Origin of the sequence: Mobiluncus mulieris (assembly GCF_014204735.1) — a bacterium.
Taxonomy (GTDB): domain Bacteria; phylum Actinomycetota; class Actinomycetes; order Actinomycetales; family Actinomycetaceae; genus Mobiluncus; species Mobiluncus mulieris.
The window spans coordinates 230,685-692,057 of sequence record NZ_JACHMA010000001.1 but is presented as its reverse complement, the minus strand read 5'-3'; the positions used below and the strand labels follow the sequence as shown (position 1 = coordinate 692,057).

At 54.1% G+C, this 461,373-nt stretch carries 405 protein-coding genes, 4 tRNA genes, 1 other RNA gene and 11 pseudogenes; 157 read left to right on the top strand and 264 right to left on the bottom strand.

Annotation, left to right across the window (positions count from 1 at the left end; translation table 11 throughout):
- Nucleotides 1-133: 133 nt before the first annotated feature.
- The 7 genes from F4555_RS03125 to F4555_RS03095 form a co-directional block, all read right to left on the bottom strand.
- Nucleotides 134-1,180 carry an aldose epimerase family protein gene (locus tag F4555_RS03125; RefSeq protein ID WP_211580343.1) on the bottom strand — a complete coding sequence of 349 codons (1,047 nt, stop codon included), beginning with the start codon at nt 1,178-1,180 and terminating at the stop codon, nt 134-136.
- A 127-nt stretch (nt 1,181-1,307) separates the two neighbouring features.
- Nucleotides 1,308-2,549, bottom strand: a complete 1,242-nt coding sequence (locus F4555_RS03120) for an AGE family epimerase/isomerase (protein WP_115325427.1) — start codon at nt 2,547-2,549, stop codon at nt 1,308-1,310.
- A gap of 14 nt (nt 2,550-2,563) precedes the next feature.
- Nucleotides 2,564-3,763: an ADP-dependent glucokinase/phosphofructokinase gene (locus F4555_RS03115; RefSeq protein WP_115325428.1), complete on the bottom strand. Its 1,200-nt coding sequence runs from the start codon at nt 3,761-3,763 to the stop codon at nt 2,564-2,566.
- Between the two features lie 13 nt (nt 3,764-3,776).
- Nucleotides 3,777-4,637, bottom strand: a complete 861-nt coding sequence (locus tag F4555_RS03110; protein ID WP_004012661.1) for a ketose-bisphosphate aldolase — start codon at nt 4,635-4,637, stop codon at nt 3,777-3,779.
- A gap of 35 nt (nt 4,638-4,672) precedes the next feature.
- Complete coding sequence (locus F4555_RS03105) at nt 4,673-5,518, bottom strand: carbohydrate ABC transporter permease (protein WP_004012662.1); 846 nt, start codon at nt 5,516-5,518, stop codon at nt 4,673-4,675.
- Nucleotides 5,519-5,521: 3 nt separating this feature from the next.
- Nucleotides 5,522-6,421: a carbohydrate ABC transporter permease gene (locus F4555_RS03100; RefSeq protein ID WP_231282729.1), complete on the bottom strand. Its 900-nt coding sequence runs from the start codon at nt 6,419-6,421 to the stop codon at nt 5,522-5,524.
- 71 nt (nt 6,422-6,492) lie between these two features.
- Complete coding sequence (locus F4555_RS03095) at nt 6,493-7,782, bottom strand: ABC transporter substrate-binding protein (RefSeq protein ID WP_004012664.1); 1,290 nt, start codon at nt 7,780-7,782, stop codon at nt 6,493-6,495.
- A gap of 165 nt (nt 7,783-7,947) precedes the next feature.
- Between F4555_RS03095 and F4555_RS03090 the strand changes: the two genes are divergently transcribed.
- Nucleotides 7,948-8,748, top strand: a complete 801-nt coding sequence (locus F4555_RS03090; protein WP_004012665.1) for a DeoR/GlpR family DNA-binding transcription regulator — start codon at nt 7,948-7,950, stop codon at nt 8,746-8,748.
- A gap of 89 nt (nt 8,749-8,837) precedes the next feature.
- Here F4555_RS03090 and ligA read toward each other — a convergent pair whose 3' ends face one another.
- Nucleotides 8,838-11,591: an NAD-dependent DNA ligase LigA gene (gene ligA, locus F4555_RS03085; RefSeq protein WP_115325429.1), complete on the bottom strand. Its 2,754-nt coding sequence runs from the start codon at nt 11,589-11,591 to the stop codon at nt 8,838-8,840.
- A gap of 152 nt (nt 11,592-11,743) precedes the next feature.
- Between ligA and F4555_RS03080 the strand changes: the two genes are divergently transcribed.
- Nucleotides 11,744-15,118 carry an FtsK/SpoIIIE domain-containing protein gene (locus F4555_RS03080; RefSeq protein WP_115325430.1) on the top strand — a complete coding sequence of 1,125 codons (3,375 nt, stop codon included), beginning with the start codon at nt 11,744-11,746 and terminating at the stop codon, nt 15,116-15,118.
- Nucleotides 15,119-15,254: 136 nt separating this feature from the next.
- On the top strand, nt 15,255-15,509 hold the full coding sequence (locus F4555_RS03075; RefSeq protein WP_004012668.1) for a WhiB family transcriptional regulator: 255 nt from the start codon (nt 15,255-15,257) through the stop codon (nt 15,507-15,509).
- Nucleotides 15,510-15,591: 82 nt separating this feature from the next.
- On the opposite strand, the gene F4555_RS03070 is transcribed toward F4555_RS03075, so the two are convergent.
- Nucleotides 15,592-17,052 (bottom strand): sensor histidine kinase, encoded by a 1,461-nt coding sequence (locus tag F4555_RS03070; RefSeq protein WP_004016979.1) that lies wholly within the window; start codon nt 17,050-17,052, stop codon nt 15,592-15,594.
- Nucleotides 17,053-17,235: 183 nt separating this feature from the next.
- Here F4555_RS03070 and F4555_RS03065 point away from each other — a divergent pair, with 183 nt between their 5' ends.
- From F4555_RS03065 to F4555_RS03055, 3 genes are read left to right on the top strand one after another with little or no spacing between them, the layout of a single operon-like run.
- Nucleotides 17,236-17,730: a DUF2505 domain-containing protein gene (locus F4555_RS03065; protein WP_004012670.1), complete on the top strand. Its 495-nt coding sequence runs from the start codon at nt 17,236-17,238 to the stop codon at nt 17,728-17,730.
- Nucleotides 17,731-17,780: 50 nt separating this feature from the next.
- Nucleotides 17,781-18,581, top strand: coding sequence for a thymidylate synthase (locus tag F4555_RS03060; RefSeq protein WP_004012671.1), 801 nt, complete (start codon nt 17,781-17,783; stop codon nt 18,579-18,581).
- A gap of 22 nt (nt 18,582-18,603) precedes the next feature.
- Nucleotides 18,604-19,299 (top strand): dihydrofolate reductase, encoded by a 696-nt coding sequence (locus F4555_RS03055; protein WP_114990266.1) that lies wholly within the window; start codon nt 18,604-18,606, stop codon nt 19,297-19,299.
- Between the two features lie 55 nt (nt 19,300-19,354).
- Here the strand turns inward: F4555_RS03055 and F4555_RS03050 are convergent, their stop codons facing one another.
- From F4555_RS03050 to F4555_RS02985, 13 genes are all read right to left on the bottom strand, one after another.
- Entirely contained in the window at nt 19,355-20,956 is a 1,602-nt protein-coding gene (locus F4555_RS03050; RefSeq protein ID WP_115325431.1) for a succinic semialdehyde dehydrogenase, read from the bottom strand.
- A gap of 14 nt (nt 20,957-20,970) precedes the next feature.
- Nucleotides 20,971-22,233, bottom strand: coding sequence for a tyrosine--tRNA ligase (gene tyrS / locus F4555_RS03045; protein WP_004012674.1), 1,263 nt, complete (start codon nt 22,231-22,233; stop codon nt 20,971-20,973).
- A gap of 42 nt (nt 22,234-22,275) precedes the next feature.
- Entirely contained in the window at nt 22,276-24,261 is a 1,986-nt protein-coding gene (locus F4555_RS03040; RefSeq protein ID WP_115325432.1) for an OPT family oligopeptide transporter, read from the bottom strand.
- Between the two features lie 536 nt (nt 24,262-24,797).
- Nucleotides 24,798-25,334: a (deoxy)nucleoside triphosphate pyrophosphohydrolase gene (locus F4555_RS03030; RefSeq protein WP_255312773.1), complete on the bottom strand. Its 537-nt coding sequence runs from the start codon at nt 25,332-25,334 to the stop codon at nt 24,798-24,800.
- Between the two features lies 1 nt (nt 25,335).
- A complete protein-coding gene (argH, locus tag F4555_RS03025) occupies nt 25,336-26,739 on the bottom strand; it encodes an argininosuccinate lyase (protein ID WP_115325434.1) in 1,404 nt (467 codons plus the stop codon).
- 366 nt (nt 26,740-27,105) lie between these two features.
- Nucleotides 27,106-28,341, bottom strand: a complete 1,236-nt coding sequence (locus F4555_RS03020) for an argininosuccinate synthase (protein ID WP_004016989.1) — start codon at nt 28,339-28,341, stop codon at nt 27,106-27,108.
- Between the two features lie 100 nt (nt 28,342-28,441).
- Nucleotides 28,442-28,939 carry an arginine repressor gene (gene argR, locus F4555_RS03015; protein WP_004014514.1) on the bottom strand — a complete coding sequence of 166 codons (498 nt, stop codon included), beginning with the start codon at nt 28,937-28,939 and terminating at the stop codon, nt 28,442-28,444.
- The gene (locus F4555_RS03010; protein WP_115325435.1) at nt 28,932-30,245 is read right to left on the bottom strand and encodes an acetylornithine transaminase; all 1,314 of its coding nucleotides are present in this window, start codon (nt 30,243-30,245) and stop codon (nt 28,932-28,934) included. Before F4555_RS03010 ends, argR begins: the two co-directional genes overlap by 8 nt.
- A 159-nt stretch (nt 30,246-30,404) precedes the next feature.
- Entirely contained in the window at nt 30,405-30,887 is a 483-nt protein-coding gene (locus F4555_RS03005) for a NifB/NifX family molybdenum-iron cluster-binding protein (protein ID WP_004012684.1), read from the bottom strand.
- Nucleotides 30,888-30,921: 34 nt separating this feature from the next.
- A complete protein-coding gene (locus F4555_RS03000) occupies nt 30,922-32,043 on the bottom strand; it encodes a 6-phosphofructokinase (protein ID WP_004012685.1) in 1,122 nt (373 codons plus the stop codon).
- Between the two features lie 103 nt (nt 32,044-32,146).
- Nucleotides 32,147-34,783: a phenylalanine--tRNA ligase subunit beta gene (gene pheT / locus F4555_RS02995; protein ID WP_115325436.1), complete on the bottom strand. Its 2,637-nt coding sequence runs from the start codon at nt 34,781-34,783 to the stop codon at nt 32,147-32,149.
- 2 nt (nt 34,784-34,785) lie between these two features.
- Nucleotides 34,786-35,865, bottom strand: coding sequence for a phenylalanine--tRNA ligase subunit alpha (gene pheS / locus F4555_RS02990; protein ID WP_004016992.1), 1,080 nt, complete (start codon nt 35,863-35,865; stop codon nt 34,786-34,788).
- 195 nt (nt 35,866-36,060) lie between these two features.
- Nucleotides 36,061-37,725, bottom strand: a complete 1,665-nt coding sequence (locus F4555_RS02985) for a C69 family dipeptidase (RefSeq protein WP_115325437.1) — start codon at nt 37,723-37,725, stop codon at nt 36,061-36,063.
- Between the two features lie 136 nt (nt 37,726-37,861).
- Here F4555_RS02985 and panB point away from each other — a divergent pair, with 136 nt between their 5' ends.
- The 3 genes from panB (at nt 37,862) to ppgK (ending at nt 40,468) form a co-directional block, all read left to right on the top strand.
- The gene (panB, locus tag F4555_RS02980) at nt 37,862-38,680 is read left to right on the top strand and encodes a 3-methyl-2-oxobutanoate hydroxymethyltransferase (RefSeq protein ID WP_115325438.1); all 819 of its coding nucleotides are present in this window, start codon (nt 37,862-37,864) and stop codon (nt 38,678-38,680) included.
- A gap of 58 nt (nt 38,681-38,738) precedes the next feature.
- Nucleotides 38,739-39,650: a type I methionyl aminopeptidase gene (map, locus tag F4555_RS02975; protein WP_004012690.1), complete on the top strand. Its 912-nt coding sequence runs from the start codon at nt 38,739-38,741 to the stop codon at nt 39,648-39,650.
- Between the two features lie 74 nt (nt 39,651-39,724).
- Nucleotides 39,725-40,468: a polyphosphate--glucose phosphotransferase gene (gene ppgK / locus F4555_RS02970; protein WP_004012691.1), complete on the top strand. Its 744-nt coding sequence runs from the start codon at nt 39,725-39,727 to the stop codon at nt 40,466-40,468.
- 118 nt (nt 40,469-40,586) lie between these two features.
- Here the strand turns inward: ppgK and rnpB are convergent.
- From rnpB to F4555_RS02935, 7 genes are all read right to left on the bottom strand, one after another.
- Nucleotides 40,587-40,966, bottom strand: an RNA gene (gene rnpB, locus F4555_RS02965) — RNase P RNA component class A.
- A 19-nt stretch (nt 40,967-40,985) separates the two neighbouring features.
- A complete protein-coding gene (locus F4555_RS02960; RefSeq protein ID WP_115325439.1) occupies nt 40,986-41,708 on the bottom strand; it encodes a zinc ribbon domain-containing protein in 723 nt (240 codons plus the stop codon).
- Between the two features lie 21 nt (nt 41,709-41,729).
- On the bottom strand, nt 41,730-42,593 hold the full coding sequence (locus F4555_RS02955; protein WP_115325440.1) for a Nif3-like dinuclear metal center hexameric protein: 864 nt from the start codon (nt 42,591-42,593) through the stop codon (nt 41,730-41,732).
- A gap of 140 nt (nt 42,594-42,733) precedes the next feature.
- Nucleotides 42,734-43,090, bottom strand: coding sequence for a hypothetical protein (locus F4555_RS02950; protein WP_115325441.1), 357 nt, complete (start codon nt 43,088-43,090; stop codon nt 42,734-42,736).
- 15 nt (nt 43,091-43,105) lie between these two features.
- Nucleotides 43,106-43,759: a hypothetical protein gene (locus F4555_RS02945; RefSeq protein ID WP_147286457.1), complete on the bottom strand. Its 654-nt coding sequence runs from the start codon at nt 43,757-43,759 to the stop codon at nt 43,106-43,108.
- A 391-nt stretch (nt 43,760-44,150) separates the two neighbouring features.
- Nucleotides 44,151-45,305 carry a sensor histidine kinase gene (locus F4555_RS02940; RefSeq protein ID WP_114990245.1) on the bottom strand — a complete coding sequence of 385 codons (1,155 nt, stop codon included), beginning with the start codon at nt 45,303-45,305 and terminating at the stop codon, nt 44,151-44,153.
- A complete protein-coding gene (locus F4555_RS02935) occupies nt 45,302-45,967 on the bottom strand; it encodes a response regulator (protein WP_255312776.1) in 666 nt (221 codons plus the stop codon). Before F4555_RS02935 ends, F4555_RS02940 begins: the two co-directional genes overlap by 4 nt.
- Before the next feature lie 263 nt (nt 45,968-46,230).
- On the opposite strand from F4555_RS02935, the gene F4555_RS02930 reads away from it, so the two are divergent.
- The 3 genes from F4555_RS02930 to F4555_RS02920 all read left to right on the top strand — a co-directional run bounded on the left by F4555_RS02930 (nt 46,231) and on the right by F4555_RS02920 (nt 49,802).
- Nucleotides 46,231-46,644: a hypothetical protein gene (locus tag F4555_RS02930; RefSeq protein WP_115325444.1), complete on the top strand. Its 414-nt coding sequence runs from the start codon at nt 46,231-46,233 to the stop codon at nt 46,642-46,644.
- Nucleotides 46,645-47,651: 1,007 nt separating this feature from the next.
- A complete protein-coding gene (locus F4555_RS02925; protein ID WP_114990239.1) occupies nt 47,652-48,035 on the top strand; it encodes a DUF2651 family protein in 384 nt (127 codons plus the stop codon).
- A 108-nt stretch (nt 48,036-48,143) separates the two neighbouring features.
- Nucleotides 48,144-49,802, top strand: coding sequence for a class I adenylate-forming enzyme family protein (locus F4555_RS02920; RefSeq protein ID WP_115325445.1), 1,659 nt, complete (start codon nt 48,144-48,146; stop codon nt 49,800-49,802).
- 36 nt (nt 49,803-49,838) lie between these two features.
- On the opposite strand, the gene lipA is transcribed toward F4555_RS02920, so the two are convergent.
- The 8 genes from lipA to F4555_RS02880 form a co-directional block, all read right to left on the bottom strand.
- Nucleotides 49,839-50,903 carry a lipoyl synthase gene (gene lipA, locus F4555_RS02915; RefSeq protein ID WP_115325446.1) on the bottom strand — a complete coding sequence of 355 codons (1,065 nt, stop codon included), beginning with the start codon at nt 50,901-50,903 and terminating at the stop codon, nt 49,839-49,841.
- A 116-nt stretch (nt 50,904-51,019) separates the two neighbouring features.
- Complete coding sequence (gene lipB / locus F4555_RS02910; RefSeq protein WP_115325447.1) at nt 51,020-51,703, bottom strand: lipoyl(octanoyl) transferase LipB; 684 nt, start codon at nt 51,701-51,703, stop codon at nt 51,020-51,022.
- Between the two features lie 69 nt (nt 51,704-51,772).
- Entirely contained in the window at nt 51,773-53,275 is a 1,503-nt protein-coding gene (locus tag F4555_RS02905; RefSeq protein WP_115325448.1) for a sensor histidine kinase, read from the bottom strand.
- The gene (locus F4555_RS02900; RefSeq protein WP_004012703.1) at nt 53,263-53,925 is read right to left on the bottom strand and encodes a response regulator transcription factor; all 663 of its coding nucleotides are present in this window, start codon (nt 53,923-53,925) and stop codon (nt 53,263-53,265) included. The genes F4555_RS02905 and F4555_RS02900 overlap by 13 nt, the downstream gene beginning before the upstream one ends.
- A 63-nt stretch (nt 53,926-53,988) precedes the next feature.
- The gene (locus tag F4555_RS02895; RefSeq protein WP_115325449.1) at nt 53,989-54,834 is read right to left on the bottom strand and encodes an ABC-2 family transporter permease; all 846 of its coding nucleotides are present in this window, start codon (nt 54,832-54,834) and stop codon (nt 53,989-53,991) included.
- Nucleotides 54,831-55,631, bottom strand: coding sequence for a lantibiotic immunity ABC transporter MutE/EpiE family permease subunit (locus F4555_RS02890; RefSeq protein ID WP_004012705.1), 801 nt, complete (start codon nt 55,629-55,631; stop codon nt 54,831-54,833). The genes F4555_RS02895 and F4555_RS02890 overlap by 4 nt, the downstream gene beginning before the upstream one ends.
- Nucleotides 55,628-56,413 carry a lantibiotic protection ABC transporter ATP-binding protein gene (locus F4555_RS02885; protein ID WP_004012706.1) on the bottom strand — a complete coding sequence of 262 codons (786 nt, stop codon included), beginning with the start codon at nt 56,411-56,413 and terminating at the stop codon, nt 55,628-55,630. The genes F4555_RS02890 and F4555_RS02885 overlap by 4 nt, the downstream gene beginning before the upstream one ends.
- A gap of 110 nt (nt 56,414-56,523) precedes the next feature.
- Nucleotides 56,524-56,597: transfer RNA gene (locus F4555_RS02880), tRNA-Val, on the bottom strand.
- Between the two features lie 208 nt (nt 56,598-56,805).
- Between F4555_RS02880 and F4555_RS11065 the strand changes: the two genes are divergently transcribed.
- From F4555_RS11065 to F4555_RS02835, 10 genes are all read left to right on the top strand, one after another.
- On the top strand, nt 56,806-56,934 hold the full coding sequence (locus F4555_RS11065; protein ID WP_004014503.1) for a hypothetical protein: 129 nt from the start codon (nt 56,806-56,808) through the stop codon (nt 56,932-56,934).
- A complete protein-coding gene (locus tag F4555_RS02875) occupies nt 56,924-58,186 on the top strand; it encodes a YibE/F family protein (protein WP_004012712.1) in 1,263 nt (420 codons plus the stop codon). Before F4555_RS11065 ends, F4555_RS02875 begins: the two co-directional genes overlap by 11 nt.
- A gap of 496 nt (nt 58,187-58,682) precedes the next feature.
- Complete coding sequence (locus F4555_RS02870) at nt 58,683-59,648, top strand: hypothetical protein (RefSeq protein WP_115325450.1); 966 nt, start codon at nt 58,683-58,685, stop codon at nt 59,646-59,648.
- Entirely contained in the window at nt 59,648-59,947 is a 300-nt protein-coding gene (locus F4555_RS02865; protein ID WP_115325451.1) for a hypothetical protein, read from the top strand. Before F4555_RS02870 ends, F4555_RS02865 begins: the two co-directional genes overlap by 1 nt.
- Entirely contained in the window at nt 59,937-60,623 is a 687-nt protein-coding gene (locus F4555_RS02860) for a hypothetical protein (RefSeq protein ID WP_115325452.1), read from the top strand. Before F4555_RS02865 ends, F4555_RS02860 begins: the two co-directional genes overlap by 11 nt.
- Nucleotides 60,620-60,946, top strand: a complete 327-nt coding sequence (locus tag F4555_RS02855; RefSeq protein ID WP_004014497.1) for a single-stranded DNA-binding protein — start codon at nt 60,620-60,622, stop codon at nt 60,944-60,946. The genes F4555_RS02860 and F4555_RS02855 overlap by 4 nt, the downstream gene beginning before the upstream one ends.
- Nucleotides 60,947-60,974: 28 nt before the next feature.
- Nucleotides 60,975-61,664, top strand: coding sequence for a hypothetical protein (locus F4555_RS02850; RefSeq protein ID WP_115325453.1), 690 nt, complete (start codon nt 60,975-60,977; stop codon nt 61,662-61,664).
- The gene (locus F4555_RS02845) at nt 61,661-61,951 is read left to right on the top strand and encodes a toxin-antitoxin system YwqK family antitoxin (RefSeq protein WP_115325454.1); all 291 of its coding nucleotides are present in this window, start codon (nt 61,661-61,663) and stop codon (nt 61,949-61,951) included. The genes F4555_RS02850 and F4555_RS02845 overlap by 4 nt, the downstream gene beginning before the upstream one ends.
- A 6-nt stretch (nt 61,952-61,957) precedes the next feature.
- Nucleotides 61,958-62,260, top strand: a complete 303-nt coding sequence (locus tag F4555_RS02840) for a glutaredoxin domain-containing protein (RefSeq protein WP_115325455.1) — start codon at nt 61,958-61,960, stop codon at nt 62,258-62,260.
- A 19-nt stretch (nt 62,261-62,279) separates the two neighbouring features.
- Nucleotides 62,280-62,783, top strand: coding sequence for a toxin-antitoxin system YwqK family antitoxin (locus F4555_RS02835; protein WP_115325456.1), 504 nt, complete (start codon nt 62,280-62,282; stop codon nt 62,781-62,783).
- Nucleotides 62,784-63,166: 383 nt separating this feature from the next.
- Here F4555_RS02835 and F4555_RS02830 read toward each other — a convergent pair whose 3' ends face one another.
- Nucleotides 63,167-64,750 (bottom strand): cell wall-binding repeat-containing protein, encoded by a 1,584-nt coding sequence (locus tag F4555_RS02830; protein WP_115325457.1) that lies wholly within the window; start codon nt 64,748-64,750, stop codon nt 63,167-63,169.
- Nucleotides 64,751-65,202: 452 nt separating this feature from the next.
- On the opposite strand from F4555_RS02830, the gene F4555_RS02825 reads away from it, so the two are divergent.
- From F4555_RS02825 to F4555_RS02740, 19 genes are all read left to right on the top strand, one after another.
- The gene (locus F4555_RS02825; RefSeq protein ID WP_147286458.1) at nt 65,203-70,536 is read left to right on the top strand and encodes a hypothetical protein; all 5,334 of its coding nucleotides are present in this window, start codon (nt 65,203-65,205) and stop codon (nt 70,534-70,536) included.
- Between the two features lie 177 nt (nt 70,537-70,713).
- A complete protein-coding gene (locus F4555_RS02820) occupies nt 70,714-71,532 on the top strand; it encodes a C40 family peptidase (RefSeq protein WP_115325459.1) in 819 nt (272 codons plus the stop codon).
- A gap of 85 nt (nt 71,533-71,617) precedes the next feature.
- Complete coding sequence (locus F4555_RS02815; protein ID WP_115325460.1) at nt 71,618-72,463, top strand: hypothetical protein; 846 nt, start codon at nt 71,618-71,620, stop codon at nt 72,461-72,463.
- A gap of 128 nt (nt 72,464-72,591) precedes the next feature.
- Entirely contained in the window at nt 72,592-74,118 is a 1,527-nt protein-coding gene (locus F4555_RS02810) for a TrbL/VirB6 family protein (RefSeq protein ID WP_147286459.1), read from the top strand.
- Nucleotides 74,118-74,411 (top strand): hypothetical protein, encoded by a 294-nt coding sequence (locus F4555_RS02805; protein WP_004015061.1) that lies wholly within the window; start codon nt 74,118-74,120, stop codon nt 74,409-74,411. Before F4555_RS02810 ends, F4555_RS02805 begins: the two co-directional genes overlap by 1 nt.
- 115 nt (nt 74,412-74,526) lie before the next feature.
- A complete protein-coding gene (locus tag F4555_RS02800; protein WP_004015062.1) occupies nt 74,527-74,925 on the top strand; it encodes a DUF6112 family protein in 399 nt (132 codons plus the stop codon).
- 3 nt (nt 74,926-74,928) lie between these two features.
- Nucleotides 74,929-76,398, top strand: coding sequence for an SCO6880 family protein (locus F4555_RS02795; RefSeq protein WP_115325462.1), 1,470 nt, complete (start codon nt 74,929-74,931; stop codon nt 76,396-76,398).
- Nucleotides 76,395-77,897: a putative type IV secretion/conjugal transfer ATPase gene (locus F4555_RS02790; protein WP_115325463.1), complete on the top strand. Its 1,503-nt coding sequence runs from the start codon at nt 76,395-76,397 to the stop codon at nt 77,895-77,897. Before F4555_RS02795 ends, F4555_RS02790 begins: the two co-directional genes overlap by 4 nt.
- A gap of 4 nt (nt 77,898-77,901) precedes the next feature.
- Nucleotides 77,902-79,647, top strand: a complete 1,746-nt coding sequence (locus F4555_RS02785) for a type IV secretory system conjugative DNA transfer family protein (protein WP_115325464.1) — start codon at nt 77,902-77,904, stop codon at nt 79,645-79,647.
- 120 nt (nt 79,648-79,767) lie between these two features.
- Nucleotides 79,768-80,880 carry a hypothetical protein gene (locus F4555_RS02780; RefSeq protein WP_115325465.1) on the top strand — a complete coding sequence of 371 codons (1,113 nt, stop codon included), beginning with the start codon at nt 79,768-79,770 and terminating at the stop codon, nt 80,878-80,880.
- Between the two features lie 4 nt (nt 80,881-80,884).
- A complete protein-coding gene (locus F4555_RS02775; protein ID WP_115325466.1) occupies nt 80,885-81,253 on the top strand; it encodes a hypothetical protein in 369 nt (122 codons plus the stop codon).
- A 111-nt stretch (nt 81,254-81,364) separates the two neighbouring features.
- On the top strand, nt 81,365-81,718 hold the full coding sequence (locus tag F4555_RS02770) for a single-stranded DNA-binding protein (protein WP_115325467.1): 354 nt from the start codon (nt 81,365-81,367) through the stop codon (nt 81,716-81,718).
- Entirely contained in the window at nt 81,715-82,440 is a 726-nt protein-coding gene (locus tag F4555_RS02765; RefSeq protein ID WP_115325468.1) for a hypothetical protein, read from the top strand. Before F4555_RS02770 ends, F4555_RS02765 begins: the two co-directional genes overlap by 4 nt.
- Nucleotides 82,441-82,634: 194 nt before the next feature.
- Nucleotides 82,635-85,820 (top strand): hypothetical protein, encoded by a 3,186-nt coding sequence (locus F4555_RS02760; RefSeq protein WP_115325469.1) that lies wholly within the window; start codon nt 82,635-82,637, stop codon nt 85,818-85,820.
- Entirely contained in the window at nt 85,820-86,140 is a 321-nt protein-coding gene (locus F4555_RS02755; protein ID WP_004015072.1) for a toxin-antitoxin system YwqK family antitoxin, read from the top strand. Before F4555_RS02760 ends, F4555_RS02755 begins: the two co-directional genes overlap by 1 nt.
- 109 nt (nt 86,141-86,249) lie before the next feature.
- The gene (locus tag F4555_RS02750) at nt 86,250-87,101 is read left to right on the top strand and encodes a bifunctional DNA primase/polymerase (RefSeq protein ID WP_004015073.1); all 852 of its coding nucleotides are present in this window, start codon (nt 86,250-86,252) and stop codon (nt 87,099-87,101) included.
- 203 nt (nt 87,102-87,304) lie between these two features.
- Nucleotides 87,305-87,433: a hypothetical protein gene (locus tag F4555_RS11060; RefSeq protein ID WP_004015074.1), complete on the top strand. Its 129-nt coding sequence runs from the start codon at nt 87,305-87,307 to the stop codon at nt 87,431-87,433.
- A 12-nt stretch (nt 87,434-87,445) separates the two neighbouring features.
- A complete protein-coding gene (locus F4555_RS02745) occupies nt 87,446-87,691 on the top strand; it encodes a hypothetical protein (RefSeq protein ID WP_115325470.1) in 246 nt (81 codons plus the stop codon).
- A gap of 37 nt (nt 87,692-87,728) precedes the next feature.
- Entirely contained in the window at nt 87,729-87,842 is a 114-nt protein-coding gene (locus F4555_RS02740; RefSeq protein WP_115325471.1) for an HNH endonuclease, read from the top strand.
- A 32-nt stretch (nt 87,843-87,874) separates the two neighbouring features.
- Here the strand turns inward: F4555_RS02740 and mobF are convergent, their stop codons facing one another.
- Both mobF and F4555_RS02730 read right to left on the bottom strand, forming a co-directional pair.
- Nucleotides 87,875-91,252 (bottom strand): MobF family relaxase, encoded by a 3,378-nt coding sequence (gene mobF, locus F4555_RS02735; RefSeq protein WP_115325472.1) that lies wholly within the window; start codon nt 91,250-91,252, stop codon nt 87,875-87,877.
- A complete protein-coding gene (locus F4555_RS02730) occupies nt 91,252-91,557 on the bottom strand; it encodes a hypothetical protein (RefSeq protein WP_147286460.1) in 306 nt (101 codons plus the stop codon). Before F4555_RS02730 ends, mobF begins: the two co-directional genes overlap by 1 nt.
- 873 nt (nt 91,558-92,430) lie before the next feature.
- Between F4555_RS02730 and F4555_RS02725 the strand changes: the two genes are divergently transcribed.
- The 3 genes from F4555_RS02725 to F4555_RS02715 are packed head-to-tail and all read left to right on the top strand — an operon-like array spanning nt 92,431 to nt 94,714.
- Complete coding sequence (locus tag F4555_RS02725; RefSeq protein WP_050773772.1) at nt 92,431-92,790, top strand: hypothetical protein; 360 nt, start codon at nt 92,431-92,433, stop codon at nt 92,788-92,790.
- Nucleotides 92,711-94,045 (top strand): AAA family ATPase, encoded by a 1,335-nt coding sequence (locus tag F4555_RS02720; RefSeq protein ID WP_081455748.1) that lies wholly within the window; start codon nt 92,711-92,713, stop codon nt 94,043-94,045. Before F4555_RS02725 ends, F4555_RS02720 begins: the two co-directional genes overlap by 80 nt.
- 6 nt (nt 94,046-94,051) lie before the next feature.
- Entirely contained in the window at nt 94,052-94,714 is a 663-nt protein-coding gene (locus F4555_RS02715; protein WP_115325475.1) for an RloB domain-containing protein, read from the top strand.
- A 65-nt stretch (nt 94,715-94,779) separates the two neighbouring features.
- On the opposite strand, the gene F4555_RS02710 is transcribed toward F4555_RS02715, so the two are convergent.
- From F4555_RS02710 to F4555_RS02680, 7 genes are all read right to left on the bottom strand, one after another.
- The gene (locus tag F4555_RS02710) at nt 94,780-94,989 is read right to left on the bottom strand and encodes a hypothetical protein (RefSeq protein ID WP_004015080.1); all 210 of its coding nucleotides are present in this window, start codon (nt 94,987-94,989) and stop codon (nt 94,780-94,782) included.
- 4 nt (nt 94,990-94,993) lie between these two features.
- Nucleotides 94,994-95,203, bottom strand: a complete 210-nt coding sequence (locus F4555_RS02705; protein WP_004015081.1) for a hypothetical protein — start codon at nt 95,201-95,203, stop codon at nt 94,994-94,996.
- A gap of 15 nt (nt 95,204-95,218) precedes the next feature.
- Entirely contained in the window at nt 95,219-96,514 is a 1,296-nt protein-coding gene (locus tag F4555_RS02700; protein WP_004015082.1) for a hypothetical protein, read from the bottom strand.
- Nucleotides 96,486-97,439 (bottom strand): DUF2637 domain-containing protein, encoded by a 954-nt coding sequence (locus F4555_RS02695; RefSeq protein WP_115325476.1) that lies wholly within the window; start codon nt 97,437-97,439, stop codon nt 96,486-96,488. The genes F4555_RS02700 and F4555_RS02695 overlap by 29 nt, the downstream gene beginning before the upstream one ends.
- A 102-nt stretch (nt 97,440-97,541) precedes the next feature.
- The gene (locus F4555_RS02690) at nt 97,542-98,369 is read right to left on the bottom strand and encodes a tyrosine-type recombinase/integrase (RefSeq protein WP_081455750.1); all 828 of its coding nucleotides are present in this window, start codon (nt 98,367-98,369) and stop codon (nt 97,542-97,544) included.
- Nucleotides 98,370-98,413: 44 nt separating this feature from the next.
- Nucleotides 98,414-98,490: transfer RNA gene (locus F4555_RS02685), tRNA-Met, on the bottom strand.
- Nucleotides 98,491-98,581: 91 nt separating this feature from the next.
- The gene (locus tag F4555_RS02680; protein WP_115326087.1) at nt 98,582-101,809 is read right to left on the bottom strand and encodes a UPF0182 family membrane protein; all 3,228 of its coding nucleotides are present in this window, start codon (nt 101,807-101,809) and stop codon (nt 98,582-98,584) included.
- 242 nt (nt 101,810-102,051) lie between these two features.
- On the opposite strand from F4555_RS02680, the gene F4555_RS02675 reads away from it, so the two are divergent.
- Nucleotides 102,052-102,759, top strand: coding sequence for a hypothetical protein (locus F4555_RS02675; protein WP_004012714.1), 708 nt, complete (start codon nt 102,052-102,054; stop codon nt 102,757-102,759).
- A gap of 12 nt (nt 102,760-102,771) precedes the next feature.
- Here the strand turns inward: F4555_RS02675 and F4555_RS02670 are convergent, their stop codons facing one another.
- A complete protein-coding gene (locus F4555_RS02670) occupies nt 102,772-104,481 on the bottom strand; it encodes an ATP-dependent helicase (protein ID WP_036369290.1) in 1,710 nt (569 codons plus the stop codon).
- Between F4555_RS02670 and F4555_RS02665 the strand changes: the two genes are divergently transcribed.
- Nucleotides 104,470-105,384, top strand: a complete 915-nt coding sequence (locus tag F4555_RS02665) for a hypothetical protein (protein ID WP_004015087.1) — start codon at nt 104,470-104,472, stop codon at nt 105,382-105,384. The two genes, F4555_RS02670 and F4555_RS02665, sit on opposite strands and share 12 nt — an antisense overlap.
- 5 nt (nt 105,385-105,389) lie before the next feature.
- Here the strand turns inward: F4555_RS02665 and F4555_RS02660 are convergent, their stop codons facing one another.
- Nucleotides 105,390-106,814 carry a zinc-dependent metalloprotease gene (locus F4555_RS02660; protein WP_004012717.1) on the bottom strand — a complete coding sequence of 475 codons (1,425 nt, stop codon included), beginning with the start codon at nt 106,812-106,814 and terminating at the stop codon, nt 105,390-105,392.
- Nucleotides 106,815-106,832: 18 nt separating this feature from the next.
- Here F4555_RS02660 and F4555_RS02655 point away from each other — a divergent pair, with 18 nt between their 5' ends.
- From F4555_RS02655 to F4555_RS02635, 5 genes are all read left to right on the top strand, one after another.
- Nucleotides 106,833-108,065: a YlbL family protein gene (locus F4555_RS02655; RefSeq protein WP_115325477.1), complete on the top strand. Its 1,233-nt coding sequence runs from the start codon at nt 106,833-106,835 to the stop codon at nt 108,063-108,065.
- Nucleotides 108,066-108,083: 18 nt separating this feature from the next.
- Nucleotides 108,084-108,842: a ribonuclease PH gene (rph, locus tag F4555_RS02650; protein ID WP_103758947.1), complete on the top strand. Its 759-nt coding sequence runs from the start codon at nt 108,084-108,086 to the stop codon at nt 108,840-108,842.
- A complete protein-coding gene (rdgB, locus tag F4555_RS02645; RefSeq protein WP_004012720.1) occupies nt 108,839-109,549 on the top strand; it encodes an RdgB/HAM1 family non-canonical purine NTP pyrophosphatase in 711 nt (236 codons plus the stop codon). Before rph ends, rdgB begins: the two co-directional genes overlap by 4 nt.
- Nucleotides 109,550-109,721: 172 nt before the next feature.
- Entirely contained in the window at nt 109,722-109,991 is a 270-nt protein-coding gene (locus F4555_RS02640) for a hypothetical protein (protein WP_004012721.1), read from the top strand.
- Nucleotides 109,992-110,028: 37 nt separating this feature from the next.
- Nucleotides 110,029-110,193: a hypothetical protein gene (locus F4555_RS02635; RefSeq protein ID WP_004017010.1), complete on the top strand. Its 165-nt coding sequence runs from the start codon at nt 110,029-110,031 to the stop codon at nt 110,191-110,193.
- A gap of 185 nt (nt 110,194-110,378) precedes the next feature.
- On the opposite strand, the gene murI is transcribed toward F4555_RS02635, so the two are convergent.
- The 3 genes from murI to clpS are packed head-to-tail and all read right to left on the bottom strand — an operon-like array spanning nt 110,379 to nt 112,449.
- On the bottom strand, nt 110,379-111,260 hold the full coding sequence (gene murI, locus F4555_RS02630) for a glutamate racemase (RefSeq protein WP_004012723.1): 882 nt from the start codon (nt 111,258-111,260) through the stop codon (nt 110,379-110,381).
- Nucleotides 111,253-112,140: a DUF2017 family protein gene (locus F4555_RS02625; RefSeq protein ID WP_004012724.1), complete on the bottom strand. Its 888-nt coding sequence runs from the start codon at nt 112,138-112,140 to the stop codon at nt 111,253-111,255. Before F4555_RS02625 ends, murI begins: the two co-directional genes overlap by 8 nt.
- 9 nt (nt 112,141-112,149) lie before the next feature.
- Nucleotides 112,150-112,449 carry an ATP-dependent Clp protease adapter ClpS gene (clpS, locus tag F4555_RS02620; protein ID WP_004017012.1) on the bottom strand — a complete coding sequence of 100 codons (300 nt, stop codon included), beginning with the start codon at nt 112,447-112,449 and terminating at the stop codon, nt 112,150-112,152.
- A gap of 124 nt (nt 112,450-112,573) precedes the next feature.
- Between clpS and F4555_RS02615 the strand changes: the two genes are divergently transcribed.
- Nucleotides 112,574-114,175 (top strand): amino acid permease, encoded by a 1,602-nt coding sequence (locus F4555_RS02615; protein WP_004017014.1) that lies wholly within the window; start codon nt 112,574-112,576, stop codon nt 114,173-114,175.
- Between the two features lie 46 nt (nt 114,176-114,221).
- On the top strand, nt 114,222-115,565 hold the full coding sequence (locus F4555_RS02610; protein ID WP_174222558.1) for a nicotinate phosphoribosyltransferase: 1,344 nt from the start codon (nt 114,222-114,224) through the stop codon (nt 115,563-115,565).
- A 102-nt stretch (nt 115,566-115,667) separates the two neighbouring features.
- On the opposite strand, the gene F4555_RS02605 is transcribed toward F4555_RS02610, so the two are convergent.
- From F4555_RS02605 to F4555_RS02595, 3 genes are all read right to left on the bottom strand, one after another.
- Nucleotides 115,668-115,964 (bottom strand): DUF3039 domain-containing protein, encoded by a 297-nt coding sequence (locus tag F4555_RS02605; RefSeq protein ID WP_036342505.1) that lies wholly within the window; start codon nt 115,962-115,964, stop codon nt 115,668-115,670.
- Nucleotides 115,965-116,164: 200 nt separating this feature from the next.
- Nucleotides 116,165-116,446, bottom strand: coding sequence for an HU family DNA-binding protein (locus F4555_RS02600; RefSeq protein ID WP_004012729.1), 282 nt, complete (start codon nt 116,444-116,446; stop codon nt 116,165-116,167).
- A gap of 586 nt (nt 116,447-117,032) precedes the next feature.
- Complete coding sequence (locus F4555_RS02595; RefSeq protein ID WP_036369298.1) at nt 117,033-117,242, bottom strand: hypothetical protein; 210 nt, start codon at nt 117,240-117,242, stop codon at nt 117,033-117,035.
- Nucleotides 117,243-117,696: 454 nt separating this feature from the next.
- On the opposite strand from F4555_RS02595, the gene F4555_RS02590 reads away from it, so the two are divergent.
- Nucleotides 117,697-117,921: a PLD nuclease N-terminal domain-containing protein gene (locus F4555_RS02590; RefSeq protein WP_004015100.1), complete on the top strand. Its 225-nt coding sequence runs from the start codon at nt 117,697-117,699 to the stop codon at nt 117,919-117,921.
- A 154-nt stretch (nt 117,922-118,075) separates the two neighbouring features.
- Here F4555_RS02590 and F4555_RS02585 read toward each other — a convergent pair whose 3' ends face one another.
- The 5 genes from F4555_RS02585 to F4555_RS02565 form a co-directional block, all read right to left on the bottom strand.
- The gene (locus F4555_RS02585) at nt 118,076-119,047 is read right to left on the bottom strand and encodes a diaminopimelate dehydrogenase (RefSeq protein ID WP_115325479.1); all 972 of its coding nucleotides are present in this window, start codon (nt 119,045-119,047) and stop codon (nt 118,076-118,078) included.
- Nucleotides 119,048-119,172: 125 nt separating this feature from the next.
- Nucleotides 119,173-119,820 carry an ABC-2 transporter permease gene (locus tag F4555_RS02580; protein WP_115325480.1) on the bottom strand — a complete coding sequence of 216 codons (648 nt, stop codon included), beginning with the start codon at nt 119,818-119,820 and terminating at the stop codon, nt 119,173-119,175.
- Nucleotides 119,817-120,203 carry a GntR family transcriptional regulator gene (locus F4555_RS02575; RefSeq protein ID WP_004015103.1) on the bottom strand — a complete coding sequence of 129 codons (387 nt, stop codon included), beginning with the start codon at nt 120,201-120,203 and terminating at the stop codon, nt 119,817-119,819. Before F4555_RS02575 ends, F4555_RS02580 begins: the two co-directional genes overlap by 4 nt.
- Before the next feature lie 70 nt (nt 120,204-120,273).
- Nucleotides 120,274-120,930, bottom strand: coding sequence for an ABC-2 transporter permease (locus F4555_RS02570; protein WP_115325481.1), 657 nt, complete (start codon nt 120,928-120,930; stop codon nt 120,274-120,276).
- Nucleotides 120,927-121,790 (bottom strand): ABC transporter ATP-binding protein, encoded by an 864-nt coding sequence (locus F4555_RS02565; protein ID WP_004017590.1) that lies wholly within the window; start codon nt 121,788-121,790, stop codon nt 120,927-120,929. Before F4555_RS02565 ends, F4555_RS02570 begins: the two co-directional genes overlap by 4 nt.
- 193 nt (nt 121,791-121,983) lie before the next feature.
- Between F4555_RS02565 and F4555_RS11615 the strand changes: the two are divergent.
- Nucleotides 121,984-122,383: pseudogene (locus F4555_RS11615) on the top strand (IS1634 family transposase); the annotation flags it as partial.
- On the opposite strand, the gene F4555_RS02560 reads toward F4555_RS11615, so the two are convergent.
- From F4555_RS02560 to F4555_RS02545, 4 genes are all read right to left on the bottom strand, one after another.
- Nucleotides 122,363-122,665, bottom strand: coding sequence for a hypothetical protein (locus F4555_RS02560; RefSeq protein WP_081455751.1), 303 nt, complete (start codon nt 122,663-122,665; stop codon nt 122,363-122,365). The pseudogene F4555_RS11615 and the gene F4555_RS02560 overlap by 21 nt on opposite strands.
- Nucleotides 122,666-122,700: 35 nt before the next feature.
- Nucleotides 122,701-123,024: a hypothetical protein gene (locus F4555_RS02555; RefSeq protein ID WP_147279549.1), complete on the bottom strand. Its 324-nt coding sequence runs from the start codon at nt 123,022-123,024 to the stop codon at nt 122,701-122,703.
- A 69-nt stretch (nt 123,025-123,093) separates the two neighbouring features.
- Complete coding sequence (locus F4555_RS02550) at nt 123,094-124,308, bottom strand: NADP-dependent isocitrate dehydrogenase (protein WP_115325482.1); 1,215 nt, start codon at nt 124,306-124,308, stop codon at nt 123,094-123,096.
- Between the two features lie 165 nt (nt 124,309-124,473).
- Entirely contained in the window at nt 124,474-124,971 is a 498-nt protein-coding gene (locus F4555_RS02545; RefSeq protein ID WP_004015118.1) for an ArsR/SmtB family transcription factor, read from the bottom strand.
- A 196-nt stretch (nt 124,972-125,167) separates the two neighbouring features.
- Here F4555_RS02545 and F4555_RS02540 point away from each other — a divergent pair, with 196 nt between their 5' ends.
- The 5 genes from F4555_RS02540 (at nt 125,168) to F4555_RS02520 (ending at nt 132,464) form a co-directional block, all read left to right on the top strand.
- Entirely contained in the window at nt 125,168-126,811 is a 1,644-nt protein-coding gene (locus tag F4555_RS02540; protein WP_115325483.1) for an ABC transporter substrate-binding protein, read from the top strand.
- Nucleotides 126,799-127,950, top strand: a complete 1,152-nt coding sequence (locus F4555_RS02535; RefSeq protein ID WP_115325484.1) for an ABC transporter permease — start codon at nt 126,799-126,801, stop codon at nt 127,948-127,950. The genes F4555_RS02540 and F4555_RS02535 overlap by 13 nt, the downstream gene beginning before the upstream one ends.
- Nucleotides 127,951-128,005: 55 nt before the next feature.
- Nucleotides 128,006-130,642: an ABC transporter ATP-binding protein/permease gene (locus tag F4555_RS02530; protein ID WP_255312780.1), complete on the top strand. Its 2,637-nt coding sequence runs from the start codon at nt 128,006-128,008 to the stop codon at nt 130,640-130,642.
- A 287-nt stretch (nt 130,643-130,929) separates the two neighbouring features.
- Nucleotides 130,930-131,646, top strand: coding sequence for a hypothetical protein (locus tag F4555_RS02525; protein WP_103758945.1), 717 nt, complete (start codon nt 130,930-130,932; stop codon nt 131,644-131,646).
- Between the two features lie 590 nt (nt 131,647-132,236).
- Nucleotides 132,237-132,464 (top strand): sigma factor-like helix-turn-helix DNA-binding protein, encoded by a 228-nt coding sequence (locus F4555_RS02520; RefSeq protein ID WP_160151191.1) that lies wholly within the window; start codon nt 132,237-132,239, stop codon nt 132,462-132,464.
- Nucleotides 132,465-132,703: 239 nt separating this feature from the next.
- Here the strand turns inward: F4555_RS02520 and F4555_RS02515 are convergent, their stop codons facing one another.
- Entirely contained in the window at nt 132,704-133,081 is a 378-nt protein-coding gene (locus tag F4555_RS02515; RefSeq protein ID WP_103758942.1) for an ArsR/SmtB family transcription factor, read from the bottom strand.
- Nucleotides 133,082-133,364: 283 nt separating this feature from the next.
- On the opposite strand from F4555_RS02515, the gene F4555_RS02510 reads away from it, so the two are divergent.
- Nucleotides 133,365-134,603, top strand: coding sequence for an ATP-binding protein (locus F4555_RS02510; protein ID WP_103758941.1), 1,239 nt, complete (start codon nt 133,365-133,367; stop codon nt 134,601-134,603).
- 357 nt (nt 134,604-134,960) lie between these two features.
- Here the strand turns inward: F4555_RS02510 and F4555_RS11510 are convergent, their stop codons facing one another.
- Nucleotides 134,961-135,449 carry a hypothetical protein gene (locus tag F4555_RS11510; protein ID WP_103758940.1) on the bottom strand — a complete coding sequence of 163 codons (489 nt, stop codon included), beginning with the start codon at nt 135,447-135,449 and terminating at the stop codon, nt 134,961-134,963.
- Between the two features lie 118 nt (nt 135,450-135,567).
- On the opposite strand from F4555_RS11510, the gene F4555_RS02500 reads away from it, so the two are divergent.
- The gene (locus F4555_RS02500; RefSeq protein ID WP_103758939.1) at nt 135,568-135,741 is read left to right on the top strand and encodes a restriction endonuclease; all 174 of its coding nucleotides are present in this window, start codon (nt 135,568-135,570) and stop codon (nt 135,739-135,741) included.
- Between the two features lie 30 nt (nt 135,742-135,771).
- Here the strand turns inward: F4555_RS02500 and F4555_RS02495 are convergent, their stop codons facing one another.
- The 5 genes from F4555_RS02495 to F4555_RS02475 form a co-directional block, all read right to left on the bottom strand.
- Entirely contained in the window at nt 135,772-136,683 is a 912-nt protein-coding gene (locus F4555_RS02495; RefSeq protein ID WP_004015127.1) for an exonuclease domain-containing protein, read from the bottom strand.
- A gap of 217 nt (nt 136,684-136,900) precedes the next feature.
- Nucleotides 136,901-137,194 (bottom strand): addiction module antidote protein, encoded by a 294-nt coding sequence (locus F4555_RS02490; protein ID WP_004015128.1) that lies wholly within the window; start codon nt 137,192-137,194, stop codon nt 136,901-136,903.
- A complete protein-coding gene (locus F4555_RS02485; protein ID WP_103759268.1) occupies nt 137,188-137,499 on the bottom strand; it encodes a type II toxin-antitoxin system RelE/ParE family toxin in 312 nt (103 codons plus the stop codon). The genes F4555_RS02490 and F4555_RS02485 overlap by 7 nt, the downstream gene beginning before the upstream one ends.
- A 123-nt stretch (nt 137,500-137,622) precedes the next feature.
- Entirely contained in the window at nt 137,623-138,225 is a 603-nt protein-coding gene (locus tag F4555_RS02480; RefSeq protein ID WP_004012763.1) for an alpha/beta fold hydrolase, read from the bottom strand.
- A gap of 214 nt (nt 138,226-138,439) precedes the next feature.
- On the bottom strand, nt 138,440-140,674 hold the full coding sequence (locus tag F4555_RS02475) for an AAA family ATPase (RefSeq protein ID WP_004015131.1): 2,235 nt from the start codon (nt 140,672-140,674) through the stop codon (nt 138,440-138,442).
- Nucleotides 140,675-140,953: 279 nt separating this feature from the next.
- Between F4555_RS02475 and F4555_RS02470 the strand changes: the two genes are divergently transcribed.
- The 5 genes from F4555_RS02470 to F4555_RS02450 all read left to right on the top strand — a co-directional run bounded on the left by F4555_RS02470 (nt 140,954) and on the right by F4555_RS02450 (nt 148,146).
- Nucleotides 140,954-142,525 (top strand): xylulokinase, encoded by a 1,572-nt coding sequence (locus tag F4555_RS02470; protein WP_103758937.1) that lies wholly within the window; start codon nt 140,954-140,956, stop codon nt 142,523-142,525.
- Nucleotides 142,526-142,555: 30 nt separating this feature from the next.
- Nucleotides 142,556-143,605, top strand: coding sequence for an NAD(P)H-dependent glycerol-3-phosphate dehydrogenase (locus F4555_RS02465; protein ID WP_004015133.1), 1,050 nt, complete (start codon nt 142,556-142,558; stop codon nt 143,603-143,605).
- Between the two features lie 44 nt (nt 143,606-143,649).
- Nucleotides 143,650-144,444, top strand: coding sequence for a DeoR/GlpR family DNA-binding transcription regulator (locus F4555_RS02460; protein WP_248613713.1), 795 nt, complete (start codon nt 143,650-143,652; stop codon nt 144,442-144,444).
- A 201-nt stretch (nt 144,445-144,645) separates the two neighbouring features.
- Nucleotides 144,646-145,545 carry an ABC transporter ATP-binding protein gene (locus F4555_RS02455; RefSeq protein ID WP_115325486.1) on the top strand — a complete coding sequence of 300 codons (900 nt, stop codon included), beginning with the start codon at nt 144,646-144,648 and terminating at the stop codon, nt 145,543-145,545.
- A complete protein-coding gene (locus tag F4555_RS02450) occupies nt 145,546-148,146 on the top strand; it encodes an FtsX-like permease family protein (protein WP_004012769.1) in 2,601 nt (866 codons plus the stop codon). It begins immediately after the preceding gene.
- A gap of 90 nt (nt 148,147-148,236) precedes the next feature.
- Here the strand turns inward: F4555_RS02450 and F4555_RS02445 are convergent, their stop codons facing one another.
- The 5 genes from F4555_RS02445 to sucC all read right to left on the bottom strand — a co-directional run bounded on the left by F4555_RS02445 (nt 148,237) and on the right by sucC (nt 154,290).
- The gene (locus F4555_RS02445; RefSeq protein WP_115325487.1) at nt 148,237-148,713 is read right to left on the bottom strand and encodes a penicillin-binding protein; all 477 of its coding nucleotides are present in this window, start codon (nt 148,711-148,713) and stop codon (nt 148,237-148,239) included.
- Nucleotides 148,714-148,742: 29 nt separating this feature from the next.
- Entirely contained in the window at nt 148,743-150,587 is a 1,845-nt protein-coding gene (locus F4555_RS02440) for a bifunctional phosphoribosylaminoimidazolecarboxamide formyltransferase/inosine monophosphate cyclohydrolase (protein WP_004012771.1), read from the bottom strand.
- 72 nt (nt 150,588-150,659) lie between these two features.
- The gene (locus tag F4555_RS02435) at nt 150,660-152,096 is read right to left on the bottom strand and encodes a cell division protein PerM (RefSeq protein WP_255312783.1); all 1,437 of its coding nucleotides are present in this window, start codon (nt 152,094-152,096) and stop codon (nt 150,660-150,662) included.
- Between the two features lie 92 nt (nt 152,097-152,188).
- Nucleotides 152,189-153,112, bottom strand: a complete 924-nt coding sequence (gene sucD, locus F4555_RS02430) for a succinate--CoA ligase subunit alpha (RefSeq protein WP_115325488.1) — start codon at nt 153,110-153,112, stop codon at nt 152,189-152,191.
- Between the two features lie 17 nt (nt 153,113-153,129).
- Nucleotides 153,130-154,290, bottom strand: a complete 1,161-nt coding sequence (gene sucC, locus F4555_RS02425) for an ADP-forming succinate--CoA ligase subunit beta (RefSeq protein ID WP_004017043.1) — start codon at nt 154,288-154,290, stop codon at nt 153,130-153,132.
- Nucleotides 154,291-154,455: 165 nt separating this feature from the next.
- On the opposite strand from sucC, the gene ppk2 reads away from it, so the two are divergent.
- Complete coding sequence (gene ppk2, locus F4555_RS02420) at nt 154,456-155,391, top strand: polyphosphate kinase 2 (protein ID WP_115325489.1); 936 nt, start codon at nt 154,456-154,458, stop codon at nt 155,389-155,391.
- A 3-nt stretch (nt 155,392-155,394) separates the two neighbouring features.
- Here the strand turns inward: ppk2 and F4555_RS02415 are convergent, their stop codons facing one another.
- From F4555_RS02415 to F4555_RS02405, 3 genes are all read right to left on the bottom strand, one after another.
- Complete coding sequence (locus F4555_RS02415) at nt 155,395-158,097, bottom strand: ATP-dependent helicase (RefSeq protein WP_115325490.1); 2,703 nt, start codon at nt 158,095-158,097, stop codon at nt 155,395-155,397.
- Between the two features lie 134 nt (nt 158,098-158,231).
- Nucleotides 158,232-158,921, bottom strand: coding sequence for a LuxR C-terminal-related transcriptional regulator (locus F4555_RS02410; RefSeq protein ID WP_004012777.1), 690 nt, complete (start codon nt 158,919-158,921; stop codon nt 158,232-158,234).
- Nucleotides 158,918-160,207 (bottom strand): ATP-binding protein, encoded by a 1,290-nt coding sequence (locus F4555_RS02405; protein ID WP_115325491.1) that lies wholly within the window; start codon nt 160,205-160,207, stop codon nt 158,918-158,920. The genes F4555_RS02410 and F4555_RS02405 overlap by 4 nt, the downstream gene beginning before the upstream one ends.
- Before the next feature lie 114 nt (nt 160,208-160,321).
- On the opposite strand from F4555_RS02405, the gene F4555_RS02400 reads away from it, so the two are divergent.
- Nucleotides 160,322-162,910 (top strand): PspC domain-containing protein, encoded by a 2,589-nt coding sequence (locus F4555_RS02400; RefSeq protein ID WP_255312784.1) that lies wholly within the window; start codon nt 160,322-160,324, stop codon nt 162,908-162,910.
- The gene (locus tag F4555_RS02395; protein ID WP_115325493.1) at nt 162,907-163,320 is read left to right on the top strand and encodes a hypothetical protein; all 414 of its coding nucleotides are present in this window, start codon (nt 162,907-162,909) and stop codon (nt 163,318-163,320) included. The genes F4555_RS02400 and F4555_RS02395 overlap by 4 nt, the downstream gene beginning before the upstream one ends.
- A gap of 41 nt (nt 163,321-163,361) precedes the next feature.
- Here the strand turns inward: F4555_RS02395 and cuyB are convergent, their stop codons facing one another.
- The gene (gene cuyB, locus F4555_RS02390) at nt 163,362-164,075 is read right to left on the bottom strand and encodes a cysteate racemase (protein ID WP_115325494.1); all 714 of its coding nucleotides are present in this window, start codon (nt 164,073-164,075) and stop codon (nt 163,362-163,364) included.
- 133 nt (nt 164,076-164,208) lie between these two features.
- Here cuyB and F4555_RS02385 point away from each other — a divergent pair, with 133 nt between their 5' ends.
- On the top strand, nt 164,209-165,453 hold the full coding sequence (locus F4555_RS02385; RefSeq protein ID WP_004012784.1) for a carboxylate--amine ligase: 1,245 nt from the start codon (nt 164,209-164,211) through the stop codon (nt 165,451-165,453).
- A gap of 184 nt (nt 165,454-165,637) precedes the next feature.
- Here F4555_RS02385 and F4555_RS02380 read toward each other — a convergent pair whose 3' ends face one another.
- Complete coding sequence (locus tag F4555_RS02380) at nt 165,638-168,022, bottom strand: polyribonucleotide nucleotidyltransferase (RefSeq protein WP_004015147.1); 2,385 nt, start codon at nt 168,020-168,022, stop codon at nt 165,638-165,640.
- A 226-nt stretch (nt 168,023-168,248) separates the two neighbouring features.
- Entirely contained in the window at nt 168,249-168,518 is a 270-nt protein-coding gene (gene rpsO / locus F4555_RS02375) for a 30S ribosomal protein S15 (RefSeq protein WP_004012786.1), read from the bottom strand.
- 216 nt (nt 168,519-168,734) lie between these two features.
- Here rpsO and F4555_RS02370 point away from each other — a divergent pair, with 216 nt between their 5' ends.
- Both F4555_RS02370 and F4555_RS02365 read left to right on the top strand, forming a co-directional pair.
- Nucleotides 168,735-169,733 (top strand): bifunctional riboflavin kinase/FAD synthetase, encoded by a 999-nt coding sequence (locus F4555_RS02370; RefSeq protein WP_004012787.1) that lies wholly within the window; start codon nt 168,735-168,737, stop codon nt 169,731-169,733.
- Nucleotides 169,734-169,768: 35 nt separating this feature from the next.
- A complete protein-coding gene (locus tag F4555_RS02365; protein WP_255312785.1) occupies nt 169,769-170,284 on the top strand; it encodes an ATP-binding protein in 516 nt (171 codons plus the stop codon).
- Here F4555_RS02365 and F4555_RS02360 read toward each other — a convergent pair.
- The 6 genes from F4555_RS02360 to rimP all read right to left on the bottom strand — a co-directional run bounded on the left by F4555_RS02360 (nt 170,209) and on the right by rimP (nt 178,396).
- Entirely contained in the window at nt 170,209-172,095 is a 1,887-nt protein-coding gene (locus F4555_RS02360) for a cell wall-binding repeat-containing protein (RefSeq protein ID WP_115325495.1), read from the bottom strand. The genes F4555_RS02365 and F4555_RS02360 overlap by 76 nt on opposite strands.
- Nucleotides 172,096-172,202: 107 nt before the next feature.
- Entirely contained in the window at nt 172,203-173,318 is a 1,116-nt protein-coding gene (gene truB, locus F4555_RS02355) for a tRNA pseudouridine(55) synthase TruB (RefSeq protein WP_004012790.1), read from the bottom strand.
- The gene (rbfA, locus tag F4555_RS02350; RefSeq protein WP_004012791.1) at nt 173,315-173,746 is read right to left on the bottom strand and encodes a 30S ribosome-binding factor RbfA; all 432 of its coding nucleotides are present in this window, start codon (nt 173,744-173,746) and stop codon (nt 173,315-173,317) included. The genes truB and rbfA overlap by 4 nt, the downstream gene beginning before the upstream one ends.
- A 19-nt stretch (nt 173,747-173,765) precedes the next feature.
- Nucleotides 173,766-176,525 (bottom strand): translation initiation factor IF-2, encoded by a 2,760-nt coding sequence (gene infB / locus F4555_RS02345; RefSeq protein ID WP_004012792.1) that lies wholly within the window; start codon nt 176,523-176,525, stop codon nt 173,766-173,768.
- 336 nt (nt 176,526-176,861) lie between these two features.
- Nucleotides 176,862-177,845, bottom strand: coding sequence for a transcription termination factor NusA (gene nusA / locus F4555_RS02340; protein ID WP_004012793.1), 984 nt, complete (start codon nt 177,843-177,845; stop codon nt 176,862-176,864).
- A 14-nt stretch (nt 177,846-177,859) separates the two neighbouring features.
- On the bottom strand, nt 177,860-178,396 hold the full coding sequence (gene rimP, locus F4555_RS02335) for a ribosome maturation factor RimP (protein WP_004012794.1): 537 nt from the start codon (nt 178,394-178,396) through the stop codon (nt 177,860-177,862).
- A 164-nt stretch (nt 178,397-178,560) separates the two neighbouring features.
- Between rimP and F4555_RS02330 the strand changes: the two genes are divergently transcribed.
- A complete protein-coding gene (locus F4555_RS02330; RefSeq protein WP_004012796.1) occupies nt 178,561-179,490 on the top strand; it encodes a hypothetical protein in 930 nt (309 codons plus the stop codon).
- Here the strand turns inward: F4555_RS02330 and F4555_RS02325 are convergent, their stop codons facing one another.
- The 7 genes from F4555_RS02325 to F4555_RS02295 form a co-directional block, all read right to left on the bottom strand.
- Nucleotides 179,491-179,970 carry a pilus assembly protein TadG-related protein gene (locus tag F4555_RS02325; RefSeq protein WP_231282821.1) on the bottom strand — a complete coding sequence of 160 codons (480 nt, stop codon included), beginning with the start codon at nt 179,968-179,970 and terminating at the stop codon, nt 179,491-179,493. It abuts the gene before it with no gap.
- Nucleotides 179,971-179,980: 10 nt separating this feature from the next.
- A complete protein-coding gene (locus tag F4555_RS02320; protein WP_004015157.1) occupies nt 179,981-180,430 on the bottom strand; it encodes a hypothetical protein in 450 nt (149 codons plus the stop codon).
- A 53-nt stretch (nt 180,431-180,483) separates the two neighbouring features.
- Entirely contained in the window at nt 180,484-180,936 is a 453-nt protein-coding gene (locus F4555_RS02315; RefSeq protein WP_004012799.1) for a TadE/TadG family type IV pilus assembly protein, read from the bottom strand.
- 7 nt (nt 180,937-180,943) lie between these two features.
- Complete coding sequence (locus F4555_RS02310) at nt 180,944-181,180, bottom strand: hypothetical protein (protein WP_004012800.1); 237 nt, start codon at nt 181,178-181,180, stop codon at nt 180,944-180,946.
- Nucleotides 181,181-181,279: 99 nt separating this feature from the next.
- Entirely contained in the window at nt 181,280-182,173 is an 894-nt protein-coding gene (locus F4555_RS02305; RefSeq protein ID WP_004012801.1) for a type II secretion system F family protein, read from the bottom strand.
- Nucleotides 182,174-182,182: 9 nt separating this feature from the next.
- A complete protein-coding gene (locus F4555_RS02300) occupies nt 182,183-183,100 on the bottom strand; it encodes a type II secretion system F family protein (protein ID WP_004012802.1) in 918 nt (305 codons plus the stop codon).
- Nucleotides 183,093-184,187: a TadA family conjugal transfer-associated ATPase gene (locus F4555_RS02295; protein ID WP_004012803.1), complete on the bottom strand. Its 1,095-nt coding sequence runs from the start codon at nt 184,185-184,187 to the stop codon at nt 183,093-183,095. The genes F4555_RS02300 and F4555_RS02295 overlap by 8 nt, the downstream gene beginning before the upstream one ends.
- Nucleotides 184,188-184,469: 282 nt before the next feature.
- Here F4555_RS02295 and F4555_RS02290 point away from each other — a divergent pair, with 282 nt between their 5' ends.
- Nucleotides 184,470-185,537 (top strand): phosphotransferase, encoded by a 1,068-nt coding sequence (locus F4555_RS02290; protein WP_004012804.1) that lies wholly within the window; start codon nt 184,470-184,472, stop codon nt 185,535-185,537.
- Here the strand turns inward: F4555_RS02290 and F4555_RS02285 are convergent.
- Together F4555_RS02285 and F4555_RS02280 are read right to left on the bottom strand one after the other, a co-directional pair.
- Nucleotides 185,506-189,147, bottom strand: a complete 3,642-nt coding sequence (locus F4555_RS02285) for an ATP-dependent helicase (protein ID WP_115325496.1) — start codon at nt 189,145-189,147, stop codon at nt 185,506-185,508. The genes F4555_RS02290 and F4555_RS02285 overlap by 32 nt on opposite strands.
- Nucleotides 189,140-192,673 (bottom strand): PD-(D/E)XK nuclease family protein, encoded by a 3,534-nt coding sequence (locus F4555_RS02280; RefSeq protein WP_115326090.1) that lies wholly within the window; start codon nt 192,671-192,673, stop codon nt 189,140-189,142. Before F4555_RS02280 ends, F4555_RS02285 begins: the two co-directional genes overlap by 8 nt.
- Before the next feature lie 122 nt (nt 192,674-192,795).
- Here F4555_RS02280 and F4555_RS02275 point away from each other — a divergent pair, with 122 nt between their 5' ends.
- Nucleotides 192,796-193,017 carry a DUF3107 domain-containing protein gene (locus tag F4555_RS02275; protein WP_004012807.1) on the top strand — a complete coding sequence of 74 codons (222 nt, stop codon included), beginning with the start codon at nt 192,796-192,798 and terminating at the stop codon, nt 193,015-193,017.
- 150 nt (nt 193,018-193,167) lie between these two features.
- Here the strand turns inward: F4555_RS02275 and F4555_RS02270 are convergent, their stop codons facing one another.
- Nucleotides 193,168-193,791: a ferritin-like fold-containing protein gene (locus F4555_RS02270; protein ID WP_004012808.1), complete on the bottom strand. Its 624-nt coding sequence runs from the start codon at nt 193,789-193,791 to the stop codon at nt 193,168-193,170.
- A 70-nt stretch (nt 193,792-193,861) separates the two neighbouring features.
- Between F4555_RS02270 and F4555_RS02265 the strand changes: the two genes are divergently transcribed.
- The 3 genes from F4555_RS02265 to F4555_RS02255 all read left to right on the top strand — a co-directional run bounded on the left by F4555_RS02265 (nt 193,862) and on the right by F4555_RS02255 (nt 198,229).
- Nucleotides 193,862-196,090 carry a cell wall-binding repeat-containing protein gene (locus F4555_RS02265; protein WP_004017455.1) on the top strand — a complete coding sequence of 743 codons (2,229 nt, stop codon included), beginning with the start codon at nt 193,862-193,864 and terminating at the stop codon, nt 196,088-196,090.
- An 84-nt stretch (nt 196,091-196,174) separates the two neighbouring features.
- Nucleotides 196,175-197,746 (top strand): DEAD/DEAH box helicase, encoded by a 1,572-nt coding sequence (locus F4555_RS02260; RefSeq protein ID WP_115325497.1) that lies wholly within the window; start codon nt 196,175-196,177, stop codon nt 197,744-197,746.
- Entirely contained in the window at nt 197,747-198,229 is a 483-nt protein-coding gene (locus F4555_RS02255) for a transglycosylase (RefSeq protein WP_004012811.1), read from the top strand.
- Between the two features lie 64 nt (nt 198,230-198,293).
- Here the strand turns inward: F4555_RS02255 and F4555_RS02250 are convergent, their stop codons facing one another.
- Nucleotides 198,294-199,175 (bottom strand): PHP domain-containing protein, encoded by an 882-nt coding sequence (locus tag F4555_RS02250; protein ID WP_004012812.1) that lies wholly within the window; start codon nt 199,173-199,175, stop codon nt 198,294-198,296.
- A 30-nt stretch (nt 199,176-199,205) separates the two neighbouring features.
- On the opposite strand from F4555_RS02250, the gene F4555_RS02245 reads away from it, so the two are divergent.
- On the top strand, nt 199,206-200,714 hold the full coding sequence (locus tag F4555_RS02245) for an aminopeptidase P family protein (RefSeq protein WP_004012813.1): 1,509 nt from the start codon (nt 199,206-199,208) through the stop codon (nt 200,712-200,714).
- A gap of 90 nt (nt 200,715-200,804) precedes the next feature.
- On the opposite strand, the gene F4555_RS02240 is transcribed toward F4555_RS02245, so the two are convergent.
- On the bottom strand, nt 200,805-202,811 hold the full coding sequence (locus tag F4555_RS02240; protein WP_004012814.1) for an acyltransferase family protein: 2,007 nt from the start codon (nt 202,809-202,811) through the stop codon (nt 200,805-200,807).
- 97 nt (nt 202,812-202,908) lie between these two features.
- On the opposite strand from F4555_RS02240, the gene F4555_RS02235 reads away from it, so the two are divergent.
- Nucleotides 202,909-204,042 carry an Mrp/NBP35 family ATP-binding protein gene (locus tag F4555_RS02235; RefSeq protein WP_004012815.1) on the top strand — a complete coding sequence of 378 codons (1,134 nt, stop codon included), beginning with the start codon at nt 202,909-202,911 and terminating at the stop codon, nt 204,040-204,042.
- 45 nt (nt 204,043-204,087) lie between these two features.
- Here the strand turns inward: F4555_RS02235 and F4555_RS02230 are convergent, their stop codons facing one another.
- The 4 genes from F4555_RS02230 to F4555_RS02215 all read right to left on the bottom strand — a co-directional run bounded on the left by F4555_RS02230 (nt 204,088) and on the right by F4555_RS02215 (nt 207,192).
- Nucleotides 204,088-204,654, bottom strand: coding sequence for an O-methyltransferase (locus tag F4555_RS02230; RefSeq protein ID WP_004015174.1), 567 nt, complete (start codon nt 204,652-204,654; stop codon nt 204,088-204,090).
- A gap of 105 nt (nt 204,655-204,759) precedes the next feature.
- On the bottom strand, nt 204,760-204,927 hold the full coding sequence (locus tag F4555_RS02225) for a DUF3117 domain-containing protein (protein WP_004012817.1): 168 nt from the start codon (nt 204,925-204,927) through the stop codon (nt 204,760-204,762).
- An 88-nt stretch (nt 204,928-205,015) separates the two neighbouring features.
- Nucleotides 205,016-205,741 carry an LOG family protein gene (locus F4555_RS02220; protein ID WP_004012818.1) on the bottom strand — a complete coding sequence of 242 codons (726 nt, stop codon included), beginning with the start codon at nt 205,739-205,741 and terminating at the stop codon, nt 205,016-205,018.
- Nucleotides 205,742-205,833: 92 nt separating this feature from the next.
- Nucleotides 205,834-207,192: a sugar phosphate nucleotidyltransferase gene (locus F4555_RS02215; protein WP_004017066.1), complete on the bottom strand. Its 1,359-nt coding sequence runs from the start codon at nt 207,190-207,192 to the stop codon at nt 205,834-205,836.
- A gap of 87 nt (nt 207,193-207,279) precedes the next feature.
- On the opposite strand from F4555_RS02215, the gene F4555_RS02210 reads away from it, so the two are divergent.
- The 4 genes from F4555_RS02210 (at nt 207,280) to F4555_RS02195 (ending at nt 211,067) form a co-directional block, all read left to right on the top strand.
- Nucleotides 207,280-207,930 (top strand): 2'-5' RNA ligase family protein, encoded by a 651-nt coding sequence (locus F4555_RS02210; protein WP_103758923.1) that lies wholly within the window; start codon nt 207,280-207,282, stop codon nt 207,928-207,930.
- 47 nt (nt 207,931-207,977) lie between these two features.
- Entirely contained in the window at nt 207,978-208,847 is an 870-nt protein-coding gene (locus F4555_RS02205; RefSeq protein ID WP_103758922.1) for an exodeoxyribonuclease III, read from the top strand.
- Between the two features lie 372 nt (nt 208,848-209,219).
- Nucleotides 209,220-209,783 carry a hypothetical protein gene (locus tag F4555_RS02200; RefSeq protein WP_103758921.1) on the top strand — a complete coding sequence of 188 codons (564 nt, stop codon included), beginning with the start codon at nt 209,220-209,222 and terminating at the stop codon, nt 209,781-209,783.
- Nucleotides 209,784-210,503: 720 nt separating this feature from the next.
- Nucleotides 210,504-211,067, top strand: coding sequence for a hypothetical protein (locus F4555_RS02195; RefSeq protein ID WP_115325498.1), 564 nt, complete (start codon nt 210,504-210,506; stop codon nt 211,065-211,067).
- A gap of 386 nt (nt 211,068-211,453) precedes the next feature.
- Here the strand turns inward: F4555_RS02195 and F4555_RS02190 are convergent, their stop codons facing one another.
- Nucleotides 211,454-211,594 (bottom strand): hypothetical protein, encoded by a 141-nt coding sequence (locus tag F4555_RS02190; protein ID WP_155812130.1) that lies wholly within the window; start codon nt 211,592-211,594, stop codon nt 211,454-211,456.
- Between the two features lie 196 nt (nt 211,595-211,790).
- Nucleotides 211,791-211,970, bottom strand: a complete 180-nt coding sequence (locus F4555_RS02185) for a hypothetical protein (RefSeq protein WP_004015178.1) — start codon at nt 211,968-211,970, stop codon at nt 211,791-211,793.
- A gap of 271 nt (nt 211,971-212,241) precedes the next feature.
- Between F4555_RS02185 and F4555_RS02180 the strand changes: the two genes are divergently transcribed.
- The 3 genes from F4555_RS02180 to F4555_RS02170 are packed head-to-tail and all read left to right on the top strand — an operon-like array spanning nt 212,242 to nt 215,579.
- Nucleotides 212,242-212,961: an ABC transporter ATP-binding protein gene (locus tag F4555_RS02180; protein ID WP_255312791.1), complete on the top strand. Its 720-nt coding sequence runs from the start codon at nt 212,242-212,244 to the stop codon at nt 212,959-212,961.
- Between the two features lie 2 nt (nt 212,962-212,963).
- Complete coding sequence (locus F4555_RS11050) at nt 212,964-213,839, top strand: ABC transporter permease (protein WP_252865111.1); 876 nt, start codon at nt 212,964-212,966, stop codon at nt 213,837-213,839.
- Nucleotides 213,840-213,878: 39 nt separating this feature from the next.
- On the top strand, nt 213,879-215,579 hold the full coding sequence (locus F4555_RS02170; protein WP_252865110.1) for a zinc metalloprotease: 1,701 nt from the start codon (nt 213,879-213,881) through the stop codon (nt 215,577-215,579).
- Here F4555_RS02170 and F4555_RS02165 read toward each other — a convergent pair.
- The 10 genes and pseudogenes from F4555_RS02165 to F4555_RS02125 form a co-directional block, all read right to left on the bottom strand.
- Nucleotides 215,576-215,800, bottom strand: a pseudogene (locus F4555_RS02165) (transposase); the annotation flags it as partial. The gene F4555_RS02170 and the pseudogene F4555_RS02165 sit on opposite strands and share 4 nt — an antisense overlap.
- 62 nt (nt 215,801-215,862) lie before the next feature.
- Nucleotides 215,863-216,528, bottom strand: a complete 666-nt coding sequence (locus F4555_RS02160; RefSeq protein ID WP_004012830.1) for a response regulator — start codon at nt 216,526-216,528, stop codon at nt 215,863-215,865.
- The gene (locus F4555_RS02155; protein ID WP_252865109.1) at nt 216,518-217,405 is read right to left on the bottom strand and encodes a sensor histidine kinase; all 888 of its coding nucleotides are present in this window, start codon (nt 217,403-217,405) and stop codon (nt 216,518-216,520) included. The genes F4555_RS02160 and F4555_RS02155 overlap by 11 nt, the downstream gene beginning before the upstream one ends.
- A gap of 266 nt (nt 217,406-217,671) precedes the next feature.
- Nucleotides 217,672-218,787, bottom strand: a complete 1,116-nt coding sequence (locus F4555_RS02150) for an iron-containing alcohol dehydrogenase (protein ID WP_004017074.1) — start codon at nt 218,785-218,787, stop codon at nt 217,672-217,674.
- Nucleotides 218,784-220,019 (bottom strand): aminotransferase class III-fold pyridoxal phosphate-dependent enzyme, encoded by a 1,236-nt coding sequence (locus F4555_RS02145; protein WP_004017075.1) that lies wholly within the window; start codon nt 220,017-220,019, stop codon nt 218,784-218,786. Before F4555_RS02145 ends, F4555_RS02150 begins: the two co-directional genes overlap by 4 nt.
- Nucleotide 220,020: 1 nt before the next feature.
- Complete coding sequence (locus tag F4555_RS02140) at nt 220,021-220,827, bottom strand: class I SAM-dependent methyltransferase (protein ID WP_004017076.1); 807 nt, start codon at nt 220,825-220,827, stop codon at nt 220,021-220,023.
- Complete coding sequence (locus F4555_RS02135) at nt 220,827-221,726, bottom strand: hypothetical protein (protein ID WP_252865108.1); 900 nt, start codon at nt 221,724-221,726, stop codon at nt 220,827-220,829. The genes F4555_RS02140 and F4555_RS02135 overlap by 1 nt, the downstream gene beginning before the upstream one ends.
- Nucleotides 221,727-222,201: 475 nt before the next feature.
- Nucleotides 222,202-222,330, bottom strand: coding sequence for a daptide-type RiPP (locus F4555_RS11045; RefSeq protein ID WP_004015326.1), 129 nt, complete (start codon nt 222,328-222,330; stop codon nt 222,202-222,204).
- A gap of 226 nt (nt 222,331-222,556) precedes the next feature.
- Nucleotides 222,557-223,411, bottom strand: a complete 855-nt coding sequence (locus tag F4555_RS02130) for an ABC transporter permease (protein ID WP_112664845.1) — start codon at nt 223,409-223,411, stop codon at nt 222,557-222,559.
- Nucleotides 223,412-223,413: 2 nt separating this feature from the next.
- The gene (locus F4555_RS02125; RefSeq protein ID WP_255312794.1) at nt 223,414-224,133 is read right to left on the bottom strand and encodes an ABC transporter ATP-binding protein; all 720 of its coding nucleotides are present in this window, start codon (nt 224,131-224,133) and stop codon (nt 223,414-223,416) included.
- A 341-nt stretch (nt 224,134-224,474) separates the two neighbouring features.
- On the opposite strand from F4555_RS02125, the gene F4555_RS02120 reads away from it, so the two are divergent.
- Nucleotides 224,475-224,948, top strand: a complete 474-nt coding sequence (locus F4555_RS02120; protein ID WP_004012843.1) for a peroxiredoxin — start codon at nt 224,475-224,477, stop codon at nt 224,946-224,948.
- Nucleotides 224,949-225,013: 65 nt separating this feature from the next.
- Here the strand turns inward: F4555_RS02120 and F4555_RS10935 are convergent, their stop codons facing one another.
- From F4555_RS10935 to F4555_RS02110, 3 genes are all read right to left on the bottom strand, one after another.
- Nucleotides 225,014-225,601, bottom strand: coding sequence for an arginine:ornithine antiporter (locus F4555_RS10935; RefSeq protein WP_255312795.1), 588 nt, complete (start codon nt 225,599-225,601; stop codon nt 225,014-225,016).
- Nucleotides 225,602-225,641: 40 nt separating this feature from the next.
- Complete coding sequence (locus F4555_RS10930) at nt 225,642-225,797, bottom strand: hypothetical protein (RefSeq protein ID WP_004017559.1); 156 nt, start codon at nt 225,795-225,797, stop codon at nt 225,642-225,644.
- 533 nt (nt 225,798-226,330) lie between these two features.
- Nucleotides 226,331-226,921 (bottom strand): sugar O-acetyltransferase, encoded by a 591-nt coding sequence (locus F4555_RS02110; RefSeq protein WP_004012848.1) that lies wholly within the window; start codon nt 226,919-226,921, stop codon nt 226,331-226,333.
- Nucleotides 226,922-227,019: 98 nt separating this feature from the next.
- Between F4555_RS02110 and F4555_RS11040 the strand changes: the two genes are divergently transcribed.
- The 5 genes from F4555_RS11040 (at nt 227,020) to F4555_RS02085 (ending at nt 229,867) form a co-directional block, all read left to right on the top strand.
- Nucleotides 227,020-227,481, top strand: a complete 462-nt coding sequence (locus tag F4555_RS11040; protein WP_004012849.1) for a hypothetical protein — start codon at nt 227,020-227,022, stop codon at nt 227,479-227,481.
- Nucleotides 227,482-227,483: 2 nt separating this feature from the next.
- Nucleotides 227,484-228,155 carry a hypothetical protein gene (locus F4555_RS02100; RefSeq protein WP_115325500.1) on the top strand — a complete coding sequence of 224 codons (672 nt, stop codon included), beginning with the start codon at nt 227,484-227,486 and terminating at the stop codon, nt 228,153-228,155.
- Nucleotides 228,156-228,398: 243 nt separating this feature from the next.
- The gene (locus F4555_RS02095; RefSeq protein WP_147286462.1) at nt 228,399-228,728 is read left to right on the top strand and encodes a hypothetical protein; all 330 of its coding nucleotides are present in this window, start codon (nt 228,399-228,401) and stop codon (nt 228,726-228,728) included.
- A 35-nt stretch (nt 228,729-228,763) separates the two neighbouring features.
- A complete protein-coding gene (locus tag F4555_RS02090; RefSeq protein WP_181816241.1) occupies nt 228,764-229,216 on the top strand; it encodes an alpha-amylase family glycosyl hydrolase in 453 nt (150 codons plus the stop codon).
- 108 nt (nt 229,217-229,324) lie between these two features.
- Entirely contained in the window at nt 229,325-229,867 is a 543-nt protein-coding gene (locus F4555_RS02085) for a carbohydrate binding domain-containing protein (protein WP_004012853.1), read from the top strand.
- A 35-nt stretch (nt 229,868-229,902) separates the two neighbouring features.
- Here the strand turns inward: F4555_RS02085 and argF are convergent, their stop codons facing one another.
- Both argF and F4555_RS02075 read right to left on the bottom strand, forming a co-directional pair.
- Complete coding sequence (argF, locus tag F4555_RS02080; RefSeq protein ID WP_115325502.1) at nt 229,903-230,925, bottom strand: ornithine carbamoyltransferase; 1,023 nt, start codon at nt 230,923-230,925, stop codon at nt 229,903-229,905.
- A gap of 454 nt (nt 230,926-231,379) precedes the next feature.
- Complete coding sequence (locus F4555_RS02075; RefSeq protein WP_115325503.1) at nt 231,380-233,209, bottom strand: glycoside hydrolase family 13 protein; 1,830 nt, start codon at nt 233,207-233,209, stop codon at nt 231,380-231,382.
- A gap of 371 nt (nt 233,210-233,580) precedes the next feature.
- Between F4555_RS02075 and F4555_RS02070 the strand changes: the two genes are divergently transcribed.
- Nucleotides 233,581-234,936, top strand: a complete 1,356-nt coding sequence (locus F4555_RS02070; protein ID WP_004017568.1) for an ATP-binding protein — start codon at nt 233,581-233,583, stop codon at nt 234,934-234,936.
- Nucleotides 234,937-235,081: 145 nt separating this feature from the next.
- Here the strand turns inward: F4555_RS02070 and F4555_RS02065 are convergent, their stop codons facing one another.
- The 13 genes from F4555_RS02065 to F4555_RS02005 all read right to left on the bottom strand — a co-directional run bounded on the left by F4555_RS02065 (nt 235,082) and on the right by F4555_RS02005 (nt 251,281).
- The gene (locus F4555_RS02065) at nt 235,082-235,210 is read right to left on the bottom strand and encodes a zeta toxin family protein (protein ID WP_004017544.1); all 129 of its coding nucleotides are present in this window, start codon (nt 235,208-235,210) and stop codon (nt 235,082-235,084) included.
- Nucleotides 235,211-235,352: 142 nt separating this feature from the next.
- Entirely contained in the window at nt 235,353-235,634 is a 282-nt protein-coding gene (locus F4555_RS02060) for a hypothetical protein (protein ID WP_004012860.1), read from the bottom strand.
- 239 nt (nt 235,635-235,873) lie between these two features.
- A complete protein-coding gene (locus F4555_RS02055; RefSeq protein ID WP_260399981.1) occupies nt 235,874-237,772 on the bottom strand; it encodes a glycoside hydrolase family 13 protein in 1,899 nt (632 codons plus the stop codon).
- A 76-nt stretch (nt 237,773-237,848) separates the two neighbouring features.
- On the bottom strand, nt 237,849-240,098 hold the full coding sequence (locus F4555_RS02050) for a glycoside hydrolase family 31 protein (RefSeq protein ID WP_103758910.1): 2,250 nt from the start codon (nt 240,096-240,098) through the stop codon (nt 237,849-237,851).
- Nucleotides 240,099-240,229: 131 nt separating this feature from the next.
- Nucleotides 240,230-241,468, bottom strand: a complete 1,239-nt coding sequence (locus F4555_RS02045) for an ABC transporter substrate-binding protein (protein WP_103758909.1) — start codon at nt 241,466-241,468, stop codon at nt 240,230-240,232.
- Nucleotides 241,469-241,537: 69 nt separating this feature from the next.
- Complete coding sequence (locus F4555_RS02040; protein ID WP_244854402.1) at nt 241,538-242,221, bottom strand: carbohydrate ABC transporter permease; 684 nt, start codon at nt 242,219-242,221, stop codon at nt 241,538-241,540.
- Between the two features lie 127 nt (nt 242,222-242,348).
- Entirely contained in the window at nt 242,349-243,299 is a 951-nt protein-coding gene (locus tag F4555_RS02035; RefSeq protein WP_004012865.1) for a carbohydrate ABC transporter permease, read from the bottom strand.
- 18 nt (nt 243,300-243,317) lie between these two features.
- Entirely contained in the window at nt 243,318-244,547 is a 1,230-nt protein-coding gene (locus F4555_RS02030; RefSeq protein ID WP_103758907.1) for an ROK family transcriptional regulator, read from the bottom strand.
- 417 nt (nt 244,548-244,964) lie between these two features.
- Nucleotides 244,965-245,621, bottom strand: a complete 657-nt coding sequence (locus F4555_RS02025; RefSeq protein ID WP_252865103.1) for a DUF8612 domain-containing protein — start codon at nt 245,619-245,621, stop codon at nt 244,965-244,967.
- Between the two features lie 653 nt (nt 245,622-246,274).
- Nucleotides 246,275-247,144, bottom strand: coding sequence for an anchored repeat-type ABC transporter permease subunit (locus tag F4555_RS02020; RefSeq protein ID WP_004012872.1), 870 nt, complete (start codon nt 247,142-247,144; stop codon nt 246,275-246,277).
- Entirely contained in the window at nt 247,141-248,061 is a 921-nt protein-coding gene (locus tag F4555_RS02015; RefSeq protein WP_115325505.1) for an anchored repeat-type ABC transporter ATP-binding subunit, read from the bottom strand. Before F4555_RS02015 ends, F4555_RS02020 begins: the two co-directional genes overlap by 4 nt.
- On the bottom strand, nt 248,054-249,187 hold the full coding sequence (locus tag F4555_RS02010; RefSeq protein ID WP_115325506.1) for a choice-of-anchor M domain-containing protein: 1,134 nt from the start codon (nt 249,185-249,187) through the stop codon (nt 248,054-248,056). The genes F4555_RS02015 and F4555_RS02010 overlap by 8 nt, the downstream gene beginning before the upstream one ends.
- A complete protein-coding gene (locus F4555_RS02005) occupies nt 249,188-251,281 on the bottom strand; it encodes a metal ABC transporter solute-binding protein, Zn/Mn family (RefSeq protein ID WP_115325507.1) in 2,094 nt (697 codons plus the stop codon).
- A 228-nt stretch (nt 251,282-251,509) separates the two neighbouring features.
- Here F4555_RS02005 and F4555_RS02000 point away from each other — a divergent pair, with 228 nt between their 5' ends.
- The gene (locus F4555_RS02000) at nt 251,510-252,022 is read left to right on the top strand and encodes a GNAT family N-acetyltransferase (RefSeq protein WP_004012877.1); all 513 of its coding nucleotides are present in this window, start codon (nt 251,510-251,512) and stop codon (nt 252,020-252,022) included.
- Between the two features lie 132 nt (nt 252,023-252,154).
- Here F4555_RS02000 and F4555_RS01995 read toward each other — a convergent pair whose 3' ends face one another.
- The 4 genes from F4555_RS01995 to glyA all read right to left on the bottom strand — a co-directional run bounded on the left by F4555_RS01995 (nt 252,155) and on the right by glyA (nt 255,052).
- The gene (locus F4555_RS01995; RefSeq protein ID WP_115325508.1) at nt 252,155-252,418 is read right to left on the bottom strand and encodes a type II toxin-antitoxin system RelE family toxin; all 264 of its coding nucleotides are present in this window, start codon (nt 252,416-252,418) and stop codon (nt 252,155-252,157) included.
- Complete coding sequence (gene relB, locus F4555_RS01990; protein ID WP_004012879.1) at nt 252,415-252,639, bottom strand: type II toxin-antitoxin system RelB family antitoxin; 225 nt, start codon at nt 252,637-252,639, stop codon at nt 252,415-252,417. The genes F4555_RS01995 and relB overlap by 4 nt, the downstream gene beginning before the upstream one ends.
- Nucleotides 252,640-252,854: 215 nt before the next feature.
- Nucleotides 252,855-253,760 carry a bifunctional methylenetetrahydrofolate dehydrogenase/methenyltetrahydrofolate cyclohydrolase gene (locus tag F4555_RS01985; RefSeq protein WP_115325509.1) on the bottom strand — a complete coding sequence of 302 codons (906 nt, stop codon included), beginning with the start codon at nt 253,758-253,760 and terminating at the stop codon, nt 252,855-252,857.
- Entirely contained in the window at nt 253,757-255,052 is a 1,296-nt protein-coding gene (gene glyA, locus F4555_RS01980; RefSeq protein WP_115325510.1) for a serine hydroxymethyltransferase, read from the bottom strand. The genes F4555_RS01985 and glyA overlap by 4 nt, the downstream gene beginning before the upstream one ends.
- 327 nt (nt 255,053-255,379) lie before the next feature.
- On the opposite strand from glyA, the gene F4555_RS01975 reads away from it, so the two are divergent.
- Nucleotides 255,380-255,925, top strand: a complete 546-nt coding sequence (locus F4555_RS01975) for a hypothetical protein (protein WP_004012883.1) — start codon at nt 255,380-255,382, stop codon at nt 255,923-255,925.
- Here the strand turns inward: F4555_RS01975 and ispG are convergent.
- The 10 genes from ispG to rpsB all read right to left on the bottom strand — a co-directional run bounded on the left by ispG (nt 255,922) and on the right by rpsB (nt 265,741).
- A complete protein-coding gene (ispG, locus tag F4555_RS01970; protein ID WP_004012884.1) occupies nt 255,922-257,094 on the bottom strand; it encodes a flavodoxin-dependent (E)-4-hydroxy-3-methylbut-2-enyl-diphosphate synthase in 1,173 nt (390 codons plus the stop codon). The genes F4555_RS01975 and ispG overlap by 4 nt on opposite strands.
- Before the next feature lie 74 nt (nt 257,095-257,168).
- Nucleotides 257,169-258,368, bottom strand: a complete 1,200-nt coding sequence (locus tag F4555_RS01965) for a M50 family metallopeptidase (protein ID WP_004012885.1) — start codon at nt 258,366-258,368, stop codon at nt 257,169-257,171.
- Nucleotides 258,365-259,582, bottom strand: a complete 1,218-nt coding sequence (gene dxr / locus F4555_RS01960) for a 1-deoxy-D-xylulose-5-phosphate reductoisomerase (RefSeq protein WP_004015521.1) — start codon at nt 259,580-259,582, stop codon at nt 258,365-258,367. The genes F4555_RS01965 and dxr overlap by 4 nt, the downstream gene beginning before the upstream one ends.
- An 89-nt stretch (nt 259,583-259,671) precedes the next feature.
- Nucleotides 259,672-260,217 carry a DivIVA domain-containing protein gene (locus F4555_RS01955; RefSeq protein WP_004015520.1) on the bottom strand — a complete coding sequence of 182 codons (546 nt, stop codon included), beginning with the start codon at nt 260,215-260,217 and terminating at the stop codon, nt 259,672-259,674.
- Between the two features lie 8 nt (nt 260,218-260,225).
- On the bottom strand, nt 260,226-261,431 hold the full coding sequence (gene rlmN, locus F4555_RS01950) for a dual-specificity RNA methyltransferase RlmN (protein WP_004012888.1): 1,206 nt from the start codon (nt 261,429-261,431) through the stop codon (nt 260,226-260,228).
- A 97-nt stretch (nt 261,432-261,528) separates the two neighbouring features.
- Nucleotides 261,529-262,470, bottom strand: a complete 942-nt coding sequence (locus F4555_RS01945) for a phosphatidate cytidylyltransferase (RefSeq protein ID WP_115325511.1) — start codon at nt 262,468-262,470, stop codon at nt 261,529-261,531.
- 38 nt (nt 262,471-262,508) lie between these two features.
- Complete coding sequence (gene frr, locus F4555_RS01940) at nt 262,509-263,066, bottom strand: ribosome recycling factor (RefSeq protein WP_004012890.1); 558 nt, start codon at nt 263,064-263,066, stop codon at nt 262,509-262,511.
- Nucleotides 263,067-263,124: 58 nt separating this feature from the next.
- Complete coding sequence (gene pyrH, locus F4555_RS01935; protein ID WP_004012891.1) at nt 263,125-263,856, bottom strand: UMP kinase; 732 nt, start codon at nt 263,854-263,856, stop codon at nt 263,125-263,127.
- Between the two features lie 180 nt (nt 263,857-264,036).
- Nucleotides 264,037-264,876 (bottom strand): translation elongation factor Ts, encoded by an 840-nt coding sequence (gene tsf, locus F4555_RS01930; RefSeq protein WP_004012892.1) that lies wholly within the window; start codon nt 264,874-264,876, stop codon nt 264,037-264,039.
- A 25-nt stretch (nt 264,877-264,901) separates the two neighbouring features.
- Nucleotides 264,902-265,741: a 30S ribosomal protein S2 gene (gene rpsB, locus F4555_RS01925; protein ID WP_004012893.1), complete on the bottom strand. Its 840-nt coding sequence runs from the start codon at nt 265,739-265,741 to the stop codon at nt 264,902-264,904.
- A gap of 546 nt (nt 265,742-266,287) precedes the next feature.
- Here rpsB and F4555_RS11035 point away from each other — a divergent pair.
- Entirely contained in the window at nt 266,288-266,620 is a 333-nt protein-coding gene (locus F4555_RS11035) for a M23 family metallopeptidase (protein ID WP_231282857.1), read from the top strand.
- Between the two features lie 29 nt (nt 266,621-266,649).
- Here the strand turns inward: F4555_RS11035 and F4555_RS01915 are convergent, their stop codons facing one another.
- The 13 genes from F4555_RS01915 to rpsP all read right to left on the bottom strand — a co-directional run bounded on the left by F4555_RS01915 (nt 266,650) and on the right by rpsP (nt 279,030).
- A complete protein-coding gene (locus tag F4555_RS01915) occupies nt 266,650-267,360 on the bottom strand; it encodes a hypothetical protein (RefSeq protein WP_004017089.1) in 711 nt (236 codons plus the stop codon).
- Between the two features lie 284 nt (nt 267,361-267,644).
- Entirely contained in the window at nt 267,645-268,730 is a 1,086-nt protein-coding gene (locus tag F4555_RS01910; protein ID WP_115325513.1) for a tyrosine recombinase XerC, read from the bottom strand.
- A gap of 145 nt (nt 268,731-268,875) precedes the next feature.
- Nucleotides 268,876-270,264 carry a DNA-processing protein DprA gene (dprA, locus tag F4555_RS01905; protein WP_115325514.1) on the bottom strand — a complete coding sequence of 463 codons (1,389 nt, stop codon included), beginning with the start codon at nt 270,262-270,264 and terminating at the stop codon, nt 268,876-268,878.
- Nucleotides 270,257-271,819, bottom strand: a complete 1,563-nt coding sequence (locus tag F4555_RS01900; protein WP_004017092.1) for a YifB family Mg chelatase-like AAA ATPase — start codon at nt 271,817-271,819, stop codon at nt 270,257-270,259. Before F4555_RS01900 ends, dprA begins: the two co-directional genes overlap by 8 nt.
- The gene (locus F4555_RS01895; protein ID WP_252865097.1) at nt 271,816-272,325 is read right to left on the bottom strand and encodes a YraN family protein; all 510 of its coding nucleotides are present in this window, start codon (nt 272,323-272,325) and stop codon (nt 271,816-271,818) included. The genes F4555_RS01900 and F4555_RS01895 overlap by 4 nt, the downstream gene beginning before the upstream one ends.
- A 216-nt stretch (nt 272,326-272,541) precedes the next feature.
- Entirely contained in the window at nt 272,542-272,853 is a 312-nt protein-coding gene (locus tag F4555_RS01890; RefSeq protein WP_004012903.1) for a DUF2469 domain-containing protein, read from the bottom strand.
- A gap of 72 nt (nt 272,854-272,925) precedes the next feature.
- The gene (gene rnhB, locus F4555_RS01885; protein ID WP_115326091.1) at nt 272,926-273,717 is read right to left on the bottom strand and encodes a ribonuclease HII; all 792 of its coding nucleotides are present in this window, start codon (nt 273,715-273,717) and stop codon (nt 272,926-272,928) included.
- Nucleotides 273,718-273,721: 4 nt separating this feature from the next.
- The gene (lepB, locus tag F4555_RS01880; RefSeq protein WP_115325515.1) at nt 273,722-275,170 is read right to left on the bottom strand and encodes a signal peptidase I; all 1,449 of its coding nucleotides are present in this window, start codon (nt 275,168-275,170) and stop codon (nt 273,722-273,724) included.
- 201 nt (nt 275,171-275,371) lie between these two features.
- On the bottom strand, nt 275,372-275,737 hold the full coding sequence (rplS, locus tag F4555_RS01875) for a 50S ribosomal protein L19 (RefSeq protein ID WP_004012906.1): 366 nt from the start codon (nt 275,735-275,737) through the stop codon (nt 275,372-275,374).
- 289 nt (nt 275,738-276,026) lie between these two features.
- A complete protein-coding gene (gene trmD, locus F4555_RS01870; RefSeq protein ID WP_115325516.1) occupies nt 276,027-277,535 on the bottom strand; it encodes a tRNA (guanosine(37)-N1)-methyltransferase TrmD in 1,509 nt (502 codons plus the stop codon).
- Between the two features lie 18 nt (nt 277,536-277,553).
- Nucleotides 277,554-278,144, bottom strand: coding sequence for a ribosome maturation factor RimM (gene rimM, locus F4555_RS01865; RefSeq protein WP_115325517.1), 591 nt, complete (start codon nt 278,142-278,144; stop codon nt 277,554-277,556).
- Between the two features lie 161 nt (nt 278,145-278,305).
- Entirely contained in the window at nt 278,306-278,545 is a 240-nt protein-coding gene (locus F4555_RS01860; RefSeq protein WP_036342646.1) for an RNA-binding protein, read from the bottom strand.
- A gap of 5 nt (nt 278,546-278,550) precedes the next feature.
- Complete coding sequence (gene rpsP / locus F4555_RS01855) at nt 278,551-279,030, bottom strand: 30S ribosomal protein S16 (protein WP_004015494.1); 480 nt, start codon at nt 279,028-279,030, stop codon at nt 278,551-278,553.
- A 580-nt stretch (nt 279,031-279,610) separates the two neighbouring features.
- Between rpsP and F4555_RS01850 the strand changes: the two genes are divergently transcribed.
- Complete coding sequence (locus F4555_RS01850) at nt 279,611-280,108, top strand: GtrA family protein (protein ID WP_004015492.1); 498 nt, start codon at nt 279,611-279,613, stop codon at nt 280,106-280,108.
- Nucleotides 280,109-280,158: 50 nt separating this feature from the next.
- Here F4555_RS01850 and F4555_RS01845 read toward each other — a convergent pair whose 3' ends face one another.
- The 19 genes from F4555_RS01845 to F4555_RS01755 all read right to left on the bottom strand — a co-directional run bounded on the left by F4555_RS01845 (nt 280,159) and on the right by F4555_RS01755 (nt 302,917).
- On the bottom strand, nt 280,159-281,379 hold the full coding sequence (locus tag F4555_RS01845; protein ID WP_115325518.1) for an ATP-binding protein: 1,221 nt from the start codon (nt 281,377-281,379) through the stop codon (nt 280,159-280,161).
- Nucleotides 281,380-281,768: 389 nt separating this feature from the next.
- Nucleotides 281,769-282,167, bottom strand: coding sequence for a hypothetical protein (locus F4555_RS01840; protein WP_081456789.1), 399 nt, complete (start codon nt 282,165-282,167; stop codon nt 281,769-281,771).
- A gap of 110 nt (nt 282,168-282,277) precedes the next feature.
- Complete coding sequence (locus tag F4555_RS01835) at nt 282,278-282,616, bottom strand: transposase (RefSeq protein ID WP_081456788.1); 339 nt, start codon at nt 282,614-282,616, stop codon at nt 282,278-282,280.
- Nucleotides 282,589-282,864 (bottom strand): TIR domain-containing protein, encoded by a 276-nt coding sequence (locus F4555_RS11505; protein ID WP_081456787.1) that lies wholly within the window; start codon nt 282,862-282,864, stop codon nt 282,589-282,591. Before F4555_RS11505 ends, F4555_RS01835 begins: the two co-directional genes overlap by 28 nt.
- A 777-nt stretch (nt 282,865-283,641) precedes the next feature.
- Nucleotides 283,642-284,127 (bottom strand): hypothetical protein, encoded by a 486-nt coding sequence (locus tag F4555_RS11030; protein ID WP_260399980.1) that lies wholly within the window; start codon nt 284,125-284,127, stop codon nt 283,642-283,644.
- Between the two features lie 146 nt (nt 284,128-284,273).
- Complete coding sequence (locus F4555_RS01820; RefSeq protein WP_248613727.1) at nt 284,274-284,630, bottom strand: hypothetical protein; 357 nt, start codon at nt 284,628-284,630, stop codon at nt 284,274-284,276.
- A 15-nt stretch (nt 284,631-284,645) separates the two neighbouring features.
- Nucleotides 284,646-285,119, bottom strand: coding sequence for a hypothetical protein (locus F4555_RS01815; RefSeq protein WP_004017504.1), 474 nt, complete (start codon nt 285,117-285,119; stop codon nt 284,646-284,648).
- Nucleotides 285,120-285,326: 207 nt separating this feature from the next.
- Nucleotides 285,327-285,599, bottom strand: a complete 273-nt coding sequence (locus tag F4555_RS01810) for a type II toxin-antitoxin system RelE family toxin (protein WP_004012919.1) — start codon at nt 285,597-285,599, stop codon at nt 285,327-285,329.
- Nucleotides 285,583-285,882, bottom strand: coding sequence for a type II toxin-antitoxin system RelB/DinJ family antitoxin (locus tag F4555_RS01805; protein WP_004017510.1), 300 nt, complete (start codon nt 285,880-285,882; stop codon nt 285,583-285,585). The genes F4555_RS01810 and F4555_RS01805 overlap by 17 nt, the downstream gene beginning before the upstream one ends.
- 530 nt (nt 285,883-286,412) lie before the next feature.
- Complete coding sequence (locus tag F4555_RS01800) at nt 286,413-287,582, bottom strand: Fpg/Nei family DNA glycosylase (RefSeq protein ID WP_004017500.1); 1,170 nt, start codon at nt 287,580-287,582, stop codon at nt 286,413-286,415.
- A gap of 308 nt (nt 287,583-287,890) precedes the next feature.
- Nucleotides 287,891-288,154, bottom strand: coding sequence for a hypothetical protein (locus F4555_RS01795; RefSeq protein WP_255312803.1), 264 nt, complete (start codon nt 288,152-288,154; stop codon nt 287,891-287,893).
- A gap of 113 nt (nt 288,155-288,267) precedes the next feature.
- On the bottom strand, nt 288,268-289,464 hold the full coding sequence (locus F4555_RS01790; RefSeq protein ID WP_004017505.1) for an amidohydrolase family protein: 1,197 nt from the start codon (nt 289,462-289,464) through the stop codon (nt 288,268-288,270).
- Nucleotides 289,465-289,502: 38 nt separating this feature from the next.
- Nucleotides 289,503-291,197, bottom strand: coding sequence for a signal recognition particle protein (ffh, locus tag F4555_RS01785; protein WP_004017112.1), 1,695 nt, complete (start codon nt 291,195-291,197; stop codon nt 289,503-289,505).
- Between the two features lie 91 nt (nt 291,198-291,288).
- Nucleotides 291,289-293,217 (bottom strand): signal recognition particle-docking protein FtsY, encoded by a 1,929-nt coding sequence (ftsY, locus tag F4555_RS11410; protein ID WP_004017501.1) that lies wholly within the window; start codon nt 293,215-293,217, stop codon nt 291,289-291,291.
- 172 nt (nt 293,218-293,389) lie between these two features.
- A complete protein-coding gene (gene smc / locus F4555_RS01775; protein ID WP_004012928.1) occupies nt 293,390-296,989 on the bottom strand; it encodes a chromosome segregation protein SMC in 3,600 nt (1,199 codons plus the stop codon).
- A 158-nt stretch (nt 296,990-297,147) separates the two neighbouring features.
- Nucleotides 297,148-298,308, bottom strand: a complete 1,161-nt coding sequence (dhaL, locus tag F4555_RS01770; protein ID WP_004017507.1) for a dihydroxyacetone kinase subunit DhaL — start codon at nt 298,306-298,308, stop codon at nt 297,148-297,150.
- Between the two features lie 129 nt (nt 298,309-298,437).
- On the bottom strand, nt 298,438-300,015 hold the full coding sequence (locus F4555_RS01765) for a bifunctional folylpolyglutamate synthase/dihydrofolate synthase (RefSeq protein ID WP_004012930.1): 1,578 nt from the start codon (nt 300,013-300,015) through the stop codon (nt 298,438-298,440).
- A gap of 98 nt (nt 300,016-300,113) precedes the next feature.
- The gene (locus tag F4555_RS01760; RefSeq protein ID WP_004012931.1) at nt 300,114-302,117 is read right to left on the bottom strand and encodes a M13 family metallopeptidase; all 2,004 of its coding nucleotides are present in this window, start codon (nt 302,115-302,117) and stop codon (nt 300,114-300,116) included.
- 107 nt (nt 302,118-302,224) lie between these two features.
- Nucleotides 302,225-302,917 (bottom strand): hypothetical protein, encoded by a 693-nt coding sequence (locus F4555_RS01755; protein ID WP_004017511.1) that lies wholly within the window; start codon nt 302,915-302,917, stop codon nt 302,225-302,227.
- A gap of 140 nt (nt 302,918-303,057) precedes the next feature.
- On the opposite strand from F4555_RS01755, the gene pepN reads away from it, so the two are divergent.
- Nucleotides 303,058-305,628: an aminopeptidase N gene (gene pepN, locus F4555_RS01750; RefSeq protein ID WP_004012933.1), complete on the top strand. Its 2,571-nt coding sequence runs from the start codon at nt 303,058-303,060 to the stop codon at nt 305,626-305,628.
- Nucleotides 305,629-305,693: 65 nt separating this feature from the next.
- Here the strand turns inward: pepN and F4555_RS01745 are convergent, their stop codons facing one another.
- From F4555_RS01745 to F4555_RS01730, 4 genes are all read right to left on the bottom strand, one after another.
- Nucleotides 305,694-307,736: a PTS glucose transporter subunit IIBC gene (locus F4555_RS01745; protein WP_036369170.1), complete on the bottom strand. Its 2,043-nt coding sequence runs from the start codon at nt 307,734-307,736 to the stop codon at nt 305,694-305,696.
- Nucleotides 307,737-307,923: 187 nt separating this feature from the next.
- Nucleotides 307,924-310,098 (bottom strand): 4-alpha-glucanotransferase, encoded by a 2,175-nt coding sequence (gene malQ, locus F4555_RS01740; protein WP_036369167.1) that lies wholly within the window; start codon nt 310,096-310,098, stop codon nt 307,924-307,926.
- 245 nt (nt 310,099-310,343) lie between these two features.
- Complete coding sequence (ettA, locus tag F4555_RS01735; RefSeq protein WP_004012937.1) at nt 310,344-312,026, bottom strand: energy-dependent translational throttle protein EttA; 1,683 nt, start codon at nt 312,024-312,026, stop codon at nt 310,344-310,346.
- Between the two features lie 101 nt (nt 312,027-312,127).
- Complete coding sequence (locus F4555_RS01730; protein ID WP_004012938.1) at nt 312,128-312,667, bottom strand: single-stranded DNA-binding protein; 540 nt, start codon at nt 312,665-312,667, stop codon at nt 312,128-312,130.
- A gap of 196 nt (nt 312,668-312,863) precedes the next feature.
- Between F4555_RS01730 and F4555_RS01725 the strand changes: the two genes are divergently transcribed.
- From F4555_RS01725 to F4555_RS01705, 5 genes are all read left to right on the top strand, one after another.
- A tRNA-Arg gene (locus F4555_RS01725) sits at nt 312,864-312,936 on the top strand.
- A 22-nt stretch (nt 312,937-312,958) separates the two neighbouring features.
- Nucleotides 312,959-314,158, top strand: a complete 1,200-nt coding sequence (locus tag F4555_RS01720; RefSeq protein ID WP_004014829.1) for an ROK family transcriptional regulator — start codon at nt 312,959-312,961, stop codon at nt 314,156-314,158.
- A gap of 145 nt (nt 314,159-314,303) precedes the next feature.
- Nucleotides 314,304-314,921 (top strand): oligoribonuclease, encoded by a 618-nt coding sequence (gene orn / locus F4555_RS01715; RefSeq protein WP_170315182.1) that lies wholly within the window; start codon nt 314,304-314,306, stop codon nt 314,919-314,921.
- A 140-nt stretch (nt 314,922-315,061) separates the two neighbouring features.
- A tRNA-His gene (locus tag F4555_RS01710) sits at nt 315,062-315,136 on the top strand.
- A gap of 701 nt (nt 315,137-315,837) precedes the next feature.
- Nucleotides 315,838-317,103 carry an alpha/beta fold hydrolase gene (locus tag F4555_RS01705; RefSeq protein ID WP_115325520.1) on the top strand — a complete coding sequence of 422 codons (1,266 nt, stop codon included), beginning with the start codon at nt 315,838-315,840 and terminating at the stop codon, nt 317,101-317,103.
- A 543-nt stretch (nt 317,104-317,646) separates the two neighbouring features.
- Here the strand turns inward: F4555_RS01705 and purT are convergent.
- The 5 genes from purT to F4555_RS01680 all read right to left on the bottom strand — a co-directional run bounded on the left by purT (nt 317,647) and on the right by F4555_RS01680 (nt 323,312).
- Nucleotides 317,647-318,996: a formate-dependent phosphoribosylglycinamide formyltransferase gene (purT, locus tag F4555_RS01700; RefSeq protein ID WP_115325521.1), complete on the bottom strand. Its 1,350-nt coding sequence runs from the start codon at nt 318,994-318,996 to the stop codon at nt 317,647-317,649.
- Nucleotides 318,997-319,036: 40 nt separating this feature from the next.
- Entirely contained in the window at nt 319,037-320,902 is a 1,866-nt protein-coding gene (locus F4555_RS01695) for an N-6 DNA methylase (protein ID WP_115325522.1), read from the bottom strand.
- Between the two features lie 137 nt (nt 320,903-321,039).
- Nucleotides 321,040-321,804, bottom strand: a complete 765-nt coding sequence (locus F4555_RS01690) for an ABC transporter permease (protein ID WP_115325523.1) — start codon at nt 321,802-321,804, stop codon at nt 321,040-321,042.
- A 12-nt stretch (nt 321,805-321,816) separates the two neighbouring features.
- The gene (locus F4555_RS01685) at nt 321,817-322,551 is read right to left on the bottom strand and encodes an ABC transporter permease (RefSeq protein ID WP_004014824.1); all 735 of its coding nucleotides are present in this window, start codon (nt 322,549-322,551) and stop codon (nt 321,817-321,819) included.
- Nucleotides 322,548-323,312, bottom strand: coding sequence for an ABC transporter ATP-binding protein (locus tag F4555_RS01680; RefSeq protein WP_004012947.1), 765 nt, complete (start codon nt 323,310-323,312; stop codon nt 322,548-322,550). Before F4555_RS01680 ends, F4555_RS01685 begins: the two co-directional genes overlap by 4 nt.
- A gap of 177 nt (nt 323,313-323,489) precedes the next feature.
- Here F4555_RS01680 and F4555_RS01675 point away from each other — a divergent pair, with 177 nt between their 5' ends.
- Both F4555_RS01675 and F4555_RS01670 read left to right on the top strand, forming a co-directional pair.
- Nucleotides 323,490-324,206, top strand: coding sequence for a response regulator transcription factor (locus F4555_RS01675; RefSeq protein ID WP_004012948.1), 717 nt, complete (start codon nt 323,490-323,492; stop codon nt 324,204-324,206).
- A 1-nt stretch (nt 324,207) separates the two neighbouring features.
- On the top strand, nt 324,208-325,590 hold the full coding sequence (locus tag F4555_RS01670; protein WP_004014822.1) for a sensor histidine kinase: 1,383 nt from the start codon (nt 324,208-324,210) through the stop codon (nt 325,588-325,590).
- A 30-nt stretch (nt 325,591-325,620) separates the two neighbouring features.
- On the opposite strand, the gene F4555_RS11020 is transcribed toward F4555_RS01670, so the two are convergent.
- Nucleotides 325,621-325,917: a hypothetical protein gene (locus F4555_RS11020; protein WP_255312805.1), complete on the bottom strand. Its 297-nt coding sequence runs from the start codon at nt 325,915-325,917 to the stop codon at nt 325,621-325,623.
- A gap of 798 nt (nt 325,918-326,715) precedes the next feature.
- Here F4555_RS11020 and F4555_RS01660 point away from each other — a divergent pair.
- On the top strand, nt 326,716-327,072 hold the full coding sequence (locus F4555_RS01660; RefSeq protein ID WP_255312806.1) for an SdpI family protein: 357 nt from the start codon (nt 326,716-326,718) through the stop codon (nt 327,070-327,072).
- Nucleotides 327,073-327,091: 19 nt separating this feature from the next.
- On the opposite strand, the gene F4555_RS01655 is transcribed toward F4555_RS01660, so the two are convergent.
- The 3 genes from F4555_RS01655 to F4555_RS01645 all read right to left on the bottom strand — a co-directional run bounded on the left by F4555_RS01655 (nt 327,092) and on the right by F4555_RS01645 (nt 330,677).
- Nucleotides 327,092-327,679 (bottom strand): AlbA family DNA-binding domain-containing protein, encoded by a 588-nt coding sequence (locus tag F4555_RS01655; RefSeq protein WP_115325525.1) that lies wholly within the window; start codon nt 327,677-327,679, stop codon nt 327,092-327,094.
- Between the two features lie 234 nt (nt 327,680-327,913).
- On the bottom strand, nt 327,914-329,179 hold the full coding sequence (locus tag F4555_RS01650) for an ATP-binding protein (RefSeq protein ID WP_004012953.1): 1,266 nt from the start codon (nt 329,177-329,179) through the stop codon (nt 327,914-327,916).
- A 505-nt stretch (nt 329,180-329,684) separates the two neighbouring features.
- Entirely contained in the window at nt 329,685-330,677 is a 993-nt protein-coding gene (locus tag F4555_RS01645) for a DUF5692 family protein (RefSeq protein ID WP_004012955.1), read from the bottom strand.
- A 303-nt stretch (nt 330,678-330,980) separates the two neighbouring features.
- Between F4555_RS01645 and F4555_RS01640 the strand changes: the two genes are divergently transcribed.
- Nucleotides 330,981-331,673, top strand: coding sequence for a low molecular weight protein-tyrosine-phosphatase (locus tag F4555_RS01640; RefSeq protein WP_103758887.1), 693 nt, complete (start codon nt 330,981-330,983; stop codon nt 331,671-331,673).
- Between the two features lie 8 nt (nt 331,674-331,681).
- Here the strand turns inward: F4555_RS01640 and F4555_RS11500 are convergent, their stop codons facing one another.
- From F4555_RS11500 to F4555_RS01625, 3 genes are all read right to left on the bottom strand, one after another.
- Nucleotides 331,682-332,113: an Abi family protein gene (locus F4555_RS11500; protein ID WP_350449061.1), complete on the bottom strand. Its 432-nt coding sequence runs from the start codon at nt 332,111-332,113 to the stop codon at nt 331,682-331,684.
- Nucleotides 332,114-332,155: 42 nt separating this feature from the next.
- On the bottom strand, nt 332,156-333,046 hold the full coding sequence (locus F4555_RS01630; RefSeq protein ID WP_115325526.1) for an Abi family protein: 891 nt from the start codon (nt 333,044-333,046) through the stop codon (nt 332,156-332,158).
- Nucleotides 333,047-333,167: 121 nt separating this feature from the next.
- Nucleotides 333,168-334,184 carry an IS1249 family transposase gene (locus F4555_RS01625; RefSeq protein WP_147286463.1) on the bottom strand — a complete coding sequence of 339 codons (1,017 nt, stop codon included), beginning with the start codon at nt 334,182-334,184 and terminating at the stop codon, nt 333,168-333,170.
- A gap of 336 nt (nt 334,185-334,520) precedes the next feature.
- Here F4555_RS01625 and F4555_RS01620 point away from each other — a divergent pair, with 336 nt between their 5' ends.
- Together F4555_RS01620 and F4555_RS01615 are read left to right on the top strand one after the other, a co-directional pair.
- Nucleotides 334,521-334,739, top strand: a complete 219-nt coding sequence (locus F4555_RS01620; RefSeq protein WP_036342551.1) for a low molecular weight phosphatase family protein — start codon at nt 334,521-334,523, stop codon at nt 334,737-334,739.
- A gap of 159 nt (nt 334,740-334,898) precedes the next feature.
- Entirely contained in the window at nt 334,899-336,245 is a 1,347-nt protein-coding gene (locus tag F4555_RS01615; protein WP_004017134.1) for a sodium-dependent transporter, read from the top strand.
- Nucleotides 336,246-336,496: 251 nt separating this feature from the next.
- On the opposite strand, the pseudogene F4555_RS01610 reads toward F4555_RS01615, so the two are convergent.
- The 6 genes and pseudogenes from F4555_RS01610 to F4555_RS01580 all read right to left on the bottom strand — a co-directional run bounded on the left by F4555_RS01610 (nt 336,497) and on the right by F4555_RS01580 (nt 346,998).
- Nucleotides 336,497-337,449 (bottom strand): annotated as a pseudogene (locus F4555_RS01610) (cation diffusion facilitator family transporter).
- Nucleotides 337,450-337,954: 505 nt separating this feature from the next.
- A complete protein-coding gene (locus F4555_RS01605) occupies nt 337,955-342,823 on the bottom strand; it encodes a GA module-containing protein (protein WP_147286464.1) in 4,869 nt (1,622 codons plus the stop codon).
- A 469-nt stretch (nt 342,824-343,292) separates the two neighbouring features.
- Nucleotides 343,293-343,890 (bottom strand): annotated as a pseudogene (locus tag F4555_RS11015) (IS3 family transposase); the annotation flags it as partial.
- Nucleotides 343,872-344,117: pseudogene (locus F4555_RS01590) on the bottom strand (transposase); the annotation flags it as partial. The pseudogenes F4555_RS11015 and F4555_RS01590, both read right to left, overlap by 19 nt.
- A 351-nt stretch (nt 344,118-344,468) precedes the next feature.
- Entirely contained in the window at nt 344,469-344,717 is a 249-nt protein-coding gene (locus F4555_RS01585) for a cation transporter dimerization domain-containing protein (protein ID WP_004012968.1), read from the bottom strand.
- A 61-nt stretch (nt 344,718-344,778) separates the two neighbouring features.
- The gene (locus F4555_RS01580; protein ID WP_115325530.1) at nt 344,779-346,998 is read right to left on the bottom strand and encodes a SagD/YcaO family ATP-dependent cyclodehydratase; all 2,220 of its coding nucleotides are present in this window, start codon (nt 346,996-346,998) and stop codon (nt 344,779-344,781) included.
- A 324-nt stretch (nt 346,999-347,322) separates the two neighbouring features.
- Here F4555_RS01580 and F4555_RS11010 point away from each other — a divergent pair, with 324 nt between their 5' ends.
- From F4555_RS11010 to F4555_RS01565, 3 genes are all read left to right on the top strand, one after another.
- Complete coding sequence (locus F4555_RS11010) at nt 347,323-348,477, top strand: prolyl oligopeptidase family serine peptidase (protein ID WP_249289393.1); 1,155 nt, start codon at nt 347,323-347,325, stop codon at nt 348,475-348,477.
- Nucleotides 348,478-348,805: 328 nt separating this feature from the next.
- A complete protein-coding gene (locus tag F4555_RS01570) occupies nt 348,806-349,819 on the top strand; it encodes an ABC transporter substrate-binding protein (RefSeq protein WP_115325531.1) in 1,014 nt (337 codons plus the stop codon).
- Between the two features lie 10 nt (nt 349,820-349,829).
- Nucleotides 349,830-350,603 (top strand): ABC transporter ATP-binding protein, encoded by a 774-nt coding sequence (locus tag F4555_RS01565; RefSeq protein ID WP_004014799.1) that lies wholly within the window; start codon nt 349,830-349,832, stop codon nt 350,601-350,603.
- A gap of 11 nt (nt 350,604-350,614) precedes the next feature.
- On the opposite strand, the gene F4555_RS01560 is transcribed toward F4555_RS01565, so the two are convergent.
- From F4555_RS01560 to F4555_RS01550, 3 genes are read right to left on the bottom strand one after another with little or no spacing between them, the layout of a single operon-like run.
- Nucleotides 350,615-351,361 (bottom strand): methyltransferase domain-containing protein, encoded by a 747-nt coding sequence (locus F4555_RS01560; protein ID WP_004017488.1) that lies wholly within the window; start codon nt 351,359-351,361, stop codon nt 350,615-350,617.
- A gap of 8 nt (nt 351,362-351,369) precedes the next feature.
- Nucleotides 351,370-352,128 (bottom strand): class I SAM-dependent methyltransferase, encoded by a 759-nt coding sequence (locus F4555_RS01555; RefSeq protein ID WP_004012975.1) that lies wholly within the window; start codon nt 352,126-352,128, stop codon nt 351,370-351,372.
- A gap of 12 nt (nt 352,129-352,140) precedes the next feature.
- The gene (locus F4555_RS01550; RefSeq protein ID WP_004014796.1) at nt 352,141-353,175 is read right to left on the bottom strand and encodes a FecCD family ABC transporter permease; all 1,035 of its coding nucleotides are present in this window, start codon (nt 353,173-353,175) and stop codon (nt 352,141-352,143) included.
- A gap of 160 nt (nt 353,176-353,335) precedes the next feature.
- Between F4555_RS01550 and F4555_RS01545 the strand changes: the two genes are divergently transcribed.
- Together F4555_RS01545 and F4555_RS01540 are read left to right on the top strand one after the other, a co-directional pair.
- Nucleotides 353,336-355,072: an ABC transporter ATP-binding protein/permease gene (locus F4555_RS01545; RefSeq protein ID WP_115325532.1), complete on the top strand. Its 1,737-nt coding sequence runs from the start codon at nt 353,336-353,338 to the stop codon at nt 355,070-355,072.
- A 4-nt stretch (nt 355,073-355,076) separates the two neighbouring features.
- Nucleotides 355,077-356,804, top strand: coding sequence for an ABC transporter ATP-binding protein (locus tag F4555_RS01540; RefSeq protein WP_115325533.1), 1,728 nt, complete (start codon nt 355,077-355,079; stop codon nt 356,802-356,804).
- Nucleotides 356,805-356,954: 150 nt separating this feature from the next.
- On the opposite strand, the gene F4555_RS01535 is transcribed toward F4555_RS01540, so the two are convergent.
- From F4555_RS01535 to F4555_RS01520, 4 genes are all read right to left on the bottom strand, one after another.
- Nucleotides 356,955-358,091 carry a cation diffusion facilitator family transporter gene (locus tag F4555_RS01535; protein WP_174222559.1) on the bottom strand — a complete coding sequence of 379 codons (1,137 nt, stop codon included), beginning with the start codon at nt 358,089-358,091 and terminating at the stop codon, nt 356,955-356,957.
- A gap of 179 nt (nt 358,092-358,270) precedes the next feature.
- On the bottom strand, nt 358,271-359,857 hold the full coding sequence (locus F4555_RS01530) for an ABC transporter ATP-binding protein (RefSeq protein ID WP_115325535.1): 1,587 nt from the start codon (nt 359,855-359,857) through the stop codon (nt 358,271-358,273).
- On the bottom strand, nt 359,854-360,576 hold the full coding sequence (locus tag F4555_RS01525) for an energy-coupling factor transporter transmembrane component T family protein (RefSeq protein ID WP_004012981.1): 723 nt from the start codon (nt 360,574-360,576) through the stop codon (nt 359,854-359,856). The genes F4555_RS01530 and F4555_RS01525 overlap by 4 nt, the downstream gene beginning before the upstream one ends.
- Nucleotides 360,577-361,143, bottom strand: coding sequence for an MptD family putative ECF transporter S component (locus F4555_RS01520; RefSeq protein ID WP_004014790.1), 567 nt, complete (start codon nt 361,141-361,143; stop codon nt 360,577-360,579). It abuts the gene before it with no gap.
- A gap of 467 nt (nt 361,144-361,610) precedes the next feature.
- Between F4555_RS01520 and F4555_RS01515 the strand changes: the two genes are divergently transcribed.
- Nucleotides 361,611-363,455, top strand: coding sequence for a phosphoenolpyruvate carboxykinase (GTP) (locus F4555_RS01515; protein ID WP_115325536.1), 1,845 nt, complete (start codon nt 361,611-361,613; stop codon nt 363,453-363,455).
- Nucleotides 363,456-363,580: 125 nt separating this feature from the next.
- On the opposite strand, the gene F4555_RS01510 is transcribed toward F4555_RS01515, so the two are convergent.
- The 5 genes from F4555_RS01510 to F4555_RS01490 all read right to left on the bottom strand — a co-directional run bounded on the left by F4555_RS01510 (nt 363,581) and on the right by F4555_RS01490 (nt 369,467).
- The gene (locus F4555_RS01510) at nt 363,581-364,807 is read right to left on the bottom strand and encodes a MalY/PatB family protein (RefSeq protein WP_004017485.1); all 1,227 of its coding nucleotides are present in this window, start codon (nt 364,805-364,807) and stop codon (nt 363,581-363,583) included.
- A gap of 170 nt (nt 364,808-364,977) precedes the next feature.
- The gene (locus F4555_RS01505; RefSeq protein ID WP_115325537.1) at nt 364,978-365,331 is read right to left on the bottom strand and encodes a hypothetical protein; all 354 of its coding nucleotides are present in this window, start codon (nt 365,329-365,331) and stop codon (nt 364,978-364,980) included.
- Nucleotides 365,332-365,378: 47 nt separating this feature from the next.
- Nucleotides 365,379-367,259, bottom strand: a complete 1,881-nt coding sequence (locus F4555_RS01500; protein WP_115325538.1) for a glycerol-3-phosphate dehydrogenase/oxidase — start codon at nt 367,257-367,259, stop codon at nt 365,379-365,381.
- Nucleotides 367,256-367,831, bottom strand: a complete 576-nt coding sequence (locus F4555_RS01495; RefSeq protein WP_004012988.1) for a TetR/AcrR family transcriptional regulator — start codon at nt 367,829-367,831, stop codon at nt 367,256-367,258. Before F4555_RS01495 ends, F4555_RS01500 begins: the two co-directional genes overlap by 4 nt.
- Nucleotides 367,832-367,862: 31 nt before the next feature.
- Nucleotides 367,863-369,467: an FAD-binding oxidoreductase gene (locus F4555_RS01490; RefSeq protein ID WP_244854417.1), complete on the bottom strand. Its 1,605-nt coding sequence runs from the start codon at nt 369,465-369,467 to the stop codon at nt 367,863-367,865.
- Nucleotides 369,468-369,637: 170 nt separating this feature from the next.
- Between F4555_RS01490 and F4555_RS01485 the strand changes: the two genes are divergently transcribed.
- Nucleotides 369,638-370,702 carry a diacylglycerol/lipid kinase family protein gene (locus F4555_RS01485; RefSeq protein WP_231282774.1) on the top strand — a complete coding sequence of 355 codons (1,065 nt, stop codon included), beginning with the start codon at nt 369,638-369,640 and terminating at the stop codon, nt 370,700-370,702.
- 243 nt (nt 370,703-370,945) lie between these two features.
- Nucleotides 370,946-371,986 carry a lipid II:glycine glycyltransferase FemX gene (locus F4555_RS01480; RefSeq protein WP_004014781.1) on the top strand — a complete coding sequence of 347 codons (1,041 nt, stop codon included), beginning with the start codon at nt 370,946-370,948 and terminating at the stop codon, nt 371,984-371,986.
- Between the two features lie 115 nt (nt 371,987-372,101).
- Here the strand turns inward: F4555_RS01480 and F4555_RS01475 are convergent, their stop codons facing one another.
- Both F4555_RS01475 and guaA read right to left on the bottom strand, forming a co-directional pair.
- Complete coding sequence (locus tag F4555_RS01475) at nt 372,102-373,667, bottom strand: L,D-transpeptidase family protein (protein ID WP_248613734.1); 1,566 nt, start codon at nt 373,665-373,667, stop codon at nt 372,102-372,104.
- Nucleotides 373,668-373,669: 2 nt separating this feature from the next.
- Entirely contained in the window at nt 373,670-375,256 is a 1,587-nt protein-coding gene (guaA, locus tag F4555_RS01470; protein ID WP_004012993.1) for a glutamine-hydrolyzing GMP synthase, read from the bottom strand.
- 176 nt (nt 375,257-375,432) lie between these two features.
- Here guaA and F4555_RS01465 point away from each other — a divergent pair, with 176 nt between their 5' ends.
- The 5 genes from F4555_RS01465 to F4555_RS01445 all read left to right on the top strand — a co-directional run bounded on the left by F4555_RS01465 (nt 375,433) and on the right by F4555_RS01445 (nt 380,839).
- Nucleotides 375,433-376,185, top strand: a complete 753-nt coding sequence (locus tag F4555_RS01465; RefSeq protein ID WP_004014777.1) for a GntR family transcriptional regulator — start codon at nt 375,433-375,435, stop codon at nt 376,183-376,185.
- Nucleotides 376,186-376,331: 146 nt separating this feature from the next.
- Nucleotides 376,332-377,321 (top strand): phosphate acetyltransferase, encoded by a 990-nt coding sequence (gene pta / locus F4555_RS01460; protein ID WP_004012995.1) that lies wholly within the window; start codon nt 376,332-376,334, stop codon nt 377,319-377,321.
- A 54-nt stretch (nt 377,322-377,375) separates the two neighbouring features.
- Complete coding sequence (locus tag F4555_RS01455; protein WP_004012996.1) at nt 377,376-378,563, top strand: acetate/propionate family kinase; 1,188 nt, start codon at nt 377,376-377,378, stop codon at nt 378,561-378,563.
- A gap of 141 nt (nt 378,564-378,704) precedes the next feature.
- Nucleotides 378,705-379,271, top strand: coding sequence for a MarR family winged helix-turn-helix transcriptional regulator (locus F4555_RS01450; RefSeq protein WP_114990069.1), 567 nt, complete (start codon nt 378,705-378,707; stop codon nt 379,269-379,271).
- Nucleotides 379,268-380,839 (top strand): MFS transporter, encoded by a 1,572-nt coding sequence (locus F4555_RS01445; protein WP_115325539.1) that lies wholly within the window; start codon nt 379,268-379,270, stop codon nt 380,837-380,839. Before F4555_RS01450 ends, F4555_RS01445 begins: the two co-directional genes overlap by 4 nt.
- Nucleotides 380,840-381,032: 193 nt before the next feature.
- Here F4555_RS01445 and F4555_RS01440 read toward each other — a convergent pair whose 3' ends face one another.
- Nucleotides 381,033-381,524, bottom strand: a complete 492-nt coding sequence (locus F4555_RS01440) for a transcriptional regulator (RefSeq protein WP_115325540.1) — start codon at nt 381,522-381,524, stop codon at nt 381,033-381,035.
- On the bottom strand, nt 381,524-382,255 hold the full coding sequence (locus F4555_RS01435) for a hypothetical protein (RefSeq protein ID WP_231282773.1): 732 nt from the start codon (nt 382,253-382,255) through the stop codon (nt 381,524-381,526). Before F4555_RS01435 ends, F4555_RS01440 begins: the two co-directional genes overlap by 1 nt.
- A gap of 234 nt (nt 382,256-382,489) precedes the next feature.
- On the opposite strand from F4555_RS01435, the gene F4555_RS01430 reads away from it, so the two are divergent.
- Nucleotides 382,490-382,711 (top strand): hypothetical protein, encoded by a 222-nt coding sequence (locus F4555_RS01430; protein WP_115325541.1) that lies wholly within the window; start codon nt 382,490-382,492, stop codon nt 382,709-382,711.
- 160 nt (nt 382,712-382,871) lie between these two features.
- Here F4555_RS01430 and F4555_RS01425 read toward each other — a convergent pair whose 3' ends face one another.
- The 11 genes from F4555_RS01425 to F4555_RS01375 all read right to left on the bottom strand — a co-directional run bounded on the left by F4555_RS01425 (nt 382,872) and on the right by F4555_RS01375 (nt 396,857).
- Complete coding sequence (locus tag F4555_RS01425; RefSeq protein WP_160151194.1) at nt 382,872-383,042, bottom strand: hypothetical protein; 171 nt, start codon at nt 383,040-383,042, stop codon at nt 382,872-382,874.
- A gap of 313 nt (nt 383,043-383,355) precedes the next feature.
- Nucleotides 383,356-384,219 (bottom strand): carbohydrate ABC transporter permease, encoded by an 864-nt coding sequence (locus F4555_RS01420; RefSeq protein WP_050750053.1) that lies wholly within the window; start codon nt 384,217-384,219, stop codon nt 383,356-383,358.
- A gap of 26 nt (nt 384,220-384,245) precedes the next feature.
- Nucleotides 384,246-385,211, bottom strand: coding sequence for a carbohydrate ABC transporter permease (locus tag F4555_RS01415; protein ID WP_004013003.1), 966 nt, complete (start codon nt 385,209-385,211; stop codon nt 384,246-384,248).
- 184 nt (nt 385,212-385,395) lie between these two features.
- Nucleotides 385,396-386,700, bottom strand: coding sequence for an ABC transporter substrate-binding protein (locus tag F4555_RS01410; protein ID WP_004013004.1), 1,305 nt, complete (start codon nt 386,698-386,700; stop codon nt 385,396-385,398).
- A 386-nt stretch (nt 386,701-387,086) separates the two neighbouring features.
- On the bottom strand, nt 387,087-390,059 hold the full coding sequence (locus tag F4555_RS01405; protein WP_115325542.1) for a type III restriction-modification system endonuclease: 2,973 nt from the start codon (nt 390,057-390,059) through the stop codon (nt 387,087-387,089).
- 3 nt (nt 390,060-390,062) lie between these two features.
- Nucleotides 390,063-391,910, bottom strand: coding sequence for a site-specific DNA-methyltransferase (locus F4555_RS01400; protein WP_255312807.1), 1,848 nt, complete (start codon nt 391,908-391,910; stop codon nt 390,063-390,065).
- 145 nt (nt 391,911-392,055) lie between these two features.
- Nucleotides 392,056-392,859 carry a TraX family protein gene (locus F4555_RS01395; RefSeq protein ID WP_115325544.1) on the bottom strand — a complete coding sequence of 268 codons (804 nt, stop codon included), beginning with the start codon at nt 392,857-392,859 and terminating at the stop codon, nt 392,056-392,058.
- Entirely contained in the window at nt 392,860-393,771 is a 912-nt protein-coding gene (locus F4555_RS01390; protein WP_004014770.1) for a sugar ABC transporter permease, read from the bottom strand.
- The gene (locus F4555_RS01385; RefSeq protein WP_114990062.1) at nt 393,768-395,171 is read right to left on the bottom strand and encodes a carbohydrate ABC transporter permease; all 1,404 of its coding nucleotides are present in this window, start codon (nt 395,169-395,171) and stop codon (nt 393,768-393,770) included. The genes F4555_RS01390 and F4555_RS01385 overlap by 4 nt, the downstream gene beginning before the upstream one ends.
- A gap of 112 nt (nt 395,172-395,283) precedes the next feature.
- The gene (locus tag F4555_RS01380) at nt 395,284-396,543 is read right to left on the bottom strand and encodes an extracellular solute-binding protein (protein WP_255312808.1); all 1,260 of its coding nucleotides are present in this window, start codon (nt 396,541-396,543) and stop codon (nt 395,284-395,286) included.
- Nucleotides 396,544-396,713: 170 nt separating this feature from the next.
- The gene (locus F4555_RS01375; RefSeq protein ID WP_255312809.1) at nt 396,714-396,857 is read right to left on the bottom strand and encodes a molybdenum ABC transporter; all 144 of its coding nucleotides are present in this window, start codon (nt 396,855-396,857) and stop codon (nt 396,714-396,716) included.
- Between the two features lie 37 nt (nt 396,858-396,894).
- Here F4555_RS01375 and F4555_RS01370 point away from each other — a divergent pair, with 37 nt between their 5' ends.
- From F4555_RS01370 to F4555_RS01300, 15 genes and pseudogenes are all read left to right on the top strand, one after another.
- Nucleotides 396,895-398,484, top strand: coding sequence for an alpha-amylase family glycosyl hydrolase (locus tag F4555_RS01370; protein ID WP_115325545.1), 1,590 nt, complete (start codon nt 396,895-396,897; stop codon nt 398,482-398,484).
- A gap of 130 nt (nt 398,485-398,614) precedes the next feature.
- Nucleotides 398,615-398,905: a hypothetical protein gene (locus F4555_RS01365; RefSeq protein ID WP_103759261.1), complete on the top strand. Its 291-nt coding sequence runs from the start codon at nt 398,615-398,617 to the stop codon at nt 398,903-398,905.
- Between the two features lie 909 nt (nt 398,906-399,814).
- Nucleotides 399,815-401,593, top strand: a complete 1,779-nt coding sequence (locus F4555_RS01360) for an L-fucose isomerase (RefSeq protein ID WP_115325546.1) — start codon at nt 399,815-399,817, stop codon at nt 401,591-401,593.
- Nucleotides 401,594-401,596: 3 nt separating this feature from the next.
- Nucleotides 401,597-403,027, top strand: coding sequence for a rhamnulokinase (locus F4555_RS01355; protein WP_115325547.1), 1,431 nt, complete (start codon nt 401,597-401,599; stop codon nt 403,025-403,027).
- Nucleotides 403,028-403,080: 53 nt separating this feature from the next.
- The gene (locus F4555_RS01350) at nt 403,081-403,734 is read left to right on the top strand and encodes a class II aldolase/adducin family protein (protein WP_004013014.1); all 654 of its coding nucleotides are present in this window, start codon (nt 403,081-403,083) and stop codon (nt 403,732-403,734) included.
- 16 nt (nt 403,735-403,750) lie between these two features.
- Entirely contained in the window at nt 403,751-404,176 is a 426-nt protein-coding gene (locus F4555_RS01345; protein ID WP_103758872.1) for an RbsD/FucU family protein, read from the top strand.
- A 208-nt stretch (nt 404,177-404,384) separates the two neighbouring features.
- Nucleotides 404,385-405,608, top strand: a complete 1,224-nt coding sequence (locus F4555_RS01340; protein ID WP_004014759.1) for an ABC transporter substrate-binding protein — start codon at nt 404,385-404,387, stop codon at nt 405,606-405,608.
- 50 nt (nt 405,609-405,658) lie between these two features.
- A complete protein-coding gene (locus F4555_RS01335) occupies nt 405,659-406,546 on the top strand; it encodes a carbohydrate ABC transporter permease (RefSeq protein ID WP_115325548.1) in 888 nt (295 codons plus the stop codon).
- The gene (locus tag F4555_RS01330) at nt 406,536-407,387 is read left to right on the top strand and encodes a carbohydrate ABC transporter permease (protein WP_103758870.1); all 852 of its coding nucleotides are present in this window, start codon (nt 406,536-406,538) and stop codon (nt 407,385-407,387) included. Before F4555_RS01335 ends, F4555_RS01330 begins: the two co-directional genes overlap by 11 nt.
- Nucleotides 407,388-407,427: 40 nt before the next feature.
- Entirely contained in the window at nt 407,428-408,762 is a 1,335-nt protein-coding gene (locus F4555_RS01325) for an alpha-L-fucosidase (RefSeq protein WP_004017481.1), read from the top strand.
- 206 nt (nt 408,763-408,968) lie between these two features.
- Complete coding sequence (locus tag F4555_RS01320) at nt 408,969-409,976, top strand: LacI family DNA-binding transcriptional regulator (RefSeq protein WP_311768803.1); 1,008 nt, start codon at nt 408,969-408,971, stop codon at nt 409,974-409,976.
- A gap of 239 nt (nt 409,977-410,215) precedes the next feature.
- Nucleotides 410,216-411,571: an ATP-binding protein gene (locus tag F4555_RS01315; protein ID WP_004014750.1), complete on the top strand. Its 1,356-nt coding sequence runs from the start codon at nt 410,216-410,218 to the stop codon at nt 411,569-411,571.
- Between the two features lie 345 nt (nt 411,572-411,916).
- Complete coding sequence (locus tag F4555_RS01310) at nt 411,917-412,507, top strand: type IV toxin-antitoxin system AbiEi family antitoxin domain-containing protein (protein WP_004013024.1); 591 nt, start codon at nt 411,917-411,919, stop codon at nt 412,505-412,507.
- Complete coding sequence (locus tag F4555_RS01305) at nt 412,504-413,352, top strand: nucleotidyl transferase AbiEii/AbiGii toxin family protein (protein WP_004013025.1); 849 nt, start codon at nt 412,504-412,506, stop codon at nt 413,350-413,352. The genes F4555_RS01310 and F4555_RS01305 overlap by 4 nt, the downstream gene beginning before the upstream one ends.
- 112 nt (nt 413,353-413,464) lie before the next feature.
- Nucleotides 413,465-413,584, top strand: a pseudogene (locus tag F4555_RS01300) (integrase); the annotation flags it as partial.
- A gap of 178 nt (nt 413,585-413,762) precedes the next feature.
- On the opposite strand, the gene F4555_RS01295 reads toward F4555_RS01300, so the two are convergent.
- The 4 genes from F4555_RS01295 to F4555_RS01280 all read right to left on the bottom strand — a co-directional run bounded on the left by F4555_RS01295 (nt 413,763) and on the right by F4555_RS01280 (nt 420,063).
- Nucleotides 413,763-414,533, bottom strand: coding sequence for a nucleoside/nucleotide kinase family protein (locus tag F4555_RS01295; RefSeq protein WP_115325550.1), 771 nt, complete (start codon nt 414,531-414,533; stop codon nt 413,763-413,765).
- Between the two features lie 226 nt (nt 414,534-414,759).
- Nucleotides 414,760-415,746 carry a malate dehydrogenase gene (locus tag F4555_RS01290; RefSeq protein WP_004014746.1) on the bottom strand — a complete coding sequence of 329 codons (987 nt, stop codon included), beginning with the start codon at nt 415,744-415,746 and terminating at the stop codon, nt 414,760-414,762.
- A 223-nt stretch (nt 415,747-415,969) separates the two neighbouring features.
- Nucleotides 415,970-417,649, bottom strand: a complete 1,680-nt coding sequence (gene pgi / locus F4555_RS01285; protein WP_115325551.1) for a glucose-6-phosphate isomerase — start codon at nt 417,647-417,649, stop codon at nt 415,970-415,972.
- A 113-nt stretch (nt 417,650-417,762) separates the two neighbouring features.
- Complete coding sequence (locus F4555_RS01280; protein WP_115325552.1) at nt 417,763-420,063, bottom strand: 6-phosphofructokinase; 2,301 nt, start codon at nt 420,061-420,063, stop codon at nt 417,763-417,765.
- 184 nt (nt 420,064-420,247) lie between these two features.
- Between F4555_RS01280 and F4555_RS01275 the strand changes: the two genes are divergently transcribed.
- Entirely contained in the window at nt 420,248-421,849 is a 1,602-nt protein-coding gene (locus F4555_RS01275) for an alanine/glycine:cation symporter family protein (protein WP_004014742.1), read from the top strand.
- A 144-nt stretch (nt 421,850-421,993) separates the two neighbouring features.
- On the opposite strand, the gene F4555_RS01270 is transcribed toward F4555_RS01275, so the two are convergent.
- From F4555_RS01270 to F4555_RS01220, 11 genes and pseudogenes are all read right to left on the bottom strand, one after another.
- Complete coding sequence (locus F4555_RS01270) at nt 421,994-422,323, bottom strand: type II toxin-antitoxin system RelE/ParE family toxin (RefSeq protein ID WP_115325553.1); 330 nt, start codon at nt 422,321-422,323, stop codon at nt 421,994-421,996.
- Nucleotides 422,320-422,526: a hypothetical protein gene (locus F4555_RS01265; RefSeq protein WP_004013035.1), complete on the bottom strand. Its 207-nt coding sequence runs from the start codon at nt 422,524-422,526 to the stop codon at nt 422,320-422,322. The genes F4555_RS01270 and F4555_RS01265 overlap by 4 nt, the downstream gene beginning before the upstream one ends.
- 218 nt (nt 422,527-422,744) lie before the next feature.
- Nucleotides 422,745-423,550 (bottom strand): annotated as a pseudogene (locus tag F4555_RS01260) (transposase).
- Nucleotides 423,551-423,839: 289 nt separating this feature from the next.
- Entirely contained in the window at nt 423,840-424,589 is a 750-nt protein-coding gene (locus tag F4555_RS01255) for a succinate dehydrogenase/fumarate reductase iron-sulfur subunit (protein ID WP_004013041.1), read from the bottom strand.
- Nucleotides 424,586-426,559: a fumarate reductase/succinate dehydrogenase flavoprotein subunit gene (locus F4555_RS01250; protein ID WP_004013042.1), complete on the bottom strand. Its 1,974-nt coding sequence runs from the start codon at nt 426,557-426,559 to the stop codon at nt 424,586-424,588. The genes F4555_RS01255 and F4555_RS01250 overlap by 4 nt, the downstream gene beginning before the upstream one ends.
- Before the next feature lie 20 nt (nt 426,560-426,579).
- Entirely contained in the window at nt 426,580-427,377 is a 798-nt protein-coding gene (locus tag F4555_RS01245; protein ID WP_004018382.1) for a succinate dehydrogenase cytochrome b subunit, read from the bottom strand.
- 223 nt (nt 427,378-427,600) lie between these two features.
- Entirely contained in the window at nt 427,601-428,356 is a 756-nt protein-coding gene (tsaB, locus tag F4555_RS01240) for a tRNA (adenosine(37)-N6)-threonylcarbamoyltransferase complex dimerization subunit type 1 TsaB (RefSeq protein ID WP_115325554.1), read from the bottom strand.
- Nucleotides 428,357-428,365: 9 nt separating this feature from the next.
- Nucleotides 428,366-429,436, bottom strand: a complete 1,071-nt coding sequence (locus F4555_RS01235; protein ID WP_115325555.1) for an auxin-repressed protein — start codon at nt 429,434-429,436, stop codon at nt 428,366-428,368.
- The gene (gene tsaE, locus F4555_RS01230; protein WP_004013046.1) at nt 429,433-429,999 is read right to left on the bottom strand and encodes a tRNA (adenosine(37)-N6)-threonylcarbamoyltransferase complex ATPase subunit type 1 TsaE; all 567 of its coding nucleotides are present in this window, start codon (nt 429,997-429,999) and stop codon (nt 429,433-429,435) included. The genes F4555_RS01235 and tsaE overlap by 4 nt, the downstream gene beginning before the upstream one ends.
- Entirely contained in the window at nt 429,996-431,369 is a 1,374-nt protein-coding gene (gene alr, locus F4555_RS01225; RefSeq protein WP_115325556.1) for an alanine racemase, read from the bottom strand. The genes tsaE and alr overlap by 4 nt, the downstream gene beginning before the upstream one ends.
- Before the next feature lie 98 nt (nt 431,370-431,467).
- On the bottom strand, nt 431,468-432,355 hold the full coding sequence (locus F4555_RS01220) for an ADP-dependent NAD(P)H-hydrate dehydratase (protein WP_004018362.1): 888 nt from the start codon (nt 432,353-432,355) through the stop codon (nt 431,468-431,470).
- Nucleotides 432,356-432,507: 152 nt separating this feature from the next.
- Between F4555_RS01220 and F4555_RS01215 the strand changes: the two genes are divergently transcribed.
- Nucleotides 432,508-433,680 (top strand): hypothetical protein, encoded by a 1,173-nt coding sequence (locus F4555_RS01215; protein ID WP_004013049.1) that lies wholly within the window; start codon nt 432,508-432,510, stop codon nt 433,678-433,680.
- A gap of 2 nt (nt 433,681-433,682) precedes the next feature.
- Nucleotides 433,683-434,897 (top strand): type I pantothenate kinase, encoded by a 1,215-nt coding sequence (coaA, locus tag F4555_RS01210; protein WP_115325557.1) that lies wholly within the window; start codon nt 433,683-433,685, stop codon nt 434,895-434,897.
- A 153-nt stretch (nt 434,898-435,050) separates the two neighbouring features.
- Here the strand turns inward: coaA and F4555_RS01205 are convergent, their stop codons facing one another.
- Nucleotides 435,051-435,866 carry a DedA family protein gene (locus tag F4555_RS01205; protein ID WP_115325558.1) on the bottom strand — a complete coding sequence of 272 codons (816 nt, stop codon included), beginning with the start codon at nt 435,864-435,866 and terminating at the stop codon, nt 435,051-435,053.
- A gap of 7 nt (nt 435,867-435,873) precedes the next feature.
- Nucleotides 435,874-437,877: a glutamine--fructose-6-phosphate transaminase (isomerizing) gene (gene glmS, locus F4555_RS01200; RefSeq protein WP_115325559.1), complete on the bottom strand. Its 2,004-nt coding sequence runs from the start codon at nt 437,875-437,877 to the stop codon at nt 435,874-435,876.
- Nucleotides 437,878-438,183: 306 nt separating this feature from the next.
- Between glmS and F4555_RS01195 the strand changes: the two genes are divergently transcribed.
- The 8 genes and pseudogenes from F4555_RS01195 to F4555_RS01160 all read left to right on the top strand — a co-directional run bounded on the left by F4555_RS01195 (nt 438,184) and on the right by F4555_RS01160 (nt 442,070).
- Nucleotides 438,184-438,615 carry a hypothetical protein gene (locus tag F4555_RS01195; RefSeq protein WP_004013054.1) on the top strand — a complete coding sequence of 144 codons (432 nt, stop codon included), beginning with the start codon at nt 438,184-438,186 and terminating at the stop codon, nt 438,613-438,615.
- A 356-nt stretch (nt 438,616-438,971) separates the two neighbouring features.
- Nucleotides 438,972-439,193 carry a hypothetical protein gene (locus F4555_RS01190; protein WP_127891463.1) on the top strand — a complete coding sequence of 74 codons (222 nt, stop codon included), beginning with the start codon at nt 438,972-438,974 and terminating at the stop codon, nt 439,191-439,193.
- 16 nt (nt 439,194-439,209) lie between these two features.
- Nucleotides 439,210-439,890 (top strand): antitoxin, encoded by a 681-nt coding sequence (locus F4555_RS01185; RefSeq protein ID WP_248613743.1) that lies wholly within the window; start codon nt 439,210-439,212, stop codon nt 439,888-439,890.
- Nucleotides 439,891-439,892: 2 nt separating this feature from the next.
- On the top strand, nt 439,893-440,222 hold the full coding sequence (locus F4555_RS01180; protein WP_004013057.1) for a PIN-like domain-containing protein: 330 nt from the start codon (nt 439,893-439,895) through the stop codon (nt 440,220-440,222).
- 479 nt (nt 440,223-440,701) lie between these two features.
- Nucleotides 440,702-440,986 (top strand): annotated as a pseudogene (locus F4555_RS01175) (transposase); the annotation flags it as partial.
- Nucleotides 440,987-440,992: 6 nt separating this feature from the next.
- A pseudogene (locus F4555_RS11495) lies at nt 440,993-441,257 on the top strand (integrase core domain-containing protein); the annotation flags it as partial.
- 211 nt (nt 441,258-441,468) lie between these two features.
- Nucleotides 441,469-441,768 carry a type II toxin-antitoxin system RelB/DinJ family antitoxin gene (locus F4555_RS01165; RefSeq protein ID WP_036384141.1) on the top strand — a complete coding sequence of 100 codons (300 nt, stop codon included), beginning with the start codon at nt 441,469-441,471 and terminating at the stop codon, nt 441,766-441,768.
- Entirely contained in the window at nt 441,765-442,070 is a 306-nt protein-coding gene (locus tag F4555_RS01160) for a type II toxin-antitoxin system RelE/ParE family toxin (protein ID WP_004017187.1), read from the top strand. The genes F4555_RS01165 and F4555_RS01160 overlap by 4 nt, the downstream gene beginning before the upstream one ends.
- 134 nt (nt 442,071-442,204) lie before the next feature.
- On the opposite strand, the gene F4555_RS01155 is transcribed toward F4555_RS01160, so the two are convergent.
- From F4555_RS01155 to F4555_RS01145, 3 genes are read right to left on the bottom strand one after another with little or no spacing between them, the layout of a single operon-like run.
- Entirely contained in the window at nt 442,205-442,309 is a 105-nt protein-coding gene (locus tag F4555_RS01155; RefSeq protein WP_244854428.1) for a plasmid mobilization protein, read from the bottom strand.
- A gap of 45 nt (nt 442,310-442,354) precedes the next feature.
- Entirely contained in the window at nt 442,355-443,098 is a 744-nt protein-coding gene (locus F4555_RS01150; protein ID WP_004017188.1) for an ABC transporter permease, read from the bottom strand.
- On the bottom strand, nt 443,095-443,856 hold the full coding sequence (locus tag F4555_RS01145) for an ABC transporter ATP-binding protein (RefSeq protein WP_004017189.1): 762 nt from the start codon (nt 443,854-443,856) through the stop codon (nt 443,095-443,097). The genes F4555_RS01150 and F4555_RS01145 overlap by 4 nt, the downstream gene beginning before the upstream one ends.
- 191 nt (nt 443,857-444,047) lie before the next feature.
- On the opposite strand from F4555_RS01145, the gene F4555_RS01140 reads away from it, so the two are divergent.
- Nucleotides 444,048-444,617 (top strand): TetR/AcrR family transcriptional regulator, encoded by a 570-nt coding sequence (locus tag F4555_RS01140; protein WP_004017190.1) that lies wholly within the window; start codon nt 444,048-444,050, stop codon nt 444,615-444,617.
- A gap of 348 nt (nt 444,618-444,965) precedes the next feature.
- Here F4555_RS01140 and F4555_RS01135 read toward each other — a convergent pair whose 3' ends face one another.
- The 5 genes from F4555_RS01135 to F4555_RS01115 all read right to left on the bottom strand — a co-directional run bounded on the left by F4555_RS01135 (nt 444,966) and on the right by F4555_RS01115 (nt 446,659).
- Nucleotides 444,966-445,223 (bottom strand): hypothetical protein, encoded by a 258-nt coding sequence (locus F4555_RS01135; protein WP_004017191.1) that lies wholly within the window; start codon nt 445,221-445,223, stop codon nt 444,966-444,968.
- A 67-nt stretch (nt 445,224-445,290) separates the two neighbouring features.
- Nucleotides 445,291-445,512: a type II toxin-antitoxin system YafQ family toxin gene (locus tag F4555_RS01130; protein WP_004018401.1), complete on the bottom strand. Its 222-nt coding sequence runs from the start codon at nt 445,510-445,512 to the stop codon at nt 445,291-445,293.
- A gap of 49 nt (nt 445,513-445,561) precedes the next feature.
- Nucleotides 445,562-445,837 carry a type II toxin-antitoxin system RelB/DinJ family antitoxin gene (locus F4555_RS01125; protein WP_004017192.1) on the bottom strand — a complete coding sequence of 92 codons (276 nt, stop codon included), beginning with the start codon at nt 445,835-445,837 and terminating at the stop codon, nt 445,562-445,564.
- A 217-nt stretch (nt 445,838-446,054) separates the two neighbouring features.
- A complete protein-coding gene (locus tag F4555_RS01120) occupies nt 446,055-446,417 on the bottom strand; it encodes a type II toxin-antitoxin system VapC family toxin (RefSeq protein WP_004014708.1) in 363 nt (120 codons plus the stop codon).
- Entirely contained in the window at nt 446,417-446,659 is a 243-nt protein-coding gene (locus tag F4555_RS01115) for an AbrB/MazE/SpoVT family DNA-binding domain-containing protein (protein WP_249262472.1), read from the bottom strand. The genes F4555_RS01120 and F4555_RS01115 overlap by 1 nt, the downstream gene beginning before the upstream one ends.
- 94 nt (nt 446,660-446,753) lie before the next feature.
- Here F4555_RS01115 and F4555_RS01110 point away from each other — a divergent pair, with 94 nt between their 5' ends.
- Nucleotides 446,754-447,320 (top strand): hypothetical protein, encoded by a 567-nt coding sequence (locus tag F4555_RS01110; RefSeq protein WP_115325561.1) that lies wholly within the window; start codon nt 446,754-446,756, stop codon nt 447,318-447,320.
- A gap of 266 nt (nt 447,321-447,586) precedes the next feature.
- On the opposite strand, the gene F4555_RS01105 is transcribed toward F4555_RS01110, so the two are convergent.
- The 4 genes and pseudogenes from F4555_RS01105 to F4555_RS01090 form a co-directional block, all read right to left on the bottom strand.
- Nucleotides 447,587-448,114, bottom strand: a complete 528-nt coding sequence (locus F4555_RS01105) for a DUF7010 family protein (RefSeq protein WP_115325562.1) — start codon at nt 448,112-448,114, stop codon at nt 447,587-447,589.
- 18 nt (nt 448,115-448,132) lie between these two features.
- Nucleotides 448,133-448,564, bottom strand: a complete 432-nt coding sequence (locus F4555_RS01100; protein ID WP_115325563.1) for an acyl-CoA thioester hydrolase/BAAT C-terminal domain-containing protein — start codon at nt 448,562-448,564, stop codon at nt 448,133-448,135.
- 277 nt (nt 448,565-448,841) lie between these two features.
- Nucleotides 448,842-449,027, bottom strand: a pseudogene (locus tag F4555_RS01095) (IS3 family transposase); the annotation flags it as partial.
- A gap of 50 nt (nt 449,028-449,077) precedes the next feature.
- Nucleotides 449,078-449,497, bottom strand: a complete 420-nt coding sequence (locus tag F4555_RS01090) for a TetR/AcrR family transcriptional regulator (RefSeq protein ID WP_114990025.1) — start codon at nt 449,495-449,497, stop codon at nt 449,078-449,080.
- A 91-nt stretch (nt 449,498-449,588) separates the two neighbouring features.
- Between F4555_RS01090 and F4555_RS01085 the strand changes: the two genes are divergently transcribed.
- Nucleotides 449,589-450,818 carry an MFS transporter gene (locus F4555_RS01085; protein WP_115325564.1) on the top strand — a complete coding sequence of 410 codons (1,230 nt, stop codon included), beginning with the start codon at nt 449,589-449,591 and terminating at the stop codon, nt 450,816-450,818.
- Here the strand turns inward: F4555_RS01085 and F4555_RS01080 are convergent, their stop codons facing one another.
- A complete protein-coding gene (locus F4555_RS01080) occupies nt 450,819-451,391 on the bottom strand; it encodes a terminase (protein ID WP_004018364.1) in 573 nt (190 codons plus the stop codon).
- 194 nt (nt 451,392-451,585) lie between these two features.
- Between F4555_RS01080 and F4555_RS01075 the strand changes: the two genes are divergently transcribed.
- The gene (locus tag F4555_RS01075) at nt 451,586-451,843 is read left to right on the top strand and encodes a hypothetical protein (RefSeq protein ID WP_036369917.1); all 258 of its coding nucleotides are present in this window, start codon (nt 451,586-451,588) and stop codon (nt 451,841-451,843) included.
- Here F4555_RS01075 and F4555_RS01070 read toward each other — a convergent pair.
- The gene (locus tag F4555_RS01070) at nt 451,840-451,974 is read right to left on the bottom strand and encodes an HNH endonuclease (protein WP_455709511.1); all 135 of its coding nucleotides are present in this window, start codon (nt 451,972-451,974) and stop codon (nt 451,840-451,842) included. The two genes, F4555_RS01075 and F4555_RS01070, sit on opposite strands and share 4 nt — an antisense overlap.
- 92 nt (nt 451,975-452,066) lie before the next feature.
- On the opposite strand from F4555_RS01070, the gene F4555_RS01065 reads away from it, so the two are divergent.
- A complete protein-coding gene (locus F4555_RS01065) occupies nt 452,067-452,192 on the top strand; it encodes a hypothetical protein (protein WP_004017197.1) in 126 nt (41 codons plus the stop codon).
- Here F4555_RS01065 and F4555_RS01060 read toward each other — a convergent pair.
- A pseudogene (locus tag F4555_RS01060) lies at nt 452,189-452,488 on the bottom strand (HNH endonuclease); the annotation flags it as partial. The gene F4555_RS01065 and the pseudogene F4555_RS01060 overlap by 4 nt on opposite strands.
- A 1,174-nt stretch (nt 452,489-453,662) precedes the next feature.
- Complete coding sequence (gene glmM / locus F4555_RS01055; RefSeq protein WP_004013082.1) at nt 453,663-455,117, bottom strand: phosphoglucosamine mutase; 1,455 nt, start codon at nt 455,115-455,117, stop codon at nt 453,663-453,665.
- Nucleotides 455,118-455,338: 221 nt separating this feature from the next.
- Between glmM and ptsP the strand changes: the two genes are divergently transcribed.
- The gene (gene ptsP, locus F4555_RS01050) at nt 455,339-457,009 is read left to right on the top strand and encodes a phosphoenolpyruvate--protein phosphotransferase (RefSeq protein WP_036383970.1); all 1,671 of its coding nucleotides are present in this window, start codon (nt 455,339-455,341) and stop codon (nt 457,007-457,009) included.
- Between the two features lie 431 nt (nt 457,010-457,440).
- Here the strand turns inward: ptsP and F4555_RS01045 are convergent, their stop codons facing one another.
- Both F4555_RS01045 and F4555_RS01040 read right to left on the bottom strand, forming a co-directional pair.
- Complete coding sequence (locus tag F4555_RS01045; protein ID WP_115325565.1) at nt 457,441-458,070, bottom strand: hypothetical protein; 630 nt, start codon at nt 458,068-458,070, stop codon at nt 457,441-457,443.
- A gap of 310 nt (nt 458,071-458,380) precedes the next feature.
- Nucleotides 458,381-461,125 carry a cell wall-binding repeat-containing protein gene (locus F4555_RS01040; protein WP_103758839.1) on the bottom strand — a complete coding sequence of 915 codons (2,745 nt, stop codon included), beginning with the start codon at nt 461,123-461,125 and terminating at the stop codon, nt 458,381-458,383.
- Nucleotides 461,126-461,373 lie beyond the last annotated feature (248 nt).

Sequence of the window (461,373 nt, the reverse complement as noted above, 5' to 3'; positions counted from 1 at the left end):
TTTTGGGATGGTTGTCTCGGCGAAAACAATTGGCGTTTTTGTTAGACTAGAGTTCGCTAATCTCTTGCATAAAATGAAAATCGTGGACGTCAAATAGTTTGCGCAGTGATTGCAATGTTTCAATCGTAGCATCTCATAGCGAAGCTTCAACTTCAAAGCGCCATTCTATGCGCGCCTGCCACTGTTGCCCGGGGCGTAAGGTAATGTCAGGCCACGTTGGATGGTGCGGGGAGTCGGGATAATACCCTGGTTCTATAGCAATGGCATCTCCCTGGCGCAGCCATTGTCCACCGACTCGCTGCATAGTAGCATCCAAAGAATTCCCGGTATAAACTTGGACGGCAGGCAAATCTGACCAGATTTCTAAGGCTCGACCGCTGTCTGAGTACACCAAGCGAGCACAGCGGCGCAATCCGGAGCCACGAATGCAGAAACTGTGGTCAATGCCGTGTGCCAGCCCAATCTGAGGGTGGGAATCGCGCACTATAGACCCGAGCAATCGAGATTTCCGCAGGTCAAAGGGAGTTCCTGCCACCGAGGCGATTTCTCCCACCGGAATGGATTGCGCATCAATAGGCAGATACTGCTCGGCTTCCACTAACAACTCGTGGTTATCTATACTGCCACCACCAGCCAGATTCCAATAGACATGGTTAGTTAATGACAGTACTGTGGGCGCGGTGGTGGTGGCAGTGAGGTTCAAGCTGAGAGTGCTCCCCTCTACCCGATATATAGCCGTGACATCCACTTCCCCCGGAAAGCCTTGATCACCATCGGGACTGGTTAGGGCAAGGGTCAGCGCACCCGGGTCTTTGTGGGTTACCCGCCAGATGCGCGAACAGAATCCCCCAGATCCACCATGGAGAGTGTTGCCGTATTCATTAGTGGCCACTTGGAAATCTTGACCGTCAATCGAAAAGTGGCCGTTTTTAATACGATTAGCAACCCGACCTATAATTGCTCCGAAGTAATCATCTTTTCGATTTTCTACAGTGTCGAACCCTACCGCTACTTCACTCGATGAATCATTTCCGCAAAGACGCACACTGTTTAGTGCCGCCCCCCAATCCAGGATTTCCGCAGTCAGACCACCCTTTGCCCTTATCGTGTAAGCGTGTACCGCTTGCTCGTCCAGTCGCCCGAAGTAACGACTGGACACACATGATTCCTCAGCATTCATAGATAAAATTCTACCATCTCATAATCATTTTAAACAAAATATAACATCGCAAATTAGAAAGCACTCTAATTTTGCTAATAGTCATATCACAGGTGTCACCTCTCTAATTAACTAGATATGTGCTTTACTAACGCTCAAAGATACCTCGCACTGCTAGCGCGAATGTTGGAGAAGCGGGAAGTTTATCAATCAACATTGCTTGGAGAGTATGGTAAATATCCGGTTTCCCACTCCATGTTGAAAAGGCAGGCTTGTTTGATTCATCAAGTTCATGAACATACCTACCTGGCTGGTCGCGGCAATACGTTTCAAGAAAATTCATAGCCTCACGCTCAAGATGCTCCCATTTCAAATGGTTTACTGTATCTAATTTTTGAGCTACACATGCTGCTACTACAGCCTCACAAGCTACCCAGTACATACGGCTGTGATTTACTGGAGTTCCATCAAAATCCACAGTGTAAACATAACCAGGAGCTCCATCACGGCACCATCCGTCTCTTTTACCAGCGTCAATTAGCCGCAAGGCATTCCCTAAGACTGATTCAGATATTTCAATCCCTAAATTCCTACACGTTACAACTGTCTGCAAAGCAAGACGCCCCCATTCGAAAGAATGACCCGGCGTAGCCCCGTAAGGCCTGAATGCATCCCCAGGTTTATCTTTATTGAAGTCATATAGGGGTTCATAACTTATCGAAAAATGCTCACAAAGTCTCCAATCAGAGGCAGATGCCATCTCTCCAACAACATGCTCTACCATATGTTTAGCTCTATTAAGATATTCGAGTTTTTCTAGCGCATCAAACGCAGCTAGATAGGCTTCAACAGTGTGCATTGCAGCATTTAAACCACGATAAGGCTCACACTCAGTAAAATCACGCGTATAGGATTCTTTCACCATACACGATTGCTTGTCCCACCATCGTTCAGTACTTACTTGAAGAGCATCCTCAAGAAGTATTTCAGCTTCATTTACTCCAGCAATTACAGCAGAAGATGCCGCAAGAATAACGAAAGCATGCGAATACGCCTCCTTTCTTTCACCCCTACCACTCGCCACACCAGTGGTAGATGAAATAGCGCTAAAATATCCACCATAGTCTACGTCATGAAAATAGTTACACAGACAGGAGATGCCATGAATAGCTAGCTCACGATATTGTGCACATTCGCTTTCTGGTAATAATTTATGAAGCATGGAGCCCAAAGCAAAGCAATGCGTCATTCTTGCCGTAATCCACAATTCAAGGTGTTTCTTGGTATCGATTCTACCCTCGTCATCTAACCACGCAAATCCGAATTTATGACGCGAGTTAACAGCAAATTTAAGTAAGTTCGAGATTTCTGATTCTCTGTCTAACATCATAATACACTCCTAGGTTAAATATCTTTCTCTAACAATTCTGACAATCCCCACACCAAACCTCCACAGAAACTATCACCAAGTCCAATAGTCGTAGGATAATTGGCGTTAATATCGATACTGGGAATACCAAAAATTTGACTTGAAGCAAGTTTATCCATAAGAATTTGAGCACGATAAACATAAGGCTGTTTCTTTATATATAAATATTTATTTACATCCAAATCATCACCATATAAAAAACGGGTTGACGCTAGATAAACACCTTTAGATAGAGCCTCTTTTATCTGATTAGCCGAAATTTTAGGACTAACCCCTGATGCAGCCACCCAATTTTGGGTATGAACTACTATCACCTCATTGGGGAAAAGTCGGCTGAGCCCCGTGAACATCTCGATAATTTCTTCAGGATTGTAGAGATTTATGCTCAGATTAAGGTATTTTTGCGCTTCATCTTCATTCATCGAACGAATATCAATAATACCACTTAAAGTAGAATTAATATCATACTTGAAACTATCAACATGAAACGCAGCTTCCTCATAGACGCAAATCATATTTGGATTAGCATTTCTTGAAAGTAGAGCAATTTCGTCACATTTTTTATCTATAATTACTTTATCGCGAATACCATTAATCCCTGAAATAAGAAAAATATCCGCAGAGCGAAGCGCATCTGATAATAGTGGAGATATGGTAACTAACGCATTTGGTTCGTCATTAACATAAATTAACCTATTTGGACGCTTCGATCTGATACATCCATCCGCTAACACGATTTCTACATCAGAGGGATACTGAATAATGAGGTGAGGATCCGCATAATTGGAATTCTCACAACACATAAGTTTGATATTATCCGGAATTAGATTATTAAACACCGGATTGCTGGATACTGCATGTACAATTGAGCCAACACCCATTTTTGCAAGTGCGATTCCAGCGCGAACCGCCGTTCCGCCTAGTGTTACCTTATAAGTAAAACAATCTGCAAATTCTAATAAATTATTTTTTGAAATGACGTATTCTTCGCCGCCTATACCATGCTCCATATACCAAAGTATACTAATCACTAAATCACGTATGGAGGAAATCGATGAGGGTCGTACTAGTTCGCCAACACGTAACTTCATATCTGTAACTAGACCTTGCAAAACAGTACTATCCCAACATATTTCATAATCTACGCATCCGGTTAGTCCCAGTACGATCCTCATCGAATTGCCTTTCTTAGTAAAGATTTGCCTTGCCTGCTGAGTTAAACAAATCAATTTTTTGCGAAGCGCACTCTTTTAACGCGGCCTCACAAGGAGGTTCAATAACATTAGGTTCCCTGAGACCTCGATCCTTCAACACTTCGCGCATCTTTGTAAAGTATACAGATTTAATATCAGAACTAATATTAATTTTGTTAATACCCTTCACAACGGCTTTAGCAATTTCGCTATCTGGATTATTCGAGCCTCCATGAAGCACCAATGGAACATTTACAGTTTTCTTAATTTCATGTAATAGGTCAATTTTTAGCTCAGGTTGCAAATCTGATGGATATAAACCGTGGCGTGTACCAATTGCTACTGCAAGAGAATCTGCCCCTGTAGCTTGCAAGAAATCTTTTGCTATCTGCGGGTCAGTGTAGATTATATCATTAGTGCCATTCTCTGCAAAGCCGTCAGTTTTACCGATAGTTCCCAACTCAGCTTCGACTTGAATTCCAACAGGGTGTGCTGCCTCTACTACTTTTTTCGTCAGAGCTACGTTTTCCTCGTAAGACAATAGCGATCCATCAATCATCACCGATGTAAATCCGCATTGGATAGCATGAATAACTTGTTCATAGCTAGCTCCGTGATCCAAGTGAATCATGGTAGGAACACTAGAGCGATATGCAGCTTGAATAACAGAAGGTATAAAATTATCCCCTATATGTTTCAACTCATCAGGATGTATTGCTATTATGTGAGGTGATTGCTTTTCCTCACATACTTGAATTATTGCATTAAGCATTGAATGACTCGAAATATTGAAAGCAGGTATTGCAAAGCCTTGTTCACTCGCAACATCTAACAGTTTGGTTCCTTTTAGTAACATTTCTGTCTCCTTCTTGTCTTATGTTGTTCGACCTTTTAGCTCTTTACTGAGCCAGAGGTCATTCCACCGATAAAATACCGTTGGAAGAAAATAAATAGAATGATTACAGGTATAGAGCCAAGAACGCTCATAGCCATCATTTCATTCCAATCGTATGAGTGCTGCCCCATTAAAAGTTGAATACCAATAGGAACTGTTCTCATATCATTCGTTCGTGTTAACGTCAAAGCAAATAGATATTCATTCCATGCAATCATAAAGGTATAAATTGCAACTGACAAAATACCTGGAATAGATATAGGCACAAGAATTCTCCATAGGGCTCCAAAACTAGTACTTCCATCCACCTTTGCAGCTTCATCGAGTTCTCGCGGTAAGGTATTGAAATATCCTGTTAGCATAATTATTGCATACGGAAGCGTCAGCACCATATAAGTAAAAATAAGCCCCTGGTAAGTATTGTAAAGTTTTAATGCCACCATCAATCCAAAATAGGGGATCAATAGAGTAATCGGGGGAATTGCTTGGACTGAAATTATGAAAATATTTATAATTTTCTTTCCCGGAAACTCGTAACGGCTGAATGCGTATGATGCCAAGATTGCCACTAAAAGAGTCAAGGTGGCCACCATCCCTGCAATAAAATAACTATTAGCAAAAAAACGTAGCTTTTCAGAATCCTTGAAAATGGAAATATAGGCATCGAAGGAAAAATTCTTGGTTATAATTTCAGGAGGAAATGCGAAAATTTCCGAGTTTAATTTGAATGAAGAACATATCATCCAGAATATTGGAAATCCCGCAAAAAAGGTACCCAATAGCAAACCAATAATTGCAATAAGCCTTCCAATTACGTCCTGTTGTTTACGACTTATCTTCATTTTTCACTCCGCTGCGTGTTGATGCCGTACGTAGAAAAAGGCTAGAATCATAGAAAGCGCTAGTATTATTACAGCGCTAGCTGCTGCTCCAGAAAAATCATAGTTAGAAAAAGCTAACTTATATGTAAATGTAGCTAGCATTTCGGTTCGGTTCATAGGTCCTCCACCTGTTGTCATCCAAATCAAAGCGAACTGCTGTGAAGTCCATATAAGATCCAACAAAGCCATCGAAATAATAATAGGACGCAACTGGGGAACAGTTATGGCAAAAAATGATCTAATCTTCCCGGCACCATCCACAGCAACAGCCTCGTATAAATCCCTCGGTATTCCCTGCAATCCTGCAAGTAGGCTTATCATAAAAAATGGGTAACCGGCCCAAATGTTAATAAACGTAACCACCCATAAAGCCACATCAGGATTGGATAGCCATTCCGGGTGACCATGAACCAAACCCAGGACATTCAATAAATAATTAATCACACCATTAGGATTTAAAAGTAACCTCCACAACACCGCAATGATTGCAACTGTTAGTAGCCACGGCAATACGAATATTGTTCTGAAGATGGCTTTAGTAATTCGTCCAAAATACTGCGTGTTCAGAAGCAAAGCAAAGCCTAATCCAATTAGCATATGAGCAATAACACTAATCACCGTAAAAAATAGCGTATTTTTTAGGGCGACATGAAATGTTGGATTTAGTAATACTTCATGATAGTTTTTGAATCCCACTAATGTCGAGTCTGGTGCTGTAATCACTCTATTCATAAAGGAATAACTGACTACTATGATTACAGGAATGAAGAGTAGGACAACCATAAAGACCAGCGTAGGCGTTAGATATGCATACGGAACTAATGTAATTTTCCGTTTGCCCCTCATTTGAGCTATTTCATCCATTGTTCTACAATCTTTCAATGAATGAGCCCTAGAAACAATCATATCAACCATCTCTAGGGCTCATACGCTCATCAGAATTTACTATTCCACTTAGACTCAACATCTTTGAGCACGGATGAAATATTAGCATTTTCAGAAAGTACTTGTTGTAAACCCTCATCAAATTCGCGCATCAGCTGTTCGGCAACGGGCAAACCAGTAAACTCGTTAGCAGGTACACCCGCATTCCAAATTTCAAACGCTTTTGCCAATATCTCATCCTTTTCAATGAAGCTTGGCTTCGCATCTTTATTCCCTGGAAACGCATTGGCAGCATCACACAATTTAGCATTAATATCTTTAGAAAGAAGAAATTCTACTAGTTTCCACGCCTGTTCTGGATGTTTTGTATTAGCTGAAATGCCTATCCCCCATGATGCGAACGGCATCCCTCGTTTACCGTCATAACCCGCTTTGGCCGGCAAAGGCGACAAATCAAATTTTAAATTTGGATTATTTTTACGGATTAGATTTACGTGCGCCAGCGAATCAATCATCATTGCCACCCGCCCATTGGTAAATTCTTCCACTTTGTCTTGCTCTTTCATGGTCAGCGCACCGGGTGCGATAACTTGATCATCCCACAGTTTTTTTATGTATGTTACAACATCTTCCACATCCTTATTTCCTTCTAGGAAAGGCTTCCCATCCTTTAGCATGGAACCTCCAGAAGCCCAAGCCCAAGGCATCACATCATTTTGAATACCGTTGGGTGCTTCCAGCGACAGAGGCAATGCCCATCCCTTTACATTGTCGTTGGTCACTGCTTTTGCCGCCTTAGCAAATTCTTCGCGCGTCTTGGGTGCCTCCTTAATTCCCGCCTTGTCCAGAATCTCCTGGTTCACGAACATTGGATACACGAAGTTAGTAACTGGAATCGAGTAAGTCTTGTCATCCACCTTCACCTGACTTACGAGCTTACTATCATCATACGATGCTTTTTTCATGACATCTGACAAATTGGCTATAGCACCTTGCTTCGCAAAATCATTTACCCAGGCTCCGTCAAGACCGACCACATCAGACATGGTGCCTGCTGCCGCACCCGCTACAATTTGTTCACGAGTTGAAGCGTACGGACCCGATAAAAGCTTAACCTTAATCCCAGGGTTATCCTTCTCGAACTCATCCATCAGACCACGTAGAGAGTTATCAGGTAGTTCAGGCTCCCACCATTGCGCAAATTCCAGTGTGATTGCATCACCATTCCCCTGTGCAGAAGAATTTTCAGAACTGCCTGCATCGCCGCACGCAGTAAGTGTAAGCGCCAGAGCCGCAACGCTCAAAGCACCCCAAGTTTTCGCTGATTTCCTGTTCATCATCAGTTCCTCCTAATCTTCACTGATTCACATAGTCAGTTGCTGACTTATGCTTGTAAATGCATTATAACGCATGTAAGCGCGTTTTGCAAGACCCGCAGCTGCAAGTTCTTGCTGGCTCACGCCTGTTCCTTATTTTTATGGACTACGCTGGTCTAACATGTAATCATGAGTGCTGAAAATAGTGACCTTCCAGCCCGTAGACGACGAAAGTTGCTCGAGTACATAGACAAGAACGGCCAGGGTACAGTCAACGATTTGTCAGAAAACTATGGTGTCTCCGTTGACACCATACGCCGCGACCTTGACCGACTCGCCGATGAGGGTTACGTAACCCGCACCCGAGGAGGCGCGGTAAGCACGCATAGCTCCACGCCTATAGAGTCAACGCTAACAGTACGAAGTAGGCTAAACACCCGTTCCAAGAATGCCATTGGGATGCTCGCAGCTAGCCTCATCAAGAATCAAGATGTAGTTCTGATGAATGCTGGATCCACAATCCTTTCCATGGTTCCTTACCTACGAGGGAAGCATGACCTTACTATCGGGACCAATAACCTATCGGTGGCGCAGGTGCTGCCTGAAAACTGTTGTCGTGACTTATACCTGTTTGGCGGAATTGTTCGCATTCACTCGCAGGCAACAATAGGGCCTATCCGACTCCCCTCTGCTGTCAATGGCTTAGACACACGCGTTCGGGCTGATATTGCTTTCATTTCTGTAGGAGGAGTTGAAGAGACTCTAGGCTACACAACTTCGTACCTTGCGGAGGCCAATATGATGGCTGAAATGGCAGATACCGCCCGCACAGTGGTTGTGTTGGCAGATTCTTCGAAGATTGGTCGCCAGCTGTTCTGTCAAATCGGTAGCCTGTCCATGGCAGATTACTTCATAACAGAGAAGCCTCTACCCGACTCAATCGCTCATCACTGGGAAAACGCCGGAGTCACTGTTCTTACACCGTCTTGACAGTCTCACTGTATCTGCATCCTCTGCTTGTTCGTAGGCTCATATACTTAAGGCGATGTGGAGCCCTAAATTAAGATTCCTAACCGGCATCACTGCACCCGGAATCCGCGCTCCAGCAAGGCGGGGAATTCCTCGGCGGGAATAACCGGGATGCCCAGAGCCTCGGCTTTGGCCAACTTTGATCCCGCCCCGGTGCCAGCCACCACCACGCTGGTTTTTTTTGATACCGAACCGGTCGCCTTTCCACCCCGATCCTCCACCGCGAGTTGCGCAGATTCCCGCGTGAAACCGGGGATATTCCCGGTGATAACAAGCGTCAATCCCGCCAGGGTTTGTTCCGGCTCCTCCCAGGCGCCGCTCTGGTTTTGCGCGGACATTCCGGGGGCACTCCCCTTTGCAGCAGGGAAGTTTTGCCCCCAGCTCGCCTCGATGCCGCCGGGATCTGCGGGTTCATGAGGGGCTTGCCCAGATTCAACGTCACCACCAGAGACATGACCTGTCCCGAAATCTGAAAACAAGTCTGGTTGAATTCCACCCGAATCCACCCCGGGGCTGGCACCTCGTGAAGCCGAAGCCAAACCTACCCCGAAATCACGCGCCCCCAGACCCAAACCGGCCTGAGTCCACGCCAAGACAATCTCTTGGTGCCACGGCACCCGAAACCAGTCCACAACCGAAGCGGCGATAACCGTCCCCACCCCCTCAACCTGTGATAAGTCCTCAACATCAGCCGCCGCTACCGCCGCCAAAGTCGGAAACTTCCGAGCCACCGCCCGGGCTGCCACCGGCCCCAAATGGCGAATCGAGAGCGCCACCAACACTCGCCAAGTTTCCTTAGAACGCGCGGCCGCCAACTGGTTGAAGAATGTTTCGACGGTTTTACCCGCCACCGGCTCGCCCAGCTCCCCCGCAACCAGGCCAAAAGTCGCTGCTTCCGCCGCCGTCACCCGTTTGGGCTTCGCCCAAAAAAAACGCACTTGCTGCCAGTCACGCCCCGCAGTTCCAGGAACCTCGCGCCACACGAAAACATCGCGCAAGTCCTTGGATTTCAGGTCAAATAACCCTGCCTCTGAACGCAACACTGGCTCCTGGGTCGGGGGCAACAGCGATTCTATTGCTCCAAGCTCCAACGGTTTCCCAGCGGGGACACGAATCTCGGTGCCATCCTCTAGCATACAACTGCCTCCCGCACTCAAGGCAGCCGCGACATCTGCCCGGCCGGCCTCCGGCTGAGTCAAAGCCAAAGCACCCTCTTCGCCCAGACCCTCTATATCCAAAGCGCCACGCGCCCCCACATGAATCAAACGCTCTGTGATTTGGGCGGGGCAACCGGCCTGGTTGGGACAGCGCAAATCGATATCGCCTTCTTTTTCCTGTCCTAAGCGTGTCCCGCAAGATGGACACATTTCGGGCATTACCCACTCTGGCAATCCCCTTGGACGCAAAGACAGCACGGGGCCGAGCACCTCCGGGATGATATCCCCCGCCTTGCACAACACCACCGTGTCCCCAGGACGCACGTCTTTACGCGCGACTTCCTTGGCGTTGTGCAAGGTGGCGCGCGACACATAGGATCCATCTACCAACACACGCTCCATCACCGCGAAAGGTGTGACCCGCCCAGTGCGCCCCACCTGGACTTCGATTCCCAATAGACGCGTGTGGACTTCTTCGGGGGGAAACTTATAGGCACAAGCCCAGCGCGGGGCACGCGCCGTGGATCCCAGTAGGGCGCGCGCGGCAAGATTGTCAACTTTCAACACCACGCCATCTATCTGATGGGAAAAATCGTGACGATGCTCGGTCATGGCTGCCAACACCGCGTGTACCTGCGTCAACGTCGTTAAACCTGCCATCCGCAACCCCAAAGACTGGGGGGTGCGCCGCACCGAAGGAATCCCCCACACCTCGAGCTGCCGATAGAAATCCTCTTGGGTTGCCATGGGTGATACGCCATCCGGCCACCCCTGTACCGCGCCCAGGCCATGCGCCAGAAATGCCAAAGGACGTTTCGCAGCTTCGATGGAATCCTTTTGTTTCAGTGAACCAGTCGCAGCGTTACGGGGATTGGCAAATAGCGGCATTTTCTTCAGCGTCTTTAGCTTTTCTTTGTCTCCAGCGGTTCGAGCCGCTTCCCAGGCGGCATTATTGGCTTCCCTTTCGGCGTTCATTTGGGCGAAATCCTCTAGGGGAAGATATACCTCTCCCCTGATTTCTACCAGGTGTGGAATAACCGTGCCACCCAAGGTCTGCGGTACGGTTTTGATGGTGCGCACATTCGCGGTCACGTCTTCACCGACGCGGCCATCCCCTCGGGTCGCCCCCGTCATGAGTTGCCCATCCACATACGTCAGGCTCATAGCCAAACCGTCGACTTTTACCTCGGCCGAAACCGTGAATGGCTTGCCTTCCAGGCCTTTTTCAACCCTTTCCCACCAAGCATCGACTTCTGCGGTCGAGAAAACATCATCAATGGATTGCATACGTTTCGCGTGAGTATGCGGAGGAAAGCCCTCTGTTGTTGCCACTGCAACCGTGTTCTCGGGAACATGCGCTGCTCCCACTGCTTCCGTTGTCGCTGCGGCCGCTCGTTTAACTCCCCCACCGCCCCCGGCTCCGCCCCCTACCGTCTGGGTGGGGGAATCCGGCGTGACCAGCGCGGGATAGCTTCCTTCTAAAAGTTGTAGGCGCACAAACAACGCGTCATAGTCCGCATCGGACAACCGGGTCACCCCGTGCTCATCAGGATTATCGTAATAATCGGCGCGAGCGGCCTCGATTTGCGCCACCAGTTCCTGGTGTTCGTTTTGTATCTGCGGGGGAATTTCGCGTTTCTTCCTCATGCATCTATCTTAATGGTGGGTCTTATCCAGCTAATCTTCTTTCACCCCTGCGTCTACCCGCACTACCGCATATCAACAGGCTCTCCCCAAAGTTTTCCACAGCCTGTGGAAACCCTTTGGGCAAATTTGCAAAAATCACTTAGCCTGAACTCATGGAAACGTTCTTAGAGCCACAAAATGCCTTGCGCACTCCCTGGATGTGGATTGTACAGTCAGGCCCCAACAGAGGTCAGGCTTTGCCAGTTACCCCAGGGATTTTCGGCCGCCTCAACGGGTTTGACGATCCGACAATTTCGCGGCGTAACCTGGAAATCCTCCCCCGTGGGAAAACGTTGCGAGCCGCCCCTCTACCGGACACTACCCCTGTGTATAGCATGTGGAAAACCTTGGGATTTAAGCGCAGAATCCGCCGCAGCGCGCGCTTGAAGCCGGGGCGTAAACTAAAAATTGGGCGCACTTTACTGGTGATTCGTCCCCGTCCCACTGACCTGCGGCTGGCACCCCCACCTCCCGTGAAACCGGGCTCATTGCGTTGGATGCTGTTCATGTTCCTGCCTTTGGTGTTTATGCTTGGCCTGGGAGTGTTTATTGGCTGGAGAGTGTTGGTGATTTTCGTACTATTAGCCGGGGTGGCGTTGTGGTGGTTCATGAGGCGCTTGTCTAATATTCCCAAACCAGAACACCTGTGGCTGGCTGCGGCTACTCCGATACGGTATCCGGCTCAAAAAACCGATGCACTGCGAGTATTCACGGGAAATCGGTGGTGCCGACGTTTCCTAGATTTGCCTGCCGGCGAGAATCTGTGTCTGACCGGACCAGGTTCCCAGGGCTACGCGTATTGGCTGGTAGCACAGGCTCTGGTTTTCGGGCAAGGATACCTCAGTCCAGATAACCCCGCCCCTTGGAAAGGCCAGAAACGACCGATTGCCGACAAGACTCGCGCAACAGAGGATTTGCTGGAAATCCGGGTGATGGCACCTAATGAAACCCCCAACTGTACCCAGCGACAGGTAGCCCTCACCATCACCCCCACGCCCCCCGCCTGGGCACAAAGAATCCTAGCGGTCAAAGCGAGACACGGTCGTCTGGGGGATTCTTGGTTCACCAGTCTCAAAGCCGCCTGGGAGCGAAACCCGCAAACTTGGCAGCTCGACCCACCCACCCCCGGGGAAACCCTGCCACGACAAGTCTCGCGCGAGATTCTGGGCGACACCGATACCGCCGGCATCATCGCCCAGTGGCGGGCGGAAAAAACCGGACTGACCACGCCCCTGGGTATCACCGACACGAATGTCACCTGGAATCTTGATTTGGTTAAGGAAGGACCGCATGCCTTGGTGGCCGGCACTACCGGGGCAGGGAAGTCGGAGCTGCTAACTTCCTGGCTGTTGGGACTGGCGCTGCGGTATTCCCCGGCTGAACTGCGTTTTATTTTGATTGATTACAAGGGCGGTGCAGCTTTTGGGGAGCTACAGCGACTGGCACATGTGCACGGAATGCTCACTGATTTGCAACCAGCGTTGACTCGGCGTGCTCTGTTGTCCCTGGAGGCATTCTTACGACGTCGTGAGGCGATTTTAGCCACGGTGGGGGCACGTGACATCGACCACTACCGGGATTTGACCGGCAAACGCCTAGCGCGGGTGATGATTGTGGTTGACGAGTTTCGCGCCTTGGCCACCGACCATGCCGACATGATGGAAAATCTGATTCGCTTAGCAACTCACGGACGTTCTCTGGGTTTGCACCTGGTGTTGGCCACCCAAAAGCCCGGCGGGATTGTCAACGCCCAGATTCTGGCCAATACTAACCTGCGTTTGGCCTTGCGGATGCGCACCGGTGCGGATTCCAGCGACATTCTGGGTGATGGGCGTGCCGCTCAGCTGCCGTCGATTCCCGGACGACTCTATTGGGAAGGGCAAAGCGAGGGACTGGCGCAAGCCGCATGGTGCGGAGCGGATTCCTGGGTGAGCGAGGTCACCGCCCAAATCGACACCGCTTGGCAGCAAATTTGCGCGGAGATGTCCAGTCCCAGCGTGTCCCTCGATGAAGTGTCCTCGCCCAGCAACGCTGACGACAGCACCGCCGACAAATCGCTTGACAATGACGCTATTTTGCCGGATAAGACAACTTCCGAGACTACCCTGCCCGCAATCTGGTTGCCGCCTCTGCCAGCCGCGATCCCCGCCCCGCCGCGAGCTTTCGCGCTCACTGACTGGCCTCGGCTCGCCACCCAAGAATGGCGCAGTCCCGAGTGCGCAGACGGACGGGATGTGTTCGGGATTTTCGGTAATCCCGGAACCGGGCGAAGCACTGCTGTGATGACCTTGGCCACTAATGAACTGAATCGCAAACCAGACGCTACCGTGCTGGTTGTAACCCCGACACCACAGCTTTTTACAGAGCTTGCCACCCAGGCGGGTCAACGAATCATAGTGTTCTCGCCCCGGGATTTGTGGCGCCTAAATAGACTCAGACACGAACTCGTCTCGGGTGGTTTCACGGATACCTTGGTATTGCTTGACCGCGCCGATTTGGTTGCTGAAGCGTTGGAACACATCAGTCCTGGCCAGGGGGTAAAGCAGCTCGAAGCGATGCTCAGCAGCACCGGGATAGGTGAGTATCGTTTGGCTTTCACCGCCCCGCTCGCGGCCGGTCGCTCGGCGTGGGGTACGCTCGCGTCGGGGCGTTTCGTGCTCGCTCCACGCGATACGGTTGATTTGCACACGGCTGGGATAGAGCCTCTCGGTTCCAAGGTCTCACTTCATGAGGTGCTTCCCGTAATTCCTAGCCCCGGTAGAGGGGTGTGGCTGGCCGGTGGTACTTGTGTCGAAGCACAGATTGGGCTGCCGCCCGCGTTAGTCCCCTCCCCGGAGCCCGCACATCCCGATAGTTTTGACCCCGGATTTACAGATGTCCCGAGCCCGGCTTCGGTTCTACCAGTCTTGCCGACACACCTGGAACCAGGGCAAATCCCCTGTTCAGAGGGATTAGTTGCCCTGGGCTGGGCTAGTGAGCGTCGCGAATGGGCGCGATTTACACCACATCGATATTGGCAAATTGAAGAGTCTAATGTAATGCGTGGGTTAGTTTCTCAAATAAAACGTGAATATCGCCGTCTAGGCTACAAAATCGTGGATTTAGAGAGTTTTGAACCTGAACAGAAGAACGAAAAAATCTTGGTTGTTGCGTCCGGAAATGAAGAAAACAGGATTAGATTGCAGAATGTCTGGGAAATGAGCAAAAAAGCCGAAAACTTTGACCTAACAATTCTGGAAATGCTATCACCAGGCACTTTTGTGCATAGTTTAGGTTCTATAGATAAAAAGTTTACCCATCAGACAACCACCATCCTAGCTTTTAACCAAAGTGTAGAATCGCGGCATCGCCTGGCGGGCAGCTTGGGTCTTGACCTAGAAACTCTCAGGAAGCTGCAGGTCACGACCGGTTATCCTACCATCTTGAAAGACGAAAATGGAATCACCCCACTACTACCACCATATGATAAAGTGAAACATCTCACGTAAAAATGTGTAATTTCCTGTTTACAACTCTTGAAAATTTGTCACGATAATGTCACCCTGGTTAAGTCGAATTTTTCTGAGTGAAGTTTTCCGAATTTCAACAAATAATCTCACTAGGTTTTAGGTAGAAGGAGCATATATGGATTGGCGCGATCAAGCAGCCTGCCTGACGGTTGACCCCGAACTTTTCTTTCCCGTAGGCAATACGGGACCGGCACTCGCCCAAATCGAGGAGGCCAAAGCAGTCTGCGCTACTTGTGCAGTTTTGGATGTCTGCCTCAAATGGGCTTTGGACAATAATCAAGATTCCGGGGTATGGGGTGGCACTTCTGAGGACGAGCGCCGCGCTTTGAAGCGGCGAAACGCCCGGCAACGCCGAGCCTCAAGCATTTAGTCTTTCGTTTTATTTCCTTTCTCAACACGAAACAGGTTTTGGCGGGTGAGCAATCTCACCCGTCAAAACCTTTAAAGCACTGCTACAAACGGGTGGCCACTAAGTGAACAACTGTCCCAACATCCGGAGCCACACGACGCTCCCACTGCACCGATCCCCCCAATTCGGTGCTGACCAAAGTCTTCACAATTTGGGTACCCAAACCGCCCCCAATGGATTCCTGGTCAGTGCCGATACCATCATCAGTTACCGTCACCACCAGCTCGTCCTCGCTACGCTTAGCATTAACCGTAACAGTGCCGGAACGCCCCTTTAACCCGTGTTCAATTGCATTGGTCACCAATTCGGAAAGCACCACCCCCAAGGCGGCGGCAGCATCGGCACCGAGCGTACCAAAACTGCCAGTAAACTTGGTTTCCACGAAGTGATCTTCGCTGGCAGCCGTAGCTACCAAGGCCAATAATTTCCCGAAAGTCTCGTCAAAAGCCACACTTTCGTCCACGGTTTGGGATAGCGACTCATGAACGGTGGCGATAATCGAAATGCGACGTTCCGCCTCCGCCAAAGCCTCCTTGACGGTATCATTGTCCGAACGTCGAGCCTGGAGTCGCAACACAGCGCTGACTGTCTGGAGGTTATTCTTGACCCGGTGGTGCACCTCGCGGATGGTGGCATCCTTAGACAACAGCTGCTTTTCACGCACCCGTTTTTCGGTAACATCGCGGGTCAACAGCAAGGCTCCAGTACGTTTTCCGTCACGTTTCAACGGCAAAGCCCGAATCGTCATCGACACGCCACGCACCTCTACCTCGGTTACCCACGAGGCGCGCCCCATCAACACCACCGCCAAGGTCTCGTCCACCGTCGACCCGGTAGCAACCAGCGGGGTGACAACCTCGGCCAAAATCTCGCCGTGCAAAGGGCGCGAAAACCCCAAGCGTTTGAAGGCCGAAATCGCGTTAGGAGAAGCATGTTCCACTCGCCCCTCGCTATCCAGCAGCAAAGCCCCATCCGCCACCCGGGGATTACCATGATTAGAAACCGTCGGCGTAGTTTCATAGGGAAACTCGCCAATCGCCATCATTTCGCGTAACTGGCGAGCCACCGGCTTAAACCAGCCCTCCCCACCAATTTCGCCCACTTGGAAGGCTAGATTAGTTTCTATCGCCACTACCCCCACCGGTTTGCCTTGGAAAGGAACAGGTACCAGAATCTCGGAAACCGTGTTCATTCCCGTCCAGCGGTGCACCGGGTTTTCAACGATTTTCCCACTGATTAAGGCCTCTTCCATCAAAGGTTGGCGGGTGGAAGGCAACGAAAAGCCGATAACGTCATCAAGGTGAACAGTAGGGCCGGTAGCGGGTCGACAGTGCGCCGCGCAAGAAAACCCGTCATAGCGATTTTCCAACCACAACAGTAAATCAGCCTGGGATAAATCCGAGATAATCTGCCAATCCCCTACCAAACGGTACAGATGTTCAACCGCCGCCTCGGGTAATGGTTTGAAAGGCGCCTCGCCTAACTCACGATTGAAGGTTGACACCCTTCTAGAATATGTGTTTCCTGGCGCACTAGGCAATTCCGGGGCACCACGCCTACGAGGATGCCCTATAAACTAAGCTGAGGCTTTACAATAAATGTCAGCTGGCTAGCGCCGATACTTCTTCAGAGGAGGCGCGAAAGCAGTCGCGAACCAGTTACCGCTTTCCAAGAGACAGGAGCATAGATGTTATTTTCCAAGACCGTAGAATGCCCCGGCTCTGTGAAATCCTTGACCGAAATGTTGAAAAATCCCCGCTATTACGCTCGACGGTGGCAAGACCTCGACCCGAAAGCCAGCGTGGATATCAATATGGGTGCCCGCCAACTGCGAGTGACCTCCGCCCTGGACATCTCCGAAACCACCGTGGCCTCCGTGTCGAACCTGGTCAATTCGGGGATTCAAGCTCGGGTCGTCGAAATCTGGGACTTGGACACCAATGGCCTGGCCACCAAAGGCTCCATCAGCGTATCCCTGGCGGGGGTACCGGCCAAGGCCAGTGCCGCTTTAAAGATTCCGGTTCATGAGGTGCCAGCCGAAAAAACGGCGATTCGTATAGAGGGCGAGGTTACCTGTACAATTCCCCTGATTGGCGCCGGATTGGAGCGTGCGGTTATCAGACGTCTTGACCAGGCTTTAACCCGAGAAATTAAGGTTATGAAAGAGTTTCTGGGCGGCTAGAAAACTAGAACTACGTTCACGCCCGGACTAACACCTCATGAAAGGAAAACATGAACGCGCCGGATCACCAATACGAAGACCTTTTGCGCGAGATACTGCGCGAGGGGGTGCCAAAAGACGACCGCACCGGCACCGGCACCCGTTCCCTGTTCGCCCGACAACTGCGCTATGACCTGAGCCAAGGTTTTCCCGCCATAACTACCAAAAGCCTGTATTGGCACGGGGTGGTCGGGGAACTGCTGTGGTTCCTTCAAGGCAACACCAATGCTACGTGGCTGCAAGAAAACAACATTCACATCTGGGACGAATGGGCGGATACGGATGGCAATCTCGGGCCGGTTTATGGACACCAGTGGCGCGCTTGGCCCACCGAGGCGGGCACGGTAGACCAGATAGCCGGTCTGATTGAAACCCTGAAAACCGACCCGAGTTCGCGGCGAATGGTGGTTTCGGCCTGGAACGTATCAGATTTGCCCCGTATGGCGTTGGCTCCCTGTCATATGTTCTTCCAATGCTGGGTGGGAGCCGGGCGGCTATCCCTGCAGATATACCAGCGGTCTTGCGACATGTTCCTAGGAGTGCCCTTTAATATTGCGTCCTATGCCTTGCTGACCCACATGCTCGCCCAGCAAAGCGGACTGGAGGTCGGGGAACTGGTGTGGACGGGAGGGGATTGCCACATCTATAACAACCACGTCAACCAGGTGCAAGAGCAGCTGAGCCGCGATCCCTATCCCTTCCCCACTTTAATCTTGGATCAGGCACAGTCGATTGACGACTACACCTTTGACATGATTCGCCTGGAAAACTACCAGCACCACCCCCGAATTTCGGCACCAGTGGCAGTGTAGGCTGCGAATAATAAGGATGAAAATGTCGCAATATTCAAAAAATCGCAAGGGAACCGGGCTGGCGCCTCATGCAGCCACAAACCCCGCCACCAACGTAACCGACAGAAACCATCCGGGCGGCGAAAATCCGTCCCGAAACGGAAGCTCCGGCGCACCCAGACCAGCGGTCTCTCGCGCCGGACACGACATCGGCCTGTTGGGAATGATTTGGGCACAAGACCACAAGCGAATCTTAGGAGCCAACGGCGGGATGCTGTGGCGGATTCCCGCCGATTTCCAGTTCTTTAAACGCACCACGCTGGGGTGGCCAGTAATCATGGGGCGCACCTCTTTCGAGGCTTTGGGACGACCTTTGCCGGGACGCCGCAATATTATCCTGACCCGCCGCCCCGATGCCCTCAAACCGTCCCTGCGTACCGGGGGGATAGAAATTGCCGCCAGTGTCTCGGCCGCACTAGAACTTTGCGCGGGAACCGAACAAGTGTGGATTACCGGAGGTGGACGAGTCTATCAAGAAGTAATGGATGCGGGAATAGCCGATTTACTGGTGGTTTCACAGCTGGATTTAGTAGCACCCGTACCTCCGGGCGCGAAAGTCACCGTGGCTCCGGTCATTGACCCACAGCGCTGGCAACTGGATGAGTCGCGCTCGGACGCAACATGGCGACCCGTATCCGGGGATGGTGCCTGGCGTGTGCAGTATTACGTGCCACGCTGAGGCGCGCTCGAATCCCCCACTGCCAGGTTTGCGCGTGCTGTAGCTAGGCTTGCCCTTATTTGATACCCATCCGACGCAAGGCTTGCAAGGCCAGTTTCATCACTCGCGCATACTGTTCCTGAGATAAACCCAAAATCGGGGCGATAGGCACAGCGCGGGACTGTACCGCGATGGTTTTGGCCTCCATATATTTGCGGATACCCTCGATACCGTGACGCCGGCCAATCCCAGATTTCTTCCAACCGCCCATTGGGGCATCAACCGAACCCCAAGCGGCGGTGAACCCTTCGTTGACATTCACGGTACCGGCTTCGATATGTCGCGCCACCGCGAAGGCATGGGCGGGTTTTCCCCACACAGAGGCGTTCAGCCCGTACTCGGTGTCATTAGCCCGAGAAATAGCCTCTGTATCCGTGTGAAAACGGTACAGGGATACCACCGGGCCAAAGGTTTCCTGGTTGTAAAGGGTCATTCCCGGCTTCACGCCTTCCAGAACTGTGGGCGCGTAAGCCGTTAGCGCAATCTGCGGGAGGCGATGCGCTCCCACCAGGGGGATCGCACCTTTGTCCAGAGCGTCTTTCACCTGGGTTTCGACCACTTCCAGATGCTCGGGTGAAATCAGCACTCCCATATCAACATCCCAATCACGCGAGGTGGCAATGCGCATCTTACGGATGTGTTTCATGAGGTGCTGTTTAAATTCCGCGTAGATGGAATCATGTACGTAGAGACGCTCAATCGAAACGCATAACTGCCCCGCGTTAGAGAATGCCCCCCTGATTAGCCCTTTCACGGCAGCATCAATGTTGGCGTCATCCAGGACAATCATGGGGTTTTTCCCCCCGAGTTCCGCGCTAAGTCCAATCAAATTTTCCCCGCACTGCGCCGCGATAGACCGCCCGGTGCGAGTGGAGCCGGTAAACATCAGGTAGTCGACCTGGTTGATAAGTGGGGTTCCCAACTCGGAGCCGCGACCGGGCACAATCGTGAACAGATCCGGGTGTAATCCTGCCTTCACCATCAAGGCTTTGGCCGCAATCACCGTCAAGGGAGTGCTCGAATCCGGTTTTGCTACCACCGCGTTACCGGCCGCGATAGCTGCTAGCGCATCGGAAATTCCCATTGCTAGTGGATAATTCCAGGGGGAAATCACACCCACCACGCCCTTCGGGGAATACGTCACCGTGGTTTGGGTCAGGATTGGTAGTGCCCCACGTCGTCGCTCGGCGCCAATTGCCCGTCGCAAGGTTCGTGCATAGTAGCGACAGTTAATCGCCACGTCTTGGATTTCATCAAAGGCGTGGTACCGAGATTTTCCAGTTTCCCATTGAATAATGTCCAGCAGAGCATCACTGTTTTTCCACAGCAGGTCGTGTAAACGTAGCAACCATTTTGTGCGCTGAATGGCGGGGGTTTTTGCCCAACGCTTTTGCGCTAGACGTGCCCGCGCCACGGCACGATTGAGGTCTTCTGGTGTTGCTTGGGGCACCCCCACGGTTTCTAGCCCCGTAAATGGGGACGTGACGTGGCGCAGGGGCGCGTCTGTCGGCAAACCTACAATTTCGTGGATATTTCTTACAAGGAGGTGAAAAACATCCGCGAACCACTCGGGGGTCATTTCCTTTCCAGCGACCCCATCAGCAGGAATATAAAGCATCTATACTCCCGCACCTAGTTTGTTCTTCCGACTCCCAGCAGGCGCTTTCCGCGACGGAACAACACCACCTTGCCAGGCAGGACATCGTCTTGGGTGACTACGCGACCTTCATCCGCGACCTTCTCGTTGTTGATATAGGCTCCGCCCGAAGCAATGGTACGTTTAGCGGCACCAACTCCCTTTTCCAGCCCGGAGGTAACCAGCAAATCCAGGATTGTGGTTTCCCCGATTTTAACTGGGGCATGGGGTAAGTCGGCAGTAGCGGCCACCAGGGTGTCTCCGTTCACCTCCCGCAAATCACCACTGCCAAACAACGCGGCCGAGGCAGCCTTTACTCGCGAAGTTTCTTCGGCTCCGTGCACCAGGGCAGTTACGGCTTCGGCCAGCGCCTTTTGGGCAGCGCGCGCGCCGGGATTCTCGGCGGTTTGACGCTCCAAATCCTCGATTTCCTCGCGACTCATGAACGTAAATACCTTTAGGAAATGAATCACATCAGCGTCTTCCACATTCAACCAGAACTGGTAGAAAGCGTAGGGGCTGAGCATCTCGGGGTCGAGCCATATCGCGCCACCCTCTGATTTGCCAAATTTGGTGCCATCAGACTTGGTAATCAGCGGGGTGGTCATCACATGGACGTCCGCGCCTTCAACCTTGCGAATCAAATCCATTCCACCCACCAAATTGCCCCACTGATCGTTGCCACCCGTTTCCAGAGTGGCACCGTATTTGCGATAGAGCTGAAGGAAATCGTTGGCTTGCAGAATTTGGTAGGAAAACTCGGTGTAAGAAATTCCTTCTTCGCTCTTGAGGCGACGCGCCACCGCGTCTTTGGCCAACATAGTGCCCATCCGAAAGTGCTTACCCAAATCACGAAGCAAATCAATAGCGGACAGCGGTTCGGTCCAATCCCGGTTATTCACCATACGAGCAGGATTGGCACCGTCAAAATCCAGGAATTTGCCAATCTGAATCTTGAGCTTCTCTACCCACTCGGACACCGTTTCCTTATCTTGCAGTTGTCGCTCCGCAGTCATCCGAGGGTCACCAATCAACCCGGTAGCCCCGCCTACCAAGGCAATCGGGTGGTGCCCCGCCAACTGCAGGTGACGCATCATAATCAGCTGCACCAAGTGTCCGTGATGCAAGGAAGCCGCCGTGGGGTCGAAACCACAATAGAAGGTCACCGAACCCTCATTCAAGGCCGCGCGTAGCGCCTCTAAGTCCGTGTGCTGCTTTACCAGTCCCCGCCATTGCAGTTCGTCTATCAGGTCACTCAACGTTTTACTCCCTATATTGTTGTCGTGAAGTTGCCACCAAGTTTATGATACCGGTTCAACGGTATTGCGGCTCTTGGCCTGAACCCAGCGGTAGCTAAGTGCGGTAATTCCGATGAATACCACCAGACCTACTATCTTGGTGATGTCTTCGAAGCCATCAGGTATCACGGCAAGCGCATCGGGATTACCGGTACCACCGATGATTCCAGCATTAAGGATACCGAACAAGGAATCCCCCACTATCAGACCGGTGGCCAGCAACACCCCAAGACGCTTGGAGCGTTCCGAATCAGCTTGTCTCTGCGCCCAACGGTCATAGTACATCCCAACGAAAGCGCCAATCACAATAATCAAGGTGGTGGTGATGTTCAGATACATGCCCATCCCCACGGCCAAAGGCGGCAGGTGGAAACGAGTGAAACGCCCCAGGATTTCGTCGATAATCACCACTACTACCCCGATAATCACACCCACGGCAAAGAGGTTCCACTTCATGTCCCCGCCAAAGATACCTTTCGCAATGGTGGACAACAGAATAGCTTGGGGAGCTTGCAAGGCAGTGTCTTCATCTACGCCTTCCATGCCGGCGAATCCGAAACTGGTCATGAGGAGCTGTAATACCGGCGGGATGATAAGAGAACCGAAGACTACGCCGATAATCAATGCCACCTGCTGACGCCACGGGGTAGCCTTGACCAGTTGACCGGTCTTCAAATCTTGGAGGTTGTCATTCGAAATCGTGGCGATACCGAAAACAATCGCCGTAGTGAACAGAGCATAAGCAGTGAGATGCATAGCCTCCGTCGCATCCTTAGACCCGCCGGTCACCAACAGAATCAACAGGGAAGCCGCGATAATCACCAGGATACCCACCCCAGAAATCGGCGAGTTAGAAGCCCCAATCAAACCGGCCATATAACCGCAAATACTGGCAATCAGCAAACCCAGCACCAACACAAACACGATACTCAAGGCAATCAATGTCCACAAGTGGTGTGAAATCTCGGAGCTTCGCAGGAAATTCCACAGCAAAAACCCGGTGGGAATCATGGAAACTAAGGTAATCAGAGCCACATATTTGAAAGGAATATCCTGTTCAGTCAAATCCAACGTCTGACCCGAAGCGCGCCGACGTGAGGAGACCAAGGATTCTTTCATGCCCCGGAAAATCGGACCGAGAATCTTAATCAAGGTCCAAATAGCCGCCACAGCCATCGCCCCGGCTCCAATCATGCGTACGTCTTGGGAAAAAACTGCACCAACAATATCGGGAATTTCCCCGCCCTCAGCCAGCTTATTCGGAGTCATTATCGGCAGTAACACCGCGTAGGATGTAAAGAATCCCACCGCCATGGCGATACCAACCATCGGTCCGACCAGATGCCCTACCCCCAACAGAGCTAACGACAGAGAACCGCCCACCATGGTGGCACCGCCCCCCACTCGGAAGTACGCTGTCAGCGTACCGGCCATGACTTTCATTGCCGCCAATAGCGAGACCAACGCAGAGGCTACGCCGCCCCAGATAATCACCAGCAAGCCACGTTTGTTTTCCTCAACCGACCCACTTTGGTCGCCAACTTTCAAGACTTCGGCGGCTGCCACACCTTCCGGATAAGGCAGGTCAGAGCCGGTAACCAGGGCGCGACGCAGCGGAATCGAGTACATAACACCCAAAATCCCACCAATCATGCACACGGCAGTGGTTTCCCAATAGGGGAAACCACTCCAGTAGCCGACCATCACCAAACCGGGAATCACAAAGATAATCGCCGAGAGTGTCCCGGCCGCCGAGGCTATCGTTTGCACGATGTTGTTTTCCACCACGGTGTGATTTTTGAAATAATGCAGCACCGCCATAGAAATGACCGCTGCCGGAATCGAAGTAGCAAAAGTCAAGCCGACTTTCAATCCTAGATAGGCATTCGCGGCGGTAAAAATCAAAGTTATCAACCCACCCAGGATGATACCCCGGATGGTTAGTTCCCTGACGGGATGCGTGTTTTCTTTGGGAGTTCCGATGCTCATAAGCGGTTTCTCCTAACTGGTAGTTTACTTACATTTTTTCTAGCCTCCCGCACCGCGAACACGTCGCCGTCAGAGACCTTCAACTCGAACACCCTACCACTTAATGGCGCAAATCCTTGCTTACTTCAGCGACTTCAACCTGCAAACACGCAAAATACGAGTGAAAAATTCCACCCAAGTTACACAGCCAAATGCTTGTCTCGGGGAACCGCGAAAAGCTAAAATGCCAAGGTTAAATACAAAAAAGCGGACATCCTCGTCCGCTCCGCGTTTGCTGTCGTCCCCCTTAGCGATTAGCAAACATTTCCTCGCGCATATTCGTGGCATAAGCATTAGCCAGCACCACGTCAGCGTAGATAGCCTCCGGTTGCTCGGTTAGCTTCTTCCACACCTTCTTAATTTTCATCTCTGTCACCCCCTTTCGGGCTTGTCCTACAACTTCGCCAGGCAACGCTCTAACTGACAACCAGTTTTTTACAACCAGCCACAACTTGTCTGACATCTACAGTTTAGCGTGTCATTCACGCTGGAGCAACTCATGCACCTGCTATTCCAAAGTAATCACGAATGGCAGTGAGGATGGGATAATCCGCCGGGAGCCAACGCAAGGAACTCGGAGCCGCCAAGTCCTCCCACTGCAAGGACAAATGCGCCGCACCGGGAGCCAACACCATGTCCAATCCCAGCCGCGCCAGATACACATACATGTCGTATCCCCCATGCGCTGGCCAAATCCCGGGCAATCGCGAACCCAGCTCCACCTCGAGGGACAGCTCCTCGCGTAACTCGCGGCGCAAAGCCTGTTCCGGGGTTTCACCAGGCTCGGTTTTTCCGCCCGGAAATTCAAAAAATCCCCGCCATTGTTCGGGATAAGAACGCTGCGCCCCCAACACCCGCGTCGGGGTATCCAGGTCATCTAGAATCGCGGCCGCGACCACTATCCGAGGTCTCCCCCGCACCGAAGCTCCCCCGCCAGATAAGCTCTCTCCAGGAACCAGCGATTCACACGAAGAAGCTCCCTCCGATTCGGATGGCACCTCATGAACCCGCGATACCCCCACAACGCACCTCACGTTAGGCACCCAGCCATTCCAAACGCACCCGCGCGGCCGAAATCTGTTCCGCGACCCGCACCGGAGCCGTACCCCCCGCGCCGCGCCGCGCCGAAACCGCGCTCGAAGCCGACAGCACGTCGCGCACCTCTGAGGTTAAAGCCGGATTCACCCCCGCAAAATCTGCATCGCTCAAATCCTCCAGGCCGCACCCCCGCGACTCGGCCAAAGCCACGCAAGCCCCAGAGACCTCGTGGGCACGTCGGAACGGCATCCCCTGTTTCACCAGCCATTCCGCCACGTCAGTCGCCAACGAGAACCCAGCCGTCGACAACGCTTCCATCCGGTCATAGTGCAGGCGCATCGTCTCGACCATGCCCGTCATGGCTGGCAGCAGCACCTCCAGGGTGTCTATCGCGTCAAACACCGGCTCCTTATCCTCTTGCAGGTCGCGGTCATAGGCCAGGGGTAAGCCCTTGAGCATCGCCAGCAGCCCCGTCAAATCCCCAATCAGGCGTCCTGCCTTGCCGCGCGCCAGTTCCGCCACATCCGGGTTCTTTTTCTGCGGCATGATACTCGACCCAGTGGAATAAGCATCATCCAAGGTCACATAGTCGAATTCGGCAGTGTTCCAGATGACGATTTCCTCGGCCAGACGCGACATATCCACTGCAATCTGGGTCAGAATATAGAGGAACTCGGCCACCCCGTCACGCGAAGCCGTGCCGTCAATCGAATTTTGGCAAACATTGGCAAACCCGAGTTCTCGCGCCACTAATTCCGGGTCGAGCCCCAGGGTGTTCCCCGCCAGTGCTCCCCCGCCATAAGGCGAGGCATCGTTGCGTTTGCGCCAATCCGCCAGGCGCTCCAAGTTGCGAATCTGGGGCCAACAATGCGCCATTAACTGGTGGGCAACCAGCACGGGTTGCGCGTGTTGCATATGGGTACGCCCGGGCATCAGGTGATTTTCGGCCGCCTCAGCTTGGTTGATGAGGGCATGTGCCAAGTTCATGAGTTGCTTGCTGAGATGGCTGGCCGCGTCGCGCAAATACATCCTTATCAGGGTGGCAATTTGATCATTTCGAGACCGCCCCGCCCGCAGCTTTCCACCCAGTTCCGCACCCGCGTACTTGTCTTCCAACAGACCACGTTCCAAGGCGGTGTGAACATCCTCGTCCTCGGGGGAATAGGTGAAGGCACCACTGGCTACGTCTTGACGCAGGTGTTCCAAGGCGGCCGTTAACGCTAGATATTCGTTGTCAGTCAACAGTTTCGCCTCATGCAAGGCCTTGGCATGAGCCAGAGAACCTTGCAAGTCATAGTCCGCCAGCCGCCAATCGAAATGCGTGGAAACAGACAAGGCTGCCAACGCCTCGGCGGGCGCTCCCTGGAAACGCCCGCCCCACAGTGCAATCTTTTCACTCATTACCCTTAAGTTTCCCTTCTTCGCTTAGTTTAAGGTTATATTTTATCATCTCATAGGTTCAGCTGTATCAGTAATAAACTTACGCCCAGCAGGTGAAAATTTATATTTGTCAAATAGTTGTTCTTCTATTTCGGATATTGATTTATTCCACTCAATGTTAGAAGTCGTCGAAAAATCTTCTAAAATGGCTCTTTGCTTTTCAAGGCTTATCGGTAATATCAGTGTTAAACACTAGCCTGTGACCAAACAAAATTGGGGTTGCGGCGGGATGACCGCCGCAACCCCCCCCTGGCACCTCATGAACCCGGAAAACGAACCGAGCAACCCGGAAAAGGAACTCGGAAAGCCAAGTCAGGAACTCGCCAATTACAAGTGGGAGGCCGCCAGCTCGATGCCCTTACCGAAACGCACATCCCGCGCGGCCGCCAGCCGAGACTGCATCCCATAGATTTCAATAAAACCTCGAGCAGCCGCTTGGTTGTAGGTATCCCCCGAATCGTAGGTAGCCAACTTAAAGTCATAGAGCGAAGCCTCGGAACGGCGCCCGTCGACAACCGCACGACCCGCATGCATCACCATGCGAATCTCGCCGGTGACATATTCCTGGGTAAAGTCCACAAAAGCATCCAAGGACTTCTTTAACGGGGAATTCCACTGCGCCTCATACACCAAATCCGACCAAGTCGGCTCCACCTGCTGACGCTTGTAACGCAACTGCAGCCGCTCCAAAGTCAGCTCCTCGAGCGCCTGGTGGGCAGTAATCAAAGCAATCGCTCCGGGCGCTTCATAGATTTCACGGGACTTAATCCCCACCAGACGGTCCTCCACCATGTCGATACGCCCGATACCCTGCGCCCCCGCCCGGCGGTTCATCTCTTGGATAACCTGCAGCGGGGTCATTTTTACGCCGTCAATCGCCACCGGAATACCTTTTTCGAAACTAATCACAACTTCGTCGGGAATGCCAGCAAAAGCCGGATCATCGGTGTAGTTGTACACGTCCTTAGTGGGAGCATTCCACAAGTCCTCCAGGAAACCGGTTTCAATCGCACGCCCCCACACGTTTTGGTCAATCGAGAAGGGATTATGTTTGGTGGTTTCAATCGGTAAGTGGTGTTCCTCGGCATAAGCAATCGACACGTCGCGTTGCAAAGACAAGTCACGAATTGGCGAAACACAATCCAAATCCGGAGCCAGTGAAGTGAAAGACACCTCGAAACGTACCTGATCATTGCCTTTACCGGTGCAACCATGCGCCATGGTGGTGGCACCGAACTGTTTCGCCGCCATCACGAGGTGCTTGGAAATCAACGGACGACTCAACGCCGAAACCAGGGGGTATTTCCCTTCGTAGAGGCCGTTGGTACGCAAAGCCGGCATACAGTAGTCATTGGCGAATTCATCCTTAGCGTCGGCTACATAGGCTTCTACCGCGCCACAATCTAGGGCACGCTGTCGGATAACCTGCAGATCTTCGCCACCCTGACCACAGTCAACGGAAACCGCGATTACTTCCACATCCAGCTTTTCCTTCATCCAGCCAATCGCCACCGAGGTATCCAAACCACCGGAATAAGCCAGTACAATGCGTTTCTTTGTCATGATTATTTCTCCTTTGTCTCTAATTACGAGGTCTCTAGGCGGGAATTCCCGCAACCCACACCGAGTTTCTTCACTCGCTGTAGAGCGCAACACTCCGGATTTAGCGGCTGGTCATGTTTTGCAAATCTGCACATAACTTTTCCGCTTCCTGTGGTGTGGCGCAAATTACCAGTACCGTGTCATCCCCGGCTACACAACCCAGCACCTCCGCCAGATTCTCTTTGTCGATGGCGGCAGCCAGTGCTGGGGCAGCAGCTGGTGGGGTACGCAGCACAATCTGATGAGTCACCGCCGTAGCGCGCACCAACAGTTGCGCACACCAGCGTTCCAGGGTTCCCGGCAATGGCAAGGGCGATTCAACCTGTTCCGGGGTAGCGCTAAGTGCATAGCGCTGGTTGCCGTCGCGATCACGCACCTTAACTGCGTGCAGCTCGTCGAGGTCGCGCGACAGTGTGGCCTGGGTCACAGCGAATCCCTCTGTTTCCAACAGTTCTCGCAGTTCTCCTTGAGAACGCACCACCCGTTCGGTCAATAACTGGGAAATCGCGGCGTGACGCGAGATTTTACTGGGCAGGCCTTTGACTGGATTCTCACTCAAGGCTCGCTCCCGGATGGTAGGGATTTTGAGTCGCATTTTGTCCTTGCGCAATCTGGTGGTCAATATTTTGAACCACCCGGTCGATAATCTCGGGCAGAGACTGGGTAAACATCCGGGTTTGCGGCGCGGAAATAATCAGCGGCGGAGCCAGACGCAAGGTAAAGGTATCTGGGGCATCAACCAGGAAGCCTTCGCGGAACAATTCAACGGCCAATGGTTTCGCCACCGGGTTTTTCAGCCCGATTCCCAACATCAAGCCGCGCCCGCGTACATCCGAAATCAGGGGGTGGTGCAGTCCCATCAGCTCCCGAGTCCAAATCTCGTTGACTTCCACGACATTGGTCAACAATTTTTCTTCCTCTATCGTGTTGATAGTGGCGAGGACGCTGGCCGCTGCCAACGGGTTTCCCCCGAAAGTAGAGGAATGCAGCCCGGGTGCCAAGGCCGTAGCGGTGGTGTCATTCAATGCCAGGCACGCCCCCACGGGGAATCCCGCACCGAGTCCTCCCCCCAAAGTTACGATGTCCGGGGTAACCCCGGCCAAGTGGTGCGCCATCCAGGTTCCGGTGCGACCCATACCACACTGAATCTCGTCGAAGACCAGCAGCGCACCGGCCTCGGCAGTTACATCACGAGCCAGGCGCAGGAAGTGTTCGGATAGCACCCGCACTCCCCCCACACCTTGGATGGGCTCGATAAACAAAGCGGCAATATTGCGACCACGTTCCCCCTCGAAGGCGCGTTCCAGCGCGGCCATCGCGTAGGGAATGAACTCGACCGCAGCCGGCAGCGGCAGAAAGGGCTCACGCAGGGCTTTCTTGGAAGCCAACGATAACGCTCCCATACTGGCACAGCCGTGGAAGCCGTTTTCCAAGGCCAGGATGCGAGTGCGCGGAGGGTCGTTGGGGTGTTCATGAGAGGCTTGCTCGGCATAGGCGCGTACGATTTTGAAAGCAGTCTCTATAGATTCTGAGCCCGAGTTGGTGAAAAACACGCGCGATTCGGGGGCAGCTCCACCCGGTTCCACGATGGACAGCAGTTTCTCGGCAGCCTCTATCTGTACCGAGGAAGCCACCGCATTCCCGACGTGCCCTAGGGTTTGTGCCTGAGCGGTCAGAGCTTTCACCACATTCGGGTGGGCATGCCCCAAGGAGTTCACTCCGATTCCCCCGGCCAAGTCGAGGTATTGGTGACCATATTCGTCCCACACGAAGCACCCCGCCCCGCGAGCCATCACAGTGAGCGGATGCCCACAGGCGTTCATCACCGCGTCTTCAAAGCGCTTAGTCCAGTTAGTGGCCTGCATCGATTCCCTCCCGTGCCTGGTGTCTCTCACCCCCAATTGTACATTATTATTCAAAGATTCGCATATTTATACTTTTGTTTGGATTTGAGGCCAGCACCTCATGAATCCACATTCCCAAACTCACCGTGGATGCCAGCCCGATACGGCCTTAACGAAACCTCAGCCAGCTGACTGAGCCAGCATCTCCCGGTATTCAGCGGCAGCACTGCGGGCGGCATCCTGAGCATCGCCACCCACCCCAAGGACTGGCAGGATTCCCAGTTTCAGCAAAGTACGCACCATGGGCGGACCGGCATGACCGGACACCACCACGGAAACCTGATTTTCCCGCATGAACGAAACGATTCGGCCGTGATGCGAGCCGTGTGGCCCCTGGTCGTGCCACACGTCCCAGCCCACGCCTTCGACTCGCCATTGCGAGAGTTTACCGTCCGGAGTAACGCTGGCCACGGCGATTTCTCGGGCACGCCCCAATCCTCCGCCAACTGTGGTGCCGTCGACGTTTACTGCCACCACCAGGGCTTGGGTGGGGGCGGGTGCATGAGGTGCCAATTGATTCCTTAGCCACTGTGCTTCCTCAGCGGCATTCATTAATTCTCCAGTCGCGACGTTGCGAGAACGAATATCTAGTTTCATGTCCATAGTCGTGCCTTGTATCCGTTTTGGTTGCAGTTAGCTAGTCGCCCAGTCCGGTTTCCACTTCCCGGGCGGTTTTGACCCACTCATGGTCGGTAGGTACAAACTTGACTTTACCCGCGATTTTCTCCAGGGGGACATTGACCGCATTTCCCCCTTTGGTAGCAATCATAACCCCGGTAATGCCGTCAGCCACAGCAGCTGCGCCCGCCGCCCCCAGGCGGGTTGCCAACAAACGGTCAGCGCCCACCGGGGTGCCACCACGCTGCACATAACCCAGAATGGTAACCCGGGATTCCAACCCGGTCATGGTTTCGAGTTTGCGTGCCAAATCGAAAGTAGCCTCGCGATGCGCATCGGTCAAGCGATCTTTGTTGTGTTTAGCCAGAGCTTTGGTTTCTGGGGAATCTGCATCCTTGATTAGCTGGTCGGCGATGCGAATACGCTGAGCATACTCCACGTCCATCGCGCCTTCGGCTACGGCTATAACCGAGAAGTGTTTTCCCAGTTTCTTGCGGTGTTCGATTTTCTCGACAACTTTTTCGATATTGTAAGGAATCTCGGGAATCAAAATAATGTCAGCCCCCCCAGCGATTCCGGCACCCAGCGCCAGCCACCCGGCACGGTGTCCCATGATTTCCACCAAAATAATGCGATGGTGGGAGTGAGCCGTGGAATGGAGCCGATCTACCGCCTCGGTAGCGATTTCCAGGGCGGTGGCAAAGCCAATAGAGTTATCGGTACCCCAGATGTCATTGTCAATGGTTTTCGGCAGGTGCACCACATTTATCCCGGCTTTTTGTAAGCGCAAAGCATTTTTCGCGGTTCCGCCCCCACCCAGGGTCACAATGGCATCGAGCTTGTTTTTCTCGTAGACCTTGAGGATTTTCTCGCTCATGTCTTTTTCAGATTCGCCCACCTGCATGCGATGCACCTTGTCACGAGAGGTACCCAGCACGGTACCCCCCTGAGTCAGAATCCCGGAAAGAGAAGAGGAATCCAAGGTAACAAAGCGATTTTCAGCCAAGCCCCTAATCCCGTCGAGAAACCCAATCAGTTCGATTCCATATTCACCGACAGCAGCTCGACCAAAACCGCGAATCGCTGCATTCAAACCGGGGGCATCCCCGCCCGCTGTCAAAATCCCAACTCGTTTTACCATTAATTCCCCTCACTTAGTGCTCTCCGCCCCATTCTATCCTCTGGTCAGGGAGAATATCCTGCGTTCGGCGGCAACACTGTAACAGAGTTCCAGGTCGATTCTCTCAAGCCCGCAAAGTAGCTCGACAGGTTTTTTGAACTTTCGCGATAACCCGCTGACGAATTTCACGGATATCCTGGGGGTTTAATGTGTGATCTGCCGCACGCAACCGCAATGCGAAAGCCAAGGACTTCTTGCCTTGCCCCAGTTGTTCACCTGTAAAGGAGTCGAAAAGATGCACGCTTTCCATGGCATCCCCTGCGGCCTTGGCGATGGCGTTTTGTACTTTCAAGGCCGCCACATCCGTGTCCACTACGAAGGCAAAGTCTTCTTTGGCGACAGGAAAGGTAGAGACCGCACGTAATTGGAAAGCGCCCTTAGGACGAGCTTTTTCGATGGCATCGAGGTCAATTTCAAAGGCACAGCTGCGTTCCGGCAAACCGAATTCACGACACACCTGGGGATGAAGTTCCCCGGCGTAGCCCAAAACCTTCCCGCCGGTTTCTGCCCCGACCCGGATTTGAGCCACTCGACCGGGGTGGAATGGTGCCACCGACTGGGTGGCTTTCCCGTCATTTCCGCCACACTTCACGTTGGGGGCTTCGGAGCGTACTGTCAGTCCTTGGCTGGTAGCTACCCGCATCGCTAGGGCTATCGCATCAGCCCAGTCCCAAGCACGTGCCGGTTGCCCAGGGTATGCCTCGGTAGCATTACTCGCCAACACTGCCGCAACGCGCCACGGCTGTTTCGGCATTCCGGCACGCAAAGCCTGCATTTCCTCGTCGCTAGGTCGGTGTTCCACTCCAGGAATCGCAGCGGGAACTACCCCGTGTGCCAAGGCCACCTGGTCAAGTTCGTAAATCGCGACGCGCTGGTTGCCGCGCGCCACGTTTCGAGAGGCCGTGTTCAGCAGTGTATCCAGAACCGAGGTGCGCAAAGCTGGGGCATCGTCTGCTAACGGATTGGCCAGTCTCACCGTAACGCGCCGGGGGTCGTCAACCGGAAAGCCCTGGCGGTCATGTTCGTCGCCAAGGAAAGGATAGGTCATAACCTCAGTCAGACCCGCTTCCGCCAAGGTATCACTAATTTCGCGGCGGGTGCACAAGACGGCTGGCAACCCTATAGCGGCTGGCCCCACGGGCACCAAGGAAGGAATCTGGTCAAAACCGTCGAGTCGGGCGATTTCTTCCACCAGGTGCGCCGCCCCCACTAAATCTGGTCTCCATGAGGGGGGGGTGACGGTAAAAGCTTTGGCGCTATCATCCCGGCAGGTTTGACATCCAATCGCTTTTAGTAGTTCTTCACAACGCTCCGCGCTGTATTCCACTCCTATCAACCTGCTGGCCGCGTCAAACCCCAGGGTAACCGAGGGCATCGGGGCACTATGGTTGACATCGGTAATTCCTTCGTCAATGACTCCCCCGCCGTATTCCACCAGCAGTTCCGCCGCGTATTGCGCTGCCACAGGGGGCAACTGGGGGTCAGTACCGCGTTCGAATCGCCGCGAGGACTCGGAGGGAATTTTATGTCTCCGAGCTGCGCGAGCCACTGAAACCGCGTCAAAGTGCGCGGCCTCCAGCAACACATTAGTGGTGGCGGCAGTGATTTCAGTTTCCGCGCCACCCATTACCCCGGCGATGCCAAGTACCCGGGCGGCGTGGCCGCCCTTACAGTCAGTAACCAGTAAATCTTCGGGATACAAGCTGCGTTCCACCTCATCCAAGGTGGTGTGTTTTTCGCCGTCTCGGGCACGCCGCACCACAATTGAGCCTTTAACCTTGTCTAAGTCATAGGCATGCATGGGTTGACCGAGGTCTAGCATCACGTAGTTAGTGACATCCACTGCCAGGGAAATCGAACGCATTCCCGCGCTTTCCAGGCGTGTCACCATCCATTCAGGGGTTTTCGCCTTCGGGTTGAAGCCGCGCACCATCCGGGTGACGAAGCGGTCACAGCCCACGTTGCCACGAATCGGGGCATCATCAGTAATCTCCACCGGAAAACCGGAATTGTTAGCCTCGGCCAAGGGATTCTTAAGATTCTCCGCTAAGCCCCAATCGGTAAAGGCAGCCCCGGTAGAATGGGAGTATTCACGTCCCACCCCGCGCATCGAGAAGCAATAACCCCGGTCGGGGGTGATATTAATTTCTAGCAGCTCATGATTAAGCCCTAGCATCCCCAACAGGTCAGTACCTACCGGGGGAACCTCCATCCCACGTTCGCCCAGGTATTCCTCCAGAACAATAATCCCGTTGTGATCTTCACCCAGACCAAGTTCCCGAGCGGAACAAATCATGCCATCGGAAATATGCCCATAAGTTTTGCGGGTAGCAATCCGAAAATCACCAGGCAGAACCGCACCTGGCAGGGAAACCACTACGTGGTCACCCTCTTTAAAGTTATGCGCCCCGCAGATAATCGAGCGTGAGGCCACATCGGAGGGTTCCTTGCCTGCGCCGGGGGCGTCATTAAATTCCGCCCCCACATCCACGCGGCAATAATTCACGGTTTTGCCATTAGAAGCAGTTTCCGGTTCCATTCGCAAGACTTTCCCACAAACCAAAGGCCCGGTTACTCCGGAGGTATGGATGGTTTCCTCTTCCAGACCGACCTTCACCAAGTCTTTCGCTAGTTGCGCAGCCGTCAAACCCGCCGGAACCTCACACCAGCGCTTTAACCATTCAATCGAAACAAAAGCCATTCCTAGCACCCCTTTCCGTTTAAACCGAATTGGTTGGAAAACCTCACGTCGCCTTCCACAATGTCGTGCATGTCCTCAATTCCGTGTCGCAGCATCAGGGTACGCTCAATACCCATACCGAAGGCGAAACCTTGATAAACCGCAGTGTCTATCCCGCAAGCACGCAGCACATTGGGATTCACCATGCCGCAGCCACCCCATTCAATCCAACCTGGTCCGCCTTTCTTTTGCGGGAACCACAAATCAACTTCGGCCGAAGGCTCCGTGAAGGGAAAGAAAGACGGACGGAACCGGGTCTTGGCTTCCGAGCCGAACATGTGACGCGCCAAGTGATCCAGCGTGCCCTTCAAGTGTGCCATTGTCAGACCCCGGTCAATGGCCAGGCCTTCTACCTGGTTGAACACCGGGGAGTGGGTGGCGTCGAGTTCATCGGCACGAAACACCTTGCCAGGAACCGCCACATAAACCGGCAGCTCGCGGGTGGTCAACACCCGAGCTTGCACCGGGGAAGTATGAGTGCGCATCACCAGGTTAGCCGGATTTTCTGCACTGCCCCCGACTGAGCTTGAATCCACATAGAGTGTGTCTTGCATTTGACGCGCCGGATGGTCGGCATCAAAGTTTAAGGCATCAAAGTTAAACCATTCATGCTCAATCTGGGGACCAGTCGCAATATCCCATCCTAGGGATACAAAGAAGTCCTCGATTTCCTCTTCTATCACCATCAAGGGGTGCCGCGCCCCTGCGGGTTGGCGTGAGGGAACCACACTGACATCAACCGTTTCGGCCGCCAGCCGTGCCTCGGCTGCCGCTGCTTCTAGTTCAGAAGTTTTCGCATCCAGTGCTGCCCGCACCCGCCCCTGTGCCGCACCAAGATTCTTGCCAGCAGTGGCTTTATCCGCCGGGGGAATGTTCTTCATTTCACGCTTCGCCATGCTTAACGGCGATTTATCCCCGTTAAACCTGGTTCGCGCGGATTTGAGTTCCTCGGGTGTGTTCGCCGCCGCTATCGCCGCCAGTGCTGCCGCAACTTCTTGTTCCAAACCCGCCGTATCTAGCGGGGATAAAATCCCTTCAGCCATGCTTCCCTCGTTTTCTGAGCCTAAGTCTTTCGACTAAACTCTAGTCGAAAGCCAAGACTGGCGGCTAATTCACGCGCGGCGGACAACCGAAACCGTATCAGCGGAACGCTACCCAACCCGCACGATTGCACCCCTAGCTCACCAGCTCGGCGACTGTTCTAAACAGCGAATCACGTCAGCAAAAAACCAGCAATTTTATGCGTCATCTTGCGAGAATGCATTGTGCATCTTCATGCTCGCGTCAAACAACACCTTGCCTAGGAGCTCGTCGGTTTCCTTTTGTAACAGTGCTGCGATTTTCTCGTTGGCGGCTTCCAGTATTTCTTGTACTTGGGGATTTTCCATGTTCTTCGCAGCAGCGCGTTTATTCTTTTGAGTGGCCAACAGTTTAGCTACTTCCTTATCTGTGGCAGCCACTATCGCCCGAGCTTTAGACACGACAGATTGCTGATAGCGCTGGATATGGGGATTCGTCTCGTGAAAGTGCGCATCGACCATCACCGCCAAAATCCGATTCTGCCAATAATGTGACTCGGTGGTAACCCGATTCGTAGTACCACCCAAATACTGGGGCACGGTGCGCACATTAGCATAGAACGGCACCATTGCATTGAAAGGCATCGCCCCGAAAGCAATCCAGTTCAGCCCCATAGCCGGGGCGGGAACATCGGGACGCAGTTGCAACGCGGCCGTGAAATTCGTACGGTTAATCCCGATGGGACGGTACATGCCTCGTTTATCTGCGCCACCCAAAGACCGCGCCTGATTTTCACGAGCATAAGGGTTAAAGCTCGTCCCCTGATAATGATAGGACAGAGCGTATTTCACGTCCTCCATGGTGATTTTGGACTTTGGAGATAAACACCATTCGAGGTCATCGGAATCGGGGGTGAAAGCATCTTGATCCTCGATAAAATCTTCGATTTCCGGGGTGAGATATCGCTGCAAAGCCCAGACTCGTGGCGTATTGTACACATGATCGGTATCGGAATGAGATCCGAAAGCCAAGCGTGGGTTGAAAGTATTTCGCAAGTACTCCGCCACGTCGGACAAATCGATTTCGTCATCCCGGTGTTCCGCATCATAGTCGAACGCCGCCTCCACCACTGGCACCGTGTCCTCGAAATCAGGAATTGAGTTCAAATTCAGGTGATTTTCATCGATAAATTCTCGCAAGTCCTTGGAACACAGGAAGTTCATCCCTTTACCAAAAGCATCCCTTAAATCAAAGAAAGAGATAGAGAATTGGTTGGCAATAACCGCATAGGCATCGTCGGGCAACCGCCTTGCTATCCAGTGGTGTCCCCCGATGGTTTCCAGCCACCATACTTCGTCGGCATCGGCGAATCCAATCCCGTTCATCTCGTAGGTGCCATATTTTTCCAACAGTTTCCCCAGTCGCAGCACCCCCTCACGGGCAGACTTAACATAGGGCAGCACCAAGACCACCATGTCTTCTTCACCAATTCCGCCAGGTTGTTCGGGGACATAGTCGGCCTCGCCTTCGTTGCCTTGAGCGGGCACCAGCTCCACCAGCGGATCAGCCGCCAGCACTCTTTCATTACTGGTCAGGGTTTCGGTTGCGGTCATGGATACCCGAGCTGAATTAATTCCGGCTCCTGCCCACAGACCTTTATCACCCGCTACATCGGGAAACCGGGTATAGCGCAGTCCCCCGGCAGGAAGTCCGATTTCGACGTGGGACACAACCGAGCGATAAGTGTAGGGTTCAGGTTGGGGCTCCACTACCTCAAATTTCTTGATTGAAAACGAGCCGGATCCGGCATCTTCCGTGCGCGCCATGATTGTTGAGCCGTCATTGCTGGCTTCTTTGCCTACCAGTATCGTTGTGCATCCCATTTGTCTCTCCTTAATCACTACGGTTTGATACAACCATTTTATAGTCTGGAAAGAATCAAAATAACAGTTACTTGAAGTGTGCGGTTCCGCTAGGCATAGGATAGAAGCACCAAATCCCGGACGATAAGGAGTGATAGTGACTGAACTAGGACCGAAACCCGGCCGTCCCTTCCGTGCCCAACACGTCGCACAGTATTTCCAGGCAGGCCGCCCGCTTACCATGCTCACAGCCTATGATGCGATGACCGCACGGATTATCGATGCCGCCGGTGTTGACATGATTTTGGTTGGCGATTCCTATGGAACCACCATGCTGGGAATGGACTCTACTGTCGGGGTGACCTTGGATGACATGGTTCGAGCCACGGGCGCGGTGACACGCGGGGCAAAACGCGCCCTGGTGGTGGGGGATTTGCCTTTCGGTACCTATGAATCCTCACGCGTGCAAGCCGTGGATTCCGCAGTCGCCCTGGTGCGGGCGGGGGCAGCCGCCGTGAAACTTGAGGGGGGACGGCGCATGGCTGCCCAGGTGAAAGCCATTGTGGACGCCGGTATCAACGTGATGGGGCACCTAGGTTTCACTCCTCAGTCCGAAAACCAGCTCGGCGGTAAAAGAATGCAGGGACGCGGGGATGCCGCTCATGAAATCCTAGAAGACGCCCTGGCCTTGCAGGAAGCGGGAGCTTTCGCCATAGTCTTCGAGATGGTGCCGGCCTCTACCACCGCGATGGCCGCCAAAAAGCTAAACATCCCGATTATCGGCATCGGGGCAGGGCCGGCAGCAGCCGGGCAAGTCCTGGTGTGGTGCGACATGGCGGGGATGCAAGATTGGAAGCCCTCTTTCGCCCACCAATTCGGAAATGTCGGTGCCGAACTATCCCGAGCCGTCCTTGCCTATCGTGACGCAGTGGTAAACGGAACTTTCCCCGCAACGGAAAACTTCCATCAAGATTGACATGTTTTCATGAGGTGCTTACTAAGATGGAAGCATCACTCACAGAAACGGGGATACCTTGATTCACAGAATTACTAAGCAGGACAAACTAGCCAAACGCGCTCCTTTAGGGAACCTGAAACCGGGGCGGGTGTCTGCCACGCTTCCGGTTCCCGCCCAGATTCCGCGCCCGGAATACATGTTTCACGACGGGCCGGAACACGTCACTGCCAGTGACACAAAAAGCCCGGAAACCGTCGAAAAGATTCGGATTGCGGGGCGAATCGCAGCCGATACAATTGTGGAGGTCAGCAAGCACATTGCCCCTGGGGTGACCACCGATGCCCTCGACCGGGTGGCACATGAGTTTATTTGTGACCACGGGGCATACCCGTCTTGTCTGGGATACATGGGGTTCCCCAAGTCAATTTGCACCTCTATCAACGAGTGTATCTGCCATGGTATTCCCGACGACCGTCCCCTGGAGGAAGGCGACATTATCAATCTTGATATCACTGCCTACAAAAACGGGGTTCATGGGGATACCTGCGCGATGTTTCCGGTGGGAGAGATTGACGAGGAATCCCGACTGTTGTGCGAGCGCACCAAGGAAGCCATGCTACGCGCCATCAAAGTGTGCAAGCCAGGGCGTTCCATTAACGTTATCGGCCGGGTGATTGAATCCTATGCGGCACGCTTCGAGTATGGGGTGGTACGCGATTTCACCGGACACGGGGTGGGCGAGGCCTTTCACTCCGGGTTGATTATCCCCCACTACGATTCCCCCATGTACAACACGGTGATGGAAGAAAACATGGTGTTCACGATTGAACCCATGCTGACCTTGGGCTCAATTGCCTGGAATCAGTGGTCGGATGACTGGACAGTTGTGACCAAAGACCGGGGTCGATCGGCTCAGTATGAGCATACTATTGTAGTAACCGAGAACGGCGGGGAAATCCTCACTTTACCAAGTAGTCAGACAAGTTAGGAATAGTTTTGGTGTTTCTGGGGGTTTCCCCTAGAGTTGTTTTTGCAACTGGACAGCTTTAGGAAGGGTAGAACATGGCTACAAGCTTTGGCATAGACATTGGTGGTTCTGGGATTAAAGGAGCCTACGTAGACCTTGAGACCGGTGATTTTTTCGGGGATCGACTGAAAATCAAAACCCCCAAAAACTCCACTCCCGAGGCGGTTGCTGATGTTTGTCGTGAAATCCTAGAGACTAAAGAGGTTCCCCCCCAGATGCCGGTTGGTATTACTATTCCCGGCCCGGTGAAGAACGATGTCTTGGGTTTCATGGCAAATCTGGATCAGGCCTGGGTCGGAGTGGATATGCGGGTGTTGATGCGCAAGCACACTGGCTACACGGTACGTTGCGTAAACGATGCCGACGCGGCCGGCTACGCGGAATCTTGTTTCGGTGCAGCCAAGGATGTGCCTGGTTTGGTGATTGTCACCACCTTGGGTACAGGAATTGGGACTACCTTGATTTATAACGGCGTGTTGGTACCGAACTGTGAGCTGGGGCACCTAGAGTTGGACGGCCACGATGCCGAAACTCGGGCTTCTTCCGGGGTGAAGACTGCCGAAGGGCTGTCCTTCAAGAAATGGGCCAAGCGTTTGCAAAAATATTATTCCCACCTGGAGATGTTGTTTAGCCCGGATTTATTCGTGGTTGGCGGCGGGGTCTCGCGGGAGCACGAAAAATTCTTGCCTCTGTTGGATTTGAAAACCCCCATTATTCCCGCCCAGCTTTTCAACCAGGCCGGAATCGTCGGCGCGGCAGCACTGGCCGCCGGGGTGTAGTCTCGTAGACATTTAGCAGGAATCCAGAAACACTCTTGCAGACAAAATCAGGGTTACAGCCTCAGGTGCGCGTCAAGGTTCCAGTTTCCCGACCGCTGATTGTCCGGGGTCTTTAGCGCGGAAAAGCCGGGCGTAAGCCGGATTCTGTAACGCGCTTTGTTGCCGCCGCGCGCTGGTAGCTATTCCTCTGGGATGCCGGTTACCCGGCACCTCTAGCAGCCTACCCGCAGGCCTTGGACGAGCCGCCCAGCCTGCTGCTTGGCCTTGCTCCGGGTGGGGTTTACCCTGCCGCTGCTGTCACCAGCAACGCGGTGAGCTCTTACCTCGCCTTTTCACCCTTACCCCTCGCGCGAATGCGTGAGGGGCGGTTTGTTTTCTGTGGCACTTTCCCGCGGGTCACCCCGGGTGGCCGTTAGCCATCACCCTGCCCTGTGGAGTCCGGACTTTCCTCGAATCGTTCGCCTTTCGGCCGCGACCCGCAGCTACCTGCCCGGCTTTTCCGCGTAACTATTCTATGCTACCGGCGCACCAGAATCACTTCGTGGTCTTCGCTGACAATCACTTCGTCGGGTGCGGCTGCTTCAATCCGCGAGATTTCGGCTACCGAGAACATTAGTTGGATGCCGATGGAGCGTCCGGCGTGTACTTCTGCTACACCAATCCCGCTAGAACGCCGGCAGGCCTCGTATTCGTCGACGAGTTCTGGGGGCAAGGATTCTGCCAGGGTGTCGCGTTCGTTTTGTGCCGCGTCCAGTTTGGCTTGGATTTCTTCAGTTTCATGAGTTGCCAGCCCGGCTGCCGAGGTTTTTTCCTCGGACAGTTGGGCTTGTTTAGTTTTTAGAGCCTCCAGCTGCTCTGCAGCTTGATCCACCGCATCCATAGCTTCCAGCGCGGCATCCTCTAAGACCCCCTGTCGAGTGGCGAGCTGGGCGAGTTCTTCTTGAATCCGTTCCATTTCTTTCGGGGATGACTGTCCCGAATCGAGGCGCTGCCGCTGCATTTTCGCCCGTTCCTGTACCTTGTCAACCTCGGCCTCGGCGTTTTTCTGGGCACGGGCAAGGTCGTTTTTCTTCGAGGTCGCTAGGACAATTTCATTTTGTAGCTCTGCGGCGATTGTAGTGATTTCCTTGAGCTTCTGAGCGGCGGGCAGGGTGGCGAGTTCGTGTTTCAGACCAGCGATGGTTTTGTCGAGGTCTTGCAAATCAAGAAGCTTGGCTTGATCTTCGGGCGCAGCTTTCATTCTTCCTCCAGGACGTTTCTGTTACAAGTTAAGACTATCGGATGTGAGGGTGGGAATGTAGGCATCCCACGGTTCAGATACAACTTTGCTGATTCTGGTTTCCACCGCAAAATTATGTTCCCCGGCCCACAGTTCCAGGGCAGTAGCAAGGCGTGGCAACCACAGCCATTCGCTAGCCCAGTGCGAGGGCACCAGCAATGCCGGTGCTCCGCTTTCCTCGCGGTAATCCAGGGCAGGGTGGTGGCGCAGGTCGGCGGTGACGAAGACCTCCGCACCGGACTCGCGGGCGGCCTCCAGTAGGGACTGTCCCGAGCCCCCGGAGACGGCCACGGTTTTCACTTCGCGGTCTAAATCCCCCGCAACCAGCAGTCCGGCAGGACTGTCGGGGAGTACCTCGGCCAAGCGGTTTGCCAAGTCACCCAGAATGCAAGGTTCGGGCAGTTCCCCGACGCGTCCTATCCCCAGTTCGGGGTGCGTCGGGTTTGGCTCTAGGGGTCGCCAGGTGGCGGCGGTGAGTCCCACTGCCTCGGCCAATGCCTCCGCGACTCCCCCGGCAGCGGCATCCGCATTGGTATGCGCATTAAACAATCCCGCGTGAGCGCGGATGAGACGATGCACCACGCGGCCTTTAGCCGTGTCGGTGGACACAAAAGACGTACCGCGCAGGAACAACGGGTGGTGAGTGATAACCAGTTGAGCCCCCCATTCCAGAGCTTCGTCCACCACGGCCTCGGTGGGGTCAACTGCCAGCAGTATCTTGGTGACCGGGTCTTGGCGGTCGCCGCAAATCAGCCCCACCCGGTCCCAATCTTCTCGCAGTTCCGGGGGGTACTTTTCGTCCATCCACGCGGCGACCTCGCCCAGCGTCAAAGTTTTCCTATTCATACCTCTAGCTTAGCAACACTTCCTAACGGCCACCCCGATACTTCACAACAACCTTCCGTAAACCAAAATAATGGTTCTCCCCGGCCTGTGAAACAAGTCGGGGAGAACCAATTGAATAAAAACTCCCTGATTTATGAATCTTAAGAGGGATTAAAATCCGACGCCTTGCTACGCTTTCTCTCATAATAGAAATACAAACTTGTTAGTATTCCTAAAACGGGAAGGGAATATATAGCCAGCTTGGGTGACGACGCAGCCATACCATAAACTCCAACAAGAATTACTAAATCACGAACACATCGCGACAGAGAAATTCCCAACGAGTTATGGTTATAAATCACTAAAGCAATGATTATGGTTATAAAGAAAGTGTGACAGGAATAAAAAATAGTAGCGTATTCCACATGAAATTTTTCATCAATCTCTACAGCTGCCGCCAAAGCCATACCAAACATTAGCACGTGCAGCGCGGCTTTGTCATACAATTCCTTTAGCATGAGAGTTTCCTATCGCTACTCTATTTCGATCCGAACCGGAGGAAACCCCCATTGCGGATAGAACGCTATACCCTTATTTTGAGCAACTGCACCAACAATCTTAGCTGCGAGATCGATAAAGAATCCTATTCCTAGAAGGGCTACGCCACCAGCTAATGCAGCTCCAACAGGACCACCAATGGCAGAGGATACAACGACAGCGGCAGCTGCCAACGCCTCAGGGCCAACTTGAGACGCTGTAAATAGTGTTGCAAATATCCCAAACTTTAAGTCGTCTGCCGAAATGTAGAATCTTGGGCCACTCCTTTCAACAATATTGTTCAATTGTGAGACTGGAGGAGTATATGTTCCTTGCAGAACCGAATGGAAGTCCTTCAGGTTATCTTCAGAGAAAGCATATTTTTGTATTAATTGAGTATCTGACAACGTCGTTTGCAGGTGTTTTCCATCTTTAGATGGTTTTATATGCCTTCCAACTTCAATGATTTTGCAGACAAGCTGCCCATCCACGCCTGCAGAATCTAGGGTTCTTGCTTGACAAGTACTCACGCTTTCTCCAAAAGCGTGAGAGTCACGCAGATCTCCAGAAGCAGCCGCTACCCCTGAAGTAGCTATGCACAATGATAAAGCTGCGGGAATGGTTACCAGTGTTTTTAGTTTGCTGTTCATTTTTCTCTCCTTCGAGCTTGCACTTGCAGTTCCCTTTTGGGAACCTAAGCTTGAGATTATCACCACGTTTTTACTTCTGTCTATGCTCCAAACGGCTATTTCCGACTATACTTTTGGCTACCTCTCTACCTATCCATTTGGAGTATTGACATGGAACAGGGGCTAGATACACTATAGCAGTATGAAGTATGTGGGCATTTTTCTACTCATGTTGCTAGGCACTCTTCCCAGCGGGCAGCTGGAGGCCAGTCGTCCTCCTGACCTGTCATCAAGTACCACCAGCACGGCAGGAACTACTACGGTGAGCCTCCACACCCAGAATCAGCCCAGAACGTTACCTTGTAAAGTGAAATACCCACCTCCATTGCACTTCCTCTGCCAGAAGTAATACCTATAACGTTAACGAAATAATCCAACTAGTGTCATCTATGTTGGTGGTCACGCTGCCACCGAGAGCTTCGACACGATGCCGGATACCAGCCAGTCCCCGGTTGGTGCTGGGGAAACCCGTGTCTTGCGGGCTGATTTGGTTGGCAGTGTACAAGTGCATTGCCCCAGAGGCAACACGCAGTAACAGTATCACGGGGTGGTTGGAGTCGGCATACTTCAGGATATTAGTAGACATTTCACGCAGACAGTCCCGTAAAACTAAAACCTTGGTAACCGAGATTTCTTCTAGCCTGCCCCGAATCTGCAAATCAAGTTTAAACCCAGAACGTTGCAGCACACCTGCAAAATCCTGCAGGGCATCCTCTAAATCGCCTCCGGAGTTCGACGCCAGGGTATAGTTCCAGGAGCTGTCCACCGGCATTTTTGGATTAGTAGGACTCTCTGATAACTGCCGGGATTGCAGTTGCAGTTCCTGTACCAAATCCCGTATCTCACGCAATCCCTTGGCAGACAACTCATGAATCTGCCGCAACTGCTCGTCACCCGCGACTTCGGTTTTGCCTGCATGAGGGCTGGACAGAATGCTGATTTGCACCAAGACATGGGAAACCGAATCATGCACCTTCGTGGAAAAAAACTGACTCTGTGCCGCTAACTGCAAACGACGATTCTCGCGCTCCACTTCGTAAAGACGACGATAACTTGCAATAGAAAAACCAATAGCGATAGGAATGACATCGAAAGCAGAAGTGTAGAACACCACAAAAAGTGGTTCACCGGCTAGCATCATGCCCCAAGCACTGAATACCCCTACTAGAACGCCTACGCTTGCCCCCAGAAAAGCCGGACTCGTGGCACACAAGTATCCCACCGCGAACCATATGAAATCCGAGCTAAAGGAGACAGGTGCAGGAGACGCTACTAAAACCGCATATACCCCGCAGGCTATTAGTAAACCCATATGTCTGAAACGGATAGAGAGCAGCGCCGGAACCAGAACCGCTACCCACATTGTCCATTGCATCACTGTGGTATCGGCGCGAAGCAGCCTGATGAACTGCATGAGTTCTATACCCACCACCACTAGCGGATACCAGTAGCGTTTCGCCCAGCGTTTTAACCAAGCCAGGCACCTAGACTGTTTCCGCTGCTTCACTGCAACAACCCCGCGCGAAAGGCTTCCGCCACAATCCCGGCACGATTCTTCGCACCGAGCTTGTTCATTATGGATTGCACGTGTTTCTTAACGGTGGCCACGCTGATGTCGAGCTCGCTAGCAATCTGCTTGTTCTCTAGCGCTTCGGCTACCAACCGCACTACCTGGAGTTCTCTTTCACTCAGAATTCCATGCGATTTTACGTCTTCTTCGCCTTCAGCCACGTCAGCCGCGAGTCCCGTAAGGCGTGCGACCACCACTTGAGAACACTTCGGGGAAAACACCAGCTCGCCACGTAAAGCCCGGCGCAAACTCTGGGCAATCAGCCCGGCATCATCTTCTTTCATGAAAAACCCTACTACCCCGGCTCGGAAGGCGGCTCGCACCTTGTCCAAGGTGGTCAGGGCGGAAACCACCACAATCAGCGGCGGCTCGTCTCGACGCTGGAACTCCGTAATCGTCTCGATGCCGTCCATCCCGGGCATCTGCAAATCCAGCAGCAGAATTTCTACCGGCCCAGACTTGAATGCTTCCAAGGCCGCCTCACCGGAATCCACGTCCCAGACAATATCTATATCCGGCTCCCGACCCAAGGTATCCACCAGCAACCGACGCACCATGCCATCGTCATCAACCAAACCAATCCGCAAAACGCCCACCACCTCTTGATTACCAACAATTTACCAAAAATCAACAAATAAGGGAGCTATTATTTTCAATTAGGTGCGCAGCATTACGTGGCACGCCCAAGGCGGGGCATCAAAAGTATCCGCTTCTCTCTGTCCAGGAAGATGTTGGGCTTCCATGAACCCGCTTGGGTAGGTAGGGTGGTAGCCAAAAGTATAGGTTCTACTATCCTTTTGAACCATAGACAGACACTCAAGGATGGCCTTAGACTGAAGAAAACAGCGAGTTCAGAAAAGAGATGCTTCAAATGGAGGAATCCACCAGTCCAGTCAAACTGCGGGTAGCACACGTGTTGGAGGTTTTAGCGTTTTGGGCGAGTGCCACAGCGGCGGCATTGCGGAGCTTTAATTTCCACTTTGCGATTTTCCTAGCGCTATCAGCGGCAGCAATAGCGGTTTATGGCACCACTTATTACATCGTGTTCCGAAAATTAGATATCGAAACAAAATCAAAGCATTGTTATTTCAACAATTTCTGCCTCACTATCGTGGCTCCATTATTCGCGTTATACCCGCCCTTTGGCCGAGGAGCGTACCTGGCCATGATTTTTGTTTCCCTGGTTATTATTTATCGATCCGTTACCCGCCCCGGGGGACATCCAGCACCCCTGTCCAAGAAATTCTGGAATCGCAAAATCTACGAAGGATTCTAAATAGCCCCTCATTCGTCTTTTATATGTGCTTGCTGTTGGCGTGGCGTAAACCCTGGTCTCATGTTTGGTTTTTCATGCTAGAGGTCATAATATAGTAAAACAATCAACGAAAAGGACAACATGAAATGGAAACTATTCAAAAAGACACTCTTTACTTAGGTGTTACGAACACTGTTGATAAGAAAAAACTGTTTATGCTATCAGCAATTTTTCGGCATAAAAATTACTCCAATGTTAACCTTGATTTTTCTAAGTTTAGGAATACTTTCTCTCCTTATGAGAGCAAACCTGCTTTTACTTTATGGAAATTTTTTCCCAGCTGTAGGTGTACGCATAACCCTGTCTGATTGGATAGCGGGAGCTGATAGGTTACAACGGTCGAAAACCCACTTTTATGGTAGATTTTTCTCTATTTTGGCCAGTATTCTAGGGGGTTGTAGCGGACTAGGCTTGGCACCGTGGCCAGTCACGCCGGGTGAAGTGCGGGTGAGGTGAATGAAAGCTTTTAGTTTGAAAGGAACCGTAAGATGGCTATCTTGGGTAAAATTGTTCCTGTGTGTCTGAGTATTGGTTCACGCCAATATCGGAAACTGGGTGTGCAACCGCTGACCCCAAATACCGGGACTAGTACTGTATTTTTCATTTGGGGGTACCGCTAGCAGCTTTCATGGGACTATGCTACCGGGGAAAGTCCTCACGCCTCACAAAGGAGCATAAAATGCGATTATTTAAGCCATTGATGTCCTAGCCGTTTTGCAGCCTTTTGTTTTGGAACAAATATGGAATCTTCGTGGAATTATTTGTTCAGATTAAATACTCCCACAAACAGAAAGTGCTTGCCCTGCGGAAAACCGATGCGGCGAGTGGCTCGTCGAGGAAACTTATCGCTGCGAGGTTCTCCCTGACGATATCCCGTCGTGGGCTAGTCCTAGCCAGGAATTGTCCAGATTCTAGATACCATCTTATGATACTATTAACACCAAACAGAGCGAGGAAAGGATAGCATCATGAAACCTAAACTGCCGGTAAGGGAAACCTGGGGGCGACTTGCCGCTCTATTGGTCTGCTATCTGTTGATTCCCCTGCTGTGGAGGCTGTCTACCCCAGAAACAGGAATAGTGTCCGCTATCACCACCCTCTTCCTAATTTTCCCCGCAATCGTGCTGGCGCTTTCAGCCTGGGACGGGGCGAAACGAGGATTCGGAATCCTGTGGATTATTTGCCCCTTTCTGTTTTGGCTACTACCAACCTTTATCTATATGAACGACTCCGCCTTGGCGTGGGGCGTGTTCTATACCGGACTCGCGGTACTGAGTAACTCCACCGCCGCCTTCCTGACCCGCGATACCCGCGACACCCGCGATACCCCAACCGCAGCTGATCCGAGGTAATCAGGCTTATCCGGCGCCCAATTCCCAATCAATGAGAAGACGGCAAAGGATTTCGACCGGATTTGGAATGGCACCTCATGAACCCACGCACCAGACTAAAGTGTTAGCGTGACCTTTGAGACAATTGACTATTCGCCCTTGCGCCTCTTGCAAGAAGCCGCGTTGCGACATCCCTCGCGACGTTCCCTGATTTGGGTGCGCCAGGACGGCACCAATCTAGAAAAGTGCGAGACTTGGAACGTGGCACAATCTTTTGCCCGCGTGGTGGCGTTAGCGAGACTGTTACGCGATTGGGGTGTTCAGCCGGGGGCACGTCTGGCGGTGATAGGCAAGAATTCCCCGTGGCACCTCGTGACCTTTGCCGCTGCGGCCGCACTGCCAGCGGTGACGGTACCGCTAAATTGGCAATACCCCGAGGCAGAACTGGCTGGAGTGTTGGCGCACTGCGAGCCGGAAGTGATTTTTGTGGACACGGATAACCACGCAAAAGTCGCCGCTGCCTTGAGCGCGTCGGGGGTAGAACCCCGAAAGGTCGTGGAGTTTGGGGAATTAGCGCGGTGGTGCGCCCCATCTGTCACGTTTCCAGGCACAACCAGCATGGCCGCTCGCGTTTCCGCCGATAGCTCCCCCACCTCCGGGTCGCCCGGGTCACCTTCCGCTTTGGACTTAGCGTTGTGCATGAGGCGCCAACTGGGGTCGTTGCCGATTTGCACGGACACCACGCCCGGCGCGATTATCTATACTTCCGGCACGGCAGCTAGCCCCAAGGCTGCCCTGTTGACCTATAAAAACCTGTGGTGGGGCTGCCAAAATTTCCGTGAAGTCTTTGAATATTCCCCGGATTGTGTCGAAGCCGTGGCCGCTCCCCTGTCGCATATCGGCGGGTTCAACGGCACCACCACGGATTTGTTTACCAACGGCGGCACGGTGGTGGTGTTCGAAAAATTCGACCCTGAGCTGGTATTGCGCGCCATCGAGCGTTTTCAGATTCAGATGATGTTCGGGGTGCCCACCATGTTTAGGCTCCTAGCCGACGCGGCCGAGACGGGGAATTACGACACCTCGAGTTTTACCCGTGCGCTGGTGGGCGGGGCGGCCTGGGATACGGAACTCGCGGCGCGGGTCATTGCCTTAGGTTGGGGGCCAATCAATATTTGGGGCATGACCGAGCAGAGCGCCTCCGGGGCGTGTCTGACCAGCGAGGTGATGACGGGGCGCGAAGTCGGGGTGGGTCGGGCCTTCCCCCACATCGAGCTGCGCGTCACCGGTAAGGACGGCCGGCCGGTGCCCCCGGGCGCCATCGGACAGTTAGAGTGTCGCGGGCCGAGTGTCACCGGTCAGTACTTTCGTGACCCCGAACTGAGCGCCGCTATGATAGACCCGGAAACCGGGTGGTTGAAAACCGGGGATTTAGGGGTATTCGACCAGGATGGTTTTCTGCGACTGAGGGGAAGACTCAGTGACACTATCAACACTGGCGGAGAAAAGGTCTTCGCCCTAAAGGTAGCCGAAGCGCTGGCAGCTCTACCCACGGTAGCCGAAGCGGCGGTAGTCGGAGTGCCAGATACCAAATGGGGCGAGGCTGTCGGCGCGGTGGTGGTGGCGAGGCATCCGGAAAACCCGCCCGCATTAGCAGAAATTCGTGAGGCGACGCGAATCCGACTGGCACCCTATGAACTGCCCCAACGCCTGGCAATCGTCCCAACCATTCCGCTTAATTCCAACGGGAAACCCGACCGGGAGCTCCTCCTCGCCTGCTTCCACTAGCGCCGGATTTCGGCTAGCGCCTCGTGAAAAGGAACTCTACGCACAGACGACAGACTTTGCCGAAGCACAACGCTGTTCGCGCTGCTGCTGGCGTTCCAGCACTTTTTCGGCCTCCTGCCAGGCGGGCTTATCGGAGCCGTCCTCCAGGTGCGCAAACTGCGGAGGAATTAGGCGTTCATAGTGGTGCATGGCGGCTACCCAGAGTTTCCCAGCACGATAACTTGACCGCACCAGCGGTCCAGACATGCAGGCCGCGAAACCCATCTCCAAAGCCAGATTCTTCAACTCCACGAACTCTTGGGGTTTCACCCAGCGTTCAATCGGCAAATAGCGCGGCGAGGGGCGCAAATACTGGGTAATAGTCAAAATGTCCACCCCGGCGTTCAGCATATCGCGCATCGTAGCCTCGACTTCGTGACGTTCCTCCCCCAGCCCCAACATCAGATTCGACTTGGTTATCAGCCCCCGCGAACGCGCCTGGGAAATAATGTCCAAAGTACGGTGGTAGTCGAAGGCCGGGCGCACCCGATGCATGAGGCGCGGCACGGTTTCCAGGTTGTGCCCAAAAACTTGTGGTTCGGCACTAAACACTTCCTCCACGGCGCGGCGCGCCCCACGAAAGTCGTCCACCAGCAGTTCCACCCCGGTTTCGGGGCAGGCGGCGTGAATCTGTCGGGTTGCCTCGGCGTAGAGCCAAGCCGCTGCCTCGGGTTGGTCATCGCGGGTCACGCCGGTGATAGTGACATACTTTAACCCCAAGTGTGACACGGTTTGCGCCAGTCGTTCCGGCTCCCCTGGGTCGATGGGCTCGGGCTTACCGGAGGCAATATCGCAAAAACCGCAACGTCGGGTACAAATTGCCCCGCCGACCAAAAATGTCGCCTCGCGGTCTTCCCAGCATTCGTGGATGTTGGGACATCCGGCCTCGGCGCACACGGTGTGCAGTTTCGCGCCTGACATCAGCTCGCGCATCGCCAAATACTCCGAACCGCTTTTCGCGGTGATACGCAACCACTGGGGGTGTTTTTCACGCGGAGTCTGGGCGTTTCGCACCTCTAGGCGCAGTGGTTTACGGGTGCGTTCCGTCTCCAGCGTTGACATTGCCCCTCCCCTGCTTTGTAACATTTTTTATTGTGGCATAATACCCGTTTCGGGGTCGCTTTGCGAATTTTCTTGTAGGTTCCGCGCGGCTTCGGTTGGTGGTTTGGTTTACCGGCTCATGAGGTGCCAGTCGCCAAGAGCGGCTGGAGTTTCTTCGCGAGCTGTCCGGTAATCACGGCGGCGGCCTGATTCATTGCCGGATATGCACCTTCCTCAAAAAGCGAAGTCACCCCCGCGTCCGCTAGACCACAGGGAATAATTCCGGTAAACGCGTTGGAAAAGTCAGGGTTAATATTCAGCGCTAAGCCATGCAATGTTGTTGCCTGCACTACTTTTAAGCCGATTGCGCACAGTTTCCGGTCTTGCCCCACCCCGCGTTGCACGGCAGTACGCCCGCCAGCATCACGATAGCGCATCCACACCCCGGCGCGGCCTTTAATGGTTTCCACCGGAACATCCCACGTATCGCGCACCGCGTCAACCACAGCGGCTTCTACGGCGCGAATATAGGCAATCAAATCCACCGGTTCGCGCAGTTTCACAAGCGGATAAATCACCAGCTGCCCCGGCCCGTGCCAGGTGAGAGACCCCGCCCGGTCGGTACGGATTACCGGTAGTTCTTTGTTCAGCAAATCGACTTCATGCGTGTTACGCCCCGCCGTATAGGTCGGCTCGAATTGCGCCACCAGAAGCGTGTGGTCTTGGATGCCGTCACGTACTGCCGCCCATATCTCGCGCTGCAGCTGGTCGACTTCCTCGTATTTCACCAGCCCGCGTTTCAAAAGATTCTCGATGCGCATTCTGTAATCTTACCGACTTACAGGATTTTTCTAGGGGCAATTACGCGCAATTGCACGTTTTCGCTTCTCTCAACCGACGTTCTTGTTAGGCTCAGCGGTTTCAGTCGGGTTCATGAGGGGCAGGCTAAGTTTCACGCGAGCTCCACGAATCTGACCTGGCCTATCTTCCCGGTTCGAAAGCGCTATTGTCCCGCCGTGTTTTGCAATCACATCCGAGGCTACTGCCAGCCCCAAACCGAAGTGCGCCGCGCCCCGAGTGGTACCTCGTGAAACGTCATCCCGGAAGAATCGCTCGCAGCCGCGCTGCAGCGCCAGAGCCGAAAAACCCACGCCGTCATCTTCCACGCAGATAACCAAAAACGCAGCCTCATTCGACACCGAGAATTTCAGCCTCACCTGCTGTCCACGCGAGTGCTCGCAGGCATTGTCCACCAGGTTTAATACCGCGCGTTGTAAGGCCAGGGCATCGCCTTTGAACTGGGGTTTATCCGTGTTGGTCGCTAGAAGTTTAGTTAGCACGGGGCAACGCGAAGTCTCCAGGGTGATTCCGCGAGTAGCGCTAAGGTTTTGCGCCTGGTGTTCCAGCTGTTCAAGCCACTTTCCCAACGCTATCGGCCGTATGTCTAGCCCCTGGGATTGTCCCAATGTGGTTTGTACAATCACGTTGACGAACTCGCTGATAGTCAAGGCGGAATCGCGAGCGGCCTGGAGGCATTGCACCTGTTCCGTGTCGAGTTTTCCGACTGCCGCGTCCTCGGCCAGTAACTCCAGGTTGCCCAAAACCACTGTCAGTGGAGTTTTGAGGTCATGCGCCAGAGCGGCCAGTTGTTCCCGGATTTGCCGTTCGGTTTCTTGTTGCCTAGTCAAACTAGTGTACAGAGAATCACGCATTTGTTCCATGGCACGTAGCACCCGATCGATTTCGACAACATTGCTGGTGGACACCGTTTGGGTGAAGTCTTGCCGTCCGACGGCTCGAGCCACTTCGGTGAGTGGCCGCATCTTTTTCCCCAGCACCAAGCCGGCTCGCCAGGCGGTGACCCCCACTATGGCCGTCAAGCCGGCTACAGTGGCAATCAGATACAGGTTTTGAGGGTTAGGCAGCCCATCGCGCAGATTTTTGTTTGCCCACTGGGGCATGAGGTGATAGCTCAAAACGCATTTATTTCCTTTTGCGAGGCTAAAGGAGACAAAATTCCCCCCTGGATAGCTCACGGTTTCTGGCGTTTTACGAGGTGAAAATACCAGGTAGCGAGCGATTTTTCGCTGCACCTCGTCCATATCAGCAGCCACCAAACTGCCATTTTCATCCCACAGAGCGTATCGGTAGGCAGAGGGGATTTCCTCCGCCTTGAAGCTCTCACGAATCGCCAGACGATTCTTCACTTCTGCTAAGTGTTTCTCGGCGTAGTTGGCCGGCAAAACTGCCCCGGTGTTCAGTTGCCAAGTAAAGACACTCCAGGGCACCGCCATCGCAAACAGCGCCCCAAGCAGCACATAGAGAAAATACCGCCCTATCACCAGGGAAAGAGGAAACTTTAGCCCCACGCGTGGCAATTTCACACTTCCCATTTGTATCCCACCCCACGCTTATTCTTGATGGGGTCAATCCCGTGTTGGCGCAGTTTGCCACGCGCATTACTCAGGTGCATCAAAATGGAGGTTTCCCCCGCCGCTTCGTTCCAGCCAAATACTTCGTCGTGAATTTGCTCTTTAGAGAACACTTGCCCATGATTCAGCGCCAGAAACTCACAGATTGAATATTCCGTGGGCGTCAAGTTTACGGCCTTGTTTCCGACTAGCACCTCATGAACCCCCATATCGAAACGTACCGACCCCAAAGAGAAAACCTGAATACGGCCGCGCTGGTCACGGCGCAGATGCGCCTTGACTTTGGCGCGAAGTTCCCCCAGGCTGAAAGGCTTGCGAATATAGTCATCGGCTCCGATTTCGAGCCCTTGGATAGCATCGGATTCGCCGACTTTCGCGGTGAGGAACACGATGGGGTAATCCACCCGGTTGCGGATTAGCTCCACCAGGGCAAAACCATCGAGCCCCGGCATCATTACATCGCACAGGATAAGGTCGTAGTAACGCAAATCGAGACGTAGCACCTGTTGCGGGTCGTTTACCGTCGAGACCGCCTGTCCATCACGGGACAGGGCTCGCGCCACCAAATCCGTAATCGCCACTTCGTCATCTATCACCAAGATTCGTGCCATTCCACACCTCCTTGTTTGCTGACTGTCACCATGTGCCAAGCGCCGTCCATTGTTTCGTATTCCCTAGGCGTCACTTTGGCGCGGCTCGAAACGGCGAATCCACCAAGCAGCTCCACCGTAGCAAATCACGAGACCAAAACCACAGATTCCCGTTGCCTGTTGCCACGTGCCCAAAACCACGCTAGCCATGTCCCCAGCCGCGTGCCACGCCACCGCTAATTCTATGGGTAAAGCCCCCAGCAGCGCCGGCCAGCTAGTGGGCAGAACCGAGAATACATTTAGTTCACTGGCCGTGAGTTTGCCGGTCACTAAACCGTGGGCTAAGCCGCCCATCGAAAAGAAGGCCAGCATCAGACCAACGGCACCCACCGCGATACTGGCATTTCGCCCCCATCTCAGGGCAAACACATAAAGAATCAGATACAGCGAAACACTGCCCAGACTTAGTCCCAGCCAGGTTCCTATCCAGGTGGTGGCCTCCAGGCTTTGTCTTCCTGTCAGCTGGAGGCTGCCCGCGAATACGCCCACCGCCAAGCCCAAAGCCAGCGCCCCCAGCATCCACAATGTAAATATCCTCGCCGTGAACACGCGCCACCTAGAAGCTTGCGCCACCAAGTTGGAAAACCTAGTGACCTCGCCTTCCAGATCCGCGTCTATGCCGCAAATAATTCCCACCATCAGCGGCATCATTGCTCCCAATAGCTGCACAAAAGCATCGGCTCCCAGGGTGGGATTCCAGGCCGCGAAAGCAAAATAAGCCCCGCCACCCCCGCCAGCCACTAATGCACACGCCAGATGTAGGGGCAACAGAAAAGAATGACGCAAACGCCGCGTTTCTGCTCGCACCGCCCGCCCGAAAGTGATTCGTGGGGAAAACATCGGGAGAGGATGCGTGTCCTTGCTGCTCATCGCAACTCCTCCGAGCGTGCAAACCACCTCAACCCCAGGACGGTCAACACCGCACTCCAAACTATGGCACAGACCAGCGCCAAGACCACCTGTCCACCACCCGTGAGGCTGGCCACCAAGGCTGGGTCGGCACTGGCTGGTTCGGCACTGGGTAAAACTGGCAGGAAACTGGTGGGGACAATCACGGTGGCGATTGGTGGGAACAGTGGCCAAAATGGCACCGCAAACCAAGCAAAGCCCAGGACTAACTGGATAATCAGGGGCACGAAGACTCCCGCCAGCACTCCCAACCGTGCCGTCAGGAAAATCGCCACTGGGACTATCCAAGAACTCAAAACCGTGATAGCTAGCGCCGCTGCCAGCATCGGGAGTATCCTCGCGGATTCACCCGGCACCAACAACGCACCCAACGCATAGATAGCAAAAACAATCAGGTTGGACACCGCCGCCAAAAACCAGCAACGGCAGTGTTTCGCCAGCCACAAGCGCCACCGGGGTGTCCCCAGCGAGAGTAAGGCGCGGTGCCCGAGGCGAGAATCAAGTCTAGCCGTGACTACTGACAGCAACACTAAAGCGACTGGAAACAGCAGGGTGTACCAATAATTCCATGGGAAGAACTGCAGTCCCAGGGGAGGAATAAACATGGCTATCCCCAGGGCTAGCAGCGGAAATGGCAGCGCCAACAATACAGCCAGTCGCAGGGGTGCCCCGTGGCGTGATTTCTTGGTTTCGGCACGCAGCAGGGCAAAAAACGAGACTGGATGGGGCGCGGTAGTGCAAAGCATTTCTGGATTCACCGGATGCCCCCTTTCCGGCACACGTCCAGGAACAGGGCTTCTAGGTCCTCGCCGTCTCGCAGCGCCTGTTCATAGGCGAGTTTCCCGCCAACGATAATCCCCACGGTATCCGCCGTGCGTTGCACCTCAGTAAGGATGTGACTGGAAAGCAGCACGGTTATGCCACGCTTGGGGAAACTGCGTATTATCCCCCGCAGTTCCTCGATTCCCACCGGATCAAGACCATTAGTGGGTTCATCCAGAATCAGCAGTCGCGGATTCCCGAGCAGTGCCAGAGCGATGCCGAGGCGTTGCTTCATGCCCATCGAGAATTTTCCGCAGCGTTTCTTGCCCGTGTCAGCCAGGCTGACTATTTCCAGTACCCGTTCGATTTCGCTTTTTGGCAGCCCCAGCAGGGTGGTGCGCACTTCCAGGTTTTCTCGGGCACTCAAGTTTGGGTACAGCGGGGCTTGTTCCACCAGTGCTCCCAGATGGTAGAGGTCACGACGCTCCCAAGGATGCCCCTGAAAACGAATCTCCCCAGCCGTGGGTCGCAACATTCCGGTAATCATCTTGAGAGTCGTGGATTTACCGGCACCGTTGGGTCCCAAAAGTCCATAGATTTTCCCGGTTTCCACGTGCAGGGACACTTGGTTTACCGCCGTCTGCTGGTTTTTGCCCCGCCCGAAGCGTTTCACCAGCTCCCTGGTTTCTAAAATATAATCTGTCATCGTTTTCCCCTTCGTGGCAGTTTCTTTTGATGGTTCATGAGGCGCTAGCCGGGAATCCGGGAGGCACCTCATGAACCCAGTATGAAAGGGAAAAATAAAGAATCAGTAAAGATGACCGCTACTGTACGGGTTGTATACACTGTACGGGTTGTGTGCCCTGTGAACCCAAAAGGACTCGAACGTGGACCCAGAGGGACTCGAACCCCCGACATCCACGGTGTAAACGTGGCGCTCTAGCCAACTGAGCTATGAGTCCTGGCATTGGTTTCGCCGGTGCGAAAACCGCGCTATTGAGGATAACATTTCTTGCCCCGTTGGGGCTAATTGACGCGCGCTTAGTACATCCATGGACACATAAGAGGTAAAAGTAACTATCTTGACATCAAGATAAGTCTGTGACCTGGGATTTTACTCAGCCCACAATTCTAGCAAAGGGCTTATGTGTCCAAGGCTATACTGAAAAGATGCCATACCTGGTGAAAGCCAGGAAAACTATTGCAACCCCCGCCAACCAGGTACCAACGGCTCGCTCGATATCAACTCACCCCACGGTATTGGCCTTCACTGCTATACTGGCCGGTTATGGGACATAGCCACGCCGCCGTCAAGATTTCGCGAACCCAAGAAGCCTCAACCACGTCACGAACGGCGCGTCTGGTGGTCACCATAGTGTTGGCAGCGCTGACCTTGCTAACGGTAGTGGGAATGGCCTGGTTGTGGCCAGATTGGAATCACCTGGCCGCGATTCGCCACCAACCGACCAGTTTTTCCACCGCTGCGGGGGTCTCTTTTGAAAACGCCAAGATTCTGGAGGTAACACCCCGCTGCATCGACACAACCGTGGCGGATACTCCCACCCCCAGCAGTTCCCGTCAAGCGTGCCTTCGCCTGAAAGTGCACCTGGACACCGGCCCGGAAAAAGGCCAGACCGTCACGGTGGAATCGGTGGGACCGGCGGCGGAATCGAACCTCTCGCCAGGCGACATGGTTCAGGTAATGCGATCGGCCAGTGCCTCGGGTTCCGGCAACAACTACAGTTTTTCAGGGGTACACCGCACCGGTCCAATAATGTTCTTCGCGTTGCTATTTGTGGTCGTGGTAGTGGCAGTCGCCCGCTGGAAGGGCGTGTTTTCGCTGTTGGGACTGGGTTTTGCCACAGCGATCATCGGGTTTTTCATGTTGCCGGCCTTGGCCAGCGGCCGGCCGGGAATCTGGGTTGGTTTGGTGGGTGCCAACGCAATTATGTTGGTGGTGATTCACGTGGCGCACGGGGTGTCGATGCGCACTGCGGCCGCGATGCTAGGCACCCTGTGCGGCTTGATATTGTCGGCTCTGTTCGGGACAGCTGCGGTGTGGCTGGGACATTTGTCGGGATATGTGGATGACATGTCTTTTGATTTGTCGGCGAATATCCCCCATCTGAACATGCGCCAATTGTTGATTGTAGCGATTATCTTGGCGGGTCTGGGGGTGTTGAATGACGTGACCATCACCCAGGCTTCCTCGGTGTGGGAGCTGCGTCTGGCCGCCCCGCACTACACCCGTTGGGAGGTGTATCGCTCCGCGATGCGGATTGGGTGTGACCACATTGCCTCGACGATTTATACGGTGGTCTTTGCTTACACGGGGGCAGCTTTGGCCACGGTAATGCTGATTGTCATGTTCTATGACCGTCCCTTCAGCGAATTGTTCGCTACCGAGAGTATCGCGGCAGAGCTACTCCAGATTCTCACTTCCGCTAGTGCTTTGATTTTGAGTTTGCCTCTGACTACGGCTATTGCGGCGCTGATGATTCGTAAAGCTAAAGTAGCCAACGCGGATGCGGTGGAAAATTCGGCTTCATGAGGTGCCATCCCGGATGGCGACCCAGAGGCGCCAATCTCACCTGCCGTATGTCAGGAGTAACGGCCTGGGGATACCGAAATCTAAAAAGGGCTATTTGCGGGTTTTTAACCCGGTATTCCGGGCAAAAAACAGCCCCCGAACCGGGTGTTTTGCCTGTTCAGGGGCTATTTGCTTGGTAGCGGGGGCAGGATTTGAACCTACGACCTCCGGGTTATGTACCATAGCATTTCAAAACCCCTGATTAAAGTAGAAATGAAAATGGGTAAGTACTATAGAGTGTAGTACATATTCCCCAGACCGGAAAGATGTAAGAGTCTGAAAGGTCTGGGAATATGTTTTTATCCAAAAACTGGTTCATGAGTTTCCCGGTTCACTCTGCCGGGTGCCGCGATTGGCCTTTCTCGCGGCGACAGGGGTGGCCCCGAGTGTGGTTCAAGCTCGGGGCTGCTCCTGTTTTTATTTCGTACTTTGATTCCTCTTCGGGAGGTTGCAGCAAGTGACGGAGCTGATCTTGGCGGAGCGCTCGGTGGATGCGGTGTTGTATAACCGCGCGGCGTTTGAGCGTGTTTTGGCTGATAGTGCGGATGTTTCAACAGATTTAGGGCTGGTGACTTGGCTTGAGGCGGTGGTTACCACACCGGGTGGTTGGGATTCGGTTGTGGGTGTGGCGGTTGGTGCTGCGTTACAGAAGGAGGCTTGGCGGCGGGTGGTGAAAATTGCGCGGGCTATGTGTCCCGCGTCGCAATCCGTATCTGAGGTTCGTTATGACTTGTCGGTGGTGGCGTGGGCTTGGCTGGTGGAAAACACTGAGAAATTCTTGGGGGTGAGTCGTCCTGGTTGGGGGTATGTGTTGTCGGTGTCGCGTAACAAGATGATTCGCGCGTGGCACATGGATTCTTCTAGCGGTCTGGGTGGGAGGAGGAACCTGCCGGGGGTGGTGCGTTACACGCCGGTAGGTGATTCTGCCGAGTTGGATATGTTGAATGTGGAGCCTTTGATTCCCCCGTCTGGGCGACGTGCGGATTTCAACCTGGTGGAGTTCGGTCCGGTTATCAGAGAGTTTATCCGCGCCTTGGTGAGGCAGGGTATTCCGCGCTTGGCGTGTGAGCGTAATGTTTCGTTGATATTGGCTTGCAACATGGTTTCTAACAACTATGGGGTGTGTAAAGCCGCGTGGGAGTTCGAGGCGGAGTGTCTGGGGATTGACCCAGCGGTGGCGTATTGCTGGTGGAAAATCACGGTTGGTTCCAGGGATCAGCCCACGGGTTCGTTGTTGTACACGATTATGCGTAACCAGGGCGTGTTTGACAGAAAGATGCTTACGAGGTCGTGGCCGGATCGGGCGGGTCTTCGCCGGTCGGCTTCTATCAAAACTATTGCCGGGGTTTATGAGCAAAAAGATTTGTTGGATTTGTTAGCGGAAATTATCGCAGAGGAATCACGAGTTAAGGAGGATGTGTAGTGATTTATGTTTCACCAGAAATCTGTACTTTACAGGTATTTAAGGATCTTTCAGGGCCTAGTTTTATGGGGCTGGTCAAGGTTCTGGGGTGGATTTCGGAAAACCGGACTAGGGATAAGATACCGGTCTCGGTGGTGGCCTCGGATTTGGGGTTAGATTCAGGGATTGTTGAAGAGCTTTGTAATACGGGTTGTTTACAGTTCATTCGTAGTAGCGCCGGTTGTTTTTATCGGGTGGCGGGTTTTATTACCGGGGTTATTACTCGGGTTCCGAAAGGCGCTGGTGTTCATGAGTTTTAGTGTGGAAACCCCGGTGTATGTGTTGTTTCGTTCCCTCGCGCGCGGCGGGTGGGGTGCCTTTGCGGGTGCCGAGTGGCAAGGCGTGCGTTCTACCTTGGGAGCGTTGGTGGCTCGTTCTGGCCGTACTGGTTTAGAGGTGACGGTGTGGCAGGTCGCCCAGGCGGCTGGCTTGTCGGAGAAGTGGACTTCACGGTGTATGGCGATTCTGGAAGGTCTTGGTGTTATCAGGTGGACGAGAGGTGAGATTCGGGATGGTAGACCCCTACCGGGATATGTCCAGATTATGAAACGGGTTTTACTGGATTTGATTTCTCAGGCGTGGAAGCAGAGGGATAAGGCTTGGGCTGCGCGGCGGGTGGCGACGGCGCGGCGATTGGCGCTTTTAAAAACAAAAACCGCGTGTATTCGCAGGTCACGCCGTGTGGAACTCAGTGGTGACCATAATAGTGCAATTCTCTCAACCCCTTCCAGGGTTGAGAGAGAATTGCACCGGTGTGACTCTCCAGGTTTCGTAAGTTCTGTGAAAAGTACTGTGGAAACCCCTGTAGAGGATTTAAGCATCGAAACACGTGCCTGGTTTGCTGCGCATCCCAAACCGAATGGAAAGAATCCGCAGGATACGTGGGCTTGGCTTCAGGCTTTAGCGCGGGTTAGTCAAGGTGGTGATTCGGTGTGAACCATCTGTTGATTACCGGGCGGGTTAGTGACACGCCAGACAGGCGGGTAACACCGGCGGGGGTGCCTGTTACTTCTTTCACGTTGGCTTCTAACCCGCCAGCGCCTAGCCGGATTCTGTATTTGAAGTGTGTGGCGTGGGGGGATTTAGCTATCCAGGCCGCTGGGTTATCCCGTGATATGCCGTTGGTGGTCACTGGGTATCTGTCATCCACGAAATGGGTTGATAAGCAAGGAGCTACTCATAACCGTGTCGAACTGATAACAGAAAATATCGGGGTTTCCTCAACCCGGAAACCGGGAGGCTCCCACAGTACTAGGTAAGAACATTTCTCTAGTGGAAGGAAAAATAATGCCTGAAAACACGCCTGAAATCCGTGAAGAATACGAAAGGCTACTCACTTACCCTGAGCGAGCCTATTTGAATCTAGAAGCCTGGCCGTGGCTTCCTGAACTGGAACAATACGAAGAAAGGCTTGCCCGGTTTCATGAGGCTTTCACCAGTGAGGATTCCACCCCGGAACAAGTCGAGGCTCTAGCAGCCTACGTTCGTGGTGACAATGACACCTGGCTGATTAAAAATCATATGAACAAGTTCATGGACAAGTTCATGGCTCTTGAAACTGACTACAGTGACTATTACGAAAACGAGGATATATACAAAGGCGAGGGGGAGCCTAAGTATCTCGATGAAGTGCTGGCTGATGCTCTGGATGTCGAGTACCGGCTCGACGCTGGTTTTAAAATGACTTCGGTACTAGTCACCCTGGAACTCGGCGGCCCGAACATGTATTTGGATACCAAGCGGCGTGAAATGATCTGCACCTGGGGTGATTCACGTGAAGTGCGTCTCGTACCCATGGAGCTAGTCGCTGAGGTAGATAACTATTTCAGGGAACAAGCCGCCATGGTGGGGCAGATTTCTTACGAATCCTGGCACCCACTAGCACCGACAAACCCACAGTGGACACCACAACAATCACCCGCCCCCGCCCCCTATCAGCCGGCAACACAGAGTGCCGCGTCGGGGGTGGTGTTATGAAAACCATTGACGGAAACCGGGAAGTGTCCTACTACGACACCGGTCAGGTGCAACACGAATCCTGGTGGTATTGCGGAAAACTCCACCGCATAGACGGCCCGGCGGTCATCAACTACGACCAAAACGGCCACGTCAGGAGCAAGCAATGGTACCGCTACGGGCTACTACATCGCGAGGATGGCCCGGCATTAACGCTGTATGACAAGGACGGGCAGGTCGCGTCGGAGGCGTGGTTTAAAAACGGGATACTCACCACCCCAACTCTCGACCCTACCTCCGTGAGGTGATAAAGAATGCAAACAAACTGTAGGATAAAAATTTTCACTCTAGAAAACTGTGTTCAATGTGAAGCCTCACGTAACTACATGACCCGGCATGGCATTTCTTTCGAGGAACACGACGCAGCCCGATACGCCCGGCGTTGGCAAGCTTTAGGGATTAAGCGCGCTCCGATAGTAGAAATCTGTGGCCCGCAAGGCCAAACCATCGACATGTGGACAGGTTTCCAGCCCTCCCGGATGAGCCAATACCAGCAAAACAACACACCCACGCTCGCCCCCGCCGCGTTAGCGGTGAGTGAGAACCTCAGCATGTAGAAACACGCCGCAAACAACTATGAGTACCCCAGTAATCTCCACTTTCACCGACGACTACGGCACTGAACACCGCTTATTCCACGACGCGGAAACCGGTACACAAACCGAGGTATGGAAATATGGTTCCACCAGTGAAACCGTAGTATCCTACCGTGATGGGACACTAAAATGGACTACCCGCAAAAACGGTCGCATAGCAAAAATTTCCTTCTACGACGCTGCCCGTGTCCTTCACTGTGTGGACGGCCCGGCAATAGTCGAATACGACGAGTCCGAGCATCCCCGCCGCTTCCGATACTACCAACACGGCCAGCTGGATCGCGATGATGGCCCGGCAATAGTCGAATACGACCAGGCTGGGCAGGTTCGCTGCGAGGAGTGGTACCAGAGTGGACGGCTGCACCGCATAGACGGCCCGGCGGTTATCAACTACGACCAGGCCGGAAACATTTCCTACGAGGGATGGTTCCAGCACGACAAACGAATCCCCCCGCAGGTTCCTCTCCCCCTGGTCAGGAGGTGACGGTGACACTACCAGAGAATCCGGGGGTGGAACTGTGAACCCTACCCTAGCGGCAACAAAAAACCACAACCCGAGGGGAATAGTAATAAAAAGAGTCACCATCCTACAGGTAAAGGAAATGTAATGTTTGCCGCACTCACCACGCTCCTCGCTATCCCCAGCCTCGTCGGTCTTGCTATCGGACTAATCCTTACATTCATCGACAACACCAACTCCGACTAGCCCCACCCCGGTAGACATGTGGTGGGGCTAGTTGATATTGATGTCGCTAAAGTGGCTCTTCACATTTGAGGGCGTGTTGTTACTGTTGGGGTAACGAAACCAGTCTTCTACTGGTTGCACCTGTTGCGGCTAGCAAGACTAAGTAGTTCCACTCAACGCCGCTACCGCGCAACAATTAGCGCGGCTGACAGGGCGTAGCCCTCCAACCACTCATAACCGTGTTCAATTTCCCTATAAAGAGCTAAACCTGCACGATGATTATTAGGTTGTAGCATTATTTCATTGTGGCCTGGTGAATTTTTCCAGCTTTCTAGTAGCTGTATTGCCGCATACCGTTTCCAACCTAGTGGATGTTTCCATAAATCGCAGCTAGCAAGGTTTTCTCCATTGAAGATACCATCAGGCATTCTATCTGTGTCTATATCGCGAAGATGCTCGTCAAAACCATTAGTGCTTCTCATAATACTCTGATGCACATCGAGTGCAAATCTACTAATTTCACTACTGTAGACTACGGGCGCTAATCCTGATTCTGCTCGGTATTGGTTTAGATATTCTATAAAATAATGTGCGATTTCTTCTTTATCTTGCTCTGTCACATCCTTTTCTTTTAATGCGTATTCTTTTTTTTCTTCTTCCTGTTGTTTTATCTTGTTGGCTTGTTCTATCTTGTTGGCTTCTTCTGGTGTGACTGTTGTGTTGTTTGGTAGTGCTTTTTCGCCTCCGAGTAGGGTGAGGGTGCTGGTTTTCCATTCTTTCAACAGGTTCAACACTGTTACTGGTGCTTGCTTGTCTGGGTAGGCTAACAGTAGTGGTCCGTCTTTGAGGTTGGAGGCGGCGAGCGCGTCAGCGGGCTGGTCCCCACGCGCTAAGTAGACCTTCTTGACTCCGCCAGGCCAGGCTTGTTTGGCGATTTGCGCGGCTGTCTCGTACCGGTCGGTTCCGGCTATCCGGCTGGTTGGTAGCGTGGTGAGTGCTTGTATCACACTGTCAGGGACAGCGCTTTGTCCTCCGAGCACGGTGACACTAGACGCGCCAAGAGTCTTGATAGCGTCACTAACCACAGTGGTGACACCGGGGTTGTCTAGGTTTGGTGGGGCAAGTAATAAGGCCCCGTCTTTGAGGTTGGAGGCGGCGAGCGCGTCAGCGGGATTGTCGCCACGCGCTAAGTAGACCTTCTTGACTCCGCTGGGATAGGCTTGTTTGGCGATTTGCGCGGCTGTCTCGTACCGGTTCGCCCCGTAGATACGGTTCACCGGTAGACTAACACCAGCGTTCCCTAAACTGTGCCTTACGACTCTGTCTTCTACAGCGCCTTGTCCCCCGAGCACAGTAACACTAGTGACACCAGGCTCAACGGCCAACCCTATATAAGTCGCTTGTTCCCAGGTTACGCCATGTTCGGGGCTCAGGCGTGGCGGGGCGAGTAATAAGGCTCCGTCTTTGAGGTTGGAGGCGGCGAGCGCGTCAGCGGGATTGTCGCCAGACGCGACATAAATCTTTTTCATCACCCGACCCTGCGGATTGAACTCATTCTTAAACACGGATCTGGCAATCTTCCACGCGGTATGATACCGGTCAGACCCGAATATGCGCGTTATCTGATACTTGCCGTCACTGTTTCCGGAATCTGGATTATGCACCGCGTTTGCGATACTAGGGGTGAGTGTCAGGGCGAGGGTGGTGGCGATAGTAGTGATGCTGGTTGCCCATTTCATTCTGGGTTTAAAGATTGCGTGTATCATGATATTTTCTCCGTTCTGGTTGGGTCACGCCAGTGTTGGGCGTGTTGTTACTGTTGGGGTAACGAAACCAGTCTTCTACTGGTTGCACCATGTACTCCGTTTGTTTAGCCTACTGGGAGCGTCTTCAGAGCCTGCCTCGTTAGTGGTGTAGGGCCTACATGGTGTTGGCTGACCAATACGGTTATCTACGGTTTTAATTGTATTTCATTTCGGTATGGAAAGCTAGCTGTTTACCTATCAACACCCCCTAGTTTCCGGTGATTCTTGTAACTGTATCATAGGTGGTTTTTTGTTGGTGTTACTGGGTTTGCTTGTTTTGTTGCTTGTTTTAGTGTGGTGCGTTGTTCGTGTGCGGGTGCTGGGGGTGGCGGAAATCGGGGGTGGTGGACAGTAAATAGTAGGCCGCCTCGTTCGGGGCGGGTGTTGGATACGAAAATGGAAGGATTCTTGTTTTGTTTACTAGGTTGTTGTTTTGGAGGAAGGCTTCGGGTTGTGACTCGGGTCGCAGTCCGGTAGTGAAGGCTGTTTCCCGCCGTGTTGGGCGTTTGGGGCGTGTCGATATTGTGGGGCGTTTGATGGCCGTGGCTGGTGTGGTTGGTTTGCTGGTTTCCGGTTTGGTGACTCCGGCGGTGTCTGCGCCTGGCGGGGTGGGTGCTGCTACCTGGTCTGAGGAAACTCATGTTCCGGTTGTTAGCTGGTGGTGGTATGACAATTATTCCACTGTGTCGGCTGGGCAGAAGTTTTACGGGTATTGTGCGATGCGTGATGATTTGCCTGGCCCGAAAGGTGGTGCGTATCATGCTCCTGTTCCGGCTTCTACCTGGCAGGGTAGGTATCTGGCTAAGGGAAATGTTTGGAAGAATTTCACTGGCACCCCGAGCATGGCGAAACGGATAGCTTTCTTGTTGTCTAAGTATGGCCGTTCTAGTGATCCGACTACAGTTTCGATAACGAAAATCGCTATGTACCGTATTGAGGGTGTTTGGGATGACCATATGGCGGAGACGGTGACGTACCGCCCCGCAGCGGACACGGCCGCAAAGTGGGCAAAGGAAGCTAATGATTTTGGTGAGGTGCCTTTGAAGGTTGCTGAGCCTAATATGGCTGGTGTTCCGGTTAAGGATGGCGTGGTTGGTCGGGTTGATAATCTGGGTGTCACGGCTGGTTCTTCTTGGTATCCGGGTGCGAAGATGAAGGTTACTATCACGTCTTCTAACGCGGTTTTCCCGGAGACTAATGGTAAGGTTCGTGAATTTGTTTCTGGTGCCCAGCCCGCAGCTGTGGCTATTAAGCGTAAAGGTGGCGGGGAAATCACCGTGAATGTTGAGGCTTTTGATTTGCCGGATAACCAGTTGTGGTATGTGCAACCAGTGTCGGGGCGTGCCCAGCCTCTATTCTTCGCTAACCCCACCAAATCAGCCAGTCAAGGCTCAAAACCATCAATACCGGATAAGAAAATAACCGAGAAGTCTACTGAGGTGGAGTTTACGACGACGCGGAATACGGAGATTGTGTCTGTGGGTTCGCCGCTTGTGGATGCGGTGACTTCCCGGGTGAAGGGTCCGAATGGTTGGCCGACTTGGGAGGAGGAGCTTACTGGTGATGATGGTAAGAAGAAGACTGTTACGCATAAGACGGTGTTGAAGGCTGAGGTTTCTTTGTGGGGGCCTTATGCTGCGCCGATTAGGCAGCAGCCTGGCGGGCCACCGGCGGGTGCTAATTTGGTGTCGCGGTTTACGCTTGAGTTTGATGGTGCTGGCCAGGTTAAGAACACGCCTAGTGTGGCGGCTCCGAAGGCTGGGTTTTATACGTGGACTGTGGAGATGCGGAAGGCGTGGCATCCGGCTCATACGGTTAAGAATCTTGATACTGAGGTGTTTCAGTCTGATTTTGGTGAGGCGCAGGAGTCTCATGTGGTGAAGTTCCGTCCCCAGGCGTATTCGCATGTGCAGTGGTATTTGACGAATCGTAATGATCCGCGTATTACGGGTAATGATCGTCATGTTACGAATTCGAATCAGGTTGAGGATATTCCTCTCCCTGATTATTATGATTATTCGACTGATACGGTGATTCGCCATTGGGGTGAGGTTGATTTGTCGGGTCGTCGTCAGCATAAGGATCCGGCTTATACGCATGAGGATTTGTTGGTTGATTCTATTGATGCGTATTCGGCTAATGGTTTGTGGTTGAAAGACGAGTCGGGTGAGTATGTGCCGGTGACGTTTACTGGGAAGCTGTATTATGTGGGTACCAGGCCGTTGCCGAAGGGTTCGTCTATGGCTGGTATGGAGTTGCAAGCGACTCGTCAGATTACGGCTTACGGGCCGGGGCGTTACACACTGTCGATGGATCAGGCGGTGCGGGTGCGTCATCTTGGTTTCTACACGTGGGTGTGGGAGGTTGGTCCGCAGTCTGGTCCGCATTCTGAGTGGATTGAGTCTGGTTGGCAAGACCAGCCGATGCAGTGTGAGGAGACTACGTCTAACCGGTTTGAGCCGCAGGTGTCTTCGGAGATTAAAGAGCGTAATGTGAATCGTAATGGGGCTGCGATTGATCGGATTACGATTGATGGGCTTCCTAGTGATCACCCTGAGTTTAAGGGTTTGAATCCTTGTTGGGGTGCGGATAACCCGTGGATGCATGTCACGTTGTATGGTCCGTATGATAATCCGGTTGGTGATGATTTGCGGTGGCGTTTGACTACGGATCCGTCTAAGAATAGTGAGCCGAAGGTGAATTCGGTGAAGATTCCGGCGCGTAATGGTGTGGTTGGCGAGCGTGTGTTGGCTGGTGGCCGTGAGGTCGAGGGTGTTGGCTGGGCTGATGAGACAGCTGGTATGGAAGGCGCTAAAGGTTTCCTTGATAGGCAGTTCCGTCCCCAGGATCCGGGTTATTACGTGTTCGTGGTGTCGTTTGAGGGTGATCACCGGGTGGCTCCGTTTATCTCTCGTACGGATGATATTTACGAATGGGTGATGGTAGATCGGGTTGAGCCCACGGTGGTTACCCGCGCGGATCACCGTGCGGAGGTGGGTAAACCATTCCGTGACACTGCGATAGTGACGGGACAGCCTCCGAGTTATTGGAAGGGCGCGGGTTTCGTGTTCGAGGCTTATGGCCCGTTCGAGCCGGGTGATACCCCTGTCGCGACTGAGAAGTATCTGTTTAAACGGGTACCTTCACGGGAAAAGTATAACGGGGTGGGTACTTATCCATCACGGGAAGTGGTGGCGGCCAGTCCGGGTTATTACTATTGGAAGGCGAAACTGGTGAAACCGCAAGATGATCCTTCGGCGTGTGCTGGGTTGGGGTTTGATCCGGAACCTGATAGTGCTAATCCGCCGGTGGCACCGGAGAAGGCCGAGCCACCCAAGATAGAGGTCGGGGTATTCCATACCGGGTTCGGGTGTCCGCGTGTGGGCGAGATGCTTGAGGTGAAGGTGAAACATTCGGGTGCTATTCCTGAGGGTTCCGTCTTTCAGGTGTCTATCCCGGATTCGGGTCAGATTATGCGCGTGAAAGTGGATAAAGAGCGTAATATTCAGACGGTTGGCGCGAAGATTCCTGCGCCTGGCGTTGGTTCTCACCAGATTCACTCCACGTTGTATGGGCCTGATAGTAAGGTGTTAGCGACTCACTCGGCGAGTTTCGATACTGTGCGGGGTAGTATCAACGTGGTTAATGGTGCGGATATTGTCGCGTCTCTCACTACTGAGGATGGTTTCGCTCCTGTGAAAGGCTCAAAAGTTAAAGGCCAGGCCACGGTGCGTTACGAGGCTACTCTGGCGGGTATCACTCCAGGTACTGTTCCCGGTGCTAACCGAGGCGGGACTAAACCCGGGGTTGGTGCTGGTGGTAGCACTACTGGTAGCGGCGCGTCGGGCGCGGCGAGTGGTGAAACTGCTGAGCGTTCTGCCCAACTGTTGAAGCCTAAACCTGAGTCTGTGACTTTAGGTAAGGACAAGGATAAAAACAGTGCTGGTGATACTGTTAGCGGGTCTAAGCCTGTAGTTCGGGCTGGTAGGGTCGATGAATCCGGTAACTCTGGGGTGTCGGGTAAGGTGGAGCGTGGGGTAACCCAGGCGAGGGTGACCGCCGGGGGTGTCCGGGCTGTTAAGAAGCCTCCCAAGATTGAGGTGGTATTCAAGCTGCGTCACAACATTTCGGGTAAAGAGATAAAGTCTGAACCGGTTTTGGTTACGGGCGCGTCTCCTGCTCACGTGGAGGGTCCTGAGTGGAGCCTTGACGAGGTGGGTGGCTACGAGTTATCTGCTGAGGTTTTAGTAGATGGCAAGCCGGTTAACTACGCTGAGTCTTGTTCTGCTATGGTAACGTTCGTGTCCGAGCCTGTGAAAGACTTGGATACTGGGTCTAAGCCTAAACCTGACGCGCAGCCTCCTGCTCCGGCTAAAGGCGTGTGTAACGTGTTGTGGGAAGGTGAGATTGGTGACGCGGGTGAGAACACTTGGGTGTATCCCCCGGGACACCCAGGGTTGAGGGTTCACACTAAAGCCCAGGCTCCGAATGGTAGGCATATTGGGGATCCGATTCATGATCTTCTGATTGTGGACGGTGAAATTCCTGAGGGTGCGTATGCGACAGTGGATTTGTTCTACAACCAATCTGGCGAAGCGAAGACTTGTAGTAAACCGGTGTGGACTTCCGCTAAGGTAATGCTTAATCGTGGCGCTGGGGAGTATGCTACCGGGTCTTTTACTACTAAGAAAGAGGGCTTGTATCATTTCCGTGAAAGCGTGTTTGACCGTCACGGGAAGCTGATTGCCCAGGGTAAGTGTGGTGAGGATTCAGAGACCGTGAAGGTTGAGAAGCCTGGTACCCCGCCTCCTCCTTCTACTCCTCCTACGCCGGGTACGCCTCCGGGGACTCCCCCACCGCCTCCTTCTACTCCTCCTACGCCGGGTACGCCTCCTTCTACGCCTCCCGCGCCGAAGTTGAAGGTGCGGACTGAGGCGCAAGCACTTGAGGGGAAGCTGGTGGGTAAACCGATTCATGATCTTCTGATTGTGGAAGGCACAGTACCTGAGGGTGCGTATGCGACAGTGGATTTGTTCTACAACCAATCTGGTGAGATGAAGACTTGTGGGAAGCCGATTTGGACTTCTAGCAATATTCTGCTCACTCGTTCTCCTTGGCGTTACGCCACGAATCCGTATGTAACCACTATGGATGGTCAGTATCATTTCCGTGAAAGCGTGTTTGACCGTCACGGGAAGCTGATTGCCCAGGGTAAGTGTGGTGAGGATTCAGAGACCGTGAAGGTTGAGAAGCCGCGCCGGGTGTGGACTGTTGCGCAAGCCCCGAAGGGTAAACATGTTGGGGATCCGATTCATGACTTGGTTTACTTGGAGGGCGCGTTCCCGAAGGATTCCTATGTGGTGGTGAAACTGTTCTACAACCAGGCTGGTGAGGCGAAAACCTGTCAGGTTCCGGTGTGGACTTCTGAGAAGTTGAAGGTTCCACCGTTTACCCCGGCTACGTTGAAGACTGGCGAGTTTAAAACCAGAATCTCGGGGCAGTATCACTTCCAGGAAACCGTGTATGACGGAGAAGGAAAGATACTTGCCCAGGGTGATTGCGGGGCTGATAGTGAAACCCTCGTAATCACGCCTGATGATTCCTCTTCGGGAGGCGCGGGGCGGGACGGTGGTCTAGCTAAGACGGGCGTGAGCCCGTGGGTAGGTCGCGTGTCAATGCTGTTTCTCGCTGCTGGTCTGGTGCTTATGGTTTTGAGTCGTAGGCAACACCATCATCTCGTGGGATAAACCCGTTAGGGGAACAATCTAGGGGTATCCCCACAAGACCTCCTGTGGGGATACCCCTATCTTTTTCCCGCCTGGTGCGAATCTCGTGATGTTCTAAGTTGAACAACACACAAAAAAGAGCTGCGTGTTTAACGCAAAAGAAAATGAAATGTACTGTTTTTGTGAAGGGTGTTTTTTATGCCTGTACCTGTGATAGTCGCGGCGGGCGCGGGGAAGGCCGCGAAAGTCGCGAAAGTGTTGAAAATACTTCGCCGGGTTCATCAGGTTCGTCAGTTACGGCGTAAACGTGACAAGCAACATAGAACGAATCGTCGCCTGGTGGGTTTTATAGTCGTGATGTTCATGCTACTGTTCGGGCCAGTAGCGGGCTGCTCGATGGTGGCTGCGCCGGTGACGTTGGCCTTATCCACGCCGCTGCTGGTCGGGGGGATGATGACCGCCGGGGGTGTAGGCGCGGCTGGCGCGGTGATGGATGTTTTACCTGCTGGTAGTGCTGCGAAAACCGCTTTCCTCGGTTTCGCGGCTTTGCTCCATCAGGGGACAGGCGCGCCGGGAAGCGGATCCCAATTTGATGTCGGCGCGCTCGGCGCGGAGGCGACAGGTGAAAACCCGAATAGCGCGGCGCTACTCGCAGCGGGTCACTCCCAGTTGGGTGTGCCGTATTTATGGGGTGGTACCAGGCCGGGGGTTGGCCTGGATTGTTCGGGTTTCACCCAGTATGTGTATTCCCAGGTGGGGATTCAGATTCCGCGTACTGCTGGTGCGCAATACCGGGCGGGGTTGAAGGTTAGTGATCCTCAGCCGGGGGATTTGATTTATTGGGGGTATGGGAATCCTAGTGATGAACATGTGGCGATGTATATCGGTGGTGGCAAAATGATTCACGCACCGTTCCCGGGCAAGCCTATCTCGGTCGCGGTGGTAGTTCAAAGGATGCATGGGACTGGCCCGCAGTATTTCCGTTTCGTACCGCCAGGCTACCATCCCCCGTCCTAGTCTTCGCCGGAGCCGACCGGGGAATCCGGTGGCGCGGAACAGTAAATAAATAACAAGAACTTCTCTAGTGGAAGGAAAAAGGCTGATGAAAAGTTTTCTCGTTAAACATAAAACCCTCCTGTTGATGGGTTTACTAACCATCGGGGCGGTGGGGTCGGTGGTGTTTTCTATGTTTTTCAACCAACAAGCCACGCCTAGCGTGTCTCTTACCGGGTCGGCTATCGGGGGGCGTATTCCCGCGACTAAAACCCCGATTCGTCCAGAGGCACCAACGCCTGGTGGGGGTGCTTCTGGGTTGGTGGAGCCACCAGCTGTGGGGATGAAAGGTGTCATTCCGGGTGATGAGGCGAAAACCCCCAAATCGTATTCCCGTAAAGCAGTGCTCCCACGCCGGGATACTACGGGCTTGTTTTATCCCCCAGATCAAGACGGGGTAGACACTTGTAAGGATGTTGCTCCGTGGGTGGTGGAGGCTATGTCTCTCGACCAGGACATGGTGGATTTGGGGCGCGACAGGATACGTAGCGAGTGGCTAAAACATCTCTCTACGTCTAAGTCTTCCCAGTGGGATAGCCCTTGGTTTGAAGGGATGCGCACTAATTTTTGGCAATACACCGGGCTTGATTCTAAAGACTGGGGTAAAGAAATCAAGGATAAAGGTTTGAAAGTGACTCAAAACGTGGTTGCGACTAAACCGATGGAATTAGACGATATTTCTGCTTTTTGGGGCGCACAGAAATACGATGCCATGTTTTGGCCTCAAACTGTTTTGGGGCTACAGGTGTGTGAGGTGACCACTAGTAAAAACATTACACAGTCAGGGCAAGCCCCTGAGGATGCGCAGCTGCAAGAACAACATTGGGGGGTTGCGATAAACACTAAAACCGGGAGTAAGAAAAACTGGGAGGTGGAAGGCATATGGCTAATGTGATACTACCTACGGTGATTGAGTTTCTTTCACTGGTGCCTTTTGACCCAGACTCACCCGCGCCCCCGGGAGGGATACCAAATGTTTTAGAGTTCCTAAAAAACCCGCTTTTAGCGATGTTTAATTTTATTATGGGGATTATACCTACCCTAGTCACGATGATAATAAAGTTTATTGCTAAGGCTATTCTCATGGGTATGACTTCGATGTTTATCAAGGTCATGGCGAGTCTCACGGTCTTCACCTCAGCGGATTTAACTAACCCAGGGATTTTGGAATGGTATTCCCGCATGTTTGGTTTGGGGGCGTTGTTATGTATTGCTTTTCTGGCGTTACAGCTGGTATCTACATCCATAAAAATGCAACAGATCACCGGCGTGGTGGAAGCGTGTAAGGCGTTTATCACAGCGATTGTGGGCACAGCATTATTGGTGCCTTTCGCTAACACGGCCGCCCTCGCGGTAGATTCACTGTCTGTGAAAACTTTAGGAATCGCTTTGAAGGATAATTCTAAAGCGGTTTCTAATCTTTTAGAGGTTTTCGATACGAACGGCCCGGCTTCTTGGTTCATAAAATTCACTGGGTCTGCTGGTTCCAGTTTGATTGTTATAACCGGGTTGATTATGACTATACTACTTGGGCTTTTCATGCTGTTCGCGATGACCGTACTAATAGCGGTGATAGTGCTACGTGACATGTTGTTGATACTGGTGTTGATTACCGGGCCGGTAGCTATCGCAGGGATGGTGTGGTCTCCTACCTCGGCGTGGCCGCGTAAGTGGGGTACTGTTTTTGTCGCGTTACTGTTTACCAAATTCGGTATAGCCTTGGTTTTCGCGGTGGGTTTATCAATGATGGCTAACGCGCATTGGGTAGGTGACATTAGAGGAATGTTCATTTTCATGATGGCGATAGTGATGATTGTGGTTGCCCTTGTGGTGCCTTTCATGGCTTTCCGGTTCTTCGATTTCCTCGGTGAGACCGCTATCGGCGGGCTGGATCAGCATCTGGTAAATAGTGGCCGCGCGGCGGTGGGTCGCGCGGTAGGGCGTACAAACACTGCTATCCACTCGGCGGGTAAAACACTTATTAAACCCGCCGCGCCCGGCGCGTCTGCCTCCACCCAGGGCGGTTCCCCGCCGGTAGTGAAGCAAACCACTAGTTCCTCTGGTGTGTCCAACACATCCGTAACGGGTGGGAACGCTAAAACACCAGGCGGGGTTTCTAGTAGTAGTGGCGTGTCGGGTAATACTCCACCGCGCGCTGGTGTTCTCCCGGTAGATTCTGCTGTCTCTACTTCCTCTACGGTTTCGTTTTCTGGTGGCGGAAATCGCGGTGGCGGGGTTCCTCCGCAGGTTCCCGTACCGGTTTCACTGTCTAATAGTGGGTCTGCGGTTGTGTCTAGCGTTTCTGCCGCGCCGTCTCCCCCGCCCCCGGTGGCGGCTCCCACCAGTAAACCACAGGGTGTTAGTGGTGTAGCGGGGCATACGGTGGTTTCTGTAAACCAGGTTAGCCCTAGCTCTGGCGCGTCTCCTGCCGCGTCGTCTCCACCGCCCCCGGTGGCGGCTGCCGGGTCTGTGGTGGCTAGTTCATCTCAGCTTCCTGTCTCGTCGTCACGTATCTCTGCTGTGTCTAGTGTCGGTAAAGGTGTCGAGTGATGGGTGGTGTCGTGTCAGTGTTGGTTCCCCTGGTGGGGCCGGATTTTTCGTGGCTTCCAGCTAAGTGGTTCAAAGTCGCTGGTGGGGTGATGAGTTTTGGGCTTCTGGGGTTAACGTGTGCGTTGATTATAGCCGCTGGGGTGTGGGCAGTATCGGCGCGTAATGGGCATTCTGAGTGGGCTGCTAAGGCTAAAGGCACGATTATCTCCGTGTTGGTGGCGGTGATAGTACTGGCTTCGGCTGGCGCGGTGACGGGGTTCCTAATCGGAAAATTCGCCCATATCACCCCCTGATTTGACTGGCTCCCGTTTCCGTCCGTGTTTTCCGGGGGTGGTGGACAGTAAATAGTGAGGGCACACAAAAGTGTGGTCTTGGTTTTCTAAGTTTTCTACCGGAAGGATAAAGATTATGTCTATTAGCGTTTTTGTTGCCACTGTGAGTGCGTTGTTTTTTTCTACCCTGGCGCGGTTTGATGGTTTTGATCCGGGGGTGTCTCCTAACATGTCAGGGGTTCCCGGATTGACTCAGTTGAAAAACCTGGTGGGTGGTGTGATGGCGGCGGTTATTGTCTTGTTAGTGTTGGCTGCTATCGCCTCGGCGGTGGTGTGGGCTATCGGCTCGATTTCTGGCCGGGCGGGTATGGGTTCCGGCGGGAAGACTGGGGTGTTGATCTCGATTATGGCGGCGATTGTGGTTGGCGCGTCAAGTTTCCTGATTAAGTGGGCTTCTGGTATCGGGCAACAGATTAAAAGTGATGGGCTGTGGGATGTTTACTCGACAGTTGGGCAGACTGTGGGCTGGTGCTAAGTCATGCCCGCTTCGCATGTTCAACCAGAGCAGATTCCGCGTTCCTCGACGCGGGGTTTGCTTCTGGGGCTGGGTGCTACCCCGGTGGCGGCTTTACTTGCCGGGGTGGTGTTATTTATTGTTCTCACGCTAGTTTTCGGTTTTAACCGAGCCTTGTGGGGGTTCCCGTTGTGGGGTGGTTTGATGCTATCGGGGCTAATACCGGTAGGCGACCGGAAGCTGGTGGAATGGCTACCGATAGGGATAGGGCTAATGGCAAGGAAACTAACACGTCAGGATAGGTATAAGTATCGGATATTGTCGCCGCGCCCGGATGGGACACTGGCGCTACCGGGTCGCGCGGCGGCTTTGCGCCTCGTGGAGGATGTGGGTACGGGGGCTGCGTTGATACATGACCCTAACGGTAAAACCCTAGTCGCGATAGGCCGTGTATCACATGGGGATTTCCTGCTACTCTCGGATGAGGCGAAACAGGAAAAGTCTGTGTTGTTTGCGCGTATGGTTTCCACGTTGGCGCTTTCGGACGGGATTTGGCGGATTCAGGTCCTCACCCGTTCTATCCCGGATTCGGGGTATTCCATCTCCCAGTATTGGGAACAGATGAAAGCCCAGTCGCTATCTGCGGTGGCTTCTGAGTCATATGAGGATTTGATTCAGGAGCTGGGTGGGGCTACAGAGCGGCATGAGACCCTGCTTGCGATTAGCCTGGATTTACGTAAATGTGAGGCTACTATCAAGGCTTATGGTGGTGGTATCACCGGCGCGGTAAAGGTAATGGCAGAGCGGATGGTGACCGCTGAGACGGCTACCCAGAGCGCACAGTTGAAGATTAGTGAATGGCTTACCCGCCCGGAGCTAGCGCATCTGATTCGCACGACGTACGACCCCGCAGCGGCAGTAGAGCTGGATCAGCATCCTTCTCTGGGACAGTATGTTCCCCACGCGGGGCCGATGGCGGTGCAGGAAAACTGGGCGACCTATGAGACTGACTCGGCTATACATAAAACAATGCTTATCTCGTGGCCGGGTATCCCGGCGTGGCCGGGGTTCCTCCGCCCGCTGGTGGTGCATCCGGGTATCCGGGTGGCGTTTAGCCTGATTTTCGAGCCTATCCCGAGGGATAAGGCTATGTCCTCAGCGAAACGTGAGGTGATTAACGAGGCTATCGCCGCTGCGGAGCGGCAACGCTCGGGTCAGATTTCCACGATTTTGAACGACCAAGACGAACAGGCCGCAACCCAGCATCTGGCTGATGTGGCGGCGGGGCACACGGACGTGTGGTATGCGGGTCTGGTCACTGTCTCGGCTAAAGGTAAAACGGAGCTGACCCAGGCGGTAGAGTCAGTGAAATCTTCAGCTATCGAGGCGGGCTGTGAACTACGTGTACTCTACGGTCAGCAAGCCACGTTGTTTCCCGCTGCGGCACTGCCGCTTTGCCAGGGGCTACCAAAATTCAAAGGAGTGGGGCTGTGACTACAGACTTCGGAACCCTGATTGTCGGGGAGGAAGACAAGAAGACTCGCCGCGCCCGGTTACGCCGTGAGAAGCAACTAGCGAGGGAAAACCGTAAACGGCGCGCCGGCGAGGGTAAACACCGCCGCGACCAGGAAAAACAACTGTGGGTTGGGGATTATCTACACCCGGAAGGTTTGCCTGGCCCGGAAGTAGGCAGGTCTTGGAGGCCTGGCGCTGTCCGCCCGTCACGGGCTACGATGCGGCCTTTGCGTGTGCTGTATCCGTTTCTGGCGGAGTCCGGGCTGGGTGCTAGGGGCATGTTTATCGGGCAGGATGCTTATAACTGCGGGGCGTTTTGTTTCGACCCGTGGGATTTGTATGAGCGGCGTTTGATAACGAACCCGAATATTTCCCTGGCGGGGATTATCGGACAGGGTAAGTCTTCGCTAATGAAATCGCTAACGATTCGCGGCGCGGCTATGGGCCGGAAATCTTATGTCCCTGGGGATATTAAAGGCGAGTGGTCCCCGGTTGCTGAGGCGCTGGGAGGCGCAGCAATCAGGCTGGGGGGAGCGTCACCACACCGGTTAAACCCTCTTGATGCTGGTGTCCGCCCGTCGCGTGATGTTCACGGCCAGGCGATTACAGACCGGGAATGGGATGTGATGGTACGCTCCAACCGGCTCGGGCTACTCATCGCCCTAGCATCGGTTATGTTGGGGCGCGGGTTGGCACCTCTTGAGTATACGGCTTTGACGTGTGCGCTAGACGAGGTGGCGGCTCGCCATGCCACGCCGCTTATCACCCAGGTGGTAGAAGAGCTGTTGAATCCTCAAGAAACGCAGTTGCCTACCGGGGTGGGATCCACCGTGGAGCTAGCTGAGATGGGGCGTGAGGTGGGGCATGTGTTGTTACGGCTGGTGCAAGGCGATTTACGCGGTACTTTCGACGGTCCTTCTACTGTGAAGTTCGACACGTCACTACCTATGGTGTCAGTGGATTTGTCGGCGTTTGGGCCTGGTGCTCCCGCTATTCCCTTGCTGATGACATGCACGGCGGCGTGGATGGAAGCCGCTTTACGTGACCCAGACGGGGGTAAGCGCTTCATTATCTATGATGAAGCGCATCGTTTGATGGGTGAATCCTCACTGTTGGAACGCATGAAAGACCAGTGGAAGCTTTCACGCGCCTGGGGCATCTCAAACGTTTTGGTGTTACACCGTTTCTCGGATTTGGAGGCGGTAGGTCCGCAAGGCTCGAAAGAACGCGCGCTTGCGGAGGGACTGTTGGCTGATACGTCTATCCGTATCGTGTATAAACAGGCACCTGACCAGTTGCCCGCCACTGCGCGGATTCTGGGTTTAAATAACACTGCTACTGAGCGTATCCCCGAGCTGACCCCGGGGCAGGGCTTGTGGATAGTAGGCCGGCGCATGTTCATAGTGAACCATCTTCGCAGTCGTAAAGAAATCGAGCTGACTAACACTGACGCGGCCATGATAGACCACGAGGAATGACCGGATGGAAGGTAAAGGCAACGCGGATTCCCTCACGAACGCCGGGCTGGCGCTACTGGGTGTGCTGATAGGCCTGTGGATACTGGTAAGTTTCCCAGCTGTGGTGGTAAACGGTTTTTCTCGCGGGGAGTGGGTTTGGCCTCCATCAGGTGCGTTGTTCACGCTCTTGACTCACCCAGTGGATATGAAGGCCGCATTCGGGATGGATATTCACCCGTTGGCGTATTGGGTGAGTTTCACTATAGAAATAGTGATAGTCCTTGCCTTGGCTGTGGCCGTGTTGCGCGTGTGGGCTAACCGGTCTGGTAGTGAGAAGCAGTGGAACCCGCACCTGCAACCCGGACTTGCAACCAGGCGTGATTTCCGGGCTTTGACCGGGCGGGAAATCGTTAAGGCCGGTAAATGGCTGCGTCCCACGCATCCTGATCCTCAGCCGCGTGATGTGGGTTATCTTCTTGGCACCTCGCGGGGTGAAAACGTTTGGCTGTCGATAGAAGATTCATGCATGTTGATAGGCCCCGCGCGGTCTGGTAAAGGCCAAAATTTCGTGTTACCCACTCTGATTGAGGCTCCCGGGGCGGTGGTTTCCACCTCAGTGAGAGCTGAGAACATGGAAAACACTCTGAAATGGCGGCGTTTGAAAGGACCTGTGGGGGTGTTTAGCCCCACAGGGCAAGCGAAATTCCCCGGAGGTGTGCAAGCCTTAAAATGGTCACTTACCCAGGGGTGTGAAGACCCGGCTGTAGCTATGCGCCGCGCTAGTGCCCTCACGGCGAATTCCGCTAAAGGCGTGGAAAATGCCTCGTTTTGGGAAACACAAGGGCAAAAAATCATTTCCCCGCTGCTGCACGCCGCCGCCCTAGCGGGGGGTGGTACCCGCCAGATATTCGAGTGGGGCGCGTCCCCAGGGCGCGCCGAAGACGCAATCCGTGTGTTGCAAACACACGAAAACGCGGCTGAAGGGTGGGCTGTCACCCTGGATGGTTCTCTACATGGCTCGGATCCGAAAACGCTGGCTAACATCTGGTCCCAAGTAGAAGCCGCTATTGTGAAACCCCTCATGTCCCCGGCCTTACTGGCGGCGCTGTCCCCCACAGAGGATGAGGTGTTGAACGTGGCGGAGTTCATTAAAGCTCGGGGTACCTTGTATGTGATTGATGATTCTGGTGGAATGGCGGCGGCGTTTATCGCCGCTCTAGTAGAAGACTTCTATTACACCGCGTCTCGGAACCTCGCAAACACATCTGAAGGTAACCGACTCGACCCCCCGCTGCTGCTGTCTCTCGATGAGTTGGCTAATATCGCGAAGCTCCCCGCCCTGCCGGACATGATCAGCGCGGGGGGCGGCTCTGGAGTAACCACCCTCGCGGTATTGCAGTCAATTTCCCAGGCTAGGGACAAGTGGGGACGTGAAACCGCTGAAGCCCTGTGGGGTGCAGCCACCTCCCGGATCATCCTTGGCGGCCTAACCGAGCAATCCGATTTAGAGGCGGTATCAAAAATCACAGGGCAACGCACCGTGTATAAAACCTCCATGTCGGATAATTTCAACGGCCCTAAAACCCGTAACATTTCCGAGCACCAAGAACAAGTGCTTACCCCAGCGCAAGTACGCGCCCTGCCACTCGGCACCGCTTTACTTATTTCCAGAGCTATCGCTCCGATTCTGCTAGACCTCATCCCCCACCGGGACAGGGACTATAACCCTTACTACGGACTCAAAACAGGTAAACACTCAAAACACAAATAGTTAAACCCGCGTCTACACCCCCGGCAGCGAATACTAGTGCTTCGGTGGGCATGTGAAAACCGGGAGCCTCCCATAGTACAAGGTGAGGCAAAATTTTTCCTTGGATAAGGAGGACTATTTATGAGTGATGTGGATGTTGAGAAGCCGGGTTGGCTTGCTGACCGTGAAGAGCAAGCCCGGACGTGGCGGGAATCTATGGACGCGGTGGTGGCGGGGTTAGTAGATACTGAAAAGCTACGCGGTTTCGTGGAAGGCGCGGTGGGGATGCCGGGGCGTAGTGTGGGAAACACGGCTCTGGTGTTATTCCAGTTCGCGCAACTCAAGGAGTCCGGGCTGGTTTCCGCTGACAGGCCGACAGCTTGCCTGGGTTTCCACGAGTGGAAAACCCGAGGACGGCATGTACAGACCGGGCAGCAGGGAATGAAGATTCTGCGTCCCGTTACGGGCCGGTTGATACCTTCCGGCGTGGTAGGGGCGGGTGGTAAACCGAAGATGCGTGTTTTACGCTCGGGAGAACAGCCCCCGGAGGGGGTTGTTCCCAAGGTTAAAGTCTTCGGTTTCCAAGCCTCAACAGTGTTTGATGTGTCCCAAACTGAGGGGTATCCCATCGTGTCGCGGGATAAAACCGCGCCAGCACCTGACCTGGTTAGAGACGCGGTGGCGGCAGAGTTAAGGAGGCTTGGATACGGGGTACGTCTCGGTGCTGGCCAGGAGATGGATGACCGTATGGTAAGCGCAAGCCTGGGTGCGCTTACGCTTCCGGGAGAGAACCTGGTGCTAATTCGCTCCGAAGATACTGTTACTCAAGTAGAGGCGCTTACTCATGAGCTTGGACATATCACTATGGGGCACGCCGGGCAGCATTCCACTAGGCGGGGACGGAAAGAAGTCGAGGCTGATGTGGTGGCGGGCATGTTAAACATGGCGTATGGGTTAAACACGTGGCCTATCCAAGAAGGCTATGATTCCGCCTGGGCGGGGGCGGAAAATGTTACGCAAATGGTGGGTAAAACCCTCGATAGTGCCCGGCGGCGGGCGGGTGAGCATTCCGCTAGTATCGCTGCGTCTGTGGGAGTGGCCGATCCACTCGCGCCGCTAGAAATACCACCAGTAGGAGCTGCGGCACAGGCTTTGAAAGAGACCGGTATTCAGTCATCTGCCATTGAGGTGGCACCTCATGAAACCGCAAACGTGCCACCCCCACTGGTGCGGATAGACCAGCCAGGGATGTAGCAAAATGCGGCAACGCTTCGGGGATAAACCCACTAACGTGAATCTCAAGCGGCGGGCATACTACGCGGCTTATATTAAAAGCCGCCGGTGGTATGCCCGCCGTGAGCGCTGGGAGCGTGAAGCTGTTGAAGTGGCGGGCGGCGTGCCGCTTTCCTGTTTAGGGTGTGGCGCTCCGTGGACGGCCCGGCGGGGGGATTTGCATCATTTAACCTATAATCGCATCGGCAACGAAGCCTACGATGATCTAATTCCACTGTGTCGAGGGTGTCACGCATTGCTACATTCCGTGATGGATCGGCTTCCTAAATCCGGCAAGACCCCCGTGCATCAACGGGATTTAGTAGCGAAAATGCGTTTGTGGCGCACCTCCTAAAACCAGCTTTTATAAACCATGATTCCACTGTTGGAATCGGGGGCGGGCGACAGTAAATAGTGAGGGCACACAAAAGTGTGGTCATTGAGATGTTCTAGGAAGGATGTTGTCATGTCTAAAGCAAGTTTCGATGTTGGTATCACGGGGAATCTCACTGCGGATCCGAAATTTTCTGAGGTGAAAAATGGGTGCCGGTGCTATTTCCGCATCGCGGCTAATGATTCGTATCGTGATGAGAATGGGGAATGGCAAACGGTTCGAACTGCTTTCTATCCTTGTGTGGCGTGGGGATGGCTAGCTAAGGAAATTCGGGATAACTACCACAAGGGTGATCCAGTTGTAGTCACCGGCAAGCTGGAGGTTTATCAGTATCTATCCGAAGCCGCTGCGGAGGAGCAACAGATTATCCAGATCCGCGCCGAGGCTATCGGTAAACGTATCGGCGCTGATGTGGACAAAGAATGAGCGTTGAGAATAGCGATAATGTTTTGCTTGCAGGTGAGCAAACAGTAGAGGTAGAGGACTGGACACGTGATGAACAGTTCATTACTGATGGGCGTGTGGGTGAGGCGAACCCGGAACTTACCAAGTTCATGGAGGTAATGTTGTGGGCGGCCAGCCCGGCTGAGGATCCGCCTCCCGCACCCAGCCCACACGCGCTCCAGGCTTTAGAAGAAACGGGGACGGCGGCGGAGGGTTCCGTCTCCGTGTTCGACGCTCCCCGCCGCCGGAGACACACCCCACGCGAGGGTAATCTCCCACGTCCCGAGTCGGGAGGTCCGCCGGATTCTGAGGGTGTAATGTTTCCCCCGGCTCTGGATTTAGCTGGGTTGGATGAAGAGAGCTATATCGGGCGGATTCAGGAAATCAGCCGGTATGTGCAAGAACTCACGCTACAGTTCGGGTTTAACGACAGGACTATACCCCCGTGTTGGGCCTCACACCTCTCACTGGTAGCGATTCTCTCGGGGCTGTATGGGTCGTACAAATGCTGCTTCGCGCCGGTTTCTCAAGGCGAACAGGTAATTACTTATATCCGAAATTTGGAAACCGCGCGGGTGTGTTTAGAACGGCTGGTACAAAACTCTTCATGTGCCACAGGAGAACACAAACCGTGGCAGTTGAACTATTGGGCCGGTGAACAGTTAGCAAACACTGATAAAGCCTGGTGGGCTAAATACCTATAAACCATGAAATGGAGAAATTTATGCGAAAAATAAGGACGGTTTCCAAACTAATTATGCTCGTCTTCCTCGCTGTCACATTAATAGTATCTACCGTTTATACTACCCACCCAACTTACGCGGCTGCGTTTGGGGAGGATAGTAACGTTGTTTTCAGGTTGGACGGGGCTACCAACACGTGCAATGGGGATTACTGCGTGGAAAAGCCTGGGCAGACACTGCGGATTAAACAACTGGTACAAGTATCTCCGTTTGTGTATTCTTCCGACTATGCGTCCGGCGCGGTGGGGGCAGTATTATTTGTGCCTAAGACTTTTAAGAATGTGAAGGTAACCCTGGATTCTATAGGATACTCTGACATGTCTTGGAGTGAGAATGGGGAAGCCTCCAGGCAGGTCAAAGGCTTCACCCAAGAAATCGGGGTCAGTGTTGAGAGAACCGAGGATGGCAAAGTCACAAACAATTGCGCAACCGTAAACCGAGATAGTTTAGGTTTCGCACCCGAAGCAGCGGTTGCGGCTGAGGAATACTTCAAGGCATTTTACGGAGGCAAAGACACTGTTAAACGCTTTGGCGGGGATTATTGGCAGAAGAAAATGCGCCAGTCCCGGTGGGAAGTTTTGGAAACGCTTTGCCCCTCGAAATGGGAATCTCCCCTCAAAACAGCTTTCCTTAAACCTGATGCTGAGGAGTATTCCACCTATAAAGACAGTAAAGCTTTAGACGAGAAGCGTATTGCCTGGGATACGGAGTACAAGAAAATACACCCAGAACCTGACTGGAATGACTTTGATAAATTCGAGCAATGGGAGCAAGCCTATGCCACAGCCCGCGAAAAATTCTTAGCAGAAAACAAAAGCCAGCTCTTAAATGCACGTCTCTACCAAGGAATCCGACTGGGTAAAATCTTTGCTGGGGTAGCGAATTACTACCTGGAAGCCGATGTAGTAGTGGATAAGGAGGCGTGGTTTCCTCTGGCGGTGGCCGGGGCTGCGGGAAAGTGTTCCTCGGAAGGCGCTGGCGCTCACGAAGAATTTTGCCAATCCATGAACGACTTCGAGGAGTTCTCGCTACCACGTCTCCCCGACTATCAAGACCCCAAAGACGTGGAAACCCTCAAGAAACAGGTAACCCCCAACGGCGTGAACTGGTTGGGAGTACGCGCCACCGTAGACGGAGATTTGACCCGGATACTAGGAGACGAACCCCACCTCAACTTCGAAAAGATGCCCAACCTGTTGAGAGTGGAAAACCCCACTAAAGGCAGAGTCGAAACGACGAATGCACCGTGTTTCGGGAAAGAAGAATGCAGTAAAAACCTAGACACGCAATTCTTGTCCCACTACGAAAAAGAAGCAGGTAAACCCTTCGACATAGTGAACCACCCCGAATTACAAGACGAGAAAACCCAAGAAGCTCTAAAACAGCAATGGCTCAAAGCGAGACTCCCCCGTAAAGACGAAGACCTCTATGGGATGAAAAACAAAGACGCACTATTAGGCGCAGATGAATCAAAGGTTTACCGAAACCTATTCCCTACAGCACGCCATACCCTCTACCAGAAGAAATTCAACCTGCAAGCCAACAAAAATGTACACCATATCATGTCTAGGCCTGACGAGGACGGGCGTGACATGGGGCTGATACACATCACACTATGCAAACACGAAACCCCGCCTCCTTCTACGCCTCCCGCGCCGAAGTTGAAGGTGCGGACTGAGGCGCAAGCACTTGAGGGGAAGCTGGTGGGTAAACCGATTCATGATCTTCTGATTGTGGACGGTGAAATTCCTGAGGGTGCGTATGCGACAGTGGATTTGTTCTACAACCAATCTGGCGAAGCGAAGACTTGTAGTAAACCGGTGTGGACTTCCGCTAAGGTAATGCTTAATCGTGGCGCTGGGGAGTATGCTACCGGGTCTTTTACTACTAAGAAAGAGGGCTTGTATCATTTCCGTGAAAACGTGTTTGACCGTCACGGGAAGCTGATTGCCCAGGGTAAGTGTGGTGAGGATTCAGAGACCGTGAAGGTTGAGAAGCCTGGTACCCCACCGCCTCCTTCTACGCCTCCCGCGCCGAAGTTGAAGGTGCGGACTGAGGCGCAAGCACTTGAGGGGAAGCTGGTAGGTAAACCGATTCATGATCTTCTGATCGTGGAAGGCACAGTACCTGAGGGTGCGTATGCGACAGTGGATTTGTTCTACAACCAATCTGGCGAAGCGAAGACTTGTAGTAAACCGGTGTGGACTTCCGCTAAGGTAATGCTTAATCGTGGCGCTGGGGAGTATGCTACCGGGTCTTTTACTACTAAGAAAGAGGGCTTGTATCATTTCCGTGAAAACGTGTTTGACCGTCACGGGAAGCTGATTGCCCAGGGTAAGTGTGGTGAGGATTCAGAGACCGTGAAGGTTGAGAAGCCTGGTACCCCGCCTCCTCCTTCTACTCCTCCTACGCCGGGTACGCCTCCGGGGACTCCCCCACCGCCTCCTTCTACTCCTCCTACGCCGGGTACGCCTCCTTCTACGCCTCCCGCGCCGAAGTTGAAGGTGCGGACTGAGGCGCAAGCACTTGAGGGGAAGCTGGTAGGTAAACCGATTCATGATCTTCTGATCGTGGAAGGCACAGTACCTGAGGGTGCGTATGCGACAGTGGATTTGTTCTACAACCAATCTGGTGAGATGAAGACTTGTGGGAAGCCGATTTGGACTTCTAGCAATATTCTGCTCACTCGTTCTCCTTGGCGTTACGCCACGAATCCGTATGTAACCACTATGGATGGTCAGTATCATTTCCGTGAAAGCGTGTTTGACCGTCACGGGAAGCTGATTGCCCAGGGTAAGTGTGGTGAGGATTCAGAGACCGTGAAGGTTGAGAAGCCGCGCCGGGTGTGGACTGTTGCGCAAGCCCCGAAGGGTAAACATGTTGGGGATCCGATTCATGACTTGGTTTACTTGGAGGGCGCGTTCCCGAAGGATTCCTATGTGGTGGTGAAACTGTTCTACAACCAGGCTGGTGAGGCGAAAACCTGTCAGGTTCCGGTGTGGACTTCTGAGAAGTTGAAGGTTCCACCGTTTACCCCGGCTACGTTGAAGACTGGCGAGTTTAAAACCAGAATCTCGGGGCAGTATCACTTCCAGGAAACCGTGTATGACGGAGAAGGAAAGATACTTGCCCAGGGTGATTGCGGGGCTGATAGTGAAACCCTCGTAATCACGCCTGATTATCCCCCGGTAGCGTCAAATGAAAATAAAGGCTTAGCCACAACGGGCATGAACCCGTATGTGGGATCACTGTCCTTGGTGTTACTAGCAGCTGGTGGGGTGACTATATGGCGAGTATCCAAAATCAAAACCCGGCATCCTAAACACAGGAAAGAAGACTGATGAGCAAGAAATGGCCGAATGGCACGCCGATAAAGAAAACAGTGAAAACAGTGGAAGGTACCCAGACCGCGTTTTTCTACCCCACTGGGAATGTGTGGCGCGAGGAATACCGCAATCGCGCCGGTGAACTCCACCGCGCGGGGGCACCTGCGATAGTAGCATGGCATCCCAATAACCAGGTGTGGCTACACAAGTATTACCGCCACGGCAACCTTCACCGCGAGAGCGGCCCGGCAATAGTCGAATACGACGAGCAAGGCAACTTGGAACACCTGGAATACTACACGCACGGCTCCCCAGTAGCCCCGCCACCACAATAAGAAAACATTGAACTGATCCAGGTTTTCCTTTCCCTTATTTCCAGGAAACACCCCACAGTACTAAGTGGGACAAAACCCATTTGAGACCCTCCAAGGGAAAGGAAAAATCATGAACAACGAATTTCAAGAGACTTGTTCGACTGTGAGTGATTCTATGCTGCTTGCTGCTATTGAACTAGCGGGTCGGGGTTGGCCGGTGTTTCCCTGCCAGGAAGCGGGGCGGGAACACCCGAAAGCACCCTACGTGCGTGGTGGGTTCAAATCGGCTACCACAGATTTAGGGATGATTCGCCGCTGGTGGAAAGAATACCCAAATGCGCTTATCGGCCTGGCGTTACCTAAAACCCTACTGGTGCTTGATGTAGATCCCCGCAACGGGGGTAGTCTAGAGGCTCTACAAGAGAAAATAGGGCGACTTCCAGAGACTCTCCGTGTCGAGTCTGGGCGTGGCGACGGTGGGACACACTACTATTTCCGCCACCCCGGTATTCCCTTGTATGGGCGGAACCTGCCTGAGGGGGTGGATTTGAAAGAAGGCGGTAAAGGATATGTTATCGCCCCGCCGTCTTTACACCCGGAAACGGGGATGCCATACAAGTGGATTCCCGGCGCGCTATCCTCCTTGACAGTCGGTAACGTCAAGAGACTAGCAGCTAAACCCGCCCCAAGTGTTGCCTCTCGACCGACCCGATTCATCGGATACAAGAACACGGATAAATGGCGCGGTGTTCTCCGCGTCGTGGAAACCGCAGCCGAGGGGCAACGCAACCGGACACTTTTTTGGGCGGCGTGCCGCATGGCAGAAAACAACGCAGACCAAAACGCCTGGGAAGCGTTAAACCTGGCCGGGTGTAGATGCGGCTTAGACCCCCTAGAAGTAGCCCGCACGATTCACTCAGCTCAGCAAATGCGACAAGAATCTCAACCCCCGACTGGGAGAAACGTGGTGTTACAAATGTGATTTTCATATGACGCGGGAAGAAAACCCCGCTTTATTCGATTGTATGCGTGAGGTGGCGGAAGCTCGCAACCGCGAGATAGGCGCGGCTTTCGAGGACGCAGAAGTGTAGGATACAGCCGATTTTTGTGATTCTCTAAAATAGGCAGTTTGGGGAAAAAGGGGGGGTGCTGCCCCTCTTTTTCCTTAGCGAAAGAAGGACATGTGTGGAAACAGAATTTATGGTGGCGGCGACCGTGACCGGGGTAACCCCGATGGTGCTGCAAGAGAAATTTGGGGTTGCCCGGCGGAGTGGGCGCCGGTGGATTGCCGGGCTCACATCGGCACCGCCGTAAATATATGAGTGGGTGACGGGGGTTTACCGGCGGTTTTGGGATAACGCCGAAGCGGCTATAGAGTATGCCGAACGGATGGAAGCCGAGCTGGGGGAAACCAAGGCGGTGCAGGTGTATTTATACCGGTTCGAGTCGGCGCTTGTGCCGGGGCGGCATTTCGAAACGCTGGATTTGCAGAACCGCTGTGGGGTGTTTACTGGCGAAATATTTCGTGGCCTGGGGTTCCGCGTGGAGTATGTGTGGGTGGGGGGTGAATAAAAAGGTTTGTATGTACATACGAGAGTAAAATTTGCTTATGTGTAAGTCTTATGCGGATTATGTTACCCCTTGGTCGAAAGGTGGCGCAAGCGACTTGAGTAACTGTGAAATGCTTTGCACCACTCACAACAAAGCCAAGGGCAACAGGTAGACATTTCCTAGGCGTACATGTGTGGACTGTTCTCACATTTCCAGTCCTGTTGTTTGGCTGGTGGTGGGTACCATGGTTGGTTGCCCGCCGCCAGCCATTTCGTTGAGCCGCTTGGCGGTTGCTAGTGCCTGTGTCGCCTGGAGGTATCCGGGCTGGGTTGAGGCATGTGGTAGAGCCTGGTTGGGGTTTTCCCATCCAGCAGCTAGCCGCCATTCTATGACCTGCATCATAGCCCGCTGCCAGGCTGGGTGTTGGCTGATGGGCGCACGCCCGCCAGTGTTAGCCCACCACGGAGCGCTAATCGCATCAGTGTACGCTTTTGTTTTTCTATCCCCTAGTTCTTGGCGGCGGGTGGCGAGAACTTGGCGGTCTGGTTCGCTGCATTCTTGGGGTATCGGGGATACGCCGGGGGCAGGGGGTAGAGCGTCGAGCCGCCGGATCCATTCTTGGGGTGTTTCCCCTCCCTTACGAGGTAGCAGTTCTTCTGGTTTCCGCCCTTCGGTAACGGCCTGATCCATAGCGGCGGTGCGCCAGGTCCACTCCGGGGTGGCGAGTATCCCGGTTAGTTTCCTGACATTCTCGGGACTGACCCCAGCGGGCGCGATAGTCTTAGCCCAGTATTTCGCGCGTTCAATAGCACACATTTTCTCGTATTCACCTAGCAGGATCCGGTAAGACTTGCCCTGATTCTCATTTTGGGTGAGTTCCATGATTTCGGTAGCGGACTTCTCCCCACCACTAGATGTAGCTACTGCAGTGAAAACGTCTAGCGTGTCGAGCTGCCCGGTGGGGTTACCGTCTATATCGGGGGCTTGAGTGACACACCAAGCGGTGTTATTCGCCCGTCCCCTGGTCATCGCGACGTAGAGTTGTTGGCGGGTCATTGTCTCAGTGACCATAGTGTGTACTGTGTCTACGGTACGCCCCTGGGCGCGGTGTACCGTCCCGGCGTATCCCAGCTCCACGTTCTTCTTGACATACTCGGCGGGTAGCCGGTGGGTAAAACCTTGCTGGTCGCGTGCGTCAATACCACCATCGCGGTTAATCCGGGTAACGGTAAAGACTTGCCCGTTGATAACCCCAAGGGTCTTGTCGTTAAGCCTGGTGACGATAGTATCCCCCGCCCCGGCTGCCTGGTCGCCACGTAGGGTGGTTTCTTTACTGGTGTCCACGATTCCGGCCTGGATCATGAGTTCGCGTGCCCCCTCGTTGAGCGTGTTAACACTGGTGTTGTCATGAGCCAACATGAGACTGGTTTTACCCGCAGTGTAATCCGCCCACCAGGCCTTAAGGATTGCCTGGGCGACCTGGCTAGTGTCTCCCCCACCTTTGATTCGGTCATTCAACAGGTAGTCTTTAACGGCTTCCTTTTTCCCTTCACGCAGTAAAAGGGATGCCCCGGCTTCCCAGGGTTGCCGGAAACGCCGCACACCTTCCAAAGTGGGTGGCGTTTTTTGAGTGATAACCCTACCGGTACCCCCATCCCGGATAGTGGTGGTGTTATGACGTACCAGCATGGAGAATGCTCCGCCCGCTTCGACCGCCGAGAGCTGGTGGTGGTCTCCCACCAACAGGAGCTTCGCTCCGGCTTCACGGGTAGCTTGTGCGAGAGCTGCCAAATCGAGAGTCGCAGACATCGCAGCTTCGTCCACGATAACTAGCTGCCCGGGCTGGAAAGCTTGCGGTTTCACCGTCCATGAGGCGATAGTAGCGGCCTGTCCGGTGGCTTCGGCCAAGACCTTCGCTGCCGCTGCCGAAGGGGCAAAACCAGCTACTGGTACTCCGGCGGTCTTCCACGCCGCAACCAGAGCGGAAAGGGTGGTGGTTTTACCTGCCCCCGCAGGTCCTACCAATATGTCTACTGCCCGCCCTGAGGTTACTATCTCGAAGGCCGCGCCGATTTGTTCACTATCGAGCTTGAATCCGTCTTCGGATACCCAGGCTTCGAGAGCCTGGTTAGCCTGGTCGTACTGTAGGGCTGGGCCTTGAGGGCTGTCGTTACCATTCAAGAGGAGACGTTCCGCGTCTAGTATCCGACGGGTGGTGTAGCGATCCGCCGCGCTGACGGCGGGCGCGGTGTTCTCCTGTTGGAAGGTCTCGGTTACTGGCCGAGTGTCACCACCCGTGATTTGTACGGTTAATTCACGGGCTTTATCCACAACTTGATCCACTACGGCCTGCCGCTGGTCGTAGTGGTAACGGTATTTACGCAGGAGCCGGTGTGCTTCGGCTTGCATATTCCAAATCCCCCACGTGGCGCGCTCCTTTTGTAGATTGTCGATAACCATTACTGCTATCTCGTCAATACTGGCCACGCCGGTTGCAGTGGCCTGGATGGGAGTGAATGCGGGGTTTTTACCGAGTATTCTCAAAGCTCGCTCCCGCCACTGCCGGGTGAGTTCGCCTAGCTGGTGGTGGTGTTTATCCTTACGTGTGTCTGACCAAGCTTTCTTGTCGTCTTCACGAGTAGCCCCGTCGCCACGCTCGCGTAGTATCTGCCCGCGCCTGGTGGAGAACTCTTTAACCAAATCACGGTTCAGCCCGTTGATCCCCCACACTGGTTTCCCGCTAACCGTGGTGGACACCTCAGTCCAGTCAAAACCTAGCCTTTCGGTGAGCCTGTCCATAATCGCTGAATCATAGGCTTCACTAAGCCCCACCACGGCGGGCATCAGGCCGTGGCGGGAATCAATAGTGCGCCACTTACCGTCTGGGCCTTGCACCCGGTTTACCACCACAACATGCGTATGCAAGTGTGGGTCGCCCTCGCGAGTGTCCCAGTGATTGAAACCAGCAGCTATAAGCCCACCTGTTTTAACCTGCTCCACACCGCCCTTGCCGCGCCTAGTAAACAGCGCCTTGTCTTCCAGCATGGCAAGAGTCTGTTCTATCGCCTCGCGGTGACATTGCTCCATCACCGCGCGGGTATCCTCATCGGATAAAGCCCAAAGAACCGATATGTCTTTACTGGGAGCGAAAGTTAAATCGAACCCATGAACCGCGCGGCTTTGCTTCTCTTTCGACTTCTCTACCTGTTGCGCCGCCCAGGCGCGTTTCATCTCCTCACCCCAGGAGGGGTCGAACTTTCGTGTCTCGGTATTGATTGCTTTCTGAGGTTTCCTGCCCAGCTGTTCACCAGTGAGGGGGTCTACCATGTCCCCGATAAGATCAAGTAGCTGGGTGGCTTCCACCTTGTCTCCCGCGCTGAGACTAACGCTGGCGTTACCAAGTCCCGCCAGGCCGCCACCCATCCAGCGTCCTGCCGGGGTGCCGCCCTCGGCGTAGTAGGCCGTAGCGCCTTTCATACCTTTCCCTCGCGCCTCATCATCACATACAGAGTCCATCAAATAATTAACGATTCCTGCCGCGCCTTCTTTCCCGGTGGCGTGTAACGCTATCACGCTCATCATCAGCTATCACCTCGCTCCCGGGTGATAGCCGCAAACATCAGGCGCGCCTCACGCGGAAAGTTGTCTGCCTGTTTCCGTCCGGAAAGAATTTCCGGAGTACCATCCGTTACAGAAATGACTGGACATTTCCGGGTTTCCGTTTTCCCGGAAAGTTTCTTGTTCAGAAATTTCCGCGCGGAAAAATCCCCCGGAAAAATTTCCGTTTCCGTCCCGACGGAAAGAAATCCGGAAACAGGAATATTACGTTTACGGAAAGCTGCCCGTCCGTTCCCGGAAAGATCTCCGTTACGGAAATGACTGGACATTTCCGGGTTTCCGTTTTCCCGGAAAGTTTCTTGTTCAGAAATTTCCGCACGGAAAAATCCCCCGGAAAGTTTCCGGCGGAGATACTTTGCTCGGTCTCGGCAAGTGACACTACAGTAGCGTTGGCGCGGCGGCATGACTGTCAGTTTCCCGCAGTAAAAACATGCCCGACACCGCAAGTGACGGGCGCGGGTTCTTCGTGTCGCACGAACACGTAAAGCCCGTTTGTCCTGACAAATGGAGCTGCATGTGAGCCGCGCGGAGGTAGCGCTCCTGAAGGATTTAGAGCACTCAGAGCAAACACACCAAGGCACCCGCTTCACCTCCTCCTGCGAGCCGCACCACGAATCACTAACCTGGTTAGTGCCAGATGTGCTTTGAACTTTTAACTTGAAATTAATACTATCATCTTGAGAGCTAAAACGACAACGAGGCAGTGCCAGGAAGTGACTTCCAGGGCAAGGGTGAGACGATTTAGAGAACTAGTGCCAAGGCCGGTAAGGAAACGAAGAGACGACTACGAAGGCTAGAGCGAGGCGCTGGGTGAAGATGCTTACCTTGCGGCTCCGATAGTCCCGACAGTCGGCAAATAGTCACCAGGACAGACTCAACCACAACACACCCAGAACAGTGCGCACCCCACCACCGGAAACACTATCCTCCTTCCCGCAACCACACCCAACACCGGGGCGGAAATTTTTCCGGGAACGGAAAGACGGAAATTTCCCGGGTGGAAACCAGCGGAAAGATTTCCGGGAAAACGCTCGGCGCGGAAATTCCGGAAATTTCCCGGACGGGAATCTACCCCGGAACCGGGAAACGGAAATTCCGCCGGAGGAAAAATTTCCGGGAACGGAAAGACGGAAATTTCCCGGGTGGAAACCAGCGGAAAGATTTCCGGGAAAACGCTCGGCGCGGAAATTGCGGAAATTTCCCGGACGGAAATTTTCCCGGAAACGGACAACCCGGAATTTCCGTCGGTGAAATCTTTCCCGGAACGGAAAGACGGAAATTTCCCAGGCGGAAATTTTTCCCGGCACAGGAAAATCGGAAATCCCCGCCGGGTCCTCTCTCAGTCAGGGTGTTGCATTCCCCACCACGCTTGGTTACAATTGATGCAGATAAATTGCGGCAAGTGTTTTGAAGGTGGTGGTGATGGTGCTACGCTCTTTCATGGTCTCGAACTGGAAATCTTATTACGACTCGGTAGAGATTACGATGATGGCGACTCGTGAACGTAAGCACGGTGAATGCCTCGCCCGCGTGGGGCGCGGGCGTATCTTGCCGGTTGGAGCGATTTACGGGGCTAATGCGGCGGGTAAATCAACGCTGGTTGAGGCGCTTTCGGCTTTGCGGAGTATTATCGTGGGGGCACGTCGTCCGGGTGCCGCGCTGCCGGTGATTCCGCATTTGCCGGAGGGGCGCGAGGAGCCATCTTCGTTTTCTATCGAATTCTTGGTCACTTTGGGAGGTGTGGGTAAAACTTCGCGAGAAGCGGTTTTAGTCTATGAGCTTGCCGCTGACCGCCGTCGGATTCATCGCGAGGCGTTGCTGGTGAGACACGGCTCCCGAGAGGTATTTCTCTTTGAACGAAAAGATAACACCGTAGAGGTCGATTCAGAGTTAGAAGAAAACCCGCGTATCCGTTCTCATGCGGCAGTGATTGCGCCTAATGAAACTTTGCTGGGGGCAGTAGGTTCTGACCCTTTGGCCGAGCAGCCGCATGTGCAAGCAGCTTACGGATGGTTTGCCAAGCAACTCAACATCATCTATCCTGACTCGGAATTTGTCTACCTTCCCAGTCGTTTTGATGCAGATGATTTATTTGCTGGCGCTATGAATGCCGGACTGACTCGCGCGGATACAGGTATTACGGGACTGGTGTTAGAGGAAGTAAAGCTAGAAGCGCTACCCTTGGAAGCGGAGCAAATCGAGCACCTGGTGGATCAACTCGCGGATAATGGAGGGTCGTTTATCATCGGCGGTGCAGCCAGTGACTACGCGGTACTTGACTATCACGACGGACAGCCCCGGGCACGCCGCCTAGCCGCGAAACACACATTTTCCACGTCACCCGAGACGGAACCTGTGGCTTTCAAGATTCCGTTGCGTGAGGAATCCAAAGGTACCCAGCGATTCATGAACCTTTTGCCGGTGCTGTTCCAGCTCCGAGAAGAGGATTCACGTAGCGTGTTTGTTATTGACGAGTTGGAAAATTCCATGCATCCTAAACTGACGGAGGATTTCATTAGGTGCTTCCTAGAAGATTTAGATGAGTCTAACCGCCGCCAGTTGATTTTCACTACCCATGAGGTACAACTGATGCGCTCTGATTTGCTGCGTCGTGATGAAATCTGGTTAGCCGAAAAGCAAGGGGGGCAGTCGCAACTGACCCGCGTCTCGGACTATTCCGGCATCGGGGTTCGCAAAGACGCGGATTTACTGTCTTTCTACATGTCAGGCCGTCTCGGCGGGGTTCCACGTATTTGAGGAAAAATGGCAGCTAAGAAACGTTCCCGCCCGATTCACGCCCGGCGTTCCATTTCGGCGGGCTTCCGCGCGCCGCGCGTCCCGATATACGTATGCGTTGAGGGAGCCACGGAAAGAGCTTACATCGAAGCGTTACTAGAGTTTCGTTACACAGGAACTTTCGTGCCCAGGTTTCTCGGTGGTAGCGGGCGGCGCTCTAACCCTCACAGTTCTCTAAAGAATCTGATAGAGCTGGCCAGGCGCGAAGAGAATCGGTGGAATCGACGAACGAAAAGCAGCAGTTGCATCTGGATAGTATGTGACGCTGATCAGAATGCTGTACATCAAGACATGTTGGAACACTGGATTTCCCAAGCTCCCTTGAATCACCGCGTAGCAATACAGTCGGCCTCGATAGAAGCCTGGTTTTTGCAGCACTTCGATAACCCCTCACGCCCCACCACTAACGAGGCCGCGCTAGGCGCACTCAAGGCAAAGTGGAAAACGTATTCTAAAGGCTGCGAGATTCCAAAATGGCTCATCGACCGGACAGACGAAGCCCTACACCGTGAAAAACAATTCGTGACGAACCGAGATACCCTGTTTCCAGCCGCAGGTTCTTCACAAATACCTTCCCTAATCGAATACCTCGACCAGATAGCCGCTAAACACCCAAACCACCAACAGTAGACGGAAAGTTTTGGCGGGGAACGGAAAGACGGAAATTTCTCTTGTCAGCTTCGCTCGAATCTGATTTAGATGTCGCTACCATCTTTCCAGATTTCGGAGGACTGCCACTCACGGGTTGTCCCGTCGGTTCCTCTCCCGGTCAGGGTGATGGTTTTACCGCTGATGTTAGACGTGGCGCGGCGCGCCCATTTGTGTTGCTCCCAATACCCCCGCAGTTTCCAACCCGCTGTGGTCAGGGTCGCGATAACGAATAGTGCGTTCAGTGTTGAATCCATGCTGTCACGCCTCGATGTAGTCGCAAAGATTATCGAGCTGCAAGGCAAGATACCAGGCTTCGAGGGATGGCCTACCTTCCATAACGAGACGTGTGTTTATTTCCCAGATTGACTGCCGCGCGATTTCGAGGTGGCTTGCTGCTGTGTCGGCGATTTGTTGCTCGTCTGGTGTAAGTGGCGTGTCCCCGATTTTCAGAATTGGTTTAATCTCCATAGTTCCCTCCTCCCTTTACGAGACGTTAATTGTTCCGGTGTTAGTTAGTGATCCGCACCTCGTGCTCCATGTGTACAGTCCGGGTTCTAGTCCCGAAATGCTTCCACTACCTTCGGATAGAGTGATGGTCTGTCCTCCGATACTGGCGGTCACCGGTGGTGGGTTCGCCCCGCTAGTAGTGGCGCTGAAAGAGACAGTCCCCGCCCGCGACGCAACATTGGTATGCAGACTGGTAACCGGAATCTCCTGCCTAGTAGCCGTTTGCACAGGAGCCAGTGCCGGAGCGCCGGACTGGTGGTTTTCTGCCCGCTGTGGCGGGGCTTGTTGCACCACGGTCACGGTCGGTTGCGGCGCAGCCGGGGCTGGCTGGGTCACCGTCACCGCCGGAGCCGGTGCCGGAGCAGCTGTCGGGGCACCCACTGCCGCACCTGGCGCGGGCGACGCGCCTTGTCCCGTCAGGGTCTCTGTAGGGTTATCACCCTGGGGCGCGGGCTGATCCCCCGGCGTGTCACTTTCCTTGGTTTTACGGTGCTTCGCGCCGCTTGGGCTAGTAGACGGGGTAGCACTGCTACTCGCGCTATAGGCTGGTGCTGGGCTGGGTGCTTCCAGCATTTTCACCAGCGCGACCGCGCCACCACCAACACCAGCGATAACAGTTACTCCCGCAGCGAAGCCGATAGCAAGATTCCGAACGATTATGCCCCGCCTCGGGTTGCGCCGCTCCCTCTTCCGAGGCATAACCGCTACCGGCGCGGGCTTAACCTCGGTTTTGACTCTGGGAAAGATCCTGGTCTGCCCAGCCTCGCTGTCCTCAGTCACCTTAGGTAGAGACAGGGTGAGTGTCACCGCCTCGTCGGTTGTTGGTTCTTCTACTACGGGTAGATTCACCAAAGTTTCCGCCACCACAGGGGCGGGACGCGCCGGACTGGTGGTTTTCTGCCCGCTGTAGATAACCCCAATCTGTTCCAATAGTTGGCGTTTCTTGCGTCCCAGACGGCGGCGCGCCAGTAACTTCGCTGCCCGCTCGTACAACACTGGGGTCTTAATCTGGAACACCCCACCCTCCACTGGCAGACGCAGCCACAGGTTCTCTCTTAGCTGAACGTTTACCGGCCTGGCCACGTTAGACTCGAACGATTCCATGTCCGGAGCGTCGAACAAGTGCTTACCGGTAATCGCGTCCAAAACCGCGACGCTATCCTTTTTCGGCTGCACTGTTAGACACTTCACGACCTTCAAGTTGTCTAAAAGGTCTACCTCCCGATGACTGACTATCGTTTTCCTAATTCTCTTGGTCTTCATGGTTTTCATGCTCGTCTTCCTCGCTTTCAAATGTTTGCGCCTCTCGCAGATACCGCCTCGCGGTGTCCCTAGAAACCCCTATCGCCTCGGCTAGTCCTTCCGGGGTCGCCGCGACCTGTTTCTCCCGGCACTCAGTCAAGAACTGTAGGGTCTTCAAAATCCGTTTCGGAATCTCCTCACCCTCCCCCGGCGTTTCATGCTTACCCCCATCGGTGCTCAGCGTAGGTACACTTTCAGGTAGTTCTTCCACCAGGGATACCTCTTCATCCGTCACCACTGGTGACTCTTCAATCTCCACTGGCACCTCTACCGGTTCTTCTTGTACTGGTGCTGCTGTCGAGAGTTCTTCTGGCGGGGTTGGCTCTACCTGTACTGGGGTCGTGGCGGTTTCCTGAGGTGCCATCCCCAACACGTCCACTTCTTCAACTACCGGCATCCCTGTTTCTATTGGCGGGATTGCCGCCGTTACCTCGGCACCCAAGGCCTCAATCTTGGGTGTCTTGGGGTGTGGGTCGGCGAGCATCACAGACATGTGCGTCATGAGTATCAACCCGATAGGCGGGATAGCCTTACCCACCGCCAGCACATAGATGTTAGAAACCTGGTAGGTGTGTAGCCCGAAAATCACCGTGGCGATATTCCCCGCTATCGACCCTATCGAAGCCAGAATGAGTACCATCCATACATACCAAAGCCGCGTGTCTTGGCGGCGGGAGAACGCCACCACCGCGATAGTGGCCGCGACAATCACCCCGTCAATCGTGAGCGGCCAAATCCACGCCAACCACGGGTGATACCCACAAGTCAACGAGAAATCATACAACCCTGAAAACGACAGGACAAAGCTACCCACGGCAAGCACAATCGTGAGGAACAACACGAACCTCGTTAGCCCACTCCACTTAGTACCCTCGCTCTGGCCGTTACTCACCATACACTCATCCCTTCCATCAATTTTTGGTACTTCTACACAAATTACTGTTGCCCGCCCCCGGAAAACCGGGGGCGGGCAACAATCTCCTAGATGATGCTGTGTTCAGGCGGCGAAGTTCACGGCCAGTCGAAGCCGCTGGTCATCCATCGCGACATAGCGTTGGGTAGTGGATACCTTGTCATGTCCTAACAACATCTGCACCGCACGTAGGTCTTTAGTCCGCAGATAGACAATAGTAGCGAAACGATGACGCAACTGATGCAAACACACCCCCGTTGGTAACACACGCTTCGCCAGCTTCGCTACCGTACCGCTGGTCAAGTGTCCCTCACGCGCGGTGAGACTCGGAAACACCCAGCCTCCAATCTCGCCAGCGCGGCGTAGCGGAAACACGAGACTATCCGGGATAGGCACCACCCTGGTTTTACCGCCCTTCCCATGAACCACCAGGGAATAACCCAACAAATCCTGTTGAATATCCCTGGCGTGAACCAAACATATCTCACTACGACGCAAGCCCATCTTCCCCGCCAACAGCAAAATCAGGCGGGTACGCTCATCGGCCTGATCCAACGCGGCCTCAAAATCCAACTCAGAAATAGGCCTGGGAGGCGGCACAAAGCGCTTAATCGCCGGAAGACCTGCCGCCGGATCCGTCTCCAAACGCCCCGTACGATACGCCCAAGCAAAAAACTGACGAAACGAACTAAAAGCTGAATGCCGAGTCTCCGGCATCCAATCATGACACGCCGAGAAATCCAACAAAACTTCCTCAGTCACCTCACCAGGCTCGACACCCGTTCTTGCCAGTCGTTGCAAGTAATTCAACCGAGTCTCAATAGTCCTCGGGCGGGTACCTTTGGCGAGAAGACACGCCGTAAAATCATCAAATAACGGTCGCCAAAGCGAGCCTTGTGGTAGTGTGCTCATAACAGCACTCCTTTCAGGGTTTGCCGTTAGAGCAGCCAAGGCTTTGGTAGCGGGGGCAGGATTTGAACCTACGACCTCCGGGTTATGAGCCCGGCGAGCTACCGAACTGCTCCACCCCGCGTCACTGACCCATATAGGTTACCAGGAAAAGGCTTGCCCCTCAACTTGAAGTTGAGGGGCAAGCCCATGATGGAGTTTTTTCGTGTAAAACTTCAGTTTCTAACAGCTGCATTCAGCTTTGCAGCCACGGAGGAAGCGGTTGGACTGGGGTGGCTGGTCTCGCCAGCAGCAGGTTTATTTTTATCCTTGGCGGCCTTTCCCCCGGAGGCTTCACTGCCAAGGAGAGCTTCGCCGGGGACAGTATCCGCGATACCCTGCAGTTCCACGGCCTTTTGCAGCTGGGTCTTCAACTCGGCTTGCGCTTTGCCATAGGCCGCCCAATCCCCAGCTTTCATGGCCTGGTCAGCGGATTCTATCGCCGCCTTGGCACCCCGGAGGGCTTGCTGCAGTTGTTGCTCACGGGTCAACTTCGGAGCTTCGGGAGTTTTACTGTCTTTTCCTCCGGTCTGGCCACCGGTGTCACCCGCATTCTCGGAAGTCACCGCCCCGGAATCACCCCCGAACAAGTCGTCGAGGGATTCTTTCAAGGTGGGAGCGAAGCCAATTTTATCCCCAAAAGAAGTCAACACGAAACGTAACAGCGGATAGGTGGTACCCGATTTACCTTGCACATAAACCGGTTGTACATAGAGCAATCCTCCCCCCACCGGCAAAGTCAGCAGATTCCCGCGTACCACCTCGGTGGACTGCTGAGACAACAGGTTCAAAGTTCGAGACACATTATCTGTGGTTTTGAACTTGTTAGAAACCTGACCCGGGCCGGGAACCGCCAAGTCTGACGGTAACGACAACAGTTTAATTTTGCCGTATTCCGGGCGCATTTTGCCTTTCTGATTGCCAGTTTCCGAGTCAACCGTCAAATAACCTGTCAACACGTTACGATCCGATTGCCCATAAGGGATATAGGTCGAGTACAGCGAGAACTCGGTGGATTTCTGGCCAGGCGCCTGCATCGTCAGATAGTACGGCGGTTGCAACGCAGAAAGCACCGTGGTTGATCCCTCGTGCGTTGGATCATCGGGTAGCTTCCAGAAATCCGAACCGGAATAGAAAGAGCGCGAATCGGTGGTGTGATAACGCGCGATTAAGTTGCGCTGCACTTTGAACATATCCTCGGGGTAGCGGAAGTGCGCCATCAAATCCCCCGGTGCCTCGCTCAGCGGTTTGAGTTGGCCGGGGAATACTTTCGACCAGGAATTCACCACCGGGTCTTTAGCATCCCACTGGTACAGGGTTACCGAACCGTCATAGGCATCCACTACAGCCTTCACCGAGTTACGCACGTAGTTCACCGCTGCAGGAGTCCCGATACTGAACTGAGAAGTGCGGGAATCCATAATCGAATTCGTGAAATCTACATGCGCGGAATATGGATATGAATCCGAGGTGGTGTAGCCGTCTACAATCCATACCACGCGTTTGGGGGTTTTCGGATCCCCGTCCATATCCACCACTGCCGGATAGGCTTTGGAATCCAAGGTCAGATAGGGCGCCACCTTGGATACGCGCACCTCTGGGGATCTATGGAACAGGATTTGCGAAGCCGGGTTTACCTGCTGGGAAAAGAAAATCTCTGAGGATTGGAACTTAATGGCATACATCAGTCGTTCCCACAGACTTCCCACGCTCGGTCCCCCATTACCGGTAAATGTGTTATTCACACCCTTATCTTTGGAAGTATCAGAGGGGTAGTCGAATTCCTGTTTCCCGCCGCCCTTGGGAGAACCCACAATAGAATATTCTGGTGAGTACTGGCCAAAATAGATTCGAGGCTCATATTCACCGAGCTCCCCAGTGGAAGGAATCCCGTGTTCCCAAAAGGCTGGGGATCCATCCGAGTTTACCTTGGAGCCATAAGCGGTTACCACCCCAAAACCATGGGTGAAAACAGTGTGCTGATTCACCCAAGATTTCTGGGAATCCCCTAGCTGGTTGGGATCTAATTCTCGAACCGCAATCACGGTGTCTTGAGCCTTGCCGTTAATCTTGTAACGATCCACCGACAGATTCGACGCGAACCGATAGTACTGACGGTTTTGCTCTAATTGTCCGAAGGTGCGGGAAACAACCGAGGGATCCAGCAGGCGAATAGAGGCCGTGGATTCACTGTCTTGACGCAGTTGTCCCGCCGTAGCTTCGGTTTTAGCCTTATAGGTCTCTTCTTTAACATCACTAATTCCAAAGGCATCCCGCGTAGCTTTGATGTTGTTGGAAATATAGGGTGCTTCCAGTTCCTGAGCCGAAGGGTCAACTTGGAAGCGTTGGATTAAGTAGGGATAGAGTCCCCCCACCAGCACCGAGGAGAGCACCATCACGCCCAATCCCGTGGCGGGAATAACCCAGGATTTACGGAAACCGCCCACCACGAAAAGTACCGCGATGACCAGGGAAATCCCTACCAAGATGTTCTTGGCCGGCAACACCGCATGGATATCCGTATAGGAAGCTCCCGAAAACTTGTCGTGGGTGCCCAGCAGCAGTTCGAAGCGTTGTAGATAGTAGCGCAAGGCATAAATTGCCGCCAGAATAGCCAGCAGAATCGAAATGTGAATCCGGGTACGGCTGGGAATCTCGGACATGGACGATGAAACATTCCCCTGCAAATAGTATCTGGCCAAGGTAAACAAACCCGCCATAACGAAGATATTAAAGATCAACGTGACCAACTGAGAATACACCGGCAAAGAAAACACAAAAAACGACGCATCCATCCCGAAAACCGGATCCTTAGTTCCAAAATCACTGCGCTGCCACCAGGCGGCAAAGTTCTGCCACTGGCTAGGCAGGGCTACGGACACAAAGAGTCCCCCCAAGATAGGAGCCAGGATGATAATCAGTTTGCGTCGCGGTTCCAGGGCGTCACGCAGGGAAGTCACTCCTGGGCGGGCTTCACGGCGCATGTCTCGGCGCAGTTCTTCTTCGAAGGCTTGGGAATCACTGGGTTCAAATGTTTTTTCAAACTCGAGCTTTAAATCCTCAATTTTCTCGGCTTCATCCTCAGTTTTGGCGGTTGCGCTGCTTTGGTCTCGCTGCGCCTTCCGTTTGGCTTCGTCCATCTTTTTTTCCGCATTGCGACGATTGGCTACTTTGGCGCGCTGCGACGCATAGGGGCTGGCTTTACTGGCAATCGCGAGATTAACCCAGGTAACCACGGCAGCCAACAGTGTCGCCACCAACACCAGGCCGATACGCCACCCCCAAGTGGTCAAAACTACCGAGAATCGCCCCAGCTGTTCGAACCACGCGAACTCCGCCCAAACTCGGGCAATGAATCCCAACAGAGGGATAATCAACGCTAAAATCCCCAGCACAATCCCCAAAGTTTTCCCACTTCCAGGGCGTTGACCACCAATTTTGCTGTGCGGCGGCTTGGAGACTCCACCCCCGCCTCGACCGTTGCCACGTCCTGGCGGGCCGCTAAAAAAAGAATCGAATACTGTTCGGTTGGAAGTGTTAGACCCCACCATTCACCTCTTTTTCTTGGTAGCTACAACGGTCACCATCTTTTCATATCTGGGCGCGTGGTTCCATTCCGGACGCATTTTTTGGGATAATAAACACTATGAGTGAATCCTTTGATCCCCTGTCCGCCGTGCCAAACAATTCTCTGCTGGGGATGTCCTTTACCCCGGATTCTGCAACTGACGAACCTCAAGCTGAGGCCTCCGAAGTGCCTATCCCTGAGGATATCCCCCAAATTATCCGCGTCACCTGGGAGCTTGACTCACAGATTCCACCCTTTGAAAATCGCCTGGAGGGTATGGTGTTTACTTTGCACCGCCTAGCGCAGCTGCCGGAAATTACCCAGGCCAACTTAGAATCCGAGGAACTTGACGCTTTGCGCCAGATTATTGACGAGAATCCCGATGCCTTGGTGGCTTTACCCTTTACCCTGCCCGATGATGGAGACGATTTCCTCCAGCAGCTCCCGCGCTTGGTGTGGAGCGAAAACATAGAAGGTGTCGCGGTGGTTTATGAAACGGATGCCATGTTGACTGCGGCCGAAATGCAAGCCGCACCTCATGAAGCCGAAGAACGGCAACACTACCTCGAAACTATCAAACAGGATCGAGAAAAATCCCGTTTCGTGGTGGCAGCCACCCGCGAGGAATCCTGGTCGGTGGTACATCCCAAGTTCGAATCCGACCCCGAGCATATCGAACAAGGCCCCGCTCTGGTTTTGGATTTATTACAGCTAATTACCAATGGGCGCGACGACAACACTGACGATGCCGGCGATACTAGCGCTGCCGGCGGGGACGATACCTAAGCCCGCCGAATCCTAAGCCCGGTGTCGTGCCGTCCCCGTCACATCCAGTTGGGGGCGCGCCCAGAAGGGTGCCAAGAACCGACAGGCTTCCCGCTCCCCACTGGCTCCAGGGCGTTTTCCCTTGGCATAGCTAATTGTCAAGAGGCTGCGCGCCCGGGTGATTCCCACATATGTCAGCCGCCGTTCCTCTTCGATTTGGGCATCCGTGGTGGACAGATTGATTGGTAACAGGCCTTCGCTCGCCCCCACCAGGAAAACGGCTTCCCATTCCAAGCCCTTCGCGGAGTGCAATGAAGCCAGGGTAATTGCTTCGCGCGGGATTGAATCTTTCGAAGCGCCGTCCGCTTCAAAACCACTCTTTACCTGGTCTTTTACCACATAAGGCAGACCCATCCGAGCCAGCTCCGTCCCAAATAATCCTGCTTGGGAATTTGTGCGGAACAGTATGGCGATGTCCTTGGGGTTTGTGCCCTGTTTCATGAGGTGCCAGGAACGTTTAGCCACTGTACTAGCTTCCGTCTGGTCATCTTCGGCGATAAACCACTGGACATCCGGGCCGTCTTCCCGTTGGGAAACTAGCTGTACTGTGCCCCCCAAAGGCCGTCCTGCCGCATCTTTAGCGTCAGCGAGCACTTGATTCGCCAATCCAACTACCTGAGGGGTGGAACGATAGTCACGGGTCAATTCCACCACCTTTGCCTCGGGATATCCCCTGGTGAAGTCGGTGAGGAAACTGGGGGTGGCGCCCGCAAAAGAATAAATAGTTTGGGCGGCATCCCCTACTACTGCCAGGTCGCGACGATGCCCCAACCAACGCAGCAGCAAGTAGTTTTGCAGGGGGGAAACGTCTTGGTATTCGTCGACCACAAAATACTGGTAACGGGCTTGCACCGCTCGTAACACGTCTTCGCGTTCATCGAGCATTCCCGCGCAAACCAACAGGATATCCTCGAAATCCAGGGCTTGCGCCTCAGCTTTGACTTCTTCGTAGGCCGCAGCTAAATCCGCGATGCGCTCTGGGTTCAAATTCGCCACGCCCATCCGGCCGGCCGCACGGGCTGCCTCCACGTATTCGTCGGGTGCTAACAGGGACACTTTGGCCCATTCAATCTCGCCGGCCAAATCACGCACCTGAGCGCGGGATGGATCCAAGCCCAGCCTAGCGGCGGCGGCAGTCACCAGCGAGGCCTTGCCGCTCATGACTCGTAGAATCTCTCCTCCCACCACCTGGGGCCAAAAGAAACGCGCCTGGGCGAGCGCGGCCGAGTGAAACGTGCGAGTTTCGACCCCCGGCACCCCGAGCCCAGTCAAACGCTCGCGCATTTCTCCGGCGGCCTTTTGGGTAAAAGACAAAGCCAGGATATTTTCGGCTGCCACTGCCCCGGTTCGTACCCCGTAGGCAATCCGGTAGGTTATTGCCCGGGTTTTCCCGGTTCCCGCCCCGGCCAAAACGCATAACGCCCCGTGCTGGTGTGTCGCGACTTCTCGCTGCGAGGGGTCGAGCTGTTCTAGCAGCATCTCAGGTTGGTCATTACGCGGTGTCTCCAACAGGTTCTTTCCTTTTGTGGGGTGTTTTATCGGGGTGAGTGTCTTTATCCTAAACGATAGCTCCATCCAGTCAAGAAGTTTTCCACAGGCTGTGGAAACCGACTTGTCAGGAATCCAATTCAGGGTGAACATGGACTCATAAACTACTAGCAAAGGAGAATCATGCGACTTCATGACGGTTTACACGTAGCCAGTTTCCCCGATGGAAAAACGGAAATCTGTGCAGGCATGGACACCTTGTTCAGTTTTCCGGCGTTGCCAGACAAACAGGTACGCTTGCTAAAGTCTTTGGTTTCGGGGATTTCCCGGTCAGATTTTTTCTGCCGAGCCAAAGATATGGGAGTAACTCGCAGCCAGGGCGAGCAACTTTTGGGTCAGCTGCAAGGTGCCGAGCTGATTTCTTTGCGTGCCTCACGTCATCCTCATGGCCCAGACGACTCCGCCTGGCGACGTATTGGAGGGGATGCGATGCGACGCAATTATCGGCATCGCTCGCGGCTGCGGGTAACCCTCAACCAACGAAATCCTTGGAGCCAGATGCTTTCTGAACAGCTTCACGCTGCTGGCATAGGGCAGGTTCGTTTCACCCCGAAGCTGACTCACAGCGATTTGGCGATTTTTCTAAGCTGGGGTTTCCCCAATCCCCTGGATCTTTCTGCGGCAATGCATCATAATCAGCCGTATTTGCCGATAGTGGCGGGTAATGACTATGTGGAGGTTGGTCCTTTAGTAAAGCCGGGTTTCACGCCTTGCGCCAATTGTGTTTCGAATGCGCGTGCGACCTTGGTTTCCCAGTTGCAAGAACGCGTTGCGAGCCTCTCCGGGGTGGATTTTCCGCGGATTGAAACGACTTTAGCCGCAATGGGTAGCTCTGTTGGCATCGCCACCGCCCTAGCTTTTCTTGACCGTCGTGCTATTTTCCCTGGTCGAGTGACCCGGATTGACGTGGATGGGGATATCGAGGTTATGACCTATGAAGCGCATGCGAATTGTGGCTGTACGGGTTTACCTCCCGAATTGGAGTTTCCTCCGGAACCGTCGTTTTCTCGGCAGCTGGGTGAAGGGTCGGTTTCATGAGGTGCTTACTGCAAACTGTCGCCCTCCGAGTCCGCTCCCGGTTTCAATCCCTTAGCATAACCCAGGGTGCCATCAAGCAGTGCTTCCAGGGACGATTCCAACTCATCAGGGGGTTCTTCGCCGCTGAGTCGTGCCACAAAACCATCCACATCATCGAAATCGCTTTCTTCGGGCAGGATATCGGGGTGATCCCACAGCCGTTCGGCTCCGGCTTCCCCCAGTTTCGCCACTAATTTTGTCCACAAGGCGCTGGCTTCCCGCAACCGTTTGGGACGCAGTTCCATACCGATAAGCGCTGCAAAGGTTTTTTCAGCCGGCCCACCGTTGGCGCGCCGCCGATTCATCATCTCGCGCAGCGGAGCGAGTTCCGGCAGCACCCCAGCCAGGCACCGGGTAGTAACGGTATCTACCCAACCTTCCATCACGGCCAAAATCATTTCGAGGCTTTGTTTGGCGGCAGTTTGTTTTCCGGTGGTTTGTGGGGTTAAGAATCCTTTACCCAACAGCTCATCGACAGAATGCAAATCGGTGGGATTAATTGAGTTCAAGGCTTCGTCCATAGCTTGTAAGTCGAAGGTGATGTCTTTGGCAAAGTCGGTAATAGCCTTGGTCACGAATACTCTTAGCCATGGCACCGCGTGGAAGAGTCTTATATAGGCAGCTTCACGAGTCGCTAGGAAATCCAGCACCGGTTGGGAATCGAGGCTACTGTCAGCGGCGAATTTCTCGATGTTTTCAAGAACCAAGGCGGCTTGGTCGGGTTTACCTACTGGCAAACCGATATCGCAAGCCCCAAAAGATTCGGTTGCGAGTGAAGCCCAGGCCTGGCCGAATTGCAAGCCAAACAGATTGGCTGCTAGTGACTTTAACAATCCATCCACCTGCAAGGACTCGGCATTGCCGTCTTTAGAAAACAATCCGAGCAAGTTACGCAGTTCGGCGGAACCATTAGAGATTTCGATACGTAAATCCCCATCCCCCAGGTGATTCTTTAGTGCCGCAGTCATAGCGGCAGCGGTAGATTCCGCTACCGGTGTTACCAAGACTTTCCATACTTCAGCCGAGGCTTCCAGCCATTTTGTCTCATTCCAAGCCTCGTAATCTGCCTGCGGCGGGCTCAGAGTTGTGACCGGGTCGAGCCGTAAATTCGCTTGAGATAGGCCTTCTCGCACTCGAATAGCCTCGGCATGTGTGACCGCACGTGGTTGGGTGCCGATTCTGCCCAGCGCAGTCATTCGAGCGAGTTCCCAGTTCACAGCCTCGCCAGAGTTAGACAACAGGGTTTGTAGTGGGAAAGCAAAAACGCCTTCTCCGCCTTCGAAGAGCGAGAATGGTTCGCCTTGACGGATTTTGTCCTCCATTTCTCGGGCTTTCTTTTCACCAAAGATTCGGCGCAGCATTTCCTGCCAGTCAGAACTATCGTCTTTCATGAGACTATAGTAACCGTGATGAACAAATTTTCACGGAACGGACTGTGCTTTTGGCGACAAGGATTGGAAGAAGTCGTCGTTAACAAGGAATTATGCGCACACAACCCCGACCCAGAAGCTCGGACGCAAAGCGATCCGACTTCCCCGTCAGTTTCCAGAAGCCAGACTCAGCATCGTTCTCGGGGGCTTAGCCAGTGGACGCTTTCCCTGGCGTTAATCCTGGTTGGCTTGTATTTCTTGCTATTTTTCCGCTATCCCGTGGTGATTAACTCTCCCGGACCGACATTTGACGTGCTGGGTAAAACCCGAGACGGGGTGCCGCTGATTGAGATTAAGGGTGCCAAAACCTACCCGGAGGGCAACGGGCAACTACGCATGACCACCGTGTCTTCCCTGGGCGGGCCGGGATCCATGGTGAATGGCTTGGACATTATTATGTCTATCTTAAACCCCGGTTCCGAGATTATCCCCGAAGAATCTATCTATCCACGACAACTAACCAGTAAACAGATTAAAACCATTGGTTTGCAACAGATGGATCAATCCCAACTGGCCGCCGAGTCAGTGGCTTTGAGCTCGCTGGGATACCAAGTTAACATCACTTGGACTGCGGCCGAGATCCCCAAGAAATCCCCGGCCTACGGGTCACTGAAATCTGGGGATACCCTGGTCAGTATCGCGGCACCGAACCACCCGGCAATGCCGATAAAGACGATTGAGGAACTGCATAAATTCCTAAGAGAGCTCCCACCCGGAACCCAGTTGAAGCTGGAGGTGACTCGCAAAGGAAATCCCGTATCCTTACAGTTCCCTTCAATGGCAGCCGCTACCGGGAAAGGCTCACAACTCGGGGTGTTGCTAAATTCCTCTATCGATGTGCCACTTGATATCAAATTCCATCTCAAGGACGTGGGCGGACCAAGCGCGGGAACCATGTTTGCTTTGGGGATTGTGGAACAGCTAACGGAACAGAGAATTACCAGTCGCCATAACGTGGCCGGAACCGGCACCATTAATTTGGCCGGTAAAGTCGGTCCTATCAGCGGCATTCCCCAGAAAATGGCGGGTGCTAAACAGGATGGAGCCGAGTTTTTTCTGGCTCCCAGCGAAAATTGCGCGGACACCGTGGGACATGTCCCGCAAGGCCTGAAAGTTACTCCTATCACTACTTTCAACGATGCGCTGCGCGCCCTGGAGTTAATCCGACAAGACCGAGGTAAAGATTTACCCACTTGCCCGCAATCCAAGTAAAGATATTAAGCTAAGAACATGAGAAAAGACGGCAGAAGAATCGACCAGCTTCGGAACATGGCTTTTCACCTCGATTGGGTGAGCACCCCCGAGGGAGCAGTCTTGATAGAGGCGGGCAATACTCGAGTCTTGTGTTGCGCCAGTCTCAGTGAGGGAGTACCCCGATGGCGCAAAGACACCGGTTTGGGCTGGGTTACAGCCGAGTATTCCATGCTGCCCCGAGCGACCGCAACCCGCTCCACCCGCGAATCTGTAAAGGGGAAACTGGGGGGACGCACCCAAGAAATTTCGCGCCTTATCGGCCGGTCATTGCGCGCTGGGGTGGACTACACCGCACTGGGGGAAAACACCATCGAGATTGACTGCGACGTTTTGCAAGCTGATGGCGGCACCCGCACGGCGGCTATTACAGGAGCGTGGATTGCCCTGCATCGCGCTATCGAGGAGGGCAAAACCAGTGGTTTCATTCCTGGCGAGCCTCTAAAAGACTCGGTGTGCGCCATTAGCGTGGGGATTATCGACAGCGAGGCTCGCCTAGATTTGCCCTACGAAGAGGATGTTCGCGCCGAAACAGACATGAACGTGGTAATGACTGGGACTGGTAAGCTGATAGAAGTTCAAGGCACTGCCGAGGGCGAGCCCTTCAGCCGCGAGGATTTGTCGAAGCTGTTGGATTTGGCTCAAGGGGGCTGCGCAGATTTGACGCGCGCCCAGAGCGCGGCCACGAAGGCCGCGAAAGGTGCCACCCTAACTTTGATTGATGGAGTTTTAGCATGAGCAGCCACGCAAGCACCGCCGCCAAAGCCCCAAAAAAGGCGAAGCCTATTGCTGTTCCTGATACGGCTCAGGTGGTGATGGCCACGGGTAATGCCCACAAGGTCAAGGAAGTTGCCGAGATTCTGCGTCCCTTGGTGCCGTCTTTGCAACCGGACGGGATTGTTGCCTCTGGCGAGTTGGGTATCCCCAGTCCAATCGAAAACGGGACTTCCTTTTCGGCTAATGCCCTGATTAAAGCCCGCGCCTTAGCCGAGTATGTAAAGTTGCCGATACTGGCAGATGATTCGGGTTTGACAGTAGAGATTTTGGGCGGTGCTCCAGGAATTTTCTCGGCTCGCTGGGCCGGGGCTCACGGTGATGACCAGGCTAATCTGCAATTGCTTTTAAATCAGCTCTCTGATGTACCTGACCCTCATCGCGGCGCGGCATTCGTATGCGTGGCAGTTTTGTTGCTGCCCAGCGGTAAAACTTATCTTGGCAACGGGGTTATGGGCGGGCGACTCACCACCAAACCCCGTGGAAAGAACGGCTTCGGCTACGACCCAATTTTCATACCTGATGCACAAATCGGGGAAGATAAACGCACAAACGCCCAGCTTTCCGCCAAGGATAAAAACGCAATCTCCCATCGCGCCAGCGCCTTTCGCCAGATCGCTCCCCAGCTGGAGGCTATCTTGGAACGAACCCCGCGCAACACCCTGTTCTAACCCGTTTTGGTAAAGTATTAATTATCACACTAATTATCGACTTTCCTACCCGACATTTCTCTCCTAACACTGGACTTACATCAGGTTTTAATGGCACAATGGTTCCAAGAGACGTGGAACGTCTCCCGGCTTCGGTAAAGAACCTAGCCGCACTTAGTTTCAGGAGGAAATCATGCTTGCTGTCGATGTAGCCGGGGCACTTAACCCGGCGCTAACTAACCAGGCTTTTACCCGTCCGGCTCCCGAGCCAAACGGGAGAGCTGAAAAACCGGAACCCGTCTCAAACACCACCAAAACCGAGGCGGCCGCTACTGGTTCACAAAGCGCACTGAGCGCTAATGTGGCAGAGTTTAAACCTGTGGTCGGGTCTTCGCAACCTACCCAACAGAATCTGCCCAATACCTACAAGTCCTCGAGTTCTAATCTCGACGTACTGCTATAAGTCTCCTCGATTTTTACGCTCACAGAAAGGCACAAACATGAATCCTATTTCCGGCGCAGCTCCCGTCATGGACGCTCAGACTATGAAGGAACTCATGGGGGTCGCGGTTGCGGCTCAAACCCAACAGGCAACTAAGACTGCGATTGCAGCAGCCGTACTGAAGGTTTCCAACCCTTCAACCGGTCTCGACGTGTGGGCTTAGGACGCCTTTCCTAAAGCACTATTTATCCTGAGCTTAAAACTCGACGCTGCGCCAATTGGTTTCAACTATTGGCGCAGCGTTTTCGGGTTAAACCTCCCCCTTCGCTCCCGGCCTCCGGTTTTACCGGACTTCCCACCGCATCGGTTTCATGAGGTGCCACCCCGCATAAAAGCGGATTCCCCCAGCTAAGCCTGGTTCACAACCCCTACTTCCGGACCGAGGAAACGCCGCGCTAAACGAGTAAAAACCTCGGTGTTCCCGGTGGCCAGAAACTGGTAGCGATTACTTTGTTTCAAGGCCACCGGCGAATCCGATTCCACAACAGCACCAGACTCGCCGCCATTTAGAGCCGAAAAGTTAATCTCTCCGGTGGCATCATCTTCATTTAGCCAGTCGTTTTCCAACAAGGTACGGTACACATCACGCGCGGTTTCCTCGGAAGAAGAAACCAAGGTTACCTCCGATCCCATCACATAGTTAATAACCCCGGTCAGTAAAGGATAGTGGGTACATCCTAAAACTAGGGTGTCTACTCCGCCAGCTTTGACCGGTTCCAAATATTCCCGAGCTTTCGCCAATAACTCCGAGCCGGAAGTGATACCACGCTCCACGAATTCCACGAAAGCCGGGCAGGCCTGAGCAGTGACTTCCACCTGTTGATAAGCACCCAAAGCTCGCTGGTAAGTTCCCGTAGCGATAGTGGTGCTGGTGGCGATAACTCCAATTTTCCCGTTATGCGTAGCAGAAACTGCGCGGTGTACCGCCGGGCTGATGACCTCTAGAACAGGAATTCCCAAACGATCATAGCGGGCTCGGGCATCAAACAACACCGCCGCCGAGGCCGTGTTACAAGCAATTACCAGTATCTTCACGCCGTGTTCAACCAGCTTATCCATCACGTTCAAAGCCAGGTGTTTCACGGTTTCCACCGGTTTAGTGCCATAGGGGCTATTAGCGGTGTCCCCGATGTATACCACGGACTCCCCCGGCAACTGGTCAATAATGGCTCGCGCCACGGTCAAACCGCCCAACCCGGAGTCAAAAATCCCTATGGGTGCATTATTCACGCCAAGTCTCCCCCGTTTCCAATCCGGGTTGCTCAACGGCATACATCAAGGTATCCAACCACCACGATAGGGCGTTGTACACACTAGCCAAGGTGATTTCATAGGCCGTATACACCCCGCTTTGCGAATCCGACTCCGCCATCAACTGAACTTCCTCGGCTCGCATCTCGTCCTCGATTCCCAGCGACCATCCCAAAGCCAAACGTACATCGTTGATGGCCGTCACCCAGGTTTTCAAAGCCTCAGGCTTCACCACAATCGGGGCGTGGTGTTCCGCAGCCCAGTACAGCCTGGCCGCCACAGTGCGCATCGCGGTGGTCTTCTTAGCGGCTAAATCCGGGGTAGTAAGAGCTCGCAATTCGGCGGCTTCCTCCAGGTCTTGACTCATGGGTCTTAAAATGGCAGCAATATAAGGATTGGCTGGGGCAGGACGGGTCGCCAGGGGGTCAAAGTCCAGTTCGGCCAGGCGCTGATTGTCCGTCATCCCTGTCGCATTGGACTCCTTTGAGACTCGCCGGGATTTCGAGTCTGGCTCAGAATCCGGGCTGGCACCTCGTGAATCCGAGTCCAAAGAGGCACCCGAGGCACCCCGGTCAGGGTCACCCGACGCGCAGTCAGGGGCGGATTCATGAGGTGCCAGTTCTTCTCGCGAGGCAATCCCCGAAACGGTGTCTACCCCCAACAAGTTTTCAAACATGAGCGGAAAATCCTTAGGCGCTCCCGCATCCAAATCCACCCCCATCATGTCCAAGACAGTGCGTTTTTCTTCGGCTTCCATAGCATTGGACAACTCCGAGAAAATCCCGGCCAACAAGCTAGCTTCATGATCCTCTAAATGCGAAGACCACCCGCTGGTCGGTAAGGCGTGAAATGCGTGCATCTTACCCCCCTAGTCGGCTTCCTGTTCCAAAGTAGCCCACAGGCCGTAACCACTCATCGCCAAAACATCGGCTTCCATCTGTTCTCGACTCCCGGCTGATACCACCGCGCGTCCCTGGTAGTGAACCTCTTTCATTAAAGTTTGCGCGCGGTCATGGGAATACCCAAAATACGTCTTGAACACCCAAGTCACATAGGACATCAGGTTAACCGCATCATTCCACACCACCGTGTTCCACTGGCCAGGCAGCACCCGGTCGAGCTCCGCAACGGAACTCGGGGTGTACTCGGTGCCGGGAATTGAATTCACAATTACAGGTTAAGGGTTTAAAGCGCATCTTGCAGGTTGAATCGCGGAAAAATGCCGCAGGTTTTGGTTAAGCCCAGTTCTGTCCCTAGACTACTTAAGTACTTAAACCCTAAAAGGAATTGCTATGTCTAAAGAATTAAACCCAACGCCCACTATCGAAACCGCGACCGGGGTGGGAGGGAACACCCAAACCATGACGATGCCCCAACACAATGTGAAGTTGAAACGCGGCATGCGCCAACGCCACTTGTCGATGATTGCTATCGGTGGATCTATCGGGACGGGACTGTTTGTGGCCAGTGGTGCCACCATCAACCAAGCCGGCCCCGGCGGGGCTTTACTAGCCTATGCCCTGATTGGCATTATGGTGTTCTTTTTGATGCAATCCCTGGGGGAAATGGCAACCTACCTGCCGATTGCCGGATCTTTCGGGGAATATGCCCGCCGTTTCGTCTCGCCTTCCTTCGGTTTCGCAATGGGGTGGAATTACTGGTACAACTGGGCGATTACGGTAGCAGCGGAACTGTCGGCCTCGGCCTTGGTGATGAAGTATTGGCTGCCCGAGACCCCCGGCTGGATTTGGTCGGGGTTATTCTTGACGATTTTGTTCGTAATCAACGCCCTGTCCGCCCGAGCCTATGGCGAAGGTGAGTTTTGGTTTGCGTTAATCAAGGTCATAACCGTGGTGGTATTCCTGGTGGTGGGTATCGCCATGATTCTGGGGATTTTGGGCGGACAGCACGCCAGTTTCGAGAATTGGACTACCGGGGATGCGCCTTTCGTCAACGGTGGAATGGGGATTTTGGCAGTGTTCATGATTGCCGGTTTCTCTTTCCAAGGCACGGAGATGGTAGGGGTCGCGGCGGGCGAAGCCGAAAACCCCGAACACAGCGTTCCCAAGGCCATAAACACTGTTTTCTGGCGGATTCTGCTGTTCTATATCCTGGCGATTGCGGTTATCGCCTTTTTGATTCCCTACACGGATTCACGCCTATTGAACCCCGACGAATCCATCGCCTTGTCCCCCTTCACCTTGGTGTTTGAAAAAGCCGGGGTTTTGGCGGCCGCGAGCGTCATGAACGCCGTGATTTTGACTTCGGTGCTTTCGGCGGGGAACTCCGGGCTTTACGCTTCGACCCGGATGCTGTATTCCTTGGCTTTACAGCATCAGGCGCCACGATTTTTTTCCTACACCACTAGGCGCGGGGTACCGATGAATGCCCTGATTGCCACCACTATTATCGGTTTCTTTGCCTTCTTGAGCTCCCTGATTGGCGACGGCGCAGCCTATACCTGGCTGGTGAATGCCTCGGGTTTGGCCGGATTCATTACCTGGGTGGGGATTGCCTGGTCACACTACAAGTTCCGCAAAGCCTTCCTGGCACAAGGACACCGGGTCGAAGACCTCCCCTTCAAAGCCTCCCTGTATCCCTTGGGGCCACTAATTGCCCTGTTCATGTGCGTATTTGTGATTGTCGGTCAGAACTACGAAGCCTTATTGGGGCGCGGGGATTTCTTGTCACTGTTGTCGTCATACCTGGGTCTGCCGCTGTTTCTTGGACTATGGATAGGACACAAGTTAGTTACGCGGGCACGCCCGGTGGCACCTCATGAAGCCGACTTTACCCGACCCACCGACTTCCAAAGCGCCGTCCTGGCCGGCTCTGTCCAAGATGTCAAGGCCCTGAAAGCGGCACGGAAAGCCAGTAAACAAGCCGATAAATAGCCAGACACAGTTCCGGGGGGCAAGGCAGGCGCGTATAGTGGTAGCTATGCATCAAGAAAAACATCTTTCCACAGCCCTGTTGACCGATATGTATGAACTGACCATGGTGGATTCCGCCCTGGAACACGCAATGGGGTCACGCCAATGCGTATTTGAGGTGTTCACGAGGCGCTTCCCACCATCCCGACGTTTCATGGTGATGGCGGGCGTGGCACGGATTCTAGAAGGACTGCAACGCTTCCATTTCAGCGAAGACCAGCTACGCTACCTGGCAGATAACCGGGTCGTCGGAGCGAAGACCGTGCGATTCTTGGAGAATTATCACTTTTCGGGAGATATTTTCGGCTATCCCGAAGGCGAGGTATTCATGGTGAACTCGCCGATTCTGACCGTGCGCGGATCTTTTGCCGAGGCCTGCCTGTTAGAGACGTATTTGCTGAGCGTGTTGAATTTTGACTGCGCGATTGCCTCGGCGGCCTCCCGGATGACGATTGCAGCACACGGGCGGCCGTGTCTGGACATGGGAGCGCGACGTACTCATGAGCGGGCGGCCGTGTCGGCAGCACGCGCCGCTCAGATTGGCGGATTCGTGGGTACTTCCGACTTGGAAGCCGGGATTCGCTACGGGGTGCGGGCAATAGGCACCGCCGCGCATGCGTTTACGCTGTTATTTGATTCGGAACAAGAGGCTTTCGAAGCACAGGTGAACTCGATGGGACCAGGAACCACCCTGTTGGTGGATACTTATGATGTCGAAACCGCCGTAAAAACCGCCGTAGAAACCGCGCGGGCGGCTGGCGGGGAACTGGGCGCGGTACGTCTGGATTCCGGCGACCTGGTGGCGGGGGCATTCCGGGTGCGCCAGCTCTTGGACGAACTGGGAGCAACCACCACCAAGATAACCGTCACAAATGACCTGGATGAATACGCTCTGGCCGCGCTGGGAGCCGCGCCGGTGGATTCCTACGGGGTCGGCACCAAACTGGTGACCGGATCAGGGGTTCCCACCGCTGCTTTAGTGTACAAACTGGTGGCGCGAGAGGATTCATCTGGGGTAATGCAGCCCGTCGCGAAACATTCCAAGGACAAATCCACCCACGGCGGCCTGAAATGGGCCGGAAGGGTACTGGAAAGCAAAACCGCGCAAAGCGAGCTGTTGGTAACCGGTTTGAGCCGTGAGCAAGCCCGGGATTACTTTGCAGAACACGGGGCGCGGGCTTTACAAGAATCTTTTGTGTCCTGTGGGGATGTTGATTTGTCCTGGACGGGTGCAGCGGCGTTGGAACGTGCCCAGCAACGCCACGAGGATTCCCGCAATGAACTGCCGTATCAGGCGTGGCGCCTGTCCGAAGGCGAGGTTGCGATTCCAACGAAGCTGGTGCAGTTGTAGTTTTCGGGAGCCCCGGATATCCCAGTGTTGAACCTGGGCTTTTACCATACCTTCATGCTATTATGTTGGTGGGGAATTATTACCGAGGCTGTCCCAAATATGCTAGTTCCCAGCGAATGGCCAACCGGGATTATCGGAACCCCCGCCGTGCATAGAGTTCATAATTTCCTTGCACACGGGGCAAATCGGGAAATTCTTGGGGTCGCGCATCGGCACCCAAACTTTCCCACACAACGCCACCACTGCCTGGCCAGTAACAGCCGAAGCCGTAATCCGGTCTTTGCGCACATAGTGGGCATAGCGTTCATTATCCCCCGGGTTCTTTTTCAGTTCGGTTTCGGTGCGTTCCAAAACCGCTGTTCCCCCCATGGGTTGCTTTTCCGTTGCTGATTCGCTCATATCCCCCATTATAGCCGTTAGAGGATGGCACCTCATGAACGGGAAAGCTCCGCACTCCAGCGAGCTGAACCGTAAACTGCGTCACCAAAGGCGACCGGGGCGAAGCACCGTCCCAGCGATTCGGGCGCCAGGAACCCTTGTGGGTGTAAGAAACCGGCCGACTCACACACGGAGGCGGCCGGTCAATGCTGGGAAGCAGACTACTGGGTAACAGCCTTCTTCAAAGTGGAACCAGCAGAAATCTTGACACCGAATCCAGCGGGAATCTTGATTTCTTCGCCGGTACGCGGATTGCGACCAGTACGAGCGGCGCGAGAGACGCGTTCCACGTTCATCAAGCCGGTAACCTTGACGGTTTCGCCCTTCTTCAGGGACTCAATCAAGATGTCCTGGAAAGCGGAAAGCGCGGCGTCGGCCTCGGTCTTGGACAGTGCGGCACGCTTGGCGATTTCAGCAACAAGTTCAGTACGATTCACGGACATTGGTTTCCTTTCGGATAGTTGAATCTAGGGTTCCACCCTGTGTGGAACCATCTCTATGAGACTACGCAAATTTAGCCCATTTGTCTCGTTTTTAGCAAAAAATTCGCGAATTTCCCGCGTGTTTTTTGGGAACAGCGTCACTTCTGTAACATTTTGGGGCGGTTTTCGGGTAATTTTGGGGTTGCTGTGACGGCGGGAATGTTGGCTGACAGCATCGTCGCTTCGAATCCTGCCACAAGTCAGGTTCAAATTCGCCTTGGAGAGTGGGCATGTGACTACTGGCCACATGCTCCCATCTGTAAGTGAAAGTGACTCGAGTCTTTGCAGTTAAACAGCACTCTGTTACGGCTTTTCCCTGAGTACCCTGACCCGGGATGGTTACAACGGTTGATTTTCGTGGCTTTGGCACTGCTTATCGCACTGCTGGAATTAATCGGCTCTTCGATTTTGAGGGTGTTTTGGGATGCGGCGTGGGGGTCGGGTTCCGGGGTGCGTTGGTATGTGCGCGTCGGGCGGGTGGGGTGCGGTGTCGTAGTAAAAATGTCGCTTCATGAGAGAGGTGCTGGTCGGCATCAATGTTCTTCGGCTAGGCGGATGGCTTGCGTTGGATTGCGAATCCCAAGAGCAAAAGAGAAACTCCCAGCAGCGCGGATGAATTTCCAAGTTTAGGTGCCCACCCTCTATCAAATTCAGGGATGAACAGGGACATGCCGAGCAGTACAAGTGCTCCAAAACAGAGCAATCCCGAGACAATAAACAAGGCCAAAGCGACCCCGGTTGGTTTTTTCCTGTCCATGATTTTCTCCTTGTCTGGTATCGCCTACACCAGGGATGAAGCAGCAAGACCGTCCGGTTGCCCGGATGAGAAACTGCACTGAGACCACTGAATTGATACCAGTGCCAACCGCCGCTTCCCTCGCCTGGTTGAGGAACCCCTTCAATACTATTTTCTCACAGTTTTCCCGCCACAGCACGCTTTAATCAAGGCTGATTTTTCAATTCTCGTAGGATTTTAGGAAAGCACCTCATGAACCCGACGAACTGACCAGCAGAGGTTCGGCGAACAGACCGACAGGGCGACGAATCTGCTTTTCGTCGGGGCATCACGAGCCAAGAGTACCAATGGGATGACATAGACCCCGTCGGGGGCGCTGGTAAGCAAAGTCGCCGACCCCGATAAAGCGAGCTAAAATTAAGCAGTCTCGGGGAGGAGCGAGCTAAAATTAAGCAGTCTCAGGGAGGAGTTTGAGATGAATCCGCTTTTACCAACAGGTTATGACTTACTGTGGGGCTTTGCAACGATTGGAATCTTAGTTTTAACTGTAGTTGCGTTTATTTCGTTGCTTAAATCTAGCCTCGCTTTCGGAAGGAAAATCACCTGGGTGCTCTTTGTGCTTTTCATACCGATACTGGGCTCACTGTTCTGGTTCGCCTTCCGTAGAACGATTAACGCGACTTCCAGTGCGGACATTTAGCGGGTGACAATCGAGATGCCGGAAAGGTCTCCACGACTGTGAACTGGGCGTTTGCTAGGAAGGGCTTCCAACGAATCGCACTAAATGTCCGCGGAATGTGACCAAGGTCACGTTCCAGGCTATCGCCAGCGATTTCGGCTCGCGCCTCATGAATTTAGAGGAAATCGTGGCGCAAGACTGCGGGGTCGCGCCACGAGAGCTCCGCCAAAGTCACGTCCAACATGGTGAAAGCCCCGCGCTCGCCGCGCGTGGCTTTCCGAACGCAAGCCCTGGCCACGCTCGCCAACACCGCGCCGGTGAACTCCGGGTTGGAATCCAATCGCAACTGGAAAATCATAGACTGGGACACCCCCGGCGAAGTTTCGCCGCTGCGGATTACCTCGCCCGCATGGGGTAAACCCGCGTGGTCGCGCTGCATTTCCTCGGCCGTGATAAACGTCACGTTCGTGTCATAGTCCGCGAAATAGTTCGGCATCGCCTTGATTTCGGCTTCAATCCGCGCCTTGTCCGCGTCCGGCGCCGCCACCACGTAGCATTCACGCCGATGCATTTGGCGGGCGGTGTATTTCTCTTGGCTACCGCCGCGCACCGCAGCCACCGTTTCCGCCACCGGCACCGTGTATTGCCGGGCATCGGCCACACCCTCAATCCTGCGAATCGCATCGGAATGCCCCTGAGACACTCCCCGCCCCCAAAAGGTCGTGGCCTGGCTGCGTGGCAAAATCGCATCGCCCAACACGCGCAGCATGGAAAACAGCCCCGGATCCCACCCGCAACTAATGAAAGCCACGTGTCCCGCTCGGCGTGCCGCCGCATCCACCGCATCGAAATGTTCGGGAATTCGCGCGTGGGTGTCAAAAGAATCGACCGTGTTGAACAGGCCAGACGTGAACACCCCCTGTTCCATCAAGTCGGTCGCGGAACCGCCGCAGTTCACGCACACATCCACCAAGTCGCGGTACTGCGCCATTTCAGACACGCTGACCACCGGGGTGCCTGCGGTTTTCACCGTGGCGGGATCCCGCCGAGTAAAGACCACCACCAGTTCCATATCCGGGGCGGCCGACACCGCTTTTTCCACCCCGCGTCCCAGATTGCCATAACCATTGATTGCGACTCGTATCATCGCACTTCCTTACCTTAGTTAGTTAGTTAATTAGATGCGGTTATTCTATAAAGCCCAGATTTTCCCCGCAAGTTTTCCCCGGTCACGCCGCTTTCCGGGTGGTTTTTCAAGCCACCCAGGTTGACCTAGTTCACTTTGTGCCGGTAAATGGCCAAAGACGCAAAGTAAGAGCCCACATTCAAGGCAATAGTCAACACTAGTAAACCCCCGGCAATCAGGTTGATTTTACCCGCCAAAACGGCCAGGAGTTGCGCTTTTCCCGCATCGCTTAGCGAGTTGGATCCTATTGACATACCAAATCCCAAAATCATAAAAATAATCATCAAGGGAATGAAGGCTTTTTCCGGTCCCAATAAATAGATACAGGGCGTCAGTAAAGTGGGGAAAAAGGTAGTCGCAAACAAGCAGCCAGCAGCCACTAGTGATACGGTCAACGTCGGTGCGCCCCCAAAATGTAGCGCCACGGAAATCAGTACACTTGCTATCACGCCGATAATCCAAAACCACAGGTAGCGTTCCAGCATCACCAGCGCTTTCTTTATGGGTGCGGATTGCAGATACCGATCTACCTGGAATCTCATATCGGTAATTTGCGTTCCAATCCCTGAAAAAATACCAGTGACGACCAGCACCACCGTGGGCATTCCCAAAATATACTCTAGTTTCCAGCCGACTCGTGGTACTAGCAGCGCAATCTGCAGGACTAGAAAGACTGGGACAATCAAAAATACCCACCGAAACACTATCCAATCCTTGTACAGTAGGGCTTTCATTCATTTCCTCCCGGTTCTTCATCTAGTAGGTCAATCATTTCTAACAGTTCGGCGCGGCTCAGCTGGGCTAATGCCGCGTATTTCAACGCGTCACGCAGCACGGCTTCAAGCTTGCGCAGGTATTCCTCGCGTAGCAGCTCGGAGTTTTGGGCAGCTACGAAACTTCCTTTGCCCACCACCGAGTTGGTAAAACCCTCTTTTTCTAACTCGTCATAGGCACGTTTAGTGGTGATAACACTGACGCGCAGTTCCTTGGCCAGCAGGCGGATTGAGGGAAGTTGCTCCCCCGCCGCCAGTTCGCCGGTAACGATGGCACGTTTTAGCTGGTTTTTGATTTGCAAATAAATCGGGTCATCACTGGAGTTACGGATTTGAATGTCCACTACTCACCTCCGGGGATACCGCAAAGTATTCTTTAACAATGACTTGCAAGCACATCATCACCGCCCTTACCTAGTTAGATTTATGCCGGTAGATAGCAAGAGAAGCATAATAAGAGATCACATTCAAGACAATAGCCCCAACTAACAGCACCCACGCGATTAGGTCAGCGTTATTGACCATACTCAGGATAAACAGTTTTGCGGCCTGTTCAATTTCCTTGCTATTTATGGTGCCAACAGCGAAGCCGGCACCCGTAGACGCCAAGAGCATTACCAGGATTATCAGAGGCACCAAGGCTTTTTCGGGGCCAAGTAGATGCGCAAAAGGAATAGTCAGCGCATTTATCTCGGCCACAGCAAAGAAAAACATGGCAGCTATCAACAACTTAGGTACTTTCAGTTCCGTGAAATACATAGAACCCGCCAGCAGCAAAGTAGCAGCCACTGACCAAATCCAACCGGATAAATAACGTTGAGTGATGATAGTGCTTTTCTTTACGGTTGCTGCCAAAATATAGCGGTCACTGTGTGTCTTTAGGTCGTAGAATTGTGCCCCTGCTCCCATCGTAACTCCGGCAATGAAGAACATGGCAGCTACTATTCTCATCACATAATCCACCCCAACCCCAACTGCGGGAAGCAGCAGCATCTCGAACATCGCCAGACCACCAAGAAAGAGATATGCCCAGCGGTAGCAAATCCAGTCTTTATACATCAGGGCTTTCATTTTTCCTCCCCTTTAATCAGATAAACCATGATGTCCTCAATGCTGGGGCGCTCCAGAGTGAAACCGGCGGGAACCCGGTCACGTTCAACCAGCACGGTGTCACCAAACTCGGTGTGACGCCGCCCCAAAATCGCACCAGGAGCAAGTGATGCTAGCTGCTCAGCGTTGGCTTGCAGCAGAGCGTATTTCTCGCTCAGTTCGTCTTTCGCTTCCATCATGAGTAGTTTCCCCTTGTGTATGAAAGCAACATAATCAGCGGCTTTTTGCAAATCCGAAATAATGTGCGAGGAAAACAGCACACTGTGGCTTTCATCCTGCATGAAATCCATAATGATGTCCAACACGTCGTCGCGCACCACCGGGTCAAGCCCCGAGGTGGGTTCGTCCAAGATTAGCAATTCCGCGTGGTGGGACAGGGCGCAAACCATTCCCAGTTTCATTTTCATACCCCGAGAGTATTTCTTTATCCATTTCTTAGGTGGCAGGTCAAAACGCTCGGCCAATCCCCAGAAGGTTTGCGGATGCCAAGCCTCGCCGTAAAGCAGATGGTTAAAGTGTTCCACGTGTTTGAGTTTGAAGTTTTCCGGCAGATACAGGTCGTCAAAAACGAATCCTACCCTTGCCTTGTAAGCTGGGTTGTCCGTGGCGGGGTTATTTCCCAACACCCGGATATTTCCCGCGCTGGGTTCCAAAATTCCGTGCAAAAGCTTCATCGTGGTGCTTTTGCCCGCGCCATTTTCCCCAATCAGCCCCACAAAGCATCCTCGGGGAATATTTAGGGTTAATGGTCCGAGTTCAAAAGTGCCAAGTTTTTTGACCAGCCCCTCAATCTCGATAGCGTTGGTCGTTGGCGTGTTCATAGCCTGACTCCTCTCTTAGTTCGTCTGGTTTTGTTCCTACCCGAAGTACACATACCGTTCATGGTGTACATATCTATTATGTACACCATGAACGCGGCTTGTCAAGCCCCTAATGAAAACCCCTAGAACTGGCTAAAAAACGCGCAAAACCACTTGCGCTACACTCGCAGAAAAAACCTGCACTTGACACCATGAGAAAGGCTTCCACCGCGCCGAGCAGTTAGCCAGGTTGAAGGGCCATGTCACCAACATCCCGGTTGCGCTCATGCCCGCTAGTGAGGCCATCGACAACCACGAACTACGGCACGTAGAACATTTGACGCACGTCCAAAACCGATTTACGCGCCCGCCCAATATTCCATCGGCAACACGAGGCCATAGAAACCCACCTGACCATCGTTATAACCGCCCCCGTTATAACCGCCCTCGCCGTATCTCGTTATTTGCACCAAAAGACTGGTATCACAGCAAAAACTCGTCCGCATGCTACGACCAACCCAGAAACAAACCATCCCCTACCAAAGCCACGAAATCCAATCTAGCGACCCCATCACCCCGCAAACCCAAAAAACCTAGACAAACTGGGTCACTAAGGCTGCACGAAACAGGTTGAAATAACTTACTGCATACGTGTCCAAAAATGAGGCCATTAACTCCCCTGGATAATCACCCATTTCTGAAGTTGCTTTTGCATATTGTGTCCAGTTTGATGAATTAATATCGTTTAGATTACCAAAATTTTTAACTGCTTGGGTAATATCAGGATGTTTTTTAACGAAGTCATTAAGAGCTATATTATTATCTTGGAATTCATCACCTCCATATAAAGTAATTACTGACTCTTCTAGCCTAATTTGAAACGAGGGTTTAATCAAGGAAGTCTTCGCCTCAGCAGCTTGATTATTTATTCTTATAGTTGAATCTTCCGCCCGTTTATGTATTCATATTTATCAGTAGAAGTTTTTGAAGGAAATCCACTTTCTAAAGAATAAGCACGAATTCCACCTGCCTGCACCGCTAGTAGCGCCGTTGCACCAGTACCTAGCAGGAATACGGCAACTTTTCCAGTAGTACGTTCGTATTCCATGAAATCTCCTTTGAACTCGGCTCGGTACTGCACGGCACCAGCAACGATTTTCGCCGCTCTTCTCAGTGAATCACACCCGCAACCGTCGGCGCTACCGTCAGGTGTCGGTATTTTTATACCGACTTTGAACACAGGTAAATCACGCAATAAATAAGTTTATTTTTGATATTTTCCCAGGCAAAGCACTTTATGTGTGCTTTAGGCGTCATCGTTGGTTTACAGGCGCACACGCAGGTTGTGGTCGAGTACGCTCATGAACTCATCCGTGGTCAGCCACGGCGTATCGTGGCCTACCAGCAGTGCCAAGTCCTTGGTCATCTGGCCGCCCTCCACGGTTTTCACGATCACGTCCTCCAGGGTGCTCGCGAACTCGACCACTTCCGGGGTGCCATCCAGTTTCCCACGGTGCGCCAGCCCTCGCGTCCAGGCGTAGATGGAGGCAATCGGGTTGGTAGAGGTTTTTTCCCCCCGCTGCCAAGCGCGAAAATGCCGGGTCACCGTGCCGTGAGCCGCCTCGGCCTCTACCGTGCGCCCATCCGGAGTCATCAACACCGAGGTCATCAAACCCAGGGAGCCGAAACCCTGAGCCACCGTGTCGGACTGCACGTCACCGTCGTAGTTCTTGCACGCCCAAATATAGCCGCCCTCCCACTTTAAAGAACTGGCCACCATGTCGTCTATCAGGCGGTGTTCATAGCTCAAGCCCGCAGCCGCGAAACGTTCGCGGAACTCACCGTCGAAAACCGCCGCGAAAATATCCTTAAACTGACCATCGTAGGCCTTTAAAATCGTGTTCTTCGTGGACAGATATACCGGATATCCCCGGTCGAGCCCGTAGGTGAAACATGCCCGGGCGAAATCGCGAATCGAATCATTGAAGTTGTACATTCCCAAAGCCACTCCCCCACCCTCGGGCATATGGATAAGCTCGTGGCGGATAGGTTCACCGCCGTCATCGGGAGTCCAAGAAATCATCACCGTGCCCGCCCCGGGAACCTTGAAATCCGTGGCCTTGTACTGATCGCCAAAAGCGTGGCGCGCCACGACAATCGGTTTATTCCATCCCGGCACCAGACGGGGCACGTTTTGCACAATAATCGGTTCGCGGAAAATCACGCCGCCCAGGATATTGCGAATCGTCCCGTTGGGGCTCTTCCACATATGTTTGAGTCCAAATTCCTTGACCCGCGCCTCGTCTGGGGTAATAGTCGCGCACTTTACCCCCACCCCGTATTCTTTGATGGCGTTCGCCGCGTCAACGGTAACTTGATCGTCAGTGGCATCGCGGTTTTCAATCCCCAGGTCGAAGTACTTCAAGTCCACGTCCACATAGGGCAAAATCAGTTTTTCACGAATCTCTCGCCAAATAATCCGGGTCATTTCGTCGCCGTCGAGCTCCACCACCGGGTTTTTCACCTTGATTTTCGCCATATTTTTGCTCCTTTTCGCACCGTTGCCCCCGTCAGGATTTTTCCAGGGTTCTTTCTTGAATGCGATTTTACTCGACATCAAGATAAATTGCGAAGTTTGGGGCTGGCACCTCATGAAAATGGCACCTCATGCAACCAAGCACCCCCGGCGAGACACCACTACCCGCTACACGTGAGTGTGCCCAATAAAATGCAGCATCTGGTGGGCGGCCGTGTCCTTCAAGGTGTAGCGCATCAAGCGTCCAGCGCGTTGCGCACTGACCCAACCTTCGTCACGTAACACCCGCAGGGCTTGCGAGGCCGCTGTCTGGGTAATACCCGCCGCCTTGGCTAAGTCTTGCACGCAAGAACCGGGGTAAATATGCATATAGGACAGCAGTTTCAGCCGGGTCAAGTCGGCCAGCAGCTCGAATCGCGGAGCCCAGGTGGTAGCGATTTGATCAATGTCCACCGGTTGCATCGGGGTTTTCGCGGGTCGCCCGTGGTGGGTGTGGTAGTCGTCGTGGTGGGTGGCGAGGGTGGCCTCGGGTTCATGAGGGGCTGGTTCGGATTCATGAGGCGTTATCTCGATATCCGCCGCGCATTGACGCCCCGACCCGGTTCCGTGTGGATGAGTTAAGGCTTCGCGCAGGGCACGAATCTCGGAGGCGGGCAGATTAGTCATGAAACCTTCCTTTCTGGCACCCTCCAATTGTGTCATTATTCACACAGTTTTGGCACGTTATGCCCAGAATTCAGTGCCGCTTGGATAATTGCCCCAATACTGACCGCATGGTAATATCTTTGCTAACTAACATATGTCCATTCAGACATTATTAGAAAAAGCACTAGAGACAATACGTTACACACAAGGAGCAGCTATGCCTCACCCCGGACACCCCGGAAAAAACACCCTAAAAACCCTCGCAGCCAGCGGTGCCGTCCTGGCGCTAGCGTTGAGCCTCACCGCCTGTCAAGAAGGAGCCCCCGCGAAAAAAACTGCCACCGATGCCGGCCAAACGACTGCTGCGGATGAAATCACCTTGGCGGATGCCTATGAACTTGGTGGATACAATCCCACCAACGGCTACGCGGAACTGGGCGTATCCCCCATGTATGAAGGCTTGCTGGGCTTGGAAAGCAAAGACCCGCATAAGCTGCCGCAACTGCGCCCGGTTTTGGCCACCGCTATGCCAACCTCTAATGCCGATAAGACCGAGTGGACTGTGGAAGTACGCAGCGGCGTGAAATTCTCGGACGGCAGCGACTTCGACGCTCAAGACGTGGTGGCAAACTACAAAGAAGTTATGAATCCCGCCACCGCCTCCGAGATCGGGGCTTCGTACGAGATGGTCAATCAGATCAACACGGACGGAAACAAAGTCACTTTCAAACTAAAGTACCCCTATCCGGATTTCCCTTCTCGCCTGCTGCTGGGACTGGCACCTAGTGAATACATGAAAGGCGGGCTGGCCAGTGAATCCCCGCTGAACACCAAACCCGTGGGCACCGGACCGTACGTCCTGGAAAAACTCGACAGCCAGAAAGCCGTGTGGGCAGCCAACCCCAATTATTGGGGAAAGGCACCGCAGGTCAAGAAACTGACCACGGTTTATGTGCCCGACGACGCCGCTCGCGTCTCTCGGATTCGCACCAAGGAATTCGCCGGGTCGATTATCCCCCCAGCCTTGGCGAACAGCTTGAAAAACCTGGAAGGATACAAAGTAGTGCACGCGGATTCAGCGGACTGGCGCGGGGTCAGCTTCCCCGGTTCCAATGCATTTTGCGCCGATCCGCAAGCCCGGATCGCCCTGAACGAAGCCGTAAACCGCAAAGAAATCATTGAAAAAGTCCTGTTCGGGGCGGGTAAACCGGCTTCCACCCCGGTTTCTGCAGTTTACGAGGCTTACGACCCCGAAGCCCAGTTCAAATTCGACCTGGAAGGCGCCAAGAAACGCCTGGATGCGGCCGGCTGGAAACCCGGCGCAGACGGGATTCGCGAAAAAGACGGCCAGCGTGCCGCTTTCACCCTGGCCTATACCTCTAACGACACGGTACGCCGCGATTTGTCGGTAGCTTTCGCCGCCGCGATGAAACCACTGGGCGTAGACGTGAAACTGGAAGGCACCACTTGGGATGCCCTAGAAGGACGCCTGGACAAAGTCGGCATCCTGCTGGGTGGCGGCGACAAGCCGTACTCCATCGACACCCAGGTATACTCGATTCTGCACACCCGCGAAGCAAACACCTCGCAATACGACAACCCCGGCAACTACGGCTCGCCGGAAATGGATAAAATCCTGGAACAGGCACGCCAATCCGGGGATGAATCCGAACGCGTGAAGCTCTACCAACAAGCCCAAAAGCAGTATTTGGCAGCCCCGAACCACGTATTCCTGGCATTCTTGCAGCACACCTATGTCACCCGTGACGATGGTTGGAAAACCGGGAATCTGACGGTAGAGCCGCACTCCCACGGCGTAAACTGGGGTCCGTGGTGGAACCTGGGACAATGGGAGAAATAAAACCAAGTTACAACGTGGCCGCTGCGTCCGAGTCGTACCACGATTCGGACGCGTCCCGCGTGTCGGAAACACCCAGGCAAGCCCCTCATGAACCGTCAAAAATAACCGACAAGGCCACCGAAGCAACCGAAGCCACCACCACCGGAGCCTCGCTGCGCCAGGCTCGCCGCCGGGAGCGCCGCCACCAGGTACTGGTTTTGGTGCGCAACCGCCTGCTGGTGCTGCCGGTGTTACTGGTAGCCATTTCATTAGGGGTTTTCCTGCTCGCCGCCGTTTCCCCCCTAAACCCACTGGTGGCGTACCTAGGCGATCACTACCAGTTCCTCAGCGCCACCCAACGGGAATCCATCGCGAAGGCCCTAAATCTGAATCAATCCTGGCACGGAGCCTGGCTGGCTTGGACGAGCGACCTGGTACACGGCAATTTGGGGTTTTCCCGCACCTATAACCAGCCGGTTGCCCAAGTTCTGGCCGAGCGTTTCGAAGCCACCCTGGTGCTGTCCGGCGTAGGGCTGGCCTTGGCTTTTGTGCTGAGTATCCTGCTGGGAATGCTGGGCTTGCGCTGGAACTGGCTGGGTCGCGTGTTCCAAATCCTTATGCTGTTTATCCAGGCCATCCCGCCATTTGTGCTGGCGCTCGGAGCCATGCTGTTCCTGGCTTTGGGCACCGGGTGGTTCCCCGCCGGGGGGCGCAGCGCCCCAGACGCGGCGACTCCCTGGGAGTGGTCGTATCTGATTTTGCCGGCCAGCGTGTTGGCGCTAAGCCAAATGCCGTGGATGTTGTTGACCTTGTGGGAACGCGCCCAAGAAAATCTGCATTCCGACTGGTGGAAGGCCGGGATTGGGCGCGGGATTCCCAAAGGCACTCTAATCCGCCGCTACGTCCTGCCCCTGTCGCTGGCTCCCACCATCACCATGGTGGGAATGCGCCTGCCGGAACTGATTGTCGGCGCGGTGCTGGTCGAAGAAGTGTTTTCTTGGGGTGGGCTGGCGGCAGCACTGGTGGCCTCCGCCAAGGGACTGGATTTACCGCTGTTGACCTTCCTGACTTTAGCCTCGGCGGCGCTGGTGATTATCGGCAACCTGGTGGCCGATGTCTTGTATCTCTATTTCGATCCGCGGGTGCGATATGTTTCATAAATCTTGGTTAAAAGCGTTTGTTCCCCACCGGCTAGCGCTTTATGGACTGGTAGTAATGGTGGTCTACGCAGTAGTGCTGCCATTTTTTGCCACTGCGGATTCCCACGAGGCCAATCTCGCCCAGGCGCGCCTGGCACCCAGTGCCTCTCACTGGTTTGGAACCGATGCCGCCGGGCATGATTTGTTGGTGCGCGTGGCACTGGGGCTTCGGGTAAGCCTGATTGTGGCGGCCGCTTGCGCCGTGATTTCCACTGTTATCGGAGTGCTGATAGGTGCCGTGGCGGCGGCGTGGGGCGGGAAAACCGACTCGCTCCTCATGCGCTTTACCGATACCATTAACGCCTTGCCCCAGCTGTTGCTAGGCATTGCAATTGTGGCGTTTTACCCCGGTTCTCTCGTGGCTATTATCGCCTCGATTGCCTTGGTGCATTGGTCGCCGGTGGCGCGTATTGTGCGCTCGATTGCGCTGTCTACCCGCGAATTGGAATATGTAGAGGCCGCGTATCTGGCGGGCGCGAGCCACTGGCAAGTGGCGCGGCGCCACCTGTTACCCTCGGTGTTCGGCCAGATGAAAGTCAGCGTCGTATTGCTGTTCCCCCACGCGATTTGGCATGAATCCACCCTGTCTTTCCTGGGGTTGGGGATTTCCCCCGACCAGCCTTCGCTGGGGACCCTGCTGGAGGTGGCGCGCACCGAAATCCTGATTGGGTGCTGGTGGGAGCTGGTGTTTCCGGCGGGAGCTTTAGTGTTGTTGAGCCTGCTGATTTTCGGGTGGGCTTCCGGTTTGGGCAAGCCCGCGCGGGGCAAGTCGGAACGCCCCACGCAGACCGCGCAGTTGCCGGGTGATTTGAGCGCTATCGTCACCGAGCCGCCGTTTCATGAGGTGCCAGCCGGGGATTCGGACGAAATCACAGCCCCGCCCGCCCTGGAATTCCGGGATTTGAGCGTGATTATCCCAAGCTCTGGTCGAAACTGCGACCAGCAAACTCATGAAACCCCAGCAGAGGCAGGCACCGATGAAACAGAACCGGGAGCCACCCCCGACACGCGGTGCGACCTGGTTTTAGAAAACCACGTGAACCTGCAGGTCAGCCCCGGCGAGCTGCACGTACTGCTGGGACAATCCGGGGCGGGGAAATCGATTCTGGCCAAGGCCGCCACGGGAATGTTGCCCGGAAGAATGCAGGTCAGCGGGGAAATCAGCGTGGCCGGGGTACGGCTGTATGGCAAAAACTGCCCGTGGCAACAAGTGCGCGGGCACCTGATTGCCGTGGCCGCTCAATCCAGTGCCACCGCTTTTGCCCCGAACCATACCATTGGCAACCAACTAGGGGAAGCCGTAAAGATATTGCGTCGCCGCGATGTGACGGGGGCGCTTCATGAGGTGCCAACCGCAGAACCGGGCTCAATGGTAGCAAGCGGCTCGTCTCTCCGAGGGGAACCCACGCTTTCTCAACCGGGGCAAGGCTCACTTACGGATGCTGCATCCGCATCCAAATCCGCGTCCAATACTGTGGCTGAATTGTGCGAAATGACGGGATTCCCCCCGGATTCTCTGTCGGCTTATCCCCACGAGTTATCCGGTGGCATGTTGACCCGCGCCAACTTGGCACTGGCCTTGGCGGGGAACCCCACAGTTTTAATTGCCGACGAGGTTACGGCTGGCCTGGACGAGGCACGCCGCAACCAGATTTGGCAGCTGTTACGTGTTTTGGCAGACCGGGGTATTGCGGTGCTGACCATCACCCACGATTTGGCGATGCTGCTGGATTTGCCGCTGGCAGACCAGATAACTGTGCTGGGCGCGGGTCGGGTTTTGGAGCAAGGCTCAGCCACGCAGGTGCTGGGCAGCCCGCGCCACGTTTATACCCAGGAGTTATTGGCGGCTTTGCCGAGGAATTTGGCGCGGGTCGGGGTTGCTGTTTCCGGGAAGACTCCGGATTCAGGCTCCCGGGGTGAATCCGGGCTGGCACCTCGTGAGCCCGACACGAACCGCGAAACCGTATTGGAAGTAAACGACCTGGCGGCCGGATACCACGGGGTTCCGGTGGTCAGTGGGTTCAACTTGCGCCTGCACCGGGGCGAAACCGTGGGGTGGTTCGGGGACTCGGGCTGCGGCAAGACCACGACGGCTCGGGCGATTGCCGGGCGCCTTGCTCCCCTGGCGGGACAGATTCGCTGGGGGACACGGACGGAAAATGCGGTGTCAGCGGCAGCGGGCGAAAATCCCGTGCCCGGAAAACGCACTCACACAGCGGCGCATCCCGAAGCGGCAAGGCATCCCGGAGTGGCGATGCTGTTCCAGTCGCCTCGACGCTCGGTGAATCCGCGTTGGACACTGCGCCAAATCATAGAGGAGCCGTTGCTTTACGCGGGTATTCCGCAAGACGTGCAGCATCGGCGTTGCGCAGAGATTTGTGGGGAACTGGGGATTCCGCCCGGATTCATGAGGCGCTTCCCGGCGGAAGTGTCCGAGGGTCAGTTGCAACGCATTGCCTTGGCCAGGTGTTTGTTGACCGAGCCAACGGTGCTGATTTGTGACGAAGCCACCGCCATGCTCGATGCCTTTAGTACCGCCAGCCTGGTGCGAGCGATTCAACGGCGCTCAGCGCGGGGACTCGCGGTTATCGCGATTAGCCACGACCGGGAACTGCTGGATTACTGGGCCGACCGCAGCCTAAACCTGGGTTGAACAGCTTGCGGGCAACCCCATACCGGCTCTTCGCATGTAAGTGTGAAGTCGGCGTTTCGGCATATTGTAAACATTGAATGTACTGGTATGTCGGTATCAAACGTCGAGCCATCACACAAAGTCAACATGTGCTAATGAGGTAAAAGTGCGGGTCATCCACGGTTACTGTCATGGGGTCCCAATTTTGGGACTGGTCGTTCCCTGTACAAACTGGATGAGCATTGTATAGAATTAAATTGCCGTATAGAACAGTTAATAAGCTATCCCAAATTTACAGAGGGATAAAAATGAGAAAGAAATTTGCTTTAACCTTGTTGTTTGCATCCATGCCACTCTGTTTCCCATGGCTGTCAGTAGCCTCGGACGCATCTGTGGCACCCGAAATCAAGGAGTTACAAGATAAGGATACAGGAGTGGTTCTTAAAGTTTGGAGCGAAGGGAACTGTGAAAAATTCGGAGTACAAGAATTTGTTCCAGGTAGTGACGAACATAGAATTAACGTAAAGTACGACATTAGTACAAAATGTGAGGTTTTGAATTTTAAGGTCCAGAAATTACCGAAATCACAGAGTGAGAATAACATAAAAGGTATCAGTAAAGTCTCTGATAGCTGCAAAACTGTTTACTCGGAACAAATGCTGAAAGACCCCGTCAATTTGGTGATATCTAAGCTGACAACATCTAGCGTTATGTGCTGGAACGGTCATACGTCTTATTTTAGCGCACCAAGAAGCGCTGAGGCAACTGCCCCACTGGCTTGGAACCACGTCATTGAAAAAGCGAAGTTCACATCGATAGGTGATTCGTACGGCGCGTTTGCAACTGTGACCGCACGAGCAAAGTTTAGAACAGATTTTGTTCCTTGTAAGAGCCCAAACAATACATATTACATGACAAATTCCATGTCCTCGTCACCAAACGGCCAGTACAGCACCGGATTTTCCAATGACTTAAGATGTGTCCCTTTCCTAGTACATGTGGATAGTAATCATGATTCATACTAAGAGAATTCGATTATTCCTGCTTTTTTTGAGTTTCTCGGAATAACTGCTGGATTCCTTGGATTAGGGAGCCAGTTCATTGGCTCCCTAGCCGCCACGGGAATGCATTTTTACCTATTGCTGAGCAGTTGCATCGTACTCCTCTTCACAGTAATACTACGCGTGTTACATTTCCCATCTGAACAGAAGGGAAAGTTCTACCGAATCGTTGTAGTAACGAGTACAATACCATTGCTAGCAATTGCTACACTAGAAGTCACACTCCCTTTATGGATCCCCTTCGTATACAAGCAAAAATGGGTTTCTTCCCTCCGGATAACAATGACAGACTTTATTCCAATAGCCCTAGGAGGAATTATCATTCTTATGTTAATCCTTCTAGCATGGAAGAAACACTCAGGTCGTTTAGTAGCTTTAAGCTACTTGATTTCAACCTTTGCTGTGTCAAGCATTGGATATCTTGTTTTGCTTTTTTGTTTTGTCGGACTCTGCATGTTGACTTTTGTTGCATTCAGGGATGTCCTAGAGCTCTATAGCATAAGGAGATCACAAGAGCTGCAGATGCAATGCATGACATCTTGATAAGGACTGCCATGGCTTCAGATATAGCTGCAAATAAGGCAAAATCTGCCAAAGTGCGTGATGCAAGTATCCATGCCTCACAACCACAAGAAAATCTGCCTGACCCAAACGATTTTGTCGCTAAAGTTGAGTCTCTTCCACCACGATACAGAAAGGTAATGCTTGGTATGGCTCAAGGTTCCACAAACCGTGAGATTGCACGACAGCTTGGCATTACCGAATCAAGCGCAGCCACCTAGGCCAAAGAGGTGATCAAAGTCATGGGACTTCGTCGCATTGAGCTTGCTGCAAACGCTACGAAGTTTGGATTGTTGTAGCTCTAAATAGTAGTTTGAGGGAACGGGACTGCGGTGGGATTCTTGGACTGGATTTGGACTGGGAAGGAGTATCGCATGTTTAGTGCCGAGCAGCGTCGTGTGGCTATCGAGTTGTTCATTAAGTATGATTACAGCGCTATGGCTATTATCCGGGAGTTGGGTTACCCTTCTCCGAACTCGCGGCGGGAGTGTGGACACCTGGGATGGGTGGGGATTTCTCCCATCATTCGACTGGCTTGAAATACTGCTAATGAAACCAATTCCCGAGCGTCTTCACTGGTCAGGCTATAGAAGACTTTGTTGCCTTCCTGGCGGGGACTCACGATTTTGCCCCACCGCAGTTTTGCCAGGTGCTGGAATACCGCTGTGGGGGTTTTATGCACCAGTTCTGCCAGGTCGTTTACCGATTTTTCGCCTTCCCGCAGTACCAAAATCAGCCGTACCCGGGTACTGTCGGACAGGAGCCGAAATACCTCGGCGGCGAATTCCACATAGTCGCTGTCTAGGCTAAAAGTAAATCTCTTAGTATCTTCATTCATACGAATGATACTAAGAGATCTGGAACCGCTTCTGTAAGAGAATTCCCGAAATTATTTCAAAACGCTACGTACAGAACTCCGGGAAAGGCGGCTGGTAAAAAGAAAAACGGGTACCGCAGTCGGGAGAAAATGCACCGGGAGGCTCGAAATCCAGGGTTTTTTGGGTAAAATCTCCCGACTTCGGTACACCTAGGCCGGTATACCCCACCAGAGCCCCGCCAGATAGCTATAATCTGTTTTAGGAAAGTGCCCAAAGTGGCAAAATTCTAAAATAGGAGGGCTTGTGGAGTTTCAGCGTAACGCATACTTGCGGCGGCTCATTGCCCGCCAACACAACGGCTTAGTCAAGGTAATAACCGGAGCTAGGCGCTGCGGCAAGTCCTACCTGCTGTTTAAACTGTTCCAGCGTCACCTGTTGGAATCGGGGGTGCAAGAATCCCAAATTATTCCCGTACAGTTGGACGATTTTCAAAACCGTGAACTGCGCGTCCCCGAGTCCTGCAACGACTACGTACGCCACCGGATCAAAGGCCAGAATCAGTATTACCTGCTGTTGGACGAGGTACAATTGATGGCGGATTTCGAGGACGTACTCAACGGGTTTTTACACATTCCGAATCTGGATGTCTATGTCACTGGTTCCAACTCGCGATTTCTTTCCACCGATGTGATTACCGAGTTTCGCGGACGCGGCGATGAAGTTCGCGTCCATCCGCTCTCGTTTAGTGAATACCACCAAACTCTGGGCGGAGACTGGGAAGATAACTGGAATGACTACATGACTTTCGGGGGAATGCCCTACGTGGCGACGCTGGTCGAAGAAAAAGAAAAAACGGCTTATCTGCAAAGATTATTTCAAGAAATCTATCTGCGCGATATTGTGGAACGATACCAGATTCGCAACGAAGCGGAGTTCTCTGAACTGGTGGATGTGGTGGCTTCCAGCGTGGGCTCACTGACGAATCCCGCCAAGTTGGCACGCACTTTCACCAGCGAAAAACATGTCGAGCTCAGCGCCCCCAGTATCAAGAAATACCTTGACTATCTGGAGGATGCTTTTATTATCACGCCCGCCAAACGCTATGATGTGAAGGGTCGTAAACATATTGGGTCTCCCCTGAAGTATTACTTCGAGGACGTGGGTTTGCGCAACGCCCGGCTTAACTTCCGTCAGCAAGAGCCCACTCATCTGATGGAAAACATTATCTATAACGAGCTGATTATCCGGGGTTTTTCCGTGGACGTAGGCATCGTGAAGATGCGCGAGAGTGGGACACATAAACAGGTGGAAATTGATTTCATAGCCAACGAAGGCAGCAAGCGCTACTACCTGCAATCTGCTTTCGCCTTGCCAGATGCAGCAAAACGCGAACAAGAAAAACGCCCCCTCGTGAACACCGATGATTCCTTCAAAAAAATCATCGTGGTGGGCGGCAACCCCCGCCTGACCCGCGACGAAAAAGGCATCGTCACTATCGGAATCAAAGAATTCCTGCTCAACCCAGGCAGCCTCGATCTCTAGCCCGGCTGGCTTTCTTTCGCGCGCGTTCATGAGGTGCCAGTCGGGATTTCCGATGTAAGCTTGAGTACTGTCCCAGCCAAAATCCCAGTCTTCATACTCAAACAAGCTGAGGCACCACACCCGTTTCACGCTCAATATATGTAAGGTACGCCGCCGGTTTGAAACACCATATTTTATGGTGTAAAACCAGGTCATTACGACCTTTCCGGAGCAGTCCAGGGTCGGTCTTCGCTTACCACCATCGCTCCCAGAGGTCACCCGTGGATTTGGGGTAACCGGCAGAATTATGTGTCTTTTCCCGGGCGCGTTGTTATCGGGGTTAAGTAACATTTTGTGTGTCTTTTCCCGGGCGTGTCGTTATTGTATGGTTCCTTTGCGGATGGAGATGTCGAGGTGGTAGTCGGTTTGGGTGAGGTTGATGCCGACATCCCATAGTGCGGGTCCGGGTTTAGGTTCTCTGGTTTGTGGTTTGGCCTGGGGGTTTAGGTGTTCGGGCTTGATGAGCAGGTGCGGGATAACGGGATTTTCACTGTGTAGGTAGCACCACCACTCGACGGCGCGTCTCATATGGTTTTCGGACAAGCCTCGGTGGCTGCGGATTAGCGCCTTGATTTGGGCGTTTATGCCGCCTTCCAGCGCGTTCGTAGTCGATGGCAGCGGCAGAGTGGCTTGGGCTTGCAGATGAGGGTTCAGGAAAGCTAACAGGGTGCCTCTACGGGTCTGGCTTGCTAAGAGGTTGTAGGCTTTACGGGCGTTTTGATGTGTATACCACCACTCCTGGTTTGATCTAACCCAGGAGTGGACATCATCAGGGAGTATTTCGCTGCGGCGTTTTCCCTTTGGCACACCACCGTATTCCCACGACTTTCCCGCGTGTTTGGGTTGTGAAATAAGCCTAAAAAGCTAACCAACCCCAACTTTACGTTGCAATACCAACCAAAAACCTCAAAATAAGACACGCAAAATGTTACTTAACCCCAAAAACGATGACTCCCGACGTAAACTACGCCTCGGCAAAACCTGGGCCAGCATGGCCAGAGACAGATTCCGCTACTACATGGTCTTCCAAGACAACGTAGACCCCCTAGAAGGAGCCCTCACCACCACGCAGTTCCTCAATATCCTCGCTCAACTCTAGTTATGGGTGTATGAATCACCAAGTATCCGGTTAGTCGCTTAGGCGGTTGAAGAATTCTTCTTCGCTGATTACTTCGATGGGCGAGCCGCTATCGCGCAGCTGAGAGGCTTTCATCAGCTTTCGAGAGGCGGATGTTCCTTCTTTCCAAGCACTGGGATTGGGGATACCCACGACAAGCAAGGTGGTCTGCTTGGTTAGGTTTTTATCGGTTGCCCCACCAGCAGCCAACACCAGTTGTTCCACATCGGCACGCCTGCCATGTTTCAACGTACCCGTAAATACCACACGTTCGCCTTCAAGCGTTCGAGTGTTTCCATAAATCTTAATCAGCTCCTCAGCCGCAAGCTGGTCAGAGCGCATTCCAGGGTGAATCGGCGGTTTATGGCTATTTTTCGTAGGCGGGCATAGTTCCGATAGCTTTTCAAAACCGAATTCATGTTGCATCCGGGCGAAAATCATTCCAGCGGCTTGCGCATCGGCGTCCGCGTGATGATGGTCAAAGACTTCACCCGGGAAATAATAGTCAAAAACCTCGTCAAGAGTCTTTCGCTCCAACTTGTCAGCCAGAATCTTTCTCGCCAGACGAACCGTACAGAAACGCCGATTAGGAATCTCCTCCGTGCCGTACAAACTAGCCAAGTCAGAGAGCACATAGCCATCAAAAGCCATGTTGTGAGCCACAATCGGCCTATCACCAATGAAAGTCATCACTTGGTCTGCGATGTCTGACCACTGCGGCGCATCTTGGACGTCCTCCGAAGTAATACCGTGTACCCACACATTAGCAGGATTGAAATAATCAACTTCTGGGTGAGGACGTAGCAATTTGTAGTAGCTGTCCGAAAGCTTCCCTTCACCATCAAAGGAAACCAATCCCACCGCACAGGCAGAACGACGCTGTTCATTGGCAGTCTCAAAATCGATAGCAACAAATTCACGCATAGGCATCCTCCAACTCTGGCAACAGCCAATTACTGTGGCAATTCTAAATGACCAACAATCCGAAAATAGGCGCTTCGCATCCAGAAAAGTCAAGATTCAATGTCGAAGGGGATCGAATCGTTACGGAACGTGGCTCGAATTCCCGGCTGGCACCTCATGAAATCGAAGCCTCGGGAGTCAGAGGAGGGTGCCCCAGCAGGAAAATCACCGGCGCGAGTCAGACCACGACCGGAGATTTGATTTCTAGCTGCAAGCCCATCGCGGCGAGTACTTTGGTGACGGTTCGCCAAGAAGGATTGCCATCCGCAGCCAGCGACTTATACAAGGACTCACGTCCTACACCTGCCTGGAGGGCAACCGCAGCCATCCCCCGCGCCTTCGCCACATCACCCAGCGCCGCTTGCAATACTGCGGGATTCCCGTCCTCAAGTGCCGCATTAAGATACGCCACGACATCAGCCTCGGTCTCTAAGTATTCACTGGCATCCCAGTCACTGATTTTCACTACCATGAATCCTCCCTAATAATTTCTGCCACCAAATCCTTGGCTTTATCGATATCACGCTGTTGTGTTGATTTGTCGCCACCCACTACCAGCAACATAATCTTGTTACCCTTGGTCACGTAATAAACCCGGTAACCCGGACCGACATGTATTCGCAGCTCAAAGATGCCGCTACCAACCGGCTTAGTGTCACCCACAACCTCGTCAGACAGCAGACACCGCTGCAAAGCAATGTTGATTCGTGCTCTAGCCTGGACATCCTTGAGACGACGGAACCAACGCTGATACACGTCAGTCTGTTTGATTTCCACCAAATTAGTGTATCCCAGAGGATACAAAATAGCAACGACGGGTGCACCTCAACCAATCTAGCCTAAACCACGCCCGGAAAAGGCGCGTTCGCCCACTAAAGAGGCCTGATGAAATCCCAAAACCTAAAGGGCAAGGTGCCTCTTTAGCCCGGCCGCAAAGCAACCGGGATTGTCTTGATGCCACTGGTGGCGGGCACCGGGGACTATCACCAGTCGCGCCCCCGGAATTGCCGCTGCAATATCCCGAGCGGCCGCCAGGTTCGCCCAATCTTTCGCCCCGCAAGCCACTGTGGTGGGAACCGCGATATTCCCCAGTCCAGCAGTCAAATCCAGGTTCGCAACCGTCCGTAACACAGCTAGTAGTTCTGCTTTACTGACCCCCGGTGGGCACACCGTTTTCGCCGGTAGTACCCGCATCAGTGCAGATTGCACCCGCATCAACACCTGCGGAGGTTTTGCTTGCGGAGCCGACACAAACAGCGAAGCAACTTTGTCGGGGTACTGACAAGTTAGGTTCAGCGCGACGATGGCACCCAGCGATAAACCCACCAGGTGAACAGGCCTCTCCAACGATGCAGCCACGCGCTGTGTGACTGCCTCCAGCGACCAGTCGGCAGTTTCCGCCCCCACGCCGAATACTGCCGCAGTTCGCCCTTCGATTTCAGGTAGTAGCTCAATCACAGGGCGCCAGGCGGCCTCGGTTTCACCCAGACCGGGCAAAAACATCACACGCGGCCTGCCGCCAGTATTACTAGACGCAAAGAATCCGTTGCGTTTCCCCCGTTTTCCATACATGCAATTTATCCTTCTATGGTCACTTCCCGTTGAGCTTCCACAACTCCGTTTAATGGATTCCTGATAGTTGCCAGTGTCATTCGTTAATTTTTGAATCTAAATGGTGGATTCTGTGACAGACTCGGAGCCGGAGGGTTGTGGCAACTTATCTGCCGTTTACAAAATGCAGGAAATCCTCGGCGCTAATTACGGGTTTTCCCCAGCGCGCCGCGTTCTTTGCCTTATTAGACATAGTCGCCACGTCAGCGGCCACCAAGCAGTCACAACGGGTTTTCGTGACATTATTCACGGGATGGAACCCGGCAGCCCACGCGATTTCTTCCATTTCTTCACGTTCATAAACCACGCCGTCCAGCATCGCCGTGCCAGTGAAACATATTCGCACCCCAGGGCTCAACACGGCTGCGGCCGGGGGCGCGTCACCGGCGCGAACTCGTTTCACACTCACCCCGTAAGCCCGCTCGAAATCGGCCAGCGCCGTCTCGGTTTCCGCGCAAACCGGGTGCCCCGCGAATTTTTCTTCCAACATCGCCGCCACGTCAGCAGCCTCGCCGTAAGGCATAATCATCAAATCATCCGTCATCTGATAGCCCGTATAAGACACTTCCAGCGGCTGATATTCCACCGCTGGTTGCGTCGTGCCGCCCTCCAGCGCCGCCGTAAGAGTCCACTGGGCTCGCTCTCCCGCGCGCATCCCGGCGCGAAACTCCCGCCCACCACTGGAACCATCGGCCGGGGTAACAATTTTTTCCAAACCACTGACCATTCCGTTGCGTTTCAGCTCGGTGTCCAAAATCCCCAGCATTGCCTCGGCATCACTGGAAACCAAGCCGTAGCCGCTGATGGCATCCTCTAAGAACGGCCACGCCTGTGCCAGGGTCGGAGCCGACTGCAGCTGGCTGGCTCCCAGACCGTAAACTGCGGCGGAATCCCCCACATCTCGGGTGGGGTTCACCAGGGTGCTGGTCACAGATCCATCGGGGAAAGCAACGGCGACCTCGATGGGACGCACAAATCCGTCGGATTGTCCCACCAACACGGCTTCTATCGCACACAGCCGGGTGGTCTCGCGACGAGTGGAACCACTCAAAAACTCCCTGACACGGTGGTCAATCTTCAGGTCTTTAGCGTAAATCCGCCGGTGTAACACCAGGCCTTCCAGCGAGGTGCAACGCGACAAGGCCACATAGAGTTGCCCCGTGGCGCGCGTCCCACCCGTCAGGTCAATCACGGCACGATCCAGGGTTTGACCTTGGGATTTGTGAATCGTCACCGCCCAGGCCAGTTTGAAGGGAAACTGGGTGAACGACCCCACCAGGTGATGTTGAATATCGCGACCAATCACTTCGGGACGGGTAATCTCCCAAGTGTAGGGCTCGACCGCAACCGTATTCCCGTTGCGCAGCCGCACGTAGACGCATCCCCCCAGGCCACCAGGATCGGCGGGGTCAATGTCGATATCCACAATCACGCCCATTGACCCGTTGACCCAACGCCCGGCCGCATCGTTGTTCAACAGCATGATTTGTGCCCCGATTTTGAAATACAGGGTTTCTTCAGTGGCGCGGGCACTGCGGTCTATTTCGCCACTAATTTCCGCATTGGCCACAAAAATCTGGCCGTCCAGGCATTCCAAAGCACGGCGATTACGTGCGCTAACAATATTGTTGGTCGTCGCCAACGTAAGCCAAAATTCGTCTTTCGGGGGTTCAAAATCCCGGTCGAAATGGGCATTTAGTGCCGCCTGCACGCCTTTGGTCATCCGTCCTTCGCGAATAGCATTGAGGATATCCACCAAAACGGTGTCTCCGATCTGGCGGAACACTGTCTCCAAGGACACCACGTTGAAAAGGTCAAGATTGAAGTTTTCGGCGGAAAAGAAGTACGGGGTGTGGTATACCGTCTGGAAATACTCGGTTTCCGCTTCGGTGACCACCGGCGGCAGTTGGTATAAATCCCCCACCAGCACCAGTTGGATTCCCCCGAAAGGCCGCCCCGGGTGTGGGCCGTATTGTTGCAAGGCCAGGGCTATCGAGTCAAACAGGTCGGCTCGCACCATCGAGGCTTCGTCAATAATCAAGGTTTCCAGTTTTGCGATGGTTTTCGCGAATTTTCCGGGTTTGGCTCGTCCGCTGGCGACATCACTCGGGGTGACGTTGGGACCGAAGGAAAATAGCCGGTGCAGGGTGTATCCGCCGACGTTTAGCGCCGCCACGCCGGTTGGTGCCGCGACAACGGTACGTCGCTTTTCATGAGTCGCCATGAAGTGGCGAATCAAAGTCGATTTCCCCGTTCCCGCCTTGCCGGTTAGGAACAGGTTTTCCCCTCGATCCAGGCAGTCTAACGCCCGAGCGAAGTCCTCGGTAATAGTAAGAGCCATGTACCAAATTATATGTTTCGCGTGACCGTGGTGGAGTCATGGACACATCAGACCACATTTCCGATATCTCGACATCGAGATAAGCCTGTGACCTGGGTTTCACCCAGCCTTATATATTAACAAAGTGCTTATGGGTCCATCGAACCTGACCTAACATGTTTTCTGTTATTTTTCACAAAAAAATCGTTAAGTTGTGATACACTGGCTGTTAGCCGCGTCAAAACCGGCACGACTCCCCCTATAAATCGATTGCTTTTCAACGACGAGAAGAGGAAAAATATGAGTGAAAAAAAGCATCTAACAGACGGCCCCTTGGTACTGGCTCTGGATTCTTCCACCACCTCCACCAAGGCGATAGTGGTGGATGCGGCTGGAAACGTCTGGTACACCGCCAAGGAAAACATCCAACTCCACACCCCCGCCATGGATTACTATGAGCACAACCCAATTCGATGGTGGGAAACCAGCCGCGCAGTGTTGGCACAGGTAACCAGCCAGCTCAGCCCGGCGCAACGCGAACGCGTAGCAGCTATCGGATTAACCCACCAACGCGAAACTTTTGCCCCCTTTGACAAGAATGGACAGCCGCTTCGCAACGGAATTTTGTGGCTAGACGGGCGTGCCACCGAACAAATCCGACGCTACGGTAACGACCACATCCACGAGCTATCAGGCAAACCTGCCGGAGTGACCCCGGGAATCTACAAGATGGCCTGGGTCAAAGAGCACGAACCCGAAATCTTCCAGAATGCTTACAAGGTAATGGACGTACACGGATACATTGCCTGGCAGCTGACCGGAAAACCCGTGTCCTCCCAAGCCGCAGCCGATTCCCTGGGACTGTTTGACATTCAAAAACGCGACTGGGCACCGGAATTGTTGGAAATCGCCGGGGTGAAACGCGAACAAATGCCTGATTTGGTGGTTCCATCTCATGAAATGGGAACCCTCAAACGTGAGCTGGCCGAAGAATGGGGCATCAAACCTGTACCCATCATCGCCGGCTTGGGCGATGGACAGGCCGCCGGCATCGGCGCAGCGGCGGTCACTCCCGATGTCGGATTCCTGAACCTGGGCACGGCGGTAAACGCCGGCGTAGAATCCCCGATTTACAAGTACGACAAAGTCTTCCGCACTCACGTATCGGGCATCCCCGACAACTACGTCTTCGAAGTGCTACAGTCTTCCGGCTCCTACTTGGCGGGTTGGTTCCGTGAAACCCTGGGCGATCCGAAACTGTTGGGTGAACCTGACCCCGCTCTCGACGAAGCCGCCGCGAAAATTCCACCCGGCTGCGAAGGCTTGGTCACCTTACCGTATTGGAATGCGGTGCAATCCCCGTATTGGGACTCGGTGGCACGTGGAGCTGTCGTGGGATGGCGCGGCACGCACTCCCGCGCACATATGTACCGCTCGATTTTGGAATCCATCGGTTTCGAGATGCGCTTTAACCTGGACTCACTGGAGCGCGGCACCGGTACCAAGATTACCTCACTGCGAGCCATGGGCGGAGGCACCCGTTCGAAACTGTGGCGCCAAATCATGGCCGACACTACGGCTTTGCCGATAACCATCTGCCTCGAAGATGAAATCTCGGCTTTGGGTGCGGCCGTACTAGCCATGGCCTCCACGGGAGTTTATGGCGATAACGATATCGCCAACGCGGCACGGCACATGGCTCAATACGGCGAGACTATTGAGCCCGATATGGATAAACACGAACAATACCGAGACGTAGCCAAGATACAACGCACTTTGTATCCCAAGCTTAAGGATACTTTTGAAAGCCTCTATGAACTGGCTCAGAAATACCCTTCAACCAGGCCAAAGTCCCCCGCTGCGGAATTATAGATTGCAACTCATGAAAAGAAAGGAAAACTGATGTCCACAATAACGATTTTAGGAGCCGGAGCCATGGGTTCGGCGCTGTGCACCCCGATGATTGATGCCGGATGGGAGGTGCGATTGTGGGGCACCTGGCTAGACGACCATCTGTTAGACGCGGTCAAAGCAGGCAAAAACCATCCCCGTACCAACGAGCCCTTGGCGCAAGGTGTTAAGCTCTACCGCAGCGACGAACTGGAAAAAGCCTTGGACAGCGCGAATGTGGTGGTCATGTCTGTCGCCTCGGTGGGGGTAGCGAAAGTCACCGAATTGGCACTACCTGGCATTGTCAAGGCTGATGCTCTATGGCTAACTTCCAAGGGCTTTTGTGCCAAAGAAGACGGCGAGATTCAACTGCTGCCCGACGCGATTCGCCGCATCGCTGCCACACAAGGTTACGACCAGCTCCCTCCGATAGTGGCGATTGCGGGTCCGGTGAAAGCCAATGAATGCGCCGCTCGTGAACCTACCGCCACGATTTTCGGGTGCCGCGATGGACAGGTGTCGCTGCGATATGCCCGGCAGGCACGCAGCCAGACCTATGCCATCGAAGCTAGTGACGACGAAGTTGGGGTAGAGATTTGCGCTCCGATGAAGAATGTTTACGCCATCGCGCTGGGGATTGCTGACGGTTTACAAGAAGCCACCGGGGTACCACATCACAATCTGAAAGCCGCGACTTTCTCTCAGGCGGTGCGTGAGATGTCGTTGTTGGGGGCTGCATTAGGTGCCAAGGAATCCACCGCATTCGGCTTGGCGGGCGTGGGAGATTTGGAGGTCACCGGCCTGTCAGGACGTAACAAGTTCTACGGGGTACGCCTGGGACGCGGAGAGAATCCACAAGAAGCTCTGGACGAGATGGCTCGCTTGGAACAAACTGTCGAAGGCGTACCGGCAGCTGCTTTGGCGCAGAAATTCGTGTCCCAAAAAGCCCCGAATCTGGTTGAAAAACTACCATTGCTACAAGCGGTGGTACGGATTTTGGATGGTAAAGTCGAGGATGTCAAGAGCGTGGTCGGCCAGGCGGTGCTACCCGTGAAACCTTAAAAGTCAATTTTGTCTATGGTATTTTCTAGAAGGTAATTCCCTTTTTGAAAACTGTAGAGGTGGCAATGCCGGTAACGAACCTAGATCCCGAGTCACGGCGACGAAAAATAGTCGCCGTCGTGACTCGGGAAGGTTCTTGTCACATTGACGACTTGGCTCAAATGTTCCAGGTGTCCGCGATGACGGTTTACCGTGATATAGCGGATTTGGAGCATCTGCAGCTGGTGACGCTCCGACGCGGCGAGGTGCAAGCCGCCCAGACTTCGCTGAGTGAGGCCGCTGCAACGGTACGTCTGGGTGCAAAATCGGATTTGAAGCACCGCCTCAGTGACAGGGCACGTAGCTATCTGCGGCGGGGACAGTCAATTATGGTTGACGACTCGTCCTCTACAGTGCCACTGATTTCGGATTTAGCGGATTTGTGCCCAATTACCGTGGCGACGAATGCCGAATTTGTGGCGCAAAGGTTGCGGCTGCAAGAAGGGGTAAAGCTATTACTGTTAGGGGGCGAATACGAGAGTTGGGCCGAGGCGTATTTCGGGGAGTTGACCGAGGCTTCGATTTCTCGGTTGCAGGTGGATTGGCTAATAATGTCGGTTTCCGCTATCACCGACGGGTATTGTTATCACCCCCAAGAGAACGTAGCGCGCACTAAACGCCAGATGATTGCGGCCGCACGCCAGCGTATTCTAGTGGCAGATTGCTCTAAGTTCTCTCGAGCCGCGCTCTACAAGATTGGCTCTTTGACCGACTTTGACATTGTTATCACCGATGCACAAACTCCCCCGGAAATCGTGGCGGCCATGCGGAAATCTGGCCTGCAGGTGGATGTTGTGTAGCGGTTCGCCGCAGTCGGTTGCGTGTGTCCATCTTGGCGGCTTCATGAGGTGCCATCCCCGATTTTGAGCGTCAATCGGAAACCATGCCAGTCCCTTGTTTCAGGGATGCCTAGGGTTTTTTCAGGGGTGTCCCCGATAGCGCGCCGCGATGCGGCGCGCTTAGTCTGGAATTACTTGATTCAAACGAAGGAGTAATTACCAATGAACGCTTCCACCCCGCAAACACCTCATGAAAACGGCTTCGCGCCCCTAAACGCAACCGCACCAGTCAGCCCCGTCGCTAACCCAGCCGGCAACTCAATCGGCGACCCAGCAGGGCTCGGGGCAAGCAACGCTAGCCCTTCGGGATTCGCCGCGCCCATGCCAACTCCCGATGTGACCGAAACGCCCCGCTCCGCTATTGCGACCCTGGCCGATGTAACCAAGGTGTATGGGAAGGGCCAAAACGCCGTCACAGCGTTGAACCACGTGAACCTGGGGATTCGTGCTCAAGAATGCACCGTGATTATGGGACCATCCGGGTCGGGTAAATCCACGCTGCTGCACGTTTTAGCCGGGCTGGATGCGGTTACTTCCGGCACTATTACCGTGGGTGGTACCGAGATTACACGCTTGCCGGACAAGCCACTGACGAAGTGGCGTCGCGAACAGATTGGCTTCGTGTTCCAGTCTTTTAACCTGGTGCCCACCTTAGATGCGCGGGCAAATATCGAGCTGCCGCTGCGTCTGGCCGGGAAAACCGTTGACCCAGATTGGTTCCAGGCTATTGTCGAATCCTTGAATCTTGGTCAGCGCCTGCGCCACAAGCCCTGGGAGCTCTCCGGGGGTCAGGTGCAGCGCGTAGCGGTGGCGCGAGCCTTGTTGTCGCGACCGGCAATCTTGGTGGCCGACGAGCCGACGGGTAACTTGGATTCGGTTTCCTCAGCGGAGGTTTTGGGACTGCTGGGCAAGGCCGTAAAGGACTTTGGGCAAACCGTGGTGATGGTGACTCATGACCGGCGAGCGGCGGCGATTGGCGACCGGGTGCTGGTGGTTAAAGACGGCCAGATTGTCCACGACCTCGCCCATCCCAGTGCTGACCAGATTGCGCAGGTGGCCTAAATGCGCGGATTACTCTCAGCGAATTTACGAGCCGCGAAGTCCAGTTACGTGGCCACCGCCCTGGCGATTGCCCTGGCAGTAGCATTTTTGCTGACCTGCCTGGGACTCGCGGGCGGCATGAAAGTGAAAATGGCGCACAATCTGGCACACAATGTGACCGGTGCCGAAATCGTGGCCAGTATTAAACCCAATAGCTCTGTGGACGTAAAGGAAGGCCAGCCCGGTCCCCTCGACCTGGTGGCTAAGGATTTGTCTGTCGCTCACCGGGAGTGGGAAATCCTCACCCGCTCCCGTTTTGCCGCACAAATCAGCAAGCAAAACCATTCCAACCACAGCGAGGTGCTGGGATTAGCCCAGCCACGCTTTGATTCCGGCGAACTAGCCAAAGGCACTCGCCCCAAAGCGGACACAGAAATCGGCTTGGATGCTTCGATTGCGAAAACCCTGGGAGTTGGGATTCAAGACCAGGTAAACGTGGAAACTTATGACCCGAAAACAGAGCAAACCGTGACCCAAAACTTCACGGTGGCGGGGATTTACAAGGCTTTACCGGGGGCTTTCCCGACCTCTTATGTCACCAGTGCGCGACTGCAAGAGTGGCAAGGGAAAAATCCAATCAGCAATTTGCTGCTCGTGGCCTCCCCGAACGGAGAACTGGGCGGCGGTGCTTCCCAGGCGCAAGCATTAAACGAAATCCGCAATCTCCTCGCAAAACACCACGCCACCGAAGCAATCGATGTCGCCACCTTTAACCAATATCTCTCTGACCAGGTAGATCGCATGATTGGCGGAAACGGGCTGCTGGTGATTCTGTTGGTGTTCCCGCTCTTGGCCGGGGTAACCGCGATTATCGTGGTGTCGGTTACCTACAGTGTGCTGCTGACACGGCGGCGCCGCACCCTCGCCCTGCTACGCGCGGTCGGAGCCACCAAAGGACAGCTGCGTCGTCTATTTTTGAAAGAAACCCTGCTGGTCGGAGCGATTTCCTCGCTGTTGGGGATAGGCATCGGCACCCTTGCCACCGGGATAATAAACCACGAAAGTGACCTGACTCGCACCTGGGGCGAATCTTTCGGGGTGATTGACTGGCCAATGCTCCTAGCCTGTTTCCTCAGTGGCCTGATTATTTCAGTTTTGGCCGGATACGCCCCGGCACGCCAAGTCTCTAAGGTCACCCCGATGCAGGCTTTGGCCGAGGAAGACCCCTATGCGGTGGTGCAAAAACGCCGAATTGTGAAAACCGGCTGTGGCGCTTTCCTGTTCCTGGCCGGCACGGCAATCATGGTGTGGGCCACGATGCAGTCCTATCACCTCATGCATCCCGGCGAGACCAGCGACACTTTCAATAATTCGGCGGCCACAATGTTTTTCCTGCTGGCTATGTTTAGTGGGGCGCTGTCGTTTCTCGGCCTGCTGCTGCTCACCGCTGTGGTACTGCCCTATCTCACGGCCGCTTTGGGGCGGCTTTCCCCCAAAAACGCTATGATTTGGCGGCTCGCAGCGGAAAATACCCGGCGCAATCCTCGCCGCACCGGCGCCACCGGCGCGGCGCTGACCTTGGGGGTAACCCTGGTGGTGATGATGCTCACCGGAGCCGCCTCGATGGAAGCCACCGCCCAATACACAATAAATACCAAGAAACCCCTGGATTTCACGCTGTATTCCGTGGATGCTCCCTTGACCGAGGACACTATCGCTCGCGCCGAGCAAGTGAAAAACATCGAGAAAGTCGCGCCGGTTCCGGCCTTGAAAGGCCAGGTTACCTTGAATAAGCCAAGCGATAAATACTATTTCCCCTATGAGCCGAACACCACAGTGCTCCTGGCCGAAGACGTGGCGGCGGACGATATTTCTCGCGCTCCCTTGACCCACCCGCAACCGGGTCAGATTGTAATCCCCAATCTCGATAAACACCTGGTGGGTAAAACCGTCACCGTGACCTGCGGGGACAAGACCCTCAAATTCAAAACCCTAAGTGGCAACTTGAGTTTTGTACAACTGCATCCCGCTGACCTCGCGAAACTGCGTAGCGCGGATAATCTACCCTATACTCAGGCGTTTTACGCCAAAATCAAGGACGGCATAACTTCTGCCGAGGTGGAGCAAATCGCCAGCGACCTGATGGCGCTAAACCCCGAGTTGCGACTGGAAAGTGAGGCTTTTATGCGCGTCATGTTCACCGAGATGTTGCAGGCCATCATGTGGGGTGCCGTAGCGATGCTGGGAGTATCGGTGGTGGTGTCCCTGGTGGGGGTGGCAAACACGCTGGGCTTGTCCGTGTTAGAGCGGCGGCGCGAAAACGGTTTGCTGCGCGCCCTGGGTCTGACCCGGTCGATGATGCGGCTGATGTTGACCTTCGAGGCATTCCTGCTGGGTGTCGGTGGGGTCGTTATCGGTCTGTTGGCCGGGATAGGTTACGCTGTGGCCGGGATTTATGCCCTGCCCATTGGGTTCGAGGACGACGCCCCGCTGGTACTGGTGGTTCCTGGACTGGCTTGGGGGGCGGTCGCTGTGGTTTTGGTGGTGGCAGTGCTGGCTTCGGTGTGGCCGGCCCGCAGTGCCGCGAAAGTCAGTCCCGTAGAGGCTTTGGCACACGACTAAGCCGGAATTGCAGTGGCACCTCGTGAAACGGTTCACGTTTCACGAGGTGCCATCCGGGTTTAAGCCGCATATTTCTAAAATCGCCCTTCCCTAGTGGCTGAGCGTCAAGTACACCACTAGCGTTGCAATCAATCCGCCGGCTAGAATCAACACCGTCACGTCAAACACTGTGCCACGCGCCCGAATCCAGGAGCGGCGATTACTAATCCGCCAGGACACTACCAGCAGCATCAACACCACCAGTCCTCCGCTGGCAATTTGCCACCAACCCGCGACCGCAGCCGCAAACACCGCGATGATGCCCAAGCCTAACACCCACACTTGCCAGTGGGCGTGGGCATCGAAGGGGTGGGGGGTGTCTTCATGAGGTGCCACCTGGGGTTGTGGCTCAGGCACCGAATCCAGGCTGCGCCAGGTTTTCGGGGTTATCGGCAAGACGATGGAGTCTGCGGGTATCGGTGGCTTGTAATCCGGGAGGATTGGCGGCTCCCCGGGATTTAGGGATGCCGGTGGAACCGGGGGAAGTACTCCCCCGGTTCCACTTTGTTTGTCAATTTTCGCCTGCAATTCCGACTAGCACCTCATGAACTCTATACCTAGTGGAAGAAGTGACGCACCCCGGTAGAGTACATGGTGATTCCGGCCGCCTCGCAAGCCGCGATGGTTTCATCATCACGAATCGAACCACCGGGTTGGACGATGGCTTTCACACCCGCGTCAATCAGAAGCTGCGGTCCGTCCGCGAACGGAAAGAATGCATCCGAAGCGGCCACGGCTCCGCGAGCCCGCTGCGGGGCATTAGCCACTACCAAGTCCTCGGCGCGAGCCCCACCGGCCACATCGGTTTGCTGTCCCGCAGCCGCATCCCCGGTTTCGCGTCCCCCCAAGGTATTGGCGCGTTCCACCGCCAGGCGGCAGGAATCCACTCGGTTAACCTGCCCCATACCGACCCCCACGGTGGCACCGTTTTTAACCAGCAGAATCGCATTAGACTTGGTGGCGCGAATAGTTTTCCAGGCGAACTCCAAATCCTGCATCGTCGCTTCGTCTACGTCCGGGCCACACATCTTGGTCCAGCCTTCGCGAGAGTCCCCCGGCGCATCCACGTCGTCGCGTTGTTGGGCAAGGTAGCCGCCACTGATTTGGTGTATCTCTAGCGAGCCACGCACCGGCGGAGTCACTCGCAGTACCCGCATATTCTTTTTGCGCGCCAAGACTTTTACAGCTCCCGGCTCGAAGGAAGGAGCCAAAACCACCTCGGTGAAAATCGGAACAATCTGTTCAGCCAGTTCGACGCTGACCGGACGATTCACCGCGATAACCCCACCGAAGGCCGAAACCGGGTCGCAGGCATGGGCTTTGCGGTGCGCCTCGACTACATCCTTACCGATGGCTATTCCGCAAGGGTTGCAGTGTTTAATAATCGCCACGCACGGTTCTTTGTGGTCATAGGCCGCGCGAATCGCCGCATCCCCATCGGAGTAGTTGTTGTAAGACATTTCCTTGCCGTGCAGCTGAATCGCATAGGCAATCCCCGGAAGTGGCGCTGCTTGCGGGTCGGCACCGACTCGATCGCATTCCTCGATATCATCCAGGTCAGGGTGCGGGGCACATTCCGGACAAGGACAGTCATCCGAATTATCCGCCAACTCGGTGGTGAGCTGATTCATATCCACGTACAAAGCGGCCGCTTGGTGGGGGTTTTCCCCGTAACGCAGGGTTTTCACCTGGTCACCAGACATTTCCAGCCACTCTGGCAGGGGGGAATCCTCGGGTTCTTGGTCGTCATCAGGGTCGATGCCCATGGCTTCCAGAGCGAAACGCGTCAGTTGTTCGTCAAACCACGAGGCCACCGCCGCGTCATACTCAGAGGTATGCGCGAAGGCTTCCGCCGCGAGAATCCGCCGTTCCCTCAGGTCAAAACCTCCGTTCTTCGCGGCATCTATCACTTTCTCGTAGATTGCCGGGGAAGTCACCACCGCCACCGAAGCGTGGTTCTTGCCGGCCGCCCGCACCATCGCCGGGCCGCCAATATCAATCTGTTCCACGCATTCTTCAAAACTTGCTCCGGATGCCACCGTTTGGGCGAAGGGATACAGATTACAAACCACCAGGTCAATGGGTTCGATGCCCAGCTTCTTCATCTGTGCCACATGTTCAGTTTTGCGCCGATCGGCCAAAATCCCGCCATGGATTTTGGGATGCAGCGTTTTGACACGCCCCTCGAAGCATTCCTGGAACCCGGTTACAGCTTCGACCGGGGTGACGGGCAGTCCCGCTGCGGCAATTTTCGCCGCTGTAGATCCGGTAGAGAGAATCTCGACGCCGGCAGCCACCAGTTCTTTCGCGAGTTCTTCGAGTCCGGTTTTATCCCAGACACTAATCAGAGCCCGCTTAATCGGGACTTGGGTGGCACTATCACGTTCGATTGATTCGTTCACGGTTCGCCTTCCTTTTGAGTTTTGCTCGATATTTAAACAATTACACACCACATTTTACCCGATGGTAAGTTTTCACATGTTCAGTTCAGTGGTGGGCAGCGCATCCACATTCTTTCCCGTTATTCTGTAGGAAAACCGGGTGGCTGCCACCGCGACGCGTCGATGCGCCAAAACCAGCGTAGCACCGAAAGGTACCCCCCAGGCAATCACCCCCGCATAAAGCGTGGCCGGAGTGGGGCCAACCGCAATGAGCCGACCCGGCCCGAGACTGCCGCTGACCGCCGAAATTATTACGAACCCGCCCCCCAGTAATATGGCCAGCATCAAAGCCAGAGACAACATCGTGTCACTCAATGGCACCTCATGACGCCGACTCATGAGTAGCCCCCCAAGAATCCCCGCGATAACCGGAATCGCGACGGGCCACCAGCCCACAGGAGTATGCGGTAGCCACGCGAGGAACGGCACCGGCGGTAAATCGCCGCTGATGACCTGACCGGGCGAGAACACCGTATTTTGACCCACCGTGAAGCCCGAACCCACCAGCCAACTCGCCGTCCACCCCAGCAAGGTCGGTAGATACGCCAAAACCCCGAAGGCCAGCGCCACCGAACCGACCCAATCCGGATGCAGACTGACCCAAATACGGGTCATGTCCCCCCACCCGCAGACGACTCCAGCCAGCAATGCGAGAGCGGAAACTCCCAGCGTTATTCGACTCAGGACTCGTACCAGGCGCCCGGTCAACACCAACCACGGCCACGGTTCACCGCCAGGAAATACCTCCCCCAAATTCCACCACGACAAGCGGCGTGCCACCGCCAGGAACACCACCAGCGCGAAAATTCCCAGCGTCACGAAAGCCGTCCACACACTCAAGTGGGTTCTAGCCCAGCCCAGACACAGTCCGGCGGGCAAAACGAAAGCCAACAACCCCCACAGTAAAGCCCACGGACTAGCCGGTTTCGCGGCACGCAGCGAGACCGTCAGCAACACCCCCACCAGACAGGTTAAGCCCCAAGGCACCAGCGAGAACTTTAGGGTGGTAGCGGTGAAAGTAGCACCGAAGCTCATAGCGAAAGCCCCATTTCCTACCATCATAGCATCGCGCCAAGTAGTGGCCGCCATAGCCGGCTGACTGGCGGTGAACACCCAGGAAACCACCGCCAACATCACCAGCAGCGCCCAGAAAACCAGCCAGGACTGAAAGCCCAGCCATAAAGCACGCCAGGTTCCGGCGGGGAAAAGTTCGTGGCGAGCGGGTTTAGTGAATAAAGCACGCCATTGGCGGATTGAGGTCGATATGCCAGGTGCAGAAAGGCGAGTTTGGCTGTCTGCCGTATTTGAACCGCTTGAATCGGAAGGAATATCCTCTCCGATAACCAGGTTAGAGGCACGCCTCGAGTCGCCTCGCGAGCTGATTCTGCCCGGTCGTTTCGAACCCCGCGAGGGCACAGTCGGGAAATCACGAGTGTCTTTCCGACGACGTTTCCCCCCGTTAATGTCCATCTTTACCAGTATAAAGGCTCGTGCCCCGCCGGAGTTGGCAGGGCACGCAAAAACGGCTAAAAACCGCGTATGCTGGAACAAGTTAGGAAGTGCTAGCGGGCGCTCATGATTTCGCGGGCAATCCGCGCGGTTTCCGAAGGGGTTTTACCCACCTTTACCCCTACCGCCTCTAGGGCTTCCTTTTTGGCCGCAGCTGTCCCCGAAGAACCCGAAACAATCGCTCCGGCATGTCCCATGGTTTTGCCTTCCGGGGCGGTGAAACCCGCCACGTAGGCCACCACCGGCTTGGTGACGTGTTCCTTGATGTAGGCGGCCGCGCGTTCCTCGGCATCTCCCCCGATTTCACCAATCATCACAATTAACTTGGTTTCCGGATCTTGCTCGAAGGCCGCGAGCGCGTCAATATGCGTGGTACCGATAATCGGGTCGCCGCCAATCCCGATACAGGTGGTAAAGCCCAAATCGCGCAGTTCATACATCATCTGGTAGGTCAAGGTTCCAGATTTCGACACCAAACCGAGATGCCCGCGCGGGGTGATATCCCCGGGGGTAATTCCCACATTTGACTTACCGGGACTGATAATTCCCGGACAGTTCGGCCCGATAACCCGCACCCCGCGTTCCCGGGCATAGGCCAAGGCGAAGTTCGCGTCTTGTACCGGAATATGCTCGGTGATGACCACCACCAAATCCAGTCCCGCATCCACGGCTTCAAGAATCGCCCCCTTGGCGGCAACTGGGGGCACGAAGATTACCGAGGTATTCGCACCGGTCGCGGCCTTTGCTTCGGCTACAGTGCCATAAACTGGGATGCTAACGGTACCGCCCTGAAGCTGGTCAGCCAGTGGCCCATAGGGGGTGATATCGAAATCGATACTGGTGCCGGCTTTTTTAGGGTTTGTGCCCGCCACAATCTTGGTGCCATAGGCCAACATACGCGTGGTGTGTTTACGCCCCTCTGAGCCGGTCATGCCCTGGACAATAATCTTGGAGTTTTCGTTTAGAAAAATCGACATTTACGTTCCCCTTTCCCTTACTTTGCGGCCAGTTCGGCGGCTTTGTCGGCCGCTTCGTCCATGGTTTGCACCATGGTAATCAGCGGGTGGTTAGCAGTCCCGAGGATGTCGCGTCCCTCGCTCACCTTGTTGCCATCCAGACGTACCACGAGGGGCTTACTGGCATTGTCCCCCAAAATCTCTAAGGCACCCAGAATGCCTTTCGCGACTTCATCACAGGCGGTAATGCCCCCAAACACATTGACGAAACAGGATTTTACTTGCGGGTCAGTGAGAATTACTTCCAAGCCTTTAGCCATGACTTCGGCCGAGGCACCCCCGCCAATGTCTAAGAAATTCGCGGGTCGAGTACCGTATTTTTCCCCGGCATAGGCCACCACATCCAGGGTGGACATAACCAATCCCGCCCCATTACCGACAATCCCGACTTGCCCATCGAGGCGCACGTAGTTCAACCCGGCTTCTTGGGCTTTTAGCTCGCGTTGATCGGCGTCTTTTTGGTCAACCAGTTCGGAGTGTTCCGGGTGGCGGTAGCGGGCATTATCATCCAAGGTCACCTTGGCATCGAGCGCAATAATGTCTCCGGCCGGGGTTTGCACCAAGGGGTTTACCTCTACCAAAGTGGCGTCCTCGTCAACATAGGTCTGCCACAGTTTCAAAATGACCGGGACAACTTTCGATCCGGTTTCCGGGTCAAAGCCGGCTTGCTGGGTAATCTCCGTGGCTAAGGTTTCGTCCATGCCAGTGCGGGGAATCGGCACTTTCGCCAAGGCTTCGGGTTTTTCCTTGGCCAAACGCTCGATTTCCATCCCTCCTTCCACCGAACACATGGCAAGATTTTGGCGGTTAGCCCGGTCGAGCAGGATAGAGAAGTAAAACTCCCGTTCGATATCCACCCCCTCAGCTATCAGGACGCGATGTACCGGATGGCCTTTAATGTCCATCCCCAAAATATTTTGCGCCATGGTTTCGGCCTCGCCCGCGCTGCGAGCCAGTTTCACCCCTCCGGCTTTGCCACGTCCCCCGGTCTTCACCTGGGCTTTCACCACCGCCAACTCGGCACCCAGCTCCCGGTATGCCGCCGAAGCTTCCGCCGGAGTACTGGCAACGATTCCGCGCTGCACCGGGACTCCATTCTTGGCGAACAGACCTTTTGCTTGATATTCATACAGATCCACGCTTTTCCTTCCTCGTGTATTTATCTCGACATCGAGAGATTACCTTTAGTGTAACTCATGTCTCGTCGAACTGCTTCATTTTGTCACAGATTTTTCGCATGCCTCGACATATTTCGGGATATCCTGGAAAGGAAGCGCTTAGCCAAACATGCAAAGGAGCAACTCATGAACCACGACCACAGCGCAACCGACCCCGAACTGCGCTACACCAAGGTTCCCAACAAGATTTACGAAACCGAGATGTACCGGCTGCAAACCGAACTGGCGAAGTTGCAGCGCTGGGTGAAAACCACCGGAGCCCGCATCGTCGTAATCTTCGAAGGACGCGACGCGGCTGGCAAAGGTGGCACAATCAAGCGCCTGACCGAATACCTTTCCCCACGGGTGGCTCGCGTGGTAGCCCTCCCCACCCCCACCGAAAGGGAAAAAACCCAATGGTATTTCCAGCGCTATATCTCCCATCTGCCCGCAGCCGGGGAAATCGTGATTTTCGACCGGTCTTGGTACAACCGCGCCGGGGTGGAAAAAGTCATGGGTTTCGCCACCCCCAGCCAGGTCAAACAGTTCATGCAACAATGCCCCACCTTTGAACGAATGCTGGTAGAAGACGGAATCTACCTGCGCAAATACTGGTTCAGCGTCTCAGACAAGGAACAATACGACCGGTTCCAACGTCGCTTGAACGACCCCTTGCGCCAGTGGAAACTTTCCCCTATGGATTTGGAATCCATCAGTCGCTGGGAGGATTATTCACGCGCCAAGGATGAGATGCTGGTACACACCGATACGACAACCTGCCCGTGGTACCATGTACCCTCGGATTCCAAGAAAGCCGCGCGGCTGAACATGATTTCGCATTTCTTGGGTTCCATCCCATATACGGATATGACCGACGAAAGCACGCCGATTCGACTGCCCGACCGCCCACCTTCCACCGGTTATGTGCGCCCACCCCTGGCGACTTCGCAGTATGTGCCCGACCATGCCGCCGAGGTTGTCGCCCTGGTGCGACGCGGCGAATCCCCCTTTGTCTTGCCGGATACTCCCGTAGACCCGGAACGCAAGTCAAAGAAAAAGAAGAAAAAACACCACAAAGACTGAAGGCTACTGCGGGGTGAGCGGCGCAAACTTGAGCAGCAAACGCTTGGTGGCGCCGGTCTTGAACTTGACCCGGGCAATAGCGCCCGTGCCTTCGCCTTCGAGTCCGAGCACCTTGCCGTCCCCGTAAATGTCGTGGTGGACTTGCTGACCGACGTGTAGCGCCGGGATTTCGGCGGCCGCCTTGGGTTTAGCGCTTTTCTTGGGTTGGCTAGACTCGCCGGATTCACGCAGCGAACGCGCGGTGGTAATCGAGTTCGTAAAGCGAGCGGTATCGGAATCGTGACCATCCCGGCGGGCGGAAATCTTTTTGCGGGAAAACCCACCAGAATAACCGCCATAGCCCAAACCACGTCCCGAAGGCGCGAAACCGGAAGCATAGCCGGCGGAGCGACGCGACCCGTACCCGTAGCTGTCCTCCGCAGCAACACCGCGCGAAGCCAAACCGCCATAAAGATCCATATCGGTCAGTTCCCGCCGATTATCCACGTACTGCGCCGGAATATCGTTCAAAAACCGCGAGGCCGGCATATTCATGGTGTCCCCAAATACCGTCCTAGCCGCCGCTCGCGTGAGGTACAGCTGCCGACGGGCTCGGGTGACCGCCACGTAGGCCAAACGGCGTTCCTCTTCGATGGCCTCGGGGTCGTCGAGGGAACGGGAGTGTGGGAACAGCCCGTCTTCCATGCCGGTGACGAACACGGTGTTGAATTCGAGTCCTTTCGCGGTGTGTACCGTCATCAAGGTGACCTCGGGTTTGGTTTCGGGGGCGGGGTTGGGGTGGTCGCCCGATGCCTCGCTTACGTTGGTTTCGGGTTCACGAGGCGCCATTTCCTTAGCAGCCACTTCCTTGGAACCTTGGTCGGGCAGCTGATCCGTATCCGCCACCAGCGAGATTCTTTCCAAGAAATCCGCGAGCCTCGAGTCCGGTTCCGACAAAGAAAATTCTTCGGCCACGGCGTGTAGTTCCAGCAGGTTTTCAATCCGCGCATCGTCTTGGGGGTTATTGGAAGCGCGTAGCTTCGGCAGATAGCCGCTGTCCTCTAGGGCGGTACCGAGGATTTCATCCAGTGGAGCCCCGGCTTCGTCCAGGCCCCGCAGGTTATCCAAGAGATTCACTAGGCTCGCCAACGCGGTGGTGGCTTTGGCCGAGAGTTGCCCCTCATGAACCCCACCCGTTATAAACCCGCGCATGGCCTGACCGAAAGACGTGCCGGAAAGGCGTGCGGCCTCGCGGATTTTGGTTTGCGCCACGTCCCCGAGTCCACGTTTGGGCTCGTTGAGGATTCTAAGTAGGTTTCCGTCATCGGCCGGATTCGCCGCCGCTGTCAGATACGCGATGGCATCTTTGATTTCCTTACGGTCATAGAACTTGGTACCCCCCACCACCCGGTAGGGCACGTTTTCCCGAGTCAACATTTCTTCCAGGGCGCGTGACTGGGAATTCGTACGGTAAAACACCGCGAATTCATCCCAAGGGGTGCCCGCCGTGTGGGCATCGCGGATTTCGCGGATAATAAACGCGGCTTCGTCTCGTTCGGTGTCGGCGGCGAACATAATCGCTTTGGGACCGTCCCCGGCCTCGGTCCACAGGTTCTTCTTATGTCGCCCGGAATTCTCGGAAATAATCGCGTTCGCCACCGAAAGAATCGTCCCGGTGGAGCGATAGTTTTGTTCCAGGTACACAGTGGTGGCACCGGGGAAATCTTGCTCGAATTCCTCGATGTTGCGGATGGTGGCTCCTCGAAAGGCGTAAATCGACTGGTCGGAATCCCCCACTACGGTCAGTCCAGCCCCGGGATGTGCCCCCAGCGCCCCGTCCAAGCGCGGGTCTCCCAACGGGTCGCGAGCCAACAAACGTACCAGCTGGTATTGCGCCGGATTGGTGTCCTGGTACTCGTCAACCAGGACGTATCGGAATTTATCACGGTATTTAGCGAGGATTTCGGGGTGGCGTCGCCACAGATAGACCACTTCGGCAATCAAATCGTCAAAGTCAAACGCATTGGCGCGTCGAAGCAGTTGCTGGTATTCCGCGTAAATCTCGGCCGTGAGTTGTGAAATCTTGTCGGGCGCGGCCATCTCGGCAAATGTGGCCGGCTCCACCAATTCGTTCTTCGCGTTCGATATCCTAGCCGCGAAAGACTTCGGAGTGAAGCGTTTCGGGTCGAGCCCTCGCCCTTTGATAATCCGGGTCAACAGGGCTTTCGTGTCGGCCGTGTCATAGATAGAAAACGAGCGGGTAATACCCAAGGTTTCGGCCTCGGCGCGCAAAATCCGCACACAAGAGGAGTGGAACGTAGAAACCCACATGTATTTCGCGGCGTTACCCACCAGGGTTTCCACGCGTTCGCGCATCTCGCCAGCGGCCTTATTGGTAAATGTAATCGCTAGAATCTCCCAGGGGCGAACCCGCCCGGTGGCCAACAGCCAGGCAATCCGGCGGGTCAGCACGCGGGTTTTCCCCGATCCCGCCCCGGCCATCACCAAAAGTGCCCCGCCCGGATGCGTCACCGCCTGGTATTGGGCGGGGTTTAAGCCTTTGGTGATGGCGGTGATTCTTTCCTCTCGCCAGGTCTCGAGGTTTGGGGCGGTTTCAGTGGGGTTTAGTGGGGGTTCATGAGTGGAGGATCCGGGCAGCGCCGCACTGTTGGGAATGCTAGCCCCCCTGGATCCGGAAAGTGACAAAGCCGAAAAAAGGTCATTCACTGCGGTTTACCCCCTGTTTAACGCTTGCAATTTGATCCGATGTAACCGCGAATACGGATGCCATTATTTCCTTTCTAAAACTCCCCAATCAATCCTAGACTGTTTTCGCCACCCCGTTAAACCTGAATCCGTACTCAGTTGATTCGGCGTTCCGCCGCCCAGCGGGAGAGCTCATAGCGGTTGGAAAGCTGGAGTTTGCGCAGCACCGCCGAGACATGACTTTCCACAGTTTTCACTGAAATATACAGCTCCGAGGCAATTTCCTTATAAGCGTAACCGCGAGCTATCAGACGCATTACCTCGAATTCGCGGCTGGTCAGCGAGTCGAGCTCGTTGTCGGTTTCGACAATCTCGGAACGAGTGGCCCCAAAGGCATCCAGGACGAAACCCGCCAGTCGCGGGGAAAAAGCCGCATCCCCCTCGGCCACCCGAATAATCGAGTCAACCAAGTCTGGGGTGGAAATGGTTTTGGTGACATATCCGCGTGCCCCGGCACGGATTACCGCCACCACGTCTTCGGCGGCGTCCGAGACCGAAAGTGCCAAGAACTTGGTGGCTTCGTTTCCCGGGGCGGCGGCAACTTCCGCGCCCCCACCGCCGTGTCCACCGGGTAGGTGCACATCCAGCAAGGCCACCTGGGGTTTAATCTTGGTCACCGCCGCAATGGCTTCTTCTACGGTGGCCGCTTCCCCCACTATCTGCACTTGTTGGGGATATTTAGCCAGCTCAGAACATACCCCGGCTCGAAACAGGCCATGGTCGTCAATCACCAACACCGTCACCGGCTGCTGGATGCCGTCTGTCGTTTCTGGATTTTGACTCATTGTCGTTTCACTTCCATCTGTACCTCGGTGCCGTTTTCGTTGCTGCGGATTTTGGCGTGTCCCCCGTGTCGTTCCAGACGCTCGATAATCGATTCTTTCACACCATGGTGTCCTTCGGGAATATCATCCACCTGGAAGCCCGTCCCATGGTCACGCACGAAGCAATTGGCGGTGTCCGCACCGATTTCAAGATACACCGAAAACGCGGGGGCAGCGTGTTGCGCGGCGTTGTTTAAGGCTTCCCGAGTGGCTGCCACTAATGAATCCGACCACGCCCCTGGCGGGGCATCCCCCACTGTCACGGTTTCAAAAACCACTCCATAGCGATCCTCGATCTCGCCGATTATGTCTTTAATAACCTGCACCAGGGATTGGCTGACATCCGGGCGGTCTTCATAGAGCCAGGCACGCAGTTGGCGTTCCTCGGCGCGAGCCAGTTGCGCTACTTCGGCGGGGTTGTGTGCCCGGGCGCGGATTAATGCCAGAGTTTGCAACACGGAGTCATGCAGGTGAGCCGCCATATCGGCGCGCAGGGTTTGCCGGGTTTGTTCCGCTAGGCTGGTCTTGAAATCGTTCCAAAACCGTGCCCACAAGGGCAGCCCCGCTAGGCTCAGCAAGGCAATCACGACCAAGGTCATCGCCCCGCCTTTGAGGGCGTCCTTCCAAGACAGGGTGCCACCGACCCATACCATGACCCCGAGTACCACGGCGATTACACCGGGGCCTGCCAACAACAGGAAGCGTGAAAGTTCCAGGCGCGAACCGTCCTGTTTCGAGGCTCCCGCCCAAATCATGGACACCCCGCCCATCACCAAAATCGCCACCATCGCGGGGCGCCCTCGCGTTAAAGCTTCCGGTCCTTCCCAGGCACCCACTATCGCTAAAACAATCAAGCCCAGCGCCAATAGCACCACCGGCATAATAGCCAGGTAGGGGTTTTTCTCGGATTTACGCGTGGAATGAGCCAGGCGTAGCGGCTCGGCCAGCCGGGATTCGTCGGCAGGCAAGGCCTGATGCGCCCAAGGGTTTCCTGGCGGCACAAAAACCCAAAACCACAAATAGAGCAGGATTCCCACTCCTATGAAAGGACTGGACAACACGAAAATCGCCCGCAATATCCAGGGGTTTATCCGCAGATGAGCGGCTAGTCCGGCGGCTACCCCAGCCAAAATCCTTCCTTGACTGCGGGTGGCTCCATCATTCGCTTGGGGACGGCACAGTGGCAGACGCGCCGCGCTCTGCCCAGCGGCGGGATTGGCGGTTGGCGGCCAGGATTTTTCACTCATGTATTTAGTGTGCCACGAGCCTGGGAGCGAAAAAATCGGCTTCGGGGATAACTCAGGGTACAACCAGGGGAACCCCTTATGGTTTCAGTCTGGAATCCGGTAAAGAATAGAAACATGGATGAAAATAATGCCGCGAATTCCCTGCCCGATGCCACTGAGTCTGCGCCTGACGCCGCTAATGGTGCGCCTCGTGCCGAGCCAGCACCTCATGAAACCGAAAGCAACCCCGCCGACGCAACGAACACGACCAGCGCGACCGACGGCGCCGCCAACCCGCCCGACAGCTCCGGCGCGGCCGAGGCTCCCAACACAGACATCCCCACCGACACCTTCGCGAGCGGAAACCACCAAGTCCCGCCGCCCCGCCTGGGATTCTTTGACCGGCTGCGGGCTGCCACCTGGAAGCGCCTCGAGACCAACAAGGTCGCCGGCGGCGTATGCGCCGGACTCGCCGAAAAAATGGGTATCGACCCGATAATAGTGCGAGGCATCGCCGTAGTGCTGATACTCTTTACCGGCCTCGGCATGTTGGCCTACGGCCTGGCCTGGCTGCTGTTGCCCGAGAAAACCACCGGCCGCACCCTGTTCGAAGACGCTAGATACGGGCAAGCCCAGCCGATAATGGCCTTCCCGATTCTGTTGGCTGTGCTGGGATTTTTCCGGGTTTTTCCCGAAATCAACGTGTTTACGCAGCCTTTCGGCATTACCCCCTTAGCGTGGGTTTTCGGAGGATTCGGATGGGTTTCCCACCTGAGCGAATACTTTGATTCCGGTGCGATACCTGCCATCTTTATCTTCTTGGCATTTATAGCTGCGGGCAGCATCGTTATTTGCGCCACGATTTGGGTATGTATGCTGTTTTACCGGCGCAAATACAACCAGGCTTGGACGGTAGGGCTGCTGGTTGGTTTCGGTTCCCTGTTGGGTACCATCGCCGAAGTCATCCTGATTAACTCTCTGGGTAATTTCCCGGCATTCCCGCTTTTCACCATGACTTTTATGGGCGTTTTGGGAATATCCCCGATTTCCATCCCGGCCTTCATTATTTGTGCGGTGGTGGGAGCCAGCAAGCGTAATACCCCGCCTTACCAGCCGGGTTACGCTCCTGGTGCCGGGGCGGTTCCCGCCAACACGGTTCCCACCAGCGCAAATCCCGCCGGGGGCACCTTTGTGGGCAGCACTTCCTCCGCCGGTAGCCCTGGCTTTGCTGGTGGCGACTTCGGCTTGCCGCAGGGTGTTTCCCCCGCCAGCGCGGCACCAGCGGCTCCCTATACTTCTTATGTGGCGGGGGGTCATGAGGTGCCAGCCCCAAATGCGGCGCAGCCGGAGACTACCGCCCCTGAATTTACCCAACCTAGCTATGCCCCGCCGGTACCGACGACAGTTGCAGCGCTTCCCCCGCGACCGGGGCGGGTGGCCGGGACGTCTCGAGCCTTTAACCTGGCAATCGCGGGTCTGGTGCTACTGGTGATTTTCGCCGGCAATCTAGCCCAGTATTTCCAGCTTTGGCCACGCCCGGAACAGTATTGGCTGGTCAATACGGGGGCTATCACGGTTGTGCTTGGGGTCGGAATGCTGGTGTTGACTTTGCGACGCCGGCGCACTTCCTGGCTAGCCTGGGTCACCCCATTGGTGGTGTTTTTGGCGCTGGTACCGTCATTAGTCGCCGCCGAGATTGCCCCCGAGGTGCGCGGTCTGACTAAAAACTGGAGCTGGGAAAACTTGCCCTCGGTTTTGGACGACCATGAAAGGACCCTGTATCCCGGGGATTCCGTGCAAGGAGTAGATGCGAATTACAATATCGATTTGCGTGGGCAAAAAGACACCGACCCGATAGAGGCGCAAAGCGTCAGTGGCATCATCAATATTTATCTCCATCCCGACCAGCCGGTGCGGGTAAAAATGCAACAGTTTTCCGGCGAGATTCGGCTCTCGGCGATGAATTCGTGGACGGAACCGGGCAACCCTAAACGTGGTTTCTTTCAACAAGCTCGCACTGACACAAAGCGACCCCAGTATTTGAGTGCCGATGGCACCCGGCGGGTGCTGTTCACCGACCGGGCGTTGCAGGTGGAAACCAGAAAGGTGATTTGGGGGGCTAAAGCTGCCAAAGGGAAAACCTACCTCTTAGAGAACGCCGCCGCCCAGGGGAAAGTCGATGTGCAAGAGATTACGGTAACCTGCGTGGATTGTACGGTGTCTATTTACGAGCGTCCCTCCGAGGTGCTGTGGAATGGTAAGGTTCTGCCCGATGGGCATTTCCTAATCAACTATTGGTTGGATGAAAACTCTCAGCGGCAAGAATTGGACAATGGCAATGCACTTCCCCCCGTTTTAGCCGCCCGAATAGCCACGCGGACAGATCGTTTAGCTGGCCTGCCGGCAAAAGAGATTGCCCCCAGAGTGGATTCCCATAAGCCCTTGACCCTAACTGAGGTACAAGACGGCGCCTTGGGACCGTGGGAGGATAAGAATAACGATGGTTTCAATGACCTTTATCAGCCCGGCGGCTCACAGTGGAAAACCGGAGACACCTTATTCAATCCGAAAACCGGCGCTCCACTGCCTTATCAGCCGAAAAAGCCCCACTTAGACGATACGGTTTCGGAATCCCGAGACGATTCCGAAACCGAGGAGCAAGATAATTCCGAGGAAAACGATGAAACTGAGGACACCGACCCAGATGAAGGGATGCCATCATGAACGAAACTGAAAATCCTAGTATTACCCCCGCCGGGGAAGCCGACTCCGTTGCACCACCCAGCGCCGGCTGGGTTATGCCCACTGCTGCTGCGGTGCATGAGGAGCCAGCCGAAACTCCACGCGATTCTTTGGAAGCCTCCGCCCCGTCTCCAATCACGAGCCTCGACTTTGGGGATGGCAAGGTAGCTGACAAAATGCCCGACACGGCTAAACCAAAAACAACACCCCAATTGAAAGAAAAGCTGGGGCTAGTGGACTTGACCTTTTCAATTGTGTTTATCGTTGTGGGTCTGGCGGCTATCGCCATCGCCCTGGGCGCAAAAATCGACCTGTGGGAGCTCAACTTAGCCCTGCTGGGCACCGCCGGTGTGGTGCTGCTGCTTGGCGCTTTCGTCACCGCCCGCAAGTAAATCACGCCAGTACACCGGAGTTTCACGGGAAGTTCCGGGTTTCACAATCCTGGTCGCAGTTGTTTACCGGCCTTAATCACGGTGAGCCTGGCCAGGGTGGCTAGGGAGTCCACAATGGTGGGGTCGGTTATCTGCAGGTCCTTATAAACCACAGAGAGCTCCGTGCACCCACAGATAACCGCATCCGCCCCGTTTTGGCGCAGTTTATTGATAATTCCAAAAAACAGCTCTCGACTTACGGGTTGGCCGGCTTTCACATAGCCATAGATAATTCCCGAAATCTCTTTTTGTAACTGTGCCGAGGGCACCAGGGCTTCGTATCCAGCCAGTTGCAGGGTTTCCTGGTATATTTCCGAGGCGATAGTGCCTGCGGTGGCCATAATTGCCACTCGTTTGATTCCGCCAGCGTTTTTTCTGCCGATTTCGGCCACGGTTTCCGCCACGATATTAACTACTTCAATGTCTACTGCCTCTACCACGGCCTGCAAAAAATTAGTGGCGGTATTGCAAGGAATCACCAGGAATTCCGCTCCAGCGTCCTGCAATTTTCGGGCATCTGCGGCCATAATCGGGGCGGGCGATTCGCCCCCGTCCAGGAGGGCAGCGGTTCGGTCAGGGGTGGAAGAATGCTGAGTTATAATCAAATCCACATTGTCCTGGTCGCTTTGGGCTTGGGTAAAATCAACAACCGTTTTCAAGAAATACACCGTCGCCAGTGGCCCCAGACCCCCCAGCACCCCCACGGTTCGATTCATAGCTGCGTCTCCTTGGAATCTAGTGCCTATACCGGATATCTTCTGAACGAATACATTACCAGCCCTTCCTAGCTAAGGACTTTATCCTAGGCAGTCTCACTGACAATACTAGGCAACGTGTATAATCTGAGGAGTGACATCAGTAGGTAAAGCTCTCGATTTTTTGCCCCTAATTCTGGGTACCGACAACAACGCCTATGGCGTGGCTCGAGCTATCTATGAAAACTATGGCATAAAAAGTGTTTGTCTGGGCAAACGAGGGTTGGGCTACACTTCCGATTCCAAAATTCTTACCCGAGTGCTCAATCTGCGCATGGGTGAGGACAAAGTTCTGCTGGATACTCTAGAGCAGCTTTCGGTTCGCTACCCTGAGGTCAAGAAAATTATTATTCCCTGCGGGGACAGCTACGCCCAACAGGTTTCCCGTAATAAACAACTCTTGGAATCGCGGGGGTTTCTCTTCAGCGCTGTCGATGCCGGACTGCAAAAGCGTTTGGAAAACAAGTTGGATTTCTATTCAGTTTGCGAGCAATACGGCTTGGCTTACCCCAAGACTTTTGTGATTACCGAAAAGATGGTTTCCGCCGGCGATGTTCAGCTACCCTTCGATTTTCCGGTGGCTTTGAAGGCCAATGATTCCATCGCCTATCTGGGGCTGAATTTCGCGGGTAAAAGGAAGGCCTATCGTATCGAGAATTCTGGGGAACTCAATGATGCCCTGCACCGGATTTATGCCGCTGGATATACCGGCAAGATGGTGGCTCAGGATTTTATTCCTGGTGATTGCGCCCAGATGGCGGTGTTGAATGCTTATGTGTCTCGCAGTGGCCAAGTCCGGATGATGTGTTTCGGGCAATGTGTCTTGGATGCGGTGTTACCGGCAGAAATCGGAAATTATCATGCGCTTTATACCACCGATGGTTCCGAGGTTTACCCCGTGTTCCAGCGTTTCTTAGAAGAAATCGGCTACACCGGTTTCGCTAATTTTGATTTGAAGCGTGACCCGCGCGACGGGGTGTACAAGGTGTTTGAAATTAATTTGCGCCAAGGCCGCAGTTCTTTTCACATGGATTTGGGGGGCTGCAATTTCATTACCTATTTGATAGACGATTTACTAGGTTTGGATGACGGAAGCAAACCGGCGCATCTGCATACGGAAACTGGGAAAATGTGGCTCTATGTTTCGCCTTTCCTGGTGAAACGCTATGCGCCCCCCGCTATCCGCCAGCAAGCTTTGGAAGTCCTGCGGCGCGGCTACGGTTTCACTCAGTGGTATGAAAAGGATCGGACGTGGCTTCGTTGGTTGCGTTACCACCGCGAGCGACTTTCGAGTCTTAAAAGCTACTGGCATTACGCTAGGCGCCCCGGTCGCGCTTAGTTTCCAGTCATGCTTTCGCCGGCGGGTTCATGAGGTGCCATTTTTCTTTCGGCTTTTTACTGTAACGGCACCTGATGAAAATCCAGATAAACAGAGCCACCAAAAGTCAACCCTGCCACATAAGCTTAAGTGGTTTCGGCCTGGCATGATGCCAGGCCGAAACCACATTCCCTAGTCTAAGAATTTAGTACTGGATATCTCCAAAGTCGCGATCCTCGTCCGGATGCGCCCGGCGCGTGCGACGACGCGCCCGTTCCCGATGGCGAGGTTCCCCATCACGATCACCCAAATCGCGGCGTTCGCGGCGAGGTTCACGCGACTCACAGCCTTCATTTTCGCCAGATTCACCGGAATTTTCATCTGCTGTCGTGGCTGCTTCATCGTCCACCACCGCGAGCAAGCTGAGCTTACCGCGCTGGTCGATTTCACCGATTTCAACCTGGACTTGCTGTCCAACCTGGAGGACATCCTCGACATTCTCAACTCGCTTGCCACCAACCAGGCGGCGAATCTGAGAGATATGCAGCAAACCGTCCTTGCCGGGAGTCAAGGAAATAAACGCCCCGAAGGTGGTAGTTTTCACCACTGTCCCCACGAAACGCTCCCCTACCTCTGGCATCTGGGGATTCGCGATGGCGTTGACTGCATCGCGAGCGGCCTCGGCCGCCGGTCCATTATCAGCACCGATATACACCGTGCCGTCATCCTCAATGGTCAGCTCTGCGCCGGTGTCCTCTTGAATCTGGTTAATCATCTTGCCTTTCGGTCCGATAACCTCACCAATCTTGTCCACCGGAATATTAACCGTAATAATTCGCGGCGCGGTTGGTGCCAGCTCGTCAGGTGTATCAATCGCGGCGTGCATCACATCCAGAATCTTCAAACGGGCATCACGCGCCTGACCCAAGGCTCCCACCAGCACATCGGAAGGAATCCCGTCCAACTTCGTATCCAACTGCAAGGCAGTGATGAATTCTTTGGTTCCAGCGACTTTAAAGTCCATGTCGCCAAAGGCATCCTCAGCACCCAGGATATCAGTCAAGGTCGCGAAGTGTGTCTGGCCGTCCTCTCCTGGTTCACTCATGAGCCCCATGGCGATACCAGCGATAGGAGCCCGCAGCGGCACTCCAGCATTCAACAGCGACAGAGTAGAAGCGCACACCGAACCCATCGAAGACGAACCATTGGACCCCATAATCTCAGAGACCTGGCGAATCGCGTAGGGGAACTCCTCGCGCGAGGGAATTACTGGAACCAAAGCCATCTCGGCCAGGTGTCCATGCCCGATTTCACGACGTTTGGGCGAACCCACCCGCCCGGTTTCACCCGTGCAATAGGGCGGGAAATTGTACTGGTGCATATAACGCTTGTGGGTAATCGGACTCAAGTTATCCAACTGTTGTTCCATGCGCAACATATTCAGCGTGGTCACACCCAACACTTGAGTTTCCCCGCGCTGGAACAAAGCCGACCCGTGAACCCGCGGCAGCACCTCTACTTCAGCAGCTAAGGAACGAATATCCTTGCAACCACGTCCGTCAATCCGCTTGCCCTCGTGCAGTACCCGGGCACGCACCAGTTTCTTTTCCAAAGCCTTGAAAGCAGCCTTAAGTTCCTTTTCTTGCTCCTCGAACTCGCCACCTTCCACGGTCAATTTTTCGATAGCCGCATCACGAATCTCAGTTTCCCGGTTTTCGCGGGTCTGCTTGTCGGCAATTTGAATTGCCTCGGACAAATCCGCCTCAACTTCGGCTTTCATCGCCTCGAAGTGGTTATCCTCGTAGTCTGGGAACAACGGGTATTCTGCGGTTTCTTTCGCTGCCTTTGCGGCCACCTCAGACTGAGCGCGGCACAGTTCGCGAATTACTGGTTTCGCGGCTTCCAAGGCACCAGCCACGACTTCCTCGGTTGGCGCCTGCTGACCGGCCTGAATCAGCTCCCAGGCGTTGTCACCACCACCAGCTTCTACCATCATGATAGCCACGTCCTCGCCAACTACGCGACCGGCTACCACCATGTTAAATGTCGCCTGTTCCATCTGGGGATAGGTCGGGAAAGCCACCCACTGCCCGTCAATCAGGCTCAGGCGGGTACCACCAATCGGCCCGGAGAAAGGCAAGCCAGCTAACTGGGTAGACATGGATGAAGCGTTAATAGCCACCACATCATAGGCCTCGTCGGGATGAATCGCCATAACGGTGTCTACAACCTGAACTTCATTGCGCAGCCCCTTCACAAACGCAGGGCGCAGTGGGCGGTCAATTAGACGCGCCGCTAAAATCGACTCCGTGCCGGGACGCCCCTCACGACGGAAGAACGAACCGGGAATCCGACCCGCCGCATACTGTTTCTCCTCGACATCAACTGTCAAAGGAAAGAAATCAAACTGGTCTTTGGGCTGCTTACCCACAGTGGTTGCGGCGAACACCACAGTTTCCCCATCCAAGGTCACCATCGCCGAACCGGCAGCTTGGCGTGCCAGCAAGCCAGTTTCGAAGCGCAATACACGCTTCCCAAATTTTCCATTGTCAATAACTGCCTCGGCAGCCGTAATTTCAGGACCCTCCAAAGGAGCCCTCCTCTTCTCTTTTGGTAGCGTCGGCGGTCATCGATCGAGACCCACGGGCGGTCTTTCTTCACGGAAAGCTTCCGTACCACTGGCCACGTCCGGAGGTCACTACCGAGGACCGAAAGACGCTGATTCTAACTTTTACTAACACATCATCGAGATGTTCAAACTACCTCAATGACATAAAATAGGGCTGACTGGATGTATCCAGTCAGCCCTGCTACAACTATCGACGCAGACCGAGACGGTCTTTCAGACTACGGTAGCGTTCGATGTCGACTTCCTGCAAGTAACCCAGCAGACGCTTACGCTGGCCAACTAGCAGCATCAAACCACGACGGGAATGATGATCATGCTGATGCGTTTTGAAGTGCTCGGTCAAATCCTTGATGCGTTTGCTCAACAAAGCAACCTGCACTTCCGGCGAACCGGTGTCACCCGGATGGGTTGCATATTCAGCAATAATCGCGTCTTTTTCTTCCTTAGTGAGTGCCACTGGCTCTCCTCTTTCTCGTTGCGCGCAGCGCCGGGGCTTTTCCCCACCGCATCCAAGGCGCGGCCGACATGACGGCTTTATAAGTTTAGCACTAGGGTCAATAACCTGACGAATCCCCAGGGTACACCCCATAATTTACGTCACTTTGCAAATGGCACCTCATGAACCCGCCCCGCCCTGGGGAAACCACCGCCCTCACGTTTTTGCTAGGGTAAGATGGTGCAAATTTTTCATGAGTCGCCATCTAAATTCGGCCCCTCCGTCGTAACTATTGGAACTTTCGACGGGGTTCACATGGGGCACCAACAGATTATTCGCCAAGTGGTGGAACTGGCGCGCGAAAACCACCTCAATTCCCTCGCTTTGACCTTCGACCCGCTGCCGCGCCAGGTGCACCAACCATCCCCGGGCAATAAGCTGATTTGTACCCTAGGCGACCGGCTCTTATTCCTGGCGGCGCTAGGTTTGGACGCGACTTGGGTGCAACACTACGACCTGGATTTCGCGGCGCTTACGCCAAAGGATTTCGTGGTGAAATGCCTGGTGGAACCGTTACAACCGCGAATTATTGTGGTGGGTAAGGACACACGTTTCGGGGCGCAAAACTCCGGGAATATCGTCACTTTAACCGAGCTGGGAGCAAAATACGGCTTCGCCGTTCAGGTCGTCCCCGACATTATCGACCCAATTACCTCAAAACGCTGGTCGTCATCATGGGTGCGGCGCCTTTTAGAGGCCGGTAACGTGGATCAGGCCGGCTATGTTTTGGGGCGACCGCACCAGGTGCGCGGCCTAGTAGTACATGGCAAACAACGTGGCCGCCAGCTGGGTTTCCCCACCGCCAATCTAGACGCGGAATATGTAGAGGCGATTCCCGCTGACGGGGTATACGCGGGGTGGGTGCGTCGAGCTTATCCCCACGGGTCGAATCATCCCACTTCTCTAGAGGCTCTGCCCGCCGCGATTTCGGTGGGGACTTCCCCGCACTTCGGGGATGTGGGTCGCACCGTCGAAGCCCATGTCCTGGGGCGTTCCGATTTAAACCTTTATGGCGAAGAAATCGTGGTTCAGTTCGTACACCGCATCCGGGAAAACCGCGCTTTTGAGTCCCTCGATGCCCTGCTTTCCCGCATGGATCAAGACCTGTTGGAAACCGCAACCGTGCTGGGTGTCCCCCACGCCACCCGCCTAGCCCCCGACGCCGTCACTGTTTAGTGGCAGGGTAAAAGTGCCGGAATCCGGCCTGAGTCGTGTCGACCGGCTCGGCTACCCCTTTCGATGCCGCCGGGTTGCACAGCGGAGCCGGACGAGTACTGTCACTGCGGATGCGACCCATGAGCCTATTCGAGCGGGGAATTGTCGAATCTAGCGTCAGTTTCGGGAAGCTCCTCATGAACCCGAAGCAACAGATTACCGGCCACACAGACTTCGACCTGGCGGATTACTGCCGCGCTATCGCTCGTAGCGGGTTTCCTGGAATCATGGAAAAATCAGCCGAAGTCACCCAAGAGGTGCTCGATTCGTACCTGCGCCTGATTGTCGACCGGGATTTACCGGACTACGGGGCAACTGTGCGCCGCCCCGAGGTTTTACGTCGTCCCCTTGGCACTATTGGGCGCGTGACGGCGGCGGGAGTGTACTGTGGAGTAAATCAAGCCAAAAAGAAGTGTGTCCGCAATCCAAACAAACACTACCGCTGCAAGAGGCTGCCAATCTGGTTGGCGACGAAACGCGACACCGCGCCCAATCCGCCAGCAATAGTGTAGGACACACTCGGATGAGCCCGCACGAAGGCCGCTAAACTGGGGTTTAACTGGTTCGGCGCGGTCAACAAAATCCCCTTGCCTGCCGCGTAGGCATAGCCCGCGCCGGCCAGGCCATCGGCAAACACCGTGCCGGAAGCCACCAAGTATCCGCCATTCCCAGCACCGAAATTCTCGGCCAACCGGGTCGCGGTCTCATAGCGATTCGCCCCCACAATCCCCTGAGCAGATTCCATGACCGCACCCAGCCCGAAATCCCCACTGGCTCTAAGCGCGGCATAGGCTCGTCCGCCCACCGCCCACAAGCGGAGCTTTCCGCCCAGCTTAGCCACACTGTTCCCCAGGGAAGACAGGGCTTGACTGGTCGCCGGAGGAATCGACTGACCCCTCGTGAACAGAATCACTCCGTGACGCGCGGCGACCACCGGACCGGCCGCAATCGCGTCGGGAATATTGGGATCACTGGTAGCGTCCACCAGAAACACGTCCAAATCTTTCAATGGCACTGAAACAGACGATTTGGCATAGTTCAAACCAACGGCTAGTTCGGCCACCCGAGCGGCCGTCGCAAAGCGATCCGCGCCCGACAGAGGTTCCACCCTCACCCCGACACTGGCCAAATCCTGAACCTGCGCCGGGTTCAAAGCCACCCCGCCGCCAACCACGTATACCTGTTTGCGCCCCGAGGTCTTGATGGCATCCACCACTTCGGATTCCACCGCGCCATTATTGCCCATCGACAGCAGAATCGTCGCGCCGCGCGCGCCCACCAAAGCCGCTGAGCTCAGGGCGTCGGGGGCTTTAGTACCCGTGGTCAACACTACGGCATCCCCACTGCCCCCACTCGCCCCGTGCAGCGCCAACGCAGTTGTCACACGGTTCGCCCCCGAAATCCGTTCCAAACGTGATTCAAAGGGATATTCCACAACATTCATAGTGACCTGTCCCAGCCGCACCTGGGCGATATCCTGGAGCCATCCCGCCAGCGGCAAGACTGAACCGAAATAAGCCGCCTCGGCATTACCCCCAATCAAAGTACCCACAACCTGGCCATTTACCACCAGCGGCCCGCCGGAATCCCCATGTTCCGTAGTAACCCCAGGCCATTGGACTTTGTAGCTCAACTGGCCAGTGGCTTGCGCACCGGAACAGTTCGCGGTAAACCGTGAGGGGTCTTCTTTACCGACCACCGTGAAACAACTGGATACAATCCGCTGTTGGGTATTTTGCAAGACGTTCCCGCTGCCACCCCATCCGTATTCAATACCTACATCGCCGATTCGAGGCTGGCTTTGCGCCAGTCGTGCCGGGGTTATCCCCGCCGCCGGGTCTTTGAGGTGCAGCAAGGCCGCGTCGAACTCGGGGTGAACCTTGTAGTCGTCTACTGGGGCAGAACCGATCCGTTTCGCTCCAAAGGAAATATTGATATAGCGGGGGGTTTTCGCAGTGCAATGCTTCGCGGTCAACACCCAAGACGGATCAACCAGGATTCCGGTGCAAATCGAACCAGTGTTGTCATAGTTGGTAATGGAAATATAGGACAACCAGTCGGTACCACCCCCGGTGGCGGTGGTGCCACCGCCTATCATAAGTTCGCCGTTTTCCAAAGTGAGCATGGCACGGTTCGCAGCGGCTTCATGAGGTGTTTGCCCGGATTCACCCGTAGTTTCACTGGCGGCCGTGGTGGCAATCTGGGGGGCGTACAGGGATTCATAGCCACCGGCTGGAGCACTGCTGGCGTTAACCCCGAATCCCCCGAAAGCCACCAGGCTGGCTGTCATTATCCATCCGATGCGACCTAGTTTCGTGGTCATGTTCTTTCCCCTTTTTCACCGTTTACTCACTAAGTTTAGCAAATCTAAGCCCTCGCAGTGTCCGTTTCCAAATATACTTAGATTCGTTCCTCACATTGCACAGCAACTCATGAAGCCGCAACCGCTGGGCGCAGCACCCAAGTCGGCTTCACCCGTATCGCCGTATCGCCCACCCGAGGTGTCACTAAAGCTATGACTTGACCAGCTTCGTCCAGCGCCGCCGCGAGCGGCTGGTTGTTATTGTATAACGCCGGGGACGGGGACGGCAGGGTGACGGTTTGTCCATACCCCAGTGCCCGCGCCTGTGTTTCGTCTAACTCTAAGGTGGGGAACAGCGCTTTCACCGCCGCATCCAAAGGAATAATGGAAATTATGCCCTGCGTTGCGACTTCCTCGCCAAGCTCAGCTAGGTTGCGTGCCGCCTCCAGTCCATAGTTCCCCACTCGGGTGCGGCGCAATGCGGTCAAGTGTGCCCCGGTGCCAAGGTCTCGCCCCAGGTCGCGAGCCAGGGCGCGGATATAGGTTCCCGCCGAGCATTCCACGGCGATATCCACGTCCGCCACCGTCACGCGCCCCCCATCAGCTGCGGCTAGTGCCGCCCCTCCCCCAGTTGCCCCGGGGTTTTCTCCGCCCGGGTTTCTCGGGGTCGTCTCTTGCGCCGCGCGGCCGATGCTTACGTCGATTTCATGAGGTGCCAACCCGGATTCCAGCTCCAGGCGAGAAATCGTGACTGGCCGGGATTTCAGTTTCACGTCCTGGCCTTGGCGGGCGAGCGCATACGCCCGTTGACCCGCCACTTTGATGGCGGAAAAACTAGAAGGCACCTGGTGAATCGCTCCCCGGTATGCCCCTAATGAATCCGCCAAAACCGAACCGGTCAATCCGCCCGCCCCTGCTGCGCCCACCACGGTGCCCGCAGCGTCGTCGGTGTCAGTAGACACCCCGAAACGCACCCGCGCCACATAAGCCTTGTCGGAGGAACCCAAGTATTGCAACAGTTTCGTGGCCTTACCCAAGGCGAAAATCAGCAAGCCCGTCGCCATCGGATCCAAAGTCCCGGCGTAGCCGACTTTTTTTTGTCCCGCTATGCGGCGCACCCGGGAGAGCACTTGGTTAGAGGTCAAGCCCTGGGGTTTATCCACCACCAGCAAGCCCGCCCCACAGTCTGCGCCGCGCGGCAACTCGCCCGGATTGGGAGGCAGAAAATCAACTGCCGCGTTCATTCTGCTTCGCTGTTACGCGGTTTTTTGTACGGGTCAGCCTCGCCAGCATAGGTCTTGCCTTTGCGTGCCGCCAGTTGAGCATCGGCTTGTTGCGCGGCCGCCAAAGCATTCTCTACCGCCGCCGCCTGGGCGGGCAGCGGGTCGGGGCAAAACTCCAGGGTGGGGGTCAGTCTGGTGCCCAGATTCTTTCCCACCCGGGAACGAATCACCCCTTTGGCAGAGGCCAGCGCAGCGGCGCTCGCGTTTTGGGCGGAGTCATTGCCGTAGGCAGTGTAGTACACCTTGGCATGTTGTAAATCCCCCGTGACCTCAACCGAGGTTACGGTGACGAATCCGAGACGCGGGTCTTTAATCGAGCCGTTATTCAACATGCTGGCTACCGTCGTCATGATATTCGCCGCGACTTTTTCGCGTCGGGTTTCATCCATGATTACCTCCTAAACCAGACTAGTTACGCGGAATTTCCTTCATCTCCCAGGTTTCGATACGGTCGCCAACCTGAATGTCTTTAAAGTCCAAGCCAATACCGCATTCGAATCCCTCGCGAACCTCGGTGACATCGTCTTTCTCGCGGCGCAGCGAGTGAATCGACAGCTCCTGGTTGACCACGACACCTTCACGCACCAAGCGGGCTTTCGTGCCGCGTTTGATGGTGCCAGATTTGACGATACAACCCGCGATATTGCCGAACTTCGAGGACTTGAAGACCTGGAGGATTTCGGCCGAACCCAAATCGTGTTCCTCGTAGATGGGTTTCAACATACCTTTCAAAGAATTCTCGACATCCTCGATGACCTGGTAAATCACCGAGTAGAACTTCATGTCTACGCCCTGGGCATCGGCGTATTCCGCGACGCGTTCGGCCGGGCGCACATTGAAACCAATAATCACGGCATTATCCACTGTCGCCAAATTCACATCGTTTTGGGTAATAGCACCCACGCCACGGTGAATAATCCGCAAGCCCACTTCGTCACCCACGTCAATCTTCAACAGGGAATCTTCCAGGGCTTCCACGGAGCCGGACACATCACCCTTGATAATCAGGTTCAACATGTCGACCTTGCCAGCCTTTAGCGCTTCGTCGAAGGACTCCAGGGTGACCCGCTTACGACGCTTGGCCAACAGTGCCGCCCGTTCCACTGCCGCGCGTTTATCCGCAATCTGTCGGGCAGTACGGTCGTCCTCGGCCACCAGGAAAGAATCGCCCGCGCGGGGCACCGAGGTGAGACCCAGTACCTGTACGGGAGTAGACGGCCCGGCTTCATCCACATTCTGGCCGCGCTCATTAAACATGGCTCGCACCCGCCCATAGGCGGTACCAGCCACAATCGCATCCCCGACCCGCAGGGTGCCACGCTGTACCAGCACAGTGGCCACCGCGCCGCGTCCTTTGTCCAGATTCGCTTCAATCGCCACCCCACGAGCCGGCGCATCCGGGTTGGCTTTCAGTTCCAGCACCGCGTCAGCCGTCAACAGCACCGCATCTAGCAGTTCCGTAATCCCCTGGCGTTGCTTGGCTGAAATCTCGACGAACATGGTGTCTCCGCCGTATTCTTCCGGCAGCACGCCATACTCGCTCATCTGGGCTTTTACTTTGTCAGGATTGGCTTCGGGCTTGTCGATTTTATTAACCGCCACCACAATCGGCACCTCGGCGGCTTTCGCGTGGTTAATCGCCTCGACTGTCTGGGGCATCACCCCGTCATCGGCGGCCACCACGATAATCGCAATATCCGTGACTTCCGCACCGCGCGCCCGCATCGCGGTGAAGGCCTCGTGACCAGGGGTGTCGATAAAAGTAATCCGGCGTCCCTTGTCAGCCTTTTTCAAAGTAACCTGATAGGCACCAATATGCTGGGTAATCCCACCGTATTCGCCTTCAACCACATCAGTATTACGAATCGCATCCAGTAACTTGGTTTTACCGTGGTCGACATGCCCCATCACGGTGACCACGGGAGGACGTGTCTCAAGGGAATCAATATCATCGAGTTCCTCGGCCTCTAAGTCAATGTCGAAAGACTCCAGGATGTCACGATCTTCATCCTCGGGGGACACAATTGTAATGTCATAGCCCAGTTCCGTGCCCAACAGCTTAAAGGTGTCTTCATCCAAGGACTGATTAGCGGTGGCCATCTCGCCCATGTGGAACAAGACCGTGACCAGCGCAGCGGGGTTCACATGTATCTTTTCTGCGAAATCAGCCAAAGATGCCCCGGAGCGAATCCGGATTTCCTCACCGTTACCCTTAGGAATGGAAACCCCACCGATTACGGGTGCGCTTTGCTCTTCGATTTCTTGGCGTTTCTCGCGGCGCGCCTTGGACTTCTTGGATTTGCCGCGCCCGAAAGCCCCCTGGGTGGAGCCGCGTCCCCCTCGACCCCGGTTGGTAGGAGGAGCTGCAAAGTTACGCTGGGAATCACCGCCGTGTCCGCCGCGACCCCCACGTCCGGGGTGGCTGGGGGCATTGCCCTGTCCGTCGCCAGCCCCACGCGCGTGATCACCAGGTTTGGGTCGGGCTCCCCCCGAGGCAGGTCGGGGCATGCCCTGTGCCGAAGCAAAGGGATTGTTCCCGGGACGCCCGCGCCTAGAGCCGGGTTTGACTCCCCCCGTGCCTCCCGGACGGGGCATTCCCTGTGAAGAGGCGAAGGGGTTGTTTCCGGGACGAACTTGACCAGGTTTAGGCATGCGGGCTCCCGGTTTGGGAATTGCACGTCCCGGGGCGCTCGTGTTGGGAGCGGTGGGTTTCGCACTCGGAGTGGGTACCGGAGCCGTCGGGGTTGTTTCGATTGGGGTGGCGGCGCGCGGAGTTGACTCTGGGGTTTTTTCGACAGCTTCAGCTTCCACGCTCGGGGTTTCACCGACTTCATGAGGGGCTTCCCGCTTGGGCTCGCTCGCCCCCTCATCACGGACTTCCTCGGTTTCCACAGTATCGACCGCAGTAGTGTCCGTCATAGCCGGAGCTACTGTCGGTTTCTTAGTAATATCCGCTGCTGCTTTTTCTGCCGCTTTCGCTGCTTTCTTAGCAGCTTCCGGACTGAATTTACCCAGCTTCTTTTCTTCGAAATGCTTGGTTATTTTCTTAACCACCGGGCTTTCTACCACGGAGGACGCCGATTTAACGAACTCCCCCGCGTCCTTCAAGACATCAAGCATCGTCTTAGAATCAGTCCCGAGCTTTTTTGCAAGCTCATGCACGCGCATTCGTGCCACGTTTCTCCTTGTCCTTCACCGGTCTGCCCGGTAAAAGACAGACCCTCAATCGTTGGTACTCATCGGGTACTCATCGGGTGCCCAACATCTTCCAACCCGCTTCCTTAGGTCATTGCGAAACGCCCCGAAGCTCGTGCTTTTGGTGGAACGTTTCTATCGGATGATACTCATAGCGCCTCATGAACCCAACAGGAGCGAGGCCAAAAAAGCGCCGGAAACAGTATACCTAACTTAACGCGCAGTAACTAACCCGCCCAAAAGCACAGCTTCCCCGCCGCAAAGCGACGAGGACAGCCGGGCTAGTACTATAAACCGATGCGCCGCTTATTATGCTGAAGTCGCACCAACCTCAGAATCCGAATGGATATCGATGCCCCAACCCGTCAACCGGGAAGCCAGGCGGGCGTTTTGACCTTCTTTACCGATAGCCAAGGACTGTTGGAAATCGGGCACCACCACCCGCGCCAAACGACGATCTTCATCCAAAACTCGAACCGAGACGACTTTCGCGGGGCTCAACGCATTAGCAATGAACTCTACCGGATTATCAGACCAATCAATAATGTCGATTTTCTCGCCGTTCAACTCGTTCATCACCGCTCGTACCCTAGAGCCATTCGGACCAATACAAGCCCCCTTCGGGTTCATACCTTTTTCTAGGGCTCGCACCGCTATCTTGGTGCGGTGACCCGGTTCGCGCGCCACCGATTCGATAACCACCAGCCCCTTTTCAATTTCGGGAACCTCGCGATTAAACAGGCCCTGCACCAAACCGGGATGGGTGCGGGAAAGCTCGATATGCGGGCCTTTCATACCCCTCGCCGCGCTCAAAACATAGACACGAATCCGCTCTCCATCGCGGAAATGTTCACCCGGAGCCTGTTCGGCGGGGGGAATAACTCCCTCGATATCCCCCAGGTCTACCGCAATGAACTTCGGGTCTCGAGCTGCAACGACGACCCCGGACACTACCTGGCCGATGCGTTCCTTAAAATCCCCCAAGACTTGCTTGTCTTCTTCCTCTTGGAATCGTTGGATAATCACCGATTTAACAGTGGCGGCAGCGGTACGCCCAAAATCCTCGGGGGTAACTTCGACATCACCCAAAGCATTACCCTCTTCGTCGAGTTCAGTCACCCACACTTTGACTTCTCCAGTTTTACGGTCAACCTCGACACGAGCCGGTGCTTTGACCCCCGACTGGTTGCGGTAAGCCTTTAACAAGGCCTCCTCTACTGTGGCCACGAGCGATTCAAAATCCATGCCTTTTTCCGCCTCTACCAGGCGCAAGGCAGTCATGTCGATTTGCATTCTTTCCCTCCGTATTAACTTTTTCGATTATTTTTCCGGCCGGTTTTCACGGATTTTTTCGGCGCATTGCCAGTTCCGAATAAAACCACTGTCCGAGCTGATTGTAATGCACTGAAGGAAATAGTTTCCTGTTTTCCGTCTTCTTCCCAGGTAAAATCAGTTTCCCCAGCGGCCAGAATTCTCCCCACACGTTTCTGACCCGCCACCGTAATCTCTGCGTCACGCCCCACCGCCCGAACAAACAGACGCGGATTATCCAAGGCGTGTTCCGCCCCCAGTGTGGAAACCTCGAGATTGTACTTACCTTCCACCGGGTCAGCACTGTCCATAAGTCGCGAAATTTCTTGACTGGCTGCCTCGAGGCGTTCAAAACCGATTTCGCCGCTACCCGCCGGTAAATCCAGGAAAATCTCTACCTGGCGGGAATTCTTCGAGCCCTTGACACAAACCTTTTCCAAGAACAAACCCAGCTGGGTCACTGTGGGAGCCAACAATTGGGATACCTCAGCGGCAATATCCACATTTCCAGTATTTTCACTGTTTTCTGTCATCAGTTTTCCTTTCCGCTACCTCATTCCATTCCGTGGTTCGCCGCGACGATGACAACATGTGAAACAATGGAACCATGTTTTCTTGCCACCGCGACTCGCGCCGCCCTACCACTAGTCTATGGGTTACGTTCGTTGTCACCGCGTTATGTCTAGGTGGCTGTGCCTTGCGTTTAGACACTCCCCCCGACAACCTGCCCCGTCTAAATCCAGGGCAGGCCGGGATTTCAGCAGTAACCCGTTTCGATACGGCAATCAGCACTGGGGCGGATGCCATCGCGCAAGACGCGGGACAACCCCAGGGAGTGCGCGCTGCCGCTGGCCAAGTTAGAGACCAGGCCGAACAACGTCTCGCTGCCCTGGGCGGGGTGTGGAACCCCTGGCCACAAGGTACACCCTCCGGGGCACAGCCCGGCCCCACCCCGATGACTCCCCCGGCTAATCTCGCGGATTTAGTGCAAATGCTGGTAGACAACGCCGCCACCGCCTGTCGCGGTGCCGATGCTGCCCCTGCTGGGCAAACAGCCACCCTGCTGACGGCCGTATGCGCGGCAAACCGAATGGACGCTAATACCCTGGCTAGCGCAGCAGGCATCCAGGTTCCACCCCAGTCCGCAACGGTCAGCGCACAAAATAGAGCCACGAATTCCGACAAGCCCCTCATGAAAATCGAAGACCGTGACCTGATAGAGAAACTCGAGGCGGCGCAATCCTCTCTAGACTACGCCAGATACCGCCACGAAACAGCAGCGGCGTTTTTGACTGGATATAACCGGACGTGGGCCTTGAGTCGAGCCGAGAAACTCTCTTGGGAGGTTCAAGAACTGGTAAATCTGGGGGCGAAAGATTCACGTGGTGCCCAGTATGCCCTGGATTTTCCCGCTCTCAAGGACACCAAAAACGCGATTCACCTCGTGAACCAGGCGGATGCGGACGCTTTCGCCGCAGAGCTCAACGTGATTGCGGCGCTGCCACCCACCGGGAAAAACGAACCCGAACGGCGATCCACCTGGATTGATGCCGCCATGGCTTCGACTCAATCCCAACGACGTTTCGGGATTAGCCCGGCACAGATTTTCTCACAACTATGGCCTTGACTAACCGAAAGTAGTTTTCAGACTCGCGCTAGCCTTGGCGCGCATCGGCACCTCGGTCAGACTGCTAATCAAAGGCAAAGCAATCGGCACGTTCCCCACCGCTGCAAGCTCCAATTCCACGCGGGTCGGGAACGTGCGAAACCCCGTTATGGCGATGCTTTTCAGCCCCGGGGTCAACCTTGAATCGACGCGGTCGAGGTATGCCACCGCCCGACGGCGCGCTCCGGCTTGGTCAATCGGAATCGGGGCACCCTCAACCAAACCCTGTTCGTAATAGACAGCATCGTCGACCTCCGCCACCGCCAAAGACACCGTCTGGTCAGCCAAACGCTGCAAACGCCGCTGTTCCAGATATATTCCCGAAACACTCATCGTCATCAAAACAATGACACAAAGCAGCACACAAGTCCCTAGCCCCAACAGTAAAACCCGCCCGTCTTCCTCTTGCTTAACCCGGGTAATTATTTTCGTTCGTTTCATGAGGTGATATTTAAGCACCATGCTCTCCCCATTGAATCGGATGGACACAACTAAGGTTAATGTCGCTAGGAAACATTCCCGCCGCCAACGCCCCCACCACCGGAAGGGGCACCTTTAGGTTCACTTCCACCACCCCCCTCGAACCAGCATCAGGACAAGTTGTGGTTTCACAGCGTAACGAGAAACTCACGCCCTCCACGGGCAACCCCTGGTCGGCAACCGCCAGCTTAGTTGCCAGTTGAGCAGCTGGCATCCCGGTATGGGGATGCTCCGTGAGAATCCGGGCACTGGCCGCTGCTCCCGCCTCGGCGGCATAGATACCAGCCTGGATTTGGGAAAACACCACCAGCAGGTAAACCAGGGGAACCAGCAACCCCAAGACTACTGCCACGAATTCAATGGTGGCTTCCCCGGATTCATCGCGCCAATGTAACCGCCCAGGCTTTTGGGATTTAGACAACCTCGCTCCCCTACGCTGCCGGGATTGGGGCAAGCACCTCATGAAACCGAACCTCACGGAGCCACCTCCACAGCCGCATGACCCACCACCTGGAAAGAACCGAAACCAAAGAAACCCAAAACCGGCAACGGAGCCGACACCGACACTTGCAGGGCATCCACCGGCGCGCTGCCAAACTGGTTCGACACAGTAGTGAGGTTTACCCGCGAGACCTCGACGTTTTGCACATAGTCACGACCCACCGTAGAAGCCAATACTTCCCGCACGGTTTCCTCGGCCACTTCGGGAGGAGCCCCGACCACTGCGGCCGCATGTGCCCCGGCAGAAGCCGCGTCAATCAGCGTTGTTTTCACCCACATAGATAGCGCCAGTTGCAACACCCCCAAGACCAAGAACATCACCAGAGGCACCACCAAAGCGAAACTGACCGGCTCAGAGCCCCTTTCACACTTGAGAATCCGACGTGGCGCGACGGCCGTACTGGATGCAAATACTACGGGAGTCATAGAGAAATTACATGCCCGAAACCGAGGTAATCGCATTGTTGAAAAGCGCGGTTAAAGCCGGCAGAGCCACAGCAGACAAAGCCACCACTAAACCAGCGGTCATCAGGGTTACCATTACCCAGCCCGGCACATCCCCATCGGCTTGCCGCCAACGAGAGCGATCCGAGGCCATCTGGTTCTTCAGAACCCTCCAGGTCTGCTGCGAGGCTAGGTAAATATTCCGAATTTTTGTGATTATTTTCATAGTTACCTCTTTCTGTTCTGTTATCGGTTACTAGCTTTAAAAGACTTCAAGAAAGTATGGCAGTACGGGGCGGTAGAGTTTTTAGTCACCCCGAAGGATTTAGCCGCCACCCGTCATTTGCAACGCCACCAAGCCAGGGTAAAGTGCGAAAACCACTGTCAGGGGCAGAATCAGGAACACCACCGGAATCATCATCCAAACTTCCTTTTTACCGCCTTGGGCGAGTAACTGGTTTCGGGCAGCCGAGCGGGAATCCGCCACCTGTTCGCGCAACACTTGCGCCAAAGGGGAGCCCCTTTCCAAGGCCGAAACCACCGCATCCACCAGGTGGGATAGAACCTCGGATTCAGTGCGGGTGCGCCAGGATGTCAGGCTCATGGACAGCGCTTCGCCCTGTTTGAGTTCGGCCATCAACCGGGTCAGTTCCTCGCCGGTTACCTGGGTGCAGCGACTGGCCACGCGTTCTAACGCCATGTACAGCGATTCGCCAGCTCCCACCGCTAAGGCAAGCAGTTCGATGGCATCGGGCAGTTCCTGGTTGAGCTGCATTTGACGTTGTTTGGCTCCAGCACTGAGACGATAATCGGGGTACACAACTCCCATCAAAGGAAATACCAAGATAGCGAAAATAGCGGCGAGCGGGTTGAGGGTATGCGCCGCTGCCCCCAGAATAGTCAACAGCAACGCGGCGATTCCCATCCAGATGGCTCCAAGTTTTTGGCGACGCCGGATTTCCGACAACGTGGTTTTAGAACCCGCCAGCACAATGCGTCGCCGCACCGATTCGTCACTGGAAACCAAGCCCAGCTCGCGCAGGGATGCCAGACGGTGAGGGATTCTCGTTGGCGATTCCCCATTAAGATATGGCTTCAACCGCCACATCGGGAACACTCCCGGGATATTTCGTGGTACCGACACCACCAGGATTGCCAAACCCAGACAAGCCACAGCCAAGGCAGCGCAGCTGGCGGTGATAAAAATATTTCCCGGCATGGCTTCCCCTTAGTTTCCCATCATTCGCGGTGCCCGGTTAAGGCGACCGAAACGAAGCATCAATAGATACGCCACCACCGAGACAACCGCCCCGCTAGTCAAGATGACACTGCCCGTGGGAGTGGCATAGATTTCAAGGGTCTGGTCTTTAGCCAGCAGCATGGCCAAAATCAGCCAGGGCGCAACAGCCGCTAACCTTGCCCCAGTTACTGTCCAGGATTGGCGGGCGAGAATCTCGGCGCGGGTACGTTCCTCGGCTCGAATCATCGACCCGAGGTCTTCAAGCAGCGCCACCAGGTCATTGCCACCTACCTGAGCCGCCAGCCGCAAGGCCTCAATGATACGGTCAGCTACCGGGTCAGCCAGTTCGTTTTTCAGCATAGCAAGGGAGCCGTCAAGGTTGCCCCGCGCGTGGTAGTCCAAGACGAAGTGCGCAAATGGTGCTTGGAGGGACGGGGGAACACTAGTGGCAACTTTTGTTAGGGTCTCTCCCAGACTCATTCCCGCTCGCACCCCCGAAATTAGATTATCCACCACGTGTGGCCAGGCTTTGCCTCGGGCATTCTGGATTTTGCTGCGTTTCACATTCAAGCTCAAGTACGGAGTAAATGCCGCCAAAAGCCCGCCTAAGACTGCTACTACCCCTAGTTTCACGACAATCATCAGGGCAAGGCTGCATCCCAACGCACATCCAGCCGAGATTAGTAAAAAACGTGGCATGCTCAGGTTTTTACCCGCTGCCTGGCTCCACGAGTTGAAACGACGCTGTTGGCGTTGCCACCAATCATCGAGGTTTGCCCAGTTGGAAGCCGGTCGCATCGGCATGGTTTTGTGCCAAATCACCAGGTACAGGCCAATTCCCACCAAGATTACCGGCACAATATCCCCAGCATAGTCAGACGCGAAAAAAGCGGTATTTTCAAGCATCTTGAGGCTCCACAAGAGTTGACAGGTAACGGGCTCGCGAGCCGAAGGCGGCTTCAAAGTCAAAGGTGGCGCTTTGGGCAGTCCAGGCTATGTTTCGGGGAACAGCTGACGCGTCGTCCGGTGTTGAGCTTGCTATGCCAGTCAGGTTTTCCAAATCCGCCGGGTTTGGCCGATAGAGAGACACGCCCCCAATCTGGCCGTTTTCTACGCTGCGATCGAGAGCGACGATTTCACTAACCGCCCGGCTGCCTTGCCAGGTGCCCCGCAGCTGCACTACCAAGTCGATAGCGTTGGCTACCGTGGGAACCACGAAGGCGGCAGTCACGTTTTCTCCGGCTAAGAGTGGCAAAGTCGTCAGCTTCATCAGGGCAGCTCGCGCTGTATTGGCGTGGATAGTTGACATTCCGGGAATGCCACAGTTCAAAGCAATCAGCATGTCTAGGCTCTCCGCCCCGCGTACCTCCCCGATAATCAGTCGGTCAGGTCGCATTCGCAGGCTTTCTTTCACTAGGTCACGCAAGGTTATCTCGCCATGTCCCTCCATTGAGGCGTTGCGAGTTTGCATGGCGACACAGTCGGCTGATTTTAGGTTTAGCTCCAAGACTTCTTCGCAAGTCACAACCCGTTGATTGCTTGGGATTTCCCCGCAAAGCGCCCGTACTGTCGTGGTTTTCCCCGCCTGGGTGGGGCCAGATACCAAAATATTCAGCCCAATTTTGACCGCTTCTTTCAAGAAAAGCGCCACGGAGCTCGGAATCAACCCCAGTTTTACCAAGTCGGTAATCCGTCGGGCTTTGGCGTGATGTTTACGAATGTTTATCGACCAGTTCGCAGTAACCGGTGGTATCACCACGTGCAGCCGCTCTCCGGTAGCCAAAGTGGCATCCACACATGGATTGGCGTAATCCAGATGCCTGCCACTGGAACGCAACATCCGTTCGACTAGAGATTCCACTTCCTTCTCGCTGAGCAAAAGATTCGTCAACTCGGCTCTGCCATTTCGTGAACAAAATATTTCCGTGGGACTGTTTAGCCAGATTTCCTCAACCTCTGCGTCATCCAGTAGTGGCTGAATCGCACCGTACATCGCATCACCTTTATCACTCCACTAAATATGCGGGTTCATGAGTTGCTTCCCGATATTTCTTGCTTAGTTTCAGTTAGATTTAACTTGGAACAGAGATTAAAACCAAGCATTCTTTAAGCATTTTCTAAGCTTTTACCCACGAAATACCCAGGTATCCAGTAGTGTTGCCACCTTTTGCCAAATTTCGCTCGACACAAGTTTAAAGAGAGTTTTTCCGGAATGATTCATTGGTCAGCCCCGTCGCCCATACCATATCCGCCGTGTCTTGGTTAGACTTGGAGAATGAGCGAGAATCTGTTTCTGACTTTGGCTGCCCTCGCTACTGTGGCTTGCCCGGATTTGGAGGTTGAGGGCTTGTGTCCTCCCACCGGGGATGATGAGGATTTCGCCTGGACGGGAGTACTTGACCACGAATCTAGCCGCTGGATGGTGTTAGCTTCGCTCAGTGACACGGGAAAGGAATCGCTGGAAAAACAAGAAAAAATTCTTGCTATGCTCGCTAACTATCACGACGCGCATCGGATTACATTCGAGGTTCCCCGCCCGGTGGGACGTACCAATGGTCATATTTCACGCGGGGATGCTGGCGGGATTGTCCCCCCAGAGGTAATCTCATTGCAGGCGATAGTTTACCGAATGCTTCCCGGTAATCCCTTGGAGTTTGGCGATATCGGCGCTAATTCCGACATGGCTCGCAGTCTCGGTAGGGCTATCGCCATGTTGCATGAGGTGCCTGCCAGCATAGTGCCTCATTCCGGGTTACCTAGCTTTACCGTAGCGGAAATTCGCGACAAACTGCGTGAAAAGCTCTCGACTGCGGTTTCAACCGGCTTGGTACCCCCAACCCTGCAAGCTCGGTGGGAGCAAGCTTTAGATGAAGATGCCTGGTGGCGCTTTCATCCCACTTTTGTCCACGGTTCCCTAGAGGCGCAAACGGTTCTAGTGGCCGATTCCCGAGTGCTAGGGATATCGGATTTCTCCGAGGTCTGTGTAGATGATCCCGCTAAAGACCTGGCTTGGCTGTTGACCGAGTTATCGGAGCAAACTGTGGACTCAATTTTTGATGCCTATCACTTGGGTCGTGCAGAAGGCGCAGATTCTTTCCTGCGACAGCGCAGCGAGCTGTATAACGAGCTAGCCTTGGTGGACTGGCTCAACTGGGGAGTATCACAGGAAAACCCCGCGATTATTGCCGACGCCCAAGAGCTGATGGAAGAGCAATTGGAACGTTTGGATGGGGACTTATCGCTGACCGGAAAGCCACTATTTGATGCCGACACGGACACAATTGAACTTGATGGTTCCAAGGACGCACCCACTACAAATTCTTCTGAGACAGAAACTCCGTAGCTTCGGTTTCACCACGTTTGAGTAGTTTATAAAGGTACTCAGGGGTATAGTCTGGCATTTTCAGGTGTTCGAGGATACTCTCTAGGGTCAACACTTGATGCTCGGTTTCACCTTCTTTCAAATACACGTAGGCACATTGGATGTCTTGCGAGTCGAGTTCCGGGTGAGTTTGCAACCAATACAACCGATAGATTCCCAACTGGTGCAAATACCTCTCGTATTGGGGGGGATGTGGATGCGACGCGGTTTTCCAATCTACAATCCAGGTGGTGCCGCAGCTACGCTCTTGGAAAACCGCGTCGATACGCAGGGGAACCTCGAATCCCTCGGTGCCTTCCCCCACGACGAGACTGCCACTGTGCTCTATATCCATAACGGCTTTCCCCTTTAGGAATTGGAGGTTTTCCCAAGTCTGACGGTAACAATCCAGTTTCAGGCGGGAATCAGCATCCAAAGTGGCTTCACTCCCGTCGGGAATGTCCAAGGTGGGCTGTCCCAACTGCTGGGCAATCCAGGCGTGCATGATTATCCCCAGCCGCGCCGCAGGTGAGGGTGGAAGCGGCAGCGGACGCAGCTTTTGTAGCATAAAGTCATCACTTGACTCGTCGAGCTTCACCACGGAGGTGGCGGCGATTTGACGCAGTAGCGTGCTCGAATCTAAGCGTGGACGGGGCGCGTTATACAGTTTCCATACTCGCCAGCTCAAACTGCCAGGAATGGCCGATTCGAGTGCCTGAGAATCCGGGGGATTTTCTGCCGCCACCGTAACCATTTGGTAGGAGCGTTGCAGCCCGGCCACGTCCCAGGGAAATGTTTCGGGTCGAATGGACTCTGGAGGCAAATCCAGCCAGGAAGGAGCCTGCCACAGTCCCGCTTCGAATTCCTGAACATTCGGGTTAGCTTCCTCTGGCTCCGTAAAGCAGGGATTTATATCCCCCAACCAGTCAGGCAGGTGCATAAACTCTTGAGAATTCACGAGTGTCATGCCTTTATTCGGCTTTTCCATGCAGAACAATTTCGCGTCTTCACCAAGCAAAACCCGGAAGAAAGCCCCCGGTTTCGCAGTGTTGACATTGCAACCCTTGAACCAGCTCATAGAGAGGAACAAGTGGCTTTTAGCCCGAGTGAAAGCCACATAAGCAAGATTGGCTTCTTCTTTGAGGTGGTGCAGAGTCCGCACCCCATCGTATTGCTCTAAAAACTTGCGGGAACGGTCTTTTTCCCCGAGTTGTCTGAGGTTTATCTCATATTGAGGTAGACTGTCCCGGTCCCCACGCAGAGGGTAGGGCAAAACAAAGTAGTTTTTAAGCCAGATTTCGGTGCGATTATCTGGAAAGTTTCCCTCGGACAAGCCGGGAACCGCCACGTAATCCCATTCCAGTCCCTTAGCCGCATGTACCGTAATGACCTGAACTTTTTTGGTGTCGACTGCCTCCTGGAACTGCCCCACTTCCTTTTCTTCACTCTCAGCCACGTCCAACCACTCCAAAAATGCCCGCAAGGTGGCTTGTCCGCTGCGTTCGAAGTCTTCAATAATCGACAAAAATATCGTGAAGGCTTCTTCCTGGTAAGGGGTTCCTGGAATCCGCTGTTCTATATCCAGACCCAACAGTTTCGCGGCTAGTTTAGCCATTTGTAGGGGGGTGGCATAGGAGACATGCTTTTCAAGTTTGGCGATGATTTCCCGAAGTATAGCGAGTCTTTCTCGCCCGGGCTGAGAGACGCTGGCACCTATCTGGCTTTTCATCACTTCTTGGAAGGGTAGTACGGTTCTGCCGGCCGCTTTACTGATAGCCTCGAGATCTTCGCGCGATAAACGGAAGCGATTGAGCAACAGCAACAGGCTTCCTGAGTTTTGCGGATTCACCACTACGTTTAGTGCCGCACGTACCAAAACCACTCCCGGATCCAGTAAGGCACTTTCCCTGGCTTGTAGCTGGAAGGGAATTCCCCGACGCGACAATTCGCGCAAAATGGGTAGCATAATGCTTTTCTTGCGGCACAGCACCGCAGCTGTAGGGAGACTAGGAGGTTGTCCCACTCGGCCTGCGGCCTGCCAGGCAGCGGTTTTCTCTACAGCTTGCTCCAGGTCTTTACGCCAATTTTCAAGGAAATTTGCCACTGCCTGGGCTTCGTCGGTGTCGGTGAGGAATGGAGCCCCATAGACACGACCTAAATCTGGACTAGCTCCGGGACGCAGGGATAAATCGGGCATAATGAAGTTTTCGTTTTTGCCCTCTGTCCGGTTTTGTTCAGCGATTTCAGAAGCAATGCAATTCGCTACGTTCAAGATGGCGGCGTCATTCCTCCACGAGGTTCGCAGTGTCAAGGACGCGACCTTCGAGGGATTATCGGAAAAATACTTGGGAAATTCCTCTATCGAGGCGGCCGAGGCCCCCCGCCAGGCATAAATGGCCTGGTTAGGATCCCCCACCGCTGTCACCGCGTGATTCCTAAACAGCGCGGAGAGGTATTTTAACTGCGCAACCGACGTGTCTTGGAACTCATCAAGCAACACCAACTGGTATCGCTGCTGGTAGCTTTGAGAAATGTTCGCGACTTTTTTCAACAATTCCACTACTTCCCGGGTCTGATCGGAAAAATCGGCAAACCGCAGTTGGGCTTTGCGGGTATTGAACGCCCGAATCACTTCCACTGCATCCACCCCGAAGCGCATTACTTCTACAGTTCGTTCCAAGTCCTTTTTGGCTTGGCTGGTCAAAGGTAAATCCAGATTTGTTATCTCTGCGCCAAGCGCCTTTTCTCGCTGTTTATCATTGGCTGCTTTAGCGGCTTTTTTGGCTGCTTTCAAGGGCTCCAGTGCTTCGTCTAGCTTTTGGGAGGCTAATAACTCGCGCTGCGCCGTCGCGAGGAAGTCCGCATAGAGCTTTTTCATAGTGTTCAAGTCCACCACATGCGCATTGACATCCCCCGCCAGGTGCAGCAGTCCCTCAATAAAGTTCCCTACCGAGGCACCTTCCTCTTCTCGATAGGAGAGATTAGAAACCCAGGTTTCTAAAATCTGAGACATAATTTGAAACCGGGTGCCATCAGTGATGGTTTGGTAGCCGGAATCTCTACCGGCCAGCACCCCGAACTCTGTCAGCACTTTGGAGGCTAAGGCATCATAAGTGGAAACTTCTACCCCACTGCGCAGTATCCGAGAAGTCATCCCGGATTCCTGCAAAGCATGTAGCCCAGCAGTCAAGCTCCGAATGAAACCGTGAATCTTTGAGTCGTCTCGCCACTGCCAGTCCCCCTTCAGCTGACGACACATCTCGACTTCAAAACGCGATGGGCTGGCTACAAACTTTTCCAGATTTTGTGCCAGGTTATCTAGGCGCAAAGCGAAACGCTGCCCCATTTCAGCAGTGGCTTTCTTGGTAAAGGTCAGTCCTAGGACGCTTTGGGGGGAAATCGCCCCGTTTACCACCCAGTAAACCAGGCGATTCGCAATGGTCTCGGTTTTTCCGCTGCCCGCCCCAGCAACCACCAACAGCGGCTCAAGGGGTGCCTTAATAACCTGTTCCTGTTCCTCAGTTGGGGGAAACGCTTTGGTCAGCAACGCTAAATGCTCCGGATTCAATATTTCGATACTGGTTTTACGCATAGTATTCCACCTCCACAGGTAGGGTGTTCGCCTTGAAAAAACTCCCGCTTTCTTGTCTTTGTACCAATTGCCGCCCCGCTAAAGCCGCAACTGCCAAGTTCACTCGATCTTGCAAGAACTCTGCCAAGGTTGTCCCCTCTGGGTCCCCATGTCCGAAATCTGTTTCCCCACGACGCTTTTTCTCTATCCAAGTTTGGGAATCTTGTAACAAAAGACGGTGTTGTGCGGTAAAAGGTTTGGCTATTTTCACCACCGTCAGCTCATCGGCTAGACTGCCTTGAGCTATGACCGTAGTCTTATCCCCTCTTAGCCCCACAATCCAGGCGGCATCAGCAACGAGTCCCTGCGGGGCACCGCCTATCGGCCGACCCTCATTAAAAGCCTTCTGGTAAAGCAATAGCTGCAGGTTATTCGCCACCTTAGGCTTGGTATAGTTACCTAAACTCCCAGTTTTATAGTCGGCTAAGACAATTCCACTCTCGGTAAATAGCACCCGGTCAATACGAGCCGTGTAAGAGATTTGTCCCAGATTATTACTGTCCGGGATTGTCATACGGTAACCACACTCAAATAAAGAAGGAACTTGGTGGTCGTAAAGGAATTCATTCATCCTTTTCAAGAGGTAGTTTAAACGGCGTTCAAAATTAATAAACATCCAGTTTTCTGCCCGACTCCCTTCCAGGAGTTTTTCCATCAAACCCGCAGTTTCCTCGCAAATTTCTTCGCGTTTAAGCTTATCCACTTTATCATCACAGCTACTGCCATACCAATGTCTTCGACCCATTTCTTCGGCTACTTTATGAATCAAAGTACCAATAATTGCTGCATTATATTCTTCCTCTCGTTCATCTTCATATCCCAAGCGAGACATTTCGGTATCAAAAGGATTATTTAACAGACTTTCCATCCCTGAAGCGCGAATTCGGAACACTGGTTTATTCTCAACGGTAGTTTCCCCGGCAGAAACTGCGGGTTCCACAACGGTGGGCCGTAATATTCCCATCCAGTTTTCCGGGTTCGCCGCCCGGGCGGCGGAACCAGGAGCGTTACCCAACCAAGCTAAAAGACTCGCAGCCTCACTCTGTTCAGCACTGCCCACTCCTAACATTTGAACCTGTGCGTCGCTAAGCATGGTCAATATTCGCAATCGAGCAACCATGTCACGCAGATTACTGGGAGGATTATCCAACAGAGCAAAGCTAGCCGTCCCCGCACCGCTGTTTTCTGTCCCCTCTGGTTTGGGAGTAAAACCAACCACATCTTTATGAACAACTATCGCGGGATTATCCGCTAGACGAAGTACCAAGGGCGAAGGACTCTCGAAATCACCAGTCGTGGTTCCCAATACCAAGGTTTCAGTGGCGCGGGTAATGGCTGCCAGGAAGCGTCGCAAATCAGCATGGAATGACCATTGGAATCCCGCTTTTATCACTTCCAGATTCGCACAATCTGTTCCGGTATCGTCACGGCTCAAGTCAAACATAGAGGTACCTAATAAGTCCCCCGGCCAGCTACGGCTCGGCCAGGCGCCGTCATTCAGACCCGCCACCGCCACCACTTTCCAGTGTCTAGAAGCTGCCCCGATGGGAGTGGTGATAGTTACTGCATCGGTACTTTGATGGTGGGGAGCCACGCTAACAGTAGGCAGGCTACGGTCAAGCATTTTTTTCGCGAACACGGCGGCATCGCCCCCCGGATAACGCTGTTCATACCAGTCAGCGGCCTTGAACAAGTCCATAACCAAGTCCAGCTCTAAGTTGAGCTGATCACGAACTATCGAATCCAACTCTGATGTGAAAGTTAGTTCCCGTAATTCTTCGCCCCGTCCTAGACCATCCCATAAAACCCACAGCATCATCTGGACATTGCCGCTGTCCTTTTGCCACAAATCCTGCACCTTGATCAACACTTCGTAGAGCTCCGCCAGCCTCTTGGCATCGCCCAGGGCGAAAACCGTCTCGAGGTCTTGATTGTGGAAGGGTCGAGATGCCAGTAAATCCTCCCAGAATTCCTTTACCCACGGCAGAATTCCGAGTTTATTGGTATTCATTTCCCAAGCGGAGATGGCGGACTCAAAATCTGCGGCTTGCGAAAAATCGGATTGTCGTGGCATGGGGTATGCCAAGTCTTTCAGCGCATCATCCAGTTGCCGCAGTCTCGCCGACCCCCAACCAAAGAACTCGGATTGTAAGAAATCCGTTATCAAGAAATCCGTAAAATCCCAGGTTTTCGCGCAAGCCAGTTTCAAAAGTCGCAACAGCCAAGCGCTGAACCTCCCTTCGTTTATCTGGGAAGTAGCTTCGGACAAAGACGCCGGAACACCCAAGGACTTGAGCTGCTGGCAAACCGAGTGCCCTACCGCCTTCGAATTGACCAACACCGCCATCTGCGAATACGGCACTGAGGGGTCGGAAAACAGGTGTACTTCTTGTAAAAACCGTCCGATAAATCGGTATTGGCGAGCATCGTTCGCGGCCTCTATGAGATGCACACCCGACAAACCGTCCTCCGCTGACGGCTTTTCCTGGGACACCGGGTGAGCCTCACCCAGCGGCTTCCACAAGTCGAGCGTAGTACTAACCCCAAAAGTGTTAACTGTATCACGCCAAAAAGACTCCAGCCGGTCGTTGGCATAGGTTTCGGTCAGCATTTTTTGCCTAACTTTACGTCCCGAGAGATTGGCTTGCAACCGCTGTGCCAACTGCTGCAAAGCCTGGGGCTCGCCCCCGCGATACTCGTTACAAGACAAATCCGCCAATCCCACCGCCACAACTTGGGTTCCGGTAGCCGCCCATTGACAAACAATTTCTTGCATTAGCCCATTGGCATTTTGCCAATCATCCAAAAGTACTAGGCTCGGCTGTGCCACATGTTTCCCGGCCTCGAGAGCCTGTAAATATTCTTCGTAAAGACTGCCGGCATCCAGCTCCCACGGGTTTTTCCCACCCTGGCTCTGGCTGGTCTTGACCTGTTGGCGCAGTTTACCCAAAATCCCGCGTACCCAGGGGTGTAATGCCCCCAAAGTGCGTTGTTTCTCGACACAGCGCACCCGGTAAAGCCCATCGAGCAGGTTTTGCCGAAAACCTTGCGTACCGACAGCAGCCGCAAATCCACCGGGAACATTGGATTCCAACCACGGATCCATCCAGGCCAAAACTTCCGCGTCCGAGAGTAAACGCACTTCGCTGCAATCCGCCGCCCGGCGCATCTCGTTGAAAAAACCCCAGACCGCGCTGGCGAAAGAACGACTGTCCCCCACTACCGCGTTGTCTAGACGCAAATCAAAGGCACGTCGAGCCAACGCTTTGGCCTGGGCCCCGCTGCCGGTCAAGGCCAGGGATTCCTCCCAGCAATTCAACAACACAGCCAGCAGGGTGGTTTTCCCACTAGCCGGTAACCCCGACACAACAACGTGTTCACCCCGGGCGACTCCTTCAAGCACAGGGCGAAATTGCTGAATTTCACCGCCCAACGCGGCGGCTAACAGCAGCTCAGCAGCATTCAAAACTTCAGCTCTATCATTCATACCTAACACTGTACAAGAGGGTTGTACCCCAAAATTTCCCTTCGTTACACCCAAGTAATTTCGCATGGTCGCAACGAAAACCATAGAATACTTAGAGAGATAAAAACCAGTAAAGGACGGACATGGAAATCAAGATTGGGATTAAAAACGTCTCCCGGGAACTTGCTTTGGATTTGGACACCAACTCCGAAGAACTCAAAGCTCAACTCACCTCGGCTATCAAAACCCAGGAAACCATTGACCTAGTTGACAAACGTGGGGCACACACCCTGGTCAGTGGCGCGGATATTGCCTACGTAGAATTCTCGCCCGAGCATCAAAACCGCATCGGTTTCGCCCTGTAAATCAAACGGCCGGGATGCCCGACAATAGACAACTCCGCCACCGGACAAGCCCAGTTGACTCGCGTCGGAGCAATCCCCGTTTACGCTAAAAATGCGGCTCACACCTCATGAAGCCGAAACCAACGACGCGACCAACCAAGCCGAGCCGAACTAATAAGTCAACCCCAAATCCTGCATGCGCCTAGAATGCGAAGTCGTGATTTTGTCCGCGATTTCACGCACATCGCGCTGCGGGGGAATCAAATCCGGATAAGCCTCGAGCAGATTCTTTACCCCAGCCAAAGTTTCACCCGCGACTCGCCGCCCCCACATAGAGAGGCGCGCCGCCAAAGTAGGATCTTCACTAATCGCCCCGGAAAGGCGCGAACGCACCCACGGCGCATGCCCGGTCGCTCCCGTTACCCCCAGGATTCCGGCCAAATCCGCCCCGGCATCCTCGCCTACAATCGACTCTAAATCCACTAAAACCCCAACGAACACATAGCTTTTTACCATGCGCTCCCACCAGTCTCGCGGACGGGTACGCGCCTCCATATCGTCAAAGAAACCCACGAAAGGCTGAGTTAACACCGCCAAGTCCAGGCTGCGGCGGGTCGCGAAGGCCTCGAGGTCATCAATCGCCGTCACAAAGGACACGCCCATTCGCGCCAAAGTGAGCTGGTCAGTGAAGTTTGTGGTTTGGGAAACATCGCGAGCCAGACGGGCATAAGCCGTTATCCGCGCGAACGCCACCAGACCCAAAAGATTGTCTCGAGAGGCAGAAGTGTTATCCATACTGCTATTCTAGTCCAATCAATGAGGTGAACTCACTGACAAAGGCTCTGTAAAATCGGAAGATGAAAAGATGAAAGATACCTCGGTTCGTGTGAATTCCCGGCTACGCTGGGTTTCGGGTTGGCGCTGGGCACGCCTCACTTTGGCGGCGGGGATTTCTGTGGGGTTGGGGGTTACTTTAACTCCAGTTTCATTAGGTGCCATTTCTCAAAACGCCGTAAACACAAGTATTAAAGCCACCCAAGGCCCTTCGTACAGCCCCCAGCCCAGCGCTACCCCAGCCCCAAAAACCTTCGAGATTACCCCACCTCATGACCGCAGCGAAACCACTGCTCGCAACGATTTTGAGCGCATCTGGACAGCTACAAACCAAACCGTGCCCTTCTCACAAAACACCGTGATTTCCACTTGCACCCCGGGAAGCCCCAACCCAGAGGCTACCAATCGAATGTTGGGGATATGGAACTATACGCGAGCTTTGAACGGATTGGAACCCGTTCAAATTCATGCTGACTCCCCGGCGGCACAGCCAGCGCAGGCGGCAGCTCTCACTGCCGCCATCGGGCCGGTGGCCTCCTCGAATCCGGGCGCGGTTAAGGGTGCCACCTGCGTCACCCCCGACGTGCAACTAGCTTCCGGGGCGGGAGTTATCGCTAGACTCGACGGGATTGTTACCCCTGCCACCGAAATCTTGCGCTATATCACCGAGGCCTCCCTCGATAACGTAAACGACAACCTGGGACACCGCCTGGAGCTTTTCGCACCACAACAGGCTTATACCACTATCGGCGCTGTCTCCATTGGTACTTCGGGGCCTTGCGCATCTTCGATTCAGCTCTTTGATGAAAGCTATCGGACGGCAAAACGTCCCCTGTCTCCGTCCCTGTGGCGCCAAAACGCCGTCACGCCCAAGCATCTCGCCTGGCCCAGCCCGGGGTTCTTCCCCACTCGTTTACTGCCCACCGGCGCCAAAGAAGACATCTCCCGCTGGTCTTTTTCCGCCCAGTGTGCGGATTTACGACAAGCCACAGTCAGTGTCACTGACCCGAAAGGAAACGCGGTTCCCCTAGAAGTCATCCATCGCGAGGAACCTGGATCGGATGTCAATAAAACCCCTTGGGAATACGCCGGATATGACACGGTTTTGTTCAAAATCCCGCTGTCACACCTGGAGATTCCGCAGTTTTATGACCAGTCGGAATATCGGGTCAAGATTTCGGGGATACAAACCGCCTCAGGATGTATGCCACAGCCCGCCGACGTGTCTTATAACGTAAAGCTGTTCAATTCTTCCTGGCCGGCCGACCCGCAAGGGGATGCGGATAGCGACGGGGTACCGAACTTCAAGGATGCTCACCCCCTGATTCCAGATTTAACAACCTCACGGCTGGCCGGAGCGAATCGAATTGAAACCGCAGCCCGAATTGCTTTGGAAATGCCATATAAAGCTACAAAGGTCTATCTGGCACGTAGCGACCTCTTGGTTGATGCCCTGGTGGGTGGCTCTCTGAAAGATGGCCCCGTGTTGTTATTGTCGCCTCATGAAACTGCCATACCACCCATCGTCACGCAAGTAGTAAACACACTGAACCCCAGCGAAGTCGTCGCCCTGGGGGGAACCAAAGCCGTTTCGAACCAAAAACTCTTTGCGATAGCCTCGGGACGCAAAGCCACCCGTTTGGGGGGCAGTAACCGCATCCAAACCTCTCTGATGATAGCCCGGAGGGTCGGAAACGGCGCAAACTCGCTTTATCTCGCCCAGGCCTACACGCCTCAAGGCAAAGCCAGCCCCGATGCTTTGACCGGGGCAACCCTGCCGGATGGGCCGATTACGCTGGTGAATTCTTCGGTTCCCACTATCGCCACAATCCGCCAACTGGCTGCTGACCTGCAGGTGAAACGCATAGTTGCCTTGGGAGGGTCGAGAGCGGTGCCAGAGAAAGTGTTACAAAACATTGCGATTGGACGACCCGCAACCCGCCTGGCCGGCGCTGACCGATACGAAACCTCACTCGAAATAGCCTTGGAATCCTCGCGGCTGCACCCCACCAATCGGGTGTACCTAGCGCGCGGTGACGTATTTGCGGATGCCGTAGCGGGAACCAAACTACAAAACGGCTCTATACTGTTGGTTCCCCCGGAATGTAAACCACTACAACCCGAAGTACTCAAAGTTTTGTCCACGTTGCGCGCCTTCCAAATTACGGCTTTGGGCGGACAAAACGCGGTGTGTGAGTCTAATCTCGAAGCGACCAAAGAATGGCCAGACGTGGTTAACGAGACCGTCACCGATTTCTAAGCCGCGTTATTTCGCCTCCGCTAATCTCTAGCCGCACGTGCCTTGGTAGAATAAGCCTGAGCAACAGATAGGGAGGAAGCATACGTGAACAGCGAAACCGACCTGGAGTATCCCCAACCAAACCAAGAAGTTGACGCGGATATTACCGGGGTAAACGACCTGAACGCCAACCAGGACAAGACTTTTTCCGATTTCGGGGTGGAACCTGAAATTGTGGCCGCCCTGGCGGATAAAGGCATCATTCACCCCTTTCCCATCCAGGCTTTGACCCTGCCGGTAGCAATTGAGCGTCACGATATTATCGGTCAAGCCAAAACCGGTACGGGCAAAACCCTGGGTTTCGCGATTCCAATTTTGCACGACATTATTGGACCTGGTGATGAAGGCTGGGATGAACTGCCCTCTCCGGGGGCACCGCAAGCCCTGGTATTGCTGCCTACCCGTGAACTTGCCAAACAAGTCGCAGCCGAGATTCGCGCCGCAGCCTCTCACCGGGTAGCGCGCATCCTCGAAATATACGGTGGGGTTGGTTTCGACTCCCAGATTCAATCCCTCAAAGACGGGGTAGAAGTTGTGGTGGGCACCCCCGGACGCCTGATTGACCTGATGAAACACGGCGAACTACAGTTGAAAGAAGTTCGCACCCTGGTTTTGGACGAGGCTGACGAAATGCTCGATATGGGGTTCCTACCTGATGTAGAGGTTCTGATAGCCGCCACCCCACCGGAACGCCACACAATGCTGTTTTCGGCCACAATGCCAGGTCCAGTGGTGGCTCTGGCCAGACGCTACATGTATCAGCCCACACATATTCGCGCCGCTGACCCTTCTGATGATTCCAAGACAGTTCGCCAGGTGCACCAGTTTGCTTATCGGGTGCATTCCATGAACAAAGAAGAAGTCGTAGCGCGTATCTTGCAGGCGAAAAACCGGGGTTTGACGATTATTTTCACTCGCACCAAGCGCAGTTGCCAACGCTTGGCCGATGAGTTGACGAATCGGGGTTTCGCGGCGGGCGCGATTCACGGGGATTTGAATCAAAGTGCCCGGGAACAGGCGCTGCGGGCATTTCGCCACGGCAAGGTAGATGTGTTGGTAGCTACCGATGTGGCGGCGCGCGGAATTGACGTAGACGATGTAACCCACGTGATTAACTTTGAATGCCCCGAGGACGAGAAAACCTATATTCACCGTATTGGTCGCACCGCCCGAGCCGGGCATTCCGGAACAGCAGTTACTTTTGTGGACTGGGAGAGTGTCACTAGGTGGCGCGTGATTAACCGGGCGTTGGAACTAGGATTGGAAAATCCCACCGAAACCTATCACACTTCGGCGCATCTATATGCTGACCTAAATATTCCTATTGATACTCCCGGATATCTGCCTCGATCGCTACGAAAACGCGCGGGGTTGAATGCCGAAGCGCTAGAGGATTTGGGTGGGGATTCATTAGGTGCCAGCCGAAATGGACACCGTCACAAGAACCGCGATCATCACAAGAATCGAAAACGTCCCACGGATAAGAATGCTAAGTCGTCCCACCGCGCTAAAGATTCTGGTAAAAAGGATGGAGCGAAAGAATGCTCTAAGAAAGGCGAGGCGAAAAAACATCGCAAACGCAAGCGTATCCGCAGAAGTCACCAAGGGGAAGACTAAATGATAGATTATCTCACCCCCTTTGAAGGGGTTGTGTTTGGTGGCATTATCGCCCTGGGAATTCTCGCTATGTTAAGTCCCGAGGACACCACCCAAATGATTGGGGCTATCCTGTTGACGGCCGGTTTCTGGGGGGGAGTAATTGCCTTGATACGCGGTTTGCTGCACCGCGAGCCCGGGTCGTTGTACCTGTTGAGCTTTGTGGGCGCTTTAATTGCCGGACTGGTGAAATTCTTTGTGTTTCCCGATTTCGGTCAAGACGGTGAATCCAATGTGATTTGGGCTTTTATTGTCGGCATCGGAATTGCCGGTATTGTGGGAACCGGGTTGAATGCTTTGATTCGTAAGCCCCCCGAGGAACCGGAAAATACCCTCGAAACACCGTCGCAAACTGCCGAGGCACCGCCCGAAATGCAGCCGGTGCCCCTGCCCGGAAAAGACACAGACGATACCGTCGCGAGTTCCAACTCGGAAAGCAGCTAGTTCCAGAGTTAGGTTCCATGTGGATTTCGCTCTGCTTCGGGCGTTTTCCGAATTTTTCCGGGGTTTAGTTTCGGGTTGGCAGCTCTCCTAACAGCGGGGTAGCACCCCGCTGCAAAATGGGCTCTAAGCTTGACGACGGCATCAGGTTCTCTCCCAACACGTTAGGTTTGCCCCGCCCGTGATAATCCGAGCCCCCCGAGACAAACAGTCCCAGTTCCTCGGCCAAGCCCAGCGCCAGGTCACGTGGTGCCGCGCCGAGTTCGCGGTGATAAACCTCAATGCCCGCCACCCCGGCTCGCGCCAAGTCGCGTACCGTATCGGCTTGCAACGGCCTTTTGCCGCGTTTAGCAGCAAAAGGATGGGCGATTACCGGCACTCCCCCATCCGCTAGCCCGGCCGCCACTACCTCGAAGGTGTCCACCACCGGGCGAGACACGTAATACGGGGAATGCGGGCCAAGCACCCGATCGAAAGCCTCGGATCGGGTCGCGAAATACCCCTTTTTCACCAAGGCATCCCCCAAATGCGGGCGCCCTGGGGTTAAGCCGGGCACCTCGGCGATGACCTCTGCCCAGGTAATCGGATAATCAGTGCTAATGTTTTCCACCATGCGTTGCAGGCGCACTAGCCGCTCGTCGTGCACATTTTGCAGCACGGCGCGCAAATGTCCACGACTCGGGTCAGGCAGATACACCAGCAGGTGGACGGGCTGTAACCCCACTGAGGTCGAAATCTCGGAACCCAAAAGCACCGCCGGTGGATTGGCGCCAGCAGCCAGTAACTCGGCATGCGCCTCATGAAACGATGCCCAGTGGTCAAAAGTATCGTGATCCACGGCACCCACCACATCCAAACCAACCTCGCGCGCCCTAAGCAACAGGTCGCGGGGGGCATCCGTGCCGTCAGATAGCGCGGAATGCACATGGGGGTCGATATGCAGCTCCATAACCCTAGTCTAGCGACGTAAGATAGAAACATGTCGAATCAGAAAGAAACCCGCTCTAAGAACCGTTCTCGCCAACCCAAATCCCCCGAATTTAAGAAATTCATGGGGGCAAACTGGGGGGCGCGTCCCACCGATGGGTATGAGCGCAGCGAAGCCGTGCCTTTCGCTTCGGCACGACGCGAAAAACTGGGGAAACAGTTCGCGGGAATACGCCTGGTAATTCCCGCCGGTGCCCTGGTGACACGGAACAACGACTGTGACTACCGTTTCCGCCCGCACTCGGCTTTTGCGCATTTGACTGGGCTGGGAACCGACCGACAGCCCAATGCCGTGTTGGTGTTGGATCCCGCGACTAAAGACCCTGCTGATGGCGAGACCACCCATACCGCCACGATCTACTTCCGTCCCCGCGCCTCACGCCAATCCGAAGAATTCTATGCCAATGCGCGTTACGGGGAGCTATGGGTCGGAGTGCGCCCCAGCCTGGAAGAATTCGAGCGCATGAGTGGCATTCACTGTGAGCCTCTCGATGCCCTCCCCGAGGCCTTGGCCAAAAACGCGGGCGAGGTAGACTTCGCGTTGGTAGCGACCTCTGATACAGAAACCACCGACTTGGTGAACCAGATACGCCAAAAAGCGGGACAAGACCCCGAGTCGGCTGCGAAACTGGACGAAAAACTGGAAGAAGCCCTTTCAGAGCTGCGTCTGCGTAAAGACTCGTGGGAAATCGACCAGATGCGACGTGCCATCGCTGCCACCAAGGAAGGCTTTGAACAGGCAATTCGTTCCTTCCCTCGGGCTTGTGCCCATTTCCGGGGTGAACGGGTTATCGAAGGTGCCTTCGGGGCGCGCGCCCGGGAACTGGGCAACGGACTGGGATACGACACGATTGCAGCTTCCGGCGAGCACGCCGCCACCTTGCATTGGATTGTCAACGACGGGGTGGTGCGTGATGGGGACGTGATTTTGATGGATGCCGGGGTGGAGCTCGACTCGCTCTATACCGCTGATATCACCCGTACCATGCCAATAAACGGGCACTTCACCCCGGTGCAACGTCGCATCTATCAGGCCGTGTTGGACGCTGCCGACGCGGCTTTCGAACGCGCCAACCAACCGGGATGTATTTTTGCTGAGGTGCACGAGGCTGCCATGGAAGTCATCGCGAAACGCCTGGATGAATGGGGTTTCCTGCCGGTGTCTTGGGAAGAATCCCTAGAGTCAAACGGACAGTATCACCGTCGGTGGATGGTACACGGTACTTCGCATCACCTGGGCTTGGATGTACACGATTGTGCCCAGGCGCGTCGCGAAATGTATACCGAAGCCAAGCTAGAGCCGGGCATGATTTTCACGATTGAGCCGGGGCTGTATTTCCGTAAGGACGACCTGGCTGTCCCCGAGGAATATCGCGGGATTTCAGTGCGCATCGAGGACGACATCCTGGTGCGCGAAGACGGCTCCTGTGAACGACTCTCCGAGGGGATTGCGCGCGACACGGATGCGGTGGAAGCCTGGGTGCAGGGACTCCTGGGTTAGGCCGGGTTAGTAGGCCGGGCGAGATTCCGCGGTTTAGCCCGCCGTCAGGGCACGCACCTCATGAACCGGCCATTACCCCACCAATGTGACTTAGTGGGCAAACTGTTGCAACGCGTCGTAAATCAACTGGGTGTATATATCTTGGCCTGCCGGTTGGGGGTGTACCGAATCGCTGGCCAATAACTCCGGATGTGGCGCAATCGCCCGATCCCAGGGCGCAACCTTTACCCGGTCAGGATACTCGCCCGCCAAGGAATACATGGTCTGGTTGGAAATCTGAATCCATTGCTGGGAAGGCTTACCGAAGCCAGTGACGAACACGATTTTCGTGGTGGGCGGCAATTCGCTCAAGAGGTTTTGTCCGTCTTGGACGCGGAAGGTAGAGTTCGTGGCCAGCGCAAACACCAGGTAGGGGCGCAGCGTGCCTTGGTCTCGCATAGCGCGCATAATCGAAAAACCCGCGATGCTGGAGCGGGAAACTTCGGCGTTCACGTTGATTCCCGGCAGTTTCGCGGCCAGTTTCGGTACCGATGCCAGGGTAACTGAATCCCCGATTACGTCGACTTGGCTGCCGTCTATAGGTGTCGGGGTGGGGCTGGGGGTGTTTTTCACCTCGGTTTCATGAGGTGCCGGCATCCTCGAAGCCTTTTCTCCAGGGGTGGGATGCCCGGGATTCGGGGTAGTGTCCGCCGGGGATTTATCCGCTGGTTGCTGGGCTTTGTCCCCCGCTTTACCCGGGGTTTTCGCGGGTAAAGCAGGATGTTTTTTCATGAAGTCCTGGCCTTTTTCCACCAGGATAGCCGCGCTGGTTTTAGCGGGAGCCACCACCAAAGCAGCACCTAATGGAGCCACCGCCAGCGCCAATACCGCCACGGCTGCCAGCAGCTGTTGCACCGGCTGCCATTTTTTGAGGCGAACCGGACGCCACGCCCGGAGGGTTACAAGGATTCCCTGGCGCCTCATGGGCTGTTCCACAAAGGTATACGACAGGTGCGCGGCAAGTATCGCCACCACGGTGATAACCGTCAAAGCCTGCCATTGGGGCAAATCGGGGGCGATTCCCATCACAATTAGGTAAACCGGCCAGTGCCACAGGTATAGGGAATAGGAACGCACCCCCAGCCACACCAGGGGGCGCCAACTGAGGAATTCCACCAAGACTTGTCCCGGCCCACTGACCCCAGAGATTTCCTCCATACAGGTTTGGATAATCCCCACCGTCAGGAAGCTGACCGCAAACACACCCCAGGGATAGGTAAAATTGTCCGTGTCGTGCAAGGTCAGGAAGCTAGCGATTACTCCAATCGTGCCCAGCCAGGCGGCCAATCCCCGGATTCGCACCGTCGCGTTATCCAAGTAGTGCGGTGTGTTTTCCAGAGCCGAGGGGAACAGCAAGGCTAGCATCGCGCCCAGCATCAGCCCGAAAGCATGGGTGTCGGTACCCTCGTAGATGCGGGTTAGATTCCCGCCGAGAGCTTGCAAGATGGCCATTTCTGCTACTGAGGCCGCCGCGAGCAACACTGGCACCACCCAGCGGTGGCGGTTCGGTAACAGGAATGCTCCCAGCAGCACCAGCGGCCACACCAGGTAGAACTGCTGTTCCACCGCTAAAGTCCACATATTGGACAGGAACTGGGGGTTGGCTCGGTCGAAGTAAGACTGCGCAAATATCACGTTGAGCCAGTTGTAGGTAAAAGTCAGGGAACCCAAGACCTGCCGGGCAATTCCCACCAAGTAATCCCGATTCACCAAAGCGGCTATAGGCACCGTAATCAGTACCGTAAGAGTTACGGCCGGGAAGAGACGGCGCAGGCGCCGCACCCAAAAACTGCGCACCCGGATTTTCCCAGTCAAACGCCGCTCCTGAGTAAGCATCGCGGTAATTAGGAAACCCGAAAGCACAAAAAATACATCCACCCCCATGAACCCGCCGGGCATCCAGTTGGGGGCAACGTGGTAGACCAAAACCGCCAGTGCCGCCAGCGCTCTAAGCCCGTCTAAACCACGCAGATAGTAGCGCGGCTTGGAGGCGTTTTCGCTGGTAGTATCACGTTTAACGGCGGGTTTCTGCGTTTTTTTCTCTGAGCCCAAAACCAAAGCCGAACTTCCCTTTCCGCGAGTAAAACCTGAAGCCTAGGATTCCAGCCTAGTCTCGGTTCGGTATTTTTCTGAATAAGAATATAGCATTGAACCCATGGCCGTTACTACTGATGAACTAAGAAAAGTACTGGAAAAAGTCAAGGATCCCGAGATTAATCGTCCTATCACCGATCTGGACATGGTGCGCAATATTTCTGTCGATGCCGACGGCGCGGTCGAGGTTGAGATTGCCTTGACCATTGCGGGTTGCCCGATGCAAAGCCAGATAGAGCGTGATGTTTATGCGGCGCTGGCGGCGGTTGACGGGGTCACCAGCGTTAACGTCATCATGAGGGGCATGTCGGAAGCCGAGCGCGGGGCTTTGAAGGAACGTTTGATGGGTGAGCGTCCCGTGATTCCTTTCTCACAGCCAGGCAACCTGACCCGGGTTTATGCGATTACCTCCGGTAAGGGCGGGGTCGGGAAGTCGTCTATCACCGCGAATCTGGCGGTGGCACTGGCCGATTTGGGCTTGCAAGTGGGTGTGTTGGATTGCGATATTTACGGGTTTTCCATCCCGCGCATGTTGGGGATTGGCGATGCCCAACCCACCCCGGTGGGAAACATGATGATGCCCCCGGTGGCGCACGGGGTGAAAGCCATCTCGATGGGCATGTTTGTGCCCGACGGACAGCCGGTGGTGTGGCGCGGCCCGATGCTGCATCGCGCCTTGGAACAGTTCCTCTCTGAGACCTATTGGGGGGATTTGGATGTGCTGTTGCTGGATTTGCCGCCCGGGACTGGCGACGTGGCGATTTCGGTGGGACAGTTGCTGCCCACCGCCGAGATTATCGTGGTGACCACCCCGCAACAGGCCGCTGCCGAGGTCGCGGAACGCGCGGGTTCGATTGGCAGCGTCACCAACCAAAAGGTCGCGGGGGTAATTGAGAACATGAGTTACCTGCAAGGACCCGATGGCACCCGCATGGAGATTTTCGGCAGCGGCGGGGGCGAAACCGTGGCCAGGCGCTTGGCGACCTTGCTGGGTTACCCGGTGCCTTTGCTGGGTCAGATTCCCATGGAACAGGCCTATCGTGAAGCCAGCGATTCGGGCACACCAATCGTACTTTCCCCCGATGCCAAGGACGGTTCTTCGCTGGCCGGGGCGGCTTTGCGCGGTATCGCGACGGAACTAAAGACCCGTTCCCAGTCTCTGAAGGGGCACCGCCTGAACCTAATGGTGAAATAGGCCGGTTCATGAGGTGCTAGGGGATAAATACTCAAGACGAAGCGACTAGCGGTTCTTGATGGCCACCAACAGCCCATCCCCGCAGGTCAGCAGGTTTTCGGTCCAGGAGTCGGATTCGCGGATTGCCCGCAGCACCTCGCGCAGCGCCACGGTGTCGGGTTCACGGCGCGCCGGGTCAGCCACCGAATCCCGCCACAGGGCGTGAGGCACCACCAGCACGCCCCCCGGACGCAGCGCCTCTAGCAGCAAATCGACATAAGCCTGGGTTTCCTGGGGGTCGGCATCGATAATCGCCATGTCATAGACCCCGCGACTCATGCGCGGCAACACTTGCAACGCCCGACCGGTAATCATCCGCACCCTCGTCAGGGGCACCCCCGAACGACTGAGCAGCTCGCGGGCAATCTGGTGAATCTGTGCCTCCGAGTCAATGGTGGTCAACACACCCTCTGTCGGCATCCCCGCCAGCGTCCACAGAGTAGAAACCCCCGCCCCGGTACCTACCTCGATTACCGACTTCGCCCCGGTCGCTCCCGCCAGCATCCGCAACGCCGCCCCGGTCGCGGGGGAAACTGGAGTTGCACCAAGTTCTTCACCCCGGGCGCGCGCCACCGCGATATTCTCCGATTCAAGTAAAAAATCCTCGGCGTATGACCAGCTAAGCGTCTTATCAGCGGAAATAATAGGCTCCTTTGATTGGGATGATGTGGGCGAAGTCTACTTTACAAATTTTTCCAGTTCCTTCGCCAGCTGCGTGACTTCCTGGTCATTAAGCTCTATCACCAGACGCCCCCCACCATCAGCGGGAATACGCATCACATTACAGCGGGGTTCTTTTGTAACTTCCAAGGGTCCGTCCCCCGTACGGGGTTTCATGGCTGCCATCGATGCCTCTTTTCCAAAAAACGGTCGTGCTCTAATTATATAGAACTCTGGGACTTTTGGAGAGGCACAACCGCTTTTAAGCGAAGCCTTAACCAAGATGAGCCGTGTTTTCCACTACAATCCGCTGAGCCTCGGCGGCGGTGTCTACAACTTGGATAATCCCGGTTTCCTCTAGGTCGACCATGCCCTGTGCCACCAGACCATCTCGAACCCACCCCAGCAGCCCACTCCAGTAATCCTTGCCCACCAAAACGATGGGGAATTGCTTGATTTTATGGGTTTGCACCAAGGTGATGGCCTCGAAGAGCTCGTCAAGTGTCCCGAAACCACCGGGCAATACCACGAAAGCCTGGGCGTATTTCACAAACATGGTTTTACGCACAAAAAAATACCGGAATTCCACGCCTAAGTCGACGTACTGGTTCATGCCCTGTTCGTGGGGCAGTTCGATGCCCAAGCCAACCGAGAATCCCCCATTTTCGTGGGCACCCTTAGAGGCAGCTTCCATCAAACCCGGCCCCCCACCGGTAATCACGGCGTAGCCAGCCTCGGCAAAAGCCTTGCCGACTTCCTCACCTAACTGATAGAACTCACTGCCGGGTTGTACCCGCGCCGAGCCGAATACAGTGACGGCTTTTTTACCAATGTCGGCCAGGGATTCAAAGCCATCGACGAATTCTCCCATGATGCGCAACACCCGCCACGGGTCTCCATTCGTCCAGTCCGCGTCAAGGTTGGGGCGCAGCAGCTGCTGGTCAGCCAGTTCACGTTTGGCTCGATCCCGGGCAGCGCGGCGGTTCATAACGGTTCTCATAAACGATTTCCTTTACTGTTTTGTAACATAGCAATATTACATGGGTTTAGGCTTACGAATCACACTTGAGTCAGTTTTGCGGCAGCACCAGGTCAGTCTGCAGCGTCGCACTCGGGCCATTGTTCAGCGGCGAGGCTGGCGGCTTTCACGTCTTGGGCATGTTCCCGCGTAGTCACCAACAGTCGACCGTTTTCCTCGATTACCACCGCCCCGGGGATGCCCACTATCGCTATGCCGGCCAGTCCCGGGGCACGCACTAAGGCTCCGGGAGCGGCCACGGCGGTCGCAGGGGTTTCCGGGGTCAGATTCACGAGGGGATAGCCGGAGTTTCCGGCATTTTCCGAATTCCGCCCAGCGGGAGTTTCTGAATCCCCGGCGGGCTTTATGTCCGTTTTTTGTTGGATTCCGCCCGCTGAATCTCCGGTATTGTCGGCGGCAATACCGGCGTAAAGGTCATAGATGGCTGCCCAATCCCCGATATCCGACCAGTCAATGTCCGCCGGGGCGGGCGCGACCGCGACCGCCCCGCAGCGCGCCAGGGGCTCGGCCAACACCGTATCAATCGGGGCACGCGGCACCTGTCGCCACAATGCTAATTGTGCCTCAGAATCAAGGGTTTCCCCCGCCGCCGCCAGGGCGCGCAGAGCGGCCGGTGCGCCGGGCGCCTCGCGTTCCAAGGCCTCGAAAAACATGTCGGTGCGAAACACGAACATGCCGGCATTCCACAGGTAACGTCCGGTTTCCAGGTAGGCTCGGGCGGTGGTGGCGTCGGGTTTTTCGTGAAACCGTTTCACGAGGTGCCATCCCGGGTTTCCCGGCGCTTTGTCGCCGATTTCGATATATCCATATCCGGTGGCTGCTTCGGTCGGAGTGATACCAATTGTGGCGAGTTTCCCGGCCTCGGCTCCGGCTTTGGCCGCGCGCAAAGCGCGGGCGAAAGCCGGCGCATTCCCCAAATGGTGGTCGGCCGCAAAGGAACCCACCACCGCGGTTCCATACGCTTCTTCTACCACGGCCACGCCCAGCCCAATCGCGGCCAGGGAATCGCGTGCCTCGGGCTCTACCAGGAACCGGCTGGGAATCGCCAGCCCAAGGGCTTCGATTTGGGCTTGCAACGCCGGGGCGTGAGCCGCGCCGGTCACCCAGGTCAGGCTCGCCGCCAGAGGCGCGAGCCGCCGGGCGGTGTTTTGCGCCAAGGAGTATTTCCGGCTGGCACCTAATGAACCCACATTTAAAGTAGCCTCAGAAACCGACGCGCCGCCAACATCCCCAATGGCACCTCGTGAAGCCGGGGCACCCGCCGCCACGTCCGCACCCAAACCAACCCCGCGTGAACCCACCCCATCTGCGGCCGCATCAAGGGACAACAAAAACTTCGGACGTGCCGCCGTGGAAACCGGCCACAACCGCCGCCCCGCTCCCCCGGCGGGCACTAAAGCATGAAAATCCATAGAAAAATCATAGTCTGGCTCTCACCACCGACTCGACTGGCTGCCCGATGTCACCAAAAATTGCCAGTTATACCCGCAAACGCCACGATGGCGGGTATGCTGGGAGTCATGTATCTAGCCCCGCGTGAACCCGGCCAGGTGTATTTGGGAATGATTATCCCCCTGCCGGAGCCTTATGCCTCAGAATTGGCGAAAATAACCAAGACCCACGGCGTTCCCCCGCATATTACTATTGTGGAGCCGCGCCCGGTGAATCCCGAAGATGTGCCGTTGGTACGCGCCGAGGCCGAGCGGCTATGCGCCGATTTTTCGCCTTTCGTAATTAGTTTCGGCAATATCGGGGACTTTCGTCCGGTGTCCCCCGTGGTGTATATCGAGGTGCAACGCGGTTTCGAGACCTGCAAAGAGTTGGCGAAACGGCTGCGTTTCGGGCCACTCGCCGGCGAGGCGCGTTTCCCTTATTATCCCCATATTACGCTGGGCACGAATGTGACCGATGCGGATTTGGATTACGTTGCCCGGCTGTGTCGTCGCTCGCACGGATATTTCATGGTAGAAGGAATCGACTTGGACTTGGTGGAGCCCGAAGAGATTAAACCGGTCACCGTACTGCAGCTGGGCGGAGCGATTCGCACCGCCGAGATTCCACTGGCGGATGGAATCGCTGCTCTTGACGCGCAAGGACAGATTATTCCGGGGAGCGTCGCAAACCCTGAAATCCCCAGGAATAGTGCCTAGTTTCGTGGTTTGGCCGCGTTATAGTCCGACAGTATTGAAAGGAATATATGAAGATCACCACGGTTAATGTGAACGGGGTACGTGCCGCTTTCCGTAAGGGTTTCGGGGATTGGCTGGCGAATGACGATTCGGAGTTGTATTGCTTGCAAGAGGTTCGCGCCACTGTCGAGGATACCGTGACTCTGTTTGGGCCAGCTTTCGACGTGCGGGTGTGGCCATGCCGGATAAAAGGGCGCGCGGGGGTCGCTTTGGTGGCGCGTCGTGATTCGGCGTTTTCATTAGGGGACACTCGGGAAGGTTTGCCCGCAGCGCTCTATGACGGGTCCGGAGAGCCGGATGTGGATTCGGGGCGCTGGTTGGAAGCGGAGGTTTCACTGCCCGGTGGCGGGTCGTTGACCCTGGTCAGCGCCTATTTACATTCCGGGGAACTGGGGTCGGAAAAGCAGGAACAGAAACTTGCTTACCTGGAGCGAGCCACGAAGCGACTATCGGAACTGGCCGCAACGGCTCGCGCGGCCGGTGCGGGCGCTGCCCAAGCCTTGGTGTGTGGGGATTTCAACATTGTGCGCACCGAAAGAGATATTAAGAATTGGAAGCCGAACCACAATAAAGTCTCCGGCGTGATGGACGAGGAAATCGCGATACTGGACGCGTGGATGAGCGATTCCTTGGAGGGCACGGCGAAACATCCGGCGGTGGATGTGACCCGGGCGCTGCTGGGCGAGGTACAGGGCCCCTACACCTGGTGGTCGCAACGTGGCAAGGCTTTCGATAATGATGCCGGCTGGCGCATTGACTACCAAATGGCCACGCCCGGGCTGGCAACTCATGCAGCCGAAGTATCAGTTTGGCGGGCACCTAGCTATGCCGAACGCTGGTCCGACCACGCGCCGCTGAGCATCACGTACCAGATATAAGCACGCCCGGTGGCGTACCAACTCCAAGCCCCCCGCCCACGAACCTGGTCAAGCGCAGCTCACGGACAACGCGCCCTTCGCGCCCGATATAAAGTGTCGCGTATCCCCGCTTCGCTTTTGTTTTTCGGCTTCATGAGGTGCCATTCGGGGTGGCGAGTGTGGTTGGAATAATGGTCTGGTCTGGGGGGATGTGGGGTTTCAACATTTGTTGATGGGAAGTGTGTACATTTGGCGCTAGATTTCGGGTTCTTTCCGGTGGGAATATGGTTTTAGTTGCTAACCAGATATTAACGACTTTACCTCAGCAAAATACTGGGGCAATAACCACAAAACCCTAGCCAAGACCGGCTAAGCTAGTCGAAAGGAGGAATCATGAGATTCCAGAAACTGTTCAGTGTCGCCAGCGCCCTCGCCGTTGCCTCGGCCATCACTTTCACCGGAAGTGTAAGCGCCTTCGCCACAGATGCATCTCAGATTGACTCTGTAAGCCAATCTGTAATCGCTGGAATCCCGAGTGATGTGGCTGCCCAGTCAGCTGGAACCATCCATCAGATTAGTTCCTCAACTGCACTATGGCGGCTTTCGCAAGGAGTCAGCTTTGATGCCAAGAGCCTGACAGTTACTCAAAACGGCATCACCGAAAAATTGCCCACCACCGCAACCGACAAAAACGGAGTTCCGGTGCGTATAATATACCAAAAAAATCAATCTGGTATAGAAATTCGCACGGTTTTGATGTACCAGGACAGGGATGTCTGGAAGTGCATTCTAGGAACCGGTGGCGGTGCTATCCTAGGTGGAGGTAGCCTAGGCGCTGCCGGAGTGGGTGTCGGAACCGTATTTCCTGGTATAGGCAATGTAGCAGGCGGAGTCGGAGGCGCCATAATTGGAGTCATTGGAGGGGGGATGAGCGGTGCCGCAGCGTCCTGTTTCTAGAAAGAATATTTCGTGGTGGATTATTATCCCAATTCCGATACTGGGTGCATGTTCTGTTTTGCTTTTCTACGCACTCGGGATGCCCCTAAAGGAAGCGCTTCTTGAAAACAACATTCTCAGAGCATCATTTGCTTGTTTTGTTGCTCTTATTTTGATAAGAATAGCCCTGAACACGCAAAATCAGGATAATAATACTCCGGAGAATTAGATATATCCAACGATATATCCTTAACCAAATAGTCTGTGGAGGGTATTGGTATTACCGATATCCTCCACAGACTTCCTCGTCATCATCACAAGCGAGATTCACATCCTCGCGTTAAACACAAGATCGACGCATTCTGCGTAAGTCGGACGGTGGTGTGCTCATTTCTCTGGTTGCGTTTTCGTCGTAACCTTTCAGATGTCAAGGGTCATCGACATCAGGAGCATGAGGTACTGCGACGACGGTTGGATGTTTTGTGCTACAACTCGAAATGTCGCTTTCACAGGACACAGTGTCCGGCTGTACTCCTCGAAATAGTGTCTTGACCTGCACGGATATAGAATATCGACATTTGTTGATGGGAAGTGTCTGCATTTGGCGCTAGATTTCGGGTTCTTTCCGGTGGGAACATGGTTTTAGTCACCAACTAGAAGTGACTTTACTCCAATGAAACCACTGGAGCAGTAAACCAAAATATCCTAGCCAAATCGGCTAACCTATCGAAAGGAAGAAACATGAAACTCCAAAAATTCCTCAGTGTCGCCAGCACCCTCACGGTTGCCTCGGCCATCGCTTTCACCGGAAGTGTAAGCGCCTTCGCCACAGATGCCATCCCAGTGAATCATGCAGACCGCAGCACAATCACAACCACGCCAAATAATGCGAATGCGAGATCCGCTGGAACCATCCAGGTGGTGAACGAATCAACAGCGTTGTGGAAACTCTCTAAAGGAGTCAAATTCGATGATAAGACCCTGACAGTTACACAAAACGGTATCACTGAAAAACTGCCCACCACCGCAACCGACAAAAATGGATTGCCGGTATATGTCAACTATAAAAAAACTGGTCATGATATCGAGGTTCGTGTTAGCCCAATGTTCCAGGTTCGCGGATTCTGGCGTTGCATCGCTGGTGTAGGTGGTGGTGTTATCGGAGGTGGAACTGGCGGAGGTTTAGCTGGCGCGGCTGTAGGAACGATTACGTTACCCGTTGTGGGTACTGTAAGCGCAGGCGTAGTTGGCCTTATCGGAGGTGCAGTTGGAGGAGGGCTGAGCGGTGCCGCAGCCTTCTGCTAATACCGATAAGAATCTCTGGCCTTACATTGCCGGAATCGTTGTAGCTGCGACTCTAACAGGGGCACTCTTCCTCATGCTAGGAATGCCACGACCCAAAATTATCCTGAATCCGATAGTAGCCGGAGGATACGGGGTTGCTTTTGTTCTCACGTGTGTTCAACTCAAGCGAAACAGCGGGAAAGATAACAATACGGGATGGCCTAAAACATCTAGTCACTATCCTTGAACCTCTTGCGTAAGCCTGACTGTGGAGGGTGTCGGTAACACCGGTTCCCTCCACGACTTTCTCGCTCTCATCACTCGCGCCACGCCTTTCTGGATGTGACCCGCGTTGTTAGGCAAGATGCAAGGTTCGTGCATGAGGCACCCCGGGAATTCTTGATTAACTACCTAGATTCTTTGGGTGATAGCGATTCTACCGTGGCATAGGCTTCCAAGTAATTCTCCGCCAGCGTATCTGGGTCTATCAGCTCGTCCTTGTCCGCTGCCAAAACCGCGTCAAACTGCTCTAACCCATTCTCGCTCAAAGCATGTTGAATCTGATTTTGCACCTGAGCGGGAAGGCCATGCCAATAATGACGGATACAGTCACCCGCTGCACCGTAACCGTGTCCTTTTTCACCGAGCGCTCATAGCCATAAGCCACCGCAAAGCGCTGCGCCACCCTTGAACACCAACACAGCATCAGTCCCAATGAACGCCAGGAACTGTTGCTCCACCCGCTTATGCTGGCCACGCCACGAGTTCATGAGGATGCTCTTTCAAATAATCCAGCCAAATACGTCCATATTCCTTGCCCATAAACCGGCTGATTTCCGGCCAATTCGGCAAACCCGAAAGCCGTAAAACCTGGGCGAAAATCTCCGTGTAATACCGGTCGGTGTCAATGTAATCGCGCCGCATCCCCTGAGCCAGGACATAATGCCCCCATCACCAACAAATCGCCCCCGATAGTTTTTCGGGTTTATGAGGTGTCATCCGGGGTGGCGAGCGTGGTTGGAATAATGGTCTGGCCTGGGGGGATGTGGGGTTTCAACATTTGTTGATTGGAAGTGTGTACATTTGGCGCTAGATTTCGGGTTCTTTCCGGTGGGAACATGGTTGTAGTTGCTGGGGCACTGGGTGGTGACCCGGTGGCGTAAACCAGGGAAGTTCACTAGAGAAAGGACGTGAGATGGAAACCGAGGCGACGAGTCCAGTCCAGCAGTTGCGGCTTAGTGGCGTGGATTGTAATCGGGGGGCGAATGTGTTGATTCGCGATGTTAATCTGACCTTAGAGCCGGGAACCATCACCGGGCTGATTGGCCCCAATGGGGCGGGGAAGTCTACTTTGATTGCCACGATGTTGGGTGATATTGCCCCCGCGCGGGGTAGTGTTACCTATGGGGGCAAACCAGTACGTAGTCTGGCGCATCGCTCCCAGGTGTTTGGGGTGGTCACCGAGGCGCATGGCCTGCCGCCGAAGATGAGTGTGCGGGACATGATTCTGTACTGGGGTGGTATCCACGGGGTGCCTTCCATTGAAATGGCGCGGCTTTCCCAGGAACTTGGTGTGGCGAGTTTTTGGGAAAAACGCTTCGATAAGCTCTCTACCGGGATGCGTCGGCGGGCCGAGATTGTTCTCGCGCTGTTGCCTCGCCCCAAGGTCGTGGTTTTGGATGAGCCTTTCAATGGTTTGGATATGGATGGGGTGCAGGTGGTGCGTAACCTGGTGCAACGGCTGCGTGATAGTGGGAAAGTCGTAGTGATTTCCACGCATACCCTAAATGAGCTGGATTTCCTAGCCGACCGCAGTGTGGTGGTACACCAAGGGAAACTGGTGGAACTTGAATTTACTCGCGGTGAGCTGGGAGCCAGCGAAGCCGCCTATCAAAGACTTCAGGAAGGAAAATAGCCATGAATACCACACCGAATTATTTTGAATGGTTCCTACGCGAACTACTGCGCTGGTCAAAATCAACTGCCCTATTGGTAGTCACCCTGGTTGGAGCGTTTATGATTTTCACTTCTATCATGGGAACTGTGTCTAGTCGTGCTCCGGAACTGGAGCAAGGCCTGATTGACGAAAAGACCTTTAGCGACATCGTACTTTCTATGTCTTTCGCTGGTTCCATGTTCACCGCCATTCTGGGGATTGTGATAGTGACTGGGGATTTCACCACCAAGTTTTCCACCCGCTTATTCCTATTCAACCGCTTGCCCTTTGCGTTGATGGTGGTGAAGGCTATGGTTGCCGCCATCCTGGGACTGGTGTCAGGGGCGATCATCCTGGTGACCAGCTGGTTTTCCACCCAAGGAGTTTTGGCGGCGCGGGGTTACGAGTTCTTCCCACCCGACAATCCTTGGCAATGGGCGGGAGGTTACCTGGTTATGTTTACACTCACTGCGATTTGGGGGGTAGCCCTAGGATTCATATTCAGAAACACAGTAATCGGCATCACATTCGAGATTATCTTTTTGACCATGTTAGAACCCACGCTTCAAAGCATCTTTCCCCAAGCCGCGAAATGGCTACCCGGCGGAACACAATCCGCAATCGTTGATGATATTACTTTGCCGCAACGTTTGGGTATGCTCCCCGGCGTGGGTGTCTATTCACTGTGGGTCATAGGCTTGTTCGTGATTGCCGCTGTGCTGTTGATGAAGTTCAACCAGCCGGTGTTGCCCTCACTCACGAACCTGGTTGCCAAACGCCTCTCCTTCACCAAGAAACCGGCCACAAACTTGCAGACACCTAGCGTAACCGAAAAACCACAACCCATTACCAGATAACAAGCATAAACCAGACACACCCAAGGAGGTGAAGCAAAGATGGCTGCACAATTGCATGTTCCCCCAGGTTTAGAGTTGACTAAGCCTGATTGTAGCGATAATCCCTGGATTGTGTCCGTAAATGGCGGTGTCCCGTCACGACTCTCTCCAGATTTAGCTCGGGTGCTCCAGTGGTTTCAACAGGGACAACCCGGCGGTTCTCCTCAGTTTTCGGGCGAACCTCTGGACAGGGAGAACCTCGAGGTGGCCACCACTATGCTGGAGAATGCCGGTTTACTCACCAGAATGCCATACCACGTTTCTGATAATGTGAAAACTACACGGAAATCCCGGGTGCATTTCAATTCGTTGTTTTCCATCCAGATTGATATCCTCAATCAGCCTGGTCACTTCGCTTGGCTGCAACACTTTGCGAAACGCGGTTTCCTGTTGTGGGCAGCAGCTTTGAATGTGCTTCTTGGCTTGCTTGGCATCTTCCTGGTGCTGGTAAATCGTGATGCTTTCTTTACGGCGATGTCCACCCCGCAGGAACCATTGACCTTGCTGGCTTTGTATATGTGCATGGTGGTGGGTATATCTATCCATGAATTTGCCCATGGTACTGCGCTTATGTACTTCGGTGGAAAAGTTCGGCGCATCGGGGTCATGCTGTTTTATCTCTCCCCTGCGTTCTTCTGTGATGTGACCGAGGCCTGGAAACTGCCACACAACTGGCAGCGGACTATGGTTGCTTTAGCCGGAGTGGTGACCACTTTTGGCATCTCGGGATTATCCTGTTTGATTTTCGTCCTCACCGGCAGGGAATACGCTTTCCTGGCATTGCTCACCACCGCCTTCTATGCGGCTTCAGTGTTGAATCTGGCACCATTTATTAAGCTCGACGGATACATAGCCCTAATGACCTTCCTGGATCAGCCGAATCTGCGCGATAAAACCATGCAAGAATGGAAAACTGCCCTGGTGTACTTCGTTACCGGGAGCTGGGGGAAGCTTCGAAGGTTAGGCTTGCTGCGAGTAGTCTTTGGCTTGGCCTGTTCTGGAACTCCCCTCGGGATGCTGCTGCTGATGGCTTACCGGCAAGACAACGACAACACGGGGATTATCGGACAAGTTATTGGTGCTGCCTTAGTGTGGGGGGCATTATTCCTAATGCTTCGAGGCATAATACAGATTGCCAAGGAAACACGCCAGGAACACAAGCCAATCTGGTCACGATTTATTGTTGTAGGAGCCACAGCCCTAGTTCTTATACCTCTTGGATTTGCGCCAGTACCTCTGCGCCAGACGGGTGCCTACTGGACAGAGGGTGACAGTACCTACACGAATCTAGTTGCGCCACGATTTACAGGTAAAACCGTAGAGCTTAAACGTGCGGGTTTATTGGCAACCGAAACCGTGGGGGCAGGGAGAATTTCAAAACAGAAAACCCAGAGTGCCCAACCGATGCAGGCACTTTCCCCCACTATCAAAGTATCAGGGGTGTTACCCCCGCAACCCGCGAAACTCCTCGAAAACATTGAAACAATCGGCGGCAATCCAGTCGGACTGCTGGTAGCAGAAATGGGAGAAATACCCTTGGGAACCTGGATTACGCAAACTGCTACCCTAGATTGGTTGCAATCAAATCAACAGAGACTTCCTGAACAAAATAATCACATCAACACGAAAGGAGGTGAAAAAATGAAAACAAACTCGTTTACTGTAGACAAACTGGAGACTTTAGAGACTCTTCGCTTTTAAGGGTGTAGTTGGTTTTTGAATCCTCCGGTTTCGAGGAGGGCACGGATGCGGTAGTGGATGAGGTTGCGGAACCCGAGGGCGGAGCCTCGGAGGTGTTCTAGGCGGCCGTTGATGGCTTCGGTTGAGCCGTTAGAACTATGGGGATGGTCGAAGTAGGCCAGGATGTCGGCGGCGCGGCGTTTCAACGTGCGGCCTAGTCGGCGCAATTCGGGTAGCCCAGCGGTGAGGTTACCCTTGTTTAGTGGACACCGGTACAGAGTTACCTTTGTCTCAGGCGAATTTGTTAGTCGGCGATGCCACTGCGCAGCGCGCGCAGGGTGAGTTCGCCGCGAGTGGCACAGTTGGTTAGTTCGAGGATTTGGGAAACATAGGTGCGTACCGATGACTCGGAAAGGAAGAGCTCCTCGGCGATTACCTTGTTCGGTTTGGCCTGAATTACCAGGTGGAACACAGGCAGCAAACGCTCCGGTAGCTCCGCTACGTCCTGGCGGAAATCCTCGTATTCTTGCTGTTTGAGGCGTTTTTCCAGGTATTGTTCGGTCAGCAGTTCGGTGGGACGATTCCCCATGATCATTTTCCCTTCATGAGCCTCGCGCAACAGTGTCGCTAAATGCCTTACCTCTATATCCTTGGTCAGGAAAGCGCGCACCCCCGCCGCAAGAGCCTCGTCGAGGGAGTCCTCGTGGGCGAAGGCAGTGAGCATCACGATAGTGACCTGGGGACTCATCTTTTTAATAGTGGATGCCGCTGCGATGCCATCCAGCACCGGCATATCCACGTCCAACAGCACCATATCGATATGCCCTTGAGAGCAGGCGCTAATTGCCTCCGCACCGTTCTCTACGACGGCAACCACCTCGAACCCTTCTTGCATAGCCAAAAGCTGGGCAAAATCATCACGAAATGCATCATCGTCGTCAGCAATAACGACTCTCAAACTATCGGTCACCGGGTTTCTCCTTTCTAAAAGGTATTTCGACACTAAGGTTCCATTTATCCCCAGACTTGCCAAACAGCAGTTCTCCACCTTCAGAAGTAATCTTATCTTCCAAGTTGCGTAGCCCATAGCCTCCAGTGAAGCTGGTGTCTGGGTGTTCGGCTACCCGATTTTGGCTGTAAACGCTCAGGTTTCGTGCTTCGTCAAGGGAAAGCTCCAGACTGGCCAAGGAGTTCTCGGGGGCATATTTCAAAATATTACTAGCGCTCTCCCGCACTACTAGGGAAGCCACCAACTGTTGCTGGCGGGTCAGCAGTTGGTCTGTCCCCTTCGGGACAACGACATCGAGGGTTATACCCCGCGCGGTGAGCATCTTGCGGGATTCCACCAGAGCCTTTTCCAAACTGATGGATTCCCGACTGATATCCAGGTTCAAAATCATCGGACGGATTCGCTTGGCGGCAGCGCTAGCTGCGCTAGCCAGTTCCGCTAGCGCCTCGGAGGTTACAGAACTGGGGTCATCGCGCAGTTTCTGGGCAGCAAGTGAAATCTGTGCCAAATCCTTGGCGGTAGTGTCATGCAGCTGCGCCGCCAGTTCCCGACGCAGTTGTGACCTAATCTGTTCCGCAGCCAGCCCGGACGAATCTAGGTACCCCTGCAGCAGTGCGGTATAATCCCTTTGTTGGCGCATAAGCAAACCAACAATAAGGGAAACCGCAAACTGTAAGCAAAGGAAAATCAAGGTAAGGGTGATATCCTCGGCACGAATTAACAAAACCGCGCTGGTCGAAGCATAGAGCAGTAGACCCTGCCACACCCAGTTTTCCACAATCCAACTTATAACGATTATGGTAGTACCCAGTGTGGCGTATGCGATGTTGTGACTCAAAGGTGGTATCAACAGTACAGCGTTTAGGAATATCACATAAGCAAGATCTGATTTTTGAAAAAACTTGCCATGTAAAGCCAAAAGAATAAACAGAACCGCTATAACAAACGATACAGGAGAGCTGAATAAGATCTTATAATAATAAACAACAGACAAATCGAGCGCGCAAAATAATGTGGCTGAACCCAGGAAAAAATATCCTTGCCATTTGCTTACAAAATTATTACCTTTAGATGCATCTCTTAGATTCTTTGTCATAACTATAATTATACGAGACTAGATGTGTTACTTGCATTCTGCGAATAACTCCTCGGGGCGGAAGCCTCCACATCTGTGGCAGAGAATTGTCGCCGTAAAGTGCTGAATAGCTCCCTAAGCTGCACGTGAAGGACAGAACCCAGCGGCAACCCTAGACCAGCCCACTGACTGAAAGTCTGGTTGGTGACCTGTTCCACCTCTATCGAGGCGAGGTTGTGGCAAACGCTGCCTCCCAGCGAGGCTATTGCTGGTGTCAGAAAATCGGGGAGGTTCTGTCCAACTACTGATTCAATCTGGCGCAGGTTTTCGATGGTTCCACATCCAAAGGAGCCGATTCTTTCACAGACGAAAGGTGCTAAGGCTATGGTGGCTTCCAACTTTGTAATTCCCGCCAGCGAAGACAGCTCATTGGCTAAGTACCACAATGGCCACACCCAAACCAAGGTTTTCTCTCCTAGTGGTACTTGGTGGGTAATCCCGGATAGTCGCGCGGCCTGTTCCAACAGGACGCTGTCGTTCTGTGGTTTTGGATTTTCGTCAGATTGGCGGTAAAGCGTCACGGCCATCTGCAAGAGTTCTGCATACTCCCGTCGAGCGGTAGCGTTGGTTATGACTGCCAGAATCCCGGCACAGCGAAACACAATTTCGAGAATTCCATGGCGAATCAACCGGGGGGACAGGCTTTCGTAGACCTGGGGCAGATAGACATATCCACTTGGTTTGAGACTGTTCCCCAGCACCAGACGTCGCCTCGATGCGGTTACTTCGAGGACAGCTTTACTGTTGTTTTCAGAACCAGTGCCCAGAGTCGTGGGAATCGCGAGTATTGGACAGGATTTGTTGCCAGGAATCGTGGTGACACCGCTGCGGCCAGCCCGGAGATAGGATTCCCAGGAGGGCTGCGCGGTTGCAGCAGCAGCGAGCTTGACTTTATCGAGAATACCGCCACCGCCCAAAGCAATCAGGGGTTCGCCTGTTTCTAACTGCACGGAAAGTTCCCGGACATCAGCCAGAGAACAAGAGGAGCTGACCGCAACCCGACTTGAGGCTCCTTTGACATAGCTCCGGGCGGCTGCGGGAAGTTGGTGGTTATGCCAACATTCGTCATAGATAAAGACTGTCATTTTGTCCCCCGGGTAGTTAGCTCTTCAAACGCAGCGTGTAGGTTCCGTACCGCTTCATCCCAGATAGATATGGGCATAGTAATGGCGGGAATAATCTGGATACCTTCCAAGGAGGGTTGGATGGAAATGCCCCGGGAGCGAAAATAATCCGCGCCGAGCGATCCAGAAAGCGCATCCGACTCGAAAGAATCAGCGTCGCCCCACCCCAGATACTGGAATAACCCCATGCCTCGCCGAGAGAGATGATATTTCCGCGCCAGATGTTCCAAGTCAAGGGAAACCCTGGATTCCAGTTGATGGTATTGCTCCTGAATATTGGCCGAATCCAAGAAATCGAGTACTCCCAGAATCGCGGCGCACGCCACGGGGGATCCGGCTTGGGTTTCCCCGTGCATGAAAACACTATCCTGCTGGATAAATACCTCAGCGACAGTATTAGAAACCACTAAGACTGAACTCGCGGCAGTGCCATTTGTGAGTCCTTTGGAAAAACCAAGTAAATCGGCGGATTCCTTCCAATCAAATGAGGCCGCTATGGTACCCAAACGGTATAACCCCATAGCCACTTCGTCAGCCCCTATCAGGAACCCATATTGTTTACGAGCCTCGAAAATGACATTCAAGACATCGTTGGAAAGGGGAATCGCCCCGGAGCCCAATACCGGCTCCAAAACCACCAACGCGACGGTATTACCCCTGGTTTGAAAAAATTGTTTCCACGCTTCAACATCATCAAGAGGAAGGTGGACAAAATTCGCCGAATGTGCTCCGTAAACAGCTTGTCCCAGATTTTCCCCCGACAGTTTCATCGAGTTTAGTGTCATACCGTGATAGCTCCCCTGGATGCTGACCACCGTGCGAGCGTGTCGCCCCAACAGGGAATTCCATTGTAAGGCCAGCTTGACCATGACATCATTGAGAGCAGAGCCGCTGGTGGAAAAAACCAGCGCTGCTTCTGACATATCCAGATGAGCCAGCAGCCGCTCCGCAACTTCATGTGCAGCGGGGTGGGAAGAGCGGAACAATGTCGCGTAATGGCATTCGCGGATAACTTTCTCGATTCGCTCGGCAACAAAGGGATTTCCATAACCGAAGTTAACATTCCACAAGCCACTGGTTAAGTCAATGGCTTTTGTTCCGTCGGCAAAGGTTAATTGGTAGTCCCGAGCCTCCACGACGGTTCTAGCGGCTTGCCCCATCTGCGAGGGGGGAACCAGAAATTCCCATAGCATTCTAACCACCAACCTTTACAGTAATAATGGTTAACAACTCCTGGGAATCAGCCAAACCGGTACACTCGCGGCAGGTGCGGTTTACTATAGAAAAACCAGCCTGTTGCAGCTCGGAAGCCAGTTGGTCACCACTGAGGTTATGCACCACGGAGCTATAGACCCGAGCGGGTTTTGGCATCATGTCTGTATCGAAAACTACGAATCCAATCTCCCGTGCTTCCTGACCAGGAATCTCCCCGGCATAGAAGAATGGCACCACTGGTTTTCCATTAAGATTCACTTGCCCCAAGCTAAACAATGTTCCATGGTTATTCTGCGGCTCCGAGGTAGAGATATAGAATACTCCACCACTTCGGAGCGCCTGGTGTACACGTTGGTAAATCTTTAGACGTTGCTGGTGGTCAAACAAGCGAACGGTTCCCGCTCCAAGCAGCAAGAAATCGAAAGTATCAGCCTGAGGTTCCCAAGTCAGCAAATCTTGACAGCAGGTTTTTACTTTCTCCCCAGGAATTCCTTGCCGCGTCGCTCGCTGTTGCAGCAGGGAGAGTAGGATAGGGGAAGTGTCATAAGCATAGTACTCGCGGATATTGGGGGAATCCAGCGAGAGTAAGAGGCGGCCTTCCCCGGAGGCCAGTTCACCTACGGTGGCATTTTCAGGGAGATGCTCGCTCGCGCGGGCTAATTCCTCGAACTCAGTTTCATCCCCGGAGGCAAGTGACCCGAAGAGCTGTGCCCCTTCACCGGTGTAAAGATTGCGGGGAACGCCAGCTTCCAAAGCGGCTGAAAACAAGGTTGTGAGAACACTCATCACGCACACACCTTTGTCTTGAATGTGGCAAGGGCATCCTCACGCAGACCTTCGGGGAGGCTATCCCCAGGTATTTCCACCAAAATTTCGGGGTTGAAACCTGTCAGCGCAGCGCGATACATGTCGATACCTAAGGAAAACACCCTACCGCTGTCCAGGTTGAAACAATAGAAATCGTTCTTGCTGCGTGCAAGAATCAAATCCTGTAGCTCGGTTGAGCCGTCCGAATTCAAGGGTGGCTGGGGAAGGTCAAAGTGTAGTTGTCCCTGGTAATCTTTCAAGAGTCGTGAAAGCAACACGGCACCCGCAAAATGTAAGGAAAGGGACGGATTTTCTTGTTGCAAAGTGGCGATAATGGGGTTAGGAGTCCAAGGATGGATTCCCTCTTCATCAAGAGTGAAACGAGAGAGACGGGAACGTCCGGGGATAAAATCGGCCAGTTCAAAGACCACCAGAGGATTCAAGAGGGAGTTTGGAAGTTGCCCGGTTTCAGCAAAAATTCGAGTGTTCTTGCGAAGGCTCTCAGCATCAGCTGCTTCGGCAAAGCACAGGTACGTCGGAGCAAAAACATCAAGGTATGGTAGGCTCGAAAACGCACAGGATTCAACAATCAGGCCATCATCGAAGACCGCTTCGTCTCCCTCGATGCCGAATGAACCCAGCAGGGTAGCGGAGACACCCGGTGCCATGGCGGGAGCAAAAACGAACGTATCTGCGGTTGCTAATTCTTCGAAGCTAGATAAATCGAAAGTCTTTACCCAATAGATAGAACCGTATCGTTCTTTATTGTTCGCGTCAATTCCAGTAAAAAGATTCCAAGCTGAAGCGTGGTAAGAATTGCACATTTTAATCACCTTTCTTTTTAGCTTTAGTCGCCTTGCTGATAAAGAAAGATTCAAACCCTATGAAGATAAGTAAAAGGGGAATGCCAATATATATGGGTATGGCTCGACTCACACTTATAATCATCGTTATGATGATTAATGTCATAAATAGCGTCGCATACTTGGTGTTCTTGTTAACATTGTTATTGTTACCCATAATCTTCCTTTCGCGTTACGGCTTCTATTGTTGTAGTTTGTTGGTTCTGTGGGTGGCTACACACGGCGTGAGTGAATGATTCTGTTGAAAAAAACCAGCACATTGTTATAACCACCCACATAAACCAAAATATTAAGTTATGTGACAATTTATTGTCATGTTATGTGGCTGCCACAACTCCGATTAGGATACCTACACCCACACCTACGGCAATTCCTAGACCTAACTCGCCTGCATCTGGTGCTTCTAGATTTTCTAGTTCTATTATCTCGAAATCTCGATTACACATTATTTTCACCTCCCTTCATGAATGTTAGCACATAGTATTTACGTTTAGGTTGCCATTACGACAATAGCTGCTAAGCCTACGCCAACTCCCATTCCAGTCCCGAAGTCACTCCAATCAAATGGCGCTACTAGACCTTCCAGTGGTTCAACCATAAAATCGTATTTGGTTTTCATTGTTTTCACCTCCTTTCATATTTGTGTGGATATCACTGCGCAAAAAGATTCTTTCCAACAATCTCTACAATCCGGAATGCGGCTCAATAACGTAGTGAGTGAAAACTCATTCCAACCATTTAAGATCTAATTTATTTTCTTCCTTGCTTGCACATATTGAGATTATTCAAGTTAAGGTTCAAATTTTTACATAATCTCTACTTAGCTACTAGTTGGGTGATTGTACTCACACAGCAGTATTGAGTTTTTTCTCAGAGGCAGAGTGTATTTCCTTAGACGAAAATCGTTTGGAAACCAGGTTCGTGAGTGAGGGCAACACCGGCTGGTTGAACTTAACCGCCACAATGGTGGCAATCACAAATAAGGCTAAGACCCACAGCAGATATAAACCTGTACCAGAGAGCATATCCAAGCGCTGTGGCAAAGTAATATCATCAATGATTGCGGATTGTGTTCCGCCGGGTAACCATTTTGCTACCGAAGGGAAGATAGCCATAAGTGTGGCTTCCACTCCCATCAGGTAGAGGACGTGAAACATGATGGCGATTACTGTGTTTCTGAATATGAATCCTAGGGCTACCCCCCAAATCGCGGAGAGCGTGAACATGACTAGATGGCTGCCTGCCCATTGCCAGAGATTCTGGGGTGGGAAGAACTCGTAACCCCGCGCCGCTAAAAACCCTTGGGTAGAAAACCAGCAAGTCACCAGGATAACCGCGCCTAGCACCAGCCCCAGTAGTGCTGCAACGGCTGATTTCACTATCATCAGTGTGAAAGGCAGACGGTTGAACAGGAATAATCGGGTGGAAAACTTGGTGGTGAAGTCCCCAGTCACTACCACGATCCCCAGAATAGATGCAAACAGCGCGCCCGAGAAAGACATGGAAAGCGTGAAATCACTCAGGGTTTTCCCGTCAATCAGGCCTTGCTCCAACTCCGGAACTTTTCTGGCCACTGTCCCCGTGATTGCCATGAAAGTCATAAACGCGCCTACTAGGATGACAGCCCAAAGCGCGGTTGATTTTGACCAGCGCAGTAGTTCGCGTAGGAACCATTCAAAATAATTCGGTGTGGTATTCATGGCTATTTTCCTTCCTGAAGTCTTTGATAGGCGGCTTCGCTGGCTCCCAGCTCACCGCGAGTAAATTCAAGTTCCACCAGTTTCCCTTGGTGTACCACCACACTGCGGTCGGCTAGGAAATCCAGCTCATTTAGGGTATGCGTGGAAATCACTACGACTTTCCCACTATCACGCAGCCGTTGCACCAGGTTACGCACCACCTGCACCCCATCCATATCCAAACCATTGAAAGGCTCATCCAAAACCACGACCTTGGGGCGAGGCAACAGCGCGAGAACAATCTCGGCCCGCCGACGCATCCCGGTAGAGAGCTTATCGAAGCGTTTTTCCCAAAAACTCGCCACACCAAGTTCCTGGGAAAGCCGCGCCATTTCAATGGAAGGCACCCCGTGGATACCACCCCAGTACAGAATCATGTCCCGCACACTCATCTTCGGCGGCAGGCCATGCGCCTCGGTGACCACCCCAAACACCTGGGAGCGATGCGCCAGACTACGTACTGGTTTGCCCCCATAGGTAACACTACCCCGCGCGGGGGCAATATCACCCAACATCGTGGCAATCAAAGTAGACTTCCCCGCCCCATTGGGGCCAATCAGCCCGGTGATGGTTCCCGGCTCTAAGGTCAGATTAACATCGCGAATCAACACATTCGCCCCCCGATTACAATCCACGCCACTAAGCCGCAACTGCTGGGCTGGGCTAGTCGCCTCGGTTTCCATCTCACGTCCTTTCTCTAGTGAACTTCCCTGGTTTACGCCACCGGGTCACCACCCAGTGCCCCAGCAACTACAACCATGTTCCCACCGGAAAGAACCCGAAATCTAGCGCCAAATGTACACACTTCCCATCAACAAATGTTGAAACCCCACATCCCCCCAGGCCAGACCATTATTCCAACCACGCTCGCCACCCCGGATGACACCTCATGAAGCCGCGAAACGGCGAAAACGCAACCACCGAGACTAAACACACCACCGGTCAACTCACCGTGGGCAACACCGTCCCCCATTTTAAACACAGACTCCCGGAAAGACCGGGCGGGGTGTTTTAGAATGGGGACATGGCTCGTTTAGAAGCGGGGCAAGTCGCCCCGGATTTCCACGTTGAAACCACGCAAGGCCAGGTTTCCTTGCAGGATTTATTGGCGAAGTGCGACAAAGGCGTGGTGGTGTACTTTTACCCCCGCGCCTCCACCCCCGGTTGCACCAAGGAGGCCTGCGATTTTCGCGATTCGTTGCCCTCGCTGTTGGGGGCAGGGTACCAGGTCATCGGCATCAGCCCTGACAAGACGCCCGCCCTGGAAAAATTCCGCGACAAACAAGGACTGGCGTTTCCACTGGGTTCCGACCCGGAGAAAACCGTCCTCGAGGCCTGGGGCGCGTGGGGCGAAAAGAAACTCTACGGCAAGATAACACGCGGGGTCATCCGCTCTACCATTGTGGTCGGCAAGGATGGACACGTTATGTTGGCTAAATACGGGGTGAAAGCCACCGGACACGTCGCCAGGCTACGCCGAGACTTGGGACTGGACTAGCACTTTTCACCAGCGCAGACCGTCAACAATTACATGGTTTGCAAAAGTGTGGCGGTCTTACACACTCATGCCCCGTAAATCATAGTTTGGGCTACCAGCAGAGCCCCTCCGAAAATCAGTACGAATATGACCATTGGCCAAACGAATTTGAGCCAGTGCGTGTACTTTATATCCAGCATTTGCAAGGTGGCCATCACTCCCCAGACCATGATGGGGAAACCCGCAAAAAACAACAGCAGGATAAGCACACGCCTCCAGGTGAAAGGAATGACCTCACCGCTGGCAACGCCCCATTTTTTCTGGTACCTTTCGCGGTCTTCCCAAGCATAGGAAAACTCGGAATTGGCTTTGATTTTTTTGGCATACCAATAGAGGTAACCGATTACGACCGCCGAACCCACAATACAGCCGCCGATGCGCCACCACACGCCTTCAGTAAAGGGAACCCCCGCCGTGTTAGAGGCAATAACCACAGAGAACGGGTTGGAGATAGACATGGTAACGCCCATAAAACCAGCCAAAAAGATAACCCCCATCGTGACGATGGCATCGTAGCCCATGGCAATGAAAATCGGGCACATAATCGGATAGAAAGCCACGGCTTCTTCTTCCAGACCACACAGAGTGCCGCTAATAACCATAAAAATAGACATGGCGAAAACCAAGACGAACTCGTGGCCTTTGGTTTTTTAGTCAACGCCACCAAGCCGGATTCGAAGGCGCCGGTCGCCCTGACCACGCTATCAGTCCACCAAGGGTAAAGATGAACACCATGATGTCCACGGCTTCCATCGTGCCCTGCACCATGGCCAGTGGTACTTTATCCAGACCCGCCGGATTTGGTTTCAACCGTTAGTATGTTCCAGGAACCGAGATGGGCTTGTTAGTGGATCCGTTTTCGAACTGTTCATATTTAATCTTGATATCCAGTTTGTCCAGAAACTCCTGGCTGCCAGGGATTTCTTTCACTTCTCCCTGGGGACTGGTGATAGAAAAAACATTAGTTTCCTGGTCATAGGCTAGCTTTGAATACTGACCCGCCGGAACCAACCATGTAGCGATAACCGCGATGATTGTCAGGAAAACAAAATGGTAAACGCCGTGGGGATTTGGAGTCGAAAACGTTTCTTTGATTTTGAAGTGGTTTCAGTGTCGGTGCCGTTGGCATCAACGCTCATACTTCGTCCTCTCTTGCCTTTGAGTTAAAAACATATCATTGTCCGCTACAGTTCCAGTCTTGCTAAGCGCTTACGTCACTGAAAACATGACAAGGTCGGTTTCTCTACGCCCGACAGACGCAGGGTTTAGTGCTCCCCCGGGGTGAAGTCCAGTTCTTTCAAAAACCTAGGAACAAAGCCTGGGACGCTTCATTGGAGCAAGATTTACCCGGCGCATCCCGGTAAATCCCGGTGAACCCGGGCGGGGTTGCCCAGCGCCACCACATTGGCCGGCAAATCCCGGGTCACCACTGAACCGGCACCAACCACGGTGTTATCCCCGATTGTCACGCCCGGCAAAACCAGCGTATTCGCCCCCAACCACACGTTGTCACCAATGGTTATCGGGGTGCCGCTCTCCCAGCCGGCTCGGCGCGGTTCAGCCTCCAGGGGATGCCAAGCGGTCAAAAGTTGCACCCCGGGAGCCAGCTGGCAGTACTCCCCAATAGTGATGTCCGCCACATCCAACAGGACACAGTTATAGTTCAGGAAAGTACCCGCCCCAATCCGAGCATGAATCCCATAGTCGATATACACCGGGGGGCGTATCGTCACACCTTCCCCCACAAAAGCGAACATTTCCCGCAGTACCGCCATCCGGGTTTCCGAGGATGCTGCCCCTAGTGTGTTGTAGTGGCTCATGCGTTCAGCGGCTTGCTCCCCCAGGCGCTCAATTCGCTCCCCCTGGGCGATGTATAGTTGCCCCGCGCGCATTTTCTCGTACATATCATCAGCAGCCAAGTTTGCTGTATCCATAACCCCAGCCTATCGAAAACAGCAAGCCGAGTGGAGAACACCCGTATTCGAATTCCTGAAAGGGCATATCGAAAACACTGCCGGCAAGATAAACCACGATGCCAACAAATTTATTGACCGCAGTGCGAGAAATCGGCACAATAGAGCTTATGGACGCACCCTCTGGAATCAACACGCCCACCAGTTTGGCTCTGTGGCTGCAAACCCAACCGGAAGCAGCCACCAACCACACTCTACGTGTCCTTTCCTCGGAAACATCTAAGTGGGAGAGACTACCCCTCGAGACATTCCAAAAAATCGCTCACGTTGAACCGCCCTCGACCAACAGTCAGCACTGGGATGCGTTCATCGAGGCTATCACCGCTAAGAGACTTCATAATCGGGGATTGTCTGCTCCCGAGTGGACGCGGAAAACCAGCCTCGAGGAAAACTGGAACCCTTACGCAGAAGCTAATCCCCACACTGCACCTATCCAAGACTTTTGGGACATGATTCACACCACTCCAGAATTTATAGAAAAAGCCATTATCTATCCCCAACAAGACCTGGTAAACCTGTAGGCATGAGTGAAAACCAGCAAGACCTTGGACGGGAAGACATACAGCGACTGCTTGGCAAGCTAGGCGAGGTTTTAGCCCGCAAACAACAGCGACTGGTTCTCTACGTGGTGGGTGGCGCCAACATCGCCCTAGCGATAGATGACACGCGTATAACCAAAGACATCGATGTAGTAGTCAAGGCTGGTAAACAATATTTACAAGCGGCAGCCGCTGAGGTCGCGTCCACAGAACCCGGCCTAGCTCCGGATTGGATTAACACGGAGTTTACTGGAGATACCTATGACGGGGGCATGACCTGGTCTTGGTTCGATAATAAGAAACAAGACACACCAATACGGCGAGAATACGGTAAAGGTCTGGAAGTGCAGTTAGCATCGCCGGAAATGATTCTGGCGTTGAAAACCTTAGCGGGACGTCCTAAAGACATCGAGGATATCGCAAAACTCATGCGTCTGACAGGAATTCGTACCCCACTAGACCTCGGTAAAAACCTGTATCGTTTCACAGGAAGACGGATTTTTGATGCGCAAATCGATCCGATGATGTACTTGCATATTGACCCCGAATTTCGAGAAATTTTCAACCGGCTTCCCCCAGATTTACAGCCCGCAAAACCGCCAAAAAACACTTTGAGAGACAGAATCAAAAGATTCTTTAGCAAGAAAGCGCGCTGAGGGTTACCCCACCTCTACTTTCCTGTTTGTTGGCACCTCATGAAGAAGCCTACCTTGAAATCAACTGCAAATCGCGAACAGGTATGAAGCCGATGGGACCGGGGAGCGGAAACTATCAGGAAAATACTGCAAGCATTTCCAACCAATCCGCTAGTCAGACTAGCAAAATGATTGGTGACTGACCGTTTTATCAAACTTTGATGACCACTTGGGCAGTTATATAGATTATTAAAGGAGATAGCTATGTCCTATACGCGACAGCGTTTGGCGAAACTGGTGGCTTCATGTGCCACCGCTTCCCTGGTCTTTACCGGACTGGTAGGGAGCGCATATGCCGGCGAATCCGCAAATGACACCGAATTTAAGGAATCCCCGGTTTTGGCAAAAAACCTCTCGAAAACCCCGGATAGAGGCGTAATCGTCACTGCCCTTCAACAAAACTGGAACAGTATCGCTAAGGAATGCGCTGCTACTTATGTCCCCGAAGGTGTCAAATATGTGCAAGTCTCCCTCAAGACCACATCAGGGGTAAAGAATGGTGGACCAGCTACCAGCCCACTAGCTATAAGCTGAACTCTAAACTGGGAACCGAAGCCGAATTCAAGAGTATGGTTGCCGCCTGCCAGGCGCAGGGCGTGGGTATCACTGTCGATACAGTAATCAACCACACAGTGAATGCCAACGGCATCGGAAGCCTCAGCGTGGGTGGTACCAAATATGACATCAAAAACCTGTCTTTCCCAGATGCCGGATACACTAAAGAAGATTTCCACTCCGAAGAAAAGAACATTGAAGATTACAAGGATCCCAAACAGGTTTGGAACTATCGCCTAGGTGGTCTGCTCGACCTGGATACCTCTAAACCCCATGTGCGACAGACAATCGGCAAGTTTTATGCCGACCTCCTGGCTATTGGCGTGGCCGGGTTCCGTATCGACGCGGTGCAACACATGTCACCCGAGGATTTGCTGGCGATTAAACAGGAGGCCGCTAAACAATCCGGGCGAAATTGCCTTCCACAATGCGGTACAGGGCGAACCCGTCACCAAATGGCAAGATGATGGCGACAACAACATTGCGTTCAGCCGCAGCGCTAAAGGATTTTTGGCGATTAATAACGAAATTAGGTTACCTATAAAACCGACCTGCCGGACGGTGAATATTGCAACGTGTATGCGGCTGGCGACTGCTCCCAGATCGTGAAAGTCGAGGGTGGCCAGGTCAAGACCACGATTCCGCTACGGGAGGCCGTGGCGCTGTATGTGGGGGCAACCCCGGCCAGTCATCCGAACGGTGCTGCCACCGATCCCAGTGATCCCATTTACGGCGAGGAGAAGGCAGAGGATACACTCCCTCCTGACCCGCAGGTCACCGTGTATTTCAAGCCGAATAAGGGCTACGGCAAGGGACGCTACAAGCTGCACTATCAGAAGCCGGACGGCGCCTGGACCGATAATTTTGGCGAAAAGATGGATAAGGCCTGTAAAGGCTGGTGGAAACGAACCATTACCTCCGAGGGGCTCGAATTCCCCATGGTGATTAACGACGGGAATAACCACTGGTACAACAAGGACAATGAGGGCGGCGCCAACTATGACATCCCCCCACGGACAGACACCTATATTACTCAAAACTATCAGGGGCATCCCGGAGTAAATCCCTGCCCGATAAAGTCACGAACCGCCAAAGTCAGTCACGCCGCCACCACTTGAAAGTAGTTGGCTGAGACTATTCGGTTGTGGCGTGGCTAGCAGCTGGTCGCTACCTTGGCGGCATCCCCCAGGGTGGCGACCAGGACTGCTTTAATGGTGTGCATCCGGTTTTCGGCTTGGTCAAACACAATTGAGGCCGCAGAGTTGAACACTTCATCGCTGACTTCCACGCCGTCCAAGCCGTATTCTTGGTAAATCCGTTCTCCCACCGTGGTATGGCGGTCGTGGAAGGCCGGCAGACAATGCATGAACTTCACGTCCGGATTGCCGGTCAGTTCCAGCATCGCGGTGTTTACCTGGTAGGGACGCAGCAAGCCAATCCGCTTGCCCCAGGCCGAGGCCGGCTCCCCCATGGACACCCAAATATCGGTGTACACAAAATCCACCCCGCGCACTCCCGCAGCCACATCGGCGGTGTGGGCAAGTTTCGCCCCGGTGTCGGCGGCAATCCCCCGCGCGGTGGCGACAATTTCCGGGTCATTCCACAGCGCTTCGGGTGCGACTATCCGCACATCCATCCCCAGCATCGCCCCCGTAACCAGCAACGAATTCGCCATATTGAACCGGGCGTCCCCCACATAGGCAAAAGACACCTGATGCAAAGGTTTACTGGAGTGCTCGCGCATGGTCAGCATGTCGGCGAGCATTTGGGTGGGATGCCACTGGTCGGTCAGCCCGTTGAACACCGGCACGCCCGCAAGCCGTGCCAGGGTTTCGACTTTTTCCTGGGAATCCCCGCGATATTCGATACCGTCAAAAAACCGTCCCAACACCCGGGCGGTGTCCGCGATAGATTCTTTGTGGCCAATCTGGGAGCCGCTAGGGTCAAGGTAGGTCACGTGGGCGCCCTGGTCATGAGCCGCCACCTCAAAAGCACAGCGGGTTCGGGTGGAAGTCTTTTCAAAAATCAGGGCGATATTCTTACCTTCCAGGTGTTTCGTTTCGTGGCGAGCTGTTTTAGCGGCCTTGAGTTCGGCCGCCAAGTCAAGCAGTTCCAGCCATTCCCCCGCAGTGAAGTCCAGTTCTTTCAAAAAATGGCGGCCGCGAAAGTCGGTCATTGGGGTTCCTTTCCGTTGTGGCTGTTGGGGTTTCTGTACTGGGATCAAGTTTACCCGCTGGGAACGGTTTTCCCTGGGTTACCCTGCGGTTCATGAGGTGCTGGTCGTAACCGGTGCGATTTGGGTCGCATCGTCGGATATAAAACGATGTTGCTAAAATCGCACCACTTGTGACACAACCATCGAGTACAGGCTGAACCTCAGGCTCCCTGCAGTATCTCACGAACCCGCACCTTACTTCGCCAATCTCCCCACCACAACAAGCTAAAGTCACAGGTCACAGGCTCTATTCCGGAAAAGTGTGGCCAGCCATGTTTTTCCGGAGTGCGGGTTGTAATTCTAGTTGGCACCTCATGAAAACGAATCCCTCGTACCACCAGCCAAAATCGCAGCCAGGGCTTGAAAGTTTTGTAAACTTTCACATACAAGGAGCCGGCAAAAACTTGTCTAGTTCTTACTGGACTCCGTTCCACACGGCTACGGCTATGCCTTGATCCAGGCTCGCCACCGGTTTGCCATTGTCCAGTGATAGTGCCCCCAGGGGTACTGTGTCGGGTGCACGTCCGGGGAAGAATTCATCGTCAATTGCTACGGGGTTGTCCCCGCAGCGGCTCAGACACACCAGAATAGTCTGTTCTTGGTGTTCGCGCATAAACACGACCACGTCCTCGGAAACCTGCACCCAGCGCAGCGAACCGGAGGGCAAGGCCGAACCGCCTTTACGCAAGCCACCCAGCACCCGCAGCAGCTCCCGGTTGTCTATCGCTTGATTTTCCACATCCTCCCACGGAATCGGAACCCGACAGTTGAAATCGCCCGTGCTGGCCAGGCCGTATTCCTCGCCGTACAAAATCATGGGTACTCCCGGCAGGGTATAGCACAAAGCCAATGCCACCCGAGCCCGCTGCGAATCCCCGGCGATATCCATCAGCCGGGCAGTATCATGCGAAGTCACCAAGTTGAAAGAAGCCGCACGTACATTCCACGCCATTTGCGCCGAAAAATCCTCGGTGGTATCCACGAAGTTTTCTCCCGTCTGGGGTCTGACCGGAACTGGGGATCCCATGAAAATCGGGGTTCGTTCGTCCATCGCGGTCACCCATTCCCACACGGGACGGGTGAAACCAGAATAATTCATGGCTCCATGGAAGGTCTCGCCCCGAATATCCAGCGTGAAATCATGAGCATGCTCCGCCACCAAGACTTTATCTTCCCCAGCAGCGTCAACCGCCGCACGTAGCTCGCTGGCCACCGACTCGTACAAGTCACTTTGGCCAAAGCGCCCGGTCATGTTGGCCACATCAATGCGCCAACCATCCATGTTGAAGGGTGGCTTCAAGTATTTCTGTACCACGCCACTGGATCCAAACATACGATGCCGCAGCTCCGCCGAGTTATAGTTCAACTTGGGCAGGGTTTCCACTCCCAGCCATTTCGCGTAATCCCCAGTTTCATCGAAGAAATAAAACCCGCGTTCTGCGGAATCCGGATCCGCCATGGCCTTCCTAAACCACTCATGGGTAACCCCGGTGTGGTTGGTCGTCAAATCTCCCAAGAATCGCATTCCCCGCTGGTGGCAAGCATCTACCAGAGCAATCAGCGCCTCGTCCCCGCCTAAATCGGCATCCACATGTTCAAAAGAATGCGCATCGTAGCGATGTGAGGAACGTGCCTCGAAGAACGGTGTGGTATAAACCGTGTCGAACCCTAAGTCTTGAATATAGTCAAGGTGGTCGATAATCCCCCACAAGTCCCCGCCAAACAGTTTGGTTTGCGCCGCGTCATCGTTCCACTGTGCGGGGTCGGGGTTTAGCCATCCGGTTGACCATTCCGGCAGTCCGCGCACTTCCGTCTGCGCTGAACGCGCAAAACGGTCGGGGAAAATCTGGTACACCGATGAACACAAGTGTTCATGAGGAGCCAAACCATCCAACTGCACCCGGAAATCCGCATGATCCGGAACCGTATGTTCCCACACGCCCTCGCCGTTCAACCACAGCCACTCATCACCTCTGAGGCCAACCAGCCAGCGGTAGGCAAATGTTTTTACCTGGGTAGAAACCAATACTTCCCACCACTGGCCACTCGGCCCGACCGTTTGCGCGTCCAGACGCTCGCCCCACGCAAAGGAAGGTTCCCCGTCCACCAGGGTGCGAATTGCCGCTCTTTCTATCGGCGCCTCCGGGGAACACCGCAGCCGAATTTTCAAATCCCACCCCTGCGCAGTGGGGGTTTTGTGGACATAAAAAACCGAGGCGTCATGATGAAAAATCTGGTGTCGCATTACTTTACACTCCCTTGGGTAAGTCCACCGGTCAATTCATTTTGGAACATGAAATAGATTACTACAACCGGAATTGACGCCAACGCTACGATTTTCTGCGGATTCATTAGGTGCCGCCCCGCGTTTATGCCCCACAACAACCAGCACCAGTAGAATCTCGCAGTTTTGGGCACCGTAAAATCCAATCACACACACGGTATCGTCATTACCCGCTGCTGTTAGCGCTCCGCTACGCTTGACTTGAGCTGACGTTAACCGTCATTTCGTGCAGATTACCACCGCAGCTAACCGTCATTTCGTGTATATTTGAGCTAAATCTAAGTGTCATTTCGTGTTCATACCGGATTATCTCAGGAAACGAGGCGCAGAAAATGGCGACGCAACTACGGCGAAAAATTTATGCTGACCTGCTGGAATGGAAGCGGCGCGACCGGGGCACCTCCGCAGCGTTCATTGACGGCGCCCGCCGGGTTGGGAAAAGCACCATCTGTAAGCACTTCGCGCAGCGAGAATACCGCTCGTATCTGCTGGTAGACTTCGGGCACCTGCCCAGCGGAGTGCAAGAAATTTTCGAACACGATTCGAGCAATCTCGAAGTATTCTTTTTGAAACTCGCAGCTGTCTACCACACCACCTTGTACCGGCGCGAATCCGTGATAATTTTCGACGAAGTCCAGCTCTATCCCCCGGCACGTCAACTCATCAAGTACCTGGTGGCAGACGGCAGGTATGACTACATCGAGACCGGTTCCCTGACCACTTTAAAGAAACACGCTGGCGACGGTGAAATCCTCATCCCTTCGGAGGAAGAGCATCTCCAGATGTTTCCCCTCGACTTCGAGGAATACTTGTGGGCTAAGGGTGATGAAAACACGATTCCGATGCTGCACGAATTTTTCGAGCGACGGATGCCACTGGGGCAGGCTTTACACCGACGGGTGATGAATGATTTTCGCGCCTATATGCTGGTGGGAGGCATGCCCCAAGCGGTTTGCGAGTTCACGGAAAACGCTAATCTAGAGCAAGTCGACCGGATTAAACGCCGGATTATCAACCTATACCGCGAGGATGTCTCTAAGTTCGCGAAAGGGCACGAGGCACGGGTTTACGCGATTTTTAATCAAATCCCCTCGCAGCTCTCCAAGCGGGAAAAGAAATTCAGGCTGGCTGACCTCGAAAAATCCGCGCGTTTCCGCACCTACGAAGAAGCTTTCGTGTGGCTCGATGAGGCGATGGTGGTCAGCACCTGTTTCAATGCCACCGACCCCATCGGGGTGCTGGCTATGAGCGCCGACCACTCGACCCTGAAATGCTACCTGGGGGACACGGGTTTGTTGACTACCCTGGCGTTTTGGGATCAGTCCTATCGCGACAATGATTTGTACCAGGCGATACTGCTGGACAAGATGAATGTAAACGAAGGAATGCTGGCGGAAAACGTGGTGGCGCAAATGCTACGCGCGGCGGGTCACCAGTTGTTTTTCTATTCCCGCACGGATTCCCAAAACCGTGCCAACACGATGGAGATTGACTTCCTAGTACCCCACGGCCGCCAAATCTGCCCCATTGAGGTCAAGTCCGGGCGCTATCAACGCCATGCTTCTCTTGACAAATTCCGAGCCAAGTTCGGCACAAACCTCGGGCAAAGCTACATCCTCTACGGCAAAGACCTGCTGGAAAAGGACGGTATCCTCCATCTTCCCCTCTACATGGCAATGTTCCTATAGCTCCGGAGGCGCTCTATCACCGCTGTGGCCGAACCAACCTCGGCAGTGAAACGCTGATGTCCCGGCTCGGCGATTGCCAGTGTTTCCCGCACTGTGTCGAGCTCAGCCGGGGTAAGTGTCCGCTCGAAATTCCGGCGAAAAACCTCTACCGCGTCGCGGTCGCGTCCGGCATTTTCAACGGGTCGGTAGTCAATAACCGTTTATATTCCGGGTGATAGTGTCGAAAATCGTCACCGATAATCTCTGCTACAGCGCCCTTTTCGTACTGAGACAAAGCAAAATTCTTTCCCCGTGTCTTACCCGCGCCAGGTTGACCACCCTGAAAATTGTCACCGGCTGGGTTGCCGCCCCAGACCTACGGAAAACTTTGTCCCGGATTTCATCCCGCCAAATCTCTATGGCCTGAAGTTCACCCATCAGCTTGCTACCAAGACCTTTTGAGCATCGAGTTCAGCGCAGCGGACATGCCACTGTTCAATCTTGGCTATCTGAGCGACTCTATCGAAAGCACCGACATCATCACGCTCGTCAAGCATAGCTATATGCTCGGCCTCATATTCGGCCGCCGCCGCTATGTTCCCCCGAGCCAGCGCCTCTCGTTTAGCGGCCACCAGCCACCCGCCGAGCATCGTTCCGGCCTCATAGAACACGTCATACAGCACAGTGTCGAAATAGTCCTCGTATTCGTTACTGACCATTTCTTCACCTCCCGTTTTAATAGCATTTTACCGGTTTCGGCGGGCAAATCTGCGCCTCCCGGATTCAAGTTTGCAGTGTGACAGTGGGTGCACGTTTCTGTTTTCATCGGGTTCATGAGGTGCTAGCCGGATTCCCGGGCAATCTTCCCAGACTCTAGGTCAATCTTGTCACGTTCCCACTGGTGCCTCACGAACCGAAAATATAGCCCCAGCCTACAACACCCCGTAATTTATTTAAATTAAAGCATAATCGCTATTCCTTCCCAAGGTGAAAGACATTCCCGAACAAGGGAATGCACAGCGTGACTTTTATTATATGTAGATATTAATATTTTACTTGAAAGCAACGGCATAGAATTAGCCATATCTAAACAATCAAGATTGGAGCAGGTAGATTTTTTAGAAAGCCATGCGTTTCGCAGTAACGTTATGGTTTCTTTAGGAACCAATGAAGTTTCTTTGGACAAGTTTACTATTACTAATAGTTTTTCATTATTCAAAGAACGGGTAAATGAATATACATTCAAATCACTAGCATCAAGAAGATTCCAGTCACCTGTCGCAACAATAGGTTGCGCATGCCGCAAATGAATAAGACGCCTGTAGAAGTTATAAACAGAATCGTCATCATTAATCTGGCTACTAGCATTAATTTCTAAATAGTTAGAATTAACAGAAATCCACGGTTCGGTTGCACCCCGCCATGTGAATCCTGCATATGGAGAAGCGTCCCACTGCATAGGGGTCCGAGAGTTGTCGCGCGCTCTTCGGCCAAGGGCTTCAAGCATTGATTGCGGAGACTGAATACCAGCCTGTTCAACACGCTGATGGTACATATTTAATGCTTCCAAATCACGATACTGAGAAAGCGAATTAAAATGAGCATTGGTCATACCAAGCTCCTCTCCCTGAAATATGTATGGTGTCCCACGGTGCATGTGTAGCAACAGAGCCAACGCTTTTGCACTCTTTGCCACGGAATCTACTGATTTATCATCACCCCAACGAGACACTATTCTCGGTTGATCGTGATTGTTAAAATATAAGCTTGTCCATCCTCTACAAGATACTGCTTCCTGCTGCTTTGTCATACACTTTTTCAAGTCAGGTAGATATAAAGGTTTAGGATTCCATTTAGTTCCATTGCTACAATCAACTTCGACATGATCAAATAAAAACAGCATATCTAACTCATTATGCTTTGGATCTGTAATAAATTGATTCCGGCTAGCAGATATTCCGGGAGCCTCGCCCACTACAAGATAGCCATCTCGATTTGCAAATACTTCACAACGCATCTCATGTAAGAATTCGTCGAGACGGGGGCCATCGGAACAGAACGGGAACGGCGAGGAATACCCATCATCGCCAGCTGGCAAATCTGGAATAGCACTGCCTTCTTCTCCAGGAAGATGCCCGGATTCATCTGTAATTTTTGAAATTTGCGTTATCACATCCATACGAAATCCATTAATTCCACGATCCATCCACCAATTCATCATGCTATAAATTGCACGCCGTACTTCTGGATTATTCCAATTAAGGTCAGGCTGTTTCGCAGAATATTGATGTAAGAAATACTCTTTACGCAGAGTATCGTAAGTCCAGGCCGATCCTCCAAAATACGAGCCCCATTTATTAGGTTCAGCCCCAGGCTCTCCTGGTACATATCCTGAACGTGCAGGTCTCCACCAATACCAGTCCGCTCTCGGATCCTGCGGGTTGCGCGAGGCCTGAAACCAGGAGTGTTCGTCAGAAGTATGATTAACAACCAAATCCATGATTATTCTTATTCCACGACGATGCGACTGATATATAAGCTCATCTAAATCATCTAAAGTACCAAACAAGGGATCAATGTCTTGATAGTCAGAAATATCGTATCCATTATCATCTTGGGGTGATTTATAAACTGGATTTAACCATATTACGTCAGCGCCAAGATTTGCAATATAATCCAGCTTTGAAATTATTCCCTTTATGTCCCCAACACCATCTCCATTTGAATCTTGAAAACTTCGAGGGTATATTTGATACACTACAGCATTTATCCACCAGGGGTTATCAGAAATTCCATTCGCCTGAAGCCCATTAGCTAGATAATTGCGATGCGAATCTGTCATAGTAAAACCTTTCATAAAACAAATATCGTATACGTTAAAGTTCATTCAATTAATACTCGGCGATACAAAATTAGATTATTTAAATAGAACACTAGGAACGTACTTTCAAAATGAATTTCTGCAAAGTTTTAGACACATAACCACTTTTTACGAAGGCTGGAATTATATCTATGGGTGTTGAAACTGTGACGGTTTGGTTACCTACATAGGATATGCCATCCCACAGACTTGTCCATTCTCCCTCCGGTAGATATACCTTCCATAATTTCGCATCAGGTTCCGTCACTGGGCAAATCAACAAATCTTTTCCCAACATCCACTCTTGATGTTCGCCCCAGATTCTCTCATCGTGTGGGTAATCAAAGTACAAGGGGCACATCAAAGGTCTACCAGTTTCTATACTCGTATTTGTCTGCTCAATCAGATAGGGAATGAGCGCTTCTCTCATATGGGCAAATTTGCGGAATATTGGTATAACAGTGTCATCCTTACAGCGCTCTGCAATATTCCACGGTGTTCTATCTCGACAAGGCTTTCGGTGACAGTTGTATTCCGAGTGGTACTGCATAATAGGGAGAAAAAGTGAGGCTGCTGCTGCGCGTAGATACAACTCAGCAGAGGGTACTTCACCGGAAAATCCAGCCATATCCCATCCCCAATACAAAATGCCAGACGCTGCGGCATTCAATCCAGCATTAATCGACCAACGAAATGCCTCCCAAGTGGAATTTTCATCTCCTGCCCAATAAGCACCTCTAGATTGTGATCCAACGTACCCTGCTCGAGAAAATGTAACCGGAGATTTACCACATTCTGTTAGGAGATTGTCATAAGCTGTAACATAATCGACGGGGAACGTATTGGTATACACAGGAGTGGTGGTATCACTAGAGAATAAGTCTGTTCCCCAGGCATGCTCGCCACCATCGGTTTTAAAACCGTCAATCCCCAATTCTTCAACCAGATACCGACGCTTATCTAGCCACCACTTGGCAGCTCTATCATTCCCCAAGTCTGGCATTAATGCTAGCGGAAACCACCAGCCGCGATTCCTGTAGGGACGTAATTTTCCATCAAATGTGCGCTCTTGAACAACATAACCGAATTTTTTCGCAGTCTCAGCGTCGATTTTTGCTTGGTTCTGAGGGTGTGGACGCATCTTTATTAATGGAATCTGCCAAAGAACCAGCTTAATGTTATGAGCATGAAGGTCATCAGTCATTTGTTTAGGGTTTGGCCAAGCACCATCTTTGGGAAATTTAAAATCAGATAGCACAAAAGGGGATGAATCTTTGCGAATTTGGTATTGCGCATCACGAAAAATATAAAATGTTTGTTCATCACTCCAGGCCTCAAGAACAAGAACACCGAAAGGAATGTCATACTTCTGGTGTAACTGCACTTGCCGCATAACTTCCTTTTGAGAATTCCACTCATTGCCGGATGCCCAAAGCTTAAAGACCCAGTCCGGTAGCGCATGAGGTTTACCTACATAATGCAAAAAATTACTCAAAACCTGGGTCGGGCTACCATCATAAAAAAAGATTTCAGGAATATCGCTTGTATTGCCATCAATAAACATATCAACAATACAAGTGGAGGAAGACTCGCGATTAGTAAAATCAAAATAAACCGAACAATTTGTCTTAATATAGAAACCCCAACCTTCCCCGCCAACAACATGGCCAAATGGCATAGGCATATATGTACGACCATACAACCCCTGGCTCTTATATTGCTCAAAAACTACGGATTCAAACGAATTTCCGAGTTGATCAATTTTGTCATATCTTTCACCAAAACCCGTCAAGTGCTCATAAGCCGCAATATCCAATTCAAATGATACACGTAAGGTACGTTTTCCATCGTGAAAACGTTTAACTGAATGTGGACGTATGTGAGAGTTTCCATGAACTTTAATAAGGGTATCGTCAGCAGCTTCCCAAATAGCGGGGTAAATTGAAAACCATCTTGTATGTTCAATACACCCTTTGTCTGATTTACCTACAAATCTATATGAATATACGTGTCCGGATTCTAGTAGGGGCGTATTTACGCGCCAGCGCTTGCCTTCGCTTCTATTCCTTAGCTGAGCAAGTTCTAGGTGACCTTCACCAGTAGATAAGGTTTGTTTTTCCTGATAATGAGACATGGTAAGAAATGATTGTTGTATATCTGTTTCATTTACTTTATCGATAAATTCACATTCAACATGAATAATATCTTTACTACTAACTACTCCCAAGAACGCAAAAGAATCAGTTTTTGGCGATACCGGCATTCTCTGAAAAGGCTCACAAGAATATGGATTGCCCGATCCACTAGGCTGGTGTTTTAGCATGGTTCATTCCTTAAACTTTACAATATAAACGAATTACGGATGTTAGAGAAAATAAATTTAAACAGCATCTGAAATATAGCTCGGGACGAGCAACTAAAATCAATGGTTAACTACTCGTCCCAAATTAGCTATCACTTAAGCAAATCTCCAACGATTTTCTCTAATTCTCCAAGATCATCAACCGTCTTTCTTCCAGAAGCAACTTCTTCAAGATAATTCTTGAACTCGTCATTAATTTCTTCTCCTTTTTCTCCTAAGTTAGGAGCAGGAGTGGAATTATCGATTGATTTAAGTACAGCCTCCCTGTTTGCAGGATGATCTTGTTCGAGATAAGGTTTATACATATCTGCATTACTAAGAGCAGGAAGCTCCCAGCCTGAATTCAGACGAGTATCCACCATAACTTTTGCTGAGGATAGGTATTCAGCAAATTTAGTTGCCGCCTTAATATGCTTTGATGACTTCGAAACTGCGATTGCATTGGAGAATGCTGCCGATTTTTGTTCTTTAGAGCCTGGTTCAACCACCACATCCCAATCAAAGTCAACGTCTTTTAGTGCGGAAAACATCCATATTCCAGTATGCCACATGCCAAGCTTTCCAGATTTAAACAAATTAGTATCGAAATCTGGCTTGTTACTTTCTTCCACAGGTGGCATCACCTTGCCCGGCTTATCTGTCAGATACTTCACAGCATTAACACCAGCATCGGAATTAAACGCAGGCTTACCAGCTTCATCTAAGAATGATCCTCCAGCTTGCTCAATCACCTTATAGAATTCGTTATAAGTGCAAGGCTGCATATCTCCCCAAACACCTTCATCTTTATTAGTAATTTTTGATGCTGCATCTAATTCCTGGTCCCATTTCCAATTATCCGTAGGGTATTCAATACCAGCTTTATCAAATAAACTCTTGTTGTAGAAAAGAACCACGGTCGAAAACGAAGTAGGTACTGCTAATTGCTTTCCATCTGCAGAATACGAATTTAGTATAGATTGCCTATATTTGGAAAGATTATTTATTTTCAAATCAGCAAATACGTCATTCTTTTCTAATTTCTGGAACATTCCCATATCAACGTCGAAAACATCTGCAGCTGTGCCTGCTGATAAATCGGTTTGCAACTGGGTAAAATAGTTAGCATAATCAGTAGTCTTTACACTAACTTCAATATCCGGATTCTCTTTTTCAAAGGAGTCAACAATTTTCTTCAAATTGTCTTCATTTCCACCATTAGAAATAAAATTTTGGTAAACAATTGTCTCTTTGCCAATCCCGGCTTTTTCATTCGCGCTCCCTGAAGAGCATCCCGTCAAAAACATTACAGATGCCACACAGATAGCTCCAATTTTCATGCTCGTATTCATTTTGCGTTCCTTTCGCTTTGCTTATGCTGATTGTACTTATAACGAATATTAAGAATACTGTCTGACTATTTATTTGATTCCCACCCCCGCAACACCTTGAACAACATATTTCTGCGCAAAAAGATATACCAAAAACATTGGTATTATCGAGATTACTGAACCAGCCATTAGAATATCCCATTGCGTGGTATACTGCCCTTGTAGGGCTGTAAGTGCAACAGGCAAGGTTTGCGATTCTTTGTCCCTTAAGATTATCAGTGGCCATAAGAAAGAATTCCATATACCCAGAAATGCGAATACAGTCTCTGTGACTAATGCAGGCCTTACAAGTGGAAGAATAATTTTAAAGAATATCCTTACGTGCCCTGCACCATCCAAGGTTGCAGCCTCATCAAGCTGGTGTGGTAACGTTATCATTGCCTGTCTAAGCAGAAAAACTCCAAACGCAGATGCAGCCGAGGGCAATATCACACCGAAATAGCTATTTACAAATCCTAGTATCTTCATCTCGACAAACAAAGGTACTAACAATACCTGGAACGGAATCATCATTGTAGTCAAATACAGTATAAATAAGACACTGCGTCCCCTAAATGGCATTCTGGCAAAGACGTATGCCGCCATAGAACTGGTTACGACCTGTAACACCGTTCCAATTACAGCAATAACAATGCTATTGACTATTGCTCTCCCAAAGGGAACCGTGATGAACAGCTTTCGGTACGGTTCTAGGGAAAGATTACTAAGATTCATTTCGGATTGAAACGATAAGCTTGCATTGGGTGTTAATGAAGTAATCACCATCCAGCAGAATGGGCAAATCATTATTACCACACCCACACATACGATAAAATATTTTATTATTGTAATTATTTTATTCCTAAAGATCATAATTAACCCATTTCTTTTGTCCCCAAAGTTGGATAATTGTTATTATCATAATTACAACGAATAGAATCATTGACAAAGCAGAAGCCATACCCGCTTCACCATATCGAAATGTCATATCATATATTTTTAACACAACTACTTCGCTAGCTCTGTTAGGACCACCTTTCGTCATAACATATACTTGGTCAAATACTTGAAACCCATTGATAAAAGATAGCATCATAACAAAAAAAGATGATGGAGAAAGCATGGGTATTGTTATTGAAAATAGTTTTCGCCACCAGCCTGCGCCGTCAAGCGATGCCGCACTGTATAAGTCTGGATTAATGGACTGTAATCCTGCTAATAGTATAATCATTACAAATCCTAAGTCTTTCCATACTGATGCCAATACCACAGATGGAAGCGCCCAGTACGGATCAGCCCACCAGCCAGGACCTGTTATGCCAAAGATAGCAAGCATATTATTTACCAGTCCTGCTCTTGGATTTAAAATCCACTGCCATACCAATGCCACAACCACCCAGCTAGTCACAACGGGTAAGAAGTAAAGACTGCGAAAAAAAGAACGTCCACGTAATCTACTATTCAACAGTATAGCTAGACCCAAGCCACCAACATACACAAGCGGGAAGTACAATATTAAATAGAGTAACGTGTTAATAAATGCTTTCCTGACACTAGGATCCATTAAAGCATTTTGATAATTCTCTAATCCAACCCACCGCATTGGTGCTATTAAATTCCAGCTATGAAAGCTTATCCACACAGCTCCAAGCATCGGTATTATCACAAATAGCAATAGTGGAATGAGCGATGGCAGTAAAAAGCATGCAATAACTACATAATAAGTAATCGGTTTCTTACATTTTTTTCGTTTCTCATCATTCTCCGGATTGTTTTTCATCTCAGCTATAATAGGCATATCAAGTTTATGCATTTAAATTCACCTCTTCGTTTACTCATTCTTAGAGGAAAGAATTCGCTGACGTATTAATTCACCTTGCTCCCCCATACTTCCATCCACTTCAAATGGAGTCATCAATACTAAAGACGCCGCACCCAAAGCCCATTTATCATCACGCCATTGTCTTATTACCACATCAATATCTCTTAATTCTTTTATTACGCTACTCCTCAGCGTGTGCTTAAACACAGAATCCCAATATTTCCACGCCTGCGTACCTTCACCTTGAATGACAATTACTTCTGGAGCTAACACATTCACCACAGCCGCAATGCTCCTGCCAAGATGCTCAGCGCCACGAGAAAATATCTTTGCAGCGTCTTCATTACCACTATTTGCTAAATCTATCAGAGCTTCTATTTTTTGATCCTCTCTAATTAAACCTCGACTTCGAGCAGCAGTAATCAATGCACTTTCTCCGATCAGAGTTTCTAAACACCCACTATTACCACAATGACATTTCTCGCCGCCTGGTTTCACAATCACGTGACCCAGATTTCCAGCTGCTCCACGCATTCCGTGTAGCACGGTTCCTTCATTACAATACCCAGATCCCACGCCTGTCCCCAGAGTCACCACAAGTAAACTGTCATATACGTCACCAACACCAAATAAATACTCGGCTACTGCTAAAGCATTTACGTTATTTTCAACTATCACCGGCAACCGTAATTCGTTTCTAAGCAGTTTCCCCAGTGGCATTGTGTCCCACCCCAACAACGTAGAGTTGACCTCTCCTATTTCAAGAGCATCCACAGTTCCAGGAACTCCCACACCAACGCCAAGCACCCGATTCTCATACCCAGACCCCATAAATTTTTTCAGTTCTCGCGCTATTATTTCCGCTACCTCCAAAGATGAGGCATTAAGTGGAATCTCCGTACTTTTGCACACCTCGCCTGAAAGGGTACTTTCCACGCAAGAAATATGATCTGATGCTACCTTCAAACCCACAGCGGTATAATCAACCGATTTCAACCCCAGTTGCACCGATGGTCTTCCCATCTGTGTGGTTTCAGCCGAGTTGAGCTCCTGAATCAGCCCCTCGTCAAGCAGCTTCTTAACCACCTGCGTAATAAGTGCTGGAGATACTTCAAGCCGTCGCGCTAAATCGGCACGTGACTGACTGCCGTGTAGACCAAGAGACGCTATCACGGCAGCACGTCTACAGTCCGCACCCAAAAAAGAGCGAGCTGCAAAGGACTGAGTTTGTTTAGCCATAAATTAAGTATTACAGAAAGTAATTTAGATGTCAAGAAGTTCAGGAAATTCTACGAAAGTAAGACCATAATCCCAGGTAGAGGCCTACTAGCACTTGACGCAACAATCTCTGATTACACCTACCAACCACCTAGAGATACCAACAACTAGTCACTTTTTAGAATCCCCTTATCAGCTGTCCAAAGTGGAGCACACAAGGTAACTGGAACCTCATGAACCTGGCAGAAATCAGTGAGAATCCTCCCCAAAACCGGGTTTTTTAACCGCAAAAAAGATATTTTCACTCATTTCTGTCAGGCTCACGGATTGACTGACACCACTGACCAGAAGGCCTACTCCGGAAAAGCGTGGCCAGCCGCGTTTCCCCGGAACAGAGGAACAGAGCCCGCCACCCGCGATATATTCACCAAATCCAGCCTATGCCCCGAGATTTCCACAACTCACGACGTGAACCCCGTCGTCGCGGGTGTAGCTAAGCGAACCCTCGGTGACGACCAACAAAACCGGCGCGACATGCGAGCCGTCAACGTATCGTTTCGCAAAGGTTTTCAAGTGGGTGACGGCGGTCTCGATGGTGGCTTCGCTGGAACCAAGTTTCACCTCGGCCAAAACCACGCGACCCGCTATCTCCAGCACTGTGTCGACTTCTAGGCCGTCCGCGCCACGCCCGTGATAAGCCTCTTGGCGACTCATGAACCGCAAATCATGCACTACCTGGGACTCGAATACCTGGCCGAAGAACTCTAAATCCCCCAACAGCCCATCCGCATCCGTGTGCAGCGCCGCCAGCGTCAGCGACGGGTCAGCCAGGTGTCGTTTCGGGATTTCCCGCAAAGGCACACGCGAGCGCAGGTGCGGTCGCCACGCCGCCTGGTTTTGCATCACAAAGATACGCTCCAGGGAATCAAGGTATTCCCGTATCGTGTCGCGTGACAGTTCAATGTCACGCGACAGAACGCTGGTGGTTATCTCGGTTCCCACCCCGCGCGCCAGCGAGGCCGACAATCGTTTCACCCGCTGCGGGCGCGGTTGAACCCGTAAGAATAAACTGGCCAGGCTCGCGACGCTGGTCAATCTGGTGCCGGGCTAAATCCCACAGAATCGGGTACACCTGTCACTCGTCTATCAACCGGGGAGTAGCGCCATGAAGTTCCTGGTCAGGTAGGGTTTCGAGCTGCTTGGCCAGCCCGGGGTCGGTATCCGCTTGCAGGATGTTTTGCGCGATTTGCCGTGCGGTTTCGGTTTTTCCTCAGACTTTCGATTCGGTAATCAACACTCCGCCCGCTCGTTGTAAGGCGGCTTTCAAGTCCTAATCGGCCAAACGTGGGTGATATGGTGTCGCGGGTGGTACAGCGGGTGTTTCGGTCATGTTTTCCCTGTTCACGAGGTGCCAGTCGCCAATTTAGCGTAGCTGGAGTCGTCTATTTATTAATTCCCAGTAGTCAGTTTGTTGTAAATCCAGCCGTCAATTTATAGTTTTAGCCAGCTTTACTCCCGCCGCAACTAAACCGATGCTACGTGTGGTGAACTCGCAGCATCGCAGGAGGCTGCGGTAGCCTCATGAAAACGGAGAGTCGTGACGATTGCCATCTCCATACAGAGTACCTCTGTGTGCCGAAACGGTGGTTCGTACGATATCTTTGGCCTTTCCGGTGCTACTTTTACCGCCACAATCATACCGCCACTGGAGCTAATCGAGGACGGTGTATTCACTCCACCGCGTGTTTTCAGTCTTGCAACTGGCTTCTCGAGACCCGCCGGGAGGGCAGGCGCCCGCGCCAGGAAAATAACCATGCCCCCACAAACAAAACCGTACAGACCAGCACGATTGTCGCACCGACCGGCAAGTCCAACGCCCAGGCCAGATACAGCCCCCAAAACGCCGCATTCGCCCCAATCAACGTCGCCAAGAACATCATCACCGGCAGTTTGTTGGTCAACAGCCTGGCCGTGGCTGCCGGCCCCACCAACAGTGCCAAGACCAAAACATTGCCAATAATTTGGACGGAAACCACCACCGCACCGGCCACGGTCAGGTACAACACCACGTCGAGCGCCACCAGAGGTAAGCCCACGGCCGCCGCGCTCTCCCGGTCAAGACTGACCGCCACCAGTTCCTTGTGAAAAAACCACAGCACACCCATAATCGCCACCCCGACAATCGCCACCCAGACAATGTCGCGGTTGGGAATCCCCGTAATCGAGCCAAACAGGAAACTTTGCAGCGACCCGGAATAGCCCGCCACCCGCGACACAATAATCAGCCCCAGCGCGAAAGACCCCGCGAACAAGATTCCGATAATGCTGTCTTCTTTTACGTGGCGGTTTTGCGAAAACAGCGCGATAGCCACTGCTATCACCAGGCCTGCCACGGCTCCGCCCGCCAACAGTGACCCTTGCAGCACAAAGGCCACGGCGATGCCGGGGAATACCGCGTGGGATACCGCATCCCCAATAAAGGCCATGCCGCGCAGCACCACGTGAGTGCCAACCAGGGCACAAATCACGGCCGAGAACACGCCCACGAACAGGGCTTTCGGTAAAAACGCCAGGGCGGGGTTCGCCAGGTCGCCCAGGAAATCCAGGAAAGATATCATCGCGCGCCTCCCGAGTGGGTCGTGGTTGCAAGAGCCGCAATCAACCGTACCAGCGGCGAGCCCGCCCCTACCCCGAAAGTGCGCTGCCAAGGCTCCGGGGTCAAAAGCTCCCCCGGCGCGCCCGTGGCCTGCACGGTGCCACGCAACAGCACCAGCCGCCCACAGACTTCCAGGGCACCCATAAGGTCATGTGTGGACATCAGCAAAGTCTGTCCCCCGCCCGTCAGTTCGCTAAACAGCACGTTTAGGCTCTCTACGGCCGGCTGGTCCAAACCGGTGAAAGGCTCGTCCAAAATCAACAGTTGCGGGTGGTTCACCAAGGCGCGCGCCACCAGCACCCGCTGACGTTGCCCTCCGGAAAGCTGCTCCAAAGGCCGCCGAGCCAGCGCGGTCATCCCCACCAAATCCAAGGCGGCGTACACATCCTCCCAGTCGGCGGTTTTCGCGCGTCTGCCCCAACCCAGTTGCCGCACCTTGCCGGTCAAAACCGTTCCAGCCACGTCAATCGGGTAATCCCAGGCATAGGCATGGCGTTGGGGCACATAGCCGATTTTGGCCTGCCGGGCGGCCGCACTCCGAGCCCCGTCGACTTCGATAACACCTGTTCGCGGACGAATCAGCCCCAGAATGGTACGAATCAGCGTGGTTTTCCCCGCGCCGTTACCGCCCAGCAAACCCACGAACTGCCCCGGTTGAATCTCCAGATTCACATCGTGCAACACCGTGTTACTCCCGTAAGCGACCTCTAAGTCCTGCACTCGCAACAAAGGCTGGGGGGCGGGGGTGGCCAAGTCGTTCTCGCGCAATGCCGTGGCCGGTTGCCCCGTGGTTTCACGAGGCGCCCGCATGAATCCTTGGCGTTTGCCGGTTTTCTCTCCTGTTTCCAAGGAATTAGAGGTGGTTAGTACTTCAGTCATGCTTTCCTTCCGCGTAGCGTTTAGCCACGGCCTCCCGCTCCTGGATTCGCCGCCGCACCAGAATAATCACCCCGGCCGGCAGCAGCACCACCAACATGCCACCCACCAGCGGCAGCCACCATCCCGGTGTCGTCAGGCCGCCTTGGGGCTTCGTTTCTTCCGCGGGATTTCCCGCCGCGCCGTTCGTGGCCGCGCTCGCTGCTTTGTCCCCCGCTTTGGCCGACGCTTTGGCCGCCGCGTCACTGTCGGATTTCGCGTCTGCACGAGGTGCCATCTCGAAACTGCCGCTTTCTTTCCAGGTCGCGGCCAGTGCCTGAGCCGGGGTTGTGTCCTTGCCCACGGCGAAGCGCAACAGCGCCGTCGCGGAAATCTGGTTCCCGGAACCGTCCGCGCCCAAGACCTTGAATTGCAGCAGGTGTACTCCAGGCTGGGTAAATACCCAGTTGGCGTGGGTGTGAGTATTCGCGTCAATATAGATTTCACTGACCTGGTGTTGGGCAGTGGACCAAACCACTTGCGGGGTTCCGAAATTCCCGGATTGCAGGAAAACCTGAACCTCGCCTGGCCCCTCATGGCCCACCAGTTGTAACTTGACCCCGGTCACCCCAGTCTGCGACAGTTCGGGGGCCTGGGTGTTCCACCCCAGCCACGGCACCCCAGAGACTTGGTTTTGGCCAATCACATACACCGGCGTGCCCGGTGCAACCCCCAGGAATTTATAGTCCGTGTTGTCTGGCACCCGCAAGACCGCGTTTTCCCCCAGCACGAAAGCCATGTCTGTGGGGCGGCGCCACACCGGGGTTTTCGCGGTGTCGTCGCGCGCAGCCAACACCCACTGGCCATCGACCAAGCGCGGACCGAGGTCAATATGCCCTTCGGTAATGGTGACTTGCGGAGCATCCTCGCCCAGCCGGGTTTCCTCGGTGGCGCTGACCTGATGGTCATGATGGTCGTGATGGTCATGACCATGATCGCGATGCGTGGCCGTAACCCGCTGGGACACCACCCCAGAATAAATTCGGTTTGAACCCAATGGGGCGGCCATACCCGGAATGACACCTAATGAACTCGCCACCACCAGTGAAACCGCCGCTAACACCGGCATCAACAAAAACAACCTGCGCATTCACTTTCCTTTCTGCGGGGGAAACGGTACCGCCGGAAGCGGCGCACCGCGATCCAAACATTCTTTTAGAGCCAGGGCGTTGGCCTGCATCATGTCGATATAGCTCTGTACTGTGGGGTCGAAGGCGTCGCCGTAAATCCGGCACACCGCGATCCCGCGCTGTCCCGCCAGCTCTCGGAGGGTCGCCGCATAGGCGGCCAGGTTTGGTTCCAGGAACACGGCTTTGACCTGCAACGCATCCAGGGTGCGGTTCAGCGCCACCAGGTCTTTTGTGCTGGGCTGCACGCCGGGGTTGGGCGAAACAAAACCCGCGATATTCACCCCGTAAGCCGCCCCCAAATACCCGTAAGCGTCATGCGTGGTCACCAAGTACCGTTTAGAGGCGGGAATCGAGCCGATAACCTCGCGCATCCAGGCATCCAGGCGTTCCAGACGCTCCACCGCTCGGTCGCGATTTTCTTGATAATATCGCGCATTCGCAGGGTCAAGCTGGGTGAGGGTGTCAGTGATGGTTCGCAGGTAGGCGATAGCGTTTTTCACGTCATGCCAGGTGTGGGGGTCGAGCGTGCCGTGAATGTGTTTACCCAGCACGGCTTGCGCCAGTTGGTAGATCTCGGTGCCGGGGCGTCCCAGAAAGCGAAATTCAGGGCTGGCGGGTATCTGGGTCAGCGCCTGGTTCGGCACCACCACCACGGAATCCGCCAGGCCGTATGCCCGTTGTGCTTTGTAGCCTTGGCTGCCTTCGTTACCGTGTCCATGGTCGCAATCCGGTTCGGGTTCGTGCTTCGTTTCGGTTTCACGAGGTGCCAGCCCAGTGATAGCAGGGCTAACGGTGGTGGCAGCATCAATCTTCGAGTTTGTTCCTCCGTGGTTTCGCGTGCCTCCCGCTGCCCCGGAGTCTGCGTCGTGGCTTCCGTTTGTCAAGGATTCGGGGGATTCCGGAGTGGATTCTTGTTCATCCCCGTAAAGCTCAAGGGTCAGCCGGTTTTGTTCCCGGCGTGCGCTCAAGTCCACGTGTCCGCGATTCACGGCGGTTTTCCCCGCGAACTGCGGAATTTGTTCCGGAGAGGATCCCACTAGGAAAGTCAGCACCGACTCGGGGCTTTTTGCCACGTTTTTGCTGGTGGCTTGTAGATGCAGCCGGTAAATCCCCGGGTGTGAAAACGCCCATGACAGGTGGGTATGCGCCCCAACCGGCAAGGCCACAGCCTTGGATGGCGCCCCAGCGTGACATGAAGGAACTGCCGTATCCGTTTGCAAGGCTTTCGCACTAGGCTCGGTTTTTGCGTCTCGCCGGATTGTCACGACAGACCCAGTTTTCGCGCCAGAACTATTTTTTGCATCTCGCCGGGATTGCTCTGGCGCCTCATGAACCCGCGTCGCACCCGGCTTGACGGTCAAGTCCCAATACCGGGTGGGGTTACCGAAAGTCCCGGTCAGATACGCGTGTACCGAGACTTCCGGGGGTACCTTGCCCGCTGCCCCGCCCGTGGCCGCCTCTAGAGTCTGGTATTCCACGCAGGTGGCCTTGACGGCAACGGTTTCCTTGCGTTCGCGCGCCCCGTCCAGCAATTCACCTTGCCGGGCATCGTCAATCTCGCCGCTGCGTACCCGCAACCCCAGCCACACGGTGTTCAGCGTTACGTCTTCGACCAGGGGAATCAGTTTCACCCCGTTGGCGGCGGATTCTTCGGCCAGGTTGACGTTGACAGCACGGGGCGAGAGGTTCGCGTCTATCGCGCGAATCAGGGAGTGTTCCTCTAACATCAAATAGTTCGCAAAGGCCGCATCGGCATAGACAATATTGCGCACGTCACGCAAGGTGGGTTCATAGGAATGCGGGTCGGCATCTTTGGGCACCAGCGAGGTCACTTCGCCGCGCTCCCCCGCTATTTGTTTCACCAAATCGGCCAGCAAGGCGGTGGTGGTTACTAGATGCAGTTTTCGCCTGTCTCCCCTTGGGGGGTCGTTGGCGGTTGTGGTTCCGGTTGCATGAGGTGCCATCGCAGCATTGGGTACAGCCTTGGAATCTGGCGCAGCGAAATTCATTAATCCAGGCACCGCCAGGGCGCAACTGGCGGCTAGCGCCAGCATCGCCAGACCTGCATTCTTGAACCGACCCACCCTCTAACGATAGCCGTTCTCATTATCGCGTGCAAAACGACGACGCTGGGCACGTGTGGAATCGGGGATACCAGTCAAATTTTGCCACGCAGGTCTAGGATTGGCTAGGGTGTTTTCAGCATTTCCGGCGCAACCATGCACCACCAGGCATCTCATGACACAGCAAGGCGCCTCATGACACAGCAAGGAGAATCACCAATGGAAATCCGACCGGCACAACTCACAGACGCCCCCGCACTAGTGGTCTTGAGTCGCGAAACATTTACGGAAACTTTCGGGGCTGGCTACCCGCCACAAGATTTGGCAGCCTTCCTCGAGACGGCTTACACCGTGGCGGATTATTCCCAGCAAATCAATGACCCGTCATCCGGCGTGTGGGTGTTGGCAGATGGCGACGACCTGTGTGGATACGTAACTGCCGGGCGCTGCAAACTGCCTAGCAAGTTGGTTCAGCCAGAGGACGGCGAAATCAAAAGACTCTATTTGTTGCAAAAATATCAACGCCGCGGCTGGGGCACAAAGCTGTTTGAAACCGCTTTGAACTGGCTGATTGACACCAATCATCCGGTGTTGTGGTTGGGCGTGTGGTCTGAAAACTTCGATGCTCAAAAGCTCTATCAACGCTACGGTTTCGACTACGCCGATGAATACCAGTTCCAGGTGGGCGAAAGTCGCGACCGCGAATTTATCTATCGCCGCATCGTTGCCTAGCCGTTCCTTGGTCAGACCAGCTCACCCTGCGTTCATGAGGCGCTTCTGTGAGTGGCGCCTCATGAAAACGGTAACTACCCAGAAACATCTCACAGAACCAACTTGACAGAAAAAGGGAAGCTTAATCCAAAGTTAGTAAATTCGGCTCCGGTGTCCCACATCAACAAGAATCAACACAATCTCTTGGTCGCATATTTCAGCTAGAATTCGATAGTCGCCAACCCGGTATCTCCATTGCCCGCTTCTATTGGCTCTTAGCACTTTACCGAATAAACGCGGATTTTCACAATTCATAAGATTTTTTTCAATCCAGGATTTAATTATCCTTTGCGTTTGCCTGTCCAGTTTCTTGAAGGACTTATCGAATTTGTCGGTAGCGATAAGCTGATAGGTCATAACCCTAGCTCTTCGAACAGCTCATTGACAGGGCGGGTTTTTAATGTTCCCGCTTGTTTTTCCGCTTCGTATTCTGCAAATACCTTAAGGTCATATTCATCCTCAATGCGCTCCAGCATAGTAGTCCTGATAATTTCAGACAAGGTAGCATTATTATGCTCGGCATAGGACTTAAAGATATCTAGTTCTTTTTCCGGAACCCTCAGGCTAATCGTAGGCATCCCCACCTCCACTTCTTAAGTAATACAATCGTATTACCCTATTCGACGTTCGTCAACCCGGGGTCTTGCCGCGTTCCCCACCTCGCCGCGATTTTTCGGGTTCATGAGGCGCTTCCCGACTTCCGACCGGTGGCACACGTCGACTCCGGGAATAATCCAGGTATACCCAAAAAATCTCGGGTTTTAAGGAATATTTCGGGTATACCTGAAATTGTTCACGAATCAAGAAGTTGCCGCTCGGCGGCCTCTACCACGTTCACCAACAGCAAGGCCCGGGTCATGGGTCCCACCCCGCCGGGATTAGGCGAGAGCCACCCGGCCACCTGGTCTACCCCAGCGGCCACGTCGCCCGCCAAACGCGACTTGCCCGTATCCGGGCAAACGACTCGTGAAACCCCCACGTCGAACACCACCGCACCCGGGCGCACCATGTCGGGGGTAATCAGCCCCGCCACGCCGCTAGCCGCGACGATAACATCCGCCGTGCGGCACTTTTCGGCCAGGTTGCGCGTCCCTGTATGGCATGAGGTGACAGTCGCATTGACATCTTTTCGCCCCAGCAACAGGCCTATCGAACGTCCCACGGTGGTACCGCGCCCCACCACGCACACGTCCTTACCGGCAAAATCCACCCCGAAACGCCGCCCGAGTTCTATCACCGCCCGGGGAGTGCACGGCAGGGGCGAGGTAATCGGCTCGCTTACCCGCAAGACCAGCCTCCCCAGGTTCGTGGGATGCAAACCGTCCGCGTCCTTTTCGGGATTAATGGCTTCCAGCACCCGATTTGTATCCATGTCGGCAGGCAGCGGCAACTGCACAATATACCCAGTACAAGCCGGGTCTTGGTTCAAACGCTCCACAGCAGCCAGAACCTCGACCTCCGACACATCTCCCGGTAAATCCACGCGTATCGACTCGATGCCAATCTCGGCGCAATCCCGGTGTTTACCGGCCACATAGGTTTGAGACCCCGGATCGTCGCCCACTAGGATAGTTCCCAACCCGGGCACTATCCCGTGGGCACGTAAAGTCGCTACCCGCTCGCGCAGTTCGGCCTTGATAGTGGCCGCCGTGGCTTTGCCATCCAAGACCTGCGCGGCGCCTTCCCAGGGGGCTCTCATTGCTGCAAGCCTGCGTAGAGCGGGAAAGCCTCGGTCAAAGCCCGCACGCGCGCCTGGTACTTGGCCACGTCAACCGAGTGCGCCCCACCAGTGGCACCGTCCACCAAGACACTCGCGATAATGTCGGCCACCTCGCGGAATTCGGCATCCCCGAAACCACGAGTCGCCAGTGCCGGGGTACCGATGCGCAGCCCGGAAGTGACTTTCGGGGGACGCGGGTCGAAAGGCACCGCGTTGCGGTTGACGGTAATACCCGCCGCATGCAACAGGTCCTCGGCTTGCTGTCCGTCCAGTGCGGATTTCACCAGGTCAACCAGCACCAAGTGCACATCCGTACCTCCAGTCAACAAATCAATGCCCGCCGCCTTGCAATCGTCTTCCATGAGGCGCTCGGCCAAAATCCGCGCCCCGGCCAAGACGCGCGACATTCTTTCGCGGAATTCTTCGCCCGCTGCCAGTTTCAGCGCTACCGCCTTCGCTGCTACCACGTGCATCAAAGGGCCGCCCTGCTGGCCGGGGAACACCGCCGAGTTAATCTTCTTGCCGAAGGCCTCGGCGTCACGCGACAAAATCATCCCGGAACGCGGACCGCCCAAAGTCTTGTGAATCGTAGTGGACACCACATCGGAGTACGGCACCGGGGAGGGGTGCAAACCAGCCGCCACCAGCCCCGCAAAGTGCGCCATATCGGTCCACAGATACGCCCCGACCTCGTCGGCAATCGAGCGGAAAGCCGCGAAATCAACGTGGCGCGGATAGGCCGACCAGCCGGCGATAATCACCTGAGGGCGCTCGTTCAAAGCCAATTCGCGCACCTGATCCATATCAATCAGTTTGGTGTCTTCACGCACCCCGTAGGCGGCCACCTGATAGAGCCGCCCGGAAAAGTTAATCTTCATCCCGTGGGTCAAATGCCCGCCATGAGCCAGTTTCAAGCCCATGATTTTTTCACCCGGCTTCGCCAGCGCCGTCAGCACAGCCGCGTTCGCCTGCGCCCCGGAATGTGGCTGCACATTGGCGTATTCGGCTCCAAACAGTGACTTCGCGCGCTCAATTGCCAGGTTTTCGGCCACATCCACGTTTTCGCAACCACCGTAATAGCGATTACCCGGGTAGCCTTCGGCGTATTTATTGGTCAGCACACTGCCTTGACACTGCAAGACCGCGCGGGGCACGAAGTTCTCGGAAGCAATCATCTCCAGGGTGTTACGCTGTCGAGTCAGTTCCCCATCCAGCACGGCCTGGATTTCGGGATCTACCTCAGATAAAGGCTGGTTCAAAACATCGGTCATGGTTCCTCCTATCGGTAAGGGTTCATCACCCGTTTATTCTGGATATTTCTCGATTCTTGTCTTGGCACAACCCAGGCGTCCGATTGTGTAAATGCGCTCCCCGGAGGGTGTTTCCTCCCGCTTTCTCGGGGCGGTGCCGAAACGCCTGCCCTAGAAGCCTCGCCAGTCGCGACGCTTCTAGGTTACCAAACCCCCGCCAAGGTGTTTAAACTGTCCCTGCCATGCCAGTAACCCGACGGTAACCAACAAACACTATCGCCGTCGTTTAATCCGCCCCCGCCGTGCCAGTAGCCCCAAAATCAGAGTAGGTTTTGGTAGTCTTTCACCGTGCAGACCTTTCTTTTCCTTGCCGCTACCGCGATTCCGGTGACACCACCAAACAAGTGGTCTGTGACTCAAAACCTGCTGTATGCCCTGGTAATCTTGGCAACTATCGCCCTAACTGTGGGCGTTATCTGGCTGGCTTCCCGGCTTATGCCACGTCGTCGCAAAGTTGAGGTTCCCTCGACGCATTTGCAAGAAATCCACCTGGTTTACGAGGAAACCCTGTCCGCAGCCGACCGGGCGATTGTCCGTGACCAGCAGGTTCGCGAGGCCACCCGCTATATGCTCAAAGACCCCTCCTTGGCGCAGCCCCTCGAACAGTGGCGCGAAAAACGCCGCGAATGGGCTGCCCAACTGACCTTTTTAGAGGCACTTACTTCGAATCCGTCCAAGATGCTGACTGACCCGGCAGTGGCGGATAATCTGCGTTATGTGCACACGCTGGCTTTCGAGTTAGAGGCCGCCCAGCGCGCTATGTTGCGCGCGATTCGCCAGGCCGTGGCTACGGGCAGCGAAAATCCGCCCCTGGGTACTGCTTCCGATACCTAGGGACAGTTTCCCGCCCCGACGCTCTCAAAAGTCTCGACCGTGGGCGACCCGGAATCTAAGCCCAGCTCTTGACCCAGGCGATTTGCCTCGGCTATCAAGGTGGTCACAATCTCGCTTTCCGGCACGGTCTTAATGACCTTACCTTTAATGAAAATCTTGCCCTTGCCATTACCCGAAGCCACGCCCAAATCGGCTTCGCGCGCCTCGCCCGGACCGTTGACAATACACCCCATAACCGCGACCCGCAACGGGTAAGTAATATCTTTCAAGCCCTCGTTAACCTCGTTAGCCAGGGCACACACGTCCACCTGCGAACGCCCGCAAGAGGGACAAGAGACAATCTCGAAGTTACGTTTACGCAAACCCAGGCAACGCAGAATCTCCAAGCCCACCTTGACTTCTTCCACCGGCGGGGCGCTGAGCGAAACCCTAATCGTGTCGCCGATTCCCTCGGAGAGTAAGATTCCGAAAGCCGTAGCGGATTTAATCGTGCCTTGGAACTGGGGGCCGGCTTCGGTAACTCCTAGATGCAACGGCCATTCCCCAGCTTGAGACAGCAGACGATAGGCCTGAATCATAGTCAAGGGATCGTGATGTTTCACGGAAATCGCGAAGTCGTGGAAGCCTACGTCTTCGAACAGGGATGCCTCCCACACAGCTGATTCCACCAGTGCTTCCGGGGTGGCACCGCCATATTTTTCGTACAGGCGCTTGTCCAAAGATCCGGCGTTCACCCCAATGCGCAAAGCCGTGCCGTGGTCACTAGCAGCTTTGGCGATTTCCTTGACTTGGTCGTCGAAAGCCCGGATATTACCCGGGTTTACGCGCACCGCCCCACAGCCAGCTTCGATGGCTTGAAACACGTAACGAGATTGGAAGTGAATGTCGGCCACCACCGGGATGCTGGAGTGCTTACAGATTTCCGGCAAAGCTTCGGCGTCATCTTCAGAGGGACAGGCCACGCGGATAATATCGCAGCCGGCAGCGGTTAGTTCCGCTATTTGTTGCAAGGTCGCCCCCACGTCAGAAGTCAATGTCGTGGTCATGGATTGCACCGACACTGGGGCATCCCCACCCACCGGTACGCTACCCACCATGATTTTGCGGGTTTTACTGCGAGGAGCAAGAATCCGCTTTACCGGGGGGATTCCAAGATTAATTTCACTCACGCTGCGATTTTATCCTAGGTCTAGATTAAGGGCACTTCCAGGGCTTTTATACCCCGGGTGCCGGTCTAACTGGTTTAGACTGGTTTCACTATATCAGCCACTATCAGTAACACGGTCATGCCGATAAAAGCCACTACCACTGCGGCCGTCAGCGGCAAGACTCGTGCCAAGTCCACCGGCCCGGGGTCGGGGTGACCCCGCAAACGGCACCACCAGCGTCTTAGCTGTTCAAAAACTGCCCCAGCGGCTTGTCCCCCGTCAAGGGGCATCAACGGAATCAGGTTGAACAAAAACAAGGTCAGGTTCAACGACCCCATCATCAACAGGAAAGAGGCCACCCGATCGGCCAGGGTGAATCCCGGAGCTTTGGTTGAAGCTATCTGGCCAGCAATCTGTCCCATTCCCACGATTCCCATCACGGAGTTCGGATCGCGCGGTTTTTCGGTTTCAAATAGGCTCAAAGTGGTTTCCCACAGTTTCACGGGTAGAGCCACCAGAATTTTGGAAGTCGCCACCATCACCGCCCATTCGTATTTCAAAATGTCGCCGGGTGTTGCCCGATAACGTTGCGAAGCGGGTAACACCCCAATCACGCTGCGCCCTCCCGACTCACGCGGGGTAACAGATAACTCCAGACGTTCAGATCCGCGTTGCACCGCAATCCGAGCAGGTTTACCGGGCAAAGTCCGGCCAATGCCTTGTTGCACTGCCGCCCAGTCGGACACCTCACTTCCGTCAATCCCCACGATCTTGTCCCCCACCTGCATTCCAGCCTGAGCAGCGGGGGAACCCGCCGAAACCTCGGCCAGGCGCAGACTCGGTGCCGCATACCCGATTGCCCCTAGGGCGATACCCACGCACAGCAAGGAAAGAGCCAGATTCATCAAGATACCGCTGAGCATAACCACCAGTCTTTGCCACACCGGTCGAGCATAGAAAGCCCGGGATTCCTGGCCGGAGGGAATCTCGGCCACGGCTTCTTGCCGAGCCTGTTCCGCCCACGTCAGCTCGCCTTTACGGTTCGTGGTCTTGCGTCCCACCCGTCCGGGAGCATACATTCCCACCATGTGGACATAGCCACCAAGCAGAATCCACTTCACGCCGTATTCGGTCTCCCCAATTTTTTTAGACCAGATAGTCGGCCCGAAACCAATCATGTACTGCGGGGTGAGGATACCGAAGCGTTTCGCGGGGATAAAGTGCCCCAGCTCGTGCAGAGCAATAGAGGCTACCAGCCCGAATACCAAAATAATTACGCCCAGAATATAACTCAATGTTGCTCCGCTATCAGTTCAGTGGCGCGACGTTTGGCCCACTGCAAGGTGGCTTCGAGTTCAGCCAGTTCCGGGGCATTCTTGCCGTGGTGTTCCGCGACAACCCGCGAAACCACATCGTAAATCCCCAGGAAGGGCAGCTGACCATCGAGGAAAGCCGCAACGGCGACTTCGTCGGCACTGGCCAGCACCGCCGGATGCGTGGCCGAGGTTTGCAACGCCTGGCGCGCCAAGTTGACCGCCGGGAAAGCTTGGTTATCCACCGGTTCGAAATGCCAGTTCACCGGGCGCGTCCAGTCACAGCTCGGCGCCACATCCCGCAGCCGGCTTGGAGCAGACAGCCCCAAAGCAATGGGAATACGCATGTCGGGTGGAGAAGCCTGGAGCAAGGTGGCTCCGTCGCGGAATTCCACCATGGAATGCACCACCGAAGCCGGGTGCACCACCACGTCTATAAATTTGGGGTCAATGTCGAACAACAGCGAAGCTTCGATAACTTCCAAGCCCTTATTGAACATGGTGGCAGAGTTGATGGTCACCAGCGGCCCCATATCCCAAGTCGGATGACGCAAGGCCTCCGCAACCGTGACGTGTTCCAGCTCCGTCCGGGTTTTACCCCGGAACGGCCCGCCACTCGCAGTCAAAATCAGGCGGGAAACCTCGGTATATCCCGTGACTTGCGAGGCACATAACCCCCGTTCGTGTTTCCCGGAACGCAGGGCTTGCCAAATGGCGGAATGCTCGGAGTCTACCGGTGTGATTTGCCCGGGACGCACTACCGCCTCTCGCACCAGGGAACCGCCAATCACCAGGGATTCCTTATTGGCCAAGGCCAGTTGCGCTCCGGAATCCAGGGCACGCAGGGTGGCGTGCAAACCAGAGATTCCCGCGATACCGTTCAAAACAATCCCCCCGGGGACGCACCCGGCGGCGGCTTCCACGCCGGCACGTCCGGTCAACAGGTGATGTCGCACCGGGGGTTTATCGGATTGGGCTTGGGCGGCTTTCAGAGCCTGATCAAGTTCCCCCACCGAGCTGTTGGCGACCGCCACCAAGGGGACTTCATACTCCACTGCTTGGCGCGCCAGTAAATCTAGGTGGGTGCCCGAGGCTGCCAAGGCCTGGATGCGGAAGTGTCCGGGATGTGCCGCGACGATTTCGAGAGCTTGGGTGCCGATAGAACCGGTTGACCCCAGGATTACAATATCTTGCACGGATTTATTCTAGCGGTTTAGCGACGCGATGGGTGGTTGAGTTACTCCACGGCCGACGCTACGGGCGGCTCTGCCGCTTATTCCAGGGCTTACTCCACAGCCAGCAAGACTTCCACGGCGCGCGCTAGATAGGCGTCCACGGGTCCCTCTGCGTAGGCACGGGTTCCTTTGGATTCAGCGAATACCGCGTCACGAATTTCGCGGCTGGTCAGGGGCTTGTTTTCGTCGAAATACGCCACCAGGCGTTCCAGCAGAGCATCCACGTCAGCCGAACGATAACCACGTTCCCGGCCTTTCGGGTGCGAAAATCGCTTCCCGGCGGGACGTAACAATCGCGGATAGAGCGTGGTAGCCTGTTCCGACACCAGGTTCATCCAAGCCTTCTGGCCGTTTACCGCCACATGGTCAGCGCGGGCACGTGCCACAAAGGCGGATTCGAGACGATCCATAGCCGCGTCTACTTGGGCAAAGTTATAGCCACCGCGCACGACACGAAAGCCCTGGGCGCGAACCTGGGCGGCACCGAAGTTGGCCGGCCCCCCGGTGCCTTCATAGGCCGAGCGGGCGGTTTTCAGGAATTCCTCTACCTCGTCGCGATGGTAGCCTTTTTGAAAAAACTTCGCGGTGCGAAACATCGTGTCACTCAATGTTGGGGTTCCTCGCTTCCTTGTCCTAGCACTCGCGCCACGCCGGTCTTTTTGTGGTTCTTCGAGGCGGTTGCGAGTTGCCCGCAAGCTCCATCAATGTCAGAACCCCGGGTATCTCGCAAAGTAGTGCTAATCCCACTTTGCCGTAAAATCGAGGTGAATTCCTCCATGACACGCGGCAAGCTTGCAGTCCAGATACTTCCGGGGGTGGGATTTAGAGGTATGGGGTTAACATGTGCCCAGGTTTTACCCCGTTTATTCAGTTCATCGGCTAGTAGTTGCGCGCGCCACGGGTGGTCGTTCATGTCGCGGATAAGAGCGTATTCGATAGAGACGCGTCGTCCGGTGGTTTCGAAGTATTCATGAGCGGCATCGAGCAGTTGGCCGACTTTATAGTGGCGATTCATCGGAATAAGGGCATCACGCAGTTCATCGTCAGGAGCGTGCAGCGACACTGCCAGGGTGACCGGGATTCCTTCCGAGGCTAGACGGCGTATCCCCGGCACCATCCCAACCGTGGAAACCACCAGGTTGCGCGCGGAAATCCCGAAACCTTGGGGAACCGGGGCGGTGATGGTGCGCAGCGAAGTCAGCAGCGCCCGATAGTTGGACAGGGGCTCACCCATTCCCATGAACACAATATTGGAAAGGCGGGTTTCTTGCCCTCCCAGGGCTCCGGTGGCGGCGGCTCGGGCGGAAAATCGGACTTGCTCCAGGATTTCTCCGGCCGAAAGATTGCGAGCCAGCCCCAACTGTCCTGTGGCGCAAAACGGACAGCCCATCCCGCATCCTACCTGCGAGGATACACACAGGGTGACCCGTTTGGGATATCGCATCAACACGGATTCGACTTCCGCGCCGTCAAAGAGTCGCCACAGGGTTTTCTGGGTCCAGTCCTGGTCGGCGGTTTTGGTCACCACCGGGGTAATGAGTTGCGGCAAAAGTTGCGCGGCTAGTTCCCGGTCGCGCGCGTTCAAGTCAGTCATCAGCTGCGGGTCAGCTTCGAAACGTCCGAAGTAATGCCGGGCTATCTGGTCAGCTCGAAAGGCCTTGAGTCCCAATTCCGCAGCGGTTTCACGGCGAACTGCCGGTTCTAAATCCGCGAAATGTATCGGGGCTTTGCCCTTGCCGATGGGGATAAAGCTGACGCGCGGGCGCGCTTGGGGAGAAGTGGCTCCCACCGGGGGCTGGTCGCCGGGCATAACTTGTTTTGGCACGCGCCTATTTTAGCCGATGTTCAGGTTTTCGGTTTGATGACCGGCTCGGGCTTGTCCGAGGTCTTACCAATAGCCACCCGGTCTACGACATGGGGAGAACCTGGTGGAAGTGAATCGCGAACTTCAAGATGATATATGCCGCAGGCGCGGCCATCAGCAAAGAATCCATCCGGTCGAGCAACCCACCATGTCCCGGCAGTATATGCCCCATGTCTTTAATCCCCAGTTCCCGTTTCAACAGCGATTCGCTCAAGTCCCCTAGGGTGGCAAAAATTGCTATCAGCACCCCCAGAATCGGCCCGTAAAACCACGGAATTCCAATCCAAAACGTCCCGGCTATGCTGATTGCAACCGCAAAGACCACTGACCCGGCAAATCCTTCCCAGGTTTTCTTAGGGGATATCACCGGGGTCATGTGGTGACGTCCCAGGAAGCGCCCAACAACATACCCGCCGGTATCCGAGCCCAGGGTGGTAGCCAAGACGTACACTGCTGTCGCCGGCCCCCCACATTCCACCGACAATAGTCCCACGAATGATGTCAGAAAGGGGATATACGCCACTGTTAGGGCTGTGGCGCTAACATTTCGCAGCAGCTTCTCGCCGCGAGATTCCCCCGTCAAGTGCCACAGTATCCCAGCTCCTACCGTGAATAGGGTGGCGGTCAGCATGGCTTCCATCCCCATCTGAGAGGCACAAATAAAAATCCCGGCTCCCCCCACCATTGTCACTGGGGTGGCTAGATGCAAGTCAGTCTTCTGCCAGACACGGCGAAACTCCAGCAGCCCCGCCATCATGGCTATGATAACGGCCAGCCGAAACAACACTGGGACGAACAGCAGGGTCAGCCCGAAGAATGCCAACAGACCTCCACCCACGAGGAAAGCCGCACCCAAGTCACGGCCGGCTCGTGAACCCGACTTTTTTTCTTCGGTGACTACGGGCGGCGCGGCGCTCCCACCCGGTGTCGTGTCGCGCCGGGGACGTGCTCGTCTCCTCGCTGATGCCATACGTTTATCGCCCATAGTTGCCAATAATGCAGGAGTTCTACTTCCTGCCTGGTTTAGACAGTCATTAAGTCGGTTTCTTTGTCCTCCAGCAGGGTGTCAACCTCGTCGGTGAATTTCTTGGTGACGGTATCGAGTTCCTTGACCCCCCGTTCCACTTCGTCTTCGCCTAAAGTCTTGTCTTTCTTCAGTGCTTCCATGGCATCCTTAGCTTTGCGCCGAATCCCGCGAATCGACACCCGCCCTTCTTCGGCCTTGGTTTTGGCTTGTTTCACGTATTCTTTGCGTCGGTCTTCGGTCAGTGCCGGTAACACTACCCGAATGGTTTTGCCATCATCGGTGGGGGTGACTCCCAAATCTGATTCCGAAATAGCGTGGATAATGTCTTGGGTGGCGTTGCGGTCAAAAGGCTGAATAATTACGGTACGCGCCTCGGGAATATTAAATGATGCGAGTTGTTTCAACGGGGTGGGGGAACCGTAATATTCCACGACAATTCCGTCAAACATGGCCGCGTTGGCGCGCCCAGTGCGAATCGTGGCGAATTCATCCTTGGTGGCCTCCACGGCTTTTTGCATCTTGGTTTTCGTGTCCTTCAGTATTTCGTCTATCATGGGGTTTCTCCTTTGTTCGTTTTGGGGTTTCGTTTAGTTTATTGTTTTGGATTCGGGTTCATGAGGCGCCATTCTCGCTGTACAGCACTGTGCCGATATCCTCGCCTAATAGAGCCTTGGTGACATTGCCAGGTGTTCCCATCCCAAAGACTCGCATGGCTAAACCGTTGTCTTTGCACAAAGCAAAGGCGGCCGCGTCCACTACCTTGAGCCCGTCACGCAGGGCTTGTTCATAGCTTACTTTGTCGAGTTTGGTTGCGTTCGCATCTTTGCGGGGGTCAGCGGTATAGACCCCGTCGACCCCATTTTTACCCACCAACAGTTCCTGGCAATGGGTTTCTAAGGCACGCTGGGCGGAAACCGTGTCGGTCGAGAAATATGGCATCCCGGCGCCGGCGCCGAATACCACAACCCGACCTTTTTCCAGGTGCCTAATGGCGCGCAGGGGCACATAGGGCTCGGCAACCTGGGTCATGGTGATGGCGGATTGGACGCGGGTGCGCACCCCCGCTTGTTCCAAAAAGTCTTGCAATGCCAAGGCGTTCATCACAGTTCCAAGCATCCCCATATAGTCGGCACGGGCTCGATCTAGACCACGTTGGGACAGCTCTGCACCCCGGAAAAAGTTTCCCCCACCGACCACGATGGCTATTTGTACCCCGTTATTCACTGCAATCGCGACTTGGTGGGCGATATCCAAGACCACATTAGGGTCAAGTCCTACGGAACCTCCCCCAAAAACCTCGCCGGATAGCTTCATCAATACCCGTCTGGGCGGATTTTCAACCATTACCTGAGTCCTCGTTTCCTTTCCTCACTGGCTCGTTCGGTTCCACATTCGGTTCCGCGAGCGGTTTTGTGGTCACCGGTCGTGGGGTGCCACAGCCGCTTTGCTTATTATATGTAAATTTAGCGGGCAGCCCCGAAGCCTTTAGCTTCGGAGCTGCCCGATTTTGAAAACTACCGTGAATTATTCGCCGGCTTGCAAGCGGGCAAAACCGGTAACTTTGCCTTTCGAGGCTTCCACAATCTTGCCAACTGTGGTCTTGGGATCCTTGGCGTAAGGCTGGTCGAGCAGCACGTTTTCCTTAAAGAACCCGTTCATCTTGCCTTCGACAATCTTGGCGACTGCCGCTTCGGGTTTGCCTTCGGCGATGGTGGCTTCAGTCAAGGTTTCACGTTCTTTTTCGACGGCCTCGGCGGGAACCTCGTCACGGCTCAAGTATTCGGGAGAATACGCCGCGATATGCATCGCCACATCGTGGGCTACCCCAGCTCCGGCCTTATCGGTGGCTACCAGCACCCCCACGGTGGGGGGCAAGTCTTGGGAGGACTTGTGCAAGTACACATCCACCGCTTCGCCTTCTACCTGGCGCACATTGGCGACATCGAGTTTCTCGCCAATAATCGCTGCCACTGCGTCAATGGTGTCTTTTACGGTGCCGTCAGCGGTCTTGGCTTTCATCAGTTCTTCTGTGGTGCTAGCGCCGGATTCGGCCGCCGCCTGGAGCACTACCTCGGCCATATTGATGAATTTCTCGGTTTTCACCACGAAGTCGGTTTCCGCATTGACTTCCACCAGGGTGCCGCGCTGCCCCGCAGCTGTGTCGGTTATTTTGGCGGCGATTAATCCCATTCCGGCGGAACGCCCTTCCCGCTTAGACAGGGACTTTAGACCCTTGACGCGGATAATTTGCAGAGCCTTTTCACGGTCACCCTCGGCTTCTTCCAACGCTTTCTTGACGTCAGCCAAACCAGCTCCGGTTTCTTCGCGCAGTTCTTTCAAATCTTGCATGCTGTACTTTGCCATTGTTTTTCCTTATGTCTCGTCTCGGTTACTCGGCGGGGGTTTCATGAGTTGCTTCCGGGTTCGCGGCCTCGTCCGGAGTTTCTACCGGGGTCTGTGCGGCTTCACCTTGCAGCAAATCACGTTCCCACTCAGCCATAGGTTCGGCGTCTTGTCCGCCTTCACCCATTTGCTTCTTGGACTGTTCCACCAACCCCTCGGCACAGGCATCAGCGATAATCTTGGTCAATAAATCCACCGCACGAATCGCATCATCGTTGCCGGGAATCCCGTAATCTACTTCGTCGGGGTCGCAGTTGGTATCCAAAATGGCCACAATCGGAATCCCCAGCTTTTGCGCCTCGGAGATTGCGAGATGTTCTTTCTTGGTGTCAACCACCCACAGCATAGAGGGGGTCTTGTTCATGTCGCGGATACCGCCCAGTGTCTTGGCCAGCTTGTCCTTTTCGCGGCGCATCATCAACAGTTCTTTTTTGGTGAAGCCGGTAGAAGCAGTGTCCTCGAAATCGTACTGTTCGAGTTCCTTGAGGCGCTGCAAACGCTTGTGTACTGTAGCGAAGTTGGTTAACATCCCACCCAGCCAACGCTGGTTCACATAGGGCATCCCCACCCGGGTGGCTTGCTCCTGAATGGATTCCTGGGCTTGCTTTTTGGTGCCCACAAACAGCATGGTGCCGCCGTGAGCCACAGTTTGCTTGACGAAATCAAAGGCGATATCAATATCAGCCAGGGTCTGTTGCAAATCGAGGATGTAAATCCCAGAACGGTCGGTGAGGATGAAACGCTTCATCTTCGGGTTCCAGCGACGGGTTTGATGCCCGAAATGTACGCCACTTTCCAGTAGCTGGCGCATAGTTACGACTGCCATTGGTCGTCCTTCTTTCAGTTTTGGGGCACACCCGTGGTTAACGGATACACCCGATTTCGGTTAATTAATGCCTGGTGTCGCAGGATTCCCCGCACCCCGAAGGGACCTAGCGAGAAATCGGTGACCGCTGCACGACGTTTTTCGGTTCTCAGAACGGGAAAACGCGCGGCTGCGGCTGCGTACACGCGTAGTCAATTGGCCAAAGCCAATCGCGTTCTAAGTCTAGCAAAGCTGGAGAATCATCGCTAATTCTTGGCAATACCAAGCCGTTTCTCGAGTTTTCCACAGCCGTCCCCCACCCCGCTTTATCCACAGGATAGAGATTCTCCGCTGTGGTTATTCCTGGTTTACACGCAAGCTCTAGATATGAAAAGAATTTTAGTGTTTTGCCTCACGCTGTTCCTACTGGGTGCTCCCGGTGTGGCTTTTGGGACAAGTTCAACTGTCACCCCCGGATCTGTAATAACCACGACCGAGTTTCTATACTGGCCCACAGGTCGCCCTGTGCCGGTGCCCCGGCGTTTTGATCCCCCAGCACAAAGGTGGTTGCCGGGTCATCGTGGTATTGATTTACGGGTGACTCCCGGCGAAACTGTTTTCGCCGCTACAGATGCCACCGTACTCTATGCCGGGCAACTCGCCGGTCGTCCAGTGGTTTCATTAGAGGACAGCAGCGGTCGACGCTACACCTACGAACCAGTCGAGCCCAGTGTCAGTAAAAACGACGAGGTTTCTCGGGGCGACCCGATTGGTATCGCGCTAGGAGGACACTATCCAGGGGACAATCGTCTCCACTTTGGGGTAAAAGACGGTCGGGATGGCTATGTTGATCCACTGGAACTCCTGGGGGGCCGCATCCGACTCTGGCCGCTGTCATAAACAACCGGCAAACTGGATATGCGGGGAATCTAGCGGTAACGCTCGGGGACTTTGTAGATACCGGTAATCAGGTTCTTTCCTTGCACCGATTCCACCCGATAGAGCGACTTGGAGGTAGAGGGCGCGTCGTATCCCCCGGTTGTCCCTTTAGCATCACAGCCCAAAATGGCCGGTTCCCGGTTCTGAGCCACTACCCAGAACGCGAAACCGCCTTCGAGCTTTTCGCCGTAAACATCAATAATGTCAGTGGTGGGAATCCCGGTTTGCACCTGGGCATTTTTAGCCACAAAGGCATCAACCCAATCTGCCATGGCTGCACACTTAGTGCACTCATTGGTAAACACCCGGCGCATCAACGAGGTATCGCGCTTGACGAAACTGTAATAAGTAGCATAGGTGTAATAGGCCACGACATCAGCCGCTCCCTGCTCCGAAAATTCTTCGAAGCGCTTAGGTTCAGCAAAAGGCGCGACGCTCATCAGATTCTTCGGAGGAATCAGCTTGACTTCCGCGCAAGGCTTAGGTGTATTCGAAGCCGCCTTGGTAGGAACAGAACTTTCGGGAAGAGGGAAAGATGTTTTCGGCCCCGCCGGCTGCTGCAAGGTAATATCGGAACTCATTAATTCCCGAGCCGTAACAGCGGCACCGGTCTCTTTCTCGGAGCCACATGCCGAGAGCAGCGCAGCGGCAAGCGTCAGCGCTACTAAAGAACTGATTGAACGCTTCAGATTCACCACCATAACCTCCAACACTCGGTCTGCCTACGATGCAGAATGCCCTCAACTGACGTTCTGGTTCCATTCTAGCTATCATTCTCAGCTATTTCTAGGGTTCTTCTAACTTTACTTTAAGGATTTTGTAATTTCCAGTCGCGCATTTGTGCTTTTCAAGAGTGATTTCAAATCCAAAAATTGAAGACTCTCACAAAAATCTTCACCTACAAGGACTTAAGTCCCTTTTATTGGGTGTTTTTTTGCCGATTGTATTTTCTATCCGCCCTATCCTCCCCACCAGTAAATCCCAGCTAGGCGTGAGGGTGTGCCTGTAAATAGACCTGCCGCAAATGAGCCGTCGAAAGGTGGGTATACCTCTGGGTAGTGCCCAGACTGGCATGACCCAAAATTTCTTGGACACAACGCAAATCAGCCCCCCCATTCAATAAATGAGTGGCCGCCGTATGTCTCAAACCGTGCGGCCCCAAATCTGGCACTCCCGCCACCGCAGTCATACGGTGCAACATGCCTCGCACCAGGCGGGTGTCGAGCCGCCCGCCTTTCACGCCTAAAAACACCCACTCGCCCGCGTCCCTGTCAGGGGACACCAAAACCGGACGCCCCTGTTCCAGGTATTCATCGAGAGCAATACCAGCCGGTATTCCATAGGGAGCGACCCGCTCCTTACCGCCTTTGCCGCAAACCCTGATGGTAGCCTCACTGCGGCTAATGTCTCGCAACCGCAAACCCGTCAGCTCACTGACCCGAACACCGGTGGCATAAAGCAACTCCAAAAGCGCCCAATCCCGCAAACCTACGGGATTCGCGCGATAAGGCACGGCGCTATCCCCCGGAATCGAATCAGGAATTTCCGCTTGAGATTTCGAGGCCTTCTGGTGAACTCCCAGACTGTAGGCCTGAAGACGAGCCGTATTAAGTAACCGAGCCACCTGTGCTTCGCTCAAAACCGTAGGAAGTGAATTGTCTGGCTTTGGGGAGTGAAGCCGCAATCCAGAATCGCAACTCATGAAGCCGTGCTTTAACGCCCAAGCCGAAAACGTACGGAAAGAAGCCACGCGACGCGCCAAAGTAGCACGGCTAGCTCCGCGACGGGACATGTCCCCCAACCAAGCGCGAATTCGCGCGGGGTCACTAAGCGCGCGCGAAAGCTCTGGCGCAGCGAACCCGCGTCCCGAGCTCTCACCGCTTCGCGGCGGAGCAGCCAACCCCGCAGCGGGCACCAACGCTACAGGGGGACACAAAAACTCCAGTAATTCGCGCAAATCACCAAGATAAGCCCGCAAAGAATGAGGGGAAAATCCCCGATTGGCACGCAGATATTCCGCGAATTCGGCTAATACCTGGGCTTCCCATTCCTCGCTAGCGTCTTTGTCCACTATTTCAGTTTATGACTGGCACCACACGCCATCCCACCTGGCTCGCCCCAAACCGAGAGTTTACGCACCGCACCGCCAGCACCACCCCCGATTTCCACAAGTCTCCACAACGACTCGCTCGCCCCAACCGCCCCCACACTAGGGTTTAGGGCTGGGGACGGCGATATTTTCCGTCACGGGTTTCAGCTTTCCCGTCCAAAACCAGCAAGCCCAGCTCGCCAAGAGTCGCGCTGATTCCCAAGCCGGCCTTCTGCGCGATATTTTCAGGGCTGCCCCACATGCGTTTAGGCAAGGCATCGAAGACCTTGATGGTTTCCGGTTTCAAAAACGGGCTGAACAGGGAGTCAGCACTAGGCTTGGTACTAGGGTTGGCATTGCTGCCAGCTGCTGGGGCGCTATGCCCCGCCTCACTCGATTCTTTAGCCGCAGCGGTAGACAATGTCACATTCTCCGCGCTGTGCCCCGCACCCTCCCCAAGCGAGCCAGCTGTGCTACATGCCCCTATTGGTTTTTCGTCTGGAGCCACAAATGGCTGCATAAGCTCCAAAACGTCCCCGGCACACGTCACCAAGGTCGCGCCTTCCCGAATCAGCTGGTGACATCCCGCCGATGCTCCGGAGGTTACTAAACCCGGCACTGCCGCCACTGTACGTCCCTGTTCCGCCCCGTGGTTAGCGGTGGACATCGCCCCGGAACGAGTTCCGGCTTCCACCACAACCACCACCTGGCTCAGAGCGGAAATCAGCCGGTTGCGACTCAAAAACAGGTGACGCTGCGGGCGATACGACCAGGGTTGTTCGGAAATAATCGCCCCAGTTTCCAAGATTTGGTCAAACATCGAAGTGTTCATCGCGGGGTACAACTCCCGCAGCCCTCCGGCTTGCACACACAGAGTCTTTCCACTCGAACCCAAAGCTCCTCGATGTCCCGCCGCGTCAATACCGTAGGCACCGCCGCTAATCACCCAAACTCCGTGTTGCGCCAGGTCATATCCCAGTTCCCCGGCCATGCTCATGCCATAACGCGTCGCGGAACGCGAGCCCACCAAAGCCACCGCACCGGTTTCGGTGTCCTGTACTGCCGCCGAATCCCCTCGCACCCACAGGGCTAAGGGTCGGTTTGCTCCCATCGTGTCCAAGGTTCGGGGCCACTGCGGGTCACCGGGGATTAAAAAGCTGCCATCGTTTTCCCACAGCCACTCCAATTCCTGATCCACGCTAACCGCACGCCAACGCAACGCCCAGCCCGCGATTTTCGCCACCGAGGCAGGCAACACAAAGGGTTTAAAGGTGTCACGGATGGTGTCTTCATCGGGCTCGACTTCATGAGTTGCGAGTCTCATCAGCCGCTCTAAGGCCTCTAGCGCCCCAAAAAATTCCACTAGGTTCCCGGCTGTCACATCGCCAGGGTCTGCTAGGGCGGTCCAGGCTGCCCGCGCCCACCGAGAAGTATCCCGCTGGGGTACGGGACGCGCTTCTTCCTGTGAAACCCCGTTTAAACCAACCTTGTCCACTTCCAATACCGTATTAATCACCGGTGTTTCCAATTTCTGCTCCTTGTTGTCTCAATGTCATTGCTGCCCCCACGTGTTCCATGCCGGGCACGGTTTTTCCTTCTAAATCTGCGGCTGTCCACGCCAATCGCAACACCCGTTGCGCCCCTCGCATCGACAGTTTGCCCTTTTCAACCACGGCATCCACCATCCCCAGGATTTCAGGAGAAAATCCCCCAGATTTGGAACGCAGGAACGAACCTGGAATCTCGCGGTTCAGCAACCATCCTTGCCCCTGCCAACGTTCCGTTTGAGCCCGGCGCGCCTCGGCAACCCGTCGGGCGACTACCTCGGTAGTGTCAGCGGCTTGGGCGGCGCACAGCGCGCCCCGCCCCGGAGTTTCCACCTGGATTTGAATGTCCATCCGGTCTAGCAGCGGCCCGGAAAGCCGCTCTAAATAACGTTTACGCGCGAAAGGGGTACAGGTGCAGCGCGCCCGGCGCGACCCGGCATTGCCGCACGGACAGGGATTCGCCGCCATTATCAGCTGAAAACTGGCGGGATACACAGCCGCTCCGGCCGCCCGATGCAGCGTAATCTCGGCATTCTCCAGGGGCTCACGCAAGGAATCCAACACTCGTACCCCGAATTCGGGGGCTTCATCTAAGAACAGCACCCCGCAATGTGCCAACGAAGCCGCCCCCGGACGCGGCACTCCCGAACCTCCCCCCACCATCGCCGCCAAAGTCGCCGAGTGATGCGGAGCCTGGAAAGGAGGCCGCCGCATCAAGCCTTCACCAGAAAACAAGGTTCCCGCCAAAGAATGGATGGCGGTCACCGCCACGGCTTGTTCATCGGACAGCGGCGGCAAGATTCCTGGCAGACGCGAAGCCAGCATGGTTTTGCCGGAACCCGGGGTACCAACCATCAGCAAATGATGACCTCCAGCGGCGGCAATTTCCATGGCATGGCAGGCGGCGGCTTGCCCGCGAATATCCGCGAAGTCTCCGGCCGGGGCTTTACGCGCCGACACTGGTTCCACCCGGTCAATACTGTCTGGGGCGGGAGGAACCTCGATTAACAGACTCCCGCCTAAAAGCTCTATAACCTGTCCCAGGTGGTGTACCCCAATGACTTGCGCCCCGGGCACTAGCTGGGCTTCGGACACATTATCGTGGGGGACAATAAAACGGTGTTTACCTTGCTTAACCGCCCCCAAGACACTGGGCAGGATGCCTCGCACCGGGATGATGCGTCCATCCAGGCCGAGTTCACCAATCATCACGAAGTCATCGCCTGCCACCGGCGACACAATCCGCATCGCCGCCAGCACCGCCATCGCCATGGCCAAGTCGTAGCCCGACCCAGTTTTCGGCAGCGAGGCGGGCGACAGGTTCAGCACCACGCGCACATCGGGCCACTCGATAAAACAGCTAGAAACCGCTGCCCGCACCCGATCGCGAGCCTCACGTACCGCCGTATCAGGCAGCCCCACCAAAGTATAGGCCGAGATTCCCTCGGAAATATGGGCTTCAACCCGCACCAAAGTAGCCTCCATGGCCACCAGACCCACCGACCAAGTGTGTCCCGCGCTCATTTCAGCTTCTTTCGGTGGGTAATTGCGGCTTGGCCGACCCCATCCCATTCCACGCTGACCAAATCTAGGCTTACGTCGTGATGGAATGGCGCCTCATGAACCCGAAACCACGCCCCCATAACGCAACGCATCCGCGTCAACTTGGCATAGGTGATGGCCTCGGCAGGGGTGCCGTGACGTCGGGTGGAGCGAGTTTTGACCTCGACAAAAGCCAGGACGGAATCGGGGGACAAAGCCACAATGTCAACCTCGCCGGCACGACATCGCCAGTTGCGGTCAAGCACCTGGTAGCCCTGGGTTTGTAAAAACTCGGCCGCAAGCTCCTCGCCCGCAAGGCCAAGCTCCCGATTATGCGGGTTTTTCCGGGGAGCCTTCGGGGGTTTCAAGGCTCGACACAGTCGGCGTTGCGCCCGCAGTTGCGCCTTGTATCCCCCGCTGGCCGGGCAACTCGCCACAGTGGAGGGCGTCGGATTGGGGGCTAGCCCCTCATGAATCGTCTTCGTCATACCCCCCAGCATGGCGCGCCCCCGCCCTCACGAAAAGCGGCGCGAAAAAAACCTGTGAATTCAGGGGTTTTCCACAGGGTAAAAGTCCTTGAAACCTCAACAACGACCCCGGGTTAACGGTTTTTACCCGCCCCAAAATACCGCCGCGATGCCACTGGCACCTCCGACACCACCGCCGACTCCGACTCGACCCGCCAACAGCGGCGCACCAGTGAGCTAGCTGGGAATCTCAATCTCTGGTTTGGACAGTTCCTCGACGTTAACATCCTTGAAAGACAGCACTTTCACGCTCTGGACAAAACGTGAGGAACGGTAGACATCCCACACCCAGGCGTCTTCCAGTTCTATCTCGAAGAACACGTCCCCGCCGGTGTTGTTGTGAGTGGTGACATTGACTTTGTTGGCCAGATAGAAGCGCCGGTCGGTTTCCACAACGTAGTTGAACAGGGAAATCACATCACGGTATTCCCGGTAAAGTTCCAGCTCTAAGCCGTTTTCGTAGGACTCTATGTCTTCGTTGTTAACCATCAATGCGCCTTTTCGTAAATCCGTTACCTTACATATCCTAGTCGTTAAACGTTGAATCAGTGTTACCGGTTTTCAGTTTAATTTCCAGGTGTGGCGGTGCCACCGACTCGGTCCGAGTCGGGAAATGGCTTCTCGGTGCGCTTTTGTACCGTAGCCAACGTTGTGGCTCCAACCATAGCCGGGGTCTTCCAGGCGACTCATGAACGCGTCACGGTACACCTTTGCCAGCACGGCTGCTCCCGCCACCGTCGCGGCGTGTTGGTCGGCTTTCACCAGGGTTTGTACTTTTAATAGCGGGGCGGGCGGCGGGTTATGCGCCGGGGTTGTGCCCATTGCGGGTTGCGCGGGTTGCGCGGGTTGCGCGGGTTGCGCCGGGTTCATGAGGTGCCATTGGGCATCAAACAGATTCGCTTGATGTTCGGCCTGTAAGTAATCAACATTCCCGTCCAGAAGTAATTTTTGGGGCAAATGTCCCCGAGCGTCCAGTTGATTGAGGGCTCGCCACCCCGCCAAACGCATGGCCGCCATGATGCCCATTTCGTCGATTTCCATATTGGTGGCCTCGCCGATAGCGAAGTCCTTGACCCAAGATTGAATTGGCTGAACCAGGGCTTCGCGCCGCCGGGCGGTTAAAGCTTTGGAATCATTGAGGCCGGGCGGGAACCCGGCGGCGAGCTCCGTGGCACTCACCACGGTGACTCCTATACAAACCGGACCAGCCAAGGCACCGCGGCCGACCTCGTCCATACCACCCACCAGGGCGACCGGCGCGGCAGTACCACCGGAGGCCGCGAAGTAATCGCCCGAAACCGCACAGCCATTTACCCCGCCAAGGGCGGCGCTTTCCCAAGACAAGTCAGGCATTTGCTTAACCTCGACGTCCTGGGGGGACTTCATTGGATTCCGAGGAAAAGGCGTCTTTATCTCCCAAAACGGGTTTGGGAATGTTATAGAACGCACAGCTGGGCGAGATGAAACGCATGTGTTCCAACGGCCACACCACCACGAAGGCTCGACCCACGACTTGTTTTTCGGATACAAAGCCCCCCGAAGGGGAATCCATGTGATAGCGCGAGTCCGCCGAATGGTTGCGGTTATCTCCCATCACCCACAGTGAGCCTTTGGGAACCACCACATTGAACTTGACCTCAGAGGCGACACCGGTGTTCAAAGTGTAGTCTTCATCAATGGCTTTACCATTAATGTTCAACAGGCCGTCTTCGTCACAGCACGTCACGGTGTCTCCACCCATACCCATGACTCGCTTAATAACGAAGCCTTGGGCGTCTTCCGGGGCGAGGCCAGCGAAAATCATAAAACGTTTAATCCCGCCAAGCACCGGGTTGGGAGCTTTCTTTTTCACCAGCCCCTCGCGGCCTGACTGCAGCCAGTTCTCGGTGTCACGGAAAACCACAATATCGCCTCGGTTCAAAGGACTGTATCGGGGCGCGGTTTTGGCGACCAACACAGAGTCGTTAACCATTAAGGTATTTTGCATAGAAGCCGAGGGAATATAAAAGGGTTGCAGCAAGAAGGTACGCACCAGCGAGGAAATCGTCAGCATCGTGATAACCACCGCAATCAGCTCGAAGTACCAGGGGAAGTCCAAGGTAAGTTGGGGACGTCCAAAGGCTCCCGCCTGGCGAACCATCAGCTCGTTGGGATTGGGATAGGCGCGGGGGCGCATCATCCGGCTGGCGCGAAATTCGTCGACGCTGTCGCGATTAGAATCGCTTTGATGGACGGCCTGGAAATCGTCCAAATCCCCCCGCAATAGGTCATCATCATTATCAGGGTTTTTTGACTCTCCTTTACCTGAGCCCGCCCGCTGAGTCACTTTGCTGCGCGCCCCCTTTTCGGGGTGGGAGGCATCCGAGCCTGTTTTCTTACCATCGGAGCGGCCAGAATAGGGATGTGCGCCGTTGCTGTAGTATTCAAAGAGCTGGTCGTACAATCCAGGCGGATAATCTCCGAAACCTAAATCCGGGTTCCAGGCGGAATACATGGGAGGATACCCGGGGTATTCTCCGGGCATCGCTCCCGGCATCCTCCCTGTCATTCCACCCGGAAATTCGCCACCAGGGTGGGCTCGAGGAAATTCCTCGGCGAAATATTGCGTCTCGCTGCTGTCAACACCCCGGGCGCCCCCGGTTCCTTTGGGGTTGAGATTGCGCCCGTTATGTCCCTCAGTTCCTGAATTCGCCGCCCCCTTAGTCGAGCCAGACGACTGTTTGTCGGATTGAGGATCGGGAGGCAGCCCCGTACCAGGGGGGAAAGTCCCCCCGTTGTCGGCGCTAAATTTCGGACTCACATCCACTCCCTAGTAATCTCTGCGCACACCCCGTCATTTTTACCGACTGGGAACCTTGGTATTACTAAAATCATAACCTAAATGGGAAACGGAACCGGCCTTATTCCAAGGCCTGGCTCCGTTTCCCAGTTTCTTTTAGCGTCTTAATCCCCGCCGGTTTGACGCGAATCCGCGAAAACACTCGGGGGATTTTACGGGTGAAATTTGTTACGCCGTGGTCTTGTTGTCACGCTTTTCGGTGACCTTCGCGGCTTTCCCGTGCCGATTACGCAAGTAGTAGAGCTTCGCACGACGCACATCGCCTCGGGACACGACTTCAATCTTGTCCACGGTGGGGGCGTGCAACGGGAAGGTACGTTCCACTCCGGTGCCGAAGGACAGTTTACGCACCGTAAAGGTTTCCCCTACGCCCGCCCCGCGACGGGCAATCACGATGCCTTGGAAAATCTGGATACGCGAACGGTTACCTTCAATAACTTTCACGTGAACCTTGACGGTGTCTCCGGCGCGGAAATTCGGGATTTCCTCGCGCAACGAGGCCTTGTTGAATTCCTCTATCTGAGGTTTTTGCATGTTTTCTCCTCGACGCCCTTGCCACAGGTCAAAAACGCCTTTCGGGGCACCCTGGCCGCAACTTCACGGTTCGGACAAATTTCATGCCTTCGCGATAGTTTCGGCGGTGCCGGTTTCGGTTTCGCCCCCGGGTCAGTGGTTTCCCCCTGTGGCAGGTTAAACCGCCCGGAAGCTTGTATATTGTGCCATAAAATTGGGTCGCGACGCTAATTAGCCCCGCCGGCTCACCCGGGCGCCTCTGGTGGATAAACTTCGGCTCGGGCTGCGGTTTGTCTGCCCTGTCGCGGCTTCATGAGGTGCCAACCGAATCTGGGCGGAGGCGGCGCATCACCACATCCTGGTTTACGCGTCCCCCCACTACGAATTCTCGGGCGCCAATTTTTTTGAAGCCGTGTCGACGATAGAATTTCTGGGCGCGTTTGTTGTAAATCGATGTTCCCAGACTGACTGCCATCGTAGAATCCAGTTCCGCCAGCGCTGCTTCCAGCAGCGCCCCGGACAGCCCCAGGCCACGCAGGGACTCGCGTACATAGCATTTGGACAGATACGCGTCCCCCGGGGTGATTCCGGCACGCTGTGCCTCGGCTTCGTCCAGCCCGACAATCACATAGGTGTATCCCACCAGTTCCCCACCGATTTCCGCCACCAGGTACCGGTGGTGTTCCGGGTCTTTCAGCCGGGCTTTTACGGTTTCTAAGTTGAATTCTACCTCGGTGAATTCTTCGATTTCTGCGGGGGTAATATAACTGGGACAGGCCAGGGGGAAGGTTTCCGACCCTAAGGCTGACAAGGCCAGGGCTTCGCCTCGTTTCGGTTTGCGAATCACCACCCGCTGCGCCACGCAACTACGCGGCGCAGCGTCATTCGCTCCGCCGGCTACTTTCGTCTGTCGAGTCGCATTGTGTCCGCTAACAGCCGCTGCGCTGTCTCCCGGTACCAGGCTGGGTAAATAAATCCACCCCCAGCCAGCCAGGATTTCTCGCTCGGTTTTGCTTAGTTTCGCCGCGTCCAGGTGTTCCAACAGTTCGGGTCGTATCCGGGCGGTACGCTCTAAGGCTTGTGTTCGCCGCCATTCCTCGATTTTCGCGTGATTGCCGCCCAGCAAGACCTCGGGCACTTCCAGGTTTCGCCACTGTGACGGGCGGGTGTACGACGGATATTCCAACAGGCCAGAGCCCTCGAAGGACTCCTCGACCAGGGACTCGGGATTACCCACCATCCCTTCCAGCAGCCGCCCCACCGCCTCGACCAGGGCGACGGCCGCGATTTCGCCGCCATTCAAGACATAATCACCTAATGAATACTCGAAAACTTCCACGTTGGGCATCTCGCGGTAATGCGCCACTACCCGCGCGTCGATTCCCTCGTAGCGTCCACACGCCACGATGATGTTTTTGGCCTCGGCCAGTTCCCGCACCTTCGCCTGGGTCAAAGGATGCCCCGAGGGAGTGGGCACTGCTAACACGGTTTTCGCTCGCCTGGGGGATTGTGCTTCTGGTGGGGCGGATTGTCCTGTTACTTCCGGGTTTTCCGGCACTCGCCCCGCCGACTTCCCCGCGTCCAAGTCACAGTTTTCCAGCGCCCCATCAATGGCTTTGCCCCAAATATCGGCGCGCATCACCATCCCGGCGCCCCCACCATAGGGGGTGTCGTCCACAGTGCGATGCGGGTCGTCAGTAAAATCCCGTAAATCCGTGGCTATCCAGGACAATATGCCGTTTTGCGCGGCTTTACCCACCAGGGAAATCCGTAATACGTCAAAGAATTCGGGGAAAATGGAAATCAGTTGGAAGCGCATTAATTCCCCTTTTTCGTTTCATGAGGTGCCATCCGAGTCCCCTGCTTGTTTACTTTGTGTCCCATCGGGGAACAGTCCCCCCGGCGGTGCCATTACTACCCTGCCCGCCGCTAAGTCCACCTCGGGGACAAGCTCGAAAACAAAGGGAATCAAGACCTTGTGTCCATCCGCAGTGGTTACTTCCAACAAATCTTGGGCGGTACCGATTATCAAATCGCTCACCATACCCAGGCTTTCCCCGGTTTGGGTCTGGGCGGACAGTCCCACCAGTTCATGGCGGTAAAACCCGTCTTCACTGCCTGATTCTGTCGCGCCCGGGGTTTCGTCTGGGCCTGGCGGGTTAGTGGCTTCCGTGTCGGTTTCTATCACCAGTTTCACCCCGCCCAGGGTTTCAGCGGTATCCCGGTCGGGGATTTCTTTGAAACTGGCCACGAAGTGCTTCCCGCTGTGTCGCGCTTGTTTCACCGTCAATCGAGGAAAATCCGGGTGGTCGGTCACCAGCACCGCTCCGGGGGCGAACCGGGTATGGGGGTTATCGGTGCGCAGGGCAACGCGGATTTCGCCGCGCACTCCGCTGGCGCGACCTAGGGTGGCCACGGTGACTTTCACGGTTTTCTTCGCCTTTCCATCGGGTTGAATCTAAGTATTTCTGTTCTTGGATAATCTTATCGGCAGTTTTTCTTGGCACCTCATGAAACCGACGCAGCCAAATCGAGTTAAACCATCCTAGCCCCCACGTGTTCACGCGAGGGCTAGGATAGAGGTTTTTCTCAGTGCCGTTCCTGGTCGATAACGTCGACTCGTACCGAGCCGTTGGTCGATAGCGCGGTAGCTACGCAGCGCAAGGCTTTAGCAGTGCGCCCGTTGCGGCCAATCACCCGACCCAAATCGGCGGGAGCAACGCGAACCTCCAGCAATTTGCCGCGACGCAGGCTCTTTTCGTTGACCCGCACGGCTTCCGGTTCGTCTACGATCCCGCTGACCAGGTGTTCTAAAGATTCGGCAATCATCGACATTATTCAGCCTTCTCTTCGGCGGGGGCTTCTTCAGCCGGAGTCCCTTCCGCAGCCTTTTCGGACTCTGCCGCAGCCTTGGCGGCTTCCGCTTCCTTCTTGGCCTTAGCCTCGGCTTCAGCCTTCTTAGCCTTGGCCTTTTCAGCCGCGTCGTCGGCGGCCTTAATTGCCGCTGCTACGTCGTCGCCTTCATCCTTGGTGCGGATGCGGTTTTCAACATTCTTGGCACCCTTGAACTTGGCCCAGTCGCCACTGAGCACCAAGAAACGGTGTACCGCATCAGAGGGCTGGGCACCCACACCCAACCAGTACTGAATGCGTTCCGATTCCAGTTCAATCAGGGAAGGTTCCTGGTTAGGGTCGTATTTTCCGACCTCTTCGATGACGCGCCCGTCGCGCTTCTTGCGACTGTCGACCACCACTACGCGGTAAATCGGGTGATGGATTTTACCAATTCGCTTCAAACGAATACGTACTGCCACTTTTGTGACTCTCCTTGTAAATAAACTTTCGAGCAGGTCTTACCGCAGGCAGGGAAACACTGTGGCGGGGCTTGCTCTGAACTTCCGCAACCACGCAGAGAGGGAGGCGCAGCCACGTTTGTACAGTCTTTGATTATGCCAGATTCCCCACCCTCGGTGCAATTTTCGCGGTGATTTTGCGCATGCCGGAATAACCACGGCAGAGCGTGCCCATTGATAAGAATCGGGATGCCTTGGCAAAGGGCGTGACTAAACCAGGAAAAAACCGGGACACCAGGCGCTATACCGACCCCCCTTACCCGAAATCTCCTGAATTTACCACCGCAGCCTCCACCCGGTAGCCAAATTCTCCTGAATTCGTAACCAACGCTCACCTGCCGACCCGGTCTAGACAAGTATCGGGTTCCCTGGCAAGACCCAACCCACCCGCGAGTATCCCGCTGTCTTAACCCACTGGGCAAACCGGGGCGGGCGGGTGTCCGCCGGGCAACCCAAAGTATTCTGTCTAAAGAGGCGGGCAAACCGGGGCGGGCGGGTGTCCGCTTCGGTTCCCCGACGGGGTGAGGCTTAGGATATAACGGTGAGTCAAAAACCGGGGCGGGAGTCATCCCCTGCGAATCCGCTGGCGCATCTGTGGCGGTGGGGCTGGGGATATTTGCGCAATAACTGGTCAGAGATTGCGAAGTTTTTGATGGTGGGCGGGGCGAACTACGTGGTGGATTTGGCGGTGTTTAACCTGTTCTTGCTGTGGCTGACCCCGCAGTGGCCGCTGTTCGACAAGTGCGTGGCGGTGGCGGTGGCCACGACTTTTTCTTGGATTGCCAACCGGTCTTGGACCTTTCGCGAGCGCGGTGGCCACGGGGTGGCGAAGGAAGCCCTGCTGTTCGTGCTGGTTAATGTTATCGGAGCGCTGCCTCCCCTGGCCTGCCTATGGGTGTCCCATTATTTACTGAGCTTCACTTCGCCCCTGGCGGATAATATCTCGGCCAATATTATCGGCCTGATTATCGGCACCGCGCTGCGCTACGTCCTGTACAAACTGGTGGTTTTTCCTACAAAGACCACAAAACCAAACTAGTCTCAAGTGTTATAGTCGCCTCATGAAAACCGCCGGGGAAACGTGACCTTTCACAGACAAGTATCCGGCAGCAGCCAGGCGTTGTCGCCAACAGATGTGGGAGCGTCGACGGTACAGATGCACCCCCAGTAGGGCACCCGCGTTGCAACCGGCGCGAGCACCTCGAAATTTTTAAAAGGCGCGTGGGGCGTAGACGACACCTTTATTTCTAGGGGGAGGATTGTTTCACCAATTTCCAGAATCAAATCAATCTCTTTTTGGGACTGGTCACGGTAATAGAATACATGTTCACGCAAGCCCTGATTCCACCAAGATCGCAGAATCTCGCCCACCACCCACGTTTCATAGATTGCCCCGGAAATCGGGGAATTTTGCAGCGCCGCCTCGCTGGTGATACCGCAAAGATAACAAACCAGCCCGGTGTCGAGAAAATAGACTTTAGGACGCTTCACCACGCGTTTGCCCAGGTTCCTCGCCCACGCCGGCAACAGGTACACCAGTCCCGAAGACTCCAGCACCGACAGCCAAGAAGTCACGGTTTTCGTATCAACCTGCAAGGCAGCGGCCAAGGCACCCTTGTTTAGCTCCTGGCCGGTACGCGCGGCCAAAAGCCGGACAAACTGCAGGAAAGTCGACTCCGAGCGCAGGTTTAGCTGCTGGTACACGTCACGTTCCAACCAGGTCTGAATATAAGACGAAAAAAACAATTCGGCACTCAAATCCGGGTGGGTAACACCACGAGGAAACTGACCCCGCAAGATTCGTCCGAAACGTGACTGGCTCAGTTTTTGCCGCACGACGGGTTCCGGAAGGGATTGCGCGAGTTCGCCGTGATTGGTCGCCAGTTCATGAGGTGCCAGCCCGTATTCCTCGCGCCCAGTCAACCCACCCAGTCGCAGCACTGCTACCCGCCCCGCGAGGGATTCCGTCACGCCTTTCATGAGGGGAAACACCTGGGATCCGGTAATCCAGTATGCTCCATCTGCGCAGTCATCATCCACCGCCATTTTCAAATACGGGAAAAGCTGGGGTGCATATTGAATCTCTTCAATAGTAACCGGCGGGCGATGGCCCGCCAGGAAATCCTGGGGGCGGTTTTGCGCCATATCACGCTGAAACGGGTCATCCAGGGTGACATACTCGCGTTCAGAATCGCCCAACTGGCGCAAAACCGTGGATTTACCAACCTGTCTAGGACCGCTGAGCAACAGCACGGGAAAATTATCAGAACCATGCCTCACGGCAGCTTCCAGATGTCGCGTAATATACACGGCGCCCCCTTCCCTAGCCTCTTTTGGGGATTTTTCCCTCTGTTCAAGCCATTATAGACCCTGCCCACCAAATCTGGAGCGCAACTCCAGAAAATCAGGAATTGAACTCCAGATTTGTCAGAACCGGCCAACCGCCACGCCGAGGCACCTAGATTCTGCCCCGAAACTGGTTTTTCCGGTGCTCTAGCGTTTCCCAATTCGGTTGGTCGCCGGTTCATGAGGTGCCATCCGGGGTTTTAGGCGTAAATTCAGGGTAGAGACGGGTCACTTGTGACAAAATCAGGAAAATTCGGGGTACACTGGTCGATTTACCCCACGCCGAGCCGGTTTTTTCCTGAATTTGTCACGCCTATCCCCGTATCCTGTGTAGCATCCTGCAGTAATAGGTATCAAAATTGGTTATCTGAGCGAATCTTATCCGCACTATAGCTACGAATCAGTTCTGTAACGTGACTCGACAGTTTTGATTCCATTTTGGTGCGTTTTGTTTCAAAATTCATAACCCATTCCCGCATCCCTGGAATCAAACTTTCGAGCCCAGAAAAATCAAATGTTTTATCTTGTACAAGGCTGGTTTGAATATTTGCTCTCAGGTTTTCGTTATAATGAGTAAGCAAATAACACAGGGAAGTTCTGTTGGGGTTGCAGCTATCAGGTAGATTTGTCGAAAGTATCTTAAGGCAGCGAGTCTCATCAAAACATAATGTCATAAAATTACTTCTAAGATGTGTTACAACATCCCCCAATAGAAGAAAATCTATAGGCAAAATGATTTCGAGTAGTTTCATCCAATGAAATAATATTAGGTAATTTACGAGCCTCCTGTTTAACCTCTTCTAATATAGTGAAATATGACTTGCGTTCTTTAATATTCTTTCTTCGAGCCCAATCCATATCTTTAAAAAGCACGAATTCTTTTAAAATTACCTATATTACCCACAATAAAAGAATAATAATCAGACCATCTTTCTTGCTGAGGTAATGCAGGTATAGGCTTAGTAAATACCGACTGAATTTCTGGGGACAAACAAAACTCTAACCAATCCGCTGTCCCAGTACCCAGGTCTACCTTTTCAGATCGTTCTTTTACTGTTGAACTACTTTCACGTTTATCACCCCTTTCACGGCGGGATTTAATCAATTTATAAAGCTTCTCAGCAACACCTCTTACTATTTGCTTATATTCTTCAGAACCTGTTTTAATAGCTGCTAGCGTCTTTGGTAGTTCATGATACATATATTTTTTAGCTTTTTTAGCTCTGTCTTCGGCTGATTGGACTCATCCAAAGGCTGCATAATCAGAGACAACACATGCGGGACATGATCCTTTTCTGCCAGATGAAAAAATTTATTAAACTCGTAACAACAATACTCCGAACGAAAATACCTCGGAGTTACCATAGCCAAAAGAAAATCCGTGTACAGTAAATCATTTTCGATAGTTTTATGCAACTCCGCACCCCACTCGATATTATCCTCATCGATAAATAGTTCAACAGCTTCACCGAAACTTTACTCCAAGTTTTTAATAATATCTCGCACCAAATCAGTAATAGCGCCATTAAGATAATCGTTGTCATCGTGATGATAGCTGACAAAAAAAGTAGTAAATTCGCGATTAGGTTCATTCTCTCCTACAGTCATGTGCCATTACCTTTCTTATACAATAAAATCACATCACACTGTCAGCATTCTCAGTATCAACGACATTCACAAACGTCTCGTTCGAATGCCAGAAATTCTCTGCCTATTTTTTAGAGGTACGCTTGGGGATGCCAAGTGTAGCTTGGCATCCCCAAGTTTCCCCGTTTCTCTGAAAGGGTTGGTCGGGCGAAACACGACTAACTCCCGGCTGGGTGGGTCTTGGGATGGGGTTCCCCCGACCCACGGTCTTTGTTTACCTGTCTGCCGACCCGCCGCCTTAGCGCCTGACGGCTTTTACCCGCCTAGCGTCGCTGTTTTGGCGGCTGTGGTGCGGTTCGCGTCGCTTCTGCTGCTAGTGGCACGTAGCGACGAAGCGTTGGGAGCGCACGTAACGAGACTGCTGCGGCGCGTAGCGTAAGCCACATAACACCGCAGTCACAGAGCGAAGGCGTTAAGAATCAATCCAGTGAATTGATTTAGCCGAAGCACTTTGAACGACGCGGCCGCCAACCGCCGAAGCAGCACACCCAGGCAAGCACCTCATGAAGACGGCGAAACGTAAGCGACGGAGGCGGCGCAGCGAGGTGCGACGCGCAGCGGGACTGAGGGGTGAGACTTTCACGAAGTGAAAGTCGAGGGGAAACCTCCCCTTTTGTCCCGCCAGCGCGCACCCGTAAGCCGCCGAAGCAACACACCACGCCCGCGCGAAGGCGGCGCAGCGACGCGGCCGCCAACCGCCGAAGCAGCACACCCAGGCAAGCACCTCATGAAGACGGCGAAACGTAAGCGACGGAGGCGGCGCAGCGAGGTGCGACGCGCAGCGGGACTGAGGGGTGAGACTTTCACGAAGTGAAAGTCGAGGGGAAACCTCCCCTTTTGTCCCGCCAGCGCGCACCCGTAAGCCGCCGAAGCAACACACCACGCCCGCGCGAAGGCGGCGCAGCGGTAAGCCGCCGAAGCAACACACCACGCCCGCGCGAAGGCGGCGCAGCGGCGCAGCGGCGCAGCGGTAAGCCGCCGAAGCAGCACACCACGCCCACGCGAAGGCGGCGCAGCGGCGCGGCCGCCAACCGCCGAAGCAACACACCCAGGCAAGCACCTCATGAAGACGAGGAAGACCCACGGACATTTAGCGAGCAGGAAGAAAAACCCCGCCAGACAAAAGCACAGGTCACAGGCCTACCCAGCTGTCGCGTTCACTCTGAGTAAACACTAAATGTCCGTGGATTTTAGGCCAGAGCGCACTTAGGCTAGGCCGGGACAGCGGTTTTAGGGACAGACTTGGCGAAAGGCTGGGCGTGGGTTTCGAGGTATTCGTCAAGTAAATCCAGCGTAGCCTGGGCATAGTCACCGGGTTCATCGGTAGTGAACTGACGGATTTCAGCAATAAACTGTGGGGTAAGCATCACCTTGAAATCGAAGATATCGCCCATCAGTTTGAAGACAAGGATGTTATCCCACTCGGAGTAGGTATAGTCGAACAACACAGAAAATCTCGACTCCGGAACCTGATTGATGATGAAGCACGTCAAGCGACCCCCCAGGGAGTCGTCGCCCCAGGGACTGTCAAAATCACTTTCTTCCCAATCATCCCAATTCCGCTGCATAGCCATAATTCTATCCTATTTCCGCCGTTTCTGGCTGACCTTAACTTCCTTACCATTCCTCCACAGGCGCACACCCCGACCCCTGACGGGGAACATGTGAACCTGCTCTGTTTCAGTTGCAGACGCAACGAAAAAGCACTCTATAGTGATTTCTACCCCCAGGTAAACACCAGTGAATTCTAGACGGTTTTTCTTTATAACCGGCCGGTCTTGTATCAGATGGTAGAAGGCGTCGCGCACGGTTTCCGGTGTCCAGTCGGCGGGGAACTCGGAATGCTTCTTTTTGCCCCGGCCGTTGGGGATGGCGCCCCACACGTGGCCGCCACTGACCCGCTTAGTCACCGGGGCAGTCCTGCCGAAACAAATGGCGCGGAGGATTTCCTCGGTCAACACCGGCATGGGAAGACTCCCATCGGGATTCCACGACGGGAAACCAGTCAGCCACCAATACCGGGAAGGCTCATCCTTGCCACCCATACCCTTGTCCACGAATCAACCCATCACCTGAATCAAAAGCAACATACAGATATCATATACTATCTACAAACATATTAAAGCATCTAACTTAGGTTAAACGGATTAAATCCACGTAACTGTGATTTTCGATTGACCCGGGTCATGCGGTGGATGGCAGAAAAACAAGGATTTCAGATGGCACCTCATGAAGACGGCACCAGCATTGGCAGCAGAGCGTCGCTATTTGTAGATTTCTCGGCGGTGTCCCAAATCTACGGCTAGGATGAGCAGTCTCTCGTCCACAATGTCGCAGATGACGCGGTAATCTCCTACCCGGTAACGCCAGTAACCCGAATAGTTCCCGGTCATGGCTTTACCGCGCGAACGAGGATTGCTTAGCCTGGTGATCGCTTCGAGTTCAAGGATGATTTTTTCACCTGCTTGCGGGTCAGTTTTCTTGAGTTTCCGCAATTCTTTGGCTGCCCGCTTGGTGAAATCAATCCTCCAAGCCATAGAGAGCCTTCATCTCTTCGAGACTGACGGTGTCAAGTATTCCGGCGCGGTAGTCAGTGGAATCCTGCCGGAGTGAACTAAAGTACGCTTCGCGGGACTCCGCCGGCGCGGCGAATTCGAAAGGAATACGCCGCTCGTCACCGACGTAGCGCAAAAACCCCGTAATGGCACTGGACATGGGCAGACCCATGGCTTTGCAGGCCGCCTCGGCGCGCTTTTTGACCTCACGCGGAACGCGTACGACAACTTGGTCTTTTACGATGGTATCGGCTGCAGTGGACACTATTCTTACCCCCCTCCTACCCGAATGTTAGCTTTAGTATATCGCATAGATAGCAATCGGTGCGGCATGGGAAGACTCCCATCGGGATTCCACGACGGGAAACCAGTCAGCCACCAATACCGGGAAGACGCGTCCTTGCCTCTGCCCATGAATCAACCCACTGTTCGAACCAAAACCAACATACAGATATTATACACAATCTACAAGCATTAAAAGGCATCTAATCTGGGTTAGATGAGTTAAAATCCACGCAACCAAGACTTCCGATCACCCCGGGCCATACGGTGGATGGCAGAAATTTGGGAGAATTTGGGGGTTAGGCTCAAATATATGAAGCCCCACCCCCATTTTTTCACAAATTTCTGCCATTTCCAGAAAAACAAGGATTTGGGATGGCACCTCATGAAGACGAGGAAGACCTACGGACATTTAGCGAGCAGGAAGAAAAACCCCGCCAGACAAAAGCACAGGTCACGGGCTTTACCAGTTGACGCGTTCACTCTGGGCGAACACTAAATGTCCACAGATTGTTAACGCTGACAACGCGGGCACCAGTAGAGTTTACGCCCGCCCACGACCGCCAGGCGCACCGTCGCCCCGCAACGTACACAGGGGCGACCGTCGCGCTGATAGACGTAATAGCGCTGGTCAACGGCCTGGGCTTCCCGTCCCGCAGCGGCCTCGCTTGCGGCGAAAGCGGCCGCATCCTCTCGCCCAATCGTGGTGATACGCCCCGATTCCACTCCACGCGCCATATATTCCACCAACCAGTCCCACACCCGGCGCAGTTTACGCTCGCTGACTTCGCGGGCGGGAACAAAGGGACTCAACCGCGCCGCAAATAGCGCCTCGGCGCGGTAAATATTACCCACGCCCGCGATCACGTTTTGATCCATCAGGCTCTCCCCGATACCCTTTTTGCGGGTGGCGGCGCGTGCCACGAAATGCGTGAACCGGGCATCCGGTCGCAGTGGGTCGGGTCCCAGACGTGCCGCAATCGCTTGGGTTTGCGCCCAATCCAGCAGCTCACAGCGGTTTGGTCCGCTGAGATCAGCCACGCCGTGCGGGTTCATGAGGCGCAAGCGCACGGTGCCCACTGGCGCAAAGACTCTGAACTGGCCGGGCATCAAAAACCAGCGATCGGCAAAGTGCTCGTGGGGGGCGAAAGCCGAGCCATCGGCACGAGTATGGGCGGGAATCTCGCGGATAGTGACGTTTTCCCCAGAATCCACCAAGGTCACTTCCAGGCCGGAACCCAATTCCGCATCCGTATCGAGGCCGGAACCCGGTTTGGCGTCGTGCGAAGTTTGTTGCGCTTCGATATCTGGCCGACTGTCCTCCTGATTTTCCGACTCCGGGAGTAACCAGTGCAATGGCTCGTGAAACACCGCATCCCCGGTGAAACGCCAGGAACCGTAAATCCCCAGATGCACATGCAACCAGGTGAGAGCATCCTCGGAAATGGCGCCTCGTGAACCCCCCTCCGTAACCGCAACCACAGACGCAACCTTCAGGTCGGCCGGGGCAAAACCCAAAAACAGGTGCTTCCCGTGCACCCGCACCGCTACCAAACGCTGGCCGTCAAGCCGGGTGGCACCCGCCGCGAAACGTCCCTGGGGCGAAGACGCACTCAGCACCTGGCCGCCCAGCAAGACCCTAAACTGCCCGGCCAAACGATGAATCGAGTGTCCCTCCGGCATATTTGCACCTCCCCTGCGGCTCGTTTATATAGTTCTCAGACTCAAAGCTACGGAGTCCAAATGGCTGGATTTTTCCCACACGCCAACCACGGTTTCCCAGGCTTCGCTCGGTTGGATTCACAAATCGCATTGGTGCGCCAAAGCCGCCTCCCATTCTTGAATACTGGGTGTCTTACGCGGCAGAGTCAGCCTAGTGGGAGGTTTACCACTCGGCTCAAGTTTAGCGTAAATCCTGGCTGTCTCGGAGTTTGTGGAGTCCCACAGCTGGATACGTATAGAAATTGATTCGAAACTGTACACGCTGGGAGTCACACTATTAGCGGTTGCGAGAGGAACTGGTTCCACAGGGATTGTAGTTTCTGGGTTTGGGCGAGTTCCGTTGTTTTGGCGCGATTCACGTGTGCCAGTAACGCTCGTACTGCGTTTAGGGCTTCATGAGGGGCTAGCCCCCAATCCGGGCGAGACACTAAATCCAAGAGAGCCTGTTCCCGAGTTTGTACCCGGAAATAACCGAGACTGGATTTTACTATCTCGAAGTCCTGGACACGGCATCCCTTAGTAGAAAAATACACCCACACCCATATGTTATATATTTCCTTAAAGGTAATAAACTGCATAATTAATCGGGACTAGGTTAGTGGAGAATCGCGATTTAGCTAGATAGTCCTGCGATGCGGCGCAAAACTTACAGTTCCGTCACCCGGGCACCGGCCACGGGCTCGCCGCGCAGCACCACCAGGGCGGGGCGAGCGAGCACCGCGATGTCTGCGCGCGGGTCGCACGGATAGACCACCAGGTCAGCCGGGGCACCCTCGGATAGCACTGGCACACCCAGGAAATCGCGCGCCCGCCAAGTCGCTAAATCCACGATTTCCGCCGGCCGCAAGCCTAGGTTCAGCCAGCGTGCGAGCTCGGTGGGCAGCGACCCATGCGCCTGGTATCCCCCCGCATCGGTGCCGGGCAATAATTGCACCCCGGCCGCCAGCAAACTCGCCTGGTGTTCGATATTGCGCTGGTGCATGGCGCTCATGGTCGCCGCGTACACCGGGTATTTCGCGCCGGCTTGGGCGGCAAAATCCGCAAAACGCGCAATCTGCAACATAGTCGGGGTGACGGGAATGCCGCGCCGCGCGGCCTCCGCTATGTGGTCAGAATCCATGCCGGTGCCATGTTCTATACAGTCCACTCCCGCGTCCAGCAAGTCGTCTATGGTCGCCCGGGCAAAGGTGTGGACGGTTACCCGGGCGCCGTGTTCATGAGCGGCTTGCACCGCGTCACGCAAAATCCGCCCATCCCACAGGGGGCGCAAATCTGAATCCGCACCATCCGCCCGGTCTATCCAATCCCCCACGATTTTCACCCAGCCGTCACCCCGCGCGGTCTGGCGAGCTACCTCGGCGGGCAGGTCGTGGGGGTTTTCCAGCTCCAACCCAAAGTAGCGCAAGTATCGTTTCGGGCGCGCCAAGTGCGCCCCACAGTGAATGATACGCGGCAACTCGGGATGCTCGTTTATCCAACGCGTGTCCACGGGCGCGCCGCAATCGCGAATCAAGAGCACCCCCGCATCCCGGTCGGCTCGGGCTTGGGCTTCTTGGGTGTCGCAATCCACCGGACCGGATGAACCCAGACCGACATGGCAATGCAAATCGACCAAACCGGGAACAGCCCAGCCGCGAATCTCGCGGTAAGTCAGGCCAGCTTCGGGGTGGCGGCTGACCACCCCGTGGTGGACATAAAGACTGCCATCAACCCAGGTAGCGGGCGGCAACGCCTTGCCGCTACCGCCATCATTTCCGTTGCCCGTATCCCCCGCCGGGGAATCCCGCCACAGGAAAGAACCGGTAAATTTCAAATGGCCACTCATGAACCCGACACCCCCCAATGACGACGAAACACACCCCAGCACACGCCCAGGCGAGCCTACATGCCACCCAACATGCGCTTAATGTCATCGGGCAAGTCGTCCACCGTCAGAGCCGGTTGCCCGTCGGCGGACTTTCCGGGAGCACCCGCGCCCATTGCGGCACCCGCACCCCCGCCGAGGCCCCCGCCGAGACCGGGCAGACCGCCGACACCGGGAGCACCGGCTTCCAAGGCAGGCGGCAACGCCGCGCCCCCCACCCCACGCTGCTGCAAGGCCTCACGAGCCTGACGAGCCGCCTTGGCGGGATTACCAGACTTGGCTTTGCGCTGTGCCTTGGATTTCTTGCCGCTCTTGGCTTGCTGCTTGGCCTTGGAATGCTTGCCCATCCCCGGCATCCGCCCGAAGCCCGGCATCATTCCCATGCCGTCTTCGCCGCCGACGCCGGCCATTCCAGCCATGCCCCCCATCATTTTCTGTGCCATCTCGAAGCGTTGTACCAGGCCGTTCACATCGGCCACCGTGGTGCCAGAACCCGCCGCAATCCGAGCGCGGCGCGAGCCGTTAAGGAGCTTCAAGTCTTGGCGTTCCGCCGGGGTCATAGATCGCACAATCGCCTCGATACGGTCAACTTCGCGTTCATCGAACTGGTCGAGTTGTTCACGAATTTTGCCCGCCCCGGGCATCATCCCCAACAGTTTCTTCATGGAACCGAGTTTGCGGATTTGTTGCAGTTGCGCCAAAAAGTCATCGAGCGTCAGTTGCCCAGACTGGATTTTGCCAGCCATCTTTTGGGCTTGTTCCATATCAAAGGCTTCCTGTGCCTTTTCAATCAAAGACAACATATCGCCCATATCAAGGATGCGTGAAGCCATGCGATCGGCGTGGAAACGCTCAAAGTCATCCAAACCCTCGCCGGTGGAAGCAAACAACACCGGTTTGCCGGTCACCCCACGCACCGACAGTGCCGCGCCGCCGCGAGCATCGCCATCCAACTTGGACAGCACCACCCCGGTGAAATCCACGCCCTCTTGGAAGGCGCGCGCGGTGCGCACCGCGTCTTGACCAATCATGGCATCGAGTACAAAGAGAACCTCTTCAGGTTGAACTTCGTCGCGGATAGCGCGGGCTTGCGCCATTAGCTTCTCGTCCACGCCCAGGCGCCCGGCGGTATCCACAATCATCACGTCATAGCCGGAACCGGTAGCCAAAGCCAAGCCGCGCCTGGCCACATCCACCGGGTCGCCCACCCCATTGCCTGGTTCGGGGGCAAATACACTCACCCCGGCTTGTTCGCCGACAATCTGGAGCTGGGTCACCGCATTGGGACGCTGCAAATCGGCGGCCACCAGCAGGGTTTTTTTGTCTTGCTTACCCAACCACTTGCCGAGCTTGCCGGCCAGCGTGGTTTTACCGGCGCCCTGCAAACCCACCAGCATAAAAACTGTCGGGCCTTTGCCAGGCTTGACAAAGTGCAGCTCGCGGGCTTCCCCACCCAGAATTTCTACCAGCTCGTCATTGATAATCTTGACAATCTGTTGGGCAGGATTCAGTGCCTCGGAACGAGCCGCACCATAAGCCTTTTCTTTAACCTGGGCGGTGAAATCCTTGACGACTTCCAAGGCCACATCGGCTTCGAGCAGGGCACGGCGAATCTCGCCTACGGTCTGGTCTACATCGGTTTCGCTGAGTTTGCCTTTCTTACGAAGATGCTTAAAGGAATCAGCGATACGGTCTTGCAGTTTGTTAAACACCTTTCGATTCTATTAGGCACGCCGCAAAACAGACAAATACACCCCGATTCTTAGTAAGCTTCGGCGTTGAACCGAGACACCAAAGTATGGGCTATGCATCCAACAGGGCATCCGAGAAATCCCCGGGCACAAACGGCGCCAGGTCATCTGGCCCTTCACCCAAGCCCACCAGTTTCACGGGAATTCCCAGTTCGCGCTGCAAAGCCACCACAACCCCACCTTTGGCCGAACCATCCAGTTTGGTCAGTACAATGCCCGTAACCCCCACCGCTTCAGTGAAAATCTTGGCCTGGGACAAGGCATTTTGCCCGGTGGTAGCATCAATCACCAACAACACTTCGGTGATGGGAACCTGTTTTTCGGCCACCCGTTTGATTTTACCCAACTCGTCCATCAGTCCGGCTTTGTTCTGCAAACGCCCGGCAGTGTCTATCAGCACCACATCCGCGCTGTTATCCCGGGCGGCTTTAGCGGCATCGAAAGCCACCGAGGCAGGGTCGGCTTTGTCTTTCTCGGAGCGAATCACTGGCACGCCCACGTGGCTGCCCCAAGTTTCCAGCTGTTCCCCGGCGGCGGCACGGAAGGTATCAGCTGCACCCAAAACCACCGACTTGCGGTTGGCCACCAAGAAACGCGCCAGTTTCCCAACCGTGGTGGTTTTGCCACCCCCGTTGACCCCCACTATCAGGACACCCACGGTGTTTCCTTCGTGGCCTTCCGGAACGTCTAGGTTCAGATCTCGGTTGGCGTGACGATCCAGGAAATCCCCAATCATCCGTTTGGCCATGCGCCGCACTTCCTTGGCGCTCTTGGTTCCGATAACTTTCTGTTTGGTCTTCAGCTTTTCAATCAGTTCCAGCGTGGCTTCCACCCCGAAGTCGGCCGAAAGTAGCTCGTCTTCCAAGGCCTCCCAGTCGGATTCCTCCAGGTCAGCACGACTGAGTACCCCCAGTATTGCGCGGCCGAATTTGCCCTTGCCCGCCAGGCGTTCTTTCAACCGGCGCAGTCGCGAGGTCTTAGACTCAGGTTTGTCCAGGGGTTCTTCCGTGGCGGTCGGTTCGGGGCTGTCCGTGCCCGTTTCCTCGGGTTGCGCTTCCGCCGGTTCCTCGCTCGCGTTTTCAGCCACATCCGCCGGTTCCTCGGTCGCGCCTGTGGGTTCCGTTGGGGTTTCCACTGGGGTTTCCTCTTCACGAGGTGCCATCCCAGCGGCCGGCTCGACTGGCGAAATCTCGGCTGGTTCCTCGATAGTTTCCGCGCTGTCTTCGGATGGCACCTCATGAACGGAATCATCCGCAACCGATGCACCCACCGCGACCGATGCGCTCAACTCAGGCTCCGGCGCGGCCTCGGACGAATCGGGGGAAAGCGCCGCAGCTTCAGCCTCGGTCTGACCCTTAACATAGGTGCCGTCACGCTTGGCACGCGCAATGTAGCGCGCTTCTTCCACACTCTGGCCAGCCAACGGAAAGAAACACAACCCATCGGGATCGCACACTGCATTGGGCGGCTTGACTGGCTCGGCTTCAACCTCGAAATCGTCGTCGTCATCTTCAAAATCAAAACGCGAGGTTGCCTCGGGGAATTCCCCGCCCGCCGTCGAAGACTCCCGGTCGAGGTTCGTCGTGTCTTTCCGCGAATCCTCCGGCACCGTCCCGAATCCGGTAATCGCTATCGACGAACTGGTCAGGGACTTGGACTCCCCGGATAATCCCCCCATGAACAGTCCAATATTTTCACCGGAATGCGACTGCGGTTCGGATTCAATTTCCAAATCAGCATCCACCGGCTCCATATTTTCCCGGCGAATCCGCTCTAAGGTATCAAGCAACCGGTCTTCATTGCGAATCCGAGTTTGTTGAGAATCAATCTTGGTAGCACTGATGACGATAAGGATAACGATTACCACCAGAGTAACGGGGATGGCAAAAATAAGAGGATCTGTATAACCGCCAGTCCCATTCATATTATCAATCAATACCGCCGCTACATCCATCTTTATGCCCGTCGCTATGTTTTTCAAGGGATTTAACTCCAGGGATAAGCAGGCCGCCTAATGGCCACGTCCCCGCTCCCTATTCTATCTCAAACCCACCAAGCTTCCGACTTTCCCCGTATTTTCACGGCCATTTTTTGGCATTTACTGAAGTTTCTCAGTATTGCAAACCATTCCGGTTTATTTACCCTGCCCGCACTTATCCCTTTTCATGAGGCGACGCCAAGCGTTGAGATATAACCGTAGTGGTACCATCCCGCATCGTCACCCCATAGAGCGCATCCGCAATCTCCATGGTGCGCTTATGGTGGGTGATGATAATCAGCTGAGAATTTTGCCGTAGAATCTCAAAGACTCCCAGTAAACGCGAAAGGTTCACATCGTCCAGAGCCGCTTCGACCTCGTCGAGCACATAAAACGGCGAGGGGCGTGCCTGGAAAATCGCAAACAAGAACGCTAAAGCCGCCAGGGAACGCTCGCCGCCGGACAACAGACTCATGCGTTTCACATTCTTCCCGGCGGGACGCGCGTGAATGTCAATCCCCGTATTCAACAGGTCTTTCGCGTCAGTCAGTTCCAGGCGCCCTTCACCACCGGGGAATAACACTTCGAAAATCTTGGTGAAAGCCGCCGCCACATCGGTAAAAGCCGCCCCGAAAACCTCTACCACCTGGCGGTCTACCTCAGCTACCACATCCAACAGGTCATTGCGAGACTTCTTAAGGTCAGCCAATTGATCAGCCAAGAACTGGTGGCGCGCCACCAAAGCGGCATGCTCTTCTAGAGCCAGGGGATTAACCTTGCCGATGCGCTTCAACTCGGCAGCGGCTTTGCTTTTACGCGCCACCTGTTCCTCGCGCACATAGGGTACATGTTCCACAGTTTCGCCGGACTCGTCAAAAACCGGCACTAGATTGTGCGGCCCAAACTCGGATATCAAGGTGTCTTCGTCCAGGCCGCATTCATTCTGGGCTTTTTCCAGCAGGGATTCCAGTTTCGCATTTACCTCGGTCAATTTCAGCTGATCTTGGAGCGAGGCATCATTAAGTTCCCCGCGTTGACGTTGTAAATCATCCAGATTCGCCCGCAGCATCTCGATTTCTTGATTAAGGCTTTCCCGGTTGTTTTGCGCCACTTCCCGTTGGGCGGCGGCAGCGGCACCAGCCGCATGAGCCAGTTCACTGGCGACCTGCGACTGCCTCAGCACGTATTCGGCACGGTGCCGGCGCTTTTCGCGCAGCCGCGCCGCCGATGCCGCTGCCGCAGCGGCCGCTTTTTCCTTGCCGATATTTCGCCGCAAAGACTCGGCTCGTGATTCCAGGGATTGCAGGGAATCAGTGGCTCGACTCGACTCGATAACCGCATTAGCCTTGGCGCTTTGCGCGGCTGATACCCCCGCGATTGCCTGGGTTAAAGCGGTTTCCAACTCGCCGATTTGGGTTTCCTCAGACTGTCCCGACTGGGACTGCGCCGCCTCCAGTTCGGCCTGTGCCGCCGCGAGTTTTTCTTGACGTTTGGCTGCTTCCTCGCGGGCAGCGGCGATATCCTTAGCCACCCGTTCAGCCTCGGCCCCAACAGTGGCTTGACGAGCCTTCGCGGCAGCGACTTTGGCGGCAGCGGCGGCCATCTGGGCATCTTGGGCTTTAAGCTCGGCGACTAGCTGCTGGTGTTGGGTTTTCAAATCGCGCAAGTTGGTTTTGGATTTCTCCAGGCTCGCGTTAAGTTTGTCGACTTCACGAGTTGCTAACTCGGATTCCTCGCTAGCCTCATTGAACTCTGTGGCGCGACGCAAAATACCAGCCTGGGGATCGCCACCCCCCAGCACCCGGGTAGTAGACAAATAATCCCCCACCTGGGTAACGGCGACCGTCGCCTGGCCAGCGCCCACCAGCTCCCGGGCGGTTCCCAAATCGGCACAGGCCACCACCCCAGACAACAACTGGGTGACGACCCGGGGCAGTTTCTGTCCGGGATGCGCCGCCACCAAATCGACGGCCCAGTGTGCCCCTTCGGGCAGTTTCCCGGGGGGTTCACGGTTTTCTGATGGCGAGTCGCTCGGGTTCCCCAAGCAACTCGCACCCCCCGGATTGGCCACCAGCAGGTGCAGCTGCCCGGATTCGTGTTCACGCACAAAACGAATCGTGTCGGCGGCCTCCTCTATCCCGTTGGCCAATAACGCCCCAGACCAAGCTCCGAACACAGCCCCGATAGCTTCCTCCCACCCGTCTTGCACCACCAGAGCTTCCGGCAAACTACCTTGAATCCCGCTCAAATCTGCCGCTAGCACCGCTTGCCCGGCATCTTGGGGTTTCAAGGTTCCCGCCAGCACCTCGCGACGTGCCGCCCAGCGCGCCGCATCGGCCTGAGCACTGGCCAAGGTAGTACGCAGCTCTGCTACTTGCGACTCGGTGGTGGCCACTTTGCCCGCCACGGCCTCTTCCGCTTTAACCAGCGGATTCTCACCCTGCTGAGGATTCGGAACAGTGTCAGAGATTTCGGCAAGTTCGGCGGCCGCCGCCGCTGCCCGCTGCTGGGTTTCCCGCCGGCTTTCCTCTAGCCGCGCAATTTTCTGGGTGGATTCTTCAGCTAAAGACGTAGCGGTGGCTACTATCCCGCGCAGCCTTTCCAGGGCTTCCCGCCGGTCAGCTCGTGCCCGCTGGATGGATTCAATGCTCTTGCGCACCTCCAGTTCCGCGATTTTAGCGGTGTTTTCCGCCTCGATACTGGCCGCGACTTCCTTCTGTCGGGTTTCCACCAGAGCCTGAGCTGCCGCTATATCGGATAGGGTTTGAGCCAGGCGCTCCTCTAGTTCACTGGTATCCACCTGGTGGTTTTGCGCCACATCAGCGGCGGTATCCAAAGCCTTGACGCGCTCGGCCGCCTGATTACCTAGAGAATCCAAACGTTCCGCCACCTGATTTAGTTCCGCCCAAGTCTGAGTCAGATTTTCCAAATCCGGAACCACCTGGTCAAACGTGATTTTCACCGCCGAGAGTTTCTGGTTCAGCGCCGCAATCTTAGTTTCAACTTCCTGGATGTGTGCCGCGATTTGCGCCTTGGAAGTGGTTTGACTCTGAGCCTTTTCCCGGTATTGCGACACAGAATCGGCCAACAGTCGCGCCGTAGCGTCACTGAGCTCGGCTTGTACCCGGGCGGCTTTCCGAGCCGCTTCGGCCTGTTTCCCCAAAGGTCCCAGGCGCTTGCCCACATCATTGGTCAAGTCTTGAACCCGAGATAGGTTTACCGCCAAACTTTCCAGTTTCCGCAAGGCTCGATCCTTGCGCTGCCGGTGTTTCAACACTCCCGCAGCCTCTTCTACAAAAGCCCGCCGTTCCGCCTCCGAGGCCGACAGCACAGTATCTAACTGTCCCTGACCCACAATGACGTGCATTTGCCTTCCCATCCCGGTGTCAGAAAGCAACTCTTGAATATCGAGCAAACGCACCGGGGTGCCGTTGATGGCGTATTCTGAGCCCCCCGAACGAAACATGGTGCGCGAAATCGTCACCTCGGAGTATTCAATCGGCAACGCCCCGTCGGTGTTATCCACGGTCAGCTGGACTTCCGCGCGCCCCAGGGGTGCCTTGGTTTTGGTGCCGGCAAAAATCACATCCGACATCTGCCCGCCGCGCAGGTTCTTTGCCCCCTGTTCGCCCATCACCCAGGCCAGGGCATCCACCACATTGGACTTACCCGACCCGTTGGGACCGACCACACAGGTCACACCCGGTTCCAGGGACATGTGAACCGTGTTAGCGAAAGACTTAAAGCCTTTCAGGGTCAGGTTTTTAAGATACACGCATTTACTCTAACCTAGTTGACAGGCCTTGCCCTATTTTCCTGGTTTAGCTTTTCCAAGCCCGGATTGCCTAAACCATGCTGTCACCCCAGTGATTCCCAAACGTGAATAGCTCACCTGCGGTCTCTAATCGAGAATATCGTATGTCCCTAATCCCATCAGGACACTGCTGATTCCGCCGCGTTTTCCACCGCCAAGTCGATTCCCAAGGCCGAGGCTATCTGGGCTCCAGCTTTCACATCCTCGGACTGCGCGCTATCCTCGCCCAGCAACCGCAAGGCCGCACTTTGAAACGATTCGGCCTGGGTGGCTAGGTTCCCGGGAACCGCTGGCGCAGCGGGTACAGTTGGGGCGGTTGCCGACGCGGCTGGGATTGCGGCCGGGCTTTGATACTCGGTTTCACGAGGTGCCATCGAGCTCGGTGGACGTATATTTGAAACTGTGGCCAGTCCGGGTTTCCTAATCCCGCCAACTTCCACACTGGCACCTAATGAACCCGAATCCACCCCCGACGGGGCGAAACCCGACTGCGCCACCGCTGCTGTGGACGCCGCCTCAGAACCAGTCTCGAGGGGAATCTGTACCTCCAGGCTCTTTAACACGTCTTGAGCCAGATGGGACGGCCTACTCGCACCCCCCGGCAAACCCGTTTTTACGCCAGCCTCCAAAGAACCGTGGTTTTCAAAGCTCTGCGCTGTAGCAGCGGCAGACTCGAGAATCCAGGAAGTGGAAATCGCCCCGGGATCAAGGTGCCCAATCGAACGCTCCCCTAGCAGCGAAGCGCGACCCTTCTCGGCGGTCATCGACAAGGTGCTTTGTGCCCCATTGGCCGCTGCCGCCGCCGCGACACGCAAAATCTCGGCACAATCCGAACCCTTAGTCAAAGCCGCCGCCGCGTTGGTTGCCGCTGGATACCAAGCATCCAGCATGGTTTTACCCCCCGGTTCGGCTCCGCCGCGCTCTGCAATGCCCTCCGCCGCCTTGACCAGCATCATCGCCAGGCACTGCGGGTCAATTTCGGTGGCTTCCTTGGGAATAGCTTTAGCGGCTCGCAAAAAAGCCGTTCCCAACAGCGGCCCAGAGGCACCCCCGACAGCCGCCAACAGTACCGTCCCAGTGGTATGCAGGGCTTTACGCGGGGTACTGATTTCATAGTTAGAGAGTTTTTCTTCTACTGCCGAAAACCCCCGCGCCAAGTTTTCACCGTGATCCCCATCGCCGATTACCGCGTCTAAATCCGTCAAATACGCCTGTTTTTCGCGAAAATTCCGCGCCGCAGCAGCAATCCAGTTAAGTACCCACCTGGTCGTCAAACCCATGCGCACTCCTTTCTGTTTGCCTACCGGTTACGTTTTACGGTTACGTTTTCCGGCTTCATGAGGTGCCATTGCCGAGCCGCCCTCACCGCTAAATCCGCGTCATACCTATTCTACTGGTCGCGACCGTTCTTAGTCGCGGTTCAGTACCATGCGAGCCATCCCACTCAAAACCACCGATCCGAACACCAAAACCCCGCTAGTTCCGGGGGGTGCCTGCTGGAGATCATCAATCTCGCCGGCCTTGGCGATGGCCTCAGCCATAGTGTCGGCGACGATAACCCGGTCGGAGCCAAACACGTCTTCAGCAATGCTTTGCAAAGTCTCCAGGGAGGCGGCCCGCGACCCTGGCATCGGGGTCACCACCACCTCGCCTAGAACGGGTTCCATAATCCCCAAAACAGTTTCAATGTCTTTATCGGCCATGGCCGAGTATATTCCCACCGTATGTTCCCACCGCAGGTCTTCCGCTACGGCCTGCGCCAAGGCTTGTACCGCCCCGGGATTATGCCCAGCATCAGCCACAATCATCGGAGAAGAATGCAGCACTTCCAGGCGGCCCGGCGAAGACACCTCTGCAAAAGCCTGTGCTACTGATTCCCCGTCAAGTGCCTGCCCGCCCAGCTGGGCTTCCACCGCAGTCAAAGCCATCGCCGCGTTTTGGGCTTGAAATGCCCCGAATAGCGGCAAGAAAATATCTTGATAAGTCGCGGCGGGGGTGCGAATCGTTAAAATCTGGCCGCCGACGGCCGCCACGCGACCCAATACCTCGAAGTCGCGTCCTTCATAGCGCAGCGTGGCATCTTGTCGGCGGGCTGCCGCCTGGATGACTGCCAAAGCTTCCTCGGGCTGATGCGCCACTACCACATTCGCGCCACGCTTGATTATCCCAGATTTTTCGGTGGCAATATTAGTCAATCCTTTGCCCAACCACTGTTCGTGCTCAAGGCTGATTGGCCCGATTACGGCCGTGTCTGCGTCGATTACATTGGTAGCATCCCAACGTCCTCCCATCCCAACTTCCACCACCGCGACGTGTACCGGGGCATCCGCGAAAGCCGCATAAGCCATTACGGTCAATACCTCGAAAAAAGACAGCTGCGAGCCGGGATGTGCGTTTTCCCACAGGGCTAGCTGTGCCTCGATGTCTTCAAAAGCGGCGATAAAGGCTGCGATGGAAATCGGTTCACGGTCTATCGCTATTCTTTCCCGCACGTCGCTTAGGTGCGGGGAGGTAAACCGTCCGGTGCGGTATCCCAACACGCCCAGCAAAGCTTCAATCATTCGTGCGGTCGAGGTTTTCCCGTTGGTGCCGGTGACATGTACCGAGTGGAACAGCTCTTGGGGGTCGCCCAGATAATCCAAAACCCCCGCGACCCGCTCCAAAGTGGGTTCTATCTGGTGTTCGGCACGCCGCGCCAACAGGGACTGGTAGATGGCGGCAGCCTGCGGGTTGGTGGTGGTGCCGGGGCCGAGGCTTACGCTGGGACGTGGCTGGGCAAGCTGCTCGGCCAAGACTTCGTCTTGTTCCGCGCTCAGCTTCGCGCCGTCTTTGTCCCGTAGCGGTTTGGCCTCGGGCACGTCGGTTTCGGCTTCACGAGGTGCTTTCGCGGCCAACAGGTAAGGTATCAACTCCGGGTCTATCTCTAGCCCGTTCACGAGGGGCTTTTCCGGTTCCCCGGCAGGGGCTGGTTTCTGGTCTGGACTCACTCCCCCATACTAGACCACCATCATAAATCCCGCGATGAACCCAAGTCAGCCCGAAGCAATCCAAATCAGATACCACCCCAGGTCACCGGGATATAGTACTACCAGATACGGACGCGCGACTCGGGTTCTATCCACAAATCATCGCCGGGTTTGAGCCCGAAAGTCTTGGCAAACAAGTCCAGGTTTGCCACCACCCCGTTACAGCGGAACTCGGCGGGAGAATGCGGGTCAATAGCGATTAATTGTTTCGCGGCTTCCACCCGGGTTTTATTTTGCCAACTGAGCGCCCAGGAATAAAAGAATCTTTGGGCGCCCGTGTAGCCCTCGATTACCGGGGCATCCGCTGGATCGTTGATTCCTTGGTCTTTGAGCGCCAACAGATATGCCTTCCAGGCAATATCCAAGCCCCCGAGATCCCCAATATTCTCGCCGATAGTCAAAGCACCGTTGACGTGGAATTCTTCGGGCAAGCCCCGGGGCACATACTGGTCGTATTGGGCAATCAGAGCCCGGGTTCGTTTTTCGAATTCTTTCAAGTCGGTTTCAGTCCACCAGTTTTCAACCTTGCCGTGGCCGTCAAATTTGGCCCCCTGGTCGTCGAAACCGTGCCCGATTTCATGCCCGATAACCGCCCCAATCGAGCCGTAGTTCACCGCATCATCGGCCTGGGGGTCGAAAAATGGCGGCTGCAAGATTCCAGCGGGGAACACAATCTCGTTGTCAGTGGGATTGTAATAGGCGTTGACCGTTTGCGGGGTCATGTGCCAAATCGTGTGATCCACCGGTCCACCCAGCTTATCTATCCAGAAATCGGTTCCGAACTGGCTCGCGGAAGCTACCTTTTCCACCAAGGTGGGAGCCGAAACATCGAGTTTCTCGTAATTGCGCCACTTGTCGGGATACCCGATTTTCGGGGTGAACAGGCTCAGTTTCTCTAGGGCTTTCGCGCGGGTTTCCGATCCCATCCACTCTAGAGAAGAAATCGACTCGCGATAGGCCGCAATCAGGTTATCCACTAGGCGAGACATTTTTTCCTTGGAATCCGGGGGGAAATGCCGCGCCACATAGAGTTGCCCCAAGGCCTCGCCCATCACCGAAGAAGCCAGGGAAACCCCACGCTTCCAACGGTCACGAATCACCTCACGACCCGCGAGACGTTTGCCGTAAAACTCGAAGTTCGCCTGTACCAACGCATTTGAAAGCAAGGATACTTGGCCGTTTAGAGCCTGCCAGGTCATCCACAGGCGCAAGGTCTCGAAATCAGTCTCGGCCCACAACTGATCCATACCCGCAAAGAAATCAGGCATCCCCACGTTTACCTGGGTAAACATTTTTTCGGGCAGCCGCGAGGCTGCCCGCCAGGCATCGAGATCAAAAACGGGCAGCTTCGCGGCCAGTTCCGCCCAGGTCATCGGGTTATTGGTGGCATCGGTGTCACGGGTCTTGACGTTATCCCAATGCAGCCGCGCGATTTCTGTCTCAAAATCGACCACGGTGTTACCCGCCGCCTGGGATTGAGACTCGCTACTCATGAACCCCGAGAGAGAAAACATCCGCCCCACGTGTTCCCGGTAAGCTTGGAGCACCTCGCGGTGTTTTTCTTCTAAGAAATAGGCACGCTCCGGCAAGCCGATACCGTCTTGGCTAAAATAGTTGATATAGCAATCCGGGTTATTCAAATCAATGTCGATTCCCATCGAGAAAAACCCATCATAGGTGCCCATCTTCCAGGTTTTAGCCCACAAATCACGCAAATCACCCTTGGTTTTCGCCGTCCGCAACGGCGCAAAGAGACGCTCCAAACTGGGGGCACTATCAGCCTCTACCTGAGCCTCGTCCATAAACGAGCCATAGAGCGCAGCCACCTTCCCGGCCAGCTCCCCCGCGATTTTCCCCTCCACACAATCTTCGATAATGGCGCGAACCTGTTTCTCGCTGTTCTCGGTCAAAACATAGAACGAACCGTCCGCACTTTTATCCGCTGGAATCTGGCAGGCCTCTATCCATTTGCCGTTGACAAAACGGTACAGGTCATCTTGAGGGCGGATATTATTATCAAATTCATTGGGGTCAAGCGCCCCGAGCAAGGGATTTTTCGTCATGCTCTCCACCCTATCAGCGTTGTGTATCGAGGGTGAAGCCGAACTGGCACCTCATGAATCCGCCACCACCCGCAACGTCATCACCACCGCGAGACCCACCAACACACTCACTTTTGCGGCTCGTTCCAAGTCCAGGTCTGTAAAACCGCTTCGACAATGGGCTGATAGGTGTCCAAGGCATAATTCGGCACATCTTGCTTTAAAGCATAGGCATGATTATTGCCCGACACCATCGTCATAAACGCAGTCATCTCGACCTCGTGATAGGTGTAGTACCACTTCATAGCCAGCACGTTCAACCCCTCGACCTTAATGGGAGTCAACACCGTGAAATCCTTGAAATCCTTATAGATTGTGTCCTGTTTCAAGGTGCTCTTCACAAGTTCCGGGTCGGAAGTCACCTTAGCGTGGTCAATCACCAACACCGGAATATACCCGTGTATCGCCTGCGCAGAAGGCAACGAGAGAATCACCTGAGCATCGGGGAGCTTCTCGCCACCTGCAGCCTCGTAGGCATCGAGGTAACTGCCGGGTATTTTCACCCGGAAAGCCCCGTCTTTAGCGTTAACCCAGCCCTTTGGAGCCGGCGCGGCCTTAACCGCCTGATTCCATTGGGACTGTTGCTTGGGCGGTTCCTCTCTGCAGGCCGACAGGGACACCGCCGCCAAAGCAACCACCAAAAGCCCCCGCAACAGCACACCCCAAGGACTTCGCCGAAGGCGGGGACGAGGCCGCCCGGAATGCAGTGCCTCGGAGCGGCACAGCGACCCGACTAGACGGATTGGGGTGAAAAACGTCATCTGGAAGCCTCCTTATTGATAACTCCAGTTTAGTGAATTAATGAGCCTGTCTGGCCGCGTTTTTACCTAACCCGCTGAGACGTGCAAAATATAGACAAGATGTTTTAATTTCATAAATCTTAGAGTCGATAGGAGTAAGCATGCCAGGACAGAACCTTACGCGCGAAGAAGCCATGACCCGTTCCTCGCTGGTCAGCGATGCCCATTACCGCGTAGACCTCGATTTAACCCAAGGCGACCAGACTTTCCGATCCATCACAGAGATTGATTTTTCTGCCAGTCCGGGCTCTGCTACCTTTATCGATTTGATAGCCCAGCAGGTTCACGAAATTACTTTGAATGATACGGCGCTGGATTTAGCGGCCTACGCTGATTCCCGCATTGCTTTAGAGGGCTTGCAGGAACACAACACCTTGCGTGTGGTCGCGGATTGTGTCTATATGCACACCGGTGAAGGTATGCACCGTTTCACCGACCCGGCCGACAATAAATCCTATGTGTACACCCAGTTCGAAGTACCTGATGCCCGCCGGGTCTATACCGTGTTTGAGCAACCCGACCTCAAGGCCGATTTTACCTTCACCGTAACCACGCCGACGGATTGGAAAGTGTTTTCCAACTCGCCCTCCCCCGAACCCGAGATTACGGGTGACGGCACGGCGGCGATACACCGCTTCACCCCCACCGAAAAGATTTCTTCGTACCTGACTGCTATTGTGGCCGGCCCCTACGAAGGACACACTGGCAGCCTGGTCAGCTCCGATGGCCGCGAAATTCCCCTGGGGGTATATTGCCGCGCCTCAATGGTCAAACACCTAGATGCCGAGGAAATCATGAACATTACCCGGGCGGGTTTCGCGTTTTACGAACGGGCTTTCGAACATCCCTATCCTTTCCGTAAATACGACCAGATTTTCGTGCCCGAATACAATGCCGGAGCGATGGAAAACGCCGGTTGCGTCACCTTCCGCGACGAATATGTCTTCCGTTCCCGCCCGGTACAAACCCGGGTAGAACGCCGCGTAGAAACTATTTTGCATGAACTGGCACACATGTGGTTCGGTGACTTGGTGACCATGAAATGGTGGAATGACCTGTGGCTAAACGAGTCTTTTGCCGAATTTGTGTCCACCAAAGCCACTGCGGAAGCCACCAAGTGGACTGATATCTGGACGACTTTCTCTGCCTCAGAAAAAGCCTGGGCTTATAACCAAGACCAGCTGCCTTCCACCCACCCGGTAGTCGCACCCATCAATGACCTCGAAGATGTCCAGGTTAACTTCGACGGGATTACTTACGCGAAAGGGGCGTGCGTACTGTCCCAACTGGTTACCTATGTGGGCTGGGAAAACTTCCGGCGGGGCATCAGCCGTTACCTAGCTAAACACGAGTGGAGCAACGCCACTTTGGCGGATTTACTCGCGGAGCTAGAGGAAGCTTCCGGCAAGGACTTGCGAGCCTGGTCAAAGGCCTGGCTGGAGGAAGCCGGGATTACCTGGTTGAAACCCGAGGTCACACGGGGTCAAGACGGGCTGATTGAGCAGTTACGCGTCACCCAAGAAATTTTCACCCCCGGGGCAACACTGCGTCCCCAACGCATGGTGGTGCGAGCCTATAACCTGGAGCAACGCGAGGATAAACGCGTGTTTATACCCGAGCATTTCGAGGAATTTGACTTGGAAGGAGCCGGGATTGACCTGCCCAGTTTTGCCGGCCAACGCGCCGACGTGTTGCTGGTCAACGACCAAGACCTGGCCTATGGCAAGGTACGTTTAGATTCGGCTTCGCTAGAATTGGCCTGTCAACACATTGACTGTTTCGAGAATTCCCTGGCGCGCTCTCAGGTATTAGCGGTGTTGTGGGACATGGTTCGCGACGGCGAAATTTCAGCACGTCAATACGTGAAAGTTGCGTTGCAAGCCCTGTTGGTGGAAACGAACTCCACGGTGATGTCCGTGATGCTGCGCAACCTCAACACCGCAGTCGAACACTACATTCACCCTTCGAAACGCCCCGAGGTAGCGGTCAATATCAGCGCGGCTTTGCGCCGACTCTCGCGATTCGCCCAGGCCGAGTCCGATGCCCAGCTACAGCTGGTGCGGGCAGCAGCACGGCGGGCAGAATCCCCCGAAGATATCCAAGCCGCCCACGACTTGTTCACCGGCAAGGAAACCCTCACCGGCTTGGTGTTGGATGCCGAAATGCGCTGGAATTTATTGATTTCTTTAGCTGCGGCCGGAAAAGTCAGTGTGGTTGACATCAACGAGGAACTCAAAAACGACGATACGGTTAACGGGCGCGAAAGAGTTTTGGAAGCCAAGGCGGCGTTGCCGCAAACCGGCGAGAAATCAGCGGCATTCGAGTTGGCCTACGCCGATTCGGCTTTGACTAACGACCAGTTGGGCGGTCTGATTGCTGGGTTTAACCGCGCCAAAAACCCCCAGATTTTGGCTCCCTATGCCCCGCGTTACTTTGATACCTTGGTTGATACTTACACCAAATGCACCCACGAGATTGGCGAGTTACTGATTGTGGGACTCTATCCCCTGGGTCTGGTTGGTTTTGAGGAAACCGGGGTGGATGTGTTGCAGTTGACCGCCGATTGGCTGGCGACTCATGAAAACGCTCCCGCCGCGCTGGTACGGATGATGAAGGAAAACCAAGCCGTCGCCGAGCGTATCGCCCGCGCTCAAGCCTGCGATTTGGGCTAGGACGAACCGATTTCCGTGATACAACGCGGGCGGTGGCGGCGGTGCCATTAAAGCGCGGTTGGCTTTTAGGGCACCGGACGGTTGTGTCGGCTTGAGGCAGGCTTTCCCCTGTCGCTGGCGCCGCTTGCGCCATTTGCACCACTTGCGCCGCTGAAGTTCGAGTCGCGTCCGACTGCGCCCGCTTCCCGAGGCGCCACCCCTTCCCAGGCGCTACCGGAACGGGAGCGCGCCGGGAAATATCGCCCGTCTACCGGATAGGTACCCACGGGATAAGAGCCGCGACCCGACGCATCCGGATAGTATCGACCGCCAGCCATTGGGTACCCGCCTTGGGGCGGATACCCTTCAGGCGGGTAAGCCCCGGCTGAAGGGTATCCGGGCATGTTGTAAGCCGCGCCCTCGTATCCCTCGTATCGCTCGTATCCTGCGGCGGGATATCCCGTCGCGCTAGCATTGCCCGGAGTCGCCACGGGCGCAGTTGGAGCCGGAGGACGCGAAACGGCAATGCTGTCAGCTGGGTTTGGGGCGACGCTTTCGGTGGGTTTTGCGCCACCAGGTTCTGGTTTTGCAGCGGCGGGGGCGGCGGGGGTGCTAGCGTTGCGTACGGCCTTGGTGGCGTTGCCCGCCGCGTTGGGCTCGGATTCATGAGGCGCCATTTTAGGAGCGGCCGTTTTGACGGGGGCGGGCGGATTCTTTTTCTCGGTTGCGTCCGAGGTAGCCTCGCCAAAGGCCGCATCCGGTTTCTTGTCCGGTTTGGGAATACCCATAAATGGTTTAGTGATATAGGGAACCCCAAACCCAGGAAATAACAGTGTCTTACCGCGCCGCCGCACCGCAAGCAGACCGAAAATCAGGTATACGGCTGCGAAAAACACTCCCAGAATCAGCAAAATCAGCATTCCACTACCGGTTTGGCTCCAACGCAACAAGTCGACCACTCCCGGGCCACCGGTCCATCCAATGGTAACCATGAAAACAGCGGTAACTGCGTAGCTAACCGCCGCCGCCACCATATGCGCCACCAGCAAACCGGGAGCCGCAAAAGCCAGCAGGTAAATTCCAACTTTATCGGCTCCGGTTAGGAAAGTTGAGATAACCACCAGCAGGTACAAGATTCGCCAATACTGGCGGGTTTCCCCTTTAAGCTGCAGCCAAATCACCAAGAATAGGGTGGTCAGACCGAAACAAACTACCGGATATCCTCCCGCTAGGAACAAAGCCTGTTGTCCCTCGAGGGGATGCGCCCCGTAGATGAAGCAGTTATACGAGCCTTTAATCGTGTCCCCGCTGGGAGCCTGGCAGGAACCATAAGTCTTGAAAGGCGCAATGTCCAACAGGCTACTCCATCCGGTAACCTCCGCGATGGGGTGTAGGAAAGCATAGAGAGCGGCGGCCACTGGCTCGGGGGCATTAAGAATAGCGGAACCAATTCCGACTGCTACTACCAGGTAGAGAATCTGGAAAAATACCCCCATCAGAATCCCTAAAATCACCCCAGCTGTGGCAGCAATCACAATCACCAGGGGAATCCCACTTACCATGCGCGCCCAGATAGTGACCCGTCGGAAACGAAACATAGACCAGGAAATTGCGGTAATGAAACCGATAAGGACGCCTCCGAAAACACCCAGGTCAATCTCAGTAACAGCCCCCGCCGAAGCTCCCGCCAAATACTGGGACAGGGCGGTGGTGGCACCGGCATACCCAGACCAGGCCGCTAAAACGGCCAAGGCCACCCCGGAGTTAGGTCGTTTTGCGGCCGCGAAAGCCAGTATGAAAGCCACTATCAGTGGATAGTTTGACTCCATAGAATTACCAACATGATAGAGAATATCGGCAATAGACAGGATAGAGTTCAGGCTCTTGCCCAGCCCTTGATCACCCAGGATATCGGCTTGTCCCAATCTCTTGGTCAACACCGCGACGCATAGAATCAAAAGCGAAACGAAAAAGTATTCCAAAAAGCGCCGATACCAGCCCGCAGCCACGTAGGTGCCGAAGAATCCCCTCCGTTTCACCTTGGTTGCGGGTCTTTTTGGGCGGGTCTCAGGTTCGGGACGCACCGCATCGGTTGTCTTTTTGGATGGCACGTCATCGCTTCCTTCCACTTGGCTAAACTATTCAAAATTCCTTCTAGATGTCTAAGCTATATTTTGCCTCAAAAAACACGCATTACCGAAACTTTCAGCTGCTATACAGGCAACACTCAGGTATGGGTGCGACTCGGAACACTTTTCAAGTCGCACCCACACCTTTGCGGTACGGAAGTTCTTTTGCCACCTACCCCTAAGGGGTTTACCCACGGTGTCTGCCGCTTGGCAGGTCTTTCCGCAAGGCTTCCCTGACGCACTGGCAAATCTCGTTTACACCCACGTAATATTCGAGTTCTTCGATTTTCAGCGGGTGCCCCTGGGAATCCGCCAGGGGAATCCGCCAGTTCGGGTATTCATTATTGGTGCCGGGCTGATTTTGCATCCTGATGTCACCCACGGCGTCAACTAATGAAATCACATTCAACTTAGCGGGAGATGCACAGATGAAACGATGCAGACCAAGAATCAGCTCCCATTCCGTCGGTGTCTGGCTTTCAACTAATCCCAAGTCGTACAACACCCGAGTGACACTCGCGATATCCGCCGCCAAATCCCGCTTAGCTTCCTCGAGTGAAACAGGCAGAATCCCCAATTTGTCTTGTACTTCCAGATGATAGGCACGCAGATATCCCAGTGTCGGGGGCAAATCATGAGTGTTTACGGCAGCCATACACATCTCGCGGTACTGGTCGGGTTGGCGGAAAGTATTATCCGGGTTCTTTTCAAACCACAACACCGAAGTACCAAAGATTCCTCGGGAAACCATGTAATCTCGCACCCAGTCCTCGACGGTTCCCAAGTCCTCGCCGATAAGAATCGCCCCGGCACGAGTGGCTTCCAGCAGCAGAATCCCGACCGTTGCTTCGTGGTTGTAGCGTACGTAGGTGCCCTCATTCGGCTTCGCTCCCTGTGGTATCCACCACAGCCGCAACAACCCCATCAGATGGTCGATACGCAAAGCCCCACAGTCACGCAAAGCCGAGCGAATAATACCGCGCAGTGGTTCCCAGCCGTGGCGCTGCATGTAACGAGGGTTGAGCGGAGGCTGCGACCAATCCTGTCCCAGTTGGTTGTACATATCGGGGGGTGCCCCCACCGACATGCTTGTCACATAAGCTTCCGGCAAAGTCCAGGATGCCGCCCCGCAACGATGCACCCCCACCGCCAGGTCATTCATGATTCCAATCTGCATTCCTGACTGTTTCGCGACACTTTGCGCCTCGCGAAGTTGAGTGCGCGTCACCCACTGTAGCCAGCAGTGGAATTCCACGTCCTCGGCGAGTTCAAGGCGTAACTGCGGGATGCGCGCAGAGTGAATGTCTTTGAGATCGTCGGGCCAAGGTGCGGGGCCAAAATGATCGTAAATCGCACACCACAAAGCAAAGTCTTGCAGGATTTGTCCGCTTTCCGTCTTGAAATCCTGGAAGGCTTGCTCGCGAACTGAGGAGCGTGGAACTCTATAAATCAGCTCTAAGGACTTCCGTTTCGCCCTCCAGGAACGGTCGCGGTCAATTTGTTTCTCGCGGTCGGTAACTCCGATATCATTAGTGGCTTGCGCGAAAGCAACCTTGGACTTCGCCATGTCTTCTTGCCCTAATTCATGATATTCAGGGATATTTTCGGGGCGAATATAAAGCGGATTGAGGAAGCGGCGTGACACCGGCAGATACGGCGAAGGCGATATTGGCGGATTCGGTTCGCTGGCGTGCAGCGGATTCGTCAACAAGAAATCTGCCCCGAACTTACCGAAAGTTCGAACCAGGCTGGACAAATCCTCGAAATCACCGGTTCCCCACGATTCACGTGAAGTCACCGAATACAGCTGAGCCATCACCCCCCACGCACGCCTGTCCTTCAGTACATCGGAGGTCAGACAATCGGGAACCACCGCAATTTCCGCGCTGAATTCCCCTTCAACTGTACGGGCTTTAATGGTGTGATATCCCAAAGGGGTGTTTGCAGGCAGCCAGAAAGTAGCCTCCCCGATACGTCGATCGCCGTAATCGCGAGGGTTGACCCACTTATCAGTTTGCTGCAAAGGAATAATGTCGCCAGATTCGGTTTCTAAGTGAACTTCCAGCTGGGTGCCATCGGGAATATGCACCGGGATATCGGCTCCGGTAGACTGGCGCACTACCCACCCCTGAGGCAGTACCGCGAGCCAGTAATCCTTGTCGAAGCTCTCGAAGGCTCGGTCAATATCAGCTGGTTCGTATATGGGGTAGCCCAAAGCGTCAAGAACCTTTAGCAAAGTGAGCTGGTTGACCTGGTGATACTGTCCCGAGAAATCCCACCAATCCGTGTCCACCCCCAAGTGCCTCGCCAACTCTTGGATTTGCGGAAAGTAGCCCTCTATGTATTGTTTTGTTTCGCTCACCGTTAACGGCCCTCTGTTTGTCTTTCTAGTTTGTGTCCCCAAAATCGCGTCACTGACTGAGTAAAATCCGGGAACACCTTTGGTCGGTTTTACTGATGACATTATAACTAGCTGTTTTGGATTTTAGCAACGGTTCGGCACTGTCAAATTAGCTTTAATTTCAGGAAAACCTCAGCTCGCACCGGTTAGGTCTGGGACAATTCCAGTCCCAGACCTAACCGGATTTAGGCGCAAAGCTTACACGCTTAGTCGCGGGTGAGTTTGCGGTAGGTAACCCGGTGGGGACGAGCAGCTTCCTCGCCCAATCGCTGTACTTTATTGGCTTCGTAACCTTCGAAGTTGCCTTCGTACCAGTACCATTGCGCTGGGTTTTCCACACTACCTTCATAGGCCAGAATATGGGTCGCCACCCGATCCAGGAACCACCGGTCGTGGGTGATTACCACAGCGCAACCTGGGAACTGTAGGAGAGCGTTTTCTAAGCTCCCCAAGGTTTCCACGTCCAAATCATTGGTCGGTTCGTCGAGCAGCAACAGGTTCCCGCCCTCTTTCAGAGTCAAGGCCAGGTTTAAGCGGTTGCGTTCCCCCCCAGAGAGCACTCCGGCGGGTTTCTGTTGGTCGGCACCCTTGAATCCGAAGGCGGAAACATAGGCGCGAGAAGGCAGCTGTACTTTACCGACTTCGATATAGTCAGCCCCATCGGAAACCACTTCCCACAAAGTTTTGTTCGGATCTATACCGGCTCGATTTTGATCAACATAGGAAATCTTGACGGTCTCACCAATTTTCAGCTCGCCGTCGTCAAGTTCTTCCAGCCCCACAATGGTTTTGAACAAGGTGGTTTTCCCCACCCCGTTCGGGCCGATAATCCCCACAATTCCGTTACGCGGCAAACTAAACGAGAGATTGTCAATCAACACGCGATCCCCAAAGCCTTTCCGCAAGTTCTTGGCCTCGATAACCGTGGTTCCCAAACGCGGCCCAGGAGGAATCTGAATCTCGTCAAAATCGAGTTTACGAGTTTTCTCTGCTTCGGCAGCCATAGCTTCGTAGGCGGCCAAACGTGCCTTTGACTTGGCCTGGCGCCCTTTAGCCGAAGACCGTACCCATTCCAGTTCATCTTTCAGGCGTTTGGCCAGTTTCGCATCCTTGCGCCCCTGTACTTCCAGACGTTCTTGTTTCTTTTGCAGGTAAGTAGAATAGTTACCCTCGTAGGGATAGAGATGCCCCCGATCTACTTCGGCAATCCAGCTCGCCACATGGTCAAGGAAGTAGCGATCGTGGGTAATGGCGATAACCGCCCCGGGATACTGCTTGAGGTGTTGTTCTAGCCACAACACCGACTCGGCATCAAGGTGGTTGGTTGGCTCATCCAAGAGCAACAAGTCCGGGGCTTGCAGCAGGAGCTTACACAGCGCCACCCTACGTCGTTCCCCACCGGAAAGATTCTTGACCTCAGCATCAGGAGGCGGACAACGCAGTGCGTCCATGGCTTGCTCTAATTGATTGTCAAGATCCCAGGCATTAGCAGCATCGATTTCCTCTTGAAGCTTACCCATTTCTTCCATCAGGGCATCAAAGTCTGCATCAGGTTCAGACATCAAGGTAGAGATTTCGTTGAAACGGTCGAGTTTCGCCTTGATTTCCCCCACGCCTTCCTCGACATTACCTAAAACATCTTTATCTTCGTTCAAAGGTGGTTCTTGAAGCAGAATCCCCACAGAGAACCCGGGGCTAAGCACGGCTTCGCCGTTACTTGGCTCGTCGAGTCCCGCCATGATTTTCAGGATTGTGGACTTGCCAGCACCGTTGGGACCAACCATGCCAATTTTTGCCCCCGGCAGAAACGCCATGGTGACATCATCGAGAATCAACTTGTCGCCGACTTTCTTGCGGGCTTTGACCATCTGATAGATGTACTCAGACATACCTTTCCTTCTGAACTAGGACGGAATGCACCGTAATTGACCCCCTCAGCGAAAGCATTGGGGCTGGGGCAAGGCCGCCCCACACCCCAATGCTATCTGATTTAGAATGGTGCTTCGCTCGTACCCGCCTGGACGAGAGAGGACTCTTCTACTTCGTTGATTTCGTCAACTAGCTCGTCGGGCACCTCAGTTGCCTCGCTTGAGTCTAAATTCGTAGTTTGTTCTGGCTCTACGTCGAACCCTGATTTTTCAGTGACTTTGTTTGCTCCGGCATGTCTCACATTCACAGTCGAAGTGTGCACCAAATCAATACCGATATGCGTCAAGTGCAAGGCAATGTCCGCACGTTCGCTAACTACACCGGTGCTTTGGTCGGTGTGCTCATAGGAACCAACTACCAAGCGTCCCTGTGCCACCACCGGGTCGCCTTTACGCAGCGACTGGGCAATATTCACGGCGAAATTTCCCCAGGCCTTGCAGTTAAACCAAGTGGTTTCGCTATCTTTCCATTTTCCTTCCTGGTCTCGGTAACTGCTGGAAGTGGCTAGGCTAAACCGAACCCACTGAGTTCCGGAAGCCCCCTGGCGAATTATCGGGTTGTTGCCCAGGCGACCACTGACAGTCAAATTCATCGAGCTCATAATTGTTTCTCCTTTCGGCGCGTCTAGCGCCACATAACTTACTGATCCCTTGTGGCATCGGCTTCAGTTTTCCGCGATTTTGCAGCCCTAACAAGAAAAAAATTCCACCCCTGTGGAAAAGCGGGTTTTCCACAGGGGCTTAAATCGCGAAAATGCGTTAGCATAGACGAGTTAACGGTTTTAATCGACCCGTTTAGCCTCCGTAGCTCAATGGATAGAGCAACGGCCTTCTAATCCGTGGGTTGCAGGTTCGAGTCCTGTCGGGGGCACTTGGATGTTAAAATAAGTCCTGTGACCACAGAAACATTCACCGGCCCCGGCTCACCGTCGTCACTGCGGATGGCGAACCAAAAGCGTGTCCTCGCAGCAATAATCGACGCAGGGGGAATCTCGCAAGCCGAAATTTCACGACGCACCGGACTGGCACCCGCCACCGTGTCCAATATTGTACGCCAGCTGATTGATGCCGGTATCCTGCATCTAGCCGAAACAGCTTCGGGGCGACGGGGAAATACCATTGCCTTCGCCCCAGATATCGGCTATGCCATGGGAGTTTCGATAGAGCGCGAACTGGTACGAGTCGGCATTGTCACCTTAGATCACACCATTGTTGATTCTCAAGCACTACAGCTGCCGCCAGGGTTTTCCACCGCTTTAGGCCAAGAAAAAGCTGTCGAGATGTTCGATTCGATGATGGAGGCACACGGACTAAAGAACTCCCAGATTGTGGCCGGTTGTGTGGTGGTGGCCAATGCCGTGCGGGCGGACGGAACCCTGTCACATTTCATCGCGATGATTCCTGGATGGAACGATGTCAACCTGGAAAAACAAGCCCAAGCCATTTCACCCTTCCCGATTTTGACTGAAAACGACGCAAATGCCGGAGCCATGGCGGAACACATGTGGGGCGTGGCGCAAGATGTAGCTGATTTTATCTATGTCGAGGCTTCCTATGGTATTGGTGCCGGCATCATGAGCGAAGGCCGCATTTTACACGGCAGTGGCGGAATCGCCGGGGAAATTGGGCATCTACCGGTTCCCGGGTATAACAATTTGTGCAAATGTGGCGGAACTGGATGCCTAGAGTCCGTAGCGTCTTTGTCCTCGATTATTGCCTCGCTGCAAGATATAGGATTGCAAGTAGACACCTTGGAGGATTTGTATAAGCTGCTCGAAAACGGCGATATCCGTGCAATCCGCCAACTACGCAAAGCGGCTAGCGCGATGGGCTACATTTTGGCTCAGATTTGCAATATTCTAAATCCCCAGATGATTGTTATCGGCGGGGCATTGTCTCACGCCGGGGAGCTCTATCTGAACCAGGTGCGGGAAACCATCAATGATGTAGCCCTGCCGGATTCGGCCTCCGACATGGAGCTACGCCTCAGCACCCTGGGATCTTCCGGACCATTACGCGGGGCGATGGCCAAAGCGGTGAGTTTGGCTAATCTGGACGCGATTTTACAGAAATTTCTTGCCGACGAAGTTTAAAGTCATCGCCTAGGGGTTTTCGGACACGCCACAGGAATCTCTCCACAATAGTATCGGGGTCGGTTCACCCACCCGGATGCACTCCTAGCGCCGGTCTGACTAAACTGGTAGTGTCAAAACCAAGAATGGAAAGATAGTGAGAGAAATGACTAAAGCGCTTACTGATGCTCTGGTGTGGGTGGACTGCGAGATGACTGGGCTAGATTTGGCCACCGATGAACTGATTGAGATTGGCGTGATTGTGACTGATTTCAACCTGAATCCCCTTGATACGGGGATTGATTTGCTGATTAAGCCAAGTCAGACCGCCTTGGATAATATGGGGGATTTCGTGCGAGAAATGCACACTAAGTCGGGACTATTGGACGAGTTAGACCACGGTTTACCTGTAACAGAGGCCGCCCGCCAGGTGTTGGAGTACGTCCAACGTTTCGTACCAGAGGCCGGTAAAGCTCCCTTGGCCGGGAATTCGGTGGGTACGGATAAGACATTTTTGAAAAAGCAGATGCCGGATTTCGTGGACTGGTTGCACTACCGCATTGTGGACGTGTCGTCTATCAAGGAGCTGGCCGCGCGTTGGTTCCCCAAGGTTTACGGGATTGCTCCGGAAAAGTTTGGCAATCACCGCGCCCTGGGTGATATCCAAGACTCTATTAACGAGTTGCGTTATTATCGGGCGACTTTGTTCCCCTCTGACGAAGAACCGTCTTCCGAGGAACTGCAGGCCATCGCCGCAAAGATTAGCGAAACCTCGCCGTTTTAGTTCGGTTACGTCTGGTGGGGTTCACGAGGTGCCATCTTGAAATCCGAGGCGTTTCGCTGTGAGCTGCCCGATTAGTTTTTCGCGACTTTGGTCTGGCCGGTAAATCCTGTAAAATGGTCAAGTTGCGTTTCGACGCAATGGTGGCTGTAGTTCAGCGGTAGAGCACCTGATTGTGGTTCAGGATGTCGCGAGTTCGAATCTCGTCAGCCACCCCAATGTTGGTCAAGGCATGCGCCTTGACCAACAAGTTTTTTACGGAGTCGGCGTAGCCGACGAGCCACGGACAGAAACCGCGTCGCCAGCTAGCTGGCGTAAGCGGGGTTCTGGAAGTGGCGGAGCGAACGAAGTTCGCGCCGTAAAAAACTTGTCCCCCAGGCATATGCCGCTTCGACGAAGGGGTACGCAAGGCGAGCGAAGCGAGACCTTGCAAGTACCCCGATAAAAAACATGCTCGACCACGGACAGAAACCGCGTCGCCAGCTGGCTGGCGTAAGCGGGGTTCTGGAAGTGGCGGAGCGAACGAAGTTCGCGCCGTAAAAAACTTGTCCCCCAGGCATATGCCGCTTCGACGAAGGGGTACGCAAGGCGAGCGAAGCGAGACCTTGCAAGTACCCCGATAAAAAACATGCTCGACCACGGACAGAAACCGCGTCGCCAGCTGGCTGGCGTAAGCGGGGTTCTGGAAGTGGCGGAGCGAACGAAGTTCGCACCGTAAAAAACTTGTCCCCCAGGCATATGCCGCTTCGACGAAGGGGTACGCAAGGCGAGCGAAGCGAGACCTTGCAAGTACCCCGATAAAAAACATGCTCGACCACGGACAGAAACCGAGCTAAAAACCGAGCAAAGCGAGTCCTTGCAAGTACCCGATAGTAGCCGCAACCCACAGCCCGCCAATCCAGGGACTAAAATTAAATCCATGACTGAAGAAACAAAATACCTACCCGGCTTGAAACTGCGCGAGATTACCCTCAAAGTCCCCTTGAATCACCTTGAACCCGAAGGCCGCCAAATCGACATTTTCGCCCGCGTGGCGACTCGTGAAGACGGCGAAAAGAAACCTTACCTGGTGTTCTTCCAAGGCGGGCCGGGCAGCGAAGACCCGCGTCCCTCGCTTTATCCCGATACCAACCCGAACTGGCTGGAGCGCGTCCTACAGGACTACCAGGTTGTCCTGCTCGACCAGCGTGGTACGGGTCGATCCACTCCAGTCTATGCCACGACCGACCGGGGGGCACTAGCTGGACTCGACCCGCAAGACCAGGCGGAATACCTCAGTCATCTGCGTGCCGATGAAATTGTCAACGATGCCGAAGCCGTGCGCCAATACCTGGGCGTGCAACAGTGGGTGTCCCTGGGACAGTCTTTCGGCGGCTTCACCACGCTGCGTTATCTCTCGACACATCCCGAGTCTCTCGCCGGAGCGATTATCACCGGGGGACTCACGGCGGTGGGACACCCTATCGAGGATATTTACGCCGCGACCTGGCAGATTATGCTGGAAAAAACGGAGGCGTATTACCGCCAGTTCCCAGGCGACCGCAAGAAAGTCGCGCGGGTGGCGCAACTGTGCGCCGCAGGCAAGCTGCGTTTGCCTTCGGGTGAGGCGCTTTCGCTCGCTAGGTGGCGCAATATCGGGTCACGTCTAGGGGCACAAGGTGGCGATTTGTGGCTGCATAATTTGCTCGATCATGAGGCGCTATCCGCAGTTTTCAGCCATGATCTAGCCGACGCCCTGCCTTTCACGGGGCGAAACCCGATTTATTCGGTGCTGCATGAATCGTGCTATGCCGATGGGGTTTCGACGCGCTGGGCGGCACAACGCACCATGCCCGCAGCGGTTCGCGACGACCCGACCCGGTTTGCCGGCGAACATATCAGCCACGCGATTTTTACAGAAGACCGCGAACTCGCCAATCTGGCTGCGGCCGCTGATATCCTGGCCACTCATGAATGGCCAAAGTTGTACCAACCCGAAAAGCTCAAGGCCGCCCAGGTTCCGGTAGCGGCTGTGGCTTATTTCCACGACGCCTTTGTGCCCCTGGAGTATTCCCTGGAAACCGCCGCGTTGCTGCCCCAGTGCCGCTTGTGGGTGACCTCGGAGTACGAACACAATGGTTTGCGCCGCGACACCCGCGTTATCGACCGGCTGATTAAACTGCTCCAAGGGAAAATAACCCAGTAGGCGCTTGTAGTTACCCGGAATGACAAATGTACAGGTGAAAATGAGTGAGTCCTGTACGCAATCATCAGTTCAGAGATATATTATAAACACTTTACGCACGAGTAAGACTCAATTCGTATATAATATCCGGCATTTCATACACTACGGTATAGAAAAGATAACTCATCTCAAGATAATCCCATTTACAGATACGTCCATGTAGTCGCTACTTCCTGTTGCCGACTGGGGTAGGCGGAAACTTAGCGGTATCAATTTTGAATGAGGGAAAGGATATCTGCGATATCCGTTGCGGATCGTACCCAAAATCAGCAGAGAGCGACCGGAAAAACTCTCTAAAATCGTCCACCGTAGAAAAACGCCCAATAGACACGCTTCGCCTGGTGATAGTTGCGGACACACTTTTAAATTCTCACCAATTCTCAATAACATAATCCCAGGTCAAAGGCTTATCTCGATATCGAGATATCCGAAATTCCCCAAAGCGCGTCCGCAACATGTGAGAAATCTCACATTCAGGTCTACGTAGCAATCCCAACTAGCACCTCATGACCCGGAGACAGCGATTTGGGAGGCGACTTCGCGGGCAACGGTACGGGCTTGGTTCGTGTCCACGCCGGTAGCTAGTGCCACCCCCATGCGTCGACCCGGGTGTGCCTCAGGTTTGCCAAAAATTCGCAATTCGATGTCTGCTGGGGAGAAATCCCGCGATTCAACGCCGGGATTTGCAGCCGAAGCATCAGATGCGTCCATGGTGTCAGCAGCCACAGCATTGTCCGTATGCGGGTTGGCGACAGCCAGGGCTCGGGCGATGCCGGCGTAGCGGGGTGCCGAAGAATCCCGGTCGGCTTTGATTGGCACCGAGGCTCCAGCGGCTACCCCGGGTCGCATCCGCGTATCTACCGGCAGGCCGAGAATCGCCCGGACGTGCAGGTCAAACTCGTTTTGCGCCTGGGTAATCATAGTGACCATTCCGGTGTCATGCGGGCGCGGGGAGAGTTCCGAAAAGAATACCTCCTCGCCCTTGACAAATAGCTCTACCCCGAAGAGCCCCAACATTGGGTTCGCCGCGTCGGCGGATTCATGAGGGGCTTGCCGGGTTTCGGCCGCGAGGGCATCGAGGACTTTTTGGGCAATATTCTGGGATTTGACGAGTACCGCCGGGGGCATAGCCACCGATTGCCAGGATTCCGCATAGTCCCCCGCTTCCTGGCGGTGTCCGATAGGCGCGCAAAAACTGGTGTACACCCGTTCGGGATTAGCCGAATCCAAGTGGCGCACGGCCAACAGGGTTATCTCGTAGTCGAAAGCGATTTCACCCTCCACAATGACCCGGCCGGTTTCCGCGCGCGCCCCGGCGAAGGCCACTTCCCAGGCACCACGCAGTTCCTCGGGTCGTGTCACGCGGCTTTGCCCATGGCCTGACGATGACATAGTGGGCTTGACGAAACAGGGAAAACCGACCGTATTCGCGCCCGCAACTAATGAATCGTAGGAATCCGCGAAAGCGTAAGGCGAGGTCGGCACCCCCGCGACCTCGGCGGCAACCCGGCGAATCCCCTGACGGTCGAAAGTGAGCTGAACCACCCTGGCCGAGGGCGCCACCCGCACGCCCGCTGCAGCGGCCGCCACCAGCGGCTCGGGGGCAAGTTTCTCGACCTCCGGCACCACCAAATCCGGCTTGACCTCGGCAATCAGCGCTGCGAGCTTCGTCGCATCCGCCATATCCAACACCCGCGACTCGGAGGCAACTTGCATGGCCGGCGCTCCGGCGTAGGAATCGCAGGCCACGACCGGACACCCCAGGCGTTGCAAGGAAATCGTCAACTCCTTGCCCAGTTCCCCGGAACCAAGCAAAAGAACCTTCACGGGCAGAGTCAAGGGGAAAACGCTCATGAACCCAGTCTACCGCTCGCTTATGTGCCCATAACCAGAATTACAGCAAATCGGTCATATCCTCGGTGTAGAGCAGGCTGAAATCGGGGATGACGGAGTGGGCAGGGAGAGCAGCTGCGTCGGCGGCAACTGGGTGGGCTGCGGTGGCGACGGGTGTGAAGACCAGGGTGTTCAGACGTTCGACCAGCGCGGGGGGTCGTTTGACGTTTTCGTTGATTTTCCCGGCATTCAGCTTAGTGACCAGATGCTGGGTTTCGGTGTCTTCCAGAACACGTGCGGCTTGCCGGACTTCCGGGCTTAGCGGGGATTCCACCGGGATGGGGGTACCGAGCAGCACCCGACGCGGCAGCGTGACCCCGCCATCCAACGCCCGCCACCACAAATACGGCAGCGAGGAATTCAGCACCACGGCTGCCCGGTCGCGACTCACCGCATCCGGAAAATACAACTTTACCTTCGAGCCGCGCTGCAAATCCCGGTACACCGCCGAAATATAGTATCGTGGCGTAGTCGCCACCGTGAGCGCATACGGGGTTTCCCCCGAGGCCAGCAAATCCCGCAAAGTAGTCTTGACCAGGGATAGCTCATGCCACAAGGGACGTAAGTCCGCCGGCAGTTTCACCCACTCCCCCGTCGGTCCCTTTTCCCGGGGTACCAACAGCTCGGGGGCAAGTTCAAAAATCCGAGGGCGGTTGGCGCTTTTCCACCGCAAAATCGGGGTAATCGACCACTCGCGCTGCCCTGGGCTACACACGGTTATCGCGGCGCGCACAAAGTTTGTGCTCGACGTGTTACTGGAGCCGAATTTATAGCCCCTAAACAAGGTATCCGGCACATTATCGAACACAAACACCCGCCCGCCCGGTTGTTCACGCTCCAGGATGCCACGCAAGACCGCGAATTTCGGGACACACAGATAGGACGCAGGAGTTACCGCGATAAAACCTCGACTGGTTTTAGCGATTTTTTCCAAGAAATACGCGAAATATTCCCGGCTCGCGGCGCATTCCAGCCCGGGGGATTCTTTCGCGCGCGCATACGGGGGGTTGACGATGACGAATTCATGAGGCGCCAGCCCAGATTTTGAGAGAAAATCACGATTGGAGGCCTTCGCCCACAATTGGGCTAGCCCCTCATGATCCCCGCCAGACAAGAAATCTGCCCCCAACAAGGCCACCGCAGAACGCAAAGCGGTTTCGTCCACGTCGATAAGCACCAGGTTTTCACGCACAAAGCGCGCCGGATTACTCTGGGCGGCCACCAGATGCCAGGCCAGATTCCCCACTCCGCAACAGGGGTCGAGCCAAGTCCCAGCAGGAAAATCGCGGGATTGCGCCGCCATAAACGCCGCCGCATCGTCCGGGGTGAAAAACTGCCCCGCGCTACGGCGGCGGCGGCTATCCAAGGTCGCCAACAAAGCCTCGTAACACACCGCAATTTCCCCGATGCTCAAGTCTTCCAGCGGGTTCGTGTCGGCTCCCGATACCTCGCTTCCCAGAGGTTCAGCACCCGACACCTTGTCTCCCAAGGACTTGGCTCCCAGCGATTTGGCACCTAGCTGCGCTGCTCCCGGGGGGGTGACACCGATATCCAACGGCTCGCCCCCTGGAGGTTCGTCTCCCAACGGTTCAGCGTCTAGCGAGCCGATATCCCGCGGCTCAGTCCCCAACATTCTTGCTCCTTGCGGCTCGAGTCCGTGCGGCTCAATCCCCAAGATTTCAAGCAAATCACTGGCTAAATCTGGGCGCTGCCGGGTTGTCCGCGCCGCCACCGCGCGCAGCCAGTTTCGTCGCGTCTGGGTCTTGGTGGGTGCTTGCAACCGGGCGATAACCCGGGTAACTGCCGTGGGGGAAAATCGCCTTTCACCCGTACCGATACCTGTACCGACATCCTCCCTTGCTACCAAGCACGACCTCCCCCAGCAAAATTTTAGCTGCCAGCTATTTTTAGCATATACCAGGCTAAATCCATTTGCGGCCTCAATAATTCTCACTCCAAGAGTGCGCCATAAATTTATGCCAGCACCTCGTGAAAAGGCCGAGCCTAGCGCATCTCTTTTTTCCCGAAACATACCGTAGAAAGGTATAGCGCGACGAGACCGAGTCCGGTGGCACAAGGCAGAAAAGGGAATAAGTCAAGAGACGAGACTCTCACATTGTTTTGATAATCCGCCATCGCCGTAGCTATCAAATAGCCACCGTAGCAATAGGGGTAGAAAATCCACAGCGGCGTATTCGCCACCAGGATTCCCGGGATTACCAACAACAGGTTGATGCCGATACTCAACACCGGGCGGTTGAACACCACGGCTATCAGCCACATAAGAGCCACACTGGGAATCATCGCGAAAAACAACCCCGTGCATTTGCCCAGTAGGTAGGCCACGGGAATCGCCTGGGACACCCCCGCCGCGTGGGCGGTAACCAAGCCCGCCACCAGGAATACCACCAGATAGATTAGCATCTCGAGGAACAAGAAAGACAGCACTACCACGAATTTAGCCAGATTCAGCTGGCGGCGACTCACGGGCAGGGCGAGCATTTTCAGAATCCCGTTGTGTGCCGATTCACGTGCCGCTATCAAGACACACACCACAATCATGGAGAACGGCAGTAAATAATAGGCGTACAGCAGACAGCTTTGAATAAACATCGCTGCCCAAGCGTCCTTGTATTCCGGGGTCAAGTACATACGCAGGCTGGAAACACCGGAGATAATTACCACCACGGGGGCAATAAATATCAGTGGAATAATGAAAGACCTTTTTACTTTCATAAATTCAATTGCGAGTAAAGACGTAAAACGCACAACTAGCTCCTTTCATTCATAGGCTTTGTATTGGGATAGCACCAGCCCGAGGCCGCCAAACAAGACGGTTTCCACAATCGCGATGGCAATTACCAGCGGATTTGGCACGGCCGTAGTAGTTATAGCCGGTTGAAAAACTGCCACAAAAGGATGCCCCAGCCAAATGGGAGATTTAGCGGTGGCCAGGGCGATGCCGCTGAGGAAGCCGGCTACGCCCACCCCGAGCGGCACCCATATATTGGTAAAACGCGAGGCCACCAGCAGCATCAGCGACACAATTGGCAGGGTCGCCAGGAAAGTGTAGGCCGCAAAAGCCACCAGCGCCGCCACGTCGAAGGCTCCGGACGGCAGGTAACGTAGGCCCACCAACGCGATAGCGGCGTATTGAATCACCCACGCCGCCAGCAAACCGGCGGCGATAATGACGAATTTCCACAGGAAAATCTGTCCGCCGGCCAGGGGTAACACGCACAGTTTTCGAATCGCATTGCCGCTAAACTCCAGGTAATAGGCCAGGCAGGCGGCCACCACGATGCCGAAAATATTAAGCACGCACAGCACCCCGTAGAGTTGGGTCAACAGCACATCCATGGGCGCCAACGGTAAAGCCAGAAGTTGACTCCCGCGCAGCCCGAAAAGCAACGCCGCATAGCCCGCACCCAGCCAACCGACCACCAGCAGTGCCGTCAACAAACCGGTGCGCCGCTGCTTGTACAGTTCCACGCCCAACGCCTTCATACCCTTCATAGCAGTGCCCTTTCCCGGTGGGTCGCATTGTCGTTTTCAATCATGGCCAGGAAGGTGTCCTCGAGACTGCTCTCGGCTAGCCCCTCATGAACTGCGAGCCCGCGCAGCGCTTCCAGGCTCCCCTCAAAGAGCATTCGCCCGTGGTTCAAAATCCCGATATCTTGAGCCATCAGCTCGACCTCCGCGAGTAAATGCGAGGTGATTAGCACGGTGCAGTCGTAGCGGCTTGGCAGCGAGGTCACCAGATTGCGTATCTCGTGAATACCAGCCGGGTCGAGCCCATTGGTCGGCTCGTCCAGAAACAGGATCGGTGGTTTTCCCAGCATTGCCCCCGCGAGTCCCAGGCGCTGTTTCATGCCCAGGGAATATTTCCGCGCCAAGCGCCCGCCGAACTCGCGCAATCCCACCAGTTCCAGAGCCTCATCCACGCTGGAGCGCGGCAGATCTAAAATACGCCTGATGATTTCAAGGTTTTCCCGTCCGGTCAGATTCGCGTAAAACGACGGTGATTCAATAAACGAACCGATAGAGCGCAAAATCTCTATCCGGTCTGCGGGAAAGTGTTTCCCGGCAATCTCGAAACTGCCGCTGGTGGGTTTGGTCAACCCCAGCAACATCTTCATGGTGGTTGATTTACCCGCCCCATTTGGCCCCAGAAACCCGTAAATACTTCCCGGACGAATATGCAAACTCACGTCACTAACGGCAGTGAAGTCCCGGTAAATCTTGGTCAGATGATTGGTTTTCACGATGTAATCCATGACTGTTCCTTTCTGTCGAATCCAAGTTAGCGCGCTGACCTGGCGGGAAAATGGCGTGGGGATGGCGCAAAAATGACTTTTAGCTGACTTTTAGCTGACATGGCGGCTAGCGGCACGTCGCGTCTCGCGGGGGTGGTACGGTAGGTGGCGTTGTCGAATTCATGAGGAGCCAGCCCCGTGTTACCGCAAAGTTTTAAAGACCGCCGTATCCTGATCGTGGATGACGAGCCAGATATTCTTGAACTGGTGCGCACTACCTTGGAAAACGAGGGTTACACCCAGGTGGAAACGGCGAGCAGTGCCCGCGCTGCGGGACAGATTCTGCGCACCACGAAACCAGAGGCGGCAATCTTGGATGTGATGCTGCCCGATGGGAATGGCTTTGTGCTTTGTGACGAAATCCGTAAAACCCGCGATATTCCAGTGATTTTTTTGACTGCACGGGACGAACCCACCGACAAATTCCAGGGTCTGGGAATGGGCGCGGATGACTATATCACGAAGCCTTTTTATCCCGAGGAACTGGCATTGCGCCTGGCGGCGGTACTGCGCCGGTGCTATCCAGAGGACGTGGCGGAAAGCAATCGCGTGGAAATCGCAGCTGGCACTATTGACTTCGATTGTGCCGTGATGATACGCAGCGACGGTGGGGAGATTGCGTTGACCGCCAAGGAATGCACCTTGTTGCAAGCTTTGTGTCAGAATGCCGGGCGAATCGTGACCACCGATAGACTCTGTATAGCCGGGTGGGGCGAGAACTATTTCGGATACGAGACTTCACTGTTGTCTCATATTCGCCGCATTCGCGAGAAAATCGAGGCCAACCCGTCCGCGCCAGTGACCCTGCTGACCGCGCGCGGACTGGGGTACAAACTGTTGGTAAAGGAAACCTAAGATGGCACCATTTCACCAAATTCTGCGCCGTTTCGCGCTCGGTTTCCTGATTACCCTAACGGCTTTAGTGGCTACCAGTGTGACCCTTTATGCAGTCTATATGCACATCATAGTAAACCGTCTGCTCGAGCCTGCGGTGCCAAGCGTGCTGGCTCAGACCGCCGACTCCCTTAAATTAAAAGGGGGTGAATATGAGCTGGCACCCGCTGCCCGCCAGCAGCTCATGAAAGCCGCAGCCTGGGCGATGCTACTCGACAAACAGAGCGGGGAAGTCACTTGGCGCTACCACGTCCCTCCCGAGATTCACACGCACTACACCCTGACGGATGTAGCGAAGTTTTCGCGCGGCTACCTGCAAGATTACCCGGTTTTTACCTGGGAGCACCCCGGGGGGCTGCTGGTGGTGGGCTATCCCCGGGATAGCTTTGCTAAGCAACTTTCGAACTACATTCCCACAGCCGCCTACCAAAGTTTGATACCGTTTTGGGCGGTATTGATACCAGCTAATCTAACGGTATTGTTCCTGTTGTATTTCGGGGCGCAAAAACGCCTGGGACGAGCCGTGACTCCGCTGGTAGCGGGGATTGGGGAGCTCTCGCGGGGGCAAACTGTGCAGCTCGCGGAGCGCGCACCTTTTTCCACCTTGGCGCAAGAGATTAACACAGTTTCCGCCGCGCTCCAGAAACGCGACACGGCGCGAGCAAATTGGATTGCCGGGGTTTCCCACGATATTCGCACTCCCCTGTCAGTGATTATCGGATCCGCCGCCACCCTCGAGAAAACCACAGAAAACCCCGAAGTGGCCCAGAAAGCTCGCCAGATTATGGCGCATGGGGAGCGGATTAAAAACTTAGTCAATGACTTGAATTTGGCCTCGCGTTTGGATTACGAAATGCAGCCGCTGCGCCTGGAGTCGGTGCCGGTAGCACCCCTGTTGCGCTCGATTGCGGCGGATTTCTTGGATCGGGGTTATGACGGCCTGTATGACATTGCGTGCGAGATTGACTTTGCCAGTGATATTTGTGTCACCGGGGATGCCTCCTTGTTGCAAAGAGCGGTGGAGAATCTGGTCACTAATGCGATTGTGCACAACCCGCAAGGATGTCAGATACGCTTGGAAGCCCGGATGGCACCTCATGAAATCATCATCACCATAACCGATAACGGCACCGGGGTGAGCGCTGAGAAACTGCGCCAGCTGGAAACTCGGCCACATTACTGGCACTGTGATACGCCAACCGAACAACCTCAGCATGGGCTCGGGTTGCTGCTGGTGAATCAAATCATTGCTGCCCACCACGCCACCATGCGTCTGTCTGGCCGCGAGGGTGGCGGTTTCGCCGTCGAACTGCACCTATCGCCATCCGCCCCGCCGCCTTCATGAGGTTTGCGTACCAGAGTCTAGGGATTTTGCTTAAAACCCGAGTTTTTCCCGTCGGCGCGTTTGTCCCGAATCCGTTACGTTTTCATGAGGTGCCAGCCCAGATTTTGAGAGAAAATCACGATTGGAGGCCTTCGCCCACAATTGGTCTAGCCCCTCATGATCCCCGCCAGACAAGAAATCTGCCCCCAACAAGGCCACCGCAGAACGCAAAGCGGTTTCGTCCACGTCGATAAGCACCAGGTTTTCACGCACAAAGCGCGCCGGATTACTCTGGGCGGCCACCAGATGCCAGGCCAGATTCCCCACCCCGCAACATGGGTTAGCCATGTCCCGGCGGGGAAATCCCGAGATGGTGCCGCCATAAACGCCGCCGCATCGTCCGGGGTGAAAAACTGCCCCGCGCTACGGCGGCGGCGGCTATCCAAGGTCGCCAACAAAGCCTCGTAACACACCGCGATTTCCTCAATACTCAGGTTCCCCAAGGGGTTCGCCTCGTTTCCTCGCAACTCAATCCCCAAAATTTTCACCAGTTCGGCGGCTAAATCTGGGCGCTGCCGGGTTGTCCGCGCAGCCACCGCGCGCAGCCAGTTTCGTCGCGTCTGGGTCTTGGTGGGTGCTTGTAACCGAGTGAAAACCCGGGTAACCGCCGGGGGAAAACCGCCTGTCATCTGGACTGACGTCTGTGCCGATACCGTCCACTGTGACCAAGCGCAACCTCCCCTGGGCGAAATTTTGCTATAAGCTATTTTTATCAAACATCGTCAACCCAGTACCGCAGAATGCGGACTCTAAATTCAAGTTCGGCATTCATATGGGGGTACCTGTAATTATGGCGTTAACGCCGGTGAACACCCCCTAGAAACCAGCGGAAAAATGAGAGACAGTTGGGCGACTTGCATCGTCCTCACCTCGCCAAAATTATCCTTGAATCTCACCTACACACGATGGATTTGAAGGCTACAATTGACCAGAAACCACGTAGAATCAGCGATTGACTGGAAACTCCGGCAAGTCCCTAACAGCGGCATCTTCCGACACGCCGAGAACTTGCATTTGAGATGGATGTGGTGTAAACTTAAAATTAAGTATCAGTGTCGATAATTTTCTTGAAGGAAGATGAGAACCATGTTAGCTGTCCTGGGATTCGTCGGTCTGACGATAGTGGCTCTGGTGTTTTTTGTAGAGTACATGAAGGCCAGAAACCGGACGCTGCCCCTGAATCACGCTGTTGGACTGAGAACCAAAGCAATCATGCGTAATGAAAGCACTTGGGCGGAAACTCACCGACGTTACGCGCCTATCTTTTTAATTGATGGCTTGCTATTTCTTTTTGGAGGGTTGTATTTAGGAGCATCCGTTGTATTTACAAAGCTGAGTGATAGCGCGAATTACGTTGTTCTCGCAGCTTGTTGCCTGGTTGTTTTGGTAAATATTTCTATTGGTCTCAAGGCAACGCATTTCGCGCGTGGTCTTAACGAGTAAGGTGGGATAAAAAAGAGTGTTAATGAAAATGTCCTAAAGTTAATTTCTCTGCGTGAAGAAGTTTTGCGGACAGATGAAACAAAGAGAGCCTTCGAAAACAGCCCGAGGCTTTGGCAACCACCGACATATCAAACCCGACGTTAGGCTGCTGATTTTCCAAAAAACGGTCAATCTCGTAGCTAGTCATCTGGTGATTTCCATCGCCGATACCTATGTACGAGCCGTTTACTCGCCCAGATTTCCGCACATAACAGGGCTTTTCACTGTTGGAAAGTTCTGGGATATTTGCTATTAAAACCTGATTACCCTCGTAAAGCATAATATGAACATCCGCCGCTACCGCAGGTTGAACCGCCTTCCTGACAATTTGGGAGACCCCATCTTGGAGAACTTTAATATCCAAGTCAGGAACCGAAGTGAAGTCTTTTTCCGTTATCCCTAAAATAATGGTTCCACCCGAGGTATTCGCAAAGGCAGAAACTGTTTCCGCCAGAGAGCTAGGCAAACCGCCCTTGGCTGTTTTCAGCTCATACTCCGCGCAATCCGTACGAGCCAGACGCATCTTCGCAACGGCTTGTTCCAGTTCTGTGTCATTCGTAATCGTCACGAGCAGGACTTCTTACCACTCATACACGTTAAGCTACCTAGGAATTTACCTAGGTAGATTCCTAAGTAGCCTTCCTAGGTTACCTTCCAGACAACACTTTTACCATACCAGAGTATTGCAGGTAAAATACGCCATACATCGCCACAGTTTACATCAGGTCCAATAATCTTACCTAGGTAACCTAGGAGGCTATTCCTAGGTTACCTAGGTAGTTCCCGGAGTTTGTTCCCAGATTCATGAGGCGCTATCGGGGTGTGTCCACAGGCTAGAAATCGGCAGCAGGTAGTTTCCGGGGGCAATCTTGAGGCTTTGTTCGCCAAGATAGAGCACGACTCGCGCGACTACCCGGTCGCCGGGGATAAGCTGTTCAAGTTTAGCGAAGGTACCTTTGGGCACGCTCAGGCCAGATTTCACCTCTACCAGAATCAGCCTGCCATCTGGCAGTTCGATGACAATGTCAACTTCCTGGTCACGGTGGCGATAATGATACAGGTCAAAAGGACTGGCGGTCCATTCGCGTTGTTTACGCAGCTCCCCGGCCACAAACTGCTCGGTGAGCGCCCCGAAATATTCCATGCCTCCCACCAGCCGGGATTTCTCTACCGTCATCCCCACCGAGACAGCAGCCAAACCCGAATCCACCAGACTCACCTTGGGACGACGTATCACCCGTTTACTGATACCCACACCCCAAGCCGGCAACGCTTCTACCAGGTACATCGCATGGGCTAAATCGAAATAACCTCCCAGGGTTTTCTCCGAGACACCCAGATGGCGAGCCATTTTCGCCGCCACGTATTCGCTGACGCCCTCAGCGGCAAGCAGTCGCAGCAACTGGGGCAGTTTTCCGGGAAAATCCCCACCCGAAAGTTCCTCGGCATCCTTGGTGACTATGGATTGCAGATATCCGTTGAACCAGCGTTGTCGCGAAGCCGGGGTGCGACGCGACAAGGCCAGGGGGTAACCTCCACTGATAATGCATTCACGAGTGGCTTCCGGGGATTCGGCCTGGATCCTGCCCGGCGCTCCGGCCAGAATCCAGGAGACCCAGTCCTCCGGAGTGCGACGTTGCTGTAATTCCCCCATGCTTAGCGGACGTAAAGTCAGTATTTCTGCCCGCCCCGCCAGGGAATCCCCCGTGGTTTTTAGCCGCAAAAAATCCGCCGACCCGGTGATAAGGAATTGCCCCGGTCGCCGGTTTCTATCAACCGCCATTTTCAACGCCAGCGTGAGCGTGGGTTCGCGTTGCGCCTCGTCAAGCACCAGCAGCCTCCCCGGAGCTTGCCCCACGAAACCACGCGGGTCACTTCGCGCCAAGGCCGCCACATCTGTGTCATCGAGAGAGACACTCCAAGCATCACACCGCTCAGTCACCTGCCTTGCCAGCGTGGACTTCCCCACCTGACGCGCCCCTTGAATCACCACTATAGGTGATTCATCCAACATCTCCCCCAACAGACCGGAACAATGGCGTTTGACCTCGGTATTCAACGTGAACATAGCCTAAATTATACCCCATGATTCCGGATTTACCATCCTAATACTTCCAGATTTACCAGCCAATAACTTCGAGATTTACCTACGAAAAATTCCGGATTTACCACATCATAGGTTCCAGATTTATCGCCTTATCCCTCCCAGTTTTACCCGGCTAGCGGGAGCGCAAGTTCCGGCTAAAAGTAGCGTAGAATTACGGGTAAAGGTTGCACAGAACCTCGACTAACAGTAGGCCGGCACCAGTTTTTGCCGTAAAAGCACTCGACACAGTTTTTGCACATTTCGCTACCGCAGGTGACTCGGTTTATGTTTTCATGAGGCGCCATTCGGGGATTTACGTGTAAATCTGTGGCAAGCGCCTCATGAAACAGGGGAAACAGCGAGGAACAGACTTAGATGACCTTCACGACCCCTACCTCTACACTGCGGCTTCGCCGCTTAAGGCGCGACGTCGGCGACGGCAAATCGTTACTGTCGCTTAACCACCTTCGCACTGCGAGCGCATGGCTCACGCGGCTTTAGCCGCTGCCATGCGCCGACTCATGGCCTGCTCGAAGTCGCGGGTGCCCTTGAAGACCTCGTGCAGCCACGGGTTCACACCCTGCTGCTTCGCGCGGTACAGGATATAGCCCAGCGCCAGGATATTCGCCACCAAAGCCACCAGAGACACCCACAGGTTCACCTGCGGGTTATTCACCGAGTTAGTCGAAAACACCGAATAATCTTGGAATACGGGAACCACCTGGGCAAACATGCACCAAATCGCCAGGGTGTTCGCTCGGTTTTGAATCCAGCCACCCTTGTTCCACAACGCATTCGCCACCGTCGGCGCCAACAACAACGCGAAACCACAATACCAGGCGTGGGTCGGCAGACAGTTATAGGTGTAACAGAAGTTCCACAGGTCGTAGGACACGATAAACACCCAGGTCATATCCGGCCACAACATATCCTTGTTGCCTTTAGAAGCATAAATCCCGAACCAGCCCGTCATACACAAAATGTTGAGCAGCCCGGCAATACCGTTGAACACATTGTGCCACCCACCCATCAAGGTAATACCCTCGACCGAAACAAAAGTCGTGCCCCAAGCACGAATCGCGCTTTCAAAATCGGAGGCCACCGCTATCAAGATGTTAATTGCCACAATCACGAAAGGGAAACACTTGAACCAGTGCGCTTTACCCAGGCTCCCCCAGTGGTACTTCAACACCATAAAACCGATACACCCGGCCGTCGCCGCATAGAGTTTCGCATAGTGGAACCACGAACCCATGTGGATATACGTGGGGTTATTCAACGCCCAATCTGCGCCCATGGCCGCACCGACATAAATCGCCACGAAGTACACCGTCAGAATCGCGGGCACCACCAGGAAACAGAACACGCCGCCCCACTTGGAACGCCGGGCGATTTCATTCATAACAATCAAACCGACAAACACCATCACCCAGCCAATCCACTGAAAAATGGCATTTTCACCGTAAACATCGAACAACATAAGGGCTCCTCCTTTGCAGCTCCCGAATCTTGTTTACACAATTCTACGATTTGTAACACCTGACGCCAGGGACTTTGGGACTATTCAGGCTACGTGGCAGAAATCCGGGAAAATTTGAGGGTGAGGCACCACTATTTTGGCTCCCACCCTCATTTTTTCACTAATTTCTGCCAACATGGTTTTATCAATGCCAAATCCCACGATTCACGGGCAAACCCCTGGAAGGAACGCTTCCAGTCCAGGACAAGCGCCTCATGAATCCGGAGGAACAAGGCCAAAGAAACCATCCGCTACACTTAGGCTATGCAGATTTTGGTGGTGTGTACGGGCAATATTTGCCGCTCGCCCATGGGCGAGATTGTGTTGCGGGAATACTTGCAACGCGAGGGGCTTAGCGCCCCGAAGGCAAGGCATAACACAGAACCTGGTATCCCGGAAGGCGGGCTTGGCACCCCAGTGGTCAAGCCCAGCACCCCGGAAACAGGTCTTAGCGTCCCGGAAGTAACCGTGGCCTCGGCCGGAACCTCGGACGAGGAACACGGACACGGCTTGGATCGTCGCGCCGCACAAGTATTGCGGGAAGCCGGGTATCCGCTCCCCCGCGAGCACTTTGCACACCGCGCGACTGCGGCCGAACTGCGGGAATCCGGGTTGATACTGGCCATGACCGTGGGGCACGCGCGCTTGTTACGGGGAATGCTGGAGACTGCGGGTGAAGATACCCGCAAACTCCACTTGTGGCGCGAATTCGACGGGACAATTCCCTTTGCGCCGGGCGGGGTTTTCGGGGAAGGCGGAGTGCTGCCAGCGCCTCATGAACCCGGCAAAAACCCCACCCAACGCCCCAAACGCAAGCATTATTCCGACCAATACAGCTCGGATGGAGACTACGACGTGCCCGACCCCTGGTACGGCGGCCTCGACGGGTTTTACGACACCCTCACCGTGGTCGAAGCCGGCGCCACCGGCATAGTCAAGTACCTGCGCCGCCGCTAAAACGGATTCTATTGAATCCCACACGCGCACCCTTCAGGGGATAACAACGCCTTCCAGTCACGAGGGAACCCCAGATGAGACCGCCCCATATACGGTTGATACAGTTGGATTATTCCTTCTAATCGGCTAATCTCTTTTCGCCAGCTATGCTGATTGGGATGCATCCGGGACAGCATGTAGAGCTGCGAAAAAAGACTGTTGTCCATTTTCCAACGGACATCTCTAGGCTGGCGGGGTACAGTGGTAAAACGCCAAAAATAAAGCCTAGTGTAGTGAGCACACTTGTTCCGTAGCTCGGTAAAGGCACGCAACCACGATTCGAGTTGTTGATCTCCCGTGTTGAAAGCAACTCTAGCGATACGCTTGCGATCTTGGCGCTTCAAATCTGCGTAGGTAAAGGACAGCATACCCGTTGAAAAGAATTCGATAATCACCCAAATCGGGAAATGCCCACCAGTATGAAACCGACTTTAAACGCCGAATTACCAATCACCCAACCAAATCTGGCTTTCTTTCCAACCCGATTGAAGTCCCATACGCGTCTGGTCAATCGCGGGATGTTCTGCCAGCAGATCCTCGAAACGCTGCGGCCAGTGCGTGCTGGGTGCCACGCGACGCAACAAGTACCGCAGAATCATCACCACTGCGCCAATCTTGCGGGAATCGATTTCATACGGTTCATGCCACCGGGGGTCATCGCGCGGAATCATTGGTTGCGTGCCTAGCATACGGTTCCACAAACGCCCGTGATGAGCACAAATATTGCGCACTGTGTTCAACGTCATCAGCCAGGACTGCAACACTGCAGGCGCTACCCCAAGGTGAGCCGCCACCCGCCGACGAACCTCCACCGGAGCACCCCTATACAGCGTCAAAGTCATCCCAAAATCCATCAAATTAACCAGCATCCGGTACGGAGGCAATTTGTGTTTATCCCCATACACGTCACGAAAATGCACGGCGAAAGGCTCACGCGACCGCAAAAAAGCATGCCTACATTTATTCAAGAAATCCTCATGTTTGCTGCCACTAAGCCTGGGAAGACTGGTCGGATCTAGGTAGCCAAACGGTCCACCCGCCTCGGAAAGCAGATACGCCATCTGAGTCCGGATAAAAACCTCGACCCGTTCCACGGCATCGAACACAACCAGCCGTAGCTGCCGGTCAAAAACGTATGTTTCCCAAACCTTGTCCAAGGTAGCCCCGGGACGGAAAACATCACCGCTCCTAAACGGATACGTATAACCACTCAGCCGGTAATAACCCGTATCAAAAAGCCTTTGTAACAGCGCTTCGCGGTCAGCCACCAGCCCGCGTGTCAACAACAAGTCAGCCTGTTGCTCGAAACTCAGGTGCTGCTTCGTATACTCCACGTTGCCTCCAGAAAAGTAAAACCGGCCGTTGAGCTTGAATCAGAGGCCGGCCGGTGTACTGCTACTACTGTACCCCATATCCTCGCGTACATGCACAGTTTCGCACCCACCAATAGTGGGGTTACCCTTGTTTTGTTGGCATTAGTCTTAGAAGTTCTGCGGGGGATTCCGGGGACTGAGTATGCAGGTAGCACCACCAGGCTATAGCGCGGAGTTGATGGTTTATTCCCATACCACGATGCGCCCTAAGGACGCTTCTTAGCTGCGTGTTTACTCCGCCTTCGATAGGGTTATTAGTCCTTGGCAGACACCCAACTCTCTCATTGTCGGAGTATAAATCTGGTTCCAGAAACGTGAACATTTCACCTTTCTTGATAAGGCGTATTAGCAGGTTACGGGCTTTAACCAGTCGTTCATGAGTATCAACATACTTCCCCGTGTCCGTAAGAGTTTTCTCGGCCAAGAAATCCTCATACTTCTTCGTCCAGGTATAGAAATCTACTATCCACTTGTCCCTGTCTATAGTGGTCTTCACGGCTAGAAGTTGTTTAGCCAGCCGGTAGAGTTCCCTACCAGCAGGACTTTTTGACTTGGTAGAAGTGTAGGACTTGATGTTACAAAACACGTGGAACAGGCATCTTTGTACTCTAGTAGTTTTCCAGCACGCCCGCCTGGCCGAGGCGAAGCCCGTGCCGCCATCACATAGCATTAGCTGGGGTGGGGGTATCTTGCTGAGCAGGTCTTTATAGGCCTGTGTGGTTTCTTTCCGGGCAATATGCCACCCCACCACGTGCCTATCAGAGTAGGCTATCAAAACCACCACAATCCGGCGTAGATATATTCCATCAACATGAATAACACGGTGAGCCTCCCCGTCCGGAATCCAGATTGGCCATAATTCCCACAGCCTAGCGGATTTCCGTCTGAACGTGCGGCCTTGTCCTGGTAAGTCGCGGTGAGTGTTTTTACCCAGGATAAACTCCAGGAAAAACGTTAAGTCCCGTGCTGTCACATCGTTGCCCCACCGGCCAGTAATCCGGCATTCTGGGCAGCGCCAGCGCTGCACTCCGCGTTTATCGTGGCCATTCTTCACCATTGGTTTCCCACACTCGGGACAAGCTTTCCTATTCGTTTTCATACCCACCAGTATGAAACCGACTTTAAACCAGACTTTCCCCTGCTACACCAACAAAAAACCCGACCAAAATCAACACTAACTGTCCAACCAAAAAGTCAAGTCCAAACGACTTTTATCCCATCTTCCCTTGAAACACCAACGAAAAACCAAGAAAAAATCAACACTTTCTGTCCACTAAGCCTGAATTTGCTGTTCAAGTGGCAGTGGCGGCTTCAGCTCCACGGATTTCCTCCAGACATGAACGTCTCCCCTGGGACACATCGTTGAGAGGTGCGGGGAGTCCTGTTATTTAAATATTACCAGAGACTGCGAACGAAAAGAACCGTAGGGTTTTCAGTGCGCGAGCACCCCAGACAAGCGCCTCATGAACCCGGCAAAAACCCCGACCACCCCAACAAACCCGGCAAACGCACCCACTATTCCGACCAATACAGCTCGGATGGAGACTACGACGTGCCCGACCCCTGGTACGGCGGCCTCGACGGGTTTTACGACACCCTCACCGTGGTCGAAGCCAGCGCCACCGGCATAGTCAAGTACCTGCGCCGCCGCTGATTGGGCGACTTCATGAGGTGCCATCCGGGAATCGGGACGCAATTTCTGGGATTCCGCTCAAATTTATTAGTATTTAGTGCGATGCGTTGGCGGCAGATTCCAAGTGGCCACTCATGAACCGAGACAACCACCCGCCACGCGGAAAGTAAAGGAACAGCCTTGGAAAACCGAGACACCTCGTTAGCCCCCCACGCACACCGCTTCGCTACCCACTGGGGTTTTATTCTGGCCTCGGTCGGGTCAGCCGTCGGCATGGCCAATGTCTGGGGTTTTCCTTATAAAATTGGCAATAACGGCGGGGGCACGTTCCTGTTGATTTATATTTTCTTTGTCCTGCTGTTTACCTATGTCGGCCTGCCCGCCGAGTTCGCCAACGGACGCCGGGCGCGGACCGGGACACTGGGGACGTATCGGGCGGCTTGGGCGACTCGCGGGGACACGGCCGGGAAGATTGGCGCTGCCCTGGGGTGGCTGCCACTCGCGGGTTCGCTGTGTATCGCGATTGGTTACGCGGTGATTGTGGCCTATGTGGCCAAGGCTCTGTTCGATTCCCTGACCGGGGAACTAATGGGCGCCAACACCGAAAAATGGTTCGAGGGCTTCGCCTTGCAGGGATTCTCGGTGGTGCCCTTTCACGTGATTGTGGTGATTGGCACGCTGGTGACCCTGTTCCTGGGGGCGAAAAGCATCGAGAAAACCAACCGCATCATGATGCCGGTGTTTTTCGTGATTTTTGTTATCTTGGCGGTGCGGGTGGCGTTTTTGCCGGGCGTGGCGCAAGGGTACTTGTTCATGTTGACTCCGCGCTGGGAGGCGCTGGTAAACCCCACCGTGTGGGTGTGGGCCATGGGTCAGGCCTTCTTTTCGCTTTCGATTACGGGGTCGGGCATGATTGTTTACGGCGCCTATCTACCTGACGACGAGGACGTGGTAAAGGTTTCCCAGCGCACCGGGTTTTTTGACACGCTCGCGGCGGTGGTCGCCGCCTTGGTGATTATCCCGACTTGTTTCGCTTTTCAAACCGACGTGGGGGCGGGCCCGGGCTTGCTGTTTGTGACGCTCCCGGCGATTTTACAAAGCATTCCTTTGGGGCAGCTGTTCGCGGTAATCCTGTACGTGGCCATGATTTTCGCGGGCGTCAGTTCCTTGCAAAACATGTTCGAGGCCGTGGGTGAATCCTTGTTGCATCGTTTTCCGCGATTTAACCGCCCGGCGGTGCTGGTGGTTTTGTGCGTGCTTGCTTTGGGCGCGGGACTGGGCATGGAGGCAATCACGTCTTGGGGTCCGTGGATGGATTTGGTCTCGATTTACATCATCCCGATTGGGGCAAGCCTGGGGGCTATCACCTGGTTTTGGGTGATGCGCCGCGAGGAGTTGCTCCGAGCCATCAATACCGGGGCAGCGCGTCCCCGGGGCAAGTTTTGGCTGACGGTGGGGCGTTTTGTCTATGTGCCAGTCGCGGTGGTGTTGTGCGTAATTGCCCTGTTTGGCCACGTCGCGTTCTAGTGGGTTCGCGGCTAGGGGCTGCGGCCTGTCGGTTTAGGGTTTGGGAACTAAGCGGGAACTAGCTTTGCGCGTTCGCCGTTTAGCGGGTGTTTTACACGTTTACCATTTAGCGGGTGCTTTGCCCCTAAGTACTGCTGGCTCGAGGCAGGAACCTGGTAGGTGACGCTCTGCTAACCTGATAGGCTCCGCTATACTGGTAGGTTGCACCCTGTTAGTTGCGCCCCGTTAGGTTTGCGTTTTAGATTCGTGCGTTAGATTCGCTCTTTCCAGTGGTGAAAGTCGGCACGGGACTCGGGTTCTAGCTGAACCATGGTGTAATAGATGGAAATTCCGTGGTGGTGTTGCAGACAGTTCTCAATTTGTCCCAGGATTTCCACGGTATGCCCGTCGTGGAAGCATTTGTCCTCTAGGATGACGTGAGCCGTCAGCACTGGCAGTCCCGTAGATACCGTGGAGGCGTGCAGGTCATGTACCGCCACTACGTGGGGTAATTCGAGTAAGTGTTCGCGGACTTTTTCCAGGTCTAGTTTTTCCGGGGTGGCCTCCAGCAAGATTTCTCCTGCCGGGCGCGGGATTATCACCGCGCGGGGCACGATCAGGGCGGCAATTACCAGGGCTGCTACCGAGTCGATTTGTACCCAACCTGTGAGTTCCACCACGATGGCGCTGATGATTACCGCCGCCGAGCCTAGCGAATCGCTCAGAACCTCCAGGAAGGCGACTCGCAGGTTGAGGTTGTTTTTTTGGCACTCAGCAGGATTGTCAGGCTGAGCAGGTTTCCTAATAGTCCGATAATGCCCACTGCCAGCAGCATTTCCGCGCCGATTCGTTGCGGTTCCACCAGACGTTTTATCGCTTCGATGGCCGCGTATACGCCGATGAGGATCAGCAGGAGGGACTGCAGGGCGGCGGAGATTACTTCGGCGCGTCGCCACCCCCAGGTGCGCCGGTCGGTGGCCGGGCGGTGCTGTAAGTAGGCGGCTGTAACCGCTAGGGTCAATCCCGCGCAGTCTGTGAGCATGTGCCCCAGGTCGACCAGTAGGGTTAGGCTTCCGGTCAGCGCTGCCCCCGCTAGTTCGGCCAGCATCACTGTGAGGGTGATGGCGAGGGCGACGGTTAGTCGTTTTTTGTCCGCGCCTCCGCCGTGATGGTGGGAGTGGTCGTGGGTTGCATTAGGGGGTGTTGCGCTGCGGGGGGGGAGTATTGCCGGGGGACGTTTGGTGAGGGTTTGTTTTGCGGCGGTTTTCCCATGGGTGAGGTTTTTCTTTTTGGCTCATAAGCTCCCTTTTATTCTCAATAACCGGGTGAATCCTGACCAGTTGGCAATTAGTAAATCCAGGTTATTGTATATGAAACGTGGCTGAATATTCACTGCGAGCCACCATTTTGAATCTCATTATCGTTAGTAAGCCTGCTGCCCCCAGCTTACCCCTCCCCACGACGAGCCAAAACCCCCAAAGCGACCCAGCACCCCCAAGGCGACCCAGCCCCCCCAGCCCGCCTGACACCAGGGGTTACAGGCTCCCGGCGACCCCATGGGAGGGGTCGCCGGGAGCCTGGGGTGCCTCGAACAGGCAAGGCACAAAACCAGGAAACACCCGAATGTGTTACTAACTGAACGTGCCACCACCTGATTGCGCCACAAATCGTGGCCTACTAACTTCAGCCTACCTACCGTGGCCTACCTACCGTGGCCTACCTACTGTGGCTTACATACTGTGGCGAGGATTCCTCCGGCGGCGAGTCCCCCAGAACAGTGCCGTGCCGACGGTAGCCATTACCGCAGCCAACAGGGAAAGCAGGGAGGCGTTGCAACCGGTTTTGCTCAAAACTTCCGCCGCTTCCCGACCCGGGTTGTCGACTTTCAGGGGGGTATCCGCGTGCGCCAGTTCCGCCTCAGACTGGGCGTCGCCCAGAGCCTGACGCGCATTCGCCAGGTTGCGGGTGGCGTCATCCACCTGAGACTGGGTAGCGTCGGGATCCGCAGCGACCTTCTTAGCTTCCACCAGGGCAGCATCGAAATCAGCCAGCCCCTTGGCTTTAGGCTCGTTGCCCTGCAGTGCCGGGGAGGAAGCAAACGCGGTTTTCACCGTATCATTACTGTTCACGCCCGCCCGCGTCCCGCCGGGTTTACCGGCGCCGTGGTGCGAATCAGCCTCCGCCTTTGCTATCTGTGACAGCAGGTCGTGCTTGTCCACCGGCAGCGGGTCGCTACCGGTTGTTTTCACCTGCGAATCCGGGCTGGGGCTCGGATCCGGTGTCGGGTTTTCTCCCGAGTCTGACGAGAAATCCGGGCTCACCCACGAACCAGAATTAGCCTCCGGGCTGGGGGTAGAATTCGGGCTGGGGGTCGGATCCGGTGTCGAGGTCGGGCTCGGGGTTGTCCCCGAACCAGGATTAGCCTCCGGCGTCGGGTTTCCTGTCGGCTTTGGCGAGGAATCCGCACCATCCAGCCCGTTTTTCGCCTGGTTGATGGCCTGGATAGCCTTATCTACATCTGGCTTCGTTGCATTGGGGTTTTGCAATACTTTCTTGCCCTCGGTGATGGCTTGCGTATAGGCGTTTTGCTTGCCGGGGTTAGAGTTAACATACTTGGTAGTTTTCTCTACCGTGGGTGCCTCATTAACCAGTTGCTGCAACGCAGTCTTGTCAACTTTCGGTTTGTCCACGCCGCCCAGGGCGTCCGCAGCGTCTTGCAAAGCCTTGGTGTATTTTTCTACCTCGGTGGAATCGGCATTCTGCCCCGTGTCCTTGTCATCCAGATTGGTGGCATCCCCTAGGGCTTGGTCAAATTTATCCCGCTTATTGTCTGTGTTATTCCGGTAGTCGGGGGTCTGGGTGAGTTTGCCCTTCTGAGCATTCACGCGTCCGATGAGGTCGTGGAAATCCTTCATTTTGCCGTCGAGGGTTTTCGCTTTCTCCACCACTTTGTTGATGGCTTCCTTAAACTTAGCCACGTTTATGCTGTCGTCTTGGGGGTCGACCGCGCCGTCAAGAGTGTCAACCTCCTGCTGCAAAGCATCCTTTTGCGCATTGTTAAGGTATTGCAGTTTGCCTATGTCATCCTTTGCCCGGTTTCGGTTTTGGGCAAGCTCGGCATCGGTCAGGATACCATCCACCTCGGGCAGTCCCGTTGCATCCTCGATCCGCTTTTTGAACTTCTGCGCCTCATCGGGTGTGAGTTGGCCGCCGTTTTGCAAATCGCCAATCTTGTCTTTAGCCTTTTCCTTCGCCTGATTTTCTTCTTGCTTTGCCTGTTGCTCTGCCTGTTCCGCTGTATGCGTAGCCTGGTCAGGGCTGCTACCAGTGCCAGGGTCGGAGCCATAATTGTTGTCATCAGCCGTCTGCTGGTTTGTCGTGCCCTGGTCTTGCGCCTGTTTCAGGATATTGTCCAAGGTGTCCGGGGAAGTGCCGCCCGGCGTAGTACCACCGCCGGTACCACTAGTACCACCGCTGGTGTCACCGCCACCAGTACTCCCGCCGCCAGTACCGCCAGTACTGTCGCCGGTAGTACTCCCCGTACTGCCACCGCCGGAAGGAACTTTGGTATCCTGCACCTGTTTGATAAACTTTTGCTTATCCTCGGGCTTGAGCTGGTCATTATTCATGATTTTATCAATGACCTTCTGCTTGTCCGACTCGAGCTGGGAATCCTGCTTCTGCTTATCCCCCGTTTTATCATCGTCTTTTTGCTGCTTCTCCTGGTCAGTTTTCTGCTTAGTAACAGCCTGATTATCTTCCTGCTGCTGCTGTTTTGTGTCCTGCTCTGCCTTTTTATCAGCCTCCTGCTGCTTAGTATTAGCCTCCTGCTGTTCTTGCCGGGCAGTATTGTTAGCATTCTCGCTTTGCTGTTTCTGCCACTCTGCAGCATGGTCTTGCTGCATCTGCTTGCCAGCCTCGTTAGCCTGCTGAACCAGCTTATCCACGTCGCTTGGTTTTTTAATATTATTTATATCATTCTCATGGTCTTTCTTAAACTTATTGACATCTTCGTCAGGAAGCATGTACCCCTGTATTACCTTCGTAATGAGTTCCTTCGCTTGCTCCTTCAGGACATCCGGCTTAGGCTCAGCAGTATCGGACACAAAGCAGTCGTCTTTGTGAAGAGTAATCATTTCACTCCACGTATCAGAACCTGAAGACCATACTATTCCAATGGTATTATTTAGATAATGTATGCGTGCGATTCCATCTTTCCCATTTTCACCGCTTTCACAATCGCCAAGTTCTAACGTAGAACCATTTTTTACTTCCCATTTACCATAGAAGTCACACAACTGCAGGCCAAAATCGTCAGAGTTAGGATCTATCTTTTTCGTGAAGTTATCCAGGAAACCGGGAGCCTTATTAATGGACTCATCAGTTATGGGAGCATGCCCTGTATTCGTCTTCACTTGCCAGTTGTCTTGAATAAATTTCCTCTCAAACCTTTGCCAATCCTCCTTCGTCGGGTGTTCCACATCAGGGATAGCGATCTTGGTGAGATTGTATTTATATCCGCCACTTCCCGTGCTAGATGGTTTTGTGCTCGGGGGATCGGCTTTGGGCTGCGCATACACCAGCAAATCGTAGCCAACGGTGGTCGTGGAACCATCCGCGAAATGCACCGTCATCTGTTGGGTGTTATTATCAAAAGTAAACGCGCTATCCATATTCCCATTTAGGAAAATTTTCTCATCCCCTGATTTTTTGACGTTTGCCGCCCAGACTGCCCGTTTTACCTTTGCTATATCCTGTACGCTGAGTTGACTGGGGTCGTTCACCGGCGTGCGCGTGGGGTACGCGAGCTTCGCGCGCTCGGCGAGGTTTCCGCGCGCTACCACTAGCTTCGCCTTATCATCGAGCTTATCGCGGGAAGGAAAATCCGGGGCGTTATCCCGGTAGACGATGGTCGCGCTACCATCATCGCCGATTTTAATGATTCCACGTTTTTCCGCGTCCTCCGCGCTAGTAGGGTTGCCGATAGCGCCCATGAACCCATCTGTACGACCCTTATTAGCCTCAAGGATGCGTCCAATCAGTTGTGTTTTTTCCTGCGGGGTTAATTTTTCAACCTTATCCACGGGTAGGGGCAACGACGGGTAGTAGGGCGTGAACCGTTCCGCTAGAGGAACCTGTTTCCGCACCAGGTATTTGCCCTCCAGTTTCTTAGTGGAAGAGGTGCCAACCGTGTCGTTAAAGGTAACAGTAGCATTGCCTTTCTCGTCAACCGTGACCTCCTTGATACCATTTTTGTTGTTATCGTTCTTAACCTTCTGGTTAGCGTCCTTAACCGCTTGGGCGACTTTCTGCCGTTCTTCCGCAGTTAGCTTTCCCGGGTTTTTGACGGTAGTGGCAGGCGGGTAGGTAACCTCTGTGCGATCCGCGAGAGGCACATAGCGCCTAGTCAGATTCTCCTTCACTATGGTGTCGACGGATTTATGATTAGTGGAATTATCCGCATAGGTGACCGTCACGCTGCCATCCTGGTTGATTGACACGGCCTGGCCGAAATCCTCCAGGGTGGGCTTCTGGGGATTCTGGGGCATACCCTTGAGGTGTTTCAACACGCCAGTATTATTCTGGTTAGCCTCCCACAGGCGTTTCAACACCTCCTGGCGTTCAGACCCGCTCGGGTTCCCAAAATTCGCCACCGGCACTTTTTCTTTCGGATAGTTAAGCTCTAATTCTTGAGCGTATGTCGCCAATGTCGGAGCCAGCACGGTTTTACCGGCCGTGTAATGCCAGTTACCCGCCACCTGGTACACGCCAGCGGCAAACTTCAGCGGCGTATTCTTGTCTATCACCTGAACTTTAAAACTGATCGTGAACCTGGTGTTTCCCCGGCGCTCCCAGTTGATAATCAAATCATGCGTAGCCCGGCCATAAGCCTGTGAAGTGCCCATGGTGCCACCGGATTGGTTGTAATGCGTCCCCTCGCCGGTCATGCGCTGCCAGTTCCACTCAAAGTTCTTGCTTGCATTAGCATCATTACCATCATTGGTAAACCAGAAACGGCTATTCGATTGCACCCATTTTTCTTTGGAGTAACCGGTAGACTTTTCCACTGTTTGAGGCCCAGTGTGTTTATGGGTTAGCTCCTCGTATTTGATTAAAGAAATCTGGTCGCCAACCAGCCGGGTATTCTGTGGGATACCACCCCACCAGAACGGGCGGGCGCCCCACCAGTAGTTGTGATTATTAAACTGGTACTGAACCAGGTAATACTGTCCAAAAGTCTGCCTATCGGCGCTAGACTTGTTCGTGTTAAAGTGTTCATCGCAGGGCTCGAGTTTAATATCCACATACCTTTGAACCCTCATCGAAGAATCACGATTCGCATACAGGTAGCTGCCGTCAGGAAAGTTAAACCCATTAGCCCACGCCTGGCGTGCGGGCACGCCAGTCCCACTCACCAGCACACAGGCTAAAACCGCTGCTAAAACCAGCCGGGGGAAACGTGAAAGCACGCCAAACCCCAGACCTCGGGAACGCCTGTGCGCCACCGCACCAGCCGGCGAACCAAAGCGTCGCGACCGCAACGAGCAACCATCAGAAACATGCGCAGCACCCCTGCCAGGGTCAGACTCTCTAAACATTTGACTCTTCACCCACACATCTCTACCTATATGTTTACCTATAGTTTTCACGAACTCTGTGGCGGTAGACCCCGGCAAAACCCTCAGCCTATACCACGGTGAAAATGCTACCCCCCCCCGCGAGGAAGCTCAAATATGTAAACACAAACCCTATCGGCGCAGTCCCAGCTCGCTATCCCCGTTATCTCGCGTATTTCGCGTATTTCGCGTATCTCGCGTTACCACCTATCTCGCGCCCGGAACCCGCGCCGCATAGTTCGCGGCCAAAATCCCGTTGGTACGCCGCGGCTCACGCCGCGAGCCACCCTGGTCGCGCTGCGACCACACTGGTCACGCTGGGGGTCGGCCGTCCCGGCCTCCCCGGAAGCACGTCCCTTAGTTTCAACCCCGCCCCCGGCGGCCATTTTCCCCCAGCCGCCATTTTTCCCCCAGCCACGCCAGTGAAGCGTCCCAGGTTTTGTTCCGCTTCTTATACGGGGGTCAGTTCTCTGGCTCGGTGTTGATTATGGTTTGTGGTGAGTTCCTCGGGGGTGGCGTAGCCGAGGGATTCATGGAGACGCTGGTGATTCCACCAGTACACCCAGTTCAGGGTCGCCCATTCGACTTCGGTACATGAGCCAGGTCTGGGAGTAAATCAACTCGGTTTTGTATAGCCCGTTGACAGTCTCGGCTAGCGCGTTATCGTAAGAATCCCCAATAGTTCCGGTCGATGATCTAATCCCTGCATCTGTTAGTCGTTGACTGTATTTAATGCTTACGTATTGACAACCATGGTCAGCGTGATGGATTAAGTCCTGCCAGATTGTCTTTAGCGCAGCCTATCGCCTGTTCTAGAGCCTTTAACGGCAACGCCTCAGTGGCATAGTTGACCTGGTAGCCCAGCCCACAATCTTGCGTGAATACACGTCTGTAACAAAAGCTGTGTACACGAAACCCGACAAAGTTCTGACATAAGTGATATCCGCGACCCACAGCCGGTTCGGCGCGTTGGAGCTGAACCGGCGTTGAACCAAGTCCGGGCGTGTATCCGGGCGGGGTGAAGGCCGGGTAGTAACCGGTTTACGGCCTCCAGACGTCGTATCTCGGCAGACTCCTCTCGAGTGACCCCGGATCTCTCGCCCTGATCTATTTCAGCTTGATTCACCCAGCGGCGCAGTGATTCCCGGCTGACACCGAGTTTCAGTCCGATATCGCTGATAACCGCCCATCTCGAAACCCCAGAATCGTCTCGAAGCCGGTCAAACACCAGCCCGACAGCACGATCCCTAAACTCCTGCGAATAATTCCTAGGCATAAAACAATCCTCTCAAAAAACCTAGGAACAAAACTTGGGACAATTCAACCACTATCGTTATTGCTCACCGACTCGCCTCAATCCGCATAGCAGAACAGATTGTTCTCTTGGATTCCGGGCAGATAGCAGCTGCTGGTACTCACGCAGAATTGAAAAACAACGATTTGTACCGAAATCTTCTCGGGAACCAAATCCAGTGAGCCCAATGCCAAACGCAAGTGGTGCGATTTCGGCTACATCTTCGCTATATATGACGGCATGACCGAAATCGCACCACTTACGACAAAAGCCGTCCCAGCCAAATCCAGCAGAGTCAGAACCAACCGGAACCGAACAACCGACCCCCAGCGGCTACACCTGTTCCTTCCAGTTGTGGAAGTCCGCACGCGAGGCCGGCTCCAATTGAATCGTGGTGTGGTAAATCGAGATTTCGTGGTGATGCTGCAGACAATCCTCAATCTGACCCAGGATTTCTACGGTGTGTCCGTCGTGGAAACACTCGTCTTCCAAGATGACATGCGCGGTTAGCACCGGCAACCCCGTGGACACGGTGGAAGCATGCAAGTCATGCACCGCCACGACGTGTGGCAATTGCAGCAATATAGCGCCTAGCCTATAGAAAATTCAACCTGCCCATTTCGCTACGGTCGGCAAGAGTAAACTATGCGTGCGGCATAGGAAATATATTCATCTCAGAATCTGATTTAGGAATTTCAAACCATCCTAAACGAACAGCTTCATCTGCCACAACATTATTTCCTAAATATGGAAAAGCGGCAGGTGTGTTACCTACAGTACCAGGTATAATTGTTCTGACAACTTTCCATCCGCAAGATGCTACGTCAGGGGAAGTTATGTCGACTACAATCACCCGCATCCCTCGACGCGCAATTTTACTAAGATAAGTTTCCAAACGGCTATCGGGGAGTTGATTTATAGAATCTATATCACGCGAAGGGGGCAGATCTAAAAGCGGCGCTACTTTTTTGACAGCGCGAGGGTCAAGGTATAATTCCTGTTGCACCAAAAGATCATCTACATCTTTTAAATCTGAACGAAAATCGTCTAAGTAATTGCGATCTAGACGCCACCTCTTGTAAGAGCGTCCCGGGAGTAGGCCCTTGTTAATAGCCTGCCAGTGTGTCCCATTGGGGTTATTAAGATCGTGTGCTCCCTCTTGAAGAGTTAGAGCTTCACTCCATGCTTTAAAAGCAGCTTCTTTGACGGTCGAACGACAGGAAAACCCAATATGCACCAGCTTAGAAGTATCATTATGCACGACACCGGCCACTACAGGAATTCCAAAAGTATTGTCTAAATGAATCAGGCTACCACGAAGAGTTTCTTTGACTCCATCAAACAAGTCGCTAAAGTGTCCACGTAAGTTGATGTGACTAAGAGGGTAAGCATTAAGCCACCAGACCATCGTCGCGTGACGTTCTATGATTTCACTAATTCCAGATAAACACGCTTGCTCAAAAGTAGTTCCTGCCGCTACACCTGCGAATGCCGGAAAATTAACACGAGGAGATGTTGCATATTGTTTAGAATACCAATTTACATATACCATAGAAGCAGGAACAAAAATAGGTGAATCATCATCTAAATATCTGCCTTCTACCCACTCAACTGGTAAGTCCCTGTCAAAAGGAGTAAATGGAAAACCGTGTTGCTTATACTGAGACGAGGAGAATAATACCAATTCTCCGGGATTCAGTACCGGTATTCCACGTTGCGATAGCGCCTGATACGACCCCTGTAAAACTGGCTTAAGGTCTATTAGATTCGAGCAATAGCGCTCTATAGATTCACCAATAGCTGCCTGCCGTGTATCTAAAATCAGCCTGTCCTTTTCTGTCTGACTCAAACTATCGGGTATCAATCGAGAACCTTGACAAAATACAGTATTTAGATACCCACCGATTCTGCGTAAATCGCATGTTCGGGCTTGAGTCGTGTGTAGCGTTTTAGGCATATACGATGTGTGCTTTACCTTAGAAATGTGTTTAACAATGCCGTAATCGCTATCGACCACAAAAGTCGACGGGTGGCATTGCTCTATGTTGTTGGCAGTCATAATAAATTTACATGGTAGTGCTGCATGTACTTCCAATTCACCTGCTAAAGATATCTTCCATATGGTATCAACACTGGTGTTTTTTTGTTTATCTACTTCACATTTAGCTATTGATTTTAGTAGCTGAGCAGCTGATTCAAATACGCGCTGCGAAGTTCCAATATATTTGATAAAATTCCCCCACACTGATGCACCCAATTTTGCTTGAAAAGCCTCTATTTCTACGGAATTCGCCTTTTTCCGAACAAGAGAATCTTCATATGAAGCACCGACGCCTTCCCATATAACCGGACCTATATTTAAAAGCGTTGCTTCGTAATCAATTATTATTAGCGAAATACACAAACTTGATATATCTGAAATCGCTTCTGAAAATACCTGTGGAGACTCCTCTCCTCGACACGCTACAAGAATTATGTCATTATTGAACGCGCTATATGCACATTCTCGAATTGAGCTTTCGAGATAATTTGCTACAACCCCTTGTTCACGCAAACAACTAGTAACCTTTAGTGCAATTTCAGGACATCCACAGACGAGGATTTCCGGCTCCTCTAGTCTCTCTATGCTGGTCTCTGCTCCACTAGGTAGCAGTTGACTTATCTCCACGAAGCAGTCGTGCTTGGATAACGCTGCTGCAAGATTCGCACCAAGTGGATTTTCTGACTGAGATTGCTCCGCTTCAGACAACGCCTGAGCAATCTCTGGTGCCCCCATGAAGAGCACTAAATCAGTGCCATCGGCGCAGGTTAAGAGACTTCTTTTACAATCAAGCGGACGCAACTCCGCACAAATTCCCCACATATTTTTCCTTACAGACTGAGTACCTTAATAAGGCGGGGCTAGCCGGACGAGCTAGCCCCGCCTCGAAACCACACCTCGGGCTATTTCCACGCAAAGGTTTGCGGGGTTGTTCCGTGATGGCAGTGAGGAACTGCAATCTGGTCGGTTCGAATCTCCTCGATTTCAACGATTTCAAGCTTATCCATACTAATCACCTCCTTCCTCTGTTACGAGGTACAACATCCGGTTAGCCAAAATCCCAAAATTAGGTTAGCCTAACCAAGGGTAATATTTGCATATTTTCCAACCCTACGCAAGCATCTAGAGTAAAACCGGAGAGTGGAAATGCCAGTTACAGACATAAGACCAGGTCAAAGCCTTGTCAGATATGTTCGAGGAGAAATTAAGCTCTCTGACGGAACCGCCTTCTTTCCATCGTGGCAAACAACCACGCATCCAACCGTGTTCGGAGGATATTTACATGGCTGCGAAGCCTTGATTTGTGAAACATACAACGGGAAAGCGAAAATCTGTAAAACTGGAGAAATTTTCCCATCTGGGCATCATCTGCGACCGGTGCAGACATCACCTGGCGCTTTGATTGTACAGTCCGAATCGTTTCTCGACCCCCCAAGCCTTTACCGCGTGGATTTAAACACAGGCAGTGTTATCACGCTCCAGCAGAGCACCCATACCAGCAATCATCTAAACTGTCATTGGATTACCGTAGCCAAATCCCAAGACGATACCCCGATTCCTGTAGACTGCTACGGCACGCCTTCCGAGTCGCGCCCCACAGTTGCGTTTGTTTATGGAGGGTTTATGCAGACCAACCACAGTTTTTACTCCCATGAAATCCGCCGATTCTGGCTTGATCAAGGATTTAACATTGCACTCATACACAGTAGAGGGGGCTACGAGTACGGAAAGGCATGGCATCAAGCGGGAACCCAAAACAACCGTTACCTAGTAAGATCAGATGTGGTCGCTGCCCTCCGTCAACTACACAAATCGCAAATTTGTGACCCCAAATTCACCTTTCTTCACGGAATGTCTCATGGAGCACTCGTTGCGGCGTTAACCACTATTTATCACCCAGAGCTTGTCAGCCATGTAGTTTGCCGCGTTCCAATTAGCGCAACAAAAAATCTCCCATCAACAGAACAGGGAAAAAATTGGATGAAAGAATATGGAGACCCCCGTACGCAAGACTGGGAAGAGTTCATGCAAAAAGAGGATCCACTGTGCTGTCCAGCCGCGAGGGGCTGCTTAGCCAACACATCTTGGCTGATTACCGGCTACAGCTCCGATGTCATAACCGGTATTTACCACGCGGATTGTCTGGCGGCACGAGCGGAGAGCCTAGGCGGTAAAGTGACATATTGGCGTTACAGTGTCGAAGGAGGACATGAGGGGCCTCTCGACCCAGTGGTACGCAGGAATCACGAGCAAAGACTGTGGAAATACCTGAATTATCAAGCAACCAAGCTGTACGCATGAAACGGCTACGGGGTCAACCCATGTACGTTATCTCTGGAAACTTAGTCACTATCGAGACAAGTTGTACGCGAGAATTGCCTCTGTTTCAGGTCTGAGCAGGCCTAAGAGGATGCAGGCTTCAAAATACAGTCCTCGAACTTGACATTTTATTTAGGTTAGGCTAACCTTGTCTCGGTAGTAGCGTGAAGTCTACTACCTGCAACGGTTATTAATACATTAGGAGCGAGTTATGCTTCATCCGCAGTTCGTTGTCTGGAATTTGAAGCTTTATTCAGATGCTGCTGCCGGTTTGTGATGAGCTCGACATGACACGAAAGGAATTTGAAAAGTGAGTCCGACGAAGAAAATAGTTGCAGCATTAAGTGCAAGTTGTTTGACAGTATCGCTGCTTTCAGGATGTGCTCAAAAAGATACTACCACCACTACAAACAATGCCACAAAGGCCAAATCCGACACATCGATGCCGATGACGATTAAGAACTGTGGAGTGGAAACGACATTTGATAAGCATCCATCAAAAGTGGTGTCTATGGGCGTAACAGGATTAGCCTACTTAATTGCTGCAGGAGCAGATGAAAACAAAGTTATTGGGAGAGCTAATGAGTGGGGTGAGCAACCTGCAGAGTGGATTGGTGACAGAGCCGATAAAATTAAACTTTTGAGCAACGACCAGCTTAGTATGGAGGGCTTGGTGTCGGCGCAGCCTGATCTCGCTTATGGTGGTGGATTCAGCAGCGAGCAATTATCTCCCCAAGATGTCTCCGCAAAAGGAATACCTGCAATCGTCGATGAGTCCGAATGCCACTATTTCTACAAAGAGCAGCCTCAAAATGAAAGCTTTAACACTATTCTCAGAGAGATTGGCCAAGTTGGGAAGCTACTTAACACTTCTGAGGTAGCAGACAAAACAGTCAAAGACTTAAAAACTCAACTCGATAAGATTAAAAAAGATAATCCTGGTAATGGAAGAACTGTTGCCTATGCGTACTATTATGGAGACGCCGATGAGGATTTATTTAGCTACGGAAACCAAGGTGTTATTGGCGAAATTAACAACGCATTAGGTGTCAAAGTTGCGATTGACCCGAATTATCATCCTCACCAAGGAGCCATCGCAAAAGAGGCTTTCGTGAAGTCAGATCCGGACATGATTTTTGTTCTTACGGGCATGGGCGGAGCAACGAAGGAAAGTACCATGGCAAGACTAGAAAAGATTCCAGGTTTCAAAGACTTAAAAGCTGTGAAGAATAACCAGATATTTTATGCCGAATCGGCTATTGGCTATGCTTCACCGTCTGCCATATATGGCACGATTGAACTAGCAAAACAAATCACCAAGTAAGGCGCGTGTTATGGCTGATTTCCCCCTTAGTTTACATCAGGTATCTATCCGCTTTGGCAATTTTATTGCGGTGGATGAGGTATCGTTTGAGATACCTGAAGGTAGGATAGTTGGGATAGCTGGTCCCAATGGATCTGGTAAAACAACATTACTTAGAGCAATGTTCGGTGCTCAACATGTTAACGAGGGGGAAATCAAGGTCTTTGACAAGCCGATTGACACATTACGAACCTCCGAGATAGGTCGCAAAATATCAGTTGTGTCACAATTTGAAAACACCACAGACAGGATGAGAGTGTGGGATTTAGTCTTGCTGGGTAGGTCGCCACATAGGCGTGACACCCAGGGATACTCTAAGGAAGATATGATGATAGCTAGCAATTCTCTGGTGGAAGTTGGAATGTTTGATGCTCGAAATCGTTATGTTGATACTCTTTCAGGTGGTGAGCGTCAACGCATACTGATTGCACGATCTCTAACACAACAAAGTTCATGCATGCTACTCGATGAACCGACTAATCATTTAGATGTGAAGTATCAACACCAAATTTTGGAGTTAATTCGCAGAGTGGCGAAAACAGCTGTAATAATTCTGCATGATTTGAATTTGGTTTCCAGATATTGCGATGAAGCAATAATATTAAGTCGTGGTAGGGTTCATTGTAAGGGGAATCCGAATGAAATTCTTAATACTCACCTCATTAATGAAGTGTATTCAGTAAATGCGAAAGAAGTAGTAGATGACGGTGTTAAACAATTTGTTTTCAGTGGAAATATAAATTAATATAACCTCTTTTATACTCGCACAGCTAAATAACCTTCAAAGTTTAGAAACCTGATTATCGGCAGAATTTTTTGAAATCCTGCTTCATGGAGTAGGTTTAGCATGACATGCTGTGGTTCCGGTTTAATCACACCGTAAACACTCTCAGATTTAGAAAGAACGTGACTTGGAGATAATCCATTGGATATTTTGAATCTGTTATACATCACAGAAGATAAATCCTGAAAAAACGAATCCTCTTGTAATATTTTAGTGTACAGAAAAAACGCACCTCGTTCTTTTAAACTATTATATATCTTACTGAATAATGTAAGTTGAGTCGTTTTGTTTAAAAACTGGCTAGTAAGGAAGTCCACAACATAATCGCAGGTTTGAAGTTCGTAATCTACAATATCTCCCAAGATTATTTCAATATTGTCAAACTGTTTACAGGATTCACGAGCTTTTTCAACCATCTCTATAGAATTATCTATACCAACCCAATTTACTGACTTGGTACGCGAATTGTAATTTGCCAATTTGGTAATTAATTCACCGGTTGAGCAACCCAATTCGTAAGCGAATCCTCCAGGTAGGGTAAAGCAAGAAGCAATTTCTGCTGCCATTCTGTGCCCGTGATCATACAGAGGAACAGACTTACGAACATGAGATACAAACGAATCAGCAACACCATGTTCAAAGCTCCAAGTTCCATTAGTAACCTGAATATCTACATCTACTTGGGCGCCAGACTGCGCAGGTATCTCATAATTTTTCATAGTACAACCTACTTTCGCTGATAAAGTCTAATCATATTTGGCGTTTTATTCGTAAGTGAAATCTTGCCCCATGAACCATATGCTTGTACAAAGTCAAATCCTGCTTCCCCTGCCATTGTATCTAGTTGTTCTGTCGTCCAATAATGAGATGCTGAAGTGTGTACTCTCGGTGTTTCATTATCTCTGAGAAATACATAAGTATTTAACAACAGTTGAGCATCCAAATTTCTCATTTCTCCGGAAAGCACCGCGAGACCTGTATCCATACCGGCAATCTGCAAAGTTCTATCACTAAATTTATATCCTTCATAGTGCATACATTCTATGACAAACAGTCCGTGATTATTTAAATGCTTGTTCACAGATTCAAAGCATCCTCTTACTTTTTCTTCACTCAATAGAGCATGCAAACCCCAAGATACAAAATATACTAAATCAAAATCTTTGTCTTTCAACTCAAATTTTTCTGCATTTCCTACTACCACTTGCACTGCATTTTTTTGATCGTTCTTCTGGAGATAACTGAGCATCGCTGTTGATGAATCTAGTCCAGTAACACGCATACCGCTTTCTGACAACGGTAATGCAATTCTACCGGATCCTACTCCAAGTTCTAGCACTTTTCCGTTAGGCGCTAGTTCCGAAAGAAATTTCACTGCGTCGTTAGTAGTTGGTCGATAAGCAAAATACTTCTGCCAAAGATTAGCCCATTCGTCTCCATATATATATTTATTCATTTCTTCCAAATTCGGTTTCATAAATAACATTTTATCTCCTTCTTATCTTGCATATTTCCTAATTAAGGCCATAAGCATCGGTGTGCCAACAATAGCTGTCAATATTCCTATGGGCATTTCAGCTGGTCTAATAATTATTCGAGCAAAAATATCTGCAATAACTAAAAGTATCGCTCCTGTTAACCCAGCAATAGGTAGGGAAATTCTAGTCATAGAACCTACCAATAATTTAGCTAAATGTGGAATAACTAAACCTATAAAACCAATAGATCCGGTCAGGGAAACTAAAATCGCTACTGTAAAAGCCACGATGCCAAATAGCACGTCACGAAATAATTTCGGGTTCGTACCTAGTGATCTTGCAGAGTCGTCACCTAAATTTAGGACATCAACTCTTCTACCAAATAGAGCAAAAAGTAGCAACGCCACTACAGTTGTGCTCAATCCTATGCCCACATCATTCCATTTAGCCGACGCGAGCGACCCTAATGTCCAGAACATGACTGATTTATGTCCCGCAGCCGTACCGGCCATCAGCGTTACTAAGCTAGTTACCGCAGCAAAAAAGTAGTTAACTGCCATACCGGCAAAGATAATTCTTGTAGGTGTTATACTTCCCCCAGCGCTAGCTAAAAGTGTTACAAGCACAATCGCCACCACAGCCCCCAAGAAGGCTCCTAATGAGACGCCTACTGCTGAATGAAATACACCTGTAATACCGACCACTATTACAAATGCTGCTCCAGCGGAGGCGCCGGACGAGATACCTAGGATATATGGATCGCCAAGTGGATTACGCAGCAAGGATTGCGTAATTAAACCGCAAACACCTAACCCCGCCCCCGCAGTGGCACCTAAAAGCACCCTTGGCGCACGAATTTCTTGAATTACCTGGATATCAGGGGTGCCTGTGTACCTGTCTAAAACAGCACCGTCAAAAAAGGCTCTCAGCCCGTCAACAGCAGTGACCAACGGTATGTCAGTTGCCCCTACTGAAACGCCCAGCAGTATACATAACAACAGAACTAGGGTCAAGGATACTAGCAAAGCCACTCGAACCTTCCACGTCGTTATCATCCCGATTTCCTTCTCCTTGTAGTTAAATCTGTTGCTATAATGACTCACAGAGCACCGCTGGGGGAAGTTGACAACTCTACTCAGATGTGCAAACCTTAAACTAAGGATAGCTTACCCTTAGTAAGTACGCAAGTTTACGGCATCAGGGAAGGAATCGCTTGTGTTTACCAATCAAATACGCATCATGCGTGCCGGTGGAGTGACCGCTTGGCTCCTGCTGCCCTCCATCCTCGCAGGTCTGATTTCTTCAGCTACCTACATCGGCGCTGCTGTGCTCAATGCCTTGCTCTTCACTGAACTACTCACGTCAAGGAATCTCGAGACCATCATCTATTTGATTTCCGGTGTAGCAATAATGCTGATTCTTCGTCCTTTAGCAGATGTTGCCGGCCAGTTATTGCAAAATAGAGCAGGCCTGAAATTAAAGACACGTCTGCGTGGGGCACTGCTAGATAAACTTGACAAACGCGGCCCTATGCGTGCTGGCCTCGGTAGATCAGGAAAAATCCAATCCGTCTTGACCGATGGGGTTGAGGCCATTGAGCCCTACTTCATTAAGTATTTCACCCAGTTAGTCGTTACTCTCGTGACCGCAATAGCTCTGACTATCGGCATGGGGCTTAGCAGCCCACTGATTGCAATCGTGCTTCTGCTGTGTGGTATTAGTATCGTGGCGATTCCTCGTCTTTGGGACAAAGCGCTGGCTGAAAGAGGGCAGAGTCACTGGATTGCCTACGAGGATCTCAACGCAGATTTCATAGACGCGATGATGGGAATGTCTACGCTCAAGTCCTTTGGTGCTGCGGATAGATACGGGAAAAGACTCCAAAACCAGTCAACCAGCTTGCTGCAAACCACTCTAAACCAGCTCCGTCTCTCCCTGGGAGAAACCGGTCTCAGTGGAGGAATGAAAGTATTAGGGCCGGCATTAGGACTGACGATTGCAATTTTCCAAATTGGACACCAGCAAATGGAGCTTAGTCAACTCTTCGTTATAACGATGCTTTCAATTGAATTTTTTAGACCTTTCAATACTTTATCTTCATGTTGGCATGAGGCATTCTTTGGAATTTCTGCTTTACCTGCTATGAATGCCATCTTTAGCGCCGCTGATGCTACGCCTCCTGCGAAGCTAACAGAACAAGCATCCAAGACGTGTGGGAATATAAGCTTCCAAAATGTTAGTTACACATACTTAGGAGCCAATGAACTTGCGTTAAACGGAGTTAGCTTCACCGTCCCAGCACAACAAATCACCGCGATTGTTGGCTTGTCCGGCTCAGGAAAATCTACAGCACTCGGACTAATGATGGGGTTCGACCAACCTAGTAGTGGCACCATTTCTTTAGCTGGGAACGACCCCAGACAAATTGATATTACAAGAGCTATGACTTTGGTTCCACAAGATCCAATTATTTTCCCTGGGACAGTAAGAGAAATCTTACTTTCTTCCAATCCGTCTGCTACTGAAAAAGAAATGCTAGACGCACTCACCTGGGCACATGCAATCAATTTGCATCAAGAAAACGCAGACGATACTTCTTCTGTGTTAAACCTGCGCATCTTTGAGCACGCCACCAATTTATCTGGAGGACAAAAACAACGACTCGCCATAGCTCGAGCATTGATTAGAGACACCCCAATACTGATTCTCGACGAGTCAACCTCAGCCCTCGACAGCGATACAGAATACTCTGTACTAGACGATATACGTCAAGCCAAGCCAGAACTCACAATGCTAATCGTGACCCACCGGATTGATACAGCAGCCAGGACAGACCACGTTATTGTTTTAGGAAATGGAGAGATTCTCTGCCAAGGATTCCCCGCAGAATTGGCAAAAAACCCAGATTCAGCCTGGTCAAAACTCTTACATACACAAATAGTAGAAGGCTAGTAACATGAAGAACACTATAAAAGAAGTTTGGAGCCTGATGGCCATGTTAAGGGAATGCTTTCCTTTATTTATAGCAGCTACCATTGTTACCGCATTTTCCCAGATAACTACTGTTGGTGTTGCTGTTACCTCAGTGGGGATTAGTACCTCGTTTTTTACTAATCAGGATTCTTCCCTCACCGGACTCTTTGCGCTCTTATTTTCCTTAGTACTGGTAAATGCTATTTCCACCTTGTTAGACGTATGGTGGTCTCATGAAGTGGCGTACCGAATTTTACATGTATTTCGGGTGCACATTTATAAGGCTATCAAACGTATCGCACCACTCGGGCTTCAGGGTAAACGCACGGGTGATGTTGCATCTGCCGCTATGAACGATGCTGAAACCCTTGAGTGGTTTTATGCCCATACCGCATCAACTGCAATTTGTGCAGTACTAAATTCAGCAGTATTCATCATAGCTTTATGCGTCCTAATTGGATCAGTTGGTTTAATCATGGCGTTGCCGATAGTTGCAATGATTCTTATACCCCTGTTTCTTCTTGACATTCAGGGGAGACAGGGAGTTCACCTCCGAGATGCGCTTGTAGAACTCAGAGTTACCGGACTTGATTCTATTCAAGGACAACGTGAACTTCGATCACTTGGAATGGTTGCACAGCAAAATAGCCTTGTGCTGCAAATTACTAAAACAGTCCAACACGTAAAGAACCGCCAAACAATTCGTAAAGCCTGGGAATCAGCTTTTTCTGCCATCGCTACCTCGTTCGGTTCTATCTCAATTTTAGTCATTTTAACCGGTCGTGTGCTCGATGGCACCCTGGATGCCAAGCTACTACCTGTTTCTATTGTGCTTGCTGGAATGTCCACTATGCCTGCACTCACATTGGTCGGAATGCTAGGTCGAGTTGGAGAAATTGGGGCGTGTGCGCACCGCATCAGGCTCATTCTTCAAGCTAAAGACCCTATTCCCTCCGTCCCAGATACGAATCTGCCCAACTACCAAAATGAAAAGGAGACTCTGGTTGCTCAAAATCTGGAGTTTAGCTATGAATCTAACAAACCTGTTCTCCAAGGAATAAACTTATCCGCTAAGCCTGAGCTGTCACTGGCTCTGGTAGGAAAGTCGGGAGCCGGGAAAACCACCCTCGCTAATCTAGCTATGCGATTTCTCGACCCCACAAATGGACAGGTTCGATTCAATGGCCAAAATTTACGCAGTCTCGAACCGGATACATACCGCGAAAGCTTAGCTCTTGTCCCGCAGGATTGCCATATTTTTGCGGGAACTATCCGCCAAAACCTTGAATTAGCCAAAGAAAACTCCACAGATGCTGAAATGTGGGAAGCTCTCAGAGCGGCAGACATCGACGAATTGGTTACCTCGCTGGGGGGTCTCGATACCCGAGTTGGAGACCGCGGAACTACTCTATCAGGCGGAGAACGTCAGCGAATTGGTATTGCACGCGCTTTCTTACGCAATCCACAGGTGCTGATTCTTGACGAACCACTAGCCAATATCGATCCATTCCTAGAAGCCAGTATTGCTGAAAAAATCCGCAAGCTTCGCTCTAATCGAACCACTATCGTTATTGCTCACCGACTCGCCTCAATCCGTATAGCAGAACAGATTGTTCTCTTGGATTCCGGGCAGATAGCAGCTGCTGGTACTCACGCAGAATTGAAAAACAACGATTTGTACCGAAATCTTCTCGGGAACCAAATCCAGTGAGTCCAATGCCAAACGTAAGTGGGGCGATTTCGGCTACATCTTCGCTATATATGACGACATGACCGAAATCGCACCACTTACGACAAAAGCCGTCCCAGCCAAACCCAGCAGAGTCAGAACCAACCGGAACCGGCAACCGACCCCCAGCGGCTACACCTGTTCCTTCCAGTTGTGGAAGTCTGCGCGCGAGGCCGGCTCCAACTGAATCGTGGTGTGATAAATCGAGATTTCGTGGTGATGCTGCAGACAATCCTCAATCTGACCCAGGATTTCTACGGTGTGTCCGTCGTGGAAACACTCGTCTTCCAAGATGACATGCGCAGTCAAAACCGGCAGCCCCGTGGACACGGTGGAAGCATGCAAATCATGCACCGCCACCACGTGTGGCAGCGTCAATAAATGCTCCCGTACCTTTTCCAAATCCAGGTCTTTGGGGGTAGCCTCCATCAAAATTAAGCCGGCGGGACGCAGAATCATCACCGCGCGCGGCACAATTAAGGCCGCAATCACCAAGGCTGCCACTGAATCGACCTGCACCCAACCAGTGGTCTCCATCACCACCGCGCTGACAATTACCGCCACCGACCCCAGGGAATCGTTCAAAACCTCTAGGAAGGCTACCCGCAAATTCAGGTTCCCGCTTTTGGCTCCAATCAGAATCGTCAGGCTCGCCAGATTCCCCAGCAGGCCAATAATTCCCACCGCCAGCAGCATCTGAGCCCCGATAGGCTCCGGGGTGACCAGACGTTTTATCGCTTCGATACAGGCGTAAACCCCAATCAGGATAAGCAACAGGGACTGCAGCGCCGCCGAAATCACCTCGGCGCGACGCCATCCCCAGGTACGCCGGGTGGTGGCTGGACGGCCTTGCAGGTGTGCCGCTATCACTGCCAGGGTCAGCCCCGCACAGTCGGTGAGCATATGTCCCAGGTCTACCAACAGGGTCAGACTGCCAGTCAAAGCTGCCCCCACCAGTTCGGAAAGCATCACCGCCAAGGTTATCGCCAGAGCGGCGATCAGCCGGTTCTTTCCGACACCTTCGCCGTGGTTGTGGGAATGCCCGTGCCCGTGGCCATGTGCATCCCCGTGCCCTTTTTCGTCGTGCTGGTGGGGACAGGCGGGGACGTGTTCGCGTGTCTGGTCGTGGTGGGGTTTCTGGTGGGGTTCATGAGGCGCGGGTTCTCGTTCCAGCGTTTCGCACGCCGCACTCCCGGTTTTGTGGGGTTCATGAGGCGCGTGTCCGTGTTGCGGCTCGTTCTCAATATGTCCCATTTCTGTATGACCCATCAGTTCCCTCTCCGTTTCCAGGCTAAACCCCCAATTACACGTGTTCCCTATCGGTTCTATCGTTTTCATTGTACCTAAGCCCGGCTAAAAATCTAAGGATGACCTTAGTTACAGAATTCATTATCAATAAGCGGGGTGGGCTGCGGCTTCACGCCACAGCCCACCCCGTGTTCCGCGTCTCAACGCTGCGCCGTCGCCGCGCCGAAAACCTGGATTTGTCCTCGGCCGGTGACCTCGCGCAGCGGCGAAAGCCGCAACTCTCGGTCGGTGACCTCGTTGAGAAACTCCCAATCATGGCTGATGACCAGCACGGCTTTTCCCGCAACTGCCAAGCGGCGAATCAAGCGGGAAATGGACATGAGATGCCCGTAGTCCACCCCGGAGGTCGGCTCATCAAACACATAGAGTTCCGCGTCCCCCGCGATAGCATTGGCGATAACCAGGCGCTGTTTTTGTCCCCCGGACAGGGTCATGGGGTGGCGTTCCTCCAGGCCGCCTAAGCCCAGTTCCGTGAGGATTTCCCGGGCCTGCCCGACACTGACCTCGGTGTTTCCCAAGGTGACTTCCCCAAGGACACTTTCCCCAAACAACTGTCGGTTCACGTCTTGCATCACCAAGGCGGAACGCTTGGTGCGCTGATGCGAGCGACATCGCTGGCCGTTAAAGTAAATGTGCGCGTCTTTTTCCGGATGCGCCAAGCCAATCAAAGTCCTGGCCAAAGTGGTTTTTCCAGCTCCGTTAGCCCCGGTCAAAGCTGTGACAGCCCCGGCGGGAACCTCCAGGCGGGGAATATCCAGGATTCGGGTTTTCCCGTAGCTAAACCGCAGGTTTTCCGCCACCACGCCGCTGCCCGAGACGATTTTCCCCGATATCGCGCGAACTGGCGTCTCCTGTGTTGCCTCCTCGTGAATCGGCACGTCAGTCACGTCCACTCGCGTCTCCTTGAAACAGTGCTGTTGAGGTGGGGTGAGGATTCGTAGCCCGAGTTCCCGACGCCGCGTGTCACTGCTGGCGAAAAATTCTGCGGCCGGTTGGTCGGTGACTACCGCGCCGTCGCGCATCACCACTACCCGATCGGCGAGTCCACGCAAGGGGTAGAGTCGGTGTTCCGCGACGACCACTGTCCACCCTTCGCGTTTCAACCCGGCGAGTACCGCAACGAAACCGTCGATGGCCTCGGGTGATAGGTTCGAAGTGGGCTCGTCCAGTAGGACGATGCGTTGGGGCCCCATCAGGGCGATAGCGGAGGCTACAAGCTGTTGTTCGCCGCCGGAAAGCTGTTTGAGTTTATATTCCAGCAGGGGTTCTATCCCCCAAATGCGAGCCACTTGTTCGAGGCGCTGTCGAATCACGGCGGGCGCATCCCCGGCGTTTTCACAGGCGAAGGCGAGTTCCTGGTAGACGGTGGCGGTGAAAAACTGGGAACGCGGGTTTTGGAACACGGTTCCGGCGGCGCGCCCGAGTTGCTGAATATCCGTGCCAACCGTATCCAGCCCGCCTAGCCGCACATCACCTTCCAGTTTGCCGGAGAACAGTTCAGGAATCAGCCCGTTCAGCAGTTTCAGCAGGGTGGATTTTCCCGAACCGGAAGGCCCGGTGACAAGAGTGCAGGAGCCGGGCGGAAACTCCAGGTTAATATTTTTCACCCCGGTGACCGCGAGGTCGGGGGTATCGTCTTCGTCGGTCTGGTATTCGAAAGTAACATGGTTGATGGCGGTAACTGCATCGTTACTGGCGGTCGCATCGTTCGGGATTTCTAGATTCATGAGGAGCCTCCGGGAAATGCCGGTAAATCTTTAAGCCACCAAGTGCTAGCCACCAGACCCACCACAATCAGAATCCACAGGGCGTCCAGCCCGGAAAAACCCAGGCGGGACAGGGTCGTGGGTTGCTGTTTAGAGCCGAGCCCCCGCACCATGCCGGCGGCAGTCATCTCGTCTGCAATCCGGGTGCAGGAGGCCAGCAGTGGCACCAGGACAAATTCCAGGAATCGCAACGGGTGTATCCAAGCACGCCACCCCATTGACAGTCCGCGCAGCGCCATGGCTTCACGCACTGCGTGGTATTCCGAAAACACGGTGGGAATGAACCGCAGCAAGACAATAACCGGCACGGTTATCGCAATCGGGATGCGCATCCGGCGCAGAGCGGCCACAAACTGTCCCGGCCGCACCAATATCACCAGGTAGGAGGCGATACCACCGGCGGTGGTGAGTTTAAACATCCAATATCCCATCAACGCGAGGAAAGCCACGAACCCGTTTTGCCACAGGTGTGGCAAAACGAGGAACAGTATCAGCCATCCGGCTTCAACCCCTAGGAATCCCGCTAGGAATCGCCACCGGCCGGTGGTTGCCAGCGCCACTGTCGCAATTGCCAGGCAAATCAAGGAAATCGTCATACTGTTGCGTCCCATCACCAAGGCGTTTACCACTAGCAGTACCAGGATAGCGGTGCGCGGGTCGGGTTGGTGGTGTGCACGCATTTACTTAGCGATACCGGCTTTACGGAAGTGGCGCGCCAAAACCGACTCCCCGAAAATCCCACCGATTAGCCCCAACAGGAAGATACAACCCATCCAGGCGAAAATCGGAGCGGGGGAAAGGAACCAGTCCAGCTGTACGGCGTAGGCTTCACCCATTGATTTAGTAATCATCTGCCGGTATCCCGCCGCGTCTGTCAATACCGGAAACCACGGGGTGACATACCACAGCGAGAACAGGGCGTAGGCCAGAATATTGAAGCCTTTTTTCCCCTTGGAGTACAGGAAATCTCCTATCAGACCTAGCAGCGGGGTCAAGATAACCACTACCCAGGGGTGTCCAGTCAGCATCATCAACACTCCCACCAGCAGTCCCAGAATAGCCAGGGCGCCGATTTTGCGCACCCGAGATTTGAACAAGCTGATTACCACCCCGTTGGCGATAATTCCCAGCGCGAACCCCACGAACATCATGAGAGGATTGATAATTCCGAGCATCCCGCTAGCAAAAACGAGCACAAAGTAGATAGCGGTAAATACTCCAATATTGATAAAGTCACGTGTTTTCATAACTGTAAATGCCCTCTTTCAAGCTCAGATTTTATTTAGGCGAGCCTATCCTAGCGTATTTATGAGGGGGGTGGGGTAAAGCGTACCGTAAGAACCAACCAGTTTAGACAACCTCACTGCGCTTATAAGTCAAAAATCCCTTAATCCGCAAGTCACCGTCAGAATGAAAACCCCCGTTTCACCTGGCATCACGAGAAAATATTTGCTAGATAGCCTCCATCTAGCAAAGACGCTGGTTCTGATGACCTCGCCGCATTTCCAACTGCCCCCCGAACACGACGAAATTAGCTAAGATTTTGAGCCATAGGGTAAAAAACCCACTCCCGAACACCACAACTAACTTGCCACTGCTGTCAGACTCAAGAAAATTGACTCTATTGCTAGCGGAGGCAAAATGAGTTAGGGTAGCCTTAGTAAGGCTACCATTGGCTGCTCGGGAATCATTACGATGAAGAAGGAAGTCAATAATGGAAAACATTTCCGAAATACTCGCCGCAGCCGGGCTGCATAACGAGGCCGTCGCCCGCTATGTAGAGCACTGGTCGGGAATCACCCAACCCGATAAAATTGAGGTGATTTCAGCGAAAGACGATGATCGCCTGATAGCGGAAGGGCTCGCTAGTGGAGAGATCGCCCCAGCCGGTGATGGACTGTACTACTCCCGTTCCTACTACAAAGACACCGCCCGCAGCGAAGAGCGCACCGTGGTAGCCACCCACAGACCCAGTGACAAGGGGGTTTACAACAACTGGCGTGACGCTGACCAGGTAATCGCCACTCAGGTAGAGCACATGCGCGGTGCTTCCAAGGGCAAGACCATGTATGTCATTCCCTATTTGATGGCTCCGCCAAAATCCCCGCTGGAAAAATGGGCTCGCGGGGTCGAGTTGACCGACAACTTGACCGTCGTATTGCACATGATTCGTATGGCGCGGGTAGGCGTGGAATACCTGAACAACCTGGCCAATCCCGACGAATTCGTCAAAGCCGTACATGTTACTGGCGATTTGGAAAATCTTGGTCAAGGCACTCCGGAGGACAAGCGCCTGTTCGCCACCGTGGCTGACGACCGCACGATTTTGCACTTCGGTTCGTCTTACGGCGGCAACGCCCTGCTGGGCAAGATTGCCCACGGCCTGCGCCAAGCCGCCTATGACGGCTGGGATTCCAAGGAATTCCTCTCCGAGCAGTTCATGCTGATTGGGATTAAAGACAAACAGGAAAACCGCACCTACTACGTGTGCGGCGGCTTCCCCTCGGCTTCTGGCAAAACCAACCTGGCGATGATGCTGGCTCCCGATGCTCTGGGTGACCGCTACGAAGTGTACTTCTACGGTGACGATATTGTCTGGCTGCGCGTGGGTGAAGACGGCCGTATCTACGGCATGAACCCCGAGTACGGCGCTTTCGGGGTGGCCAAGGACACCAATTGGAAGTCCAATCCCACCGCCATGGAAGCCATCAAACCGGGCACCAAGACCCTGTTTACCAACGTGGCCTACAATCCCGACACCCAGGAACTGTGGTGGGAAGGCAAAACCCCGGAGCACCCCGAGGACGTCACCGGCTGGATTGATTGGAAGGGCAACAAGATAGCGGATCGCCCGGTCGAACACCAACGCTCCAAGGCCAAAGGTGACGAATGGGCGCATCCGAACTCACGTTTCACCGCTTCGCTCAAGAATGTTCCGAATGTCGCCCCGGATTACGAAGACCCCAAGGGGGTGCCGATTGACGCGATTATTTTCGGTGGCCGTGTGAAAGACCGCGAACCCCTGATTCGCGCTATGACTGATTTGGCCGAAGGTGTCTATGATGGTTTGACTCTGGGCGCGCAAGCCACTTTCGCAGCCGAAGGCAAAGAGGGCATTCTGCGCTACGACCCGATGTCGATGCGCCCCTTCATGTCTTACCCCGAAGGCGAATACGCCCGCCACTGGCTGCGGATTATTGGTCAGGCCAAGCACCAGCCGATTTTCGCTCACGTCAACTGGTTCCAAAAGGATCCAAAGGATGGCCATTTCCGTTGGCCGGGCTACCGCGATAACTTGCGCGCCCTGCTGTGGCTGTTGGATTTAAAGGAAGGCCGGGCTCAGGGTAAGCAAACCCCGGTGGGGACTATCCCACTGAAAGAAGAGCTGAACCTGGATGGTTTCGAAGGCGACCCGGCTGACTTGGATGCCGTGTTGAGCATTGACACCGAACTGTGGAAGCGCGAAATGGGCTACCGCGAGGAGCACCTCAAGCAGTTCGAAGGCCTGCCGGAAGAAATCTGGGAGGCTCACCGCCGGGTAGCGGCCGCCCTAGGATAACCGGGGTAAACCGGGATAACCGGATAAATATCGCTCTTTTCGTAGGAAAATTGCATTGAAACGCTGGGGGTGCTGGTTTCGGCCAGCGCCCCCAGTCTATTTCGGGTTATCCAGTGTATTTTGGGCTAAAGCGGCCTAACGCGTTTTACGGCGTGGGCTGCGGGTTCATGAGGTGCTATCGGGCTCGCGACCAGTGCCGAGGCCAGACGCTGCACCATTTCGAGGTACAAATGCCTAGGAGTGGCGGCGTTCAACCGCAACAAAGTGGGATAGGCATCCCCCAGGATCGTCCCGCCGTTCACCGCTACCCCGGCCTGTTCTTCGGCGACGGCCACCGGGTTATCGCTGTAAGCCGCACAGTCCCAGGCTTGCAGATAGGTGCCCTGCAAGGCCGGTGCCTGCAGTTTCGGGGCAAGTTGACACGCCAAATCGCGTCCTTGGGAAAGGTTTACGCTCAAATACTCTCGCACTTCCTCCAGCCACTCGCGGCCTTCCCGGTAGGCCACCGTGGTGGCCAACACCCCCAGCGGAGTGGCACCGTGACTCATCCTGGTAGCAACTTCTTGCCAGGCCTGGCGCAGATTAGCATCGGATATCACCAGTTGGGCGCAGTGCAAACCCGCTAGATTCCAGCCTTTCGAGGCCGCATGAGCCGTTACCGTCACCGCCGCGACTTCCGGGCTCAAAGACGCGAAGGGAATGTGGCGAAACCCCGGCATAGTCAAGGGCGCGTGAATCTCGTCGGCAAAAACCTGAACCCCGGTCTCCAAGGCCAGTTGGGATACTTGTTGCAGCTCCGTTTCCGACAGAACCCTGCCCGTAGGATTCCAAGGATTGCACAGAATCAAGAGTTTTGCTTGGGGTCGGGCAAGCGCCTCATGCAAAGCCACCATGTCCAAAGACCACTGCCCATCAATGAAGCGCGAGGGTACCTGGACGCATTCGCGCCCGAGCTGCCCGGGAATGGTCAAAAACGGCATATAAGCCGGGGTGGGCACCACGATTTGTTCCCCTGGACTGGTAGCCAAAGTAATATGTTCACGCAAAATAGACAGCACATCCACCACGGGGGTAATCGCCTCGGGCTCGACCTCCCAGCCGTAGCGCTCCCCCAGCAGCCGCGCGGTTTCGGTGCGTAAATTCTGGGGCAGCTGCGGGGGCATGTATCCCAACAAGCCGCTGGTGATGGCGGTGGTGAGCGCCTCGAGCACGGGCGGGGCGGTGACGAAATCCATTTCCGCCACCCAGCATCCCATTAGGGCTTCGCCGGTTTTCGGATTGGTTTTCCCGGTCCACTTCAGGGAACCGACTTCGCGCAATTGCGCGGCGCTAACCTTGCTGAAATCTAACATAATTCCACTATATTTCGTTGCGGACGCATAGAGAAATTCTCAGGAATTCTCGATGACATGACTGCGAGGCATTGTGACTGGTTGATATGCAATCTCGCTATGCTCAACGCGCGGCGCAGTATCTCGAGGTCGAGAAACCTGAATTTTTGCCTTATACGTCCAGGATGGTTTTAACGCGCCCCGGGGATTCGCGCGGCGTAGTTCGCGGCGAGAATCCCGTTGGTGCGTTTCGGGTCGCGTGGCGGCTTCGGGGCGGGCGGTGGTAGCGTCGCGGGAAGCGAGGCGGCGCTGGCGGTTGCGCTGCCCGCTGGGGTTGCGCATTCATGAGGTGCCAACCGGGAATCCCCCCGCAGTGTTCCTCCGGTGTCTTTCCCTGGCACTCCAACCATCCCAGCGCCACAACCCGTGCCGCCATGTTTGTGATGTGTCAGCTTCGGGATAGTGGAAGTCGCCAAGCGCATCAGCCGCCCCACCGCCCGGGGATGACGCGCCTGGGCTATTGCAAACCATTTATAGATAATCATTGTTTAACCTTCTTGCTTGAAACTAAAACTGCCAGTTTCCCCGGAATTTAGACTGCGACAGGGGGTCTGGCAGAGCCCTGAATCGCGACTGGCACCTCAGGAACCCGCGTCTCTAAAGCCGTGAAGATTTCGGTGACTTCGCCGCGTGCCGCCTCGGCTTGGGCGGGAATCATGGTCAACCTGGTGCGCCGCTCTAAGATATCTTCCACGCTCAAAGCACCTTCGTGGGTGATGGCGTATTCGATTTCGGCTCGTACCAACGCTAAACCCGCGATTCGATCCAAGGGGCGTTCAAGAACGGCTGATTTCACCACGTTAACGGCTTCGTTCCCGAAGCGGCGCCACAGGAATTTTGGCACCGCGATGCGCCGCCCCAGGGTTCGGCCGGATTCATGAGGTGCTATCCGCCAATCCGTCGTTTCCCGGGATTGCGCCTCGTGAAGACCAAGAATACCAAGCAAAATAGCCCCCACGCGGCTCTTTCCGCTCCCCGGCATGTGGGCGTGTCCGGCGCTCCCCGCGCCGAACACGCCCAAACCCGGGCTATCGCCGGTGCTTGCGCCCCGGCGATAGCCCGGTGCCCCCACCAACGGGAAATTCCTGGTTCGGCACGGTCCGGCCGGTAAACCCCGGAGATTAACCACCGCGTCCACGGCTTGTTCGGCCATCAAACGGTATTCGGTGAACTTGCCGCCCACAATCGACACCAAGCCGTTATCAGCCAAAACTGTGGCGTGGCGCCGGGATAAATCAGCGGTGCTCGCAGTGCCATCCATCGCCAGCAGGGGACGCAAACCAGTGAAGACTCCGCGAATATCCGCGCGGGTCACCGGACGGGACAGGGCGCGGTTGATGTTTTCCAACAGGAAATCGATGTCTGCTTCGGGGGTAGAGGGCACTTCCGGAATCGGGCCAGGCTGGTCTTCGTCAGTCAACCCCAGGTAGCAGCGTCCTTTATCGGCGGGTAGCACGAAGAGGTATCGCGACACCGAGCCGGGCAGGGGAATTGTCAAAGCCCCCTTGGGGTGGCCGAAAACTGCCGCGTCGAACACCAGGTGGGTGCCGCGCGAGGGGCGAATCTTGATGCTGTCGTCCAGGCTGGCCGCCCACACTCCGGTGGCGTTTATCACGGCTTTCGCATGCAAATACAGTTTTTCCTCAGTCAGGGTATCCGTCAGCCACGCCCCGTTCCCGGTGGCCTCGGTGGCTTCGCAATATGTAAGGATGCGGGCGCCTTCCCCAGCGGCGGTGCGCGCCACCGCCAGAGTCAATCGGGCATCGTCAATCATCTGGCCGTCATAGTTCACCCACGCGCCTTTCAGGCCGTCGCGCCGCGCGGTGGGAACCAGGCGGCGGGTTTCGTCTGGCCGCGCAAAACGTGTGTGTGGCAGGGTGCGGCGACTGGTGCCGGCCGCTATTGCCAGTAAATCTCCCGCGCGGTATCCGGCGCGGGTTGCCAGGATTTGTAAAGGATTAACATAGTTATTCAGCGGGGTGACTTGCGCGAGGGGGCGCACCAGATGCGGGGCGGTGCGTTCCATAATAATCCGACGTTCCCGAGCCGAGTTAAAAGCAATGCCGACCTGCAGTTTCGCTAGGTAGCGCAGCCCGCCGTGCACCAGTTTCGACGACCAGCGCGAGGTACCGAAAGCTAAATCACGTCGCTCTACCAGCGCCACGCTCAGCCCGCGCGTCGCCGCGTCCAGGGCGATGCCGGCACCGGTGATACCCCCGCCAATCACCAGCAGGTCAACATGGGGATTTTGGTTCAGTTCCCACCATTCGGTTTGGCGGCGCGTGGCGTTCAAAGCGGTGGGGTCGAACGCGGACGTATACGCGGACGTATACGCGGAGGCATACGCGGACGCGCAGGCAGCGGGAACCGGAGCCGCTGCAGTATCCGCCTCAAAATCGGTATCTCGCATCATTGCAGGTATCCTTTCAACATTTTGCGCAGTTCTTCTTTCCAGCTGGCATCGTCAAAGTACTCTGACACGGTGTTAGCCATAAAGGCCACTGACTGTACCAGCATCAAAATAAACAGAGCCTGCTGTTTCGGGTTTTCCGAGGACAGACCGGGCAGCGCCCGCAGCATCCGTTCCAGAACATCGATAATCGCTAGCTGGCTGCGCCCCAATCGATGGAACTGGTAGGTGACCAGCAGTTCTGGTTCTTCACTTAGGATGGCGCGCATCAGCTCATTGCGTCGCACCCGATTGGTGACATCCACAATGATTTCAATGAATTCTTTGGTTGACGTGGGGTTTGCTACGTCTCCCAGCATCCCCACCATTTCTTGGGTCAGGGTTTCGGAGATAATCTCTTCCAGGGTGAAAAATTTGCGGTACACGGTGGGGCGGCTCACTCCGGCGCGGCGGGCGACGTCGGTGATGGTGGTGCGCATCCCGTTGCGTATCAGGCAGACTCGGGCGGCCGCGATGATTTTGGCGGCGCTGGGGTCGGGTTCGCTGGTATCTAGTGAGGTTTCGCTTTGGTTCATGAGGTGCCTCCCGGGGATTTCTAGCGTAGCTTCAAAACAGCTTGCCGGGGTTCATAATTCCCACCGGGTCGAGCGTGTCTTTAGCGGCCTGTAGCAGTTTGATTCCTAGCGACCCGATTTCGGATTCCAGGTAGGGGCGGTGGTCGGTGCCAACTCCGTGGTGGTGGCTGATGGTGCCGCCGTGGGTTACTATGGCGCGGCAGGTGGCGGCTTTCGCTTTCCACCACTGTTCATGAGGTGCCGCCGATTGTCCCGAGATTATCGTGAAATATAGCGAGGCTCCTTCCGGGTAAATATGTGAAACGTGACACATGACGATGCTCGGAGATGTGGGCAGGTTTACCCCTAAAGCTTCGACCACAGCAGCGCGCAATTTCAGGATGTTACTCCAGTCCGTGGCGGTTTCCAGGGTTTCACAAATAACGTGGTTGTCCAACAGTGCATCACGCAACATAGGAGCCCCGAAGCGGCCTTGTTCCCATTGGCGGGCGGGTTCTTCGCCCAGGCTTTTCGCGCCGTGTGCCAGCAGCACCGCCCGAGTTTCAGCGTGTCTGGATTTGGCGTGTTCCGGGCTGCCCTCAAACATGGTGATGCAGGTGCACCCGGAATCACCTTTGTTGGTTTCCCCGATTTTGTCGGTGGAGGACAGGTTGATAGAGGACTCGATGTCGTCCGACAGGCGGATTACGGTCGGCCCGGTGCCTTGTTGCGCTACGGCACGGACGGCCGCGACCCCAGCTTTGAAATCCCGGAAGCTAAAGGCTTCGTAGCGTTTTACTTCCGGGATGGGATGTATCCGCACCCGCACCCGGGTGATTACCCCCAAGGTACCCTCGGATCCCAAGAACAGCTGGCGCAAATCCGGTCCGGTGGCCGAAGCCGGGGCGGGGCCGCCGATTTCCATGATTCCTTGCGGGGTGACAACGGTAAGCGCTCGAACCATCGAGTCGAAACGCCCATATCCGCTCGAGCTTTGACCCGACGAACGGGCAGCGGCGTAGCCGCCAATCGTGGCGTAGGGGAAGGATTGAGGGTAATGCCCCAGTTGTAGCCCATGTTCCCCCAGCAGCAGCTCGGCTGCCGGCCCGGTCAGCCCCGCCCCCAAGGTGGCCAGTGCGGAAACCATGTCCACATCTTCTAACTGGGTGAAACGGTTCACGTCCAGGCTGATAACCGCCGCGAATTCCCCGCGTACCGGATTTACCCCGCCCACCACCGAGGAGCCGCCCCCGAAGGTAACCACGGCGATGCGTTCACGCGAACAGTACTGTAGAACTTCCAGCACTTCCGCCTCGGTTCCGGGGGCAATCACCGCATCGGGAGCGGCGATTACCTTGTCGGTGCGCCAGTCGAGCAGGTCGGGATAGGATTTGCCGTGCGAGCGACGCAGGCGCTGTTCGTGGTCTTGCGACACGTAGTCCGCGCCGACAATATTTTCCAGGGCGTGCAGCTGCCCGTCGGTTAGGCGTGGTTCACTGAGTTTGATTTGCGCGGCGGGAATCCGCGAGGCTGCATCCGTGGGTTTCGCCCCCAACAGCAGCCCCAATAATTTTTTGACCGAGTTCGACAGGGGTTTGCCTTCTTCGGCAGTCCCCCACAGATTGTGTTCCATCGGTGGCAGTGTAATTTTACTCACCCTTCTATTGTTACACATTTACAGCTTTCGTAACAATGTTTCAGGCTGGATTAATTAAATACTTAGAAGTCTCCGTTACAGAAAATCAGGCGAACCGGTCTTTTCTGCCGCTAAACCACTTCGAGAACACCGCAATCCCGGTAGAATGCTGGAAAACAGACAAGCACCTCATGAACATGAACGAAAAAGCACCCACAGACCAAGCCGAATACCGCCACGGCACCACCACCTTGCGGCGCGTCGCATTTATCACAAATCCGACGGCCGGCAAGGGACGCGGGCGCAAAACCGCCCGGTTGGCGCGCGAACACTTGCGGGCGCGGGGACTGGAACTGGCGGAATTCCCAGCACACACCCCCGCCGCCGTGATTGAAGCCGCCCGAGCGGCCAGTACCGACCCCGCGATTGACGCGATTGTATCTTGCGGCGGGGATGGGATGCTCTCCTTAGTGTTGCAAGCCCAGGTGGGCTCGGGCAAACCGCTGGGAGTGATACCGTCGGGAACTGGCAATGACCACGCCAGGCACTACGGGATTCCCCTTGACCCACGCGGAGCGGCCGAGGTAATCGCGGCCGGACATTGGCAGGAAACCGACCTGGGGCTCGCAACTTTCAACACTCCCCCCGCCCCAAACAACACAATCCTCGGCTCGCCAGCAGCGGGTCAGGGTCAACGACCCGCGAACAACCACGGCTCCAAGCCGGATGATAACCCTACCCAGACCCAACAACGCTGGTTTTCTACGATTGCCTGCGTCGGTTTTGACCAGTTAGTCAACGAAAAAACCACCGAGATCTCTTGGCCAAAGGGGTCGCTGCGCTATATGCTCGCCCTGCTGATTATTATATCTCAGTTTCGTCCTTATCCGGTGCGGGTTTCGATTGATGACCGCGAATTGCCCTATCGGGAACTGTCGCTGATTGCCGTGGCGAATACCTCCAGTTACGGCGGGGGAACCCGCATTGCCCCACAGGCCAGCACCCGTGACGGACGTTTCGCGGTAACCGCCCTGCCGGCTATGGCACGCCGCCGCGCGATACGCCTATTAGCGGGGTTGAAATTCGGGGACATCACCGGGGATTCACGCTTTATTTTCGATACGGGACAACGCGTGGTTGTGCAAATGGGCGACCTTACCCCGATCGCGGATGGAGAACCGCTTGGCTCGGGTCAGGTCACGCTAGAGGTTCGCCCCCGCGCCGGGTTGTTTCTGGTGGCGCCCCCGGGTTCATGAGGTGCCAGTCGCATTTCGACGCCGCCACCACATCCACCCCCATCAAATCGACAGTATCCGCAGTTCAAGGCGGCTTTGCCTGAAATTCACGCCGGAATGAATTACCGGGACAAGCGGCTTTGGTAAACCTAGTCGCCACCCTCGGGCTGGCACCTAGTGATACCCTAGTAAAAACAAAGTAAACCCCGGAATGGTACCCCCGCAGCCGACCAAACCGGCCATCCCTACCTTGGAGAAAGAATTATGCCAATCCTGGATTATGACAGCCCCCAAATCGCAGCCTTCGACGACTTCGTGCGACATTCCCCCTATGCGCGCTGCCCCCAAGATCGGCAGTGGAGTCAAGTAAAACAGAACTGGGATTCACATTTTGTGTATCTGGAATCCGAGGGGCACATTACCGCTGCCATGTCGGTATTGTCCTTGAAAGTAGCCAACGGCAAACGCCTGTTTTATGCCAACCGCGGCCCGGTTTGTGATTTCTATGACACCGACTTGGTTACGAGGCTGATTGCAGAGGCCACGCCCTTAATACGTGAACGTGACGGCTTTTTATTGCGTCTCGACCCAGAAGTGCGTTGGGATGGGGAATTAGTGTCGCGCTACCGGGATTTGGGCTATGTGTTTCGCAGCCGGGAAACCGACTTGGGGGATTTCATCCAGCCGCGTTTCAACATGATTTTGCCGCTATCCCCAAACACCACCCCTGCGGAACTAATGGCTGAATTTAACCAAAAAACCCGCTATAACATCAGGCTTTCCCAACGTAAAGGTTGCACCACCCAATATTACAGTTGGCAAAGCCATCGCGAAGCAGAAGTTTTAGCTGCCATTGATAAATTCTATGAACTCACCGAGATTATGGCGCAGCGTAACTCGATTACCTATCGAAATAAGGCTTATTTCGTGGGTCTGATTCGCGCCTTCCCTCAATCCCGGATTTACTTGACTTTCCACGAAGGCGAGGCGCTTTCGGCGGCTATCGCAGTGCCCTATAACCAAAAACTTTTCTATATGTATGGCGCCAGTTCCAACGAAAAGCGCAACCTCATGCCCAATTACAACATGCAATGGGAGATGATTCAGTGGGGACTGGAACTGGGAATGGCGGAATATGACTTTGGTGGAGTATTCCGTTTTGTGCCCGAGGACGGCTTGTTCCGGTTCAAAAACGGGTTTTGTCACACTTGTGGCCCCACTGAGTTCATAGGGGAACTCGATGTGGTTTTCGATGAATCGGCCTATGAACAGTTCAAAAGTACCCAACACAAGACGCACCACTAGCATAACGCGGGAAAATGACCCGCACCTCCGGAACCCTCCGGAACCCTCCGGAACCCCACCAGCGCCGAGGCACCGCCCCACCGGCTAGCAGCTACACCGCAACCGGCGGGCGTACCTAATTGTGAACCACCACGGGGGTTCCCAAGTCGGCAAAGTCATAAATCGCCTTCGCGGTGTCCTCTGCCATGTTTACGCAACCGTGGGATCCCCCGGGGGCTCCCGGTCCGAAAGTGGACCGCCAGTTACTGGCCGAGTGCGTGGCATAGTCCCCGTGGAAGTACAGAATCCAGTGAATATTGGGGAGCTCATAGCGGGTGCCATCAGGATTGAAGCCGCGCATGGTTTGGGTGGAGCGCTTGATATATACCTTGAATTGCCCCGTAATCGTGGGGGTGCCGGGGTTTCCTGGCACCATCGGATAGGGACCGGACACTTTCTCGGTGCCGACATAGCCGGTAACGGTACGCACCTCGGGAGAGGTATTAATATCAATCCACTTTTCCCCCGCACTGGCCACAAAAGGCAGAGTTTCCGCCCCCGGAGCCGCCACTTTATCTTCCCATTTGGCCGGAACGGTTTTTAGCTCCATGTTCTGAACGAAGTCTTTTTTAGCGGCAAAGCTCTCGGCTGCGCCGGTTTTTAGCTGCGTTAGATTGCTGACTTCTTTACCGTCTTTTTTCTCGGAGCGGACGGTGATAATTTTCCCGGCCGCGTTTAACATCCGAATTCCGTTAGTCCCCGGAGTATTTTCCGCCTCGCCTTGTTTCTCTACCCATTTGCCGATAGCTTCCCGGTCAATGTCGACGTGTTCAGGCAGCTTGTCCACACCAGAAGGAATCTTGACGAATCCGATTTTTTCCGAAGTTTTGGCTTGATAGAGTTCCTCTTGACCTTGCAATTCCAATTTCACTGTCAAGTAGCCATTGGCCTCGTCAACCAGGGGCTGCAGTTCCGCTTCCCGGTGGAAGGGCTGAACCACCTCGTTTTTCACCTGGACTGTTTTCGGATCGTTTTGGTTCAAGGCCTGCATCATCTGGTCTTTGAGCCAATAGGGATTAATCCCGAATCCGGGTTGCCCCGCAGTCACCTCAAATTTTTCGGATTTAGCGTCAGCCTTGATGGCTGGTTCTATCGGGGCGCGGCTTTGTCCCTGAATGGGAGTCAAGGCTACCGCTTTGGCATAGAGAGTGGCGTAGTCCACCTGGAGTTTCAAAGGCACTTTTTTCTCTTGGAACATCGCGGTAATGAAAGTTGCTAACTGACGGTTTGGTTTCAGCACTTCACGAGTTGTTTGCTTACTATCAACCGTAATTCCCAGTTCCGACGCGCTCACAGCGGGAACGGCGGCTCCTTGGAGTTCCAGTTTCGTATCACGCACCTTCGCATCAAAAAACTTAGCTAATTGCGGCTCGTTCATTCCCGCCACCGATTTTCCGGCGACGCGTATCCCCGGTAAGGCCAACTCGCGGTTTTGATGGTGATACACCCCAAAAGCAGTTCCCACACTGCCCAGCATCACCGCCAGTATCCCCAAGGTGACCCACAGCTTCACGTGACGTTTCCGAGGCGGTTTCCCCGGCGGAGGTGGCGGCAAGGAGGGTCGTTTAATCCCTGAGGGGAGCGGGGAATCCAGAGGCTCTGGCGGTCTTGAGGATCCCAGCCCTTGTTCAAGTTTGGCCATTCTTATTCCCATTCAATCGTTGCCGGTGGCTTGGAGGTGCAATCCAGGACAACTCGATTAATCTGAGGCACCTGATTAGTAATCTGGTTCGATATTTTAGCCACTAAACCCCATTCTAGTCGTGACCAGTCAGCAGTCATAGCGTCCTCGGAGGAAACCGGGCGTAACACAATCGGATGTCCATAAGTTCGCCCATCCCCCTGCACTCCTACGGAACGCACGTCCGCCAGCAGCACCACGGGGCATTGCCAAATCTGGTCATCCAGTCCTGCGGCCGTCAGCTCGTGACGCACTATCCAGTCGGCCTCGCGCAGCACATCGAGGCGTTCCTTGGTGACTTCGCCAATAATGCGAATCCCGAGTCCTGGTCCAGGGAAGGGTTGGCGTTTCACGATTACTTCCGGCACGCCCAGTTCCCGCCCCAGGGCTCGCACCTCGTCTTTGAATAACTGACGCAGGGGTTCGATTAGCTCAAATTTGAGGTCTTCGGGGAGGCCGCCCACATTGTGGTGCGACTTGATGTTCGCAGTGCCGGATCCCCCACCGGATTCCACTACATCAGGATAGAGGGTACCTTGAACCAGAAACTTTACTTCTTTGCCCGCCGCGCCTGCCTCGGCGATAACCGCCCGTTGGGCAGCTTCAAAGGAACGAATGAATTCACGGCCGATAATCTTGCGCTTTTGTTCCGGTTCAGTCACGCCTTTCAGCGCGGTCAAGAAGCGCGCGGATTCATCCACGTACTTGACGCGAATTCCCATCCCTGCTGCGTAATCGTGTTCGACTTGTTCTTTTTCCCCCTTACGCAGCAGGCCATGGTCGACAAATATGCAGGTCAGCTGGTCACCAACGGCTCGGTGAACCAGGGCGGCAGCCACCGAGGAATCCACCCCGCCGCTGAGCCCACAGATAACTTGGGCATCGCCGACTTGTTCGCGAATCAAGGCGACTTGGGTGTCAATGATTGATTTCGCGGTCCACACCGGTTCCAAACCAGCGCCGACGTACAAGAATTGCTCTAAGAGGCGCTGACCTTGAGTGGTATGTCGGACTTCAGGGTGGAACTGCACTCCATACAGGTGACGTTCAGGGTTTTCGAAGGCGGCTATCTGGGTTTCTTTGGTGCTGGCTGTAACTTGGAATCCGCTGGGAGCCGCCGTGACCGCATCGCCGTGACTCATCCATACAGCCTGTTCAGCTGGGATTTGTGCAAAGAGCGTTCCCGGGCAGGAAACTGACAAATCGGTGTGCCCATACTCGGAAGTACCCGTGGCGGTAACCACTCCACCAAGGGCTTGCGCCATCACCTGGAAGCCGTAACAAATGCCCAAGACCGGCACATTTGCGTCAAAAATAGCCGTGTCAAAGCGCGGCGCATCGGGGGCATACACCGAAGAAGGCCCACCTGAAAGAATGATGGCAGCCGGATGTTTGGCTAAAATCTGGTCAGCTGGCATCGAATACGGCACTATTTCCGAGTAAATCCGGGCTTCTCTCACCCTTCGAGCGATTAACTGGGCGTATTGTGCCCCAAAGTCGACAACAAGGACAGGACCAGCGGGTTTACCGCGCGACACGTTTTCTTCCATACCCCAATTCTAAGCCATATCCAGACCCCAAAATTTCACTTACCATTTGGTTAATTAACAGGGATATTTCGTTGAAATTTCAGTGCTTTTGGCCTATCATTCAGGCATTAATTGTCGATACAATAGGTGTAATCGAGGTCAAAGGAGTTGACCATCAAGGAAACGGAGGAACCAAAATGGTACAGGCACCAACTTACTTCGAAGCTGATGTGAGGCTGGATCGGAACTCTCCCGTCCCCCTCTATCACCAAATCGCACAACCAATAGAGGAACTAATCCTTTCCGGGCAGCTCACCCCAGGAACTCGCCTCGAAGACGAGCTCTCTATGGCACGCCGACTCAATGTCTCACGCCCCACCGCACGGCGGGCTCTGCAACAACTAGGTGATCATGGGCTGCTGGTACGCCGTCGTGGCATTGGCACCCAGGTGGCTCCCACCCGGGTGCACCGTCCCAACCAGTTGCAAACTGTTTTCGACCAGATGAAATCAGAAGGACGCAAACCCACCACCGAAGTGCTTTCCTATGGGTCGTCACCCGCCTCTAATGAAATCGCAGCTAAACTCGAGCTGCCAGTAGGCACCGATATTTCCACCATTCGCCGGTTGCGGCTGTGCGAACAGCAACCCGTGGGACTGATGTTCGACGTGATTCGAGCTGCCATCGCCCCGGCTGCTGTGGCCTTAGAGCGGGATTCTTTCGAATCCGCCTTGGCTGAACGTGGAGTGATTGTAGCCCAGGCTCGCCAGACCTTTTCGGCGCGTAAAGCCACCACCCCAGAGTCGCAACTGCTGCGGATTCCCGTGGGATCTCCGGTTTTGGCGGTTCAAAATGTGTCCCTGGATGACACCGGACACGTCACAGCCTACGGCGAATATTTATTCCGCCCTGACCGTTTCGCTTTCAAGTGCACCAACTTTGCCCACTGAACATACTAAAGTCGCTAAAACGCTTCCATCCGAACCCCAAAACAATTTTCGCGGTACAACATTTTAGCTCCCCCACCACTTGCGTTAGGATGAAGGGGATTCCCGTATGGATAAATACCGTCTAACAGACAGTAAAGGAGCTGGATATGAGTGGTTTTAAGGATTCATTTGTGGCCAACCTGGCCAAGCGAGCGGCCGCGAATCGGAAGCGGATTGTACTGCCCGAGGCCACTGACGAACGGGTGCTGCGAGCCGCAGCTCAGGTGTTACAAGATGGTTCGGCCGAAGTCATCTTTATCGGCGAAAAAGCTGAGATTGACACCAAGGCTCGAGTGCTTGGCGTGGATTTATCCGCTGCCACGGTGGTTTCATTGGACGACACCACCCGGCTGAACCGCTATGTTCCTAAACTGGTAGAGTTACGCCAGCATAAGGGGATGACCGAGGAAAAGGCTCGGGAAACCCTCAAGGATATTTCCTTCTTCGCTACCATGATGATTGTGTGCGGGGATGCCGATGGCATGGTGTCCGGCGCGGCACACACCACCGCCCATACGATTCGCCCCGCTTTGCAGGTTATCAAGACCCGCCCGGGCGTAAAACTGGTCAGCGGCGCATTCCTGATGGTCTTCGACGACCACTTCGATGTGTATTCCGACTGCGCGGTGACTATTGCTCCCACGGCGGAGCAACTGGCTGATATCGCCGTGGTTTCGGCCGCGACCGCCACCCAGTTCGGCTTAGAACCTAAAGTGGCGATGCTGTCTTATTCCACAATTGATTCCGGAACTGGCCCGATGGTTGACCTGGTGCGCGAGGCTACCGCCTTGGCCAAGGCGGCGGCTCCAGAAATGGCCATTGATGGACCGCTGCAGTTTGACGCAGCCGTGGTGGAATCAGTGGCCGCCAAGAAAGCACCTGGTTCAAAGGTAGCGGGTCAAGCCAATACCTTTATTTTCCCGGATTTGAATGCCGGCAATATCACATACAAGGCGGTACAGCGCACTTCCGGTGCCTTGGCTATCGGCCCGGTATTGCAAGGCCTCAACGCCCCGGTCAACGACTTGTCGCGCGGCGCCACGGTGGACGACATTATCAACACCGTGGTTATCACCGCTATCCAGGCGCAAGGCTAGTGGATAATAAGCTTGTAAACATAACCCAGACTCAAAGATATAGATAGGCAATTCATGACTAAACAGACAGTTTTCGTTATCAACTCTGGATCCTCTTCCTTGAAGTACCAGCTGATTGAGCCCGTTTCCGGTGAAGTGTTGGCCAAGGGTATCGCTGAACGTATCGGCACCGACAAAGGTGAAATCACCCACGAGGCTAACGGCGAAAAACACCATGATGCCTTGCCATTACCCACCCACAAGGAAGCCTTTACTCGTATCGTCGAAATGTTCAAGGAAAACGGACCTGACCTAGATAGCGCCAATGTGGTGGGCTGTGGACACCGCGTGGTGCAGGGCGGGTGGTATTTCCGTGGATCTGCGGTCATAAACCAGGACACTCACGCTAAAATCGTGGAACTGTGTGACTTGGCTCCCCTGCACAATCCCGCCCACCTGATTGGGATTGACACGGCGATGGAACTGTGGCCCGATTTGCCCCACGTCGCCGCCTTTGACACGGCGTTTTTCCACGACTTGCCAACCGAAACCCAGACCTATGCCTTGGAAAAAGATACCGCCGCGAAATACCACATTCGCCGCTACGGGGCGCATGGAACATCCCACGAATACGTCTCGGGTCTGGTCTGTGATCACCTGGGACGCGACGATGTGAAGCAAATCACTCTGCACCTAGGCAACGGGGCTTCGGCCTGTGCGGAATTGGGACGCAAAGCCATCGATACTTCGATGGGCTTGACTCCCCTGGAAGGGCTGGTGATGGGGACTCGCACCGGCGATATCGACCCAGCTGTGGTGTTCCACTTGCTGCGCAAGGGCATGAATGTGGACGAACTGGATACCTTGTTCAACAAGAAATCCGGCATGTTGGGGCTGTGCGGCGACAATGATATGCGCGATGTGTGGCAACGATGCCAGGCCGGCGACCCCGATGCACTCCATGCCCTGCAGGTGTACTTGCAGCGCTTGTTGAAGTATGTCGGGGCGTATACGGCGGAACTCGGCGGTCTGGATGTACTGACATTCACCGCCGGTATCGGCGAAAATGACCCGGGGATTCGCGCGAAACTGTGCGAAAAACTGGCGTTCATGGGGGTCAAGCTTGACCCCGAGCGCAACGAAAACCGCGATCGCGCCGCCGAGGTATGGCAGATTTCCGCCCCGGATTCCCAGGTTATGGTCTTGGTGATTCCCACGAATGAAGAGGTCGCCATCGCCCGCCAGGTGCTCTCCTTGATTTAGGGTTTCTGGTGCCCTTTTCATGAGGTGCCACCCGAAATTCCTGGCGTAATCCTTAAAATTTATCCCCAAATCCTTCGGGATTTGGGGATAAATTTACTCCCCTCTTGATTAAGTATCTTAACTATCAATATACTTAACTACATGAGTGGAACATCCTACCAAAACAGAAACCACGACCCGGACAGCAACGCCGCAGCTGACTTCGCGCCCAGCGCTAAGACCGCGCGGGATACTGCCAGCGAGGCTGCCCCGGATGCCGCGCGACATCGCATAGTCTTCGAACTGCACCGCCTGATTTTCTCCTCCAGTGCCTTGATTAACAGCTACACATCGCGGCTGGGTCTGCATGGCAAAGACGGCGAGGCCGTACTGCTGGTGTGGCAAGCGGAACTGGAAGACAAGCCGCTGACCCCCTCCAACCTCGCGATGTCCCTGCACATCACCCGCGCGGCCGCGTCCTACCAAGTCGAGCGGCTGGTGGAACAGGGGCTGCTGCAACGCCACTCCGACCCGGCCGACCGGCGGCGCACTCTGTTGGGTTTGGGTAAGAATGCCGCAGATGTTGGCCACTATTTCACCACGCCCCTATCCGAGAGTATGGGGGAACTGTTTGCCGGGCGCCGACCCCGGGAAGTACAGCTATTCACCGAGATGCTCGGGGAACTGGCCGATGCCTTGCAAACTTGGCACCAGGGAGGCTCGCGATGAAAAACGCAACGCTTGATACCCAGATGGCACCTCATACAGCCGACACAGCCGACACGACCAACGCGACCAACGCGACCAACGCGACTTTCACTCCCCCGCGCCACTGGAAACTGATTTTGGCGCTCTACCTGGCGGGAATCGGGATGGGCGCGCTAGACACCGCGATTGTGAACCCCGCACGCACCGTCATCCAAGAAAGCCTGGGGGTGGGCGACCAAGTCAGCGTGTGGGTGTTCACGATTTACACCCTGGCCTACGCTGCCGGGATTCCAGCAATCGGGAAACTCGCGGATTTATGGGGCACAAAACCGGTATTTCTGGCGGCAATTGGTCTGTTCGCGGTCGGCTCGCTGGGATGTGGCCTGTCCCAGACCTTCGAGTCTTACGGGATGCTGCTGGCCTCGCGCGTGGTGCAAGCCCTGGGCGGGGGCGGGATTATGCCAGTGGCGACGGCGGCAGTGACCACTGTGGTGCCACCCGCGAAGCAGGGTCGCGCCCTGGGGCTGGTCGGCATGGTTTACGGGGTGACCTCGGTGCTGGGTGCCGGGGCGGGCTCCCTGGTGCTGGCGGTGGCCGGGGCGGGGAACTGGCAGTGGATTTTCTATATCAACCTGCCGGTGGCCGTGGTTGTGATTGGACTGGGTGCGTGGGTGTTGCCTCGAGGAGGTGCGCGCGACACGCGACGGCTGGATTTAGTGGGAATTGCGGTGCTGGTGGTGATGATAATCGCGCTGCTGTGGGGATTTCAGCACCTGGATTTCGGGGATTTCCTGGGCACGGCGCGCCAGCCGAATGTGTTTTTGGCTTTGGCGAGCTGCGCAGTGTTGGCACCCGTGTTTTGGTGGCGCGAAACCCGGCTGCAGCGGCGCGGGGGCGACCCGATTATTAACTTCAAATACTTCGCCACCCTGCCAGTTTTGACGACTTTGCTGGTTGGGGGGATTGCCGGGACTTTAATGATGACCATAATGTTCATCCCCCAGTTTTCCGAGTTCACCTTGGGTTTGCCCCGGGGCGCGGGCGGTTTCCCCACCGTGTTGGTCGGGCTCGCTTCGGCAGTGGGAGCACCGCTGTCGGGACGCTTGACGGACAGGTTTGGACCGCGTTTCGTGTTGGGCATGGGGCTGGTGATTTCGGCCGGATCCGGGGTATTGCTGGTGTTTTGGGCGACCCCATTCCCCGGGCTGGCCTCGACCTTGGTGGCCTTGGCCTTGATGGGACTCGGCATGGGGTTTTTGATGGGGGCACCGCTGAGTTATTTGGTATTGCACTTGGTGCCGGCGCGCGACGCGAATTCCGGCCAGGCCACACTGTCCTTGGTACGCTCGATTGCGACTACTTTGGCGCCGGCGCTGCTGGTGGGTTTCTTGGCCACCGGCGTGACTGCCGACGGGTCGGACGCCTCGCCCAGCGGCGCGGGTTGGTTTTCCCTGTTTCATGAGGGGCTATCCCTGGGTTTTGCGCGTATGTTCGGGTTCTATACCCTGGTCTCGATCCTGGGCATGGGCTTGTTAGCTGCGCTGCCGTCTAAATCCCGATTGGCGACTCATGAACCCGTGGAAAGATGACCGGGGTGCCTTTGGCAAGCATCTTTTTAGAGATATACACCCCAAGGAAGCTGCTTTAACGTACTCTAACATTGTTAGAGTACGTTAAAGCAGCTATTAGAGTACCGAAAACTCCTTGAAATTCCAAGGAAAACCCCGGACAGCTACTCTAACATCGAATGTTAGAGTAGCTTTAGAGTAGTTGGAACCGTGGTCAGAGCCGTTGGGTAATCTCGCGCAAGGCATTGACGTGCCCGGCATAGGCGCGCCGCCCCGCCGGGGTCAGTGCCACCCAGGTGCGCGGGCGTCCGACCACTTCGGGGCGTTTTTCCATCGCCAGGTAACCCGCCTCGGCCAGCAGTTTCAACTGTTTGCTCATGAGTTGCGTGGTGATTTCCACGTTTTCCTCCAGCGTGGCAAAGTCGATTTCCGACACCGCCGCGAGTGTCGCCATAATCCGCAGCCGGTTCGGGGAATGAATCAGTTCATCAAACTTGGCCGGGGTAGCCTCCGCCTGCCGAGCCGCGCCAGGTTTGTTCCGCCGGGCGGGTTTTACGGTTTCATGAGGTGCTATTTCGGGGGGCGAGGCGGGTTCCTGCTGCACAACCCCTTTTTCACGAGTCGCAGATTCGGGCGTTTTGCCCGGATCGACGGGCGGCACCTCATGAATCCGCCGTACCCCACCAACCCCGGAAGTACCATTCATCACCGAACACTCCCCCGGCGTTTAGCCTTTTCAGCGGTCTTGACCGCAGCGATGCGCCGACGAACCTCTTCGCGCGCCGAATCCCAGATTTCCTCCGACTCGGTGAAGTCAAAAGCCCTGGCCAGCACCCGCACCCGGTACCAATGCAAGACAACCTGGGCATAAAATCCCAAAACCACCGCCACCGCCACAAACACGATACTCGCCAGCAGCCACGGGGAATCGCCTTTACTTTCCCACAGGATATTGGCCGTGGCAGTGCCCCCGACCACGGGGGGCAGCAAGAACCGGATTTGCAAGCGCAGGCGTTCGTCTTGCCCCAGTCCGGTGCGTATCAGTTTGGGCCACATTAACGTCAACAGCGCATACGTGCCCAGTATTCCCCCGGCCACGGTTGCGACATAGACCCACTCGTTTTCCAGCAGCAGGGGAAACGACTGAATCGCGGCCGGTAACAGCATGTATAGCGTCAGCCACCAGCGTGGGAAACGTTGCAGAGTCACCACCCGGTCGGCCGTCTGGTCGACAAGTTCTAGCAGCTGCGCGGCTTCCTCGGGGCTCGGTTTCGTGGCAGCGAGTGCTAAATCGGCTGGGTCTGTCTGGGCTGAATCTGCCGCTGTTGGGGTTGTCTCGACTGGATTGGCTTCGCCTCTTGCAGCTTTGGGGGTAGCACCCGGAATGGTCATCCCCGCGCCAGGCTCTTTACTTGCATCGTTCGCTTCGTCACTCATTGGTTCGTCGCCTTTCATGAGGTGCCAACCGTTTTACCGGCTCTTCCTCAAAGTTAGTTGCCAACATGGCAAGTATAACAGCTTGGTTGCCACTTTGGCAAGCAACTCATGTTTATAGGTTTATGCCGGATACCCGGATACCGCGCGTTACTCTAAATCAATCGGGGTGCCAGGCTGAGCCTGGCACCCCGATTGATTTAGTTGCCTTTTTTACCGCTTAGGCTTGCCGTCGCGGTGGCGCCGCCTACTGTCGCTGCGGCAGTTCTCGCGCTTGTTGTCGCGGTGGCGCTCTGGGGTGGGACGGCCGGGCTAGCTATGGTTTGTCCGATTTCTCTAAGCGGCAAAGCCGCTAAGAGAAATTACGGAAACCATGAATCGCCCTACGCCGTCCCGCCCCGGACGCGCGCCGCCGCTAGCGAAGGTGGTGTGGCGAGGTGCGCAGCGCAGCGAGACTGAGAGGTGAAACTTTGCGGAGCAAAGTTGAGGGGAAACCTCCTCCCGTGGTGAATTCGAGCTCAGGACAGTTGGAGTTCCTGGTATCAGCTTCGATTGCAATTCCTACATCAGCTGTGGTTTTCAGTTCTCCCGCAACTGTAGCAGGGGTGGTCGCTTTGTACTATACCTTCACCGGAACAGTCTTATCGGAGTTGTTAATAGTCGGTTCACTTGCGAAAACCACGTTGGCGAAGGTGGGGGTGAGGCCTACTACGAGCAGGCCGGAGAGCGTGGCTATGCCCAGTCTATTTAGGCTGCCCCACCCCCGCGATTTTCTAAGTTCGTGTTTCATTTACATTTCCTTTCGGGTCTAAATATAGGGCAGCATAAAGCTGCCTGCGGGAATCTCCGCTGGGCAACATTACTACACACTTCTTGCCAAAAATTTAGGGTACAAGTTCCCTCAGGCTCCCGGCTCAACCCGAAAAACCCACAATCCCCCCCAGGTCAAACCCGTCCCACCAGAAAAACCCCAAGAAATGCAGCAAAGCAGCGCCGGCGCAGCAGCGTAAAACAAAGGCAAGCACCTCATGAAACCGAAACAAAAATACGCAGCGAAACCTGGCGCGGCGAAAAACGCCACGGAAAACGACGGAAAGTGAAGGCTAGCCTTTGACCGAACCAGCCATCATGCCGCCCACAAAGTACTTCCCCAGCGCAATATAGACCAGCAATGTCGGCACGGAAGCAATCAAGGCACCCGCCATGGAACCGCCATAGTCGGCCATAATCGACCCGTGTGCCAGTTCGTTTAGAGCCAAGGTAACCGGGCCATTTTGGGCTCCGCCCCCAAAGAAAAGGGCAAAGAGATAGTCATTCCATGCGGCTGTGAACTGCCAGATTAGCACTACCACAAAGGAAGGAATCGAAATTGGCAACACTACCGAGAAGTAGGTGCGCAGCATCCCGGCTCCGTCAATCCGAGCGGCCTCTATTAAATCTTTCGGAATCGACTCGTAGTAGTTGCGGAAAATCAGGGTGGTAATCGGGATGCCATAGACAATGTGCAAGAAAATCAGCAGGTGAATCCCGAAACCAATATTGGATGACACCACGATTTTCATCAGGGGAATCATCACTGCCTGGTAGGGAATGAACATTCCGAACAGAATCAGGGTAAAGACCACATTTGCCCCGGGGAAACGCCAGCGGGACAGCACAAAACCATTGGCCGAGCCCAGCATGGCCGAAATAATCGAGGACGGAATCACCATCAGCAGCGAGTTCAGCAAACCGCCTTTTAACGCCTCCCAGGCGCGAGCCCAGTTATCGGTGTTCCACTCGGTAGGCAAGAACCAGGTACGGGAGGGATCCGCATCACTCGCGCCTTTGAAAGAGGTAACAACCAGGACATAAACCGGCATCAGCACGGCGGCCAAGAACAAAATCAACAGCACGTAGCGCACGGTTTTCCCTATCGTGGTGCCGGTTTTACCTGGCACTCGGGTTTGAGGCTTCGTTTTCTTCATTGTCTTTTCCTTAACTGCGGTGTTGGTCATCGTGCCGACTCCTTTGCGTCGCGAATCAGGTAGGGCACGACCAGGCACGCCACAATCACCAGCAGCACCGTCCCCACGGCGGCCGCATTGGAATGGTCGGACACCGTCATAAAGTTATACATATCAATGGCGGGAACCTTGGTTTGATAGAAAGTCTGCGAGGCAATCGCCATAATCAAGTCGAAGGATTTGAGCGACATGTGTCCGATGATGATGACAGCCGACAAGGCCACGGGGGCAAGTTGCGGGAAAATAATGTGGCGGTAAAGTTGCCATTCATTCGCTCCATCCATGCGGGCAGCCTCGCGCAGGTCGTCGGGAATGCCGCGAAAACCGGCCAGGAACAGTGCCATTACGTAACCAGAAAGCTGCCACACCGCAGGAATACCAATGGCTAGAATACCGAAGCGAACATCAGATATCCACTGGTTTTCCAAGGCTTTCAACCCTGTCATTTCAAACAAGCGGTTCAGCCCCGAGGCATTATCCCCGGTGGCCGAGTTCAGCAGCCAGCGCCACACCACGCCCGAGGCAATGAAGGACACGGCCATCGGAAACAGGAATACCGAGCGAAAGAAGCCCTCGCCTTTCATGGGTTTCTCTAAAATCCAGGCCCACAGGAAGCCCAACACCAGGGTTCCTACCAGGAACATCACCGTGAACATTAACAGGTTCACCAAGGAATGTTGGAAGTCTTTGTCGGCGAACAGCGTGCTGAAGTTTTCAAAACCGATAAAGTGCACGGGTGCCTTCCCCGAGACTTGCGGCGGGGTGTGATTATCCTGCATCGAGGTAATAACGTTGGTTCCCAGCAGCCCGTAAACAAAAATCGCCACCAGTATCAGCGAAGGCGACACCAGCAACAGTCCCGGTCCCCACTGTTTGATACCGTTTGAACTGCGAGCCTTTCTCGGCTTAGATGCTGCGGCTACTTTGCTCACAGCGGCTTGATTGTCTGACATATTATCCTCAATTCAAGGCAGATTTTGCGGGTTACCATCCCGGCTGTTTTCCACTGCTTGTTTTATTTTTAAAAGCCCAAATCCCCTGTTTTAGGAAGGTGCGTCCCATGAGGGGCTTACCCGGGGGTCGAGTGGCTCCTCATGAAGTCGACCCGACCCCCGAAACAAACCCTTGGAAGGGGAATTACACGGCGCTCTTTACGGCAGCCACGAAGTCCTTTTGCAAGGCATCAACGTCTTTGGCTGCCATGAACTTGCCCAAAGCTGCTTTCATGGCTTCGGTGGCTTTCAGTGGCAACGCCGCCCCGTGGGCGATGGAGGACACTATGGTGTCCTTACCGAAAGATTCCATGGCGGACTGCTGGTATCCGGAGAACTCTTTAATCTGTTCCGGGGTCAAATCCGAACGAGATGGAATAGAGCCCTTGGCCTTGTTGAAAGCAATCTGGCCTTCCACCGAAGAAATCGTTTGCAACCAAGCCTTGGTGCCCTCGGGATGCTTCGCGCCTACCGGCATGGTGAAGGAATCCGCCAGGAAGTCAAACACGCCTTCGTTACCCGGAACCGGGAAGGTTACGTAGTCCTTGCCCCATTCCATATTGGCGTGCTCGAAGGCTGGCGGCGCCCAGTCGCCCATCACGTTATAGGCGCTCTTGCCTTCCAGAATCGGTTTCATGGCCGGCTCCCAGTCCTCGGTGTAAAGAGAGGGGTCGGTGTAGGAAATAATCTTGGCGTAATCTTCGAGTGCCGCCTTTACGTCCGCACCAGCCCAGTCGGTTTTGCCGTCCATGAGCCCGTTGTACTTGTCCACCCCCAGGTCGGAAATCAGCACGGTTTCCAGCAGTTCTAGCTGAGTCCAGGTGTCACCCACGGTGATGGGGAATTTCACCCCGGCACCCTTGAGTTTCTCCATGTCAGCAATCCAGCCTTTGATGTCTTTGGGGGGATTCTTGGGGTCGAGGCCGGCCTTTTCCATAACCTTCGGGTTAGCCCACACCACATTCGCGCGGTGAATATTAGAGGGCACCGAGTAAATCTTGCCGTCCACCGTCAGACGGTCAATCAGGGATTTCGGGAAGGCTTCACGCAGTTTGAACTCGTCGTAGAGCGAGGAAACATCCTCGACATAGCCCGAGGCGATATCCGCTGAAAGTTCCGCCCCCGCGTGGGACTGGTAGGTGTCCGGCGGGTTTTTGGCGGCCAGGTCAGCAGCCAGTTTTTGTTTGGCGTTAGTACCGCCGCCACCGGAAGTCGCCAGATTTTTCAGGGTAATATCCGGGTGCTGCTCTTTGAACACCTTGGACAAAGCCTCAAAGCCGTCTTTTTCTGAACCGGCCGACCACCAGGTGGTTACACCGACTTCTTTAGCTCCGTCAGCGCCAGAGTCGCCGGAAGCCTTACCCGCATCCCCGGAACCTCCTGAAGAACCGCACGCGGTCATAGTCAAAGCCAGTGCTACGGCACCGGCAGCTGCAAATAATTTTCGCATTGAAACTCCAATCCATTAAACATCGTTGTCTTTCCAGCCGGTAGGAACCAGCCGCGCCAGAGGAAACCAGCTGCGACTATTATCTATCATAAATGCTCCGAAGTGTTAACTTCATGCAGCTTTTTTGAAAAAAACCAAAATTTTACTTCATAGTTCATCACCTACATGAAAGTCTCGTGAATTTTGTGTTCATTTTGCAAAGGCTATTGAATATAAAACCGCAATGTCGGAATGGTTACCTTTAGGAAATTTCCACAAAAATCACAGCCAAAGTCGAGTCGGTTATATCCACGAAATCTTGCCCCGTCAGCTAGGCGACCGACATCATGAACCCAACCTGGAGAAACACCGTCGCTGCGCGGTTAGCTTGAACCAAAGGTACGCACTCACTGTGCGGCCAGTAGCTGCTGAAGCATTACGACGATGTCGTCTTGTTTCAGCTGTGGTTCGAAGCGTACTCTGATTCCCTGCTGTTGCATGAACTCGAAGAATTTTTTAGCCGCTTTGATTTTGAGCACCTCTACCCCACGCAGGTCGTTTCTGGTTTTGACATCCTTGGTTTCCACGATGAAATTCAAGCTCAAGGCACCTTCAGGAGTACGCAGCACATACATGAAATCCGGACTGGTGGTGCCCCCGAAATACAGGGGAACTTTAATGGAACAACGTGGAATCTTGCCGAAAACCTCGACCTCCTTTAGCCCAGAGTTTTTGATATTGGCTTTTTCCAGGTCTGAATCATAAACGAAAGCATCATAGAGATACTTGTCTGAAACTTGGAAGTGCTCCGTCCGGTGTATTCCCAAGTTTCCTTGAATGATGCTTTCAAGCGGTTCCCCGTTGGCTTCGGTCAGTGCTGTCGCCCCGATCACACCGTCAATTCTGGTGTAAGAGAAGCGGCTGACGAAACTGTCTTGCATCCAGGAATGGAACTTAGCGACGAACCTTGACAGGGTAGCTTTAGAGAAGAAATCCTGGGGCAGCGTCTTGGTGGCGTTTCGACGCGTTAAACCAGCGTGAACTGCGGAGATTGGCAGGAATGTCTGCTGGTAGACAGCCTTCAGCCACTCACCATAAGACAGCGTATCTTCGATTCGGTAAGTATCAATCGCCTCTGATTGGGTAACCAGGTTTCCCGTCGCATCACTATGGATACGGTTGCGCCTAATCACCCCCAGTTGTGGAGTGTAAATGTCATCTCCGGGGTCGAGAATATGGTCTATACAGGCTGTAAATTCCGCCTCGCTCAGTTCATCCAAACGGAGGTAGTATTTCTGGTTTACTAGCTCCCAAAGCTGCCTAATCTTGGCAAAGTTCTCTTTCCGGATTCGCACTTGCATCGGTTTTTCGACTACCTTGCCGCTATGAAGACCCGTGTTGAACTCTGGGTAGTTGGCAAAGAGCTCCGCCGCCCGGACTTCGATAATATTCTTGTCGGTGTCAACCAGTTTCTTTTGCAGTAGCTCGATAAACAGCTCTGTTTCGTCCAGACCATACTGCTTCGCGACCTTTTTCAGCATGGCGTTAATATTGCGGGGATTGCTTGGCGCCTCGGCGTTAATCTCCCGAATCAGCTTGTTAGCGAAATCGGCCTCGGTGAAGTCAATCAGATAGGTCAGATAGAACTGTTCATCGGCAATCCGGGTGCCGTACTCGTCTACTGGGAGCCGCAGACCGCGTCCCACCTCCTGTAGTTTTGAGATTTCCGAACCGGAGGAACGTAGCTTGACAATTTGGAACACATTGGGATTGTCCCAACCTTCCCGCAGGGTCCACTTCGAGAAGATGAAACGCATTGTGTTCCACCCCCCATCGGGTTTACGGAAAGACAGCAACGCTTCTTTGTCGCGTAAGATTGCGTCCACTTCGGCCTGGATGGCGGCATCGGTAGAGGCGTTATCAGCCGAGAAATATCCGCCGTTTGTGGCCGGCAAGTCCGCCAGGGAGGCGCGCAGATAATCGGCGTATTCTTGCGCCTTGGGACTAGGGTTGGATTGGTATTCCTCTAGGCGTTGCTTGATTTGCTTCATGAGGAGCTGCTCAAATTTGTGGCGTAAATGCCCGGGATGTCCGTCTTTGCCACGGTAGGACTCGATGGAGTCGATGAAAAACAGGCTCAGTGTTTTTATTTTGCGACCACGTTTGAAGTTTTCCCACTCGGTGTCAAAATGGTTGACCAGGGCACGTTCTAGCATTAAAGCCTGGTAGGTATCCGAGTATGCCCCAGAAGTAATAGTGTCGCCCCGAGCCAAAATCTGGCCATTGGACAGAGTAATCCCCGACTTGATGTTGATGCTTTCCGTCTTACCAATGCCTTCCACTGTGATACCAGCGAAATCGCCATCTATGCTCCCCAAAGAATCACCCAGATTTAGGGTGTGACTTTTCTGCGTGTCTTCATCCTTGAAGGTGACGGTTTTGGGTTTGGATGCAGAGAGACGTGTTAACTTCAAACGCACGGTTTTTTCGGTCGACTCCTGAGGATATTGCACCGCCACACCCTTGACTAGCTGGCGGTTAAACGCTTCTATGGAGCCCAGGTTGAAAATTAGGCTGTTATAGTCAATCCGACCTGTTTTCTCGCTGCGAGGGAAAGTAGCTCCAAAGCGAATCACCACCTGCGGACGGATGCGTTCCATGAGAGTTTCCCAAGCCTTGTTTTCCTTACGGAAACGGTGGGGTTCATCTATCAACACAATGGGGCGAGTTTCAGCCAAGGCATCGTAAGGCACCGAGGAAACACCCAAAACAACCTGGTCGTAGTTGGTGGCCATCGTTGCCTTCGACTGCAACATCCCATCGGTCATTAGCAAACAGTTGATACGGTTACGTTGTAGCCGCGAAGCACTGACGAAAGAAGAGATTGCCGTGGGGAAAACTTTGCGCCCATTGGAGCGTTTCTGGGGGTCGAGTACTTCGAGCGCAAGACGCGTCTGGGTACCGTAAATATCCGCAAAGTGTTCCCGGGCATAATCCGAGGCAATGAACTTCCTGGTTCCTTCTTTGATAGGCGTGGAGGGCACCAGGATAATAAACTTATTAAACCCATAGCGTTTATGCAGCTCAAACATGGTTCTGGTGTACACATAGGTTTTGCCGGTACCGGTTTCCATTCGCACGTCGATACCCAGGTATAGGCCTCTCTCTTTGGTGTGCAGTCCTTCAGCTATGGCCGGTACACCTTCTACACTGCCGTGTTGGATATCCCAGATATTTTCCTCAATTTTCAAGCCTTTCATATCGATAACCGGGTTGGCTTCACTCGAACCGGTTTTGTCCAACGCTACGTCTTGGAACACGTGGCTCAAAGCGGTGATGGCTGCAGTCTGGTGGGGTAGGTTTTGGAGCCTTATCTTCATCAGCTAAAACCTCTCGATTACTTCCGCACTCTGGCCGCTCTTGAGCACTGACAGGTTCTTCTTCAACTCGTGCATCACCGAAAAAGTCACTGAGTAAGGAAACACCACGATTCGGTTCAACAGCAACTCATTGGTTTCCAGCAGGCGCACCAGCTCCTGGACATCCTCAGAGGTAATACCTGGCTCGATAAGATAGGCCGAGTCCTCATACACATCCAATGTATAGCCTTTAAGCAGCAGTTTTTGGGGCTTAGCCAGCAGCCCGAAACCATCTTGGTTCAGCCAGGTAGCGAGCACAACATCACGACCTGGAGTCCCGTCAAGGTTGAACTTAGATACATAGTCACCCGCCAAGACTTCGGCCGGATTGGGGGTAAATTCATCGAGTTCATCGAGAGTTTTCGCGGCAGGTGTCTCGAGCCGAAACAGTTTGAAGCCGTAGTCGATGTTAACCCCGGTTTCTACTTTGATTTTCGCGGCGGCTCGCTTAATTCGTTCCCGCCCAATTTCATCAATCGTCCGATATCCCGCCTGGTAGGCGGCCTTTGAATGCCGGTTGTCCTTCGGGTTTATTATCTCGGGCAGCTGCACCATAATGTAACGACGGTTCCCACCATCTTCGGCATTCAGTTGCATTACCGCATCAGCTGTCGTGGAGGAACCCGAAAAGAAATCCAGGACAATGTCAGAATCATTCTTGGAAAGGATAGTGCAGCCCTGTACCACAGACTTGACCAGCTCCACCGGTTTTGGGAATGAAAAAAACGAATCTAGCTGCAATGATGACAGGTTAGCCACCCCCAACTTATTCAAGTATTTGGCGTAGCCTTCACCATCAAGTCTCTTCAAAACAGTGTAGAATTTGGAGGTATCGGTATCCACACGGCGCAAGCGGCCTACGATTGTGAACTGCCCTTTCGGCACTAAAACGTAGTCTCCTGATTCGATTCCAGCATCGATTTCTCGCTTCTTTTCCGCGCCCAGGTACCGCACTATTTCTTCATAATAGCATGTACCGTATTTACCAAATTCTTTTCGTAACCAATCTGTTTCAATCCAATAGTCGACTCCGTCTTTATTGATGATTTTGCCACGAATATCCTTGGGGCGCCCCAGAGGAATGAATTTATCTATATTTTTTGCGTAAGTCGGTAAATAATCATGACCTATCACAGCTTGTTTAGCAAGACCGCCCCCCTCTGACCGCACGATTACAAAGCTGGCTACAAAATTCTGTTCCCCAAAAATGTCGTCACACAGCAGTTTCAGATTAGCCTGTTCATTATCGTCAATACTGATAAAGATAACCCCATCGTCACTCAAGAGTTCTTTCGCGAGAGCAAGACGCGGGTACATAAAGGTCAGCCACGCGGAGTGGGAGGATTTGCCGCGCATATCCAAAACACGTCTGGCTTCATCCACACTAATGCCAATTTTGTCCACCAGCTGGCGGGCGGTAAAGCCAAAGTCGTCTTGGTACACGAACCCGTCAGACCCGGTGTTATAGGGCGGATCGATATAAATACACTTGACCATCCCCGCATAGGATTTCACCAGGTGCCCCAACGCATCAAGATTGTCGCCCACGATATAGAGGTTCTCGGATTCTCGGTTTTCAGGCTGCGCATTGTGTTCCATATCAGGCACAATCACGGTTTCGCTTTCCAAACCGGCCTGATATTTAGCATAGGTTTTACCCAAAAACCGCAGCTCGTAGCCTTCCCGACTCAGATTGATAGCTTCACTTTTAAGCATCTGTTCGAAACGGTCGAGCCGAAAAGCATCCTGCGCATCGAAATATTCCGGGAAAGCCAGACGTAGCCGCTCTATTTCGGCGCTATTAGGCCTCACAGCTTCGTTATGCTCACGGGCTTCACGGTTCATCTGTCCTATTTCCTCTCGGTTTTGGCTACAGCTGCCAGGCTAGGCGCATCCCGGCCACTTCTATGCAGCCACCAGCAGCACCCTCATTATATCTACCCGGCATTGCCGACTATCACGGCATTAGGGCGAAAACCGAGCCAACCAGCAGCTCCACGGGGTAAATCGCATAGAGCCACCACCCGGTGCGCGGGTCAGCGTAACCCTTGGTCTCGTTGCGATAGTGCAGAAAAGCCACGCCGATAGCCGGCGCCACCAAGGCCAGGGCACCCACCAGACCGGCCAGCATCATCATGGTATTTTCCCGCAGCTCCAACAGGTAGAAAATCACTACCATTACCACCAAAATAGCTCCAACGGGCATCAGGCCTTGGCGGGTTCCCAGGCGCAATAGCAGCGCCCACAGCACCCCCGCCAGCGCGACCACCGCCTCCAAGGCAATCGCACCCGCAGTGGATCTTGCCCAGTACTTTTCCCGCCCCAGTTTCATGAGGCGCAAGACAATCAGAGCCAAGCCCAAGGCCCACACCGGGTTTTGGGATCCAAAATCCCAAGGTCGTCCGAAAGTGACCAAGTCATAGGGCACTTCACAAAGCAAAGCCAGCACCCCGAGCCGGCCCAAATACATGCCGAAAGCCTGGGTTTTACGAAATCCCTCTACCAGCAGCCACGCATAAATCGGGATGGCCGCCCAAGACACTAGTTCACAAATCACTGCCAGGGTCAGGGTGGTCATATCCTGGAAGTCTTTGCCGGTCGCGGCGGGCACCACCGCCGTGGATGCCACCTGGAAGAACAGCATAATACCGGCGATTATCTTCAGACGTTTCCCGCTGAGACCACGAGCTGGGCGCCCCAAATCCTTGGGGTTTACCCCCCCGGATTCTGGACGCCCAGTACGTGATGTAGAATTCTTCATTTAGCCCTTGACCGAGCCGGACATGGACTCTTGATAGAAGCGCTGCATGATGATGAACAGGATGGCAATCGGAATAGAAACCAAAACTGCTCCGGCCGCGAAACGGGCGAACCAGTTATGAATGTATTCCTTTTCCAGCATCAGCCACAAGCCCAACGCCACGGTGTAATCAGACTGGGTACGGGCAATAACCTTTGCCATTACGAAGTCAAGCCACGGCCCCAGGAAGCTAGTGATGGCCTGGAACACAATCATGGGCTTACAAATCGGCAGGATAATCTTCCAAAACACCTGGGAGCGGGTGCAACCGTCCAGGATAGCCGCCTCGTCCAAGGAACTGGGAATGGTATCCATGTACCCTTTCATCACATAAAAGCCCGCGCCTGACCCGGCCGAATACACCAAAATCAGAGCCAGAATCGTGGTGCCGCCGCCCGTCATACCGATAGCCTTCAGAATGAAGTAGATGGCGGAAACCGCCATGATGCCGGGGAACATGCCCAGAATCAAAACCACGCTCATGAAGGTGCGACGCAACCGGAACCGCATGCGACTCATGACATAGGCGACCATCAGCACGAAGAATACCGAGATTACGCAAGTGAAACACGCGATGATGAAGGTGTTAAGATACATACGCGGGAAGTCCATTACCGTTCGATCCGTAAAGAGCTTCACATAGTTATCCAGCGAGAACTCCGCCGGGAAGAAGGTCTTGGTGAAAGGCGCGGTGTCCTTGTTGAAGGACTCGGCCAAAACCCAGGCAATGGGAACCAGCCAGATAACCGCCATAATCGCCAAGAAAGTATGGACAACTACGTCCCCAATAATCCGCCGTTTACTCAGGGATCCCATGATGGTGGGAGCTGATTCGGCATGAGGCGCCATTTCTATATTCTGCGTTGTTTTCATCGGAAGGCCTCCTCGTTCTTGAAGGAACCGGATCTCCGGTAGGTAATCAGGGACACGACTGCCAGCACGATGAAGGTCATAATACCGATAACCGCACCCAGGTTGTAGTCATTCTTGTCCACGGTCAACTTGTACAGCCAGGTAATCAGCAAGTCTGTCTTACCGGCGGAATCCCCCACCGGAACCGGGGCACCACCGGAAAGCAGGTAGATAACATTGAAGTTATTGACGTTGCCGGTAAAGGTGGTAATCAAATAAGGGGTGAGTACGAAGATAATGTAGGGCATGGTAATCTTGCGGAAAATCACCCAGTTATTGGCACCGTCAATCTTGGCGGCCTCGTACTGGTCGGCCGGGATGTTTTGCAAAATACCAGTTATCTGCATAATCGTGAACGGAATCCCGACCCACAAGTTCACAATAATCACGGTGACCCGCGCCCAGGTGGCATTCGTGAAGAACGGCAAAGCCTCGTTAATCCAACCCCAGTCCAGCAACAAGCGGTTGATAGCACCTTGAGGCTGCAGCATTAGGTTAATTACCAGCAAAGACACGAATTGCGGCACTGCAATCGACATCGAGAAGCAGGCTCGCCAAAAGTTCTTCAACCGCGTAGTCTTGCGGTTAATCAGCATCGCCATGAACATTCCCAGGAAGAAGTTGAGGAAAGTGGCGAAAACAGCCCAAACCAGCGTCCACACCAAGACCGACCCGAAAATCCGCAGGTTCACGGTGCCAGTAGCGTTAGTGAAAATCGCCGCAAAATTCTTTAACCCCACCCAGTCGAACAGCACCAGATTGTTGTGGTCATAAGAAGTGAAGGCCATAGAAATCATGAAAATCAGCGGTAACACACTAAAGGTCAAGATTCCCAAGGTGGGCAGGAACAGGAAACCAATATGAGCCCGACCATCCAGCATTTGCGCAATATCTTCACGTAGGGAGGGAACTCTGTTGTGTGTCTTCGCTAGCATTTGTGCTTTATAGGCCGAACGCACCGAGAGATTCCACAAACCAACAAAAGCCAAGATAATCAGTATCGTAGCCACCCCGTAAAGCAGGATAACCACCGAGTTATCCCCTGCGGTGTACTGCCAGTATCCATCCACCAGGACTTTACCCTGCTTTTGGTCACCCAGACCCGGCAGTTTAGTTAAGAATCCCAGCCCGTTGGTGAATAAAAATACAAAAAATCCGATTTCCAAGATCAGGAACAGCAAGCCCTTAACTATCTGCCGGTGTGCCAGATTACCCAATCCGAAAACCACGGCTGACGCCTTAGTCAGACCGTCGCCCTCTTGGAAGGCTGCTTTCAAGCTGTAGGGCGAAGGCGAAACATAGTCTTTCCCCAGTTTCTTCCTAAGTCTCGCTTCGCGTTTTGAGGTTAATGTTGCATCCATTCGCGTTTCCTCATTTCGTCAAAAAAGACCGGTAATGAGCCTTGCGGCTCTGTGATAAGGCCGCTGGAAGGAAGGCTGTCCTTCCAGCGGCCTTACGAGTGATAATCGTGTCTTAGCCCTTCATTTCGGCCAATTGCTTCGACCAATCCGCCAGTTTCGCTCCGGCGTTATCGGCCGTGATTTCCTTGTTCACCAAGCCCTTACCGAAAGCAGCCGCCGGATCCCACCAGGAACCCATCGCGGAGATAGTCGGCTGCAGGATGGAAGTACCGGAAATCACTTCCATCTGTGCCTTTGCTGCGTGGTCGTCGGCTTTGATTACACTGGCCAAAGACTTGTCGGTCGGTACAATCCCGCGCATCTCATAGTGAGCCTTCTGAGCTTCGGTGGAACCGAGGAAAGCCGCGAACTGAGCGGCCGCCTTAGCATTCTTGGCGTTCGGATTGTAAGCCACAGCCTTGGAACCAGCGAAAGCGTCCATCTGCACATCCTTGCCATTCACCTTGAAGATCGGCAGTTTAGCAGCCGCGTAGTTGCTACCCAAGGCTTCCTTCACGTTTTCAGCATCCCAGGTACCCGAGAATATTGCGTCGGTGTCTCCCGCCTTCAAAGCCCCCAAGCCGGAGCCCTCGGCATCGTTCGTGAAGTTCGGGTTGCTGGCCAAGCCGACCAGGTACTTGGTGACAGCCGTCGCCGCCTCGTCACCATCAGCGAAGGTAATCCCCTTAGAGGCATCATCGCTCTTGTCCCCGAAGAAGGTCAGCCCCGCCCCCTTGGTAAAGAAGGACTGGATGTACCAGCCATTGTCCAGCGGGAAGGACACCTTGCCCTTAGCCAGCATCGCGTCCAGGGATTTCACGTCGTCAGCGCTGAACTTAGAGGAGTTGTAGTACATGAACCAGGTGTTGGAAGTGAAAGGCACCCCGTAAATCTTGCCGTCAGTACCGGTCACAGAAGCCACCATGGATTCTTCGTTCTGTTCCTTGACCTGTTTGGTTTCGTTCTCGCCCAACTCGCCGATAGCACCCACATCCTGCAGCGCGCCTAGCTGGTCATTGGCGAACATGTAAACATCGGCGGCAGCCGAGGCATCTTCCTTTACCTTCTTGGCTGCGTCGCCCTCGGATACCACGTCGTTCTTCCAGGTAATCTTGTATTCAGAGTGAGCCTTTTCGAAGGCTTCCTCCATCTTAGCCAACCACGAGCCATCACCTTGATCTTCTTGCGGAGACCATACGGAGAGATTAACATTCTCGGTGCCTCCCTTGGCCGCAGCGCCGCCCTTAGCGGCATCGCCGGAGCCACCACAAGCACTCATGCTGAGCGCCACAGCTGCCGCAGCAGCAAGACCCAGGGTTTTTTTCCAAGTCATCAACATTATTTTTCCTTTCGGTACGTGGAGAGCTTTTCTCTCCATTCTCAAGGAGCGCCGCCATGCCCCTCGTCTGACAGCCTCAGGTCTGGCGAAACGTTTTTCGTTGTTGAGGTTAGCACTTTTTAAACCTGAAAATGCCCATTTCGCAAACTTTAAAGTATTTTTACCTATTTGTGACTTTCCCTTAAAGTTGCCAGCTGGGAAACATCCGCTGTCAGTGTCATTTCGGCCAGCACCTCATGAAGCCGACCCGACGAAATCTGCCCTGCCCGCTGCCACCTTCCGCTAAACTTGTCACGGTTCCGTTTCATGAGGTGCCACCCAACAATCCAGCGTAAAAGGAGCATAATGACTGGCCAATATCCACGTCCCCAGTGGTTGGACAACGCAGTTTTCTACGAGATTTACCCCCAAACTTTCCAGGATTCCAACGGCGACGGGATTGGCGACATTCCCGGGATTATCTCCCGTCTAGACTACCTGGCTGACCTGGGAGTGACCGGTCTGTGGCTCAATCCCCTGTTCGACTCGCCTTTCAAAGACGCGGGTTATGACGTGCGCGACTATCGCCTGGTCGCACCGCGTTACGGCACCAATACCGACCTAGAGGAACTGTTCCGAGAGGCACATTCCCGAGGGATTCGCGTGTTACTGGACTTGGTGCCGGGGCACACTTCCGAGGAACACGCCTGGTTTAAAAACAGTGCCCAGCCGACCCCAAACGAATTTTCCGACCGCTATATCTGGACAAATTCCTGGATTTCCGGGGGCGATGGATATCCCTTCATCGGCGGAGAGGCCGAGCGGGACGGCACCTATATTCTGAATTTCTTCAAATGTCAGCCAGCCTTGAACTATGGCTGGGCACATCCGAAATACCCCTGGCAAGATCCGGTTTTGGGCGAGGCCGCGCGAAAAACCTGTGACGCAATGGTGGATGTGATGCGGTTTTGGCTCACTAGGGGTGCCGACGGCTTCCGGGTCGACATGGCAAACTCGTTGGTGAAACACGATGATGAAGGCAAACCCAAAACGATTGAAACCTGGAACTATATGTTTGACCAGATTCGCCCCGAATTCCCCGAGGCTGCCTTCGTCGCGGAATGGGGGGTACCCCACGAGGCTGTCGCCGCCGGATTTGACATGGACTTTTACCTGGATTGGCGCTGGGACGGGAATCCCAATGGCTACAACATCTTGCTGCGTAACACCGATACCCCGCTCTTGCGTGAAGGCGATGTGAGTTACTTTAATTCCGATGCCGATACTTCGGTGCGCGGATTTTTGGATCAATACGTTCCCCAGTTACGCTCAGCCGAGGCCGCCGGGGCGTTTTTCAGTCTGATTACTGGCAACCATGACACCTTGCGGGTTTCGCCGCGTCTGACCACCCGCGAACAAAACTTGGCCTGGGCGACGATTCTGACTTTGCCGGGCGTGCCGTTTATCTACTATGGCGATGAAATCGGGTTGCGCCACCAACTGCTGCCTACTAAGGAAGGCGGCTATGTGCGCACCGGCGCCCGCACCCCGATGCAGTGGGATGAAACCTTGAATCTGGGATTTTCCACGGCGGATCCCGGCACGCTGTATCTGCCGGTTGACTCTAGCCCCGATGTCCCCACTGTCGCCTTGGAGCAAGCCGATCCGGATTCTCTGTGGCACTCCTTGCAACGCTTGATTGCGTTGCGTAAGGATTTGCCGGCTTTGCGTGCCGGGGCGGGGTTCGCGGTACGTCCGGGTGGGGATGGTCGAATCTTTGCGTTCATGAGGTGCCAAGGAGACGACAAGCTTATGGTCGCGGTAAACCCCGGCCGAGAAGGAGCCACGCTCCACCTAGAGCCGGGCGAGGCACACGAACCCCGCTTTACTATCGGGGAAGTACACGTCACCGATGGCGAGCTGCGCCTCGAGGCGCAATCCTTCGTGATTTTGTAGTAAGGACTTGTCGTAACCGGTGCGATTTCGGTCATATCGTCTTGTATACAAATGATGTTTCCGAAATCGCACCGGTTACGTTTCGTATTCCGATAAAGTGCGGATTTAGGCTGCCAAGGTGACGGTTCGGGTGGCAAGATGTTTTGGTGAAGGCGGTAACTCCGCGTTGCGCTGGTCGGAACCATGCACCCACTGGTGGACAAATTCCAGGGTCTTTTCTAAATGCTATCCGCCGCTTGACCAGGCGATTCAACCGGGTGGTGTCGTCGAGTTCCAAGTACCAGATTTCGGTGAAATGCCAGGCAACCTGATTTCACGGCGTGCTTTGCGTCAACAAGTAATTCCTCCCTCGCTGATGACCAACTCTACGTCCCCGGTAATTTCGATTTCAGCTCCGAAGGATTCTTCGAGTTCCCGGTGAAAAACCGGGACATAGATACTGGCATCTCCTGATTTCTACACCTTTAACCGACGCCGCATCTCGGCATAACCGGCAGTATCAAAAAACCTCGGGCTGCCCTTTTAGTCTCGCAACTGTTCCGTCACCAACGCCCAATTCAACAGGTGGCAACTATCCATGGGCAGTAAACCGCCCGCTGGCTCGGTTTTCCTTGGCGTAACCACGGCACAGCGTGGCTGTTTTCTCGTTGGGCTTATCACCTTGCACTTCGCCCCCCCTGACTCGTTTAGTGTCGCTGCCCCGGAAAGCAAACTCCCTGGTCGCCGTAAGCAGCTCTGAAAAAACCACGGATTCCACCGCTCACAAGTCCATCTTAGGCGCTCCTCCTGGCACATTCTCAACGCCGAGAGTTACCAGTATGAAGTGCCACCAAAAGGCTCTTTTGGGCACCCGAACCTAACCTGATGACCTGATGTGAAGTCAACAAATTTACGCGTAGAAATGCCTTAGCACCAGGCAGTTTACAAAACTTTTCTAAAAGCTTGCACCACGAAGATAATTGATGTATATTGTAAACGTTAGCGCTAACATAAAATTTGAACAACGTACACAGAGGTGCGATTATGGTAACAGCAACTAGAACTTAGGAGCCGTTAATCTAACCTAGAAAACAACACTATTTCGCAACAGCGTCTCACAACACCGCATTGCGCTGTGGTGTTGTATAGATAATTCATGTAGCCACATTTTTACAATACACATAAACACTATTAGTGTGTACATTTTAATATCAAAAAAGTGAGATTAAGGAGGTGGCGCAAAGCGTTACATAAAGATGAACAATCTGAACGCACAGTAGCGTACTGTCTAAACATTCAACCCAGTGTATTTTAAAGTTGAAATGGTTCCAACAGAGAGGATTAAACTTATATGAGTACGAAAAAACCGATAATCGCTATTCGGCCGATCATTGATGGGAGGCGGCGTGGCGTACGCGAGTCACTCGAAGAACAGACGATGCAGATGGCAAAGACCGCTGCGGCCTTGATTTCAGAGAACCTCAAGTACACTGACGGTACCCCCGTCCAGTCCGTCGTAGCCGACCGTACCATTGGTCGCGCCGGTGAATCCCAAAAGGTTCGCGAGCAGTTCTCACCATTCAATGTTTGTGCAGAACTTACGGTAACCCCTTGTTGGGACTATGTGACCGAGGTTATCGACATGAATCCCGCTATTCAGCATGCGGTTTGGGGTCTTAACGCCACAGAACGTCCCGGTGCGGTCACTCTAGCGGCCGCTATGGCGGCCTATGCGCAATTCGGTATCCCCGCTTTCGGCATCTACGGCGAACATGTCCAAGATGCTGACGACACCCGCGTTCCTGAAGAAGTTAGAGAGAAAATTTTGCGGTTCTGTCGCGCGGCCATTGCGGTTGGTGAAATGCGCAACCGGAACTACCTCCAGATTGGTTCGCAGTGTATGGGTATTGCCGGATCCATGGTCGACCGCCAGTTCATGCGCGATTACCTCGGGATGGGCGTTGAATCCGTTGACATGATTGAAATGGATCGTCGCATCACCCAGGGGATTTTTGACCCTGATGAGTACGCGAAAGCGCGCGCCTGGGTCAAAGATAAGCTCCATAAAGGCGAAGATATCGTCAATCACAAGCCAGAGTATGCGCTCAGCCCTGAGGAAACGGAGGCGCAGTGGGATTACGTAACCAAGATGGTTCTTATCGGGCGTGACTTGATGGAGGGCAACCCCAAACTGGCTGACCTAGGATTCCATGAAGAAGCCGCAGGGCACAACGCTATTGTGGCCGGCTTCCAAGGCCAGCGTCAATGGACCGACTACAAGCCGAATGGTGATTTGTTGGAAACCTTTGCCAACACCACCTTTGATTGGAATGGTCCGCGTGAACCCCTGACCCTCGCTACCGAAAACGATGTCTTAAATGGCATCACCATGTTGTTCAACCACCTGCTTACCAACTGTACCCAGATGTTCTCTGACGTGCGAACCTTCTGGTCACCAGAGGCTGTAAAACGAGTTACGGGCTGTGATCTAGAAGGTAAAGCTGCCGCAGGATTCCTGGATTTGCGCAACTCTGGTGCCACCACCCTTGATGCCACTGGGGCTATGCAAGATGAAAACGGTAAGCCAGTGATGAAGGAGTGGTGGAAAGTAACTGAAAAGGATATTCAGGCAGCACTTGATGCCACCACCTTCCATCCTTCCAACAAGGAATACTTCCGGGGTGGCGGGTTTTCTACCCACTTTGTAACCAAAGGGGATATGCCGTTGACTATGGTGCGGATAAACCTAGTAGCACATAGCCTCCCGGTAATTCAGTTTGTCGAAGGGTGGAGTGTAGAGATTCCAGATAAAGCCCGTGAAATCATTGAAAACCGTACGGATCCAGCCTGGCCTACAACCTTCTTTACCCCCAGGTTGACCGGTAAGTACCCGTTTGATTCCACGTACAATGTCATGGATGCCTGGGGCGCCAACCATGGTGCCATCGGGTATGGCCATTTTGGAGCCGATTTGATTACGCTAGCGGCGATGCTGCGCATTCCGGTAATGATGCATAATCTCAGCGCTGGACAAATTTATCGACCTCGAAACTGGAATGTTTTCGGAACTGATAACCTAGAATCTGCTGATTATCGGGCGTGTGAAGCATACGGCGCTCTGTATCGATAATTTTTGGAGTTGGTTGTTGTGGATGTGCTCGCAATCGATATGGGTTCCTCTGCAATCCGTGCCTTTTTAGGGCATTGGAACACTGCGGAAAATGAACTGAGCCTGCAAGAAATTTACCGACAGCCCATAGAGGTGCAGGTGGACGCTGATAACCATCTGACATGGCCGGTGGCGCAGTTCGCCGAGATTGCAAAGAAATGTGCCGCAGTTGCGGCGCAAACTCTCGGCCATGCCCCGGACTCAGTTGGAGTGGACGGCTGGGGAGTTGACTTTGTCAAAATCTTTGCCTCTGGTGAATGTGAACCGCAGGCCGTGGCCTATCGAGATACGTGCGGTCACATCGGACAAGCAGCCTTAGACACAAAAATTACACGACGCCACCAGTACCGGTTTACCGGAGTGATGCCGCAAAACATTAATTCGGTAAACCGGTTAACTGGGGCGAACGCGGTGGGTAAAGCCCCGTACGCGGGCATTTTATTCCTCCAAGATATGATTACGCGTGTTCTGGCGACCGCTGACATTCCCGGCTGGGACGCTCCCGTGGCTTGCGCTCCCTGGGCTTCGCAGGGAGTAGCCTCTACATCGGCGATGATGGATGTCAACCGCTTTGAATGGAATACCGAGATTCTCAAGGCAGCAGGGATAGACCCCAAAATTCTGCCTCCTATCCACGGAGAGCCTTCATTACTAGTAAAACGTGGGCGAACCAATGTGGCTTTAAGTGGCTCCCATGATACGGCCTGTGCGGCCTACTGTATTGCCCCCAATGTAGGGGATATATTCGTATCTTGCGGGTCTTGGGCGGTGATTGGGGCAATAACGCCAAAACCCCTGACAACAGATGAAGCCTATGAAAAAGGTGTTACCAATGAGGCCGCTACCGGGGGGAGCAACCGCGCGGAGCTAAACCAGACTGGGCTGTGGCTATTACAAGAATGTCGTCGGCAATGGTCTAAAGAAGGTAAAGACGTGAGTTTTTCCCAGTTAGACAAACAATGTTGGGAAGCGAAATCTTTGGGGGTGTTCATTAATCCCTCGGATGCGGAGCTAATCTCTCCGGGCGAGATGCCGAGTCGGCTCCGGGCGAAACTGGAATCAGAGTTCGGTATTCTCGAATGCAGCGATGGACAACTGCTACGCACCATCAAAGAATCACTAGCACATTCCATTGTCGCCGGAATAAATGACTTGCGACACTTGGTTAAAAGCGAGGGGGTTGTACATATTACCGGGGGAGGCACTTACGACACTTTCTTGATGCAGGAAATCACAAATTTGTTGGGAGAGCCCGTTAGGCTTGCCAAGTGCGAGGCTTCCATCATTGGAAATATGTTGGCTCAGCTTCACGTGTTGGGGGTTCCCAAAGGGGCAACACAAAAATGGTTTGACACTAGCGACTATACCGAGATGTTGCAACCTGTTACGCTTTAAATGAACATTTGCTTTAAAGTGGTATTTATGAACAAACAGAAAGGATTAATGTAATGGATAAAGAAGAGGAAGTAAAACGCCAAGAAGTATGCGAAATTGGTATGAAAGTGTGGCAGCGCGGATATGTTGCAGCCAATGACGGAAACATATCGGTACGACTGTCTGACAACACGGTACTATGTACCCCCACCGGAATTTCTAAAGGTGCTCTAATCCCGGAAATGATATGTAAAGTAAGGCTTGATGGTTCGGTTATCAGCGAAAATCCACCTTACAAGACTTCTTCCGAAGTAAAGGTACACCTACGGCTCTACCAAGAAGACTCTAAGGTAAATGCGGTTGTACACGCGCATCCGATATACGCCACCGCCTTTGCTATCGGTGGAAAAGAATTGGTCAACAAACAGATGCCGGAAAATGTTCTAGCTATGCCGGTAATTCCAGTGGCGCCGTACGCAACCCCATCCACAATGCAACTTGCCGAAAACATTGCTCCGTTTGTTCATGGACATACCGGGTGTCTGATGGAAATGCACGGAGCTCTGTCTTGGGGTGGTTCATTACTAGCGGCCTACCAGAATATGGAACGATTAGAATACACGGCGCAGCTCACGTATCTTTGCGAGCAGCTCGGATTCAAGTCTCGGCAGCTTCCCGAAGATGAAATCCAAAAATTAATATCTATGCGTCCTCAATATGGGTTATAAATCGAAAGGTGCCTAAATGTTATACAAAATACCTCATATTCTTTCACCTGAATTGGTTAAAGTCATGATGGAAATGGGACATGGTGATGAAATCACGTTTGGGGATGCCAACTATCCCCAAAATGGCTCGACCCAAAAAGTTATCAGAGCCGATGGCCTGTTGATTCCAGATATTTTAGCCGGGGTTTTGGAGCTGCTGCCGCTAGATTTTTACAATGATTGGCAGTATGCCCTCATGAATACGGTCGAGGGTGATTCGCGTCCGGATGTTTGGGATACTTACGACAAAATTGTCAAAAATGCCGCACCCCAAGCCACCCTAAAGCTCTTCGAACGCTTCGACTTCTATGAACAAGCTCGCAAGTCACAAATTACCGTCCTAACTGGGGAAACAGCTCTGTACGGAAACATTATTCTACGTAAGGGGGTCATTATGCAGTAATCATAAATTATAACTATTATAGCTAGCTCCCAACGCTGTATAACATACGGACGTTTTAAAGAGGAAGCCCCCAATTCGGAGGACTCTCAAATACAGAAATAGCGAATTAAATTCGCCATGCCACCTCTCAGGAATATATTTCAACAATACGGCTAGAACAAATAAAACTAACCAATCAAGAACTACACAAAATGGAGAATATAAGATAATGAAACGAACAACATTAGTAGCAGCTATAGCAGCATCAGCTCTTGCTCTATCACTTACAGGATGTGGCGATAGCGCCAAAACAGCAGATGCGCGAACTAACGCCATGTATACATGGATTGCAAACGCAGGAGATCGTGCACAATGGCAGGCTTTTGTGGATGGCGTAAAGCAAGGTGATTCAAAATTTAATCTTAAATTTGAGGGTCCTTCTTTCCAAGAATATTGGACAAAAGTAAAGACACGTATGAGTGCAGCGGACGCACCATGCATAATGACAACACAAGCTGCTAGAGCACAAGAACTTAAAAATCTACTCACCCCCTTAGATGAATTCGTCAAGAAGAATAAAATTAATTTGAAGGAGTATAACGAAGCAATGCTAAAAGGCATGACTGTAGACGGGAAGCTACGCGCCATACCTTACGATGCAGCACCGGAAGTGTTATACTACAATAAAGATCTCTTTGACAAGGCTGGCATTAAATATCCGACAACAAATTACACATGGGATCAAATGGTCAGTGACGCAAAGAAGCTAACAAATGGAGACGTATATGGATTATCTTTCCCACCCATACTTGAGGGCGTAGCAGCTGTTATATACGCTAACGGTGGAATGGTGGTTGAAAATGGAAAACCCACGTTAACAAATCCAGTTACAGTGAAAGCAGTACAAGATGTATTTGACTTAGCTGCCAAAGATAAGGTAATGAAGGCTCCAGTATCTGCAGATCCTATCACAATACAAATCGATGCTTTTAAAGCAGGAAAAGCTGCAATGATTATAGCAGGCCCTTGGATGTACGATTCTTTAGCTAGCACTAAAGGGCTATCTTTAGGCATGGCTGTTATCCCATCTCGCGATGGCACGGCTATCGGAATGGTACAAGGGTCAGGATTTGGAATTTCAGAGAATTGCCCAAACAAAGAGGCGGCCTTTAAGAACATAATCAAAATGACAACAGCAAAAGTAATGCGATATGTCGCACAAAAGAATGGAAATATTCCAGCTATTGTAGACGCATTCGACGGATGGGCCGAGAGCAAAGACCCAGCTGATGTAGAAGCAGTCAAGATTATGATTGATAACGCAAAGACATTTGAAACAACAGAAAACTGGCAGCAAGTAGAGATTGGTTTTACTCAAAACGTTTCTAATGGGTACACCGGAGAAAAAACAGCCGAGGAGATTTTGACAACACTGCAAAATTCCATCAAGTAGATAAATTTTATCAATCTACATGACACACAAGAAATGAAGGTGAAATAAAGGTGACAAGGACAAGTCAAATTAATCCAGTTAGAGCATTACCTTATCTAGCCCCAGGTATGACCGGATTTTTTATCTTCATAGTAATTCCGCTCGTATTTTCATTTATCATTTCGCTTTTCAATTGGCAACTATACGGAATACCGACATTCGTCGGTATTAAAAACTACGTCGATTTATTCAATGGCACAGATTCTGCATTTATGAGAGTGTTATTAAACACAGCAATTTTCGCTGTGTTCTATACAACATTGAATCTCGTTTTATCGACATTAATCGCCGTATGGCTGCATTCAATAGGAGGTAAACTCGCTGGCTTGTTTAGAGTTATTTTCTTCGTCCCAGTTGTAACACCAATGGTCGCCAACGCGCTAATCTGGCGTCTAATGTTTGACGAGAACGGAGTGGTTAATGCATTTCTTTCAATCTTTGGTGTTTCACCAAGACCCTGGCTGGCCTCAGAATTCTGGGCGATGGTGGTGTTGGTCATGATGTCACTGTGGCAAATTATCGGATACAATATCGTTGTTTTAGGGTCAGGGTTAAATAACATAAATCCCTCGGTGCTTGAGGCAGCAAAGGTTGACGGTGCCGGCCCCTTCAAGCGATTTTTTAAGGTTATCTTTCCGTTATTATCACCTGCATTATTTTTTTGCACAGTAATGACTCTGATAGGTGCTTTTAAAATTTTCGCGCAACCGTATATGCTAACCAAGGGAGGTCCCGGCGACTCCACAACAACCATAGTTCTTTATCTGTACAATCAAGGATTCAGCTACGATAAGTTAGGATACGCTTCAGCAATAGCATGGGTGCTATTTGTTATTGTGATGCTAATAACCGCGCTCCAGTTTATCGGACAAAAGAAATGGGTTAATTATGATCAGTAACACAAACAGAACACGACAAAAATTCTCTATGGGAAGAATAATTTCCGTAACCCTCCTTGTTTTGCTCGGTTTTTTATTCATATTTCCCTTTATATGGATGTTAGCATCAGCATTAAAGCCTACAGAAGAAATATTAAACTCCAGCAATTCTTTATTTGGATCACGATTTGCCTGGGAAAATTTTGTTTCGGTTTTCACAGCTGTGCCCTTTTTACAGATTATTATTAACACATTTTTTGTGGCTGGCATAGGTTCACTAATCGCTTGTGTAGTTTCAGTACTTTCAGCATATGCTTTTTCTAGAATCGAATTTCGGGGGAGAGCACAGCTGTTTGCCGTCTACTTAGCGACGCTTGTGCTTCCCATGGAGGTATTAGTCGTCCCATTATACATTGGAGCAAACTCTTTAGGGGTTGTTGATACATATGCTGCAATAATAATGCCTTTTGCTTTTGGTGCTTTTGGTACTTTTATGCTACGTCAATTCATTTTGTCACTACCTAGAGACTATGAAGAGGCTGCTCGTATCGACGGAGCAGGACAGCTACGCATATTGATATCAATAATATTACCTTTGCTAAGAGGACCACTATCAATAGTGGCTGCTTTCGCTTTCATTGATTATTGGAACAATTTCCTTTGGCCGCTAATTGTAATTAACAGTGCTGAAAAAGCTACAATACCGTTAGGTCTACAGATGTTTAGCGGTGAGCGAGGTACAGACTGGGGCGCATTAATGGCTGCTTCCACTGTGTCAGTATTAGCTTCGTTAATAATTGTGCTTGCAATGCAAAAACAATTATCCAAGGGTATCAATATGGGAGCATTTGGTGGACGCTAATATACAAAATTATCACAATTGACTAGAAAAGGAATTTAAAATGGAATGGTCTGATTTAGAACGACCCACACCGCTCTGGTTCAAAAAAGCCAAGTTAGGAATTTTTGTACACTGGGGTGCTTACTCTGTTGCAGGATGGGCCGAGCCCACTGCAGAATTAGGAACTGTTGATGATGCTCGAGAGTGGTACACCCATAATCCCTATGCCGAATGGTATTACAACACAATCCGAATTCCTAGCTCTCCCGCATCTTTACACCACATAGAAGTGTGGAACGGCTGCCCCTATGATGATTTGCTCGATAAGTGGAACGCAGACAGCTTCAGTGCACCAGATGTTATCAAGCAATTCCGTGATGCGGGTGCCGATTATGTCGTACTCACTACAAAGCATCACGATGGCATTACCTTGTGGGATGCTGTAGGAACAAACGGGCGCAATACTGTCTCTCGCGGGCCACATCGAAATCTTGTTGCAGAATATGCTAATGCTTCGAGAAAATTAGGGATTCGCTTCGGAGCCTACTACTCCGGGGGATTGGATTGGTATGTACGTCCTTTCCCTCCGCATCTTTCTCATGAATCAGTAAATGAAACAAATCGACCTAATGATATAGAATATGCAAAGTACGTAGCTAATCATCTAGATCAGCTAATTAATCTATATCATCCTGATATTTTATGGAATGACATTAACTATCCAGATACGGCTAAAAACACAACCGAAACTTACGGATTAGGACGACTATTCGCTCGATATTATGATACCTGTCCAGAGGGATTGGTTAATGATAGGTGGTGTGTTCCACACGCTGATTACGTAACTAGTGAATACCAAATGTTCTTAGATAAAGAAAACCAAGGAATTTGGGAAAACTGTCGCGGCATAGGACTTTCCTTCGGATACAACCAACTTGAAGGACCAGAGAATGGACCTCACCCGCGTGAGATTATGCACACAATTGTTGATGCTGCTGTGAGAAATGGGCGCATCCTGCTGGGTGTCGGCCCCAAGGCAGATGGTTCCCTGCCTGAATGGCAGTCCAATGCTTTATCAGACATTGGTAATTGGATGAAATACGCACACCCTATTATCTCAAACATAGACAAACGCGGAAAATCTAACCCGAAACTAGACGGTGACGGATGGATTATAGTGGGCAACGATGGTAAACAAGAATACGTATTTGTAGCTCCCAGTAATCCTAAAGCTGACCATGCACATGTCACGGTCAGGCTAGATTTTCCCATAAAAAAGGCGATTTCTATCCCTGGTGTGTCCATTACCAGCCATGGTAGCAGTGTTTCTGTTGATTTTTCTAAAAAGTGGGTCGGCCCAGCCATCATTCAGATCGAATCACAAATGGAATGCTAGACTTTTTAAGTTCACTAGACAGGGCGGGAAGCCGCAGCTCATCTACTGCTTCCCGCCCCTTTTCAATGTACTCTAATCTAAACGCACAAAAACTACGTCCTATCTGCACGGATAATCTCGACCACCGACTCGACGTCATATAAACCGCAAAATTCAGAATTCCAACTCAGGCATATACCAGGGAATTCTGCTATAAACTGTATCGTGTGGTTAAAAATGTTTTGATGCGAGATGTAGCTAACTTAGCCGGGGTATCGTCACAGACAGTCTCACGGGTTTTATCCGGAAAAACCAATGTTAGCGACTCCACCAAGCACAGAGTCCTCCAAGCCGTAGAGACTCTCGGATACCGCCCCAACCGACTCGCCGCTTCCTTAGCATCGGGAGAATCTTCCCTGGTAGGGGTGCTACGTGTTGGGCACTTGTCCTATGGCCGGGCGCAATCGTATATCCATTTTGAACGTATCCAAAACTCCAATGGACTCTATGTCGTCTCGGCCTCCGTGGACTACGACGATCGTGACGACTGGAAGCGAGGTTTGGATTATTTACAGTCAATCCGGCTTAGAGCCCTGGTCATCATGAGTCAAAATGTCACTATCGCCCAGTACCTCAATCCTCTTTTACGACAGCCTACCGTCTTGGCCATGAACGAAGCGGATGCATCCTGCAAGCTAGCGCGGGTGGAGCTAGAACAGCTTCAATCCATGGAGAAACTCCTAGCGCATCTTTACAGCCTCGGATGCCGTCGAATAGTACACATCTCACCTGAGCACAACGAAATCGATGCCAACCTGCGATGCCAAGCCTACCTAGATTTTTGCGAAGTACATGATTTGGAACCATTCGTTCTAAAAGTTCCCGACTGGAGCTCCGAATCCGGCACTTACGCTGCGCAGCAGTTATCCACCTACACCTTCGACGCTATTTCGGCCGCCAACGACTGGATTGCTCTAGGTGTCTCTACCAAGCTTTTCAACTGCTATGGTATGCTTGCCGGCCGCGACTATGCTTTAACCGGATACGACGACACCGACTTCGCCCCCTATGTCTCCCCCGCCCTGACGACAGTGCGCCAAGACTATACGCAACTCGCTATTTCCATCTCAGCACAGATTGATTCTCTTTTGTCCGATAAAAAACCAGGATGCACCATACTAGAAAACACGCTGGTCATTCGAGAATCAACCCTAAACTACCAAGCTGCCCGGTAGATGTCATTTAGCCCAAACTCAAATGGCACCTCATGAAAAGCCGATAAAACCCGACTAACTAAGTGCCAACAAAACAAGGGTAACCCCAAGGTAATGGTTTTCAAACGTGCATGCAGTCGACGCCAAGACCTAGGAAACGTGCAAAAATGCGCTATGCTTACCCCTAGGAATTGTGTGTTTTCTGTGGGTGTTGAAACCTAGGAAACGTGCATAACTGGAGCGTTTATGGAGGTGAACGGGTGTTTCATCGTAAGGTTTATGATCAACTATTGCAGTGGAAACGTTCCAGCAACGGAACCAGTGCGATGCTAATCGAGGGTGCCCGGCGAGTGGGAAAGTCCACGGTGTCAAGCCAGTTTGGTCGCCAGGAATACGCACAGAGCCTGCTGATTGATTTCACCACGGTGTCACCCGATTTTAAGCAGCTTTTCTTGGATACGCGTTCCGATTTGGACAGTTTCTTTCTGTACCTTTCGGCCACATTCGCGGTGACCTTTAAAACCCGCGATACCTTGATTATTTTCGACGAGGTACAAGCTTTCCCGGAAGCACGCCAGTTTATCAAGCACCTGGTGGCTGATGGCAGATACGACTATCTCGAAACCGGGTCGTTGGTCTCGCTACGCAGCAGCGCGGAAAAAATCCTCTTGCCTTCCGAAGAAGAATCGCTACTCATGAAGCCCCTGGATTTCGAAGAATTCCTGTGGGCGCTAGAGGAACACGGCTTGGCTGAACTTATCGGGCAATGCTTCCAAAACAGTCGCCCCCTACCGGATGAACTGCACCGCAAAGCCACCCGATTGTGGAACGAATATATGCTGGTGGGAGGGATGCCGGCAGCAGTGGCGGCCTACGCGCAGGGACGCGACCTGGCCGGGGCACAAAAAGCGAAACAGCTGGTGGTGAAACTCTATCGGGATGACATCGAGAAATACGGTGGAACCGAAGCGAAACGGGTCAAAGCGGTGTTTGACGCTATCCCTGGCCAGCTCTCGAAACGGGAAAAACGGCTCGTGTACACCCAGGTCGATGAGGGATCGCGGGCGCGAGACTATCAGCTGGCGTTTTCCTGGATGAAGGATGCGGCAACAGTGAACCTGTGCACCGCCGTAACCGACCCCACTTTAAGCATGGAACTGAGTGAGGACGAAACCACCGTGAAATGCTACCTGGCTGATACCGGGTTGCTCACCAACATGGCCTTTGCTAATGACGAGGTTTTGCTGCAGGCCAGCCGACAAGTACTGCGAGGAGACGCGGATATTAATCAAGGAATGCTGGCCGAAAACGCGGTGGCACAACAGTTGGCGGCGCGAGGCCATGAGCTCCATTTTTATTCCCGCTATTCCCGCCAAGCCGCCGAACGTATGGAGATTGATTTTTTGATTAGCTGCCCGCACTGGAATGCTGCGGGGAAACCACGAATCAGTCCCCTCGAAGTGAAATCCGGAAAACGCTACACCACGGTATCCCTGGATAAATTCAAAGCTAAATTCGGGAAACGCGTGGGCACTCAATACGTTTTACACCCCGGTCAGCTCCGTGTTGAGAGGGAGAGAATGTTCCTGCCGCTGTATATGTCCGCATGGCTGTAGCGTTCAAAACGTAGCGCTAGCGGCGACTCGTTAGCGGGTTGGAAGACTGGAAAACTAGCGTCGCCGGGTTCATGAGGTGCTGGCCGGGGTTGCGGGCGATGTTCCGGGGTTGCGGGCAAGGGAAGTCAGGGATTTTTGTGGCGTTTGCGCTGGTGGTGAGGGTTTAGAAATTTCTTTGTGGGGTTGACCGCAAGACTCGCTGTTCAGGCAAATTCAAGCAGAAAAAAGCTCGCCACCCCGGCTGGCACCTCATGCACCCCGCCATGACGACCACAACCACAGTTTTTGATTTTAGCGCTTATTTCAAATATACTATAAGCACAATAGTCAAGAAAGGTGCACGTAGTGATTCCCCTTGATTTGCGCACACTACTGGAGCACGGTGGCAACGTTGTCACCACGGCACAAGCCAACCAAGCCGGAATCTCCAACGAACGACTGAGACTGTTAGTGAAATCAGGTGATTTACAACGAATAGCGCATGGTGTTTACATGGAACCTCATGAACTGGAAGACCGAATGTACACCTGGCAGCTGCGGCGAGCGAAACTCATCTATTCCCACGACACCGCTCTGTTCCTGCACGGCCTGACCGACCGTGACCCACTAAGTTACACCGTGACCGTCCCCAGTGGATACAACACCAGCGGACTGCGAATGGCAGGATTCACGGTATTCACCATCAAACCCACACTGCATGAGGTGGGGATTGGGGTGGCGGACACCGTGTTTGGAAACCCGGTGCGAGTCTATGGATTGGAGCGCACCGTATGCGACATTGTACGCAGTCGCTCCCGGCTCGACCCTGCGATAATTAGCGAGGCAGTGAAACGCTACGTCTCACGGCGCGACAAGAACCTGGGCTTGTTGATGCCCCTCGCCGAACAATTCGGCATCGCCAGGCTGTTGCGCACTTACCTGGAGGTATTGCTATGAAAACTTCAACCCAGCTCAAAGCCCTGATTCGTAACCTGTCGAAACAATCCGGCGTAGAGACCGAGGTATTACTGCGCGGTTTCATGATGGAGAGATTTTTAGAACGCCTCGCCATCTCCCGATACCGAGACAACTTTATTTTGAAAGGTGGGTTGCTAGTCGCTGCAATGGTCGGAATTAGCACACGCACCACTATGGATATAGACGCAACACTCAAAGGGCAATCCCTATCAAGAAATACCCTTGAATCAATCATGACCGAAATTGCTAATATCCCACTGAACGACAACATTCGGCTGAACCTTTGCGAAATTGAGGAGATCCACGAAGAGGCAGATTATCCCGGATTCCGAGTATCTATCGCGGCGACGCTGGATAAAACCCGGCAAATGCTAAAAATAGATATAACCACCGGCGACCACGTGACACCCAAGGAAATCGAGTACGGATTCAATCTAATGTTTGAAGACCGCCATATCCAGCTTTTGGCGTATAACTTGGAAACCGTGCTGGCCGAGAAATTAGAAACCATCGTAACGCGCAGCGTCGCCAACACGCGGATGCGCGATTTCTACGATATCCACATTCTCACCGCCACCCAGCCATATGACACCGATGTGCTGCGGACTGCCCTGACCAACACCGCTGAGAGGCGTGGCACCATAGGACAAATGGCCGACATTATGGTGGCCGTTGAAATGCTAGAAACCAGTCCGGTAATGGCCAGTCATTGGCAACGCTACCGCCAGAAATACCCCTACGCCCAACAAGTGTCATGGGAAACCGTCACAAACGCCGTCAAAACACTGGCCGTAAAAATCCAGGCCGTACATGATTTATCGTAAATAGCAAGTAACAAACCAACCGTTATTGTGAATGGCAGCGTAGTCCCCTAGCCAGCCGCCGAAGCTGGTTTCAAGGGGTTTGCGTCGCCGGGTTCATGAGGTGCTGGCCGGGGTTCCGGGCTGGATTGAAGGGTTTTACAACCGTAAACGACTGCATTCCAGTATCGGCATGATGCCACCCGTGGAATACGAACTCAAGATGAGTCAGACCGCCTGGAAACAGGCAGCCTAAACAACCAACCTGTCAACAACTTGCGGCCAACCCCAGTTTTCGCCTCGTACTCTCGGCGCTGCTCCGGCGACATTTCCGTCAGCCTCCGAGCCTGCGCTTCTTTCCAACTAATCATTACGCTTCCCCTCTTCACGACTGCGCGGGTAAAAGGCTCAGCACCGTTAGTCACGTCGCCAGGCTAGTCAATCAGGGTGATGATGCGAGTAGCAAGATATTTGGTGGAGGCAATGAAATCCGCGTTGCGCTGATCGGAGCCATACGCCCACTGGCGGGCAAATTCCGGGTCTTTGCCGAATTCTATGTGCCGTTTAACCAGCCGGCTCATTCGAGTAGCATCGTCAAGTTCGAGGTACCAGATTTCGGTGAAGAACTGGGCAACCTGGCTCCACGGCTCGCTTTGTGCCAGTAGGTAATTCCCCTCACTGATGACCAGCTCTATATCCCCGGTCACCTCGATTTCAGCAGCAATAGCTTCCTCAAGTTCCCGGTGGTACACCGGGGCATAAACGCTGCCATCCCCCGGTTGTTGCGCTTTGAGACGCCGCAACATCTCCGCGTAGCCAGTGGCATCAAAAGTTGCCGGGCTGCCTTTCTGGTTTCGCAGCTGTTTGGCTTCCAACACCCGGTTAGACAGGTGGTATCCATCCATGGGCAGTAAAACCGCTCGCTTCCCCAGCTTGGCGTTGGATTGAATTCCCTGACATGCACTCGGTTTATCGTTGGGATTAGCATCCAGCTGCACGCCGTGCAACTCGCCGTGCAACTCGCCTAGTGACTCGTCGAGTGACTCGGTTAACGACTCGTTTAGTTCTGCCACCAGGCGCGCCGCCAGGGTTGACTTCCCTGCCCCAGGCGCACCAGCAATTCCCAGCAGATGCCGCTGCCCCGGGACACAGAGCCGCCTGGCCGCCGTAACCAGCTCGGAAAAACTCCTCGTTTCGCAGTTCATAAGCCCATAATACCGGAGAGCATCAATTCTCGGTCTCAAGAGGAACCCCTCGGGTTCCGCAACCCCTCAATCCCCCCATTCCCCCGGATCCTCCAATCCTCTCGGGTTCCTTCGTGATAATTTGCACAAACAAAGTGGTGGGTGTCGGGACATTCCCGACACCCACCACTTCAAGCACCTCATGAAGCGAAAACAAACGCCACCAGGTGAATCACGCCCCCAGGACTTACAGAATCCCCAGGGACTTCACGGTGTCAATTTCTTCGGTGGCGCGCGCCGCGTTGAACGCAATCTTTTCTTTGGTCTTGGCGCTCAATTCCAGGCCTTCCACGATCTTCCACGCCTTGCCGTCCGAAGTCACCGGGAAGCCGTAAGACAGCCCCTCCGGCACGCCGTATTCGCCGTGAGACGGCACTGCGGCCGTAACCCAGTCACCCGCCGGGGTACCCAGCGCCCAAGAATGCATGTGGTCAATCGCCGCCGAAGCCGCCGAAGCCGCCGAGGAAGCCCCGCGCGCCTCGATAATCGCCGCGCCGCGCTTGGCCACAGTCGGTACAAAGTATTCATCCAACCAGGCCTCGTCCACCAGACCGGTCGCCGCCTTGCCGGCCACCTCACAGAAAGAAACATCCGGGTACTGGTCGGCGGAGTGGTTACCCCACACAATCATCTTTTTAATGTCGGCCACAGCCGCACCGGTTTTCTCGGCCAACTGGGAAATAGCCCGGTTGTGATCGAGGCGCATCATGGCGTTGAAACGATCGGCGGGCACATCCGGGGCAGAAGCCGCCGCAATCACCGCATTGGTGTTGGCAGGGTTACCCACCACCAGAATCCGCACGTCATCCGCCGCGTGGTCGTTAATCGCCTTGCCTTGCGGCCCGAAAATCCCGCCGTTGGCGCTGATCAAATCCGCGCGCTCCATGCCTTTCTTGCGGGGCATCGAACCGACCAACAGCCCGAAGTTACAGCCCTCGAAGGCCACCCCGGCGTCATCGGTAATATCAATGCCCGTCAACAGAGGAAAGGCACAGTCATTGAGCTCCATCGCGGTGCCCTCCGCTGCCTTCAAAGCCGGGGGAATTTCCAGCATTTTAATGCGCACGGGTTGATCCGCACCCAGCATCGCCCCGGAAGCAATACGGAACAACAGCGCATAACCGATATTGCCAGCAGCTCCGGTAACGGTTACATTGACGGGATTTTTTACCATAACAGGACTCCTTTGTATTAGTTAATCCAAATGCCCACGGGGGCATCACCAGGCTCTATTTTAGTCCAAGGTCGCCCCGCAAGCTCACCCAAAAGTCCCGCGAGTTTCGGGGGCTGCCACGAGGCTTGCTCCGCTCGGTTTCGGTGTTCCTGTTAGGCGCGGGTTTCATGAGGTGCCAGCCCTTTTGGCTCGCACCTCATGAACGCTAGCCCTTTCAAATCACTTACTTGCGGTCAAAGAAATACTGCAGCAAGCCCCGCGTCGAGGGATCCGTGGCGGCCAGCGCCGCCACGTCTCCCGCGATTGCCGGCTTCAAATCAATCGCCATGGCCTTGCCCAGTTCCACGCCCCACTGGTCGAAGGAATCAATGCCCCAAATCACGCCTTGCACGAAAGTAATCATCTCGTACAGAGCAATCAGTTCACCCAAAACCCGGGGAGTCAGCTGCGCGGCCATGATAGATGTCGAAGGCCGGTTCCCAGGGAAGGTTCGATGCGCCACCAAGTCCTCGGCGGTGCCTTCGGCGCGAACCTCAGCGGCGGTTTTCCCGAAAGCCAGGGCGCGGGTCTGGGCAAAGAAATTCCCCAAGAACAACTCGTGTTGCCGCACGCCGCTCTCCGTGTCCACCAAATCCCAGGTTGGTTTAGCGAAAGCAATAAAATCGGCCGGAACAATCCGGGTTCCCTGATGCATCAACTGGTAGAACGCATGCTGGCCATTCGTGCCCGGCTCGCCCCAGAATACCTCGCCGGTGTGATAGTCCACCGCCGTGCCATCCCGGCGTACCCGCTTGCCATTGGACTCCATGGTTAGCTGCTGTAAATACGCGGGGAAACGGTGCAGATACTGGGAATACGGCAAGACCGCGTGGGTGTGCGCTCCCAAGAAATTCACGTACCACACGTTCAACAACCCCATCAAGAGTGGCACGTTTTCCGTCGCTGGCGCTGTCCGGAAGTGCTCATCTAACGCGTGGAATCCCGCTAAAAAGTCCTCGAAGCCGGAACGCCCGATGGCCACAGCCAAGGCGGTTCCCACAGCGGAATCCACCGAATACCGGCCGCCCACCCAATTCCAGAATCCGAAAGCATTCTTCGGATTAATCCCGAAAGCCGCGACCTTGTCCAAAGCGGTGGAAACCGCTACGAAGTGCTGACCCACGGCTCCGGCAGCCGCGTCCTTGGACCCGTCAATCGCCCCGGCTCGTTGCAAACCCGCCAGCAGCCACGCCCGCGCCGCCCGCGCATTTGTCAAGGTTTCCAAGGTGGTGAAAGTCTTAGAGGCCACAATAAACAGCGTGGTTTCCGGGTCAAGATCCTTGGTTTTCTCGCCCACATCTGTGGGGTCAATATTGGACACGAAACGGCATTCCAAACCGGGTTGCACATAGGGACGCAAAGCCTCGTAAGCCATCGCCGGCCCCAGGTCTGACCCGCCAATTCCGATGTTAACCACGGTTTCGATGCGTTTGCCGGTAATCCCCTTCCAGGAACCGTCGCGCACCGACTCGGCGAAAGCATAAATCCGGGTAAGCACCTCATGCACGTCCCTCACCACGTCTTGACCATCGACTACCAGCGACCCGGCCGCGTCCGCCGGAGCCCGCAAAGCCGAGTGCAGCACGGCGCGATCCTCGGTGTTGTTAATATGTTTGCCGCCAAACATCGCCTCGCGCCATTCACTCACCCCGGTTTGCTCAGCCAGCTCCAGCAACTTTGCCACCACCGGCTCGGTCACCAGGTTTTTCGACATATCAACGTGCAAATCCGCCGCCTCAAAACTCAACGCGGCGGCGCGTCCCGGGTCTGTCTCGAAAGCCTGGCGTAAATCGAGGTGAAATTCCTCGGCCAAGTCACGTAATTCTTGCCAAGCCGGCAATGTCGTTGGGTTCTTCGTTTCCATGGTTTTCCTTCCGTGTTTTCAAGTATGTTCTTTTGTGAGTTTACGTCATTTTGGCGGCTGGCACCTCATGAAGCCGTTTCATGAGGTGCCACCACCGCCACGCCCAAACGCACCTATCTGTCCTGGTCTTGGGTCAAATCAACCAGGGGCAGCGCGAAATCCTGCACCGCCGCGTTACTGTTAGCCATAACTTCGAGCAACGGACGCATACACATCCACCACTGTTTCTTCGGGCGGCGCTTGACCGAGTCAACCTGGACGGGCATATCGGCAATATCGTGGAACACTACGCGTCCGTTTTCCTCGCCCAAATATTCGATATGGGCCTCACCCCGCCCCAAGGCTTCATCAACGCGCGCCATCGCCCGGTACATCAGGCGTGTCGCCAACAGGCGGTCGAAAGGCGTGGGGGCGCCGCCCTGTTGCAGATAACCGATTTTGTCGGTACGTACATCGTAGTATCCGTGGGATTCCTGTTTGAACACATCCGCCATGAAATCCAGGTCATAGCGTCCCCCGGCCAGTTCGTTTCGCACCACCAGAGCCAGGCGGCGTCCCTCGCGGAAAGACTCCCGCATTTCCGCCGCGTCTTGCCCCAGACGGTCAAGGCTGATGGAGTCTTCCTCGAGGTAAACGGTTTCCGCGCCGGAAGAAAGCCCCCCCATCAACGCGAGGTATCCACAGTGGCGCCCCATGGCTTCCGCCACGAAACAGCGTTTCGCGGCCGCCGCCGATTCCTTAATTAAGTCCATCGACCACGTCAGATTATTCAAAGCCGTGTCGGCACCAATCGAAATCTCTGCCCCCGGCAAGTTATTGTCAATCGAGGCCGGCACCAGCAGCATCGGAATCCGCAACGCCGGATAGCGGCTCAGCTCCCCCGCGATAGCTTGCGCCGAAAGATAGGCGTTATACCCGCCCACCAGGATTAGCGCGTCAATCTGGTGGTTTTCCACCGCACGCCCGATGGCATAGAATTCCTCAACGACGGGGATTTCGCGTTTGGTGCCCAGTTCTGCCCCGCCGCGATACCCCCAGCCTTCCACGTCTTCCCAGGCCAGCGGCTTGATGTTGCCGTCAATCAAACCCTGGAAAGATCCTTGAATCCCCAAGACTTCCAAGCCGCGTTGCAAGCCAAACCGCACCGCTGCGCGCGAAGCCATGTTCATGCCCGGAGCCAGACCCCCCACATGCATAATCGCGACTCGTTTCGCCTTGGATTCCAGGGGGGTCAACAGGGATGGCGGGGTGGACAACACCCGGAAAACCTCGACCATATCAGTGAAAGACCGGCCGCGTGACTCGACTGCGGCCTCGTATTCCCCGGCTTCAATCAGTTTACGGACGTGGCGGGTTTCGGCTACTGTCCGGGTCAAGTCCAGGCGCGCAATCCGGTTGTAGCGCACCCCCAGCACCTTCGCGCTGTCCCCTGGCTGGGCTTTAATGACTTCCTGAGCCGCCGCATAGCCCAGCAGGGTTGGCATCCACCGGTCATAGGCGCTGGGAGTGCCGCCGCGTTGGATATGTCCCAAAATGGTGACCCGCGCGGATTCACTGGTGCGTTCCTCGATGGCTTTCGCTACATAGTCGGCGGTAATCCGCTGGCCTTGCTGGTCTTGGGCGCCCTCGGCGACAATTACCATGGATTCGCGTCGTCCCTGTTGGCGCCCTTCGGCCAGTTTCTTGCACATGTCGTCTTCCCAGCCGGGGGCGGGGGGATTTTCGGGCACCAACACATAGTCAGCCCCGCCCGCCACGGCGCTCATCAACGCCAGGTAGCCACAGTTACGTCCCATTACTTCCACCACGAAAGTACGCTGGTGTGAGGCCGCCGTGGATGACAACTGGTCTAGGGCGGTCACGATACGGTTCAGCGCGGAATCTGTGCCGATGGTCATGTCGGTGCCGGTCATATCGTTGTCGATGGATCCCACCAGCCCCACCACTATCAGCCCCGGGTGTTGCGCGGCTTGGGTCTTGGTCAGGCGTCCTTCGGCTACCAGTTCTTCTACCAGTTCCGGCCACAGTTGGCGCAATTCCTCGGTGCCGGACAGGGAGCCGTCGCCCCCGATGGAAACCAGCCGGTCGATACCGTTGGAAATCAGGTTCGCCACCGCATCCTTCATCCCTTCACGTTTGCGGAATCGTTCGGATCGAGCGGTGCCGATAATCGTGCCCCCCTTTGAGATGGTGTTGGAAAGGTCGCCCCAGGCCAGGGGGTGAATCAAGTCGCCCCCGTTCACCGCCCCGTACCAGCCTTCTCGTATCGCATAGGGAGTGGCTCCCAGTACTATCGCGGATCGCGCCACGGAACGTACCGCCGCGTTCATGCCTTGGGCATCGCCGCCGCTGGTCAGGATGCCGATTCGCACCGTGTTATCACGCGGTGTTGTGTCTTTTTTCTCACTTGTCATAGTTATTCGCGGCTTAGAGCCGTTTCCTCCCGTTATCTAGTTGTTTGTGTGCCGGGTGGCAGTTGTCTGGTAACAATCCAACGGTTCTATTGTGTCAAGTGTGCGGGGTTATCGGGGGATATTCGGGGGGTTTTCTTTCAGGTTCATGAGGCGCTAGCATTAATTCCAAGAAAGGATTAAAAATATGTTTAATTTATTATCAGTTTATGATTCGGCTGCTTCCACGCCCGAGGAAGACCCATTCACGCAGGTCAACGACGTAATCGCCGGCTGGCTGAACACTGGGTATGATTCCTCGATTGTCTGGGTGCTCTCGGCACTTTTGTTGGGAGTCGGTCTGTATTATTCAATCCGCACCAACTTCATGCAGATTCGCCTGTTCCCTCACATGGTAAAGGTGATTTTCAAGTCCCGCAAAGGCGCCAAGGGGGGGATTTCTTCCTTCCAGGCCTTCACGATTGGTATCGCCGAGCGGGTTGGTACCGGTTCCATTGCCGGTATCGCTTTGGCGGTGGTGGCGGGCGGACCGGGTTCCGTGTTTTGGATGTGGGTGGTGGCGACCTTGGGGATGGCCACGGCTTTCATCGAGTCCACCTTGGCGCAGTTATTCAAGGTGCGTAACGGGGACGGCACCTTCCGGGGTGGCCCTTCGTATTACATCATGAGGGGCTTGGGTTCGCGTCGCTGGGGCATGATTTTCTCGGTGTTGCTGATTTTCACTTATGGTTGCACCTTTGAGATGGTACAGGCTAACTCGATGGCTCAGTTGGCTCACGTGTCTTTTGGGATTCCCACTTGGGTTTCGGCGTTGATTTTGGTGGTGATGATTCTGCCGCTTTTGGTGGGCGGGATTCGCCGTATCGCGCGTTTTTCAGAGTGGTTGGCTCCCTTGATGGCGGTGATTTACATTTGTATGGGCTTGTTGGTTTTGGTAATCAACTTCCGCGAGATTCCCTATGTGTTCGAGCAAATCTTTGCCTCGGCTTTCGGCCAGGGCGACTATGTTCCCCCGGCGGTGGCCGGGGCGGGCGGCGCATTCATTGCCGCTTTAACCCAGGGGGTCAAGCGCGGCTTGTACACCAACGAAGCCGGAATGGGGGCGGTGCCTAATGCGGCCGCCACTGCCACGGTGGAGCACCCGGTGACCCAGGGCATGATTCAGTCTTTAGCTGTTTTCGTGGACACCATGATGATTTGCACCACCACCGCCTTTATTATTTTGCTGTCCACCCCGTTTTGGGATCCGGCGCGCGGTTCGGACGTAAACGGCACGGCTTTGACCAATGATTCCTTGGTTTCCACCTTGGGCTATGACAATCCGGCGATAAAGACGGTGATTGCCGTGGTCATTATGGTGATGATGATTGCTTTTGGGTATTCCACTATCTTGGGCAACTACACCTACGCCGAGTCCAACTGGGGCTTCCTGGTAGGTCGCAGTAAATCCACGGTGCCGGTACGTTTGTTGGCGATTATTTCTTCTGCCCTGGGGGCGGTGCTCCCCCTGGCGGCGGCGTGGGCATTGTCCGACTGGGTGTTTTCAGTAATGGCCGTGGTGAACCTGGCGGCTTTGGTGCTGCTGGGCAAGTGGGCCGTGGGGGCTTTGCGTGACTACGAGGCGCAGCGCCGCGAGGGCAAAACCCCCGTGTTCTGTTCGCGCAATAATTCCTATCTGCCGGGGGTGCTGCCCACCGAAGTGTGGGAGGTTCCCGGTGGCCACGACCCGTCGTGGGTCACCGCCGACGAACCTCCCGTCGGTTCTGTTTCTCCCGGTTCCGCTTCCTAATCTTTGGCGGCAGGCTGCTAGGGTCTTTGAATCGCTTGTATGCGCCGGCACGGGTCATACCGAGGTAGTCTCCGATGAGTTCCCAGAGAACGCTTTTGTAAACTGCTGAGGTTAACCGCAAGTTGTGGACATTTAGCGCGGGCGCTAGCCATCCCGGGCGGCGAGCGCCAGAAGATTCCTGCCACTATAAACAACACGAATCACGGTCACCAAGCGAATGGGTTCATCTATCGTATAGAAAACCACATAGCGGTTAACCGGAAGGCGATGCACCTCCTGGCTGCGCCAAGGCTCCCAATCCACCACTGCATGTCGGTAAGGCATGAATTCCAGGGTACTAACTTGGTCTTGGATGCGCTCAATCTGGTTCTGGGCAGCATCCGGGGATTCCAAATCCAGCGCAATATAGGCATAAATATCACGAAGATCAAGGTAAGCCAGAGGGGCATAGATGACCCGATAAATGTCACTCATAAGGAGAATTCCACAGCGAGTTTCCTTTTTACCTCCTCGGGAGTGAGGTAGCTGCCAGTGGCTTTACTGGCCATGCCTTCCGCTAGAACCGCATCAAGCTGCTCTCGATTCATGACTCCCAGCGCAATCGGTGGTTTCACGGTGGGCAAACTGGACGCAGCAGGGGAAGCGGACGACGCACCCTTCACCATCGTATTCAACATGACCAACACCCTACCTTCCCTATTGCCTCACTACTACTAAAGCTACCAGCCGCAAAAAGTCTTTGCAAGGATACATCCCGTCTTCTTCGGGTTCATGAGGCGCTTGCTCGAATCTCAGGCGTAAGTTTTCGAGGTGCCACCCTGGTTTCTAGGCGTAAGTTTGGAATGTGAACTTGCTCACATTCCGCAGACATTTAGCGCAACACACAAGTCCCAACTTAAGCGGCTCTTCGATTTTGAGGGTGTAGTTGGTTTTTGAAGCCTCCGGTTTCGAGGAGGCTGCGGATTCGGTAGTTGATGAGGTTGCGGATCCGAGGGCGGAGCCCCTCAGGTGTTCGAGGCGGCCGTTGATGGCTTCGGTTGGGCCGTTAGAACTATGGGGATGGTCGAAGTAGGCCAGGATGTCGGCGGCGCGGCGTTTCAATGTGAGTAGGTTTGCCCCGGTTTTCAGGGTTTTACGCGCCCCGTAGAGCGGGTCGCCGTTACGACCGCGCCGCCCCGGTCTTGTCCGCTACGGGAGTCAAATCGATTATCACCGTAACGAAACGCGGCCCACGCGGGGTATGCCGCCAAACATGTTCATCCACCCCGATAACCCGCACTCCCTCTAGCCTAGCGGGGTTGTTTATCAATACTTCCAAACCCAACTCGGATATGGCATCGTTAGCAGCGTGCCATGTCACGCCGATGGTTGCGGCTACCGAGGAGATAGACAGGTGGTCTACCACCACCAGCCGCAGCGCATGTAGAACGGTTTTCAGGGTCATTTTCCCGCGTGGCTTAGCGATATGCTCGGTGTTTTACCGCCATACTTTCCCGCAGGCTGCACACCCCAACACGGCACTCGTAGATTCAATATCGTGGGACGTGACCCGTAGGGCAGATGAGCCAACCTGTGTAATCTTGTTCCCCGCGCTACGCCCTGTACGCCACACAACTGGCAAAACTCGCCTTTCCTTGCTATCTTACAGTTGAGTACCGCTTGATGTGGGTTGACCTGCTGGGAAACAACGGTAATCCCCATCTTATCGAGCTCGCAAAACGCCTCCAGGCTAGGAGCGGTTACAGCAGGCGGATACGGTAGAATTCTGCATTGTCGGAGTCTTTCTATGAAGGTTTTATGTTTAGACACCATCATCGTAAAGGCTACGACACCTAATCCAGGCCGCCACACCACCGAACCCCAAAAACCCGCCTATCCCCAACCCCCTAAAACACCCTCAAAATCGAAGAGCCAGAAAAGCTTGTTCCCCGGGGCTGACGAAAGCCAACCCCGGGGAACAAACCGGATAGGAAAATTGCAAAGAAACGCTTTACTTGCCTTTAAAGAAGGCCTTACCTAACTGACGGTTGAGGTAACTGATGCAATCCAAGGGAATCTGCTTGGGACAAACCTTGGCGCATTCCCCAATGTTCTGGCACGCCCCGAAGCCCTCGGCGTCATGCTGGTTCAACATGTTCACCACGCGGTCATAGTTCTCTGGCTTGCCTTGTGGCAGCAACCCCAGGTGCATCACCTTCGCGGAAGTAAACAACATGGCCGACCCGTTGGGACAGGCCGCCGCGCAGGCTCCGCACCCAATACACGCCGCCGCTTCGAAAGCCATGTCGGCATTGTCCTTGGGTACCGGCACCGAGTGTGCCTCGGGGGCAGCACCGGTATTAACCGAGATATATCCCCCGGCCTGGACAATACGGTCATAGGCCTCGCGGTTAACCACCAGGTCACGCAGAATCGGGAAAGCCTTGGAACGCCACGGCTCGATAGTAATCGTGTCGCCATCCTTAAAGGTACGCATGTGCAACTGGCAGGTGGTGGTGCGATCCTTGTGTGGCCCGTGGGGCACCCCATTAATAACCACCCCGCACATCCCGCAGATGCCTTCGCGGCAGTCGGAGTCGAAAGCAATGGGTTCCTCGCCAGCAGCAAACAGCTGTTCGTTGAGAATGTCCAGCATTTCCAGGAAGGAGGCATCCTCGGATATCTCCGTAAGGTGATATTCGTGAAGCGCCCCTTTAGCTTTAGGGCCGTTTTGTCGCCAAACTCGTAATGTAATGTTCACTTGTAACTCCGTTGCTTCAGCTGAATATCCTTGTAAATCAAATCCTCTTTGTGCAGAATCGGGGCAGCATCCGGTTTCCCGCCGTATTCCCAGGCCGCAACATAGAGGAAGTTTTCATCGTCACGCTTCGCTTCGCCTTCCTCAGTTTGGGATTCGGCGCGGAAGTGACCCCCACAAGATTCCCGGCGATGCAGGGCATCGATACACATCAGTTCACCCAACTCCATGAAGTCCGCCAAACGATAGGCTTTCTCTAGGGACTGGTTCAACTCGTCGGCACGCCCCGGCACCCGCAGGTTCTTCCAGAACTCTTCACGCAAGGCGCGAATCTGGCCGATGGCTTCACGCAAACCGGCATCGGTGCGTTCCATGCCGCATTTCTCCCACATGATTTGGCCGAGCTCCTTGTGGAAGGAATCCGCCGAGCGGGTGCCTTGAATCCCCATCAGGGTGTCTATCTTGTGATGCACCCGCCCTAGGGTTTCCGTTACCGCCGGGTCGTCAACCTCCAGTTTCGGCATCGCCCCGCGCGCCAAGTAATCAGACAGGGTAGCGGGCATCACGAAATATCCATCCGAAAGACCCTGCATCAAAGCAGAAGCACCCAGGCGGTTCGCCCCGTGATCCGAGAAGTTAGCCTCGCCCGTAACGTAGAGCCCGGGAATGTTGCTCATCAAATCGTAGTCAACCCACAGGCCACCCATCGTGTAGTGCACCGCCGGATAGATACGCATCGGTACCTCGTAGGGGTTATCCCCGGTGATACGTTCATACATGTCGAAAAGGTTGCCGTACTTCTCGGAAACCTTGTCGCGCCCCATCCGGTTGATGGCCTCGCTGAAGTCCAGGTAAACCCCGCGTGCCACGCCGCCAATCTTGGGACCAACTCCGCGGCCTTCGTCACACATATTCTTGGCCTGACGCGAGGCGATATCGCGAGGCACCAGGTTACCGAAGGACGGATAGATGCGCTCCAGGTAATAGTCGCGGTCTTCCTCGGGGATATCACGCGGATCCTTCGAGCAATCCTCGGCGCGTTTCGGCACCCAAATCCGCCCATCGTTACGCAGGGACTCGGACATCAAAGTCAGTTTCGACTGGAAATCCCCGTGTTGCGGAATACAGGTGGGGTGAATCTGGGTGTAACAGGGGTTTCCAAAGTACGCGCCCTGTTTATAGGCATTCCACACCGCAGAACCGTTACACCCCATGGCGTTGGTGGACAGGAAGAACACATTGCCGTAGCCACCGGTAGCCAGGATTACCGCATCCGCAATCCACGGTTTAATCTCGCCGGTGCACATGTCACGGGTCACGATACCCCGCGCCCGACCATCTTTGACAATCAAATCCATCATTTCGCAGCGCGAATGCGGAATTACTGTCCCGGCCTTTACCTGGCGGCTAAAGGCTTGGTACGCCCCAATCAAAAGCTGCTGGCCGGTCTGGCCGCGGGCATAAAAAGTACGTGCTACCTGCACCCCGCCAAACGACCGGTTGTCCAGCAGGCCGCCGTATTCACGGGCGAAAGGCACCCCCTGGGCGACGCACTGGTCGATAATATTGGCTGAAACCTCGGCCAAGCGATACACGTTGTTTTCGCGTGCCCGATAGTCCCCGCCCTTAACCGTGTCATAGAACAACCGGTAAATCGAGTCATTGTCGTTGCGATAGTTCTTGGCCGCGTTGATACCGCCCTGGGCGGCGATAGAGTGGGCACGCCGCGCGGAATCCTGGTAGTAAAACGCATCAACGTGATAGCCCATCTCGCCCAGCGAGGCAGCCGCTGCCCCACCGGCCAGGCCAGTTCCCACCACAATAATATGTAGCTTACGGCGGTTGGTGGGGTTCACCAGGCCACCACGGAATTTACGTTCCTCCCAGCGGCGGGCAATCGGCACATCCATTGGCGCTTTGGTGTCGGCGACTTTCTCGCCTTCGTAATAGAAACCGTCAATCAGTTCACTCATGTTTTCTCTCCCTCAAAACCCTAGGCCACCGGAGCGGGCGCAGGCATCAACCCGGCCAGGAAACAAACCGGAGGCAGCAAGAACATCACCAGCACCGCCAGCCCGACCAGCCCGGAAATAATCTGTACCGGAACCTCGGTGTTGCGTCGCAACCAGCCGACGCTTTGCAGCGCGGACCACACCCCGTGAGCAATATGCAGACACAGCGCGGCCACAGCGATGCCGTAAATCAGCACCATCCACCAGTTGGAGAAAGTGGTGTACATCATGGCATAGGGATAGCCCTCGGTGACGGTGATAACAGCGGAGTCTGCCCCTTCCGGTACTACCGCGCCAGCGGCATCAAGCGTCACCTGATGCGAACCATAGGCGGCCGGATTCCCAATCTTGGCCCATTTCAAGGTGAAGTGCCCCAGGTGGAACAGAATAAAGAACAGTAAAATCACCCCGCCCCAACGTACCGTGCGCGCCGCATAGGCGGTGGCCAAGGATTTCTTGACCATATAACGCGAACCGCGAGCCTTTGCCGAGCGATGCCACAGGTAGAAAGCCGCCACCACGTGCACCAAGATGCACACCAAAAGCACGGCCCGTAAAATCCACAACAGCCCCTCGTAGGGCAGAATCGGCATCAAAAATGTCCGCAACGCTAACGCATAGTCGTTGTAATCTTTTTCGCCCAGGAACACCTTAAGGTTCCCATAGGCGTGCAAAATCACGAAGGCCACAAAAAACAGTCCGGTTACCGCCATGGCCTGTTTGATGATAACCGTGGTTTTGATTGCTCTGTTATCTGTACTCAGTTTCGTGTCAGTCACGATTTCGACTGTATAAGATTTAGTTCCTCTCTCCGAGGGTCACTGGTCCCAAAGCCCGATTCACCATCCACAAAACCGTCATTACCTGCGGTTTTACCGGGTTTCGGGGATTAAAATGCGACACGTTTCAGCCCCATAAAAGCTATCCTTTACCTATTCTTACGGGCGTATTTCGCAACCTTTGGTTATCTAAAATAATTTCGACCCGAAGGTACCCGCACGTTCACTTCTTTTCCTGTATGTCGGGGCGACGCAAGTACTCCGGTTCGGTACCGAGCCCCCGCTTCATGAGGAGCAACTCGGATTCCCCGCGCAATTTCTCTAAATCAAAGCCGACCCCGGTTTCCCCGTCACTCCCAGCTAAACAGCGCGCCACCACGGTTTGCGCCGCGCGCGCCAAATCAGCAATCCCCGGCTGCAGGGTCACGGCTGTGGGCACCGCGTCAGCCTTATTCCCCACGAAACGCACCAAGTCCCCCCGGCCCGGGAATTCCGGATCCCAAGTCGTCAACTGACCGGCCAAAACCTCTAGGCTCCCCACCCAGTCCTCGGACAGGCGAGACACCCCCGCATCGGCAGCAAACAAAGCCGCGTAAACCTCGTGACGACGGGCATCCATCACCGTGACAATACGCCCGTCATCCGGGTTGGCACCTCGTGAAGCCGCGTCCCACAGCGAAACCGCCGCCGTCGCCTGCACAGTCAACTCGTCGACGCCCAACACCGGCACCCCCCAAGCCGCCCCCAAGGCGCGGGCGGTCACCAAACCCACCCGCAACCCGGTGAAAGGCGCGGGACCGCGCGAAACCATAACACAGTCGGGCATCACACTCCCCGCCAGAACCCGCGATATCAAGCCAGAAAGCGACTCAACTTGGGAACGACTATCCGCCACTTCGGCGGTTTTCACATCAGAAGTATCAGTATCAACTAAAGCCACGGCACTAGCCGCGCAGGTATCTATGTATAGGTAACGCACGCTTCTAGTTTAGTGCGTCAAGGCTTCAGCGGCGGAAACCGTGATAGTTGGCACGGCGGTAGTAGGCGGCGGGGGCGGCACGATAATCAGCTCCGTGTCCTCCAGCGGCACGACCTCCTCGTAAGCCTTGGCTTGGCGCTGCAAAGCCGCAAAAATCAGCACCGCCACCAGTCCCGCCCCCAAAAAAGCCGCGACCACCACCCAAATGGCGGTGGGAGCGGGGGTAACCGCCGCTTCGAGAGCCTCCGGGGCGCGGGTAACCGGCGCGGTACCCCACCAGGATTGAATCGCCTCGCGCACCTGCCCCAGCGAAGCACTACCTGACAGACGCGCGCGAGCGGTGGCAGAGACCGCCACCAGCTGGTCATCGGTGAGCACGAACCAGGCATCCACCACCGGATCGTAAATCGGCACCGCGACACGCTGCGAGTTCCTCGCCCCATTTATCAAGGCGCGCGCCAAATCCGGCAAGATATACGCCGCCCCCGGAGGCACAGTCTTCACCGGCAAATGCGAGTTTTTCGGTTCCACCGCGCCCCAGCTATTACGCGTGTCACCGGGTTTCACAGTGGGTTCCGGGGTTCCCTCGGTGACTCTGGGAGCTAAAGTCGAGTTTTTCGGCACCGCCACCGGATAAAGACCCTGGTCAGAGCCGGTATAGACAACCACTCCCAGGATACTGCCGCCTTGAGTCACGGGGCTTATCCACATATTGATACGCTGCAAGGCGTTCTGGGGGGAAAAGGCACCCTTCAGCATGGATTTTGACCAGGTCGAAACCTGGGTGATATCCCCAATCTCGGGTTTCGCATCCGGGGCGGCGGCATCGGTGGGTAGGTATCCGGTGGTGGAAGCAGCCAGCTTATTCCCCTCGGCGGCAAACCACTTGCGGGCGGCGGAAGCATCGGACGGGTTCGCCGCACTTCGACTGGCCGTCATATCGGCCGTGGTTCTGGTCGCAACTGCGGCCAGGGTGGCACACCTTGGCACGGCGGGGTTCGCCCAGCTCGCCTCAGTTGTCCCAACAGTTATCGGGTTCACGAGGAGCCATCCGGCAATCACCGCCGCCAAGAGCCTCATGCCTGTCTCACCAGGGCTTCCCAGGCAGCCGGCAATCCAGATAAATCCCAAGCTCCCGCCGAGGCACGGAAAGTCAAGACGCACGGGGTATCTTCGGGAATATCCGCAAAATCAGAACCCGGCGGCAAAGTAGTTTCCGGCCGCGCGATTTCCACCATCAAGGTGTGGGGGGAAATCCCCTCGGCCTTGCCTTTACCCCACTCCACCACCACAATGGAATCCTCAAGAGCAGAATCCAAATCCAGGGATTCAATGTCGTCGCCAGCCTGGAGTCTATAGGCATCCACATGCACCAGGGGAACCAGCCCCGAACCGGGAGCAACGGGATGGGTGCGGGCAATAATAAAGGTAGGCGAGGTCACCCGCTGTTGCACCTGGAGCCCGGCGCCCAGCCCCTGAGTGAAAGTGGTTTTCCCCGCTCCCAGTTCGCCTTCCAGAATCAGCAAATCCCCAGCTTTAAGAAAGGGCGCGAGAGCCTGACCCAACAGTCGGGTTTCAGCAGCGGTTTTCGTTTCAAGAGTGGCCAACACCGGTAGCGCGGCCGTGGTTTCTAAATCTGTCATTTCTCTTTCTTGGTCTTGTCCACATAGATTCGCGGCGTGTCCTTGTCTACAGCAGTGAGAATCTCGTAAGAAATCGTGTCGGCCGCCGCCGCCAGGGCATCCGCTGATGGCACCGGGTCGTGATTCCACAAATCCGCTACTGTGGATTCACCGGCGGGTTCCCCGGGAGGAAATCCCGGGGGCAGGCGGTTCGGATCACCGAATATCACCGCTAAATCCCCGGGCTTTAGCGGTGGAGGAATCAAGTCCCCCGCTCCGTCAATAGCCGAACCGAGATTCAAAATAATCTGATCCATGGGGATGCGTCCCACCACTGGCCACAGGTGTCCCGCCACCCAGACTTTAGCTTTACCTTGCAAGCGCCTCATGAAACCGTCAGCGTAACCAATCGGCAGCAAAGCCAACCAGGTCGGCTCAGCGGCCACCCACTCACCGCCATAGGAAACCGCCGAACCAGCCGCCACCTTTTTGACCTGGGCCACCTCAGTTTCCAGGCGCATCACCGGGCGAATCCCCAGGTTTTGCGCACTGGCAATTTGCGGATTGGGCGACAGGCCATAAGCCGAGATTCCCACTCGCACCAGGTTAAAGTGGCTCTCGGGGTACCACAGAATCGCCCCGGTAGCAGCCATGTGACGCAATTTGGGTTGCAAACCACTAACCAGAGCAATGTCGTAGGCCTGGTTGAAAGTCGCCAACTGGCCTTGGGTAAAGGCCTCGGCTTCGGCGCTGGGTTCGTCGCTGCGCGCAAAATGCGACCAAATCGCACTGACTTCCACCAGACCGGAACGCTCGCGAGCCCGCGCCAGTTTGCACAGGTTTTCAAACTCGCTCAAAGTAGCGCCACCCCGACACAGCCCCGTGTCCACCTTTAGGTGAATCCGGGCGCGCAAACCCGCCGCATCCGCCGCGTGCGACACCTGGTCAAGCTGGTCAAGAGTGGAAACCGACAGATCAATCTCGGCTTTAATCGTGGATTTTAAATCGGTGCTGGGAGTATAGAGCCACGCGAAGATGCGCGGACGTTGCGCCGTGGGTAGCCCGGCGGCATCCGACTGGAACATGCGTGAGCGCAACAAAGCGGAAGTGGGAGTATCCCCAAAGTGGTCGCGCGCCACCCCGCTCTTGTCTAAAAACTGGCGCAAACGATAGGCTTCCGCGACTTTCGCCACGCCCAGCCACTGGGCACCAGCTTCAATAGCCGCCAGGGAGACCTGTTCCATACCATGCCCATAGGCATCGGCTTTCACAATGGCCATCTGTTGGCTGCGCGGCGCAAACTTCCGCATCCGCGCCAGATTCGCCCGATATGCGGCGAGATCCACCACGGCCCGCACCGGCCAGGACACCTGATTGTCTGTGTGAGTCATTATTTTCCTTTTCGACGAACCTTGACTCTAATAGTTTGTCACGTTTTGCCCCCCAGTGTGACCTACCATGGGACAAAAAAACCACGCGAAGGTAATACCTATCTTAGCGCGTAGCGTTTGCGCAGCTGGAGGCGCTTTAACGCGGGGTGAATCGCGGCCGCGATTTTCGTGGCGGATGGTGTGGGGGCGGCGAGTCGCCCCGCTTCGGCATGAAGCCAGGCACCAATCGCGGCGATTGTCGCTAAATCCAGATGGCGCCTCGTGGAGGCCAACAGGAACCCGACGACCCCCGCCAACACGTCGCCCGAACCCGCCGTCGCCAAGTCGGCAGTACCGTGCGTAACCACGAACAGCTCCCCGTCCGGCGCAGCGATAACGGTAATTTCCCCTTTAAGCAGCACAGTTGCCCCGGTTTCTCGCGCCAGCCACCGCGCCCAGTAGTAGGGCCTGGACTCGATGTCTTCGCGCGTGGTGTGGTGGCCGAGCTGCTGAGCCAGTCGGGCGGCTTCCCCGGCGTGGGGGGTCAACAGGCAGCGTTCATGAGGTGCTATTTCGCTTCCAACCAAGGCGAGAGCCCCGGCATCCAATAACACGTAGCCCCCGGCTTGATGTTCCCGCCAGGTTTGCCCCAGTTGCGCCCGGTGTTCGGGAATCTGGCCATCGAAACCCGATCCCATTACCAGAGCCTGAGCCTGACCCGCCCCCAAAACCACCTCGGGGGCGGCGGCGAGCACCAGGTTTTGCACGGCGGGCTCACCCAAGTAACGAAGATAAGACTGACCCGCGTGGAGCGCCGCCGTGGCTACCAGCACGCCCGCCCCGGGATATTTCGCGGTTCCCGCCACAACCGCAAGTACCCCGCGAGAGTATTTATCGTCACTGAATTGCGGCCACGGCCACAGTCTTGCGACGTCTTGGCGGGTCACCAGATTTACCAAAGGCAGTTCTAAATCCGTTCCGAATTGTGGTGCATATCCCCGAATCACCCTTACACCCTACGGGAAAACCAGTCGGGACGCGAAATGAAGCAAGACGCGGGCACGGAAAGACCCGGCTAGCGCTTTCCGCTGGGCAAAAAACCCAGTAATCTGGAAGCTAGTTTTATGCTTAAAAGTGAAGCTGGCGCAAGGAAAGAAGAATGCCCGTCAAAGACAAAGTGGAATCTTGGATAGTTGAAACCCCGAAACACCTGGTGACGGCCATGTTTGCCCTGGCCAGCACGGGGATTGTCCTGGTGTTGGTCACCCTGTTTGTAATCGCCCCTCGGATTGCGGCTATCCCCGACGAGACCGGCCAAAACCCCGAACCCAGCGCCTCGGCCAGCGCCCCCACCGACTCCCGCCTTTTGGTGGAAGTGAAAGGGAGCAACTATCGCAATCACTCCACCTTGAATATGGGGATTATCGGCCAGCCTTCGCCGGAAAACTTGGCGGGGAATCCCGGAAAAGCCCCTCATGAATCCCCCGATGCCAACCCCAACGAGGTTCCGCCCGGAGCGACACTAAACCTCGCCGGGCTCGACAACCTCCAGTTCCCCACCGCCTTGACCAGCGACGACAGCGATACTGATGCCGAAACCATCCCCGAAGTTACCTCAAAGTGGCAGCGACAACGACTGGAATCCAGCGTGAAAACCAACCAGGTTTCCGCCGGACAAAAGGTAGAGTGGCTGGGAATGCAGGCTTTTTTTGACGACTTGGCTAAGGGAAACTTCACCCAGATGCAACGCAACTGCTGGACTATTACCCCCGAAGTATTCACCGACCGCTACGCCACCAAACCCGCCCAAGTCGCGCTGGTACAAGCCCTGGGAACCAGCCCGAAAGTCACTGACACAGGCGTGAAGTGGCACGGCAACCGCGTTGACGTCACAGCCCCTTGGACGGAACTCGCCTCTCGATACACCTGTCCCAACGTGGCCTACGGCGGGAAAGTCGACGCGGTAACCACCCAAGACGTGAGCTATGTGATGGAACGCTTGATGACCCGGCGTACTACCCCGGTTAGCCCCAGCGACCGCGAGGATATCTATCCCCTGGTGTGCCCTCACTGGAACCCACCCGCCGCCATCACCGAGTTCAGCCCGAAGGCACGGGAAAAACTGGTCTTGGACGAGAATAAACAGATATCACCCGAAGCCTTTAAGGTTTTGCAGGCGATTCGAACCCGCAGCCTGCATATTTACGCAGTAAAGGATGAATACCCCATGTATCTGCGGGTTTCCGAGTCTCAGCTCAAGGAGCCTTCGGCGTATTTCTTCCGGGATGCGGCTGGATTTTTGTGTATCGGCTCGATTGTGGGGTTGTCGTAAATATGTTTGAAACCAGGGTGCTATCCGAGCCGAACCCGACTGGGGGGCAGGCACCTCATGAACCCGACAGTAACACCGCGACCGGGATGGACAACGGAAACGCCCCCATCCCCGAAGACCTCTCCGAACCTAGCTGGGCACCCAGCACCGAGTTGCTGCGCGACTTCATGGCTGACCCCACCGCCACCCAGGCACGCTACACCCAGGCTCGCTACAGCCAGGCCATGCGCGAGGTGCTTTCCGCCCGCCCCCATCTCCCGCCAGCAGACGAGTCCGCAGCGGCAGCCGCCTCGCCTTTCGTGATGTACAGTCGTGAGCAGTGGTCGGCGCTGTCCGACCAAACTCCGTTGCCGCTGCGCCAAGACGATGTGAACCGGCTCCGTGCCCTGGGAGACCCCCTGGACTTGGCCGAGGTCGACGCGATTTACCGTCCGCTGACAGCTTTGCTCCAGATTTACGCCACCGGAATGGTGAAGTTACGCGGACAACGCGCGGATTTTTTGGGGGAATCCAGCCGGGTGCGCACGCCTTTCGTGATTGGGGTGGCCGGTTCGGTGGCGGTCGGCAAGTCCTCGGTGTCGCGGTTGCTGCGCGAGCTCATGAGTCGCTGGCCGGGTACCCCGCGCGTAGATTTGGTGACCACGGACGGGTTTTTGTATCCCAACCGGGAGCTGGTAGAGCACGGGATTATGGATCGCAAGGGATTCCCGGAATCCTATAACCGCCGGGCTTTGCTACAGTTTCTGGCGGCGGTGAAATCCGGGGCACCCGAGGTCAGCGCCCCGGTGTATTCGCATGTTACTTACGACATTGTGCCGGGGAAATCCCAGGTGGTGCGAGCCCCAGATGTGTTGATTATCGAGGGCTTGAACGTGTTGGCTCCCCCCCGGATAACAGTGGCGGGGAATTCCTTGGCGGTGTCGGATTTCTTTGATTTTTCGATTTATTTACACGCTCGCCCCGCCGACATTGAACAGTGGTACATTTCGCGTTATCGCCAGTTACGCCGCACGGCTTTCAAGGATCCCCAGTCGTTTTTCCGCGAGATTGCTTCCTGGCCCGACGAGGAGGCCGAACAACACGCCCGCCGAATCTGGCGTGATGTGAACCTGAAGAACCTGGTGGAAAACGTGGCACCGACCCGGTCGCGTGCCACGCTTATCCTAGAGAAGGACTCGGATCACCGGGTGCATCGCCTGCATTTGCGCAAACTCTAGCGAGGGCGCTCGCCGGGGACGAAACGGCGTAGGGCGATTCATGTTTTACCAGAGTTTTTCTTAGCAACTTGTTGCTTAGAAAAACTGGACAAAACATAGCTAGCCCGGCCGTTTCGACCCAGAGCACCGAGCGGCAAATTTAAGACAAGCACCTCATGAACCCGAAGAGTCGGGTGCGGGCTTGTCCCAAAAACGCTTTTGCACCCACGACACCAACCGATCCATCACCAAGCTCAACACCAGCCCGCCGATAATCCCCACCGCTACCGCGAGCAACGGATGCACCCCGCCCACGATTTTCCCGGATACTGCACCGATTGTCATCCCGTAGGCCACCCAGCACATCACCGCCATGAAATCCGTGCGCAAGAACCGCGCATAGCCAAAATTCTTTGCCCCGGCACAGATATTGACCGCGATACGCCCCCCGGGAATGAAACGTGCCGCGAAGATAAACGAGGTACCGCGCCGATGCAGGGTACGCCGGGTCAAGTCATAGGCTGTCTTCCCTTTGCCCCGGTTCAGGAAGGGGATTTTTTCCACCGGGATGCGCGTGCCCAAGAAGAACGCGAAAGAATCCCCCAGCATCGCCCCGACACCGGCTGCCAGGAACACCGCCCACAGGGGCACCACCGCGCCCGGCGGCGAGGCGATAAACCAAGAGGTCAGCCCGATAACTATCGACTCGGAGGGCAGCGGCGGAAAGAATCCGTCAATAAAGCACAAGGCCGTGAGCACCACCAAAACCACGGGGGAACCAGCGGCGTGGTGGAACCAGGCGGTGATGTTATCGCTCAGCGAGCCGTCGCCGACAAGATGCCCGAGCGGGGCGACGCAGCCGGTATTTAGGGCTTCGCTGGCGTGGCTCAGCCCGGTCAGGTGACCGGTGGCGGAGAGGATGGCGGTTATGGTTGGGGTTACGGGTGCATGAGGTGCCATCCCCGATGCCAGCGTTGCCAATAATTCCATGCTTGTCCTATTCCACGGTGACGGACTTGGCGAGGTTGCGCGGCTGATCCACATCGAGTCCTAGCTGTTGGGCTTTACGCAAGGCTAGCAGCTGTAAAGGCAGCACATCAACCAGGGGGCGCATCAGGGTCGGGGTGGGCGGCACCCGCCACACGACTTCAGCGAATTCGGTGACGGTTTCGTCCCCGTCCTCGGCTATCACCAGGGTCATGGCGCCGCGGGCGCGTACCTCGGCGATATTGGACACCACCTTGCGATGCAGTTCGGGGCGGCGCGGGGTGGGCACGATAATCACCACAGGCTGGTCGGGTTCAATCAACGCTATCGGACCGTGTTTCAGTTCCCCGGCGGCGAAACCTTCGGCGTGCAGATAGGCGATTTCCTTCAGTTTCAAGGCGCCTTCCAGGGCCACGGGGAATCCGACATGGCGCCCCAGGAAGATTACCGAAGAAATCTCTGCTAGGTTTACCCCCAGGTCTGGCGAGCTGGCATAGCGGTCGAGTACGGTTTGAATCTTGGCCGGCATTTCCTGAAGTTTTTCCAGGTAATCCGCGATTTCATCGGCATACTTGTTGCCGCGCACCTGCGCCAGGTACAGCCCCAACAGGTAGCAGGCCGTAATTTGGGCGGTGAAGGCCTTGGTAGAGGCCACCGCGATTTCCGGCCCGGCGTGGGTCAACAACACCGCGTCGGATTCCCGGCTGATAGTGGAGCCGGGCGCGTTCACAATCGCCAACACCCGAGCACCCTGTTCGCGAGCGTGGCGGATTGCCATAATCGTGTCCATAGTTTCCCCGGATTGACTGATTGCCACCACCAGAGTGCGCACACTCACCACCGGGTCGCGATAGCGGAACTCGTGAGCCAGTTCAACTTCGCAAGGAATGCGGCACCAGTGTTCAATGGCATAACGCGCGACTTGCCCCGCATAAGCCGCCGTGCCGCAAGCTACGATAATCACCGAGTCGATACCCCGGAAAATATCCGCCCCGATGCGCAGTTCATCCAGAGTCAAGGCTCCATTGACATCCAGGCGTTCCTTGAGGGTTTCCGCTACCGCGCGGGGTTGTTCACGGATTTCTTTTTCCATAAACGTGCCATAGCCTTCCTTGGTAACCCGGTCGGTGGCAAAATCCACTTCAAAGCGACGATTTTGGTTTTCGGGGTCGGCGGCAAAGACTTCCAGCCCGCGCGTGTGCAGGATTTCGTGGCCTTCACTGTCCAGCACCAGTACCCCGGCCGGGGTGACCACGACGATTTCGTCCTGGCCGATTTCCAGGGCTTGCTTGGTTTTGCTGGCAAAGGCCAGCACATCGGAACCCAAATAGTTCGTGTCTTCGCCCAAGCCCACCACCAGGGGCGAGGAGCGGCGTGCCGCGACAATGACCCCGGGAGCCTCCTCATGAATGGCCAACAACGTAAAAGAACCTTCCAGATCGCGCGTCACCCGACTCATGGCACGTACCAGCCGGGTGGCGCCCGAAGGATGACGGTTTTCCGGGTCTATGTCGCGCAACGTGGCAGTTGCGGGAAACACGCTTTCTTCGCGCTCACCCTTGGGTTTCGGTTCCGCCAGGAAGGCGCGTTCCAACAGGTGGGCGACGACTTCGGTGTCGGTTTCCGAAACCATGGTGATACCCGTGGCTTGCAGATGTGCCCGGTAAGCATCGGCGTTTTCAATAATCCCGTTGTGTATCAACGCCAGTTTCCCGTCAAAAGACAGGTGTGGGTGGGCGTTTTCGCGGGTTACTCCCCCATGAGTCGCCCAGCGGGTGTGCCCGATAGCGGTGGTGGCCGCCGGTAACGGCTTGGTTTCCAAGGCCGCCCGCAGCGCGGCGAGTTTCCCCACTTCCTTGGCTGCGTGTAGTTTTGGGTTCGCAGCGGTGGCATCGACAACCGCGATACCGGCCGAGTCATAGCCACGATATTCCAGGCGGGCAAGGCCTTCCAGCACCGTTGCTTGCGCCTCTCCCCCAGCGGTTTTCCCCGCCACCCCAACAATTCCACACATATGGTTCCTTTGCGTTTAGCTTTTGTTCCGTGACAGATTTTACCGTCTGGTGGGGGCGTTGTCGCTTTGACCGGTGGGCTCGGTTTTTCCGGCTTCATGAGGTGCTTGCCGGGATTCCCGGCGTCAGCTTGGGCACTGCCCCGGCCAAAATCCCAGCTTCCGTGCTCCCATTTTGAACACAGGGTCGCTACGCCGAAAAGTGAACTTACGGTACAATTACTGTGAAGCCCCGGTGGAGCGCTGCCTGGCAGAGCAATCTGGCAGGTAAACTTACCGGGGTATTGACTTTTTACGAAAGACCAGCAAATGAGTGCAGATTTGAAATGGGTAGCATCGTGGCTTTCCCCGGCACGTTGGCAGGCTTACCTCGATTATTGTGACGGGCATCAAGAGCGTTCACTAGCACTCTACGAATGGAACCTAGACCTGGCAGGTGCGGTGCTTCACGACGTGGCGCACGTAGAAGTGGCTATCCGCAACGCCTTCAATCAGGTTTTCATAGCCCACTGGGAAGGTACACAGAGCTGGATGGTTGATGCTTCCTCTCCGGTGCAACAACCATTACAACGTCGCCGGCGTGGCCAGCTAATAGATGTGAATGCACGCAACCGAACAAGTATCAGTGAAGCTCTAACCCGAATCCACTCTAAGCAGCCGACCCTGGATCAGGTTATAGCCGAGTTACCTTTTGGATTTTGGCGACATATGACTGATGCCGCTCACGAAAAGACCGTGTGAATTCCCTACATCAGTCGGGTATTTCCGCCTGGAACCAGCCGCAAATTGATTGAACAGAACCTGGCAATAATCAATGTGGTGCGTAATCGTGTCTCACACCACGAACCACTGTTCAGCTCAAGCCGCCGTCAGGAAGTCGAGCAGGCTCACACAGCAATTACGCACTTAGAGAGTTTGTTGCTACCTCAACTCGCAGACCACACTGATAGAACCAGCCGAATCACGAAACTGCTCGCCTCGCAGCCTGGATACTTTCCGAGCAGCCGCAAAACCAGCCTGAAAATTGTCGATGGTAGTCCCGAAAATCTCGCTTCGGCGACAACCTGATGTACATCCAGATAAAACAGCGTGCGCAAATGAGCGTCACACGCCCGACACTTAGCGCTTACCGACGACTTCCGACTTCCAGACATCTGCATCGCCTCAGCTTAGGCACACGGCTTCATGAGGTGCTTGCCGGGATTCCCGGCGTAAGCTTGGGCACTGCCCCGGCCAAAATCCCAGTTTCCGTGCCCAAATCAGATGCGGCACGCCGGCGTCTAGGCAAAGAACTCTGGGTGTGTGAAAATGGATTGTAAAGGGAAGGAGGGAATCATGAACGCACATGACATTAAAAGCCTGGTTGAAAGCACCCCGCTGTACTCGGTGTCGGATGTTGCGCGGATAGTGAAAATGAACCCTTCCACGGCTCGTCGTTGGACTCAGCCGGACGAGAGCGGCCGTGCTATGCTTTACCGTTGCTCCGTGCCCAGTGGTGAATTGTCTATGCCTTTCATTAGCTTGGCGGAAGCTTTTGTCGCCAAAGGCTTCCGGGCGGCTGGAGTTCCGTTGCAGCGGATTCGTCCCGCAGTGCAGGTATTGCGAAAAGAACTGGGAATTGAGCACATCTTGGCGTCTGAGCGCCTGTACACTGATGGTGCGGAGGTTCTCTACGATTATGGGCAAACCGAAGATGGGCAATACGTTAGAAACTTAGTGGTGGCTGGCACTGGGCAAAGAGTTTTCAACGAAGTTGTGGAACAATTTTTACGCAAGATAACTTTCGAACAGGATTTTCCAGTCAAGATTAGTTTACGTAAGTACGGCGACGAACTGTTGGTTGTAAATCCGCTGATTAATTACGGTGAACCGATGTTGGAACGCTGTGGAATTCGTATCCGTGACATTGTGGGCTATGTCCAGGCCGGGGACAGTTACGAAGCTTTAGAGGAAAACTTCGGTATTCCGGTCGACACAATCAGAGATTTGATGGACGACCTCCCCATGGCAGCGTAATCATGCCCAAAGCGCGCTTTTTCATTGACCGGTGTTTAGAGAGCCCCTCATTGATTAAAGGGTTGTGCGAGGCTGGCCTAGATGTAGTAACCATGAGGGATGCTTTTGGCGACCGTGGTGAGCAAGTCACTGACTTGGAATGGCTAAGGTATTGCGGACAACACAATTTGATTGCCTTGACAAAGGATTCCAGAATATCCAGGAACCAAGTTGAACGTGAGGCGGTTATTGCCAATAAGGTTCGATACGTGAGAACCACTGCAGCCGGATTGCGTATAGACATGATTCAAGACCGTATTTTGCAACACCGGAAAAACTGGAAAATCTCATAAATCAAACCGGTCCCACATTTCACAAGATTGATGGTTCCGGCTTCACAAATGAGACTCGGAAAATGCTCAAAAAGAGTCAGCATCCCTCGAATCAGTAGGCTTCTGTCTGACTTCCACAATTACGTAGCATATGGCGTATTTTTGTTTTGTTTGTGCTGGTAGACTGGTTTTGCTAGCGTTTTTGACACCCTAATATCCGAAAATTAGAGGATTCTAGGTTGCCGTTACAACACCAATTACAATCTCAAATTATCAAAAAACAACAGCAACTTCTGAACCTGGCGGCAATATTCGTACCCTGTCGTGACAAATTCAGGAAAAACCGCCTCCACCATGAACTAAATCGGCCACCCTGTCTTGAATTTTCCTGATTTTGCCACAAACCCCTTCATGCTACCCCCAAAATTTCCTGATTCTGTCACAACCCAGACTGAAGTGTCCCAGGTTTTGTTCCTAGGTTTTTTTGAGAGGATTGCTTTATGCCTAGGAATTATTCGCAGGAGTTTAGGGATCGTGCTGTCAGGCTGGTGTTTGACCGGCTTCGAGACGATTCTGGGGTTTCGAGATGGGCGGTTATCAGCGATATCGGACTGAAACTCGGTGTCAGCCGGGAATCACTGCGCCGCTGGGTGAATCAAGCTGAAATAGATCAGGGCGAGAGATCCGGGGTCACTCGAGAGGAGTCTGCCGAGATACGACGTCTGCGTAAAGAAAACGCAGAACTCAGACGTACGAACGAGATTCTGAAACTGGCATCAGCTTTTTTCGCCCTAACAGATGCAGGGATTAGATCATCGACCGGAACTATTGGGGATTCTTACGATAACGCGCTAGCCGAGACCGTCAACGGGCTATACAAAACCGAGTTGATTTACTCCCAGACCTGACTCATGTACCGAAGTCGAATGGGCGACCCTGAACTGGGTGTACTGGTGGAATCACCAGCGTCTCCACGAATCGCTAGATTATTCCACTCCCGAGGAAGTGATAACCCAATATAATCAAACCCGTGCTAAACAACTAGCACCCGTATAAGAAGCGGAACAAAACCTGGGACACTTCAGAATTTTGGCAGCAATTGGTTTAGATAAGCTCTACTACGCCACGTTCACCGATGAAGCGTCCCGCAGCACTAGCTAGACCCTTGCCCCCACCCCACGCCCTTGTGCACTGCCTATTTACCGATATGTCAATCATGCGTACAATGGATATACAATGTACCACTTATGGACAAGGAGTGATGGGTATGGCAACTCCCGCAGCAGCCCGGATTAACTTCCGCACCGATGCGCAGACCAAGCAATCTGCCGAGGAACTCTTTGACGCCCTGGGGCTTGATATGTCCACGGCGCTCAATATGTTCTTAAAGCAAGCGGTGCGTGAACAAGCACTTCCCATCCGCCCCGCCCTCGCCTACATTCCTAATGCGCAAACCGCTCGTGTCATCGAGGATACCCAGAAGGTGATTGACGGCGAGAAACCCGAAACCGGGGCAGTCTTTGACGATGCCCCCCAGGCGGCGCAATTCCTGGACAGCCTCTCATGAAAATTATCTTTGACAGCCAGTTTCAAACGGATTTTACGCAGGTTGTACGACGCTATCCACACATTAAAGATGAGATGCGCGAGCTAATTTACGCTATCGAGGAACTCGGAGAAGTGCCGCCGACTTACGACCCGCATCTACTGACGCACACACGCGGAACCTACACCGGCTACTGGGGTTTACATCTACAAGAAGGCGCATTTGATGTAGTTGTGGTCTATCACCAGCGAAAAAAGACCCAGATAATCAGGTTCATTCGCATCGGCTCTCACAAGGAACTTTTCCAAGGGAAAGAACTATAAGCATTTTCTCGCAATAACGTAATCACTTTGACAATAAAGTGGAAAAATTCTAATGGTTTGCCCCCGGCGCTAGCCACCCTCGCCGTCGCGCTGCTTTTTGGCGTGTTTGCGAGCAGTTTTCCAAATATTGAGGCTCACGCCAAGGCTGCCTCGCGAATCAGAGACGAACGAGTCACCTGCCTGGCTTCGGCGCGGGCATCAAGCCTCGCCAGTTCTTCGGGTGTGAATCGAACCGCCACCACCAGACTCGGGGCTTCACCGCGCCCGGGACGTTCCCGCCCCGGCTACTTCACCGTTCGCTTCATCGTGAGAGAAGCGAGAAAAAGAACGGCAAGCGAGACCACAAAGAGCCCTCCCAGGCGAATCCATTCCCCCCAGGCGAGAGTGTCGTCTTCAATGACGGTATTTACCACGTCAGCAGCCCAGGTCATCGGCAAGCACCGGGCAATCACCTCCAACACATCGGGCATGGAGTCCACGGGGGCAAACAGTCCGCAGAGCAGCAGTTGCGGACCGATGAAAACCGGCATGAACTGCACTGCCTGGAACTCGGTGGTGGCAAAAGAGCTCGCCAACAGTCCGAACGACACGCCAAGCAGAGCGTCACCCACCGCTACCAGGAGCAACGTCCACCAGCTGCCTTCAATCTCCACCCCGAACACCCCGAGAATCAACACCTCGAGAATAACCGCTTGCGCCAACGCCAGCAGCGAAAATACCAGCGCATACGAGCCTATTAGATTCCACCTGCTCACCGGCGTGGTCAGCAATCGTTCCAAAGTACCCATGGTGCGTTCCCGCAGCATCACCACCGAAGTGATGATGAACATCATCAACATGGGAAGCACTGCGAGCATAGTCGACCCAATCCGATCAAACGGTGCTGGCGCTCCCGGGGGCACTTGAACATCGACAAACACGAAATATAGCAACGTCAAGAGGAGTGCGGGTACGACCAGCACAAGCGCGACAGTGCGCGGGTCATGACGCAACTGGGCGTTAATCCTCGAAACGGTAGCGAGTTTCATCGGTTTGCCTCCTCGTGGTCTTGCTGTTTCACCAGCGCCAAGAAGGCGTCCTCCGCGTTGGTTGTTCGGGTTCGTTCTTGCAGGTGAGCAATAGGTTCGTGGGCGAGGAACTCCCCATCGCGCATCAGCAACACGCTGTCGCAATGCCGCGCTTCGTCCATCACGTGGCTCGAAACCAGCAAGGTCACCCCGCGATTGGCAAGATTGCGAAACGTGGTCCACAGGGATTCACGAGTGAGCGGATCGAGACCAACAGTCGGCTCGTCCAAAACTAACAGCTGCGGCTTGCCCACCAGTGCGCATGCCAGGGAAGTGCGCGAGGCCTGACCGCCCGAAAGCGTGGACACCAGCTGGTTGCGTTGCTCGTCAAGCCCCACCGTTTCGATAGCCTCTGCCACGCTGGAGCTACCCGCCCCCGCCAGCCGGGCGAAATACGTGACGTTATCGGCTACCGAGATATCCGGATAAATCGAGAGATTTTGACTCGTATAGGAAACCAGACGGCGCAGCCTAGGGGTGCCGGCAGGCTCGCCCAGCACCCTTACGCTGCCCGAAGTGATGCGCTGAGCGCCTACAACCGTGCGAATCAACGTCGTTTTGCCGCACCCTGACGAGCCGAGCAGCCCCGTAATCGACCCGGTGGGCAGCTCACAAGAGATGCCGTGCAAGATTTCTTTGCGCGCCTTACCTTTGCCGCGGGTAACCACTAGGTCATCCACGACCACGGCTGGCTCGACAGGTGTTTCGCCGATTTTCATCGCTGTCCTCCCCGGATTTGGCGCGTAGCTAGTGCGCGCACTACGCCATGCACACGGAAGTTTTCAAGTTCAGCGAGTGTGGCTCTGAGCGACACCAAAACCTCCATTGTAGACACGGAACGTTTCTTACTAATCATAACAGATTTAGAAACGATGCGTATCTATGTAGAAAAATCACCTACAATCGAGGTATGCAATCCAAACGCCGCACCGGAGAAGAACTGCTTGACGCGCTAGCCGCAGCAATCATGACAGAACTTACCGAACACGGTTACCAAAACCTCACCTTCGAGGGAGTGGCACGCCGCGCGAAAACCAGCAAACCCGTCCTCTATCGGCGATTCACTACACGGTCGGAAATGGTGACATTTGCAGCAGTTCGCACCGCACCCGCCTTTCTGACCGAATTACATGATTCGACATCGCTGCGCAAGGACTTTATGAATCTGATTAACGTCATGAAGCGCTGGATGGAACATATTGAAATCGTCACCGTGCTGGGCGTTCTTTCGGAGGCAAGCCCGCAACAACGTGAGCATTTCTCTGCCGTAACAGTTCACCCCGGATTTGTAGCCGTCACTCGTCTCTATCGGGCAGCAATAGCGCGCGGCGAACTGAGCGAAGCGGTGTTGGATCCGTTTTACATTCGATTCCCGATGCTGTTGCTGCTGGCGGACATCCTGACGCGCGGCAAAGTCGACAAAACCGAGTTGATGAAACTGGTAGACCGCGTCATCATCCCCCGGCTCACAACTCTTTGACTGTACCCAGCGGCACCTCACCAGGATAACCGGGGGCAAACCGAGCGGCGCTCTCCTCCCCTTATGCACTGCAACAAGCAAGAATGTCCCGAGCTACATGAACATCGCCATGTAGAGGGGGAGGTGGAGGATACCGTCCTTTTCCATCAGGTCTTTAGTGTAGAGGATATAGCTCTGACCCAGTTTGGTGCGGAATTTGCTTCGGAATTTATCGAAAGAAGTGTGCCGTTGATAGCGTCCCGACTTGACCTCGATCGGGCAGATTTTTGCCGCAGATCCACCGTCATTTTCCGCGCCTCACCTTCCTAAGCCACCCGTAGTAAACACGAAATGACACTTAGACTCAGCTCAAATATACACGAAATGACACTTAGCGCCTGAGCTCCACAGTTTTTGTTCGCCAGTCAGCCTAGGATTCTTCACTGCCAAAGAGTAATCGTCGAACCCCAGGACAGAACCACTCCCAACTTCACCCAGGCGGAACAGGTTCTCGATGCCTTTTTCCTCTTGTAACCCAGTAATCTCGGACACCACCTTGCGCAGTAACTCCGTGTAGGCTCCCATCTTGGTGCCGTCAGCAGTTTGCTGATTGAATTTACGACACAAGCCGAATGGCACCTCATGAAGCCAACGGAATACGCAACACCGCACTTAGCGGCGCACGGGCGATTCCTTACAGCAAGTCCGAATGTGTCCCGGTTCGAGCCAGGGTTAGTACCAGCGTTCGGTTATTCACCGCGTAAATCAGCAGCCAATCCGGTCGGATATGACATTCCCGGTGTCCCAACCAGTTTCCAACCAATGCGTGATCCCGATATTTTTCGGGCAATTCCTCGCCCTCGGCAAGCAAGCGGATAACCTCATCGAGCTCTTCCATCGGTTGCCCGCGTCGCATCGCATTTTGTAGTCCTTTTTGAACCGCGCGGTCCACCGGATTTCAAGGCTCATTTTTTGAGCTCAGCCAAGGCTTGTTCCACATCCGTGTATCCCTTAGCGGTCGGGTCGTTCAACAAACGTTGCGATTCCACCAGCGCCTGCCACGTTTCCCGGTTAGGGTCGGCCTTCTTGACTTCGAATGGTAACCCGCCCGCCTGGATGGCCTGGCGCAAAAACACGTTAATTGCCGTAGTCAAGGTCATCCCCAAATCCTGAAACAACTGCTCGCTTTGAGCCTTTACCTGGGAATCCAAACGCACCGAAAAACTAGTAGTCGCCATCATACACCTCCACACCAAATGTAGCGCATAAACCACCTTTAATCAATGCGATGCACCGCAAATGCCACGCAAATAGCCGACAATATCGCCATTACCGCCATATATCGATTCGATATTTAAAAGTCCGGATTCAAGTTCGAAGCCCAACCCCGCTACCAAATAGAGCCGTAAATCCCGGATGGCGACTCATGCAGCCGAGGCAAACAAGGGAGGACGCTGGCTAGCGGATTTGCTCGATTCCTGTGGCATTACCCCAGGCTTTATCGGCGGTTAAAACCGTCGCATCCAGGCGCTGGCCCAAGGCCAGACAGAGTCGATCCCCCAAGGAAAGACCACTACCCGGATGCCACAAGCGCGCGGCCTGTTCGGCATCAGCCTCGGTTACCTCACGGATTTGCACCCCATAGGAAAACAACAAACTGGTAGCCAAAGACACATCCACACCCCGAGACAAGAGCTTCTGAATCACCTCAGACCAATTCGCCGCACCCACCACACCCTGGGGCAACGCCTCTTCGACCCGCTCGCAACCAGGCTCCCCTTGCAGGAACGCCAACAAAGCCGAAGCATCCAAAACAAACACTAGGAAGCCTCTTTCCCGGCAATCTCCCGACGCTCCGCGAGAAGCTCCGCAACCAGGCTCCCCGCACCAATTTGCCGCTTGACCAGGTCTTTGGCCTGGCTCCGAGTCATCGCCAACACCCCGTAAGGAGTTTCCAGCAGCAACAACTGGGTGCCCTGGCGCCAATCCTGACTACGACGCAAAACAGAGGGCACCACCAAGCGCCCCCTATCTCCCACAACAGTCGCATACGTGGTATCCATCCCGCCAGCGTACCACATTTAGCGTATCGACGAAGCCCAGCCCGGATTCAAGCTCGATGCCCATAAAGCCCTGTGGGGTTTAGCCCAGAAGCTTGTGAAAATCACTAGCCCGCAACAAGCAGACGAATGGACGAACCAGCTACAGCAATTCCACGACTTGTATAGCAAGTGGCTCGGAAAGAAAACCTACCGCAGTGAGGTTCTCCCCGATAACGTACCCACTTGGGTTAGGCCTTCCCAGGAGTGGTGGTACACGCATCAAAACGCCCGTAAAGCCTATAACCTCCTGGCAACCCAAACCAGGAAAGGCACCCTGTTCGCTTTCCTGAACCCTCATCTGCAAACCCAAGCCACTCTGCCGCCACCATCGACTACGAACGCGCTGGAAGGCGGCATAAACACGCAAATCAAAACGCTAATCCGTAACCATCGGGGTCTGTCCGAAGACCACATGAGACGCGCCGTCGAGTGGTGGTGCTACCTACACAGTGAAAATCCCGTTATCCCGCACCTGCTCATCAAGCCCGAACACCTAAACCCCCAGGCCAAACCACAAACCAGAGAACCTAAACCAGGACCCGCCCTATGGGATACTGGCAGCGACCTCACCCAAACCGACTACCACCCCGACATCTCCATCCGCAAAGGAACCATACGATAACAACACGCCCGATAAAAACACATAATTCGGGCATTAACCCCCATATTCACTCCATCCACCATAACGATCGACCGGATCTGCACCATGTCTCATTAAATAAATCATTTTAAAAAATCTGACTCCATCTTTTACATTCTTGTCTTCTTTTAAGTTGTCAACATATTTACCTGCATGTTTAATGTCCTTGCTTGTCCAGCTAGCCAGAAAACATGATTAATTAGTTTCCTTCTTACAACCTACAGCAATAAAAAATTCCATTTACTTATCTATATACCATTCAGTTCATTTCGCAAAATAAAGACAAAGGCAATTTCGGCAGCTGCAGCTGTTCCTGCAACAACAAATCCGCCAAAAAGATTTCCTAAAACAAGCGATAAAACAGGAATGATAATTGCGAAAACCCGGTAGACTTTTGATTTGTACAGCCATGAATACGGCAGTAAATGTGCGCCAAAGACCATTGCATACACCATAATCATTTTATCAGGTACGGCGTTAAACACCCATATTACAATGAGAAGATATAAAATCTGATTCATTGTAAATAAAAACCCTAAATTTCCCAACTCGTTGTCCTTTGAAAATATATCCACGCCAATTTTCTTCCCTATCAGCCATGACAGCGGAAGCATAGGCGTTGAACAACAAAACACCAAGATATTTTTCATCGCAATATTTATATCCAATGCAGCGACAACCGTAATCAATAACCATATTACGACGGACGTAAGAATAAACGGCAGACCTTTTTTCTGCTTTATGATGATATCATTCCTCAATTCATCTAAACTCATTGATTTCTCCTTCAAATGCTAATTTACACAATCTGATATTTCCCGTCGTGGCAGTGTAAAGGGACTACGGTAATCAATCCAAAACATAAGTGTTTCAAGTATCAAGGTTTGAGACTCCGCTTTAGCCTTTTGATTTTCTTCTTCCTCTCCACCGAATTCAATGATCGTTGCTCCGGCATCAACGTATTTCAAGCCTTGTAAAGTATGTCCCGCACCGGGATAACTTTGAATCACAATATTTTCAGGTCGTTGGTCTTTAATTGATAGTGCCATATTATGGGTATCCCATAATTGATCGGCTTCACCTGCCAGCAATAGAATATTTGCTTTCGTATTTGCTACTGGAATTGTTTTTGATGGAAGATCTTTCGCTTTCCGAACTGCTTCGCTATACATAGCCTTATAGGAAATCGGGGATTTAATAAGCAAGGGTATCGTCATGTCTTTCATGAAGCTGATAAAAGATGCCTTTTTGACACTGTTAAATAGAATCGGGGGAATTTTCTTTTATTTTAACATATTAAAGACAATTGTTTTACCGATACCGGTAATCCTGCAAATCAATGCCGCCGCAAGCCCGTTGCTGTTAAGAAGTTCAATGACCTCATTTCTCTCTTAGCTACCAAAACATCTTATTGTCCACACCCCATTCCTCTCCTAACCCTGTCTACATAGAGTTTATCATCGTAAATTGGGGTTGGCCGCAAGTTGTTGACAGGTTGGTTGTTTAGGCTGCCTGTTTCCAGGCGGTCTGACTCATCTTGAGTTCGTATTCCACGGGTGGCATCATGCCGATACTGGAATACAGCCGTTTACGGTTGTAAAACCCTTCAATCCAGCTTGAAACCCCTTCGTAGACCTCCTCTCTTGTCCTGAAAGCATGCCGGTAGTAGTACTCGATTTTCAATGTTGACCAAAACGATTGAGCTTGTCAAGTTTTATGTGTAAGTGGGGTTTGGTTTGTTAGTTTGTTTCGAATCTTTCAGGGTAGTGTAGGGATAGTTCTTGTAGTTTGACCCAGGCTCCATCGATCATCGGCAAAAACTGTTCGTTGAACTTGCCCCGCGCGAACCTATCGGTAATCCCTGGATATGCTAACAATGCGGGGCGTAGATTGTGAGCCATAGCTCGAAACCAGGCTTTCCATTCAAGGTCCGGGTCGGGAACTTCAATCCCGACACATACCCGGTCTACAACAGCATCACAAATGGCTTCCTTGTTTGGAAAATAATGATAAATCACTGAGGGAACCACGCCCAGTTCACGGGCAATGTCCCGTACTGACCATCCCTCAACGCCACTGATCGCGCTTAACTGTACAGCTTGTTTGACAATCAGCTCGCGTGATAGCCCAGCCCTTCGCCCCGTTAGCACAGTGTTCATAAGGTGACCCTAACTTATCCCTTGACCCTTACTAGAACACCATTCTATAATATCCCTAAGTGAAACAGTGTTCTAGTAATGGAGTGTAGTGATGCCTGACCCTCGTAGTAATAAGCCGGCACAGAGTTCTATTGATCCAGGAGCGCAAGCGAACCTGGTAGTGGGAATCGTTTTTCTCGCCTTTATGGGGCAAATGATTCTCAATCCGATCATCGCGCCACTGTCACGACAGATGGGATTGCGGGAATGGCATATTGGCGCCACTATCTCTTTGGCAGCGATTGTACTAGCGGGCTTGAGTGCTTATTGGGGGCGAGCTTCCCAACGTATCGGCGCTAAACGTGTACTCGCTGCCGGGCTTGTGATCGCAATCATCGCTTTGAGCGCCTTCGGTATTGTCTCCTACCTGGGGATGAACCAGGTAGTTGGCGGTGTCGGACTAGTTTTTGGTGTTGTGATCACTCGTGGTTTGCTCTATGGTGCAGGGATTTCAGCGATCGCCCCGACCGCGCAAGCTCACCTGGTCACGCATACTGCCAGCGAGAACGGGCGGGTAAAAGCACTAGGCATGATTGGAGCGGCTCAAGGGATGGCCTCCATTGTTGGAGGTGTTACTGGAGGTGTGTTAGCCGCTGCTGGTGGCCTGCTCTTGCCCTTGGTGGTCATGCCCGTTGTGATGGTGATTGGTCTGGTTGTTCTCTTGGTGAGTTTCGCACCTCAAAGACAATGGCAACTTTTTGCAAAGCCTCAACGGATTCGCTTCACTGATCCGCGTGTAGCTCCCTGGCTAGCAACTGGTCTGGTGATGTTTCTTGTGTTTTCTTCTGTTGCTACGATTTTTGGATTCACTGTCCAAGACCGCTTCGCCCTGTCGGCAACTGCGACCGCAGGTATTTCCGCGATTTACCTGACCATCATGGGCGTGACCATGATCATTGCCCAAGCGGTGATTGCTCCAAAGACAGGGTGGGGAGCAGCGAAGCTTTTACGTACTGGTCTGACCATTACACTAGTTGCAACTGTGCTCATTTGGCCTACCTCCTCGCACGCTTTACTGGTTGTCGGGTGTATCGTGCTGGGGGTAGGTATGGGACTGGCGATGCCCGGGTACAACACTGGCCCAACCTTGAAGATGAGTGCAGATGAGCAAGGCGCAGTGGCTGGCATCATCAACGCTAATAATGGGTTGGCGTACGCGATTGCCCCGCTGGCTTCGACCGCCCTTTACGGGTGGAACTCGCTGGCACCCTTCACCGTCTGTATCGCCTTGATTGCAGTGGTCGTCATCTACGCCCACACCGCACCCGCACTACGCCAATAACTATGAGCGTGCCTGAAGTAGCCGTTCCATCACGTTATCCGCAGGAGTCGGCCCCGAGTAGTCCACCAGCGAGTTGGCTTTGACCACATCGAAAATCTCGTACCAGAGCGTATTCGCCTGCTTGCTAAACGACTGAGACATGGCCACGAATAGGGATGCGATAGCCGCCCCCGTGGTCGGGTGCTTTCCGAGCAAACCGAACTTGGAGATTGCCTGCTCACACTGCACATAGCGGGCGAACGCCTGGGCGTAGGTCTCAATCAGGCGCTTAGAAACAAACCTCGTGCAGCCACGCTCATCAAGCCAGCGCCACGTCTCCCTATACACAATGTCCGCACCCAAGGGTTTACCATCACGCTGAATATCGCTTAAGTATTCAGAGGGTTCGGGCATCACTTCACCAGCAAGCACCGCCCCGTCACCAACATCTGCACCCTCGAAATCAAAAGGGCTCGCTAGCGGATCTTCCAGGCGAGTAGCAGGCAGACCCTTTGCGAGTTTCTCGTTGAGCGGGTCTGGTTTCGCGCCAGCCCTCACACGGCGCCCACCACGATTGGTTCCGTCTTTCGCCATGAAATCTCGCCTCCTTCCAGGCGGTTAGCCCGGTAATGGAGGGCTTGCGGGTTAATACCCTGTTTGATTCGGAAACTTCGTGCGCGGTTGGCCCCGCCCGCTGTCCAGTACCTCATCCCGTAGAGATTCGACCGCCCCTACCAAAACTGAGAGAATAGAAACCATCAATAATTAATCGTGGTGAAAGGTGCCTCATGGGTAAATGGTTCAATCAAGCAGCAGAAATCGATAAACTTCGCAGTGAAGTCCAACGTCAAGCAGCCGCTATCGAGCAGCTCCGTTCACAGCTCGCTGCCGCTGGCGTGCCAGCACAGGTTGACGCCTATGGCGTGACGGCTGAGGAACTCGAGCTAGTAGCGAACGGCCAACCCGTGGTAGCGATCAAGAAGTTTCGGGAACGCACCGGCGCTGACCTCGTCACCGCGAAACGAGCCATCGACTCCATCGCCTAAAACTCATAAACATCGCGCTTGGTAAACCTTCCGCTACGCCAGCGGTCACCGTCCAAAGCGGAGATCCGCGAGTGGCAGGGCTTGCATAATGCCATTAAATTATCGAAGTTGTGGTTTCCTCCGCGTGAGATTTGCCGTAAGCGCCGGACAAGAGCCAGGGAGACAACTTTGAGGTCGACGGAAGCTGCGGCGCAGGAGCAGGGTTTTCTGCAATAATTACGTCATGGAAGACAATCAAGACCTCGATAAGCCCCGCTCTTGGGCGTCCAGCAATCTTCGGGTGTTTATTAGTGCTGGCATCGGAGCCGTTCTTGGCTTGCTGGCCTACACCCAAAACTGGCTGGGCTAATACGAATACACCTGCGGGCCTTGCCGCCATCTGTCACCGTCCAACGCCGACTGCCTGGAGTGGCAGGGTTTGCACAGGCTGCGCAGGTTAGAAAAGTCGTGGCTGCCGCCATGGTCTAAGGGTAGGACGTGGTGGACTTCCTGAACTGGGGTGGTCACTCCTTTGTCTAGACAGTCTTCGCACAAAGGATGCTGGGAAATGTATGCGGCACGGATGCGTCGCCAGCGCCCGCCGTAACGCTTGTTGATCTTCGGGTCGCGTTGAAACTTGCGGTAGTTCTTGTCCGCTTCCTTGGCGTGGAGCTGGCAGAGAGCTTGTCAAGTTTTATGTGTAAGTTCGGTTTGGTTTGTTAGTTTGTTTCGAATCTTTCGGGGTAGTGTAGGGATAGTTCTTGTAGGACTTTGGTCCAGCCTTGTATGGCTTGTCCTTCGACTAGTTTTCCATTGACGTAGGTTCTGTCTTTTCTGGGTTTGATGGATTCTTTAGCGCGTTGACGAGCGCGTTTATCGTGGCCATTCTTCACCATTGGTTTCCCACACTCGGGACAAGCTTTCCTATTCGTTTTCATACCCACCAGTATGAAACCGACTTTAAACCAGACTTTCCCCTGCTACACCAACAAAAAACCCGACCAAAATCAACACTAACTGTCCAACCAAAAAGTCAAGTCCAAACGACTTTTATCCCGTCTTCCCTTGAAACACCAACGAAAAACCAAGAAAAAATCAACACTTTCTGTCCACTAAGCCCAAAATATTGTCAAAAGCCTGTCTGACCTGTGTCGCAATAAGTTCAGGCGCAACTCCGATGTTTAGCTCTCGAGTACGGTACTTCCCTGCCCAAACCCAGATATCACCATATAAATCTGAATGAAGCCGCCGCAGAAAATAATCACTCAGCAAATCGAATAAACCCAATTTACCGGAGGCTACTGCCAGTACCAGTTTTTCGCCGACCGCATTCTCGATGGATTACTCTATCTGATAAATACTTTGCTTGTCAGGTTCCCTCTGGGCGCGTCGAAACAACGACGTAAGAGCGGAAACCTCGTCATACGTCAGCGGTGTTTTGCCATAGTCTGGGGAGAAATTCATGAGCGTTTTGCAGCTAAAACGCTGTCAAGGAATCTTTGTGTTTCAGGCGCTAGCTTGAAGCCACTCGGAACACCACGACCCTCCAAACGTGCCGAAGCGAGAGTCTGGCTGCGCACAGCCTCCCTAATAGCTTTCCTAGTGATGTCTTTGCGCTTCATATAGCCAACTCCCTTCGTGAAACACTCCCAATTCTAACGACAGTGCCCTTTTCGGCCAGACACCGGCGCGCTTCAGATTGTTTGAGCATTAAAACAACGGCCTCTTACCGGGAAGAATCCACGAATACGCCCAAAATCCCGGATGGCACCTCATGAATCCGGGGCAACCGACCCACCCGTAACGCCCGGCAGCACCCCACCCGGCACTCTGCTCACGCCTAAAGCACCAACAAATCCTTTACCCGCTGGGCAATAACCGCCGCCTCCGCGTCGGACTGCTCCTGAGTGGGGGCTTCCACCATGACCCGCACCAGCGGCTCGGTGCCAGAAGGCCGCAGCAACACCCGTCCGCCACCACCCAAACGCGACTCGACCTCGGCCACAGTGGCCTGCAGCTGCGGGTCATCCACCCGCGTCTTGTCCACCCCCGGCACGTTTATCAAGGTTTGCGGCAGTTTTTGAATCTTTGCCACCAGCTCGCTTAGCGGCGCACTGGTAGCGGCAACCGTAGCCGCCACCTGCAGGGCGGTCAAAATCCCATCCCCGGTGGTGGCGAAACGGGCGTTGATAACATGCCCGGATTGCTCCCCACCCAAAACATAGCCATGCGCCCGCATTTCTTCCAAAACATAGCGATCGCCCACCGCCGTGGTAGCGACATTAATCCCGGCCGCCTCCATCGCCAGGCGCAGCCCCAGATTGGACATAACCGTAACAACCAGGGTGTCGTGGGTCAAGATCCCCTGTTCTTTCATCTTTAACGCCAGCATCCCCATAATCTGGTCGCCGTCCACCAGGTTGCCAATCCCGTCTACCGCCAGGCACCGGTCGGCATCCCCGTCGAAGGCCACCCCGAAATCTGCCCCGGCCGCCACCACCATGGTTTGTAACTGCTCGGGATGGGTCGAGCCGCACTTTAGGTTGATATTGCGCCCATCGGGCGAAGCGTTAATAACCACCACGTCCGCCCCGGCTTCCCGCAAGGCCCGCGGCCCAATCTCGGAGGCCGCCCCGTTGGCGCAGTCCACCACGATGCGCAGCCCATGCAGGGACACCGGCACCGTGTTCACCAGGTGATTGACATAGGCGGTGTCTGCGGCCGCCCCGTTGGCGACCACATTACCAACCCCCGCCCCCAGGGGACGTTCCCAGTTTTGCCCTAGCATGGCCTGGATGCGGTCTTCCATCTCGTCAGGAAGTTTATAGCCCCCGCGCGCAAAAAACTTAATGCCGTTGTCTTGCATCGGGTTGTGCGAGGCGGAAATCACCACGCCCAGTTCAATATCTTGTGCCTCGGTCAGATAGGCCACGCCGGGGGTGGGAATCACCCCGACGCGCGTCACATCCATGCCGGCGCTCGACAGGCCGGCCGCCAGGGCATGATCGAGGAATTGCCCGGAAACTCGGGTATCGCGTCCGATAATAGCGCGAGGTTTGGCAGGTTCTTCGGGAATAAGCTGGGGGCGTTTAATGCCGGTGCGCGATTCCATCATCGCGGCTTCGCGTTGTTCTTTCAGCAGGTCACGTACGATGGGCATCTGGCCGGTGGCCATAATGCGTTCCTCTACCACCAAACGCGCGGCCGCCACTCCCAAATCTAGCGCCAATTCGGCGGTGATGTCTTCGTTCGCGAGCCCCCGCACCCCGTCGGTTCCGAATAAACGCTTGGTCATATTACCTCTGCCTCCCTGTGTTAACGGCTGAATACTGTCGCTTTTATTATTGCACTTCCCGCAGCACATTTACCCCCTCTCGCTGTCACTAAAATTGCGGGGTGGAACTGGTCGCCGCCCGGCAACAGCAATCCGACCATCAGCCCTCATTAATACCCCTAGACCCCCCAAAAAGTGAGACACTGTTACCCGTAAGATTCATCTCTACGGGGAAGGTTATTATGTCCACCGAAAAAACCATCTACGGCACCCCGGTAGTAAACGGCCTGGCCTATGCGCCCGCCGCCTGGGTTTCCCGGTTCCAAATCCCGAAACTGGATGCAACCCCGCTGCCGGAATCCGAGCGCGAAACCGAGACCACGCGTTTCGACCAGGCCGCCGCCACAGTTTCCGCGCGGCTTGCGGCTCGCGCCAAGCAAGCTGTAGGCACCGCTTCGGACGTGTTGGCGGCACAATCCGAGCTCTCCGCCGACCCGGGATATCGCCAGATGGTGCACCAAGCCATCAAAGCGGGTACCCCGGCGGCGGTGGCTGCCTTGCAAACCACGGAAAAGTTTTGTGCCATGTTTGAAAAAGCCGGCGGGCTGATGGCAGAGCGCACTACTGACTTGCGCGATATTTGCACGCGGGTGGTAGCGGAGTTGCTGGGCGAGCCGGAACCGGGGGTGCCCCAGCTCCGCGAACCTTCCGTGCTGCTGGCCGACGATTTGGCTCCGGCTGATACCGCCGGGTTGAACCCCGAGATGATCTTGGCGCTGGTCACCGAACAGGGCGGCTCGACTTCACACACCTCGATTATCGCCCGGCAACTGGGAATTCCTTGTATCGTGGCGATGCGTGAACTCGGGTGTGTCCCGCCGGGTGAAAAGGTTTTCGTCGATGCTTCGTTGGGTTCGCTCACCCTGGGTGCTCCGGTTCATGAGGTGCTTCCCCGGGTCGAAGCTGATGTCCGTGCCCGCGAGGCCATTAGAAACTGGGCGGGTCCGGCCAGATTGGCCAGTGGCGAGGAGGTGGAGCTCTTGGCTAATGTCCAAGATGGAGCGGGGGCGCAAAAGGCAGCCTCGGGATACGCCCAAGGAGTGGGGTTATTCCGCACGGAGCTGTGCTTTTTGGATTCCACTCATGAACCCACTCTCGACGAACAAGCCGCCGTTTACTGCGAAGTCCTCACGGCTTTCCCCAACCAGAAAGTCGTCACCCGCACCTTGGATTCCGGCTCGGACAAGCCGATTGCCTGGGCAACCTTGGAACAGGAACCCAACCCGGCGCTGGGGGTGCGAGGCTTGCGTACCACGGGTCTGAACCAGGGGCTGTTCACCCGGCAGCTCGACGCGATTGCTGCGGCTTCCAAACAGCATTCCGGGAAGAACTGGGTGATGGTGCCGATGGTCTCCACCCTGCCGGAAGTCAAGTGGGTGACGAAGCTGATTCGCGAACGCGGGCTGGTGGCCGGGATTATGGTGGAAGTCCCGGCGGCGGCGATTATGATTGACCATTTCTTGGAAGAAGTCGATTTCGTGTCGATTGGGACGAATGACTTGACCCAATATGTGATGGCGGCCGACCGGATGAATGCGAATCTGGCGACTTACACGGATTCGTGGCAGCCGGCAGTGTTGACGCTGATTGCGCGGGTTGCCCGGGTCGGTCAAGAGAAAGGCAAACCGGTGGGGGTGTGTGGCGAGGCCGCCGCCGACCCGGTTTTGGCCTGTGTTTTGATTGGGATGGGGGTGACTTCCTTGTCGATGGCGGCCACCGCTATCCCCGGGGTCGGTGCTCAGCTGGGCGCGGTCACTCTGGATCAGTGCCAGGCTGCGGCCGCCGTCGTGCTTCAAGCCGCCGATGCGGGCGATGCCCGCGCCCGTGCCCGCCGCGCTCTTGGCCTAAGGTAACGTTTAGGAATCATGAATTTCTTTGGAAAGAGTTTGGGTAATACTGCATTGTACATGGGTATGCGGTCCACATATCGGCATGTAAGAATAAATATTAGGTTTACCAGTTTGGTCAAATGAAGAGTAATAAGCTAATTCTAGTAAATCAAGATGAGGGCAGTTTTTTACACTTATAATGGGGGGCATGACTAGAGTTATAACGAACATGGTTCCAAGCGTTTGGAATCGGTGGTTGCATGTTCATACTTAGATTTGGAGTATTAAGATAGACAGAAAATTGTGAATCTTCCGATAAAGAATAAACCTTGGATTCTTGCTGCCATTCGATTGTTATCCTATCCCCGAGCATTCCTTTTTGATAATTAGTTTCATGATGGTTATTAACAAGTGAACAGCTACTTGTTAGGATAAGAACCGTAGCCGATGTTACGCTAACAAGCAGTGAGACTAATAATTTTAGCGGATTTAACGATTTTACGTTCATATTCAGACCACATTGCAGATAAAGGTAGCCCCAAATCGGACAACGATGACGGTTGTTGTAAAAGCTTATATTTGGAAGAAAACAGTATCTGCCCCTGGAAACCTATAGCACTATAAAGTAAAGTGGAAATACCTTCTATGCGTGGGGTAGCAGTGTCATGTAAACAATCTATATATTTCTGGGTGTCAGCATTTGTTTGCGCTTTCTTTATATTCATTCTTAAGGCATTAAGATTACATTCAACATCGACTCTATTTATCTTGCATATTCCAAACGGCGCAATAGTCTGCTGCAGGCAAGCCAGAATTGGGGTAAAGGGAATATACAGAGATGAATCGCAACTCAAATCCAGCGTCAACCCGCGTCTAAGAAAATCCCCGGCAAGAGAAGAAAAATCATCATATACATACTTTGTAGACCAAAGACCGGAATATTCGTCTATCCCCGCTTCGAATCCAAGGAGATAAGATAATCGATGAAATTCGTCAGCTACATCCATATCGGGTGAAACATTCCTTATAGGATGGTCGACTCTTCCCTCAAGATGGAGTTTTACAATATGAAACTTTTTCCTCATCGAATCAAATTATACACCGCAGTTTATTCGGCTCACAGCACTTTCATGAAAACCCCATGGTTTTTGCGTACCCGGAGCGAATCCCTCGCCGTACGTATACCATTCTGTGCTCTTCGAGTTCCTACAAGTGTATCTTGCAACTGCCGCCTTGCCACGGCCACCACCAGGCCAAACGGCTACTTTCTTTGAGGAAACAATAGACGAATAGCCAAACCAGCCTTTCTTGATTCTTAAAGGCGAGCCACCGCCCTGCAAAGCGGAAAAAAGTTGGCCCCGGGGGTTACCCCCGGGGCCAACCAGCAACCAGGACTTACCTGGTAAACATGGGGATGTTATTGGGTAGCGCCTGGGTTCCACCCACCAAATGGGCATTCTTGGTGCCAGCCGGCAGGTTGACCCGCTTGCCATCGGACAGAATCAGGCGGGCATTAGTCGAAGCCGAGAGTGCCCCCGCCACCAAGGCATCAGCGGCGGCGTTGCTCGCATTGGAAACCACTACTTTTCCGGTAGCGGGAGTGAGTTCGGCAATCTTATAGGCTGTCTCGTAGCGGTCAGAACCGACTACTTTGTTCACGCCGTGACCGGCCGCCGCGCAAGCCGCGCCGCCGGCACAAATCGTCGTTTCCGCACTCGCATCAGCCGTCACGGCGCTGCCGGGTTTCACCAAGTCGACTACCCCCCCCGTCAGCGATGCTGCCGAGGCGCAGGCCAGAGCATCAGGGAAGTTAGATCCGGTCGCGTTACAAGATACCTTTGCTTTCGCGTTGCCTTTCAGCCCAAGCGCACTGCGGGTGGCAGCCTTTACCATTTTGGCGGTTTCATAGCGGTCAGATCCGGCTAGGCGCGTGACCTGGAAACCAGCCGCCTTCAGCGCGGCCTCTTTAGCGGCCGATATCGCCCCGTAGCCACCCACAATCTGGATTGTCTTGGTACCCTGTGCCTGCAACTGTTTCACGATGGCCGGCTCCAAGGTGTCATTGGTGGTCAACACCACCCCCGCTTTCATCGCCCCCGCTAGGGCACCCCCCACCAGGGCATCGGGGAAACTAGAACCTGTGGCCAAAACCACGGTGTCGTGGTTCTTAACTTGGGACAGGGCTTGCAAGGATGTATCTACCCGGTTGGCACCCGCCGCGCGCGTCACCGCTTCTTTGGCCAGTTTCACCGGGGTCTTAAACATCTTGTCAAACCTAGTTTCGGTGGGTTTCTTGGCGGCCGGTTTTTTAGTATCCGGCTTCTTAGCGGCGGGCTTCTCTTTTTCCTTGCCCTTATCAGCAGAGGCGGAAGAACTGGGCGAAGCGGAGGACGGGAAATAGCTTCCAGAATAGCCGCCGCCGGAACCACCGGACGCACTCGGGCTGGGCTGCGGTGTTGGAGGCACAGAAGGCACCGGGGGTGCCGGGGGTGACACTGGCTTCGGTTCGCACTTTGCCGTCAGGGTAAAGTTTTTGCTCACCCTCGCAGGTAAAGCGTCTTTTTCTATCGAAGCGTTTTCGTCTTCTTCAACTGTCCATTCTTTGAAAACATCAGTGTCCTTACAGTAGGAGTCCAGTTGATTCGTCACGTTAATCGTTTTTGCGCCTTTGGTGGCGGTACCCGTGGCATCACCCCCAGCGACGATATCCTCCACTCCAATAAGCTTGTCTGCATCAGCATGGTCGACGGCCTTTTTATAGGTTACCGTGTAGCCGTAGATAGCCGTGAGGGTGATATTGCCGCTTACCACAGAGGCAAAGTTATATTTCTCGGTGCCGGTGGCACCATCCGCTGTCCAGAACAGGAACTTCGAACCTGGTTTGCTGGCGGGGGGAGTGGGATCGGCAGGCTTCGAAAATGCTGTACCGGATTCGACCTGGGATTCAGGCTGAGACCCAGCCCCCAGGGTGCCGCCGTTAGCCTCCAAAGTCACTGTAACATTGGCGATAGGTTCGCAAACAGCCACATAATTCAAATCTTGAGTAACCTTGGCTTCTGGTTTCGTTAGCTCCGTCTGGGTCTTCTTTGTGGAATCCGCTGAATCAAGCAGTTTCCACCCGGCAATCCGCTTATTTGTACCACCTGTATTATCAGTGCAAGCTGTGCTGGCATTACTCGGGAAATTCCCGTCAGTTAGCGGCGTGCCGTGTTTCACCGTAGCCTTCGACAGAGTAGTTCCACTCGCAGTACTTGTGGTACCTTCCGGATAGAAATTTACTGTGTGTGGAGGAATGCATGATGACTTGTATGCAACCCAACTTTTTGGTTTATAAGCGTCGGTCTTTAACTCTTCAGAGCTGATAAGCTTACCACTACCATTTACTTGCCATCCTGCGAAAACCTCTGTATCTTTCTCGCATTGTCCAGTAGCGGGAACCTGGGTAATGTTTTTACCATTTGGGACAAGTTCGTCCGTAATTTTAGTACTGTGTGTTCCTTTGGAAAATTGTATCAGCCAATATTTGAAAAAACTCTGAAAATAGACGGCATTTTCTTCTGTCCCCGAATTACCTGAATTAACAGCTTCCGCTGCCGCTTTATTATCAAACTTACGCAACTTGGATTCCCATGTTCCTTGCTGTTTCTGTGTATCCTCATCACCCGCCCCTGGAGTATATTTCCACTCCAGCCTATAGGCAGATTTATCTAGTACCAGCGTATCGCCCTCAGCCGGGTTCTGTAATGTGATGATGTAAGTACAAGTCGTATCCTCAGTAGGATTTTTACTCTTATTCTCAGTAAATCCGAGTTTGTTAGTGAACACATAAGCATCCCCGCTTTGGCTTTTAGCGGGGTCACCTTCAACAGCAAGAGTAGGGCAATTAGTTTGATTGTCTTTCGGTGTAACTTCTATCTCTGTACCAGCTCTATTCTTCAAATCTTCTGTTAGAGTCGCATTAGATGCCGGCTTGTTTTCCAGTTTCACGTCAATAGTTTTTTTCTCTCCAGCTATCGAATCCGCGAAAGCCGCATTGACGACGACGGGACTCAATCCTACCAATACCGCTCCACACATCGCCGCTACCCCGAAGCGTTTAGCGCAGTTTCTGCGCTGCAAAACGCCATACTGGTATTTCATCGTTATTTTCTCCTGTTCTCTAGTGAATGACAGGCACCGGTGAAAACACCATGCCGCCAAATATTCTCACATACCTAGCCCTCTTGATACCATCAAAAAGTACTGTGATTATTAGGGAAATCCCCAAAATACGTACTAGAAAACTCCAGTGTCTCCGCTTCCAGTCCTTGCGGACACCGTTGTGGCGCGCTGACCTAAAGCTCCGTGCCCAATTCGCATAAAAAAACCGAACCCGGGGGGCAACCCCC

Excerpts from the sequence above, each read along its gene's own strand:
- F4555_RS02030 (WP_103758907.1), bottom strand. The coding sequence starts at position 244,547 with ATGGCTAAACAAACTCAGTCCTTTGCAGCTCGCTCTTTTTTGGGTGCG.
- F4555_RS01685 (WP_004014824.1), bottom strand. The coding sequence starts at position 322,551 with ATGAAGGGTATGAAGGCGTTGGGCGTGGAACTGTACAAGCAGCGGCGC.
- F4555_RS01820 (WP_248613727.1), bottom strand. The coding sequence starts at position 284,630 with ATGCAGCGGAATTGGGATGATTGGGAAGAAAGTGATTTTGACAGTCCC.
- F4555_RS02540 (WP_115325483.1), top strand. The coding sequence starts at position 125,168 with ATGCCTCACCCCGGACACCCCGGAAAAAACACCCTAAAAACCCTCGCA.
- F4555_RS01150 (WP_004017188.1), bottom strand. The coding sequence starts at position 443,098 with ATGAAACTCGCTACCGTTTCGAGGATTAACGCCCAGTTGCGTCATGAC.
- F4555_RS02765 (WP_115325468.1), top strand. The coding sequence starts at position 81,715 with ATGAGCGTTGAGAATAGCGATAATGTTTTGCTTGCAGGTGAGCAAACA.
- F4555_RS03110 (WP_004012661.1), bottom strand. The coding sequence starts at position 4,637 with ATGTTACTAAAAGGAACCAAACTGTTAGATGTTGCGAGTGAACAAGGC.
- F4555_RS01520 (WP_004014790.1), bottom strand. The coding sequence starts at position 361,143 with ATGAAAACACGTGACTTTATCAATATTGGAGTATTTACCGCTATCTAC.
- F4555_RS02235 (WP_004012815.1), top strand. The coding sequence starts at position 202,909 with ATGGCCGTTACTACTGATGAACTAAGAAAAGTACTGGAAAAAGTCAAG.
- F4555_RS02110 (WP_004012848.1), bottom strand. The coding sequence starts at position 226,921 with ATGGATACAGCAAACTTGGCTGCTGATGATATGTACGAGAAAATGCGC.
- F4555_RS02675 (WP_004012714.1), top strand. The coding sequence starts at position 102,052 with ATGAGTGAATCCTTTGATCCCCTGTCCGCCGTGCCAAACAATTCTCTG.
- F4555_RS02945 (WP_147286457.1), bottom strand. The coding sequence starts at position 43,759 with ATGAACAGCAAACTAAAAACACTGGTAACCATTCCCGCAGCTTTATCA.
- F4555_RS02400 (WP_255312784.1), top strand. The coding sequence starts at position 160,322 with ATGGATGAAAATAATGCCGCGAATTCCCTGCCCGATGCCACTGAGTCT.
- F4555_RS02580 (WP_115325480.1), bottom strand. The coding sequence starts at position 119,820 with ATGAAAGCCCTACTGTACAAGGATTGGATAGTGTTTCGGTGGGTATTT.
- infB (WP_004012792.1), bottom strand. The coding sequence starts at position 176,525 with ATGCGCGTGCATGAGCTTGCAAAAAAGCTCGGGACTGATTCTAAGACG.
- F4555_RS01530 (WP_115325535.1), bottom strand. The coding sequence starts at position 359,857 with ATGAATCTAGAAATCCCGAACGATGCGACCGCCAGTAACGATGCAGTT.
- F4555_RS03115 (WP_115325428.1), bottom strand. The coding sequence starts at position 3,763 with ATGAGGATCGTACTGGGACTAACCGGATGCGTAGATTATGAAATATGT.
- F4555_RS02325 (WP_231282821.1), bottom strand. The coding sequence starts at position 179,970 with ATGAAACGAACGAAAATAATTACCCGGGTTAAGCAAGAGGAAGACGGG.
- F4555_RS01305 (WP_004013025.1), top strand. The coding sequence starts at position 412,504 with ATGAAAACTTCAACCCAGCTCAAAGCCCTGATTCGTAACCTGTCGAAA.
- F4555_RS02810 (WP_147286459.1), top strand. The coding sequence starts at position 72,592 with ATGGGGATTATACCTACCCTAGTCACGATGATAATAAAGTTTATTGCT.
- F4555_RS02530 (WP_255312780.1), top strand. The coding sequence starts at position 128,006 with ATGGTGGTCTACGCAGTAGTGCTGCCATTTTTTGCCACTGCGGATTCC.
- ligA (WP_115325429.1), bottom strand. The coding sequence starts at position 11,591 with ATGAGGAAGAAACGCGAAATTCCCCCGCAGATACAAAACGAACACCAG.
- F4555_RS01500 (WP_115325538.1), bottom strand. The coding sequence starts at position 367,259 with ATGATGCGAGATACCGATTTTGAGGCGGATACTGCAGCGGCTCCGGTT.
- rnhB (WP_115326091.1), bottom strand. The coding sequence starts at position 273,717 with ATGCCTGACTTGTCTTGGGAAAGCGCCGCCCTTGGCGGGGTAAATGGC.
- F4555_RS01275 (WP_004014742.1), top strand. The coding sequence starts at position 420,248 with ATGTTTAATTTATTATCAGTTTATGATTCGGCTGCTTCCACGCCCGAG.
- F4555_RS02020 (WP_004012872.1), bottom strand. The coding sequence starts at position 247,144 with ATGATATCTTTCCTGGATTTCCTGGGCGACCTGGCGAACCCCGCCCTG.
- F4555_RS02035 (WP_004012865.1), bottom strand. The coding sequence starts at position 243,299 with ATGCATAAACTTGATATGCCTATTATAGCTGAGATGAAAAACAATCCG.
- tsf (WP_004012892.1), bottom strand. The coding sequence starts at position 264,876 with ATGGCAAAGTACAGCATGCAAGATTTGAAAGAACTGCGCGAAGAAACC.
- F4555_RS02075 (WP_115325503.1), bottom strand. The coding sequence starts at position 233,209 with ATGCGACACCAGATTTTTCATCATGACGCCTCGGTTTTTTATGTCCAC.
- F4555_RS01280 (WP_115325552.1), bottom strand. The coding sequence starts at position 420,063 with ATGACAAGTGAGAAAAAAGACACAACACCGCGTGATAACACGGTGCGA.
- F4555_RS03000 (WP_004012685.1), bottom strand. The coding sequence starts at position 32,043 with ATGGTAAAACGAGTTGGGATTTTGACAGCGGGCGGGGATGCCCCCGGT.
- F4555_RS01550 (WP_004014796.1), bottom strand. The coding sequence starts at position 353,175 with ATGATAACGACGTGGAAGGTTCGAGTGGCTTTGCTAGTATCCTTGACC.
- F4555_RS01440 (WP_115325540.1), bottom strand. The coding sequence starts at position 381,524 with ATGAATGGTACTTCCGGGGTTGGTGGGGTACGGCGGATTCATGAGGTG.
- F4555_RS01900 (WP_004017092.1), bottom strand. The coding sequence starts at position 271,819 with ATGAGCGCGGGACACACTTGGTCGGTGGGTCTGGTGGCCATGGAGGCT.
- F4555_RS02605 (WP_036342505.1), bottom strand. The coding sequence starts at position 115,964 with ATGAGCGAATCAGCAACGGAAAAGCAACCCATGGGGGGAACAGCGGTT.
- truB (WP_004012790.1), bottom strand. The coding sequence starts at position 173,318 with ATGAACGCGGCAGTTGATTTTCTGCCTCCCAATCCGGGCGAGTTGCCG.
- F4555_RS03060 (WP_004012671.1), top strand. The coding sequence starts at position 17,781 with ATGAACGCGCCGGATCACCAATACGAAGACCTTTTGCGCGAGATACTG.
- F4555_RS02785 (WP_115325464.1), top strand. The coding sequence starts at position 77,902 with ATGGAAGGTAAAGGCAACGCGGATTCCCTCACGAACGCCGGGCTGGCG.
- F4555_RS01650 (WP_004012953.1), bottom strand. The coding sequence starts at position 329,179 with ATGTTCACGTTGAATACCGAGGTCAAACGCCATTGTTCCGGTCTGTTG.
- F4555_RS03125 (WP_211580343.1), bottom strand. The coding sequence starts at position 1,180 with ATGAATGCTGAGGAATCATGTGTGTCCAGTCGTTACTTCGGGCGACTG.
- F4555_RS02570 (WP_115325481.1), bottom strand. The coding sequence starts at position 120,930 with ATGAAAGCCCTGATGTATAAAGACTGGATTTGCTACCGCTGGGCATAT.
- F4555_RS01450 (WP_114990069.1), top strand. The coding sequence starts at position 378,705 with ATGAGTGGAACATCCTACCAAAACAGAAACCACGACCCGGACAGCAAC.
- F4555_RS03005 (WP_004012684.1), bottom strand. The coding sequence starts at position 30,887 with ATGGACATGAAACTAGATATTCGTTCTCGCAACGTCGCGACTGGAGAA.
- F4555_RS01560 (WP_004017488.1), bottom strand. The coding sequence starts at position 351,361 with ATGAAAAATTATGAGATACCTGCGCAGTCTGGCGCCCAAGTAGATGTA.
- F4555_RS02010 (WP_115325506.1), bottom strand. The coding sequence starts at position 249,187 with ATGCGCAGGTTGTTTTTGTTGATGCCGGTGTTAGCGGCGGTTTCACTG.
- F4555_RS02410 (WP_004012777.1), bottom strand. The coding sequence starts at position 158,921 with ATGAGTCAAAATCCAGAAACGACAGACGGCATCCAGCAGCCGGTGACG.
- F4555_RS01455 (WP_004012996.1), top strand. The coding sequence starts at position 377,376 with ATGACTAAACAGACAGTTTTCGTTATCAACTCTGGATCCTCTTCCTTG.
- F4555_RS02860 (WP_115325452.1), top strand. The coding sequence starts at position 59,937 with ATGAGTTTTAGTGTGGAAACCCCGGTGTATGTGTTGTTTCGTTCCCTC.
- F4555_RS02480 (WP_004012763.1), bottom strand. The coding sequence starts at position 138,225 with ATGTTTTTGCCCGGTCTGGGTGAAACCGAGGCCGCCTGGCGCCCTGTG.
- F4555_RS02490 (WP_004015128.1), bottom strand. The coding sequence starts at position 137,194 with ATGGTAGTGAAAATCAGTGACTGGGATGCCAGTGAATACTTAGAGACC.
- F4555_RS03020 (WP_004016989.1), bottom strand. The coding sequence starts at position 28,341 with ATGACAAAGAAACGCATTGTACTGGCTTATTCCGGTGGTTTGGATACC.
- F4555_RS02800 (WP_004015062.1), top strand. The coding sequence starts at position 74,527 with ATGTCTATTAGCGTTTTTGTTGCCACTGTGAGTGCGTTGTTTTTTTCT.
- F4555_RS02265 (WP_004017455.1), top strand. The coding sequence starts at position 193,862 with ATGAAAGATACCTCGGTTCGTGTGAATTCCCGGCTACGCTGGGTTTCG.
- F4555_RS01730 (WP_004012938.1), bottom strand. The coding sequence starts at position 312,667 with ATGAGCTCGATGAATTTGACTGTCAGTGGTCGCCTGGGCAACAACCCG.
- F4555_RS01755 (WP_004017511.1), bottom strand. The coding sequence starts at position 302,917 with ATGACGTTTTTCACCCCAATCCGTCTAGTCGGGTCGCTGTGCCGCTCC.
- mobF (WP_115325472.1), bottom strand. The coding sequence starts at position 91,252 with ATGATGAGCGTGATAGCGTTACACGCCACCGGGAAAGAAGGCGCGGCA.
- F4555_RS02360 (WP_115325495.1), bottom strand. The coding sequence starts at position 172,095 with ATGACCACGAAACTAGGTCGCATCGGATGGATAATGACAGCCAGCCTG.
- F4555_RS01105 (WP_115325562.1), bottom strand. The coding sequence starts at position 448,114 with ATGAGTTTAGATGAATTGAGGAATGATATCATCATAAAGCAGAAAAAA.
- F4555_RS01680 (WP_004012947.1), bottom strand. The coding sequence starts at position 323,312 with ATGGATTACATCGTGAAAACCAATCATCTGACCAAGATTTACCGGGAC.
- tsaE (WP_004013046.1), bottom strand. The coding sequence starts at position 429,999 with ATGACAGATTTAGAAACCACGGCCGCGCTACCGGTGTTGGCCACTCTT.
- F4555_RS01190 (WP_127891463.1), top strand. The coding sequence starts at position 438,972 with ATGAGCGTCACACGCCCGACACTTAGCGCTTACCGACGACTTCCGACT.
- F4555_RS03055 (WP_114990266.1), top strand. The coding sequence starts at position 18,604 with ATGTCGCAATATTCAAAAAATCGCAAGGGAACCGGGCTGGCGCCTCAT.
- F4555_RS02225 (WP_004012817.1), bottom strand. The coding sequence starts at position 204,927 with ATGGCAGCCATGAAACCCCGTACGGGGGACGGACCCTTGGAAGTTACA.
- rpsB (WP_004012893.1), bottom strand. The coding sequence starts at position 265,741 with ATGGCAGTCGTAACTATGCGCCAGCTACTGGAAAGTGGCGTACATTTC.
- F4555_RS02525 (WP_103758945.1), top strand. The coding sequence starts at position 130,930 with ATGAGAAAGAAATTTGCTTTAACCTTGTTGTTTGCATCCATGCCACTC.
- F4555_RS02070 (WP_004017568.1), top strand. The coding sequence starts at position 233,581 with ATGGCGACGCAACTACGGCGAAAAATTTATGCTGACCTGCTGGAATGG.
- F4555_RS02185 (WP_004015178.1), bottom strand. The coding sequence starts at position 211,970 with ATGCGGCGCGATTACATTGACACCGACCGGTATTACACGGAGATTTTC.
- F4555_RS01085 (WP_115325564.1), top strand. The coding sequence starts at position 449,589 with ATGCCTGACCCTCGTAGTAATAAGCCGGCACAGAGTTCTATTGATCCA.
- F4555_RS02640 (WP_004012721.1), top strand. The coding sequence starts at position 109,722 with ATGCTTGCTGTCGATGTAGCCGGGGCACTTAACCCGGCGCTAACTAAC.
- F4555_RS11040 (WP_004012849.1), top strand. The coding sequence starts at position 227,020 with ATGCCAACAAATTTATTGACCGCAGTGCGAGAAATCGGCACAATAGAG.
- F4555_RS01340 (WP_004014759.1), top strand. The coding sequence starts at position 404,385 with ATGAAACGAACAACATTAGTAGCAGCTATAGCAGCATCAGCTCTTGCT.
- rph (WP_103758947.1), top strand. The coding sequence starts at position 108,084 with ATGAGAAAAGACGGCAGAAGAATCGACCAGCTTCGGAACATGGCTTTT.
- F4555_RS01445 (WP_115325539.1), top strand. The coding sequence starts at position 379,268 with ATGAAAAACGCAACGCTTGATACCCAGATGGCACCTCATACAGCCGAC.
- F4555_RS02750 (WP_004015073.1), top strand. The coding sequence starts at position 86,250 with ATGAACAACGAATTTCAAGAGACTTGTTCGACTGTGAGTGATTCTATG.
- F4555_RS02775 (WP_115325466.1), top strand. The coding sequence starts at position 80,885 with ATGCGGCAACGCTTCGGGGATAAACCCACTAACGTGAATCTCAAGCGG.
- cuyB (WP_115325494.1), bottom strand. The coding sequence starts at position 164,075 with ATGAATCGAACCGTGGGGGTGCTGGGGGGTCTGGGGCCACTGGCGACG.
- F4555_RS01325 (WP_004017481.1), top strand. The coding sequence starts at position 407,428 with ATGGAATGGTCTGATTTAGAACGACCCACACCGCTCTGGTTCAAAAAA.
- F4555_RS01160 (WP_004017187.1), top strand. The coding sequence starts at position 441,765 with ATGAAAATTATCTTTGACAGCCAGTTTCAAACGGATTTTACGCAGGTT.
- F4555_RS01130 (WP_004018401.1), bottom strand. The coding sequence starts at position 445,512 with ATGCGACGCGGGCAACCGATGGAAGAGCTCGATGAGGTTATCCGCTTG.
- rbfA (WP_004012791.1), bottom strand. The coding sequence starts at position 173,746 with ATGGATGAAACCCGACGCGAAAAAGTCGCGGCGAATATCATGACGACG.
- F4555_RS01360 (WP_115325546.1), top strand. The coding sequence starts at position 399,815 with ATGAGTACGAAAAAACCGATAATCGCTATTCGGCCGATCATTGATGGG.
- pheT (WP_115325436.1), bottom strand. The coding sequence starts at position 34,783 with ATGGCTTTTGTTTCGATTGAATGGTTAAAGCGCTGGTGTGAGGTTCCG.
- F4555_RS01985 (WP_115325509.1), bottom strand. The coding sequence starts at position 253,760 with ATGAGAGCCCCCTGGGAAGGCGCCGCGCAGGTCTTGGATGGCAAAGCC.
- frr (WP_004012890.1), bottom strand. The coding sequence starts at position 263,066 with ATGATAGACGAAATACTGAAGGACACGAAAACCAAGATGCAAAAAGCC.
- F4555_RS01080 (WP_004018364.1), bottom strand. The coding sequence starts at position 451,391 with ATGGCGAAAGACGGAACCAATCGTGGTGGGCGCCGTGTGAGGGCTGGC.
- F4555_RS01410 (WP_004013004.1), bottom strand. The coding sequence starts at position 386,700 with ATGCGAAAATTATTTGCAGCTGCCGGTGCCGTAGCACTGGCTTTGACT.
- F4555_RS02500 (WP_103758939.1), top strand. The coding sequence starts at position 135,568 with ATGTTACTTAACCCCAAAAACGATGACTCCCGACGTAAACTACGCCTC.
- F4555_RS02300 (WP_004012802.1), bottom strand. The coding sequence starts at position 183,100 with ATGCTTGAAAATACCGCTTTTTTCGCGTCTGACTATGCTGGGGATATT.
- lipA (WP_115325446.1), bottom strand. The coding sequence starts at position 50,903 with ATGTCAACGCTGGAGACGGAACGCACCCGTAAACCACTGCGCCTAGAG.
- F4555_RS01540 (WP_115325533.1), top strand. The coding sequence starts at position 355,077 with ATGAAGAACACTATAAAAGAAGTTTGGAGCCTGATGGCCATGTTAAGG.
- F4555_RS01525 (WP_004012981.1), bottom strand. The coding sequence starts at position 360,576 with ATGCGTGCACACCACCAACCCGACCCGCGCACCGCTATCCTGGTACTG.
- F4555_RS01385 (WP_114990062.1), bottom strand. The coding sequence starts at position 395,171 with ATGGATGCAACATTAACCTCAAAACGCGAAGCGAGACTTAGGAAGAAA.
- trmD (WP_115325516.1), bottom strand. The coding sequence starts at position 277,535 with ATGCGCTTCCAACTGATTTCCATTTTCCCCGAATTCTTTGACGTATTA.
- F4555_RS02845 (WP_115325454.1), top strand. The coding sequence starts at position 61,661 with ATGAAAACCATTGACGGAAACCGGGAAGTGTCCTACTACGACACCGGT.
- F4555_RS02005 (WP_115325507.1), bottom strand. The coding sequence starts at position 251,281 with ATGCTGGCGCTAGCCGCCAGTTGCGCCCTGGCGGTGCCTGGATTAATG.
- F4555_RS01165 (WP_036384141.1), top strand. The coding sequence starts at position 441,469 with ATGGCAACTCCCGCAGCAGCCCGGATTAACTTCCGCACCGATGCGCAG.
- sucD (WP_115325488.1), bottom strand. The coding sequence starts at position 153,112 with ATGTCGATTTTTCTAAACGAAAACTCCAAGATTATTGTCCAGGGCATG.
- F4555_RS02285 (WP_115325496.1), bottom strand. The coding sequence starts at position 189,147 with ATGCGTAAAACCAGTATCGAAATATTGAATCCGGAGCATTTAGCGTTG.
- purT (WP_115325521.1), bottom strand. The coding sequence starts at position 318,996 with ATGAGCGTTTTCCCCTTGACTCTGCCCGTGAAGGTTCTTTTGCTTGGT.
- F4555_RS01945 (WP_115325511.1), bottom strand. The coding sequence starts at position 262,470 with ATGGGCGATAAACGTATGGCATCAGCGAGGAGACGAGCACGTCCCCGG.
- glyA (WP_115325510.1), bottom strand. The coding sequence starts at position 255,052 with ATGACCGATGTTTTGAACCAGCCTTTATCTGAGGTAGATCCCGAAATC.
- F4555_RS02720 (WP_081455748.1), top strand. The coding sequence starts at position 92,711 with ATGGTGCTACGCTCTTTCATGGTCTCGAACTGGAAATCTTATTACGAC.
- F4555_RS01395 (WP_115325544.1), bottom strand. The coding sequence starts at position 392,859 with ATGAAGAATTCTACATCACGTACTGGGCGTCCAGAATCCGGGGGGGTA.
- F4555_RS02550 (WP_115325482.1), bottom strand. The coding sequence starts at position 124,308 with ATGGCGAAAATCAAGGTGAAAAACCCGGTGGTGGAGCTCGACGGCGAC.
- argF (WP_115325502.1), bottom strand. The coding sequence starts at position 230,925 with ATGACCGACTTTCGCGGCCGCCATTTTTTGAAAGAACTGGACTTCACT.
- F4555_RS01510 (WP_004017485.1), bottom strand. The coding sequence starts at position 364,807 with ATGTTAGATTTCAGCAAGGTTAGCGCCGCGCAATTGCGCGAAGTCGGT.
- F4555_RS02875 (WP_004012712.1), top strand. The coding sequence starts at position 56,924 with ATGGGACATAGCCACGCCGCCGTCAAGATTTCGCGAACCCAAGAAGCC.
- F4555_RS02600 (WP_004012729.1), bottom strand. The coding sequence starts at position 116,446 with ATGTCCGTGAATCGTACTGAACTTGTTGCTGAAATCGCCAAGCGTGCC.
- F4555_RS01405 (WP_115325542.1), bottom strand. The coding sequence starts at position 390,059 with ATGAAGATAAGGCTCCAAAACCTACCCCACCAGACTGCAGCCATCACC.
- F4555_RS11065 (WP_004014503.1), top strand. The coding sequence starts at position 56,806 with ATGCCATACCTGGTGAAAGCCAGGAAAACTATTGCAACCCCCGCCAAC.
- rlmN (WP_004012888.1), bottom strand. The coding sequence starts at position 261,431 with ATGCCCGGCGACCAGCCCCCGGTGGGAGCCACTTCTCCCCAAGCGCGC.
- F4555_RS03065 (WP_004012670.1), top strand. The coding sequence starts at position 17,236 with ATGTTATTTTCCAAGACCGTAGAATGCCCCGGCTCTGTGAAATCCTTG.
- F4555_RS02040 (WP_244854402.1), bottom strand. The coding sequence starts at position 242,221 with ATGAATCTTAGTAATCTTTCCCTAGAACCGTACCGAAAGCTGTTCATC.
- F4555_RS01480 (WP_004014781.1), top strand. The coding sequence starts at position 370,946 with ATGCCAATCCTGGATTATGACAGCCCCCAAATCGCAGCCTTCGACGAC.
- F4555_RS02535 (WP_115325484.1), top strand. The coding sequence starts at position 126,799 with ATGGGAGAAATAAAACCAAGTTACAACGTGGCCGCTGCGTCCGAGTCG.
- F4555_RS01810 (WP_004012919.1), bottom strand. The coding sequence starts at position 285,599 with ATGGCTTGGAGGATTGATTTCACCAAGCGGGCAGCCAAAGAATTGCGG.
- relB (WP_004012879.1), bottom strand. The coding sequence starts at position 252,639 with ATGCCTACGATTAGCCTGAGGGTTCCGGAAAAAGAACTAGATATCTTT.
- F4555_RS01670 (WP_004014822.1), top strand. The coding sequence starts at position 324,208 with ATGGCACCATTTCACCAAATTCTGCGCCGTTTCGCGCTCGGTTTCCTG.
- F4555_RS03100 (WP_231282729.1), bottom strand. The coding sequence starts at position 6,421 with ATGGATGAAATAGCTCAAATGAGGGGCAAACGGAAAATTACATTAGTT.
- F4555_RS02755 (WP_004015072.1), top strand. The coding sequence starts at position 85,820 with ATGAGCAAGAAATGGCCGAATGGCACGCCGATAAAGAAAACAGTGAAA.
- F4555_RS02095 (WP_147286462.1), top strand. The coding sequence starts at position 228,399 with ATGTCCTATACGCGACAGCGTTTGGCGAAACTGGTGGCTTCATGTGCC.
- F4555_RS02635 (WP_004017010.1), top strand. The coding sequence starts at position 110,029 with ATGAATCCTATTTCCGGCGCAGCTCCCGTCATGGACGCTCAGACTATG.
- F4555_RS01375 (WP_255312809.1), bottom strand. The coding sequence starts at position 396,857 with ATGAAACGGAACCGTGACAAGTTTAGCGGAAGGTGGCAGCGGGCAGGG.
- F4555_RS01415 (WP_004013003.1), bottom strand. The coding sequence starts at position 385,211 with ATGTCAGACAATCAAGCCGCTGTGAGCAAAGTAGCCGCAGCATCTAAG.
- F4555_RS01915 (WP_004017089.1), bottom strand. The coding sequence starts at position 267,360 with ATGGTGGTGAATCTGAAGCGTTCAATCAGTTCTTTAGTAGCGCTGACG.
- F4555_RS02145 (WP_004017075.1), bottom strand. The coding sequence starts at position 220,019 with ATGCTATGGGAATTTCTGGTTCCCCCCTCGCAGATGGGGCAAGCCGCT.
- F4555_RS01195 (WP_004013054.1), top strand. The coding sequence starts at position 438,184 with ATGAGTGCAGATTTGAAATGGGTAGCATCGTGGCTTTCCCCGGCACGT.
- rimP (WP_004012794.1), bottom strand. The coding sequence starts at position 178,396 with ATGACAGAAAACAGTGAAAATACTGGAAATGTGGATATTGCCGCTGAG.
- F4555_RS02950 (WP_115325441.1), bottom strand. The coding sequence starts at position 43,090 with ATGCTAAAGGAATTGTATGACAAAGCCGCGCTGCACGTGCTAATGTTT.
- F4555_RS02895 (WP_115325449.1), bottom strand. The coding sequence starts at position 54,834 with ATGAGCAGCAAGGACACGCATCCTCTCCCGATGTTTTCCCCACGAATC.
- F4555_RS02565 (WP_004017590.1), bottom strand. The coding sequence starts at position 121,790 with ATGAACACGCCAACGACCAACGCTATCGAGATTGAGGGGCTGGTCAAA.
- F4555_RS02715 (WP_115325475.1), top strand. The coding sequence starts at position 94,052 with ATGGCAGCTAAGAAACGTTCCCGCCCGATTCACGCCCGGCGTTCCATT.
- F4555_RS03050 (WP_115325431.1), bottom strand. The coding sequence starts at position 20,956 with ATGCTTTATATTCCTGCTGATGGGGTCGCTGGAAAGGAAATGACCCCC.
- F4555_RS01380 (WP_255312808.1), bottom strand. The coding sequence starts at position 396,543 with ATGACTTGGAAAAAAACCCTGGGTCTTGCTGCTGCGGCAGCTGTGGCG.
- F4555_RS02000 (WP_004012877.1), top strand. The coding sequence starts at position 251,510 with ATGGAAATCCGACCGGCACAACTCACAGACGCCCCCGCACTAGTGGTC.
- pheS (WP_004016992.1), bottom strand. The coding sequence starts at position 35,865 with ATGGCTGAAGGGATTTTATCCCCGCTAGATACGGCGGGTTTGGAACAA.
- ppgK (WP_004012691.1), top strand. The coding sequence starts at position 39,725 with ATGGCTACAAGCTTTGGCATAGACATTGGTGGTTCTGGGATTAAAGGA.
- F4555_RS01495 (WP_004012988.1), bottom strand. The coding sequence starts at position 367,831 with ATGAACCAAAGCGAAACCTCACTAGATACCAGCGAACCCGACCCCAGC.
- F4555_RS01045 (WP_115325565.1), bottom strand. The coding sequence starts at position 458,070 with ATGAGGAAAAAGTTTCATATTGTAAAACTCCATCTTGAGGGAAGAGTC.
- F4555_RS02520 (WP_160151191.1), top strand. The coding sequence starts at position 132,237 with ATGGCTTCAGATATAGCTGCAAATAAGGCAAAATCTGCCAAAGTGCGT.
- F4555_RS01895 (WP_252865097.1), bottom strand. The coding sequence starts at position 272,325 with ATGACGAAGACGATTCATGAGGGGCTAGCCCCCAATCCGACGCCCTCC.
- F4555_RS03075 (WP_004012668.1), top strand. The coding sequence starts at position 15,255 with ATGGATTGGCGCGATCAAGCAGCCTGCCTGACGGTTGACCCCGAACTT.
- F4555_RS01065 (WP_004017197.1), top strand. The coding sequence starts at position 452,067 with ATGGAAGACAATCAAGACCTCGATAAGCCCCGCTCTTGGGCGTCCAGC.
- F4555_RS02615 (WP_004017014.1), top strand. The coding sequence starts at position 112,574 with ATGTCTAAAGAATTAAACCCAACGCCCACTATCGAAACCGCGACCGGG.
- F4555_RS01435 (WP_231282773.1), bottom strand. The coding sequence starts at position 382,255 with ATGAGTGACGAAGCGAACGATGCAAGTAAAGAGCCTGGCGCGGGGATG.
- F4555_RS02595 (WP_036369298.1), bottom strand. The coding sequence starts at position 117,242 with ATGGACAGGAAAAAACCAACCGGGGTCGCTTTGGCCTTGTTTATTGTC.
- F4555_RS01250 (WP_004013042.1), bottom strand. The coding sequence starts at position 426,559 with ATGAGTGAACTGATTGACGGTTTCTATTACGAAGGCGAGAAAGTCGCC.
- F4555_RS02150 (WP_004017074.1), bottom strand. The coding sequence starts at position 218,787 with ATGACAGTCTTTATCTATGACGAATGTTGGCATAACCACCAACTTCCC.
- F4555_RS01115 (WP_249262472.1), bottom strand. The coding sequence starts at position 446,659 with ATGGATACCACGTATGCGACTGTTGTGGGAGATAGGGGGCGCTTGGTG.
- F4555_RS02930 (WP_115325444.1), top strand. The coding sequence starts at position 46,231 with ATGCTTCAAATGGAGGAATCCACCAGTCCAGTCAAACTGCGGGTAGCA.
- F4555_RS02305 (WP_004012801.1), bottom strand. The coding sequence starts at position 182,173 with ATGCCGGGAAATATTTTTATCACCGCCAGCTGCGCTGCCTTGGCTGTG.
- F4555_RS01370 (WP_115325545.1), top strand. The coding sequence starts at position 396,895 with ATGACTGGCCAATATCCACGTCCCCAGTGGTTGGACAACGCAGTTTTC.
- F4555_RS01140 (WP_004017190.1), top strand. The coding sequence starts at position 444,048 with ATGCAATCCAAACGCCGCACCGGAGAAGAACTGCTTGACGCGCTAGCC.
- F4555_RS02370 (WP_004012787.1), top strand. The coding sequence starts at position 168,735 with ATGGTGCAAATTTTTCATGAGTCGCCATCTAAATTCGGCCCCTCCGTC.
- F4555_RS01270 (WP_115325553.1), bottom strand. The coding sequence starts at position 422,323 with ATGAGTGACATTTATCGGGTCATCTATGCCCCTCTGGCTTACCTTGAT.
- F4555_RS02060 (WP_004012860.1), bottom strand. The coding sequence starts at position 235,634 with ATGGTCAGTAACGAATACGAGGACTATTTCGACACTGTGCTGTATGAC.
- F4555_RS01800 (WP_004017500.1), bottom strand. The coding sequence starts at position 287,582 with ATGCCGGAGGGACACTCGATTCATCGTTTGGCCGGGCAGTTTAGGGTC.
- F4555_RS01345 (WP_103758872.1), top strand. The coding sequence starts at position 403,751 with ATGTTATACAAAATACCTCATATTCTTTCACCTGAATTGGTTAAAGTC.
- orn (WP_170315182.1), top strand. The coding sequence starts at position 314,304 with ATGACTAAAGCGCTTACTGATGCTCTGGTGTGGGTGGACTGCGAGATG.
- F4555_RS02820 (WP_115325459.1), top strand. The coding sequence starts at position 70,714 with ATGCCTGTACCTGTGATAGTCGCGGCGGGCGCGGGGAAGGCCGCGAAA.
- F4555_RS02900 (WP_004012703.1), bottom strand. The coding sequence starts at position 53,925 with ATGGCACGAATCTTGGTGATAGATGACGAAGTGGCGATTACGGATTTG.
- F4555_RS11020 (WP_255312805.1), bottom strand. The coding sequence starts at position 325,917 with ATGGCTAACCCATGTTGCGGGGTGGGGAATCTGGCCTGGCATCTGGTG.
- F4555_RS01265 (WP_004013035.1), bottom strand. The coding sequence starts at position 422,526 with ATGTTGAATACGATGGTGAAGGGTGCGTCGTCCGCTTCCCCTGCTGCG.
- F4555_RS02985 (WP_115325437.1), bottom strand. The coding sequence starts at position 37,725 with ATGGGATGCACAACGATACTGGTAGGCAAAGAAGCCAGCAATGACGGC.
- F4555_RS01465 (WP_004014777.1), top strand. The coding sequence starts at position 375,433 with ATGGTACAGGCACCAACTTACTTCGAAGCTGATGTGAGGCTGGATCGG.
- argH (WP_115325434.1), bottom strand. The coding sequence starts at position 26,739 with ATGAGTGAAAAGATTGCACTGTGGGGCGGGCGTTTCCAGGGAGCGCCC.
- F4555_RS02665 (WP_004015087.1), top strand. The coding sequence starts at position 104,470 with ATGCGACTTCATGACGGTTTACACGTAGCCAGTTTCCCCGATGGAAAA.
- F4555_RS02210 (WP_103758923.1), top strand. The coding sequence starts at position 207,280 with ATGGCGGGTATGCTGGGAGTCATGTATCTAGCCCCGCGTGAACCCGGC.
- F4555_RS02250 (WP_004012812.1), bottom strand. The coding sequence starts at position 199,175 with ATGGAGCTGCATATCGACCCCCATGTGCATTCCGCGCTATCTGACGGC.
- F4555_RS02670 (WP_036369290.1), bottom strand. The coding sequence starts at position 104,481 with ATGAAGTCGCATGATTCTCCTTTGCTAGTAGTTTATGAGTCCATGTTC.
- F4555_RS02515 (WP_103758942.1), bottom strand. The coding sequence starts at position 133,081 with ATGAATGAAGATACTAAGAGATTTACTTTTAGCCTAGACAGCGACTAT.
- F4555_RS02200 (WP_103758921.1), top strand. The coding sequence starts at position 209,220 with ATGAGATTCCAGAAACTGTTCAGTGTCGCCAGCGCCCTCGCCGTTGCC.
- F4555_RS03040 (WP_115325432.1), bottom strand. The coding sequence starts at position 24,261 with ATGAGCATCGGAACTCCCAAAGAAAACACGCATCCCGTCAGGGAACTA.
- F4555_RS02405 (WP_115325491.1), bottom strand. The coding sequence starts at position 160,207 with ATGAGTGAAAAATCCTGGCCGCCAACCGCCAATCCCGCCGCTGGGCAG.
- F4555_RS02590 (WP_004015100.1), top strand. The coding sequence starts at position 117,697 with ATGAATCCGCTTTTACCAACAGGTTATGACTTACTGTGGGGCTTTGCA.
- nusA (WP_004012793.1), bottom strand. The coding sequence starts at position 177,845 with ATGCAAATCGACATGACTGCCTTGCGCCTGGTAGAGGCGGAAAAAGGC.
- F4555_RS02450 (WP_004012769.1), top strand. The coding sequence starts at position 145,546 with ATGCGCGGATTACTCTCAGCGAATTTACGAGCCGCGAAGTCCAGTTAC.
- F4555_RS02925 (WP_114990239.1), top strand. The coding sequence starts at position 47,652 with ATGAAACCTAAACTGCCGGTAAGGGAAACCTGGGGGCGACTTGCCGCT.
- F4555_RS01760 (WP_004012931.1), bottom strand. The coding sequence starts at position 302,117 with ATGACGAAAAATCCCTTGCTCGGGGCGCTTGACCCCAATGAATTTGAT.
- alr (WP_115325556.1), bottom strand. The coding sequence starts at position 431,369 with ATGACTCACACAGACAATCAGGTGTCCTGGCCGGTGCGGGCCGTGGTG.
- F4555_RS02830 (WP_115325457.1), bottom strand. The coding sequence starts at position 64,750 with ATGATACACGCAATCTTTAAACCCAGAATGAAATGGGCAACCAGCATC.
- F4555_RS02130 (WP_112664845.1), bottom strand. The coding sequence starts at position 223,411 with ATGAATACCACACCGAATTATTTTGAATGGTTCCTACGCGAACTACTG.
- F4555_RS02905 (WP_115325448.1), bottom strand. The coding sequence starts at position 53,275 with ATGGGAAGTGTGAAATTGCCACGCGTGGGGCTAAAGTTTCCTCTTTCC.
- F4555_RS01330 (WP_103758870.1), top strand. The coding sequence starts at position 406,536 with ATGATCAGTAACACAAACAGAACACGACAAAAATTCTCTATGGGAAGA.
- F4555_RS02280 (WP_115326090.1), bottom strand. The coding sequence starts at position 192,673 with ATGAATGATAGAGCTGAAGTTTTGAATGCTGCTGAGCTGCTGTTAGCC.
- F4555_RS01625 (WP_147286463.1), bottom strand. The coding sequence starts at position 334,184 with ATGAAAACGAATAGGAAAGCTTGTCCCGAGTGTGGGAAACCAATGGTG.
- rplS (WP_004012906.1), bottom strand. The coding sequence starts at position 275,737 with ATGCAAAAACCTCAGATAGAGGAATTCAACAAGGCCTCGTTGCGCGAG.
- F4555_RS02475 (WP_004015131.1), bottom strand. The coding sequence starts at position 140,674 with ATGGCTCTTACTATTACCGAGGACTTCGCTCGGGCGTTAGACTGCCTG.
- F4555_RS10935 (WP_255312795.1), bottom strand. The coding sequence starts at position 225,601 with ATGTCTATTTTTATGGTTATTAGCGGCACTCTGTGTGGTCTGGAAGAA.
- F4555_RS01425 (WP_160151194.1), bottom strand. The coding sequence starts at position 383,042 with ATGAAACACGAACTTAGAAAATCGCGGGGGTGGGGCAGCCTAAATAGA.
- lipB (WP_115325447.1), bottom strand. The coding sequence starts at position 51,703 with ATGCGCATCGAGAATCTTTTGAAACGCGGGCTGGTGAAATACGAGGAA.
- ptsP (WP_036383970.1), top strand. The coding sequence starts at position 455,339 with ATGTCCACCGAAAAAACCATCTACGGCACCCCGGTAGTAAACGGCCTG.
- F4555_RS01995 (WP_115325508.1), bottom strand. The coding sequence starts at position 252,418 with ATGACCTATCAGCTTATCGCTACCGACAAATTCGATAAGTCCTTCAAG.
- F4555_RS01205 (WP_115325558.1), bottom strand. The coding sequence starts at position 435,866 with ATGGAATTATTGGCAACGCTGGCATCGGGGATGGCACCTCATGCACCC.
- F4555_RS02730 (WP_147286460.1), bottom strand. The coding sequence starts at position 91,557 with ATGTCCAGTCATTTCCGTAACGGAGATCTTTCCGGGAACGGACGGGCA.
- F4555_RS02705 (WP_004015081.1), bottom strand. The coding sequence starts at position 95,203 with ATGGAGATTAAACCAATTCTGAAAATCGGGGACACGCCACTTACACCA.
- F4555_RS02495 (WP_004015127.1), bottom strand. The coding sequence starts at position 136,683 with ATGCGTGAATTTGTTGCTATCGATTTTGAGACTGCCAATGAACAGCGT.
- F4555_RS02960 (WP_115325439.1), bottom strand. The coding sequence starts at position 41,708 with ATGAAAGCTGCGCCCGAAGATCAAGCCAAGCTTCTTGATTTGCAAGAC.
- F4555_RS01605 (WP_147286464.1), bottom strand. The coding sequence starts at position 342,823 with ATGTTTAGAGAGTCTGACCCTGGCAGGGGTGCTGCGCATGTTTCTGAT.
- F4555_RS02270 (WP_004012808.1), bottom strand. The coding sequence starts at position 193,791 with ATGGATAACACTTCTGCCTCTCGAGACAATCTTTTGGGTCTGGTGGCG.
- F4555_RS01090 (WP_114990025.1), bottom strand. The coding sequence starts at position 449,497 with ATGAACACTGTGCTAACGGGGCGAAGGGCTGGGCTATCACGCGAGCTG.
- F4555_RS03080 (WP_115325430.1), top strand. The coding sequence starts at position 11,744 with ATGGAAACGTTCTTAGAGCCACAAAATGCCTTGCGCACTCCCTGGATG.
- ettA (WP_004012937.1), bottom strand. The coding sequence starts at position 312,026 with ATGTCTGAGTACATCTATCAGATGGTCAAAGCCCGCAAGAAAGTCGGC.
- F4555_RS02740 (WP_115325471.1), top strand. The coding sequence starts at position 87,729 with ATGTGTAAGTCTTATGCGGATTATGTTACCCCTTGGTCGAAAGGTGGC.
- F4555_RS01835 (WP_081456788.1), bottom strand. The coding sequence starts at position 282,616 with ATGTATCATGAACTACCAAAGACGCTAGCAGCTATTAAAACAGGTTCT.
- F4555_RS02955 (WP_115325440.1), bottom strand. The coding sequence starts at position 42,593 with ATGAATAGGAAAACTTTGACGCTGGGCGAGGTCGCCGCGTGGATGGAC.
- F4555_RS02695 (WP_115325476.1), bottom strand. The coding sequence starts at position 97,439 with ATGGTGAGTAACGGCCAGAGCGAGGGTACTAAGTGGAGTGGGCTAACG.
- F4555_RS02295 (WP_004012803.1), bottom strand. The coding sequence starts at position 184,187 with ATGTACGGTGCGATTCAGCCACTACTGGATGACGCAGAGGTTGAGGAA.
- F4555_RS01555 (WP_004012975.1), bottom strand. The coding sequence starts at position 352,128 with ATGTTATTTATGAAACCGAATTTGGAAGAAATGAATAAATATATATAT.
- F4555_RS01075 (WP_036369917.1), top strand. The coding sequence starts at position 451,586 with ATGGGTAAATGGTTCAATCAAGCAGCAGAAATCGATAAACTTCGCAGT.
- F4555_RS02710 (WP_004015080.1), bottom strand. The coding sequence starts at position 94,989 with ATGGATTCAACACTGAACGCACTATTCGTTATCGCGACCCTGACCACA.
- F4555_RS02290 (WP_004012804.1), top strand. The coding sequence starts at position 184,470 with ATGAGCGAGAATCTGTTTCTGACTTTGGCTGCCCTCGCTACTGTGGCT.
- F4555_RS02835 (WP_115325456.1), top strand. The coding sequence starts at position 62,280 with ATGAGTACCCCAGTAATCTCCACTTTCACCGACGACTACGGCACTGAA.
- F4555_RS01235 (WP_115325555.1), bottom strand. The coding sequence starts at position 429,436 with ATGAGGCTCTTGGCGGCGGTGATTGCCGGATGGCTCCTCGTGAACCCG.
- F4555_RS02585 (WP_115325479.1), bottom strand. The coding sequence starts at position 119,047 with ATGATACGAGTCGCAATCAATGGTTATGGCAATCTGGGACGCGGGGTG.
- F4555_RS03095 (WP_004012664.1), bottom strand. The coding sequence starts at position 7,782 with ATGATGAACAGGAAATCAGCGAAAACTTGGGGTGCTTTGAGCGTTGCG.
- F4555_RS02770 (WP_115325467.1), top strand. The coding sequence starts at position 81,365 with ATGTCTAAAGCAAGTTTCGATGTTGGTATCACGGGGAATCTCACTGCG.
- F4555_RS01580 (WP_115325530.1), bottom strand. The coding sequence starts at position 346,998 with ATGTGGGGAATTTGTGCGGAGTTGCGTCCGCTTGATTGTAAAAGAAGT.
- ppk2 (WP_115325489.1), top strand. The coding sequence starts at position 154,456 with ATGAACCACGACCACAGCGCAACCGACCCCGAACTGCGCTACACCAAG.
- F4555_RS01565 (WP_004014799.1), top strand. The coding sequence starts at position 349,830 with ATGGCTGATTTCCCCCTTAGTTTACATCAGGTATCTATCCGCTTTGGC.
- F4555_RS02395 (WP_115325493.1), top strand. The coding sequence starts at position 162,907 with ATGAACGAAACTGAAAATCCTAGTATTACCCCCGCCGGGGAAGCCGAC.
- F4555_RS01890 (WP_004012903.1), bottom strand. The coding sequence starts at position 272,853 with ATGGTTAACAACGAAGACATAGAGTCCTACGAAAACGGCTTAGAGCTG.
- F4555_RS02815 (WP_115325460.1), top strand. The coding sequence starts at position 71,618 with ATGAAAAGTTTTCTCGTTAAACATAAAACCCTCCTGTTGATGGGTTTA.
- F4555_RS01860 (WP_036342646.1), bottom strand. The coding sequence starts at position 278,545 with ATGATTGCCGAATCTTTAGAACACCTGGTCAGCGGGATCGTAGACGAA.
- F4555_RS01535 (WP_174222559.1), bottom strand. The coding sequence starts at position 358,091 with ATGGGTCATACAGAAATGGGACATATTGAGAACGAGCCGCAACACGGA.
- F4555_RS02125 (WP_255312794.1), bottom strand. The coding sequence starts at position 224,133 with ATGGAAACCGAGGCGACTAGCCCAGCCCAGCAGTTGCGGCTTAGTGGC.
- F4555_RS02140 (WP_004017076.1), bottom strand. The coding sequence starts at position 220,827 with ATGAGTGTTCTCACAACCTTGTTTTCAGCCGCTTTGGAAGCTGGCGTT.
- F4555_RS02055 (WP_260399981.1), bottom strand. The coding sequence starts at position 237,772 with ATGAAAGGTTTTACTATGACAGATTCGCATCGCAATTATCTAGCTAAT.
- F4555_RS02690 (WP_081455750.1), bottom strand. The coding sequence starts at position 98,369 with ATGAGCACACTACCACAAGGCTCGCTTTGGCGACCGTTATTTGATGAT.
- F4555_RS02245 (WP_004012813.1), top strand. The coding sequence starts at position 199,206 with ATGTCGAATCAGAAAGAAACCCGCTCTAAGAACCGTTCTCGCCAACCC.
- F4555_RS01290 (WP_004014746.1), bottom strand. The coding sequence starts at position 415,746 with ATGGTAAAAAATCCCGTCAATGTAACCGTTACCGGAGCTGCTGGCAAT.
- F4555_RS02840 (WP_115325455.1), top strand. The coding sequence starts at position 61,958 with ATGCAAACAAACTGTAGGATAAAAATTTTCACTCTAGAAAACTGTGTT.
- F4555_RS01660 (WP_255312806.1), top strand. The coding sequence starts at position 326,716 with ATGTTAGCTGTCCTGGGATTCGTCGGTCTGACGATAGTGGCTCTGGTG.
- F4555_RS01295 (WP_115325550.1), bottom strand. The coding sequence starts at position 414,533 with ATGAACTGCGAAACGAGGAGTTTTTCCGAGCTGGTTACGGCGGCCAGG.
- pepN (WP_004012933.1), top strand. The coding sequence starts at position 303,058 with ATGCCAGGACAGAACCTTACGCGCGAAGAAGCCATGACCCGTTCCTCG.
- F4555_RS01185 (WP_248613743.1), top strand. The coding sequence starts at position 439,210 with ATGAACGCACATGACATTAAAAGCCTGGTTGAAAGCACCCCGCTGTAC.
- F4555_RS02805 (WP_004015061.1), top strand. The coding sequence starts at position 74,118 with ATGGGTGGTGTCGTGTCAGTGTTGGTTCCCCTGGTGGGGCCGGATTTT.
- pyrH (WP_004012891.1), bottom strand. The coding sequence starts at position 263,856 with ATGGTTGAAAATCCGCCCAGACGGGTATTGATGAAGCTATCCGGCGAG.
- F4555_RS02310 (WP_004012800.1), bottom strand. The coding sequence starts at position 181,180 with ATGAAAATAATCACAAAAATTCGGAATATTTACCTAGCCTCGCAGCAG.
- F4555_RS01955 (WP_004015520.1), bottom strand. The coding sequence starts at position 260,217 with ATGTTTCGCACCGCGAAGTTTTTTCAAAAAGGCTACCATCGCGACGAG.
- F4555_RS01180 (WP_004013057.1), top strand. The coding sequence starts at position 439,893 with ATGCCCAAAGCGCGCTTTTTCATTGACCGGTGTTTAGAGAGCCCCTCA.
- F4555_RS02610 (WP_174222558.1), top strand. The coding sequence starts at position 114,222 with ATGCATCAAGAAAAACATCTTTCCACAGCCCTGTTGACCGATATGTAT.
- glmM (WP_004013082.1), bottom strand. The coding sequence starts at position 455,117 with ATGACCAAGCGTTTATTCGGAACCGACGGGGTGCGGGGGCTCGCGAAC.
- F4555_RS03105 (WP_004012662.1), bottom strand. The coding sequence starts at position 5,518 with ATGAAGATAAGTCGTAAACAACAGGACGTAATTGGAAGGCTTATTGCA.
- F4555_RS03010 (WP_115325435.1), bottom strand. The coding sequence starts at position 30,245 with ATGCAGGCCACTAACTGGACTAAGCGCTTTGAAGACGCGGTGATGAAC.
- F4555_RS02215 (WP_004017066.1), bottom strand. The coding sequence starts at position 207,192 with ATGGATTTTCATGCTTTAGTGCCCGCCGGGGGAGCGGGGCGGCGGTTG.
- F4555_RS02455 (WP_115325486.1), top strand. The coding sequence starts at position 144,646 with ATGAACGCTTCCACCCCGCAAACACCTCATGAAAACGGCTTCGCGCCC.
- glmS (WP_115325559.1), bottom strand. The coding sequence starts at position 437,877 with ATGTGTGGAATTGTTGGGGTGGCGGGGAAAACCGCTGGGGGAGAGGCG.
- F4555_RS02885 (WP_004012706.1), bottom strand. The coding sequence starts at position 56,413 with ATGAGGTGCCTCCCGGATTCCCGGCTAGCGCCTCATGAACCATCAAAA.
- F4555_RS01840 (WP_081456789.1), bottom strand. The coding sequence starts at position 282,167 with ATGAAACTACTCGAAATCATTTTGCCTATAGATTTTCTTCTATTGGGG.
- F4555_RS01485 (WP_231282774.1), top strand. The coding sequence starts at position 369,638 with ATGAACATGAACGAAAAAGCACCCACAGACCAAGCCGAATACCGCCAC.
- F4555_RS02100 (WP_115325500.1), top strand. The coding sequence starts at position 227,484 with ATGAGTGAAAACCAGCAAGACCTTGGACGGGAAGACATACAGCGACTG.
- F4555_RS02050 (WP_103758910.1), bottom strand. The coding sequence starts at position 240,098 with ATGCTAAAACACCAGCCTAGTGGATCGGGCAATCCATATTCTTGTGAG.
- F4555_RS01475 (WP_248613734.1), bottom strand. The coding sequence starts at position 373,667 with ATGGCCAAACTTGAACAAGGGCTGGGATCCTCAAGACCGCCAGAGCCT.
- dhaL (WP_004017507.1), bottom strand. The coding sequence starts at position 298,308 with ATGGGTTTGACGACCAGGTGGGTACTTAACTGGATTGCTGCTGCGGCG.
- F4555_RS02275 (WP_004012807.1), top strand. The coding sequence starts at position 192,796 with ATGGAAATCAAGATTGGGATTAAAAACGTCTCCCGGGAACTTGCTTTG.
- F4555_RS02220 (WP_004012818.1), bottom strand. The coding sequence starts at position 205,741 with ATGAGAACCGTTATGAACCGCCGCGCTGCCCGGGATCGAGCCAAACGT.
- pta (WP_004012995.1), top strand. The coding sequence starts at position 376,332 with ATGAGTGGTTTTAAGGATTCATTTGTGGCCAACCTGGCCAAGCGAGCG.
- F4555_RS02045 (WP_103758909.1), bottom strand. The coding sequence starts at position 241,468 with ATGAATACGAGCATGAAAATTGGAGCTATCTGTGTGGCATCTGTAATG.
- F4555_RS01215 (WP_004013049.1), top strand. The coding sequence starts at position 432,508 with ATGCCCGTCAAAGACAAAGTGGAATCTTGGATAGTTGAAACCCCGAAA.
- F4555_RS01125 (WP_004017192.1), bottom strand. The coding sequence starts at position 445,837 with ATGATGGCGACTACTAGTTTTTCGGTGCGTTTGGATTCCCAGGTAAAG.
- F4555_RS02255 (WP_004012811.1), top strand. The coding sequence starts at position 197,747 with ATGATAGATTATCTCACCCCCTTTGAAGGGGTTGTGTTTGGTGGCATT.
- guaA (WP_004012993.1), bottom strand. The coding sequence starts at position 375,256 with ATGGAAGAAAACGTGTCGCGCGGTAAACCCGCTGGTCCTGTCCTTGTT.
- coaA (WP_115325557.1), top strand. The coding sequence starts at position 433,683 with ATGTTTGAAACCAGGGTGCTATCCGAGCCGAACCCGACTGGGGGGCAG.
- F4555_RS02465 (WP_004015133.1), top strand. The coding sequence starts at position 142,556 with ATGTCCACAATAACGATTTTAGGAGCCGGAGCCATGGGTTCGGCGCTG.
- F4555_RS02545 (WP_004015118.1), bottom strand. The coding sequence starts at position 124,971 with ATGACTAATCTGCCCGCCTCCGAGATTCGTGCCCTGCGCGAAGCCTTA.
- F4555_RS02655 (WP_115325477.1), top strand. The coding sequence starts at position 106,833 with ATGAACAAATTTTCACGGAACGGACTGTGCTTTTGGCGACAAGGATTG.
- F4555_RS11045 (WP_004015326.1), bottom strand. The coding sequence starts at position 222,330 with ATGAAAACCAAATACGATTTTATGGTTGAACCACTGGAAGGTCTAGTA.
- F4555_RS02660 (WP_004012717.1), bottom strand. The coding sequence starts at position 106,814 with ATGAAAGACGATAGTTCTGACTGGCAGGAAATGCTGCGCCGAATCTTT.
- F4555_RS01040 (WP_103758839.1), bottom strand. The coding sequence starts at position 461,125 with ATGAAATACCAGTATGGCGTTTTGCAGCGCAGAAACTGCGCTAAACGC.
- F4555_RS01100 (WP_115325563.1), bottom strand. The coding sequence starts at position 448,564 with ATGAAAGACATGACGATACCCTTGCTTATTAAATCCCCGATTTCCTAT.
- F4555_RS02195 (WP_115325498.1), top strand. The coding sequence starts at position 210,504 with ATGAAACTCCAAAAATTCCTCAGTGTCGCCAGCACCCTCACGGTTGCC.
- F4555_RS11030 (WP_260399980.1), bottom strand. The coding sequence starts at position 284,127 with ATGAGGTGCTTGCCTGGGTGTGTTGCTTCGGCGGTTGGCGGCCGCGCC.
- F4555_RS02795 (WP_115325462.1), top strand. The coding sequence starts at position 74,929 with ATGCCCGCTTCGCATGTTCAACCAGAGCAGATTCCGCGTTCCTCGACG.
- pgi (WP_115325551.1), bottom strand. The coding sequence starts at position 417,649 with ATGGAAACGAAGAACCCAACGACATTGCCGGCTTGGCAAGAATTACGT.
- F4555_RS02315 (WP_004012799.1), bottom strand. The coding sequence starts at position 180,936 with ATGACTCCCGTAGTATTTGCATCCAGTACGGCCGTCGCGCCACGTCGG.
- F4555_RS02180 (WP_255312791.1), top strand. The coding sequence starts at position 212,242 with ATGGAAACCGAGGCGACGAGTCCAGTCCAGCAGTTGCGGCTTAGTGGC.
- F4555_RS02120 (WP_004012843.1), top strand. The coding sequence starts at position 224,475 with ATGGCTCGTTTAGAAGCGGGGCAAGTCGCCCCGGATTTCCACGTTGAA.
- F4555_RS02170 (WP_252865110.1), top strand. The coding sequence starts at position 213,879 with ATGGCTGCACAATTGCATGTTCCCCCAGGTTTAGAGTTGACTAAGCCT.
- F4555_RS02205 (WP_103758922.1), top strand. The coding sequence starts at position 207,978 with ATGAAGATCACCACGGTTAATGTGAACGGGGTACGTGCCGCTTTCCGT.
- F4555_RS01350 (WP_004013014.1), top strand. The coding sequence starts at position 403,081 with ATGGATAAAGAAGAGGAAGTAAAACGCCAAGAAGTATGCGAAATTGGT.
- F4555_RS02700 (WP_004015082.1), bottom strand. The coding sequence starts at position 96,514 with ATGAAAACCATGAAGACCAAGAGAATTAGGAAAACGATAGTCAGTCAT.
- F4555_RS02625 (WP_004012724.1), bottom strand. The coding sequence starts at position 112,140 with ATGCACGCATTTCACGCCTTACCGACCAGCGGGTGGTCTTCGCATTTA.
- F4555_RS01515 (WP_115325536.1), top strand. The coding sequence starts at position 361,611 with ATGGAAAACATTTCCGAAATACTCGCCGCAGCCGGGCTGCATAACGAG.
- F4555_RS01645 (WP_004012955.1), bottom strand. The coding sequence starts at position 330,677 with ATGTTGTTCGATGTTTACGGTGAAAATGCCATTTTTCAGTGGATTGGC.
- F4555_RS01705 (WP_115325520.1), top strand. The coding sequence starts at position 315,838 with ATGACTGAAGAAACAAAATACCTACCCGGCTTGAAACTGCGCGAGATT.
- F4555_RS11010 (WP_249289393.1), top strand. The coding sequence starts at position 347,323 with ATGCCAGTTACAGACATAAGACCAGGTCAAAGCCTTGTCAGATATGTT.
- rdgB (WP_004012720.1), top strand. The coding sequence starts at position 108,839 with ATGAGCAGCCACGCAAGCACCGCCGCCAAAGCCCCAAAAAAGGCGAAG.
- F4555_RS11050 (WP_252865111.1), top strand. The coding sequence starts at position 212,964 with ATGAATACCACACCGAATTATTTTGAATGGTTCCTACGCGAACTACTG.
- F4555_RS02470 (WP_103758937.1), top strand. The coding sequence starts at position 140,954 with ATGAGTGAAAAAAAGCATCTAACAGACGGCCCCTTGGTACTGGCTCTG.
- F4555_RS02090 (WP_181816241.1), top strand. The coding sequence starts at position 228,764 with ATGGTTGCCGCCTGCCAGGCGCAGGGCGTGGGTATCACTGTCGATACA.
- F4555_RS01390 (WP_004014770.1), bottom strand. The coding sequence starts at position 393,771 with ATGAAAACAACGCAGAATATAGAAATGGCGCCTCATGCCGAATCAGCT.
- F4555_RS01145 (WP_004017189.1), bottom strand. The coding sequence starts at position 443,856 with ATGAAAATCGGCGAAACACCTGTCGAGCCAGCCGTGGTCGTGGATGAC.
- F4555_RS02850 (WP_115325453.1), top strand. The coding sequence starts at position 60,975 with ATGCCTGAAAACACGCCTGAAATCCGTGAAGAATACGAAAGGCTACTC.
- F4555_RS01420 (WP_050750053.1), bottom strand. The coding sequence starts at position 384,219 with ATGAAGAAAACGAAGCCTCAAACCCGAGTGCCAGGTAAAACCGGCACC.
- F4555_RS03120 (WP_115325427.1), bottom strand. The coding sequence starts at position 2,549 with ATGATGTTAGACAGAGAATCAGAAATCTCGAACTTACTTAAATTTGCT.
- F4555_RS02435 (WP_255312783.1), bottom strand. The coding sequence starts at position 152,096 with ATGGACATTAACGGGGGGAAACGTCGTCGGAAAGACACTCGTGATTTC.
- F4555_RS02015 (WP_115325505.1), bottom strand. The coding sequence starts at position 248,061 with ATGACTGAAGTACTAACCACCTCTAATTCCTTGGAAACAGGAGAGAAA.
- F4555_RS02780 (WP_115325465.1), top strand. The coding sequence starts at position 79,768 with ATGAGTGATGTGGATGTTGAGAAGCCGGGTTGGCTTGCTGACCGTGAA.
- F4555_RS01640 (WP_103758887.1), top strand. The coding sequence starts at position 330,981 with ATGCAGATTTTGGTGGTGTGTACGGGCAATATTTGCCGCTCGCCCATG.
- F4555_RS03090 (WP_004012665.1), top strand. The coding sequence starts at position 7,948 with ATGAGTGCTGAAAATAGTGACCTTCCAGCCCGTAGACGACGAAAGTTG.
- F4555_RS01505 (WP_115325537.1), bottom strand. The coding sequence starts at position 365,331 with ATGATTATCTATAAATGGTTTGCAATAGCCCAGGCGCGTCATCCCCGG.